General features: G+C 42.4%; 358 protein-coding genes and 3 tRNA genes (2 of these 361 cut by a window edge). 208 read left to right on the top strand and 153 right to left on the bottom strand.

The window, feature by feature from the left end; all coding sequences use genetic code 11:
* A protein-coding gene (locus GNIT_RS15405; protein ID WP_014110213.1) for a DNA-J related domain-containing protein crosses the window boundary here: on the top strand, window positions 1-537 show its 3' portion. Its footprint begins 99 nt before the window's first position; only the last 537 of its 636 coding nucleotides appear in the window; its start codon lies off the left edge, out of view; the stop codon is at window positions 535-537.
* Window positions 538-655: 118 nt separating this feature from the next.
* Here the strand turns inward: GNIT_RS15405 and GNIT_RS15400 are convergent, their stop codons facing one another.
* The 5 genes from GNIT_RS15400 to katG (GNIT_RS15380) form a co-directional block, all read right to left on the bottom strand.
* Window positions 656-1,858, bottom strand: coding sequence for a lipase family protein (locus GNIT_RS15400; RefSeq protein WP_014110212.1), 1,203 nt, complete (start codon window positions 1,856-1,858; stop codon window positions 656-658).
* A 369-nt stretch (window positions 1,859-2,227) separates the two neighbouring features.
* The gene (locus tag GNIT_RS15395; protein WP_014110211.1) at window positions 2,228-4,687 is read right to left on the bottom strand and encodes a two-component system response regulator; all 2,460 of its coding nucleotides are present in this window, start codon (window positions 4,685-4,687) and stop codon (window positions 2,228-2,230) included.
* Window positions 4,688-4,817: 130 nt separating this feature from the next.
* Window positions 4,818-5,486: a GDSL-type esterase/lipase family protein gene (locus tag GNIT_RS15390; protein WP_014110210.1), complete on the bottom strand. Its 669-nt coding sequence runs from the start codon at window positions 5,484-5,486 to the stop codon at window positions 4,818-4,820.
* Between the two features lie 87 nt (window positions 5,487-5,573).
* Window positions 5,574-6,434, bottom strand: coding sequence for a PA4780 family RIO1-like protein kinase (locus GNIT_RS15385; RefSeq protein WP_014110209.1), 861 nt, complete (start codon window positions 6,432-6,434; stop codon window positions 5,574-5,576).
* Between the two features lie 97 nt (window positions 6,435-6,531).
* Window positions 6,532-8,742, bottom strand: coding sequence for a catalase/peroxidase HPI (katG, locus tag GNIT_RS15380; RefSeq protein ID WP_014110208.1), 2,211 nt, complete (start codon window positions 8,740-8,742; stop codon window positions 6,532-6,534).
* Between the two features lie 226 nt (window positions 8,743-8,968).
* Here katG (GNIT_RS15380) and GNIT_RS15375 point away from each other — a divergent pair, with 226 nt between their 5' ends.
* Window positions 8,969-9,979, top strand: coding sequence for an oxidoreductase family protein (locus GNIT_RS15375; protein ID WP_014110207.1), 1,011 nt, complete (start codon window positions 8,969-8,971; stop codon window positions 9,977-9,979).
* Here the strand turns inward: GNIT_RS15375 and GNIT_RS15370 are convergent.
* The 4 genes from GNIT_RS15370 to GNIT_RS15355 all read right to left on the bottom strand — a co-directional run bounded on the left by GNIT_RS15370 (window position 9,965) and on the right by GNIT_RS15355 (window position 15,502).
* Window positions 9,965-12,181 carry a putative bifunctional diguanylate cyclase/phosphodiesterase gene (locus GNIT_RS15370; RefSeq protein WP_014110206.1) on the bottom strand — a complete coding sequence of 739 codons (2,217 nt, stop codon included), beginning with the start codon at window positions 12,179-12,181 and terminating at the stop codon, window positions 9,965-9,967. The two genes, GNIT_RS15375 and GNIT_RS15370, sit on opposite strands and share 15 nt — an antisense overlap.
* A gap of 205 nt (window positions 12,182-12,386) precedes the next feature.
* The gene (locus GNIT_RS15365; protein ID WP_014110204.1) at window positions 12,387-13,514 is read right to left on the bottom strand and encodes an aminotransferase class V-fold PLP-dependent enzyme; all 1,128 of its coding nucleotides are present in this window, start codon (window positions 13,512-13,514) and stop codon (window positions 12,387-12,389) included.
* A 27-nt stretch (window positions 13,515-13,541) separates the two neighbouring features.
* A complete protein-coding gene (locus GNIT_RS15360; RefSeq protein WP_014110203.1) occupies window positions 13,542-14,372 on the bottom strand; it encodes a LytR/AlgR family response regulator transcription factor in 831 nt (276 codons plus the stop codon).
* Window positions 14,369-15,502 (bottom strand): sensor histidine kinase, encoded by a 1,134-nt coding sequence (locus tag GNIT_RS15355; protein WP_174268982.1) that lies wholly within the window; start codon window positions 15,500-15,502, stop codon window positions 14,369-14,371. Before GNIT_RS15355 ends, GNIT_RS15360 begins: the two co-directional genes overlap by 4 nt.
* 227 nt (window positions 15,503-15,729) lie before the next feature.
* On the opposite strand from GNIT_RS15355, the gene GNIT_RS15350 reads away from it, so the two are divergent.
* Together GNIT_RS15350 and GNIT_RS15345 are read left to right on the top strand one after the other, a co-directional pair.
* Window positions 15,730-17,106, top strand: a complete 1,377-nt coding sequence (locus GNIT_RS15350; RefSeq protein WP_014110200.1) for a glycoside hydrolase 5 family protein — start codon at window positions 15,730-15,732, stop codon at window positions 17,104-17,106.
* A gap of 113 nt (window positions 17,107-17,219) precedes the next feature.
* Window positions 17,220-18,512: an MATE family efflux transporter gene (locus GNIT_RS15345; RefSeq protein WP_238526908.1), complete on the top strand. Its 1,293-nt coding sequence runs from the start codon at window positions 17,220-17,222 to the stop codon at window positions 18,510-18,512.
* A 59-nt stretch (window positions 18,513-18,571) separates the two neighbouring features.
* Here GNIT_RS15345 and GNIT_RS15340 read toward each other — a convergent pair whose 3' ends face one another.
* Together GNIT_RS15340 and GNIT_RS15335 are read right to left on the bottom strand one after the other, a co-directional pair.
* Window positions 18,572-20,713 carry a transglutaminase family protein gene (locus GNIT_RS15340; protein WP_014110198.1) on the bottom strand — a complete coding sequence of 714 codons (2,142 nt, stop codon included), beginning with the start codon at window positions 20,711-20,713 and terminating at the stop codon, window positions 18,572-18,574.
* On the bottom strand, window positions 20,697-21,599 hold the full coding sequence (locus GNIT_RS15335) for a transglutaminase family protein (protein WP_041246466.1): 903 nt from the start codon (window positions 21,597-21,599) through the stop codon (window positions 20,697-20,699). The genes GNIT_RS15340 and GNIT_RS15335 overlap by 17 nt, the downstream gene beginning before the upstream one ends.
* A 403-nt stretch (window positions 21,600-22,002) precedes the next feature.
* On the opposite strand from GNIT_RS15335, the gene GNIT_RS15330 reads away from it, so the two are divergent.
* Window positions 22,003-22,890, top strand: a complete 888-nt coding sequence (locus GNIT_RS15330) for a glycoside hydrolase family 17 protein (protein WP_014110196.1) — start codon at window positions 22,003-22,005, stop codon at window positions 22,888-22,890.
* Entirely contained in the window at window positions 22,880-23,824 is a 945-nt protein-coding gene (locus GNIT_RS15325) for a glycoside hydrolase family 17 protein (protein ID WP_014110195.1), read from the top strand. The genes GNIT_RS15330 and GNIT_RS15325 overlap by 11 nt, the downstream gene beginning before the upstream one ends.
* Before the next feature lie 147 nt (window positions 23,825-23,971).
* Here GNIT_RS15325 and GNIT_RS15320 read toward each other — a convergent pair whose 3' ends face one another.
* Window positions 23,972-24,928 (bottom strand): glycoside hydrolase family 17 protein, encoded by a 957-nt coding sequence (locus GNIT_RS15320; protein ID WP_014110194.1) that lies wholly within the window; start codon window positions 24,926-24,928, stop codon window positions 23,972-23,974.
* A 356-nt stretch (window positions 24,929-25,284) separates the two neighbouring features.
* Here GNIT_RS15320 and GNIT_RS15315 point away from each other — a divergent pair, with 356 nt between their 5' ends.
* The 6 genes from GNIT_RS15315 (at window position 25,285) to GNIT_RS15290 (ending at window position 34,951) form a co-directional block, all read left to right on the top strand.
* A complete protein-coding gene (locus tag GNIT_RS15315; RefSeq protein ID WP_014110193.1) occupies window positions 25,285-26,715 on the top strand; it encodes an MFS transporter in 1,431 nt (476 codons plus the stop codon).
* 360 nt (window positions 26,716-27,075) lie between these two features.
* Window positions 27,076-30,066 carry a TonB-dependent receptor gene (locus GNIT_RS15310; protein ID WP_014110192.1) on the top strand — a complete coding sequence of 997 codons (2,991 nt, stop codon included), beginning with the start codon at window positions 27,076-27,078 and terminating at the stop codon, window positions 30,064-30,066.
* 73 nt (window positions 30,067-30,139) lie between these two features.
* A complete protein-coding gene (locus GNIT_RS15305) occupies window positions 30,140-31,705 on the top strand; it encodes a tryptophan halogenase family protein (protein ID WP_014110191.1) in 1,566 nt (521 codons plus the stop codon).
* Entirely contained in the window at window positions 31,692-32,411 is a 720-nt protein-coding gene (locus GNIT_RS15300) for a SapC family protein (protein ID WP_014110190.1), read from the top strand. Before GNIT_RS15305 ends, GNIT_RS15300 begins: the two co-directional genes overlap by 14 nt.
* 12 nt (window positions 32,412-32,423) lie before the next feature.
* A complete protein-coding gene (locus GNIT_RS15295) occupies window positions 32,424-33,434 on the top strand; it encodes a cupin-like domain-containing protein (RefSeq protein ID WP_014110189.1) in 1,011 nt (336 codons plus the stop codon).
* A 20-nt stretch (window positions 33,435-33,454) separates the two neighbouring features.
* On the top strand, window positions 33,455-34,951 hold the full coding sequence (locus tag GNIT_RS15290) for a tryptophan halogenase family protein (protein WP_014110188.1): 1,497 nt from the start codon (window positions 33,455-33,457) through the stop codon (window positions 34,949-34,951).
* Between the two features lie 295 nt (window positions 34,952-35,246).
* On the opposite strand, the gene GNIT_RS15285 is transcribed toward GNIT_RS15290, so the two are convergent.
* Entirely contained in the window at window positions 35,247-38,381 is a 3,135-nt protein-coding gene (locus tag GNIT_RS15285; protein ID WP_014110187.1) for a glycoside hydrolase family 16 protein, read from the bottom strand.
* 305 nt (window positions 38,382-38,686) lie between these two features.
* A complete protein-coding gene (locus tag GNIT_RS15280) occupies window positions 38,687-40,807 on the bottom strand; it encodes a hypothetical protein (RefSeq protein WP_014110186.1) in 2,121 nt (706 codons plus the stop codon).
* Window positions 40,808-41,153: 346 nt separating this feature from the next.
* Here GNIT_RS15280 and GNIT_RS18430 point away from each other — a divergent pair, with 346 nt between their 5' ends.
* From GNIT_RS18430 to GNIT_RS15265, 3 genes are all read left to right on the top strand, one after another.
* Window positions 41,154-41,306 (top strand): DUF5989 family protein, encoded by a 153-nt coding sequence (locus GNIT_RS18430; protein WP_014110185.1) that lies wholly within the window; start codon window positions 41,154-41,156, stop codon window positions 41,304-41,306.
* A 376-nt stretch (window positions 41,307-41,682) separates the two neighbouring features.
* Window positions 41,683-45,165, top strand: coding sequence for a hypothetical protein (locus GNIT_RS15270; RefSeq protein WP_014110183.1), 3,483 nt, complete (start codon window positions 41,683-41,685; stop codon window positions 45,163-45,165).
* Between the two features lie 257 nt (window positions 45,166-45,422).
* Window positions 45,423-47,651: a glycoside hydrolase family 3 N-terminal domain-containing protein gene (locus GNIT_RS15265; protein WP_041246931.1), complete on the top strand. Its 2,229-nt coding sequence runs from the start codon at window positions 45,423-45,425 to the stop codon at window positions 47,649-47,651.
* A gap of 6 nt (window positions 47,652-47,657) precedes the next feature.
* Here the strand turns inward: GNIT_RS15265 and GNIT_RS15260 are convergent, their stop codons facing one another.
* The 7 genes from GNIT_RS15260 to GNIT_RS15230 all read right to left on the bottom strand — a co-directional run bounded on the left by GNIT_RS15260 (window position 47,658) and on the right by GNIT_RS15230 (window position 56,035).
* On the bottom strand, window positions 47,658-48,752 hold the full coding sequence (locus tag GNIT_RS15260) for a MipA/OmpV family protein (protein WP_014110181.1): 1,095 nt from the start codon (window positions 48,750-48,752) through the stop codon (window positions 47,658-47,660).
* Between the two features lie 160 nt (window positions 48,753-48,912).
* Complete coding sequence (locus GNIT_RS15255) at window positions 48,913-51,195, bottom strand: xanthine dehydrogenase family protein molybdopterin-binding subunit (protein ID WP_014110180.1); 2,283 nt, start codon at window positions 51,193-51,195, stop codon at window positions 48,913-48,915.
* A complete protein-coding gene (locus GNIT_RS15250) occupies window positions 51,192-51,707 on the bottom strand; it encodes a (2Fe-2S)-binding protein (RefSeq protein ID WP_014110179.1) in 516 nt (171 codons plus the stop codon). The genes GNIT_RS15255 and GNIT_RS15250 overlap by 4 nt, the downstream gene beginning before the upstream one ends.
* Before the next feature lie 56 nt (window positions 51,708-51,763).
* Window positions 51,764-52,414 carry a nucleotidyltransferase family protein gene (locus tag GNIT_RS15245; protein ID WP_014110178.1) on the bottom strand — a complete coding sequence of 217 codons (651 nt, stop codon included), beginning with the start codon at window positions 52,412-52,414 and terminating at the stop codon, window positions 51,764-51,766.
* Between the two features lie 60 nt (window positions 52,415-52,474).
* Window positions 52,475-53,545 (bottom strand): XdhC family protein, encoded by a 1,071-nt coding sequence (locus GNIT_RS15240; RefSeq protein WP_014110177.1) that lies wholly within the window; start codon window positions 53,543-53,545, stop codon window positions 52,475-52,477.
* A gap of 187 nt (window positions 53,546-53,732) precedes the next feature.
* Window positions 53,733-55,637 carry a DUF885 domain-containing protein gene (locus tag GNIT_RS15235; RefSeq protein ID WP_014110176.1) on the bottom strand — a complete coding sequence of 635 codons (1,905 nt, stop codon included), beginning with the start codon at window positions 55,635-55,637 and terminating at the stop codon, window positions 53,733-53,735.
* 137 nt (window positions 55,638-55,774) lie between these two features.
* Window positions 55,775-56,035 carry a hypothetical protein gene (locus GNIT_RS15230; RefSeq protein ID WP_014110175.1) on the bottom strand — a complete coding sequence of 87 codons (261 nt, stop codon included), beginning with the start codon at window positions 56,033-56,035 and terminating at the stop codon, window positions 55,775-55,777.
* A gap of 233 nt (window positions 56,036-56,268) precedes the next feature.
* On the opposite strand from GNIT_RS15230, the gene GNIT_RS15225 reads away from it, so the two are divergent.
* Window positions 56,269-57,258, top strand: a complete 990-nt coding sequence (locus GNIT_RS15225; RefSeq protein WP_014110174.1) for a Gfo/Idh/MocA family protein — start codon at window positions 56,269-56,271, stop codon at window positions 57,256-57,258.
* A 256-nt stretch (window positions 57,259-57,514) separates the two neighbouring features.
* On the opposite strand, the gene GNIT_RS15220 is transcribed toward GNIT_RS15225, so the two are convergent.
* From GNIT_RS15220 to GNIT_RS15200, 5 genes are all read right to left on the bottom strand, one after another.
* Window positions 57,515-59,335 carry a DUF885 domain-containing protein gene (locus tag GNIT_RS15220; protein WP_014110173.1) on the bottom strand — a complete coding sequence of 607 codons (1,821 nt, stop codon included), beginning with the start codon at window positions 59,333-59,335 and terminating at the stop codon, window positions 57,515-57,517.
* A 159-nt stretch (window positions 59,336-59,494) separates the two neighbouring features.
* On the bottom strand, window positions 59,495-59,806 hold the full coding sequence (locus GNIT_RS15215) for a DUF3240 family protein (protein ID WP_014110172.1): 312 nt from the start codon (window positions 59,804-59,806) through the stop codon (window positions 59,495-59,497).
* Window positions 59,787-62,864, bottom strand: coding sequence for an efflux RND transporter permease subunit (locus GNIT_RS15210; RefSeq protein WP_014110171.1), 3,078 nt, complete (start codon window positions 62,862-62,864; stop codon window positions 59,787-59,789). The genes GNIT_RS15215 and GNIT_RS15210 overlap by 20 nt, the downstream gene beginning before the upstream one ends.
* Window positions 62,865-62,868: 4 nt before the next feature.
* Complete coding sequence (locus tag GNIT_RS15205) at window positions 62,869-63,891, bottom strand: hypothetical protein (protein WP_014110170.1); 1,023 nt, start codon at window positions 63,889-63,891, stop codon at window positions 62,869-62,871.
* Window positions 63,888-65,093 carry a hypothetical protein gene (locus tag GNIT_RS15200; protein ID WP_014110169.1) on the bottom strand — a complete coding sequence of 402 codons (1,206 nt, stop codon included), beginning with the start codon at window positions 65,091-65,093 and terminating at the stop codon, window positions 63,888-63,890. The genes GNIT_RS15205 and GNIT_RS15200 overlap by 4 nt, the downstream gene beginning before the upstream one ends.
* 184 nt (window positions 65,094-65,277) lie before the next feature.
* Here GNIT_RS15200 and GNIT_RS15195 point away from each other — a divergent pair, with 184 nt between their 5' ends.
* Window positions 65,278-65,769 carry a hypothetical protein gene (locus GNIT_RS15195; protein ID WP_014110168.1) on the top strand — a complete coding sequence of 164 codons (492 nt, stop codon included), beginning with the start codon at window positions 65,278-65,280 and terminating at the stop codon, window positions 65,767-65,769.
* A gap of 13 nt (window positions 65,770-65,782) precedes the next feature.
* On the opposite strand, the gene GNIT_RS15190 is transcribed toward GNIT_RS15195, so the two are convergent.
* Genes GNIT_RS15190 through yjgA form a run of 3 tightly spaced genes read right to left on the bottom strand, consistent with a single transcriptional unit; the run spans window position 65,783 to window position 69,828 of the window.
* A complete protein-coding gene (locus GNIT_RS15190; RefSeq protein WP_041246465.1) occupies window positions 65,783-66,844 on the bottom strand; it encodes a GGDEF domain-containing protein in 1,062 nt (353 codons plus the stop codon).
* 24 nt (window positions 66,845-66,868) lie between these two features.
* A complete protein-coding gene (locus tag GNIT_RS15185) occupies window positions 66,869-69,295 on the bottom strand; it encodes an Ig-like domain-containing protein (RefSeq protein ID WP_014110166.1) in 2,427 nt (808 codons plus the stop codon).
* Between the two features lie 5 nt (window positions 69,296-69,300).
* On the bottom strand, window positions 69,301-69,828 hold the full coding sequence (yjgA, locus tag GNIT_RS15180; protein ID WP_014110165.1) for a ribosome biogenesis factor YjgA: 528 nt from the start codon (window positions 69,826-69,828) through the stop codon (window positions 69,301-69,303).
* Window positions 69,829-69,910: 82 nt separating this feature from the next.
* Between yjgA and pmbA the strand changes: the two genes are divergently transcribed.
* Entirely contained in the window at window positions 69,911-71,242 is a 1,332-nt protein-coding gene (gene pmbA / locus GNIT_RS15175; RefSeq protein WP_014110164.1) for a metalloprotease PmbA, read from the top strand.
* A gap of 95 nt (window positions 71,243-71,337) precedes the next feature.
* Here pmbA and arcA read toward each other — a convergent pair whose 3' ends face one another.
* The 4 genes from arcA to trmB (GNIT_RS15155) form a co-directional block, all read right to left on the bottom strand.
* Window positions 71,338-72,042, bottom strand: a complete 705-nt coding sequence (gene arcA / locus GNIT_RS15170; protein ID WP_014110163.1) for a two-component system response regulator ArcA — start codon at window positions 72,040-72,042, stop codon at window positions 71,338-71,340.
* Window positions 72,043-72,363: 321 nt separating this feature from the next.
* Window positions 72,364-73,776, bottom strand: coding sequence for a glycogen synthase (locus GNIT_RS15165; RefSeq protein ID WP_014110162.1), 1,413 nt, complete (start codon window positions 73,774-73,776; stop codon window positions 72,364-72,366).
* Window positions 73,777-73,881: 105 nt separating this feature from the next.
* Window positions 73,882-74,946, bottom strand: coding sequence for a methyltransferase (locus GNIT_RS15160; RefSeq protein ID WP_014110161.1), 1,065 nt, complete (start codon window positions 74,944-74,946; stop codon window positions 73,882-73,884).
* Entirely contained in the window at window positions 74,947-75,672 is a 726-nt protein-coding gene (trmB, locus tag GNIT_RS15155) for a tRNA (guanosine(46)-N7)-methyltransferase TrmB (RefSeq protein ID WP_014110160.1), read from the bottom strand. It abuts the gene before it with no gap.
* A 137-nt stretch (window positions 75,673-75,809) separates the two neighbouring features.
* Between trmB (GNIT_RS15155) and mutY the strand changes: the two genes are divergently transcribed.
* The 5 genes from mutY to GNIT_RS15130 all read left to right on the top strand — a co-directional run bounded on the left by mutY (window position 75,810) and on the right by GNIT_RS15130 (window position 79,757).
* The gene (gene mutY, locus GNIT_RS15150; RefSeq protein ID WP_041246928.1) at window positions 75,810-77,021 is read left to right on the top strand and encodes an A/G-specific adenine glycosylase; all 1,212 of its coding nucleotides are present in this window, start codon (window positions 75,810-75,812) and stop codon (window positions 77,019-77,021) included.
* 116 nt (window positions 77,022-77,137) lie between these two features.
* A complete protein-coding gene (locus GNIT_RS15145) occupies window positions 77,138-77,410 on the top strand; it encodes an oxidative damage protection protein (RefSeq protein ID WP_014110158.1) in 273 nt (90 codons plus the stop codon).
* Between the two features lie 123 nt (window positions 77,411-77,533).
* Window positions 77,534-77,609, top strand: a tRNA-Phe gene (locus tag GNIT_RS15140).
* Between the two features lie 194 nt (window positions 77,610-77,803).
* On the top strand, window positions 77,804-78,478 hold the full coding sequence (locus tag GNIT_RS15135; protein WP_014110157.1) for a nitroreductase family protein: 675 nt from the start codon (window positions 77,804-77,806) through the stop codon (window positions 78,476-78,478).
* Between the two features lie 52 nt (window positions 78,479-78,530).
* Window positions 78,531-79,757, top strand: coding sequence for a threonine/serine exporter family protein (locus GNIT_RS15130; RefSeq protein ID WP_041246464.1), 1,227 nt, complete (start codon window positions 78,531-78,533; stop codon window positions 79,755-79,757).
* An 8-nt stretch (window positions 79,758-79,765) separates the two neighbouring features.
* Here the strand turns inward: GNIT_RS15130 and GNIT_RS15125 are convergent, their stop codons facing one another.
* The gene (locus GNIT_RS15125; protein ID WP_014110155.1) at window positions 79,766-81,019 is read right to left on the bottom strand and encodes a DUF418 domain-containing protein; all 1,254 of its coding nucleotides are present in this window, start codon (window positions 81,017-81,019) and stop codon (window positions 79,766-79,768) included.
* A 232-nt stretch (window positions 81,020-81,251) separates the two neighbouring features.
* Between GNIT_RS15125 and GNIT_RS15120 the strand changes: the two genes are divergently transcribed.
* The 3 genes from GNIT_RS15120 (at window position 81,252) to leuD (ending at window position 84,320) form a co-directional block, all read left to right on the top strand.
* Window positions 81,252-82,163 carry an SDR family NAD(P)-dependent oxidoreductase gene (locus GNIT_RS15120; protein ID WP_014110154.1) on the top strand — a complete coding sequence of 304 codons (912 nt, stop codon included), beginning with the start codon at window positions 81,252-81,254 and terminating at the stop codon, window positions 82,161-82,163.
* Between the two features lie 154 nt (window positions 82,164-82,317).
* Window positions 82,318-83,721, top strand: a complete 1,404-nt coding sequence (leuC, locus tag GNIT_RS15115) for a 3-isopropylmalate dehydratase large subunit (RefSeq protein ID WP_014110153.1) — start codon at window positions 82,318-82,320, stop codon at window positions 83,719-83,721.
* 29 nt (window positions 83,722-83,750) lie between these two features.
* A complete protein-coding gene (gene leuD, locus GNIT_RS15110) occupies window positions 83,751-84,320 on the top strand; it encodes a 3-isopropylmalate dehydratase small subunit (protein WP_049787007.1) in 570 nt (189 codons plus the stop codon).
* Window positions 84,321-84,402: 82 nt separating this feature from the next.
* Here the strand turns inward: leuD and GNIT_RS15105 are convergent, their stop codons facing one another.
* From GNIT_RS15105 to GNIT_RS15070, 8 genes are all read right to left on the bottom strand, one after another.
* A complete protein-coding gene (locus GNIT_RS15105) occupies window positions 84,403-85,020 on the bottom strand; it encodes an isochorismatase family protein (protein ID WP_014110151.1) in 618 nt (205 codons plus the stop codon).
* Window positions 85,021-86,871 carry a hydantoinase B/oxoprolinase family protein gene (locus tag GNIT_RS15100; protein WP_014110150.1) on the bottom strand — a complete coding sequence of 617 codons (1,851 nt, stop codon included), beginning with the start codon at window positions 86,869-86,871 and terminating at the stop codon, window positions 85,021-85,023.
* Between the two features lie 12 nt (window positions 86,872-86,883).
* Window positions 86,884-88,959: a hydantoinase/oxoprolinase family protein gene (locus GNIT_RS15095; protein WP_014110149.1), complete on the bottom strand. Its 2,076-nt coding sequence runs from the start codon at window positions 88,957-88,959 to the stop codon at window positions 86,884-86,886.
* 60 nt (window positions 88,960-89,019) lie between these two features.
* Complete coding sequence (locus tag GNIT_RS15090; RefSeq protein ID WP_014110148.1) at window positions 89,020-89,934, bottom strand: hydroxymethylglutaryl-CoA lyase; 915 nt, start codon at window positions 89,932-89,934, stop codon at window positions 89,020-89,022.
* Window positions 89,927-91,141 carry a CaiB/BaiF CoA transferase family protein gene (locus GNIT_RS15085; protein ID WP_014110147.1) on the bottom strand — a complete coding sequence of 405 codons (1,215 nt, stop codon included), beginning with the start codon at window positions 91,139-91,141 and terminating at the stop codon, window positions 89,927-89,929. Before GNIT_RS15085 ends, GNIT_RS15090 begins: the two co-directional genes overlap by 8 nt.
* Window positions 91,142-91,221: 80 nt before the next feature.
* Window positions 91,222-93,810: a TonB-dependent receptor gene (locus GNIT_RS15080; RefSeq protein ID WP_014110146.1), complete on the bottom strand. Its 2,589-nt coding sequence runs from the start codon at window positions 93,808-93,810 to the stop codon at window positions 91,222-91,224.
* Window positions 93,803-95,602, bottom strand: a complete 1,800-nt coding sequence (locus GNIT_RS15075) for a sigma 54-interacting transcriptional regulator (protein ID WP_238526906.1) — start codon at window positions 95,600-95,602, stop codon at window positions 93,803-93,805. The genes GNIT_RS15080 and GNIT_RS15075 overlap by 8 nt, the downstream gene beginning before the upstream one ends.
* A gap of 240 nt (window positions 95,603-95,842) precedes the next feature.
* Window positions 95,843-96,241: a VOC family protein gene (locus GNIT_RS15070; protein WP_014110144.1), complete on the bottom strand. Its 399-nt coding sequence runs from the start codon at window positions 96,239-96,241 to the stop codon at window positions 95,843-95,845.
* A gap of 281 nt (window positions 96,242-96,522) precedes the next feature.
* On the opposite strand from GNIT_RS15070, the gene GNIT_RS15065 reads away from it, so the two are divergent.
* From GNIT_RS15065 to rplI, 4 genes are all read left to right on the top strand, one after another.
* Window positions 96,523-98,979 (top strand): carbohydrate binding family 9 domain-containing protein, encoded by a 2,457-nt coding sequence (locus GNIT_RS15065; protein WP_014110143.1) that lies wholly within the window; start codon window positions 96,523-96,525, stop codon window positions 98,977-98,979.
* 208 nt (window positions 98,980-99,187) lie between these two features.
* Entirely contained in the window at window positions 99,188-99,616 is a 429-nt protein-coding gene (gene rpsF / locus GNIT_RS15060) for a 30S ribosomal protein S6 (RefSeq protein WP_014110142.1), read from the top strand.
* Window positions 99,616-99,843 carry a 30S ribosomal protein S18 gene (gene rpsR, locus GNIT_RS15055; protein ID WP_014110141.1) on the top strand — a complete coding sequence of 76 codons (228 nt, stop codon included), beginning with the start codon at window positions 99,616-99,618 and terminating at the stop codon, window positions 99,841-99,843. Before rpsF ends, rpsR begins: the two co-directional genes overlap by 1 nt.
* Window positions 99,844-99,864: 21 nt before the next feature.
* Window positions 99,865-100,317, top strand: coding sequence for a 50S ribosomal protein L9 (gene rplI / locus GNIT_RS15050; protein ID WP_014110140.1), 453 nt, complete (start codon window positions 99,865-99,867; stop codon window positions 100,315-100,317).
* A 79-nt stretch (window positions 100,318-100,396) separates the two neighbouring features.
* Here the strand turns inward: rplI and GNIT_RS15045 are convergent, their stop codons facing one another.
* Entirely contained in the window at window positions 100,397-101,035 is a 639-nt protein-coding gene (locus tag GNIT_RS15045) for an OB-fold-containig protein (RefSeq protein ID WP_014110139.1), read from the bottom strand.
* Between the two features lie 476 nt (window positions 101,036-101,511).
* Here GNIT_RS15045 and GNIT_RS15040 point away from each other — a divergent pair, with 476 nt between their 5' ends.
* Window positions 101,512-102,696 (top strand): acetyl-CoA C-acyltransferase, encoded by a 1,185-nt coding sequence (locus GNIT_RS15040; protein WP_014110137.1) that lies wholly within the window; start codon window positions 101,512-101,514, stop codon window positions 102,694-102,696.
* A 160-nt stretch (window positions 102,697-102,856) separates the two neighbouring features.
* On the opposite strand, the gene GNIT_RS15035 is transcribed toward GNIT_RS15040, so the two are convergent.
* Window positions 102,857-103,480 (bottom strand): MOSC domain-containing protein, encoded by a 624-nt coding sequence (locus tag GNIT_RS15035; RefSeq protein WP_014110135.1) that lies wholly within the window; start codon window positions 103,478-103,480, stop codon window positions 102,857-102,859.
* Window positions 103,481-103,726: 246 nt separating this feature from the next.
* Between GNIT_RS15035 and GNIT_RS15030 the strand changes: the two genes are divergently transcribed.
* From GNIT_RS15030 to GNIT_RS14985, 10 genes are all read left to right on the top strand, one after another.
* Entirely contained in the window at window positions 103,727-104,302 is a 576-nt protein-coding gene (locus tag GNIT_RS15030) for an RNA polymerase sigma factor (RefSeq protein WP_014110134.1), read from the top strand.
* On the top strand, window positions 104,292-104,864 hold the full coding sequence (locus tag GNIT_RS15025; protein ID WP_014110133.1) for a hypothetical protein: 573 nt from the start codon (window positions 104,292-104,294) through the stop codon (window positions 104,862-104,864). The genes GNIT_RS15030 and GNIT_RS15025 overlap by 11 nt, the downstream gene beginning before the upstream one ends.
* Window positions 104,865-104,912: 48 nt before the next feature.
* Complete coding sequence (locus GNIT_RS15020; protein ID WP_014110132.1) at window positions 104,913-105,878, top strand: DUF4097 family beta strand repeat-containing protein; 966 nt, start codon at window positions 104,913-104,915, stop codon at window positions 105,876-105,878.
* 79 nt (window positions 105,879-105,957) lie between these two features.
* Window positions 105,958-106,149 (top strand): hypothetical protein, encoded by a 192-nt coding sequence (locus GNIT_RS15015; RefSeq protein ID WP_014110131.1) that lies wholly within the window; start codon window positions 105,958-105,960, stop codon window positions 106,147-106,149.
* A gap of 50 nt (window positions 106,150-106,199) precedes the next feature.
* Window positions 106,200-106,583, top strand: coding sequence for a hypothetical protein (locus GNIT_RS15010; protein WP_014110130.1), 384 nt, complete (start codon window positions 106,200-106,202; stop codon window positions 106,581-106,583).
* Between the two features lie 25 nt (window positions 106,584-106,608).
* Window positions 106,609-107,763, top strand: coding sequence for a chromate efflux transporter (gene chrA, locus GNIT_RS15005; RefSeq protein ID WP_049786946.1), 1,155 nt, complete (start codon window positions 106,609-106,611; stop codon window positions 107,761-107,763).
* Window positions 107,764-107,942: 179 nt separating this feature from the next.
* Window positions 107,943-109,331, top strand: a complete 1,389-nt coding sequence (dnaB, locus tag GNIT_RS15000) for a replicative DNA helicase (RefSeq protein WP_041246463.1) — start codon at window positions 107,943-107,945, stop codon at window positions 109,329-109,331.
* Window positions 109,332-110,147: 816 nt separating this feature from the next.
* A complete protein-coding gene (locus GNIT_RS14995) occupies window positions 110,148-111,746 on the top strand; it encodes a S8 family peptidase (protein ID WP_014110127.1) in 1,599 nt (532 codons plus the stop codon).
* A gap of 421 nt (window positions 111,747-112,167) precedes the next feature.
* Window positions 112,168-116,685: a two-component regulator propeller domain-containing protein gene (locus GNIT_RS14990; protein WP_014110126.1), complete on the top strand. Its 4,518-nt coding sequence runs from the start codon at window positions 112,168-112,170 to the stop codon at window positions 116,683-116,685.
* Window positions 116,678-118,465: a two-component system response regulator gene (locus GNIT_RS14985; RefSeq protein ID WP_049786945.1), complete on the top strand. Its 1,788-nt coding sequence runs from the start codon at window positions 116,678-116,680 to the stop codon at window positions 118,463-118,465. Before GNIT_RS14990 ends, GNIT_RS14985 begins: the two co-directional genes overlap by 8 nt.
* A 60-nt stretch (window positions 118,466-118,525) precedes the next feature.
* On the opposite strand, the gene yghU is transcribed toward GNIT_RS14985, so the two are convergent.
* The 8 genes from yghU to GNIT_RS14945 form a co-directional block, all read right to left on the bottom strand.
* A complete protein-coding gene (yghU, locus tag GNIT_RS14980; RefSeq protein WP_014110124.1) occupies window positions 118,526-119,389 on the bottom strand; it encodes a glutathione-dependent disulfide-bond oxidoreductase in 864 nt (287 codons plus the stop codon).
* Window positions 119,390-119,743: 354 nt separating this feature from the next.
* Complete coding sequence (gene prpF, locus GNIT_RS14975) at window positions 119,744-120,919, bottom strand: 2-methylaconitate cis-trans isomerase PrpF (protein WP_014110123.1); 1,176 nt, start codon at window positions 120,917-120,919, stop codon at window positions 119,744-119,746.
* A gap of 14 nt (window positions 120,920-120,933) precedes the next feature.
* Window positions 120,934-123,522, bottom strand: a complete 2,589-nt coding sequence (gene acnD / locus GNIT_RS14970; protein WP_014110122.1) for a Fe/S-dependent 2-methylisocitrate dehydratase AcnD — start codon at window positions 123,520-123,522, stop codon at window positions 120,934-120,936.
* A 178-nt stretch (window positions 123,523-123,700) separates the two neighbouring features.
* Complete coding sequence (prpC, locus tag GNIT_RS14965) at window positions 123,701-124,822, bottom strand: bifunctional 2-methylcitrate synthase/citrate synthase (RefSeq protein WP_014110121.1); 1,122 nt, start codon at window positions 124,820-124,822, stop codon at window positions 123,701-123,703.
* 30 nt (window positions 124,823-124,852) lie between these two features.
* Window positions 124,853-125,731 carry a methylisocitrate lyase gene (gene prpB, locus GNIT_RS14960; RefSeq protein WP_014110120.1) on the bottom strand — a complete coding sequence of 293 codons (879 nt, stop codon included), beginning with the start codon at window positions 125,729-125,731 and terminating at the stop codon, window positions 124,853-124,855.
* 51 nt (window positions 125,732-125,782) lie between these two features.
* A complete protein-coding gene (locus GNIT_RS14955; RefSeq protein ID WP_014110119.1) occupies window positions 125,783-126,439 on the bottom strand; it encodes a GntR family transcriptional regulator in 657 nt (218 codons plus the stop codon).
* Window positions 126,440-126,718: 279 nt separating this feature from the next.
* Window positions 126,719-128,011 (bottom strand): OmpA family protein, encoded by a 1,293-nt coding sequence (locus GNIT_RS14950; protein WP_014110118.1) that lies wholly within the window; start codon window positions 128,009-128,011, stop codon window positions 126,719-126,721.
* 232 nt (window positions 128,012-128,243) lie between these two features.
* Complete coding sequence (locus GNIT_RS14945; RefSeq protein WP_014110117.1) at window positions 128,244-128,711, bottom strand: transcriptional repressor; 468 nt, start codon at window positions 128,709-128,711, stop codon at window positions 128,244-128,246.
* Between the two features lie 229 nt (window positions 128,712-128,940).
* Between GNIT_RS14945 and nudC the strand changes: the two genes are divergently transcribed.
* Window positions 128,941-129,753: an NAD(+) diphosphatase gene (gene nudC, locus GNIT_RS14940; protein ID WP_014110115.1), complete on the top strand. Its 813-nt coding sequence runs from the start codon at window positions 128,941-128,943 to the stop codon at window positions 129,751-129,753.
* Between the two features lie 70 nt (window positions 129,754-129,823).
* Entirely contained in the window at window positions 129,824-130,888 is a 1,065-nt protein-coding gene (hemE, locus tag GNIT_RS14935) for a uroporphyrinogen decarboxylase (protein ID WP_014110114.1), read from the top strand.
* Window positions 130,889-130,935: 47 nt separating this feature from the next.
* Here hemE and queG read toward each other — a convergent pair whose 3' ends face one another.
* Window positions 130,936-132,099: a tRNA epoxyqueuosine(34) reductase QueG gene (queG, locus tag GNIT_RS14930; RefSeq protein WP_014110113.1), complete on the bottom strand. Its 1,164-nt coding sequence runs from the start codon at window positions 132,097-132,099 to the stop codon at window positions 130,936-130,938.
* 19 nt (window positions 132,100-132,118) lie between these two features.
* Between queG and GNIT_RS14925 the strand changes: the two genes are divergently transcribed.
* From GNIT_RS14925 to hflC, 9 genes are all read left to right on the top strand, one after another.
* Window positions 132,119-133,618 carry a bifunctional ADP-dependent NAD(P)H-hydrate dehydratase/NAD(P)H-hydrate epimerase gene (locus GNIT_RS14925; protein ID WP_014110112.1) on the top strand — a complete coding sequence of 500 codons (1,500 nt, stop codon included), beginning with the start codon at window positions 132,119-132,121 and terminating at the stop codon, window positions 133,616-133,618.
* A 19-nt stretch (window positions 133,619-133,637) separates the two neighbouring features.
* Window positions 133,638-134,126 carry a tRNA (adenosine(37)-N6)-threonylcarbamoyltransferase complex ATPase subunit type 1 TsaE gene (tsaE, locus tag GNIT_RS14920; protein WP_014110111.1) on the top strand — a complete coding sequence of 163 codons (489 nt, stop codon included), beginning with the start codon at window positions 133,638-133,640 and terminating at the stop codon, window positions 134,124-134,126.
* Between the two features lie 145 nt (window positions 134,127-134,271).
* Window positions 134,272-135,606, top strand: a complete 1,335-nt coding sequence (locus GNIT_RS14915) for an N-acetylmuramoyl-L-alanine amidase (protein WP_041246462.1) — start codon at window positions 134,272-134,274, stop codon at window positions 135,604-135,606.
* A 50-nt stretch (window positions 135,607-135,656) separates the two neighbouring features.
* Entirely contained in the window at window positions 135,657-137,543 is a 1,887-nt protein-coding gene (gene mutL / locus GNIT_RS14910) for a DNA mismatch repair endonuclease MutL (protein WP_014110109.1), read from the top strand.
* Between the two features lies 1 nt (window position 137,544).
* Entirely contained in the window at window positions 137,545-138,492 is a 948-nt protein-coding gene (gene miaA, locus GNIT_RS14905) for a tRNA (adenosine(37)-N6)-dimethylallyltransferase MiaA (RefSeq protein WP_014110108.1), read from the top strand.
* A gap of 96 nt (window positions 138,493-138,588) precedes the next feature.
* Window positions 138,589-138,828 (top strand): RNA chaperone Hfq, encoded by a 240-nt coding sequence (hfq, locus tag GNIT_RS14900; RefSeq protein WP_014110107.1) that lies wholly within the window; start codon window positions 138,589-138,591, stop codon window positions 138,826-138,828.
* A 90-nt stretch (window positions 138,829-138,918) separates the two neighbouring features.
* The gene (gene hflX, locus GNIT_RS14895) at window positions 138,919-140,202 is read left to right on the top strand and encodes a ribosome rescue GTPase HflX (protein ID WP_014110106.1); all 1,284 of its coding nucleotides are present in this window, start codon (window positions 138,919-138,921) and stop codon (window positions 140,200-140,202) included.
* Between the two features lie 102 nt (window positions 140,203-140,304).
* On the top strand, window positions 140,305-141,462 hold the full coding sequence (gene hflK / locus GNIT_RS14890; protein ID WP_014110105.1) for an FtsH protease activity modulator HflK: 1,158 nt from the start codon (window positions 140,305-140,307) through the stop codon (window positions 141,460-141,462).
* Window positions 141,463-141,465: 3 nt separating this feature from the next.
* Window positions 141,466-142,350, top strand: coding sequence for a protease modulator HflC (hflC, locus tag GNIT_RS14885; protein ID WP_014110104.1), 885 nt, complete (start codon window positions 141,466-141,468; stop codon window positions 142,348-142,350).
* Between the two features lie 86 nt (window positions 142,351-142,436).
* Here the strand turns inward: hflC and GNIT_RS14880 are convergent, their stop codons facing one another.
* Genes GNIT_RS14880 through GNIT_RS14865 form a run of 4 tightly spaced genes read right to left on the bottom strand, consistent with a single transcriptional unit; the run spans window position 142,437 to window position 147,419 of the window.
* The gene (locus tag GNIT_RS14880) at window positions 142,437-144,599 is read right to left on the bottom strand and encodes a putative bifunctional diguanylate cyclase/phosphodiesterase (RefSeq protein WP_014110103.1); all 2,163 of its coding nucleotides are present in this window, start codon (window positions 144,597-144,599) and stop codon (window positions 142,437-142,439) included.
* 4 nt (window positions 144,600-144,603) lie between these two features.
* Window positions 144,604-145,095 (bottom strand): Rab family GTPase, encoded by a 492-nt coding sequence (locus tag GNIT_RS14875; RefSeq protein ID WP_041246921.1) that lies wholly within the window; start codon window positions 145,093-145,095, stop codon window positions 144,604-144,606.
* Window positions 145,096-145,106: 11 nt separating this feature from the next.
* The gene (locus tag GNIT_RS14870) at window positions 145,107-146,882 is read right to left on the bottom strand and encodes an OmpA family protein (RefSeq protein WP_014110101.1); all 1,776 of its coding nucleotides are present in this window, start codon (window positions 146,880-146,882) and stop codon (window positions 145,107-145,109) included.
* Window positions 146,883-146,888: 6 nt separating this feature from the next.
* Window positions 146,889-147,419 (bottom strand): SF-assemblin family protein, encoded by a 531-nt coding sequence (locus GNIT_RS14865; protein ID WP_014110100.1) that lies wholly within the window; start codon window positions 147,417-147,419, stop codon window positions 146,889-146,891.
* 236 nt (window positions 147,420-147,655) lie between these two features.
* On the opposite strand from GNIT_RS14865, the gene GNIT_RS14860 reads away from it, so the two are divergent.
* The 3 genes from GNIT_RS14860 to GNIT_RS14850 all read left to right on the top strand — a co-directional run bounded on the left by GNIT_RS14860 (window position 147,656) and on the right by GNIT_RS14850 (window position 150,955).
* Window positions 147,656-149,266, top strand: a complete 1,611-nt coding sequence (locus GNIT_RS14860) for an AbgT family transporter (protein WP_014110099.1) — start codon at window positions 147,656-147,658, stop codon at window positions 149,264-149,266.
* A 124-nt stretch (window positions 149,267-149,390) separates the two neighbouring features.
* Complete coding sequence (hemH, locus tag GNIT_RS14855) at window positions 149,391-150,482, top strand: ferrochelatase (RefSeq protein WP_014110098.1); 1,092 nt, start codon at window positions 149,391-149,393, stop codon at window positions 150,480-150,482.
* Between the two features lie 56 nt (window positions 150,483-150,538).
* Window positions 150,539-150,955, top strand: a complete 417-nt coding sequence (locus tag GNIT_RS14850) for a DUF4112 domain-containing protein (protein WP_041246919.1) — start codon at window positions 150,539-150,541, stop codon at window positions 150,953-150,955.
* A gap of 24 nt (window positions 150,956-150,979) precedes the next feature.
* Here GNIT_RS14850 and GNIT_RS14845 read toward each other — a convergent pair whose 3' ends face one another.
* Complete coding sequence (locus GNIT_RS14845; protein WP_014110096.1) at window positions 150,980-151,342, bottom strand: DUF2237 family protein; 363 nt, start codon at window positions 151,340-151,342, stop codon at window positions 150,980-150,982.
* Between the two features lie 87 nt (window positions 151,343-151,429).
* Here GNIT_RS14845 and ubiG point away from each other — a divergent pair, with 87 nt between their 5' ends.
* The 8 genes from ubiG (at window position 151,430) to GNIT_RS14805 (ending at window position 159,986) form a co-directional block, all read left to right on the top strand.
* A complete protein-coding gene (gene ubiG, locus GNIT_RS14840) occupies window positions 151,430-152,203 on the top strand; it encodes a bifunctional 2-polyprenyl-6-hydroxyphenol methylase/3-demethylubiquinol 3-O-methyltransferase UbiG (RefSeq protein WP_014110095.1) in 774 nt (257 codons plus the stop codon).
* A gap of 111 nt (window positions 152,204-152,314) precedes the next feature.
* Window positions 152,315-152,923 carry a glutathione S-transferase family protein gene (locus GNIT_RS14835; RefSeq protein WP_014110094.1) on the top strand — a complete coding sequence of 203 codons (609 nt, stop codon included), beginning with the start codon at window positions 152,315-152,317 and terminating at the stop codon, window positions 152,921-152,923.
* Between the two features lie 280 nt (window positions 152,924-153,203).
* Entirely contained in the window at window positions 153,204-153,728 is a 525-nt protein-coding gene (locus tag GNIT_RS14830; RefSeq protein ID WP_041246461.1) for a hypothetical protein, read from the top strand.
* Window positions 153,721-155,580: a polysaccharide biosynthesis/export family protein gene (locus GNIT_RS14825; RefSeq protein ID WP_014110092.1), complete on the top strand. Its 1,860-nt coding sequence runs from the start codon at window positions 153,721-153,723 to the stop codon at window positions 155,578-155,580. Before GNIT_RS14830 ends, GNIT_RS14825 begins: the two co-directional genes overlap by 8 nt.
* A 13-nt stretch (window positions 155,581-155,593) precedes the next feature.
* On the top strand, window positions 155,594-156,385 hold the full coding sequence (locus tag GNIT_RS14820) for an ABC transporter permease (protein ID WP_014110091.1): 792 nt from the start codon (window positions 155,594-155,596) through the stop codon (window positions 156,383-156,385).
* Window positions 156,382-157,032 carry an ABC transporter ATP-binding protein gene (locus GNIT_RS14815; protein ID WP_014110090.1) on the top strand — a complete coding sequence of 217 codons (651 nt, stop codon included), beginning with the start codon at window positions 156,382-156,384 and terminating at the stop codon, window positions 157,030-157,032. The genes GNIT_RS14820 and GNIT_RS14815 overlap by 4 nt, the downstream gene beginning before the upstream one ends.
* Before the next feature lie 2 nt (window positions 157,033-157,034).
* On the top strand, window positions 157,035-158,201 hold the full coding sequence (locus GNIT_RS14810; RefSeq protein WP_014110089.1) for a KpsE/RkpR family capsule polysaccharide export protein: 1,167 nt from the start codon (window positions 157,035-157,037) through the stop codon (window positions 158,199-158,201).
* Between the two features lie 18 nt (window positions 158,202-158,219).
* On the top strand, window positions 158,220-159,986 hold the full coding sequence (locus GNIT_RS14805; RefSeq protein ID WP_014110088.1) for a glycosyltransferase family 2 protein: 1,767 nt from the start codon (window positions 158,220-158,222) through the stop codon (window positions 159,984-159,986).
* Window positions 159,987-160,234: 248 nt separating this feature from the next.
* On the opposite strand, the gene GNIT_RS14800 is transcribed toward GNIT_RS14805, so the two are convergent.
* Entirely contained in the window at window positions 160,235-160,429 is a 195-nt protein-coding gene (locus GNIT_RS14800) for a hypothetical protein (protein WP_148261726.1), read from the bottom strand.
* Window positions 160,430-160,902: 473 nt separating this feature from the next.
* On the opposite strand from GNIT_RS14800, the gene GNIT_RS14795 reads away from it, so the two are divergent.
* Complete coding sequence (locus GNIT_RS14795) at window positions 160,903-162,780, top strand: LicD family protein (RefSeq protein WP_014110085.1); 1,878 nt, start codon at window positions 160,903-160,905, stop codon at window positions 162,778-162,780.
* A 188-nt stretch (window positions 162,781-162,968) separates the two neighbouring features.
* Here GNIT_RS14795 and GNIT_RS14790 read toward each other — a convergent pair whose 3' ends face one another.
* The 9 genes from GNIT_RS14790 to GNIT_RS14750 all read right to left on the bottom strand — a co-directional run bounded on the left by GNIT_RS14790 (window position 162,969) and on the right by GNIT_RS14750 (window position 174,591).
* Complete coding sequence (locus GNIT_RS14790) at window positions 162,969-163,424, bottom strand: FAD synthase family protein (RefSeq protein WP_014110084.1); 456 nt, start codon at window positions 163,422-163,424, stop codon at window positions 162,969-162,971.
* A gap of 593 nt (window positions 163,425-164,017) precedes the next feature.
* Window positions 164,018-166,486: a rhamnan synthesis F family protein gene (locus GNIT_RS14785; protein ID WP_148261725.1), complete on the bottom strand. Its 2,469-nt coding sequence runs from the start codon at window positions 166,484-166,486 to the stop codon at window positions 164,018-164,020.
* 57 nt (window positions 166,487-166,543) lie between these two features.
* Entirely contained in the window at window positions 166,544-167,707 is a 1,164-nt protein-coding gene (locus tag GNIT_RS14780; RefSeq protein WP_014110082.1) for a polysaccharide pyruvyl transferase family protein, read from the bottom strand.
* Between the two features lie 133 nt (window positions 167,708-167,840).
* A complete protein-coding gene (locus GNIT_RS17765) occupies window positions 167,841-169,262 on the bottom strand; it encodes a hypothetical protein (RefSeq protein WP_049786944.1) in 1,422 nt (473 codons plus the stop codon).
* A 553-nt stretch (window positions 169,263-169,815) separates the two neighbouring features.
* Window positions 169,816-170,382, bottom strand: a complete 567-nt coding sequence (locus GNIT_RS14770; protein WP_014110079.1) for a hypothetical protein — start codon at window positions 170,380-170,382, stop codon at window positions 169,816-169,818.
* 18 nt (window positions 170,383-170,400) lie between these two features.
* Complete coding sequence (locus GNIT_RS14765; protein ID WP_049786943.1) at window positions 170,401-172,569, bottom strand: type II secretion system protein D; 2,169 nt, start codon at window positions 172,567-172,569, stop codon at window positions 170,401-170,403.
* Entirely contained in the window at window positions 172,566-173,081 is a 516-nt protein-coding gene (locus tag GNIT_RS14760; RefSeq protein ID WP_014110077.1) for a hypothetical protein, read from the bottom strand. The genes GNIT_RS14765 and GNIT_RS14760 overlap by 4 nt, the downstream gene beginning before the upstream one ends.
* The gene (locus GNIT_RS14755; protein ID WP_014110076.1) at window positions 173,081-173,653 is read right to left on the bottom strand and encodes a hypothetical protein; all 573 of its coding nucleotides are present in this window, start codon (window positions 173,651-173,653) and stop codon (window positions 173,081-173,083) included. Before GNIT_RS14755 ends, GNIT_RS14760 begins: the two co-directional genes overlap by 1 nt.
* A 2-nt stretch (window positions 173,654-173,655) precedes the next feature.
* Entirely contained in the window at window positions 173,656-174,591 is a 936-nt protein-coding gene (locus GNIT_RS14750; RefSeq protein WP_014110075.1) for a hypothetical protein, read from the bottom strand.
* A gap of 112 nt (window positions 174,592-174,703) precedes the next feature.
* Between GNIT_RS14750 and GNIT_RS14745 the strand changes: the two genes are divergently transcribed.
* From GNIT_RS14745 to GNIT_RS14705, 9 genes are all read left to right on the top strand, one after another.
* Window positions 174,704-176,389 carry a GspE/PulE family protein gene (locus tag GNIT_RS14745; protein WP_014110074.1) on the top strand — a complete coding sequence of 562 codons (1,686 nt, stop codon included), beginning with the start codon at window positions 174,704-174,706 and terminating at the stop codon, window positions 176,387-176,389.
* Entirely contained in the window at window positions 176,386-177,576 is a 1,191-nt protein-coding gene (locus tag GNIT_RS14740) for a type II secretion system F family protein (protein WP_014110073.1), read from the top strand. The genes GNIT_RS14745 and GNIT_RS14740 overlap by 4 nt, the downstream gene beginning before the upstream one ends.
* A 64-nt stretch (window positions 177,577-177,640) precedes the next feature.
* Entirely contained in the window at window positions 177,641-178,099 is a 459-nt protein-coding gene (gspG, locus tag GNIT_RS14735) for a type II secretion system major pseudopilin GspG (RefSeq protein WP_014110072.1), read from the top strand.
* 34 nt (window positions 178,100-178,133) lie between these two features.
* A complete protein-coding gene (locus GNIT_RS14730; RefSeq protein WP_202945465.1) occupies window positions 178,134-178,511 on the top strand; it encodes a type II secretion system protein in 378 nt (125 codons plus the stop codon).
* A complete protein-coding gene (locus GNIT_RS14725; RefSeq protein WP_014110070.1) occupies window positions 178,501-178,929 on the top strand; it encodes a type II secretion system protein in 429 nt (142 codons plus the stop codon). The genes GNIT_RS14730 and GNIT_RS14725 overlap by 11 nt, the downstream gene beginning before the upstream one ends.
* An 8-nt stretch (window positions 178,930-178,937) precedes the next feature.
* Window positions 178,938-179,600, top strand: coding sequence for a PulJ/GspJ family protein (locus GNIT_RS14720; protein ID WP_014110069.1), 663 nt, complete (start codon window positions 178,938-178,940; stop codon window positions 179,598-179,600).
* Window positions 179,590-180,609 carry a hypothetical protein gene (locus GNIT_RS14715; protein ID WP_041246458.1) on the top strand — a complete coding sequence of 340 codons (1,020 nt, stop codon included), beginning with the start codon at window positions 179,590-179,592 and terminating at the stop codon, window positions 180,607-180,609. Before GNIT_RS14720 ends, GNIT_RS14715 begins: the two co-directional genes overlap by 11 nt.
* A gap of 325 nt (window positions 180,610-180,934) precedes the next feature.
* On the top strand, window positions 180,935-182,314 hold the full coding sequence (locus GNIT_RS14710) for a hypothetical protein (protein ID WP_014110067.1): 1,380 nt from the start codon (window positions 180,935-180,937) through the stop codon (window positions 182,312-182,314).
* A 74-nt stretch (window positions 182,315-182,388) separates the two neighbouring features.
* A complete protein-coding gene (locus tag GNIT_RS14705; protein WP_014110066.1) occupies window positions 182,389-183,207 on the top strand; it encodes a sulfotransferase domain-containing protein in 819 nt (272 codons plus the stop codon).
* A 16-nt stretch (window positions 183,208-183,223) separates the two neighbouring features.
* On the opposite strand, the gene GNIT_RS14700 is transcribed toward GNIT_RS14705, so the two are convergent.
* The gene (locus GNIT_RS14700) at window positions 183,224-184,150 is read right to left on the bottom strand and encodes a glycosyltransferase (protein WP_014110065.1); all 927 of its coding nucleotides are present in this window, start codon (window positions 184,148-184,150) and stop codon (window positions 183,224-183,226) included.
* A 55-nt stretch (window positions 184,151-184,205) separates the two neighbouring features.
* Between GNIT_RS14700 and GNIT_RS14695 the strand changes: the two genes are divergently transcribed.
* The 3 genes from GNIT_RS14695 (at window position 184,206) to GNIT_RS14685 (ending at window position 187,983) form a co-directional block, all read left to right on the top strand.
* On the top strand, window positions 184,206-184,949 hold the full coding sequence (locus tag GNIT_RS14695; RefSeq protein WP_014110064.1) for a sulfotransferase family protein: 744 nt from the start codon (window positions 184,206-184,208) through the stop codon (window positions 184,947-184,949).
* A gap of 114 nt (window positions 184,950-185,063) precedes the next feature.
* Complete coding sequence (locus tag GNIT_RS17760; RefSeq protein WP_014110063.1) at window positions 185,064-186,779, top strand: glycosyltransferase family 2 protein; 1,716 nt, start codon at window positions 185,064-185,066, stop codon at window positions 186,777-186,779.
* Window positions 186,772-187,983: a glycosyltransferase family 4 protein gene (locus GNIT_RS14685; RefSeq protein WP_014110062.1), complete on the top strand. Its 1,212-nt coding sequence runs from the start codon at window positions 186,772-186,774 to the stop codon at window positions 187,981-187,983. The genes GNIT_RS17760 and GNIT_RS14685 overlap by 8 nt, the downstream gene beginning before the upstream one ends.
* A gap of 3 nt (window positions 187,984-187,986) precedes the next feature.
* Here the strand turns inward: GNIT_RS14685 and galE are convergent, their stop codons facing one another.
* Both galE and GNIT_RS14675 read right to left on the bottom strand, forming a co-directional pair.
* On the bottom strand, window positions 187,987-189,006 hold the full coding sequence (gene galE, locus GNIT_RS14680) for a UDP-glucose 4-epimerase GalE (protein WP_014110061.1): 1,020 nt from the start codon (window positions 189,004-189,006) through the stop codon (window positions 187,987-187,989).
* Window positions 189,003-189,305 (bottom strand): DUF6170 family protein, encoded by a 303-nt coding sequence (locus GNIT_RS14675; RefSeq protein WP_041246457.1) that lies wholly within the window; start codon window positions 189,303-189,305, stop codon window positions 189,003-189,005. Before GNIT_RS14675 ends, galE begins: the two co-directional genes overlap by 4 nt.
* 94 nt (window positions 189,306-189,399) lie before the next feature.
* On the opposite strand from GNIT_RS14675, the gene rfbA reads away from it, so the two are divergent.
* From rfbA to rfbB, 4 genes are read left to right on the top strand one after another with little or no spacing between them, the layout of a single operon-like run.
* Complete coding sequence (rfbA, locus tag GNIT_RS14670; protein WP_014110059.1) at window positions 189,400-190,281, top strand: glucose-1-phosphate thymidylyltransferase RfbA; 882 nt, start codon at window positions 189,400-189,402, stop codon at window positions 190,279-190,281.
* 2 nt (window positions 190,282-190,283) lie between these two features.
* On the top strand, window positions 190,284-190,832 hold the full coding sequence (gene rfbC, locus GNIT_RS14665; RefSeq protein ID WP_014110058.1) for a dTDP-4-dehydrorhamnose 3,5-epimerase: 549 nt from the start codon (window positions 190,284-190,286) through the stop codon (window positions 190,830-190,832).
* 2 nt (window positions 190,833-190,834) lie between these two features.
* Complete coding sequence (rfbD, locus tag GNIT_RS14660) at window positions 190,835-191,743, top strand: dTDP-4-dehydrorhamnose reductase (RefSeq protein WP_014110057.1); 909 nt, start codon at window positions 190,835-190,837, stop codon at window positions 191,741-191,743.
* A gap of 4 nt (window positions 191,744-191,747) precedes the next feature.
* A complete protein-coding gene (gene rfbB, locus GNIT_RS14655) occupies window positions 191,748-192,815 on the top strand; it encodes a dTDP-glucose 4,6-dehydratase (protein ID WP_014110056.1) in 1,068 nt (355 codons plus the stop codon).
* 111 nt (window positions 192,816-192,926) lie between these two features.
* Here the strand turns inward: rfbB and GNIT_RS14650 are convergent, their stop codons facing one another.
* Window positions 192,927-194,420, bottom strand: a complete 1,494-nt coding sequence (locus GNIT_RS14650) for a peptide MFS transporter (RefSeq protein WP_014110054.1) — start codon at window positions 194,418-194,420, stop codon at window positions 192,927-192,929.
* 463 nt (window positions 194,421-194,883) lie between these two features.
* Between GNIT_RS14650 and GNIT_RS14645 the strand changes: the two genes are divergently transcribed.
* The gene (locus tag GNIT_RS14645) at window positions 194,884-199,761 is read left to right on the top strand and encodes a S8 family serine peptidase (RefSeq protein ID WP_014110053.1); all 4,878 of its coding nucleotides are present in this window, start codon (window positions 194,884-194,886) and stop codon (window positions 199,759-199,761) included.
* A gap of 183 nt (window positions 199,762-199,944) precedes the next feature.
* Here GNIT_RS14645 and GNIT_RS14640 read toward each other — a convergent pair whose 3' ends face one another.
* The 3 genes from GNIT_RS14640 to GNIT_RS14630 form a co-directional block, all read right to left on the bottom strand.
* Entirely contained in the window at window positions 199,945-201,234 is a 1,290-nt protein-coding gene (locus GNIT_RS14640; RefSeq protein WP_014110052.1) for a serine hydrolase domain-containing protein, read from the bottom strand.
* A gap of 231 nt (window positions 201,235-201,465) precedes the next feature.
* The gene (gene katG / locus GNIT_RS14635; protein ID WP_014110051.1) at window positions 201,466-203,733 is read right to left on the bottom strand and encodes a catalase/peroxidase HPI; all 2,268 of its coding nucleotides are present in this window, start codon (window positions 203,731-203,733) and stop codon (window positions 201,466-201,468) included.
* Window positions 203,734-204,018: 285 nt separating this feature from the next.
* The gene (locus GNIT_RS14630; RefSeq protein WP_014110050.1) at window positions 204,019-204,264 is read right to left on the bottom strand and encodes a hypothetical protein; all 246 of its coding nucleotides are present in this window, start codon (window positions 204,262-204,264) and stop codon (window positions 204,019-204,021) included.
* Window positions 204,265-204,607: 343 nt separating this feature from the next.
* Here GNIT_RS14630 and GNIT_RS17755 point away from each other — a divergent pair, with 343 nt between their 5' ends.
* Complete coding sequence (locus GNIT_RS17755; protein WP_014110049.1) at window positions 204,608-206,158, top strand: amidase family protein; 1,551 nt, start codon at window positions 204,608-204,610, stop codon at window positions 206,156-206,158.
* Between the two features lie 28 nt (window positions 206,159-206,186).
* Here GNIT_RS17755 and arsC read toward each other — a convergent pair whose 3' ends face one another.
* The 3 genes from arsC to GNIT_RS14610 all read right to left on the bottom strand — a co-directional run bounded on the left by arsC (window position 206,187) and on the right by GNIT_RS14610 (window position 209,452).
* A complete protein-coding gene (arsC, locus tag GNIT_RS14620) occupies window positions 206,187-206,543 on the bottom strand; it encodes an arsenate reductase (glutaredoxin) (protein WP_014110048.1) in 357 nt (118 codons plus the stop codon).
* Between the two features lie 140 nt (window positions 206,544-206,683).
* Window positions 206,684-208,309 (bottom strand): cisplatin damage response ATP-dependent DNA ligase, encoded by a 1,626-nt coding sequence (locus GNIT_RS14615; protein ID WP_014110047.1) that lies wholly within the window; start codon window positions 208,307-208,309, stop codon window positions 206,684-206,686.
* A gap of 126 nt (window positions 208,310-208,435) precedes the next feature.
* Window positions 208,436-209,452, bottom strand: coding sequence for a ligase-associated DNA damage response exonuclease (locus GNIT_RS14610; protein WP_014110045.1), 1,017 nt, complete (start codon window positions 209,450-209,452; stop codon window positions 208,436-208,438).
* 153 nt (window positions 209,453-209,605) lie between these two features.
* Here GNIT_RS14610 and GNIT_RS14605 point away from each other — a divergent pair, with 153 nt between their 5' ends.
* Window positions 209,606-212,071: a ligase-associated DNA damage response DEXH box helicase gene (locus GNIT_RS14605; RefSeq protein WP_041246909.1), complete on the top strand. Its 2,466-nt coding sequence runs from the start codon at window positions 209,606-209,608 to the stop codon at window positions 212,069-212,071.
* Window positions 212,068-212,802, top strand: a complete 735-nt coding sequence (gene pdeM / locus GNIT_RS14600) for a ligase-associated DNA damage response endonuclease PdeM (RefSeq protein WP_014110043.1) — start codon at window positions 212,068-212,070, stop codon at window positions 212,800-212,802. The genes GNIT_RS14605 and pdeM overlap by 4 nt, the downstream gene beginning before the upstream one ends.
* A gap of 17 nt (window positions 212,803-212,819) precedes the next feature.
* On the opposite strand, the gene GNIT_RS14595 is transcribed toward pdeM, so the two are convergent.
* Genes GNIT_RS14595 through folM form a run of 4 tightly spaced genes read right to left on the bottom strand, consistent with a single transcriptional unit; the run spans window position 212,820 to window position 217,805 of the window.
* Window positions 212,820-213,710, bottom strand: a complete 891-nt coding sequence (locus GNIT_RS14595; RefSeq protein ID WP_041246908.1) for a carbon-nitrogen hydrolase — start codon at window positions 213,708-213,710, stop codon at window positions 212,820-212,822.
* A 47-nt stretch (window positions 213,711-213,757) separates the two neighbouring features.
* The gene (locus tag GNIT_RS14590; RefSeq protein WP_014110041.1) at window positions 213,758-214,825 is read right to left on the bottom strand and encodes an agmatine deiminase family protein; all 1,068 of its coding nucleotides are present in this window, start codon (window positions 214,823-214,825) and stop codon (window positions 213,758-213,760) included.
* A gap of 58 nt (window positions 214,826-214,883) precedes the next feature.
* The gene (locus GNIT_RS14585) at window positions 214,884-217,037 is read right to left on the bottom strand and encodes a TonB-dependent receptor (protein WP_014110040.1); all 2,154 of its coding nucleotides are present in this window, start codon (window positions 217,035-217,037) and stop codon (window positions 214,884-214,886) included.
* 54 nt (window positions 217,038-217,091) lie between these two features.
* Entirely contained in the window at window positions 217,092-217,805 is a 714-nt protein-coding gene (gene folM / locus GNIT_RS14580) for a dihydromonapterin reductase (RefSeq protein WP_014110039.1), read from the bottom strand.
* Window positions 217,806-218,018: 213 nt separating this feature from the next.
* Between folM and folE the strand changes: the two genes are divergently transcribed.
* Complete coding sequence (folE, locus tag GNIT_RS14575) at window positions 218,019-218,708, top strand: GTP cyclohydrolase I FolE (RefSeq protein WP_014110038.1); 690 nt, start codon at window positions 218,019-218,021, stop codon at window positions 218,706-218,708.
* Between the two features lie 85 nt (window positions 218,709-218,793).
* On the opposite strand, the gene GNIT_RS14570 is transcribed toward folE, so the two are convergent.
* The 3 genes from GNIT_RS14570 to GNIT_RS14560 all read right to left on the bottom strand — a co-directional run bounded on the left by GNIT_RS14570 (window position 218,794) and on the right by GNIT_RS14560 (window position 223,434).
* Window positions 218,794-220,236, bottom strand: coding sequence for a M24 family metallopeptidase (locus GNIT_RS14570; RefSeq protein WP_014110037.1), 1,443 nt, complete (start codon window positions 220,234-220,236; stop codon window positions 218,794-218,796).
* Between the two features lie 47 nt (window positions 220,237-220,283).
* Window positions 220,284-222,350, bottom strand: coding sequence for an alpha-amylase family glycosyl hydrolase (locus GNIT_RS14565; protein ID WP_014110036.1), 2,067 nt, complete (start codon window positions 222,348-222,350; stop codon window positions 220,284-220,286).
* 112 nt (window positions 222,351-222,462) lie between these two features.
* Complete coding sequence (locus GNIT_RS14560) at window positions 222,463-223,434, bottom strand: aldo/keto reductase (RefSeq protein WP_014110035.1); 972 nt, start codon at window positions 223,432-223,434, stop codon at window positions 222,463-222,465.
* Window positions 223,435-223,877: 443 nt separating this feature from the next.
* Between GNIT_RS14560 and GNIT_RS14555 the strand changes: the two genes are divergently transcribed.
* Together GNIT_RS14555 and GNIT_RS14550 are read left to right on the top strand one after the other, a co-directional pair.
* Entirely contained in the window at window positions 223,878-224,384 is a 507-nt protein-coding gene (locus tag GNIT_RS14555; RefSeq protein WP_014110034.1) for a DinB family protein, read from the top strand.
* A gap of 128 nt (window positions 224,385-224,512) precedes the next feature.
* Window positions 224,513-225,076 carry a PhnA domain-containing protein gene (locus tag GNIT_RS14550; protein ID WP_014110033.1) on the top strand — a complete coding sequence of 188 codons (564 nt, stop codon included), beginning with the start codon at window positions 224,513-224,515 and terminating at the stop codon, window positions 225,074-225,076.
* Here GNIT_RS14550 and GNIT_RS14545 read toward each other — a convergent pair.
* Window positions 225,073-226,827 carry a lysophospholipid acyltransferase family protein gene (locus tag GNIT_RS14545; protein WP_014110032.1) on the bottom strand — a complete coding sequence of 585 codons (1,755 nt, stop codon included), beginning with the start codon at window positions 226,825-226,827 and terminating at the stop codon, window positions 225,073-225,075. The genes GNIT_RS14550 and GNIT_RS14545 overlap by 4 nt on opposite strands.
* A gap of 311 nt (window positions 226,828-227,138) precedes the next feature.
* Here GNIT_RS14545 and GNIT_RS14540 point away from each other — a divergent pair, with 311 nt between their 5' ends.
* The 4 genes from GNIT_RS14540 to GNIT_RS14525 all read left to right on the top strand — a co-directional run bounded on the left by GNIT_RS14540 (window position 227,139) and on the right by GNIT_RS14525 (window position 230,975).
* The gene (locus GNIT_RS14540; protein ID WP_041246456.1) at window positions 227,139-228,065 is read left to right on the top strand and encodes a hypothetical protein; all 927 of its coding nucleotides are present in this window, start codon (window positions 227,139-227,141) and stop codon (window positions 228,063-228,065) included.
* Window positions 228,066-228,187: 122 nt separating this feature from the next.
* On the top strand, window positions 228,188-229,282 hold the full coding sequence (pyrC, locus tag GNIT_RS14535; protein WP_014110030.1) for a dihydroorotase: 1,095 nt from the start codon (window positions 228,188-228,190) through the stop codon (window positions 229,280-229,282).
* Window positions 229,267-230,691, top strand: coding sequence for an ATP-dependent RNA helicase DbpA (gene dbpA, locus GNIT_RS14530; RefSeq protein ID WP_014110029.1), 1,425 nt, complete (start codon window positions 229,267-229,269; stop codon window positions 230,689-230,691). The genes pyrC and dbpA overlap by 16 nt, the downstream gene beginning before the upstream one ends.
* Window positions 230,692-230,783: 92 nt before the next feature.
* Window positions 230,784-230,975 (top strand): DUF3185 family protein, encoded by a 192-nt coding sequence (locus tag GNIT_RS14525; RefSeq protein WP_014110028.1) that lies wholly within the window; start codon window positions 230,784-230,786, stop codon window positions 230,973-230,975.
* 7 nt (window positions 230,976-230,982) lie between these two features.
* Here GNIT_RS14525 and GNIT_RS14520 read toward each other — a convergent pair whose 3' ends face one another.
* The gene (locus GNIT_RS14520) at window positions 230,983-233,121 is read right to left on the bottom strand and encodes a TonB-dependent receptor (RefSeq protein ID WP_014110026.1); all 2,139 of its coding nucleotides are present in this window, start codon (window positions 233,119-233,121) and stop codon (window positions 230,983-230,985) included.
* 126 nt (window positions 233,122-233,247) lie between these two features.
* Here GNIT_RS14520 and GNIT_RS14515 point away from each other — a divergent pair, with 126 nt between their 5' ends.
* Window positions 233,248-233,685: a BlaI/MecI/CopY family transcriptional regulator gene (locus GNIT_RS14515; RefSeq protein ID WP_014110025.1), complete on the top strand. Its 438-nt coding sequence runs from the start codon at window positions 233,248-233,250 to the stop codon at window positions 233,683-233,685.
* Window positions 233,685-234,650, top strand: coding sequence for a hypothetical protein (locus GNIT_RS14510; RefSeq protein ID WP_014110024.1), 966 nt, complete (start codon window positions 233,685-233,687; stop codon window positions 234,648-234,650). Before GNIT_RS14515 ends, GNIT_RS14510 begins: the two co-directional genes overlap by 1 nt.
* Before the next feature lie 42 nt (window positions 234,651-234,692).
* Here the strand turns inward: GNIT_RS14510 and GNIT_RS14505 are convergent, their stop codons facing one another.
* Together GNIT_RS14505 and GNIT_RS14500 are read right to left on the bottom strand one after the other, a co-directional pair.
* Window positions 234,693-236,096 carry an MATE family efflux transporter gene (locus tag GNIT_RS14505; RefSeq protein WP_014110023.1) on the bottom strand — a complete coding sequence of 468 codons (1,404 nt, stop codon included), beginning with the start codon at window positions 236,094-236,096 and terminating at the stop codon, window positions 234,693-234,695.
* Window positions 236,097-236,388: 292 nt separating this feature from the next.
* Window positions 236,389-238,449, bottom strand: coding sequence for a M13 family metallopeptidase (locus GNIT_RS14500; RefSeq protein ID WP_041246901.1), 2,061 nt, complete (start codon window positions 238,447-238,449; stop codon window positions 236,389-236,391).
* 291 nt (window positions 238,450-238,740) lie between these two features.
* Between GNIT_RS14500 and GNIT_RS14495 the strand changes: the two genes are divergently transcribed.
* The 25 genes from GNIT_RS14495 (at window position 238,741) to GNIT_RS14375 (ending at window position 273,772) form a co-directional block, all read left to right on the top strand.
* A complete protein-coding gene (locus GNIT_RS14495) occupies window positions 238,741-239,154 on the top strand; it encodes an MAPEG family protein (protein ID WP_014110020.1) in 414 nt (137 codons plus the stop codon).
* A gap of 228 nt (window positions 239,155-239,382) precedes the next feature.
* Window positions 239,383-241,224: an ABC transporter ATP-binding protein gene (locus GNIT_RS14490; RefSeq protein WP_014110019.1), complete on the top strand. Its 1,842-nt coding sequence runs from the start codon at window positions 239,383-239,385 to the stop codon at window positions 241,222-241,224.
* Window positions 241,225-241,477: 253 nt separating this feature from the next.
* Window positions 241,478-241,554, top strand: a tRNA-Trp gene (locus tag GNIT_RS14485).
* An 83-nt stretch (window positions 241,555-241,637) separates the two neighbouring features.
* Window positions 241,638-242,015, top strand: coding sequence for a preprotein translocase subunit SecE (secE, locus tag GNIT_RS14480; protein ID WP_014110018.1), 378 nt, complete (start codon window positions 241,638-241,640; stop codon window positions 242,013-242,015).
* Between the two features lie 2 nt (window positions 242,016-242,017).
* Window positions 242,018-242,554: a transcription termination/antitermination protein NusG gene (gene nusG / locus GNIT_RS14475; protein ID WP_014110017.1), complete on the top strand. Its 537-nt coding sequence runs from the start codon at window positions 242,018-242,020 to the stop codon at window positions 242,552-242,554.
* Window positions 242,555-242,749: 195 nt separating this feature from the next.
* A complete protein-coding gene (locus GNIT_RS14470; RefSeq protein WP_041246900.1) occupies window positions 242,750-243,250 on the top strand; it encodes a fasciclin domain-containing protein in 501 nt (166 codons plus the stop codon).
* A 368-nt stretch (window positions 243,251-243,618) separates the two neighbouring features.
* Window positions 243,619-244,047: a 50S ribosomal protein L11 gene (gene rplK / locus GNIT_RS14465; protein WP_014110015.1), complete on the top strand. Its 429-nt coding sequence runs from the start codon at window positions 243,619-243,621 to the stop codon at window positions 244,045-244,047.
* Between the two features lie 4 nt (window positions 244,048-244,051).
* Window positions 244,052-244,753 (top strand): 50S ribosomal protein L1, encoded by a 702-nt coding sequence (gene rplA, locus GNIT_RS14460; RefSeq protein WP_014110014.1) that lies wholly within the window; start codon window positions 244,052-244,054, stop codon window positions 244,751-244,753.
* Between the two features lie 322 nt (window positions 244,754-245,075).
* Entirely contained in the window at window positions 245,076-245,594 is a 519-nt protein-coding gene (gene rplJ, locus GNIT_RS14455; RefSeq protein WP_014110013.1) for a 50S ribosomal protein L10, read from the top strand.
* A gap of 54 nt (window positions 245,595-245,648) precedes the next feature.
* The gene (gene rplL, locus GNIT_RS14450) at window positions 245,649-246,020 is read left to right on the top strand and encodes a 50S ribosomal protein L7/L12 (protein ID WP_014110012.1); all 372 of its coding nucleotides are present in this window, start codon (window positions 245,649-245,651) and stop codon (window positions 246,018-246,020) included.
* A 276-nt stretch (window positions 246,021-246,296) separates the two neighbouring features.
* Complete coding sequence (gene rpoB / locus GNIT_RS14445) at window positions 246,297-250,343, top strand: DNA-directed RNA polymerase subunit beta (protein WP_014110011.1); 4,047 nt, start codon at window positions 246,297-246,299, stop codon at window positions 250,341-250,343.
* Between the two features lie 68 nt (window positions 250,344-250,411).
* Window positions 250,412-254,611, top strand: a complete 4,200-nt coding sequence (gene rpoC, locus GNIT_RS14440; protein ID WP_014110010.1) for a DNA-directed RNA polymerase subunit beta' — start codon at window positions 250,412-250,414, stop codon at window positions 254,609-254,611.
* A 313-nt stretch (window positions 254,612-254,924) separates the two neighbouring features.
* A complete protein-coding gene (rpsL, locus tag GNIT_RS14435) occupies window positions 254,925-255,299 on the top strand; it encodes a 30S ribosomal protein S12 (protein ID WP_014110009.1) in 375 nt (124 codons plus the stop codon).
* Window positions 255,300-255,372: 73 nt separating this feature from the next.
* On the top strand, window positions 255,373-255,843 hold the full coding sequence (gene rpsG, locus GNIT_RS14430; protein WP_014110008.1) for a 30S ribosomal protein S7: 471 nt from the start codon (window positions 255,373-255,375) through the stop codon (window positions 255,841-255,843).
* A gap of 112 nt (window positions 255,844-255,955) precedes the next feature.
* Complete coding sequence (gene fusA, locus GNIT_RS14425) at window positions 255,956-258,058, top strand: elongation factor G (protein WP_014110007.1); 2,103 nt, start codon at window positions 255,956-255,958, stop codon at window positions 258,056-258,058.
* Between the two features lie 76 nt (window positions 258,059-258,134).
* The gene (gene tuf / locus GNIT_RS14420) at window positions 258,135-259,319 is read left to right on the top strand and encodes an elongation factor Tu (protein ID WP_014107696.1); all 1,185 of its coding nucleotides are present in this window, start codon (window positions 258,135-258,137) and stop codon (window positions 259,317-259,319) included.
* Window positions 259,320-259,349: 30 nt separating this feature from the next.
* Entirely contained in the window at window positions 259,350-259,655 is a 306-nt protein-coding gene (locus GNIT_RS14415; RefSeq protein WP_041246454.1) for a hypothetical protein, read from the top strand.
* Between the two features lie 359 nt (window positions 259,656-260,014).
* The gene (locus tag GNIT_RS17750) at window positions 260,015-262,336 is read left to right on the top strand and encodes a diguanylate cyclase (protein ID WP_014110006.1); all 2,322 of its coding nucleotides are present in this window, start codon (window positions 260,015-260,017) and stop codon (window positions 262,334-262,336) included.
* Between the two features lie 178 nt (window positions 262,337-262,514).
* On the top strand, window positions 262,515-262,886 hold the full coding sequence (locus GNIT_RS14405; RefSeq protein ID WP_014110005.1) for a VOC family protein: 372 nt from the start codon (window positions 262,515-262,517) through the stop codon (window positions 262,884-262,886).
* A 174-nt stretch (window positions 262,887-263,060) separates the two neighbouring features.
* Complete coding sequence (iadA, locus tag GNIT_RS14400; RefSeq protein ID WP_014110004.1) at window positions 263,061-264,209, top strand: beta-aspartyl-peptidase; 1,149 nt, start codon at window positions 263,061-263,063, stop codon at window positions 264,207-264,209.
* A 5-nt stretch (window positions 264,210-264,214) separates the two neighbouring features.
* Window positions 264,215-265,033, top strand: coding sequence for a cyanophycinase (locus GNIT_RS14395; RefSeq protein ID WP_014110003.1), 819 nt, complete (start codon window positions 264,215-264,217; stop codon window positions 265,031-265,033).
* A gap of 257 nt (window positions 265,034-265,290) precedes the next feature.
* Window positions 265,291-268,110 carry a cyanophycin synthetase gene (gene cphA, locus GNIT_RS14390; protein WP_014110002.1) on the top strand — a complete coding sequence of 940 codons (2,820 nt, stop codon included), beginning with the start codon at window positions 265,291-265,293 and terminating at the stop codon, window positions 268,108-268,110.
* Between the two features lie 62 nt (window positions 268,111-268,172).
* Window positions 268,173-270,014, top strand: a complete 1,842-nt coding sequence (locus GNIT_RS14385) for a Mur ligase family protein (protein ID WP_014110001.1) — start codon at window positions 268,173-268,175, stop codon at window positions 270,012-270,014.
* Window positions 270,015-270,409: 395 nt separating this feature from the next.
* Window positions 270,410-272,617, top strand: a complete 2,208-nt coding sequence (locus GNIT_RS14380; protein WP_014110000.1) for a fasciclin domain-containing protein — start codon at window positions 270,410-270,412, stop codon at window positions 272,615-272,617.
* Window positions 272,618-272,941: 324 nt separating this feature from the next.
* On the top strand, window positions 272,942-273,772 hold the full coding sequence (locus GNIT_RS14375; protein WP_014109999.1) for a hypothetical protein: 831 nt from the start codon (window positions 272,942-272,944) through the stop codon (window positions 273,770-273,772).
* Between the two features lie 34 nt (window positions 273,773-273,806).
* On the opposite strand, the gene GNIT_RS14370 is transcribed toward GNIT_RS14375, so the two are convergent.
* The gene (locus GNIT_RS14370) at window positions 273,807-274,394 is read right to left on the bottom strand and encodes a GspH/FimT family pseudopilin (protein ID WP_014109998.1); all 588 of its coding nucleotides are present in this window, start codon (window positions 274,392-274,394) and stop codon (window positions 273,807-273,809) included.
* Window positions 274,395-274,563: 169 nt separating this feature from the next.
* Between GNIT_RS14370 and hrpB the strand changes: the two genes are divergently transcribed.
* A complete protein-coding gene (hrpB, locus tag GNIT_RS14365; RefSeq protein ID WP_014109997.1) occupies window positions 274,564-277,065 on the top strand; it encodes an ATP-dependent helicase HrpB in 2,502 nt (833 codons plus the stop codon).
* A 1-nt stretch (window position 277,066) separates the two neighbouring features.
* Here the strand turns inward: hrpB and trhA are convergent, their stop codons facing one another.
* Window positions 277,067-277,729, bottom strand: coding sequence for a PAQR family membrane homeostasis protein TrhA (gene trhA / locus GNIT_RS14360; RefSeq protein ID WP_014109996.1), 663 nt, complete (start codon window positions 277,727-277,729; stop codon window positions 277,067-277,069).
* 311 nt (window positions 277,730-278,040) lie between these two features.
* Here trhA and GNIT_RS17745 point away from each other — a divergent pair, with 311 nt between their 5' ends.
* Complete coding sequence (locus tag GNIT_RS17745; protein ID WP_014109995.1) at window positions 278,041-278,586, top strand: hypothetical protein; 546 nt, start codon at window positions 278,041-278,043, stop codon at window positions 278,584-278,586.
* 96 nt (window positions 278,587-278,682) lie between these two features.
* Here GNIT_RS17745 and GNIT_RS14350 read toward each other — a convergent pair whose 3' ends face one another.
* The gene (locus GNIT_RS14350) at window positions 278,683-279,378 is read right to left on the bottom strand and encodes an anti-sigma factor family protein (RefSeq protein ID WP_014109994.1); all 696 of its coding nucleotides are present in this window, start codon (window positions 279,376-279,378) and stop codon (window positions 278,683-278,685) included.
* Between the two features lie 8 nt (window positions 279,379-279,386).
* Window positions 279,387-279,878, bottom strand: a complete 492-nt coding sequence (locus tag GNIT_RS14345) for an RNA polymerase sigma factor (RefSeq protein WP_014109993.1) — start codon at window positions 279,876-279,878, stop codon at window positions 279,387-279,389.
* Between the two features lie 142 nt (window positions 279,879-280,020).
* On the opposite strand from GNIT_RS14345, the gene GNIT_RS17740 reads away from it, so the two are divergent.
* The gene (locus GNIT_RS17740) at window positions 280,021-281,895 is read left to right on the top strand and encodes a S8 family serine peptidase (protein ID WP_148261723.1); all 1,875 of its coding nucleotides are present in this window, start codon (window positions 280,021-280,023) and stop codon (window positions 281,893-281,895) included.
* A gap of 47 nt (window positions 281,896-281,942) precedes the next feature.
* Here the strand turns inward: GNIT_RS17740 and GNIT_RS14335 are convergent, their stop codons facing one another.
* Window positions 281,943-282,878, bottom strand: a complete 936-nt coding sequence (locus tag GNIT_RS14335; RefSeq protein WP_014109991.1) for a surface lipoprotein assembly modifier — start codon at window positions 282,876-282,878, stop codon at window positions 281,943-281,945.
* 96 nt (window positions 282,879-282,974) lie between these two features.
* Entirely contained in the window at window positions 282,975-285,524 is a 2,550-nt protein-coding gene (locus GNIT_RS14330; RefSeq protein WP_014109990.1) for a DUF5666 domain-containing protein, read from the bottom strand.
* A gap of 335 nt (window positions 285,525-285,859) precedes the next feature.
* Here GNIT_RS14330 and GNIT_RS14325 point away from each other — a divergent pair, with 335 nt between their 5' ends.
* On the top strand, window positions 285,860-287,245 hold the full coding sequence (locus GNIT_RS14325) for a prolyl oligopeptidase family serine peptidase (protein WP_049786942.1): 1,386 nt from the start codon (window positions 285,860-285,862) through the stop codon (window positions 287,243-287,245).
* 87 nt (window positions 287,246-287,332) lie between these two features.
* On the opposite strand, the gene GNIT_RS14320 is transcribed toward GNIT_RS14325, so the two are convergent.
* A complete protein-coding gene (locus GNIT_RS14320) occupies window positions 287,333-287,812 on the bottom strand; it encodes an FKBP-type peptidyl-prolyl cis-trans isomerase (protein WP_014109987.1) in 480 nt (159 codons plus the stop codon).
* Between the two features lie 384 nt (window positions 287,813-288,196).
* On the opposite strand from GNIT_RS14320, the gene GNIT_RS14315 reads away from it, so the two are divergent.
* Both GNIT_RS14315 and GNIT_RS14310 read left to right on the top strand, forming a co-directional pair.
* Complete coding sequence (locus GNIT_RS14315) at window positions 288,197-290,635, top strand: tetratricopeptide repeat protein (protein ID WP_014109986.1); 2,439 nt, start codon at window positions 288,197-288,199, stop codon at window positions 290,633-290,635.
* Between the two features lie 129 nt (window positions 290,636-290,764).
* The gene (locus GNIT_RS14310) at window positions 290,765-291,223 is read left to right on the top strand and encodes a hypothetical protein (protein ID WP_014109985.1); all 459 of its coding nucleotides are present in this window, start codon (window positions 290,765-290,767) and stop codon (window positions 291,221-291,223) included.
* 60 nt (window positions 291,224-291,283) lie between these two features.
* On the opposite strand, the gene GNIT_RS14305 is transcribed toward GNIT_RS14310, so the two are convergent.
* The 8 genes from GNIT_RS14305 to GNIT_RS14270 all read right to left on the bottom strand — a co-directional run bounded on the left by GNIT_RS14305 (window position 291,284) and on the right by GNIT_RS14270 (window position 302,933).
* A complete protein-coding gene (locus GNIT_RS14305; protein ID WP_014109984.1) occupies window positions 291,284-293,200 on the bottom strand; it encodes a hypothetical protein in 1,917 nt (638 codons plus the stop codon).
* Window positions 293,197-295,716, bottom strand: coding sequence for a hypothetical protein (locus GNIT_RS14300; protein WP_014109983.1), 2,520 nt, complete (start codon window positions 295,714-295,716; stop codon window positions 293,197-293,199). The genes GNIT_RS14305 and GNIT_RS14300 overlap by 4 nt, the downstream gene beginning before the upstream one ends.
* Window positions 295,709-297,121, bottom strand: a complete 1,413-nt coding sequence (locus GNIT_RS14295; RefSeq protein WP_014109982.1) for a BatA domain-containing protein — start codon at window positions 297,119-297,121, stop codon at window positions 295,709-295,711. The genes GNIT_RS14300 and GNIT_RS14295 overlap by 8 nt, the downstream gene beginning before the upstream one ends.
* Window positions 297,118-298,017, bottom strand: coding sequence for a DUF58 domain-containing protein (locus GNIT_RS14290; RefSeq protein WP_041246452.1), 900 nt, complete (start codon window positions 298,015-298,017; stop codon window positions 297,118-297,120). Before GNIT_RS14290 ends, GNIT_RS14295 begins: the two co-directional genes overlap by 4 nt.
* Before the next feature lie 74 nt (window positions 298,018-298,091).
* Complete coding sequence (locus tag GNIT_RS14285) at window positions 298,092-299,090, bottom strand: AAA family ATPase (protein ID WP_014109980.1); 999 nt, start codon at window positions 299,088-299,090, stop codon at window positions 298,092-298,094.
* A gap of 59 nt (window positions 299,091-299,149) precedes the next feature.
* Window positions 299,150-299,809 (bottom strand): DUF4159 domain-containing protein, encoded by a 660-nt coding sequence (locus GNIT_RS14280; protein ID WP_014109979.1) that lies wholly within the window; start codon window positions 299,807-299,809, stop codon window positions 299,150-299,152.
* 121 nt (window positions 299,810-299,930) lie between these two features.
* Window positions 299,931-301,274, bottom strand: coding sequence for a TldD/PmbA family protein (locus GNIT_RS14275; RefSeq protein WP_014109978.1), 1,344 nt, complete (start codon window positions 301,272-301,274; stop codon window positions 299,931-299,933).
* A gap of 30 nt (window positions 301,275-301,304) precedes the next feature.
* On the bottom strand, window positions 301,305-302,933 hold the full coding sequence (locus GNIT_RS14270; protein ID WP_014109977.1) for a TldD/PmbA family protein: 1,629 nt from the start codon (window positions 302,931-302,933) through the stop codon (window positions 301,305-301,307).
* Window positions 302,934-303,397: 464 nt separating this feature from the next.
* On the opposite strand from GNIT_RS14270, the gene GNIT_RS14265 reads away from it, so the two are divergent.
* The 3 genes from GNIT_RS14265 to ovoA all read left to right on the top strand — a co-directional run bounded on the left by GNIT_RS14265 (window position 303,398) and on the right by ovoA (window position 308,511).
* A complete protein-coding gene (locus GNIT_RS14265) occupies window positions 303,398-304,642 on the top strand; it encodes a DEAD/DEAH box helicase (protein WP_014109976.1) in 1,245 nt (414 codons plus the stop codon).
* Window positions 304,643-304,973: 331 nt separating this feature from the next.
* Entirely contained in the window at window positions 304,974-306,170 is a 1,197-nt protein-coding gene (locus GNIT_RS14260; protein ID WP_014109975.1) for an FAD-dependent monooxygenase, read from the top strand.
* 178 nt (window positions 306,171-306,348) lie between these two features.
* The gene (gene ovoA, locus GNIT_RS14255; RefSeq protein ID WP_014109974.1) at window positions 306,349-308,511 is read left to right on the top strand and encodes a 5-histidylcysteine sulfoxide synthase; all 2,163 of its coding nucleotides are present in this window, start codon (window positions 306,349-306,351) and stop codon (window positions 308,509-308,511) included.
* Here the strand turns inward: ovoA and GNIT_RS14250 are convergent.
* The gene (locus tag GNIT_RS14250) at window positions 308,483-309,658 is read right to left on the bottom strand and encodes an ADP-ribosylglycohydrolase family protein (RefSeq protein WP_014109973.1); all 1,176 of its coding nucleotides are present in this window, start codon (window positions 309,656-309,658) and stop codon (window positions 308,483-308,485) included. The genes ovoA and GNIT_RS14250 overlap by 29 nt on opposite strands.
* Window positions 309,659-309,846: 188 nt before the next feature.
* Here GNIT_RS14250 and nhaC point away from each other — a divergent pair, with 188 nt between their 5' ends.
* The 3 genes from nhaC to GNIT_RS14235 all read left to right on the top strand — a co-directional run bounded on the left by nhaC (window position 309,847) and on the right by GNIT_RS14235 (window position 313,083).
* Window positions 309,847-311,253 carry a Na+/H+ antiporter NhaC gene (gene nhaC / locus GNIT_RS14245; RefSeq protein ID WP_174268981.1) on the top strand — a complete coding sequence of 469 codons (1,407 nt, stop codon included), beginning with the start codon at window positions 309,847-309,849 and terminating at the stop codon, window positions 311,251-311,253.
* A gap of 102 nt (window positions 311,254-311,355) precedes the next feature.
* Entirely contained in the window at window positions 311,356-312,162 is an 807-nt protein-coding gene (locus tag GNIT_RS14240) for a ferredoxin--NADP reductase (RefSeq protein WP_014109971.1), read from the top strand.
* 120 nt (window positions 312,163-312,282) lie between these two features.
* A complete protein-coding gene (locus tag GNIT_RS14235; RefSeq protein WP_014109970.1) occupies window positions 312,283-313,083 on the top strand; it encodes an alpha/beta fold hydrolase in 801 nt (266 codons plus the stop codon).
* Between the two features lie 69 nt (window positions 313,084-313,152).
* Here GNIT_RS14235 and GNIT_RS14230 read toward each other — a convergent pair whose 3' ends face one another.
* Window positions 313,153-315,054, bottom strand: coding sequence for a putative bifunctional diguanylate cyclase/phosphodiesterase (locus tag GNIT_RS14230; protein ID WP_014109969.1), 1,902 nt, complete (start codon window positions 315,052-315,054; stop codon window positions 313,153-313,155).
* Between the two features lie 162 nt (window positions 315,055-315,216).
* Here GNIT_RS14230 and GNIT_RS14225 point away from each other — a divergent pair, with 162 nt between their 5' ends.
* On the top strand, window positions 315,217-317,511 hold the full coding sequence (locus tag GNIT_RS14225) for a putative bifunctional diguanylate cyclase/phosphodiesterase (protein WP_014109968.1): 2,295 nt from the start codon (window positions 315,217-315,219) through the stop codon (window positions 317,509-317,511).
* An 82-nt stretch (window positions 317,512-317,593) separates the two neighbouring features.
* Here the strand turns inward: GNIT_RS14225 and GNIT_RS14220 are convergent, their stop codons facing one another.
* Window positions 317,594-318,337 carry a ZIP family metal transporter gene (locus GNIT_RS14220; protein WP_014109967.1) on the bottom strand — a complete coding sequence of 248 codons (744 nt, stop codon included), beginning with the start codon at window positions 318,335-318,337 and terminating at the stop codon, window positions 317,594-317,596.
* Between the two features lie 158 nt (window positions 318,338-318,495).
* Between GNIT_RS14220 and GNIT_RS14215 the strand changes: the two genes are divergently transcribed.
* Complete coding sequence (locus tag GNIT_RS14215; protein WP_014109966.1) at window positions 318,496-318,993, top strand: hypothetical protein; 498 nt, start codon at window positions 318,496-318,498, stop codon at window positions 318,991-318,993.
* A gap of 891 nt (window positions 318,994-319,884) precedes the next feature.
* Entirely contained in the window at window positions 319,885-320,937 is a 1,053-nt protein-coding gene (locus GNIT_RS14210) for a CNNM domain-containing protein (protein ID WP_014109962.1), read from the top strand.
* A gap of 77 nt (window positions 320,938-321,014) precedes the next feature.
* On the opposite strand, the gene GNIT_RS14205 is transcribed toward GNIT_RS14210, so the two are convergent.
* Entirely contained in the window at window positions 321,015-321,458 is a 444-nt protein-coding gene (locus GNIT_RS14205; RefSeq protein ID WP_014109961.1) for a hypothetical protein, read from the bottom strand.
* A gap of 268 nt (window positions 321,459-321,726) precedes the next feature.
* On the opposite strand from GNIT_RS14205, the gene nhaD reads away from it, so the two are divergent.
* The 4 genes from nhaD (at window position 321,727) to trmB (GNIT_RS14185) (ending at window position 325,755) form a co-directional block, all read left to right on the top strand.
* Window positions 321,727-323,151, top strand: a complete 1,425-nt coding sequence (gene nhaD / locus GNIT_RS14200; RefSeq protein WP_014109960.1) for a sodium:proton antiporter NhaD — start codon at window positions 321,727-321,729, stop codon at window positions 323,149-323,151.
* A gap of 165 nt (window positions 323,152-323,316) precedes the next feature.
* Entirely contained in the window at window positions 323,317-324,249 is a 933-nt protein-coding gene (locus GNIT_RS14195) for an ABC transporter ATP-binding protein (protein WP_014109959.1), read from the top strand.
* The gene (locus GNIT_RS14190; protein ID WP_014109958.1) at window positions 324,242-325,024 is read left to right on the top strand and encodes an ABC transporter permease; all 783 of its coding nucleotides are present in this window, start codon (window positions 324,242-324,244) and stop codon (window positions 325,022-325,024) included. Before GNIT_RS14195 ends, GNIT_RS14190 begins: the two co-directional genes overlap by 8 nt.
* Complete coding sequence (gene trmB, locus GNIT_RS14185) at window positions 325,024-325,755, top strand: tRNA (guanine(46)-N(7))-methyltransferase TrmB (protein ID WP_014109957.1); 732 nt, start codon at window positions 325,024-325,026, stop codon at window positions 325,753-325,755. Before GNIT_RS14190 ends, trmB (GNIT_RS14185) begins: the two co-directional genes overlap by 1 nt.
* On the opposite strand, the gene GNIT_RS14180 is transcribed toward trmB (GNIT_RS14185), so the two are convergent.
* On the bottom strand, window positions 325,725-326,417 hold the full coding sequence (locus GNIT_RS14180) for an EAL domain-containing protein (protein ID WP_014109956.1): 693 nt from the start codon (window positions 326,415-326,417) through the stop codon (window positions 325,725-325,727). The genes trmB (GNIT_RS14185) and GNIT_RS14180 overlap by 31 nt on opposite strands.
* A gap of 217 nt (window positions 326,418-326,634) precedes the next feature.
* Between GNIT_RS14180 and panP the strand changes: the two genes are divergently transcribed.
* The 10 genes from panP (at window position 326,635) to GNIT_RS14130 (ending at window position 337,745) form a co-directional block, all read left to right on the top strand.
* Window positions 326,635-328,257, top strand: coding sequence for a pyridoxal-dependent aspartate 1-decarboxylase PanP (gene panP / locus GNIT_RS14175; protein WP_014109955.1), 1,623 nt, complete (start codon window positions 326,635-326,637; stop codon window positions 328,255-328,257).
* 562 nt (window positions 328,258-328,819) lie between these two features.
* Window positions 328,820-329,350 carry a sigma-70 family RNA polymerase sigma factor gene (locus GNIT_RS14170; RefSeq protein WP_014109953.1) on the top strand — a complete coding sequence of 177 codons (531 nt, stop codon included), beginning with the start codon at window positions 328,820-328,822 and terminating at the stop codon, window positions 329,348-329,350.
* The gene (locus GNIT_RS14165; protein WP_014109952.1) at window positions 329,347-330,090 is read left to right on the top strand and encodes an anti-sigma factor; all 744 of its coding nucleotides are present in this window, start codon (window positions 329,347-329,349) and stop codon (window positions 330,088-330,090) included. Before GNIT_RS14170 ends, GNIT_RS14165 begins: the two co-directional genes overlap by 4 nt.
* Window positions 330,091-330,361: 271 nt before the next feature.
* The gene (locus GNIT_RS14160) at window positions 330,362-331,900 is read left to right on the top strand and encodes a DUF4331 domain-containing protein (RefSeq protein WP_238526974.1); all 1,539 of its coding nucleotides are present in this window, start codon (window positions 330,362-330,364) and stop codon (window positions 331,898-331,900) included.
* 17 nt (window positions 331,901-331,917) lie between these two features.
* Entirely contained in the window at window positions 331,918-332,439 is a 522-nt protein-coding gene (locus GNIT_RS14155; RefSeq protein ID WP_238526903.1) for an Ig-like domain-containing protein, read from the top strand.
* 149 nt (window positions 332,440-332,588) lie between these two features.
* Window positions 332,589-333,584 (top strand): tetratricopeptide repeat protein, encoded by a 996-nt coding sequence (locus GNIT_RS14150; protein WP_148261722.1) that lies wholly within the window; start codon window positions 332,589-332,591, stop codon window positions 333,582-333,584.
* Complete coding sequence (locus GNIT_RS14145; RefSeq protein ID WP_014109948.1) at window positions 333,581-334,708, top strand: HupE/UreJ family protein; 1,128 nt, start codon at window positions 333,581-333,583, stop codon at window positions 334,706-334,708. The genes GNIT_RS14150 and GNIT_RS14145 overlap by 4 nt, the downstream gene beginning before the upstream one ends.
* 367 nt (window positions 334,709-335,075) lie before the next feature.
* Complete coding sequence (locus tag GNIT_RS14140; RefSeq protein ID WP_014109947.1) at window positions 335,076-335,990, top strand: divergent polysaccharide deacetylase family protein; 915 nt, start codon at window positions 335,076-335,078, stop codon at window positions 335,988-335,990.
* 130 nt (window positions 335,991-336,120) lie between these two features.
* Window positions 336,121-336,606, top strand: coding sequence for a MerC domain-containing protein (locus GNIT_RS14135; protein ID WP_014109946.1), 486 nt, complete (start codon window positions 336,121-336,123; stop codon window positions 336,604-336,606).
* Between the two features lie 98 nt (window positions 336,607-336,704).
* Complete coding sequence (locus GNIT_RS14130; protein ID WP_014109945.1) at window positions 336,705-337,745, top strand: metal-dependent hydrolase; 1,041 nt, start codon at window positions 336,705-336,707, stop codon at window positions 337,743-337,745.
* A 27-nt stretch (window positions 337,746-337,772) separates the two neighbouring features.
* Here GNIT_RS14130 and GNIT_RS14125 read toward each other — a convergent pair whose 3' ends face one another.
* The 4 genes from GNIT_RS14125 to rsgA form a co-directional block, all read right to left on the bottom strand.
* The gene (locus tag GNIT_RS14125; RefSeq protein ID WP_014109944.1) at window positions 337,773-338,570 is read right to left on the bottom strand and encodes a glycerophosphodiester phosphodiesterase; all 798 of its coding nucleotides are present in this window, start codon (window positions 338,568-338,570) and stop codon (window positions 337,773-337,775) included.
* Window positions 338,561-339,442 (bottom strand): DMT family transporter, encoded by an 882-nt coding sequence (locus tag GNIT_RS14120; RefSeq protein ID WP_014109943.1) that lies wholly within the window; start codon window positions 339,440-339,442, stop codon window positions 338,561-338,563. The genes GNIT_RS14125 and GNIT_RS14120 overlap by 10 nt, the downstream gene beginning before the upstream one ends.
* Window positions 339,443-339,447: 5 nt before the next feature.
* Window positions 339,448-340,326: an archaetidylserine decarboxylase gene (gene asd / locus GNIT_RS14115; RefSeq protein ID WP_041246449.1), complete on the bottom strand. Its 879-nt coding sequence runs from the start codon at window positions 340,324-340,326 to the stop codon at window positions 339,448-339,450.
* 78 nt (window positions 340,327-340,404) lie between these two features.
* Window positions 340,405-341,436, bottom strand: coding sequence for a small ribosomal subunit biogenesis GTPase RsgA (rsgA, locus tag GNIT_RS14110; RefSeq protein WP_014109941.1), 1,032 nt, complete (start codon window positions 341,434-341,436; stop codon window positions 340,405-340,407).
* Window positions 341,437-341,533: 97 nt separating this feature from the next.
* Between rsgA and orn the strand changes: the two genes are divergently transcribed.
* The 8 genes from orn (at window position 341,534) to GNIT_RS18195 (ending at window position 346,880) form a co-directional block, all read left to right on the top strand.
* A complete protein-coding gene (gene orn / locus GNIT_RS14105; protein ID WP_014109940.1) occupies window positions 341,534-342,091 on the top strand; it encodes an oligoribonuclease in 558 nt (185 codons plus the stop codon).
* Between the two features lie 80 nt (window positions 342,092-342,171).
* Window positions 342,172-342,247, top strand: a tRNA-Gly gene (locus GNIT_RS14100).
* Between the two features lie 198 nt (window positions 342,248-342,445).
* Window positions 342,446-342,940, top strand: coding sequence for a DUF4442 domain-containing protein (locus GNIT_RS14095; RefSeq protein ID WP_014109939.1), 495 nt, complete (start codon window positions 342,446-342,448; stop codon window positions 342,938-342,940).
* A gap of 119 nt (window positions 342,941-343,059) precedes the next feature.
* A complete protein-coding gene (locus GNIT_RS14090) occupies window positions 343,060-343,440 on the top strand; it encodes a MaoP family protein (RefSeq protein ID WP_014109938.1) in 381 nt (126 codons plus the stop codon).
* Window positions 343,441-343,626: 186 nt separating this feature from the next.
* Window positions 343,627-345,342 (top strand): acetolactate synthase 3 large subunit, encoded by a 1,716-nt coding sequence (locus tag GNIT_RS14085; RefSeq protein WP_014109937.1) that lies wholly within the window; start codon window positions 343,627-343,629, stop codon window positions 345,340-345,342.
* Complete coding sequence (gene ilvN / locus GNIT_RS14080) at window positions 345,342-345,839, top strand: acetolactate synthase small subunit (protein ID WP_014109936.1); 498 nt, start codon at window positions 345,342-345,344, stop codon at window positions 345,837-345,839. The genes GNIT_RS14085 and ilvN overlap by 1 nt, the downstream gene beginning before the upstream one ends.
* Before the next feature lie 292 nt (window positions 345,840-346,131).
* Window positions 346,132-346,341: a transcription antiterminator/RNA stability regulator CspE gene (cspE, locus tag GNIT_RS14075; protein WP_006009840.1), complete on the top strand. Its 210-nt coding sequence runs from the start codon at window positions 346,132-346,134 to the stop codon at window positions 346,339-346,341.
* Between the two features lie 374 nt (window positions 346,342-346,715).
* Entirely contained in the window at window positions 346,716-346,880 is a 165-nt protein-coding gene (locus tag GNIT_RS18195) for a hypothetical protein (protein ID WP_014109934.1), read from the top strand.
* Between the two features lie 582 nt (window positions 346,881-347,462).
* Here the strand turns inward: GNIT_RS18195 and GNIT_RS14065 are convergent.
* The gene (locus GNIT_RS14065) at window positions 347,463-348,752 is read right to left on the bottom strand and encodes an O-acetylhomoserine aminocarboxypropyltransferase/cysteine synthase family protein (RefSeq protein WP_014109933.1); all 1,290 of its coding nucleotides are present in this window, start codon (window positions 348,750-348,752) and stop codon (window positions 347,463-347,465) included.
* A 318-nt stretch (window positions 348,753-349,070) separates the two neighbouring features.
* Here GNIT_RS14065 and GNIT_RS14060 point away from each other — a divergent pair, with 318 nt between their 5' ends.
* Window positions 349,071-350,453 (top strand): M16 family metallopeptidase, encoded by a 1,383-nt coding sequence (locus tag GNIT_RS14060; RefSeq protein WP_014109932.1) that lies wholly within the window; start codon window positions 349,071-349,073, stop codon window positions 350,451-350,453.
* Window positions 350,437-351,837: a M16 family metallopeptidase gene (locus GNIT_RS14055; protein WP_014109931.1), complete on the top strand. Its 1,401-nt coding sequence runs from the start codon at window positions 350,437-350,439 to the stop codon at window positions 351,835-351,837. Before GNIT_RS14060 ends, GNIT_RS14055 begins: the two co-directional genes overlap by 17 nt.
* Before the next feature lie 192 nt (window positions 351,838-352,029).
* On the opposite strand, the gene GNIT_RS14050 is transcribed toward GNIT_RS14055, so the two are convergent.
* Window positions 352,030-354,153: an NHL repeat-containing protein gene (locus tag GNIT_RS14050; RefSeq protein WP_014109930.1), complete on the bottom strand. Its 2,124-nt coding sequence runs from the start codon at window positions 354,151-354,153 to the stop codon at window positions 352,030-352,032.
* 264 nt (window positions 354,154-354,417) lie between these two features.
* On the opposite strand from GNIT_RS14050, the gene GNIT_RS14045 reads away from it, so the two are divergent.
* From GNIT_RS14045 to GNIT_RS14035, 3 genes are read left to right on the top strand one after another with little or no spacing between them, the layout of a single operon-like run.
* A complete protein-coding gene (locus tag GNIT_RS14045) occupies window positions 354,418-355,149 on the top strand; it encodes an ABC transporter ATP-binding protein (RefSeq protein ID WP_014109929.1) in 732 nt (243 codons plus the stop codon).
* 2 nt (window positions 355,150-355,151) lie between these two features.
* Window positions 355,152-357,518 (top strand): ABC transporter permease, encoded by a 2,367-nt coding sequence (locus GNIT_RS14040; protein WP_014109928.1) that lies wholly within the window; start codon window positions 355,152-355,154, stop codon window positions 357,516-357,518.
* A gap of 3 nt (window positions 357,519-357,521) precedes the next feature.
* Complete coding sequence (locus GNIT_RS14035) at window positions 357,522-358,742, top strand: efflux RND transporter periplasmic adaptor subunit (protein ID WP_014109927.1); 1,221 nt, start codon at window positions 357,522-357,524, stop codon at window positions 358,740-358,742.
* A gap of 134 nt (window positions 358,743-358,876) precedes the next feature.
* Here the strand turns inward: GNIT_RS14035 and GNIT_RS14030 are convergent, their stop codons facing one another.
* The 3 genes from GNIT_RS14030 to GNIT_RS14020 all read right to left on the bottom strand — a co-directional run bounded on the left by GNIT_RS14030 (window position 358,877) and on the right by GNIT_RS14020 (window position 361,090).
* On the bottom strand, window positions 358,877-359,347 hold the full coding sequence (locus GNIT_RS14030) for a DUF2271 domain-containing protein (RefSeq protein WP_014109926.1): 471 nt from the start codon (window positions 359,345-359,347) through the stop codon (window positions 358,877-358,879).
* 41 nt (window positions 359,348-359,388) lie between these two features.
* The gene (locus GNIT_RS14025) at window positions 359,389-360,675 is read right to left on the bottom strand and encodes a ferredoxin reductase family protein (RefSeq protein ID WP_014109925.1); all 1,287 of its coding nucleotides are present in this window, start codon (window positions 360,673-360,675) and stop codon (window positions 359,389-359,391) included.
* A 94-nt stretch (window positions 360,676-360,769) separates the two neighbouring features.
* Window positions 360,770-361,090, bottom strand: coding sequence for a PepSY domain-containing protein (locus GNIT_RS14020; RefSeq protein ID WP_014109924.1), 321 nt, complete (start codon window positions 361,088-361,090; stop codon window positions 360,770-360,772).
* A 162-nt stretch (window positions 361,091-361,252) separates the two neighbouring features.
* Here GNIT_RS14020 and GNIT_RS14015 point away from each other — a divergent pair, with 162 nt between their 5' ends.
* The 3 genes from GNIT_RS14015 (at window position 361,253) to GNIT_RS14005 (ending at window position 364,135) form a co-directional block, all read left to right on the top strand.
* A complete protein-coding gene (locus GNIT_RS14015; protein WP_014109923.1) occupies window positions 361,253-361,912 on the top strand; it encodes a response regulator in 660 nt (219 codons plus the stop codon).
* Window positions 361,909-363,231 carry an ATP-binding protein gene (locus GNIT_RS14010; protein WP_014109922.1) on the top strand — a complete coding sequence of 441 codons (1,323 nt, stop codon included), beginning with the start codon at window positions 361,909-361,911 and terminating at the stop codon, window positions 363,229-363,231. The genes GNIT_RS14015 and GNIT_RS14010 overlap by 4 nt, the downstream gene beginning before the upstream one ends.
* A gap of 184 nt (window positions 363,232-363,415) precedes the next feature.
* Entirely contained in the window at window positions 363,416-364,135 is a 720-nt protein-coding gene (locus GNIT_RS14005) for a cytochrome b/b6 domain-containing protein (RefSeq protein ID WP_014109921.1), read from the top strand.
* Window positions 364,136-364,299: 164 nt separating this feature from the next.
* Here the strand turns inward: GNIT_RS14005 and gloA are convergent, their stop codons facing one another.
* Both gloA and GNIT_RS13995 read right to left on the bottom strand, forming a co-directional pair.
* On the bottom strand, window positions 364,300-364,842 hold the full coding sequence (gloA, locus tag GNIT_RS14000; protein ID WP_014109919.1) for a lactoylglutathione lyase: 543 nt from the start codon (window positions 364,840-364,842) through the stop codon (window positions 364,300-364,302).
* Window positions 364,843-364,901: 59 nt separating this feature from the next.
* The gene (locus GNIT_RS13995; protein ID WP_014109918.1) at window positions 364,902-365,513 is read right to left on the bottom strand and encodes a paraquat-inducible protein A; all 612 of its coding nucleotides are present in this window, start codon (window positions 365,511-365,513) and stop codon (window positions 364,902-364,904) included.
* Window positions 365,514-365,850: 337 nt separating this feature from the next.
* Between GNIT_RS13995 and GNIT_RS13990 the strand changes: the two genes are divergently transcribed.
* From GNIT_RS13990 to GNIT_RS13980, 3 genes are all read left to right on the top strand, one after another.
* Window positions 365,851-366,714 carry a TraB/GumN family protein gene (locus GNIT_RS13990; RefSeq protein WP_014109916.1) on the top strand — a complete coding sequence of 288 codons (864 nt, stop codon included), beginning with the start codon at window positions 365,851-365,853 and terminating at the stop codon, window positions 366,712-366,714.
* 271 nt (window positions 366,715-366,985) lie between these two features.
* On the top strand, window positions 366,986-368,251 hold the full coding sequence (locus tag GNIT_RS13985) for a DEAD/DEAH box helicase (RefSeq protein ID WP_014109914.1): 1,266 nt from the start codon (window positions 366,986-366,988) through the stop codon (window positions 368,249-368,251).
* 238 nt (window positions 368,252-368,489) lie between these two features.
* The gene (locus tag GNIT_RS13980) at window positions 368,490-370,646 is read left to right on the top strand and encodes a molybdopterin-dependent oxidoreductase (protein WP_014109913.1); all 2,157 of its coding nucleotides are present in this window, start codon (window positions 368,490-368,492) and stop codon (window positions 370,644-370,646) included.
* A 96-nt stretch (window positions 370,647-370,742) separates the two neighbouring features.
* On the opposite strand, the gene ggt is transcribed toward GNIT_RS13980, so the two are convergent.
* Window positions 370,743-372,401: a gamma-glutamyltransferase gene (gene ggt, locus GNIT_RS13975; protein WP_049787004.1), complete on the bottom strand. Its 1,659-nt coding sequence runs from the start codon at window positions 372,399-372,401 to the stop codon at window positions 370,743-370,745.
* A 181-nt stretch (window positions 372,402-372,582) separates the two neighbouring features.
* Window positions 372,583-373,008, bottom strand: coding sequence for a hypothetical protein (locus GNIT_RS13970; RefSeq protein ID WP_041246447.1), 426 nt, complete (start codon window positions 373,006-373,008; stop codon window positions 372,583-372,585).
* 637 nt (window positions 373,009-373,645) lie between these two features.
* Here GNIT_RS13970 and GNIT_RS13965 point away from each other — a divergent pair.
* The 6 genes from GNIT_RS13965 (at window position 373,646) to GNIT_RS13940 (ending at window position 380,138) form a co-directional block, all read left to right on the top strand.
* Complete coding sequence (locus GNIT_RS13965; RefSeq protein ID WP_014109909.1) at window positions 373,646-374,836, top strand: diguanylate cyclase; 1,191 nt, start codon at window positions 373,646-373,648, stop codon at window positions 374,834-374,836.
* A 271-nt stretch (window positions 374,837-375,107) separates the two neighbouring features.
* Window positions 375,108-377,072: a methyl-accepting chemotaxis protein gene (locus GNIT_RS13960; protein WP_014109908.1), complete on the top strand. Its 1,965-nt coding sequence runs from the start codon at window positions 375,108-375,110 to the stop codon at window positions 377,070-377,072.
* Window positions 377,073-377,196: 124 nt separating this feature from the next.
* Window positions 377,197-377,727 (top strand): M48 family metallopeptidase, encoded by a 531-nt coding sequence (locus GNIT_RS13955; RefSeq protein WP_041246446.1) that lies wholly within the window; start codon window positions 377,197-377,199, stop codon window positions 377,725-377,727.
* 60 nt (window positions 377,728-377,787) lie between these two features.
* Complete coding sequence (locus GNIT_RS13950) at window positions 377,788-378,117, top strand: YacL family protein (RefSeq protein WP_014109906.1); 330 nt, start codon at window positions 377,788-377,790, stop codon at window positions 378,115-378,117.
* Between the two features lie 36 nt (window positions 378,118-378,153).
* Window positions 378,154-378,828 carry an RluA family pseudouridine synthase gene (locus tag GNIT_RS13945; RefSeq protein WP_041246885.1) on the top strand — a complete coding sequence of 225 codons (675 nt, stop codon included), beginning with the start codon at window positions 378,154-378,156 and terminating at the stop codon, window positions 378,826-378,828.
* A gap of 356 nt (window positions 378,829-379,184) precedes the next feature.
* Complete coding sequence (locus GNIT_RS13940; RefSeq protein WP_014109904.1) at window positions 379,185-380,138, top strand: exopolyphosphatase; 954 nt, start codon at window positions 379,185-379,187, stop codon at window positions 380,136-380,138.
* 93 nt (window positions 380,139-380,231) lie between these two features.
* On the opposite strand, the gene fadA is transcribed toward GNIT_RS13940, so the two are convergent.
* Both fadA and fadB read right to left on the bottom strand, forming a co-directional pair.
* Window positions 380,232-381,392 carry an acetyl-CoA C-acyltransferase FadA gene (fadA, locus tag GNIT_RS13935; protein ID WP_014109903.1) on the bottom strand — a complete coding sequence of 387 codons (1,161 nt, stop codon included), beginning with the start codon at window positions 381,390-381,392 and terminating at the stop codon, window positions 380,232-380,234.
* 19 nt (window positions 381,393-381,411) lie between these two features.
* Window positions 381,412-383,571: a fatty acid oxidation complex subunit alpha FadB gene (fadB, locus tag GNIT_RS13930; RefSeq protein WP_014109902.1), complete on the bottom strand. Its 2,160-nt coding sequence runs from the start codon at window positions 383,569-383,571 to the stop codon at window positions 381,412-381,414.
* A gap of 241 nt (window positions 383,572-383,812) precedes the next feature.
* On the opposite strand from fadB, the gene GNIT_RS13925 reads away from it, so the two are divergent.
* Both GNIT_RS13925 and pepQ read left to right on the top strand, forming a co-directional pair.
* Entirely contained in the window at window positions 383,813-385,798 is a 1,986-nt protein-coding gene (locus tag GNIT_RS13925; RefSeq protein WP_014109901.1) for a lytic transglycosylase domain-containing protein, read from the top strand.
* Window positions 385,799-385,955: 157 nt separating this feature from the next.
* A complete protein-coding gene (gene pepQ, locus GNIT_RS13920) occupies window positions 385,956-387,281 on the top strand; it encodes a Xaa-Pro dipeptidase (protein ID WP_014109900.1) in 1,326 nt (441 codons plus the stop codon).
* Window positions 387,282-387,398: 117 nt separating this feature from the next.
* Here the strand turns inward: pepQ and ispB are convergent, their stop codons facing one another.
* Window positions 387,399-388,370, bottom strand: coding sequence for an octaprenyl diphosphate synthase (gene ispB, locus GNIT_RS13915; RefSeq protein ID WP_014109899.1), 972 nt, complete (start codon window positions 388,368-388,370; stop codon window positions 387,399-387,401).
* 250 nt (window positions 388,371-388,620) lie between these two features.
* Here ispB and rplU point away from each other — a divergent pair, with 250 nt between their 5' ends.
* The 4 genes from rplU (at window position 388,621) to folA (ending at window position 391,275) form a co-directional block, all read left to right on the top strand.
* The gene (rplU, locus tag GNIT_RS13910; protein WP_014109898.1) at window positions 388,621-388,932 is read left to right on the top strand and encodes a 50S ribosomal protein L21; all 312 of its coding nucleotides are present in this window, start codon (window positions 388,621-388,623) and stop codon (window positions 388,930-388,932) included.
* Window positions 388,933-388,947: 15 nt separating this feature from the next.
* Window positions 388,948-389,205: a 50S ribosomal protein L27 gene (gene rpmA / locus GNIT_RS13905; protein WP_014109897.1), complete on the top strand. Its 258-nt coding sequence runs from the start codon at window positions 388,948-388,950 to the stop codon at window positions 389,203-389,205.
* A gap of 412 nt (window positions 389,206-389,617) precedes the next feature.
* Entirely contained in the window at window positions 389,618-390,793 is a 1,176-nt protein-coding gene (cgtA, locus tag GNIT_RS13895) for an Obg family GTPase CgtA (protein ID WP_014109895.1), read from the top strand.
* 5 nt (window positions 390,794-390,798) lie between these two features.
* Entirely contained in the window at window positions 390,799-391,275 is a 477-nt protein-coding gene (gene folA, locus GNIT_RS13890) for a type 3 dihydrofolate reductase (protein ID WP_014109894.1), read from the top strand.
* On the opposite strand, the gene GNIT_RS13885 is transcribed toward folA, so the two are convergent.
* The 10 genes from GNIT_RS13885 to GNIT_RS13840 all read right to left on the bottom strand — a co-directional run bounded on the left by GNIT_RS13885 (window position 391,256) and on the right by GNIT_RS13840 (window position 399,558).
* A complete protein-coding gene (locus GNIT_RS13885; protein ID WP_014109893.1) occupies window positions 391,256-391,777 on the bottom strand; it encodes a hypothetical protein in 522 nt (173 codons plus the stop codon). The two genes, folA and GNIT_RS13885, sit on opposite strands and share 20 nt — an antisense overlap.
* A gap of 15 nt (window positions 391,778-391,792) precedes the next feature.
* Window positions 391,793-392,707, bottom strand: a complete 915-nt coding sequence (rpoS, locus tag GNIT_RS13880) for an RNA polymerase sigma factor RpoS (protein WP_014109892.1) — start codon at window positions 392,705-392,707, stop codon at window positions 391,793-391,795.
* Between the two features lie 83 nt (window positions 392,708-392,790).
* Entirely contained in the window at window positions 392,791-393,636 is an 846-nt protein-coding gene (locus GNIT_RS13875) for a peptidoglycan DD-metalloendopeptidase family protein (protein ID WP_014109891.1), read from the bottom strand.
* 7 nt (window positions 393,637-393,643) lie between these two features.
* Window positions 393,644-394,222 (bottom strand): YqaA family protein, encoded by a 579-nt coding sequence (locus tag GNIT_RS13870; protein WP_041246443.1) that lies wholly within the window; start codon window positions 394,220-394,222, stop codon window positions 393,644-393,646.
* A complete protein-coding gene (locus GNIT_RS13865) occupies window positions 394,219-394,857 on the bottom strand; it encodes a protein-L-isoaspartate(D-aspartate) O-methyltransferase (RefSeq protein WP_014109889.1) in 639 nt (212 codons plus the stop codon). Before GNIT_RS13865 ends, GNIT_RS13870 begins: the two co-directional genes overlap by 4 nt.
* A 209-nt stretch (window positions 394,858-395,066) precedes the next feature.
* Complete coding sequence (gene truD / locus GNIT_RS13860) at window positions 395,067-396,242, bottom strand: tRNA pseudouridine(13) synthase TruD (RefSeq protein WP_049786941.1); 1,176 nt, start codon at window positions 396,240-396,242, stop codon at window positions 395,067-395,069.
* Between the two features lie 4 nt (window positions 396,243-396,246).
* Window positions 396,247-396,726: a 2-C-methyl-D-erythritol 2,4-cyclodiphosphate synthase gene (gene ispF, locus GNIT_RS13855; RefSeq protein WP_014109887.1), complete on the bottom strand. Its 480-nt coding sequence runs from the start codon at window positions 396,724-396,726 to the stop codon at window positions 396,247-396,249.
* Window positions 396,714-397,484, bottom strand: coding sequence for a 2-C-methyl-D-erythritol 4-phosphate cytidylyltransferase (gene ispD, locus GNIT_RS13850; RefSeq protein ID WP_014109886.1), 771 nt, complete (start codon window positions 397,482-397,484; stop codon window positions 396,714-396,716). Before ispD ends, ispF begins: the two co-directional genes overlap by 13 nt.
* Window positions 397,485-397,486: 2 nt before the next feature.
* Window positions 397,487-397,771 (bottom strand): cell division protein FtsB, encoded by a 285-nt coding sequence (gene ftsB, locus GNIT_RS13845; RefSeq protein WP_014109885.1) that lies wholly within the window; start codon window positions 397,769-397,771, stop codon window positions 397,487-397,489.
* 29 nt (window positions 397,772-397,800) lie between these two features.
* Complete coding sequence (locus tag GNIT_RS13840) at window positions 397,801-399,558, bottom strand: TIGR03545 family protein (protein WP_014109883.1); 1,758 nt, start codon at window positions 399,556-399,558, stop codon at window positions 397,801-397,803.
* Between the two features lie 409 nt (window positions 399,559-399,967).
* Here GNIT_RS13840 and putA point away from each other — a divergent pair, with 409 nt between their 5' ends.
* Complete coding sequence (putA, locus tag GNIT_RS13835; protein WP_014109882.1) at window positions 399,968-403,768, top strand: bifunctional proline dehydrogenase/L-glutamate gamma-semialdehyde dehydrogenase PutA; 3,801 nt, start codon at window positions 399,968-399,970, stop codon at window positions 403,766-403,768.
* A 127-nt stretch (window positions 403,769-403,895) separates the two neighbouring features.
* Here the strand turns inward: putA and GNIT_RS13830 are convergent, their stop codons facing one another.
* Both GNIT_RS13830 and GNIT_RS13825 read right to left on the bottom strand, forming a co-directional pair.
* On the bottom strand, window positions 403,896-404,426 hold the full coding sequence (locus tag GNIT_RS13830) for a trimeric intracellular cation channel family protein (protein ID WP_014109881.1): 531 nt from the start codon (window positions 404,424-404,426) through the stop codon (window positions 403,896-403,898).
* 160 nt (window positions 404,427-404,586) lie between these two features.
* A complete protein-coding gene (locus tag GNIT_RS13825) occupies window positions 404,587-405,201 on the bottom strand; it encodes a TIGR04211 family SH3 domain-containing protein (protein ID WP_158307654.1) in 615 nt (204 codons plus the stop codon).
* 158 nt (window positions 405,202-405,359) lie between these two features.
* Between GNIT_RS13825 and GNIT_RS13820 the strand changes: the two genes are divergently transcribed.
* The 3 genes from GNIT_RS13820 (at window position 405,360) to ahpF (ending at window position 409,750) form a co-directional block, all read left to right on the top strand.
* Entirely contained in the window at window positions 405,360-406,916 is a 1,557-nt protein-coding gene (locus tag GNIT_RS13820) for a CYTH domain-containing protein (RefSeq protein WP_238526902.1), read from the top strand.
* A 375-nt stretch (window positions 406,917-407,291) separates the two neighbouring features.
* Window positions 407,292-407,855, top strand: a complete 564-nt coding sequence (gene ahpC, locus GNIT_RS13815) for an alkyl hydroperoxide reductase subunit C (protein WP_014109878.1) — start codon at window positions 407,292-407,294, stop codon at window positions 407,853-407,855.
* Window positions 407,856-408,160: 305 nt separating this feature from the next.
* Window positions 408,161-409,750, top strand: a complete 1,590-nt coding sequence (ahpF, locus tag GNIT_RS13810; protein ID WP_014109877.1) for an alkyl hydroperoxide reductase subunit F — start codon at window positions 408,161-408,163, stop codon at window positions 409,748-409,750.
* 108 nt (window positions 409,751-409,858) lie between these two features.
* Here ahpF and GNIT_RS13805 read toward each other — a convergent pair whose 3' ends face one another.
* Together GNIT_RS13805 and rpmE are read right to left on the bottom strand one after the other, a co-directional pair.
* Window positions 409,859-411,109 carry a malic enzyme-like NAD(P)-binding protein gene (locus GNIT_RS13805; RefSeq protein WP_014109876.1) on the bottom strand — a complete coding sequence of 417 codons (1,251 nt, stop codon included), beginning with the start codon at window positions 411,107-411,109 and terminating at the stop codon, window positions 409,859-409,861.
* Between the two features lie 363 nt (window positions 411,110-411,472).
* Window positions 411,473-411,685, bottom strand: coding sequence for a 50S ribosomal protein L31 (rpmE, locus tag GNIT_RS13800; protein WP_014109875.1), 213 nt, complete (start codon window positions 411,683-411,685; stop codon window positions 411,473-411,475).
* Between the two features lie 427 nt (window positions 411,686-412,112).
* On the opposite strand from rpmE, the gene priA reads away from it, so the two are divergent.
* The 4 genes from priA to hslU all read left to right on the top strand — a co-directional run bounded on the left by priA (window position 412,113) and on the right by hslU (window position 417,183).
* Complete coding sequence (priA, locus tag GNIT_RS13795; RefSeq protein WP_014109873.1) at window positions 412,113-414,386, top strand: primosomal protein N'; 2,274 nt, start codon at window positions 412,113-412,115, stop codon at window positions 414,384-414,386.
* A gap of 87 nt (window positions 414,387-414,473) precedes the next feature.
* A complete protein-coding gene (locus GNIT_RS13790) occupies window positions 414,474-415,052 on the top strand; it encodes an SPOR domain-containing protein (RefSeq protein ID WP_014109872.1) in 579 nt (192 codons plus the stop codon).
* A gap of 197 nt (window positions 415,053-415,249) precedes the next feature.
* Window positions 415,250-415,774: an ATP-dependent protease subunit HslV gene (gene hslV / locus GNIT_RS13785; RefSeq protein WP_014109871.1), complete on the top strand. Its 525-nt coding sequence runs from the start codon at window positions 415,250-415,252 to the stop codon at window positions 415,772-415,774.
* A gap of 77 nt (window positions 415,775-415,851) precedes the next feature.
* The gene (gene hslU, locus GNIT_RS13780) at window positions 415,852-417,183 is read left to right on the top strand and encodes an HslU--HslV peptidase ATPase subunit (protein ID WP_014109870.1); all 1,332 of its coding nucleotides are present in this window, start codon (window positions 415,852-415,854) and stop codon (window positions 417,181-417,183) included.
* A 313-nt stretch (window positions 417,184-417,496) separates the two neighbouring features.
* Here hslU and GNIT_RS13775 read toward each other — a convergent pair whose 3' ends face one another.
* Window positions 417,497-417,691 carry a hypothetical protein gene (locus GNIT_RS13775; RefSeq protein ID WP_014109868.1) on the bottom strand — a complete coding sequence of 65 codons (195 nt, stop codon included), beginning with the start codon at window positions 417,689-417,691 and terminating at the stop codon, window positions 417,497-417,499.
* Window positions 417,692-418,204: 513 nt separating this feature from the next.
* On the opposite strand from GNIT_RS13775, the gene GNIT_RS13770 reads away from it, so the two are divergent.
* From GNIT_RS13770 to GNIT_RS13760, 3 genes are read left to right on the top strand one after another with little or no spacing between them, the layout of a single operon-like run.
* Window positions 418,205-419,785 (top strand): autotransporter assembly complex protein TamA, encoded by a 1,581-nt coding sequence (locus tag GNIT_RS13770; protein WP_014109867.1) that lies wholly within the window; start codon window positions 418,205-418,207, stop codon window positions 419,783-419,785.
* Window position 419,786: 1 nt separating this feature from the next.
* Window positions 419,787-420,191: an AsmA family protein gene (locus GNIT_RS13765; RefSeq protein ID WP_041246442.1), complete on the top strand. Its 405-nt coding sequence runs from the start codon at window positions 419,787-419,789 to the stop codon at window positions 420,189-420,191.
* A gap of 20 nt (window positions 420,192-420,211) precedes the next feature.
* Window positions 420,212-423,838: a translocation/assembly module TamB domain-containing protein gene (locus tag GNIT_RS13760; protein ID WP_148261720.1), complete on the top strand. Its 3,627-nt coding sequence runs from the start codon at window positions 420,212-420,214 to the stop codon at window positions 423,836-423,838.
* A 90-nt stretch (window positions 423,839-423,928) separates the two neighbouring features.
* Here GNIT_RS13760 and GNIT_RS13755 read toward each other — a convergent pair whose 3' ends face one another.
* From GNIT_RS13755 to GNIT_RS13725, 7 genes are all read right to left on the bottom strand, one after another.
* Complete coding sequence (locus GNIT_RS13755) at window positions 423,929-424,150, bottom strand: response regulator transcription factor (protein ID WP_014109864.1); 222 nt, start codon at window positions 424,148-424,150, stop codon at window positions 423,929-423,931.
* A gap of 12 nt (window positions 424,151-424,162) precedes the next feature.
* The gene (locus GNIT_RS13750) at window positions 424,163-426,400 is read right to left on the bottom strand and encodes a peptidase domain-containing ABC transporter (protein WP_014109863.1); all 2,238 of its coding nucleotides are present in this window, start codon (window positions 426,398-426,400) and stop codon (window positions 424,163-424,165) included.
* On the bottom strand, window positions 426,400-427,656 hold the full coding sequence (locus GNIT_RS13745) for an HlyD family secretion protein (protein ID WP_014109862.1): 1,257 nt from the start codon (window positions 427,654-427,656) through the stop codon (window positions 426,400-426,402). Before GNIT_RS13745 ends, GNIT_RS13750 begins: the two co-directional genes overlap by 1 nt.
* 465 nt (window positions 427,657-428,121) lie before the next feature.
* A complete protein-coding gene (locus GNIT_RS13740; protein ID WP_014109861.1) occupies window positions 428,122-431,454 on the bottom strand; it encodes an amidohydrolase family protein in 3,333 nt (1,110 codons plus the stop codon).
* 330 nt (window positions 431,455-431,784) lie between these two features.
* Entirely contained in the window at window positions 431,785-432,741 is a 957-nt protein-coding gene (locus tag GNIT_RS13735; RefSeq protein ID WP_014109860.1) for a hypothetical protein, read from the bottom strand.
* Window positions 432,742-432,759: 18 nt separating this feature from the next.
* Window positions 432,760-434,163, bottom strand: coding sequence for a siroheme synthase CysG (gene cysG / locus GNIT_RS13730; protein WP_014109859.1), 1,404 nt, complete (start codon window positions 434,161-434,163; stop codon window positions 432,760-432,762).
* A 339-nt stretch (window positions 434,164-434,502) separates the two neighbouring features.
* On the bottom strand, window positions 434,503-436,257 hold the full coding sequence (locus tag GNIT_RS13725; RefSeq protein WP_014109858.1) for a DEAD/DEAH box helicase: 1,755 nt from the start codon (window positions 436,255-436,257) through the stop codon (window positions 434,503-434,505).
* A 217-nt stretch (window positions 436,258-436,474) separates the two neighbouring features.
* Between GNIT_RS13725 and prsT the strand changes: the two genes are divergently transcribed.
* Together prsT and GNIT_RS13715 are read left to right on the top strand one after the other, a co-directional pair.
* Window positions 436,475-439,300 carry an XrtA/PEP-CTERM system TPR-repeat protein PrsT gene (gene prsT / locus GNIT_RS13720; protein ID WP_148261719.1) on the top strand — a complete coding sequence of 942 codons (2,826 nt, stop codon included), beginning with the start codon at window positions 436,475-436,477 and terminating at the stop codon, window positions 439,298-439,300.
* Between the two features lie 66 nt (window positions 439,301-439,366).
* Complete coding sequence (locus tag GNIT_RS13715; protein ID WP_014109856.1) at window positions 439,367-440,167, top strand: ion transporter; 801 nt, start codon at window positions 439,367-439,369, stop codon at window positions 440,165-440,167.
* A gap of 156 nt (window positions 440,168-440,323) precedes the next feature.
* On the opposite strand, the gene tolC is transcribed toward GNIT_RS13715, so the two are convergent.
* A complete protein-coding gene (gene tolC, locus GNIT_RS13710) occupies window positions 440,324-441,676 on the bottom strand; it encodes an outer membrane channel protein TolC (RefSeq protein ID WP_014109855.1) in 1,353 nt (450 codons plus the stop codon).
* Between the two features lie 188 nt (window positions 441,677-441,864).
* Between tolC and nudF the strand changes: the two genes are divergently transcribed.
* From nudF to GNIT_RS13685, 5 genes are all read left to right on the top strand, one after another.
* On the top strand, window positions 441,865-442,479 hold the full coding sequence (nudF, locus tag GNIT_RS13705; protein ID WP_014109854.1) for an ADP-ribose diphosphatase: 615 nt from the start codon (window positions 441,865-441,867) through the stop codon (window positions 442,477-442,479).
* A gap of 179 nt (window positions 442,480-442,658) precedes the next feature.
* The gene (locus GNIT_RS13700) at window positions 442,659-443,114 is read left to right on the top strand and encodes a DUF1249 domain-containing protein (protein WP_041246439.1); all 456 of its coding nucleotides are present in this window, start codon (window positions 442,659-442,661) and stop codon (window positions 443,112-443,114) included.
* Between the two features lie 15 nt (window positions 443,115-443,129).
* Entirely contained in the window at window positions 443,130-443,744 is a 615-nt protein-coding gene (locus GNIT_RS13695; RefSeq protein ID WP_014109852.1) for a YqiA/YcfP family alpha/beta fold hydrolase, read from the top strand.
* Window positions 443,745-443,897: 153 nt separating this feature from the next.
* Window positions 443,898-445,790 (top strand): DNA topoisomerase IV subunit B, encoded by a 1,893-nt coding sequence (gene parE, locus GNIT_RS13690; protein WP_014109851.1) that lies wholly within the window; start codon window positions 443,898-443,900, stop codon window positions 445,788-445,790.
* Between the two features lie 31 nt (window positions 445,791-445,821).
* Window positions 445,822-447,153, top strand: a complete 1,332-nt coding sequence (locus tag GNIT_RS13685) for a YfiM family lipoprotein (protein WP_014109850.1) — start codon at window positions 445,822-445,824, stop codon at window positions 447,151-447,153.
* Window positions 447,154-447,158: 5 nt separating this feature from the next.
* Here GNIT_RS13685 and GNIT_RS13680 read toward each other — a convergent pair whose 3' ends face one another.
* Together GNIT_RS13680 and GNIT_RS13675 are read right to left on the bottom strand one after the other, a co-directional pair.
* Window positions 447,159-448,145 carry a transposase gene (locus GNIT_RS13680; RefSeq protein WP_014109849.1) on the bottom strand — a complete coding sequence of 329 codons (987 nt, stop codon included), beginning with the start codon at window positions 448,143-448,145 and terminating at the stop codon, window positions 447,159-447,161.
* Between the two features lie 326 nt (window positions 448,146-448,471).
* Window positions 448,472-448,774, bottom strand: coding sequence for a hypothetical protein (locus tag GNIT_RS13675; protein WP_014109848.1), 303 nt, complete (start codon window positions 448,772-448,774; stop codon window positions 448,472-448,474).
* A 111-nt stretch (window positions 448,775-448,885) separates the two neighbouring features.
* Between GNIT_RS13675 and GNIT_RS13670 the strand changes: the two genes are divergently transcribed.
* Entirely contained in the window at window positions 448,886-449,068 is a 183-nt protein-coding gene (locus GNIT_RS13670) for a hypothetical protein (RefSeq protein WP_014109847.1), read from the top strand.
* Here GNIT_RS13670 and epmB read toward each other — a convergent pair.
* Window positions 449,039-450,106 (bottom strand): EF-P beta-lysylation protein EpmB, encoded by a 1,068-nt coding sequence (gene epmB, locus GNIT_RS13665; protein ID WP_014109846.1) that lies wholly within the window; start codon window positions 450,104-450,106, stop codon window positions 449,039-449,041. The genes GNIT_RS13670 and epmB overlap by 30 nt on opposite strands.
* Window positions 450,107-450,139: 33 nt before the next feature.
* Here epmB and efp point away from each other — a divergent pair, with 33 nt between their 5' ends.
* The 4 genes from efp to GNIT_RS13645 are packed head-to-tail and all read left to right on the top strand — an operon-like array spanning window position 450,140 to window position 452,968.
* On the top strand, window positions 450,140-450,709 hold the full coding sequence (gene efp / locus GNIT_RS13660) for an elongation factor P (protein ID WP_014109845.1): 570 nt from the start codon (window positions 450,140-450,142) through the stop codon (window positions 450,707-450,709).
* A gap of 48 nt (window positions 450,710-450,757) precedes the next feature.
* The gene (gene epmA / locus GNIT_RS13655; protein WP_014109844.1) at window positions 450,758-451,756 is read left to right on the top strand and encodes an elongation factor P--(R)-beta-lysine ligase; all 999 of its coding nucleotides are present in this window, start codon (window positions 450,758-450,760) and stop codon (window positions 451,754-451,756) included.
* 28 nt (window positions 451,757-451,784) lie between these two features.
* A complete protein-coding gene (locus tag GNIT_RS13650) occupies window positions 451,785-452,429 on the top strand; it encodes a hypothetical protein (protein ID WP_014109843.1) in 645 nt (214 codons plus the stop codon).
* Window positions 452,426-452,968, top strand: a complete 543-nt coding sequence (locus GNIT_RS13645) for a GNAT family N-acetyltransferase (RefSeq protein ID WP_041246438.1) — start codon at window positions 452,426-452,428, stop codon at window positions 452,966-452,968. The genes GNIT_RS13650 and GNIT_RS13645 overlap by 4 nt, the downstream gene beginning before the upstream one ends.
* 253 nt (window positions 452,969-453,221) lie before the next feature.
* Here GNIT_RS13645 and GNIT_RS13640 read toward each other — a convergent pair whose 3' ends face one another.
* Window positions 453,222-453,785 carry a DUF4136 domain-containing protein gene (locus GNIT_RS13640; RefSeq protein WP_014109841.1) on the bottom strand — a complete coding sequence of 188 codons (564 nt, stop codon included), beginning with the start codon at window positions 453,783-453,785 and terminating at the stop codon, window positions 453,222-453,224.
* Window positions 453,786-454,106: 321 nt separating this feature from the next.
* Here GNIT_RS13640 and acsA point away from each other — a divergent pair, with 321 nt between their 5' ends.
* From acsA to GNIT_RS13610, 6 genes are read left to right on the top strand one after another with little or no spacing between them, the layout of a single operon-like run.
* Complete coding sequence (acsA, locus tag GNIT_RS13635) at window positions 454,107-455,858, top strand: acetate--CoA ligase (protein ID WP_014109839.1); 1,752 nt, start codon at window positions 454,107-454,109, stop codon at window positions 455,856-455,858.
* 33 nt (window positions 455,859-455,891) lie between these two features.
* On the top strand, window positions 455,892-456,905 hold the full coding sequence (gene pdhA / locus GNIT_RS13630; RefSeq protein WP_238526901.1) for a pyruvate dehydrogenase (acetyl-transferring) E1 component subunit alpha: 1,014 nt from the start codon (window positions 455,892-455,894) through the stop codon (window positions 456,903-456,905).
* The gene (locus GNIT_RS13625) at window positions 456,902-457,897 is read left to right on the top strand and encodes an alpha-ketoacid dehydrogenase subunit beta (RefSeq protein WP_014109837.1); all 996 of its coding nucleotides are present in this window, start codon (window positions 456,902-456,904) and stop codon (window positions 457,895-457,897) included. The genes pdhA and GNIT_RS13625 overlap by 4 nt, the downstream gene beginning before the upstream one ends.
* Window positions 457,894-459,165 (top strand): dihydrolipoamide acetyltransferase family protein, encoded by a 1,272-nt coding sequence (locus GNIT_RS13620; RefSeq protein WP_014109836.1) that lies wholly within the window; start codon window positions 457,894-457,896, stop codon window positions 459,163-459,165. Before GNIT_RS13625 ends, GNIT_RS13620 begins: the two co-directional genes overlap by 4 nt.
* The gene (locus tag GNIT_RS13615) at window positions 459,162-459,407 is read left to right on the top strand and encodes an acyl carrier protein (protein ID WP_014109835.1); all 246 of its coding nucleotides are present in this window, start codon (window positions 459,162-459,164) and stop codon (window positions 459,405-459,407) included. Before GNIT_RS13620 ends, GNIT_RS13615 begins: the two co-directional genes overlap by 4 nt.
* A gap of 50 nt (window positions 459,408-459,457) precedes the next feature.
* Window positions 459,458-460,282 (top strand): formate/nitrite transporter family protein, encoded by an 825-nt coding sequence (locus GNIT_RS13610; protein WP_014109834.1) that lies wholly within the window; start codon window positions 459,458-459,460, stop codon window positions 460,280-460,282.
* Window positions 460,283-460,479: 197 nt separating this feature from the next.
* Here GNIT_RS13610 and GNIT_RS13605 read toward each other — a convergent pair whose 3' ends face one another.
* The gene (locus tag GNIT_RS13605) at window positions 460,480-460,824 is read right to left on the bottom strand and encodes a PBPRA1643 family SWIM/SEC-C metal-binding motif protein (RefSeq protein WP_014109833.1); all 345 of its coding nucleotides are present in this window, start codon (window positions 460,822-460,824) and stop codon (window positions 460,480-460,482) included.
* A 377-nt stretch (window positions 460,825-461,201) separates the two neighbouring features.
* Here GNIT_RS13605 and fdhF point away from each other — a divergent pair, with 377 nt between their 5' ends.
* Window positions 461,202-461,373, top strand: the 5' portion of a protein-coding gene (gene fdhF, locus GNIT_RS13600) for a formate dehydrogenase subunit alpha (protein WP_014109832.1). The gene runs 1,934 nt beyond the window's last position; the window shows 172 of its 2,106 coding nt (coding positions 1-172); the start codon lies at window positions 461,202-461,204; its stop codon lies off the right edge, out of view.

Genomic DNA, 461,373 nt, shown 5'->3' with positions numbered 1-461,373 from the left:
ACGCAGCTAAAGAAGCCGCCTTATTCGTTGTTTGACGATAATGCGCTGCGTGACCCGCTCATGTTATTCCAGACTCATTTTGTGCTATTTCACTCCTTATATCATTTGCGTAACGAGTGGAGAGCACAGAGTATCGGTGAGTTGAACATCGGTGCAACGCTAATTAAGCTACAGCCTACATTGTCGTTTGATGCCGCTTTGCAAGTAGCAGATCCGCTGGGTGATTATTATCTTGATTGGAACAACTTTAGCGCCACCGATGAGGCTGGCGTTGAAGATTTGCTTAACCGCTTTTGGCAGGCAATGGCGGGTGGGGACATGCAATACTGCGTTTCGCAAGAAGCGCTAAACGAGGCAAGCTTCGCCCTTCAAATTGACTCGCTTGAAGGTTTGTCTTTAATCCAACTCAAACAACAATATCGAAAGTTACAGCATGCAAACCATCCAGACAAAGGCGGGAGCGTAGAAGATTCGCAGCGAGTGTTGCAAGCTTATACAACGCTGCATAAATATATATCTAATAAACAAAGCCAATAAAAAATAAAGCTCGTAGGAAGCATCTATAAGCTATTTGTTGTGACTCTAATTAAGTTAGAAAGCTTATTGGTCATACTTCTTGTGTTAAATATTTCTATGTAATCTAAAATACTCCCAGTTAAGTCGGATCCTTTTTATCCCTTGCTTTGTTTTTCGCGGCTGCTGTTTTTGTTGCTGCAGCCTTTACTTTAGATGTGGGTTGTGTGGCGATATATTCATCCATCTGCTTGCGGTTACGCTTAAATGCAATGATCATGAGTTTTTTGCTATACACTGATATCGAATGATCTGACAGTAGGTTCGACCAAGGCAATGATTTATAGATAAGCGCTTTCATTCTATATAAAAAGCTGACGGTGTAGAGTACCTTCACATCGTCAAAATCACCCGGAGCACAATTGCTCAAGTAACGCATGTTTCCTGCATGAATGTAGCCTCCAAACTTACTTTTTAGCCACGTTGAAATGGCGTATCCCGGCCCGGGGATCAGTTTGAAAAAAAATGTTGAAATTGATATCAAAACATCACCTGGTGGTAACATAGTGACGCAGTCCGCCGCATTGACTAAGCGGTGTATAGGAGTTTTGATGTTGTTGATCCAGTCGTCGTTCCCTACTCTTGGAGAACCAAATGTATAGCAAGCTGCCAAGCCGCCTTTGTGATGCGTGAATTTAGTGGCTACTGTCGCCAATGCGCCGCCAAGGCTATGACCAGTTATATACAGTGGTTTTTTGTTTAGCTCTGGTTTATCAATCGCTATTTCAATATCCTGGCGAATTAAGTTGTACGCCGAATAAAAACCTCGGTGGATCATCCCTTGTGTTTCACATTTAATGATATTTGCGTCGGCGTCGGCCTTAATGTCTCTCAAGCTGTCTGTTTCAGTTCCCCTAAAGGCGAGCACTAAGTAGTCTTTGTGTTCCACCAACATCGCCTGTGAACCTTGGCAATCGAAGGTATCAATAACTTTAAATTCTAATTGTGCTAGTTGATATTCAAGGATTTTTTTTGCTTCTTCAGGATCATGAGACAATTTATCTCGCAGCATATTCAATATGCTGAAACCGTCCTTTTTTTCCATTTTATTAAACGTGTCAATAAGATACTTTTTAATATATTCAGATTTGAATTGTTTGTCATCACGAATGCCTTTAGTGACGGCAAATAAGGGATTGAACTTCACGTACACTACCTCTGACATAACAGCCATGATCCAAGCTGTCCTATCACTGTATGCTTGTCGATAAGTAGGTAAGCATAAGCTAATAATTTTTAATGCGTCTTCCTGCTCTGCAATGGATTTAAAGTAGCTTGTTGTCATAACCATCTCCCTTTTAGATTAGGTGGGTTTAACTCTAGTCCACTGGCAAACTGGAATAGAAAAATGCGTTTAGTTTTTTCACATGGCTCCTATCTAAATTGGTAAAGAACTCCAGACTTGGCGCCAAAAAATCGAACATCTGTCAGGGACACAGGCATGCAGGCACTTAAGCTCTAGGGATGGGGTGCTTTGCTAAAAATAACAAATTATCTCAGGTAGTATCCGACAATGAATACTAAGCGTAGATCTATGTTCGCTTTGATTAAAAAACATACACCCACAATGTGATAAATACAAGTGTTATCAATGAACACATTTACTCAGAACACGTCTGCTTAGCTTGGTTAAAGTGAGTTTAGTTACTACTTTTTAGGGTTTTATAAATCGTGATGTAGCTAAAATTCGAGAAGTCTCTTCTCTAGAAACGGGGCGTCCAAAATAATAACCTTGAAGGATGTCACAGCCTAAATCACTCAGTAAGTCAGCGTGTCTTTTAGTTTCAACACCTTCTGCAATTAAGTTAATTTCAAGATTCTTAGCGAGGGTAATTATTGTTTGAATAATCGTAATATCGATTTTCTCTTCAAACATATTTCTGACGAAACTCTGATCTATTTTAAGCACATCAAGCGCATACTTCTTGATATATGAAAGGCTCGAATAACCGGTGCCAAAATCGTCTATTGATATTTTTATGCCAAGCTTTTTAAGCTCATTAAAGGTCGTGAGTGAATGCTCGTCATTTAAAAGCACCGATTCTGTAATCTCGAGTTCAAGGAATTCCGGCTCAATTCCAGTGTCAATTATTACTTTGTTCACAGTTTCTATCAATTGAGAAGTAAATTGCACAGGAGATACATTTACTGAAACATGCAGTTTAGGATATTGCTTTTGCCATTCTACAGTTTGCGCACAAGCCTGCTTTAAAAGTGACTCGCCCAAGGGAATGATTAACTTTGTTTCTTCAGTAAGGGGTATAAAAGCGTCAGGGAAAATCATGCTGCCATCTTTTTGAGGCCAGCGAGCCAAAGCTTCGAAGCCGAGTATCTCTGACGTCTTCGCATCCACTTTAGGTTGATAGAACAATATTATTTCATCGTTCTTTATAGCCTCCTGAAGTTTGGCTATTTGCTGTTGCTGCTGTTTAGCTTTTAATTCTAATTCTTTAGAGAAAAAACTGATGCTGTCTTTTCCTATTCGCTTCGCTTCATGCATCGCGGTGTGAGCTTTTTGATATAGCTGATGTACGTCATCACAATCCACAGGATACATGCTAACACCGATACAAAGTGTCAGGTCGAAAGCAAACTCTTTGGTTTTCCATCGCTGGGCAAAGTCAGATTTAATTCGGGTGCAAAACTCAGCGATGTTAACGTTATCCGAAATCTTCGGCAATATCACGACAAATTCGTCTCCGCCCTGACGGCTAATGGTATCGTAACTTCTCAGTATTAATCCGAGTAATTTCGCGACACGTTGCAACACTTTGTCACCAACGACATAGCCGTGTTTATCATTGACCTGCTGAAAGCGGTCAATGTTAATCATCAGCATGGCTACTGCGCAATTGTTTCTGTGGGCATCCTTAATTGCTTGTGAACCTCGATCCATTAGCAATGTTCGATTAGGCAGCCCAGTGAGCGCATCATGATTAGATAGATGGAATATGCGTTGCTCGTCCTCGCGTTTTTGGGTGACGTCTCTAAACACAAGAACAGACCCAATTAATTCGTTATTTTCATCGAAAACAGGTGATGCTGAATCTTCAATTTCATATCGTCTTCCATTCTCACTCACTAACATTGAGTCGGCGTAAGGATTGGTTTTACAACGCTCACTAAGGGCATAATTGACGGGACTGACTAGTCGCTCATTGGTATTTTTGTCGACTAAATGTATGGCGGTATCAATATTCTGGAGCATGAGCACGTTAGAGCTTAATCCGATCAGGCGCTCTGCGGCGGAGTTTGCATAAGTAATTCTGCCCATGGTATCTGTCGTGATCACGCCATCAATAACTGCAGTTAATGATTCAGTAAACTTACTTTTTTCCAGTTGCCACTCTTGGCCTGAAGTATTGTCGTCATCAATTTCAGTCATTATCATTAAAAAACCATCTTGGTTTTCAAATGCTCTCTCATCAATCAATGACACATGGACGCGTTTATTGCGGTTCTGATAATTTGTAAACGAAAATTCAAACGGCCCAGCTTTTTTAACTAGATTTGTATGAATGGCAGCGGCGATTGCATTGCCATCGCTATTGTTAAATAAAGATATTAGTGAATGCCCAACTATGTCGTTGGCGCTTTTATCGAACCATTTACCATCAACATCGTTGTTGTAGATATTAATGAGATCATATGACCAATAAGAAATGAAAATGTTACGTCGTGCAACAAACTTTGCTAATTCGTCATGTGCTTTACGCAACTGCCTTGTTTTGTTAATTAACGATAGGTGAGTGCGCACTCGTGCTTGAATTAACTCGTTGTTGATAGGTTTAGATATAAAGTCAACGCCGCCTTGGAAGAATGCTTCCAATTCGTTGCTAAATTGATCGTGCGCAGTAATAAAGATAATCGTTGCAGAATTAGTAATGGGGTTGGATTTTAGTTGCCGCGCTACTTCTAGTCCGTTTATATCGGGTAGTTCGATATCCAGTAGAATAATGTCTGGTTTATATTCTCTCGCTTTTACTAGCGCTATTTCGCCGTTTTCAGCACGAATGAACTTACCCATATGAGATACGGCATTTTCGATGATGTCTAAGAATATCCCCGTATCATCGACGGCTAGGATGGTGAATTCTTGATTATTAAAGTCCATTTTCATACTGCTTACAACGCGTCCTATTGATTATTAAAATGTAATAGTTTGACATAGCGAAAAAACCAGACTCCAAAGCAGAATATATCAGCTTGATAGCAGGCGTCAGCTGAATTTATTAAACTTTAGTCTATAATGTGCCTGTTTTTGCAAATGATCGCAATAACTTACCTAATGTTTTTCCCCAAATTTCGTACTGCAATGCGTTAGGATGAAGCAAGTCGGGCATTACTGTTTCGTGTAAAACACCATCTGCATCAAGAAAATTAGCGTTTATGTTGAACCAGATTACCGAATTATCATCTGCAAATGTTCGAATGATGTCATTAGTGGTATCGACGATTTTACGCATTCGCTTATGTTTATTTCTGCTGCGCGGAAATATAGCGGTTAACACAATTTTGCAGTTGGGGACTTTGTCGCGTATTAAACGGATAAGAGATTTTATGCCTGAAGCTATTTCTTCAGGTTTATCATGGCGGTGGCCAGCATTGTTTGTGCCAATAAGTAAAACCACAAACTTGGCGTTTACATTATCAAGCTCACCGTTCTGGATGCGCCATAAAGCGTGCTCTGTGCGATCACCCGCGTAGCCCAAATTCAATGTGCTTAAATGACTGAAATGAGCCTGCCAAGCCGATTTACCCTCAAGTTCCCATGCATGAACAATAGAGTCACCGATAAAAATGAGGTCAATGGGGTTTGCGCTTTTGGTTTTTTCAGCGAGTTTTTCAGTGTGGCGCTGTAACCACCATTCTTCACTTCGTTTTGTTGGGATACATGACAAAGGGATTTGCATGATAGTGTCTTTGACTATTGTTTAGATAATCTTGAAAAGCTCGGTGTCTGTGCCGAGCTTTCTAGCAAGTTGCCTAATGATTTTTTGCTACTGATCATCACTATCTGGGTCTTTCATGCGTTCGATTCTTTCTTGTTCTTCTTCGAATGCGGCTTTAATTTCTTCAAGTACAGTGTCAACGTCAGCTTCGCGCTCGTCAAATTCAAAATGACCGCTTAATTCTGTCTCTGGCGTCAGTTTACCAGCCTCAAACAATGCCCACATTTCTTCGGCATAGTGAGTGTCACGCAGTTCTGGCGCAAATTCAGAATAGTAATCAGTCATATTGCGAACGTCTCGTTGCAACATACTAAATGCATTGTTGTTGGCAGCAGCGTTGACCGCTTGGGGTAGGTCGATAATGACAGGGCCGTAGTCATCAACTAGTACGTTGAATTCAGATAAATCGCCGTGCACAATGCCTGCACACAACATTAACATAACGTAGTGCATTACTTGGGCGTGGTCTTCTAGGGCTTGCTCTGCTGACATTGAGACGTCATTAAGTCGAGGTGCCACATTACCTTCGTCGTCGGTCACAAGCTCCATCAACAATACACCGTCGTAGCAGCCGAATGGCTGAGGCACTCTCACGCCAGCTTTTGATAAAGTGAATAGCGCGTCAACTTCAGCATTTTGCCAAGCATCCTCTTGCTGTTTGCGGCCAAAGCTTGAGCCTTTTTCCATCGCCCGTGCGCGTCGGCTGTTTTTAACCTTCCTACCTTCTTGATATTGTGCTGCTTTTTTAAAGCTGCGTTTCATTGCTTCTTTATAGACTTTGGCGCAGCGAACCTCGCCCTGACTGGTAACAGCGAACACGGTAGCTTCCTTGCCACTCATGAGCTGATAAAGGACATCATCAATTAGGCCATCTTCAACGAGAGGCTGTAAACGTTTTGGAATTTTCATGGGCCGTTTATACAGCACTCGTGGTTGTTTTTAAATATATTATCAATATATTATTTTAATGGCCGCTTTCAAGGTGCTCACCTCACATTGTTAACGATTAGTTCAAATCAAAGCGATCGGCGTTCATCACCTTGACCCAAGCGCTCACGAAGTCAGTTACAAATTTCTGATTAGCATCATCGCATGCATACACTTCAGCTATTGCACGAAGTTGCGAATTGGAGCCAAAGACCAGATCGGCCCGTGTTGCCGTCCATTTCTTGGCTTGTGTTTTGCTATCAGTACCAATGAACTTAGTCGCACTTTCGTCGATTGGCGTCCACGTAGTGCCCATGTCGAGTAAATTCACAAAAAATGCGTTGTTTAATTTTCCCGGAGACTCAGTTAATAAACCCTCTGTTGAGTTCGCATAATTTGCACCGATGGCTCGAAGACCGCCAAGTAATACTGTCATTTCCGGCGCGGTCAGCGTGAGCAGTTGCGCTTTGTCTAAGAGCAGCTCTTCTTCTGACACCGTAAACTGTTTTTTGCTGTAATTTCTAAAGCCATCAACGACAGGCTCTAATACTGCAAAGGCATCCACATCTGTGTCTTCTTGAGTTGCGTCTACTCTGCCTGCATTAAATGGGACGGAAATCGTCAAACCGGCTTCTTCTGCCGCTCTTTCAATACCAACCGAACCACCGAGCACAATAAGGTCTGCAATGGAGACAGTTGTGCCTTCATTATTTTCCTCGGCGAAGGTTGCCTGTATATTTTCATAAACAGATAACACTTTTGCAAGCTGGTCGGGCTGATTTACTTCCCACGTGTTTTGTGGAGCAAGACGGATGCGTGCACCGTTGGCGCCGCCTCTCGAATCTGAACCTCTAAAAGTTGAGGCGCTCGACCATGCGGTATATACCAGTTCAGATGCGCTTAGTTCAGATGCCGCTATTTTTTGCTTCAGATGCTCAATGTCGCCTTGATTGACAGGTTTTGCATCGGATATGGGTAAAGGATCTTGCCATATCAAATCTTCCTGCGGCACTTCTTCACCTAAATAACGCGACTTCGGCCCCATATCTCTGTGAGTTAGTTTGAACCATGCTCTTGCGAAAGCATCTGCAAACTCTTCTGGATTTTCCATAAAGTGCTGCGATATTTTCCGATATTCAGGATCCATTTTCATTGCCATATCGGCGGTTGTCATCATAATTCCGACAGGAATGGATGCATCCTCCGCGTCAGGCGCATGGTCATTTTTAGCCAAGCCCACGGCCTGCCACTGGTGTGCTCCAGCTGGGCTTTTAGTTAATTCCCATTCATAACCAAAGAGTACGTTGAAATAGCTCATATCCCAAGATGTGGGCGTTGGCGTCCAAGCTCCCTCAACCCCACTCGTTATGGTGTCACGCCCTTTCCCTGACTTATAATCACTGATCCAGCCCAAGCCCATTTGTTCCATCGGAGCAGCTTCAGGTTCCGGCCCTTTGTGTGATTCGGGAGCAGCGCCGTGTGACTTGCCGAATGTATGACCGCCAGCGGTCAAAGCAACTGTTTCATAGTCGTTCATGGCCATTCTGGCGAAGGTCTCGCGAATGTCTCGCGCCGACCCGAGAGGATCTGGATTGCCGTCTGGGCCTTCAGGATTAACGTAAATCAAGCCCATTTGCACTGCAGCAAGCGGCTTTTCTAGTTCGCGGTCACCGCTGTAGCGATTATTTGCTAGCCATTTATCTTCGGTACCCCAGTAAATATCTTCTTCTGGTTCCCATATATCGACCCGACCGCCGCCAAAGCCGAATGTAGGTAAGCCCATAGATTCAATGGCTACGTTACCGGTCAAGACGAATAGGTCTGCCCAAGATAATTTGTTGCCGTACTTTTGCTTAATCGGCCAAAGTAGGCGGCGCGCTTTATCTAGGTTGCCATTGTCTGGCCAGCTGTTGAGCGGCGAAAATCGTTGATTACCAGTTGCTGCACCACCGCGTCCATCACCTTCACGGTAGGTGCCAGCGGCATGCCATGCCATTCTGATCATAAACGGACCGTAGTGTCCATAATCTGCCGGCCACCAATCTTGGGAGTCGGTTAGGACCTTCTCAATGTCAGCTTTCACTGCCTTTAAATCTAAACTGCTGAAAGCCTCTTTGTAATTAAAATCAGCTCCCATGGGGTTTGCTTTTTTGTCGTTCTGATGAAGAATTTTAAGATTGAGTTGATTAGGCCACCAATCGATATTTTTGGTGCTGTTACCGCCTACTCGAGTGTTTGCGCCATGCATGAAAGGGCACTTCGCGCCTGAATCTTGGTTACTGTTTTCCATAAACACCTCCAGTTAATTTCTCTATTATTAGATTTTTAGTTTCTCTACCAGATCAAGATAGATGAATATCTTATTGATTGATAATGAATTTTTCCGGTCTACTTAATCGATTCGATTAGAATAGAGCTGTAATCTTTGGAATTGAATCTGGTGCTATCGCGTGGCAAACTGCATCATCAGCAATGTGCGTTGGCAAAAATGCCTAATAAAAAGTACCCAGTAAACTATGTCCAAAGTTAATGATGCAACCTTAACGTTCATCCAATCGAGCTTTGCTGATCCTGACGTGTTTAAAATCGCCAGTATACAAATGCTTTGGAGTGCTTACGGTGAAATCGCGCGCTACTATGTGCCAAGCTTAAACAAGTCAGTCATTGTTAAATTAGTTATGCCACCAGTGCAAAGTAACCATCCAAAAGGCTGGAATGGACAGCATTCTCATCAGCGCAAGCTGGACTCTTACATTAACGAATCCATTTTCTATAAACAGTATAGCCAACAAACCGATACTTTGTGTCGCACTCCTTCATGTTATTTTGCACATACCAACATCGCTTCTGATCGTCCCGAGGATAAAACGAACAGTCCGAATAGCGTATTGATAATGGAAGACTTGGATCAAGCTGGTTTTAGCGAGCGCATTAATCACGCATCATTAAAAGCCGTTAAGCTTGGCGTTAGATGGTTAGCTAAGTTCCATGCCAAATTCTTAAATCAAAACTTACGAGATGTTTGGCCGATTGGTACTTATTGGCATTTAGCCACGCGGCCCGATGAATATGCAAGAATGCCTGAAGGTGAGCTTAAAAGAAAAGCGAGCAAGTTCGATAGTGCGCTCAATAATGCGCGTTTTCAAACTTTACTGCATGGCGATGCCAAACTGGCTAATTTTTGTTTTTCAGCAAACACGAATGATTTAGCCGCCGTCGACTTTCAATATGTCGGGCGCGGAGTTGGTGTGAAGGATCTAATGTACTTTTTGGGCAGCTGCCTTGATGCTGATGAACTAGCGTTACATGCTAACAGTTTAGTTGATGAGTACTTTTCTATATTGCGGCTGTCCATTCAAAATGACCACCAAGAACTTGATTTCAGTTCACTTGAATGCGAATGGAGAACGTTACTTCCACTTGTTTGGGCTGATTTTGAGCGTTTCCTTGTTGGTTGGGCAACAGAGCATTATAAAGTAAACGACTACATGAAAAATCAGACAAGCATTGCGCTAGCCAGCGTTTGATATTGCCCCAATAAGCAATTCTTTTAGTGGTTTCGGCTTGCCGAGCCCGTAACCCTGACCGTAATTGACGCCAATAGTCGTAAGTAACTCTTTGATTTGATTGTTTTCAACAAACTCAGCAATGGTCTGCATTCCCATTACATGACCAATCTCGTTAATCGATTTCACCATGGCATAGTCAATGGGGTCCTCGACAATACCTTTAACGAACATACCATCGATTTTTAAATAATCTACCGGCAAATTTTTCAGGTAGCCAAAAGAGGATATACCACTACCAAAGTCATCCAAAGCAAAACGAAAGCCAGATTTTTTTAACGTTTTAATAAAGCGAATAGCTGCGTCGAGGTTAGAAATTGCTATGGTTTCCGTAACTTCGAAACAGACCATGCTTGGGGATATCTTTCGCTCTGAAAAAACGTCTAATATAGATTCTAGAAAAGCTTGATTGGTTAACGATGGGCCCGATAAATTTATGCTAACAAAATCGACCTGTGCGAAAAACAGTGGATGCTCAGCCAAAAGTTTACATGCATGGCTAACTACCCAGGCATCTAGTTTTTCAATCAGATTATAGCGCTCCGCAGCTGGCAAAAACACGCCTGGAAGAATAATTTCTCCCTGTTCATCGACCATTCTTATTAATAACTCATAGTGCTTTTCTGCACCGCCATCTAGGGGAACAATAGCTTGTGCATATAGGCAAAAACGGTCTTCATCCAAAGCTTGATTTATACGCCCAACCCAATTCATTTCTCGATGTCGAACGGCCAACTCATTATCGTCAGAGTGATAAGCGTGAATACGGTTTCTTCCCATATCTTTTGCAAGATAACAGGCAGCGTCGGCTTGTCTAAATAATTCTGTAAAATCGTCGCTAGCTTTAGTTATTGCTACTAAACCTATGCTAACACCTATGCGAAATACCTTTCCGGCCCAGAGAAATTGATAGCTCATTACTGTTTTTAGAATTTCATCGGCAACTAAATGTGCCTGTTCCAACGTACAATCTTGGATTAGAATGCCGAATTCATCTCCGCCAAGCCTTGCAATCGTATCGCGTTTACTGATGGTAGAGAGCAGTAGTTGACCCAGCTTATTCAGCAACTCATCTCCTGCAACGTGACCACAGGTGTCGTTAACAACCTTGAATTGGTCCAAGTCCATAAATAACATGGCATGACAATTATCACTGTTTTGGATTTTAGACAGCAGATAACTCACTCGTTTTTCGAACTCGTGTCTATTAATTAGGCCTGTTAAACTATCGTGAACTGCCTGATAGTTAAGCTCATCTTGTGCAATTTTTTGTACCGAAATATCCCGTATAATTCCCTCAATACTCAGGATGTTGCCATCATCGCTCTTTATTAAATGCGCACTTGATGAGCCCCACCAATAGGAACCGTCTTTTCGCAGCAGTTTAGCCTCAAAATTTTTAACCGCGCCATTATTTAAAATAGAGTTTAAAAACCGCTCTCGTTCTCTTGGCTCCGCGTAAACTTGTTTGCCTAATTCCATTCCTATCGCTTCGTCTACGGTATAACCGGCAACAGAATAAACAGAGGGAGAAATGAAGGTGATTCTTCCATCTAAATCTGTTTTATATAGGATGTCAGGAATATTTTCCACGAGGTCGCGATATCTAGTTTCGCTTGCTGAGAGTGCCGCTTCTGCTATGGAGCGCTTCTGCGCCTCAACTGCATGGGATACAAGATCTGCGAGTGAACTCACATACGTTATTTCTTCACTGGTCCATTGGCGAGCTTCGCCGATATGCTCTAAACATATAACGCCAATTGTCTTTCCGCCAAAGCGAATTGGAGCGTCTAGCAGCGATTCAATGCCAAGTGGAGATAAATAATCTTTAGAGAATTCAATTGTACGGGGGTCTTGGTGAGCCTTGTCGGCATTGATAAAACGGTCTTCTGCTAAAGCTGCAAAGTAGGCTGGGAAGTCAGTTTTTGAAAGTTTCTCGCCTTTGGAGTGAGTGTTAGATGTGCTTTCATAAAGATCCATACTTTCAATGCTGGCGCGATCTTGTGAATACATCCAAATGCTTGCCCGCTTAACCTTTAAGGTGTTCGAAGCAGCTTCGGTGATCTCTTGAAATGAGTCGGAGGAGTTTCCGCTGTATAGCGCTTTTCCCTTTACTATAGTAAGAAGAGACTCACTAAAAACTTCGAATTGATTTACCGACATTGCTACCCTATTCCTAAAAACAATTTAAGGACTATCAAATCATCATTTGCTAATGTTGATTTTACGGTGAAGACTTTATAGCAGCGCTGACCGTTTAGATAACGATAACGGTTTTTTTGTGTGTTATATTCGACTTCGGCAATAATAGATAAGATTATGCCAAACATCAGCCTAATTCAATAACTATGTCTTTGATCAGCTTTAGCTAAATAAAACAGCGAGCAATCACATCCGCATCATCAAAGTTATTCATAATGTGCAGCGATAAGCGAAATATATCACCGCGACGATCATATCTTACGCCAGCTTCATTTAGTTTTTCTGCGGCCTTTTCCATGTCGTCACATCCGATGCACAAGCTGCCTCCTTGCCCACTAAGCTCAGCTTCGTTAGGTTTTATTGTGACATAGTTTGGTAGGCTATTTAATAAGCGACGTTTCAAGTCAGTATTGTGTTTAGCGATGTTTTCAACGCCTATTTCTAATATCATATTAATAGATGCACAAGCGCTAACGTAGGGGGCTACGCTGGGAGTACCTCCCCAAAATCGCTTTGCGTTATTAGCTGGCGCATAATGATTAATATCGAATTCAAACGGGTTTTGATGCGAAAACCAACCAATAGGGTCGGGTTCTAACTCATTAATGTGACTCGCTTTTATAAACATAAATCCAGCGCCTGGGCCACCGCATAGCCATTTCACACAGGACCCAAAGATTGCATCTGCACCCCATTCTTTGCTATCCACAGGCACGACGCCAACCGATTGCGCAATATCGACCAAAGCATAAGCGCTATGTGATTTAGCAAGTTCAACCAATAGTACAAGATCTGATTTAATAGAGGTGTTTGAATGGACATGGGTGAACAAACAGGCAAGGACGTTCCCCTTCGCTAATTCCTTATCCCAAGCGTCGAGGCTATTAGGGTCGCCTTGGATTAAAACTAATTCCAGTCCATATGCTTGAGCTAAACCAGTAACGACAAAGCCCATCGAAGCAAAGGCATCTTGATGCATTAAAACACGCTGCTTACTTTTGTTTTTTGGTAATTTAGCAAGAGCACTTAAGTATGCTGAAAAACCCGATGCTAAATTAGGTTGAGGGCAAATCTCATCGGCTGAGGCATTAATTAAACTCGCAACGGACGTACAAAAATCATCAACGCTTTGCAGCCATTTAGGCCATGCATCTCCCCCCAATGCTTCCCACGGCGCCAGATAGTGCTCTTGCAATGCTAACTTGGATACCTTCGGTAGAGGGCCTACAGAATGAGCGAGAGCATAAATGCCGTCGGGTAAGTGAAAATATGACGCGTACTGCTTAGTGTTCAAAACGGTTACCTTATTTGATGACAAAGCCTAGTTAGTTAGAAAAGTCTTCACCACATCCTTGTAATTACGACTAACCTTAATTTTGTCATATTCTCCCATCATCAAGAAAAATTCGCCTTTCGTGTGGGGTATCACTTTGTCTATAAAATCCAAGTTAACGATGGTCGAACGGTGAACACGTTTAAACTGCGTTTCGTCCAATTCAACTAACATTTCTTTTAGCGTGCAGCGTTTTACGTGAGTTTCACCTAGTGCATGCACGCAAACGTAGTCGCCAGCAGCATCAATCCACTGTATATCTTGCTGTTTTAATAAATGTATTTCGTCTCGGTCTTTAATCACGATTTTGCGGTTTTTAATATCGACAGACTGGGGGTCTTGATGCGTTGATTCGTCTGCCATCCACGTCACAGTTTTATCATGTTTTTGGTCGATATGCGCAATTGCGCCTATCACTTCACGCTTATTTTCCGATTGCTCGTCTGATTTTATCGCGAAACGTTCTAGGGCTCTATCAACCGCCCTTTGAATGCGTTCATCATCAATGGGTTTAAGCACATAATCTACGGCATAAGCGTCAAAAGCTTCAAGCGCATATTGTTCGTAAGCAGTTGCAAAAACAATTAGCGGCATGGTGTCGTTTTGTAATTGCTTAACGACGTCCAAACCAGATAGACCCGGCATCTGAATATCTAAAAATAGCAAGTCGGGTGCAAGCTCAATCACTGCATTTATGGCTTCACGGCCATTTGAGCATTGTGCAATGACCTCTACATTAGGCACTTTCTTTAGTTTTGCTGCTAGCAGCTTTAATGCAAGCGGTTCGTCGTCAACAATGATTGTTTTTAATATAGTCATTTTGTATCCGATAATTCGAGTGGCATATTGATGCAAGTAGAGCGTCCGCCCTCTGCACGTCGCATGGTGTTAATTTGATAGTCGTTTTCGTAAAGAACCGACAAGCGTTGTTCAGTATTCTCTAGTCCGATACCAGTTTCATGTTCGGTTTGTGTTTTTTTACTCTCTTGGTCTGCACCGCTGTCGCTTATTTCAATAATCAGTCTGTCCTGATTAATGCCCGCTCTTATTTCAATAATGCCGCCTTTCTCGTTTTTAGAAATGGCGTGCTTCATCGAGTTTTCGATGATGGGTTGCAATAGCAAGCTGGGTACTAGGGCATTTTGCGCCTCATCGTCTACTTTAAAATCTAGTTGTAAACGTTCAGCAAATCGGGTTTTTTCTATTTCGAGATAAAGATTTAAAGCGCTAATTTCTTCTCTCAAGGTGATCATTGTGTCAGGGTTGTTGTCCAATGAATGACGTAAGAATTGGCTCAGCTGCACAGTCATTATTTGGGCTTTCTCTGACTCTTCAATTTCGATCAGTGAGTTGATGGCGTTTAAGGTGTTACATAAAAAGTGAGGGTTAAGCTGATATCGCAACATTTTAAGTTTTGCATCGCGCGCGACACTTTGGGCCTCAATGCGCTTAATATGTTCTTTTCGTGTTGCCGCCTCAGCATTGAGCATAATGCTATGTTCTGATTGCAGCAGTTCGAAATAACGAATACCGTGAAATAACCCAGTCCAACATAAGAATATGAAGATACTCGCAAAAAACCAGCCGCCAAACTCTCCCCAAACCTGATCCGCTGGGGTTAGCCAAGACAATGCCTGCATTCTAAAAATAGTCCATAAAAATGCGACCACAAATACAACAAACATACCTACACACAGCCTGTATGCTATCGACTTGTCCCAAATTCGATCGAAAGTCCGATAAAGAAAAATCGAAAACAGTAGACCAAGCAGTGCCTGAAGAACAGTATGTACGACGTTCGCCAGTGTGACTTGGCTGTACCACAATGTTAAAGTAAAGAAACTAACGGTGCTCAAGAATAACCAAAAGCTGGCCTGCCAGAACCAAAACCGGTGAATGGGATCTTGTTTAATTGCCGTTTTTACTGATTGGTTAATTGCACTGATCATTGGACAGTTTGTTTACCTTTTATTAACAAGCAGCGAGTTTACACCTAGCAGTGCATCATATCTATTGTAGCCGTCCATTATAACCTCCAATTAATCCAACCTATCTCATTTTATTTGAGGAGCTGGGGGGTAAGACCGCAAACTGTTATCACAAAATAGTAACAGTTATATTTGCGAGTAAATAGCAGAGCTAATACTCCGAGTAAAAAATAATTAGGTGAGCAAATATGAAGCCTGGTAAATTTCTATTATCTGCTTTTGTGATAAGTATGGCGAGCGTTTTGATTTTTTGTAATGCAGCTTCCGCTTTAAATGGTTTAAGCGAAGACTCTCTGACACCGTCCCATACCGTGGTAAATAATATCATAGAAACGAAAAAGCAAACGCCAATTAAAGTTGAAATTATCGAAGAAAATGGCAGCTATCAATTATTGAGAGGCGGAAAGCCATATCAAGTCAGAGGGGCAGGTATTGGCTCAACCGATCTTGCAAGTTTGGTAAAGTTTGGTGGCAATTCAATGCGAAATTGGGCCGTAGATAATCATGCTGAACCTGCACAGCAATTATTAGACCGAGCTCATGCCATGGGTATTACCGTTTCCTTGTGCTTAGAGTTTGCCAGAGAACGACATGGTTTTGACTACAATGATCCTGTTGCTGTTGCAAGACAACTCGCTAAAAATACGGCAAGAGTTGAAAAATATAAAGACCATCCAGCATTACTGACCTGGATAATAGGCAATGAAGTAAACTTTGGATTTACCAATCCGAAGGTATTTGATGCGGTGAATGATACCGCGAAGATGATTAAAGAAATCGATCCCTATCATCCAACAACGACCGCTTTGGCAGGCTTCGATAAAAGGGCATTAGCCGCAATAGAAGAACGTGCACCTGATTTAGATTTCGTTAGCTTTCAGCTTTACGCCGATCTTTTAAATTTACCTAAGTATATTCAGGACTCTGGCTACGATAAACCTTATTTCGTTACGGAATGGGGTGCGGTTGGGCATTGGGAAGTACATAAAACGAAGTGGGGTGCGCCAATTGAGAATACCAGCTCAGAAAAAGCCAATAACTACGCAAAAAGTTACTCACAAGTACTACAACCCTATAGCGGCAAAGCGATAGGCAACTATGTATTTTTATGGGGACAGAAACAGGAAAAAACCCCAACATGGTATGGCATGTTTTTAGCTACTGGAGAAAAAACTGAAGCGGTCGACGTTATGTACCATATCTGGAATGGCGTCTGGCCGGAAAATCGTGTTCCTCAAATTAGCCAGATAATGCTCGATAATCAGGTCGCATTCGATGACGTTTACTTGCGCTCCGGTAAGGTTTATCAAGCATCTGTTGAGGTTGTTGACGCCGATGGCGACGATATCCGTTATCTGTGGGAAATTCGCCCTGAATCCACTTCTGACAAAGTGGGCGGTGATGCTGAATATGTGCCTCCATTGGTAGAGGGTGTCATTAAAAACCACGATGCAGTTATAAAGTTAACGGCACCAGATAAGGCCGGCGCTTATCGTTTATTTGTCTATGCTTTTGACGGTAACAACAATGCAGCCCATGCCAATATCCCATTTTACGTGAAGTAAGTCTTCTTTGTTGTTAAGCCAATATGCAAAAACGCAGCCCATCAACATTTAAACAGTGTCTCAAGCTAGCGTGGCCTATTTCGTTGCAAAGCATTCTTGTGACGATGCTGGGTATGAGTGACATTATGATGGTGGGTCATCTTGGTGACGCTGCCGTAGCTTCTGTTGGTTTGGGAAACCGTATCCAGTTTGTCGTACTGATCATTTTATCTGGTCTGGCAGCTGGTGTGGGTGTGTTGTCGGCACAGTATTATGGTGCAGGTAAAAGCGAGCGCATCAGTCCCATTATTATTAAGACACTGGCAATTGGGGCCGGTGTATTATTCCCAATAGTGCTGCTAATTTTCGCCTTTGGAGACCTTATCGTTGGTCTCGGCACTACCGATCCTGTCATCATCACTACCGGCGCAGAATATTTGTGGGTAACCATGCCCAGCTTAGGCTTCGTTGTTGTGGTGATGGTTTTTGAGAATGCACTGCGTGGATTTAGTCAGGTAAGGCTATCGATGGCACTAGGCGCTGTTGCAATCGTTATTAATATTGCGTTGAACTATTGGTTAATTAACGGCGGACTCGGTATCGACGCTATGGGCGTGCTAGGAGCAGCGTGGGCAACTTTTATTGCTAGAGCTATTCATGCGCTGCTCATGCTGACTTGTTTAGCGAAGACTAGACATAGCGTCTTTCCAAGTAAATTAAGCGGGGCACAATTTTTAAATAAATCACAGTGGGCCCACCTAATTAGGCTTGTATGGCCAATGATGGTAAGTTTCGGCGTATGGTCCCTAGGCACATTTGTATATCAACTTATATTCGGACGTATTGGCACCCAAGAGCTTGCCGTCATGAGTCTAATGGCACCCTTGGAAGGTTTACTCGTTTCGTTCTTTTTTGGCTTTGCCTCGGCTTGCTCTATTATGGTTGGTCAGCGACTCGGGAAAGACGCATTCGGTGCTGCTTGGTCTGTTGCACGAGGCTTTGCTATTACTGCGCCTATTGTGACTTTGTTGCTAGGGATAGTGATGTTGAGTTTGGAATCGTTAGTGTTCATGCCCTACACAAATCTTAATCAAGATACACTGGCGGTTGCTCACGACATATTTTTGCTAATTACATTTGGTACCTGTGTCAAAGTTTTTAATATGACAGCATCTATGGGTATCTTGCGCGCCGGAGGCGATAATAAACATTGTATGCTTATTGATATATCAGGAATGTGGGTCATCGGTATTCCACTTACTTTCGCAGCTGCATTCTATTTTGAATTAGCTCTTTATTGGGTGGTATTAATAACTTATTCAGAAGAAGTTACGAAGGCGGTTTTATTTGCGTATCGAATGAAAGCAAAACACTGGTTGCGCAATCTAACTGACCATTCAGTAAGCGCTGAACCCCACTCCTCGTAATCAGCAACAAATTTTAAAATTCGCTGCCAATATGAGCATCAAGCAAACTTGAAAAACAGTTAACTATCGATAGGTGGAGGCTTTAGCTGACGGCGTAAATCTAAGGTAAATCGATATTCAGGCGATAGTTTAGGCTCAATCGCGTCGCTTATGCGATCAATTAGATCAGGAGCTGTCTTCCAGCGCGCTGAGCGACGCTGCGCTGCTGATTCATCATTTTTGGGCCTACCGTCATACACCGCTGCATCAGGATTCCAATAGTGATAACGCGCAGCCGACATTGTCTTGCCCGAGTGTTTATCTACCCATTCAAGCACTAACGGCGACTGAATAGGAACGTGCGGGTGCAGCGCTGGGTAGGCACTTGCACATTTATAACGCAGTCCACAAATCATTATTCCGTTAACTTTTTCAAATGGCACACGTACCCCATTAACTCGCAACTCTCCATTATCTAGCACATCACTATTTGAAAGCGTAACCTGCAGACGGTCAGTAGAGTTGTCGACTACGCGCACGGTTGATCTTCCTCTATTTTGCTCAGCCATCAGTGGCCATGACTCGAAGGCTTGGCGCAGTTCAATACTACCTTTGGGTATTTCTAGCTTACCTACGCTTGGGCTTCTGAAGTCTAAGATTGGCAGTAACCATTGTGGGTCAAAGGGTATGCCGTGCGACTTCAAGTCAGCACAAATATCTTGAATGTCTTCCCATAAAAATGCAGGTAAAAAGTAGCGGTCATGAAGCTCAGGGCCAAAGCGTTTCAGTGGCTCGGTAAAAGGAGATTCAAATAGGCGAACAATAACGGAACGAATAAATAATGCTGCCAGTGACATCAGCTCTGCCTTTGCAAACGTTTCAAACGCTCTAAATTCAACAATTCCTAGCAGACCACTGGGCGACTCTAGGTTGTAGAACTTATCAAAGCAAAGTTCAGCGCGATGCGTATTGCCGGAGGAATCTGTCATCAAATTCTTCAGAAACTGATCAATTGATGGGCCATCGGGGGCAATGGTCGCAGCTTCAATGCCTTCGCATGCAACTTCTAATTCATATAGGCCATGCCTAGGTCCTTCGTCGACGCGCGGCGCCTGACTGCCTGGGCCAACGTGCTGGCCTGTAAAGAAATAAGATAAGGCCGGATGGCGTTGCCAATAACGCAACACTGAAGCGATACGTTTAGGGTTTAGTAAAAAAGGATTGGTATCAAGGTTTTCACCGCCAAACGTTAAATGTGAACCGCCGCCGGTGCCGTAAACAGAACCATTGAGCTGCAGCTTGGTTAACTGGAGTCCAACCGCTTTGGCAGCATCTGTACATTGAAGTAAAATTCGGTTGTAGTCTTGCCAGGTCTTGCTTGGCGGAAGATTGACCTCTAATACTCCAGGGTCGGCCGCTAATCCAAGTACCACGAGTTCGTCTTTTGTTTCGCTAGGTGCATAACCACAGAGTAAAAGGTCATGTAAATTCGCCTCGTTGACAAGCTGGCGTATTAAATTAATGAGTGCTCGAAAAGCAGACAACTCCAAAGGAGGTATAAAAATTTCGATAGCGCCGTTGCGCACTTCTATACTCAGGGCTTTGCGCATCGTCTCTTTTGGGAGGTCTCCTAGTGGCAGGCGCAAACCAATTGGGCTATCGCCCATAAACAGTTGAATAGGTTCATCAGGCGTAAAAGGCCATTCGGCTGAAACCCAAGCATCTTCTGCGAAGTTTAAAGGTAAAACCCAACCCGCTAAAGCCGAATCTTTCTCTGGAGTTGCCTGTTCAAAGGCTTTTAAAATATGCTGCTTTAAATCCAATGCGGAAGCTATTCCCTCCATCAAAGTTTCAGCTACTTTAGGTTTATTTTTTCCCTCAACATCGTCAAGCATCAAACGTTCTGTTTCTGGCCAAAGTGCTTCGCCTTGATTTGCGTGCAGCGTCATAAAAACCCATCGCGGCAACGGCTCATTTGGATACCACTTTCCAAACACCTGCATGGCTAAGGCTTGAGGATAAACGTTTTTGATTAACTCACCCCCCATGCGACGAGCGTAACCCAACTTCTGTTCACCCATTGCGCCATTATTCCATTCGTCGGTATCAGGCTGAGCAACAATGTATGTGGGCTCGCCGCCCATTGTTAGCGTGATGTCTTGCGCCTTCAGCTTAGACTCTACGATTGCCGCAAGGGCATTAATCTCACTTGAGTGAATCAAGGCTCAACTCCTCTATATTTAACTGAACCTCTAACACGGAATTTGTTGCAGTTTTGGAAAAATAATGGCCTTGAATAGGGTCAACAACCTCCGGTAAGTGACTCACAGCCGCTGGAATAAAAAAGCTGTTTGCCAATATACCGTTAGTAGGGTCAAAGCCCTTCCATCCAGCACCGGGCAGGTAAACTTCTGCCCAAGCGTGCATAGATCCTGCCGCTCGGTTTAGTAAGTGGTTTTCATCGTCATTGCCAGACTCAACATACAAATAGCCGCTAACAAATCTTGCGGCGAGACCGAGTTGACGCACAGCAGAAATGAAAAGTGCCGCCATATCCCTACAGGCACCGGAGCGCAGCGTTAGCGTCGTATTTGGAGGCTGGATACCTTCTTCGTCACGGCGTACATAAGCAATGTCGCGTCTTATGGCTTGGTTTAAGTCTGTTAGAAATTGTACGATGTCTGGATGTTTAGCCGGCGATGGCACCGCTTGCTTGAACCAATCTAGTACCTCGGTTTCGTTTTCTAAAACTTCATCAAGTAGGAAAGGTACAAGCGCTTTTGTATCTGCACCTCTATAGGAAAATGGGTACTCTAAGGCGTAAGACTCAAGCAAAAAGTCATAGGGATTATCTTCATTTATGTCGACTTCGATTTCAGTGCGGAACTCCAAAATATCAGACTCGTTTAAAGCAAAATTGCAGTTTAAAAGTGTATTACCATTGACGTCACGCACGAAGCTTTGCGTTGATGCGGGTATTGTTTCCACAGAAAAACGATGAACTCGTCGCAGGTGTCCTTCTATTGGACGGAGATATAAACTATGGACCGAAAAACTGACGGGGCCAGAGTATTTATGGCGAGTTAAATGCTCGATGCGTAATTTCATAAAATTAGGATGCCAAGCTCTGTCGTGACAAGCTTCGTCGTTACAAGCGTTGTCGTATTTAGTGTAATAAGAGGATATACACTAAATACATCCTATGCAAAGGACGCAGTCAAGATAAAGATAAATTATTGACTCACTTAATCTGATCCCCGTTAAATAAGCAGCAGCACAGTATGCTAATTTCTAAGCCTAAATTTTGATAATCACACACTGTTTTCGACACTAAAGTCGCAGCCAGTACCATTCATCCTGCAGCTAGTACCATTCAACCTGCAGCTAGTACCATTCAACCTGTCTCTTGTTGCATACAATAAGTATTGCGTTTATCCTTTTTACTTTACCCAAAAAGACCTTCAATTCAACCCAAGCGCTTCAGTTTCTGAGCTGCTAAATAGAGATGACTATGTCCGGAAAATATTATCGAAATAAGCGTTCAAATGCAGCGCAATTATCTGTTTCTGATTTACAAAAAGAAGCTAAGAAACTACTGGATAACAAAATCCATGGTCTCTCATTTAGTCCATACATTACAGGCCAAGAGCCGGGTCCCGGCACCCAAATTACTGAAGAGCAGATCCGTGAACGCTTGCAGCTAATTTTGCCTTATGTGAAATGGATACGCACATTTTCATGTACTGAAGGCAACGAGTTGATCCCTAAAATTGCAGCTGAGTATGGTCTCAAAACAATGGTAGGAGTGTGGTTGAATGATAATTTTAAGAACAATGAAAAAGAGCTACAAAATGCCATCAAAATCGCTCAAGCGGGTCATGCCGATATTTTAGCTGTTGGTAATGAAGTTATGCTGCGGGAAGAAATGAGTGAGCAACAGTTAGTCGACTACATTAACCGAGCAAAAGAAGCTGCGCCAAATATTCCAGTAGGTTATGTTGATGCTTACTTCCTATTTGAAGATCATCCTCCAGTTGCTGACGCGTGCGATATTATTTTCGCTAATTGTTACCCTTTTTGGGAAGGATACCCGGCAGAACATGCATTGACTTACATGAAGGATATGTACCATCGTGCCGTGAAAGTGGCCAATGGAAAGCCAGTCATCATAAGTGAAACAGGTTGGCCGGACCAAGGCTCACCTGACAGAGCTGCGATACCTTCTTATGAAAACGCGCTGCGCTATTTTGTTGATGCCTATCATTGGACTCAAGAAGAAGGTATCGACTTGTTCTATTTTTCTTCTTTCGATGAAGACTGGAAAGTTGCGGATGAAGGCGATGTTGGCGCTTATTGGGGCATACTCGACAAAGACGGGAACCATAAATATGCAAAGTGAGTCTAAACAGTTGACTTCACTTGAGAAAATGATGGGGCGCGAGCATGCGCAAGCGATTTGTTATTCAGGTTATAGAGATGGGCAAAATCCAAGGCTAGGAATATATCCGAGTTATGCAGAAATAAAAGAAGACTTATTGTTACTAAAAAATTGGTCTTACCTTAGAGTTTATGATTGTAGCCAGCATGCCGAAACAGTTTTAGAGGTAATTAAGAAAGAAAACCTCAACTTTGTACTCATGTTGGGAGTGGATATTGCGGCCGAGGTCAGCAACCCAAACTGTCCTTGGGGAGCCGACTTTAGTGAAGAGCAGCTCGATCAGAATCGTCAAGCAAACGATGAAGATATTGAGCGTTTAGTTGCTTTGAGCCGTCGCTACCCTGAGTATGTATGCTCGGTATCGATTGGAAATGAAGCGAGTGTCGATTGGACTGATCATATGGTGCCTGTTGAGCGCCTAGTCGAATTTGCAAAGCGTATTAAAAGCAAAATTGACGTTCCGGTTACCTTTTGTGAAAACTACGTTCCTTGGACAAATAAGTTAGCGCCGTTGGTGGCAGAACTAGACTTTATATCTATTCATACTTATCCAGTTTGGGAGTACCAAAGCATAGAAAATGCATTGGAATACACGAAACAAAATTATTATTCCGTGCAGCATTGTCATCCTGATGTTCCAATCGTAATTACTGAAGCTGGTTGGACAACACAGTCGAACGGTTGCGGTATCGAAAAATGGAATGCGTCTGATGCGCTTCAGGCTGAATATTATCAACAGCTTCTTAGTTGGACCAATAGCGAAAAGATTCTAACCTTTGTGTTTGAGGCTTTCGATGAACCTTGGAAGGGCTCGGACGATCCGCAGGAGCCGGAAAAGCATTGGGGTCTATTTTACGTTGATAGAAGGCCTAAATTGGTTTTGCAGAATACATAAACGAAAACGCGATGGGCAAAGAATACTCTGTAGGTTCATTGCGTCGCTTTAAAAGAAGCTAAATTTTATTATAAAGACAAGGGAGCTAACGCTCCCTTTTTTATTGTTTCTTTTTTACATCGCTTAATCAGATGATGAGCTAAGCGCTCATTTTGTAGCGACTTCAACCGCGAGCTTTGGCGTTCTATCTGAACGAAAGACACCCCAATTTTTCTCTGCAATGCTGTCAGGCATATCTTCACCGCCTTTCCATTTCTCGTCAAACGCTTCAAAATAGAAAGATACAATGCGATTTTCCTTTAACCAGTGGCGGTAAGCATCAAAAAATATCTTCTGTGCTTTTTCACTTGCTTCACCAATGATAAGGCTTTCATCGCCATTACTACTGACAGAGCTTGTAGCCCATCCTGATTCGCCAAGCGCGACCTGTTTATTAGGGTGTAGCGCTTTAATGTCATGGTAGGTTTTTTCGGTCCAGGGTACGGCATGTTCTAAAGCTTGTGAATTCCACATTGCGTATGCATGCAGCACAATATAATCGAGCGCTTGTGCAACTTCTTGACTCCAAGGTTTGTTCCAGAAATTATAGTCATCAGCCAGAGTGACAGGCACGTCAACAGCACTCTTAACCTTCTTGACCCATTTTAAATACTTTGGAATATCGGATACTTCAAATTTGTGTGCCGACCAATCGACAAAGATTTCGTTACCTAAATTGACGCTAACAATGATGTCTTTGTAATCATTGGCTAGTCGAATGACTTCGGATATTTGCTTTTCATTTTGCTCAGCAGTTTGGGTTGATGAAAGCCATGCTCCCTGCATCACTTTCACTGGTAACTTGTGTTTTTTAATCGTTTTTAATACTTGTTCGCTTGCAGGATCAGCGGCATACATGCGAATTAAATTCCAAGTAACAGCGCTATTCGTGGTTAAAATAGTCATGTCTTCTAGGATATCTTGCTCAGATGACACGCTCTTTTTATCAGGGCTTTCACCGTCGCGATACGAACCATAAGCAATGCCTAAGCCAATCCATTCTTCATCAATCATAGGGTCAAAGACCGGCTTGGAATATAAAGATTTACTGTTTTGCTTTGTCATTTGGTTCGCCTGTAGGTGAAAACTAACTAGTACTAAGATGAAAGTCATAGCGAATAATAATTTCATATCAATTCACACTAAAAATAGAAAGACTGGCAGTACAGCAGTTTTACGCTGTTCTTAGCAAGTAATTTGAGTTTAAAAGGACTTTAAGTGGGTTATTAGGGAGACTTTACTGTAGCCGAGCATGTGTCGTTTTTTATTCCTATTTTTACATTCCTTCAGTTGCTAACCTTAATTTGTCCCAGCCATCACGAAAAAAGTTCAAGTGACCGAATTAATGCAATTTTACTTAGAAAATCAGGCGCAAATGACATATATTTACAAACCATTTACAACTGCATTTGAATCAATATATGTCGCACTACGAAACAGCTGCTAAAGATCGTATATCTTTTAGTGAAAAAGCCGCCTATGGGACGGGAACGCTAGTCCTTAATTTACTACCCGCTTCTCTAGCGCTATTTGCATTCTTTTTAATAACGGCGTTCGGTATAGATCCGGTACTGGCCGGTTTACTAGTTGGACTACCCCGTTTATTTGATGCGTTAACTGACCCTATCATGGGTTTTATCACCGACAATACGAAATCTAGATGGGGCAGACGCCGACCATATATAGTGGTCGGCGCCATATTAAGTGGAAGCTGTTTCGCGCTGCTATGGCAGTTAGATCCAGAAAACTCTCAAGACTACACCTTTTGGTATTTCTTGATACTTTCCATGGCTTTCACTATTGGTAATACAATGTTCGCAACACCCTTCGTCGGCTTAGGGTATGAAATGACCTCAGACTACAAGGAGCGAACGCGTTTAATGGCTGCCTCTCAGTTTATGGGGCAAATTGCTTGGATGATTGTACCGTGGTTTTGGGTCATGATTGCTGACCCCGATTTATTCGAAAATCAGGCACAAGGGGTAAGGCAACTCGCATTATATATTTCGGGTATTTGTATTATTTTGGGTATCGTACCCGGATTATTTTGTAAGGGAATTGATAATTCAAATATTGAAAACAGAGCAGAAATTTCATTCCGAATGATTGGCAGCAATTTGATGGGCGTGTTTAGAAGTATTATCCAAACATTCAAAAATGCAGCCTTTGTGAGGCTCTGCGGCGCTACTTTCTTAGTATTCAATGGCTTTCAGTTAGTCTCGTCATTTGCCTTTTTTATTATTGTTTTCCATATGTTTGATGGTGATTATGGCGCTACAGGTTCGTGGCCTGCATGGTTCGGTACAGTAAGCGCTTTTGCGACTGCATTTATGGTTATTCCGGTTGTTAGTTGGATGGCAAACAAGTGGGGGAAACGCAATGCGTTTATCATATCTACACTGATATCAATTGTTGGCTATACATTGAAATGGTATGGCTTCAACCCTGAAAACCCTTGGATGATATTTATGCCTATTCCTTTGATGTCCTTTGGCATAGGCGGATTGTTTACGCTGATGTTGAGTATGACCGCAGATGTTTGTGATTTAGATGAGTTAAAAAATGGCATGCCGCGGAAAGAAGGGACGTTCGCAGCGATATATTGGCTGATGGTTAAGCTAGGTCAGGCATTGGCCATAATATTAAGTGGAATCGTACTGAAGTACGTTGGATTTGATGCGGGTAATGCGACGCAAACTGTTGAAACCATGACTAATTTGCGTATTGCGGATATTATAATTCCTGCAGGAACTGCTGCTTTAGCTATTTTGGTTATGTGGAAATATGATATCAGTGAGGAACGGGCGCATCTTATTAAAGAAAAGTTAATTGAACGTCGTGGGGAAATATAATTTTGAATCTTTATTCACCATCAATTACTTTAACATTTCTTAAAAAAAAATTAACAAATGTTAATAACTCATGTAAAAAAACAGTTAATATTTAAGAATGCAGATTCGCTTCTCCGTATTTATGTAATCTGACAAGAAGCAACGGCAAGACGATAACAAAAGCAGACATAGATGAGTAAGTTGGCAGAGATAAAAGTATAGCGTTCAAACCTATCAAATTTTGTTGAGCTTCCGCTTTACCGCAAAGTGAAGCCAGTTCATCGCAACAAGGTTCTGTTCGTTTCGATCCTGTGCGAAAGTTAGCATTGGAAATAAATTTATAACATTTTGATAACAATCCGAACCAGGGACACACATATCATGCAAAAGAAAAATCGTCTTAAAAGCCCTATTGCGAAGGGAGTTTCGCTCGCCCTCGGAGTGAGCTTAATGGCGCCAATTTACGCTCAACAAACTGATGAAGTAGCTAGTGCGTCTTCCGCCGAAGAACAGTCCCAATTAGTAGAAATAATCGAGATAACGGGTATCCGCGGCAGTTTAATGCGTTCTATGGATACTAAACGCGAATCTGTGGGTGTAGTAGATGCCATTACTTCAGAGGATATTGGTAAGTTTCCTGATACGAACTTAGCGGAGTCTTTACAGCGTATTACCGGTGTGTCGATTGACCGTGTAAACGGTGAAGGTTCTCGCGTAACGGTGCGTGGCTTTGGTGCGGACTTCAATTTAGTTACGTTAAATGGTAGACAACTGCCAACTAACTCCGGTTTAGGTCGTTCTTTTGATTTTGGTGATTTAGCGGCTGAAGGTGTTGCTGGAGTCGAGATATACAAAACAGGTAAAGCGCATGTGCCCACTGGGGGCATCGGTGCCACCATTAATATACTCTCAGTCAAGCCGCTCGACAGTGAAGGCTTGAATGCCAGTTTCGGTCTAAAAGCGGTCAATGACACGTCCACGATATCCGGCGATACGTGGACACCTGAGTTTTCAGGTATTTATAGTAACACTTTCCTAGACAATACTTTTGGTGTTGCGTTCATTGGTAGCGTGCAAGAACGGAACAATGGTGCGCAGTCAGCGACCACCAACTTTTTCTCTGAAGTGGATGGCGGTTCAATACGCGATGGTGTCAGCTTAAATGGAACGCAGCCTTCTGCAGGCGATATAGTCGGTATACCGCGTAATATTGTATACCAATTAAGCGAAGTGGAGCGCACACGTACTAATGCTCAACTAACACTGCAATATGCACCACGAGATGATTTAACTGTTACGCTTGATTACACCTATGCTGAGCAAGAAGTGTCTTCGAGCTATAACGATGTGTCTTTCTGGGTCGCACAGGTTCCAGACGAAGTATTATGGTCTGAGGGCCCTGTTGTGTCACCTCTTGTGTATTCAGAGTTCGATAGAGAGCCTGATTTTCCCCACGCTGCTGGTGGTGGCGGTTCGAGAAACGAATTAAATTCGGTTGGCATTAACGTAGAATGGCTACCTAATGATTCTTTGGAATTAAGCCTTGATCATCACGATTCTAAATCATTGCGTGAACCAGATGATGAAATTCGTGGCTCAAACTCGTTTCTAACAGTTGCGGGCTTGCGCGGTAGAAGCCGAGCTTCAACTACGATTGATTTTACTGGTGATATACCAGTCACGACTACCACAGCGAACGATCCGCTGTCGCCTGACGATATGCGTTTGACCGGAAGTGTTTATTCGAACTCTTGGGCCGAAATGAATATTGAGCAAACTCAATTTTCGGGTAAGTGGTATGTTGACGAGGATCAAACAATTGATTTTGGTATGGGCTTATCTAAAGTGGCGAATTTTGAAGCCAGTAGCCTTGTACAAAGAAACACCTGGGGTGAACCTCAAGCGAGTGCGCTCGGAGCAATGTCTGATTTGATGACTCCCGCGAGTTTGTCCGGTGTGTATGATTCGTTTAGCGCAGGAGACCAGATAAACAATAATTTCTTCATCTTCGATTATACCGAAGTGGCGGCGCGTGCAGCGTTCCTAGAGTCATTAGACCCATCTAATCCTTTGTATCTCGCACCTGATATTAACGCAGTAGGTAGCTGTGGAAATGGTTTCTGTCCAGACTTTGAAAAAGGTTTTGGTAATAACTTCGAAGAAGATACCCTATCTGCATTTTTGCAGTACCGGTATCAAGGCGAAATCGTAGATTTACCTTACAGTGTGCTAGTTGGCTTGAGATATGAAGAAACCGATGTAACATCTAGCTCAGCCTCGCGAAATTACACTCGAGTTGAGTGGGTGGCGGCAAACGAGTGGATTGCGCGTGATGATGGTACAGAGGTTCCATCTGGTTTAGAGGCGAGTTACGATAATTGGTTGCCTAACTTCGATTTTGACTTAAATGTCCATGAAGACATGAAGGTGAGATATTCATACAGCACTACAATTGCGCGCGCAGGCTACGGTGCGTTAATTGGTAGTTTGAGTATTGCTAACTTTATCCAATATAATTCGGATGGATTATACCGGGCCACGGGCAGCATTGGTAACCCAGGATTGTTGCCATATGAGTCAGAAAACCACGATTTGTCGTACGAATGGTATTACGATGATGCAAGCTATTTTTCTATTGGTTACTTCAATAAAACTGTTTCTAACTTCATCGGCGGAACGACATTAGAAGATGTGGCTATTTTTCCAGATTTAGCTTTCCCCGGCTTTGGTCCATTGTTTGAAGATGCAGTTGCTGCGCTAGGCGGAACACCCTCAAACCAGGCAATTAGAGACTGGATTTTTGAAAATCGAGGGGGTGAACAGGGTGTAATACCTGATCCTAATGGCGGTGGAGTGATAACAGGTGTGTCAGGTAGAGATAACCCTGCTACATTCGACCTGGCAACAACCATAAATAGTGCAGACGAGTTGACTATAGACGGTTGGGAAGTTGCGCTGCAACACGACTTCGTTGATACCGGTTTTGGCGTCATTATGAACGCAACTTTTGCTAATAGTGATAACGAATTTAATCGATTACTAAACCAACAGCAATTTACCTTGCCGGGCCTAAGTGATACACGTAACGTCATAGGCTACTATGACAAGGATGGTATACAGGTTCGTATCGCTTACAACTGGCGTGATGAGTGGTTATCTTTTGCTAGTGGACCACAACCTGGTTATGTTGCTGCATACGAACAATGGGATATAAACGCGAGTTACGACTTCAATAATGGTGTGATTGTGTTCTTTGAAGGCATCAACATTACTGACGAAACGACTCGCGGATTTGCTCGAGATAACCTGCAGGTTGCTGGTGTAACTCAAACTGGGGCTCGATACAATGTTGGTTTCCGCTACAGCTTTTAATTCGAAATCAAATTGAGCCAAAACTCACCATGGACGTAATGTTGATGGTGAGTTTTTTTTAAATTTAGGGCCTATGAAATCTGATATTAACAACATTGTAATAGTGGGTGGTGGTACAGCAGGGTGGCTTACCGCAGCCGTTTTAGCAGCACATTTTGATACCAAAACCAAATTCAATATTACGTTGATTGAATCTCCTAATATTAAGACAATCGGCGTTGGTGAGGGCACTTGGCCGACGATGGCTGCCACACTTCGGCGCATAGGCATTTCTGAAGCACAATTTATCAGCGAATGTGATGCCAGTTTCAAACAAGGTTCACGTTTTATTGATTGGAATGAAGGTGAAAGCTATTACCATCCTTTCTCTCTGCCTATCGGCTATAAAGACATCAACATCGTCGACCATTGGTTGGAGTCACCATCAGACTTGTCATTCGACGAATTCGCCACTAATCAAGCCGGCGTCTGTCAGCACAATTTAGCGCCTAAACAAGCCACTACACCAGAGTATGCGAACGTGCTCAACTACGGCTACCATCTTAACGCGGGTAAGTTCGCTACCCTGTTAAAAAATCACAGTATTAATAACTTAGGTGTGAAACATATTTCTGCGGATGTTAGTTCGGTGAATGCGCACAATGCCACATTCATTGAAAGCGTTGTGCTTGCTGATGGAACACAAATAGAAGGCGACCTGTTTATAGACTGCACGGGTTTTAAGCGCCTACTCATTGGAAAGTCCTTAAAGGTACCCTTTAAAAGTGTTAAAGATGTACTGTTCAATGACCGCGCTATGGCTTTTCAAGTGCCCTACAGTCATGAGAACGCCGCAATAAACTCGGCTACGCACGCAACTGCTCATAAGAATGGATGGATTTGGGATATATCTTTACCCACTCGAAAGGGAATTGGTGTGGTGTATTCTAGTAAGTACGGTACCGAGCAGCAAGCTTTTGATACCGCTGAGCAATATATGCAAAAACACATGCCTCACATCAATATTGCCGGTCTGAGTCCCAATAAAATAAATATTGAACCTGGGCATCTAGAGACTTACTGGAAAGGTAATTGCTTAGCTATTGGATTATCGGCAGGATTTATTGATCCCCTTGAAGCTACGGCAATGATACTAGTTGAATTCTCAGCCAAGTTTTTAAGAGAGCATCTGCCTGCAAGTCGAAATGAACTCGGTTTATTAGCAAAAAAATTCAACAAAAGAATGGACTTACATTGGAACAATATTATTGATTTCATTAAGTTACACTACATACTATCAAACAGAACCGATAGTCAGTATTGGATAAACCATCGAGAACAAAACACTATACCCATATCTCTGCAACGCTCATTGATGATGTGGAAAAATAGAGCACCGTGGCATGCCGATGTTGAAGTAGCCGAGTCGATGTTTCCGCCAGCGAGCTATCAATTCATCTTATATGGCATGGGGTTTCAATCGAAAAGCACCCTCGCTGATAGGCGCTTAGCTAGCGAAGAGCGTTTACATCTTAAAAAATTACTTAGCAACAAACATGCAGAATTACAAAAATTATGTCAACATCTACCCACTAATCGGAAGTTGTTACTTGATATTAAACAAAGTTGGATGAACAGGGTACCCAATGTCGAAATATGAAATGTTAAATAATGTGGCTCATGCGGACTTAAAGATTAGACTAGATCGTTCATCTGAGTTAGGCGATGACGTCATGTTTTGCATGACTTACCCTTTTGAATTTCGACTTGCGTTGTCACACTATCCAATACTTGTATACAGAGACAAGGACAGTAATACCACCTTTCCAATTGCCTTGTTCGGATTTGAAGAGGGTGAAAATTTATTTTTAACTCAGCAAGGATGGAATGCTCGTTACATTCCTATTATGGTGCAAAGGCAACCGTTCTCAATTGGCTTTCAGCAATTAGAAGGAAGTGATGAGAAACAGCAAGTTATTTCATTCAATCCAGAGCACCCTAGAGTCAATAATATACAAGGCGAATCTGTATTCGATGAGCAGGGCGCGTATACGCCGTATTTAGAACAAGTTGTTAAAATGCTTGAGTCAATTGATGTTGGGCATCAGCAAAACAAATTGTTAGTCGATGCATTGGAAAAACACGAATTGCTAGAAGATACTACTATTGCAATTACATTAAAAGATGGCAGTAGTTATGAACTAGTTGGCTTCAGTACGATTGCTGATGACAAATTTGAAGCTTTATCTGCTGACGCATTAAAAGAGTTAAATGATCAGAAATTATTGCTTCCTATTACGATGATTATGGCATCCATGTCTAATCTTGGTAATTTAGTGGATATTCGTAACGTAAATGTGCTTTAGACGGCAGTTAATATGACGATGAACGATGCTACGCCAATTCAAGAGCTTCAGTGTTCGCCGTCATGTATACCCGAACAAATATACTCATCAAATCAACCTGTGGTGCTTAGAGGGCTAGTTTCTGAATGGCCTTTAGTTAAAAAATCATTAGTTTCCAACCAGTCCGCAGTAGCTTATCTCAACCAATTTTATAATGGGCAAGCTGTTAATGCGTTTATGGCAAAGCCAGAAGCCAATGGACGCATTTTTTATAATGAATCTGTAGATGGTTTCAATTTTGTGCAGTCAAAAGTATATCTAGACGACATGCTAGAGAAACTCCTTGATATATCAGAACAGACTGCTCAAGCAACATACTATGTTGGCTCATTGGCAATCGAGCAGCATTTGCCGCGTTTCGCGCATGAAAATAGGCTAGTTCTCGAGCAAGATCTGCTTAGTCAAAGCATTTGGTTAGGCAATCGTTCGGTGATTGCGCCTCATTTTGATTTTCCTGATAATTTGGCTTGTTGCGTAATTGGTGAACGAAAATTCACGCTTTTTCCACCTGAACAACAAGAAAACTTATATATAGGGCCCTTAGATTTCACCCCTGCTGGTCAGCCTATCAGCATGGTAAATATTCAAGAACCAGATTTACAAACATATCCGAAGTTTGCAAACGCAATGCTTAGTGCTAAAACTACAATTCTTGCTCCTGGAGACGCTATTTTTATTCCAAGTATGTGGTGGCACTCAGTAGAGAGCCTAAGTGCGCTGAATGGCTTAGTTAATTACTGGTGGCGAAATACGCCAGCTTATTTAGGTGTGCCAACCAATGCACTTTTGCATGCGATGTTAAGTATAAGACACTTACCTAAAAGTCAAAGGGAAGCATGGCAAAATATGTTTAACAACTATGTCTTCGACCCGCCCTCAGATATTTACGAGCACTTGCCTGATCAAGTAAGGCAAAAGCAATCTGACATGACAGAAATAATTGCACACAAAATACGTGCGCACCTAATAACTAAATTAAAATAGCGTGAAGTGTAATAAATAGTATGACTCAAAATAAATTAATAAACAGAGTAGTGATTGCTGGTGGCGGCACAGCAGGATGGATGGCAGCAGCGACTATCGCTGCAACCATTGGTAAGCGACTTAATATTACCTTAGTTGAATCAGACGACATACCAACAGTGGGAGTGGGCGAGGCAACCGTACCTTCGTTATTAACTATTCATCAGCTATTAAAAATCCGCGAAGCCGACTTTCTGAAGGCCGTTAACGGTACTTATAAACTTGGCATCATGTTCGAAAACTGGAAGCGACTTGATCATAAATACTTCCATTCTTTTGGTAAATCAGGTACGTCTTGTTGGGCTGCTGGATTTCATCATTTTTGGTTGCGTGCTAAAGAGCAAAAGATGGCAAAAAGTTTTTCTGAATATAGTCTGGAAACCTTAGCTGCAGAAAAAGGTAGATTCGCGCATACAAAAAACCAAAGTCTAAACTATGCATATCATTTAGATTCAGCCAAATATGGCCAATTTCTTCGCGGCATCGCTGAAAAGCACAGCGTAACCCGTATTGAAGGAAAAATAGATAAGGTAGATATCGATAAGCAATCCGGTCATATTAAATCAATATTATTAGAATCCGGACAAATAGTGGAAGGAGACCTGTTTATTGATTGTACAGGATTTCGTTCCTTGTTATTGGGTCAAGCATTGGGCGTTGGATATAATGATTGGAGTGATACGTTGCCGGCAAACGCTGCGTACGCAGTGCAAACGAAATCACACCGACCAGCCGTGCCGTATACGCGTTCTATCGCTTTAGACGCTGGCTGGCGCTGGCAAATACCACTGCAACATAGAGTTGGAAACGGTGTTGTTTTTTCAACAAACTTTAAAAGTGAAGAAAGTGCGCTCGACGATCTGTTAAGAGGTATTGATGGCGAGCCGATTACAGATCCACGACTTATCCGTTTCACTACTGGACAAAGAAAAGAGTTCTGGCATAAAAATTGTGTGTCTATTGGCTTGTCTAGTGGCTTCCTCGAACCTTTAGAGTCCACCAGTATTCATTTAATCCAACAAGCTATTGTTTGGTTAATTAGTTTATTCCCAAACGAAGGGATTGATCAAAATCTAGTTAATCGTTTTAATCAACAAATGGCGGTTGAGACAGAAACTATTCGTGATTTTATTGTGCTTCATTACCATCTGCAGGAGCGAGACGACCACGAATTTTGGCGTTACCTACGAGAAATTAAAGTGTCTGATCGTTTACAACAGATTTTAGATTTATTTAAGAACAATGGCACTATTATCGAAGAACAGGATGACCTGTTCGCTGAAAATTCTTGGGTTCAAGTTATGTTGGGTCAGGGTTTAACACCAAAGCAGTATCACCCAATTGTCGATATGATGAGTGATCGTGATTTGAATATGTTTATGCGCCAGCAAGAATTTAATATTCAAAAGCAACTAACTAGCTTGCCCCCGCACACTCAGTTTATCCAACATTTTATGAGCCACGCTGCAAGCAAATAGCCTTTATTCGCCTAATTTTTTATCATTCGATATGCTCTAAGATAACGAGAACAGGCCTCTTAGAAGTTAATAAGGGGCTTATATAGCAAAGTGGTCTGTAGAGCTTTTCTCTGCAATTTATGTGTTCGATTAATAAGCTAAGCGTGAACTGTTCTCCTTAGTAAATAGATTATTTTCAACGATTATTTTTCTGCTCTTTGGTAGCTTAGTTGTTTACCCAAAAAAAAAGGTGTTGCTCTGAGAGCAACACCTTTTGTATTTTCGGCCTAAAATCTAAAGCCAGATTTGTTCGTGATTATTGTTTTTCCATAACAAAACGCCACCATACATTACTACCTGACTCGATGTTTAATACCATCCGGCTGTCGTTGTCTGTAAATTCAACCATATATTCAATTGAACCTGTAAAACTTCCTGGATTATCAGCGCCTAATTCACCATTATTCAACGCTTTAGGAATTCCGACATATGCGCCATTGCCAATTATCGTAAGTGTACCATTTTCTTGATCTAGCTCCCATGTCGCATCAGTTAATCCATCGTGAGGGGCAACAGGTGCGCCACAGGCATCAGGATTACCAGTCTGCCACTGCTCTACCCAAGTATCATCACCTAAGACGTTGTCGAAAGTACCATCTGCAGAAAACACATAGTCGTCGTCATAAAAGCATGAACGTTGTGCCACACCGGCTTCATCAATAGCAAACCAAGATATGTCACCCATAGCCGGACCAACACCTAATGACCCTGCTTCAGGAGCAACTCTCCATGTTCCCGTTACCGGAGAAACGTCAACAGGTGCAACTGGCTCAGGTTGAACAGTTTTGATCATTCTGTATCTCCACCACACATTTGTGCCCGATTCGATATCAATAACCACTGTATTGTCATCTTCCCATGTCACTTCATAAGTGATACTCGAAGGAGCTGAAACAGCTGGTAGTTCGCCATCGTTGTTAGCTTTAGGAATGCCCATATAGCCGCCTAAACCATCAATCAGTAATGTACCAACGTCTTCATTTTCCCCTTCGGTATACGTCCATGATTGACTTAACGCACCGTCATAAGGAGCAACAGTTGCACCACAAGCATCTGGGCTGCCGCTCTGCCACTCTTCTACCCATGTCTCATCGCCTAGGTCATTGTTGAAGGTGCCATCACGTCCAAATACATAACCGTCATCATAGAAACATGAACGTTGTTCTACACCGGCATCATCTATAGCAAACCATGATATATCACCGCGCGCTGGACCCACACCGAGTGAACCAGCTACCGGTTCAACTTGCCAAGTTCCAGCAAAAGTGCGTTCTGGAGCAGGACCTGGGTTACCAAAGCTCTCGAGTTTCTGCATAACAAATTGCCAAAAGACACCTGTACCTGACTCAATAACTACAATCATGCGGTCATTGCCAACTTCTTCGATGGTATATGTAACGCTTGGTGGAACTTGTACGTTTGGTAGCTCTCCGCTATTAACTGCCTTCGGAATACCCGCGTAAGCGCCGAAGCCGTCCAGAGTTAAGGTGCCAGCATCGCCATCGTAAGACCATGTAGCTGCGCCCATACCGTCGTGTGGAGATACAGGAGCGCCACAAGCATCAGCATTGCCACTCTGCCATTGTTCAATCCAGGTATCATCCCCGAGAACATTCGCAAAAGAACCATCTTCGTTGAACACATAAGTATCATCATAGAAGCAAGAGCGCTCTTCAACACCGACATCATCAATAGCAAACCAACTAATGTCGCCAGCCACTGGACCTACCCCTATAGAACCTGCTTCCGGTGCTATCGCCCAAACGCCTGCCATTGAGAACGGGCCTTCGATTGGCGGAGCTGGTGGTACAGGAGCAACGATACCGCAGCTACCAGGATTTCCACAACTTAAGGTGATATTGTCAATCAATACCTCTGCTGCACCTGTGGGCTCAAATACAAACATGCTTTGGATTTTGCTGGTGTTAAGAGGATCAAATCCTTCGCCACGGAACGCAAGTAAGTCATTTACCTTAACGCTAACCGTTGTCCAAGTACCTCTAGCAAAATCGTCTGCAGAAATACTGACTTGGCCAAGCGCCGGGAAGCCGCTGTCCATTTTCACTAAAAAAGTACTCGCAGCATCTGCGCTTTGCACATTTATGTCAAAACGTAACTCAGCAGCGTGCAAGTCTTCAAATTTAGGGTTGTTGCCCATACCAAATAAAGCTATTGGATCGCCATCGTCTGGATTGATTGAAATATTACCACCACCAGATGTTACTACTTGAATCACATTACCACGGTCACCTGCAGCAACTTCAGCAAAGCTTAAAGCTCCTTCATTGTCGAAGAAAGAATTAAGTTTAAGCGGACGCACATATGTTTCACCAAGGATTTTCCAAGTATAAGTAGCGGCTTCGTCGAGATAGATGTCAAATGACTCAACTGCAGGACGCAATGGCGCTGGCGTTTCTAGGTCTGGGTTTACATTTGAGTTACAACCTTTACCGTCAGTCCTGTCGTAAGCGCATTCATAAACGCGAACATAATCAACTTCCAACTCACCAGGCAAAGAGCTACCTTCTACTTCATTGCCTGTTAATACACCGCCTACTGCCAAGTTCAATATTAAATGAAACTCAGTATCAAAAGGCGCACCGTCTTCAGCTAGCTCGTATTTTTGTGCTTCTTCGTTATAAAAGTATGAGTAGTAACTGTCAGAGGTGATAGTTCTTAAGTGAATGTCATTAACAAAGAATCGGAGTTCATTTTGTTCCCATTCAAGCGCATATTCGTTGAACTCAGTCACATCAACGCCTTCTGGCATTCTTTCCGGAATCTGTTGCTGTAAAGGAGATGGAAAACCATGTAGTACGTTTGTACCAAAGTATTCCCCATCATCACCAACCGTAGGGTTAGCCGACTCCATAATATCGATTTCACCGGTTGCTGCCCAACCATCTGAGCCATAAGGCGAATCGCTAGATAACATCCAGAACGCACCCCACAAGCCTTGACCTCCGGTCGTCTTTATTGATGCTTCGACACGACCATATTTAAAGTCAAGCTTGTCAAGCGTAGTTATCCTTGATGAGGTATATGGGAAACCTTCTTGCACTGACTCTGCCTTCGCAGTGATTTTGAGGGTACCATCTGATACAGTTGTATTTTGATTTGTATACCATTGCTGCTCAAAGTTTCCCCAACCCTGCAAGCCTCTATCAGAACCGTCACCTAAGTCATAGCCCCACTTAGTTAGGTCTAGGGTCTCGGTATCGAACTCATCGCTCCATACTAATTGCCACTCCTCAGCGGGTTCAGGATAAAACGGTGCAGTTTCGATTGTGTCCTTGGTGTCACCAACTGAATCGCCACCACAGGATGCAATAAAGAGCCCCGTGAATGCTATCAGTAATACGTAAATGAGTGATCGTGTGCGGTTAATCATTTTTTTCCTCGATTCCGATTTTTTTTGTATGTAACAAAAAGTTAAGATTTTGTTAAAGATAGATAATAAGTGTATGTAGGTAAATTGTTAATACCTCTTTCTTGCATTTGCGACCAAAAGGTACGAGTTCGGGTTGAAACGGACTAATATGGAAATGCAGACAAATCAAAACGATCAATCGGATTCATTACGGTGGTGTTACTTGAGATGATAAGCCATGAGTAAAGCATGTATAGCAGTGTTCTTTAATTGGCACTCAGTTGCATTTCACACCATGTAATAAAATTAAAAGAACTTAGTGCTGATTATTGTTTGTTTGGTTTTTTTGCCTGCCACACTTTTGCCTCATTGGTTCTGCCAGCAAGGCTCATAATTTGAGCCATGCGACGGTAGAGCAACGGGTAAGATAGGTCTTTGCCTTGTTTTATTAATCGCTCGGCATAGACTTGAACATCTCTTACGTATCGATTTAGATCGTTCTTAAAGCCATTTTCTCTAGCAGATTTTATTAATAAGCCATAAGCTCTTAACGTTGCTCCAATGTTATCAGTATAGTCACTGGTGATGTGTAAAAGGTTTTCACTCCCTTTCTCGTAGTCGTTAATTTTTAAGTAATTTAAGCCTAAAAGCCCATGAATTTTGACAATTATTTCTGGGTTACCACGGGTGTAATTGAGTGCTTGCTCTAAATAGTAAATTGCCTCATTAAAGTTTTGCTCTCGGGAGGATATTTCTGCGAAATCTACCTGACTTTCGAGATTATAAGGGTATTGCTTAAAGATTTCCTTGTAATGGTATTTAACGGAATCGTCATTGCCAAGGTATTTGTTCAAAGCAGCTAATTCGTAGTGAATTTTCCAATCCGCATTTCCATTACTCACGAGTGTTTTGCGACGCTCAATCACATCCGCCGGAGAACCGACTTCTGAGATGATCGCTTGTTTTCTTTTTTTCGTGGATTCTAATAAGTCACCAGCATTACTTTGCTTAATGAAAGGCGCTTGGCTAATCATATCCTCTAAGCGGTTCATCACTTCGATCGTTTCGTGGTTTGGAAAGCCAATCCATTGGGCTGCCTCGGTACTGGATAACTTTTTATAGTCCATGGAACCTTGCATGTCATTCATAATAGAACGAGTGAATTCGCGCGCGAGAACATAGTTGCCATAATAATCGAAGTGCACATGTTCATGTAGAAGATCCCAGCCAGGCGAGTAGGGCGCGCTGACTTCGTCGAAAGCTTTCAAGCTATCGACAAAGCTAAAAGAGTTATTTTCTTCGGAATCTGCTACGGATTGTATTATTTGATTTAAACGGCTATCGGTTCGAAATCGTAAAGTATCAAAATCGAGCGCTTTATTATAATGTCTTTTCGACAGTTCAAACTGGTTTAACTTTTCATAAGCAGTTGCTAGTAAGAAGTGTGAATCAGCATACTCTGGATCGATTGCAATAAGCTCTTCCAACCAAGTGATGGCTGCGGACCAACTCTGGCCCGTGAGCGCTTCATTTGCTTTAGCGTTTAATTCATCCCATTTTTTACCTTGTGCCTCAGTTAATTCAGGACTGTGTGCAGAACCAAAAGGGGCTGAGTGGCGAAGGTTTACGGGTACTGACGACAATACGACATGCATACCTTTGTCTTTCAGTATTGCGATGATGTCCCTTAGGTTCGTTTCATAATGACTGTAAACCGCATCGAGTCTGGGATCATCATGAGGAACACTAAATTCTGTGAACATTTGCATACCTTCCCAAACTATCTCTTCTTTATCAACGGCTGGGCGGGCTTGCTGTATCAAAGTGGCCATTCCTTGCCAGATTCTGCTGTGCTTTAAAGCTTGGATAGCACGAATCATGGTGATGCTAGAGGAGAAGTTTTGGCTAAAGGTGCTTGGTCCATAAGGGCCAACAACTTCATTGTTGCCCATCAGAATAACCGCATAATCAGCAGAGTCAGGCGGAATGCCTTTGGCTACTTCATAAACAACGTGCGAGTTAACCGAAGTCATGGCCGTATTGACAATTTCAATTTTTTTTCCAGGCAGGGCTGCACGCAAATGCGCATCAAGATGACGTGATACACCATGGTTCCTATGAGGGAAGCCTTGTGCTGCAGAACCACCCAATATGTACACTCTGATAGAGTCACTTGAGCGCTCTTTTTTGAGTGTGTTGTTTAGTGGGGCAATGCCCAGTGATGCGGGATAGAACTGATTTGCAAATAGCTTATTGTCTTGATAATAAGGTGCTCCATTAATTTCAATTTCGTCAAAAAAATCATAAGAATGTCCAACGCCAACTAATCTGAGGCTAAGTTCGATGAGCAACAACACAATTAATGGAACAATAAAGATCGCGATAATTGTGAATGTGATATTTTTAGCGTTGGACGTTTCAAATTTGGTTTTTTGTATGTTGGCCATGTGCTTAGAAATCGTTGATCCTTTATCCTAGGTTTTTTACAAAATGGATAGAACATATTCGTCTTAGGTGCTCGATAATATAACGTAAACTTATATTTTTTGCATCATATTGGACAAAACTAAGATGAGCGATACTGCGATTGCAAAAGCTAAAAAAAACAGGTGTTACTTCTTAGCCTGAACTTTGTTTATCTCAAGGGATACATCCATTTATATTACTTATCGGGTTTGTAATGAGAACATCAGGTAAGTTAAGCTACCGCGAGAAAAAAGTAAGTCAGATTCGACCTATTGAAAAATTGGTACTGATAATCTTGATAAAAATAATTTGGAGCGACCCTTTTAAATGTTGGAATTTTTAACAGACCTTTGGGAATTCTTGAAAGTACGCAAAAAAATGTGGCTACTGCCCATTTTTATTGCTTTGGGATTAATTGGGGGCTTGATTGTTGCGACTCAGCAGTCATCCATTGCTACGTTTATTTATACCTTATTTTGACGGTTGGCTTTTTTCTCTTACCACTGTAATTCGTTTCGGTTTAGATTCAAAACTAATGTGAATGGTTTAAAACGTAGACAACTGACTTATTTGTTAAGTGTCTTTTATTACAGAATCCTCAGATGAAATCGTTTTAAATCTTTTTGCGCAGGCTTTGTTTGTCAAAACTAAATTCTTCAGCGTTCAAAATGAATTAAAAAACCCTTTAACGATTGTTATCACTTTGTCGCAGAAGCAGTCCGCTTTATCTTGTTTTGATTGTATTCGGTTGCGAAAAGTCTACTTTGAGCCGATGATGCACAGTCATGTGCGCAAGTTCTTCGGCGCAAGTTTTTCGAAAGTAAACGAAGAGCTCAATTAACAAGAGAGTTTGAATATGCACAACAAGTCATTTAATGCTAACACTCAGCTAGAAAATGCTGTGAGTGGCGATTTCATAAAAATGGATGGCGATACTTTTTATAAGATTAGCCATGTTGATCAAATGCCTCCATTTTTTATTAGTTTGGTATCTGACCAAGATCACTGGCTGTTTGCAGGCTCTACCGGTGGCTTAAGTATGGGCAGAGTGTCCCCTGATAAGGCTGTCTTTCCATATGTTACTGTTGACAAGCTTTATGAAAGCACGCCGCATACAGGTCCAAAAACAATCGTAAAAGTTGTTCAGAGTTCCGGTAACGCTGTATTTTGGGAACCCTATAATAGAGAGCATGATGATAGATATCATGTCACTCGAAATTTATATAAAAACTTACTTGGCAATGTGCTCTGTTTCGAAGAAATAAATCACGACCTGCAGCTTGCATTTCGCTACTCTTGGCAGTTTTCGAGTGAGTTCGGTATTAGCAGACAATGCAAACTAGAGAATCTCTCAGAACAAACTTGCTCTATAGAGATACTCGATGGCCTACAGAATATTCTTCCAGCGGGTACGCCTCGCTTTACTCAATCACAATCAAGCAATCTTGTTGATGCTTATAAATGGACTGAAGTAAACGGCGAAACGGGCTTAGCGTTATACACGCTTTATTCTGCGATTACTGACCGTGCTGAGCCGGTCGAAGCGCTGCGTGCTAACACAGTATTTAAGTTAGGCTTGCAAGGCGGTACTGTGCATTTAACGTCCGCAAGTTTGGCTTTATTCAAAGCAGGTAAAGCACTTGAAAGTGCAGACTATAGCCGCGGAGTGCGCAGCTGTTACTTGGTGCATAGCCACTTTAAGATGTCTGCGAATGAAGTGCAAAAGTGGTCAATTAATGTCGATGTGGAAAAAGACCAAAGCGAAGTTGTTGCACTGCAGCATGCTTTGGCTAATCCGAATGCAGTGGCTGAAAAAATGCAGCAATCATTTGCAGCAGGCAGCGATAAATTAGCCCGAATTATGGCATCGTCTGACGGATTTCAGGCGACCGGAGAAGAAGATGTTTCCCTCCACCACTATGCAAACACTCTTTTCAACGTGCTGCGCGGTGGTATTTTTGCCAATCAATACCAGATTTTGCGCACCGATTTAATCAATACTCTAAAGCACTTTAATATCGATACGTATCAGAGGCATCAGGCCGCACTGAGCAATCTACCAGCGATTGTGAGCTTAGATAAACTTATGTCGTTCGTTCAAGAGCTAAACGATGCTCAATTGAGCAGATTGGTTTACGAGTATCTACCGATTACTTTCGGTCGCCGTCATGGTGATCCAAGTCGCCCTTGGAACCAATTTGCCATTGAATTAAAAGACGACAGAGGTCAGCCACTCTTGTCATATCAAGGTAACTGGCGAGATATATTCCAAAATTGGGAAGCGCTGACGCTTAGCTATCCATCTTTTATCGAATCGGTTATTGCGAAGTTTGTTAACGCATCAACCCTCGATGGCTACAACCCATATCGAATTACCAAACAAGGTATCGATTGGGAAGTAGAAGAACCAGATGATCCATGGAGTTACATTGGATACTGGGGCGATCATCAAATCATCTATTTGTTGAAGTTGTTGGAGTCTTCTAATAATTTTCATCCGGGGAAATTAGCATCTTTGCTTGAGCAATCAGTGTATAGCTATGCCAACGTGCCTTATCGCATAAAATCGCTGCATGACACGATTGAATCACCCAAAGACACGGTTATTTTTGACAACGAGCTTGCTGAAAAAATTGAGCACAACATTGAGCGTTTAGGCGCAGATGGCAAGTTAATTTTGGACGCAAAAGGCCAAGTTTACCAAGTAACGTTAGCTGAAAAGTTATTCATACCGCTCTTGTCCAAATTGAGTAATCTGGTTATTGACGGCGGCATTTGGTTAAACACGCAGCGTCCAGAGTGGAATGACGCAAACAATGCACTGGTTGGTCAAGGTTTATCGATGGTAACCCTCTGTTACCTTAACCGCTATCTGTCGTTTTTAACAACCTTACTCGCTTCAATTGAAGACAAAAATAAACAATTTACGTTAACGACAGAAGTTGCTGAGTGGCTAACAGGAACAACAAAAGTTCTGCAAAGTGTGGTTGAGCAAGCAGAAAAAGGGCCAGTGTCAGCGAGTTTACAATTTTCTACTTTGTCGAGCCTAGGTACATTAGCTAGTGAATATCGTGCAAAAATGTACAAACATTCTGGTAATTATACTCAGCAAAATGTGAGTGTTACAGAGCTCAACGCACTATTATCAAGCGCTAAACCATTGATAACGCATAGTATCGAAGCTAATTACAGCGACTCTGGTTTATACCATGCGTACAATATTCTTAGCGTCAATCAAGAGTCACTTAAAGTAAGTCATTTATACGACATGCTGGAAGGTCAGGTGGCAGCGCTAAGTTCGGGCGCGTTAAGCGCTGAGAGAGCAGTCGAGATCATGGATGCATTATACGCGAGTCCAATGTATCGAGCCGACCAGAAAACGTTCATGCTCTATCCAGATCGTAAGCAACTTAGTTTTATTAGCAAAAATTGCGTTCCTAAAGAAGATGTTAGTGGTCACCCACTACTAGCATGTATGTTAGCAGACGGTGATGGAAGATTGATTAAGTTAGATGCTCAAGGCGACTATCGCTTTAATAGTGAATTGACAAACGCAAATGCGATCAAACAAATTTGGCCTCGTATTGCAGAAGAATATCCAGAGCTAGCAACAAAAAGCTCACTCAATGCATTGTTAGAGATATATGAAGCAGTGTTTAACCACAGCGCCTTTACTGGTCGCTCTGGCGGTATGTTTGGATTCGAAGGTTTGGGTTGCATATATTGGCACATGGTTTCTAAATTATTGCTCGCTGTGCAAGAGGTGGCAATAAAGTCTGTGCACCAGGAAGGTAAATCAGCAACATCGCAAGCCTTGATAGCGCACTATTATAAAGTCCGCTTGGGGATTGGCTTTAATAAGACTCCTGAAGAATACGGCGCGTTTCCAGCTGATCCTTATTCACATACACCAAAACACGCGGGCGCACAGCAGCCGGGCATGACGGGCCAGGTGAAAGAAGAGCTATTGACCAGAATGGGAGAGCTAGGCTGCTTTGTAGCCAATGGGAAAATTAGCTTTGATCCTTTCTTGCTAAGAGCGCAAGAGTTTACGGCAGAAGCGACAAGCTTCCGTTATCTTGATGTCAACGAAGACTGGCAGACGCTTGAGTTAGAAGGTCAAAGTTTAGCCTTTACTTGGTGCCAAGTGCCGATAGTTTATTCATTGAGCAGCAATGCTGAACAACAAGTTACTATTCATTCCGAGGATGGGCAAAAGCACGTGCTAAAGACTAATGAACTCAATGAAGAATTCAGTCAAATGCTCTTTACTCGTTCTGGAAAAATTGTTCGGATTGATGTTTCTATTAATAGGAATAAACTTTATGAAGAAAGTTAGTACTTACTTTTTTCTTTGTGAAATATAGTCTCTAAGAGGCACAATATAAGAGCGGAAGCAGCGTTGCCTCCGCTCTAAACCTTACCTTTAATATCCTGTTATCTCGAAAGCAGTCCACTTTGTCTTGTTTTGCTGGACTAAACAATTCTCTTGTTTATTGTGCCCAGATTACGCGATCTTGTGTAAGCTGTTAAATGAGCACCAAGTTCATCCAAGCATTTAGCAATCTTAAACTCAATTTGGAATATTCCTTTTCTATGTCAAATTCACCTGCCTTCAATTTATATTCTGCAGACATAAGCAAAAAAGCAAAACAGCTGTTAAGCAAAATGACCTTAGACGAAAAGTTAGGGCAATTGTCTCAAGTATGCAGTCCTGGGGCGCATATTCCGGACTACTTAGCGGAGTCTATCAGGCAAGGGAGAATTAGCTCGGTCATTAATGAAGTTGACTTGAATGTTAATAATGCATTACAGCGCATCGCTGTTGAAGAGACGCGTTTAGGTATACCTCTGCTAATTGGTCGTGATGTTATCCATGGTTTCAAGACAATATTCCCTATTCCTTTAGGACAGGCTGCAACGTGGTCGCCTGAAATTGTTGAGAAAGGGGCAAGAATAGCGGCTGAAGAGTCCTCGAAAGCGGGTGTGAATTGGACGTTTGCGCCTATGATTGATATCGCGCGCGATCCACGCTGGGGTCGAATCGCCGAAAGTTTGGGTGAAGATCCGCATTTATGCTCGATACTTGGCGCAGCGATGGTAAAAGGGTTTCAAACTGATGACCTCTCTTCTATCGGCTCTATTGCTGCCTGCGCAAAGCATTTTGCGGGTTACGGCGCGAGTGAAAGTGGTCGCGATTACAATACAGCGAACATTCCTGAAAATGAACTTCGCAACGTTTATTTACCTCCATTTCATCAAGCAGCAAAAGTCGGTGCGGCTTCATTTATGGCTTCATTTAGTGACTTAAACGGTGTACCTGCAACGGGTAATCGATGGTTGTTGAAACAAGTATTGAGAGAAGAGTGGAACTACCAAGGCGTGTTGGTAAGCGATTGGGAATCTATTAAAGAACTGCAGGTACACGGGCTATCTGCCAATGAAAAAGACTCAGCCTATTTAGCGGCGAAAGCCGGTGTTGATATGGAAATGGCCAGCACCTGTTATATCGATAATATGGCAGCACTCATTGCCGAACATCAAATCGATGAGGCTGAAGTTGATCAGATGGTGCTAAACATTCTGCAAATGAAATTTGCGTTAGGGCTATTTGAAAATCCGTTCACAGATCCACAAACCTTACCTGAATTAGTTAATCCTAGTAATCGGAATGCTGCCAAAGACGCAGCACAAAAAAGCTGTGTATTGCTGCATAATAGAAGCCGTTTTGAACAGCGGCCTGTGTTGCCTATTGATAGAGAATCGACCAAACGGATTGCTGTCATAGGCCCTCTGGCGAACGACGGTTATGAACAATTAGGAACCTGGATATTTGACGGTGAAGAAAAGCATAGCGTGACTTGTCTTGCTGGGTTAGAAGCGCTAGCTAATGATTCAACAGGGATAGTATTTGAACCGGTATTCGCGAATTCACGAGATAGAGATACGCAGCATTTCGATAAGGCACTCGATTTGGTAAACAGTGCTGATGTCGCCATTGTATATTTGGGAGAAGAATCGATTCTGTCAGGAGAAGCGCACTCAAGAGCCAATATCGACTTACCTGGCGCACAGCCTGAGCTCATCGACTATTTATCGCAATCAAATACGCCCATCGTGCTGGTAGTGCTTGCAGGTAGGCCACTAATATTAGAATCGCTGCTTGATAAGGTAGATAGTATTTTATATGCGTGGCATCCGGGCACGATGGGCGGGCTTGCGATCGCTGAACTGCTGTTTGGCGAAGCATCACCGTCGGGCAAGTTACCTGTTTCATTTCCGCGAGTGTTGGGCCAAATACCCATTTATTATGCGCAAAAAAACTCAGGCAGACCCGCTAGTGAAGATAAATATGTCTATATCGATGATGTCCCTGAGAGAGCGCCGCAAACTTCGTTAGGGATGGCCGCAACTCATTTGGACACGCATTTTTCACCTTTATATCCGTTTGGCTTCGGCTTGTCATACGCCCGCTTCGAGTATCACGAAGTATGCATTAGCCACAGCGAAATTAAATTAGGCTCTGCGTTTGAAGTGTCACTGATAGTAGAGAATAAAAGTGATGTAGATGCTGATGAGATTGTGCAATTGTATATTCGAGATTTAGTGGGCTCTGTTACGCGGCCAGTAAAAGAGTTAAAAGGTTTTAAACGAGTTACAGTAAAAGCGAATTCAAGTGTTCCTGTGACCTTTAAAATGCATACCGACGATCTCGCTTTTTATGACATCTGCAATCAATTAAACGCAGAGTCTGGCGACTTTCTATTGGGCGTAGGAGCCGACAGTTCGCTTGAACTGAATATTCCTTTCAAGCTTGTGAAGTGATGTAACTTACCACTTTGCTCTGGCGTCGCTTTTATAGAAGCGCCATACGAATGCGGTACCGATAGAGTAGGTGACTTCTTTCTCAAATAACGGACTGTCTTTATTAGCTGCTAAGCTATGAAATTGAGCTGAACCACCAACAAAAGCCCGCACGTTTTCACTGACTCGAAATGAAAGCCCGAGCGTCAGTTCCGAACCCAAGTAACCTGCTTTGGCATCGTAGGCTGGGCGCGCTGCGGTGGCGAATTCGGGGCTTACTTCATAGAAGTAGTCATGTGTTTCTTCAGTGGCAAAAATCATTCCAAAGGAAATGTTGAACGCAGTGTCCTCATGCTTTAAACCGCGGTGTTGGTAAGAAATTTGTGGTTCGAAAATATAACCTCGCCCATCAATGCGGCTAAAGTCGGTTGAGAACACTGCGCGCGCCTGCAGGCGGAAGTCGAGTCGTCCTTTACCTAGGTTTGTACCCATATTTTCGCCATCAGCATTTTTATCGAAATCGTAGTTGCCCAGCATAAAGATCATCTGTGGACCAATTTCGCCTAAAAAGTCGAGTTCAGGCATACCAACTCGCGCGCTGTTATCTTCGCTGTCGCTGGGCAGCGCAACACCAAACGAAAAGTCGACTTCAAAGGTTTCATTTTCGATAACCACTGCTCTTGCGCCACCGCCGTCTCCAATCCGGAAAGTCTCACCGCGATAAACGACAAAAGGCAGTGCCAAGCTAAAAAAACGCCCTTCACTAGAGGCTGGGTATTTAGGATTATAGAAAGCACCACCGCCGACACCGAGTTCCCAAAGTGAAAGTGATTCGTTGACGTTTTCAAAGCCGGTTAAGCTCCGATCCATGGCAATGTCGGCTTTACCGACACCGTCGCCTAAAGAAACTCGATTCTTTTTGTCTTTGTCCGGGGATTGCTCAGATTGTTCAGGATTTTGACTGTTGCCAGTCAAAGAAACGCTTTTTTCTTCAGTGTTGCTTTCATCTGCTGCAGAGGCCGTTGGTGTGAAAATCAAAACTGAGACGAGCAGTCCACTAGCTGCTATTAGCTTAAGCAAGGTGTGATGTGCAGGAAATACTTTTATGCTAGTAGAATTCATACCGTCTTTTGGCCTCTGCGCTTGGTTGATAAAAGCGCTAATTTATAATCATTTGGAACGACGCAGAGCACAAAAGTAGGTCTCGTTTGTCACATAAAAAAGCACTAACAACCTATCACTATAAAACAAGGTTATCAGTGCATTTAAATGTAGTACGAATTTAGACCATAAAATGTTTACTTACAGGCAAGTCCCTTATGCGTCTACCTGATGCATGAAATATTGCATTCGTTAAACTTGGCGCAACAGGAGGCGTACCTGGCTCACCTACACCACCTGGTATAGCATCAGACTCGACAATATAGGTTTTGATCATCGGGCTTTGAGACATTCTCAGCACTTGATAATCACTATAGTTTGATTGTTCTACAGCGCCGTCCTTCACCGTAATTTCACCGAGCATTGCCAACGACAAGCCAAATATCATTGAACCTTCTTGCTGCGAACGAACGCGATCTGGGTTCACTACTGTTCCTGCGTCAATACTTGAGTGCATTTCAAGAACCGTGACTTTATTGTCCTTCACGCGTACTTTCGTTGCCACTGCCACGTAGCTCACGAAACTTCGATGCGCACTGATGCCCCAAGCCTCGCCTTGTTTTGTTGGCTTATCAGCGCCTGATTTGGCAACGACATCGTCCAAGACATGCTTTAAACGCTTGGTGTCAATTGGGAAGCGCTCGAGAGTCTCACCATAGTTGCCGTATTCAAAGCCTTGCTCTTTTGGATTAACAAGGCGATCGTCACCTAGCAATTGATGCCACATTTTGTGTGTCGGCATTTTAGCTGCGTGGGCTACCTCGTCGACAAAACTACCCTGGGCAAATGCATGCTGAATGTTACTGACCGAGCGCACCCAGCCAATTCTAATATGTGCAGGAGCTTTGTGAGTTTCACAAGACAGGTTGGCAATGTTAAACGGTACATCGCCAAAACCTAAACTTAGCTCACCGTCGGAGGGCTCATCGGTAACACCGCTGAAGGTCCAGCTGATACTTGGGAAAGCAGTGCGCTGTATCCAAGCATCCACAGAATTGTCTGCGTTTAAGCCTGCCTCGAAATGCTGTGAACTAATGGCATGGTAGTAACCTTGGCGAATGTCATCTTCTCGACTCCAAACTACTTTCACTGGTTTGCCGGTGTACTTTGCAAGAAGTGCTGCTTCAACCGAAAAGTCTGGTTTTGATTTACGTCCGAATGCACCACCAAGCAAGGTCACGTTAATTTTGACCTTTTCTTTAGGGATGCCCAGTGCACCTGCAACATTTTGCTGTGTGCTCTGTGGCGTTTGTGTACATGCCCATACTTCACACGCGCCGTCTTTAAATACGGCGGTGGCGGCCGGTGGCTCCATTGGCGCATGCACTAGATAGGGAACGGTATAAGTTGCCGCGACTTTTTGCTGCGCTTTTTCCATTGCAGCATAGGCATCGCCGCCTTCTCTAATGGTCTTACCTTTGTTAACTATTCGCTGGTTTAATTCAGTTAAATATTCGGCTGAGTTGTGACTCTTGTGGGGACTGTCCCCCCACTGAATGTTTAGGGCTTTGCGGCCTTGTGACGCAGCCCAAGTGTTGGTTGCTATGACGGCAACGCCATTGGATGGGTGAAAAACGACCGGGGTAGGCTGGTCCGGCATTTTATACACGTCAACCACGCCACCCGTTTTCATTGCTGCGGCTTTGTCGAATGATTCCACCTTTGAGCCAAGTACTGGGTTACGCTCTATGCTGGCGTACAGCATACCTTCTAGCTTGATGTCTTGACCAAAAACGGTGTTACCAGTAACGATGTCGGGTAAATCTACAATTTGCATCGACTTACCGATATAAGAAAAATCTTTTTTCGATTTATAGCTTAATGATTCAGGCGCTGGTGCATTAATTTTTGCTGCGGACTCGGCTAGTGAACCAAAAGATACCTTTTGTTTTGTATTCTTGTTGATCACGAAGCTGTCTTTAGCGTAAACCTCGCTTATGGTTACACCCCATTTTTCGGCGGCAGCCTGCTCAAGCATGGTTCGTGCTGTTGCCCCCATTTCGCGCATTTTCGCGTAAAAATTTCTTATTGAACGTGAGCCATCGGTATTTTGACTACCATAAGCTTCATTCGCTAAGCCCTGAACAACGTGCACGTCGTCCCACGCAGCGCAGAGTTCGTCGGCAACAATTTGAGGAATGCCGGTACGTATACCTTGGCCCATTTCACTGCGGTGACAGACAATATTGACGCGTCCGTTGGTTTCGATGGCAACAAACAAGTTGAGCGTATTGTCGTGCGCAGCATTTCCATGCGCCCAAACTGGTAGGCTTATGGGCAGCATGGAGCCTAATATTAATCCGCCCGTGGTCATGCCAGTTAACTTTAAAAAGTCGCGGCGGCTAACGGCTTTCGTTTGCTTAGCTATATCTTTATTAGCTGCTTGTTGAAATGATTCAATCATACTTTTTCTCCCACATTTTTAGCCAAGCTGAAGTCGAAGTTGTTTGACGCACTTGTGGTAGCGCTTTTGCTGGCAGCGTCTTTTATTGCGGCCTTGATGCGCGGGTAAGTGCCACATCGGCAGATGTTGCCCTGCATTGCGTTATCGATGGCTGCATCGTCGGGATTTGGATTATTAGAAAGCAGCGCAACGGCACTCATGATTTGCCCTGATTGGCAGTAGCCGCACTGTGGCACATTGTGTTCCAACCAAGCTTGTTGTATCGGGTGGCTTGCATCACTAGGCAAGCCTTCGATGGTTGTGATTTTTTTACCTGCGATGCTGGCAAGGGGCATAACGCATGAGCGGATGGGTTCGCCATCCATGTGCACAGTGCAAGCGCCGCATTGAGCGATACCGCAACCATATTTTGTGCCTGTCATATCGAGCATGTCGCGAAGCGCCCAAAGCAAGGGCATGTTTGGATCTGCATCGACTTCGATGGCTTTGTTATTTAGGGTAAAACTTATCATGTCTTTATCCTTTGGATATTTCGCAATTGTGAGCGTCGTTTTCAACCTGCACTGAATTAGCTTGGCATAGTTGATATGTACGACAATAAATCTGTTTTAGTATCAATATCTTTAGCACCTTCTGGCAGATCTAGTTGAATGATATTTGCCATATTGTTGCGTAAAATGTCTCGTGCGCCTTTGTCATCGTTTAATAACGCAAGGTCAGCAAAATGAGCCCGCGGGAAAATTGCGGGGGCGCCAACTTTTCCGTTATAGAAAGCTGCGACAATCTTGTCTGGGTATTTCTGCGATTCAGCTATCATAAGATTACACTGCTTTGCACGAATTTCCACCTGATCATTTAATCCGATGAAAACGTGTGTAATTTCTTGCGCTAAATTTTTTACACCAGCGGCGATGGATGCTCCCATCCCCTTTTGCCAGTTTGCTGCAATGATAGAGTTGATGTTTGAATGAACTTCATTAGTGTTAGCTAAATCGACATTTATCTTATCTAGCGCAGCTTTAATAGCAGTAGCGTTTGCGCCTAAAACAACCGTAATGGCGTCGAATTCGGATTGAGCGAACACGCTAAGGGTATGAGCAAGCATTGGCTTTTTATTAATAATCGCAAGCTGTTTGTTACCCTCAAAGCGCTTACTCTGACCAGCGGCCAGCAGCAGTGCTTCAATGCGGTATCGCTTATTGTTTGTTGTTATTGCCATAGGACTCGGTTGTTCATTTAAAGACAATGCGTAATTTAAAGCATCTCCACTCTCGTTACTCTACTGGCTCAATATGTTGCTAAATGATTTGCCGTCTGCACTTTCGATAAATGCGTGTATTTCAGACAAAATGGATAGAGCAATAGACTCAGGTAGTTCACCGCCGAGTTTTAAACCGATTGGATTTGCTAGGCGTTTGCTTAAACCTGAGGTTGTTTGTTGATGTTTATTAGCAGAATCGCTTGCCGAAATGCCCGCTTCCTTGAGCACTCTTTCGGTACGATGTGCAGGTCCCAGCATGCCTACATAGCTAGCTGAACTGCTTTGTGCGAGCAATAATGCTTGTGCATCTAACTTCACGTTGTGGGTCATGATAACAATAGCATCGATGTCGGACAGCCACGTGTGCTCAGATGCATTGGCAAAATCGGTTTTAATTATCTGCTTTGCATCGGCAAATTGAGTTTTCCTTGCGTAACCCGTGCGGGGATCGGCAATGCTTACGTGCCAACCTAGATTGCTTGCAATTTGGGCCACTGGCATCGCATCAATGCCGCCGCCAAAAATAGCTAGCTTAAGAGAAGGCCTAATAATGTGCTCAAAAATAGTCTCGTCACTCGAGCTTAATTCGGGAATGTCTTCGTTGTTAGCCTGTGGCGCTGAATTTTTATTAAAAGACACATTGCTCTCAATTTTACTGACCTCATTGTTTGGTGTGCTTTCATTAACTGACTGAATATATTTGCAGGCTTGATTTTGATTAATCAATTGGCGCAGTTCGCGTAGCTGCAAGAAGTTGTTTGCAGTATTAATGGGTTGTAACAATATACGAACTAGCCCACCGCAACCTATGCCAAGCTGCCAAGCAATATCCTCTTCTTCACGCATGTCATATTGAATAATGCGATTATTGCCCGTCATCCAGCACTGACGAGACTGTCGCATTATATCTGACTCTAAGCATCCGCCGCTCAATAATCCGTGATATTGGCCAAGGCTATTGATCATCATCATCGCCCCAGGCTTGCGATATGAAGACCCTTCTGTGGCGATGATCGTTGCTAATACCCAGTCAACGTCCTTGCGCTGTTCGTACCAAGTGTTTAAAAGTTGTTGAGTATGGTTGGCCATGTTTAATGCTTATAGCTCTGCTTGGATAGGTTTAAGGGTTTCAATGAGAAAATTTCCACGTTGGCGTTTTCACTTCCATGATAAAGCAATTGTATATCATACTTAATTTTATGTTTGAATGATCATCCTGATTATCAGGCATTATCAAATGGCAATGGCTAAAATTCTTTAACTCATTGCCTTAGCATTACTTTTGACTCGTAATCCATGCTTTTACTTTGCGCTCTAATATGACCATGGGCAATGCACCACCGCCCAAAATAACGTCATGAAAAGCTTTGATATCGAACTTATCTCCGAGTTGCTTTTCAGCTAATGCCCGAAGTTCTTGTATTTTGAGCATCCCGATTTTGTAACCAGTTGCTTGACCGGGAAGGGTTAAATAACGACGCACTTCAGACTGCGCTTGTTCACCGGTAATTGCGGAGTTTTCTTTGAAATAGGTAATCGCTTCTTCTTCACTCCAGCCTTTTGCATGCAAACCTGTATCAACAACTAAGCGTATTGCTCGCCACATTTCAGAGCCCAAACGACCAAACTCTGACAGTGGGTCTTGATAAGTACCGGGCATTTGTTTTGCTAACCATTCTGAGTATAAGGCCCAGCCTTCGCCGTAGGCATTCAAATAAGATTGCTTTCTAAAAGTAGGTACGCCGTCTAATTCAAGCGAAATGGCGATTTGCATATGATGACCGGGCAAACCTTCATGATAAGCAATGACTTCAAGTTCTCTTTTAGGCATTGCAGTCATATCAGATAAGTGAGCATAGTAGACGCCAGGTCTCGAACCATCAGGCGTTGATGAGGAGTAGTGCTGCGCTGCGCCGTCCTGCTCTCTAAAAGCTTCAACGCGTTTTACTACCATGTCAGCCTTCGGCAGTATGCCAAAATAGTCTGGTAGTACTTTTTTGATTTTATTGATGGCGGCTGTGGCATCATCTATATAAGCTTGGCGTCCCGCGTCCGTATCAGGGTAATACAAACGCTCATCGTCTTTAGTGTCGCGTAAAAAGACAAAAAATTCTTGCAAGCTGCCTTCAAAACCAAACTCAGCTTTAACAACTTCCATTTCAGCGCGCAGGCGAGCGACTTCTTTCAAACCGATATTATGCACTTCATCTGCGCTTAAATCGGTAGTTGTTTGGTTAGCTAAGCGCTCGTTGTAAAAGGCTAAACCATTAGGTAACGCATTGGCTCCCAAAGCCTCCTCGCTTGCATTAACTCTGTCTGCTCGCTGCCATGCGATGAGTCTTTCATATGCAGGTTTAAAATCTTCTATGAGTGCTTTTTTGATGTTGTTAGTTAAGTCGTCAGCTTCGCTTTGAGTAAGCTGGTTTTGCTCTAATAAACCTTTTATTTTAGTTTGTGCGTCAGCCCAGATCGCGCTGTCGACGCCGTCAGAAAATGGGGCGCCTGATATTATTTTAGTAGACTCATCAATAACAGCTTCAAAAGCAAAATAGGGTGGTCTAACGCCTTTTTCAGCGATTTTTTTCGATACTAAAATAAGCTGATCAAGCGCCGTTCCGCTCGCCGATATCCGCTTGAGATATTGCTGCATATGTTCGCCTGTTTCGACTTTGTGCAGCGCTATAAGTAACTGCGGGAAAAAGCTGTGAACCGCATTCATTTGCTCAAATACATATCGGTTATAACGAAACTCGTAGGCGGCAATTGCTTGGTCGCTTAAGTATATCCAAAGGTCATAAGAAATCTTTGCATCGTCTGTTAGTTTTGCATAGTCAAACGTGCTTTGAAGTTCTTTTAGGTTAGCTTTCTTTAACGCTATTTGCGCGTCATACGCCTGTTCTGAATAATCATCTATTTCATCTTGACGTTGGCTTCTGCCGAGCACAGTCAGTGACGTGGGGCTAAGCATTAATTCTTGCTCAAATTTATCCTCAAACCAAGCGTTCAACTTTGCTGTTTCTGCGGATTGCTCTGCGGCACTAACAGCTGTTGCTGGCATTGACTTAGTTGTTTGTGTGCCTGCTGCTTGCGATCCATTTGTATCATCTGTTTTTTCACAGCCGACTAGGGTAAAGCCTGTGATTATAGAAAGCGTGGCAAGCGTAATTTTATTTAAGCGCATAGTTATCTCAATTTGAAAGCGAAACTTTTATTTGGTTTTTATCCTACTCCGCTTAGCCAATGAACACAATTATTCAAACTCTAGGGTTTAGTGTATCGATTTATCGGGCGGTTATTGAGTACTTTCTTTGCAGCAATCTATGGTGTTGGTTCAGCTTTTGATGGTTTTTTTTTGTCCTGATCCATTTCCCTTTTCACGAGCAAAAAGGTAAGAAACATTTTGGTAGGTAGGGATAAGGCCATGCCAACTGCAACGCAGCCTGCACTAATGATGATGCCATTTACGCCCATGTCTTCAATCGTTTGATTGAATAAATGAAAGTAGACACCCAAGAGTATTAAACTAATGCCAACGCTTATGACTATCTTGAGCGTTAAAATAATTTTTTTATCAGTCATTTAGATCTCTTATATTGAGCAGTGTATGCTGTGAAAAATAGCTAATTTGAAGACTAAACATAAAGCATATTTTACTCTACGCCTTTAATGTTTAGACAGTCTTGATCTGAATCATAGCCGAGTCTTTTACTTCGTTTTTCACTAGCTTGACGGCGCCACTCTGCTTTTTACAAAAATTAGTCTATTATTGTTTTTCTAGTACCATAATTTTAACAGTGCTTTAAGGATGAATAATGCTGAATTGGGGAGTTATTGGCTGCGGGGTAATAGCAAACACTTTTGCGAACGGCTTGGCTTGTTTGGACTCAGGAAAACTTATTGCATGTGCTTCAAAATCAATGCAAAGAGCCCATGCTTGGGCTGAGAGTCAAAAATCAGAACACAATATAAATAAAGTCTATAACAGTTATGAAGCATTGCTCGCCGACGAAGACATTGATGCCGTGTATGTGGCTAACACACACAACTTTCATTACGAATCAGTAAAGCTCTGCTTGCAGCATCATAAACACGTATTATGCGAAAAACCAATCACCCTAAATGCAAAACAAGCGACAGAACTCTATACCCTTGCTCGACAAAATAATTGTTTTTTAATGGAGGCCGTTTGGACTCGATTTTTGCCCGCTATTCGCATGTTACAAAAAGTGCTATCGGATAACACTATTGGCGAAGTGCTAAGTTTACGAGCTGATTTTAGTATCAATCCAAAGTTAGAGCCAAGTCATCGATTAAGGAATAAAGCACTTGCAGGCGGCGCTTTATTAGACCTTGGCATTTATCCCATCACCTTCTCATTTATCGTCTTTGGTGAAGCCCCTGAGAATATCCAAAGCTCAGCGGTTATGGACAGCACTGGTGTTGATGAAAGATCGTTTTATTTGTTCGAATACAGCGACGGTCGCAGGGCTTCGTTGTCTTCAGGATATAGCCATGCGGCTCCTACTGAGGCATTAATTGCTGGTTCATCAGGATATATTCGGGTGCCTCACTTTTTGGGCGCACAAGAGTTTACCGTTTACGTTGAAGGGCAGGAACCCCAAACCTATAGCTTTCCTTTCAACGCTAATGAAGACTTTAGTTTTGAAATTCAACACATGCATGATTGTATTGCGCAGGGTTTGCAGCAAAGTCCCATATTGCCTCAAGACGAAAGCATTCAAGTGATGGAAACGATGGACACGGTAAGAGCGCAGTGGGGTTTACGTTACAGCGAAGAATAGCAAGTGCCTATAGCAGTCATAAGAGCCATGTAGGTAAAAGGGAAGTTTCGGCATATTGTGGTCACTAGAGCCATTAAATTTTAACACAACCCTGCTCATTACCGCGAAAGCGGTAACCTCCTTGATATACTATTGAGTTGTCAATTTTCAGCCTACTAGTGGGTTTACCAGGTCTCCACTTTCGTGGAGATGACGGTGGCTTTAAGATAACATTGACAACTTGCCTCGTGTTCTTAAGTATTGCGATGTTCTAGGGTTAACTCGCGTTCAATTTCGCTTCAATGTATTGATCAACCAATCTTTCCATAATATCTAGTGGAACAGCGCCATTTTTCAAAATGACATCATGAAACTCACCCAATGAAAATTTATCACCTAACGCTTTTTGCGCTTTAGCTCTGACCTCAAGAATTTTCATCATACCAACTTTGTAAGCAGTAGCTTGACCTGGCATCACAATATAGCGCTCAATTTCAGATGTCACATCTGATTCAGCCATGCCAGTATTAAGCAACATATATTCAATAGCCGCTTCACGTGTCCAGCGCTTTGCATGAATGCCAGTATCAACCACTAGACGCACTGCTCTAAACAGTTCAGCTTGCAGTCGACCAATGTTATCAAAAGGGTCATCTTGAAAACCTAATTCCCACGCTAAATACTCTGCATAAAGCGCCCAACCTTCAACATAAGCAGTGAAAGGAGAGATGGTTCTGAATATCGGTATACCTTCCAATTCCATCGCAATGGCAATTTGAAAATGGTGCCCCGGTATACCTTCATGATACGCCAAGGTGCGCATTGAATAAGTTGGCGTTGCTTTGATGTCGTATAAATTGGCAAAGAATACGCCAGGTCGTGTGCCGTCAATAGAGGGTTGCTGATAGTATGCACCGGGTGCTGTTTTTTCCTTAAACAATGGAATGCGCTTCACTTCCATTCCGGCCTTGGGCCTTAGCGAAAATGCATCTCCTAAGCCTGCATCTATTTCGTCCAAAATAGTTTGGTAGTCAAGCAAAATTTGTTCGCGTCCTTCATCTGTATCAGGATAATAAAAGCGCTCGTCATTTGCCAGAGCATTAATAGCAGGTGTAAAACCCGCGCTGATATCAAAGCCTTCACTGCCAAGGATGCTTAAGATTTCGGCTTGAATACGATCAACTTCAGCTAATCCGATATTATGAATTTGATCCGCGCTGTAGTCCGTCGTTGTGAAAAAACGCAGTGCGAGTTTGTAAACATTTTCACCATCAGGAATTTGCCAAATACCATCGTTATTGCCTGCTTTAGCTTCTAGTTCTGAAAAGTAAGCGATTAGCATTTTATAGGTAGGGTAAACCGTCGTTTCAATCTGCGTTTGTGTCTGCTTGAGTAAATCGTCATATTGCTCAGAAGGGATGAGCTCTGTTTTCTTCATCTTTTCATGTAAAGAAGTATAAAGAATATTTTCCGTGGAAGGTTTGTCGACAAATCCTTGCATCTCATCAATTACGCGACGCACAACAAATTTTGGTGGAATAATTCCTTTCTCTTCTCGAATTTTAAGGCCTTCCATCATTTGCTCGTAATAACGCTTTGATTCACTTAAGCGTGAAATGTAGTTCTGCACACTTTCAACATCGGTAATCGCATGCTGGGCATCCATGAAACTAGGAAAGTTGCTTTGCGCACCAGACATTTGATTGAAGGGGTAGTTGTGATGCTGATATTTTTCAAATCCTTCGATAGTATCAAACAGGTATAAAGCGATTTCTTTTGAGAGCTGCTGGTCTTCGTTAAGGTCTTTATATTGTAAAAGCACCTGCTTGGCATCAGCTAAGTCGGTGAACATCGCTGCAGAAGCTGCCTCACTTGCATCATCTAAGTGAGCGTTATGACCTGTAATGCCGATGCTCTCAAACACGCCAATAGAGGTCATTGTTTCGGGGCTTTTAAGCGCTTGCTTTATGAGTGTGCGGTCAAGAAATACTCTGAAAGAAAAAGGTTTTTCAGCCTTCCACTCATGCGTTGCAACTGCACCTGTAATGATAAGAATACCAAGCACAACAATGCCGAGCCATTTAAAGAATGTCTTCATGATTTGCTTATCCCTGTTTATTGTTTTAGATCTTCCGATGATGATTGTAATGCTAATTGAGAAAGAATAGCTAACTTAATTGATCAACAATGCCTGTTGTAAGTTAGCTTTTTTAGCTTATCCACTAGTCGCGTTTCATGGCTTTAGTTTAATGATGCGTTACAAAACACCCGCTTCAATTAACGGCAATATCCAATAGCGTATTCTCTTATCGTTATTGGTTTTACCGAGTAGCTCACAAAGTTGCTCTGAGGTAGATGCCTGATGCAGTACTTCAAACCGAAAAAAGTCTCGATAGCCTTCAACCTGTTCTCTAATATTGTAGTGGCTATGTTCCTTACTAAAGCCTTGAATTTTGGCTAAGCTGAATCCGCTTATGAAGGTTTCCCCCATTAGTGTATCGACTACTTTATCTTTCAAATCTTCAGGCACAATTGCGACGAGCATCAGATCATTTTGTGTTAGCGCCACGGCGATTCTCCAACCAAATATAAAACACGGGAATTAAAAACAAAGTCGTAAAAGTAGAGGTAAATAAACCACCAATTACGACAATGGCAAGCGGTTTTTGAATCTCAGCACCCGGTCCGGTTGCAAAAGCAAGTGGGAAAAGGCCAAACATTGCGGTGCTGGCTGTCATTAACACTGGGCGTAACCGTCGTTTTGCACCAAGAACAATGCGGTCAACTACGTTGGTTACTTCAAACCTAGTTTGTTCAAAATAACTGACCATGACGACACCGTTCAAGACGGCCACACCAAGCAAAGCAATAAAGCCTACAGAAGCTGGCACAGACAAAAACTCCCCGCTTAAATAAAGTGCGATAACGCCACCCATTGTCGCAAAGGGAATATTGGCTAATATTAAACCGGCCTTGCTCAAGGCGCCAAATGTGGTAAATAAAATAATGAGGATCAAGCCAAGTGCGATAGGAATAACGAGCATAAGATTAGTTGCTGCTCTTTGTTGATTTTCAAATTCGCCGCCAAAATTAAGTGTATAACCGACCGGTAAGTCTAGTGATGTTGCAAGAAGCTCTTTCAGTTCCTCGACAAAACCAACAATATCTCTTTCTTCTACGTTTGTAGTAACAACCGCAAATCTATTGCTGTTTTCACGCTCTATTAGGATTGGTCCTTGTTTAAACGATACATTAGCTATGCTTGAAAGCGGCATTAAACTGGCATCTGGCATCAATATCGTCATTTGTTGTAGATCGTTGATTGTTCCAGGTTTGAGTTTGCTGGAGCTCGTTAGCCCAAATACGATGGGCGTTTTTTTCTTACCTTCAATTAAGGTTGAAAGCTCCGTAGATTCAATTTGCGACTTAACAAACAGCGAGAGCTCAGCTATTGTCATATTGTAAGCACTGGCAATTTCTGGCTTTAGCCTTATGTTCAAGAAGTCACCGCCTTCAATTACAGAGGCATTAACGTCAACGCTACCTTCTAACGTTCGCGCTTTTTCACTTATCTGTTCTGCTAGTTTGGCTAATACCGCAATATCGTTGCCGAATACTTTAATTGAAACATCACCTGTACTGCCCGTGAGCATTTCAGAAACGCGCATTTGAATAGGTTGCGTAAAGCCAACGTTGATGCCAGGAAAGCCTTCCATTACCTTGCGAATTTCTTCAATGAGTTCTTGTTTGCTATCAAAGCGCCAAGTTTCGACAGGTGCCAGCTCCATGAAAACATCAGTTTCATTTAAACTCATTGGGTCCAAGCCAATTTCATCAGAGCCAACTCGTGCTACAATTTGCTTAATTTCGGGGATATTGGCAAGTAAGGCCTTCTCGATTTGAATGTCTAGATCGGTTGAAGCCTGCAACGAAATGTTGGGCGACTTTTCTAGCTGCACAATAATGTCGCCCTCATCAAGTACGGGCATAAAGGTTTTTCCGAGCAGGCTATAAAGTACGATACTGCCGACTAACACTACTAGGGTGACTATTATCACAGGAGTAGGTTTCAATATTGTGCGTTTTAGTGCAGCGTGATATTTCTCTTGCAAGCAAATTACGAAACGCGGCTCGCTGATAGTATCGGCTTTGAGCAATAGTGAGGCTAGCGCAGGTATTACGGTGAGCGACAATACCAATGACGAAAGCATGGCAAATACGATGGTAATGGCGACTGGCTTAAATAGCTTACCTTCTAGTCCTGTTAGCGTTAGCAGCGGGGAGAAAACGATAATGACAATGATCGTTCCCGACACCACTGGAACCGCAACTTCTTTGCAGGCACGAAAAATTAGATGCAATTTCGGTAAGGCGGCATTTTGTTTAAGCGTATTAACGGTATTCTCAACCACTACAACAGATGCATCTACCAGCATACCTATCGCAATAACTAAGCCACCTAAACTCATTAAGTTGGCGGACATATTAAAATAGTTCATCAATAAAAAGGTACAAACGGCCGACAGCGGCAATACCAACGAGACCACGATAGCAGCGCGCACATTGCCAAGAAATAATGAGAGCAGCAATATTACCAGAGCAACGGCAATAATAAGCGCCTCTTCGATAGTGCCAATAGCAGTATCAATAAGTGTTTTTCGGTTATAAAACACATTTATTTCAGTCCCTTCGGGCAATGTTCCCTGTATGAGCTCAAGCTTTTTTGAAACGTTCTCTATCACATCAGCCGTATTTGCTCCTTTTAATGCGATCACGATAGCTTCTGTTGTTTCTACGCCATTGCGTGTGACTGAACCGTAGCGAGTGAGATGGCCGATATTAACCTTTGCGACGTCCTGCAAGCGAATGGGGGTATTGTTTTTGTTTGCAATCACTATGTTTTGCAGTTCGTGGAGATTCTGTATGCGCCCTTCTGAGCGAACAATCAGCGTATCGTTGCCAATATTCAAGCGTCCAATGCTGCCATTTTGGTTAATGTCTTGAATCGCTTCACTTAACTGTGTAAACGACATTCCAATACCAGCCAGCTTTATTGGATCGGGACTAATTTGGAATGTTTTAGCGAAGCCTCCTAAGATGTTAACGTCAGCCACACCGTTGATGCTTCTCAAAAGTGGACGGATTTCCCATTCTAAAAGCTGCCGCCGTTCAATCAGGCTCATAGCGGGGTTTTCTATTGAGAACATAAACATCTCGCTCAATGGCGTACTCATTGGCGCGACGCCTCCCTCAATTCCAGAAGGTAAAGACGGTAATACGTTACCCAAACGCTCAGCTACCTGCTGGCGCGCCCAATAAATATCGGTGCCTTCTTTGAAGTCGATAGTGATATCAGTTATTGCGTATTTAGTGGTTGAGCGAAGGATTTGTTGATCTGGAATACCTAAGAGCTCAGTTTCGATTGGCAGCGTTACTTGTGCTTCAATTTCCTCAGCAGTCATGCCCGGCGCTTTCAATATGACTTTTACTTGAGTTGGAGAAATTTCCGGAAAAGCATCAATTGGTAATGCAAACCAAGCGGAAGCGCCGGCTAAAAACAAAAACAGAGATACAATGAGTACAAATACACGCTGAGTGAGGGAAAAACGAATAACATTACTTAGCATTTTGTTAAATCCCCAAGCCTAGCAGAATACCCTGCACAGCACTGACAGAACTAAGCAACACGTTTTTTCCTGCAAGTGATACGGATGATTTCACAATATAGTTGTCATCATGTGATGTGATAAGGCTAACCTTCACAGCCGTGTAATTTTGTTTATCTTGAATGAAAATATAATTGTCTCCTTCCCAATTAAACACGCTAGACTGTTTTATTTCATAGGCATTTGCTTGGTATTCTGGTGTGGCACTTAACACTTGGCCAACAGCAAACGCGCAATCATTAGTCAGTGCTTTGGTCCACGCGACTTGATAAAATGCCGAGTTGGCGCTTTCGACAAAGTCGACGGCTAGCTGGCAACCATCGCTGCTAATGAGCAATGGCTTCTGTGTCGCATCGATGGGGATGTTGACTTTAAGTCGAACTGCTTGCGCTGGAGTAAACGAAGCGATCGTATCTTCCATATCTAATGCATTTGATAATCTGTACTGAATCACACCAGCCATTGGCGCGCCGAGCGTTAGCGAATCTGTTGCTTCGTCAACGCTGAGAACTAAGTCAAAAAAATGCGTCAGTTCGTCATATTCCATTCTGATCTTGTTATATTGGTTGCTTACATCTAGCCATGCTTGTTCACTTAAAGACTTGCGTTGATATAGGTTTTTACTGTTGTTAAACAGGGTCTGAGTTTGTAAAAAAAGCACTTTTGTTAATTCAAACGACCTGTAAAAATGATGCACTTCAGGTCCTTGGATAATGGCAAACGCTTCATTTTCCTTAAGCGTTTCGCCAACCCCTTTTAAATACTGAATTCGTTGCACATTAATAGGTGACTTAAACACATACGATTGGCCTGGCAGTATGGCAACTGTCGCCATTACATCTTTACCCGTATAAGACGAAACTGAATCTATAGGATTCGTCTGGAGCGACAAATTGCCCAGCTGTTCAGCCTGCACCGTCATATTTTGAGCAAAAACCGAATGGCACATTAACGCCGATGATAAAATAAAGAAGGATAAAATTTTCATAAGGTAAGTCCTGCTGCTTGTCTCATCAGTGCAATATGGCGTTGAAGATGAATTTGGTTTAATTCAATTGAATACTCTGAATCCACGGTGTCGAGTAGAGTGCGAATATAGAACTCTTGGTTGGGCGCGTTTGCTTCGCGTAACTCAGTCATCGCTTGGGTAAGAGCCGATAAGTTAGCTGTGCTGGAGTCGAGTAAGGTTTGTTTTTGTTGTAAAAACTTATACTCTTGCATCAAATTTGCTTGTGCTTCGCTGAGTTCATGCATGAGCTTGCTTCGAGCTATTTGGTACTCGGTGTTAATTTTACTGTATTCGCTTCGTTGCAATGTAGATAGTTGATTGACTATATTTATCGGTACTTCTATACCAAGACCAAGCTGATTTTCGGAAAAACCCGGAGTTTCTACCCGTTTGCCTGTTATTTGAACATTCCAAGGTGCTGTACTTTTGCTCGTACTCAGCAGCGTTTGTTCTGTACTTTGAAACGTATTGTCTAGTGCAACAATATCTGGATGAGCATTTATGTCCATTTGACCTACATTGGGCGCCGCTTCGGTAATTACGCTAGGCAGGGCGTTCAAACCAGTAAGGCGATAGTACTTAGCCATCAGATTATTGATGTTTTGTTGATGTTGCACCAAAGAGATTTGATGGTCGTTAAATTCTTTTTGCACTATTAATGAGACATATTGAGGAATGGCCTGAGCTTGCGCCATTTCTTTATACTGTAGGGTCAGCTCGGCTAGTATCGATTGTTTTTTAGATACCGCGGTGGCTGAAAGTTTCTCTATTTGAATTTCCCAAACGATGTTGCGAATGATGCCTGATAGGAACAATGCATACTGCTTTTGAGCGCTAGTTCGCAAAGCATCTACCTTACTACTTAAACTTTTCTCTATTTTCCTAAGGAAAGGTGATTTAATTGGTAAATTGAGGCTTATCTCACTTTCAGTTGTTCCCAAATTTTGCTGACTATCTAAGTAAACTAAAGAAGCGGAAGGACTACCGTCTAACCAATCAAAATTCTTGTTGTCCGTTAGTGCGCTATTATTTGGGTCTGGCATTTTACTGGACTGCTTTTCAACGGCGGCGGTTAAGCTGTCATGCAGGGTTAAATTACTTTGCGCGTTCGCTGAAGAGCAGTGAGCTACGAATATGCAGAAAATAAAGAAGTGTTTAAGTTGAATGGCGCTGGCTTTCACTGATTTCCCTTTGTTATTAGTTATCAAACTATTATGTGATAAAAATGGCCTTTTTAACATCAAACTTATGTATTATACGCACCGAACATATGTATAACAGACTTACAAAAACGGTGATGTAGGCTACGAGCTACCTAGCTACAAACAATATCTTTATGAATTACTGAGACATCAAAGAGGGAATATGAGAAATACGGTTATCACCATAATTTTGATCATCATTATGCTGCTCAATGGTCTAGACGTAATAGTTGATTTAGGCTTAGGTGTACCTCTTTGGCATATTTTACAAGAGGCTTTATTGGTGGTTCTTTCTGCCGTAGCTGCTGCGCTTCTTATTCTGCATATACGTAAAAAGAACAAGAGTTTACATCATCTTGCTGAAAATTTGTCTGACGCAAATCAACAAATAGCTTTGCTGAACAGCAAAATAAAGGAAGAGAGAAAGCGCTACAGTTTGGTCATAAAGGAGCAGTTCGACAGTTGGAATTTAACTTTAGGAGAGCAGCAGGTTGCTTTACTTTTGTTGAAAGGACTGAGTTTAAAAGAAATTGCTAGCGTAAGAACAACAAAAGAAATGACCGCAAGACAGCAGGCCTCGAGCATTTATTCGAAGAGCGGTCTTGTGGGGCGACACGAATTTTCTGCTTGGTTTTTAGAAGACTTCCTAAATTAAACTGTTGCGTAACTCACGGTGATATAACTTCAATTCGATTGCGACCTTTATGTTTTGCTTTATACAGAGCTTTGTCTGCCCTGGACAACAAGGCGTCGATGTTGTCATGGGCTGTCAATTGGGTTACACCTATGCTGACTGAGACGTTAACGCCAACTATGGTGTTTTGCTCGACATGTGCACGCAGACGCTCGGCAAAGTCTTTAGCGTTATCTACTTGGGTATCGGGCAGCACAACAACAAACTCTTCTCCGCCCCATCTGGCTAAAAGGTCGTTAGGCCGAATTTTACTCTGTAGTACCTCTGCTAAACCTTTAAGGATTTTGTCGCCTTCTAAATGACCTTTGCTGTCGTTAATTTGTTTAAAATGATCTACATCTAAAAGGAGTAGCGATAGGCTGGTTTTTGATCGATCGTTTGAACTCATTAAGTTTATTAGATATTGGTCAAATTTTTCTCGGTTGAATAAACCGGTCAATTTGTCGGTTTCTGCAAGCAGCTGTATTTTTTGATTTTGGTACGAAAGTTCTTGATAAGCGTCTGAACGCGTGCCTTCGTAAAATCTAAACATGAGCAATAGGGCAACACTCACTTCTACAATATTTAAAAATGACCCCAAACTGTATTCTACAGCAGGTTGACTATCATATAGTTGATAAGCGATATAGCAGCAAAAACCAAAAATAATCGCAGAAAATACCGTCCCCCAATTTTTTCCTAATAGAAAGTAGGATATTGGCGGTATCAAAATTGCCCACATAAAGGAGTTCGCAGTACCATTTACCATGAATATAAAATACATAACAAGGGCTGTAAAAGCCGTTGTTATCATCCACGAGGCAAGGGCAACATTTCCGGTTTTTCGAAACCAAGCATAAATGCCTAAGGAGAGTATTGTGCCGACAGAATCTAAAAGGCCTAATTCAATACTTGAAAAAACGATGAAGTTAATTGCGGCTACTGTTGTGAACATAACGGCTGAAATTAATAATATATGCAGTATTAATCTCACCCGCCAAAAATTCATATGCCCGCGCGGATACTGCGGAAACGGCTTGTACCAGAAGCTGTTCATACTAACATTTATTACCTATGCTTCTTAGTCCAATGTCACGACGAAACTCAGCGAAGATACAACGCCACTTGGGGAAGTGATGTTTATGCTTACCGTCGTGTCTATAGTTGTATCAGCTGCCAGTAGGTTGTTTGTAACAGTGAACTCCCTTGTTCTGCCAGCATTAAGGTTTGACTGAGGCATGATATCGTCCACCGTGCCATTCAATGCACCAGCACTTGCGGTAGCAACAATGCTAGAACCGCTTGCGATAGGTTGACCGGCGGTATCAGAGTAAGTGTACTGGAAGAATGCACTATTCCCGCGAGGAATCGATAATACCGGGGTAGCCGAACCTGCTGATTGATTGCTGGCTAATTCAACGCCGTCATTACTAACCGAAATGACAGCAGCGCTGCTTGATGTTACAAGGACGATTGCTCTGCGCACATGAATACTCTCAGCTCCACAAGAAGCTCCTGTGCACTGGGGTCCATCGAAACGTCCATTTTGTGGATCAGGCTGAGCGCCACCAGATGCATCAAAGTCTAAGTAGATTTCATTAGCATCTCTAACTCTATTCTCGTTGTCGTCGCGCCAAGCTTCACTTAAATCGACAAAGCCAGATCTGGTAGGTAATGTAACGTCAAAACCGCTTCCGTCATTGCTTATAATTGCTGAACCATCAGCATCGTCATATTGATTGTTACCATTGCTATCAATAAGCGTTTCGTGACCAATTGCAGTGGCTAGAATAGTGACACGGTGATCATCGACCCTTGGGTTTGCGCTAGTCCAAATCACGCTACATGCGCCATTAGAAGTATTGCACGTTGGCTGAATGCGGCCTCCTTCAGCGGTAAACGAAACGGTTGTGCCGTCGGGGACAGGATTGTTAAATGTATCCGCTAAGCTCGCGAAAATAGTAACTTCTGCGCCATCGATATTAAGAGCCTCAGGGTTTAAATCAGACGGAGATAAAGTAATACTGTTCTGATCAGGAAGACCGGTGTTAATTGACAGCAAGTCTGACTGTGTTTGAATTATTTGTGCGTCGCTAATAGCCACTTGTGCTGTTACTCTCACTGACGTGGGAACATTCCCTGCGGTCACCTTGACACTCACTTGGCCCTCTGAATTGGTAATTGCTGTCGCTGGAGAAAGCGTCAGACCGCCTGTATTTGTATTCAAACTGAAATCAACGGATTGCTGAGATAAAGGATTACCTTGCGCTCCGGTTACCTGAAAGGTTACGGTAGAAACAGACTCACGACCCTGACCACCTGTGCCTTGCAGCACGATATTTTCCGGTGAAGCAGATATAAATTCAATTGCGCCGGCCGTTTCTGGGGTCAATATAAGGTCGCGACTAATTGTGACGCTAATGGAATTAACGTTAATGGTTGCCGTAATGGTATCTATATTACCGGCTCCGCCAGCGCAACTTAGGTCTTTGTAAGTTGCATTTGCAGTCCCATTTATCGTGTTAACTGTGGCATCAAGTGTGGCATCACCACTTTGAACACATCTTGACGTAAACGAGACCGGTGTACTTGTTGGAATTACTTGGTCATTTTCGTCAACCAATGCGACCGTTACTCCTAGCGTTGCGCCAGCACTGATAGAAAGCTCGTCAGTAGAAGATGCATTACCTAAGCTAATCATATTCTCGATAAAAACACCGTCTTCAAAGTAACCAAAGCGCACAACATTATCGTTAACGGTATCAATTGACTGCACTTCAAAATTTAAAGAGTTGCTGACAGATTCCCCATTAATACTAAAAGTTGCTGATATCGACGCTGCGCCTAATTCTAGCTCAGACGTTGTCAGTGCAGCCAGTGCGATGCCTTGATCGTTAGTTAGCGCTTGCGTTACCGAAACAGCTCCCGACGTGCTTTGAAAGCTAACGATCTCATTAACGATGGGGGTGTCGTCGCTATTTAATAATGAGGCGCGTACCTGCACGACTTCATTCGCTTTAAAGCGCGAAATTGGATTACCTTGCTCGTTCAGTAGACTTATCGTTATGGATGGAAGTTTAGGGCTTACAGTCGCCGCGGATAAAAATTCGTAGTTCGCTACAGCTGTTAATTCGCCAAAAGACGCATCAATTGAGGCCGCACCGACGTTTCCGTTAGCTGAAGTCAAGGTAATTTGAGCAACGCCACTGCTATCTGTTAGCTTTGTTGCCGCTGAAAGCTCGCCTATGCCGGCTTCAAAGCTAATGATTTCCCCGACAAGCGGAGCACCATTTTGGGCAAGCGTCGCTTGAACGCAAACTGTTTCACCGAGTATAAAAGCATTGCCTGCAACTGCATCGCAATTCGCATTTAGTACGCTAACTGATAGTGAGGTAACAGCTGAATCTGTTTCGCCAACTATTTCATTGTCACCCGAGGCACCATTGCAGGCGGCTAAAGAAAGCGCAAAAAATAGCACTGAAAATACTTTTAATACTTTTACTGTCATGAAAACTACTCTTCAATGTTTTGTTTTAAATACTGAAAAATTTCGCGTGCAGCTTTTGGTGGTTTTTCAGCCTCTTTCTGCTTAACGGCCTGACGATGCATTTGCCTTAGCTTTTGTCGGTCTAAATCAGGATGTTCATCTAAAAGAGACTGAATTGCGCTATCGCCTTTATTCACAATGTCGTCTCGAAGTTGCTCAAGCTCGTGGAAGTGAGTATTTGTTCTTAGGTGATGCGCTCGAAGTCTGTTGATCCCATCTTCAATTTGCTCAAGATCGCACTGTCGCAATATCTTGCCAATCAATTGAAGTTGACGTCTAAAACCGTCCTTCTTCTTGTTAATACGATTAGCTAATTGAATTGCTTCACGTAATTCATCGTTCATTGGAATTTCATCCAACTGCGCATTTGAAAACTCAACTAAAGCGACACCTAATTGTTTTATGTCTTCCGCATCTTGCTTAAGCTGAGTCTTACTTTTTATTATTTCGCCATTTTCATCAAGAAGTGGCTCGGGGTTATAATCGGCATTCATATAAAGTTTTTTGATTTCTTTAGTGCTAGAATTACCATAGATTGTAACCGTCACACTATTGTTTGGACAGTAAAAAGAAAATATGGAATCTGAAAAGCAGTTAGCAGAAATTCAAAATGTCGTAGATGACGCATTGCGTCTTGCCATTCAAAAGGGCGCTACCGCAGCCGAGGCAAGTATGTCGAAAGTTCAGGGCATTGCCGTATCTTCAAGGTTAAAAGAAGTTGAAACTGTAGAGTTCACGAATGACGGCGGCCTAGGCATAGCAGTGTTTGTAGGGAAGAAGAAGGGCAGCGCATCAACTGCTGATTTGAGCCCTGCTGCGTTAAGATTAACGGTAGAAAAAGCCGTAGAAATTGCAAAATATACGAACGAAGATGACTGTGCGGGGATCGCCGACAAGGAGTTTATTGCCGCTGATATTCCTGATTTAGATTTATACCACCCCATAGAATTAGATACCCAAGCAGGAATTAAATTAGCAATTGAAGCCGAAACTGCTGGAATGGACTCCGATTCGAAGATTGTAAATTCGGATGGTGCATCATATAACGCTAATTTAGGCGTAAGAGTGTATGGAAATACTCACGGAATTAACGCCGGTTATGCAAGCAGTCGTTATAGTTTAAGTTGCGTTCTTATTGCCCAAGACGGGGAGGATATGCAGCGCAATTATAGCTACACTATGAATCGTGAAGCGCATTTACTCGACTCCGCTTACAAAGTTGGAATTGATGCAGCAAAGGAAACGCTAAGTCGCCTAGGTGCCAAGAAGATCAATACAGCAAAAGTGCCTGTATTGTTCCACCGCGATATCGCATCGGAGATTTTTGGACACTTTGTGAGCGCGATTAGTGGCGGTAGTTTATACAGGCAGTCTTCCTTCCTATTAGATAGTTTAGGTACAAAAGTATTCCCTGATTGGCTAACCATCAATGAAAAGCCGCATTTACTAAAAGGCTTGGCAAGCTCGCCGTTCGACAACGAAGGCGTTCGTACCCAAGACATGACCATTGTTGAGTCGGGCGTGCTGCAGCACTATTTGTTAACCAGTTACTCAGCGCGTAAATTAAAAATGCAGACCAACGGTCATGCAGGTGGTATTCACAATTGGCTGCTCAGTTCAACGGGTGAGTCAGATAAAGAACTCCTTGAAAAAATGGGCACTGGCTTGATTGTTACTGAGCTAATGGGACAAGGTGTGAATATTGTGAACGGCGACTATTCGCGTGGTGCTGCAGGTTTTTGGGTTGAAAACGGCATCATTCAATACCCCGTACATGAAATAACGATTGCCGGAAACTTACAAGATATGTTCCAGAATATCATCGCCATTGGCGCTGAAACAGAACTGAGAAGCAGCATTCAAACAGGCTCAATCCTAATTGAGTCTATGCAGGTGGCTGGTGCTTAATTTCAAGAGTTAAATGCGTAACAATAAAAAGGCCGCTCAACTGAGCGGCCTTTCTAATTTAAAGCTTAATGATTTTACATCCTAGCGTAAGAAGATTAATCCACTTCGCCGCAAAAACGGTAACCTTCACCGTGGATCGTGACAATCAATTCTGCATCATTTGGTTGTGATTCGAAGTGCTTGCGAATGCGGCGAATGGTAACGTCGACAGTTCTGTCATTTGGACGTAATTCACGGCCAGTCATTTCCATAATGAGCTGCTCACGGGTTAGTATCTTCCCTGGATTGCTTAAGAACAGATGTAACGCTCTGAATTCACTGCGTGGTAATCTGAATTCTTTACCAACGGGTGAAATCAAACTACGGCTATCGCCGTCAAGTATCCAGCCATTGAAGCTTACTTTACTTGGCAAATCATCATCTTCAGATGCATTGCTTGTGCGCGACAATAAATTACGAGCGCGAATTGTTAGTTCACGAGGATTAAACGGTTTGGTCAAGTAATCATCTGCACCAATTTCAAGACCTAAAATACGGTCAACATCATTATCACGTCCGGTAAGGAAGATAAGACCGACATTTTTTCTATCACGAACTTCACGCGCTAAAATAAGGCCATTTTTGCCCGGCAGGTTAATGTCCATGATCACTAAATTTATCTGATTATTTTGGAAGAAGTCATGCATTTCTTCGCCGTTTTCAGCTTCGAATACATTGTAGCCTTCAGCTTCGAACAAGCTTTTCAGGGTGGTGCGTGTAACTACTTCGTCTTCAACGATAAGGATATTTGGCGTTTGCATTTTTTACACTCTGTTAACATTGCTAAGTTGAGTTTATCAGAATAATGATAAAATTCAGTTGTTTTATTCGAAAAATTTCAATTATAGGCCCACGAATATGACGCGTTTCGAGTACACAGCACTAATAATCTTAATCTCTGAAAATTAACACGCCACGAGCTGTAATAAACTTTTATCTTTGTAATAAAATTACAGTTTCACTGCTAGTATATTCAAAATATGAGCAAATTGAAAATTAGAATTGGTTAAACTTTCGTATTAATGTCAATAACGGCAATTTAATGAAAATCTAAAACTCGATTTATGGTTTATCAGAGCAGATTATCGGCGCTGATAAACCTCTACATACTTTTCAGCTGCTTGTTGCCAAGTGAATTTTTGCTGCATACCTCGTTTAACCACGGCCTTCAATTTTTTATTGTCTTCAAGCCTTACCAGCAACGCTTTTCTGACAACACTTAGCAGTGCTTCGGACTCCGGCTGGTAAAAAATAAATCCTGTTCCTTCGGGCTGATCGATATCTACTATCGTGTCTTTTAAACCGCCAATGCCGCGAACGATAGGCGTTGTCCCGTAAGCAAGACTATACATTTGATTCAGCCCGCACGGTTCGAATTCTGACGGCATTAAGAAAAAGTCAGCGCCGGCTTCTACTTTGTGCGCGTAGTCGGGTTTGAAATCTTCGATGAAGGCGAACTGTTGAGGGTGCGCGTTTGCAATTCGGTGCAGCTCTTCTGTTATGTCTTTTTGACCCGTGCCCACCAATGCAATTTGCACTTTATGTTTGAGAATATCCTCAAGAACAGGCATTAAGTAGCCAAAACCTTTTTGTAAGGTGGTCCTGCATACCATGCCCAATATTGGTATTTTTGCATTGGCTTTTAAGCCAAATGTCTTTTGTAAATCTTTTTTGCATAAAGCTTTGCCCGACATGTCGTCGAGAGAGTAATGTGCGGCAATATACTCATCGGTGCTCGGATCCCACTGCTCATAGTCACAGCCATTGAGAACACCATGAACAACGTTAATTCGTTGGCGAATCACATCATGAATTCCGTGACTGCCTAAAGGTGTTGTGATTTCTTGTGCATAGGTTGTGCTTACAGGGCAAATTCTGTCAGCGTAAAGCAACCCTGTTTTCAGCATATTTAGATGATTATTCTCTACAAACATACCGGGCGATGCTGGTTCTATGCTTGGAATGTTTCTTAGGTCGTCTGTGCCTTGAAATGCTGCATTGTGGATAGTTAAGACCGACCTTGTATGTGCAAAATATTCATACGTAAGAGGTGAATGCTTTGCAAAATAGCAGGCCATTGATGTGTGCCAGTCGTTTGTATGCAAGATGTCGGGTTTGAAGCCTACAGCTTCAGCGGTTTTTAGCGCAGCGAGTGAGAAGAACGTGAATTTTTCTGCATTACTGACTTTCGCGTCTTCGCTATAAAGCTGGTCGCTATTAAAGTATTCAGGATAGTCGACGAAATAGACCGAAATGCCGTTGAAATTTAACTCTTTTATGTTGAACGCATAACTCCGCCTGTTGCTATAGATAATTTGCTGCGGCGCTGCGTTTGATAAATTTAACGAATCGGCCGCAGATTTATAATACGGCAGGACGATTTTGACCTCATGTCCAAGCTCAGACAGTGCAATGGGCAGCGCTTTACCAACGTCCGCGAGACCACCCGTTTTTACGATGTCTTCTACTTCAGATATTAAAAAAAGTATTTTCATAAGGTACTGGGTCTTCTTATCTAATTTTCAAAAGGGACATGTGTAATTACAGGGTAAAAACGCCATAATGACGTTTTATTAGACCTTTGTGAGCAGCTAATAGCGCTACTTTGCCGCTTCGTAAATATTATATTTATTTGTGCTTACTAGAGTTTTAGAGCGGAAGTACAAACCGCCCATAACCTCACTGTAAGGTAAAAACTTATTTGCCACAATATCAAGTGTGCCACGAGGGCGAGTTTGTTTATGCGCCTGTGCTATAAACTGCTGCGTGATACTGTAGTCATTGCGAATGCCAGTGTGGAATGGTGGGTTACTAATAATGTGGTCAAAATAACCGTCAACTTGTTTCATTCCGTCGCTTGCTATGACATCGCCCACAACCGCGTTTAGTTCCAGAGTTTGCTTGGTGCAATAAACGGCAAGTGCTGACACATCACTCATCGTGAGTTTTACTTTGGCATTAAGCTTGGCAAAGTAAGTACCGATGATGCCCGTACCACAAGCAAAGTCGAGTACCTGACCTTTCATGTTCAATAATTTAGTTGAACGAGGTTCAAACTGTGCCAATAACAATTGGGTGCCAGGGTCGAATTGTTTATGACCAAAAACGCCTGGAAGTGAAAACACTTTGATAGCTTCACCGTTTACAGAGTAAGTTCTGATGACGCCAAATTGTTTAATATCGAATGGCGCTTTGTTGGGTGTTTCGATTTCAACGCAAATTAAACCACAGTGCTTTGCACCATCAATTTTGTTTACTGAAGATCCTAAGCGTTCCAACAATTTACCAACGCTCTTAATACCGGCTTTATTTTCGCCGACTACTAATATTTTACCGCCTACTTTGACTAGGTCAGTCAGGTTGGCAATTAGCATTTCGAGGTGTTGTTTAGCCTTCGGTAAATAAATCACAGCGCCGTCGAGCTGTTGTTTGTCTTTGAGGTCATCAATACTGAAGCTTGCTGCAAACACTTGTGGAAACTTACTGGTGTTCTCACTCTGAAAATAGATATCGTGAAATTGGTGCAGTCCAGTTATATCGACATCGAGACTTGGGTCGCGCAGTTCGTCAAATATAGCTGCGTCAGATGGATTTACGATCGCCCATTTGCCACTTTCAAAAATATCGGTATTGCGTAATAACAACTGACTAGGTAATGACAGCATTTAACTTACTCTCTTAAAAATAAGATCCCAAACCCCGTGGCCTAGCTTTTGGCCGCGAACTTCAAATTTGGTAATAGGGCGATAATCTGGGCGAGGAACATAACCGGCAGGTCCTTCGCTTGATGTGTTTTCGAAGCCTTGTGCTTGCGTCATTACGTCCATCATATGCTCGGCATACTGCTCCCAGTCGGTGGCCATGTGAAAAGTGCCCCCAACGGCGAGCTTGCTTCGTAAATTCTGGACGAAATCAGGCTGGACTATGCGACGTTTGTGATGACGCGTTTTGTGCCACGGGTCAGGGAAATAAAGCTGTAAACGATGTAACGAGTTATCGGCAATAGATAGCGCTAGCACTTCAACAGCATCATGTTCAAATACACGCAGGTTCTCAATGGCTGCTTCTTCTGCGTCGGCTAAACAAGCGCCAACGCCTGGACGATGAACTTCAATGCCAATAAAATTATTTTCAGGCGCTGCAGCTGCCATCTCGACTAAGGATTTACCCATGCCAAAACCAATTTCAAGGACGGTTGGGGCTGTGCGACCGAAAACGTCATCGAAGTTAAGCAGGCCTTGTTCAACTGATAGGCCTTTACTTGGCCAGTTTACTTCAATTGCTCTTGCTTGAGCGTTAGTTAAGCGTCCCTCGCGTTTTACAAAGCTTTTTACTTTGCTTATATATACGCCTGCAGCGCGGGCTTCTTCTTCGCTTTTGAATGACTTCATGTATATCGTATTCTTTATAAAAATGTAGGGGTTAATGTTTGATAAATGAGCAGACCGCTCCAAATCTGAAGACAGATTGGTCTATTGCTACAAAAGTTCGGTATTATAATCCATTCTTTGGCAGATGTGCGGTTAATGTGACTTCCAATAGCTTTTCTTTTTCAAACGCGCTTTTATCGTGGTTCGACCAACACGGGCGTAAAAATTTGCCATGGCAAAAAAACAAATCTCCGTATTCTGTTTGGATTTCGGAAATCATGCTGCAACAGACCCAAGTGGCAACCGTTATTCCTTATTACAATACATTCATGCAGCGCTTTCCTACGGTTACTGATTTAGCCAATGCGCCTGTAGATGAAGTACTGCATTTGTGGACTGGCTTAGGTTACTACGCTAGGGCGAGGAACTTACACAAAGCTGCCCAGCAGGTGCGAGATTTGCACTCTGGTGAATTTCCAACAGCCTTTGACGAGGTTATTGCGCTACCGGGAATTGGACGCTCTACCGCTGCTGCTGTTTTGTCATTAGCGCTAAATCAAGCGTACGCAATCATGGATGGTAATGTAAAGCGAGTACTTACTCGCTATATGGCTATTGAAGGTTGGCCAGGTGTCAAAAAAATAGAAGACAGGCTATGGATTGAAGCTGAGGCCTTGAAGCCAGGCTCTGCCGATGAAAAACTGGGATTACAAGCTAGCGGCGAAACATCTAAAACGAACAGTGCGGCGCCAAGGTACGGTGATTACACTCAAGCAATAATGGATTTGGGGGCGACCGTATGCACGCGTTCAAAACCTAAGTGCGATGATTGCCCTATGCAGTCGAACTGCCTTGCTTTTGCTCAAGGAAAGCAAACTGAGTTTCCATTTAAGAAGCCGAAGAAAATAATTCCCACAAAATATACGACAATGTTAATTCCTTCGTTTAACGGTCAAGTGTTGATGCAACAAAGACCTTCGTCAGGTATTTGGGGAGGGCTATGGGGCTTCTTAGAAACAGGTTTTGATAAAGAGCTAGAAAAAACCACCGATGAAGCGCTGTTACTACTGGAAAGTAGTTTGCTACAGGTAAATTTGAAAGATGCAAAAATACAAGAGCTTAGGACTTTTAAGCATACCTTTAGTCATTTTCATCTGATGATTTTGCCTGTGCTTATTGAGTTAAAAGAGCCTCCTTTGCAAACGGTATGTGAGAGCCTTACTGCACCAAAAAATACCGATTTTGATAATGATGCCTACGAGGATGAGCACATTAGAAGGCAAATTTGGTTTGATTCGCACAACCCAAGTAAAATTGGTCTGTCGGCACCGACAATGAAAATATTAGAGATGTTGAAAAGAGACTACTAGCAATTCTCATATGAGTGATTAACTAAGGTCGAGTTATTTTGAACAATGATTACTGAAGTTGAGCAGTCTATTGAGCTATACTCTCGACAATTAATATTTATACCAAGGTAAATAACATGGCAAGAACGGTAAATTGTGTGCATTTGAACAAAGAAGCTGACGGTTTAGATTTTCAATTATATCCAGGGGAAGTTGGTAAGCGCATATTCGACAACATTTCTAAAGAAGCCTTTAGCCTGTGGCAGAAAAAGCAAACCATGTTGATTAATGAAAACAAGTTAAACATGATGCAGGCGAACGATAGAAAATTTCTCGAAGAAAAAATGGTCGCTTTTTTGTTTGAGGGTATCGAACCGACGATCGAAGGCTACGTTCCGCCTACAAAATAACCACTTGACCCCTATTAGTAAGATAAAGTCACAAAAACATCAAAAATCAGTTGACTTGGAAGGGCAAAATCCGTTTAATACGCACCCACAGCGATTTACAGCGTGAAAACGTAACTCGCGAATGCCTCGATAGCTCAGTTGGTAGAGCAGCGGATTGAAAATCCGCGTGTCCCTGGTTCGATCCCGGGTCGAGGCACCATTATTCTGAGAGCCCTGCATGCAAATGCGGGGTTTTTTTATCCCTAAATTTAATGTCCCTTTACCCAGCAAGGTCCGCATAAACGATTCATTTATGCCGCTAGTAATCTCGAATGACAAGTTTGTATTAACAGCTGCGCAGGATATACTCGTTGTATAAATATTACTCTCAAAAAAAGATGAGCGGCTTGTCCAATGAAAGAACATAACGCATCGCCTCTATCCGATTACATTGAATACCCTGCTGATGAAATGCTGTCTCGCTCCCAAGCGTTCTATGATGATATTAAACGTCGTCACAGCATTCGCAAATTTAGTGATAGAAAGGTTTCGCAAACGATAATAGAAAACTGTATAAAGGCGGCCGGAACGGCTCCGAATGGAGCAAATCATCAACCTTGGCACTTTGTTGCTATTCATTCTGACAAGGTGAAGAAACAAGTAAGAATGCAAGCTGAGCTGCACGAGCAAGGTTTTTATGCGGGTCGTGCTGGCGAAGAATGGCTTGAAGCACTGCAGCCTTTGGGCACAGACGCGCAAAAGCCCTACTTGGAGCATGCGCCTTGGTTGATTGCTATTTTTAGTCAGAAAAAAGGAGGCGTTAGCCCCGGTGACAAGCACACTAATTATTACGTGCATGAGTCGGTAGGCATCGCTACAGGGTTTCTAATTACTGCTCTGCACAACGCAGGTTTAGTAACTTTAACCCACACACCAAAACCAATGTCTTTTTTATCTAAAATATGTGAAAGGCCTGACGATGAGAGGCCGTACATGCTTCTAATTGCTGGCTATCCGGCTGACGATGCTACGGTGCCAGATCATGCAAAGAATAAGAAAGCGCTCGAAGAAATTTGCACATTTTTATAATAGCGTTAGCGACAGTTAATACAACGCCTGTAATGGGCTGAGAAACAATATATTGAACACACTAGAGTTTATCCAAATCCGCCGTTTTATAGTGAAGCTTGGCAAAATGCTGCACAAGTACGGAACACCCGCTTTTCGGCTTGAAGCATACTTATTAGAGGTGGCGAGCTATTTGGGTGTTCACGCATCATTTATTGCCACGCCTACTTCGATTACCTTCGTTATTTGGAGTGATAAACACGAAGACGAATATAATCATGCTGCGCGTCTGCAGCCAGGTGATTTGGACATGAGTGCACTTTCGCTTACCGATGAACTCGCAAATGAGCTACTGAGCGGAAAAGTATCCTTAAGTGATGCCGACATGCGCTTGGATAAAATTAACGAGATGCCTAGTCCTTACGGAAAGGTTATTACCGGATTCGCCTTTGCATTGGCAACAGGTTCGTTCTCAATGCTGATGGGAGCAAGTGTGCCTGAAATCCTATGGACAGGCTTACTCGGTTTTGTCTCTTACTTGTGGGTTTTGTGGGCGCAAAAATCAAAGCGCGTTAATTTGATGCTCGAACCTGTAACATCATTTATGGCGGGTATCTTGGCTTGTGCTATTAGTCGCTATTTTGACCCAGGCATTAACATTCCATTGATGGTGCTGTCTTCGGTTATCATATTAGTGCCAGGTTTAGCCCTCACTATGGGACTAGCCGAGCTTTCGTCAAGAAATTTGGTGTCAGGCACTGCACGGATCATGGACGCCATTATGCAGCTCTTTAAACTCTATTTTGGCGCATTTTTGGGTGTTGCAGTTGGCTTTTCAATATTTGGGCAAAACCAATTTGAACCAGCAGCTTCGTTACCATATTGGGCTACATGGTTGGCAGTGGGTTTGCTGTGTTTTGCGCTAGTACCTATTTTTAGAACGCGAATTAAACATATACCATGGGCATTGATGTCAGCCTTTATTGCTTATGGTGTGACGGTTTACAGCTCGATTTATATGGACCAGACTTTTGGTACATTTATCGGTGCATTTGCCTTAGGTGTATTTGCTAATGTGTTTACAAGAATAGCAAATCAACCTTCTACGATAGTGGCGATGCATGGTTTGATTGTGTTGGTGCCGGGCTCTAAAACTTATATTGGGCTTAATTCGTTTATTTCAGGTCAGGATTTTGTGCAGGCTGATCATGTAGGGCAGGAAGTGTTTTTGATATTTATGTCGCTAGTTGCGGGACTGATATTTGCCAATGTTGTGATGCCAACTAAGAAGGCGCTTTAACAAAGCGCTTAGTCCTCCGCTTGCTTTCTTAACGCTTGGATACGGAAATTACTTAGCGTGCGCAAAAGCCATTCAAAGGGCCCTTGGAGAAACAGAGAAAGCCAATATTTCGAAAAGTAAATTTGCAACGCGCTCATTAAAATAATAATCGGTATTAACCCTAGTCGAGTAAGCGAGCCATACAAACCTAGGGCAAAGCCATAAAAAATAAAGATGCAAATGAAGGATTGCATCAAATAATTGGTCAGTGCCACTCTACCGACGTTCTCTATTAGCAATGCAAATTTACCAAAAAAACCTTTCTGTTTTGCCAGCACGATAAGTGCGACATAAGCAATTGTCATTGCGATTGAGCCAATTGAAGACAACATAAGGCCATATTTGAAAAATGCCTGTGGATCCCAGTTGTTGCTGTAGTTCCAAAACAATCCAGCAAGCGTAAAACTCATTCCTATAATGAGTCCAAACTGCGCCATCAACTGGTACTCCGTATGGCTGCGTTTGCCCGTTAAAAAGCCTGTTCGGTAAAGCAACATGCCCAGAGTCATTAGGCCTAAAACTTTTAGAGTTACAGATAGAAAAAGTTGGCCACTTGCTGGGTTCTCTTCCGTATCAACTTCAATATTCGCTTCAGTTCCTTCCAAAAATAGACTTCTATATTCCAACATATTGGTACTGTAGGAAGGTGATAGTTTCTGTTCTTTAATGCGATTTAAATAGTCATCAGTGGGGTCAAATTCTTGCAGTATTTCTGCTTTGCCTGCTGGTCCGAGGGCGAGGCTAGTGACATATGGATTAGAGCTTAAGAAAATACTCAAACTCAAACTCAAACTAATAACGGTAATTATAAATAGAAGTTTTGTGGATGACTTATACATCGGAAACACTAAACAAGCGATAAGTGCATAAAAAGTAAGAATATCGCCCGCCCATAAAAACCAAAAGTGCATAGCGCCTAATATGAACAGCCAAAACATTCTGACGTAGTGCGCCGAAACTGTTCCTTCAGAGCGAGCCTTTCGCTTTTCGGCCAATAAAATAATGCCAGCGCCAAACAGTAGCGAAAATAAGCCCATGAATTTTTGGTCAGCAAAGATATTAAACAGCGCATAGATGAAGTGGTTCAGGGCGCTAGCACCATCGAACACATTGGGATTAATGTATGCTGCTGTTGGCATGGCAAAAGAGACCATATTCATCAAGGGCAAGCCTAATACTGCAATGCCTCGCAGCAAATCCAGAGTTTGAATTCGATCTGTCATTTATTTTCAAACTCCATCCGATAGGTCCCTATAAAAGGGCTTATATGTGATTTGTGGTAGATAATATTACAAACGCCTCATAAATTCAGTTTTTAGTAAGTACTATTCATAGAACTAAGAGCTAGTGATTAAGTAAATAAATTTTGATTATAGTTGGTGTCGCCATATATTTAAATTACACGGCATCGTCCTGCTAAAGGATGAAATTATATTGAATCGAAGGGGGCATCTTATGTCAAAAAATGAAGCAATAACTTATTCGGGAAAGACTGCGCTTATTTCTGGAGCTGCTGGTGGTATTGGCTTTGCTTTGGCCAAAGAATTTGGTGAACTCGGCATGAATGTTGTCATTGCTGATATCGATGAAGCTGCGTTGGAAAATGCTAAGCAGCAATTAGAATTGCTCAATATCAATGTGTTGGCATGCCAATTAGATGTCACTGAATATGCTCAGTGGCAAGCATGTATTGAACAAACTATAGCGACTTTCGGTAAGTTACATATGGTTGTTAACAATGCCGGTGTGGGCGGCGTTCCGGGTAAAATAGAACAAACGGATCATGATATTTGGCGCTGGGTCATTGATGTTAACTTGATGGGCGTGCTTTACGGTACACAGGCCGCAACACCAGAAATCAAGCGTCATGGTGAGGGTGGCTGGATTATTAATGTTGCGTCCATGGCCGGCATGATGGGTGTTCCTTATGCTAGCTCGTACTCCGCTACCAAGGCGGCGGTTGTATCAATGACTGAGAGTTGGTCAGTTGAACTCAAGCCACACAATATTCATGTTGCGGCATTATGTCCTGCTTTTGTAAAGACTCGCATTCATGAATCTTTGCGCAATAAACAAGACAAATATAAGTCAGCCAAGGAATTAAAAGAATTCACACCGGAAGAAAAAGAACGTTACAAGAAAAGCTTTGGTCAAGCTGCGGCGTTCGTGGAGTCTGGTATTCCCGCGGACTTGCTTGCAAAACGAGTTGTTGAAGCACTCGATTCAGGTCAACAGTATATTTTTACGCACCCTAATTATAAAGAAGCCACAGATTACAGAGCTGCACTTATTAGCAAGGCGTTTAATGATGCCGAACAAAGTAACTTAGTTAAGCATCTCATTGGTGATGACATGGTGAGTTTGTAACCTAAAGTAAAAAATTAAAAAGCATAATACTCAGTTTTTGCAGCGATTGTTTTTGCTCTTTAGGGTAAAAAATGACCTGCGCAGGTGACGTGTGAATGTTACAATTACTGCCACAAATTATGTCATGTTCTAAACCTGTTTAAAGGAATTTTGTATGCCTTCAACCTTATATCAAAAAATTGTAGATGCGCATTTAGTAGATGAAGTGGGGCAAGACTTATTGCTTTATGTTGACCGCCATTTAATACACGAAGTGACAACTCCGCAGGCTTTTGCCGGGCTACAAGAAAAAAATAGAACAGTACGTCGTCCAGATTTAACCTTTGGAACCATGGACCATAGCATTTCAACTAAATCACTCGCTCTGGATGCTTGTGGTCCATTAAATGAACTGCAGTTAAATACACTCGCGGTCAATTGTGCAAAATACAACATTGAGCTTTATCCCGTAGGGCATAAAAACCAAGGCATAGTACACGTGATTGGCCCCCAATTGGGGTTGATCCACCCAGGTATGACGGTCGTTTGTGGTGATTCCCACACTGCAACACATGGCGCTTTTGGCGCTTTAGCATTTGGTATTGGCACATCTCAAGTTGAACACGTTCTAGCAACTCAAACGTTGAAGCAATCGCGTGCTAAAAATATGCAAGTGAAGGTTAATGGTAGACTTCCATTAGGAGTAACAGCAAAAGACATTATTCTCGCTATCATTGGCAAAATTGGTCATGCAGGCGCAACGGGTCACGTGATTGAATATTGTGGAAGTGGTATAAGTCAATTATCCATGGAGCAGCGCATGACCATCTGTAATATGAGTATTGAAGCTGGCGCGAAAGCAGGGTTAATAGCGCCGGATGAAAAGACGATTGCCTATATTAAAGGTAAAGAATTTGCACCTGTAGGGGATAATTGGGAACGAGCGGTTGCCTATTGGCAAACACTGCACTCTGACGAAGATGCTGTTTACGATACATGCGTTGAATTAGACGCTAATGATATAGAGCCACAAATTACTTGGGGTACAAATCCGGGGCAAGTGATTGGTGTGAACCAATTAATTCCTGAACCTTCTTCATTTTCTGATTCTGTTAATCAAGGCTCTGCAAAGAAAGCGTTGACATATATGGGGCTAACTCCTGGGCAATCTTTAAAAGACGTTGCTATTTCACATGTTTTCATTGGTTCTTGTACAAATAGTCGTATTGAAGATTTGAGAGCAGCAGCCAGCATTGCAGCGAAGGGACACGTTGCAAGCGGAGTAACCGCTATTGTCGTACCAGGCTCGGTAGCAGTTAAGGAGCAAGCAGAACAGGAGAATTTAGATAAAATATTTAAAGAATCGGGCTTCGAGTGGCGTTTACCGGGGTGTTCAATGTGTTTGGGCATGAACGATGATGTTTTAGGCCTGGGCGATCGATGTGCTTCTACAAGCAACCGCAACTTTGAGGGTAGACAAGGACGAGGTGCACGTACTCATTTAGTCAGCCCTGAAATGGCAGCGGCAGCGGCTATTACTGGCAAGTTTACTGATGTTAGAGATTTAGGAGAACAATAGTGTCTGGTATTTCTATTATTAAAGGCTCAATGATGCCGCTTGATCAAGCCAACATTGATACTGACCAAATACTTCCAAAGCAGTTTTTAACGGGTGTTACCCGCACTGGATATGGGGTGAATTTGTTTCACGACTGGCGCTATTTACCTGGGCCTGAAAAGAGGCCTGACCCAAGTTTTGTTTTAAATCAAACTGCATATGACGGGGCGAGCGTCTTGTTAACTCGTGAAAATTTTGGCTGTGGTTCAAGTCGTGAACATGCTCCTTGGGCTTTGGTCGATTATGGGTTTACCGTTATCATAGCGACAAGCTTCGCAGATATTTTTTATGGAAACAGCATTAACAATCAGTTGCTGCCAATCGTATTACCAAACTCTCAGCTTGATCTTTTATTTAAAAAAGTAGCTGCTAATCCGAAGACCCAGATACAAATTGACTTACCTAATCAAAAAGTCACGTGCGAAGAGCTGAGTTTTGCTTTTGAGATCCAGTTGCATCATAAGAGTAATCTAATGAAAGGCTTGGACGCAATTGGGCAAACTCTTGAGCTTAACGATAAAATTAGCGCATTTGAAAACACAAGGCTCACTTTTAGCTGAGCCCTGTGTCTTAAAAGGTGACTTGTTAGTGAATGACCAGTGATATTTCGACGACCTTAGACTGCGCTTTAAGTTGTCTAAGTCATAGCGATTTAAAGTAACTTATCACTTGACTCAATGGCAAAACCTGAGCATATTTTGCATGCATATCATGAAGGCTCATTGCGTGCGCAGGTTGATTTCTATCCCCGCAAGCCTCTGGCACAACTACGCATAAGAAATTATGCTGCAGACCGTCAACGCAAGTTGCGCGCACACACCCTGATGTAGTCAGACCGGTTATAATAAGCGAATCTATGTTGAGCGCTTCTAGCTTGCTTGCCAAGTTGGTTGAAAAAAAAGCGCTAGGATAATGCTTTTCAATAATATTGTCGTGATTAGCATAAGCGCTAAACTTCTCGTGTATATCAACCCAGTGAGAGCCCCGTTGCAATATATTTAATGCGGGTAAACGTTGTCTAAAAACGCTCGCCTGTTGTTCATTGTCATACACTACCGTAGTGAAAAAAACCGGAACTTTACTCTCAGTAGCTGCAGTAATGATCTCTAGATTCGCCTCTAACTGCGGTTCAAATTTTCCTCCTAACGGACTTTCTTTGTCTGTAAATCCGTTGCTGAAGTCGACAGCAATTACAGCTGGGCGTTTGCCCAACTGTAATTCACCAATAACAAGATCATTGTCGATAAGAGTTACCGTCATTTAGAACTCTGGAGTTTCAGGTGCGGGTAGTTTTGTTTCTTCTAAACTACGTGCTTTAATATCAGCAATATCCCCACCAAAGTCGAACAGTTGAACATCTCCTCGGGCACTCGCCATTTCTGCTCTAAGAGCTGTTGTGGCGTCGTGATCGATAGACATATCGTCTTTAACTACGACACCATAATTTCTGGCACCGGCAACCGATACTAATGAACGATTGATGTCATCAAGTACTAGCTGTGGTTCGCGCACAAACGGGTCACCCCATCCGCCGCCGCCCCAAGTATTAAAGTATAAAATATCGCCTTTCTTAACTTCAATACCTTCGCATTTTGCGGGCAATGTTTCTTCACTACCATCAGCGCGTTTCAATAATTTGGTTGAACGCATTCCCGGTGCTCCTCCGTTAACCCCCCACGGGTATGTTAACCAACGATCATCGTGAATAGCTATTTGCCCATCATTTAAGAAACGATAACCTACAGATAATCCATTACCACCTCGGTGCAAACCTGCACCTCCTGAATCGACTATTGCTTCATACGTTTCAACGCGCAGTGGGAAGTAAGCTTCAATGAATTCGTTCGGAACATTAGTAAAGCCAGGCCATAGCGAATGGCCATCAGGACCATCTCCAGCAGGGCGACCAGGGATACCACCAAAACCGATTTGAAACAGTTGGAACCATTCGCCTTTGTCATCGTAGCCTGAGTAAAATAGGTGCGGTGAATCGGAGAATCCTGCCGCATTCATTGCTTCTGGTGCGCCTTGCCCTAACAAGCCGCCCATGACATCGAATATTCTGCCCAGAGCATGTGTTCTTCCAGAGAGAGCTGCAGGGTAATTCGGCTTCAACAAACTACCTTGCGGAATACGTACATCAACGAGGTCGTAAAAACCATCATTGAAGAGTATTTGTGGGTCAACTAAGTTAATCGTGAAAGAGCCAAAAAACATCTTAAACATTTCTTCATTTAAGTAGAAGTTAATTGAGCTTTTAGCCTGAGGGTCGGTACCGTCAAAGTCAAATATGGCCTTAGGTCCTTCGCGCCACATTTTGCAACGAATTTTGTATGGTCCTTTACCGACGCCGTCATCACACAAATAATCTTCAAATACGCGAGGCTCTTCTGGCACTAGCATGTTAATGATCGCAGACATTGCAGTGTGATTTCTCTCCAACATGATTTCCATAGTAGAGTAAAACGTATCATCACCAAATCTATCAGCAATTTCGATAACTCGCTTTGAAGCAGTGTTGCAAGCAGCAACTAAAGCGTTTAAATCGAAGCGGTTCCACTGTGGTGTTCTCACGTTGTGTAAGATGAGTTCCAACAGATCTTTCTGCAATACGCCTTTCTTGTAAAGCTTGGTAGGGGGAATGCGGATCCCTTCTTGGAAAATGGTTTCTGCTTTGATTGGAATTGAACCCGGAACCATGCCGCCATTATCGGACATGTGACCAAACATTGCTGACCACGCGATGTGTCTGCCTTCACGGAAAATAGGAACAATAACGATCCAATCCGGTAAGTGAGATACAGCGCCGTTGCACATGTATGGATCGTTAGTTAATAAAACATCGCCTTCTTCTACTTGTCCTGAAAATGCGTCCATGAACCCATGGATGAAAGAACCGAATTGGCCCACAACCATTTTGCCATCTTTGTTTGCAATCATTGGAAAGCAATCACCTTGTTCGCGAATACCTGGGCTCATTGCTGTTCTAAACAGCACAGCATCCATTTCTTCACGCGCGTTTTTTAGTGCGTTTTCAATGATATCAACGGTTACTGTGTCCGTATCCACGCGGCTAAGAGGAGCTGTGTTTGTTTCAATAATTTTATTCATGTTTATCTCCCACTATCGATTATTATTTGCGTTGACAGGATTTATGAGCAGGTTGCCAACAGCGTCTACAGTAGCCGCATATCCAGGTAAAATAACGGTTGTAGAGTCCATCTCACAAACAACGCAAGGACCAGGAACGACTAGGTCTACACCCATCTTGCTGCGTTCATATATGGCAGCTTGATGATACTCTCCTTGGTGATAAATTTTGGTGTCTGCAATTTTGCATTCAAGTAAGGTTGTGCTACCGGTAATTTGCTTACTTTCTGGTAGTGATTTTGAAGCTGCAGAAACAATTGCGCGCACCATGACAATTTCATGACCTTCATCAAGCGCAAACGTAAACAATTGAGTATGTTGTTCGTCGAAGCGACTAATCAATAAATCAAGCCCTTGCGCTTCAAAATCTGCTTTTGATATTTCGATCGATAGCTGGAATGCTTGACCTGTGTATCGAACATCAGCTTGTAATGTAACTTCCAGTTCATCTTTACTGATACCGTCAGCAATAAGCGTTGAAGCGGCTTTCTCGGTTAGCTCATTGAACAACTCTCCAAGAGATGCCTTATTTGTATCTTTAATCAGCGTTACGTAAGTTTTTGATGCCTCATCTTTTACTACCGTCGTTGCATCACCATAGGCGCACAATACGCCAGGTCCAGGCGGTATGATAGTTGGCCAAGAGCCGGTGAGCATGCCTAATGCATTTGCGTGCAATGGGCCTGCACCACCAAAGCCAACGAGTGCAAAATCTCTCGGGTCGAAGCCCTGCTCAACAGAAACAAGTCGTAACGCACCGAACATCGCTTCATTAGCAATGCGCACGATACCTTCTGCTGCTTCTTCTACAGAAATTTCCATCGCATCAGCCACTTTCTTCACTGCGGCGACCGCTGCTGCTTTGTCAATTGCCATTTTACCACCGAGCTGAACATCGGAAGGTAGATAGCCTAAAACAACGTTAGCGTCGCAAACTGTTGGCTCAACACCACCTTTCATATAAGCAGCTGGGCCCGGTTTGGCTCCAGCAGATTCAGGGCCAACTCTCAACGCTTTTGTTAATTCAGGCACGAAGGCTAGTGAGCCACCGCCGGCTCCAACGGTTCTCACGTCTACTGATGGAGCACGGACGGTAACATCGCCTACGCGTGTTTCACGTCGAATACGAGCCTTTGAATTTTGAATTAAGGCTACATCGGTTGATGTTCCGCCCATATCGAATGTTAAGATGTTTTCGTATCCAGCGGCTGATGCGAAATGTATCGCGCCTGATACACCGCCTGCTGGCCCGCTCATTAACAAGTTAACCGGATTATCGGCTGCTGCATTTGCTGACGCTAAGCCACCGTCTGACCGTAAAATCGATAGATGTAAATCTTTTCCCATGGTTTGATGCAGAGATGCTTGAAGGTTATCAACATACCGCGCAACCTCAGGACGCACATATGAATTGACGACTGTCGTTTCTGTGCGCTCGTACTCCTGCATTTCAGGTACGATATCACTGGAGATACTAATGGGGATATCCGTAAAAATCTCTGCGGCAACTGCTTTAGCTTGTTTTTCGTGTTCGCCATTAACGTAAGCATTAATGAAGCAGATAGTGAGCGCTTCCACTTCACCTTTAGCTTTTAATTTATGCAAATCATCACGCAATGCTTGTTTGTCCAATTCGCCAACGGTGCTTCCATCTGCTCCCATGCGCTCGTTAGCTTCGATTGTTAACTCTAGCGGTGCTAGCAGCGGTTTTTTAACGTAACTCACCCAGCCACCTAAGCCTCCAGGGCAAAAAGAGCGTGCAACCTGTAAAACGTGTTTATAGCCTTTTGTGGTAACGAGTCCAACTTTAGCACCTTTACCTGTAAGAACCGCGTTTGTAGCTACCGTTGTCCCATGCATAACACGGTTTATTTGTTTTGGGTCTATGCCAGACTCTTCACATATTCGCGCAATACCGTTTAATACGCCAACTGAGGAGTCTTCTGGGGTAGAGGGGACTTTCGCTGTGTGAGTTTCGCCGTTGCTTTCGTTAATCAAAAGAAGATCTGTAAAGGTTCCTCCAACATCAACGCCTAATCGATAGCTCATAACATTTTCCTTCTTTTATATTCTTGTATTAACCAATACTAATTTTTTATTGTGCCTGCACTAATTTATTTCATTAGTCTCTGGATATTGTTTGCGTAGCCATGTTTTTGCATTCCCCCCACGGGCGGTATGCGTTAATTCAACGGCAAGGTCCGACGCATTTAATAGCGCGGGCATATTTATGCCAGTTATGTAGCCCATCTGTTCACACATCATAACCACATCTTCTGTTGCAACATTACCACTTGCTCCTGGCGCAAAAGGGCAACCGCCCAAGCCAGCAATTGACGCGTCAAAACGCCTTACTCCAGCGTCTAACGCTGCGTAAATATTTGCTAGACCCATAGCTCGGGTATCATGAAAATGGCAGGAAAAAATATCTGAACCGAATTGTTTTATTAATTCCAACATTAGCCTATTTACCCGCAGTGGATCTCCGGCGCCAATGGTATCTGCAATGACCAAACGAGAGGCGCCTAGCTCCAATAAAGTGCCAGCCATATCGATGACTTGTTGTGCTGAAATCACTCCTTCAAATGGACATTCCCACGCAGTAGCCAAATAAACTTGTACTTCAACTTTTGTGCTTTTTGAGTGATCTATGACGTTCTTAATCATGCTCAAAGTTTGTGCGTTGTCCATTCGAATGTTTTTTTCATTCATCGTATTTGATGTTGCAATGACAAGTGAAGCCAACTTAATCTTATTCGCTTCGGCTAACTCAAAGCCTTTCATGTTTGGAATTAGGGCCGAATAATTACAGTGGTTATTTTGAAGTTGCTGGCAGATCTCGTCTGTTCCAGCCATAGCAGGGACTGCTTTTGGTGATACGAATGCGCCTACTTCTATACCATCTAGTCCTGCTTCGGTGAGTGATTTAATAAGTTGCAGACGCTGCTGAGCAGATAATATCTTTGCTTGATTCTGCAAGCCATCACGCGGGCCGACGTCATTAATGAACACATCCTTAATCATTGCTGCTCCCCTTAATCGCACCCTCGGCGACTAGTGAGTCGATGCGTTCTTGCGACATATGCAGTAGCTCGGATAATACTGTTTGTGTATCTTGACCTAAAGTAGGTGCCGCTTCAAAAGTCTCCTCATTGGTACGCGAAAACTTTATTGGATTACCGGGTCCTTTTGTTGAACTTCCGTTTGGGTGTTTTAAATCAACAACCATATTTCGGTGTAACACTTGTTCATCACTCAAAGCGTCAGAGAGATTATTGACGGGAGCACAAGGGATGCGTTTTGCTTCCAACTGCGAGATCCAGTGAACAGTCGAATGTTGACTCAATACTTCGTTTAACTTGTCATCAATGTAGTCTTTTGCTGCAAATCTGCCTGGTTGTCCGTCATATTTAGGATCGTCAAACTCGGGGCACTTGACCACTTCATTCAAGTTTTTCCAGAAATTATCCGTAATAACGGCAATAACAATAAAGCCATCGCTGGTTCGATAAGTGTTGTATGGCACATGAACAAAATGAGAGTTGCCGATAGGATAAGGATCGTCACCAGATAAAAAGTGCATAGTTGCCATATAATTCAACATAGAAACTTGGCAATCGAGCATAGAAATATCGACATCTTGCCCCTTACCGCTAGTCGCACGCTCTATTATTGCTGATTGAATACCCATAACAGCAAACATACCACCGCCAAGATCACCAATCGGAATACCCGCGCGTACAGGATTGTTTTTATCTGTCCCTGTAATTGACATACCGCCACCCGTCGCCTGTGCAACTTGGTCGAAGGCTGGCCTTTTATATTTTGGACCATTGCTGCCAAACCCGGTAATGCTGCAGGTAATAATTTTAGGATTGATTTGACTTAAAGTGTCATAGTCAATGCCAAGGCGTGCAGGAACGCCAGCGCCGAAATTATTAACAACAACATCAGACTCTTTCACTAATTCATAAAAAACTTGTTTGCCGGCTTCACTTTTTAAATCTATGCAGATGCTTTGCTTGTTGCGATTTAATGTTATGTAGTACGCGCCCATGCCCTCGAGAGAGTTTTTGGGATCAGTTGCTAATAGTTTACGTGTGCCTTCGCCCTGCAAAGGCTCAACTTTTATTGTTTCTGCGCCTAAATCTGCAAGTATCATTGCGCAATATGGGCCAGATAACATGTGCGTTAAATCGATAACGCGTAAACCAGCAAGTGGTTTATTCATGACTTTCTCCAATTCAAGAATTACTTTTGATATTGAACTTGAAGCAAGCTTTCTCACTTCAAGTCCATTTCCACTAAAGCTTAAAAGTTATAAGTGAATTCAACACCGTACTCTGCCTGCGCAGAAGGGTGCAGAAAAGAGCCACCAAACTCTGGAGTAGGAATAACTTCTTGAAGGTACTTCTCATCGGTAATGTTTTTACCATAAATTGCTAATGTCCATGTTTCAGCCTCAAGCGCAATACGGGCGTTCAATGTAGAGAACGAATCTCGTTTTGCATTTTCAAAGCTCTGTGGATGTGGACCCGGTGGAACGCCTCCGCCAAGTGTTCCAAAGAAATCCCAAATAGTAGGAGTTTGTTCACCTTGAAGCGTGTGGAAAAAAGTTTCCCCTGTGTATTGGTAATCCACTCGCGTAGTTACCCAATATTCATCACTCACTGGCTGCTCATAACTGAAGCCTAAGGTGTAGGTTGTATCAGGAGATTGAGGTGCTTTATTGCCAACCGTCACAGGACGATTGCGGTTTTCTTTTATTTCAGAATCAAGCAATCCCAAGCCACCAAACACTTTAAATGTATCAGTAATATCAGCAGCAATATCTAATTCAAATCCTTGGATTTCAAGCTCTTCGATTGTTGTAACCGCTCTTAATAATCCAAATGGTCCAGCAAAAAATTCAAAAAATTGATTATCGTCAACGGTTGTTCTAAATACCGCACCGTTGATTCTGACTTTACCGTCCATTAATTTAGATTTAAGGCCAAGTTCGATATTCGTAGTGACTTCTTTGTCGTACTCGTCATTCACTAACAATTGGGCGTTAACAGCGTCTCCTGGAGTATTACCTGCGTCTGAGCTATTGAACCAAAAATCAAGCGTAGCTTTAGTCCCTATAGAGTTGAAACCACCGCTTCTAAAGCCAACACCATAACTAGCGTACGAGTTAAGGTTGTCACTCAATTCATAGCTCAGGGTGACTTTTGGCTGAAGCTGTGAAAAGGAACGACTTCTATCTGGGATCCCATTAGGGCTTGCATTGAATGCGGGGTTAATTGGACCTAATACACCATTTACAAAGGTATTCACATTTAGGCCTGAAGCACTGACATTAGGTACGTTGTTAGATACGCTTCTATCCTCATAGTCGTAGCGTAAGGCTACCGCTAACTCCGTTTTGTCGTTAAGATCATATTCAATCTGACCAAAGGCAGAAAGGACAGAGGTATCGAAAGTGTCATTGAACAGCAAATCGGTTGGGTTTGGTCCAGTCGGTGCAATATATGGTTGACGCAGGAAACCTTGACCTTGATCAGCACCATAGGCAACAACCACGTCACGCTCTATTTCAGCAAAATAAACACCTGCTATCCAACGCAGCTCTGCGTCATTGTCATCTGATGCTACTCGTATCTCTCCACTAAAGTCAGATTGGCTACGCTCTTGATATTGATAACCATCACATGCTGTAGGGGTAAATGGGCCGTAAACACCTGTAAATTCGACACCGGGAGGGAATACACCGAATGGAGCAAAAAATTCACCGAATAAATCAGTTCTATTTGCGCCGCCAAGAGCAGTAGGTGTGTTGTTTAATGTTGCGCGGTCTGTCTGACATTGCGGCGTCACTTCATACCCGTAAAAAGAAGCGCTTGTGCCATCAGCTAATAAGTATTCTTCTAAATCGTTATACGAGAGTACGCCAGTAACATCGTAGCCATCTAGGTCCCAATCAGCTTTGAGTGAAAACTCGGTCGTATCTTGTTCATTTTCTCCAGGAACATTAAATGCGAAAGTAAATTCGTGGTCGTTTACATTGGCGTTATAAGCGGGTTGGTTAAATGCATTTACGAAAGAGGGTAGGGCGAATACGGCATTATAGTTGAGAGCACCGCCTTCCACTTTTGATAGTCCGGCACGGATATCTAAAGTAAGTTCGTCGGATACGTCCCACATCAAGCGACCCTTGATTGTCGTATCTTCTAGGTAATCAACAACATCGTCTCGACCAGTAAGAATATTCTCATAGTGTCCGTCCATACTGTTGTAGCTTGCTGTCAAACGACCTCTTACATTGTCGCTCAAAGCTCCACTCATAATTCCGTTAATACGCTTAATACCCGCATTACCGGCGCCAATTTTAACACTGCCTTCAAACTCTTCGCTCGGCAGCGTTGTTGTGACTAAGATCGCGCCAGCAACTGCGTTTCGGCCATAGAGTGCACCCTGTGGCCCTTTCAAAATTTCAATTTGTGCAATGTCGAGCAACTCGCCGTTGAATCCGTTGGGGTTGGTCATCAACACACCGTCCACAACATAAGCAAATGTCGACTCTGCATCTCTAGTCGATACAATTCCTCTGATATTGACTTGCGTATCACCCACATTAGCTGCATCAACGATATTGACGTTAGGGACTAATGCAATAAAGTCACCTGGTCTTTCAATGCCCGCTGTTTCAATGTCTCGTGCTGACAACGCACTAACGGCAATTGGCACTTCCTGCAGACTTTCAGGTCTTTTTCGAGAGATACTGATTATTTCTATCGTGTCCTCTTTGTCCGTCGCCTGTGATTCTTGAGCAAGTGCACTGCCTGCCAATGTATATGAGCCTGCTAGCATCGATAAAGCCACTGCGCTTCCAATTTTACTATGGGCGAATTTACGCATGTTGTTGTCCCCTTTGGTTATTTTTACTAAAGCGTTTCAAACGTCGCCACAAAGTTGTTTGGCTTATGCCAAGAAACTGTGCAACAAGTTCTTTGTTTCCGTTGAATTTATTCATCGCCTGCATCACTAACTCATGTTCGTGTTTTGCAAGCTCTCCGGTTGTTTCAATTTGCGCATCCACAAACAACTCAGGCGCTAATTCTTGTAAAAGTTCAGTTACTTTTTTGCTGTCAGGGTCCTGATGGACAGAACAATAAACCAATAAACGCTCTATAATATTTTCGAGCTCTCTGATATTCCCGGGCCAATCGTAAGTTTCAAAAATAGGGGTTACATGAAGGGCAATATTTTCGAGGGTTTCGCTAGACAACTCACCAAAATTAAGTGCATGCAACTTTGATTTAGTGATGTTCACGATATCTTCTTTGCGGTCTCTCAAAGAAGGAATATTGATACACAGCACGTTGAGTCGGTAATATAGATCGTCTCTAAATAATCCTTTTTTAACTTCATCAGCAAGCGGTCGATTGGTGGCAGCAATGATTTTTAGGTTCACTTTGAATTCTTTATGAGAACCAATAGGGCGATATGACTTTTCTTGTATAACGCGCAAGAGTTTCGCTTGCTGAGGGAGACTTAGCTCACCTACTTCATCTAAAAACAATACACCATTTTCAGCTTCATAGAGTAGGCCATGCTTCCCGCCGCGTTTCGAGCCTGTGAATGAACCTTCAACGTAGCCAAATAACTCACCTTCGAATAGCTCACTGGGCATTGCTGCGCAATTAATAGCTACAAACTGGCCTTCGGAAAATTGACTGTTTTGGTGAATGCGCTTAGCAATCATTTCTTTTCCTGTGCCCGATTCTCCGATGATTAATACGTGGCTAGGAGAGTGAGCATATAGGTCGGTCCGCTCTATTAAATTACCCATTATTTGTGAACGGTAAATCAAAGGTTGTGTTGGTTTTGTTGTGCTTGGCGCCGCGCAAATAGAGGGTGTTTGAGCATAGAACTGATAGATTTCAAAGCGGTGACTTGCCATCTCAATCGTGTCTTTGTGAAACCACCAGTCAGCTTGGTTTAGTCTGCACTTGCCGTCAGAGATATCTGTGAATTGGCTGCTATGAAGAAGTTCTAAAATTTGCTGTTTACTATTTGAGTCAATTGCAAATTCGACGTCTGCTGCTGCATTTGAGGTCAGCATGTTAGTGTAATTATCTACAACCAGAATTGGCGTTTTAGAATCCTCATTAAGCCAACGGTGTATGGCTTTTGAGTGAATTTGGTCTCTTTGATTGCGACCGATTTCTGCCGCTTCTTTTAAAATCGCTCTACATGACTCTTTAGAATAAATTAAAAATGATTTTATGTTATTTTGAGATGCTAGTCCGCAAACTAAGCTCGCCCCGACAACAACATTGTCGGACGTTAGTTTTGATAGTTGGTAAATTTGTTTCGCTTCTTCCGCTGTTTCATACCTACTATGTTTGATGTTAATTGCAGTGTTTTGATTTAATAATTCAACGAGACTGCTGTAGTCATCGAACGTAATAACGTGAACGTTTCGACTAACAATGGAAGCTTTGGCGACAGCAGAAACAATGTCAGATTCGGTCACAGGAATTGACAGTACCGGAACATTCAGTGCTGTTTTTAAATAAGAGGCATTGCTTCCCGCGCTTATGACAACATCAGGATTAAATAAACTGACGTGCTTATTAGCTTCGTCGATGGTACCTACAATAGCATCTACGATCCGGCATTCAGCACTGTTTTCTATGTCAGTCAAAACACTGCTTAACAGCTGACTAAACTCTTTATGACCGAATATTAAAATACGTATTTTAGCTGATTGATACATTAGCGCGATACAAGCCTTTGAAGTTTTGTTTACGATTTGTTTACAAACTACATTAAAGCATGCTTCGTGCCAAATAATCCAAAAAAATAAAATACATTAAAATCAATTGTTTAATGTTTTTCGGGCGGGGTGTTATTGCTTGTATTTTTCAAAGTGAATTAATTTAGTTCATTTTGAACTACTTTGTGGCATTTCAGTTAATTGCAAAATAGCGCCAAATTGTTCATAGGGAGAAATGTCGCAAACAGACCATCCTTCTAAGCCTTTTCTTTTTTCTGCATACGATAATTCGAAATCTTTTAGCGTTTCATCAATAGAGAGGGTTGCAAGTGAGAGCAAAAATATACCTTCTCCTTTATTCTTTAAAATACTCGCAACAGCACCTTCATTCGTTATCGGCTGCACTAAAATTAATAGGCTTTCACCAATCTTAAAGCGTGCCGTTTCAACATTTCGTTCTGAAAGGCGCTCAATAGTGGCCTGTTGAGAAAGCAGTTTTTGAAAGTATTGAATTGCTTTTTGTAAATCAGCTACGACAAAATTAATGTGATGAATATGAGTTAGCAAAGCAATGCTCCTGCACTAAATGAAATTATTGTTGCGATAAACAGCTTACTTTCTTAAGCAGAATGTGACTACTATTTAATGTGATTCTTAATCTATTGAATCTCCTTTTTTGCCTAATACCGATCCTCTAATAGCCAAAGTTAAAAGTTAAAGGATATGCTTTGTTACAAATTTTAGCCCGCATTCAACGTTTGTTTGCATAGCAACGTCGTTGGAAAGTCAGTAAGCTTCACCCGTGTTTTTAGACGAGCTTTTGTTCGGTGGTTAGAAGGTGTTTTTCAATGGGTACTGCTTTTAAACTAATGGTTTTGTTCAAGCTACAGGTTCTTCGTAATTTAAAGGCTCTTTCCAAGTTTAAAGGGGCTTCTAAACGAAAATTGGTCAACTTAATCCTCGTACTATTTGCAATCGTTGGCTTGTTAAACCTAAACACAGTCGTAGCAGCGCAAGCTTCGAATAGCAGTACACGAGCTTTAATCAATCCACCTCAGCTAAAAAAATCCCGTTTTGGAAAAGTCACTATTCCATATCAAAATATCCAAGCAAATATTGATGGGAAACTAGACGAGCCTGCATGGAAAAATGCAGGTAAAGTATCGCTAAACTATGTTGTGAAGCCTTTCGAAAATACAATCCCGCCTGTAGCGACAGATGCTCTCTTTTACGAAGATGGCGAAACCTTCTACGTTGCTTACATAGCATCAGACTCAAACCCAGAAGACATCCGCGTTTTTTTACGTGATCGGGATCAAACCTGGGGTCAAGATATGGTCGGCGTTAAAATAGACACCTATGGAGATGGGCGTCTGGCTTATCAGTATTTTGTGAATCCTCTGGGTGTACAAACTGACAGTATAGAAAACGAAATGACGGGTAATGAAAGCGCTAGCTGGAACGGTATCTGGCGTTCGGAAGGGCGGGTTACTAATGCTGGTTATGTGGTTGAAATGGCGATCCCTTTACGGCTCATGAATTTTGAGGAATCTGAAGGGGTAAAACGTTGGGGAATTGAGTTTGTGCGTTTTTACCCGCGTTCAGATAGTTACCGGCTATCGCATTTACCGACAGACAGAAACAACGCCTGCACCCTTTGCCAAATGGGTTCTGCCATTGGCTTTAGCGGAGCAACGCAAGGCGACAATTTGGCTATTGTCCCGACTGCTGTTTTTGCTGCTGGAAGAAGCCGCGATCCTTTGCAAACAAATGCTTGGGATTATGAAAATAACCAAGAAATAGGCCTAGACCTGAGTTGGTCCATCACACCTGAAATCAGCATGCAGGGAACGCTTAATCCTGATTTCTCGCAGGTTGAAGCTGATGTTGCCCAGTTGAGTATCAATAATACCTTTGCTCTATTTTTCGATGAACGTCGTCCGTTCTTTGTGGAAAATATTGATTACTTTTCGTCTTTTCAAAACCTTATCTATACCAGAAATATCAATGCACCTGACTATGGACTAAAAGTAACGGGCCGAAAAGACAAGCATTCTCTAGGTGTGTTTGTAGCAAACGATCAACAAACAACATTTCTAGTGCCTGGAAACTTAGGTTCTAGCGTGGCATCGTTTGATGAAAAATCACTTAACTTCGGTGCAAGATATCGCTATGACTTGTCTAACGACCTGTCTTTGGGGAGCGTACTGACCCTCAGAGAATCCGATACTTATCATAACTATTTAAGCTCTTTTGATATTAAATATCGCGTAACAGGTCAAGACACAATGCGAGCTCAAGTAATTACGTCAGAAACAGAATACCCACAGGAATTGTTCAAAACGTTTTGTGATGAGGAATGCCTTAACCCTTCGGATTTCAACGAAGCCACTTTACGCACTAATAAAGAAGGCAGTTTTAACGGTTTGTCATACATTCTCGACTATAGCCGTGAAACAAGTGATTACTATATTCGTGCTCGCCATCAATATGCAGATGAAGGCTACCGAGCGGACTTAGGTTTTCAATCACAGATTGATCGTACGGTTTCTGTTATCGGTGGTGGCTACAACTGGTGGAATGAAAATTCATGGTGGAATCGCATCAACATCGACGGCGATTGGGATATTACGCACAATACCAATGGTGAGTTAATAGAAAAGGAACTAGAAGGCGCGTTTACTATTTCGGGTGACTATCAAAGTTTTATGGAAGTAGGTGCTAGAAAACGCAATAAAGTAGGATTGCGAGAAAACGCAAATAGTTTAGCCATCGATGGTAACACTACCTTGTTCGAAGAAACCTCATATAGCTTTTATGCTGAAACTAGGCCAAACCAATACTTCTTTGTCGCAAACTTTATTCGGCAAGGAGACGCAGTTGATTTTGTTAATAATCGTTTAGGCAAGCAGGTTTATATTGAACCTCGTTTTGAGCTTAACGTTGGCACCCATTTAAAAATAAGCGGTCAGCACACTTATAGTGAATTAGATTCGGATGATCGGCCTTTGTTTATTGCTAACCTGACGGATATTCGCATGACCTACCAATTCGATCAGCGACAATTTTTCAGAGTGACAGTGGCCTATTCAGACATTAGCCGAAACCAAGATAACTATGAGATTGACGTAAACGCTAATTCAAAAGATATAGGCTTTCAATTACTTTATTCATACAAACTTAATCCGCTTTCCAAATTCTTTATCGGTTACGCTGACAGTGCTTATAATAATGATGACCTGAACAAGCTTAAAACTAACAATCAATCAATTTTCATGAAATTTAGCTACGCTTGGTTGCTCTAAGGGTTTCTTTGGTTCTTATGTTAGTCATAATAACGGTGTATTTACCTTCGCTAAGATCAATGTTCAATAAAACAGCAGCACCTAGCTAAAAATGCTTGTCGCACAAACGTTGTCTATGTATAATGCGCGCCCTTGAAGTCAACATCTCAGTTCCTTGTCTCCATGTAGACGACTTCACTACGCGAGACTACAACCGTAAGGAGCAATAATGCGACATTACGAAATCGTATTCATGGTTCACCCTGATCAGAGTGAACAAGTGCCAGGCATGATTGAAAAATACACTGGTATCCTTGAGCAAGACGGCGGAAAAATCCACCGTATGGAAGATTGGGGTCGCCGTCAATTGGCATATCCAATCGAAAAACTTCATAAAGCTCATTATGTTCTTATTAACGCTGAAGCAACTGCTGAAGCTGTTGAAGAATTAGAAACTGCTTTCCGTTTCAACGACATTATTCTACGTAACCTAGTTATGCGCCTTAAAGAAGCTGTTTCAGAACAGTCTCCAATGGCTAAAGAAGAACGCCGTGAAGATCGTAGACCACCACGTGATGAAAAATCTTACGATGCACCAGCTTCAACAGAAGACAAAGCTGCACCGGAAGAAGCTAAATCAGAAGAAGGAGACGCATAATGGCTCGTTTTTTTAGACGTCGTAAATTTTGCCGTTTTTCAGCTGAAGGCGCAGAAGTTATTGATTATAAAGACATCCCGATGTTGAAAAATTACATAACTGAAAGTGGCAAGATCGTTCCTAGCCGTATTACTGGTACTAGCGCTAAATATCAGCGTCAGTTAGCAACTGCAATCAAGCGTGCGCGCTTTTTAGCATTGTTACCATATACAGACTCTCATAAATAAGATTGGCAAAGAGGTAGCAAGATGGAAATCATACTACTAGACAAAGTCGCCAACTTAGGCGGTCTAGGTGACCAAGTCACAGTAAAATCAGGTTACGCACGTAACTTTTTATTCCCACAGCAAAAAGCGGTTCCAGCAACTAAAGCTAACGTTGAGAAATTTGAACAACGTCGCGCTGAGTTGGAAGCAAAAATTGCTGAGCAATTAGCTGCTGCACAAGCACGTGCTGATAAACTGTCTGCTCTTGCAGCGGTAACTATCGCATCTCCTGCTGGTGATGAAGGCAAATTGTTCGGTTCTGTTGGTACTCGTGATATCGCTGATGCAATTACTGCAGCTGGCGTTGAGATTACTAAAGCAGAAGTTAAATTACCTACTGGTACTTTACGTGAAACAGGTGAATTCGAAATCGATATTCAACTGCATTCAGAAGTAATGACATCAGTTAAATTGGTAATTATCCAAGAGGCTTAATAGCTGATACAACACTCCTTTCCTGAGTGTCGTTTGAAGATTAAAAACACCGCATTGCGCGGTGTTTTTTTTGTCTAAATTAAATATGTTGTGTTGATGACATCGCCATGAGTTCTGCTTCGGTCACGACCGTGTATGTGTCATTTTCTTTGTTGAAGTCGATTAATACAACTTTCGATCCCCCTGCAATTTGGTGATCAGGAGCGGTTCTGACACTGTAAATCATGCCGTCTTCAGAGCGCGCTTGGCCAAATGATTGGGTCACGTTTTGTGTGGTAACGATACAATAAGTACCAATAAGGTCGGATTTTTCGATAGCTTTATGGCTTACAAAAAGGCGTCTTAGCGGTTTGCTAGTATAAGCTGCAAAAGGAATGGCTAAGATAAGTGAAAATATCGCAATGACGAAGCCAGAAGCTGTCGCACTTAAGATACCGTCGAACAGAGGAGTGATAAACTTTCTGGCCATATAGACGAATACGAAGCCATATATTTCCACTAAGGTTATTGCGACGGTTAAAGGTACACCGTCTAAGCCAAGAGATTCCAAAAATGATGAGCTCTTTCCGTCGGAATTTTCTGATTCAATTTTGGGATCGAGTACCTCAATGTCAATTGTGCCCAAGAGCGCAAATATCCAAAAAACAATCATGATCATCAATGGAACAGTGAAAGCAATATTAGGAAAGCTGAAGATGTAATCTAAGAAATTGTCCATTGCATATCCTTATCTTATGGCACTTTTATCAACTTAGCTTTAACTAAGTCGTTGCTTAATTTTGTCCACTCAACACTACATTATTAGAATAGTGATCGTCGCAACAGAAAATCCGATTTTTCGAGACTCGAAATTACCCTGTACATAAATTTGTGTCAATCATTAGTGGTCACCACAACCACAACTCGATGAAAAGACACAGCCGATAAATCGCTGTATAGATACTCATTGTGATTCAGGTACTCAGTTTTAACGTGCGCTTTTCAATTAGACGTCATCTTGGCAAGCTACAAGGAATGCATCTACACTATAAGTTGAAAGTATTAATGGACATAAAAAAGCAAAATGGCCGTTGGCTTGATATCATTCTGCTTTCAACGCACTATTATCGTTTACTTGTGCAGGCTCGAAGTGGTGACCTTGTTAAAATCATTTTAGTCAGCATGCTGTTACTCCCTAATTGAAGGAATTTACCGATGAAAGAAGCCGTAATTGTCTCCACCGCACGCACACCAATTGGTCGCGCCTATCGTGGCGCGTTCAACAACATTAAATCACCAACGATGACCGCCCATGCAATAAAGCATGCAGTAGAGCGCTCAGGTGTTGAAGGTGGCGAAATTGATGATGTGATTATTGGTTCGGTTTTAAACGCAGGTAGCGCAGGCTCAAACGTTGCTCGTTTGGCAGGCTTAGCGGCTGGACTGCCTTATTCTGCATCAGGCCAAACTATCGATCGTCAATGCTCTTCCGGCTTAATGGCAATTGCAACGGCAGCTAAACAGATAATGGTAGACGGCATGGATGTTGTCGTTGCTGGTGGACAGGAAAATATTTCTGAAATCCAAGCAAAGTATTTTGAATGGGTGAGTAAGTGCGTAGACAAAAATGTAACGGATAAAGCTGAACATGCTTATATGCCGATGTTGTTTACTGCAGAAAATGTAGCGAAAAAGTTTAACATTTCACGTGAAGCGCAGGATGAATACGCGTTAATGTCGCAGCAACGCACAGCAGCAGCTCAGGCGGCGGGGAAGTTTGACGATGAAATAGTGCCAATGACTTCAACTATGGGCGTTATGGACAAAGAAACAAAACAAGTGTCATTTAAAGAAGTGACCTTAGAAAAAGATGAAGGTAATCGTCCTTCAACTACTTTAGAAAGCTTGCAAGGTTTGAATCCTGTCATTGAGGGCGGTTGCATTACAGCGGGTAACGCGAGCCAGTTGTCTGATGGTGCGTCAGCGTGCGTTGTTATGGAAGCTAAAATGGCAGAAAAGCGCGGTTTGGCGCCATTAGGCATTTATCGCGGAATGATGGTGGCAGGTAACGAACCAGAAGAGATGGGTATTGGACCCATTTATGCCATTCCAAAATTATTAAAAGTACACGGTTTGACCATCAACGATATTGGTTTGTGGGAATTGAATGAAGCTTTTGCTTGCCAAGCCTTATACTGCCGAGACAAGTTAGGCATTGATCCAGACATTTACAACGTTAACGGTGGTGCTATTTCGATTGGTCATCCATATGGAATGACGGGCGCAAGAGCTGTAGGTCATGCACTAATTGAAGGCAAACGTCGTGGCGTTAAGTATGTTGTCGTGACCATGTGTGTTGGTGGTGGTATGGGTGCAGCCGGTTTGTTTGAAATCGCATAAAACTTACGCAACAATATGTAGAGTGAACTAACTCAATTGATAACCCCATAAAGCTGCTCGCTTCATGGGGTTTTTGTTTTTACAACATTGCCTTATTTTAATGGCATCCACGTTTCGCTATTGCAATTGGCCACAGCTGCGGCTGAATGCTAAGGTCTATTTATTTGTTGAGTTTTCTCACCCATTCAGCGGCTAAGCCGTTGATTTTGCTTGCGTCAGCTTTCTCCGCGATACACGTATCTTTGCTTCTCACCAAGCGCATAATGTCGCTGATACACCTAGTATTTTGTAAGCGATGTTCTAGGTTTATTGCATCGCCAATCTGCATAAATCCCGTTTCGATAACTCGATAGTACCAGCCAGTTATGCCGTGTTCAGCAATGAACAAGTCCATATTTTTGGCACCGTAGCGCTGATTAATCTTGACGCAGGGAGCGCGCGGCGAGTTTACTTGTAAGACAACAGACCCAATGCGGTAGGTATCGCCAATAAATACATTGTTGTCATTCATTTGACCTGCAGATATGTTCTCACCAATACTGCCAAAAACGAGTTTATGAGCAACCGTCGGAAATTGCTTTTGTAATAGCTCATAGTTTTCTTGGGAATATTGATGCATGGCCATTTCAGGACCACCGTGCAACTTTTTGTTGCCTTGTTCATCCTCTACGGCGCCATCTATTTCGATATGAAGCTGCTCAAAAGGCTGCTTAATAATACTACTCGGCGATTGACGAGGCCCAAAAGCTTGCGGTTTACCGGCAAATAGCGCGTCAACTAGCATCGTTGCTTTTTCCTTATTTTGTTATTTTGCAAAATGACGTGTTGCTGGGCGGCATGAACCGTTGTCATGATGCGTATTTAACTTTCGAACTTGATAGCTCATAAAGTAGCATACACTTCACATTAATAAAGTATGTCGAAAAAAAAGCGATAAATTTTTTCTATTTAAACCTTTTTAGATTTACGTGCGACATACTCTTTGAAGAATTTACTTAAATGACTAATAAAAAGAAACAACACTAATAATATGAGCCCAACATTAAACCTAATCGACACTCAATATAACGCTCTTGCTGATAAAAAACAGCAGAATCAGGCATTGATTGATGCCGCTAAGTTGGGAGACAAAGCGGCGTTTAAACAGCTGTATGAACTGCATGTTGGCAGAGTATATGGACTGTGTTTTCGCTTATGTGCGGATAAATCACTGGCTGAAGACGCCACGCAAGAGGTGTTTGTGCAGGTATGGCAAAAACTAGCGAATTTCGATGGCGACAGTCAGTTTTCAACGTGGCTGCACAGCGTCACTTCAAATGTCACTATTTCTTATTTGAGAAAGCAACGAGGCTGGTGGCAGAAAATGTTTAGCATTGAGCAAACTTCAGCCATGGAAAAAGCAGCCGAAGGCTCAATTGCCGATACCAATTTAGAGCAATATATTTACCAATTGCCAGAAAGAGCTAGATGGGTGTTTGTGCTGCACGCCATCGAAGGTTATCGACATGAAGAAATCGCAGACATGTTGAATATGGCTGTCGGTACCAGTAAAGCACAGTTTCACAGAGCGAAAGGCTTAATTCAGGGGTGGATGGATGATGAGTAGCGATAACGAAAAGAATATTGATAAAGGGCTCGAAAAAAACGATGCCAAAGGCAATACAAATAGCCTTGAAAATCGCATCAATAAGTTAGGTTTGGAAAAACAGCCAGAGCGAGATTTATGGAAAGGTATTGAGCAAGCTATAGAGCGAACACCAGCGCAATCCCCTAAAGTAAACCAAGTTCATTCGGACAGTCAAACACGTTTTTTCAATAAGCCAAAACCATTGTTAGCCATGGCGGCTAGTCTAACTGTGATTACTTTTGTTGGCTGGATGTCATTTGAAAGTGGAAAAGCACTACAAGGTGAAAATTTAGTCGCTGCTTTGTCAGAGCAACATAATGCTCAAAAACAGTCGCTATTAATTCGATTTAAAGATCAACCTGCTGTGACAGACAATTGGCAACAACAAATAGATGAATTAGATGAAGCGGCTATAGCGATTAAAAAAGCACTGTCTGAAGAGCCCAATAATTCGGCGTTGCTGAAAATGTTAAAGAACGTCTATGAGCAACAAATGATGATCATAGAACGCGTGCATGAACCGCGCTGGAAGCGTGTCTAAGTGTAAAGTAGCAACATATAACATAAGCAAATAATAGAAGAGGTAATTATGAAAATATTAATAGGTCGCACCGCAGCAGTGATTGGATTGGGCTTACTCGCTTTCGTTGCTAGCGCAAAGCAAAACGTCGATGAATCGATGGCAGCTGAGCCGAAGGGGAGCGTTGAAATCGAACATGTGAATGGAAAAGCTAAGATCGTTGGTTGGGATAAAAATGAAGTAAGCGTGACAGGCGAATTAGGTGAATACACGGAAGAATTTAAATTCGAGCGTGATGGTGCTTCAATTATTATTCATGTGAAGCCAAAAAATAACAAACAGGGGTGGAATAACTGGGGCAGCGAAGAAGGAGACGACCTTGTTATTCACGTGCCAGTAAATAGCCGCGTAGACTATACGTCAACCAATGCTGAGCTTGAAATAAGTGGTATACATGGTGGCGTCAGTGCCGAAGTAGTTAATGGCAATATGGATGTCGATGATTTGATTGGACGCATTCGTCTTGAGTCGGTGAACGGTGATATAAAAGCTAGAAGACTTGACGGTGACGTAGTGATAGAAACCGTTAACGGCGACATAAAGGGAAAGCATAGCGGTAAAAAAGAACTTAAGCTAAGCACTGTGAATGGTGATATTGAGATTGAGAGTGATAGCCCTGAGGTTAGCGCTGAAACTGTGAATGGTGAAATAGAGCTTAGTTTGCAAGAAGTTGTTGAAGTAAACATAAACACGGTAAATGGCTCGATTGACGTGACTATGGATTTACAAAAAAACGGTAGAGTTGAAGCCTCCTCAGTTGGCGGTTCTATTGATCTTATCTTCCAAAAAGGGGTTGCTGCGAGGTTTGATATTGAAGCGCATGCGGGTGGCTCAATAAAAAATAAAATTACAGATAAAGAGCAGAGTAAAGCTGAATATGGGCCCAGACGCTGGTTGGAATTCAGTACTTCAAACCCTACAGGAACCGTCGATATTTCAACCGTTCACGGCAGTATCAAAGTATCCACTAAATAGCTTGTTCATATTTTTAAGAATCTTCATGAAAGTTTCATGAAATAGAGATAGTATTTCTCACTCTAGGGTTAGTTAATGAGTGAGAAGTACAATACAAGCTTCAACGATAATCTACTTCATTGGCGGTGGCGCTGATAAAACGCGTGAGCGCTTCGGTATCATCAAATGGGGACCTACTAATTTAATGGGTCTCGTAAAAGCTGCGTTTGATATGTCGAAGGGAGGTGGTTGTGAAACTAAATATTATGGTTATCTAGATAAGAAAAAATAATTCATAGCATTGTTAAGCAAAAGCTTAAGAATCCGAATATCAGGATTAACTTGGTCGGACACAGTCGTGGCGGCTCCGTTGCCAAAGATATAGCAATGAGAGCGTTGCGCAAGTTGAACATCCGAACCAATATGGTCATTTCACTAGATCCAGTCAAAGCGAAACCTCGCAATCGCTACAGAGTACCCAGCAAAAAGAACCTTGAAAATGTAAATACTTTTGTTTGTATTTATGCAAATCCGATTAAACGCGATGCGACCGATTATATTGCTATGGTTGGCGGGCAATACGGTGTGCGCTTAAAACCAAACTGTCACTATTTTGTAGACGCCAATGTTAATCATGGTCAGCCGATGCCGATGCTCAAATTGATGTTGAACAATACGGGCAAAAACGCTTGGGAAATGTTGCTGGAGGAGTCAAGAAAAGCATGAATCGCGTTCGCTTAGTAATAGATGTATTTTTAGTTTTTTAAAATTAGGTTTTACCGCGTTTGGCGGTCCAGTCGCCCATCTAGCTTTCTTCAGAGAAGAGTTTGTTGTTCGAAAAAAGTGGGTAACGGAGTCTGACTATTCGGAAATAATTGCGCTCTGTCAGTTTTTGCCAGGCCCAGCAAGCAGTCAAGTAGGACTGACTATTGGTTTGTCTCGTGCCGGATATTTAGGTTCTATCGCGGCATGGCTCGGTTTTACAATGCCTTCCGCGGTAATGCTTTTGCTCTTAGCGTTGGTTTATTCAAATTATGGCGATATTATTCCGTCAGGCCTACTAACCGGATTAAAAATTGTCACGGTTGCCGTTGTGGCTCAAGCTGTATGGGGAATGTCCAGAAGCATTTGTACCGATACAACGCGCATTACTATCATGTTGTTCTCTGCGGTTTCGCTATTGCTGCTGCAATCTATTTATGCCCCGATATTGGTGATTTTTGTTGCCGGTATTTTCGGTGTCTTGTTATTTAAACCTGCACTGGATTCAACAAAGAGCGACCTGATTTTTTCAATATCTCGTTTCAGCGGTGCTGTTTGGTTTCTAATTTTTCTTTTGCTGCTGTTCGGCCTCCCTATGCTTCAATTGGTCGTAAATCAGCCCATTATAGACGTTATAAGTGCATTTTTTCGTTCTGGAAGCTTGGTGTTTGGTGGGGGGCACGTTGTTCTTCCTCTGCTTGAAAATGAAATGGTAAAGACTGCTTGGGTAAGCAAGGAAGCCTTCTTGGCGGGTTACGGAGCAACGCAAGCGGTTCCTGGCCCGTTGTTTACTTTTTCTGCGTTTTTGGGAGGCGTATTGAATGGCCCAATTAGCGGGATAGCTGGTGGCTTGCTCGCTTTATTTTCAATTTTCTTACCGTCATTCTTGTTGGTTTATGCAATATTACCTTTTTGGCAGAATGTAAGAACAAAGCCTCGAGTGCGTGCAGCTTTGGTGGGCATAAATGCTAGCGTCGTAGGCATTTTGTTTGCAGCACTCTATCAACCGGTGTTCGTGGGTGGCGTGTCAGGTACAAATGACTTTATTGGGGCAATAGTAGCGTTTGGCGCATTAATGTACTGGAGGCTACCACCATGGTTAGTTGTGATAGCCGGTGGAATAATAGGAGCGTTAATTTTATAATTTTTGTTCTCCTCTGAATGATCAAGCGCAAAGACCCTGCATAAGCTGACTCCACGTTTTTTAACGCTAAAATGTGACGCTATGTTATTCGCTCGATTTATATTTCCTCATATTTTTAACAGACAAATTGGTTTTTTTCACGCATAATAATTGACCCAAAATACAACTGTGCGCTGCAATTGAAATTTCAAGATAAACCTAAAAGAGACGATGTCGAACAGCTTAAGATACCTCCGCATTCCATAGAGGCGGAACAATCTGTGCTGGGCAGTATGATGATCGCTCCAGATTCATGGGATAAGGTTGCTGAAATTGTTGTAGAGAGTGATTTCTATAATCGTTCGCATCGCACGATTTTCGGTGCAATTATAAAGCTTTTAAGCAGCAATCAATCCGTTGATACCGTCACTGTCAAAGACACACTTGCTCAAAGTGGTTTACTAGAAGAAGCCGGCGGTTTCTCATATCTCATCGAACTCGCAAAAAACACACCGAGTGCGGCAAATGTGACTGCGTATGCAAATGTTATTCGCGAACGCGCTATTGTGCGAGAGCTAATTGGTGTTGCACACGATATTGCCGACGTAGGGTACAATCCTGAAGGTAGAAACAGCGCTGATATTTTAGATTTAGCTGAATCTAAGGTATTTGAAATTGCGGAAAAACGCACGGGTGAAAACGAAGGCCCGAAAGACGTTACTACCGTTCTAACAAAAACAGTTAACAGACTTGATGAATTAGTTAAACAAGGACGAGATATAACCGGCGTTTCGACGGGATACACGGACCTTGATGACAAAACTAGTGGATTACAACGTTCTGATTTAATTATTGTCGCTGCACGTCCTTCTATGGGTAAAACGACCTTTGCAATGAACTTATGTGAAAATGCAATGATGTTGCAGGACAAACCAGTATTAGTATTCAGTCTCGAAATGCCTGCCGAACAAATTATGATGAGGATGCTGGCATCACTTAGTCGAGTGAATCAAACCCATATTCGAACAGCTCAACTTGACGACGAAGAGTGGGCGAGAATGTCTGGTACTATTAAAACGCTGAAAAAGAAAGATAACCTTTACATTGATGACTCATCGGGCCTTACGCCGATGGAACTTCGAACACGAGCGAGAAAAATAGCGCGCGACAAAGGCGGAATTTCTTTAATCATGATCGATTATCTTCAACTTATGCGAGTGCCTTCGCTAAGTGAAAATAGAACGCTGGAAATTGCAGAAATCTCACGCTCACTAAAAGCGCTAGCAAAAGAGCTTGAAGTGCCAGTTGTGGCGTTGTCACAGCTAAACAGAACCCTTGAGCAGCGAGCAGATAAACGACCCATTAACTCTGATTTGCGAGAATCGGGGTCAATAGAGCAAGATGCGGATTTGATTATGTTCATCTACAGAGATGAGGTTTATAACGAAGCGTCTGAGATGAAAGGCATCGCTGAAATTATTATTGGTAAACAGCGAAATGGGCCTATCGGAACAAGTCGATTGACGTTCCAAGGTCAATTTTCCCGCTTTGATAATTACGCAGGTCCAGCATTCGAAGATGAGTATTAACGCTCTTTCTATTCAATTTTTTGTCCAGTAATTAGCGGTAAACCAATCATCGATATTTCAGTTCACCCGTTCTCTTAGATAGCGGATAATTTACTTTGAATATTTACCCATATACATCTCATATTTCTGCTTAGATGTCTCTTTTTGCGTGAAAAATCGAATGATTTTTTCATAAATATACGTGTTTTATGCAATATATTCTTTCATTCTGCTTCACTTTTAGACAATTTTAGAATTTCGACATTAATTTTATTAGTGTAGCCCATAGCTGTAGCCCTCTCCAGTCGATACCGTCACTGTATTAGCCTCACATTTAATAATCTAATGCTTCTATTTTTTTATTGGTTTTTAATTTCAACTCATTGTATTTAATCGTTAATTTTTGTTTTTAACTTAAATTGAAATTATTCGAGCTTTGTCAAAATTTCTTAACTCTTTTTTATTTTGGAAATCATTTGGCCAGCAAAGAGTGCATTTTATTTAAAGTAAAAGAACTTTAACATTCTCGAAGGTGGTTAAAAATCAATCATTAATTGATTAAAAAATAATCAGTGTAAGTGGGTGTTACAAAAAAGTAATAATTAATTACGTATGAGTTCTTATGCTTACGTATGTTTGTTTTTAAGGGGTGTACGCGATCTTGCTAAATGACTAGGCCTAAGTTCGGCTTTTTTATCCATCAAAAATGTTTACACGCCAAATTTTTGACGCATACTGAATCTCAAGTTTTTCTCTTTGCAATTTAGTTACGAAAGCTAAATACGCAGATGATTGACCCGACTCACTTAACCACGCAATCAAAATTGGAATTTAGTTATGGGCAAACTCGAAAATATTACAAAGCCACGAAAAGTGAATAAGATAACCACGGCGATATTAGGTATTACAATGGCGCTTACCGCCGCTGCTTGGGGTATATCAAGTTTTTCAAGTGGCGAGGAATACATATTGCAAGGTGCAAGTCGCCCAGCTCTAGTTTCTGCCATACAAGCAGAAAATGGTGTCATTATTCACCAATTTAAACTTATCCAAGCAGTTTCTGCAAAGCTAACAGATGAACAGGTTCAGGGAATTGCTTCTCGTAATGCAATGATCCGTTTCTTTAATGAAAATAATCAACTCAGTTTATCTGCAGCCAAAGATGCGGGATTAGTGGAAGCCCGAGTATTTCCAAAGAGTGCCCCTCGTAATTCACAAATTCCTAAACAGATTGGCGCAAACGAGCTTCATAAAGAAGGTATAACGGGTAAAGGTGTCACAGTTGCTATCATTGATAGTGGGCTTGGACAATTTGCGGAGTTGCAGCAAAATACGGCTGGTCAAGAAAGAAACATCATTGTCGTTGATGCATCAGGTGAGGACGCCGCAGCATCTGAAGACTTGAATGGTCACGGCTCCCATGTAGCAAGTATCTTAGCTGATAGTTCAAATGTTTTTGACCAGTATGGCGCACCGACAGGCGCACACAGCGGTGTTGCACCCGATGTGGACTTGGTAATGATCAAAGCGTTTGACGAACAAGGTAAAGCTTCTTATTCATCTGTTCTACAAGGCATTGAGTACGCAATTAACAATAAGGACAGCTTAAATATCAGAGTGTTAAATGTTGCCTTTAGTTTTCCAGCTACCTCTTTTTACTGGGAAGATCCAATTAACCAAGCGCTTATGCGAGCTTGGGATAATGGTATTACTGTTATCGCTCCTGCAGGTAATGGCAACAATAAAGATATGAGCATAGGCGTTCCAGGCAACAACCCTTATGTCATCACTGTAGGCGCAATGGATGATAATAGCACTCCACTTGATACATCTGACGATGTTGTTGCCTCGTTCTCTAGCTTCGGTCCAACACTAGAAGGCTTCATGAAGCCGGAAGTGATTGCACCAGGCGCTAACGTTAAAGGATTAGTTGCCAAAAATAGTCGATTAGCTGACAAAAACAAAAAATCCGGAATTTCAGGTACATCTCAGGCTACTGCTGTTACTGCAGGGGTGGTTGCACTTATGATCCAGCAAGATCCTAGTTTGACCCCTGATGAGATCAAATGTCGTTTAATGTCGTCAGCATCGCTTGCCACGAAACAAAATGGCGAACTAGCGTTCAGCCGTTATGCGCAAGGAGCTGGTCTAATTAATGCGTCAGCAGCTATTAACGCGACTGTTGTAGGCTGTGCTAATAATGGTCTTGATATCTCTAATGATATTAATTTGAGAAGTCATTATTTTGGGCCTGCTGGGTTAGGTGGAGCTTTATTAGGTGAGGAGACGCGAGTAGAAGGTGTGGTATGGAATAACGAACGTGCCCAGCCAAGTAACCCAGTTGCCGAAGGTGTGGTATGGAATAACGAACGTGCCCAGCCAAGTAACCCAGTTGCCGAAGGTGTGTATGGAATAACGAACGTGCCCAGCCAGTAACCCAGTTGCCGAAGGTGTGGTATGGAATAACGAACGTGCCCAGCCAGTTAACCCAGTTGCCGAGGGTGTTGTTTGGAATAACGAACTTACAAAGTTTGATGGCAAATAATAAAGTAAGATAATGAACAACCAACTACATGAAGCTGCTAAGCCTCTATACAGGCTAATCTTCAGCTAGATTAGACTTAAAAAACGAATAGAAATCAATAGGAAAGCAGAGGGCCCCAGAGAGGGCCCTTTTTATTTGAACTAAAATAATTTCTTTGCATTTGGACATACAAGCAAAATTACAGAGTTTTTATACCTTTCGACAAAGTTATTTTGGTTTTGAATTGATAAATGTTTTAGACTGCTGTTCGGTTATAAAAATTATCCAGTAATGCGAATGCTTGTCTCAAAAATTAATAAGATACTACAATCAATGCCTTGGATTTCAATATCGTTACTCTTTATTGGATTATTAGTTACACAAACTATTGAAGCAAAGCTGTTTTATGAGAAAGTAAGTAGAGATGTTTCATTTTCTACACTCAATGAACGACATGAGCTCTCCGGTCCAGTGGTTAACGATATCGAACAGGATATTCAAGGCTTTATTTGGATAGCAACACAAAATGGTCTTAATAAATACGACGGTCAAAAGGTTACTCATTATTTACATAATCCAGACGATGAAAATAGCCTTCCTGGTAGCTGGATTGTAGATATTTTTTCTGATCGTGAGGGTAATTTATGGGTTGCGGGAGAGAGTGGTGTCAGTCTTTATTTACCTGAAATAGACGGTTTTCATAATTTTACAGGACAAGAAGATGACATTATTCAAGGTTTAAAATTTACCGTAATAGCGCAGGTTGAAGAAGATAAAATTTGGTTTGGGACTAAAAACAATGGAATTGTAATTTTTGATATAGTTACATCAAAGTTCATTGAACGAATTAATACACAGGCTGGGTTGCAATCAGATTATGTTAGAGATATTGCAGTTGATGAGCTTCAAAACGTGTTTGTTGCGACCAACGATCGCGGTCTTTTTTATAGACCCGCAGGTCAAAACAACTTTACTGTTTTTAATTCTGACTCAGAAATTAAATTACCTTTTGACAACATAAGCTCTATTCTAATCGATAGTCAGAAGCGCATTTGGCTCGGTTCAATTAATTCCGGTCTATTATTATTTAATGTTGTTGATGGTGTTCAGAAGCGGTTTCTGTCCTCAAGCGGTATTAAGTCTAATGTCTGTTCAAACTCAATCAATGATATTTTTCAAGATAGTGACGGTTACATTTATATTGCTACTGAAAGTGATGGGCTCTGTGAGTGGGATGACAGCAACAAGTCTTTCATTCATTATGTCAACAACAAGTCAAATGATGCTAGCTTAAGTGATGACCGCGTTCTGAGTCTGTTTCAAGACAGAGGAGGTGTCCTTTGGGTAGGAACTGCAGTCGGTATTAGTAAATGGAATAGGTCACTTAATAGTTTTCAGCTTGTAAATACTACAACGCCAACAGGTAAAAATTTATCAAGTGATACGATATCTTCTTTTGCAGAAGCTGAAAATGGTGATCTTTATGTCGGAACTTGGGGAGAAGGAATCAATGTTATCGATATTAACGAGTCCATTATATCCCATATCAGAGCCGAACCCGGCGTTGAGGGCGCCTTACAAGATGGTCGAATAACAACGATGCTTATTGACTCACAACAGAACCTGTGGGTGGGCACCTTGCGTGACGGTTTGCATTTAAGGCGAAAGAATAGCGACAAGTTTATTCTATTTCAAAACGACCCAGAAGATGATTCAACAATAAGTTCGAATCTAATTAGTAAAATAATAGAAATAGGCAATGGTAACCTCGCGATTGGCACTTATGGTGGGGGTATCAATATTCTTAACAGTTCAGGCAACATACAACGTTTTGCGCATGATGCTAATGACGCAAAAAGTCTTTCAAATAATCGGATAACTCACTTGGTAGAAGGGAGGGACAACACTATATGGGTGGCTACTCGTGGCGGAGGATTGAATCAGTTCGATTTGGCTACGAAAGAATTCATGAAGGTGCCATTGGAAAGTCAAGAAATTTGGAGCGTATTGCTGACGGAAAATAATTTATGGTTTGCTACAGCTGACAAGGGTGTCGGCAGAATTTCCAAAGTCGATCTTGACAACGAGAAGTTTGTTTTTGAATATACCGGTTACAACCAAGGATTAGCTTCCAATTTCGCGTATGGATTACTTGCAGATGAAAATGGCTATATCTGGGTTAGTACGGCAAAGGGACTTAGTTTTATATCTCTTGAAAACAATAGAGTCAAAAACTTCAATACAAGCCATGGATTGCAGGGAACAGATTTTAACAATATTGCATTTTTTCAAGGTCAAGATGGTAGGATGTTTTTTGGAGGGGCTAATGGCTTTAATACGTTTCTTTCTAAAACGGTACCCGTTAACTTATACAAACCACCAATAGTACTGACTGAATACCGTCGTTTAAATGAATTAATTCCAATTCATAGAGCATTTAATAGTGAAGGAAACATAGAACTGGACTTTGACGAAGCTAACTTTGGGTTCAGCTTCGCAGCGCTAGATTTTACGCGTCCAGACTTCAACCGCTATCAGTATCGCTCAAGTGGCGACGATAGCGACTGGATAAATTTGGGCAACTCGAACCAAGTTAACTTTCCCTATTTAACCGACGGCTACTACGTAATCCAAGTAAGAGGAAGCAACAACGATGGCATCTGGTCAGAAGAAATTTTAGAAATCCCTGTTCTTGTTAATCCCCCAATCTACCGCTCTTCAATTGCCTACTTAACTTACTTTTGGATAATTGTATTTATCGCATACCGCTTATTTACCATGGCGCATCGTAAAAAATTAAAGCAAATTGCACACAGCTTAGAGTTAGAAAAAGAGGTCAGTTTAAGAACATCTGAACTAGAGCTAGCAAACAATCAATTGGCAGTTGCTGTCGAAGAAACCAGTAAAGCAAAAGATCTCGCAATCAAAGCTGCTCAGGCAAAATCGAATTTCTTGGCTATTGTGAGCCACGAAATTAGGACGCCGATGAACAGTATTATTGGTATGAGTGAGCTACTTTTAACTTCTGAGTTGAATGAAAATCAAAAACGATATGCGAATGCAGTGAGTCGCGCAGGTGAGAGTTTGTTGACTCTTATCAACGATATTCTCGACTTGTCAAAAATTGAGTCTGATAAAATTGAACTGGAAAATCAGGAATTTGATTTTCATGCGCTAATAGAAGAGCTGCTGTTTCTGTTTTCCGTAAGGGCCTCTGAAAAGGATCTAGAGCTCGGCTATAGCATTGCCACAGAATGTCCCAGATATATCATGGGAGACGCTCACAGATTGCGCCAAGTTGTATCCAACCTGCTGAACAACGCAATTAAGTTTACTTCCAAAGGAAGTATTAATTTGGAGGTCCATTACGTAAATAAAGAAATCCAAATTTCGGTTATTGATACAGGTATCGGGATTGAAAAAGAGCATTTTGAAAAAATATTCAACGAGTTTCAACAAGCGGATTCAACAACGACCAGAAACTTTGGTGGCACGGGCTTAGGTTTATCTATTACGAGAAAAATAATTGACCAGATGTCAGCCAAAATTGAGGTTGAATCAGCGCTGGGGAAAGGTACGACGTTTACCGTTCATCTGCCTGTTATACTGCCTTTAAAGAAACATGTTATGGTTTCCAAAGTAGAAGATTTAAGCATGCGACCTATTTTATTAGTTTGCAGCAATAATACGGCCGCAAAAATGATGCAGAACACTTTCGAACGCCTGCATGTCAGCGCTTTGCTCACAACAATTGATGAACTCCGCATTGATAGTTTTCCGGCTACGAATGCGCTGATATTTATTGACCACGCTGACTTCTTGTTGAATCGCGCTTTTATTTCGACGACGCTCGATATTACAGACTATTGCGTGCTTCTACGCACGACTGAAAAAGCTGACGCTGTTAATGAGTTTGGCTTGCGTCGGATCGAAAAGCCTATTCGCCTAGAAACGGTTCGAGCTGAAATACTATTTGCAAGCAACGCTGAGGAAGAAATGTTCGAAAACACGACAGAAGTCAGCGCATTGAGTGAACATAATTCCCGTTTTAGTGCGAAAATTTTATTGGTAGAGGACGTTGTTGCAAACCAGGATGTTGCTGTCACTATGCTTGAGATGTTTGGCTGTGAGGTAGATATTGCTGGTAATGGCCAACTTGCTGTCGACCTAACCCAGAAAAATCGTTATGACCTTATTTTTATGGATCTGCATATGCCGGTAATGGACGGCCTAACGGCAACGTGCATTATTAGAGAAAATGAGAAGTCGACTGCGCAATCAAGCGCCGTTCCTATTATTGCTTTAACGGCTGGCGTTTTTGATGAAGAAAAAGGCTTATGTTTAGAAATTGGCATGAATGATTTTATGCTAAAGCCATTTAATGCATCGCAATTATTCAGCATGATAGCTGAGCATATTCCGGAAAAACAAATTAAAATTAGTTCATTAGATATACCTGCTAGCGTTGTTCCGAATAAAACAATAGAGCTTGATAATTGGATCGATGCTGATGCAGTAGAAAGTATTCGCGAAATTGAAGTAAGAACAGGTAAGAAACTTTATCTGCGTGTTGCCGATTCATTTACAACTGTAATGGCTGAACAGATGCCTGCGCTCTTAGAAGCCTGCAAAAGTAATGACAGAACAACAGCAATGGAATTAGCCCATGCAATGAAATCACTCTCTGGTAACGTAGGAACGATGGTATTTACGCAACTCTTGCTTGCCATTGAAACTGCCGCCAAAAGTAATCAACCCATTGATGATGCTGAAAAATTAGAAGAACTCGAAGATGTATTTGAGAACTCACTTAAAAGCCTACACATATTAGTTGAGAAGATGTATGACTGAACCGTCGCTTAATAGTGGCAAGGATGCGACTGTATTGGTCTGTGATGATGACCCAACTTACTTACTGCTGATGGAAGAAACCTTGAGCAGTGATAATCACAAGGTTTTAACTGCTGCTAACGGCGTAGATGCGTTGAAGCTTTATATACAACATGAGCCTAACATCGTCTTGTTAGATGTCCACATGCCTATGCTTAGTGGCTTTGAAGTTTGTGCTGAAATCAGAAAGCATCCGAAAGGAAAAGATATACCTATTCTTATGGTAACCGGAGCCGACGATATATTGTCGATTGAAAGTGCCTATAAGCATGGGGCAACCGACTTCTTACCGAAACCACTACGTTGGCCCATGGTAGCTCATCGAGTGCGCTATATGCTAAAAGGAAGCGAAACTTTTAATAGTTTAAAGCAAAGCGAAGAAAAAATGCGACGACTGGCGTATATCGATTCGTTAACGGGGTTACCTAATAGGCAAAGCCTTGATGAAAGTCTCGAAGAAGCCATTTGGTTCGCTGCTAAGGAGCAGCAAAGTTTGGGTATTATGTATATCGACTTAGATAACTTTAAGCGTATAAATGATACTTTGGGCCATGACTTTGGCGATAAGTTGCTAAAGAAAATCAGTGAGAAAATATGTCAGTGCGTTAAAGAAAAGGCCGGTTTTCCCGATGCTCTAATCGATGTGATCGACATCCAGGTTTTTCGCTTGGGTGGCGACGAATTTATGATATTGCTCAACCAAACTCTGCATGATGATGACGTTAAGGTTGTAGCGCAATCGCTAGTAACTTGTATTTCAGAATTAGTATCAATTGATGATTATGAAGTTGCCTTAACACCGAGCATTGGTATTGCGATGTATCCTCGCGATGGCGCAAATGTGACTGAGTTGAAAAAGCACGCCGATGTTGCTATGTATTACGCCAAGAGCATGGGCCGCAGAGGATATCGATTCTATGCAGAGTCGCTAAACGAAAATGCGATGAAGTTTTTGCAAATTGAAGGGTGCTTACGAAATGCCCTAAGTAACGATGAGTTCATGCTGCACTATCAACCTCAAGTGTGTTTGAAGAACAATAAAATAATAAGCGTAGAGGCACTATTGCGTTGGAAGAGTCCTGAACTTGGATATGTAACACCAAGCGATTTTATTCCCGTTGCCGAAGATTCAGGGCTCATTAATGAGCTCGGAGAGTGGGTTATGCGAACAGCCTGTTTTCAAGCCAAAGCTTGGCTCGACGCAGGCATGCAAGACTTCAGAGTATCCGTAAATCTTTCTAGTATTCAATTTAAGCGTGCCTCATTGTTAAATATGATCAAAAGAGCACTTGATGACAGTGGGTTACCGGCTTCATTGTTGGAAGTTGAATTAACTGAAAGTGCCGTTATGAACGATGTCGATCATAACATTACTCGACTCAATCAAATTCGAGACATGGGGGTTGCAATATCCATTGATGACTTTGGTACCGGTTACTCCTCTTTAAGCTATCTGAAAAAGTTTCCGATAAATACATTAAAAATTGATCGTTCTTTTATTATTACGATTGATTCAGACCCTGACGATGCGGCAATTGTTGAAGCGATTATTGCGCTTGCAAGTACTTTGAACCTGACTGTTATTGCAGAAGGGGTGGAAACGCACGGGCAACTTAAAACTTTAAATCGTTTTCACTGCGATATTATTCAGGGTTTTTATTTTAGCAAAGCTGTGTCTGCCGAAGAAGTCACCGAGATGATGCAGCATCCATTAAACCCAGCGTTATTCGAACAAATGTAGACCTATAGACCAGGCTTAAATATAAGCCTAGTCTATAATAGCAGTGTTTTTGGTCTGTTATTAAGCAAGTTTATCTTGGGTTTTTGTCTTAAAATCACTGGCGTCGTGACGCTCGTGTAGCTGTCCAGATAGTTCGCCCCAAACGCGGTTCACCATTTTCGCACGCTTAACTTGAGGACGTGCATCAATGGCTTTTGTCCAACGCTGTACGTTTTTATATTCCTCTACTTGCAAAAATTCACCTGCTTCATAAAGTTTGCCTAGCGCTAAACCGCCGTACCACGGCCAGATGGCCATATCTGCAATAGTGTACTCATCACCACTGATAAACTCGTTCTCAGCCAGTTGACGGTCAAGAACGTCCATCTGACGCTTTACTTCCATTGCATATCTATTGATCGGGTATTCGTATTTTTCTGGTGCATAGGCGTAGAAATGACCGAAGCCGCCACCAAGCATTGGTGTGGCGCCCATTTGCCAAAACAGCCACGACATAGTTTCCGCTCGCTTTACTGGGTCTTTTGACAAAAATGAATCAAATTTATCGGCCAAATAAAGTAATATTGAGCCCGATTCAAATACGCGTGTCGGGGTTGCCGTGCTGTGATCCACAAGTGCTGGAATTTTTGAGTTTGGGTTTACATTGACGAAGCCACTGGTAAATTGATCCCCTTCCATTATGTTGACCAAGTAAGCATCGTACTCAGCGTCTTTGAAACCTTTCTCCAATAATTCTTCAAGCATCATGGTAACTTTCACACCATTTGGCGTTGCGAGGGAATACAATTGAAGGGGATGCTTGCCGACGGGTAAATCTTTTTCAGATGTTGAACCCGCAATAGGCCGATTTATATTAGCGAATCTGCCGCCACTTTCTGTATCCCAAGTCCAAATTTTAGGGGGCGTGTAAGTTGGGTCTGCCATTTATTGCTTCCTTATTATGGTAACGATATTTTCTCTCTTATCAATTACTCTTCCTTATGGAATGAGAGGTAATTGATATGTGATACATGCTTAGTAGAACGTAGTCTCGTTGTTATTATTTCAATAAATCAAAACTTGTGCGCGTTTGATGGATGTTTAGTATATATACAAGTGTTTATTACGGTATCGGGACATACTTGGACTATATCAAATCATTCCGAAATTCATAGCATAGTGATTGTGCAGTGACAATGATGTGGTCATGAAGCAATGGTTCGCGGAGTTGCGTATAGTTTAAAAGCCCTTAAAAAGGGCTTTTAAATTACTAATAGTTCGCATTTAGAGACAATTGGGCTAATCGATGCTAGGGATTCTGACATTCCCCTCCATTAATACTCTTGCACTGCGACTCATACTCACACGGTCAACTGCCCACTGACCTTGAATATTCTCAGCTTTGGCGCCTACTTTCAATGTACCTGAAGGATGACCGAAAACAACGGCCTCGCGGTCGCCTCCGCCAGCTGCTAAATTAACTAGCGTGCCAGGGATTGCCGCTGCAGTTCCAATAGCAACTGCCGCTGTACCCATCATAGCATGATGCAACTTGCCCATAGAAAGCGCTCGAACGTTCAAATCAATTTCAACACTGGTAATTTGTTTACCGCTTGATGAAACATAGTTTTGAGGCTCTGAAACAAAAGCAATTTTAGGTGTATGCTGTCGAGCAGCCGCCTCGTCGATGTGAGCAATGAGTCCCATTTTAACAGCGCCATAAGCACGAATAGTTTCAAATTTAGCTAATGCAGCGTCATCGTTATTAATTGCATCTTGCAGCTCAGTACCGGCGTAGCCGAGTTCATCTGCATTTAAGAATAGCGTTGGAATGCCTGCATTAATCATCGTAACCTTAAAAGAGCCTATACCAGGCACTTCCAATTGGTCGACAACGTTACCCGATGGAAATATATCGCCTTCGCCATCTGCAGGATCGACAAATTCAATTTTGACTTCTGCGGCCGGAAAGGTCACTCCATCTAGTTCAAAGTCACCTGTTTCTTGCACTTCGCCATTTGTGATTGGTACGTTTGCAATGATGGTCTTGTTGATATTAGCTTGCCAAATTCGAACTACAGCAATGCCATTCTGTGGAATGCGACTTGCGTCGACTAAGCCATTACTGATAGCAAATGAACCCACTGCTGCAGTTAAGTTTCCGCAGTTTCCACTCCAATCGACAAAGGGTTTATCAATAGCAACTTGGCCAAAGAGATAATTTACGTCATGATCGGGCTTATCGCTCTTGCTAAGCAATACTGTCTTGCTGGTGCTTGAGGTGGCTCCGCCCATACCGTCGGTATGCTTTGCATAAGGATCAGGGCTGCCAATCACGCGGAGCAGCAGTTGATCGCGGAATTGACCTGCAACCTTGGCTTTTTCTGGTAAATCATCTACCTTAAAGAACACACCCTTGCTGGTGCCCCCACGCATATAGGTAGCAGGCACTTTTATCTGTGGTTTAAACGTCATTACGTCGCTCCAAATTATGCGGTAGCTTCAAGAAAGTCTTGTGCAAAACGCTGAAGAACACCGCCTGCTTCGTAAATTGAGACTTCTTCTGCGGTATCTAAGCGGCACTTCATCGGGACTTTGATGACCTCACCATCTTTACGATTGATGACTAAGTGGAGTGTTGCGCCAGGTGTCGGCTCACCTTCTACATCGAAGCTTTCAGTGCCGTCTATACCCAATGTTTTACGAGTTGTCCCTGCTTCAAACTCAAGCGGTAATACACCCATACCGATCAAATTAGTGCGGTGAATGCGCTCAAAACCTTCTGCTGCAATGACTTCAACACCTGCTAAACGTACACCTTTTGCTGCCCAATCGCGAGATGACCCCTGACCATAATCAGCACCTGCAACGATAATGAGTGGCTGTTTACGCTGCATGTACGTTTCAATTGCTTCCCACATGCGTGTCACTTTGCCTTCGGGCTCAATTCTAGTGAGTGAGCCTTCCTGCATTTTGCCGTCAACGATCGCCATTTCATTCTTCAATCTTGGGTTAGCAAACGTGGCACGTTGAGCGGTTAAATGGTCACCGCGATGGGTTGCATAGGAGTTGAAGTCAACTTCGGGCAAGCCCATTTTATGCAAATACTCACCAGCAGCGCTGTTCATTTGGATTGCGTTTGACGGTGATAAGTGATCGGTAGTGATGTTGTCACCTAACACGGCCAAAGCACGCATTCCTTTCATGCTGCGCTCGCCTGCTAAAGCGCCTTCCCAGTATGGAGGGCGACGAATATAAGTGCTTTGTGGCCGCCAAGCGTAAAGCGGATCATTGTCTTCACCGTAATCCACGCTCAAATCAAACATCGGATTATAAACCTTGCGGAATTGCTCAGGTTTGACGCTAGATTTTACAACGGCATCAATTTCTTCGTCGCTTGGCCAAATGTCCATTAAGCGGATATCGTTGCCCTGTGCATCTTTACCTAATACATCCTTTTCTATATCGAAACGAATAGTCCCGGCAATAGCGTAAGCCACTACGAGAGGCGGACTGGCTAAAAATGCTTGATTAGCGTGTGGATGAATACGGCCGTCAAAGTTGCGATTGCCTGACAACACTGCTGTAGCATATAAATCGCGCTGTTTGATTTCTTCTGCAATCTTAGGATCAAGCGCACCACTCATACCGTTGCATGAGGTACAGGCAAAACCCACAATACCAAAGCCTAGATTTTCGAGTTCAGGCAGCAATCCTGCTTCTTCCAAATACAGTTGCACAGCTTTAGAGCCTGGTGCTAAAGAACTTTTTACCCAAGGCTTTCTTAGCAAACCGAGCTTATTAGCGTTGCGAGCAATTAAGCCGGCTGCAATCATGTTGCGCGGATTACTAGTGTTAGTACAACTGGTGATAGCGGCAATAATCACAGCACCGTCCGGCATTTTGCCTTCTTCATTTTCTACCACTCCGCTAATACCCTTTACAGCTAAATCGGCTGTCGATACGCGAGTATGCGGGTTGGAAGGACCAGCAATATTGCGTCCAACGGATGACAAATCAAAACTCAAGACTCGCTCGTATTCTGCGGTTACTAAATCGTCTGCCCACAAACCAGTATGCTTTGCGTATTGTTCAACAAGCTTAACTTGATCGTCTTCTCGACCAGTAAGTGTTAGGTAATCAATAGTTTGTCTATCGATATAAAACATAGCTGCAGTAGCGCCGTACTCTGGCGTCATGTTGGAGATAGTTGCACGATCACCGAGGGTAAGGTGCTTTGTGCCTTCGCCATAAAACTCTAAGAACGACGAAACGACTTTTTGCGCACGTAAAAACTCTGTCAGTGCCAACACAATGTCAGTCGCCGTAATGCCAGCTTGTGGCTTGCCAGTTAGTTCAACACCAATAATATCTGGGAGGCGCATATATGACGCTCGTCCTAGCATAACGCTTTCAGCTTCCAGACCACCCACACCAATCGCAATAACGCCTAATGCGTCAACCATTGGTGTGTGGCTATCGGTTCCTACTAAGGTGTCAGGAAAAGCGACACCGTCGCGTGCTTGAACAACGGGTGACATGCGCTCTAAGTTAATTTGATGCAGTATGCCGTTACCTTGTGGAATAACATCGATATTTTTAAATGCGGTTTTTGTCCAATTGATAAAGTGGAAACGGTCTTCATTGCGGCGATCTTCAATCGCTCTGTTTTTAGTAAACGCGTCCTTGTCGGCGCCTCCATGTTCGACCGCCAGTGAATGGTCGACAACTAATTGTGTTGGTACTACAGGATTAACCTGAGCAGGATCGCCGCCTTTGGCTGCAATCGCATCTCTTAATCCTGCTAAATCTACGAGCGCAGTTTGGCCAAGAATATCATGGCATACAACGCGTGCTGGAAACCACGGGAAGTCGAGATCACGTTTACGCTCTATAATTTGCTTTAAGCAATCAGTTAGGATCGCTGGATCGCATTTTCTAACCAAGTTTTCAGCCAATACGCGTGAAGTGTAGGGCAGGGTTTCATAGGCACCCGCTTGGATATTATTGACCGCTTCTTTTGTATCATAATAGTCTAGCTGACTGTTGGGTAGGGGTTTTCTGTAATCGTAGTTCATGACAAATCCTGTGGTTCAGTAGGTTGCCTTTGCTTAGTAACTTTATACTTTAGGACTGCTTTACTACAAGCTCAGAAGTAAGGATCGTAAACAACAGACAACTAATTTCTTAATACAGAGGCACCAATGAAGGTACCTCTGCAAGGTGAGAACGTGTAACGTTTTGATACTGCAATTGCTATCTGTTTTCGATAGCTACAACTGGGCGTAATTCTTCACCCGTATAATCCGCCGAAGGACGAATAATGCGGTTATCAGCGCGCTGCTCCATTACGTGACCCGCCCAACCCGTTAGTCGAGACATCACGAATATCGGTGTAAATAGTTTAGTGGGTATTTTCATAAAGTTGTAAGCTGAGGCATGAAAGAAATCAGCATTGCAGAATAAGCCTTTTTCGCGTTTCATCACTTCTTCACAACGCACTGATACCGGATATAGAACAGTATCGCCAACATCAGCAGCTAGTTTTTCAGACCAGCCTTTTATAATCTCATTGCGCGGGTCTGAATCTGAATAGATAGCATGACCAAAGCCCATGATTTTCTCTTTGCGTTCTAGCTTACCCATCATTTCTTTTTCTGCATTGTCGGCAGAAGTAAAGCCTTCAATCATTTCCATTGCGGCTTCGTTTGCGCCGCCATGCAAAGGTCCGCGAAGTGAACCGATTGCACCGGTAATGCATGAATGCATATCAGATAGCGTTGAAGCACAAACACGGGCAGTAAAAGTGGATGCGTTAAACTCATGTTCAGCATAAAGAATCAAAGATACATGCATTACTTTTTCATGTAATTCATTTGGCTTTTCGCCGTGTAGCATGTGTAAGAAGTGTGCACCAATCGAATCGTCATCAGTTTCTACGTCAATACGAACTGCGTCGTGCGAAAAGCGGTACCAGTAACAAATAATGCTTGGGAAGCAGGCTAACATGCGATCAGTGACTTCACCCTGCTGTGAAAAATCCGCTTCTGTTTCAAGATTACCTAGCATTGAACAACCTGTTCGTAACACATCCATAGGATGCGCATTAGCAGGAATAAGCTCTAACACCGCCTTCAAAGGTGCAGGTAGTCCGCGCATCATTTTTAGCTTGGCTTTGTAGGCGTCTAGCTCTGACTGTGTTGGCAAATTACCTTTGAGAATAAGGTACGCAACTTCTTCGAATTGGCATTTTTCAGCGAGGTCTTTTACATCATAGCCGCGATAAGTCAAACCAGAGCCCGATTGACCTACTGTTGATAAAGCTGTTTTACCAGCAACTTGACCGCGTAATCCCGCGCCACTTAATACTTTCGCCATTATCGTCTCCGTAAATTCTGTGATTCTAAGTTATAGGTTCTTATTTTCTGCAAACAAAGCGTCTAGCTTCTGCTCATAATCGTGATAGCCAAGGTAGTCATATAAATCCATGCGAGTTTGCATCGAATCGACAACGGCTTTTTGATCGCCGTTCGCCAAAATAGACTCATACACCATTTCTGCCGCTTTGTTCATTGCTCTGAAAGCACTAAGGGGGTAAAGAACCATAGCGGCTCCCCATTCTCCAAGTTGTTCCTTGTTCCACAACTCGGTTTGCCCAAACTCAGTAATGTTAGCCAGAATAGGTACATCTAAAGCTTCAGAAAAGGCGCGATAGTGTTCTTCAGTTTTTACAGCTTCAGCAAAAATACCGTCAGCACCTGCAGCAACGTACGCTTTTGCCCTTGCTATCGCTGCTTCTAAGCCTTCTTGCGCGAAGGAATCTGTGCGTGCCATGATGAAGAAATCTGGATCGGTGCGAGCATCAACGGCCGCTTTAATTCTATCGACCATTTCTTCTGTTGAAACAATTGCTTTATTTGGTCTGTGACCACAGCGTTTTTGTGCAACTTGGTCTTCCATGTGCACTGCAGCAGCGCCTGCTTTTTCCATATCACGAACGGTTTTTGCAATATTGAAAGCGCCGCCCCAGCCAGTGTCGATATCGACCAACAACGGTAAATCGCAAGCAGATGTAATGCGGTTAACATCAACTAAGACGTCATTCAGTGAAGTCATTCCTAAATCGGGCAGTCCGTAAGATGCGTTTGCAACACCGCCGCCAGAAAGATAAATAGCTTGATGGCCAATTTTTTTCGCCATCATTGCAGAGTAGGCGTTTATAGTGCCAACGATTTGAAGGGGCTTGTTGTCAGCTAGTGCTTGACGAAATTTTTTACCTGCGCTCATATTTACCTCGTTCTTTTTTAGTGGGAGTGAAGTTACAAAAAACAAATGCGTTTACCGTAACCTAGCCTCAATATTTTGTTTTGAATAGAGAATGTGTCTGCGCATTAGCATCTCTGCGAGTTCTTCATCGCGGTTACTAATTGCTTGTACAATGTGCCTGTGCTCGTCAAACGCGGTGCTGACGCGTGGGCCTGCCATACCCAATTGCACGCGATACATTCGAATAAGATGATAAAGACCATTCACTAGCAGTGAAATAAGATGGTCATTTTTACTACCGACAATTATTCGATAGTGGAAATCAACGTCACCCGCTTCTTGATAGTATGTTTCGCCAGTTTTTACTTCTTGAAAGTGAGTACTAAGTAAAGTATTCAAATCATTAATCTCGGCGTCTGTCATATTCTTAGCAGCTAATCTTGCGGCCATACCTTCGAGCGATTCTCTAACCTGATATAGTTGAATAAGGCCTTCTGGTGTTAACGCAACGACCCTTGCCCCTATGTTTGGTTTGCGCTCGACTAGATGGCAGCTTTCTAAACGGTTAATCGCTTCTCGGATTACCGCGCGACTCACACCATATTTTGTCGACAATTCCATTTCACTTAATTTGCTGCCAGCTTTAATTTCGCCTTCCACAATGTCCCTTCTTAGTTGGAAGAAGGTCTTGTCAGCTCCGGTAATAGCTTGTTCAACAAATGCGTTCATTAATATCGTCGGTTAAACTGGATTGTCGACAATATAGAGGCTGCTGTTGCTTATGTCAAACATTAAAGGTCATTTTGTCGACAATGTAACTAACGTCTTATATTGCGTTTGCTGATTTAAGCTTAGTTAAGGAGCCTTTAGAGAAACTATTATCTAGGATTTAAAGTAGGAAATAACGTAGTGAACGTCAAGGTTTAGGCAGGTAAAATAGAAGCCAAAAAAAAGCGCCTACTTTTGCAAGTAGGCGCTTTGCTATTACTTAAAGTGTATTAATACAAATTAACGAGTCGCTGTAGTTTTAACCTTAGCGGTCACTTTAACCTCAATACGACGGTTAATCTTATTAGCTTCTGCAGTGTTAGAAGTATCTTTCAACTGCGTTTCCCCATAACCAATTGCGCTTAAACGAGATGCTTCAATACCATATTTATTGATTAGCATAGTTTTAACTGCATCCGCACGTTTTTGCGAAAGGTATTGATTGTATTCAGCACTGCCGACTGCAGAACTATGACCTTCAATAACAACGTCGGTATTGCCATAGCGCTTCATGAAGTCAACAAATTCTACGATCTTGTCTGCGCTAGGGTTTTCGATTTCGCTGCTGTTATTAGCAAATAAAACGTTAAGTGCGATGGACACTTCTTTTTCTAATAATACGCTACAACCGTCCGCATCTACTTTGTCAGTCATTGGGGTGTCAAGGCACTTGTCCTTGCTATCTAATACACCGTCGCCGTCTTTATCTAAGTTGATCGCACAACCTTTAGCATTTACTTTGGTTCCTGCTGGCGTGTTCGGGCAAGAATCGTTGATATCTAAAACACCGTCTTTGTCAGCGTCTTTGATTTCACAACCATTTGCAGACACTTTTACGCCTGCTGGTGTATTTGGACATTGGTCAACGCCGTTTAATACACCGTCATTGTCTAAATCAACGCTACAGCCAGTTGCATCAACCTGGGTTTCCGCAGGAGAGTTAGGGCAACGGTCAACAGCATCGTAAACCCCATCGTTGTCAGTATCTTTGCGAACTGGTGCTGCAGGTGTCTGGCCGAAAATATACGCTAAACCAAGTTTTGCGCTATATTCGTTGTAGCCTTGACCGAAATCACGGTAGCCAGCAAGTTCTGTGATTACGCGCACGCTTTCGCTTACTTCCCAATGTTTACCAACACCGTAGCTCATCATGCGGTAGCTATCTTCGATTGATTGCTCACGCAAACCACCAAATAAATACGCTGCGTCATTGTCTAAGAAGTACATTGCATCAGCACCCAACATAATACCATCATCACCAAAACCTGGGCGGTTCGGGCCTTGCATGTCGAGGAAAATGCGAGAAAGTTCAAAACGGATACCCCATTTAGGATCGAAACGGAAACCTAATTCGCCCCCCAATGTTTTTCCGTCGTCTAAATAACCCAAAGGCTCAGGCTTATCTGAATCTGGACTGTAATATTGTGCGAAACCACCGACCCAATTTTCGTAGGCTGGAGCTTCTTGAGCGATTGTGCTAGCAGACATAGTTGTTGCAACTGCAACTGCTGTGAAAAGCATAGAGCGTTTCATGATTGACTTCCTTTTATCCAAAATAGTGTGTTTTTCTGTAACCCTTTAATTATCGCCTACATTTCAATCAATTTCCAACGAAACCTTGTTATTAATGGGGTTTATTCAATATAAATTAACTAAAATTGATTTAGAATTTCGAGCTGCTCAAATTAGTAGTAAAAAGGTGACACATTTGAGGGGGAGTAGCGGCAACTGAAAGAGACAAAATAACTGTAAATACCTATATTTTTTATTGGCACTTCTGGCAAACGCCATGTGCCTCAATAGTTTGACGCAAAATGACAAAAGAATTTTGTTCGGCTTGTGCCTCTAAGGTTTCTTTTACGCCAGCGGACTGAATCTCTTGAACATCACCGCATGTGTCGCAAATTAAAAATTGCACGGGGTGGCTGCAACCAAAATGATGGCAGGCCATGAAGGCATTAGTTGATTCAACTTTGTGTACTAGCCCTAAATCAAGGAAAAAGTCCAATGCCCGATAAACAGTAGGGGGTTTTGCGTTATCATCGGTTTTCCTTAATTCATCTAGTAGGTCATATGCACCTATTGCGCTGTCTTGATGTAATAGAATTTCATAGACTCTCTCGCGCAGCGGCGTAAGACGAGCGCCTTTCTCTTGGCAATACGACTTTGCTTTCACCAAAATAGCTTTGTTTTGTTTGGATAACACCAAGGTCTTTTCCCTATTTGCAGACATCAATATAATGCGGCTAATCAGTGAAATAGTATAACACCGGTGTGCACTTCGACAACAGTAAAGGAAAGACTTTTATTTATGTTAAGGGAATAGGTAGTGCAGCTTCTGGTTAATTTTATATCACATTCTTCGTTTGTTTTTGTCTTTGCATAAACAGCAATATTCATATAGCTTTAGCATCCTCGACCTAAGCCTCTTGTGAGTAGACGGCGACTCAATAAGGTAAGTAATGACAGCAATAGTAAAAATTAAAAGATATTTCATTTTTTCGAATGACAGATTATTGGTGCCGATTGAGGCCGATTTGCGTTCTGGTGTTGAAATGCTGGCTAATCTTACACAAGATATCTTTACAGAATATGCAGAGCAAACTGTCCACATACACGTCAATGAGCACATCGAACACCATCTTGTAGATATGCAGAAGGAAATACTTGAACACGAATCGGTGCGTTCCATAAGTTTGCGTGAAGTGGTCATGATGATGCCTAAGGAAGATTTTCAACACGTAGCTCAAGCGTGGCAATATGCTGTCTTTTTGCGCACACATCAGTTTTGTGGCCGCTGCGGTTCACGCATGGATCGTGTGTCGTGGGAAATGGCGATGCATTGCCATACTTGTCAGCACCGCTGTTACCCGCGAGTGTCTCCTTGTATTATCGTCGCCATTCGCCATGGCAATAAAATTCTTCTCGCTCAGGGCGAGCGCCAGAAAGAATCCGGTTTCTTTTCCACACTTGCTGGCTTCGTAGAAAGTGGTGAAACACTTGAGGAAGCAGTGCACCGGGAGGTGTTTGAAGAAGTGGGTGTAAAAGTAAAAAATGTTGAATACTTTAATAGTCAGCCTTGGCCTTTTCCACATTCATTAATGGTTGGTTATTTAGCCGAGTACGATAGTGGTGACATTGTTGTTGATGGCAAGGAAATAATACAAGCAGATTGGTTTGATATCGATAATTTACCGGTAGTGCCACCAAAATTTTCCATTGCTGGGAGATTAATTGAGGAAACGCAAAAAAGAATGCTAGAAAAGTCGGTATAATAGAATACAAGTTATCTCGAGCTAGTTAAAATTTAGACGAGTCAGTTTCAAATTTCACAATGAGTAAAGCATGACCCCATTAAAAAACGATAGATATTTACGCGCTCTTTCAAAGCAACCTGTTGACGTTACCCCTGTATGGATGATGCGCCAAGCTGGACGTTATTTGCCAGAATACAAAGAAATTAGAGCTGAAGCTGGCGATTTTATGGCTTTGTGTACTAATCCTGAATTAGCTTGCGAGGTGACGCTGCAGCCTTTGCGTCGTTTTCCGTTAGACGCCGCAATTTTGTTTTCTGATATCTTAACTATTCCAGACGCAATGGGTCTCGGTCTATATTTCGAAGCGGGCGAAGGGCCAAAATTCAAATCTCCTATCGTGGATAAAGCGGGTGTGGATAAATTAGCTATTCCTGATCCTGAGCTAGAACTTAAATATGTGATGGATGCGGTGCGCACGATCCGCAAAAACCTGAAAGGAGAAGTTCCTTTAATTGGGTTTTCCGGCAGTCCTTGGACGCTGGCAACCTATATGGTGGAAGGAGGCTCGAGTAAAGCGTTTACTAAGATTAAGAAGATGGCGTTTGCAGAACCGAGCATTTTGCATGCACTACTCGATAAACTTGCCGACTCGGTAATACTGTATTTGAACGCGCAGATCGCAGCAGGTGCGCAATCGGTTATGGTATTTGATACTTGGGGTGGTGTATTGAGCCCTCGTGATTACAAACTGTTTTCGTTGCAATATATGGAAAAAATTGTTGCTGGATTAACGCGTAATTACGAAGGCCAGAAAATACCGGTTACATTGTTCACTAAAAATGGTGGCATGTGGTTAGAGTCTATTGCTGCCACTGGCTGCGATGCGATTGGTTTGGATTGGACGATTGATATTGCCGATGCAAAAGCACGCGTTGGAGACAAAGTGGCGCTACAAGGCAATATGGACCCTTCTATTTTATATGCACAGCCAGAGCGTATTGAACAGGAAGTTCAGGACATCCTTGCGGGCTTTGGTGAAGGCGACGGCCATGTATTTAATCTTGGGCACGGGATTCACTTAGATGTACCGCCTGAAAATGCTGGCGTGTTTGTGGACGCGGTGCACAAATATAGCGCGCAGTATCATAAGTAGATAAAAATAAAGGGTCAGTGTTAATTAATTTTCATCGGCCCTTTGCTTCATCCGTGCCTCGGCATTCCCTTCTCAACACTTCTCGCCAAACTCAGCGTTTTTCTGTTTACGCTCTTTTTACCTAATTGAAGCTCGGATTGTTCAATCTCAGCTAATGCCCAGCGAATATGCTCTTGCACCATATCATCTGGAAAATCGCGTGCATTTTGCAATACACTTTTAATATTTTCAGCATCTTCAACACTCTGCACGATTTGATTACCTAACCCTACCGCAATATTTCGCTTCCACTTTCGATAGCCAATACGCCTGATTGCAGAGCCTTCGGTGTGCTCTAAAAATTCATCTTCCGTCCATTTGAATAAGTCGAGCAATGAGCGGTTGTGCATATGCTGGCGTGCAAAAAAATCCTTTTCTTCGGTCACTTCAGCATATTTATTCCAAGGGCAGACAAGTTGGCAGTCGTCACAACCATAAATTCGATTGCCTATCGCTTTGCGGTAAATCACAGGTATTGCACCGTCATTTTCTATTGTCAGATACGAAATACATTTGCGCGCATCGACTACATAGGGCTCTACGATTGCTTGCGTAGGACAAATTGAAATGCAGGCAGTACACTTACCACAGTTCTCCTCGACAGCTTGGTCAACAGGTAAGGGTAAATTGATAAACAGTTCACCTAAAAAGAAATACGAACCAGCTTCTTTATTGATAGTAAGTGAATGCTTACCCGTCCAGCCAATGCCTGCTTTTTCGGCTACCGCATGCTCAAGTACAGGAGCAGAGTCAACAAATGGTCTAAACGATAAATCTTGAGTGTACTCTTGAATTTGTTCAGCCAGTTTCTGCAATTTCTTGCGGATAACTTTGTGGTAGTCTCGGCCAAGTGCGTAGCGACTAATATAAGCAGTAGAAGACGACTTTAAATTACTGGCGAAGGAAGCATCGGGTGGCAGGTAATCCATTCGCACGCTGATGATGCGTAACGTTCCGGGGACTAATTCGCTGGGCGATAGACGTTTATCAATATTGCGCTCAAGAAAGCTCATATCGCCTTGATAACCATTTTCAAGCCAGTTTCGTAGCGCTTTTTCATGCTGACTTAGATCAACATCACTGACACCAACTTGCTGAAAACCTAGCGACTTACCCCAAGTCTTGATATTGTCGGTAAGCTGGTTTAAATCTATTGAATTAATAACGGACATTTTCTACGGACACATTCGCATGTTGCATAAAAATACAGCTCCAAGTTTAACACAAAAACTCTATCGTGCTGATCAAGTTAAGCATTTGGAATTAGAAGCGGCCGCTAAATTGGGTCTTTCAAAGTTTGAATTAATGCAGCGGGCAGGCAAAGCGGTATTCGAACGCTGCGTTTCATTAATGCCAAATACGCAAACGTATTTAATACTAGTAGGCGTGGGAAACAATGCAGGTGACGGTTACATTACTGCATTAAACGCAGTCAACGCTGGTAAAAAGGTAATTCTGTGTGCAGTCGAGCCTGAGAGAGAAGTCACGGGTGACGCTGCTCGAGCTCAAAAGGCTTGGTTGGATAATGGCGGGAAAGTTGAAGCCTTTAATCCGGAAATGCTTGATCGCTGCGACTTAATAATTGACGCATTACTCGGCATAGGTATCTCGGGTATTATTCGCAATGAGTTTGCTGACGTAATTGACGCGATAAATAACGCTGATGTGCCGGTTGTTAGTGTAGATTTGCCAAGCGGATTGGATGCCGATACCGGAGAGTCATTAGGCCGCTGCATACAAGCCGACATCACCATCACGTTTATTGGGATCAAACTAGGCTTAACAACCGGAGCAGGCAAACAATCTTGTGGACAACTGGTGTTTGAAGATTTAGGCATTGGTAAAGCTTTTGCTGAGATTGCGCGAAGCGATGCAAGTGCGCTTGATATTGCTCATTTTAAAGGATTAGCCCCAAGACCAGTGCACAGTCATAAAGGATCCTACGGTCGTCTGCTTTGTGTCGGTGGGAATTCAGGTATGGCGGGTGCCATAAGATTAAGCGCCGAAGCGGCCTTGCGAAGCGGTACTGGCTTAGTGAAAGTATATGCTCACGAAAGCTCAAAAATTCAAATTAGTGCGGGACGACCTGAAATTATGGTGATCTCTAGTGGCTTGGAGGAAGCGCTGGCTTGGGCGACGTGTGTTGTGATTGGTCCTGGCTTAGGCCAAGATGATTGGAGTCGAGCGACCTACGAAACCGTTTTGCAATATTGTCAAAATAACCCTAAACCGATGGTAATCGACGCCGACGCCCTGAATATTATGGCGAGCACTGCCTCATTTGTTAGTATCGATGACTGTGTGATGACGCCGCATAGCGGCGAAGCAGCTAGACTGTTAAGTGTCAGTGTTGAGGAAATCGAAAATAATAGATTTGTTTTTGCTCGCCAGGTTGCGGAACGATATCACTCTACGTGTGTCTTAAAGGGAGCCGGTACGATTATTGACGACGAACAAAACTCTTGGGTGTGCCGTCATGGTAATCCTGGAATGGCGACCGCGGGTATGGGCGATGTGCTTACTGGTATTATCGGCTCACTGATGGCGCAAAGCGTTAAGACAGCACTTGCTTGCCAATATGGTGTTTCTTTGCATGCAAAAGCGGGCGACATCGTTGCTGAAAAGCAAGGTCAAAGAGGTATGCTTGCGAGTGATTTATTTGATACAGTGCGCATGTTAATTAACGATTAGTAAAGAGTTTATAGGTAGCATGATAAAGCGCGCGTTTGTAGTTCACTCTGAAGATGAAACAAAAAGTATTGCTGTAAAAGTAGCAACGATTTTAAAACAGAAAGGTCTCGGCGGTATTACCTTTTACCTCAATGGTGATTTAGGAGCAGGCAAAACCACGTTTACAAGACATTTAGTGCAAGCTTTGGGGCACAAAGGTAGTGTGAAAAGCCCGACGTACACACTAGTTGAACCTTATGAAATAGATAACGTCAAAGTATTTCACTTTGACTTATATCGCTTAGCAGATGCAGAAGAACTCGAGTTTATGGGTATTCGTGACTACTTTAATAATGACAGTATGTGTCTCATTGAATGGGCTGAAAAAGGCTGGGGCTTGTTAGCAAAGCCAGACATAGAGCTGGATATAAAAATTGACAACGCGCAGGCCGACATTCGGGTGTTTGAGTTTTTAGCCTCATCTGAAGCAGGGGAGCGCATAATATCTGCGCTAAACGAAAGCAGGTGAATGAAGTTGAAACAGACAATTCCAGGATGCGAATATTGCGCCAATGGATCTGGTGACAAAGGAAGTCTGTAAGATAATATTGGATTATTTGATACTGTGTTAATCTTAAGCCGTGACTGTTGGGACAATAAGAATAAAAAATACAATGAACAAGAATGTAGTTGCATGCAAAGTAGTGAGCTTAATACTAGCGATTTTGGTTAGCTTAACCTCGTATGCCCAAGCGCAATCAAATATTAGCGATATCAGAGTATCTCCCTCTACTGACAATACGCGTATCGTAGTTGACCTATCCGAGCAGACTAGTTTCTCTTATTTCAATTTAAAATCTCCCGAAAGGTTGGTCGTCGATTTCAAAAACACCAACCGAAAATTCAATTTCAGCAATGTCGAAAACACCAGTAGTTTGATCAAAAAAATGCGTCATTCATCACCGAAATTGGCGTCTGATATGCGAATGGTTATTGAACTCAACAAATCAGTCAATGCAGAGTTGTTTTCGCTAGAACCGAGTGCCGATTTTGGACATCGGATTGTGATCGACTTAAAGGATCCTAACCCCTCTCCTGTTCCGACAAATAGCAAAGCACCCGTGCGTGACAAAGACATCGTCATCGTCATTGATCCTGGTCATGGTGGTGTTGATCCTGGCTCGATTGGCCCAGAGGGAACATACGAGAAAAACATTACCCTCAGTATTAGTAAAATGCTTGAGAAGCGCATTAACGAAGAGCCTGGTCTGCGCGCCGTCATGACACGCACGGGTGATTATTACATTAGCCCAAACGACCGACCGGGTTTTGCTACTAAAGAAAACGCTGATTTGTTAGTGTCAATCCACGCAGATGCTTTTAGTACGCCGCAGCCGAGAGGTGGCTCAGTTTGGGTTCTGTCGAAAGGTCGAGCGGACAGTGAATTAGGTCGCTTACTAGAAAGAACAGAAAGAAACTCTGAATTGCTGGGGTCTGCTGCTGACCTTATTGGTGATAGAGATACGGAAAGGTATTTCGCTGAAACGATATTCAATATGTCCATGGATTTATCCCGTGCGTCAAGCTACGACATCAGCAATAAAGTCATTAAAGAAATGAAGAAAGTAACAAAAATGCACAAAAAAGTGCCTCAAAGCGCTAGTTTTGCAGTGTTGACGGCGCCGGAAACGCCTTCAATTTTGGTTGAAGTTGGTTTTATTTCTAATCCGCAAGAAGAGAAAAATTTAAACTGGCGTGCTTATCGTCAACAATTAGCTGATTCTCTATTTAAATCTATCCAAGTGTTTTTTAGAAATGCGCCGCCCGAAGGTACTTTATGGGCTCAGGAACGCGATAATCAGCCCGTCAGACACAAAGTAAAAAGTGGTGAATCATTGTCGCTGGTGGCTAAACGGTACAATGTCGATTTAGACCGTTTAAGAGAAGCGAACAATATAAAAGGTGATTTAGTCAGGATTGGGCAAACGTTGACCATTCCTGAGTTTTAACTCAGTACATCGGTCAAAAAACTAAACATATAAAAGCGAAGACACTTTCATTGACTATTAAAATACTCCCCGCTCGACTCGCAAACCAAATAGCCGCAGGTGAAGTGGTAGAACGACCCGCATCCGTCATTAAGGAACTTGTTGAAAACAGTATCGACGCCGGCGCTACAGATATATTGGTGGAAATAGATAAGGGCGGACATAAGCGAATGCTTATACGTGATAATGGCAAAGGCATTCCAAGAGAAGAGCTAAGTTTAGCCCTGAGTCGTCACGCTACGAGTAAGATTGAAGATATTGATGATTTGGAATCTATTACCAGCTTAGGTTTCCGAGGCGAAGCGCTAGCAAGTATTAGTTCAGTGAGTCGTTTAACCCTGACATCCAAAACCGAAGAGCAAGCAGAGGCGTGGCAAGCGCACTGTGAGGGCCGCGAAATGGAGATTCAATTGAATCCAGCAGCGCATCCTAAAGGCGCATCGGTGGAAGTGCTTGATTTATTTTTTAATACGCCGGCAAGACGCAAATTTTTACGCGCAGAAAAAACTGAATTTCAACATGTTGAAGAGATCTTTAAACGTATCGCATTAAGTCATTTTGAAGTTGGTTTTACGCTGAAGCATAATGGCCGCGTCGTGCATCGTTTTCCCGCCGTTGTGCCGGAACTTAAAGATAAAAGAATCGCTGCCGTTTGTGGTCAGGCATTTTTGCAAAATAGTATCGCTGTGCACGGTGAGTACCAAAATGTAACGGTTACAGGTTGGTGCAACGCAGTGGGCCAAGGTCGTGGGACTAATGAGCTGCAATACAGTTTTGTGAATGGTCGAATGATGAAAGATCGCGTTATTTTGCACGCTATTCGTCAAGCATTTGAAGGTATGATTGATTCACAAACCTACCCAGCATTTGTATTATTCATTACGATGCCGCCTGAAGAGTTGGATATTAATGTGCATCCAGCCAAGCACGAAGTCAGGTTTCATCAAAGTCGCCAAGTGCATGATTTGATCTATAAAAGTGTATCAGATGCATTGTTGCTCAGTGCATCAACCGACGCGCTCGAGTTTGAGAATGAGGATGACGCTGAGTCTATAAGCAGCAACGTTACTTCTTTATACGAAGTGCCAAAGCATGCATATCAGCAGCCTGATGATAGGCGCTCTGGTTCAGATGCGTCTAACACTAGAGTACCTAATACGGACTATATAGCGCCACTGCGCCTTGGCCCGAATGCAAAAGGATTCGAGAGTAAAGGCAGTCAGGGAACTAGTTTTCAAGGCAAGGCTTATCATGGTGTTGGTCAAGTCAGCAAAAGTGCAGCGAGTTCATATCAAAACTTAATGAGTGCGGGAAGCGACTCTTCAAACAGAACTGCAACTTCAGCGGATGCTGTATTTCCGTTTTTGTTAAGCGATTCCAAGCAACTAGTTTTTGTGCAAGGCCAAGCTGTTCGCTTTTTACCTGCGTACCATGTTCCCGCGCAAGTTTTATATGAGCAAATACAGGCATCAGGCGTACAGCAACCGCTGTTAATGCCTGTCTCTGTAAAGCAAGAGGTTACGGGCACAAAGTTAGGGCCTGATAGTGAAAAGACTCAGGAGACTTTGCAAAGTCGCTTAAAAGTCTTAGAAGAGCTTGGTTTTGATATCCAATCAAATGTTGGAAAGTGGATATTAAAACAGGTGCCAGCGTGTTTACGCCAGCTACCCTGGGTGTCAATTTTACCAAAGTTATTAGATACAGAGCACACGCTGCTCACGGGCAAAGCAGTGGTGCACTACATTTGTTTTTGTTGGGCACAATCGCATGAATTTACTTATGCCGAACTGCAAAACTGGTTTCAAGCAATGCCACAAACACAGCAAGCTCAACTGATTAAACAATTTTCACAAACGCTTGATATCCCTGCGTTGAGTTTTTCGCTGGGTGAAAATTAAAATGAATCATTCTTCAGAGGCACAACCAAGCGAACGACTCCCGCAAGTGATTACAATTATGGGGCCGACCGCTTCTGGCAAAACGGCACTAGCAATTGAGTTAGCGAAAGCGATTGATGGCGAAATAATTAGCGTTGATTCCGCCCTTATTTACCAAGGGATGGATATTGGTACCGCTAAACCTAGTGCAGAAGAACAAGCAGGCATTAAACATTGGCTGATTGATATTGTTGAACCACAAAATGGATATTCTGTGGCAGAGTTTTGTCAAGACGCAATCGTGTGTATTGAAGACATTCTGCGGCGGGGGAAAGTCCCGATATTGACTGGTGGCACAATGATGTACTTCAACGGCCTGATAAAAGGATTGTCTAGCTTGCCAGTTGCCGATGAAAAAACGCGAGCGCAAATACAACTGTTTATTAAAGAGCATGGATTGCAAGCTGCACATAAACAGCTTAGTGATATTGATCCTGAAAGTGGCTTGCGTATAAATGAAAACGATCCGCAGCGCATTGTGCGCGCGCTCGAGGTTCATGCGCTGACCGGTAAGACAATGACGGCGTTGCAAGCCATTAAACCAGACCCTTTACCTTACGAATTCATGCAGTTTAGCTTGATGCCGAACGATCGCGCTTTGCTGCATGAACGCATTGCATTGCGCTTTGATTTAATGTTGCAGCATAACTTTGAAGAAGAAGTAAAAAAATTACGTCAAAATACAGCGTTGCACATAGATTTGCCTGCGATCCGCAGCGTGGGATATCGCCAGATGTGGCAGTACTTAGACGGCGAGTGTCAATTCGATGAAATGCGTGAAAAAGGAATTATAGCAACAAGGCAATTAGCTAAGCGTCAAATTACTTGGTTAAGAGGCTGGGAAGGCGCGATTTCACTGGAAACCGGTAATCCAGAAAACGTCGCGTTGATTTTGCAATACATTCGGTAAAATTGGGTACATATTTTTGTTTGAATAGTATACACTCCACCAATAGTGAGAGTATTCCGAAAGAATAAAAAACATAATAAAGAGTAAGGATCACAAATGGCTAAAGGTCAATCACTTCAAGACCCCTTCTTAAATGCTTTAAGAAAAGAACGTATCCCAGTATCAATCTATCTAGTAAATGGTATTAAATTACAAGGTCAGGTCGAGTCTTTCGATCAATTTGTTATCCTATTGAAAAATACAGTAAGCCAGATGGTATACAAGCACGCAATCTCAACGGTTGTGCCTGCTCGAGCAATTGTTATGCCTACTCAAGGCGACGGCGACGGCGAGTAATGCCGAAAGGCTTTAGCCGTAGTGACTGCATTCCGATCGTTTTAATCGTAGGTTACGTAATAAGTAAAAATTATATAAACGGAGCCCTATTTGTTTGATCGTTACGAAGCCGGTGAACAGGCTGTTTTAGTTCACGTTGATTTCTCTGATGAAAGCAATAAGGAAGACGTAAACGAATTGCAAATGCTAGTGAGTTCTGCGGGTGTTAAAACAGCATCCGTGCTCACCACATCTCGTCGTGCTCCCCATGCAAAGTATTTTGTGGGGAGTGGTAAGGCGCAAGAAATAGCCGATACTGTGCAAGCTGTTGGCGCAGATGTTGTCATTTTCAATCACCAGCTAACTCCCTCGCAAGAACGTAATCTCGAAGCACTTATCTGCTGTCGAGTTCTCGACCGTACCAGCCTTATACTCGATATTTTTGCTCAACGAGCAAGAACGCACGAAGGGAAGCTGCAGGTTGAATTGGCTCAATTGCGCCATTTGTCGACGCGACTTATTCGCGGATGGACACATTTGGAAAGGCAAAAAGGCGGCATTGGTTTGCGCGGTCCAGGCGAAACACAGTTAGAGACCGACAGACGCTTACTGCGGGCGAGAGTGAAAGGCATTCTGAAACGTCTTGAAAAAGTAAAGAAGCAGCGCGAGCAAGGACGTCGTTCCAGAAAACGGGCTGAAATTCCAACGGTTTCGCTGGTTGGATACACCAACGCTGGTAAGTCAACCTTGTTTAATACGATTACCGACGCGGGAGTTTATGCAGCAGACCAATTGTTTGCTACACTCGACCCCACATTGCGGAAAATTGAATTACCAGAGGTTGGTCATGCGATTTTGGCAGACACGGTTGGTTTTATTCGCCATTTGCCACATGACTTGGTTGCTGCATTCAAAGCAACACTGCAAGAAACACAAGAAGCCGATATTTTATTACATGTGATAGATTACGCTGACGATAAGTATCTGGAATATATCGATCAAGTAAACGATGTATTAGATGAGATTGATGCAGGCGATGTACCTCAGCTTATTGTTTGCAACAAAATAGACAGATTAGAGGGCGTTGAACCCAAGATTGATCGAGATGATACAGGCCGACCTATTCGAGTTTGGGTTTCAGCTCAAGATGGTTTAGGTATTGATTTATTAAGAAGTGCCCTCACTGAATGTCTACACAAGGCAATGGTTGAGTATCAATTAAAAGTTCCAGCAAATGAAGGCAGGCTGCGCGGAATGCTCTATAATCTAAATTGTATTGCACAGCAAAGCTATTCAGATGACGGAGATTGGCTGGTTGATATCAAAATGTTAGAGAGCGATTGGAACAAAATGAATAAACAATTAGAGAATCGACTCACTAATTACATTTTGTGATGTTTTTTGTTCAATTAAAAAAACTATTCGAATCAGCTTGTAGTATAAGTATTAACAAAATGAAAATGTAAGTATTAATGACTTTAATTACGGAGTATTTGTATGGCTTGGAATGAGCCGGGTGGTGATAAAAACGACCCTTGGAAAAATCGCGGCGGTAAAGAGCAAGGTCCACCAGACCTTGACGAAGTACTGAAAAATTTATTTGGCAAGTTTAGCAAGGCTGGCGGAAGTGGCGGTGGTAGCGGTAAAAGCTATACCGGCATGGGCATAGGCTTGCTTGCTGCTATCATCGTTGTTGTTTGGGGCTTAAGTGGGTTTTATACCATTAAAGAAGCTGAGCGAGGCGTGATATTAAGATTTGGTGAAAATACGGGCGAGTTAGCAATGCCTGGTTTGAGCTGGAAAATGACGTTTATTGACGAAATCATTCCGGTTAACGTGCAAAATATCAGCTCATTAGGTTCAGCTGGTGCAATGTTAACCGAAGACGAAAACATGGTCCGCGTTGAAATGGAAATGCAATATCGTATTGCTGACCCATATTTGTGGAAATTCTCGGTTACAGACCCAGAAACGAGTTTGAGCCAAGCGCTCGACAGTGCTATTCGCTACGTTGTTGGTCACATGAGAATGGATGACATTCTAACTGACGGTCGTGAGACGGCGAGACAGCGCGTTCGTGAAGAGCTAGACAGTATTGTTAAAGCTTACAACATTGGGGTCTCGGTTATCGACATGAACTTCAAAGATGCTCGTCCTCCAGCAGAAGTTAAAGCAGCGTTCGACGATGCTATCGCGGCTCAGGAAGATGAAGTGCGATTCATCCGTGAAGCTGAGGCTTATGCAAGAGAAATTGAGCCTAGAGCACGTGGTCAAGTTAACCGTATGAACGAAGAAGCGCAGGCTTTCAAAGAGCGTTCGATATTGGAAGCTCAAGGTGAAGTTGCTCGTTTCGAAGAGCTGTTGCCGCAATACTTAGCAGCACCAGTAGTGACAAGACAGCGTATTTATCTTGAGACAATGGAAGAAGTCTATTCTAGTACAAGTAAAATCATCGTTGATACAGAGGGTGGCGGCAACATGATGTACTTACCTTTGGATAAGATTATGGAGCGTCAAAATTCGCAAACTCAAGCTCAGCGTGATCAGCAGAGAAATACCTTAGAAGGTTTGCGTAACTCGCCGGCAACCGAAGAGTTGTTAAACAGAACGCAAGACAGCAATACACGCAGTAGCAATAGACAGGGGAGAAACTAGAGCATGAAGAATTTATTAGCGATAGTAATAATTGTCCTGTTAGCCATCGGTTATGGTTCTATTTTCGTAGTTAAGGAAGGCACTCGCTCTATCGTTGTTCGTTTCGGTAAAGTTGTTCAAGATGATGAAGGCAAAACGCAAGTTTATGCACCGGGTCTGCACCTTAAATTGGCTGTTTTCGATACGGTAAAGATATTGGACGCTCGCATTCAAACTTTGGATGAGCAAGCCGATCGTTTCGTTACAATAGAGAAAGAAGATCTGATTGTCGATTCTTATGTAAAGTGGAGAATTGAAGACTTCGAACGTTACTACTTGTCAACTGGCGGCGATAGATTCCAAGCAGAGAGTCTATTGAAGCAGAAGGTGAACAACGGGCTACGTTCTGAGTTCGGTTCTCGCACGATTCAACAGATAGTCTCTGGGGAACGTAGTGAATTGATGGACGGTGCAATGGAACAAGCGTCTGGCAGCTCCGACGAGTTGGGTATAAAGATTGTTGATGTTCGAGTGAAGCAAATTAACTTGCCGACAGAAATCAGTGAGTCAATATTCAACCGGATGCGTTCAGAGCGTGCCGCAGCCGCCAGAGAATATCGCTCTGAGGGTAAAGAGCAAGGCGAAATCATTCGTGCCAACATTGATGCAAAAGTAACCATCATGCTAGCCGACGCCGAGCGAAATGCACGACAGTTGCGCGGTGAAGGTGCTGCATTATCAGCTAAAATTTACGCTGATACTTTTTCAAAAGATCCTGAGTTTTACTCATTTTTGAGAAGTATGGACGCCTACAGAAATTCGTTTAACAGCAAGCAAGACGTAATTGTGCTTGAGCCAGACAGTGAGTTCTTTAATTACTTGAACTCTCAGTCGGGCAAAAAGAAATAAAGTAGCCCCAAACAAGGGGTCCGTGTTAATTAATTTTTAAGAATATTAATTAACACGGACCCCTTTATTTTTAAGACCTCTTTATTTTAACCTCTTATCTCACGGTAATTCTGCTCAACCAACTTAATGAAATTATAAATAGTTAGGGGTCTGCTCAATAAGAACCCTTGTCCTATAATGCAGTCATGTTGTTCGAGAAAGTCTTTTTGTTGCTGAGTTTCAATACCTTCAGCTACTACACCTAATTTTAAGCTTTTAGCCATAGCGATAACCGCTAAAACGATGGCTTGGTCGTCTGAGTTGTAGCCAAGATCAAAAACAAAGGACTGATCAATCTTAAGCGAATCTATTGGCAAATATTTTAGATAACTTAACGAACTATAACCTGTTCCAAAGTCATCGATTGCTACAGTTACACCCATTTCGCGTAGCTCTTGCAGAAGCTTTCGTACTTTCTCATGATTATCGACTAAGACACCTTCGGTAATTTCTAATTCAAGCAAATCGGGTGATACTTTGTTTTTAATTACGGCGTTATTAATGAAGTCGAATAAATGACGATCTGAGATCTGACGAGGTGACAAGTTCAGCGATAGTGGCACTGAGAGATTTTGCTTAGACATTTGAGCTAGTAGCTCACAAACACTGCTAATAACCCATCTTCCTATTGCCACAATTTGTCCACTCTGTTCCGCAATCGGAATAAATATGTCAGGACTAATCATTTCATCATCGCTAATGTGCCACCTGAGTAAAGCTTCCGCTTTAACTATCGTATTTGTACGTAAATCATAAATAGGCTGCACATACAGCTCAAATTGCTCTTTCTCTATTGCATGACGAAGTGCTTCTTCAAGCATCAATCTTCTTTCAGACGCGATTTTTAAATCTAAGGAGTAGAATTGAATTGGGTCTGTGCCAGTTTGCTTGGCATGGTGTAAAGCTAAATCAGCGTATTTCATCAGTTCTTCAACGGTCCCTGCATCACTCGGATAGGTTGACACTCCAATTTTCAAGGGAAGCTCACAGCGACGGTCTTTATTGGTGTAATAGGGTTCGTTTGAGGCGGCGCTTAATTCCTGAGTTAACTTAATGGTGTCATCTAAATAAGTCTTAAAATCGGGTTTGCTAACATTGTCTTTTGCAAAGTGCACTATGGCGAATTCATCAGCGCCAATTCGAGCGATAAAATCTCGTTCAGGAACAAGATTTCGTAACCTTTGGGCAACCTGAGTAAGCAACTGGTCACCTGTTAAGTGACCATAAAGTTCGTTGATATTTTTGAAATTGCTGATGTCTAAATAAATGACGTAAAAAGGTGTTTGGCTAGCAATCGTCTGGTCTAGCGTTTGCCAAAAATACTGTCTATTGGGCAGCTTGGTGAGCGCATCGTGCAGCGACAAATCTTCATTAGTTTGCAGCAAATATTTAACTCTGGTGACATCACTGGTGGTAAATATCCAATTACAGAGATTACCGTTTTCATCTTTGACTGGATGAATGCCTAACTGTATCCACTTATGATAATTGGGGGGAAGATGCCAATATAGTTCTCCGGTCCAGCCTGATTGTGTTTCAAAAATACGGTCTTTTTCTGGGAACTGTTTATTTAGCAGATTTAATATGACGTCAATCGGTGATTGGTCTGATAGGCCCACTTCCATTTCGAATATTTTGTAAGAGCTTGGATTTGACTCTGAAATATGGAATTCGATATCGGTAATAACTACGCCTATTGATGCATACTGTATAGCCTCTCTAATAGGCAAGCTACCTTCTGCGCCTAAATGCTGTTGCATCAGCACTGAACGCAGTCTCTCATGCATATAGTCATGCTTTTCAATGACGCGATCATTGGATATCAGTAATTCACGAGCTACCTGGAGGGTTTCCTGCTGCCGGACATATGCATCATTTACGTTATTAATAACAAGATATTGATCTGGTCCTGCACTCGCGGCTATTGCTTCAAGGTGCAGATTGTCGTCATCCTGAAGGGCCTCGGTCCAAATCCCGCTGTGCACTTGACCTGATGAATGCAGCTTCCAAAACTCATGTGCATCAATCAAAAAGTCGGTGAGAAAAAGACTAACTTCAGCTAAGTCGACGTTATCACCGTTATTAATTGAAGGAACAAGTTTGCTGACCCAGCTAGGCGTTGACTGCACTACTTCAAAAACACTGCCACTGCGAAGTTTGAATACCGCACAATCAATTATGCCTAAAGCTTGAATGAGTGAAGGTTGCATTTTATTAGTCCATTATTGTTTTTGCTAAAAACCTAAACATTTCTTCTACTTGGCTACCCGTTTTTGCGCTTGTAAGAAAGTGCCCTTTAAACAACGCGGAAACTGACTCGACGTCGTTTTGTTCCCAACTGATAGCAGTTGGTAAATCCTGTTTATTGATGACTAGAAATGCTGGAGAGTCTGAATGTTTTTGCGCTTCTTTAAATATTTCAATTGCTTCAACGAAAGAGGCGCTACGAGTCTGATCCATCACAATTATATAGGCAGCAGCACCACGTAAGTATCGGGGATTGAATCCGCAGTATTTATCAATACCTTCTAAATCCCAAATCATTAACTGAATCGGAGTAAAAGTTGAGTCAATAATCTTCTTATCGATCTTTACACCGATACTAGTCAGGTATTTTTCGGAAAATATACCTTCGACAAATTGTTTAATAAGACTTGTTTTTCCAACGCCGGTTGGACCAAGTACACAAATCTTCTTCTGTAACATCATTCAAAAACTCAATCGTTTAGTTCTGCAAACATAACATTAAACAACACTTTTCGAGTTGTTTTTATGTTGCCCGGTAATTCAATTTCGCCTATTCCAACTGAAAAGACATGTTCAGGTTTTAATCCTCGTGCAATCAGGGCCTCCCGAACGACAAGAGATCTTTGACCGCTGAGTCGCTGATTAAAACCACGCTCGCCGGTGCTATCACTGGCACCAACTATCACTAAGTTGGTACTACGGTTTAACTTTTTGGCCAGCCGCTCAATATTATTATAATGCTCACTTACTTTGTCTAAGCCAGTGCTTTGTTCCGGGGATAAGGCTGTTTCACCAACATCAAAGCCAATTTGTATACTGCTTATTTCACCTACTAAGCGAATGAATATCTGCTCGTTTACCGCGTTATTCTCTGATAAGTCTATTTCATTATCTATGAATTCTATCGCTTGGCTATCGATTTTAAAGAACTCAGCACCAGGAATACGGTCAATTCTCGCTTTTAATATTTGGTAATCGTTCAGTTGTAGATTACCTGCTAATGCCATCGATTGAGTATCAATATCGATTGTGTCGTATTCATCCACAATTGTTGATATTTTTTGCGTAATAAGCTTCTTGTCTATTGAAATGAAGGGCGTTTCAGCAATATTGATATATTTCTGTTCAATACTATTTTGTGACAACCATTCTCCAATTTCCTGAGCTGCCGGGTCTCTCAGTGCGTAAAGTTTAATATCATATCGGCCATCGGCTACTAGCTTTTGAATAAGCACTCCTGGTGGTTGTTCTAGCTTATTTATTTTATTGATGGTTTGTGAAGCACTCCACCAAGCAAATGAATACCAAGCTATAATACCCAACATGACAACAACAAGTAGCCAGCCAAAGATAGGCTTTTTGGATGTTTTTTGGTGCTCATCTCTTACCTCGGATAGAAGACAATCTTGCAATAATGCGTCGGCGGTTTCGAATGGTTTGCTGTCGCCTGTATATTCTTTAAAATCAGTAAGGTAAATACGCTGTATTTCTTCTAGTGTTATTTGAAGCTGGCTTGTTGCCTTTCTCGAAATATTGCCGCTAACAGCTGCCACTAGTATCGCTTGAGGGCCTTGGCGGACCAACAAGGTAAAGTCATCAGTTTTGACTGTATCTAGGTGCTGTTCGGTTCGATCATCGGAGCGATTAAAAGAGTCCGCAACGAAATCATTGATAGCAGTTAACATTGCCGAAACCAAGTCAGCATCTTCCTCGTTGAAGTTATCAGCAACGACAGATTTTAATAAGTTGCCAGTGTCTTTATGTATTAAAAATACTTGTTCAACTTTAAAAACAAATGTTTGCGATGCAACATATTCTGAAAAAGAGATACCTGAACGCCAAGCATTAATACGCCATTTTATGCCTTTTGCCGTAATGCTATTTTCAATAATTTCGTTAGTTTTTTCGATGAAGTCAGTAAAAAACACGGAAACGGCTTTGCGCACTAAACTACCGACGAGTGGGTACAAATAATCGATGAAGTCTTTGCGTTGGCTAATCAGCGACTTTTCGACTGATTTCGCAATGATAGGTTGGATAATACGTTGTACTGAGCCATCTTTCTTTTCACGATCATGTAACGCTTCAGATAAAACGTCGGAAACCATTTCTCGTGATTCGGCCCGAATTTCTGCCGCTGCTTTATCTACTTCTTTGCCAATGAGAATTCTGCGAAGGGTCTCTAATTGAGAGTCTTCGACATTCGAATTATCCACGTCCTGTTGAAAACCCGTCTTGTCTTGCATGTCAGCTTAATCGGTTTCCAAATTAGAAGCCATGGTGGCAAGCAGTCGCGCCAAGGTTTTTCTATCCGTTTTTGTATCAGTTAGCTCGTGTGTCACTTTAGAGAGTTTTTCCATTGCTTCTGCATATTTGAAATCGAAGTTAGCGCTTAATGCCGCCATTTCTTTATCAATTCGGTCGTGCAGTGCGTCAGCATCGTCTTTCCCTGAGGACTCCGCCATTTCGAGCGCTGAATTCAGAGTTTCATTGGCTTTAATCAGATTGTTATGATTATCTTCATGATGGGAATCGATGCTTTGAAGCTTTTTATCGAGAGCGTTAAGCGCGTTTTCAAAGTGAAGCTGCATGTGGCTGAACTGAATTATTTGCTGTTCTTTGAAGGCGCTAATGGAGTGAGTGAGTTCACTATGAATAGTATCAATGCGGTTTTCAATCGATTTTTTAGCTTCGCCAAATACGATAAACCGAAGTTGCTCTAGTTCATTTGTTGTATCTGAACTTTGCATATTTGAATCGGTTTTATTAGGTTTTTCTGACATTCCGTTCGTCCAAGTTACTAAAGCACGCCGAGCCGTGTTTTTGCTTCTTACCAAATACTACTCTGTTTTCGTTCGATTATTAAACTAAATTTATTAATTGTCTGGGAGGTTAAAAAATAAAGGGGGCAGATAACTTTTCAGTTGAGCTTTGCACCGCATAATTTTTTTATGATATGGCAGCGTATTTTATGTATCATTTGCCACCAGAATAATAATAATAAAAAAGAGAGTGGCATTTGAGCAGCAGGAATTCACCTTCAAACCCATCATCTAAACAACCGCAAGATGTATCGCAGTCCGGTTGGTTTTCACGATTTTTAGCGACAGTAGAGTGGTTGGGTAACCTACTGCCTCACCCAATCACCTTATTTGCTTTGCTTGCCGTGTTCATTGTCTTATTGAGCGGCATGTTAGGTTACTTCGATGTTAGCGTTGCCGACCCTCGACCTGTTGGGAGTAAGGGACGAGAAGTGGACGGTATGATTGAAGTTATTTCACTTCTCGACGCTGAGGGTTTGCGTCGAATCGTCACGGGTTTAGTCACTAACTTCACAGGCTTTGCACCACTCGGAACAGTACTAGTCGCGTTGCTCGGTGTGTCACTTGCTGAGCACTCAGGATTACTCAGTACCATAATGCGCTCTATGGTAATGAATGCCTCTGACCGCATGGTAACCGTAGTCGTTGTTTTTGCAGGTGTTGTTTCCAATACTGCTTCTGAGTTGGGATATGTAGTGATGATCCCGCTAGCAGCAATGATATTCCATTCATTAGGTCGTCACCCTCTAGCCGGCCTAGCGGCTGCATTTGCTGGCGTTTCTGCTGGATATAGTGCGAACATTCTGATTGGTACGGTTGATCCATTGCTAGCTGGGTTTACTGAAAGTTCAGCTCGTATTATTGATCCCGATTATACGGTGAGTGCTGAAGTGAACTGGTACTTTATGATAGTCAGTACTTTTGCCGTTGCAGCGATGGGCGCATTTGTTACTGAAAAGATAGTGGAACCGAGGCTCGGTAAATACAATCCAGACGATGCTTCAATAGATCTAGGCAAACAGCAATTGGATAGTCCGACAGCACTGGAAATCAAGGGAATGAAGTGGGCTGGATTCAGCTTCTTTATTTTGCTTGGTATTTTAGCCCTAACGGTCGTGCCCGCGGACGGTATTTTACGAAACCAAGAAACAGGGCTAGTGAAAGGATCACCTTTTCTAAAAGGCATTGTGGTTTATATCTTCGTCACTTTTGCAATTCCTGGTTTTGTTTACGGGAAGATAGTTGGGACGATGAAGAACGATCGGGACGTCATTGACGCTATGTCGAAAAGCATGAGCTCAATGGGTTTGTATATTGTGCTAGTGTTTTTTGCTGCACAATTTGTTGCATTTTTCAAATGGACTAATTTAGGAACGGTGCTGGCTGTTAAAGGGGCAGCCATGCTGCAAGCCACTGGTTTAGATGGACCTGAAGTGTTTGTTTTATTTATTCTAATGTGTGGTTTGGTTAATTTGTCCTTGGGCAGCGCGTCGGCTCAGTGGGCAATTACCGCCCCTATCTTTGTGCCGATGTTGATGCTGATTGGATATTCTCCTGAAGTGATCCAAGCAGCTTATCGAATTGGTGATTCAGTCACTAATGTCATTACACCCATGATGAGTTATTTTGGGCTGATTTTAGCAATTGGTGTGCGCTATAAAAAAGATTTGGGAATTGGTACCCTTATAGCAACAATGTTGCCCTATACTCTCGTATTCATGGTCGGTTGGACCTTATTGTTTTATTTATGGGTGTTTGCATTTGGCTTGCCAGTTGGGCCAGGCGCACCAACTTATTACACACCTTAATATAAATTACATTGCAGGTGCTTTTAGCGCCTGCATAAAGTCCAAAACGTGCTGAGAGCAGTATAAACATCACAATATAAATGACGCACTACGTTTACAGCGCAATCTAAATACTAAAGAGTCTATGAAATATAAATCTCAAACATCATTTACACATGCTCAAGCAGACAAGGTCGGTGTGTTAGTTTCCAATCTTGGGACGCCAACCGCTCCTACTAAACAAGCGCTTAAGCCTTATTTAAAACAGTTTTTGTCGGATCCTCGAGTGGTCGAAGTACCTAAGCTGATATGGTGGTGTATCTTAAACCTCATTATTTTGAACATTCGTCCAAAGCGTTCTGCTGAAGCATACAAAACAGTGTGGACAGACGAGGGGTCACCGTTATTAGTACACACCAAAAATCAGGCCGCAGGAATTGCAAAACAATTACAGTCTGAGTACGGCGATAACGTGGTTGTCAGCTATGCCATGAGATATGGGCAACCCTCAGTGAGTCATGCGATTGATGAGTTGCTCGATCAGGGAGCCAGGAAAATCGTTGTTTTGCCTCTGTACCCGCAATATTGTGCGTCTACAAGCGGGTCCACGTTTGATGCTGTAGCTGAAGATTTCCTTAAGAGACGCTGGCTACCCGATTTCCGTTTTGTCAGTCACTATCATGACAATCCTGAATATATAAAATGTGTTGCTGATAAAATCAGAGCACATTGGCAAACGCATCCAAGAGCCGATAAATTAATCTTCTCTTACCACGGTATTCCTAAACGTTATTTATTAAATGGCGACCCGTATCATTGCGAATGCCACAAAACGTCTCGTCTTATTGCTCAGGAGTTAGGTCTGCAAGAATCGGATCATATGACGACGTTTCAATCTCGATTTGGCCGCGAAGAATGGTTGAAACCTTATACCGACCACACTTTGAAGTCACTCCCCGAGCAAGGCGTGAAATCCGTGCAAGTGGTTTGCCCAGGATTCTCATCGGATTGTTTGGAGACCATCGAAGAAATTGGTGAAGAAAATAGAGAGTATTTTGAAGAAGCTGGCGGTGAGCGTTATGAATATATCGAGGCTTTAAATAGTGATGATGCACATCTTACAATGCTGTGTAATGTTATCAAGGACAACCTGCAGGGGTGGAACTTGGAGCCGGGCAAAAGCAATGACTATGAACAACGCAGTGCACTAGCAAAAAAACTAGGTTCTGAAAAATAATGTCGCCAAAAAAGTCCGAAGAAAAAAATAAAGCTAATCAATCGCCTGATATTGCGATGGGCGATAAACATTTTCGTGCTCCGGACGAGCTGCTGCAAGCGCAAATGTTAGCTAACACACTCGATACAGCGGTTAAGATCCCGATTATAGGTATTCCGGTTGGTTTGGACTTTTTGATTGGTTTAATTCCCGTAGTTGGAGACGCCTCGATGATGCTAGTCTCTCTCAGGATTGTTCATCTGGGGCGCAAGCTAGGCGTGCCAAAACAGACACAGACTGCAATGTTACGTAACATTGCAATCGATTTTGGCTTAGGTTTCGTGCCGATAATAGGGGATATCGTCGACTTGTTTTATAAAGCGAACCAAAAAAACGTGCGTCTTATCGAGCGCTGGTGGATACAGGAAAATAAAGCCCAAGTAGACGCGCTGGCTAAACAAAAACTACTCGAGTGGGAACAAAAGCAAGATTAATTTTTGTAGCCCAATTCCTGTAACTTAATTCTTGTAACTGAACTGCTGTAAAGTTTCCAGTGGAATAATAGTCAAGGCAGCTTCATTCGTCGCTTCAAGATCAATTTTAGGTGCCACATCCATATTTAAAGCTTCACGCCATCTCATGGCGCACAAACACCATTTATCGCCTGGCTTGAGCCCTTTAAACTGATACATCGGGTTCGGCGTTATCAAGTCATTGCCGCGAGACAGTGAATAGTTTAAAAACTCCTCACTGACTATTGCACACACGCTATGATTGCCTATGTCGCCCTCAGGAACGTAGCAAAAGCCTTCTCGAGTGTAACCCGTATTTCCACAACACAATTTCAAAGTTGTTCCCAACACGTTTTTTTGATTCGCCATTTTTAATCCTTAAGCTTTATACTGCGTAGTTAACATATTACGCTACACATATTACTCATTTATTACGAGTTAAGGTTAGTTATTACGATGTTAGATAAGAGTAAGCTTAGTCACCTTTCAAAAAATGATGAAAATTCAAGTAATGTTTCGGCTCAAGAAATTGAGCGATTTGATAGCCTAGCTGAATCTTGGTGGGACCCCAATGGAAAATACAAAACGGCATTAATTTTTAATCAAGCTCGTATTAGCTACTTCGTGCCACAAATTTGTCAGCATTTCGGCAGAGACCCGAAACAAGATGATTGTTTAAAAGGACTAACTATTCTCGATGTTGGCAGTGGTGGTGGCCTCGTATGTGAGCCTTTAGCCGCAAGAGGAGCCACAGTGGTTGGCATTGACGCTAGTGCAATGAGTGTGCAAGTTGCAAAGCGACACGCGCTAAAATCAGACTTGGATATTGACTATCGACACATGCTGTCGACAGAACTTGCGAATCAAGACCAACAATTTGATGTTGTTATTAACGCCGAGGTGGTTGAGCATGTGCCCGATCAAAAAGCGCTAATTAAAGAGTGCGGTGATTTAACCAAGGATAAGGGCTTCGTGATTTTGGCAACACTTAATCGCACGTTGAAGTCATACATTATTGCCATCTTGGGAGCGGAGTATGTAATGCGGTATCTACCCGTTGGCACCCACAGTTGGACGAAATTTGTTACGCCAATTGAACTAAACCAGATGGCGGATGCAGCAGGACTCACCCAGCTATCGGAGTCGGGTATGGCATATAATCCTTTTAGTAAACGTTGGCGCCTTACTCAAAATTTGTCCGTTAACTATATTCAATGTTATAAAAAATAAAAATAGTTGCTAGCAGCTGGTGCGCTGTTTCCTTTCTGATTATTACAGTATAGTGAGTTGGAAAGACGGCTTTTGAACAGGCATTATTCAACAGTAAAGGAACACGACTAAATGAAAATCTATGATACCAAAACAGCACCCACTCCTCGTAGAGTTCGAGTATTTTTAGCGGAAAAGAACATTCCCATGGAATACGTTCAGGTTGATTTGCAAAAAGGTGAAAACTTATCAAAAGAAATGCGAGCTAAAAACCCCGTAGGCAAAATCCCGATATTGGAACTAGATGATGGCACCTGCATTAGTGAAAGCGATGCAATTTGCCAGTATTTTGAAGCATTGCAACCTGAGCCTTACTTATTCGGGGAAACTCCTCTGCAAAAAGCGCAAATTGCGATGTGGTCGAGGCAGGTGGAGTTCTATTTATTCATGCCAATTGGCATGTGCTTTCAACATACGACGGGGTATTTCAAAGACCGAATGAATCCTATTAAAGAGTATGGCGTTGAGGCCGGTATCAATGCGTCGAAGTTTTTAAATGTGTTAAATCGTCAACTTGAAAAAAGTCAATTTGTTGCTGGTGATGCATTTTCAATCGCAGATATTACAACGATGTGTTCAATCGATTTTGGTCGCGTTGTGGATGTGCGCATTAAAGAAGAACATACGGCTTTGCAGGAATGGTATAAACGGGTATCTGCTAGGCCAAGTGCAAAAGCTTAATCGGCGTGCGCACAACGCTAATAACGCTGGTATTTTAGTGAGTATATTTGCTATGATACCGCGCATAATTAAGGCTAAAAAGTTGCCAAAAATACTGGGCGTTGGGTGCGTCGGTCTCACTGTTAGAGTTACAAGGTAAATAAAGCCGAGAGCAGCCACGCAGCGCACTAGAAAGAGTAGTCCACAGGCAGCAAAATAAGCACTTACACAAGTTTAAAGCCGCAATACTAGACACGCATCCACATAGTATACTGGCAATTAAAAGGGATAATCGCACGATATGTTCGCTCATTTAGGATCCACGCTTCTTTTCACCGCGTTTTTTGCTGTCTCCAGTCTGCTTATTCTGCTGATCCTGTCCGCTCGTCAATCGGGCTCTAGCAATAGAGTCATGTTAATGATGTTGCCGATACTAGGATTAACGGGGTGTTCGAGTATTGATCAACCTGTGGCAAAGGTAGCGTTAGTAACACCGTTTGTGCAGAAATCCGAGCCGGTGTCGCCGCGGATTGTTGAATTGCTGGAAGGTGAAGTAACAATGAATGCGGATAATCAGATAGCTAAAGTTCCAGACAGTGAGATGAAATCTACTGCAACCCTCTACAAGTTTTCTCCTGTTTTTTATTCCGCACGCGGGCAATTCTGCCAGTTTTTATCCGATGGGACGACGCGGCAACTGTATTGTAAAAATGTAGGTGGTGATTGGTTTGCAGTGCCGGCGGTATTATCGGACATGCAGGCTTTGGAAGAAACGCTGGCATCGCCGCTCTCAAAACAGAACGAGAGAGGGTCTGGTAATGATTAATTTAAGCCAAAGTAAAAAACACAGCGCAGTACAACAAGAAGTCCGAGCGTATAAGCAGTTTATGCGTCAAATTGCGGTCATTATGCTGGGCGTCATTACTTTCGGGGTTTGCGCTCAAGCACAGCAAACCCCAAATCCACGCCCAAATATTAATATAAATCAAGCGCAAAACTTATCTCAAGCTCAATTAATGCAAGCTCAACAAGCGGCAAATTCACAGCGGGTTGATTTGTCACAGTACATTCAATCTGAGGGAAATAACACGGGGCGAAGCCCGATGTCGCCTTCAAACAACAATGATATGTATGACAATCCTCCGGCAGGAGAGGAAGGCAACCCAGCGCCTTATGGTGCGAATCTTTTTAATAGTGGTTATGTGGCAGAGCGTAGCGATGGTCTCAACAGTCAATATCGAGTATCACCAGGGGATAAAATAGCCATTCAAATGTGGGGTGCAGTCGCCAGTGCCCAAGTAGTGACGGTCGATAATCAAGGTAATATATTCATTCCTGATATTGGACCAGTGCGAGTGAGCGAAGTGCCTGCAAGTCAGTTGAACAATGTTGTAACGCAAAGTATTAAGCGTATTTATCCTAACAACGTAAATGTATACATCAATTTATTAAGTGCCACGCCGGTTAGTGTGTATGTGTCAGGTCCGGTGCAGCGGCCGGGGCAATATGCCGGATTGGCGTCTGATTCGTTGTTATTCTTTTTGAGCCGCGCAGGGGGTATCGACCCTTACCGAGGCAGCTACCGTTCAATATCGGTGCTGCGTGAAGGCGAGGTGGCTATACAATATGATTTGTATGGTTTTTTAATGGAAGGTCATCTTCCTACCTTCTCATTTAAAGATGATGATGTGATTTTGGTTTCCGAACAAGGCCCGATGGTGACGGTAAAAGGCGCTGCTCGCTATCCTTTTCGCTTTGAGCTCACCCAAGACAATCAGCAAGGTAGTCAGTTGATTGAGTACGCACGTCCATTGACCAAAACCAGTCATGTGGCGGTAACAGGTAATCGGACAGCAGGACCGATTTCGGTATACGTGCCGTTTGAGGACTTTGATGATTTTACCCTAGCCGACAGCGATGTCGTGTTATTCAACGACGATATCCGTCCGCAGGTTATCAGTGTACAAATTTCAGGTAGCTATCAGGGGCCCTCATTTTACACCTTAGAGAAAGGGGCTCGCCTGCTTGATCTGCTTAGTTACATTGAAGTTGACCCAACGGCTGCAAATTATAAGAATGTGTATATTAAGCGAGAGAGCGTAGTTGCACAGCAAAAGCTGCTAATTGAACAGTCCTTACAGCGTTTGGAACGCAGTATTTTTACTGCCCCAGCGTCAAGTGACGGTGAGGCTGCCATTCGCTCACAAGAAGCGCAGTTAGTGTCGCAGTTCATCGCCAAGGCAAGAGAAATTGAGCCTCTTGGTAAAGTGGTGGTGGCGGACAATGAGAACGTGGCAAATATTAGATTAGAGCAAGGTGATGAAATCATTATTCCTGAGCATACCGACTTAATACAGGTGTCAGGTGAGGTGCTCATGGCCCAAGCGATTGTGTATAACGACAAGGCCAGTATTGACGACTACATTGCATGGGCTGGCGGTTTCAGTGAGCGCGCCGATATGCAGCAAGCATTGGTAGTGCATGCAAACGGCTCTACGCGCTTTGCCTCACTGAACGACAGTGGTTATTGGAGCACTACGTCCAAACAGCAAGTGTTACGACCGGGTGACCAGTTGCTAATATTACCCAAAGTAGACACCAAATTAATGCAAAGTGTTAAAGATATTACTCAGATCCTGGCGCAAATTGCCATTACCGCTAACGTCGCACTGAATTAAGAGCGCTAACAGTATGTCTACTGTCACCCTCATAAAACGCAATACATGGTCCATTTGGAAAGACGTGATTTTTGCGTTGTTTGCGCGTGAATTGCGAACGGGCTTTAATGATAAGTTCGGTTTGAGCTGGGCGGTGATCAATCCTGTTGTGTTTATTTTTGTACTGTCGTTTATTCGAGAAATCATCAATGGCAAGCTAACTCACACCATATCAACGTTCACCTTCATGGCAATTGGCATTCTATTTATCCAAAGCTTTCTCAAAACCTTCACGGCTTGCACCATGACCGTAACAAAAAACAGAGCGCTATTTGCTTTTCGACAGGTTCAACCCATTAGTGCGGTCATCGCGGCTACATTGTTTCAGTTTTTAGTGAAGGTATTTTCGCTTATTGGCATTTTGATTATTATGTATTTTTTTGATTTAGATATTGTTATGACCAATGGACTGCTGTTTATAACTTGCCTATGTCTGCTGCTGTTGTTTGCAAGTTCACTTGGATTATTATTTGGCATAGCTGAGCTGTATATTAGCGAAATTGGTAAAATTCGAGAATTGTTAACGCGCCCGCTTTTCTTTATTTCAGCCACATTCTTTTCTTTGCAAGACATCCCAAGGGAGTTTTGGCCTTACTTAACTTGGAATCCCATTCTACACTCCATCGAGCTATCACGATATGCAGTGCAACCAACTTATAGTAGTGACGGTGTGAGTTTGCTATTTTTAGCGGGCACTGTTCTTGCTACTATGTTTGTCTCGTTGTCAGTTTATTTTGTCCTTTGGAAGCAGGCAATCAGTCGATGATTACACTCGAAAATGTGACAAAGTATTATCCTAGTGCTCTGGGCAAACAATACATATTTAAAGACCTTAGCTTTACGATCCCTAGTGGCCACAATATTGCTATCCTAGGCGCTAACGGCTCCGGTAAATCAACGTTATTTAGGCTTCTTGCTGGCAGTGAATATCCAGTTTCCGGCACAATAACAACTTCTCTTAGTTTGTCTTGGCCGGTGGCATTAGCAACTGGAATACACCCCCAGATGACCGGGAGAGAGAATACGCGTTTCATCGGCAGAATAAATGGCGTTAAAGATCTCAAAGCATACGAAGAAAAAGTGAAGCAATTTTCACAGTTAGGCATAAAGTTTGATCTTCCGGTTAAGGATTATTCCAGCGGTATGCGTCCAAGATTGGCGTTTGCATGTTCTATCGGCATTGATTTCGATGTTTATTTAATAGATGAAGTGACATCGGTCGGCGATGCTACTTTCCGCCGGCGTGCAAAAGAAGCGTTGCTAGAGCGAAGTAAACAGGCCAATGTCATCATGGTTAGCCATCAAATGGAAGAAATTAGACATTTTTGCGATAGCGCAATTGTTTTACAAGATGGTAAACTCACTTTTTACAATGATCTCGAAGAAGGGATCAAAAGGTATCAGGCACTTTAAGCATGGCAGATATTTCGACTTTCACGGCATCTCAAAACAAACAAAAAATAAAAAGCATGATGCTTCGACCATTCATTTTATTGGTCATTATTCCCTTGGTATTGTTTAGCTTTTATCAATTAGTGATTGCATCGCCCCGCTATTTAAGTCAAGCGCAGTTGATCATTAAAGAGCCTGATAGCATGTCTACGCTAGACCCTGCAATGGCTTTGCTCACTGGTTTTGGCGTTGGTTCGTCGTCATCTGATACCGAGTTGGTGAAAGCCTTCGTTTACTCTAACGATATGCTGCAGTATTTAGAAAGCAATTTCGACCTGCGTGCTCATTACACTAATACCGACTATGACATGTTTAGTCGCCTTGACAGTGATGCTAGTACTGAGGATTTAAAAGATTATTATAAAAAACATATTGAAGTAGTTATCGACGATAAGTCACAAGTGATCAGCGTTCAAGTACAAGCATTTCAGCCAGAGTTTGCCATGACCATTAACCAAGCCATCGTTAATCGAGCGGAATGGTATATTAATGAAATTAGTCACCGGCTGGCAGAGGAACAGCTTTCTTTTGTAAAAAAAGAATTCGAGCTTGTAGATGAAAAATTAAGAAGCGCTAAGTCACAATTGTTAGGTTTTCAGCAGCGCCACAATCTTCTTGACCCCACTGCGGAAGGTATGGCCTTTCAACAAATTACCTACGGTATTGAGGCACAAATTGCAGCCAAGCGAACACAACTGCATCTGTTGCGCAACAGTATGAGTGCCAACGCACCATTGGTTATTCAAGCCCGCTCTGAACTTGAGAGCATGGAAGACCAGCTTTCTCGGCAACGAGGACGCTTAACTCAGCAGCGCGAAGATGATCCGTCGTTACCAGAAGACGAGCAAAATTTGAGTGTCAGCCAACTATTGGCAAAGTTTGGTGAATACAAAATAGATATGGAGCTGGCACTAAACGCTTATATGTCTTCACAAATTTCATTAGAAAAGTCGAGAATAGAAGCGTATCGACAGCTTAAGTTTTTAGTCACAGTTGAATCGTCAACGCTAGCGCAAGACGCAAAATATCCCGATGTTACTTACAATATTGCCTTGTTTTTTGTGCTCAATATTCTGCTGTTCGGTATTGGTCGCATTTTGCTGGCTACCGTTAATGAATTACGTCGTTAATTAAGCTGATATATACCTATGTTATTACGTGGTGCATTACAACGAGCTTTAGGCTTGTTTCGTTTGGTTTTACACAAGTTACCAATGGGCATGCGCCAGCGATTACGCCAGCAGCACTCATTGATGTCTCTTTATTCAAAAGCGCTGCATACGTCTCGTTTATTCTATGGGACCTTGCCTGAGCATAAGCAACAGGCTCGCTATGAGAAGCTCATATTATTGCAACAGCAGGCTCTCGAACAACAGGAACAGGCACTTCAGCCTGATGCTTTGATTGACTGTTTGGTATTGAACCCGTCGATGCAAGACCTGCCGATGGACACGCTTAAGTCTCTTCAAGACATACCCAGAGTGCGGCACATCTATTTAGTTAATGCTAACTCAGGGCTCAATACCGCTGATATATCTCAGTTCAACAAAACTCGCATACTGCCCCTTCATACACATACTGAACTTGATCATGCATTACCATTATTGTTGCTGAGGGCCGGTGAAGTTTTACATCAACATGCCGTTGCGGCATTTTTAACCTCGGGTAAAAATAGCAACGGTGTTGATGTGGTCACTTGCGACAGTGACACTTTGCATAATGAGTTAGGCAGAACCCAGCCGCAATGTTACCCGCAATGGGATCCTGATTTACAGTTAAGCTCTGGATACATGAACACAGGAATTTGTTTATTCGCTGAGGAGCATCAGCGCTCGATAATCAATTTCATTGCCAAAGAAACACACGCCGCTGCCTATGCTTTGTGGCTAGTCACTGTATATACAAACGAGTCTGATGTAGCGACGACTCACTTACCTTTCAGTTTGCTACATAGAAAGACGTCGTATCCGATGAAATGGAGTGATGCGCTTAACGAATCTGGCATTTTGATACCGGCTAAGCTAGAAATAACGGCAGGTAAAATTAGCGATACTGCCGTAATACGTTGGCCATTAGCCTCACAACCGTTGGTGTCGATTATCATTCCAACGCGCAATGGTAAGGCACTGGTTGACACCTGTATTGCTTCCATACTGAGATTAAGTGAATACCGAAATTTTGAAATCTTACTTGTCGACAACAACTCAGATGAGCCAGAATCACTCGCGTTTTTTAACACTTTGGCCGAGACGGAAGACAAAGTTCGCCTGTTACAGTACCCGTATGAGTTCAATTATTCAGCCATTAATAACTTTGCTGTAGCTCATGCGAAGGGCAGTGTATATGCCTTTGTTAATAATGATATTGAGGTAATATCAACAACTTGGCTAGGTGATATGCTTATGCACGTTATGCGCCACGACATTGGTTGCGTTGGTGCGAAACTTTATTACGCAAATCGACGAGTGCAACACGCAGGTGTGGTGCTAGGATATGGCGGCGGCGCAGGCCATGCGCATAAGTATTTTCCTCATTATCACGCTGGTTACCTCAATCGATTAATCGTTACTCATCATTTCAGCGCAGTAACCGCAGCATGTTTACTGATTAAAAAAGAAGATTTTGTGGCGGTAAAAGGATTTAACGAGCAAGACTTGGCGGTAGCGTTTAACGACGTCGACTTATGCCTGAAAGTGCAGGCCTTAGGCAGGCGTAATTTATATTGTGCTGAGGCTGAGTTGTATCATCATGAATCGGTTTCTCGGGGTACTGAAAACACGCCTGAAAAGCGTAGCCGCTTTGAGCGTGAACTGGTCTATTTGCAAGACACATGGCCTGAGTATATTGCGCAGGATCCTGGGTATAATTGTAATTTAACTTTGAGGCAGGAAAATTTCGCGCTGAGGGAAGTGTAAATTGAAAATGGCTCTGCAAGTGTAGGTGTCTACTGCGCTGAAGCCTGATTTGCCCTAACGAGACGGCATTAGCGCTTAAGCAGAAATAAGAAGGAGTACCCCCCTCGGCTTTGCTACAGCGTATCCGGTGTTAGATTTTGCAATTCGCACAATGGCGGCAGAACAGCGAAGGTTTGTTGGGTATGGCTTAAGTAAACCTCACCACCGATGCAGTATCCATTGGGTAGTACCACAATTTCTTGCGTAACTTAAACGTCCTCTATTTCTCCAATCGTACTACCGACCGCCAATCTTATGCCATTGACTTGCGTGGTTGCTTTTAGGTGCATCATCGCAAGTATTCTATTGAGTTCTTTCAATTTTACAGTGCGCTCACGACTCCCGAGTAACGCCGACATATTAGGGATGACTAACGCGGTTATCAAACCTATAGTAATTAGCATCACCGGATTTTCTATTAAAGAATAGCCTTTGTTAGTTGAGTTCAGGAACATAAGCAATATTGGTGTTTATATCCTCACTTCCATGCACTCCACCCGCACCTAGACTAAGCATTGACCCAAGTAATCAAGGTATTTAGTCTCCGATAAATCAATATTTTTAAGAAAGATAATTTCGAATATTCAAAGAATATCCGATTATAAAAATAAGGCGGAAAGCTTAAGCTTAGAGCTCTTGAAATCGATTTATACATTAGAGAAGTGATTGATAAAATCTATTTAATTGAAAGTATAATGTATTGTGTTTGGATGAAGAGAGCTGTTTTGGAATATCAATTTCGCCACTCTGAAGTTGGGGAATCGTCAAGCAACTTATAAATCCCTCGGTTTACTGACTATGGCTAAGTGTTGAAGTATAATTAATTTGCGCGATAAGTATTACAATTTGTATAGGTTAGATTATTAAGGGAGTATTGATGTTTACATCGAAGGAAAGACTAGATGGACCGTTTCTAACGAAATCGGAGTTAGCTGAAAATTTGAAGGACTTGAATCTAAAAACTGAAATCAGGCAATCTTCCGTCATGGAGCTTATGAGTCCAGATAAGACGGCAAAGTATCTTAACGGTGAAAACTCACTGGAGATGTCGCAGCATGCCTTCACGCTTAGCGGCCGCTGCAAAATAGACGCTTCTCATCCTGCCTTTCTTATAGCTACTGTTGGTAATAATGTAGTAGGTATGAGTTCAATTCATGCAACCGGTTGTTTATCAATGCGGCTAAATGACAACCCTCAATTAAATGTATTATTCTCATTACAATTAGAGCCTCGGATTTTGGTCAAAAAGGTAAAGGGGACTGTGGTTTTTACACTATTTAATGGCAATAAAACTGCACTTCACAGGGTTTCTTGTGCTGAACTTTTAGTTAATGGGTTTGAATCATTTTTAAGTTGGGATTCTATTGCTCCGTCTTATGGCTTTTTTGGTGGTGGAAAAAATGAGGCTTTAAAAGTTAACATTGATGCCGAGATAACTGAACTGCACTTATGTGTCGAAAGTTCACAAACTATCCTTAATTTGAAAGCAATAAAGTTTTTTGATGCGCAGAGAAATCAGATCGAAATTGATGATAATTTTTCTATCACGTGTAGCTCTTCTTATAATCCCGACTTGGGTTCTCTAAAAATATTGGAAGGGAAAGATTTTCACTCGAAATTAGAAGATAAACCTTGGTTAAAAGTGACCCTTAACTGCCCACACTATATACAACATATAGAGGTAATAAATAGAGCTTGTAAATGGGGGGGACGTAATCAGCATTTAGAGATTTCTATCGTCGACCTTAATGACGAAAGAGTCAATGTTTATTCCCCGTTTAGTTACAGAGCATTAGCTCGTTTCTACAGTAAAGCTGCTAACTTTTTGGGGTTAGATACATTATTTATAAGTAACGAACATGAAAGGCGAAAAACTATATTGTCACAGGCACTAAAGTTGTTAAACAAAAAAGGCAGTAAACCAGAACATGTTAATTTTGCTCTTAATTTGTTATCGACATGGGTGGTCGATAAACCATTAAAGCAAAACCTAAATAATAACGAATTGAAAATTTTAGCAATTTATATTTTCAGGCAGACACAGCAACATTTAGGCTTTTCATTACTTCCATTTTCAAGATTATTGTCTGGTGCACGTGAGCTTAATTTTCTTGAGAAGCAAGTAAATACTTTACGTAAAAAAAACGTTTTAGATGAGGTTAAATTTACTAAGCACGGTATCGCAAAAAAGGGCATGTTAGTTCAAAATGTTCCCGATGTAGTAAAAACTCTTGAAACGGTTATGACAGATTTGACAGATATTGGATTAAATCCATGCCTAGCTTATGGCACGCTGCTTGGAGCCGTTAGACAAAAACAGTTTATTGCACATGACGACGACGTGGATATTTTGGTCGAATTCTCCGAGAGTGAGATGAGCCTTGAAAAGGCATTTGAATTAAAGATCGAGTTAATGGAAAAACTTGATCATGCTAAATACAGAATCACCTCTGGAAGTAAGACAGTCAAAAATTTAAATATTCATATACTTTTGAAAGAAACAAATGTCATTGTTGATGTATTTCCATATTGGTGTGAGGGTGAAAAGGCTTTTTTGCACATGGAAAAAATGCGGATTAGAGGAATATCGAAGTCCATATTAACAGAAAGAAAAGAAGTAGAGCTTTATGGGAAAAAATTCGCAGCGCCAGGGGAGCCTGAGGTTTTCTTGCAGGAAAGGTATGGTGAGAATTGGGGGGTCTCGGATAAGTTTCATGAGTGGCCGTGGCCCGTAAAGACTGACAAGTCGACTTAGGTCATAATAACAATTGTATTAGGGTTGATTTTCGGGTCAGCCTTTAATGACTTATTCATACGCGATAGTACACCCACTCAGTCGAAAGTCGACCATTTGCTGGTATGGAATGTTCCGCTAGCTTAGACTGGCTTAATCGGATTGACATTATTTAATAAGAGCTCTTTCAATATTTTTGTGTTTTGTATTTACAGTTGTTTTACCATGCTCGACAAATTTTCTACTAGATTTGTTAATTCTGATAGCTTTTCTTTGTTTAAATATGACAGAACCGTTTTCAGTTCGGTTGTCGATATGTCTTTTGTCCGCGGTAAGTAGATCACTTTCACTATATCCTCAAGATCATCGAATTTACCCGCCCAATCATCGCCAATAGCGAAGATATCTGCTCTTTCACGAGCCAAGTCGTGACGCTTTTGTTCCCAACTATTTTCTTCAAATACATCATCTACGTAACGACAAGATAACAGAATTTCTCGTCTATCTTTGTAGGGTATCACTACATTTTTGCCTTTTATGGCGTTAAATCCATCAGAAGACAACCCGACCACTAGTCTGTCGCCCAACTGTTTTAAACGTTTCAATAGTCTAACGTGCCCAATATGATATAAATCGAATGTACCGTAGGTGACGATCGTCGTCATAGTTGTATTTCCTTAATATGCTTTCATCTTTTAATGCTCGAGGCCATTCGTGAAGCCCACTTAAAATAATCCATATTTGCCCATATTGTTCAAGCAAAATGCCTCTGTATAAGCTTCTAAGCTACAAATTTTGTATATATTATTGCTCTATTTTTTATCAAATATGGATAACCTTTGCTCACGATATTTGAGGCTCCATCGAAGACGTTTATGTTCACATTATGTTTTTAACTATATTTAGTACGATATATTTCTTTATATAACTTGCAAATAACTTTAGCTCTTTGTCAAGAACCTCTACCTTGAGTTTACCATTGCACCTAGTCGATAACGGCTGTTACAGAAAAAATACTTCTGCGTATTTAGTCTAAACAACACAACATCGTTAAAGTAATTTTTGTAACCTTATAGGTCCTCGCACTTCGCATACGCTAAGATTCGTCGAATAAACCTTTAATATTAGCTATTGTCGAAAAATAATTAGCTAACTGCTTTTTTGTATATTCACACGCTCAATAAAGAAATTCTCTTTTTAACTGCGATTTTAAGGTTGTCCCTGATCTCATACCTCCTCCTTTATTTTATTAATTTCTTTATAACGGAGGGTTCGTTGTTTGTTGAGCTTCTGGCTCCTGCAAACATATTTCGTTGACCATTGCCGCTCGGTATCCACTGTGCTCTGCTACCAACCGAATAACACGCTCGATAGCGTGTATGACTGTACCATCTGTTTGTCCCGCTTCTTCTGGAAATTCAAGGTGTCGCCAACTACCTTTCGTTAATGAAGATAGTGCGCTCGGTCTATACCAGAACATAGAACCTGCGGGAAAGGTGTTATTCTCCTTAGGTAATTTGATATCCAGCGCATGAGCAACAGTCTTTGCTATCTCAAAATTTTGTCCCCAGTTTACATGTCTTACTATCGTTGGATGGTAATTGGGTATTACGATACCAAGATTTTTGTTGTCGACAAATGCTTGCAATGTTTGCTTACAGAAATCTTTGTCCATCAATTGCCAGTAAAGTTGGTTTCGCCACCCCGCTAGCTCAGGTTGGTGCGGCGTTTTCTTGGTGTGCAATTTAAGCACAAGGTCACACTCGCTTAGTTTCTCATCTGCAATAGTTAACCAAGGAAGAATATCGCGGCCTTTGTTGTTCAGTGCGATAACCTCAACCAGTAAATTTTTTGACAGCGCTTGTTTTATTCTTTTTTCTGCATCAATGGAGCAAGTCACGATAATACGTCGAATATTGGGGATGTTTGCAATGTATGAGAAAACTTGCGGTAACAAATGTGGATAAAATACGTGAATACAAACGCCGACACTAGGCAGCGCTGAAGACTCTTTTAGGTTATATAAGTAATGCTCGTTATCTTCCCAATTGTTGCTACCTTCTTCCAATAGCTCTGCAGTTAAAGCAGCTACTGGAAACAGTTTGTTGAGATGCATTAACGTATAATCAGCAAAGCATGCCCTTGCAAAAGTTGGTAATGCCAATAATGCATTGCTAAACCAATTGCGGTTGTCCCTTAAAACAAAGGCACTTTGGCACATATATTTATCTAGCATAAGTCCATGCTCACGATTTTCTTCCATGGCGTCAACTACAATCTGGTAGTCTGCTATTGTGGTCATAACGCTTGTTGTATTTAACATCACGGTATTTACAGCTGGGCTGGGCAAGTTCCTCGCTTGTGTGTCTTTTAGATACTTGACTGCCTGCACAACAGCGAGTTTTGCTGAATCCAACTCAAGCGCTTTATCTATTAAATTTTTCGCGCTTTTATATTCACCGCGAGCTGTTGCAACGTTTGCAAGGCGGGCATAAAAAGTCGCGTTTGTGGGCGACATTTCCAGCGCTTTGGTGTAGTTTTCCTTAGCTTCTTCGTATTGCTTTTCGCGCATATCAACGTCGCCAAGATGCATGTAGCGCCATGGTTGAGGCTTAAGGGAAATGGATTTTAATGCTGCCTGCCGAGCTTCTTTATTGATACCCCACTTCATTAAAAGCGCATAAAGCTTATCTAGCTGATTGGCATCAAAATGTCTGTTACTTAACAAAGCTTCCCAGTCAACTAGCTTTATTTGTGTTGCGTTATAAGCAGTCAAACAACTCAGTAGGTCTTGCCAAGTTAATGGTTGAAGGTGAGGCTGTGCAAAATAAGGCTCAGGTAAATTTCCTTTATTGGTTTCAATAGCTGCTTGCTTTAACAATGGGGCAACTAAATCGTCGCTTTTGTGAGTATGCACATGCTCTTTATCATTTACATCTGAATATTCGAATAACTGTTGTTGAATTATCTCGCATTGAATGCGTATTTGCTCACTCATCATATTTTGCATTGATTCCGGTACCGAGCTCTGAAGTAAGCCTTGCTCGTAGGTGCGGCATATCAATAAGGATGGTTCAAAGTCTTTCTGACTGGCTACTTTTGCTAATTCAAGCGGTTTAGAAACGAATGATGTTTGGTCAAACAATAAGGTGTCGGTGGGATGTTGTTCAAACCACTGCAACATCGAACGAGCTGAACTTAGCCACATCTGTGCAGCTAGATCAGGTGTTAACCAAAATTGCATATCAACTTGTCGGTTACTGGCATCGCCCGAGTATTGAATTAATTGCCGACTATGTCGTTTTAGCAGTGATGATACAGATAGGCGCCAGTCTCTGAACACCATGAGTGTTTTGAGCTTACCATCGGTTGCTTGATGCCAACCATCCAAAAACAGCACAGCCCTCGGATCTTTCGCACCGATGATTGTTTTATCATCAACCGCTTTCCTTCGTTTCTCTAGGTATTGGCGCATTTCGTTTATAGCGCCGGCGGTTAATGTTAGCGGTCTATCAGAAAAATACCGCCAGTCAGTGGCATTGACGTTGAGTAGTCGATCATGCAAATTAACCATGGGTACATCTTCAAAGTGACCGTTTCGATTTGCAAAGCTCGGCCCCATAAGATCGCTACCCATGTTTACTTTATTATCGTAAAGGGTATTTGCTACCAACGACGTACCGCTTCGATGAAAACCGGTACATAAATAGAAAGGATAGTTACTCAATGGATGCCCTTTTTACTTAGTTATCGTTGCAAAAAAAATCACGAAGATTCTGACAAATCAAAAACTACCTTCTGCAAGTTGTTTAAGCTCTGGTTTAACGTTTAAATTATTTTGTGCAAAAAATTGTAAATAATTGACGGCATTTGCTACGCGGGTTTTATCATAATGCAGAGCATCTTTGAGTGACCAGCGACAGGAAGCAATTAATTCATCCGCAGACATGTCTTCAACATCTTTGTATTTGACGGTGGGTATGCCAGTTGTTACCGCGAGCTCTTCTGTTCTTGAGTCGATGCTAATGACTTTGCCAGGCACTCCCGCTTGAATTGGCAGTGCCACGCCATGATAACGAGGACCTATTGCTAAGGTGAAATGTCGTGAATAATGCATCCAGTTCTGCGCATCAGCAAAGAATACACCGTAACTCTCAAACCACGCTTTAATTTCACTCCATTTACCAATTCGAGAGTACACTCTCTCTAATGCTTTGATTGTATTAGGTTCAATGTCAGTTGTTTCCCCTAACGCAAGTTGAATCAGGCTCTTAGGGTGCTGTAGGATATAGTCGCCTTTGTATTTCTCTACAATTTCAGTCAGTGTGTTTTCCAAGCTTGACGATTTATGGAACGGATTGCCTGCCGCTGTCATTATGCGGTCGTACTGAGTACGTTGCTGGTGATCAAAGCAACGTTGGCCGAGCCCGTGTTGTAGTGATATGAATTGTGAAGGACACCCAAAAGGAGCAGAGTCCACACCATAGTGCTGAAGTACACTGCTTGAGAACTCGCCACGTGTAATTATATTTGGTTTGTTCGCATCAACACGTAGTTGCTTGGATAAGTCCAAAAACGCTTTAGTACCATCAGGTACCTCTGGTATTTCTCCGATTGCATCACTTTGCGCACCAAGACCGATAAAAGTTGTAGGTAAATCGAAATTGCGTAATCTGTCGGCCCATCCCGCTAAGTCAACGTGTTTACCAATTTGGTTAGCGCAACAAACGATTAAGTGGTCGTATTCCTGATTCAACTTAGCAGGGTCATCAGACCATCGGACAACATCAGCTTCTTCATCCACTAAACTTTGGACACCATGCACAAATGCTACGTTACCTGTATTCCCTCCAGTGGCTTGCATCCACTTATCAGCATTAGCGCTTATTAGCCGATTTTTAACAAAACCGTCGATATCGATTAAATTGGTGATTATACCAACCTTCATATGCAATTCCTTGTTTGTAAAAACGTAAGCACACGTTAAATTTTATGTGCCATAAATTCTTTTCTTGAATACTAAATGATGACCTACTAATTAAATAGTGAGTATACATTAAAATAAATTAATTTAGTTTTTGTCAGCTGCTCTTGAATGCTAAAAAGAATACCTTTCTTGCCTTTAATAGCAGTTTTTCCTTAATTGTGAGCGCCAGCAGTTCAACAATGGAAAAATGCTCACTGATATATTTGTTATCAATTTCATCTATTAGTTTTTTTACTAGTAGCAAATCTTTGGATTTGAGTTTGGCGATTATGTCACTGAAATCCAATTCTTCGTGCTGTGCTTCATTCTCTCTTGGTGCGTAATTAGTAATAATCTGCATCATTTTTTCTAGTCTTAATTGTGGCACTTGTTTAGCCAGCAGTTTCGCTTGATGCTGCATATCGCTAGAGAAGTTGTTCACGTCGGTTTTTGTGATATAAGAAAACGAAGGTTGGCTTTGACTATATTCTTGCAAAAATTTGTCTAAACGTGCCAATAAGTCATTACTCGCAAAGTGATTGCAAAACCGCATTAATTCGATGGCTTCATGGCAATATTGCGAATTAATACGTTCGACATTTGCAGTAATATTTGATTTTTTTGGTAGCAGGTGCAAAAAATCATTTATTAATGAGCCATTGTGAAATAATTTTTCATCAAAATAGCTTATTAAGAGCTTAGGTGAGAACTCTTTTGCCATCTTCGTGAGTATATCGAGTTGTTGAAAACTGATCTTACTTGGCATTGCAAAAGGGCGAGTATACTTATGTCGTTTCACCTGTTGATGGTACCCGGATTCAAGCGCTGAAAGGGGATGCCGGACGTAAAATATGAACTCTGCATTAGGCAAATAAGCAAATAACCACGGTAAGTAATAAAAAAAGTGTTCTGAAGATAATAACAACATGTCAGCAGTTGAATCATTCAGCTCTTGCATCACTTTACGCGCTTTTGAATGGTCGTAGTGTGCGGATTCACTTTCTGTTCGGTTGGTAATTAAACAATCAACGTTCCCGCTACTTATATTGTTGCCATCAAGATTATGTTCAGGGTACAAGATACCTTCACTAATCAGAGACTCTCGATTTTTTTTAAACCAATATTGAATAGCAGAGGTGCCGGTTTTTGGTGGCCCCACATGAATTACCAGTTTTTTATTTTTATGAGTAATACACTGCTTTTTATTTATTAATTGTTCCCATCGTGCTACAAATATTTTCTTAGCTTCATTAAACAGTGCTATATCTGCAGCGTGCAGGGCAGTAATGTTATTAAAATCATCTGCTGATATATCAACATTAACTCTTGCAGTTATGGCTTCATAACGAAATCTACCAATTTCGATGTCTAGCCAATCCTCTGCCAGTAAGAGGCTTTTGACAACACAGGTATCAATAGCAATTAAACCAATACTATCCAACTTCATATTAGTAAAAAGTTTAGAGTAAAGGTTTACACGGTTTGGGTGGCTGTAAAAATCTTTAAAGGATGGTTTGCTTTCAATATGTTTATACATTTGCTTATATGCATTTACAAGCCTGTTGACTGGGCATGTAAACATAACACCGGTGTTTTTTAACTCTGTATTGGTGGTTTTGCTAATTGGGGTGTTAAGAGTTGTTGAGCTAAGTATCCTACTTGTGTTTATCACTGAATTTTGCAGTACGGTGACAAAACTAGATGATTCACACGCAGGAATTTTCAGAAAATGATAGCTTGAGCAGTTCACAATGTTCAGTTAATCCGATGACAAAAATGCGGTTTGAGCTTTAGCTCAAACGTAAAGAGCCTAGATCATACAGTAGAGTGTCGATTGAGAAAATCTATTTCACGCAAAAATTGCTGCGGGTGATGCTGCGGTATCATACTAAAAGTTATAAGCAGAGTTTTTTTCACCAATCGCCATCTAAGTCTTTTATTATTGTAAACAAGCATAATCTTGGAAGTTGCGCAGGTTGAAAAATCAAAAACCTCAGCGTCGATGTGCCCGAGCCTAGTTAAAGAAGCAAAGCGGTTGACTACTTTGTCACCCGCTTTTCAACTTACATTAGCTTGGGTCTATAAATAAACTAATCTGACGAACTATCAGAGTAATTTAAGTTAAACTTCTTAAGCACTCGTCTGTTTTCATCATAAGATTCAATCACTTTAAAGTGTTTGGTCAGCGTTGGAATTTCCTGACTACTCAAGCCGTCAACTTGATACTGTAAAACGGTATCTAATATCCAATTTTCTTCACCATTAAAAACAACCAGTTCCAATGGAAATGAAGCTTCCAAATAATCAAGTGACTGTTGCGCAGTGCCATCTACAATAACGTCAGCAAATTTAACGCCCAACTCAACTTCAGATTTACACGTGGCAGATATCAGTTTCGATTCAGGGTCTTGTTTAATTAACTCTATAGTAATGTCTTGAGCAATGAAGTTAGGATAATCATCACCGCGGCCCAATAGGTACAAACGGTCTTTAAACTCTGCAATACAATCAAAGCCACTCATTTCAGTTTCTTTTGCAGGTGTTTGACTAGTATTGTATTTACTGGAAATTTCATCGACCGACGTTGCTTCTTGCTGAGAACAAGCGCTTAGCATAGAAATAGTTAAAAGTGATAATAGGTAAGCTCTGGTCTTCATATAAATTAATGCTCCTGGTTAATTGAACGATTGAATGCGTTGCATTTGTAATTCATCGGTCAAAGCTTCTGCTTCTCCCGGTGTATCTAAAATGTACGGTATGATCATAATCATTAATTCGGTTCTGTCTTGAGCATTGTTATCACTGCGAAATAGTTTGCCAATTAACGGCAAGCGCCCCAAGATTGGAACGCCTTGTGAACCTTCACTAGAAGTAGAAGAAATTAAGCCACCAATTAACACTGAGCCACCGTCTCTGAGTGTGACTGTTGTGCTGATACTTCGGTTTAAAATAACCGGATTACCTGCAGACGTCGATTCAGTCGCCTCGCTTAACTCTTGATTAATTTCAATATCAACAAAACCTGAAGCATGCACTGTGGGTTTGATATCTAAAATTACCCCGGTTTTTCGGTATTGCACATTCTGAATATTAGGCGCATTGCTGTCAGTGGTACTTTGGCTTGTTGAGGTTACAACGGGTATCTCATTACCAACATCGATAGATGCTTCACCACCGCTTTTGACCATAATTCTGGGGCGCGACCTAATATTTGCTCGGTCATTTTTATAAAATGCATTAATTGCCGCGCGAGTGTTGCCTGCATTATCTAATCCAAAAAGATTAAGACCGGAGCCTTTCAAACCTAAACTTCCTAGCGTACCAAAGCTTAAATCAAAATCACCCAAAGAAGAATTGGCTAACCATTCCACGCCCGTTTCTTCAGAATCATTGAGTTGCACCTCAACTAAAATTACTTCTACCATCACTGAGGGAGCAGGTTTGTCGAGCTTTTTAATAATAGGAAGCGCTTTTTGCCACTGTTTTCCGCTACCACTAAATAAGATGGTGTTGAGTTGTTCGTCGACCGTATAATTCCCGTTTTGTCCGGCGTTTTGCCCGCTATTTGACTGTCCAACGTTATTGCGTTGAGGATTATTAATTGGTCGTGACAGACTTCTATTTGCGCCATCTTGTGAATCTGATTCGCCGCTAGGTGCACTGTAATTTGCCACACCAAGTTGACCAAGAACGCCAACAATATGACTTGCGAGGGTTCGTTGTACGGGGTAGAAAAACAAGCCGTCTTCTATTTCACTTTGCTTTTCAACTTCAATTTTATCAGCCCAGTTTTCTATGTGCGTCAATACTTCACGAGATTTTGCAAATACGATAAGTTGGTTCACACTTTCTAAGGGCAGTAAGCGAATGGCGACGCCAGGTTGATCAGCAATCCCAACATTAAAACCTTCGGTTTTGAGGACTTTTTCGAGATTACTCGACAAGGTTTTTACATCACTTATTTGAGGTTCCAAAATCACGCTATACATACCGCTCATTTCTGGTCTATCAAATAATTTCGCAGCTGCAACAGCCTGCTCTATTTTTGCTTTTTGTCCTTGAAAAATTAAGGAATTACTAAAAACATCATGTTGCGTTGTCAGTTCATTACTGTTGAACAATTGATTAATATAACCAAGTATATTCCGCGCATTCACAGACTTGACTGGGTAAGCGTAAAATAATGGGCGATTAGTAAATGGTACCTCAGGCAAAGCGCGGCCGCTAACCAACAAGGGGGTGTCTTGAGCACTCGCGTTTTCTGAAAAAGCAAACACGATAATGTTTTCATTTAATGATGTTGTTACACCATAAGGTGCTAGAGTCTGGGTTGCAATCTTGTAAAGTGCTTGTTGGTTTACTTCGGATGCTAAGCGCATGGTCACTAAGTCAGACGCATTTGCTACTTTTGGTTCAATAACAAAACTTAGCCCTAACTGGTTACCAAAAATTTCGTTAATAAACGCACTAACCGACATATTGTTAAAACTCAATCGGCTGATCATTTTAGCGCTGTCAAGTTTTGGAATAACGACGTCGTTTGCAATATTTGCTTTTTGTTCAATGCTTAAAGTTGGTGTAGACCGACTTTTTATAGTGCCTGCATTATCATTATTTTGATTGGTAACTGCTAATAAATCAGAATCATCAACGAGTTCATCCACTTCAATTATTTTGGCAGGACGCATTGGCTTGGAAAATGTTTCATCGTCTTGTTTGGCTAATTTAGCAGCAGGGCCCCCTAGCGTAGCGCAACCACTCATAATCAAAATAACAAATAGGATTGTTAAAGGTTGAATGAGTTTGCGGGTGTGTTTACCGATAATTTTGTAATTGGATCTCATTGTGATTCGCTAATTTTATTGTCTGTATTCTCAAAAAGACGCTGTTGCACCAAAGTGTTTGCTTTAACGTGTCGCCACTCAATTGTTGTTTGGTCTATGACGTTCAATTGCCAACCGTCTAAAATTTGCTCGCCCTGTTTTACTTTTATCGTTTTACCAATATTGTCAGTAATGCTGGGTTGCTTTGGCAGTTGTACAATCACTGCCGCTGGCTTTTCTAAAAGTATACCAATTAATTTTGCTTTGGATATATCATTTGGATCAAACTCATTTTGTTCAGCACTATCCAACGCTTTATTCTTATCTTCTGTTTCGCCAAGTGCCCTATTTTTGTTAAATTGGCTTAAGCTAGCAAAAGTATCAGACCAATTAGTTTTATCGACATTTATAACCTGCAGCTCTGAGGTAATGACGCGTTCGGAGTCAATATAAATGGTTTGATAAGAAAAATAGATCGAGCCCAATATTACTAATAGTGCGATTGCAATATAAAGCCTTACCAACTTCGTCACTATAAGCTCTCTTCTTTGTATAAATAGTCAATCACAATCACTAACATGTTGTTTGATTTAGGAGCATATTGCATCGATGCAATCCTTCGATACGGTTTTTCGGTAGTAAATTCATCTAAAAAATTGACAACACCAGACTCGTCGAGTCGTCCATTTATTTCGATTCTGACCGACCATAACTTAGTATTTCCTAAGCGTACTAAATCTGAACCCAATAAATTAAAACGATTTCGTTCAACTTTTTTACCTAATGCTGCTTCGAGAGCAGCTAATGCACTCGCTTCCGCAGCGCTTTGAGAACTTGCGGTAGGCAATTCATTTAAGTATTGCTGCGCGATATTCTTTTGCTGTACAAATTTATCCTGATCGAATGGTGTGTTTTTCGCTGCAACTAAACGTTGATGCAGTCCGATTTGGCTTGTTAACAACGTTTTCTCATCTTCAATTAGCGTGCTGACGGCGTTTAGTACATATAACAGAAGCAAAGCTAATACCAATAGCAGAAGCCATTGCAATCTCTTGTTTGACGACAGCTCAGCGTATGCCGCGGTTGCTTTTAGATTATCAAACATTTTTAGTTCCATTCTAACTCTAACACCCACGTATTTGAATCGTTGTGCGGGCGTATATTAGCTGATTTTACGCGTTCAAGTTGCTGCGTATTTTCTACTAACTCAGTAATATTAATTTGTGTTGAAACGAACTCTAGCACTAAGGTATTGTTCTGCCATTGCCATTGGTTAATACGGACCTCTGCTAATGCAGATAGTTCAGCTAAGCTAGCGCTAATTGTATTTGGAAAGTTCGCATACTCAGATCGCCAAGCGTCTAATCCTTTAACCGCGTTTTGCGCATCGTCCAATAACTGGCGATCGGTCAACTGGGGTCCTATCGCTTCCGTTAGTTCTTGGTTTTGTTTTGTAATCCAATGTTTTTGAATGCTTATTGTTGAATAGGCGATGACTAACCAAAGCAAACACAAGCCAAATATAGCAAACGAGAAAGTTAGCCAGTTCGCCGGTTTTGCCATCAAACGATCTATTTCTCTCTCTATGCCCCAGGCTTTGGAAATGTTTTGTGTTTGTAAAGTCGGATATTTTACCCGATTTTGTTCTGTAGGCTTGATTGCTAAGTTTGCAACTAATACCCCTTGAGTCCATGTTTGTTGGTAATCAAAATGCTCGCCACTAACCGTGGCGAAACCATCTTTAGGAGGGGCTTGCAGGGCTGTTTCTGGTATGCCGTGTATTTCATGTTTAGCATACCAAAGATGAATACCTAAATGACTTCTGTATTTATATAAATGTTTTACAGCAAAGGGAGATAAAAGGTCTTCTTGTAAAGCACACCATTGCTTAAGTTCTGCAGCTGACAGCCCTTCGGGAAAAGCCTTATATACATAAAAAAATTGAGTGTTTGTATCGACCGAGCGCGGCGATGAATCAATCAAACCCTCAAGTTTATCTAATAATGTATTTCTGGCAGACTGCACTTTTGCGATAACGCTCACTAACGAATAAACCTTTTCACATCTGTTATCAATGTGATGTAATATACACTAATTACGGCGTTTTGATAACACTAAATAGCTGATACAAATATTGTTTTAAGGGTATTTTTAGGTGATAGAACCACTAGGATTAGATGCAAACATAATACAAGCAAGTTTGATCAATAACTTGGTCGTATCCAATGCTATCACCTCGAAGCAACAAGCATTGATTGAGCAGTCGGTGACTGACAAAAAAACAACACATATTCAGGCGCTGAAGCGCTTTGGTTTTGTCAGCGAAGATTTTCTATTAGAGAACCTAGCCATAGAGTTAGATTGGTCGTTAGCTCAAAACACGCAAGATTGCCCCTTAGTGGCAGATGTTTTGAGTTTAGCTACGCAGCAAAGCCTTTCTATTGATTGGTGTATTGAACAGGGTGTTTTTGCAACCGCCAATGAGCAAAGCTGTAATATTTATGTTGTAGACCCATTCAATCAGTTTGCAATATCGGTAATCATTTCGAATATTACACAAGCTAATGTGAACTACATACTCTTAACCTCCGCAATGATGGCGAATATTGTGGATGAGTTAACACGCGAGCGCGAAGTGTCTGATTTATTTGGACAAAAGGGCATTAATTTATCGACTCTAGCGGAAGAGGCACCGGTCATTAATCTGGTTAACAGCTTTTTGGAAAAGGCTATTCAACTGGAAGCGTCAGATATTCATATTGAAGCTGGTGATACGAATATGCGTGTTAGGTTTCGTATCGACGGAACGTTAATGGAACACATGCGCCAGCCTATTTCTCGCTTTGCCGCTATTTCCTCTAGAATTAAATTACTTGCCGAACTCGATATTGCCGAACGCAGATTGCCACAGGATGGCAGATTTAGCACCCGAAATGCGGGGCAAGACTTTGACATCCGTGTGTCTACTGCACCAGATGTGTATGGCGAGTCAATTGTAATGCGATTGTTGCCTAAAAAAAGAGAGCAATTATCGTTAGCTAACTTGGGTTTTGCGCCAGACCATTTGAGTACAATACAACGTTGGGGAAAACTGTCTAACGGCATCGTCCTAGTAACAGGACCAACGGGCTCCGGTAAGTCAACCACTTTGTATGGATTATTATCAGACTTACGCACCGGCAAAGAAAAAATCGTGACGGTGGAAGACCCTGTGGAATATCAGTTAGAAGGGGTTACGCAAGTTCAGGCGCGTGCAGATATTGGTTATACCTTTGCCAAAGCTCTACGTACTTTTTTACGACAAGATCCTGACGTTATTATGGTGGGCGAAATTCGAGATAAGGAAACGGCAGATATAGCCGTCCAGTCATCACTAACAGGTCATTTAGTGTTATCTACTTTGCATACCAACGATGCCTGTTCCGTTTTTCCGCGATTAACCGATATGGGTGTCGAGCCTTTCTTGATTGCCGCGACTATTCAGGGAGTTCAAGCACAGCGTTTGGTCAAAAAACTCTGTGAACATTGCGCTGAATCTACTGACGCCCCCAGTTTTATGCCTGAAGCAAGTAAAGAAGGCACATGGCGCAAGGCTGTTGGTTGCCCAAAATGTCATGGCAAAGGGTATAAAGGTCGTATAGGTATTTATGAATTAGTTGAAGTAACCCCCGCATTAAGGGAGTTAATAAGCGCGGGAGCGGGCGTTGCTAAATTACGTCTTCAAGCTAAACAAGATGGCGCACGCAACTTATTCAATGATGGCTTATTAAAAGCGGCACAGGGCATTACAAGTGTCGAAGAAGTACTTAGGGTATGTGCCACCGAAGATGAGGTAATATGAAGTTTCTATACCAAGGCATAGAGACCAAAACGAAACAGCGTGTGCATGGCGTTATTGATGCCAGTACATTGCAACACGCTCACGCACAGTTGCGTGAGCAAGAAATACAGGCAGTAACCTTAAGCATTAACCCTGAAAAAAAAATCACAGGGAAAAAAGTTAAAATAAGTGATTTAGTTTTACCTATTCAAGAATTAGCCACCTTAACAGAAGCTGGTGTTTCATTAATCGACGCCATTTATTCACTTGCTGAAAGTGATCAAAACATGCGCATATCGCAGGGCTTTAAAGAAATTGCGGCGAAGGTTGAAGCGGGAGAGAAATTCTCAGAGGCGATTGACTCATCTTTGCTACCTTTTCCTAGTTTTGTATCGCCTTTGGTCAAAGCCGGTGAGTTGAGCGGACAATTAACACTCGCACTCAACAATGCATCGCAGCAAATGGAGTATGAAGAGTCGATTAGAGCAGACATTAAAAGCGCGATAACTTATCCTCTAGTGCTCATTGGTTCTGGTATCACAGCAATGTTAATAATATTTTTTGCGGTGGTACCCAAATTTAGTCATATGCTTGATGGTGACAAAGAACTTCCATTGCTCGCATATTGGGTATTATCTGCGGGTAGAGCAGTGAATCAGTCGCCTTTTATTATCGCCACCGTTATTGCTTTGCTGATAATTACCGTAGGATTAATCCTGCGTCATCCAGAGGTGCGCAGTGCAGTTGCTAATGCTTCATTACGCTTGCCCGTTATTGGTGAATGGTTAAGTGAGCAAGATACTGCAAGGTGGGCTGCGCTCTCCTCTGCAATGCTGCAAGCTAAAGTCAGTTTAATTGAAGCTTTGACCTTAGCGGCACATGCATCTGATTATAAGTTACGCAAGCAACGCGCGCTTAACATGGTAAATGATATTGAATCCGGTATGGCATTTAGTGAAGCATTAAAAAAAGCGAGATTAATTCCGGCAACATCAATGAACCTGATTGCTGTTGGCGATAAAACCGGACAACTCGGCAACATGTTAAAAGCGGTGGCTAAATTGCACGATGAATCGTGTAAACGCAGGATGAAAAAGGTCATTACGCTAATGGAACCTATTGCCATACTAGTAGTCGGTATATTTATCGGGACGATGATAATTGGTATAATATTAGCAATAACAGCTACAACTAACATTGATATTTAGAACCAAGCTAGAAGCGAGGCTACGCTCAGTAGTTTTTAAGTAATTAATTAAGGAACACGCACATATGCATCAAGCATATCAAATTGAAAATAGAAAAAAGGTTCAGCATTTGAATAAGCAAAGTGGTTTCAGCATGATAGAACTTCTTGTTGTATTGGTAATATTAGGTCTGCTAGCCGGACTAGTAGGGCAACAGTTTTTAGGCAAAGTTGATACTTCAAAAGTCAGAACAGCAGAAACACAAGTAAAAATGCTTAAAATGGCATTGCAAACTTATCGGCTTGATAATAGTCGTTATCCAACAGACTTAAAGTTTTTAAATGTAGCACCATCAGAAAATGCGCAGTATTGGAGCGGACCTTACTTAAGTGAGACCTTACCGCTTGATCCTTGGGGTGTTGATTACGTTTATCAAACAGACGCCAATGCACCACAAGGTTTTTACCTTTATAGTTACGGCGCAGATAATAAAGCGGGTGGTGAGGGCTTAAATGCCGATGTGGGTTATGTACCCCAAAGCTAATATAACATTAATGGGCAGGCAGCTTGGTTTTTCTATGATTGAGCTTTTAGTTGTATTAGTCATAACCGGTTTGATAGCGGCAGTTGCCGGCCCCAATTTGTTTGCGACCCTTAATGCTAGCCAGCGAGCTGACGATATTAGTAAAGTGCGCGGTGTTTTGCCCAGCATAGCCCTAAATGCCAGTTTATTGCAGCAGCAAATAATAATCGATTCAGAAGCGCAAATTAATACGTTTTTGGCAGAGCCCTTAGACTTTAAAATGCTGTTTGAGCCAGCGTTATTAATACAAAACAATGGTTATTGTCACACCAGCAGAGTATCTATCATAAATGAATCTGATGAGACTATGTATTTCAACGTTACCTCGCCTTACTGTGAATTAACCGAGTTAAGGCAAAATGATGAAAGCTAGCGAAGGTGCTTACCGACAATCAGGCTTTACCTTGCTTGAATCGCTAGTTGCTTTGGTTATTTTATCCTTTGCGATTGCCTTAGTGAGCGAATGGATAGGCACTGCTCAGCGAACAGTGGACAAAATCGGTCAACATCTTGCGGCTGATGAGATTTTTGAGCAGAGCTTGGACATATTATCGCTACAAACGTTTGAGCAAACCAGGCAGGGTGAATTGAACATTAATCAGCACCGGGTTGAATGGCGCGCAGAGCTAATTAAGCAAAGCCAAGATCAGGTATTTAAAAGACAGCCAAATTGGAACGTGGCATTGTTTAATGTCAGCCTTGATATTTATCAAGGTAGTAGCCTCATTACACGAATAAATACAGAACAAGTAAAACAGTGGCAAGTAAACTTTCCTGATGAAGAGCGCTAGTCATCAATATGGTAAAATATCGGCGTTCACACTCTTCTAAAAATAGCTCATTTAATGTGGGATTCACCTTAGTTGAAATGCTAGTGGTGTTAGTGATATTGGCAATGACCACGGGATTACTAGCTTCCGCTTTGCCCATCGTATGGCAAAGCTTTGCAAAACTAGAACAAAAGCAACTAAATCAATCCGTCAATTTGGCCGCCAAATGGTTTCGCCGGAGTATTCAAGGCGCATTGTTATATCACCCCGATAATGCGGTTTTCAACGGCACTGCCAGCAAACTTAGTATGATCACTAACGCGCCACTTGACGACTCGACTAACATTCCTAGCTACATTACATGGGAGATAAAATCGCAATCTTTTGCTCGGTCTGGAATCCAGCAATCTAAGGTTATCTATGACCTGTGGTATCGCAATCAGCACACGCAAACCGTGATTAAAGTACACACATTTAACGCCCCCGCGTATTTTAACTACATAGTTGATAATGAGTGGCAATCAACATTTACACCCAAAAAGGCCATGTTACCCGAAGCTGTTTCAATTATGGTCGAACAATCTAATCCTACTGATGGCAGTTCGACAATCTGGTTGTTAGCTACACCAATTAATCCTGTGAATGTTGAAATACCGCCAGAAATGATTTTGTTTGGTCAATATGAGTTTTAATATAAGGTACACGCGAAAAAGTTTCAGCAAGACGCATGCAAAGCAGCAAGGTATTGTGTTGCTTGCTGTACTGGTACTGCTGCTGATCATTAGTCTTGTGATTACAGGTGCGAATGTTTTGCTGGAGTCGCGACTAAACTTAGCGGTTAGCGCCAAGGAAAACTTACGTAACAAGGCCGCAGCAATTTCTAAAGCCAATCAATTAACATACTTGCTAGCTACACAGCGCTTAACCATTGCGGGTATCAGTCAAGGCATTAATCCCGAAGGCTTTGCTCGAAATGAAGATGACCAATTTATCAATCTTATTGTGGGTGATGAAATTCGTGTGGATGGCCACGTATATGAATTTGAGCAAAAGCAATTTAGCTATAGCATTCAAAGTCAACGAGGTTTGTTATCGGTTAATACAAGCGGCCAGCGCTGGTTAAAAAAATGGATACAAAGCCAAAATCAAGATGCTTTGCAGACTAATAGAATGCTAGATAGTCTGTTTGATTATGCTGATGGGGACTACACACAAAAACCCGCTGGGAAAGATGGCAAAAATTATCAAAATATTCGCAATTATTTATTACAAAGTTGCAGTGAATTATTCTTAGTACAACATTGGCAAGCATTTCTTACATTGCACCCTGACTTCTTGTCACATTGTTCGCTGCAACGTTCCTCGGTACTCAATCTTAATCAAGTACCAATATCTCTTTGGCGAATTTTTTGGCCAACTTCTATCGATAGGCTGATAGAAATGAGAGACAGTGGCCTTTGGTTCTCCACGCTATCTGATGCTTATTTAGTTGAACCGAGCATTGCGGGCTTATCTGAACAACATCTTTCAACACTGGGCGGCCAACAATTTAGCGTGATGGTATCTTATCCCATAACAAACAGCAAATTACAAAATGAAATTGATTTAGGTCAGGCGAAAGAAAGCAAATTAAAGAATCAAATTGTTTGCCTTATTCACGTTGGCAGCGGCAATAACCCACCCATGGTCATCAAGCCTTAACTAACTTGATGAAAATGAGAACTAAAGCTACATGATTAAAGAGCCTGTTTTAATACCTAAGCCTAAAAAATAATACTTGATAAAAATCAGCAGCATGTTATAAATTAGCATTCTGGTTGACACCAAAGGTTTTGTTACAGACAGAGTATGACCCTTGACCTGCAATGTTGTTAAATTGAGCAACAGGTTAATTGATAAAAAAAGTTGAACGCTGGAATTCAGTGTTGTACTCTAAAAGGGATGTCTGGTGCAACGTCCTCCAGAATATTATGTTGGCAGTGCGCCACGACAAACGAATACTTAACTACACTCTTAGGGGTTTTAAATGCTAAACAAAAAATTACTAGCTGTATCAATTGCAGCTTTATTCACAGCATCTGCGAACGCGGCAGTTGATATCGATCTAACGACAGTACCAACAGTTAACTATGCCCAAGAAGCAATCGCAGCAGCTAACCTGCGCGATGGTTTCTTGACTGTTGCTGCTGCCGGAAACCAGCTTAACACAGTTTTTAATGCAGGTTTTGCAGTGCCGCAAGCGACGACTCGTTACGTTCGAATCCAGCTAGCGAATGCAAGATTTACAACTCTGTCTGGTATCGCGTCAGCTTCGCTGTCCGTTGCGGGTCCTACTCAAGCTCCAAGTATTACTTTGCTATCTGGTGGCGCTGACAAAGGTACATCGGCTGTTTTTCAAGTCACAACTGATGCTAACCTTGCGGATGCAATTGCTATTGCCAATGATTTTACGCTAGCGATTGCCGGCTTAGAAATTTCACAAACAGCTCCAGCAACGTTGACTTACACAATGCATGAAACACTAACTACTGCTGTTGGCGGTACTGGTGCGCTCTACACTAAATCTGGTGCAATTGCAACTGTGAAAGCTACGACTACTGGTGTGGTAGCGGCTGCAACTACTTCTACTGCAAGCGTAGCTAAAGACTTTAAAGAATTTACTACATCTGGCACAAACCCAGGCATCAGTGCTACTTTGGCGACTGTTGGTGGAGTTGCTGCTTCAGTGGGTACAACATATTTATCAACCGGAACATTGACTCCAGCTTCTGCACCTACTGCATTAGCAGACGTGTTAGATGCATCGCAAGCAGTTCGCTTTACTGGTGACTTTACATTCGGTACGTGGTTTGGTGCTGCTGCAGCAACATGTGGTGCGGTATCGGAAGCGCTAACGTTGAATGCTACAGAATCTACTGCAACTACTGCAGGCACTGTTGACGTGACTACTGACCAAGTGCATCTTTGTGTAAATAATGCTGTAACTAAAGAAGTAATCAATCGCGGTTCTTATTCTGTTACTTTAGTTGATGATGCTATTACGAATGACTTAGGTTCTATCGTTTATGATACAACTTCAATTGCCATTCCTTACTTAACGACTTTCGATTCGTATAACCAGCGTGTTTACATCATAAACAAAGGTGTTAACCCAGCTGCTTACACAACTTCGTTCCGTTCTGAAGATGGCACTACTGCTGTAGCCGGTACTGCTGCAACGGGTACTGTTCCCGGTAACTCAGTACTTTCAATCAAAGCAACTGATTTAGTTACATTAACAGGTAAAACTAGAACTTCTGCTACGATCGAAATTGAAGCAACTTCTGGTAACATTACAGCAACGACTCAGACTGTTAACTTGTCTGACGAGTCTACAGATACTGTAGCCCTAGTCGTTAGTCAGTAATATCTGAAAAATAATGATAAAGGCCAGCTATGCTGGCCTTTTTTATATCTATAGTAATCGTATTTGTTTAATCAATGAAATATCTCATCACTGGCATTCCTCGCTCTGGCACAACATTATGTTGTCATATACTTAATCAACAAAATAACATCGTTGCCTTACATGAGCCTATAAATCCAAGTCAATTAAATTTAAATAGCAGCAATGTAGTGAAAGTCGTTTCTCAAAAGTATAACGATTTTCAACAAGCCTTATACCAAGGCACCGAATTTGAGCATGGTGACAATGCCGGTTTAGAAATCGATAATCCAGTTGGCTTATCTGTGGTTAAGGGCAAACGAGAAGTCATTGCTAAACGCGGTAAAATTAAAGTCCCTAAATATATTGGTAAAGATATACAATTATTTATAAAGCAAAATGCTCTTTTTACAGCTTTTCTATCAGAACTATCCGAACACTTTAACGTGACTTGTATTGTGCGAAATCCAGTAGATGTACTGCTGTCTTGGTGGACCGTTAATCTTCCCGTATCAAAAGGAAGCCTACCTGCGGGTGAGAATAATGATGCTTCTTTGAAGCAAGTGCTGTCATCACAAAAAGACGAATTGCAACGGCAATTAATAATTTATCAGTGGTTTGCACGCCAATTTGTCGCGGCAAATTCAACAATTATTCGTTATGAGGATATTATAAAAACAAACGGGCAAGCGTTATTTAACGCGGCCAACGTGGTGCAAACAAAGCCACTGTCTCTTGAAGCAAAAACGCGCGTCTATTCAGATGATATAATTCTAAAGCTCAAACACCAGCAAAACGCTATTATGCAAATGGACTGTTTCGGCTTATACAGCCAAGATGAAATTGTACAAAGTATTGAAGCTATATTGGCCTAAACGGCAAATAACTAACTTACTCAGCACTAATGATTTTTTGCAGATTTTGTCTTTCTGTTAGTAACGAATACTTAGCAAGCAATGCTTTACCTCTTTGCTTACGAAGCCATAATTGGGCGGCTGAGTGGGCTAATTGAAGCGCTTTTTTGGTGGTGCTAATAATACTCTCAAACTCCAAGGCGCAGCGAAGAGCATTACTGTAGTGTTTACTGTATTCAATACTTGCCACGCAATCCGGTACAATTGCAATATCACTCAGTGCCATGGCTTCAATCCCCGGCAAGTAAAAACCTTCAGTATGGTGGGGTAGGGTTAAACTCACTCTACTTGATGCCATAGCGCTCAATACCGCTTGTTTTTCAACATAATGGTCATGACATATCACTGTCACATTTTGCTCTGAAAAATAGCTCGCCAAACGCCTCCCTAATTCTGGCTGTTTATTCGCTAATATATATAAGTCGTTTGACTTGTGAAGTGGCTTAGCAGCTATTTTGTGTCCCATAGGAATAAAATGCACTGGGCCATTAGCGTGGGGCAGTATCGCTTGCTTAACACTTTTTGATACGCATATACGCACTGCTGGTTGTGACAAAAACTGAAATAACGGATTTTCTGGGTCGGCGTGGCGAACATGCTGTATTAAGTTAATAACAGGTTTATTGCTAAGGCCAAGTGCAAGGAAGTCTTGCCAATCCATGCCCGCTAAAAACACAAGGTCGGAATTGCTAGGTTCGTAAACTTTCTGGTAATTAACTCCAGAAATATTTTCAAAGAGGTTGGACATAGTTGCAGACTGACCGTCCACAAATAGATTAGTTTGCCAGTTAAGGTCTAAAAAGTGCTGAATGTAATCACGTACTTTTTGATGACCGCCAGTGTACCCGTGATAGTGCCTGATAAAGGACACACTTTTATGATGTTTATTGTCGTGCCCCAGCATTACGGTGTATCCTTGTCTCAAATGGAAGCTTATCAATACAGCAACAAACTAATCAATGCAAAAAAAAATAGCAACGTTTCCCGTGCCAAATGTCCATATTATTGGCTTTCAAAAATGCGGCACGACCGCCATGGCACATTTTTTAAGTCAGCACCCCGATATTTGTATGGTTGAGGGCAAAGAGGCGCACGTATTTGATGATCCTGAATATGCTGCTGCTAGCGATAAAACGGACTTTGCTAGGCAAAAGTATGCTAAAAAATTATCACACTACGCAGGTGAAGGGTATATTTTAGATAGTACGCCCATTACTTTATTCCACCCTGCATTCCTGAAAGCGTGTGTTGTGTTCAATCCGCATGCTAAATTTATTGTGATGATACGCGACCCCGTAAAACGAGCTTTTTCTCACTACAACATGACAAAAGATAAAGGATTAGAGTCTTACTCTCCATTTATTGCGTTCTTAATTGAACCTTGGCGCATGAAAGGTTGGCGTAAGGCCTTACCATTGTGTCCTTTTGCGCATGCCTATCGAGACCATTCTTATTTAACTCGTGGTCGTTACAAAAGTCAGTTTGATTTATTGTATCAGCTGGTGGACGCAAACCAAGTGCTCGTAGTTGAGCAGTCAGTATTAGCAAGTGAACATTCAAAAACGCTTGAACGTGTATTTCAGTTTCTTTCCCTAGAACCAAAAAATATCCCGAAGGAAGACGTGTTTACAGGGCAACAAAAAACAAGCCAAAATATAGCTGCAACTCTATTAGCAAAGTTGTATTTTTGGCTATTTTCATAATACGAGCAACCGCTACGCTCGTTGCCAACAGTGCCTTGCTATGCTATTTTACAATCCAAATATAAGAATAAAAATTAAAGCATTTATTTGCTACCTTAATTGGAACACTAGCCCGTGAAAAAAGTTAAATCACTCATTAAACGGCTTATTGGCAGACCAAATGGCGGAAGCTCGCCCATTACTGTCGATATCTGCACCAAAACACCCAATGGCTATTGCATTATTGGTTGGTATTTAACCGACGCGGTTGCATCAATTAGCTTAAAAGATAATAACATGGTGACACTCGACACCATTCACACCGATATTGAACGCGCTGATGTTGTTGCACAAATAAAAAAACCGGCGCTAGGTTTTCAATTGTTATGCACAACAACCTTGTCAATTGAAGAATTACGCTTAGCTGTAGGTTTGAGAACGGGCTCCGAAAACTTGCTTGCGCTGACGCTCACAAATAGCGGTATTTCCGTTGTCGGCAATCCCTCTGGCTACGACAGTGCTTATCCAATAGTGTCTAGTTCCAGCAAATTACAAGCAGCATGTGAATATGCCATTGCGGTCGAGTCGCACATTATTATTTATGGATGGTTAGTAGATGACACCGCGCTTATTGAAGGGAAGCTTTTCGATAGACGTAAAAACGTGGTGGGCGAAATAGAAGAGCAAACGCGCTTTGCCAGAACCGACGTAAGAGAAGCCCTAGGTAAAAACGTAAAGCTTACGTCAGGCTTTATTGTGTTACTAAAGCGCAGTGATAATAAGAATTACAAAGATGGCGATCTTAATTTTCACATAAATATTGATGGTAACGAGGTACCGTTACCCATCGCTGAAGTATTCTCGGCTGATGATGATGGCATGATGTGCCTGAAGCGTTTGTTAAACGTTTGGAAGCCGCACACGCCTGCACAGTTGGCAAAGGCACCTATGTTTTTACCTATCATCAGCGGCTTATACCCAGCTGATAGAGCCACAAGCGTAAGACGCATTGATTTTGGTAATGCCGTTAACTTACCCAAAGCCAGCATCATCATTCCACTCTACGGCCGTTTTGACTTTTTGCGCTACCAAATGTCGCACTTCAATCGTTACGACGCTTACCAAAACGTTGAAATTATTTATGTTGTTGACGATCCCAATATAGCAACAGCAACACAAGCCTTAGCGAAGCGTATGGCGCAAATGACACAGCAGCCATTTAGCCTGCTGTTGTTGTCTGACAACATGGGTTTTGGCAAAGCAAACAATATTGGGGTGACATACGCGAAGTCCGATTATCTTGTACTGATGAATTCCGACGTATTACCCCAAAATGGTGAATGGCTCGACAAAATGCTTGCCATAGCATCAAGTGACGATGCCGGTATTGTGGGCGCTCGTTTGTTGTTTGAAGACCACACCATACAGCACGACGGTATGGCACCGATGACCTTAGCTGAGTATCCGGGCTTGTTCTTCAACGATCACCCTCGAAAAGGCTGGCCAAAAGGCTTAGTAAAAGTGACTAATCCGGTGGCACCTTGTGACTTATTAACCGCGGCTTGTTGGGTGATGAAAAAGTCATTATTTGAACAAGCCGAGGGCTTTGACCCTGCCTACGTACTGGGGGATTTTGAAGACTCCGACCTGTGTTTCAAATTGTTAGCCTTTGGCAAAACAAACTATATCCGCCGAGATGTTGAGTTTTATCATCTTGAACGTCAGTCACAAAACTTAGTGTCTGCTGGTGGCTGGAAGCACAATTTAACCATATTAAACGCGGTGACATTTAATCAGCGCTGGAACAATGAACTGCAGGCGCTAGATAAGGAGTTGCACGCTAATGGATAGAGTTGCGTTTATATCTCACGGACACCCTGATCTAAGTAAAGGTGGTGCCGAAGTTGCTTCTTGGAATTTATATCAGTTACTTAAAGCTGAAAATGTCGATTGCTTATACATAGCACGTGCTGACGAGAGAAGTCATGGTGGTTCAAGCTTCTCCCAGCGTGGCGATGAAGTATTACTGCACACGGGTATGCATGATTGGTTTAATTTAAGCACTAATAATTTTAAACAGATATTTGACGACTTAGGTAAATTACTAAAGCAGTTCAATCCCGATATTGTGCATGTTCATCACTACGCTCATATTGGCATTGAATTACTGGCCGCTATCAAACAAGCTGTGCCGAATGCCAAGTTGGTATTTACGCTGCACGAGTTTATGGCAATTTGTATGCACAACGGGCAGATGGTTAAAAAAGGCTCATTGAAGTTATGTAACAAAGCGCTTCATGCCGACTGCCATAGTTGTTTCCCTCAGCACTCTCCAGGCGATTTCTTGCTGCGTAAAAGCTATATTCTGGATCAATTTGCGCTGGTTGATAAGTTTGTGTCGCCTAGTCAATTTTTAGCGAACCGATACGTTAAATGGGGTATTCCAGAACACAAAATGCAGGTTATTGAGAATGTATTGCCCAACATACAGGCTATTCCTGCGCGCCAATTGAAAGAAGGTGAAAAGCGCTATAAGTTTGCCTTCTTTGGTCAGGTAAACCCATATAAGGGAATTGATTTATTTTTACAAGCTATCGCAATGCTGCCAGAAAATGTACGCAGGTTAGTGCGTGTTGATATTCACGGCGCTAATTTAGATGTGCAAGAAAGCAGTTTTAAAGACAAGGTCTTAGGTTTACTGAGCGATTTATCTGATGTGGTTCAGCTTTGCGGCCCGTATGAGTCTGAGCAGTTAGCCAGCCGCATGGCTGAGTGCGACTGGGTGGTTATTCCTTCAATTTGGTGGGAAAACTCACCGGTAGTTATTCAAGAAGCCATTCGCTTCGGTAGGCCGCTTATTGGGGCCAATATTGGCGGTATGAAAGAAAAAATTGAAAACATTGCTGGTTTAACTTTTGAGGCGCGCAACGCCGCTTCTTTGGCCGACACCATGATGAATGCCATGGAACCTGCTGTGTTCGATAAATGGCATGCACGTTTAGGTGAATATGATTGCGCTAAATCTCAACACCTTGAATTTTTAAACAGTTTGTAAGGGCTATTTAGCATAGCCGTCTGGGTTTTGACTTTGCCAGCGCCACGAGTCTTCGCACATTTGCTGCAAGTCTCGTTGAGCGGTCCAACCCAGTTCGTGTTCAGCTAGGGCAGGGTTTGCATAGCAAGAAGCAACATCTCCCTCGCGGCGGGGAACCATTTTATAGTTAATTTTTTTACCGCTAGCGGCTTCAAAGGCGTGCACCATTTCTAGTACGCTATAACCTTTGCCAGTGCCTAAGTTGCAAATAAACAAGCCAGCGTTATCTTCAATTTTTGTTAGAGCTTTTAAATGCCCGTCGGCTAAATCCTCTACGTGAATGTAGTCTCGTACGCCGGTACCGTCAACAGTATCGTAGTCATCACCGAATATACTTAAATACTCGCGCTTGCCAGTGGCCACCTGAGTGATAAAGGGCATTAAATTATTGGGAATGCCGTTTGGATCCTCGCCTATACGCCCCGATGGATGCGCGCCCGCCGGATTAAAGTAGCGCAACAACACAATGTTCCAGCTCGGATCGGCTTTATAAAAATCACTCAGAATAAGCTCAACCATGAGTTTCGACATACCATAGGGATTAGTCGGCGTTCCGGTGGGTAGCGCTTCATGTAAGGGCAATTCAACAGGATCGCCATACACAGTGGCCGATGAACTAAACACAATGTTTTTAACGTTGTGCTGTTCCATAATCTTGCACAAATGTAATGTGCCATACACATTATTTTCGTAATACAGCGCTGGTTTTGCAACCGACTCACCCACTGCTTTTAGGCCCGCAAAATGAATAACTGAATCAATTTTATGTTGAGTAAACAGTGCATTTAAACAGTCGGCGTCTCTGATATCGCCCTCAACTAAGGTAACGTTTTTACCCGTTAATTCGGTAACACGCTTCAAACTCTCTGCCGATGAGTTTGAAAAATTGTCGAGTACAACAACCTTGTATCCCGACTCCAACAGTTGCAGTACTGTATGACTACCAATGTAGCCACTGCCACCCGTTACTAAAATTGTTTTCATGTATCGTCCTTATTCATGTTTTTCGGTAAATACTTAGCGCTGATAGAATACTGTAAGGGTTTTACAAACAGCGGATAGAGCAACAGGATGAGTGCAGCCCAAGCTAATGACCACCAATTATCTACCATTCTTAACAGCATAAAAAATACCGGAACAATAACAAACAGCTTAATCACGTTAAGAAAGGTTTTTTCGGGAACCGACATTTTGCGTGACGCTTGTTCAAGCAACGCCATACGCTCTGGGAGTGAGAGATCAGCAAGCCCGGGTATTTTTTTCGTGGAGGTGTAGACTTTCAATTTGAAACCTTATGTTTAGTGTAAAGGGGATGAACCACGCGTTATTAAAGTTTATACTACCGCGCATATATATACAAAGCTTAGGAAATGGAAGATGGCAAGAAAGGGAATTATATTAGCAGGCGGTTCTGGCACTAGGCTGCACCCGCTTACCCGAGTAGTGAGTAAGCAGTTAATGCCCATATACGACAAGCCCATGATTTATTATCCGCTGTCGACCTTAATGCTGGGAAATATAAAAGATATTTTGATTATTTCTACCCCCGACGAATTGCCCAAGTTTGAAAGTTTGCTGGGTGATGGAAGTCAATTTGGCATCACTTTGAGCTATGCCGAGCAGCCCTCGCCTGATGGTTTAGCACAGGCTTTTATCATTGGTGAACAGTTTATTGGCAATGATGCGGTTACCCTGATTTTAGGCGACAACATTTTCTATGGTCATGATTTGCAAAAATCCTTAGTGGCACTGAATGACCAAGATTTGGGCGCAACGGTATTTGGTTATCACGTGACTGATCCAGAACGTTATGGTGTGGTTGATTTTGATGATAACTGGATGGCAAAAAGTATCGAAGAAAAACCGCTTGAACCAAAATCCAATTACGCTGTTACAGGGCTTTATTATTACGATAATCAAGTGGTCGACATTGCTAAAAATATTCGACCGTCGCACCGCGGCGAGCTTGAAATAACCGATGTGAACAACGTATATCTTCAAAAACAACAATTAAATGTGCAGGTAATGGGGCGTGGAAGCGCATGGTTAGATACCGGAACCATTGATAGTTTATTAGATGCATCTAACTACATTGCTGCCATTGAAAAACGCCAAGGGCTGAAAATATGTTGTCCCGAAGAAATTGCGTTTAGAAAAGGCTTTATCACTGCCGGTGAATTAGAGACCTTAGCGCGACCACTAATAAAAAGCGGGTACGGTGATTATCTGATGAAAATGTTAAAAGAACGGAGTTTGTAAGTATGAAGGTAGTTGATACGCCCCTTAATGACGTTAAAATTATTGAACCGAAAAAATTTGGTGATGAACGTGGATTTTTCATGGAAACGTTTCGCGATGACTGGTTCAAACAAAACTGCGCCAATGTCACCTTCGTTCAAGATAACCACAGTAAATCGCAGCAAGGTATCTTAAGAGGTTTGCACTATCAACTGGAGCATACCCAAGGCAAATTAGTGCGAGTAACATCGGGCACCGTGTTTGATGTTGCAATAGATATGCGGGCTTCCTCAAGCACTTTCGGCCAGTGGTTTGGCTTAGAGCTTTCGGCTGATAACGGCAAGCAGCTTTGGGTTCCTGCTGGTTTTGCGCACGGTTTTTACGTTATTAGCGATACTGCCGAATTTGTTTACAAATGCACGGACTATTATCACCCAGAGTCGGAAGTATCCATCAAGTATGATGATCGCACATTGAATATTCCGTGGCCTTTGCTAAATAAAACGGCGCCTTCGTTAAGTAATAAAGATCTTAACGGCGTGGATTTTAACACCGCCCCCAAGTTTGCTTAACGATGATTGTTATTATTGGGAAATCAGGTCAACTGGCACAGGCCTTAGCAAAACAATTACAGGCTGCCGGCAACGAAAATTTTGTTTGTTTAGGCCGCGATGATATTGATATTACCTCGTTCGACGCCTTGTCAGAAAAACTGAGTAGCTATTTGGCTAACGGTGCTGATACTGTCAATAAATGCGAAGTAAACGTCATTATTAATGCATCTGCATACACAGCCGTTGATAAAGCCGAAGAGGAAATTACGCAATCTACCTTAATTAACGCTACCGCCGTGAAAAATTTAGCCTTAGTCGCAAAAGAAATGAATGCGTATTTTTTACATATTTCAACGGACTACGTTTTTTCAGGCAAACAAAACACCCCCTATCTTCCAGCAAGCGAATACGCGCCTATTAATCAGTATGGCAAGAGTAAAATGGCGGGTGAACTTGCGATAAGCGAAAGCTATGCAGAGAACAGCGCTATATTGAGAACCAGTTGGGTGTATTCAGAATTTGGCACTAACTTTGTGAAATCAATGCTTCGGCTAATGAACGAGCGTGATGCTTTAAATATTGTTTATGACCAAATAGGATCGCCAACGAATGCCGACACACTCGCTAGCGTGAGTTTAGATTTTGTCGGTAACAAGGTAACGGGCATACACCATGTATGTGATTTGGGCGTAACATCATGGTTCGACTTTGCTAAAGCGATTTATCAATTTGGCAAGGAGCTAGGCTTACTATCAAAAGATGTGCGTATTATGCCTATTCTGTCCAGCGCCTATCCAACCCCGGCAAAGCGTCCTCATTATAGCGTTCTCGACACCACCAGCACGCAACAATCATTGAGCAATTTTGAGTTACCGTATTGGCAGGACTCCCTTTATAAAACGCTCTCTCTATTAAAACAGGACAGTTAAATTCATGGCAAAAAACATACTAGTGACAGGCGGAGCAGGGTTCATAGGTGCTAACTTTGTTTACTATTGGTTAGCAAATAACCCTAATAATAACATCGTTGTTTTAGATTTACTCACATATGCGGGTAACTACGAAAGCCTGAAGCCGCTTGAAAGTAATCCATTATTTAGCTTTATCAAAGGCGATATTTGCGATCAAGCCTTAGTAGAAAGTATCCTCACAGCGCGCAATATCGATACTATTGTTCACTTTGCTGCTGAGTCTCATGTTGATCGTTCAATATCGGGTCCGGCTGCATTTGTGCAAACCAATGTGATGGGAACCTTTAGCTTGCTCGAAGCTTGCCGTAAAGTATGGTTGCAAACTAACAAACTTGCTGAGCATCGATTCCATCATGTGAGTACGGATGAAGTTTACGGTACCTTGTCTCCCACTGAGCCGCCGTTTTCAGAAACCACAGCGTACGCGCCTAATTCTCCTTATTCAGCGAGTAAAGCTGCGAGCGACCATTTGGTGCGTTCGTATTATCATACTTACGGTTTAAATGTGACAACTAGTAATTGTTCAAACAACTACGGTCCGTATCACTTTCCTGAGAAATTGATCCCCCTGATTTTAACGAATATTTTGCAGGACAAGCCGCTTCCAGTATATGGCGACGGTAAGCAAATACGCGATTGGTTATATGTTGAGGATCATGCCAGAGGCATTGAATTAGTGCTTAAAGAAGGCCGCTTAGGTGAGTGTTACAATATTGGTGGTATTAATGAATGGACCAATATCGATATCGTAACCTTACTCTGCAACATGGTGAACATGGCGTTTCAACAAGACGCCACTCTATCTTCAAAATTCCCGCTTGCTACCTTGGCTAAAGAGAATCGATCTGAGTCGTTAATTACCTACGTAACGGATCGTGCTGGCCATGATAGACGTTACGCTATCGATCCTACGAAAAGTGAAGTTGAGTTAGGTTATAAGCCAAAAGAAACCTTTGAATCTGGTATTAAAAGAACACTCGATTGGTACTTAAATAATCAGCAGTGGTGGTCACCATTGTTAAAAAGCTAGTACTTAAATAAATTGCTAAGAACAAACGTATTCAGAAATTAAGGGTAATAAAACAAAAAAGGCGCGAATATTAATTCGCGCCTTTTTACGTTGTTACTTTACCGTAACTTGCTATGCTTCTTTTTCAGCTAGCTTTTCCCACTTACCTGTTTTCATCGAAATGAGCAGCAGCACAATACCAATTGCCACACTGAAGTAGGTTATTTGTAAATACAATCCAGGCATTTGATCAACTTTCTCAGGATCAAATTTGCCAGCAAAAATACCCGCAATGATGCTGCCCATTGAATAGGTGAGTACAAATACACCCATCATTTGACCTGCAAAACGCTTAGGCGATAGCTTACTTACTGCACTCAACGCAACCGGGCTTAGCCAAAGTTCACCGACTGTATGTAAGAAGTAAGTGGCTACTAACCAATAGGGTGCCACTTTCAAACCGCTGGCGGCCAGTTGTGCTGCAAAGAACATAACGATAAAACCCGTCGCCATAATGATCAAACCTACCGCACATTTTACGCTATAGCTCGGTTCGATCATGCGCTTACCTAGCGCCATCCACATGTAAGCAAAAAATGGAGATAAGATAATAATAAAAATAGAATTAGCAGATTGGAACCATGCTGGTGGAATTTCAAAGGTGCCAACCATACGCTGAGTGTATTCAAGGCCAAATACATTTAATGATGACCCTGCTTGTTCAAAACCTGCCCAAAAACATGTTGAGGCTAAGCAAATTAGAAACAAAGCGCCCATTCTTCTTTTTTCGTCAGAGTCTAATTTGCCCCTGAAAAAGATGTAACCAAAATAGATTAGAAAAATTACCGTAATGGCAATGGCAACATACTGTGCAACGATAACTGGGTTAAACTCAATAACACCAGTAAAAATCATGAAAGTGATAGCAGCTACACCGACCAAAAAGGCAACAATCACCGAATAGGCAATTTTGGTGGCTTGTTCGCTAAGAGCGACCACTGGCTTGTCTGATATACCTTCAATATTTTTCGCTGTGAGTTTGTATTGTATTAAGCCAACACCCATACCGACGGCCGCCGCACCAAAGGCCCAGTGATAACCCATGTTAACCTGTAACCAACCGCAAACGCCATATCCAATAAGCGAACCAATATTGATGCCCATGTAGTATATCGTATATGCACTGTCGCGGCGTACATCGGTAGAAGAATAAAGTTGTCCTACCATAGCGCCAATATTAGGTTTAAGTAATCCAGTACCAAGGACGACAAAAATTAAGCCAATAAAGAAAGAAGACTCGGAAGGAATAGCCAGAATGATATGCCCTATCATGATGATAAAGCCGCCGTAAAATACAGCCTTTTGACCACCGATTAAGCGATCCGCAATCCATCCTCCGGGTAAACCAAAGAAATAGACACTGCCGGTATATAAACCATATATAGCTGAGGCCACGGCCATAGTCATTCCTAAACCGCCTTCTTCTAGGGCGAGGATCATGAATAGCACTAATAGAGCGCGCATGCCGTAATAACTCATTCGCTCCCACATTTCTGTGCCAGCTAGTGTCATTAGTCCCATCGGGTGCCCGAAGAAACGAGTGTCTTCGGATATTTTTGTTTGCATGTGAATCCTTTTCTTATTTTTATTGTGGTTTTCTGGTTTGATTATGCCTGTATGGGCAACAAAGTTGCAAGCGCACAAAATGCTTGGATCATATTATGCGTTAACTAAGTCTAATACAAATGGGCATTTCGATGTCGTCTCCATGCAATTCCTGCGAATATTACTTCTCTAATGTGAGATCTGGCACCATCATGCCTGAGTCAAGAACTTGTCATTGTGCTCAGCGGTAGCGTGATGCAAAGCGCTCAGGTAAACCTACTATTGCTGTTTCGGATCTTGAACAGTGAGTTTTCAATTTAATGTAAATTTGTGTTTCCGTCCTATTACAAACCCAAAAGAAATATGCTAAAACAGCATAGCTTGGATCAATTCTAGCGATAAAATAGCAGTAAATTAAGACTAAAAAATATAATAAGATACCTAGGGGATTGACCCCGAACAACAGGAAAATGGAGATTTACCAGTGAACCCAAAAGTCACAATAGCCGTTTCGGCAGCATTGATGACAATGTCTATGCACTCAGCAGCAGTTGATTTGAGTGGGGCTGCAAACAACAGCTTCGACGTTGGCAACAATACACTAACAGCATCAAAAGCGATTTCTGTAAATAAGAATAGCAACACTAAAGTTGTTACTAAGCAGAAATTTATCCCAGAGAAAGGCTTAGAAAATAAAGAATATATCTACATTGTTCATTTAGAGAATGACTCTATTGCAATGTACGATGGTGGTGTTCAAGGTCTTGAATCGACTAACCCTCATAAAAAATTTACAAGTTTAGATGGCGCTAAACGAGCGAAAGGCGGTCAAAAGCTTGACGTATCAGCACCCGCAGTTATCGCTTACAAATCATTTTTGGAAAGTAAGCAAAGCTCATTACTAACAAAAGTAGCAGAAGTTGCCGGTAGCTCCAAAGTTGTTGCTTCTTATAAATATGCCTTAAACGGTGTTGCAATCCGCATGATGCCAGCTGAAGCTGAAGCTGTTTCGCGTCTGCCAGGTGTGAAGCGCGTTGAGCGCGATCAAGTATTTACTGTTGATACGGACACAGGCCCAACATTAATTGGTGCACCTAAAGTTTGGGCAGGCACTGCTACTGATAGTGGCGTTGGCGCTTACGGTGAAGGCGTAGTTGTTGGTATCATCGATAGTGGTATTAACACTGATCATCGTTCATTTGCTGATATTTCAGACGACGGTTTCGACCACACAAACCCACTAGGCTCAGGTGTTTACTTGGGTGATTGTGCTGGTGAGTTTGCAGCCTTATGTAATGATAAATTGATCGGTGTATATTCTTACCCTGTTATCACTGGCACTTATGATGACACCGATGTATTCCCTGTAGATTTGCCAAAAAATGGTGAAGATTACGGCGGTCACGGTACTCACGTTGCGAGTACAGCAATTGGTAACATATTATTAAACGTTCCAGAATCACTGCCAGAAAGTGGCGCGGTTGAAAGTGCAGGTATTGAAACTGGATTTGTTTATGACCGCATTTCTGGTGTTGCTCCTCGCGCTAACGTGATTTCATATCAAGTTTGCTGGGGTGGACGCAGCGACGCGGGTGATACATACGGCGATTGTACAGGTGCAGCAATTAGTGCAGCGATTGAAGATGCGATTGTCGACGGCGTAGACGTAGTCAACTACTCTATCAGTGGTGGTGGTTTCTCTTGGGGCAGCTCTACAGAACTGGCTTTCTTAGCGGCACGAAATGCAGGTATTTTTGTAGCAACATCTGCTGGTAACGGTGGTCCGGGTGTTTCAACTACAGCAAAACACGCTCCTTGGTATACTGCGGTTGCAGCGGCTGAACACGGTCGTGAAGTTAGGTATGATAAAGAAATCGGTGAATTCACTGGCGGTGATACTGCTTTAGACCCAATCACGGGTGTTTCAAACTCAGGTGGCATAACTGCAAGTATCGTTTACGCAGGTGATTATACCAATGCAAACGATCCTGATGGTGATCCAGCTCAGTGTTTACAACCATTTCCTGATAATACTTTCAGCGGTGAAATTGTTGTTTGTGATCGCGGAGCAATAGCACGCGTTGACAAAGCGGTCAATGCTGCTGCCGGCGGTGCGGGCGGTCTTGTACTGGCAAACCTTGCTGGTGGTGCGGATAGCTTAAACCCTGACCTTTACGTGATCCCTGGGATCCACGTTAGCTCAGCAGACGGCGATGCCTTAAAAACATGGTTAGCTTCTGGTGAAAACCACATGGCGACCATAACCGCTTCTACTGGCGTGCAAAGTGTTAACGAAGATCGTGTTGATGTGCTGGCTGGCTTCTCTTCCAAGGGACCTGGTACAACCATTTCTACACTTACACCGACCATCACTGGTCCTGGTGTGAACATCTATGCTGCTTATGCCGACCAACAGTTTGGTCACGATGGACATACGCCAGCAGCGGGTGACTTTAACTACTTGTCTGGTACTTCAATGAGCTCGCCGCATTTAGCCGGTTCTGCTGCATTGGTTAAAAGTGCTCAGCCAACATGGACTGCCGACAACATTCGCTCAGCACTTGCGATGACTGCGACACCTACTGTTAAGAAAGAAGATGGTGTTACTGCAGGTGATTGGTTTGACATGGGCTCAGGTCGAGTTCAAGTGGACGTAGCGGTTAGAGCTGGTTTAGTCATGGACGAAACTGCTGCTAATTATGAAGCGGCTAACCCGAACATTGGCGGTGAGCCACGTTCATTGAACTTGCCAAGTATTACCGACAACAACTGCGTTGGTTCATGTACTTGGACAAGAACAGTGACTGCAACTAAAGATGGTTCATGGTCAGTAGACGGTGCTTCTATCCTTGGTGATTTGGGTATTACTGTAACGCCAGCAACATTCGATTTAACTGCTGGTCAATCTCAAGCAGTAACCGTAACGGTTGATGCGTTTAACTCTCCTAGCGATGTTTATTCGTTCGGTATTGTTAACTTCACTTCTGCTAGCTCGCCAGACTTACATTGGCCGGTTTCAGTAGTAGCGTCTAACGGAACAGTGCCTGAGTCGGTAACTGCTGAAGCGAAACGTAATCAAGATTCATACGTGCTTAAAGATATTTTAGCCGTTGAGATCTCAGAATTTACCGCAACTTCTTATGGCCTAACAAAAGCCACTGTAGTTGAAGGTTCTGCTGCACAAGATTCTGATAACTCAGACTTCTTAGACGACTTAACTGACGGTTTATTTATCGCTACTGCAGATGTACCAGAAGGTGCTAAGCGTTTAGTGGTAACGACTTCTGATTCTACTTCACCAGACTTAGACCTATTTGTAGTTATTGATGCAAATGGCGATGGTATACCAACTTCTGATGAAATAGTGGGAGCCGCTGCTACAGGTTCTGCTAGTGAAAGAGTAGAGATTGAACTACCAGCCGCTGGTATGTACTGGATGATAGTGCAGAACTGGGCTGCATCAGCTGCAGACGCAACTGACACTTTCAACCTAAACTACGCTGTTGTTGACGGTGAAGTGGGTACTAATCTTACTATTGATGCACCTAGTTCAATTCCACAATTAACACCATTTGATATTCGTATGACTTGGGACTTAGTTGACGGTATGGAAGGCGACCTTTACTTTGGCGCAATGGACTTAGGTACTTCAGCTGAAAACGCTGGTAACCTTGGTTTGATTGCTGTTGATGTAGTGCGTGGACAAGACGATGTTCGTGTAACAGCTTCTTCGTTAGACAGACTGGAAACTGGTGACTCTCTTGAATTCTCAGTTGAAGTTGATGCTAACTTTACTAGCGAAGACAGAGACTATGAAGTTTCGTTGACGTTACCAGAGGGTGTTACGCTAGACGAAGACAGCACTGACGCTGTTGTCGAGGGTGATACACTTACGTGGACGTTGACTCAGCCTTCACTATTAGGTGCAGAGCCATCTTATAGAATATCGACTAACGCTAATGACGCGATGTGTGCAGTTCCTTTTGGTGCTGGCACATACATTGACCTAGCTGGATTTGGTATCGGCTTGAACCCTGCTATTGACGGAGACGGTCAAGCGGCTGTGTTTGGCAATAGAATTCAATTCTTAGGAACTGAATATAATGGCTTCACTATCACTGAAGATGGTTTCATAACATTGGGTGGCGATGTTGGTTCAACTCAATATGTCAACCAACTCCTGCCTGATACTGACGTACCTAATGGGGTTATGGCACCGCTATGGCGTGATTTAGTTGCAGATATAGCCGGCGGTAGTGGCGTTACTGTTGCCGCGACGGGTGGTGACGGGATCGTAATCATCGAATGGGACAACATGTTAACGTACTATGACGGCGTTAATGATAGAGCTGACTTCCAAATTGTTGTTAACAACGATGCGGCACCAGGAACACCAAATCTAGTATATGCATATACCGACATGATACATGAGTTACCTACGGTAATTCCGACCACTATCGGTTACGAAAATGACCAAGGTACTGCTGGTGTTACAACTCACCACGTAGGCTATTTCGGTTCAGGTAATACTCCAATTGGTGATATTGGCGCGGATGCTGTAGACGGCGCATTAATTTGTTACTTCTTACAGCCAGTTCCTGACCAACCTACCAAGCTTTCATTCACTGTAACGGTTGACGAAGACAACGCAGGTGGTCCAATCCAAATGCTTGCTATGTCTTCAGTAACTAACATTCCTGGTACAGCAACAGTTGCATCAGAAGTGTTCGGTGGTGTTCAGGTTGAAGGTGCTCCACAAACTACTATCGACGGCTTAACTGTTGCTGATTTAGAAGTTACGGAGATGCGTGAGCTATTACTACCGGGTGTTGTTGTTGAGCCAAACGGCGATGCAGTTGATATCCTTTGGGTACAAGTATCAGGTCCAGCAGCAGTTATAGCTGGAAACGGTCTTGCAGCAGCTAAGTTAATTGCTCCAGAAGTAACCGAAGATTCTGTCGTCGTTCTTGAAATGAGAGCAACAGATAGCAACGGTAACTTCAGCAAAGCCACTGCGAATGTTACGATCAAAAATAACCTTGCTCCATCGCTACGAGTCAGCGCACCAGCAAGAATTAAAGAAGGTCTAACAATCAACGTAAGCGCTTCAGCCACTGATCCTGAAGGCGACACTGTCACTTACACTATCAATGGTGTGCCAGGCAGCAGCTTCTCTACAGAAGCTCCTAGTACTGGTGATGAAACTAAAGTGACGTTTACTGTTGTTGCTACTGATGGTTTAAATACCGTTGAACAAACAGTGACAGTGACTGTGTTCAATACGAAGGATGGCGGTAGCACAGGTTGGATCGCGCTATTGTTATTACCTTTAGTGTGGTTACGTAGAAGAAATATGCACTAATCTGATTAGTGAAAATGCAGTAGGTGGTTGAGGAAGGTTCTCAACTGCTTACTAAATGCAAAGGCCTGATTTCAGTATTGTACTGAATCAGGCCTTTTTTATTATTGCGTTAAACTCAAACTCAAACTCAAACTCAAACTCAAACTCAAACTCAATCAAGTTATCTAGTTTAAGCGCTTGTACTTACTTTTCATCAACTAAGGCTTGATAAGTCAAATTGCGTAAATCATCTGAATAGGGATGCGTACCGACTGGAATAAACTGGGCCATACCGATAATGATTAAATTCTCAACTGGGTCTATTCTAAAGTAGGTTGATGCTGCACCTGACCAACCAAAGTTACCTTCAGAACTCATAAATTTCACATCATCCGTATTCATGGTTACCGACATCGCTAATCCATATCCTTCTCCAGCAGCGCTGTTACGATAAGGCAGCAGTTCAGCCGGAAGGTGATTAGAGCGCATATATTCAACCGTTTTACGGCCTAAAATTCTAACACCATTCACTTCGCCGTTATTTAATAACATGCGCGCAAATATTAAGAAGTCGTCGATTGTAGAGACCATGCCTCCACCGCCGTTATGAACTGCCGGATCACTCAGGAAATCACCTAATGGCTCGTTTTCCATTACCGCAGTTTTCCCTTCTTTGTTATTGTTATATACCTTGGAAAAGCGCTGTGCCTTTTCAGCGGGCACATAAAAACCGGTATCCTGCATATTTAGAGGAGTCAGTATTTCTTGTTTTACATATTCTCCGAGCTTCATATTGCTGAGTTTTTCAACTAAAAAGCCAATAACGTCGGTACTGACGCCATAATTCCATTGTGTGCCCGGTTGATGATTAAGCGGCAGTTTCGCGAGTTCCGCTAACACATTTTCTGGCTTTGTTTTGCCTTGCATCATTGGTGATGCGCGATACAGTTTGTCAACTTCGCTACCGCTAAATCCATAGCTAAAACCAGCTGTATGGGTAAATAAATCGATGATGCGGATGGGGTATTTAGCATCCTCTAAAACCATATTCTCGCCACTACCACTCACATATACTTTCAAATTAGCAAGTTCAGGTAAATACATGGAAATAGGATCGTTCATATGAAACTTGCCCTGTTCCCAAAGCGTTAGTGCTGCAACGGTGGTTATTGGTTTGGTCATTGAGTAAATGCGAAAAATGGTGTCACGCCGCAGAGGTATACCGGCATCCTTATCCTGCATGCCTTGCGCTGCAAAATGTACAGTTTGATTGTTGCGTGACACTAAGGTCATGATGCCAGCAAGTTTGCCTTCATCAATATACTCCTGCATCTTGCTGTTGATACGCAGTAAACGTTGCTCAGAAAAGCCTTGTTTAGTGCCAATTGCCTGTGACGTGCTGCTTTCTTGTTGCGCATGACCGCTATTTTCATTGACCGATACGACGCATGCCGTAAGCGACATACTCAATAAAACAACTAAGATTTTTTTCATAATGACTTTTTATTATTTTATGGGGTGATTAGTGTAACCGTTAGGGAAGGGCTTGCAAATTAGAAACGTCAGGCATAAAAAAATGCCGCAATCATGATAAATGATGCGGCATTTTTAAAGTTGTCCTAGATAAAAGCAGCGTTAGTGTAGGCGCAGTAGATGGCTAAGCACTATAGCCGCTAGTAGAGGAACGCCAATACCACTAAAAGGCATTTGGCGTTCTCGTTTCTACTATCTATCAGCATTCATGACTTTAACCCATGAGGCAACAAAGTCATTCACGAACTTCTCTTTTGAGGTATCGAAAGCATACACTTCAGATACCGCACGTAACTCTGAGTTAGAACCAAATATTAGGTCAACAGAGGTGGCTGTCCACTTAGTCTTGCCTGTTTTGCGATCAAGACCTTCGTATACACCTTCCTGATCAGATTTCTGCCAAACCGTCGACATATCTAACAAGTTGACGAAAAAGTCATTGCTTAACGTGCCTGGCTTAGAAGTTAATACGCCATGTTTCGCACCGCCATGGTTAGCATTCAGTGCACGCATGCCGCCAACTAAGACCGTCATTTCAGGTACAGACAAATTCAACTGATCCGCTTTATCAACTAGCATTTCAGTAGGTGACTTGTAGCTTTCTTTTACGTCAAAATAGTTACGGAAACCATCTGCGCTTAGTTCTAGCAGCGAAAATGAATTAACGTCAGTTTGTTCTTGCGTTGCATCACCGCGACCAGGAGTAAAAGGTACCGACACATTGTAACCAGCATCCTTCGCTGCTTTTTCTATAGCGGCTGCGCCACCAAGAACGATAAGGTCTGCAAGCGACACATTGTCACTATTGAAGAAACCACCGTTCGCATCGCTTTGGATCTCTTTAAGTACCTTAATCACCTTCGCTGTTTCAGCAGGATTGTTAACTGCCCAATCTTTCTGTGGCGCTAAAGCTAAGCGAGCACCATTTGCACCGCCGCGCATGTCCGATTCGCGGTAGCTAGCTGCAGAGGCCCATGCTGTTCTTACTAGTTCTGGAACAGTGAGTCCTGAATCAAGTATTTTGGCTTTTAGCTTAGCAACATCGTCACCGTCAATTGTTGACATCGTGTCGTCTGCAATAGGGTCTTGCCAAATTTTAATATCTTCTGGTACTTCGTTACCTAAGAAGTTTCTTCTTGGTCCCATATCTCTATGTGTTAGCTTGTACCAAGCTTTTGCAAAGGCCAGTTGATACTCTTTTGGATCCGCTAGGAAACGCTCCGCAATCTTTCTGTATTCAGGATCAAACTTCAGTGCTAAATCTGCAGTTGTCATCACTGGTGCGTTAAATTTGCCTTCGACGTGCGCATCCGGAACTGACTTGTGCAGCGATTCATCGGTAGGTATCCATTGAATAGCGCCAGCAGGACTGCGTGTTTGCTTCCATTCGAAATTCAACAGGTTACTTAGGTACAATGAAGTCCAACGCGTTGGTGCTTGAGTCCAAGCGCCTTCTAAACCACTCGTCGTCGTGTCTTCTGAATGGCCTTTACCACATTTGTTTTTCCAACCTAGGCCCTGTTCTTCAACACCGGCCGCAGCAGGCTCTGGACCTAAGCAATCAGCAGGCTTACGTGCACCATGCATTTTTCCAAAAGTGTGGCCGCCAGCGATTAACGCTAGTGTTTCTTCGTCGTTCATCGCCATACGTTGAAATGCGACGCGAATGTTTTTAGCTGAACCAATTGGGTCAGGCACGCCTTTAGGACCTTCAGGGTTTACGTAGATTAGACCCATGTGAGTAGCGCCTAGAGGGCGTTGTAACTTGCCTTCGCGATCTTCACGGTCGCTGGCTAGCATCTCAATTTCAGGACCCCAGTAAACTAAATCTGGTTCCCAGTCGTCTGCACGACCGCCAGCAAAGCCATAGGTGTCAAAGCCCATGTTTTCTAGTGCAACGTTACCAGCTAATACCATCAAGTCTGACCAAGAGAGCGCTTCGCCATACTTCATTTTAATTGGCCATAATAGGCGGCGAGCTTTGTCTAAGTTGCCGTTATCTGGCCAGCTATTCAGTGGTTCAAAACGCTGCTGACCACCGCCTGCACCACCGCGACCGTCTAACGTTCGATATGTACCGGCGCTATGCCATGTCATGCGGATAAAAAATGGACCATAGTTACCAAAATCAGCTGGCCACCAATCTTGCGAAGTCGTGAGAAGAGTGTTGATATCGCTTTTTGCAGCAGCCAAATCAAGCTTGCTGAAAGCTTCGCCGTAATCGAAGTCTGCGCCGTAAGGATTTGAACGGCTGTCGTGATCTCTCAAAGCAGACAGGTTCAACTGATCTGGCCACCAAAACTGGTTAGTTTTTGCTTGATTAGCTTGCGCTACGCCAGAGCCCATTGGGCCTTTGGGTTTGCTTATTTCGGCAGTTTCTGCCAAAACAGCACCCGACATCATCAGTAAACTGACTATTCCTGCAATGCGAGTTGTTGAAAAAATTCTTTTTTTATTCATGTTTCATATCCCTAAATTAACTAATAAGCGAATTGCGATCAGCATAGAAATATAATTGAACTTTCACTTTTATACTATGCAGGCTCGCAGCCAAAACGAATTTCTCGCTCGTCCCTTAAGTATAGACCTGAATTTATATATTTGGAGTGAATAAAAGCGATTGATGTAATCGAAAAAGTTATAGTGGATACGCTCTTGGAAAAAAGCCACCTATAACTAAGGTGGCTTTTGCAATGAGTTCTTGCGCTCTGTTATCTCGGTTTTTAACAATGTTGGGCTTTTGTGTTATCGAATTCGAGCATCTATAGAACGAAATTTTGCCGCACTAATGATTGACCATATGTGTGCAATTGCACCGACAGGCCACATGAATATTAGAATAACGGTTGCTGACAACGCATAGCTGCCCATCGCAATAACAAAGAAAGCCAAGGCTGCTAAAATTCTGCCTTGTACTAACTGACCCAATCCGGGAATAAAAAATGAGCAAATTGCGGCAATTACGTTACCACCTGATCCTTGTCCTGACATATGTCCTCACTTATGAGCTTCACTGTAGAAGCGTGTAATTATTAGCACTCCCCTTAACTTATTAGAAATAACTCAATTGCACAAGGATATCAGTCGATTAGATTGTTAGAAGTTGTTACATCGCTTTCTAAAAAAGCTGTGAATGGGCATCAATTTTTTTCAAGCTTAAGCGAGTAAAGGCCAGAGGGACCTGTTTTTAGACGATGAGGTGCAAAATAGGCAAAAAAAGAGCAAAGAAAGTCTGGACTCCATAACTCGATTAAACAACAATCATTAAGGGTAAGCGTTTAGCCAAAAATATGGCTTTCGAATAATAAAAACAATAATATCGGAATATTAAGTGATGGAATTCAAGAACAAAAGCGCAGTCGAGCTTATTGGCTTGTTAAGCTGTGGTGAAGTGAGTAGCGTCGAGCTGACAAAGTACTTTATTCAGCTGATAAAGCAACAAGATCCTAATTTAAACGCGCTAGTTGTCCCTACTTTTGAGCGGGCTCTAAAGCAGGCTTCTCTAGCTGATGAAGCATACAAACAAGGCAACCGACTCGGTTTGCTTCATGGCTTACCCGTAACGGTAAAGGAGTGTTTTGATTTAATCGACACGCCAAGTACTTTTGGCCTGCTCAACCGCTGCGACAATTATCCTGATAAAAACGACATATATGTGCAAAGCCTCTTAGATGAGGGCGCGGTTATATTGGGTAAATCGAATGTATCACAGCTACTCTCATTTACTGAGTCGGACAATCCGGTATACGGCAGAACCAATCATGCGCACAATCAGGCTTTCTCTTGCGGCGGCAGCAGCGGCGGTGAAGGTGTATTAATAGGACAGGGACTATCGCCACTGGGCATTGGCACAGACATTGGTGGTAGTGTACGAATTCCTGCGGCGGTAAACGGTGCTTGTGGTATTAAACCCACGATGGGTGCCTTGAGAGACTGCACGAGATTTAGTCCAATCCAAGATAAACTCCCGGTAGCTTCATGCGTAGGCCCAATTGCTCAAGATGCAGCATCGTTGAAATTGGCATTGGATATCATGCAAAAAGCGGCTAGCCAACGTTGGGACGTTGCACCGTTCAAGAACTTTACAAACCTTGATATTACGAGTTTAAAAGTAGGATTCTATGTCGATGATGGTTTATTTCCTGTTAGCAAACCAGTGCGCGAAGCGATTGAAAAAACAATTGATAAACTCAAAGCGCTAAACGTTAGTGTGACAGAGTTCCACCCTCCCAATTTGAACAAAGCCGAAAGCATTTTTTACCGCTCTATCTCAATCAACAATGGCGAATACATTCTCGGGCCACTCGATAAAGATAAACCGGCTATGCAAATAAGCAAGCTTGCTATGCTGATGAAAGCCCCAGCTTTTGTTCGCAAAGCTTTACAAAAATTACTTCTGTTGTGTGGTCAAAAGCAGCAGGCTCGAATAATGCAATATCTTGCTGCGACGACCTTGCTTGAAAGAGATGCTTTAGAGCAAGAAAGAAAGGCTTACTCTGAGGAATATATTGCCGCTATGGACCAATCTCCTATAGGTAAGCTAGACGCCGTTATTCACCCAATTAGCGCTGTACCTGCATATTTGCATGAGGCTTTTGAAAAAATGGGCTTAGCAGGAACGTACAGCTTAGTTCATAATGTGACTGGTTTTCCGGCTGGTGTGGCAAACGTCGCGACTGTAAATAAGAAAGATATTGAAGTGACTACCGGCTCCATTGATTTGGCGATTTCAAGCGCACAAAAGTGTGTAGCTGATTCTGAAGGTATGCCGTTGAGTGCGCAAATTGCCGCTAGGCCGAATCAGGAACATGTTGTACTCGCGTTAATTGAAGCATTGCACAACAAACCCGCTGCGCTTTGTGAAAGCTCAAGCGAGTTGTCGTAAATCATTATCGGCGAGGCAAATTGATAGCTTAGTCGTGCAGCAAAGACACGATATGATCGAGCGGTCGGCCAATCGCTGCTCGGTTTTTATAAAGCAAAATGGGCCGTTCTAAAAGTCGAGGAAACTTTTCAACCGCGGCCAAAACATCATCATCACTAGACTTATCCGATAAACCGGCTTGATCAAACTCCGCTTCATTTGACCTAATCATTTGATGCGCAGACTGGATGCCTAGTTTCTGATATATATCAAAAAGCTCGGCTTTGTCGAGTGGCGTTTTAAGATACTCTACAACCAGAAGATCTTTGACCTGCTCTTGTACAAAGGCCAAAGCCTCGCGACTTTTTGAGCATCGAGGGTTGTGATAAAAAATTGCTTCAGACATTAATCCATCCTATTGTTCAGGCTATAACGATGTTCTGTGGCATAAGTGCCTGCGCCCTTAAATAAACTGCCATAGATTATTATAATGTAACGAATGATAACCTTTACGCGATCAAATAAATAGGCGGCATCCGCTTTGTACTACTTCTCAATCAGCGATACTAGAGTGGTTAGTTGGTCAGCCTCACTTGCTGGTTTGTCCCACCTTATTCGATGAATTCTAGGAAAGCGAAGTGCAACGCCCGACTTATGACTTTTAGAATGGTGAACAGAGTCGAACGCGACTTCAAAAACCAATTCCTTTTTTACCTCTTTCACCGGCCCAAAACGTCCAATGGTATTGTTCCTTATCCATTTATCGAGTTGCTTCAACTCATCATCAGTAAAACCACTATAGGCCTTTCCTATGGGGAATAACTTATCATCCTGCCAGCAACCAAAGGTGTAGTCAGAATAGAAAGAAGATCGTTTGCCGTGTCCTCTCTGTGCATACATGATAACGGCGTCCACTAGCTTCGCATCTCGCTTCCATTTGTACCATTGACCTTTGGGTCTGCCTGCGACATAAATACTGTCTTTATTCTTTAGCATGAGCCCCTCAATGTAGCCGTTGTCAGAGATATTAGCTTTTTCACGAAGGGCTCGAAGTTCTTCAATATTGTTAAAAACTAGAGGGACGGAAAGCTTCAAGAGTCTATTTGATTGTAGTTCATACCAAGCTGTTAATTGCGAGCTGCGTATTCGCAATGCTTTTTCTCTTAGGTCGCTACCGTTAATGACTAAGGCATCATAAAGCATCATTCCAACGGGAATTTCTTGCATCAATTTTTTGCTAGGCTTCTTTTTATTCAAACGCTGCTGAAGTTGGTTGAAGCTATTAATCTGCTCGTCTTGCATCGCTAGTAGCTCGCCATCAAATACGCCAGATACACGCGTCTCATCAATACTATCGAGAAGGTCAGGAAAACTGCCGCTAATATCGTCGCCTGTGCGGCTAAACAAGGCTTTACCGTTTTCATTGCAGACTAACTGCACACGTATTCCGTCATATTTCCACTCGGCTTGCCAATGCTCTGATGAAATAATTGTGAGTTCGTTGTCACTTAGCGGGTGGGAGAGCATGACCGGCTGAAACGTAATCTTTTTTGATACATCGGGTTTATCCGCTTTACCCTCCAACCAGTCAAACAAGTCGAGATAGGGTGGTTCCACGCCATGCCATACTCGTTCAATATCTTCGGTGCTTATATTATTTTGCGGTAATTCGTTGGCGTATTCCGCCAATACTTTCTTTAGGAATCGGGCTGATAAACCGATACGTAAACCGCGTGTGCCTAACTTAATTAAGGCCCAGCGCTGCGGGGCGGTCATTCGGTCTAGTAGGCTTACCAAGATCTCTTCTACTTGCTGCTTGTTGCTTTGTTTAAAAAGCACGACGAGCTCATGCAAACTGGGTAATGATACATTTTTTGAAAGCTCTTTCGTTGCTTCGCCAGTGCTTGGCCACAAGTGGGCAACGGTTTCACTCATTTCACCCACATAATCATATGATAAATCGAACAATACGGGATCAACGCGAGCGGTTATCAAATCCTTTATGAGTTTTCGCTTGAATAAATCAAAATTGAGAGTGCCGGCAATAGCGGCTATCGCCCAACCTCTATCTGGATTTGGCGTTGTGCGCAAGTAGTCGCGCAAAATAGCTGATTTAGCTAAGTTGCTAGAGGTAAAGTAGAGTTGATCAACAAGCCTCGAAAACGCGTCCATTAAAGCAAATTCCCTTTGAAGTTTTGAGTGAGTTTATCCTGCTGCTGCGAAGTCTCCGGTTGCGAAGTATCCCGTTGCGAAAAATAAAGAGGGGATGTTGATAGCACTAGAGAAAGCAACATATATTTAGTCATCGTCATTCCCCTCAGAACGACCAATCAGCGACAGGGCTTTGGCTTCATATCCCATTAACTTTGCCTGATGCACCAACGCGGCCTCACGTCCGTGAGTTACCCACACTTCTTGTGGATTTACCTCCTCAATAGTTTGCAATAGCTCCGGCCAATCACAGTGATCAGAGATGATAATGGGAAGCTCCGCTCGGCGTTGTTTTGAACGTGCTCTAATTTGCATCCAGCCAGAGGCCATGGCTGTCATAACATTAGGGAGTTTGCGAGACCACCTGTCGTTCAGCGCCGAAGGTGGCGCGAGTACGATTTCACCGGCCAAGGATTTAAGATTTTCAACGTCGTTAACCGGAACAATATTCCCAAGCTCAATGCCATAGCTTGAATAGAGTTCGCAAAGCTTTAACAGTGCACCATGCATATAAATAGGTTTGCTATAGCCTAGCTCACGTAATGCCAAGATGACCCTTTGGCATTTACCTAGCGCATATACACCGACAAGATGGCATCGGTCTGGAAATAACGCCAGTGATGCCAGTAGTTTATTCACCTCTTGATTAATCGGGGGATGTTTGAACACAGGCAGGCCAAACGTTGCTTCAGTGACGAATACATCACATGGCGTTACTTCAAATGACGCACAGCTTGGATCATAGCTGCGCTTATAGTCACCTGATATGACCAAACGATGATCATTATGGTCAATGACTGCTTGCGCTGAGCCCAGAATATGGCCCGCGGGTTTAAATATTAATTCGCCCTTATTTAGGGCTATCTTGTCGTTGTAAGCTAATTCTATCTGCTTTTCTGCGTGCTCCTCTCCGTATCGAATGCGCATTATTGCCATGGTCTCGGGAGTCGCATAAACTTCACCGTGTCCTGCTCTAGCATGATCAGCATGGCCATGCGTTATAATGGCACGATGGACTGGATTAACGGGATCGATATAGGCATCGAGTGCCTCGCAATATAATCCATTTTCGTTAGTATTAATCCAATATCGAGGATGTTGCATATAACTCAGTACTATCGTTAAAAAAAGCGATACTTCTGAGTACGAATAAAATCGCTTTTAAGTGCGTTTATTTCATACTTTTGCTCAAGTTTGACGAAATAAAGTCAAATCATGCGCCCGCATTTGTCACTTAAAAGAGTTGATATTGGTTTAATGAAATCTATTCCTGATAACTTTAAACGTTGGTTTGAGCAGCGTGGCTGGGTTTTGCGACCTTATCAAAAAAAGATGGTAAATGCGTTTCGTAAAAATCAATCGACCTTGCTTATCGCGCCAACGGGGGCTGGGAAAACACTATCGGGTTTTCTGCCTTCTTTAATCGATCTTGCGAAGCAAGAGCAAACAGGCCTGCACACCCTTTACATATCTCCTCTTAAAGCGCTGACTCATGATATCCATCGAAATCTACAACAGCCAATTGATGATATTGGTCTTACCATTACTGTGGCCTCCAGAACGGGAGATACGACATCTTATCAGCGACAAAAACAGCGTAAAAAGCCGCCTAATATTTTATTGATCACGCCTGAATCACTGATGCTGATGTTATCTTATGCTGATGCACCGCGCATATTTGGCAAGGTCAAAGCTGTCATTGTAGATGAGGCGCACAGCTTTGCCTTTACCAAGCGTGGAGACTTCACTGCTCTTGCGCTCGCTCGTTTGCAATATTTAAGTCCGAGTATGACGCGCTTTGGTTTATCTGCAACGGTAGCACAACCGGCATCACTAGCAGCTTGGTTAGGTGAAAATGGTGAACCTACCGATGTTTTGCAGGTGAATAGTCGAGTTAAGCCCAGTATTAAAATTCTCACATCAAAAGAGCGAATGCCCTTTGGCGGCTATATGGGAAAATATGCCGTTAAAGATATTTACTTACAAATCGCAAAAGCAAAAACGACCTTAGTGTTTGTCAATACCCGCGCTCAAGCTGAACTTATTTTTCAGCACCTGTGGAATGAAAATAGTCAGTTGTTACCCATTGCTATTTATCATGGTTCGTTAAGCAAAGAACAGCGCTTAAAAACAGAAAATATGATGGCGTCGGGCAAGCTAAGAGCCATTGTGGCAACCTCCGCTTTAGAGTTAGGCATCGACTGGGGCGACGTCGATCTCGTGATACAAGTTGGCGCACCAAAAGGCGTAAGCAGATTATTGCAACGCATCGGGCGTTCGAATCATACCTTAGATGAGCCATCACGAGCCTTATTGGTGCCCGCAAATCGATTTGAAACCTTGGAATGCCAGTCGGCTATTACCGCGATAAAGCGCAATGAGTTGGACGGCGGTGCGCCAATGTCTGGTGCGTTGGATGTGCTACCACAGTTCATCATCAACTGTTTGTGCAGTGCCCCAGCAGATGAAGAACAAATTTATCAACAGGTGATTGATGCAAGTCCTTACGGCGGACTAGACCGAACAACCTTCAATCAACTGTGGCAATTTACGGAAAACGGCGGTTACGCACTGCAGGCTTATGAGCGCTATAACCGATTGCATAGGCGTGAAGATAATTTATTCGAGCCAGCGTCAAAGCGCGTCATTATGCGTCATCGCCAAAATATTGGGACAATTGTCGAAGCGGGTAGGTTAAAAGTAAAGCGTTTACGGCGCTCACATCAGGGTAAAATTATTGGTGAAGTAGAGGAGTATTTTGCCCAAACACTCGTGCCGGGTGATACCTTTTATTTTGCCGGCGAAGTGCTTCGGTTTGAAGGTATCAAAGACATGATGGTTGAAGCTAAGCCGGGCAAAGCTAAAGAGCCCAAAATTCCCAGCTATACGGGCGGGCAACTGCCGCTCAGTACATTCTTAGCCGATGGAGTGCGAGAACTACTGAATAACCCCGAAGAATGGAAAAAAATGCCTAAGCAGGTGGTTGAGTGGCTCGAGCTTCAGCGCAATTTTTCGATGATCCCAAAAACGACTAAAGTCCTAATTGAACAATTCCCTTACAGGAAAACTCAGTACACACTTTTTTATACCTTTGAAGGCCGTAAGGCCAATCAAACATTGGGCATGCTGGCAACAAGACGAATGGAAAAAATGGGGCTGAAGCCACTGAGCTTCAGTATTACAGATTATGGGCTCTCAATCTCTTCAATTGAAGCGGTCACAAGTGCGCATCTTCCGAAGCTATTCAACCCTGATATTTTAGGTGACGAGCTTGAAGATTGGATGCTGGCAGCGCCGATGCTGAAACGTTCGTTTCGCAGGGTGGCAATCGTGAGCGGCTTAATAGAGCAGCAATATCACAGCACTAAGAAAACCATGAAGCAAGTCACGTTTTCAACCGACTTGATATATGACACCTTACGAGAGCATGATCCAGACCACATACTCCTGCGCGTTACTCGTGAGGATGCTGAGCGTGAGTTACTTGATTTACAGCGTTTAGCCGACATGTTGATTCGCTTTGATCAGCAGTTTGATTTCAGAGTGTTATCGAAAGCTTCGCCGATGGCAATTCCTATTGTGTTAGCGGTAAAATCAGAACAAGTAAAAGGTCAGGGCGCTGAGGCGCTATTAGAACAGGCAAGCTTGTATCAAGAGGCTGAAAATATGTTGCAAGAGGTGAAAGACCTTCTCAACCCAAGCGGTGCAGGGAAGACAGTTTGATATCAGAAAAAGCCCTAATTGCAAGGCTGAGCCATAAGCAAAGCTGCATTGTAGAATTTGCAAATAACCGTTTCCTGCTGGATGCCTCTGGTACGATTTTTTGGCCCGATTTCGATTTGTTGATTTTCTCTGATCTACATTTCGAAAAAGGCAGCTTTTTATCTCAATTTGCTAATCCATTGCCAAGAATGGACACGCGTAAAACCCTCGATAACATGCAAAAGGTACTTGCAACCTATCAGCCCAAATGTGTCGTTTGTTTGGGTGACAGCTTTCATGATGGTAATGCGATTAGTCGCATGGAAACCAGTAATATCCAGCTACTGAATAGCATGGTGGGTTCTGTGCAGAACTGGCAATGGGTGCTGGGTAACCATGATCCAGAAATTCCTAAAGAGATCGCGGGGGAATCTTTTGTAAGCCTTAAGCAACACAATATTTTGCTAGTGCATGAGCCAGAAGACTTGAAAAAAATCAATGAAGAGCAAGCAAGTACTCAGACGATAACAGCGCAAATTATTGGCCATTTTCATCCCAAGATGCGCACCAAGCAATCAGGGCACAGCATGTCGGGGAAGTGTTTTATTGTTGCTAATGACGTCTTACTTATGCCGGCCTTTGGTCAGTATACAGGAGGACTTTCGGTTGATGATAAGGCGATTAAAAATATCATTACTGAAAAGCCCGCCCAATTTCTTCTTTACGGACAGAAAATATTTAATATCCGCTAGCTTAAAATGAGACCGACTTAGTCTCGCCAGCGCTTCGTCAAATCAGCGTAAGCGTCTATTCTTCTATCTCTGAAGTATGGCCAAATCCTTTTTACGTTTTCGGTGCGCTGCATATCAAGTTCCACTGCCAGCAATTGCTCATCGCTGCTGTTTGCTTGCGCGAGTATTTCACCTTGAGGGCCGGCTATGAAGCTATGCCCCCAGAATTGAATACCTGTATCGCCTGCAATCGGTGAGGGCTCGAAACCGACGCGATTGGCAACGATAACGGGTACTGAATTTGCGACCGCATGTGAGCGTTGAATGACTTGCCATGCATCTTGTTGACGCTTTTGTTCATCAATCGTGTCTGTTTTATCCCAGCCAATTGCCGTTGGGTAGAATAAAATATCCGCGCCAGCCATTGCCATTAACCTAGCGGCTTCTGGATACCATTGATCCCAACACACTAGAACACCGAGTTTACCCACGCTGGTTTGAATAGGTTCAAAGCCCATATCACCTGGTGTGAAATAAAATTTCTCATAAAAGCCGGGGTCGTCCGGAATGTGCATTTTGCGGTATTTACCCGCTATATCAGCACTGCGATCAAAAACGACAGCTGTATTGTGATAAAGGCCTGATCCACGTTTTTCAAATAAGGACGTTACTAATACGATATTGAGTGATGCTGCAAGCTCGCCAAAAAAAGCGGTTGCGTCTCCCGGAATGGGCTCGGCCAAATCAAACGCGTCAACGTCTTCTTCTTGGCAGAAGTACAAGGTGCTGTGTAGCTCCTGCAATAAAATACATTCGCAGCCATCGGCCGCCAGTTGTTTTACTTTTTCAGCACTTTTTGTCCAATTTTCAAGCTTATTATTGGACGCGACAGACTGCTGAACTAAGCCCACTTTTAGTGTAGATTTCATCTGTTTTGAAGCCGCCTTCTTACTCAAGCTATCTGATGATTGTGTACTCATAATTCGCTCACTCCATTTTGTGCTTTTTCAATGATTTCAGGCTTTAAGGTATTTTGCGGCACCTGCATAGTAATGCAATGCAAACTACCGAATTGCTGAACCAATGGCGCGCAGTTGATCGCAACAATTTTGTGATTTGGAAAAGCTTTCTTTATCACTTCTAGGGCTTCAGCATCTTCTTTTTGCTGATAAATGGGAAATAAAACCGACATATTGCAGATGAGAAAATTGGCATAAGACGCAGGCAATCGATCACCTTCTTCATTATGCATATCAGGCAATGGCAGTTCATAAATAGCGTGTGTGGGAAAGGCTTGTTGACACTCCATGCGCAGCTTAAATAGTCCTTCAAAATGGCTATCATTAGGTCGATTGTATGCGCCTTGAATAACTAAGCCATGCAGGGGCGTAAAACGCACTAAAGTGTCAATATGTCCGTCGGTGTCATCGCCTTCTAGATGACCATGCTCGAATATGCTGATTTTCTCCGCACCCAGCTGTTGCCTAAAGATATCAACATACTCTTCTTCAGTTAATTCACCGTTTCGAAGCTCATTAAACAAACACGAGTGTGTCGATATTAAGTGTTGATTCTGGTCAATTTCAAGCGCACCGCCTTCAGCGACGATATCGCAATACTGCATAGGATGCTGACAAAGGTCGGCTAACACCAGCTGATTTATTTTATCGTCTTTAGCGGCATCAAACTTTTGTCCCCAGCCGTTAAACCGGAAGCTAAGCGGAACGTTCCCATCGGCCGATTCGCAAGTTAAAAATGCGTAATCACGAGCCCACGTATCATTATATTCACAGGTAACGCAAAGTACTTTTGCTCTGTATGGAATTAAGCTTTTTATCAAACCTAACTCTTGCTCGCGACAAAGTAAAATTACTGTCGCGTTAGCGTCATTGATGGCACTAATTAAACTAATATACGTTGCCTGAACGTCAACCAACCAGGGTTTCCAATCAGTATCTGGATTTGGCCATGCGAGAATAACGGCCTCCTGCTCGGCCCATTCGGGAAGAAGGGTTAAAGCAGGCTGTGAATTTTTGAAAGACATAAGTAGCTCAGTTCCTAAACAAAACAAGCGCGTATCGCGAATGGGTGGATTATAGCGATTATTGCGCCCATTGCCATGTTGCTGTTAAGAATATTCGTCGAGGTTGCCCAACAAAATAGCGATAGTTGCCAAAAGCAGAGTCCGCTCGTTCAGCGTAGTCTTCATCCAGCAGGTTATAGATATTTGCGCTTAAAACCAATTGCTCAGAGTATGCGTAACGCAAATTCAAATCTAACAAAGTATGGCCCGCATATTCAGCGCTATTTTCAGGGTTGAGATAGTAGTTGCCCATGCGTTGCAGCGACAGTTCAGTTAGCAATGACGGATTTATATTCCAACCCAATTGTGCTGATCCCATAAACCGCGGAGCAGTGTCAATTTCGTTGCCTTTTATACTTGTACGAGCCAGCGTTAGGTCATTGGTATAATTATGCTCTGCATAACTGACATTCGCATTGATGTAGATATTGTCATTAAGATTATACGTTGCCGATACTTCAGCACCGTTGTGTTCAGTCTCTCCATTTGACACATTTTGTCGATTGCTATCTTGGAAAATAAAGTTTGATTTGTCTTGCATGAATACCGATGCATTAATATTAAAACTGTCGGTGTACAAACGCCAACCTAGTTCAAGGGCATCCATTTCTTCTTCGTCTAAATCGGTAATTTCTTGGCCATTTTGCAGTCTAAAAAGTTCTGTGGCTTGAGGGGCTCTATAACCTTGACTCCATTTCGCATAAATAGACTGCTCACTGTTAATAGAGTAAAGCAGCGATAAGGACGGAGAAAAAACGGTAAAGTCGACATCTTGGTCGCTTGGACGCGAGAATCGGCAGCCTGTCACATTTGCAGCACATGCGCTGCCGTCAGACAGAAGGTTGTCATAGTCATAGTTAATATATTCAAGTCGACCGCCGGCAGTTATCAGGAAATCCTCTAATTGCCACTGCACTTGCAAGTAAGAGCCGATTTGTGAGGCATCTACATCGTAGTCATAGTGCTCGCCAGCGGGTATCGTCGGTGAAAAATCCTGTGCTTGGCTTTCTCTCAAGTTTGCTCTTGTAAAATCAGTATCTATGCCCGCCGTAAACGATAAGTCGCCGATTACATAATAGTATTGAGCCTGCAATCCAACGCTAGTGCTGCTGTTTTCTTCCAGCGCTTTCCAAGGCAAAAAGTGCTGTAAAAACGCCATCTCATTCCACCGTAAAAATGGGGTCAGTGTTAATTTTCCGGTGTCTAAATCACGGCTAAAGGCAGAATATGCGCGCAGCGACTTGGCATCCCTATACGCTTCTGGATTAGGATTTGAACGGCGAATTTGTGCGTCTCTGTATACCTCAAATCCTTCAACAAAGCCTGCGGTCTCTTGATTTAGGTTAGCCATGTCGACCAATGTTTTGTTTTGCCATACGTCGCCTTTATGCTCATATATAGCAGTCAGCTTTTGCTGGTCATAGCCACTATTTGCTTGATAGCCATTGTTTTGCGTTATGTTGGTGAATACACCAAGTGCAGAATTGTTTTGCTGTGACCGAAACCCTAAGCTTGTTTTAATGTGATCATCGCGCCCAGCTCGAATGGCTAAGTAGTTAGCGTCGTCAGAAAATGCATCAGGTGATAAAATATTGATTACGCCATGCACTGCATTTGTGCCGTACAAGGTACTAGCCGGGCCGCGCAATACTTCAATGCTTTGGGCTTGTTCTGAATTTGCATCAAATAGCTGGTTGGCGTTACAAAAGCCAGGCGCACGCAATGAAATGCCGTCAACAGCCATAAAAAATGCTCCGCAACCTCCTGCGCCTGTTAGCACTGGAGAGCGCACTGCAGTCAAATGCTCTTGACCATTACCTCGACTGATCCATGTGCCCGAAATTCGACTCAATGCTTGATTAATATGCTGGTGGCCAATTAAATCTAGCGCACTTGAATTAATCGCATCTACACTTGAAGCCGTTGAAAGTAGTGTGGTTTTACTGCGATTAGCAGTAACGACCATTCTTTCTATCGTTTGCTCTGTTTTGGTGTTGACCTTATTTGTAGCGATGTCTTGAACCGTAGATTGATTCGCAGATGCCCAACCGTTAGCTAAAAATATTGCCGTAAGCAACGTGACTTTAAAAGGAGTTTGAAAAACTGAGTCTAGTTTTAACTTTGCTGCTTGCTTTACCGAAGAATGTGAATCTTGACGCTGGAAAATTGTCATTATGAACCTGTGATTTTTTATTGAAATTGTTGTCGAAAAAATAAAAGTAATTGGCTACTTTAAATGGCGACCACCGTCTAGGTGCAATGTTTGACCGGTGACATAATCGCTACTCAGCAAATAATTAACCGCTTTTACCGCTTCTTGCGGACCTGGACATACTTCAAGCAGCGATTTTTTTAGGGCTTTTGCGCGGTAGATGGGGGAATCATGATCGTTGAACATCACTAGTGCCGGTGCAATGCTGTTTACCTTTACCTTTACCTTTGGTGCTAGTAGTGCACTGAATGACAGTGTTAAATTGTGCAAAGCTGCTTTACTAGCGGCATAAGCGATGTGCTTTTTGCTGCCTTTTATTTGTACGTAGTCGGTCATGTGAATAATGTCACTGACAACATCATTAGAAGCCAGCATATTTTGCAACGCTAAATTCAGTTGGTAAGGTGTATTTGCGTGCACCTGCATCATCTTTTGAAACAACTGGTTATAGTCATTCGTATCGGCCTCCTGATCCCAGTCTGAGGCATTGTGTATAACAGCACGTAAGGTTTTGGTTTGACTTTTTACGTCCGAAATTAGCGTTGTTATACCATCTTGCGTTGCGAAGTCAGCTTGGATTACCACCGCACCTAGCGCTTTTAATTCATCTACTGCGGGCTTTTTAGTTCTGTATGTTATAATTACTTCGTGTTGCTGAGCTATTAAGTCTTTTGCAATTGCCAAGCCAAGGCGTTGGGCGCCTCCTGTAATGAGTATGGGGGAAGTCATTAAAATGCTGGGTCCTTTTGGTGATTAAAAATGCAAGTTCAAAATAAAGTTGTTTAGAGGATATACGCTGCGTTTCTTAAATTCGAACAAAATAAAGTTTTTTTGAAAATTTTAAGGAATGCTTGCGGAATATTTAAAGTTTAAGTTGAAAAAGTAAACCTTTCTGACAATTCAACACGTATACAATTTTTATACTATTTACCGGAAGACCAAATGTTAGCGCATGAAGCTATAAAAATTCGCGGAGCAGCTGAACCTTCAATTTCAGCGGAAGCGACTATTGTCCGCCGAGCATTAGAAGCCAAAGGTCTTGAAACACCTATGGTTGAGAATGCATTAAGCAACGAAGAGAAAAGAATTAAAATTCAAGCCGCAATGCGTGAAGTAATGGAAACGCTTGGGCTAGATTTGACTGACGATAGCCTGCAGGATACGCCAAATCGCATCGCTAAAATGTACGTCAATGAGATTTTTGCTGGTTTGGACTATCGTGCCTTTCCAAAAATAACGCAAATTGAAAACAAGATGAGTATCGATCAACCTGTTCAGGTAACCGATATTAGCCTAACCAGTACCTGTGAGCACCACTTTGTCACAATTGATGGAACGGCAACCGTGTCCTACATTCCAAAGGATACCGTCCTTGGTTTGTCAAAGATTAACCGCTTAGTCGGATTCTTTGCGCAGCGACCGCAAGTACAAGAAAGGTTGACTCAGCAGGTCATGGTAGCTATTCAAGCGCTAACTGGAACGGATGATGTTGCTGTCAGCATTAATGCAACCCACTACTGTGTGAAAGCAAGAGGCGTGAAAGATAGCCAATCCTTTACCAGAACAAGCTCGTTGGGAGGCGCGTTTAGCACCAACCCTGATTTGCGTAGAGAATTTTACCAACTGAAGTAAAGTGTTGTTGGTGTAATGATATTGAAATCACCCCCGAAAGTTGACATAAATTTCGGGGGCTTCTTTACTAGAAGCTAAATTACAGCTACTTTACCAAGTGAAACTCAGTTTGCCTGCCGTCCATATACGTGACAGTCTTACCATCAAAGAAGGCATTCTCTTCAAGCATTATTCTAATTTCTTTGCCCCATTGCTCAATGAATGTTGCTGCGTTCAGCTCAATTGAATACGCCGTATTTGCATGCAGTGGATAGTCACCCTGAATTGGTACGCCGCCCTGTGAATCCCACATTCCTAACGTAGTTCCGGCCGCATGACCATGATAACCAAGAGGATGTGTATAAATTGAGGGTTTAATGCCTTCGTCAACAGCCTGACTGCGCGCTGCTTTTAATATTTCGTTACCCGTTTTACCTACTTCAAATAAGTCGGTAAAAATATCCTGCAGACGGTTACCATTCTTCAATGCAACTTTCAGGTAATCTGGCGCATCTAATTCTCCTTCATTTAATACGTAAGCGTGTTGCTGTTGATCGGTATTGAGGCGCAGATAATTTATGCCAAAATCCATATGCAACAAATCGCCGCGCTGAACTACCAGAGGCTCTGCGCGTTTGCTAAAAGCTTCAATATGATTAAATTTTTCTGCACTTGCTCTTTGAATGCTCACGCTAGGATGAAACCAGTTTGTTAATGCTAATGAGCGGCTCTTGTCTCGCAACCACCAAACAATATCGTCAGTAGTGGTGATCCCCGGCTTTATAAATCCGCTAGTGTAGGCCTCTTTAATAATAGCGTGGCCAATTTTAACGATGGTTGGATAGAGCTCCATTTCAAGTTGAGTGCGGGTTTCTAGCCATGCAATAGCTAACTTTTCTGAAGAGACTATTCGCTTAGCTAGCTCATTGCCTAACTTTTCGGTGAAGGCAAGATATTCGGTAGCAGTAATGCCGTCGGCTAATGCAAAATGCTCTGATTTATTAATGGCAATTTTTTGCGGATTGATCTGTGCGATTAAATCGACGAGTCGTTGCCATTGATCCGGCTCTTCTTCTTTATCCCATGCTTTTTTGAACAAGGTATCTACTTGGTAACGAGCTACCGCATAGCGCTCTAATGGCTTGCCTTCGCCAGGGTCTACAATAAGTAAAATAGTACGTCTGCGGGCTGAGAGCCAAGTTGACGGCAGCATCGTTTTCAATACAGGGTCTTCATTATATTCGCGTGATATTAAAAGCCACATATCAATACCTTCTCTGCGCATAAGCTCAGGTAAGGTATTGTTTAGTTTGTCGCTTAATAGTTTATCGATGGTAGCTGAACGTTCACGCATGGGCATGATTTGATCGTACACACTAGCTGGCGACAATCGCTTGACGTTATCTTGAGCTAACTCGTTCGCCAGCGTTTTAGTTGAATAAAGCGCCATAATTGAAAACAAAGAAAGCGCTGCCGTACTCAGGACTATTGATTCAAGCCTTGACGCCAGCGTGTATATTCTTCTCAGTCTTATCGTATTGTTCTGCATGAACATTCCCGCATTAGTAAACTTTATCGAAGTATATCTAAAGCCGGCTAAAATGCGAAACGTTTGCTCATTTCATTACCGCTGCCATCGCGCACAAGCACTTTCAACTCTTCCATCGATGCTATCGCTTCTGGCATCACAATAGCTCTGTAAGGCTGCGTATTATCCATAGATATAAAGGTTTCGATTCCATCCTTGTCCACTAAGTAAAAATCAACTTCGGCAAGAGGTAATGCCTTTTGTTCGCCAAAAGTTAAATTCACAGGAATAAACAAGCGCTTATTATCAATATACGTGCCAGGCATTGTGACATTAAATATTTCACTGCCTTTATGTGTTTGATCAGCTTTTAATAATACAAAACTCAAGGGTTCCAAGGTTGTGGTTAATTTTCCCTGTTGTACTTTTGCGTTGTTACCAAAAACGCTCGAATAACTAAATGAATCAACGTTTAGTGACACATTTTGTGTTTGCATACCCATGTTAAAAATAGCCAAGTACTCTACTTTTTCATCAGTATCAATACGAGAAAACGCGACGATTCTTTTTGTATTATCTATCAGTCTATTTTGATGAAGACCTGATCTTAATGCTTTGTGTTGTTCACGCAGCTTCGCAAATTTTTGCAAGGACTGGTATATAGGATGTCTCTGATTGAAGTTATCTTCGGCGGTCGTTTGACGCGAACCTATAAGCTCATTATCGTTGTATACTTCGACGAGAGAGGCATCCATATCTTCGCGCGCGTCGACGTCACCACCATCTCCTGTGAAACCTTGTTCGTCACCGTAATACACAACAGGTATGCCGCGTGACAAATACATAAATGCGTGACCAAGCACGCTTCGCTGCAGCTTTTCAGCTTCTGAAACGCTGTCGAAGCCCTGATTGATAAAAAAACCAACACGACCAGCATCGTGGTTGCCTAAGAAGTTCATGAGTATTTCCGGTGATGAGTCGGCATCTCGATAATAATCGTCATTGTCGAATAACTGCCCCAGTCGGTTAACGTCTTTATTATGAAAAAGACTGTCTTTCACGTTAAAGTGAAAACCGAAATCTAGCACAGAAGGCAATTTTCCAGCGGTAGTGAATTTGCTCAATACAGCAGGGTTACCATCATACACTTCTCCAAATATATGAAAGTTAGGAATACCTGTGCTTTTGGCATGCGCAACAATATCCGGTCCGAAACTTTGCCAAAAGCTTAAATCAACGTGTTTAACTGTATCGATTCTGAATCCGTCTGGTTTAAATTCATCAATGATGTTTTTGAAGATCTCTGTCATCCCCTCAACAACCTCAGGATTGGATGTATTTAGGTCATCAAGCCCAGCAAAGTCACCGTTGACAACACTTTCGCCTTGCCAATAACTATCTCCTTGATTGTTGTAATACTTAGGGGCGTTTAGCCATTCTGGAAATTTTACGGCTTTTTCAGCATCAAGTACGAAAGGCGTGTAGACGTCGCCACTTTGGAGTTGTTCCGTACTCTTGTACTGACAGCCTGGCTCGTCTTTTATGAAAGTACCGTCTAGCTTATGGCATTCTTTGTATTTGATAACATCAGCGGTGTGGTTAGTGATAATGTCAAAAAAGACTTTCATTCCGCGCGCATGAGCTGCATCAATTAAACTGCGGAGATCTTGATTACTGCCGAAATGGGGATCAATTTCCGTAAAGTCGATGACCCAATATCCGTGGTGGCCGAAGCCGTCGCTTTGCACTGCGCGGTTTCTCAGTAACGGTGTCATCCAAATTGCGGTGACTCCCATGTCTTGAATATAGTCTAGCTTGGCCTCAATACCTTGAATATCGCCGCCGTGAAATGCCCATTTGGAGGTCTTATCAAGCCCACCAAATGAAATTGGTCGATTAGGATCGCCGTTGTCATTGCTCGGATCGGCATTGTGAAAACGGTCTGGCATCACAAAATAAAAAATATCGTCTTTAATATCTCTCGTTAAGTATTCGGTATTTTTAGCTGCAATGCTATCGTCGAGTGCCTTAGATGACTCACTTGACTGTTGCGAGCAAGCGACCAAAGCAACGAGAACTGAACTGAGAATCAATGTTTTTATGATGTAAATATTTGCTAAACTACGTATTTTCATTTCAATGCTGTTTCCGTGTCTTCATGTTGAGTACTGCCGCTTCTAATAACAAATAATGGGAGACTATTTTTATTTGTACCTGATTTATTCGTCTATTCGTCAATTAGGAGACCTAAGGAACTTCATTTCCTCTGGCAGTTTGAAATAACAAATACCAGTCTTCTCGCGACAAATTGACTTTGCCCGCTTGGGCGCATTCCTTTATTCGGCCTATATGTGTAGTACCAATCACTGGTTGGATATTGAATGGATGCTTCAATAACCATGCTAATAATATGGCGTTCGGATTACTGGAATATCGATTGGCAAGTTGACCAATTAATTTTGTTGTTGCCAATTCAGCGGGTGATGGGCTGGCGCTTGGCTTGCCGGTAAAAATGCCTTGTGCCAGAGGTGACCAAGCTTGCAATTGGATATTTTGTTGCTCACAGAATTCCATTGTCCCACGCGGAAATCCGCTTTGGCTGCCCTCTTTCATATTGGTCGTAATGCTTTCTTCAACGAAGTCGGCATGCTGCAAGCTCATTTGCAGTTGATTCGCAATAATAGGAACTGAAATTGCCGACTGTAGCCACGCAATTTGACCGGCGTGCATATTCGACACTGCCAAATGTGAAAACTTACCCTGCTTGTGCAGTTTTTCGAGTGCTTCAGCTGAGTCATCAAGGTCCATCAAAGGATCAGGGCGATGAAGAAACAGGACATCGACATTCTCAGATTGTAGGCGTCGCAAACTGCTATTCAACGCAGACGTTATCCACTCAGGTGATAAGTCATATTGTTTAACAGCATGTGTGGGTGTTAGCTTGATACCCACCTTGGTTTGCAACACCATTTTTTTACGTAAAGAAGGCGTTGCTTTGAGTACTTGACCAACCACGTCCTCGGCTTTTCCGAATGTGTAAATATCAGCTAAATCAAATACATTTATCTTATTTTCTAGACAAGTTTCAATAATTTGCTGCGCTTCCTTCACATCTTTTTCTTCTGCCGGAACATCGCTCCAACCGCCACCCAATCCCATGCAACCGTAAACGAGTTGACTAGCTTGAGGGTAGTGGTCATGGATAGGAATTTCTGTCATCTTGATGATCTCTATAGATAGTTAAATAAATGTAACAGCAAACGGCCCATGCTGATGAATGAATACGTATGCGAGAACGTTTTGCTTCATCGGACTATCACGGTTTAAAGTGGTAGTAGTGTAGAGATTCGGTATAAATTAGCAAATCTTAACGCTCGCAAAAAGTAACAATAGACTGCAACGGAAAAAGAAAAAAAGTTGAATAAGTCACTGTTTTGAGCTCAAGGATGCAAGTTAGTGTCGAAACGCTTGTTTATGACAAGGTCGATTTAAACCTTAAATTAGCTCAGTTGAAACTGAATTTGTCATTAATTTTGAGATAAATAGAATAAAAATGAAATAATTTATAGTAGTCTAGGGTCTACACAAAGGAAGCAAAATAAATGAGTTAATCAGAACTTTGCACCAAGTAATAATAAGAACCAAATAGTCAAAGGGACAACATGTCAAAAAGTTATGTAGAAGTAGTAGAACAAGCAATTAGCTTACTTGATGACATCAGTCTTAGCGATTACAAAGAAGTGCTAGCTCCGCACTTTACTAGCAGTATTGGTACCCACATCCGTCATATTGTTGACCATTTTCTAGCCTTGAAGGAAGCGAGTTGTAGCGGGCACATTAACTATAACAAACGCAATCGACATAGCGATATTGAACTCTCCCCAATAGCAGCTATCGCGGCATTTAAAAGTATAACGGAATGGTTAAACCAAACCTGTAGCAATCAGTTATCCAAGCAGCGTGTTTCAGTACTTACCGAAATAGACATTAGTGACACTAAATCGACAAGCTGTGAGTCTACTTTTGAAAGAGAGCTCGTTTTTGTGGCAAGCCACGCAATCCATCATTATGCGTTAATTCGCATAATTCGAAAGATGCAGGGTAAAGATTTACCGGAATTCTTTGGTTACGCTCCCGCCACGATAACGCATTTGACGCATTCAGCGTAGATTGCATCGCCCCTGGATCTCAGCAACAAAATCGAACACAAATATTACTAGAGCACAGTAATTCCACATTTTTTTTGTGTGTTTGCGTGCTACTATGCGCGCAATGACACCTTATTCAGCACTAAACTATGTCTATAGAAACTACTTTACATGATCGCAGCGAAAGCAAATGCGAGCTTTGCACTAGCACCGATAATCTGTCGGTTTACCCGTTACCGCATTCACCTGATGAAACCGCTAATTGCGCTGTATTGGTCTGTGCCACTTGTTTGGGGCAGATTCAAGACGCTGCTGAATTAGATATGAAGCACTGGCGTTGTTTGAACGATGCAATGTGGTCCACCGTTCCAGCAGTGCAGGTGTTGGCCTATCGTCTTCTGCATAAATGTAGCGCAGAGTCGTGGGCACAAGATGCAATTGATATGCTGTATTTGGATGACGAAACTAAGGCGTGGGCTGATTCAGGCGTAGCAGACGACCGCGAGCCAACGCTTGACGTTAACGGTGTTCCATTGGCTACTGGTGATGCTGTAACTATCATTAAAGACTTGGATGTGAAAGGCGCAAACTTTACGGCTAAACGCGGTACCCCTGTGCGCAACATCGGTCTTAGCGATAACCCTTTGCACATTGAGGGTAAAGTGAATGGTCAGCGAATTGTTATTATTGCGGCTTACACCAAAAAGAACTAATGCTGTTGATTAGGGGTCCAGTCGCGATAAGCCTCATAATCCTTGCCAACGTAGAGTTTTAGCAATTTTTCTGGGGCGCTGGGAAAGTGCACACTGAGCAAAAGGCCCGGCGTGTGGTTAAAACTCTTATCGATGCCAAGGGCGTGAAATTTGGCGCCCATTTTTAGATATTGACGTGCCAACACAGGAATGTCCTTACCGTCATTTTCAATACTCATTAAAAATGCACTCAGTTGATCTTTTAAATTGACCTTTTGAGCCAGTTCGTCAATTTCTACATGGCTTGTGAACTCAAATGGATTTACCGCATCAACTTGCGATGAACTTTGTATGTCTATTAAGCCTTGCTCAATGAGTTTGACACTGCGCGGATCGAACAACTTACTAATGGATACCGTTCCGTACAATGTTCTATATTGAGGGAATTTAGCTGCGAATCGGCCAATGCCTTTCCAAAGTAGCAGCAAACCTTGATATGACCCTTGCATTTCCGGAACCAGAAAAGACCGACCCATTTCCATACAGGGGCCTTGTTGATTCACAAAGCTGGGTTTAAAATTGAACATCTTTTGTAAGTACAAACCAGCGGGACCTTGTTGTTCCGTTAATTTATCAGTTAGTCCCATGCGATACGCACCGACAATTTTATGCTCTGTATTTTTAACGATAAATAAATGTGTGTACGTTGCATCAAACTCATCCGTGTCTAAGGCCTGTCCGCTACCTTCGTCATGCATTCTAAAAACGATTTCACGTAATCGAGCAATTTCCTGGACTACCAAGGGTAGTTGAGATTGATAGCCGAAATAAACCGAATATTCCTTGTTTTCAAGCAGCAGTTGTTGATTTGGCAACGCTTTAATTTCACTGATTAAGTGTTCAGGCTTAATTTCATCAATAATCGGCAACTGCTCTGTTACTGTGTCGGCGGGCCATTGGTAACGCCAGCGATGATCCTGAGCATAACTCAGGGCTCTACATAACATGGCTTTATCGCTGTGATTAAGTTGTTTATCAAACTGTTTTTGTTGAATCGCATTACCGGTGTTAATAACGATCTTAGCGCCAGTTTTATTCAGCAACTCGCGCCCTAAAAGTAACATTCTTAATTTAAAGTAAATTTTTTCAATACGATAAAAGTTAGCGCTATTTTGGCCATTGACGAAAATAGGCACAAATTGGCAACTATCGATGCTGACAAGACGGCCAACAAGTTTATTCCAAATATGCTCGCTAATGCCTGATTTGGCTTTTTGGTAATAGGATACTTTTCCTGCAGGAAAAATCAGCAGAGCGCCTTGCGACTGCACATGTTTAACACAGTGACGCAGCGACGGGCCATTTTTCGGGTCATTTGCAGACAGTGGATTAGTGAAAATAAAATAATCAGAAATTTCCTTAAAAATGCCGAGGCCTTTATTTGCCAACACCTTTAAGTCGGGGCGCACTTCACCAATTAAACGCGCAAGTATTACCCCTTCAATACCGCCGAATGGGTGATTACTTGCTATCACCACGGGGCCTGTTTTAGGTATCTTACTTTGTAATTCTTTTGCACCTTGAATGTCTAATTTAAGTATTTCTATTAGCCGGTCGGAAAAGTCTTCTTTGCTCAAGCCCTGCATTTCGTGTTGGCGATATAACGTATCCATTTTTTTGATACCAAGCAGACGGTCAAGAAACCAAACAAAGATTTTATTGGCTAGGGTGGGCTTTGGCATGATGTTACTAATACTGATGGCGTGCGGCATGAATTCCGATGTCTCTAATTGAAGAGTATCTTTACGATAGTTAGGTTTGCTTATAGAAAGAAGATTATCCTTTTTTCTTTCAATTTGTTAGTGCTTCTTTTAGTTTAGTGCAACACAAATATTGCTATCAACTCGTGCTTGTTTTTTATTCACAACATGCTAAAACTAATAAACATTTCAAATTAATTGTTTTGAGTCGATAACGGAATAACGGACGACAATTGTAATCTCGTAGTTTCTCTTTCATCGCCTACACTTTTGTCATCTATTTGAATAATTGACTAACTCGTAAATAACCATGAGATAAACGCATGCTACTGATGTCACAACTGCATATCGATATTGCCAGAAACTCAACGGATGATTTCAACCTGTTTCACGACAAAAGTCGCTGGCACTGGCTGCGTGGAAATCCATTTGAGGGCCCTATAGCACTTGGTTTTCAGTTAGGGTGCTTTATTGAGTATCAGTGCAGACTGTTGGCAATGAATAGCACAAGTGAGATTGATACAGACCAATTTCGATTTAGTGCTTATGAGTTTAGTTTTGCTAATTGTGTACGCCCCGATGATGAAGTGACGTTGAGCGTTAAGCCAGGAAAATGGTCGAGCGGCGAAGGCCCTAGCACCTATAGTCGACGCTTAATTCTCAAGGCGAATAAAAAGCCCGCCATTGTAGGATTTAAGCGCGACGGCAATCAAATGACATTGCCATTGCCAAGTAATTTACCGCCTATGCACATGTTAAATAACTTGCCTGATAGAGAGCTCGTTCCGGGTACTAAGTATTTTTTAAAACGAAAATATATGATTGTGGGCAACGCGAAAAACTTTCTTGCTAGCGCCGGTGCAGAGCAAAGCCTGTTTATTGATGAGTTTGCGGACAAAGTCGATTTTCCTGAAATGTATCCACTGGGGCTAATTTCCTCTGCATTACTTGAGAGAGCTTTGTTTGAAGATATTGATTTGATTTCTCATCCAATGATTTACGCAAGTCAAAAGCTGTGTATTGATAAGCAGCAGCTAGAAGAGCTGCGCAGTAACGACGCTATCAATATTCTTGTTGGGCCCGATATTTCTGAGGATGCCAATGAGTTTGGACCTGAATCAAGCAGCAAAAAGCGTGTCACTCAAGAATGTGTTGCCTATGCCAACGAAGATACCCCTTTGTTTATCGCAAAACTCAGCTTGATCCCGTTAAATAGCTTGATAAACAAAAGTTCTGATGAATTAGAATAGTTTTTTGCCCGTTTATGCTTCAAATAAGGCATAATATCGCCCGTGTTTTACGGCTCCTTTTATGACACCTTTTGTTTATTCTTTTTTGAACCTTTTTTACACTTATGCATGGTGGATTTGGCATGACTACATCGCTTACTATTCAAACCCCTGATGACTGGCATTTACATTTTCGTGACGGCGAAATGTTAAAAGAAACGGTGCCTGCAACCGCACGTTGCTTTAAACGTGCCATCGCAATGCCTAATTTGGTTCCACCGGTAACCACAACACAAATGGCCCTAGCGTATAAGCAGCGCATTTTGGATGCCGTACCTCAAGGTGTTGAATTTGAGCCATTGGTTACCTTGTTTCTGACCAACCAAACTACTGCGCAAGAAATTAAAGATGCTAAAGCAGCGGGTATTGTTGCATCGAAACTATACCCTGCTGGGGCGACAACCAATTCAGATGCTGCAGTCAAAGGCATAAAGGCGCTTTATCCCGTTTTTGAAGCAATGCAACAAGTCGGTATGCTGCTGCTAATTCACGGTGAAGTAACCGAAGCGCATATTGACATTTTCGATCGTGAAAAAGCATTTATCGACACCTATTTGCGTGACATCGTAAACGATTTTCCAAACTTAAAAATTGTGTTTGAACATATCACAACCAAAGACGCGGTGGATTTTGTGCTGGAATCTTCAGATAACGTGGCGGCAACAATTACGCCCCAACATTTACTGCTAAATCGTAATGATTTATTAGTGGGAGGTATAAGACCTCACAACTACTGTCTGCCTGTATTGAAGCGCAACACTCATCAGCAAGCACTGAGAGCGGTGGTTGCGTCAGGCTCGAAAAAATTCTTCCTAGGCACAGATTCAGCGCCACACGAAAAGCATAAAAAAGAAAATGCCTGTGGTTGCGCCGGTTGCTACAGCGCGTGGAGCGCAATTGAGTTGTACGCGCAGGTATTTGAAGACCTTAATGCAATAGACAAGCTCGAAGGCTTTGCCAGCCATTACGGTCCGGATTTTTATGGAATGCCGCGTAACAGTGGCACCATCACATTAAACAAACAAAGCTGGGAAGTTCCTAGCAATATTAAATTACCGACATTTGATGACACCTTCGATCGGACTCTTGATAAATCTTCTGAAAGATCTCTCGACAGCTCCCGCGATGAAATAGTGCCATTTTTTGCAGGTGAAACCCTACAATGGAAATTAGCATGACATCAACTGACGCAAACAGCGCCACTTCATTTTCTAGCTTAGGTTTATCTGAACCTTTGATGGAAGCTCTAAATGCAATTGAGTTTACGCACATGACGCAAACTCAACAGGCCTGCTTACCAGATGTGTTGGCAGGAGCTGATGTTGCGGTGCAGGCGAAAACAGGCAGTGGTAAAACACTTGCATTTGGACTAGCGCTGTTAAGTAAAATTGATGTTGAAGCGAAAAATCCACAGTGCCTCATTATGTGTCCAACGCGTGAGCTGGCCGAACAAGTTGCCGAGCAAATTCGCTTGTTGGCAAAACGTATGGCTAATTTGAAAGTGGTTTCATTAGTTGGCGGTATGCCAATGGGACCGCAAATTGTGTCATTGCGCTACGGTGCAAATGTGGTGGTTGGCACCCCTGGCCGCATTATGGACCATATAGGTAAGCGCACATTAAGTTTAAAAAAAGTGAATTGCTTTGTGCTTGATGAAGCTGATCGCATGCTCGATATGGGCTTTGAAGATGAGATGCGGGTGGTGATGCACCATCTTTCGCAAACTGCCTTGGCGTCGACACGACAAACTTTGTTATTTTCAGCTACTTTCCCAGATCAAATCAAAAGTATTACGGATCAGTATCAGCGCAATGCAAAGATCATTAAAGTTGAAGACGGGCAGTCTGCGCCGAATATCGAACAACAGGCTTATCGTATAAGTAATGAGCACCGGACTCAGGCCGTTGCAGCATTGCTTACACATCATCAAATTGAATCAACGATTGTGTTTTGCCGCACTCGACGCGAAACCAAAGAACTCAGCGATGAATTATATCAAATGGGCTTTACTGCTGTAGGGTTGCACGGTGATCTAGAACAGTCGGAGCGCAGTCAAGTACTTGCTCGATTTGCGAATAAAACGGTGAGCGTGTTAGTTGCAACTGACGTTGCTGCGCGCGGGCTTGATATAGAGCGCGTCGATTTAGTCATTAATCACAGGGTTAGTGAAGATATCGATACTCACACACATCGAATTGGACGCACAGGCCGAGCAGAAGAAAAAGGCTTAGCAATCACCTTAATCGATGATAACGAAGAAGGTAAGCTAGACGAAATAGCGGCAAAAACAGATGCTAAAATTAGTAAACTCCATATTCAAGGTGTGCGCTTTCATGCAAACCGTATAAGAGAGCCTGAGTTTGTTTGTATTGCAGTTGATGGTGGTAAACGAGATAAGCTGCGTCCAGGGGATATTTTGGGAGCATTAACCAAAGAGGCCGAGATACCGGGAGAGGATATAGGAAAGATTTCTATTTCCGCTCGGCATACTTACATTGCCATAAAAGCCAGAAGCGTGAAACGCGCATTAAGCCAGTTTCGTGAGCGTCGTATCAAAGGAAAGCGCTTTAAAGCAAGAAAGCTCTAGTCCGATAGGGAAGCGCTTTTATTTGGGTAATTTGACTTTTTTGCGTATATTGAGACAGTACCCAATTCAATAATAATAAGTAAGGAAACACCATGAACAATAAATTGCTTGGCATCATCTTAATCATAATAGGCACGGCTCTATGTATTTGGGGCTATGATGTTTATGACTCCGCTGGTTCGCAAATTGAGCGTACTTTCAGTGGCGATACGCCGATGGAAGCTTGGTTAGGTTTAATCGGCGGCGCTGTCTGTATCGTCCTTGGTATCTTTCGGCTTAAATAATTCTTCATTAAAACGAGTATGCTAGCGATAATCTAAATGTACGTGGCTCCAACACGTGATAGTGAATATCTTCAATGCCGTCGCTAGCAGATTCATTTGCTAGGCGACTGGCATAGAAATAATCAATATCGTGGTCGTCGCTGTCAAATGCATTCAATATATCTAGCTTCAGCGTCAACTTAGAGTCAAAGCGATAACCCAAGTTAAGATTTACAATTTGTGTGCTGTCGGAATAAACGCTGCGATCTTCGACCAGTGGGCGCTTTCCAAAATAGCGATAGCGAAGACTGGCAAACCAGCTTTCCTGCTGCCATGTTACACCGCTCTGAACTACCTGTTTTATTGCTCCCGGTATTGCGTTCTCCGCAGCAGGTAACTCTGAAAACTCAGCGTCTGTATATGCATATTCAAGATCTAAAGTTAAGGCTTTGGTTAAGCGATAATAAGCGCTAAGTTCAAGACCTTTGCGCGTTGATTCAAAACTGGCTTCAGTATTTCCAGCATCTCCTACGAATACTAACTCACTGTCTAAGGTCAATGCCCATAAGGATATCGAGGCGTTTAGTTTATCCTCGATAGTGGTGCGTATACCAATTTCGTAGCCTAAAGAACCTACTAAGGGTTCGACTGGTTGTATGCTGTTGCCCGACGCGGGGTCAACTTGATCTATTGTGCCGCGAGCATCATTGGAATGAAAACCTTGACCAATTGAAGCATATCCTTCAAGACGATCGTTAAACGTATATATAGCGCTGCCTTTTAGTGATAGCTTACTGTCGTTTTCCGTTCCTTTATTCCCATTTAAATCAACGCCGTTAATATTAGCTGCAACTAAGCTATCCACGTCGAAATTATAATAATCAAATCGTGCGCCCAAACTCGTGCGAAATGACTTGTTCCAAGTCATTTCGTTTTCCCAAAAGAGACCACTGCTTCCTTCGTCAACTTGGTCGCTGCGTACCACTCCAAAACGCTGTCTTGCTTGTGTTGAATACAAACCCACTTCATTAATCTTGTCATATCTCAACTGCACACCGACGGTATTTGATACCTCGTACTCACCCCAGTTACCGTGTTGCGTGTATTGAAGGTGACCACCAAAGATTTTTCGATCGTCTACTTGCTCGAATTGATCGCCACGGGTTGGTCTATCAAGAAAATACGTAAAATTTGACCATAGTTGAAGATCATAGTCGATTGCATAAAAAGCCATGGAAATATTGTCGGTTTGCCATTGTGTATTAATACTATAACGACTGCTTTGCCCTCCCAGCGTTGTATCTAAGGAGCCAAGTTCATCTATAATGCCTTGCAGAACAGCTCGCTCGGGTATTTGATCTGCGCTGTTCCACTTGTTGTCGTAGGCCATTAGACTCACATTTAATTGTCCTTCAAATAATTTTTGATCGTATTTGGCAAATACATTTATTTTGTTTAAGTCTTCTTCAATATCAGTCCAAGGACCATCATTTTGGTTTATTTCTACTGCATAATTAAGCGAACCTTGGTGCATGTTAACGCCATTCATAAGCAAGTACCGTTGGTAATTATGCTCACCGAGTGTGGCGGATATCTGGCCGTTTTGCTGTCCTGACACAGTATTAAATTCCGCACTGCCGGCACCGCTGAAATCTCCAACATCAGCGTAGTAAGCTCCTTTTTTGTAGTTAAGTGTTTGCACTGTTTCAGGAATGATAAAATTTAAATCGGTATAGCCTTGTCCATGCCCATGGCTTCGCATATTTATTGGCATACCGTCAATTGACGAAGCAAAATCAGTACCGTGGTCAAGATTAAAGCCTCGTAAAAAATACTGGTTAGCTTTCCCCGTTCCACTATGTTGCGTGACCACCATGCCAGGTACTAATTCTAATATTTCGCCCGTGCGTAGCATTGGCCGACTGGCTATTTCAAATTGTCCGACTACCCCTTCTGAAGCGGATATTGCCTCTCCTAAAAGGTTGACTGAACGGCCCTCAATGACAATTTTTTCAATTGTTGATTCTGTGTTGGCATCTGCGATCAGTTCCGGGCTTGGCTTAGTATCGCTAGAGGCATTCGCATAAAAAGCGAGAGATAAAAAAAGCGCTGCAACAACGAATTTGAAAGCTGCTGTTCGTGTTTTAGTTTTTTTATAGAAGTACATTTGGTCACCTTTTTTAATAAATTTGCATCTAGTAGCGGGTCTGAGGCGTTTATTAAATAACATGACAAAACAACCGATAAGGCCTCGGTTTAAACTTTCTACAAATTAGAAAATGGACTCCTTACTATGCGAACGTCAAAAAAAGAAAAACTTAAACCGCCAATGTTAGGTCGGCGTGAAATACAAACATTGGATTTGTTTTGGCGACAAGAGGATCTTAGTTTAACGGCTCAAAATATTCGGGATCTTTTGGAAGGTGAACAAAGCAGCAGTATTAAACTTATATCGATTAATACGATCCAAAGCACTATTGAGCGCTTGTGGCGCAAAGGCTTGCTAACTCGAAGTAAAATGGGCAAAGCTTATATTTATGCTTCGCGCTACTCTAAGGAAGAGGTTATCAGCAGTCTACTATCTGAAATTCGTGACGAAATGGGACAGGGTGATGAGTTAGTGATGCTATCAGGCATTATGACCTACCTAAACAATTGGAATAGTGAACTGGGTAGTCGAGTGTTAGCTCTAGTTAATGAACACGCAGATACTAATAAGTTGGGGATTTAATGGCACACGTATTTGCTACATTATCAGTGACCTTAATGTTGATTTTATTGACGCTTGTTTTTTATGTTTTGGTATCAAGACTATACGCTTTCATTTACCGTTGGATGCGAGAAACAATATTAAAAGCTGCGGCTAAGAGAAGGGCTTTGCTCCTCTTATCGTTAGCACTTGGGGCGCCTATTATTGGTCTTGTCAGTGTCTTTGCATTTATTTTACCGAGCTTCTTTGCTTTCCCTAGCCTTTATGAACATTGCCATGTGAGCGTTTGTGGACCTCATGTTCCAGATTACTTTCAGTCGTCTAATTATATTTTCGCGCTAGCAGCGCTTGTTTCAACACTGGTGGGGTTTTCTCTATTTGTTTTTTTCAGGCAGCAGCGGCGCTTAGAAAATCAAATACAGTGTTTAATCGAATTACTATGTAACGAACAAAGTGTTCATAACGACTATCTTCACACTATAAATTCAGAATATCCTTTGCTAATGAATGCAGGCTTAATTAGCCCTCGGATTATTATGTCCAGCAAAACGAAGTCACAACTTGGAGCAGAGGCCTTACAATTAATTCTGATGTATGAATTGATTCGCTGCAAGCGCTACGACAATTTGCGCAGCATGATTGGTAAAATTTTTACGATAATTTGGCCCAACAGCGTCAGGAAAATCTTTCTTAAAGATTTAAGCAACGCTAATCACGAAGTGGCGCGCCAAATATTAAGCAAAAAAAAGAATAATTTACACAATTTGCAGTGCCTACCAGAGCCTCAAGAGATTAGCGGTTTACCCATTTATGTGAGGCAACTAATAAAGAGTTATGCAAATGAGCAAGAACAAGAACAAAAACAAAAACCAGCGCACTCGATTCTGCTCAACCCAGTAAGCTTTATGCTTTTTACGGTGCATTATTTGTTACTCATGATTGCCTTGACGAGCTTAACCCACTATTTATCTGATGTTTTTTTATAAATTGCCGCTAGTCTTGAAGTTTATAAAAACGATTTTAATAATTTATGAGCTTAACAAATTGAGCGTCCAATCAGGGTGACAGTCTTCTTGTTTAGCTTTTTTAAGCCAAAGTAGTGTGTAACCGGCTACCAAGAAACCGGATACTAAATTTGCTATGGCGATAGCAATATAAACCCACTTTTCATCGAACCAGATAGAAGCAGCTAAACTCAAAGGCACATACAAAGCAAATGTTCGTACCGCGTAATAATTAAATCCGGTGACCGACTTGCCTAAAGAGTTAAACGCTGCAGAAGATACTATTATCCAACCGTAACCAACCAAACTTACCGCAACGATATATAAATAATCCGTGGATTTGGCTGCGACACTTTCACTTGAAGCTAAAAGTGAGGAAAACTGATCTGCAAAACCATAAAACAAAGCAATAATTACTAACGACCAAAGCACACAAATAAGATAGCAGTATTTAAGTGTCTGTATTACTCGATGCTTGTTTCCTGCTCCCCAGTTTTGGCCTGCGATTGGACCTATCGAAGCAGACAGGGCTAACATAGGAATGCACGCAAATGACTCTATCCTTGTAGCGACACCAAACGCGGCTACTGTATCGTCGCCATATCCTGCGATAATGGCAGTAACAATTCCGATCCCAATTGGATTAATAACGCTTCCTGCGCCAGCTGGTAGAGCGATTTTCAGCACAGACTTACAAGAATCGATAAACACTTGGTATTCGGGTTTAGATACTTGGATAATTTCTTCGCGATAAATAGCAACATACAGTGCGAGGATGAAGGTAACTATGCGCGCTATCATCGTGCTGATTGCGGCACCTTCAATATTCATTGCTGGTATTGGACCGAAGCCAAATATCAAGACGGGAGTGAGAGCAATATTCACTGCTGCAGCAAAAAACATGATAATGCTTGGCCAAAGTGCATTGCCAACGGATCTAATAATTGCGTTAGCCACAATAGGAATGACGAGAAATGGCATTGAAATATACCAAATTTCCATATACTGAATAATGTATTTTAAGACGTCACCAGAAGCGCCAAGTAGCTTAAATAGTGGTGTAATCGTAAAGTATCCAATAGCTGAAATGAGAACGACGAGTAAGCTGGCGAGCAGCAAACTGTCTGTCGATAAACGTTTGGCGTGCGACCTGTTATCCGCGCCTATTGCTCTTGAAACTACCGAAGAAGCGCCGGCACCAAGTCCACTTGATAAACTCGCAATTGCCATAGTGACTGGGAAAGTAAAGGAAAGAGCCGCTAATTGTGCTGTGCCTAATTTACCGACAAAATAGGTATCAACGAGAGATATTGAAAACACAGCAACGATGCCAAAAATCATGGGCATCGCTAGTCTTGAAATAATAGGTAAAACAGGGCCTTCTACTAAGCTATTTTTATCTTCTTTTTTTTCTGATGCTTCGGTCAAAATCGTCCTCAGTAAATCTAATAGGATGGCGAAAAGCCAATGTTCCTCTAGAGCTTTATTTTATTGCGTTCTGATTAATTTCGTATGTTGTTTACGTGAGCAAGCAGAGAAAAGACTAAGTAAGCGATAAAGTTCTTAATGAAGTATCACTAAACAAAATGCCCTTTATAAAAAAAGCTCTCAAAAAAATTATGAAAAAAAAAGGGACCTAAAAATAGATCCCCTTGTTATCTCCTTTGCACTAGGACTGCAGTCTATTTGCTATCAGACAGCTGACACTAGCAACAAAAAGCTACCAAATTTTTACGCGATCTTCTTCAGGAAGATACAATGCATCAGTTGGTTTTACGTCAAATGCGCTATAGAACTCTGGCACGTTGCGAACCGAACCATTAGCTCTGTATTGAGCAGGTGAGTGCGGGTCAGTATTGATTTGGCTTTTCAATGCCTCATCGCGGTACTTTCCAGCCCACACTTGACCGAAACCAAGGAACACTCGCTGCTCACCCGTAAAGCCATCTAAGACAGGTGATGGTTCACCATTCAAGGACATTTGGTAGGCTTTAAGCGCAATACTAATGCCGCCAAGATCACCGATGTTCTCGCCTAATGTAAATTCACCATTAACGAAAACACCTTCCAGCGGCTCAAATGCATTGTATTGCGTGACAAGTTTGCCAGTTCTACTCTTAAACTCTTCACGATCAGCATCAGTCCACCAATTACGCAATACGCCGTCACCGTCAAATGTGCTGCCTGAGTCATCAAAACCGTGGCCAATTTCATGACCAATAACCGCACCGATACCACCGTAATTCACTGCGTCTTCTGCTTCTAAATCAAAAAACGGAGGCTGTAATATTGCAGCAGGGAATACAATTTCATTTGCAGAGGGATTGTAATAGGCGTTGACCGTTTGTGGTGTCATACCCCATTCAGTTTTATCGACAGGCTTGCCTTGTTTCGCTAACTCTTCAGCATAAGCTACTTCTGAGGCATTACGCATGTTGCCAAAAAGATCTTTGTCAGATACTTGCAGAGCAGAATAGTCTTTCCATTTGTCTGGGTAACCAATCTTGACGGTGAATTTAGACAATTTATCTAGAGCTTGAATGCGTGTTTCTTCTGTCATCCAATCGAGTTCTTTAATGCTGACTTCGTAAGCTGAAATAAGGTTGTCGACCATTACCTGCATGCGTTGTTTGGCTTCAGGCGGGAAGTGCTGCTTAACATAAACTTTACCAATAACTTCACCTAATGTGCCGTTCAGCAAACCGGTTGCACGACGCCACATTGGACGCTGCTCTTCTACGCCGTAAAGAACCGTGCTGTAAAAGTCAAAATTGGCTTTGTCCATTGCCATGTCCAATGAGCCAGCGGAAGAGTTAATTACGCCCCATTGTAAGAATGACTTCCAGTCGTCTAATGACGTTTCGGCAATCACTTTGTCGATGCCTGCTAGAAAGTCGTTCTGCATGATGATCATGCTTTCAGGCATATCGAAGCCAGTCGCTTTTACAAACGTATCCCAGTTGAAGTTAGGCATGAGCGCTTTTAATTCATCCATGCTCAACTTACTGTAGTTTTCTGCCCAGTTTCTTGCTTGCTCTTTCTTCATGTGTTCGTTAGCTATTTTAGTTTCAAGGGCTAACAACATTTCTGCAGTTTTAGCACCGTTGTCTAAACCAGCAAGCGTAAACATTTTTTCAATATGAGCCTGATAAGCGGCTAGAATTTTCTTACCGTCTTCATCATCTTTAAAATAATACTCTCGGTCAGGTAAACCGATACCTGCTTGCCATGCATAAAGTGCATATTCATTGGGTGATTTAAAATCCGCATATTGGAAGAAACTAACAGGTGTGCCGTAGCCATATTTAATTGAATACGCAAAGTACTCAACGAGCTGGTCATAGTTGGAGATGCTCGCAATTTTATCAAACTCTGCTTTGAGTGGTTTAACACCTACTTCATTGCGGTTGTCTATGTCCATATATGAGCTGTACATATCGCCCACTTTTTGTTCATCAGAACCTGCAGGGTAGTCACCTTGTGACGCGGTATCGATAATCGCTTTGACATCATCTTGGGCTTCGTCAGCTAGAATTGCAAAGCTACCGTAAGAAGCTTTGTCTGCTGGAATCTCAATTGTTTTTAACCAAGTGCCATTCACATAGTTGAAGAAGTTGTCACCCGGCTGAACGCTCAAGTCCATGTTTTGGGTAAGAATACCGGATTTCAAGGCTACTTTTTGCTCAGCAGCTACTGCTGGCGCTGTTTCTGTTGTTTGTTGAGCAGGAGTACAAGCGCCAACGGCAATTGCTATACTGACGGCTAGTAAGGCCTTTTTAATATGCATCATCTATTCTTTCCTATATTTCGGTTTTTTTAACATTGATAACCTTATAGCCAAAGTAAAAAGAATCAACAACAAACGTGAAATTGAAATAACTTGTAACATTAAACTGGTCCGCGAATATCATATGTAATGAAGGATTAGCCTCGACCTCAGCGGTTTTGTTAATAGCCTCTGTTATTAATATTGTGAATTATGCAAGAAAACGCTACTTTCGCATTGGGCTACTTTTTTTGTACATACATATAGTAAGTCAAAATTAATAAATTTAATGAAAAAGGAATAACAGTGAACGCATCAATTATTGGTTTATTAGGCTATATAAGTTGGATTTTAGTGTTGCTACTAGCACTAGCGTCGTACCGCACTTATTTAACGCAAAGCGGCAAATTTGAAGGGCTGAAGTTTAAGTCTGACGGTTCAGACGTACCGGATTTGGGCGCTCGAATAACGCGTGCACAAGCAAATTGCGTTGAATGTTTTAGTTTTATTGGTGGCGTCCTTTTATTAGCCATTGCAACTGACTCTACCGCAATAACCAACGGACTTGCCTACATATTATTTGCAGCAAGATTGGGCCAATCAATCGTGCATTTAGTATCAACTTCGAACTTAGCGATTCAAGCTCGATTTGTTTTGTTTTTAGTTCAGTTCGGTATTGTCATCTATTGGGTAGTGAAGCTCTTCGAAAAGTTTCTTTAGTTTTTAGGCAATGCTGACCCAAGGCAGTTGTGTAGATGACAAAGATTGCTGTATTTGGGCAGCAATCTGTTTCCTTTGGTGTCATAACAACAAGATATTGATACAATAGCGCGCGACAATTCAGCGAGGGTGAAATGGCTCGCTATGACCAGCAAGGTCAACAATAATTAGTCAGCATTTATTGCTATTCAACGACTTATTCAGCATTTACTTAAATAAAGAGAAAGCATGTTTTCATTTTTTGAAAATCTAACAAAGGCGTTCCCAGAAAGTGCGCCTACGCAGCCACCCAAAAACTTCATTGCATTTTGCCGCTATTATTCTTCCGGAATGTGGACGGTACTTATTGCTGTCTCTGTTATTAGCGCAGTGGTAGCCATTTTAGAGGTGTCTTTATTTGGCTATATGGGGCAGCTTGTTGACTGGTTTGCAACTCGCGAAAAGGCGACTTTTTTGCAAGAAGAAATGAACAGCTTAATTTGGATGGGACTGGTCGTTATGGTCTTTCTGCCCGCCCTCGTTATTCTTCAATCGGCACTGACTCATCAATCTTTACTGGGTAATTTCCCGATGCGTATTCGCTGGCAGGCGCATCGCTATCTGTTAGGTCAAAGCCTGTCATTTTATCAGGACGAATTTGCTGGGCGGGTAGCAACAAAGGTTATGCAAACCGCACTGTCTGTGCGCGAAACCGTCATGAAAATCATGAATCTTGCAGTATACATCTGCGTGTATTTCATCAGTATTATTGTATTAGTTTTTTCTACGGATTGGCGCCTAGCCGTGCCTTTACTCGTTTGGCTAGTTGTGTATGTGATTATTCTTCGGGCTATTCTTCCTAGATTGAAACATCTTTCGACGAAACAAGCGGACGCTCGCTCAATCATGACCGGCAGAATTGTTGATAGCTATACCAACATAATGACGGTAAAGCTGTTTTCTCATAACAAGCGAGAAGAGGACTATGCTCGCGAAGGGATGGATGGATTTTTACAAACGGTTTACCCACAAATGCGTCTGGTTACCGTACTGCAAGCGTGCGTTTGGACAAGTAATTCGCTGTTGGTTTTTTCAGTATCGGCATTGGCCATATATTTGTGGGTAAATGGCGTTGTTTCGCCAGGAGATATTGCGATTGCGGTGAGTTTGAGCCTGCGTTTGAACGGCATGTCACAGTGGATTATGTGGGAAATTTCAGCGTTATTTGAAAATATTGGTACCGTTCAAGACGGGATCAATACCTTGGCAATGCCAGCGACAATCGAAGATAAAAATCAGGCACCTGCTTTGGAAATGAAGGGCGGTGGTATCGAATTTAAAGACGTCAATTTTGCTTATGTAGCCAAAAATAATAAGCAAATAAATGTATTTGATCATCTTAATATAAGTATTAAACCTGGCGAAAAAGTTGGCTTGGTGGGTCGTTCAGGTGCGGGTAAGTCAACGTTAGTTAACTTGCTGCTGCGTTTCTACGATATTGACTCTGGAAAAATTGCAATTGATGGGCAAGACATTACTGCGGTGAAACAAGAAAGTCTGCGCCGGCATATTAGCATGGTGACGCAGGATACTTCATTAATGCATCGTAGCGTGCGCGATAATATTATCTATGGACGTGAAGACGCTACCGACGAAGATATGATTAAAGCGGCAAAGCAAGCCGAGGCACATGAGTTCATTCTGTCATTGAGCGATGCAAAAGGCCGAACAGGATATGATGCGCATGTCGGGGAGCGAGGGGTGAAGTTATCAGGCGGTCAAAGACAGCGAATTGCGATTGCTAGAGTCATGCTAAAAGACGCACCAATTTTGATTTTAGATGAAGCCACCTCTGCACTAGATTCAGAAGTAGAAGCAGCTATCCAGCAATGTTTAGACACAATTATGGAGCAAAAGACAGTATTGGCAATTGCCCACAGACTGTCCACTATTGCACAAATGGACCGACTCTTAGTATTAGATGCTGGCAAAGTTGTTGAGTCAGGAAGCCACAAAGAGTTGTTAGAGCATAACGGTATCTATGCCAAATTATGGGCCCATCAGACCGGTGGTTTCATTGGCGTTGACTGAAAATAATTCTATATACGCTTAAAATATCGTCATTTGCTAGTTGATATTTTGAGCGCTAACCACACATTCATCATAAGTTGACGAGGATAGCCGCAGTTATTTGCCGGATTGTGTAACTTAGCACTTGAAGGTACTTGTATAACTTGCTTGCATGAGTATAATACGGCTCCCTCCCTTATGACGCTGATGACTTCCTTCCAAGAACACAACATCACAAGGGAAATGTAACTGAAAAAATGTATCGTACGGATTTAGGGGTGTAGTTCCAATTGGTAGAACAGCGGTCTCCAAAACCGATGGCTGGGGGTTCGAGTCCCTCCACCCCTGCCACTTTTTATAGTGGTGTAGGTCCGGCGTAACGATTTAATTAATAGCTCGCTTATTTTAGGCGTGGCTAGTTTAGGGTAACACTGATGAGTGATAAGGCAGAAAACGCGTCTAACCCGTTAGACATGGTCAAATGGATTATAGTGATCGCCCTTTTAGGTGGTTTGGTTTACGCATACAGTGCATATGAAGAAATTTCGGTGTTATACAGAGCGCTTGCTGCTGTTGGGATCGTCGTCGTTTCTTTAGGTATTGCTGCGACAACGCAAAAAGGCAGTGATTTCTTCGTTTTTGCCAAAGATGCGCGCACTGAAGTACGCAAGGTTATATGGCCGAGCCGCAGTGAAGCAAACCGAATGACGCTTATTATTCTTCTGGCTACCGCGGTTGTTGGTGTGATGTTATATTTTATTGACATGATATTGGTCTGGGTAATCGGCTTAATTACTAACATCGGAGTGTAAACATGTCTGACAAGAAATGGTACGTAGTACAAGCATTCTCGCAATACGAAGGTCGTGTTCAAAAGACATTGCTTGAGTACATCAAAATGCACGGCATGGAAGACTACTTCGGTGAAATTCTTGTTCCTACTGAAGAAGTCGTTGAAATGCGCGCTGGTCAAAAGCGTAAGTCTGAGCGTAAATTTTTTCCAGGCTATGTATTAGTCGAAATGGAAATGAATGAAGACTCTTGGCACTTAGTGAAAAGTATTCCTCGTGTTCTTGGTTTTATCGGTGGAACTTCAGATCGCCCAATGCCAATTACTCAGAAAGAAGCCGACGCTATATTAAATCGCCTACAAGAAGGCGTTGATAAGCCAAGACCAAAAACATTGTTCGAACCAGGTGAAGTTGTTCGTGTTACCGACGGTCCATTTGCAGACTTCAATGGTGTGGTAGAAGAAGTAGACTACGAGAAGAGCCGCTTGAAAGTATCAGTATTGATATTCGGTCGCTCAACGCCAGTCGAGCTGGAATTTGGCCAGGTCGAAAAAGGCTAAGTCTTTTTTAAACAGTATTAATTACGAAATCCAGCTGATTAGCTGGATTTTTTTTGTCTGTTGATCACTGCTGCATTATTAAATAAATGTAATTAAGCATCCATTTGTATCCTTGAATTGTAAGTATATGCAGAAGTACGAATTGTCGTGCTCGAATTAACTACAACGTTACATTAAGGATGAATTATGAAAAGCATGTTTATTAAAGCAACTAAATTGGTTTCGGCAGTTGTTTTGACTGTTGTGTTCTCTGCAAGCGTGTTGGCTAACCATCACGGAAGTAAGATGGACATCGTAGATACCGCAGCAAGCAACAGCGACTTCTCTACACTTGTTGCAGCGGTGAAAGCTGCTGGTTTAGTAGATGCACTAAAAGGTGAAGGTCCGTTAACTGTATTCGCTCCAACTAACGAAGCGTTTGCAAAGCTGCCAGCGGGAACAGTTGAATCACTACTATTACCAGAAAATAAAGACAAGCTAGTGCAAATATTGACTTACCATGTTGTCGCTGGAAAAGTAATGGCTGCTGACGTGGTCAAAGTAGATTCTGCGAAGACCTTAGAAGGTTCAAGCGTCACGGTAACCGTTGCAAACGGCGGCGTTAAAATTGATAACGCTAACGTTATCAAAACAGATATCAAAACGTCAAACGGCGTGATCCATGTAATCGATTCTGTGATTATGCCTAAAGGCTAATAAGTTGCTCAATCATAAAAACAAGGCTGCCTTTTTTGGCGGCCTTTTTTATTTTTGCGTTTATAGTTGAACCTATTCGGAATACAATGCACTAAATGGGCAATTGCTCGTTCAAAAATAAGCGCAGAATTTAGCGCAAGATTTATTGTACTAAAAGTCGCATTAAAATAATTTTAAAGCCAAAGTAATCCTAGATACACTCTTGCCTGCGGGTATTTCGGCTAATTTACAATTAACTTGAATTAGGGCTTGTGTTTACTTAGCCAAAAGCCTATACTTTGCGCCCTTTTTTATGCATCGGGAAGCCGTTTGAGAAGATATCCTCTGTATCTTCAAGGCGTTATACCCACTAATAGAGAGTAAATATAATGGCGAAGAAAGTTTCAGGCTTAATTAAGCTACAGGTGAAGGCAGGTGCTGCTAATCCAAGTCCACCAGTTGGTCCTGCATTAGGTCAACATGGTGTAAACATCATGGAATTCTGTAAGGCGTTTAACGCAAAAACAGAATCTCTTGAAAAAGGCTCTCCAGTACCAGTAGAAATTACTGTGTATGAAGATCGCTCTTTTACATTCGTAACAAAAACTCCTCCAGCAGCTTTCCTATTGTTGAAAGCGGCCGGTGTCAAGAGTGGTTCTGGTCGTCCTAACACTGAGAAAGTGGGTAAAGTTACTCGCGCTCAGTTAGAAGAGATCGCAAAGACAAAAGAACCTGATTTAACAGCGGCTAGTTTAGACGCTGCCGTAAACACCATCGCGGGTTCTGCTCGTAGCATGGGCTTGGTAGTAGAGGGTTAATCGAATGGCTAAATTATCTAAAAGAATGCGCAACATCGCTGAGAAAGTTGACGCAAGTAAAGAATACGAAATTACTGAAGCGGTAGCGCTACTCAAAGAACTAGCAACTGTTAAGTTCGCTGAGAGCATTGACGTTGCCGTTAACCTAGGTATTGATGCACGTAAATCTGACCAAAACGTTCGTGGCGCAACTGTGCTACCAAACGGAACGGGTAAAGATGTTCGCGTTGCTGTATTTACTCAAGGCGCAAACGCTGAAGCTGCTAAAGCGGCAGGTGCTGACATCGTTGGTATGGAAGACCTTGCTGAACTAGTGAAAAAAGGCGAAATGAATTTCGACGTAGTAGTTGCTAGCCCAGACGCAATGCGTGTGGTTGGTACACTAGGTCAAATCCTTGGTCCACGTGGTCTTATGCCGAACCCTAAAACGGGTACGGTTACACCAGACGTTGCTACTGCAGTTAAAAATGCAAAAGCGGGTCAGGTTAGATATCGCAACGATAAGAACGGTATCATCCACGCTAGTATTGGTAAAATTGCTTTTGAAGCAAACCAAATTCAAGAAAATCTTGAGTCTTTGCTAGAAGCATTGAAGAAAGCGAAGCCTTCTTCTGCCAAGGGTACTTATCTACAAAAAGTTAGTTTAAGCACAACAATGGGCGCTGGCGTAACATTAAACCAGAGTTCATTAAACCTTAAAGCTTAATTAACTTTTCTCTGTAAGGTTGTGGGTTGGAGTTGTTTACGCCAAAAGCGTAAGTCAACTCCCGTCCAAGACCGCAGGCGCTAGGCAGTGAAAGAGGTAAGAGAACTTTCACACACTTCTCAGGAAGCGAAATGCCAAGCTTAATACTACCTGCGCAGACGGTGGTTTCAACTCAGACTCTCTGGGAATGAACACCGTAGAGCGGTACAAGATATGCTTCAGATGATTATCATCCAGTATATCAAGTATCAATCTGTTAACACTGATGAAGGTAACAGCCGAAAGGCATTAACTTGATTCAGATTTTAAGAAGGTGAACTCAGTGGCATTAGGCTTAGCAGCAAAAAAAGAGATCGTAGCTGAAATAAATGAAGTTGCTTCTCGCGCTCTATCCGTTGCCGTCGCTGAATACCGTGGGATGGAAGTTCATGAACTGACTGACCTCCGCAATAAAGCTCGTGAGCAAGGCGTATTCCTTAAGGTAGTACGTAATACTCTAGCTAAACGTGGATTGGCAGACAGTAAATTTGCAGACATCGACAGTGCCTTAGTTGGTCCTTTAATTTATGGTTTTTCTATCGAAGCACCGGGCGGCGCAGCGCGCTTGTTCAAAGACTTCTCTAAAACTAACCCTAAGTTACAGGTAACTGCATTGTCAATTGGTAGCGGTCTACTAGGTCCAGATAAGTTGGACGCAGTAGCTTCACTACCGACCCGCGACGAAGCTCTTGCAAGATTACTTGCAACCTTCAAAGCACCTGTCGAGAAATTCGTTCGCACTATCAACGAAGTTCCAGGCAAGTTTGTGCGCGTATTGGCGGCGATCAAAGAAGAAAAATAATTTTCTTTTTTGGCATTATAATTTTTAACATTACAAACCCAGGAGTTTAGAGAAATGGCTCTATCCAAAGACGATATATTAAACGCAATCGCAGAAATGCCAGTTATGGAATTGGTAGAACTGATCGAAGCGGCAGAAGAAAAATTCAACGTATCTGCAGCAGCAGCAGTAGCAGTAGCTGGTCCAGCTGCAGCGGCTGAAGCTGTTGAAGAACAAACTGAATTTGACGTAATTCTTACTTCATTCGGTGCTAACAAAGTTGCTGTTATCAAAGCAGTACGTAGCGCAACTGGTCTTGGCTTGAAAGAAGCTAAAGATGTAGTTGAGTCTGCACCTAAAGCAATTAAAGAAGGCGTGTCGAAAGGCGAAGCTGAAGAATTGCAAAAAGCACTAACAGAAGCTGGTGCTGAAGTAGAAGTTAAGTAATTAGTATTTTTAATTACTGGCCTTAACAGGCTCAGGCAGGTGATTTTTAATCACCTGCCTTTTTGCGCTGTAGGATATGCAATATTTCACCCTTTGTTTGCTATCCAAAAATGCGTTGGCAATTAACCGCTAAGTTTTTGTTTTCATTAAAAAGCATTATTGCTTTTATTAATGTATGCTTAGGTTAATGCCCTACTAAAAGGGTACTGGAAGTTTGCTTCACACAAAGATACACGTGTTGCAGGTTGGGTCTAAAATCAGTCGGCTGAGGAACCCATGGTTTACTCTAATAGTGAAAAGAAACGTATCCGTAAGGATTTTGGCAAGCGCCCGCAGGTATTGGAAATTCCATACCTCCTTTCAATCCAACTGGACTCATTTAAGAAGTTCATTGACCAAGATCCTGATGGTCAATATGGCTTAGAAGCGGCATTCCGCTCTGTGTTTCCAATAAAAAGCTACAGCGGTAACAGTGAGTTACAGTATGTAGCATATCGTTTAGGCGAGCCCGTATTTGACGTAAAAGAATGTCAAATTCGTGGTGTTACTTATTCAGCTCCTTTAAGAGTCAAGCTGCGTCTTGTCTTGTTTGATAAAGAAGCGGCACCAGGTACAGTTAAAGACATCAAAGAACAAGAAGTATATATGGGTGAAATTCCCTTGATGACTGAAAACGGTACATTTGTGATCAATGGTACTGAGCGAGTAATCGTATCTCAGCTACATCGTTCACCTGGCGTATTCTTCGATCACGACAAGGGCAAAACTCACTCGTCTGGTAAAGTACTTTATAACGCGCGCGTTATTCCATACCGTGGTTCATGGTTGGATTTCGAGTTCGATCCGAAAGATAATTTATTTGTTCGTATCGACCGTCGTAGAAAGTTACCAGCAACAATAATCCTTCGTGCCTTAGAAATGAGCACAGAAGAAATCCTTGATTTATTCTTCGATAAAACGATTGTCCGCATTAACGGTGACAAACTGTTAATGGACGTTGTTCCTGATCGTTTACGCGGTGAAACTGCACAATTTGACATCATGGATGGCAAAGGTGAAGTTATCGTGGAAGCGGGTCGAAGAGTATCTGCTCGCCACACTCGTGCATTAGAGAAAGCAAAAGTCACTGACCTGGAAGTTCCAGCTGAGTACTTACTTGGTAAAATTTATGCCAAGACTTTCGTTAATGAAGAAACGGGCGAAGTGGTAGTTAACGCAAACGATGAAGTAACGTTAGAAAACTTGCTTGAATTGCGTGAACTAGGTGTTAAAGAATTTGAGACCCTGTATATCAATGAACTTGATCACGGTTCTTATATTTCTGACACTATCAAGATCGATTCAAGCACTAATAAATTAGAAGCGCTTGTAGAAATCTACCGCATGATGCGTCCTGGTGAACCACCAACAAAAGACGCCGCAGAAACCCTGTTTGACAACTTGTTCTTCTCTGAAGACAGATATGATCTGTCTGCTGTAGGCAGAATGAAGTTTAACCGTCGCTTAGGTCGTGAAGAACTCACAGGCTTAGGTACACTAGCGAAAGAAGATATTGTTTCAGTAATGAAACAACTTATCACTATTCGTGACGGTAAAGATGAAGTTGATGATATCGATCACTTAGGTAACCGTCGTATTCGTTCTGTTGGTGAAATGGCAGAAAACCAATTCCGTGTTGGTTTAGTACGTGTTGAACGCGCTGTTAAAGAACGTTTAAGCCTTGGCGATTTAGATGCCATCATGCCGCAAGATTTGATTAACGCTAAACCTATTTCTGCTGCTGTAAAAGAATTCTTTGGCTCAAGCCAATTATCTCAGTTTATGGATCAGAACAACCCGCTATCAGAAGTGACGCATAAGCGTCGTATTTCTGCTTTAGGTCCGGGCGGTCTTACGCGTGAAAGAGCTGGCTTTGAAGTACGAGATGTACATCCGACTCACTATGGTCGCGTATGTCCAATCGAAACGCCAGAGGGACCAAACATTGGTTTGATCAACTCTCTTGCGAGCTTCGCTAGAACAAATGACTTTGGTTTCTTAGAAACCCCTTATCGTCGTATTGTAGATGGTATCGTGACTGACGATATTGACTACTTGTCAGCGATCGAAGAAGGTCAATTTGCGATAGCACAAGCAAACGTATTACTTGATGATAAAAATGCATTGGTTGAAGACTTGATACCTTGTCGTCACCGTGGTGAAACCACACTAATGCAGAAAGATGACATTACCTATATGGACGTGTCACCACAACAGATCGTATCGGTCGCTGCCAGTATCATCCCGTTCCTAGAACATGATGATGCTAACCGTGCATTGATGGGCTCGAACATGCAACGTCAAGCTGTACCAACACTAAGAGCTGATAAGCCATTAGTTGGAACTGGTATGGAAAAAACGGTTGCGGTAGATTCGGGTGTAACTGTTGTAGCAAAACGTGGCGGAACAGTCTCATATGTAGACGCAAGCCGTATCGTGGTTAAAGTAAATGAAGAAGAAATGACAGCCGGTGAAGCTGGCATCGACATTTATAACTTAACTAAGTACACACGTTCAAACCAAAATACGTGTATTAACCAAAGACCAACATGTAACGTTGGTGACCCAATAGTGACTGGTGACGTGCTGGCCGACGGTCCGTCAACAGACTTAGGTGAGCTTGCGCTTGGTCAAAACATGCGCATCGCTTTCATGCCTTGGAATGGTTATAACTTTGAGGATTCGATCCTTATTTCTGAGCGTGTAGCTGAAGAAGATCGCTTCACTACTATTCACATTCAGGAACTTAGCTGTATCGCTCGTGATACCAAGTTAGGTCCAGAAGAAATCAGTTCTGATATTCCAAATGTAGGTGAATCTGCGTTGGGCAAGCTTGATGAATCAGGCGTTGTTTATATCGGTGCTGAGGTGAAAGGTGGCGATATTCTTGTAGGTAAAGTGACACCAAAAGGTGAAACTCAGCTTACGCCGGAAGAAAAACTTTTACGAGCAATCTTTGGTGAAAAAGCGTCTGACGTTAAAGATACTTCACTTCGTGTGCCTAACAGCGTTCGCGGTACAGTAATTGATGTTCAGGTGTTTACACGCGACGGCGTCGAAAAAGACAAACGTGCGTTAGAAATCGAAGATATGCAGTTGCGTCAAGTGAAGAAAGACTTAGGTGATGAATTTGGTATTCTTGCCGACGGTATCTTTGCTCGCACACAGAACTTGTTGCTTAAGTTCGGTGTCGATCAAGCGAAATTAGATAGCATGCCGCGCGAAAAGTGGTTTGATATCACGTTGAAAGACGATGATGCACAAACTGAGCTTGATCAAAGTGCGCAGCAACATGAAGAAGTAAGAAACGACTTCGATAAGAAATTTGAAAACAAACGCCGTAAGATTACTCAAGGCGATGACTTAGCACCTGGTGTGTTAAAAATCGTTAAGGTTTATCTTGCCGTTAAACGTCATATTCAGCCAGGTGATAAAATGGCTGGTCGTCACGGTAACAAAGGTGTAATTTCAGCAATTCAACCTGTTGAAGATATGCCATACGATAGCAACGGCACGCCGATCGATATCGTATTAAACCCATTGGGTGTACCGTCACGAATGAACATTGGTCAGATTCTTGAAACTCACTTAGGTATGGCTGCCCATGGCTTAGGTGTGAAGATTGACCGCATGATCAAAGAGCAAGAAGAAATCACTAAATTACGTGCTTTCTTGCAAGAGGTATATAACCTTGGTGAATCTCATCAAGTTGTCGACCTTGACACTTTCTCTGATGACGAAATTAAGCGTTTAGCTGAAAATCTGCGCAAAGGTGTTCCAGTCGCTACTCCGGTATTCGACGGTGCGCGTGAGTCAGAAATCAAAGAAATGCTGAAATTAGCAGACATTCCTGAAAGTGGTCAAATTACATTGTTTGATGGCCGCACAGGAAGAGCCTTTGAGCGTCCTGTTACCGTAGGTTACATGTACATGTTGAAACTTAACCACTTGGTTGATGACAAAATGCATGCACGTTCTACTGGTTCTTACAGTTTGGTTACGCAACAGCCACTAGGTGGTAAAGCACAGTTCGGTGGTCAACGCTTCGGTGAGATGGAAGTGTGGGCACTTGAAGCATACGGTGCTGCGTATACCTTGCAAGAGATGCTAACTGTTAAGTCTGATGATGTTAACGGCCGTACTAAGATGTATAAAAACATCGTTGACGGCGACCATAGAATGGAGCCTGGCATGCCAGAATCGTTCAACGTATTGTTGAAAGAAATCCGTTCATTGGGTATCAACATCGAGCTTGAAGAACAGACGGCAAAACGTCAGAGCTAAAACAGGTTGGCCCTGTTTCCATTTCGGTGGATTCAGGGTCGTGACAATGACTCCGTTGGGAGAGACATGTGAAAGACTTATTAAAGTTTATTAAGCAACAAAATAAGACCGAAGAATTTGATAATATCAAAATCGGTCTTGCTTCACCGGACATGATTCGTTCATGGTCTTTTGGTGAAGTTAAAAAGCCTGAAACGATAAACTATCGTACGTTCAAACCTGAGCGTGACGGTCTTTTTTGCGCCCGTATATTCGGCCCAGTAAAAGACTACGAATGCTTATGTGGTAAATATAAGCGTTTGAAGCACCGTGGTGTTATCTGCGAAAAATGTGGTGTTGAAGTTACCCTAACTAAAGTGCGTCGTGAGCGCATGGGTCACATCGAATTGGCTAGCCCAGTTGCACACATTTGGTTCCTTAAGTCATTACCGTCAAGAATCGGCTTAATGCTGGACATGACATTACGTGACATCGAACGTGTACTTTACTTCGAATCATATGTTGTAACCGAAGCCGGTTATACAGAGCTTGAAGCAAGACAATTATTATCTGAAGAAGAATATTTAGATTCTCTTGAAGAGCACGGCGACGAATTTGAAGCGAAAATGGGTGCTGAAGCAGTTTTTGAATTGCTTAAGCAACTAGACGTAGAGGCAGATGTTGCTGCTATGCGTGAAGAATTGCCTTCAATTAATTCTGAGACCAAGCGTAAGAAAATTACAAAGCGTTTGAAATTGTTAGAATCATTCCAACAGTCTGGCAACAAGCCAGAGTGGATGATCTTGACAGTATTACCGGTATTACCACCTGAATTACGCCCACTAGTACCACTAGATGGCGGTCGTTTTGCGACTTCAGATTTGAACGACTTATATCGTCGTGTAATTAACCGTAACAACCGTTTGAAGCGTCTACTAGACCTTGCTGCACCTGATATCATAGTACGTAACGAAAAACGTATGCTACAAGAAGCGGTAGATGCCCTTCTTGATAATGGTCGTCGTGGTCGCGCAATAACCGGTTCTAACAAACGTCCATTGAAATCACTTGCTGACATGATTAAAGGTAAGCAAGGTCGTTTCCGTCAAAACCTTCTTGGTAAGCGTGTTGACTACTCTGGTCGTTCTGTAATTACCGTTGGTCCAACATTGCGTTTACACCAATGTGGTCTTCCTAAGAAAATGGCGCTTGAGTTATTCAAGCCGTTTATCTATGGCAAGCTAGAAGCTCGCGGTTTAGCAACAACTATCAAAGCAGCTAAGAAATTAGTTGAACGTGAAGCGCCGGAAGTTTGGGACGTTCTTGACGAAGTTATTCGTGAACATCCAGTGTTACTTAACCGTGCACCAACGCTTCACAGATTGGGTATCCAAGCGTTCGAACCTACCTTGATTGAAGGTAAAGCAATCCAATTGCACCCATTAGTATGTGCGGCTTATAACGCCGACTTCGATGGTGACCAAATGGCGGTTCACGTACCATTAACTATCGAAGCTCAGTTAGAGTCTCGTGCACTAATGATGTCTACCAACAACATCCTTTCACCAGCAAACGGTGAGCCAATTATCGTTCCTTCACAGGACGTTGTATTGGGTCTTTACTATCTAACGCGTGACCGCGTTAATGGTGTAGGCGAAGGCATGGTATTTACAAGTCCGTTCGAAGCTGAAAAAGCTTACCGCACAGACACTGCTGAGCTGCATGCTCGCGTTAAAGTACGTATCACTGAAGTTGTTGTTGCTGAAGACGGCACTAAATCAGAAAAAACCACGTTGACAGATACTACTGTCGGCCGTGCTATTTTCTCGTTAACGCTGCCAAAAGGACTTCCTTTTGAAATCATCAACCAAGCGATGGGTAAAAAGCAAATTTCACAGCTGTTGAACACTTGCTACCGTACGCTAGGCTTGAAGGACACTGTTATTGCAGCTGACCAAATCATGTATACCGGTTTCCACTACGCGATGATCGCGGGTGCATCAGTTGGTATCGATGACATGGTAATTCCAGATGCGAAGAAAGAAATCATTGACGCTGCAGAAGCAGAAGTTGTTGAAATTCAAGAGCAGTTCCAATCAGGTCTTGTAACCGCTGGTGAGCGTTACAACAAAGTTATCGATATTTGGTCAACGGCCAATGAAAACGTCGCGAAAGCGATGATGGATAACTTGAAAACGGAAACTGTTATTAACCGTAACGGCGAGGAAGAAGAGCAAACATCGTTTAACTCTGTTTATATGATGGCTGACTCCGGTGCTCGTGGTAGTGCCGCTCAGATTCGTCAGTTGGCTGGTATGCGTGGCTTGATGGCAAAACCGGATGGTTCAATCATCGAAACGCCAATTACAGCTAACTTCCGTGAAGGTCTAAACGTACTTCAGTACTTTATCTCTACTCACGGTGCTCGTAAAGGTTTGGCCGATACGGCATTGAAGACAGCTAACTCGGGTTACCTAACTCGTCGTCTAGTAGACGTTGCGCAAGATTTAGTTATCAATAACGATGATTGTGGCACATTCGAAGGTGTTAAAATGACACCACTAATCGAAGGTGGTGACGTGGTTGAAGCACTTCGCGAACGTGTTCTAGGTCGTGTTGTAGCTGAAGACGTAGTGAAGCCAGGTACTGATGAAGTATTGGTAGAACGTAACGTATTACTTGATGAAGCCCTTGTAGACTTGCTAGAAGTTAACTCAGTAGACCAAATTATGGTTCGCTCGGTTATCACTTGTGACAATGACTTTGGCGTTTGTGCTAACTGTTATGGTCGTGACCTAGCGCGTGGCCATATGGTTGGAGCGGGTGAATCTGTCGGCGTTATCGCTGCACAGTCAATCGGTGAACCTGGTACACAGTTAACGATGCGTACATTCCACATCGGTGGTGCTGCATCTCGTGCAACAGCGGAAAACAACGTACAGGTTAAAACAACCGGTACATTGAAGTTCTTCAATGCGAAGTTTGTGCGTAACACTGATAAGAAAGTGGTTATCATTTCACGTTCAACTGAGCTAACAGTTATCGATGACCAAGGTCGCGAGAAAGAGCGCTACAGAGTACCTTACGGTGCAGTGCTTTCTGTTGATGATGGTGCATCTATCACTTCTGGCGATATCGTTGCTAGCTGGGACCCGCATAGTCACCCAATCGTGACAGAGCGAGATTCTAAGATTAGCTTCGCGGATATCGATGATTCAAACACTGAAATGCAGCAAGACGAATTGACTGGTTTGACTCGTATCGTTGTTAAAGATCTTTCTAAAGCAAATGCTAAAGAGCCTAAGCTAATTCTTGAAAACGACGAGTTCGGTTTACAAGAAATTCGTTTACCAAGCTTTACGACCATCGAAGCAACTGATGGTAAGTTAGCAAAAGAAGGTGACGTGTTAGCACGTATACCTCAGGAAAGTTCGAAAACACGTGATATTACCGGTGGTCTTCCACGCGTAGCCGATTTGTTTGAAGCACGTAAGCCTAAAGAGCCTGCGATCCTTGCTGAAGTATCTGGTGTTATCGGATACGGTAAAGAAACCAAAGGTAAGAAGCGCTTAACCATTACGCCTAAAGCGGGTGAATATGCGCACATGACAAACGATGCTGGCCATTACGAAGAGATGATCCCTAAATGGCGTAATCTGAACGTATATGAAGGTGAATCTGTAGAGAAGGGTGAAGTCATTGCTGATGGACCTGAGTCTCCGCACGACATCTTGCGCTTAAGAGGCATCAGTGCTGTTTCTAATTACATAGTGAACGAAGTACAAGAAGTATACCGTTTACAAGGTGTAAAAATTAACGATAAGCACATTGAAGTTGTTATTCGTCAAATGTTACGTAAGTGTATGATTACGTCTTCTGGCGATACACAGTTCTTGGTAGGTGAGCAAGTTGAGGTTTCTCAAGTTAAGATCGCCAACCGTGAGACTGAAAAACAAGGTAAGATCCCTGCAACTTATGAAACACAGCTGTTGGGTATTACTAAAGCTTCATTGTCTACTGAGTCATTTATCTCAGCTGCATCATTCCAAGAAACAACTCGTGTGTTAACGGAAGCTGCTGTACAAGGTAAAGAAGATGATTTACGTGGCTTGAAAGAGAACGTTATTGTTGGTCGCTTGATCCCAGCTGGTACTGGTTTCTCGTATCATCAAAGACGTGCTATTAGAAAAGCTGCTAAGTTTGCACCAGTTGAGCCTTCAATGGCGGCTGATGAAGCTCAAAAAGCAATGTCTGAACTGCTAAATGCAGGTGACGATAGCGCCGAGTAAATCGACCTTAGTAAAATGTCTATAAATTGAAGCGGGGAGTATGTGAAAACATGCTCCCCGCTTGACATTAGGGCCTTTGATCTATAACATTCCGCGACCCAATTTTGCCAATCACTTATTTTGGTAAACGCAAGTCGCGGTTTTTTGTTTTTAAGATAATGCAATTGTCGTTGAATTCATTGGGCTAACGAGCAGCAGGTGATATTTCTCTAGCGATTATTCTTTTAGGAAATATGTCTGCAACATATCTCAATTATGATTCGCTAACGCGGATTAATTATTTGAGAATTAATTTTTAATCAGGAGCTAGTTAATGGCAACAGTTAACCAGTTAGTGCGCAACCCACGTAAAAAGCCGATCGAGAAATCGAACGTAGCTGCTTTACAGGCTTGCCCACAACGTCGTGGTGTATGTACTCGCGTATATACAACTACGCCAAAGAAGCCGAACTCAGCATTACGTAAAGTATGTCGTGTTCGCTTAACAAACGGTTTTGAAGTGTCTTCATACATTGGTGGTGAAGGTCACAACTTACAAGAGCACAGCGTGGTACTTATCCGCGGTGGTCGTGTAAAAGATTTACCAGGTGTTCGTTACCACACAGTTCGTGGAACATTAGATTGCTCTGGTGTAAACGATCGTAGACAAGCCCGTTCTAAATACGGCGCGAAAAGGCCTAAGTCTTAACGGTTCTCCGTTAGTAAGGCCAAACTATTAAATTAGAGTTTTGGGTTATACCTGAATTCCACGGAGAATTAAGATGCCAAGAAGAAGAGTCGTAGGTCAACGTAAAATCCTACCAGATCCTAAGTTCGGATCACAGTTGCTTGCTAAGTTCATGAATGTCGTAATGCTCGACGGCAAGAAGTCCACCGCTGAAAAGATCGTTTACGGTGCCCTAGAAATTGTTGCTGGAAAAACGTCCAAGCCACACCTTGAAGTGTTTGAAGATGCACTAGAGAACATCCGCCCTACAGTCGAGGTTAAATCTCGTCGTGTTGGTGGTTCTACGTACCAAGTACCTGTAGAAGTTCGTCCAGTTCGTCGTAACGCTCTCGGTATGCGTTGGATGGTTGATGCGGCACGTAAACGTGGTGAGAAATCAATGGCGGCGCGTTTAGCAGCTGAGATGATGGACGCACAGGACAACAAAGGTAGTGCGGTTAAGAAACGTGAAGACGTTCACCGCATGGCAGAAGCTAACAAAGCATTTGCTCACTACCGTTGGTAGTCTTGCGTTAGAAAATAAAGGGGTCAGAGTTAATTAATCTGATCCTCTGGGGGGGCAGGTTAATTAACTCTGCCCCCTTTATTTCCTGACCAACATTTTATAAGAGAGAAATATGCCACGTAGTACACCTATCGAACGCTATCGCAACATTGGTATTGTTGCACATGTTGATGCGGGTAAAACCACAACGACTGAGCGTGTTTTATTCTATACCGGTATTTCACATAAAATCGGTGAAGTTCATGATGGCGCTGCCACAATGGACTGGATGGAGCAAGAACAGGAACGCGGCATTACAATAACTTCCGCTGCAACCACTTGCTTTTGGGCGGGTATGCAGCAGCAGTTTGATCAACATCGTATCAACATTATAGATACACCAGGGCACGTTGACTTCACAATTGAAGTTGAACGTTCGTTACGTGTTCTCGATGGTGCGGTTGTCGTTTTTTGTGGTTCGTCAGGGGTTGAGCCGCAATCAGAAACGGTATGGCGTCAAGCCGATAAATACCACGTACCCCGTTTGGTTTTCATTAATAAAATGGACCGAGCCGGCGCAGATTTTGATCGAGTTGTGAATCAAATTCGCAAACGATTAGGCGCAAACTGTGTACCAATTCAAATAAACGTTGGCGCAGAAGAAGAATTTAAAGGCGTAATTGACCTAATAAAAATGAAGGCAATTAATTGGAATGAGGCCGACAAAGGCTTAACCTTCGAATATGAAGAAATTCCTGCCGAACATCTCAAAAGAGCTGAGAAGTATCGCACTGAGATGGTTGAAGCTGCGGCTGAAGCAAACGACGAGCTGATGGAAAAATACCTAGGCGGCGAAGAGCTTAGTGAAGCAGAAATAAAAGAAGGTTTACGTATCAGAACGCTAAGCAATGAAGTTGTGCTAGCTACCTGCGGTTCTGCATTTAAGAACAAAGGCGTGCAAGCTGTGCTTGACGCCGTTGTCGAATTTTTGCCAGCGCCAACAGAAGTACCTGCAATTAAAGGTATTCTGAACGACAAAGATGAAACAGAGGCAACAAGAGAAGCCGATGACAGTGCTCCATTTGCAGCCTTGGCATTTAAAATAGCAACCGACCCATTTGTGGGTACATTAACATTTTTCCGTTGCTATTCAGGCGTTATTAAAACAGGTGATGCTGTTTATAACCCGATCAAAGGCAAGAAAGAGCGTATTGGTCGCATGGTGCAGATGCACGCGAATGATAGGGCAGAATTGAAAGAAGTTCGCGCAGGCGATATTGCTGCAGCGATTGGCTTGAAGGATGTGACAACGGGTGAAACCTTGTGCGATCCGAATAACATCATTACACTTGAAAAAATGGATTTTCCAGAGCCTGTAATTTCTATTGCTGTTGAACCAAAATCGACAGCAGATCAAGAGAGAATGGGCATAGCGTTAAGTAAATTAACAGCTGAAGATCCGTCATTTAAAGTTAAGACCGACGAAGAGTCAGGTCAAACAATCATATCGGGCATGGGTGAATTGCACCTAGATATTATTGTTGACCGTATGAAGCGTGAGTTTAACGTCGAATGCAACGTGGGTAATCCACAAGTTGCTTACCGTGAAACTATCCGCAAGGCTGTTGAAGTTGAAGGCAAATTTGTTCGTCAATCTGGTGGTAAAGGCCAATATGGTCATGTTTGGTTAAAAGTTGAACCAAACGAAGAAGGCGCCGGATACGAATTTGTGAATGGGATCGTTGGTGGCACAGTGCCAAAGGAATTTATACCAGCGGTTGATAAAGGCATCGAGGAACAGATGCAAAATGGTGTGCTAGCAGGTTATCCTGTACTAGATATCAAAGTAACCTTATTCGATGGTTCTTACCACGATGTTGACTCTTCTGAAATGGCGTTTAAAATTGCTGCTTCGATGGGTTTCAAGAAAGGGATGGCTGAAGCCAACCCAGTGTTGCTTGAACCGACTATGCAGGTTGAAGTAACCACTCCCGAGGACTGGATGGGTGACGTGGTCGGAGACCTAAACCGCCGTCGCGGGGTAATTGAAGGTATGGAAGAGGGTGTAGCAGGCATTAAGATTGTGCGCGCTAAAGTACCACTTTCAGAGATGTTTGGATATGCCACCGCTGTGCGTTCTGCAACGCAGGGTCGGGCGTCATACTCAATGGAATTTTATAAGTATGCGGAAGCGCCGAATAATGTCGCTAAGACAATAATCGATTCCCGTACGTAAACAATTTTAATTTTAACTATAGAAGTTCACTTCACTCCAATATTGGAATGAGTATTAAACTTAGGAAACGAAGAAAATGGCAAAGCAGAAGTTTGAACGTAACAAACCACACGTAAACGTTGGTACTATCGGCCACGTTGACCACGGTAAAACAACTCTTACAGCGGCAATCACGTCGGTACTAGCAAAAACTTACGGCGGTTCCGCTCAAGCATTTGATCAAATCGACAACGCTCCAGAAGAGCGCGAGCGCGGTATCACTATCTCTACGTCACACGTAGAATACGATACGCCTAAGCGTCACTATGCACACGTAGATTGTCCTGGACACGCCGATTATGTTAAGAACATGATCACTGGTGCTGCTCAAATGGACGGCGGTATCTTGGTTGTTGCGGCAACTGACGGTCCTATGCCACAAACACGTGAGCACATCTTGTTAGGTCGCCAGGTTGGTATCCCTTACATGATCGTATTCATGAACAAATGTGACATGGTAGACGACGAAGAATTACTAGAATTGGTAGAAATGGAAGTTCGCGAACTTCTTACAGAATACGAATTCCCAGGTGACGATTTGCCAGTTATTCAAGGCTCAGCACTTAAAGCGCTAGAAGGCGACGAGAAGTGGGAAGCAAAAATCATCGAACTAGCAGAAGCTCTAGATAACTATATCCCAGAGCCAGAGCGTGACGTTGACAAGCCGTTCATTCTTCCAATTGAAGATGTATTCTCAATTTCAGGCCGTGGTACAGTAGTAACGGGTCGTGTTGAGCAAGGTATTGTTAAAGTAGGCGAAGAAGTAGAAATCGTTGGTATTAAAGACACAGTTAAGACGACTTGTACTGGTGTTGAAATGTTCCGTAAATTGCTTGACGAAGGTCGTGCAGGCGAGAACGTTGGTGTTCTTCTACGTGGTACTAAGCGTGAAGACGTAGAACGTGGTCAAGTACTAGCGAAGCCAGGTTCAATCAACCCACACACTAAGTTTGAAGCTGAAGTATATATCTTGAGCAAAGACGAAGGTGGTCGCCACACTCCTTTCTTTAAAGGATACCGTCCACAGTTTTACTTCCGTACAACTGACGTAACAGGCGCTGTAGAGCTTCCTGAAGGCGTGGAAATGGTAATGCCAGGTGACAACTTGAAATTCGTAGTAGAGTTGATTGCACCAATCGCGATGGACGAAGGTTTACGCTTCGCAATCCGTGAAGGTGGCCGTACAGTAGGTGCTGGTGTTGTTGCGAAAGTAATCGCATAATACCGACCGAAAATACGAAGAAGGCGCTCAATGAGCGCCTTTTTTTTGTTTAAGAAAAAGTGTTATCGGGAGCAGCAGGCGAGGCCTTTTCACCACACAAACGCGCTGTTCGCCATCCTTGGCCGCTCGCTAATGGCATCCTTGCCATTAGACGGTTTGTGTGGTGAAAAGGCCTCGCCTGCTGCTCCCGATAACACTTATCACACAAACATGCTGTTCGCCATCCCTGGCCGCTCGCTGATGGCATCTTTGCCATTAGACGGTTTGTGTAGGCAAAGGCTCCGCCTGCTGCTCCCGGTAACTCTTATCACGCGAGTGCGTGTTTATTCTGATTAAGGGCTATAATTAGTGAAAACGGCAAACTTTTTAAGTATCTGATTTTTTGCCTATAGGCTATCATTTGAACACCCAACATTTACAACAAGAATTCGCGGACGATTTCCACCTCCCCTAAACATCTAGGTTTACGCTGCATATATAAGATTCTATCAACGTATTAAAATGCATAACTTTATATGTTTTTGCGATCTACACCCACTTCAAGCTATACCTTTTTTCCTATTATTTTAGTATATTATATAACAAAAAACGTGATCAAATCGCTGTTCAAAAAGGGCACACAGAATCCTTAGCGTTAATAATTGTATGAAGCAAGACGCCCAAGTCTTGTATTAATGTTTAAGTAGGAGGAGCGAATGTCTAAAGCAATGCTCGCAAAACAAGTTGAAAGTAACGATAGCATATTGACTAAAAGTTCCTATTATTCCCCAACGATTCAAAAAGCATTGGATAATGTAGTGCTTGCTGTTCAAGATAAATTGAATATTCTCGACGTGGCCATTGCTCTTCTTGAGAATAAAGAGCTACTGCTCGTTAGCAATATGGATGGATGCGACAAGACTGTAGCTTTTACTAAACAACTTTGTGCTAAAACGATAGAACTAAATGACACTCTTAGAATAGAAGATATACGCACTGATGAGGGTTATGTTAATTCCGATGCACCCAACGACGCCTCAAAAATGTGTGGTTTTATTGGTATTCCGATTAGAAAGGAAAATACAGCAGTAGGAGCACTGCATCTTTTTAGTGAGAATATAGCCGACCTTACTAAGGAAGAGCTCGAGTTCTTAAATACCAAAGCTGAAACAATTTCTATTGCACTAACTGCGGCAAATTTTTCTCATCAATTCATGATTGAGCACAATCTCCTTTCAAAAGGACCAATAAGCAGTTTAATCGTCGATTCTAAGCCAGGATGGCCAACAGTTTTTGTTTCTGCTAATTGCTACAGTTTGCTTGGTCTTGATGCTAAAACTAATGAACTCCCTTTTCGAATCGATGATTTTATTCATCCAGATCACAAAGTTGTTTTTAAAAGAAGCTTAACCTTTCATCGCTCAACTCAAATTCAAGACCTTGAGACTGAATATGACGTTGTGCTGCCCAGTGGAGAGTACAAAAGTATTCGGCAGGTTAGCTATGGTGAATACTCAGAAGCTGGGAAGCTGATTTATGTTCGCTTATATCTTATTGACCAAACAAGCCAAAAAGAACTAGAAGTGCGACTAAGAAAGGTAAAAGAACGGTCTTCCTTAATTATAGAGACATTAGATTTAGCCACTTGGGATTTTGACCCAATAGCTAACTTCACCCAAGTTAATCATCGATGGTATGAGATGATCGGCCTCAACTTTGAAGATCAGGAACCTGCTAAGAACGTCTGGGAAAGACGTCTTCATCCTTTAGATAAAAAGCGAGTGACCGAAGAGCTAGATGATTTGACTGCGGGCAATCGCGACACACTCAATCAGATTTATAGAATAAGACATGAAACGGGCCATTGGATTTGGGTTGAAGGTTTTGGAAAAACGGTTGAATATAATTCTGAGGGAAAGCCTAGCAGAATTATAGGCACCCAGCGTGATGTCACTGAGCAGCATAAAGCTATAATAATCCGACAGAAACAGGATGCTTTAGTCGCGCTCATGAGTAAAGCTCAAGAAGTATTTTTGGAGGAGAGCGATTTGAGGGCCGCCTGCTCCTCAATTTTCGAATCTTTATTAGATTTGGCCGAAAGTGAATTTGGTTTTATTGGTGAGCGTATTATTTCTGAGAAAGGCAAAGTGGCTTTAAAAATCCAAGCTATTTCTGATATTAGCTGGGATACGCAGAGTAAAGAGCTTTATTCTCGGTATGTCAACGATGGCTTGGTGTTTGAAAATTTAGATAATCTTTTTGGGCGAGTGATTACAACTGAAAATGAAGTGATATCCAATGATGTAGCTAAAGATGCGCATTCATCAGGCACGCCTAAAGGCCACCCTGATATGGATTGCTTTTTGGGTTTGCCGATAAAGTTCGATGGTGTTGTATATGGAATGATTGGATTAGCTAATAGAGTCGTTGGTTATGATCGAGAACTCATCGATTTCCTAAAACCGTTATTGGCGAACTTGGGGTTGTTGATGCGCGTCAGGGGCATTGAAGCAGCTCGAGTTAGTGCAGAGCGTGAGTTAAAGTCTTTAGCCACTACTGATGACTTAACCCAGCTACCGAATAGGCGTGTTTTTACAACGCACGTAGAAAGTGCGTATCAACTACTCAAGCGTCATGGTGAAAGTTTCTGCGTCGCCATTATTGATATAGATTACTTTAAATCAATAAACGATTCTTTTGGGCATGACGCAGGTGACGAAGTCTTAAAACGTTTCGCTAAGATACTGCTTGATGGGAAACGAGCAAATGATCTCATTGCGCGCTTTGGCGGTGAAGAGTTTGCATTGATAGCGGCGAAAACCTCAATTGAAGAAGCAATAATCGCCTGTGAGCGCATTAGAACAGATATTGAAGAAAGTGATTTTAGTCAGCAAGTGCTGAGCCGAAAGATAACCGTTAGCATAGGAGTTACTCAAAGTTTAACTGGCGAAGAATCGATAGATGAAATAATAAAACGTGCTGATTTGGCGCTATATAAAGCAAAAGAAGGCGGAAGAAATAGAGTTGAATCTATGTAATTCGGGTACTTGCATTTTGTGCAAATGAGTCTGACTGTTTATTTTTGACGATAAATATATTTAACAAAGCGCAAAACCGGTTTGCAAAAATTTCCGTTTAATTATGTGGTATTCAACAGTTTAAGCCACTCATTAAAAGTGAAGTAAACTACATCAATTATAATAAAGAGGTAAGAAAATGCTCAGCTATGCAACGATCGGCGTAAGTGATTTAAATAAATCAGAAGCTTTTTACAATGAACTTTTAGCGCCACTGGGGGCGAAAACCCTTATAAAGATGGACCGTATTATTTTTATTGGTAAAAGCATGGCAGAGCCTATGCTAGCCATTTGTATTCCTTACAATGAGGAACCGCAGCATTGTGGCAATGGTAATATGCTTGCTATCGCACCTGGTTCAAAAGAAAAATGTGATGAGCTTTATAAAAAAGCAATTTCTCTAGGAGCAAGCTGCGACGGTGAACCTGGACAACGGATCCCTGATGTTTTTTATGGCGCTTATTTCCGTGATTTGGATGGCAATAAAATAGTATTTAATCATTTCGGTTAATGTTTTATGCAAGCACGACTTCAACCGTGCTTGCATTACTGTGTCTTTTCGCAAGCTAAGATCATCAAATCTCCTCAACTAAAAAGTGAAATATCACAAAAAGGGTTATGTGTTTCGCTACCTAGGCTATAGAATTACTGCATTGCTTTAACAAATCAAAAGAGCGTGTCGGTTTTGATCACAATAATTAAGAATGCTGACGTTTATGCACCTGAACATTTGGGCTTGCAGCACATTCTGATTGCCGAAAATAAAATAGTTTATATCGGCGATACACTTCCTGAACTAAACCTTGAACATACCACTGTTGATGCTGAGGGTTGCGTTGTAATGCCTGGCTTCATTGATGGGCATACCCATATTACTGGGGGAGGCGGCGAAGCAGGGTTTTCTACCAGAGTACCTCCGGTGCCTTTAAGTAAATTCACAAGAGCGGGCGTAACAACCGCTGTTGGTTTGCTTGGTACTGATGATTTAACTCGCAACACTGAATCATTGGTGGCTCAGGTTTATGCCTTAAGAGAAGAAGGTTTTTCTGCCTATTGCTACACCGGTGGATACCATTTACCACCCACAACCCTCACCGGGTCTGTGCGCTCAGATATCGTTTTTATTGAGCCCATTATTGGTGTCGGCGAGTTAGCTATCAGCGATCATCGCTCAAGTCAGCCAACATTAAATGAACTGTTAAAAATAGCGTCTGAAGCTCACGTTGCTCGTTTGATGACGGGAAAGGCTGGTATGCTGCATTTGCATTTGGGTGACGGTGAGCGTGGCTTAAGCATTATACGTGAGGCACTAGAGACAGCTGAAATACCGCCAAGAACTTACAATCCGACACATATTAACCGACAGCGCAGCTTATTCGAGGAAGCCTGCGAGCTTGCTAAAAGAGGCTGTTGGGTAGACGTTACTGCGTTTGAAACTGGCGATGTCGGCTTTGAACCTGGCGAAGCCTTATTGCGTTATATGCAGCAAGACCTACCACAAGATAAATTGACCATTAGCTCGGACGGCGGCGGATGCTTGCCCGACTTCCATGCTGATGGTAGTTTGAAAAAAATGGACTTTGCAGAGTCTCAATCGATGACGAATATCTTCTATGAATTAGTAGACGATGGACAAGCGATCGAAACCTTTTTACCCTTTTTTACGAAGAACGTTGCACAATTAATGAATTTTCATCGAAAAGGTCGGATAGAAAAGGGTGCTGATGCCGATATCATCATATTGAACAAACAAAATCGAATTGAGCATGTAATGGCAATGGGTCATTGGCATGTAAAATATAATCAACAAATTAAAAAAGGCACTTTCGAGTAAATATTATGCCCTCTCCAACTATAGATGGCACCCAAAGAGGATATGTAATTCCTATTGGTGGTGCAGAAGAAAAACTAGATAATCCTGAAATTTTAGCAAAGTTCGTTGAGCTTTGTGGTGGCAAAGAAGCCGTTATTACCGTTATTCCAACAGCCTCACAGCTCGACGATACTGGCTCACGCTACCAAAAGATTTTTGAAGAAATAGGGGTTAAGAAAACCTATTCACTTCCTATTAATGAGCGCAGCGATGCGCAAGACCCAGGTTACGTAAAAACGCTGGAAAAAAGTACGGGTATTTTTGTGACAGGCGGCAATCAACTTCGATTATCGACTATTTTAGGTGGTACACCCATCGCAAAAACCATTCGCCAGCTAAATGCGCAAGGTGTTCATTACGCAGGCACATCGGCTGGGGCCGCTATTGTCTCGCAGCATATGATTACTGGCGGCAGTACTGGCATTGTGCCAACTGAAGGTGGAGTGAACTTAGCGCCCGGCATGGGTTTGATTAATACGATTGTTGTTGATCAGCACTTTAATGAACGCAACCGATTAGCTCGCTTACTTTCGGCTGTTAGCTACAATCCATTTTTGATTGGTATAGGACTTGATGAAGACACTGCCGCGTTCATTGATCATGACAATGTTTTCACTGTCGTAGGAAGTGGAGCGATTACGGTGCTTGATACGAGTGATATCGAGTATTCATCAATGGCAGAGGCGCGCACGGGTGACGCACTTACACTCCTAAATGTAAAAATGCATATTTTAGCGTCAGGCGCTAGATATGATATTTCAAATCGAAAAGCTTATGTAAGTTAATCATCAACGTATGCATTTTCTTTCCAGTTATTCTGATGTTGCAAAGAACAAAATAAAAACAACTCAAAAGGTAGCGTAAGCTACCTTTTTTATGTACCGTAGTTTAATAATAATCGCACGTTACTTGACCCTATCACATTCAAAAATGATAGAAAAATTCAAAACGGTTGAATATCGCATCTACTGCACTTTTTACCGCCACCGTTAAGTAATAAAAAACGAAGTCACGCTAAAGTCGCTCCAAGGGAACTGCAACCATGAAAATTCTAAGTAAAAACGTTTACGTCGGTCCAAATGTCTATGCTAATTTCCCTGTCATCTGTTACCAAATTGATATTGGTGAATTAGAATACTGGCCTTCAGTTAAATTAGGTGAAGACTTTATTAATGGGCTTATCGCCGCATTACCCTCATTACAAAAGCACGGTTGCTCTTACGGTGAGGAGGGCGGTTTTTTAAGGCGTCTAGTTGAAGACGAAGGAACTTGGATTGGACATATTTGGGAACATGTCGCGATTGAACTGCAAAACCTAGCAGGCTCTTCGGTTACCTTTGGCCGTACAAGAAGCATGCAAGATAAAGGCTGTTACTACGTCGTATACCAATATCACCAAAGAGATGTAGGTTTGGAAGCGGGTACCCTTGGTTTAAAATTACTCACGCACCTTATGCCTAAAGAAGTGCAAACTGCCATTAAAGCCGACATCGACGAAGATTTTGATTTTACAGATGAGTTGACTAATTTCATCAAGATGGCTCAGCGCAAAGAGTTTGGGCCGAGCACCGCTTCTTTGGTTGCAGCGGCAGAGCAGCGTGACATTCCTTGGTTGCGCTTGAACAACTATAGTTTAGTGCAATTTGGTCACGGCAAATATCAGCAAAGAATTCAGGCGACCATTACCAGTGAAACAAAACACATTGCCGTAGAGATTTCCTGTGATAAGGAAGATACCCATAATCTCCTTAATGATTTGGGCCTGCCCGTTCCGCAACAAATGATGGTTTACAGTGATAAGCAGGCCGTAAGAGCGGCTCAGCGGATTGGCTTTCCTGTGGTATTAAAACCGCTAAATGCAAATCATGGACGCGGCGTTAGCATTAATTTGATGACGGACGAAGATGTAACAATAGCGTTTGCTGAGGCGCAAAACCATGGCACTAGCAGAGCCGTTTTGGTCGAGAGCTTCATTACGGGCTACGATCACCGAATGTTAGTAGTCAATAATGAATTAGTTGCTGTCGCCAAGCGGGTCCCCGGGCACGTTGTTGGAGACGGTATTCACAGCATTGAACAACTCATTGATGTGGTTAATAAAGACCCCCGTCGTGGTGTTGGCCATGAAAAAGTGCTCACAAGACTGGAGCTTGATAACCAAGCCTCTCGCCTAATGGAAGAAGCAGGTTACGACGAAGATACGGTACTTGAAAAAGACCAGGTCTTCTTTCTGCGCTCTACGGCAAATTTGTCAACCGGCGGCACCGCTATTGACGTTACCGACATAGTACACCCTGACAACAGAGACATGGCGGTGCGCGCAATTCGTGCTATCGGTCTGGATATTGGTGGCGTTGACTTTTTAACTGATGATATAAGCAAATCATACAAAGAGATCGGTGGTGGTATTTGTGAGTGTAATGCTGCTCCTGGTTTTAGAATGCACGTTGCGCCCAGTGAAGGTAAACCTAGAGATGTGGCTGGCAAGGTAATCGATATGCTGTTTCCTGCTGGCAGCAAGGCAAGAATTCCTGTTGCAGGTATTACCGGCACTAACGGAAAAACGACAACATCGAGAATGCTTGCAAGCATCATGAAAAGCGCCGGTTTTACTACCGGCATGACATCAACTGATGGTGTTTATATAGACGGTCACCTTACGGTCAAGGGTGATATGACAGGCCCAACATCGGCGCAAATAGTGTTGCGCGATCCAAGTGTTGATTTCGCGATTATGGAAACGGCGCGAGGCGGTATCGTCAAACGAGGCTTAGGCTACAGTACTTGCAATGTTGGCGCGTGTTTGAATATTTCAGCCGATCATTTAGGCCAGCGAGGAATTGATACCTTAGAGCAATTAGCGCAAATAAAGCGCGTTGTGGTTGAAGTTGCGCAAGACTGCGTTGTGCTCAACGCCGACGATATTCACTGTTTGCAAATGGCTGAGTTCTGCCAAGCGAAACAGATTTGTTATGTCACTATCGACTCAGGCCATGGCCTCGTGCGTGAGCATATTCGTCAAGGCGGTATGGCAATTGTTCTTGAAAAAGGCATTAACGGCGACATGATCACAATTTATGATAAAGGTGCTCACATTCCGCTGTTATGGACGCATTTAATACCGGCAACGATTGAAGGTAAAGCGATGCACAACGTGCAAAACGCAATGTTTGCAGCGGCGATGGCATACAGTTTTGACACCTCATTAGAAAATATTCGCCAAGGTTTGAGAATATTTAATACATCGTTCTATCAAGCACCGGGTCGCCTGAATATTTTTGACGAACATCCGTTTAAAGTGATATTAGATTATGCGCATAACCCCGCAGCAATCAAAACGATTACAGATTTAGCTGGGCGTTTAGATGTGAAGGGCAAGCGTCGTATTGTTATCGCTATGCCTGGCGACAGAAGGGATGAAGATATTGTTGAGGCGGCTAAAATAATTGCTTCTACTTTCGACAGTTTTGTATGTAAAGCCGATGATGATCGTCGTGGCCGCACAAATGATGAGGTACCAATGATGCTAAAACAAACGCTGGAATCAAATGGCGTTGATGCATCAAATATTCAGGTAATACCGAGCGAAGTTGATGCGGTTGAAGCAGGATTAGCCAGCTGTGCTCCAGGTGACTTACTGATTATCTTAGGCGACAATATCACTCGCTGTTGGAAGCAGATTGTGCACTTCAATCATTCATCAGAACATCCTGTTAGCGACGAGTCACAACCTTCGAGAGACTTTCCTGAAAAGTTGTTTCAACCTATTGAAAACAAATTCGAACTCCAAGAAGGTAGTCGGATAGTGCAAGATGAACGAGGAGTTCATATTGTTGTTGATAGAGACGAAGAGTCTGATTAGTTTGCATTCTATTAGTATACGAGCAGCTAAATGCATGAACAATCTGACGAGAAAGGAGCAGTATGACATTTGAACTTGATGAAGTAAGAAGATTAACAGGCCCGAATTTACTGTCGGACGAACCTGGTGCGATCATCGATGTTTTGTTTAATGGCATAGCGGCTCAAACTGTCATCGACTGTTGGCGAAAGCACCTGTATCACTGTCAAATTACCTTAGGCAGTGACTATGCGTGGCCTTCGAACTGCTATGAAAGGCTTTATGAAGGCGGCGCAAGCTTATCAATTTCTGCACCGATGGATTTACTTTACAGTGCTTGCGACCTCATTGAGTTGGCATGGGACTTGTGTGTTGCAGAATTGTCTGATGGTGAGGAGCCATCAGCGGGTGAGGAGCCATCAGCGGGTGAGGAGCCATCAGCGGGTGAAAAGCCCTCAGCGGGTGAAAAGCCCTCAACGCTTAACGAGTCCTCAACTGATAGTAAACGCACACCAACAGTTCACATGCTGCCTCGTTTAGCTGCGTTAAAAGAAACCATTGCTGAAGAAAGAAACCCTGCGCTGCTTGAATTCATTAATCAAGCAAACATTCATAATGTCGTTTGCCTAGTTGATGACGATGAAATTAGTTTAGGCATGGGGGCTAAGTCTGCAACGTGGTCTATCGACAAATTCCCAGATCCTAAAACAATCAGTTGGCAGCTATACTCCGCTATCCCTTTAGCGTTAGTAACCGGTACAAACGGCAAATCAACAAGTGTTCGTCTTGCCGCAGAAATTGCAAAAGCTGCATCATTGAATGCCGGTGTTACCTCAACTGATTTTATCAAAGTAGGCGATACTATCATTGATGAAGGCGATTATTCGGGCCCGGGTGGCGCAAGAATGCTACTGAGAGACAAGCGAACTGAGCTTGCCTTTTTAGAGGTTGCCCGTGGTGGTCTATTAAGACGAGGTTTACCGGTACAAGTTGCAAATGCTGCACTGATAACAAACGTGGCCGGCGATCATTTGGGGCAATACGGCATCAATACCGTTGAAGAGATTGCAGAAGTGAAAACGATGGTTTCAAAAGCGATCTCAAAAGGGAATGACTTTGCGCAGGGAACATTAGTGCTAAATGCAGATGATGCATTGTTAGTCAAAGAATCTGAAAAGCTCAACGTGCCTATTTGTTGGTTTAGTGAAGATCAAAATAACCGTCAAATAGTGCAGGCAGTAAGCCAGCAGCGTCCTTGTGTTTTTGTTCGAAATAATCAATTTGTATACAGCAGGGAAGAGCAAGTTAGCATTGCCGATATTGCTGATGTCCCAATGACTGTGGATGGTACCGCCAGACACAATATACAAAATGCATTGGGCGTTATTGGATTAACTAAGGCTTTAGGATTCAGCGACGAAGACGTACTTTCTGGATTAATGAATTTTGGCAGTGATGCAAGTGATAATCCAGGTAGGGGTAATATTTATCAAGTTGACGGTGTGACGGTTATTATCGACTTTGCACACAATAGCCATAGTATGCGTGCGTTAGTCAATATGACCTCTAATATGCCGGCTAAAGCCAAGCACGTTATGTTTAGCCATGCTGGTGACCGCTCGGACAAAGATATCCTCGATGTAGCCAAAATCGTGAGTGAATTAAAGCCTAAAACATATGTTTTAGCGGAAATTGAGAAATATCTTAGAGGTCGAGAGCCGAATGAAATTTCTCTGCTAGTTAAACAATATTTACTTGAAACCGGTATTTCTAAAAATGACATTATATTGGCTAGCGACCCTTTAGCTGGCGCTAAAAAAATACTGGATAATGCCGAAGCTGGAGACCTCGTATTACTATTCGTCTTAAGTGATAGAGAAAAAGTTCAAGCGCTCATAACCGCGCGCTCTCAAACAAGGGCTTAGTATCGAGAATGAAAAAAAATAATAGCTGGTGCATAACAAGCGACGTAAAAATTATGCGAAGAAAGCCTTTAAGATTATGCAAGCCTATTTCATTCACTTCACTAAAACCTTTATGTTGAAATACTAAGTTAGCTTTTAAATAACTTAGGTAAAGACGAAATTACCCTGCTCGCATAGTCATCTCTTACGTCCTTTTGAGACGGATATTACATTAAAAAACTTTCATTACAATAATTTAACATATGACTTTATTGGATTTTTTTCATAAAAAACAATGAGATATTTGTTTTAATTCGTGATTTCTTGTCACAAAAATAATTTCACAGATCAAGACGTTGATCTTGGAAAAAATCAGTGGCGTAGATGATTATGACTACAACAACCCAGGAACGGTTATGAAAAAAATAAATACAGCATTGTTAATCGCAACTGCGATATTTGGTTTGCAAGCGTGTAATGACGACGAAGCTATTGCAATAAATCCACCACCACCACCACCGCCGCCGGCAGAGCCTGTCACAATAGTTGACGCGGCGGTTGATAATGGTGGTTTCACGACGCTTGTTGCAGCATTACAAGCAACGGGCTTAGACGTAACCTTAGATGATGCAGATGCATCGTTTACAGTATTCGCGCCAACTGATGCAGCGTTTGCATTACTAGGCGAAGAGACAATAAATGGATTACTTGCTGATCCTGATACGTTGAGCAGCATTCTTACCTATCACGTTCTTGAAGGTGCGGTAGATGCAGAAACGGCGATAGCTGCTGCAGGTACCACCGTTCAGACAGTTAATGGTGCGAGCGTAGGTTTATCTCTTATTGACACGACCTTATTCGTGAATGGAGCAACAGTTACAACAACTGATTTAGTGACGGATAACGGTATTATCCATGTGATCGATGCTGTGCTAACCCCTCCTACAACGCGCGGTGAGCCAACCGACAATATCGTTGAAACAGCGATTGCTAATGGTAACTTCGAAACGCTGGTTGCGGCAGTGCAGGCAGCGGGTCTTGTTGATACTCTGGCAAACCCAGACGCAAGCTTCACAGTGTTTGCACCTACTGACGCAGCGTTTGAAATGATCGATCCTGCAACATTAGAAGCACTTATCGCGGACACAGATGCGCTGAGCGCTGTTTTGTTACAACATGTGGTAGAAGGTGAAGTGGATGCAGTCACTGCATTTAGTCTAAATGGCCAAAATGCAACAACTGCTTCAGGCGCCATGATCCCAGTTGGGCTGAACGCAGAAACTGACACACTGACCTTCGGTGGTGCAAACGTAGTGATGACCGACATCTACACCACTAATGGTATTATCCACGTTCTTGATATGGTTGTTGTAGGTGACGTTGAACTCCCAACTCCACCACAGAGCATTGTTGATGTTGCAAGAGAAAACGGAAACTTCACAACTTTAGTCGCAGCTTTAGAAGCAACTGGCTTAGACAGCGTGCTAGCTAATACAGATACTGACTTTACAGTTTTTGCACCATCTGATGACGCTTTCGCATTGCTAGGCGAAGAAACAATTGCTGCACTTCTTGCAGACACTGACACGCTTTCTAATATACTGCTAAACCACGTTATCTCTGGCTCTGCTATTTTACAAGATGCAGCAGTAATGGCTGCACAGTCAGACAATAATCTAGTAGAGGTAGCTAACGAAGCTCAGGTTGCATTATCACTAAGTGGCGCTAACTTGTTTGTGAACAAATCAGCGGTTTCTGCTACTGACGTAATGGCTGACAATGGCGTAATTCACGTAATTGACCAAGTAATATTGCCAATACCAGCAGCAAATGAGCGTACTGGCACTATTGTCGACGTGGCTCTTGCTGATGACCGCTTTGAAACCTTAGTGACAGCCCTTACTGCTGCCGATTTGGTCGATACATTGAATGATGAAACGGCGACATTTACTGTATTTGCGCCGACTGATGCTGCATTTGCAAAAATTCCAGAGCCTGTGCTCGCTGGCCTATTGGGTGACGTAGATGCGCTGAGCGGTGTTTTATTGCAGCACGTTGTATCTGGCGCTGAAATAGGTTCATTAAATGCGTATGCTGCAAACGGCGCAAACGTAGATACAGTAGCTATGGAAGATGTGAGCGTTGCGCTTGTTAACTTTGCTGCTACGATGGACAGCGAAACAAGTGAAGTTGCCTATGATGCAGCAAATCAACGCCTAGTCGGTGGTGCAGCCTCTGATAACCCTGGTTTCACTTTGTATACCTTCGACGGCGATTTAGGCACAGCTAGCAGTGCTTGTGTAGATGGATGCGCAAGCACTTGGCCACCAGTGCTTGTAGCTGATGGTGAAGTATCTTCTGTTCCAGGTCTGGGTACCATTACGCGAGGCGATGATACGGTACAAGCTACCTACTTGGGTCGCCCTCTATACTTCTACGCTACTGATGCCGAAGCAGGCGACGCACTTGGTGAGGGCGCTGGTGGAGTTTGGTCTACAGCCAAGCAAGAGCAAGTGTCTTTACAGATTCAAGGTTCTAACGTCATCATTTCTGACATCTACACCACAAATGGCGTGATTCATGTAATCGATACGGTAATTACTGAGACACTTAATAGCAATTAATCTTTTGCGGGTGAAACTCAAACAAAAAGGCCGCTCTTAGTAGCGGCTTTTTTGACTTTACCGCCCCTAAAAGTTGGCATTCTCATGCTTGAGCATGGGTTTTTGCGTATAATTTGACTTGCGAATTGAACCATGAAAACCTTTTAGTACAATTAAAAATTAGTCGTATATGGACATATTATGAAACTCTTTAATTTACATACCGCCATATCACTAACATTCATTTCGACGTTATTCTTTTCAAAAGTCAGTTACTCGCAGATAATTCTCGACTGTAGGAATTGCAACCAAACGGAAATCGTTTATAAAGTCGAGGGGCATGCAATGCAAAATAGCCTGACTCCGGGTAATTATCAGTTTACGGTATTTGATTCAGCACAATTGAATCTGGTAGACGCAGATATAAATGTCACTAATAACTCCTCGAGAATCAACTCGTCTATCGTCGATGTTAATTTATTACCAAAAACCACTAGTTATCAGATTGTTGAATCGAACCTCAAAGAATATCGAACTTTAAAAAATATGTGGATAGCAGAGACACTTAGACTCATTCAAGAGGAGCCTGAACTCACTCTCTGGTTAGACAGTTCTTTGCAAAGCGCTGCGCAAGCTCTTCAGGCTCCAGGAGAGTCTGGATTTATTATAGAGGATAAACTCAATGATATCCTATCACTGACAGAGACAAGAGATAATGTAGTCTTGAAATGGAACAATGCTCTGCTTGCTATTAGTAAGAGACTCAGAAATTTTATAGATAACAAAGCAGGTATGTCTGAAATTGCATCTACTCTCGTATTAATGGCTGACGGCACTCTTATAGAAGTTGAAATAACCTTTAAAACATGGAGCAGCGGCTCAAAAGCAGTTGTAAAAGTAACTAAAAGAGCATTTTTTGCAAACGGAGTTAGAATTCCAACTGCGGCTTTTGCAATGGACGACGTAGATGAAATTACTGAAGATATGATAGATCTTGGAGCGATGATTGATTATATCAACAGTTTGGGAATGAATGTCGCCGGAGACACCGCAATTCTTACTGCTCCATCTTTTGTCAGCGGCAGCAGTAAAGATGGATGTATAAGGACAATTGATTTTATAGAGGACCCAAATACGGGGCAAAAGATTGCACAAATCGCGAAAGATTGCCCTTAGTTATTATCTGGTCTCGTACAGAAAAGCATCACTGTTATAAACAAGTTAGCGGCTTGCCTGCACTATTTTCGTGTATGCCGTCATTGTTTTTATCTGAACTGAGCTTTATCTTTCCTTGCAAACTTACGGTTAACAGCCTCGCGTAATTAGCCTCCTGAGAGGCGGGGCAGATACGTAAACTCGCGGGGCTGGCAGTAACGCCACTTTCATAAAATTTAATCGTTTTATTGCGGCTATAAATTTGGTTGTTTGCAGTGCTTTTCGGCATGCTCATCAGCAGCGGCTCCAGTGGCTCTCGCTCATTGTTGTAGTTGCTGTCGATAAAAACAATTTTAGGTGCATTCCAGTCTTCACTGCACTGGCTGTAATTATCGGCAGGGCACAATACAGCCGTCTGCTGCTGATCGATTGCAGTGAAGCGTGTGAAGCGAATAAGGCTATTAAGCTGATTAGTTTCGGATGTAATTCTAGCTTTGGTGATAATTGATAAGAAGCTGGGGACTCCTAGCGTTCCCACTATTGCTAAAATACCGATTACGACCATCAGTTCTATCAGCGTTGTGCCTTTTAACTTCGATTTTGAGAGGGATTTTATCTTCTTTCTACTTTGTCGACGGTTCATGCTTCGGCATTCCTTTGCCTGTGGTTTCATTGCTAATAATAATAAATGTAGAACGTTTAATTGCTACTGAACCGAATGACGGTTTTTGCTATTATCGCTAGACATTAAATCGTCAATCGACATCATCGTTTAAATTAGGTGTTCGCACCCACTAGGAACTCTCATTCACTTGCTTCCCGTACAGGAAATACTCAGTGCACTTAGCCTGCATCTTAAGAATGGTAACGCTATTGTTGTGGCGCCGCCGGGTGCTGGAAAGTCGACGGCGTTACCCTTATTCTTGCTGCAACAGCCCGCTTTTCAAAACAGTAAAATTATTATGCTGCAGCCACGTCGAATTGCAGCTCGCAATATTGCGCATTATTTGGCTGAACAGTTGGGCGAGAAAGTCGGCAAAACCGTTGGTTACCGCATTCGAGGGGAAAATAAAACGAGCGTGGATACTCGCTTAGAAATCGTCACTGAAGGTGTTCTCACGCGGATGTTGCAAGCAGCACCTGAACTGCCTGGTGTAGGGTTGATTATCTTTGATGAGTTTCATGAGCGCAGTATACACGCCGACTTTTCACTGGCGTTGAGCCTAGAAGTGCAGCAAGCACTAAGAGATGACTTACGTATATTAGTCATGTCAGCCACATTGAACGCGCAAGCAATTGCTAAAATAATGCCTGATGCAAAGTTGCTGGAATCACAGGGAAGAAGCTATCCAGTGGATATTCAATACGTAGCGTCAAATTCACGCTCGTCGATTGTTGATATGGTATGTGAGCTGGTTACCCAAACGTTTCCAAAACACGACAGAGATTTTTTAGTTTTTTTACCCGGTGCATTTGAAATTAGAAAAGCCGCAGAAATCCTCTCTCGAAAACTTGATGATTGTATTGTCTTACCGCTTTTTTCAGACCTTAATAAACAACAGCAACAAGACGCGCTGATACCAAACAAAGAAGGCAAGCGAAAAATTGTTTTAGCCACCAACATAGCCGAAACAAGCTTAACCATTGAAGGCATTGAAGTGGTGGTTGATAGCGGCATTGAGAAAAAAGCAATATTTGATTTACGTCGAGGTATTACGCAGTTAACTAGTCAAAAAATTTCACAGGCTTCAGCAATTCAGCGCGCGGGGAGAGCGGGGCGCGTAATGGCAGGAACATGTTACCGTTTATGGTCGAAAGAATTACATGGTCGGCTAGCGCAACAATCCACACCTGAAATATTGCAGTCTGACGTTACCGATTTAATACTAGAGGCCGCTATTTGGGGCGCGCCAATGGCTGAACTAGCGCTCATAGACCAGCCTATTGCCGCGCAGCTTTCACAGGGCGAGGAGAAGTTAGTCAGTCTTGGGATCATGGAACAAAGCAATAAAATCAGCGATTTTGGACGCCAAGTGCATGCTCTGGGCGGCAATGCGAATATTGCTATTATGTTGCTAAAGAGTGCGCAGTTGAGCGACGCGCATCAAAGTTTGGCTTGCGCCCTAGCCGCGCTCCTTGAAAGCAAAGATCCACTTCCTCAAGCACAAACCGTTGAAGTCACGCCGCGCTTGATATTTTTACTCAAAAATAAACAACACAGTTTGTGGCAGCTTATCAAGCAATGGCACCATAAGCAGAATATCCCGCTGGTTGACTGGCCATTGCAAGACGTCTCCATTTTACTCGCATTTGGTTTTGTGCACTGGATCGCAAAGCATCGCTCAGAGGCGCGTTTTAGTTTAGCTAATGGTAGTGGTGCGGTTCTTCATGCTGAAGATGAACTTTTACGTCATCTAGGGCAGCAATCGAGGACACAAAACAATGGTCGTTGGCTTGTGGTTGCAAATATGCAGCTGACAGATAAACAATCAGATAGCGCGCTTATTCGATATGCTGAACCAATACAGTTTGAACACCTGAAAACTTACTTTCCTGAATTGTTTACACGAAATGAATTAGTCCAATGGGATGAGGAAAAGCAACGCATAACAGCCTCTGAATCAGACTACTTTGGCCGCATTCCTTACTCTAAAAAAGCCCTTCCTAAACCATCTCCTGATGCTTTAGCCACAGTGTGGAAACAGCAAATTCAGAAAAAGGGTATGCAGGCACTGCCCTTTGATGCTCGTTCACAGCAATTGATTAAGAGGGTCCGTTTGTTTAATCGTGTTAATAATACGACAGTGCAGAACGAGGAACTCCCCGATTTTTCTGAATCGGCACTGCTGAAAAATGCTGAACATTGGTTGCTACCATTTTTAACTGATAAGAATTCATGGCAGGCACTTTCAAACCTGCCGTTTTATCAGTTATTGAGTCAGCAAATGGATTATCAACAACTCAAAAAGCTTGATTCACTTCTGCCTGAAAGTATTGCAATTCCTACCGATAGAAAAGCAACAATTGATTACAACGATGAAGGGCAAGCGTTGTTGTCAGTCAGAATGCAGGAGCTTTATGGCTTGCAAGAGCACCCTACATTGTTAAATGGAAAACTACCAATTACCTGTGAGTTGCTGTCACCTGCGCAGCGACCGTTGCAAACAACGGACGATCTAATCGGGTTTTGGCAAGGAAGTTATAAGCAAATACAGAAAGAAATGAAAGGTCGTTATCCTAGACACTTTTGGCCTGACGACCCCGCTAATTCTCCTGCCACAGCGACTACTAAAAAGCGGATGCAGCAACAGTAGGCTAGACGTTTGTTGGCTGCCCAATCACAAAAGCGTAAATTGCGTAGAAGTGGCAAGCGGCGCCCATTAACACGAATAAATGCCAAATTGCATGGGTGTAATGCTTATGTTTCGCCATGTAAAACGGAATACCTAGGCTATAAGCAACCCCGCCTAGGAATAAAAAGATGAAGCCGGTGAGCGGCACAGCATTATAAATGGGTACAATAATTAGCAGAGCTAGCCATCCCATTACTGCATATGTCGTTACCGCTAGCCTTGGATATTTATCTTTAAAAATGGCTTTAAAACCAACGCCAAATAGCGCAACTATCCATATTGTAATGATGCTAACGGTAGAAACCCAACCGTCAATAGCAACCACTAAGAAGGGTGAATAAGTGCCAGCAATAAGCAGATAGATAGCAATATGATCAATGCGTTTCAAAATGGGCTTTAACGCGGGGTTACTAACCCAGTGATACAAGGTCGATGCGCCGAAGAGAAGTACCATTGAGCTACCAAATATAATCGAAGATATTACCTCAACTGCGCCATTGCTTTTCATCAAAAGCGCACTAAGGCCGAGAATCGCTAATGCAAAACCGAGGAAGTGAGTTAAGGCGTTTAAACGCTCTTCCAATTGACTATATTCATGTGTTTTTGGACTTGCTGTTTGTTTCACGATAGCTGCTTATATGCGTTTAAATTAATTTCAGCTTACAATTGTACGCTGAAACTATTGCTTTGGAAAGGTAGAGGTTAATTTTTACCTTATGTTGTTTAACGTACAGAACATCTTGTTTCAAGATGCTAACAATATGCCATCAGTTGACGTTAACAAAATGCTTTGAAGCAACTTAAACTTAATATTATAGGGCTCCTTTTTACCCTTCTTTTGCCTGTTTTACCATTGTGTTTAGATAAACGCCGATTATTAAGCTGACGAAACTATTCGATTCGTAATTTTATAATTTTTAATCAGAGGAATTTATCATGAATATTACTCGCTCTTTAATTGCCACAAGTATTTGCTTATCTTTCGCTTCATCTGCTATTGCGACTTCAAGCTTGAGCCCAACCTATCAATATGATGCTCAGAGACTCAATCAAGGTGAGTCAACATTAGATGAATCTGCAGAGCATGGATCGGCAGACGATTTGGAAAAACAATTAAAAAAGATGCATGAAATGCACGAAAAAATGATGAATGCGAAAACAGCAGATGCACGCACTGCACTTATGGCTGAACATATGAAAGTAATGCAAGCTAGCATGTCTATGATGACTGGGATGTCAGGCGAAAATCACAAATCCATGATGAATAGCTCTGCAAATACTCACTCCTCTAAAAGCGAGTCAAAAGGCATGATGGATATGGAGGGTATGAAAGATATGAAGGGAATGAAAGGTATGGAGGGTATGAAAGGCATGAAAGATGGTATGTGCTCAGATATGGAAGCTCACCATAATATGATGGAAAAACGAATGAAAATGATGGAAGGCATGATGCAAATGATGATTGACCGCTCAGCCTCTTAGTGCTGTTAAGCTCGCTAATAGTTTATTCGTCCTTCATTGGCACCTGCAGAATCATGCTAAGCAGGAAATAAAGAATATTCTCAAGGTGCCATTTTATTATTTTGCTAAGTTCTTGCGCTCCATTTGGGTGCTAAAGGGAATGTCGTCCATATTTTCATCCAACCAGCGTTCAATTTTTTCTGAGCTCGCGCTTGAGGCTGTTTGATACGTCTGACTGGATGCAACTTGAATACTGTCGCTAACTTGAGTTTCCCATTTACCATTAATATTACAGGCTACCGCTTGTTCGTTGCGTGTTGATTTCGACAGTCTGTATTCCCTGCAAAAATTCCCCTGTCTGTCTTGAAAACTCATTACTAGAACCACTTGCGTATTGCTATCTAATGCAATGGTTTGACCCGACACTTCGCTACTAAGTATGTTGGCCAAACTTGGACTATCTTGATTGCTGGAATACCAAACTACCGGTGCAAACAAGGTAACAATTAAGAATGACGCTGCTAATGACAACCACTTTGGATCCCTCCAGCTAGCTAATTGCACAATATTTGAATTACTAGCTGGTGTGTTTTGTTCCGCATCTCTCAATAAATTCATAATAGAGTCAGGCACCGGTACATCGTCAATCAAAGACACATGCTGCTTTAGTGCAAGATCATTTTCACTGTATTTTGCAAACTCGTTTGCAAAAAGTGCATCTTCTTGCAGTCGTTTTTTAAAAATAGCTACTTCTGGTTCACTTAATTCATTATCAAGAAACGCTGATATTATCTCGCTATCTGATTTCTTCATTGCTGCTCCTAATCTGTTGCACTTAGCTTTTCTGCTAATTTTTTTCGTGCTCTCGAAATGCGACTCATGACTGTACCAATAGGCAAGTCGAGGGTCTGAGATGTCTCTGCATATGACAAGCCCGACATAATGATCAAGCTAATAACCATCCTGTAAGGCTCTGGCAGCTCATCGATAGCAATTTGTAAACGCTGCTTTTGTGATGCTTCCTCAAGCTGATTATCATTAGTGTTAGAGGATGCTATCTGCGATATGTCAACCGCATCGTCTGTCGCTCTCACCTTTCTTGACCTTATTTCATCAATCCACGCGTTTTTGCATATTCGAAACATCCAAGATAATGGAATGACGTTTTCTGGAATCGGGCGAGTTAGCAAGCGTTCGACAACGATCTGAGTTAAGTCATCCGCATCATTGACGTCACTTGTCAGTGAATAAGCAAATCGACGCAGATCCTGCAGGTTCGCCAAGATCATCGACTTCAAAGCTCTGGTATCCATATTATCCATTTCTCGAATCTACTTTACTAACGTTTGACATTGTGTTTTATTTCAAAATAACGATAAATAAAAAAATACATTATCTATCGTAATAATCGGATAAAAAATACACATGGTTTTAAAGAACAAATCATATCAGCGAATGGCATTAACAATAAGTACCTTGTTGTTATCTCCTGCTGCCTTGAGCCTAGAGCATCGTAACGTGCTATCCGAACCTGACGAAGCAAACACGACAGTTAGTGAAGCCGCCTTTGACCTTGTAACTCGGTATTTCGCTGAGTTTATTAATAAAAGCGGCCCCTATGGTAGCCTGTATTTATCACAACGCACTAATTTTAATGCTACAGAAGACGACGTTGAGGACGATGTAGAAGATGACGTCGAGGACGATGTAGAAGATGACGTTGAGGACGATGTAGAAGATGACGTCGAGGACGATGTAGAAGATGACGTTGAGGACGATGTAGAAGATGACGTCGAGGACGATGTAGAAGACGATGTCGAGGACGATGTCGAGGACGATGTAGAAGATGATGTCGAGGACGATGTAGAAGATGATGTTGAGGACGATGTAGAAGACGACGTTGAAGGCGATGTAGAAGATGATGTCGAGGGCGATGTAGAAGATGATGTCGAGGGCGGTGTAGAAGATGACGTTGAAGACGATGTAGAAGATGACACCGAAGACAAAATCGACGATCACGTTGGAGGTGATATTGAAGACGACGCTGAAGAGGAAATTGAGGATAAGGTTGAAGATGATTCTAAAGACGATGCAGAAGATGACATAGAAGATAAAACAGAGAGCGATCTTGATGCCGATAGTGTCGAAAAACTCAGTTCATTCAGTGTTGACGATAGCTACTATGAAATCATCGAGCAACGGGCAAGTTTGCAATTAGAAAATGTCATACAAGGCTCTGCAGATGACAACAATGAGAAAGTCTTTAGCGATAATTGGCTAATACTGAGTGAGCCGAACGAGAGTGACTTTCTGCAAGCGAATGGTTATAGCATCATCAGCAGTCGTTTTTTACCTAGCTTAAATAAAGATTTAGTGCGCGTAGAAGCCCCGCGAAGCTTTAAATTAGATTCCGCCGGCATAGCTTTGTTGAAGAACTTAAATAGCTCTGAAAGAGCTGTCGACCTTAATCATATCTATTCACTCTCTGCATTGTCCGCACAGTCAGAAAACAAAGCGCAGATACCCAGAAACTTACTATCCATTACGCCACCAACAACACGACAGAAAGTTGGTATCGTCGATACGCAGATCCACACAAGTCATCCCTCATTGCGCAGGCTCAATATCACCAGTAAAGATTTTTCAGAAAAGGCACCGATATCATCGAGTTCTCATGGTAATTCTGTGGTCAGTATTTTGGCCGGGCAAAGTGACGACTTCATGGGATTGTTGAGTAATGTAGACGTCTATGCTGCTTCGGTGTTTTTTCATGATGACGACAGCGGCGATATAACGACTACAGAAAGTTTACTCAACTCCCTAGATTGGTTGGTTTCTCAAGACGTCAAAGTAATTAACATGAGTTTAGCAGGTCCAGCTAACATGGTGCTATCGGCAGCTATTGAAGAGTATTGCCAACAAGGCATTATTATTGTGGCGGCGGTTGGCAACAATGGTCCGCACTCCGAACCGTTATTTCCTGCAGCGGATGAATGTGTTATTGGGGTCACCGCTATTTCAGAAAATAACCGTGTGTATCGTCGAGCCGTCAGGGGGCCTCAAGTCGATATTGCTTCTTATGGCGTTAATATTCTCGCAGCAGATAATCAATCTGGATATGCTAGTGTTACTGGCACTTCCTTTGCAACACCCTTTGTGACGGCTCAGGTGCTGAGTTTATTAACTGATGCTCCTGTTAGCCAGAGTTCTCAGAAAATGCTTACTGAAGAGCTTATGAGCCTCACTATCGACCTTGGCGACCCAGGAAAAGATATTGTATATGGTTTTGGTGCTCTGACGCAGAAAGGCCAGTATTCTTCTCAGCACTAGCTAACGCCAGCTAAGCATTGTTTAGACCTAAGGTAAGTGCCGGTTTTCTAGAATTGGTATGAAATGCCGCTTGCCACTGATGTTTCACTATAGCTAGCAGAAGCTAAATTTGAGTCATTGTTGACATAGGAAAGCGCCACGTGCCAAAACAAGTCGTCAATGATTTCAGCTTCGTTACTTAGGCTGAATGTAGCCCTGTCATCGGCGCGAAATGCGTTAATTCTGGGGTTCAAACGATCGTTAAAATCTCGCTCTCGGTACTTTCCTTCGACGGTTAATCTAAGCTTATAAGTACTCACTGAGTAGCGTTTCTTATATGCCAAGCGAAGCTGATAACTGCTGAAATTAAACACAGGGTCGATAGCGTCTTCCTGCCTAAGCTTCACGGAACTAATAAAATAATCGCTCAATCCATTCCAAAAATAATAGTAATCAACACCAATTTCATCACTTTGCGCATCGCGAGTCGGATTATTAATAAGCTCTTTATCTATATTGGTATAAGCCAAGCGTAAGAAATTTTTCTTATCAAGAAAAAATGAAATTGCGGGAGATACATGAGTAAGCGTTAGAAAGTCGTTGCCACCAAGGTCCGCACTGGCGTTTCGGTAATCAAAACTTAAGGTGTAATCAGCATGCTTAAATTTATAGCCCGCTGAGGATAGGGTGGTTTGAAGGCTAAATCTATCAGCTTCAAAGTAATTTTTATCGGTATAGGAAATACCCGCTGAGACACTGTGTTGTGAACTAAAAGCATATTCAATATCCCCTTTTGCTTTTACAACAAAAAAGCTATCACCTCTGGTTGTGCTTAAATCTATTTCCTCGACAACCACGTTGCTCTCATTTCCAACAGATGCCTCAAGTTCAGCGCCAAAGGAAAAATCACTTTTCTCTTTGCTGTGCAGGTACTTGCTAGCATCACTGATGAGCATTAGCGCGCATAAAAAGCCAATGCTGAATTTGGAAAATCTGGGGTCCACATTTATTCCTTTTATTAGCGTAATAGCTCTGCTTTTCAATAAACAAAAAGCCCTAGGACGATAATACTATCGGCTAGGGCTATAGCAAGGTTTACTTTAATCCTCTTGGAATTCGATTTTTTCAGCGATGAAAATACCCTCATCATTGACAAAACCGTCTACCTCCACTTCAACGCCGACCGAAATATCTGATGCAGAGCCATATTCGAAAGCAGTGTATTGATTATGCTCTATGACAATGTCTCCGAGAGTAAACTGAGTCTCACTGAGTACTGCGCTAATACGTCCTTCTATTTCAGATTCATCTGAATCAGAAAACTCTATCTTTCTGGCGACTAGCTTTTGTTGCTCATTAAACTGCCCTTCAACCTCAACATAGGCGCCAACTTCAATACGACTAATGTTGCCATTTTCAAATTCAGTCATTTCATTTAGCACAATGGTAATGCCTTCAACCACGATTTCTCCATTGTCGAGTAATTCAGAAATGGTCCCTTCAACATCTGCACTATTTTGCTCATCGCCATCTTCAATCTCAATTTTAAGTGCAAATAGGGTACCGTTTTCATCTACGCTCGCTTTTATCTCAACATAGGTGCCTTGAAGTAAGTCCGCTTCGCTGCCATCTGAAATTTGGGTAGAAACATCGAAAAACACGGTTTGTTGATTAATGATTAATCGACCATTTTCAGCGTCAGCTTCAAGTGCTCCTTCGATTTCAACGGAGTAATCATCACTGTGATCGTTGTCTTCCATTTTGATGCGAGTGGCAAGGATATCGCCATTGTCCGCTTCACGCCCATAAACTTCAACTCTTACGCCTTCAGCAATGGTTGTAAAGGCAGTGCCTTTAAAAACAGTGCGTTCATCAGTCGTAATTAAGCGACCGTTAACCGTAAAGGATTCAACCGAGTCGAAACTTGAAATAAGCCCAGAAAACTCGACACCGCCAGACTCATCATCACCATTGTCACCATTTGCACGACTTGTTTCAATGTCGGTAGCTAAGATGCTGCCGTCTGCTTGTTTAATACCTTCCACTTCTATCCAATCACCCGCAAGCAACTGCGCAAAGAACACGTCTGCAGAAACATCTGAATCACCCAATTCATATTCAGTAAACTGACCAGTTGTCACTATTGCGCCCTGCAGTTCAATGGTTTGCCCATCAATTGCTATCACTTGGCCTTTAATTTCGGCCTCAGCATCGTCGTTATTTCGTGATGCATCGGTTTCTTCACGTTCTAAGGTTTTAACGATAAGGTTATCACCGTTTGAAAAAGCCTCTATTTCAACTAAGTCTCCAATACTAAGAAGGTCTAAGCGAAAACGTCTGATGTCCAAGTCTGAGTCATCTTTTAATTGGCTATATTCATCCACTAAGAATACTGTGTCCAACACGGTGAGGGTATTGCTCTCAAGGTCAATCGCTTGTATCACCCCTTTAACTTCTATCTCGCCTTGCTTATCGAAACGAATAACGCTGGCGACTAGATTTCCGTCCAGCTCTGTCCCTTCTATTTTAACCCTAATACCAACATTCAGATCATCGCTATTACCAGCTCTAAATTGGGTATTCTCATCCCACTGCACTGTTTTTCCAGCGATTACGAATTGAGTCTCTGATAGGCTGCTAATAATCCCATCCAACGCTAATTTGTCGGAATTGCTATTGTCGTCCTTAAGCTCAACTTCATCAGCAACGATGACCCCATCTACTAAGCCTTGTGCTGAGGATATCTTGACTAAAGCGCCATTGGCGAGGGTGCCTTCAATAACTGCTTGGGAAAAATCAACCGACACGCTGCCGACATTGAAGGTTTGGCCGCTTTCGTCAAGGTTAGCGATTTCGCCAATCAACTTATACGTATCTGCTGCATCGGAGGTCTCAATATGTGTGGCTAACCATGTCTCATCAGCGCTTTTTATGGCACTAATTTCAACTACATCGGCTACTTTTAATTCACTAAATAGCTTATCTTCAAAAACGGTGCGCGAATCTACTTGATAAACCTGACCAAGCACGACTATCTGATTATCACTCAAGGAAATCGACTCTATCGGCCCTTCGGCATGCACATTATAATCAATATGACTAGCGGTACTAATAGAACCGTCTGCCGTTTTACGGCCTTTTACAGTGACGTTCATGCCTACGTCCAAGTCGTCTTCACTGGCATCATCATTATCATCAGTCGAGATGGTTGTATCATCGGTCGAAAAGCGTACGCCGTTCACATAAACACTACCAAAATTGGTAATAACGCCTTTACTTTGAATATCAGTCATATAGATGAGTTCTTGGACCGTCGTATTATTCGCAGTGACAGTAAATGAAATACTGGCGGGAATAACATCGAACTCGGCATTTTGTGCCACAACGGGATCTGCGGTCACCGTATAAGTGCCAGGCAGTAAGTCAGATAAAGTAGCATCACCGTTTACGTCACTGGTGTATCCTTCTGGACCCGTTACCAGTACGGTAGAGTCGGCTCCCGAAGGCAAGCCCTTGATTGATAACTGAAGAGCACCATTTGCGCTGATTGGTGCAATTGGGTCAACAGCAGTATCTGAACCGCCACCGCAAGCATATAGCATTGAGGTAACAACCATCGTGCCAAATATATGTTTCTTTTGAATTTCCATTGTCTGTTCCTTATTAATAACTAGTGTTGTAAAAACAACGACTCACCTTATAAAGAAAGTGGAAAGATGAAATACTTCACAGGGTAATTTCACAGCTCGCTTTACTCGGCTTACATGACTTTCTAATCAACTAACGGATAAGCAGAGAGATTTATTCCCAATAAATCATTTTTATTTTTTATTTTATTTTAATTATGTGATCTCCTGCAGTTCGTTTAATTCCATTCTAATGTTTTCAAGATGTTAATTAATTGCATTTATTGTAAATTTAATTCGCAAATTAATTTTTAGTGTCTATAGTCAATGGGTACAAAAAACTCAAAGGACGATAAAAAGTGAATAAAAAAGTACACCCATCTGCTTTAGTTGAAGCATGCTTCAAAGCTCTAAAACAAACAACAAAGAAACCAGTAGTCAGCGCCATGATGCTGACTTTGATTTTCATGTTCGGTACCTCAGTAGCCAGTGCCGCACCACCACCTAAATATTTTGTCGATGAAGCTGAGCTTCCCTTCGAAGCGAAGTCGAATGCAACCGCCTATTGGGGGGTACACGCTCGTGCCGGCTATCGTATTGAAGTTCCTGATAATTGGAATGGTGATTTGGTTATGTGGGCTCACGGCTTTCGAGGAACCGGCTTAGAACTTACCGTAGACAATCATCCGCTGCGCGATCTCCTTATTTCCCAAGGCTATGCTTGGGCCGCGTCAAGCTATGATCGAAACGACTATGACATAACCAGCGGTGTGCAAAGTACGCATGCATTGCTCAAACGCTTTAACGGTATAGTTTCAAAGCCTAATAAAGTTTATATGACAGGCGCGTCAATGGGTGGACATATCACCGCAGTGGCAATTGAACAGTATCCAAATACCTTTGATGGCGCATTGCCAGTATGTGGCGCTATTGGGGATTATGCCTTATTTGATTATTTTCTTGATTTTAATCTCGCTGCGCAGCAACTTGGCACCGGTAATTCGGGGTTCCCAGTAGTAGATGCAGAATATATAGGTGTAACAGTCCCAGCAATAAAAGCGGGGCTAGGGGCTGTTCCTGGTTCATGGCCATTCATTCTTAATGCACAAGGTCAACAACACAAAGACTTGGTAGAGCAGCGTTCAGGCGGTGAGCGGCCTAACTTTGATGAGGCGTTTGCGTTCTGGAACAGCATTCCAAGCGCAACAGGTGGTGGTAACTTCTTGTTTGAGCTTGGGCTTGGCGACGGTAGTTTACCGCGTGCCCCAGGTGCTGCTACCCAGAATATTAATACTATCTATCAATTCGACAATGACCCAAGCCTCACTGCAGCTGAGCAAGATTTGAATGACAATATAGCGCGCGTAGCTGCAGCCCCGCAAACCCGCAGGTCTAATGGTCTTGCTCAGGTACCGCGAATTTCTGGCGATATCAACATCCCTGTGTTGACCCTACATAATCTTGGTGACCTTTTTGTCCCTGTACTCAATGAAGTTGTCTATGCTGAAAACGTTCGCGCAAAGGGAAAAAGTAACTTACTCGTGCAAAGAGCAGTGCGCGGTGTTTTACACTGTGATTTTACCCCTGCAGAGTTTTCAAGGGCTTTTATTGACTTGGTGCAGTGGGTAGAGTTAGGTGATAAACCTCAAGGGGATGATTTTCTAGACCCTGCAGCCGTCGCAGATCCAGAATTTGGATGTGCTTTTACAGATGGTCCTCATACTTTTGGTACCGCTTGTCCATAAGATTGGCGAAGCGCGGGTTGGTTGCCAACATGCAACCAACCCGCCATTTATGTTTTACAAGAGAACAACTCTAGGCTTTTTTATCGCCTAGTGCTGATGACCACCCTCGCCATGCACATGACCATGAGCTAGCTCTTCCTCTGTTGCATCTCGCACTTCGATTACTGAGCCGGTAAAGTTCAAAGTCTTTCCTGCTAAAGGATGGTTTGGATCAACCGTCACCTCTTCACCCTCAATTTTTGTAACTGCCAATTGTACTGGGCCCTTCTGTGTTTGTGCGGTAAATACCATGCCAGGTTCAATTGTTTCAACACCCTGAAATGCCTCCTTGGGCATTACTTGTAAAATTTCTTCGTTGTAATCACCGTAGCCTTCTGCTGGCTCAATGGTAACATCAAATTCATCGCCAATTGCTTTGCCCTCGAGAGCGGCTTCTAAACCGGGAATAATGTTCTTTTGTCCATGTAGGTAAACCAAGGGTGCACCACCTTCTGAGCTATCAATAATCTGCTCTTCTGAATCTTTTACCGTGAAGTTTAACGATACTACTTTTTGATCTGCAATCATTTGCTCGTCCTTTTATTTTAGTCTGTTAGTTTCATCGCGATTGTGGATGCCCACCTTGTTTAAAGCCACACAAAAACAAACGCATGCTCGGTGTTCGACTATAAGAGTTTGGGGCTATTTTTGTTAAATCAAGTGCGTGTTAAAACTCGTGTTAAAAACCATCCTTTAAGAACACTACTGTTATCGTTTGGACGTAAGCCAATTGAAAGAAATTTGGGACGAAGCTGGTTTAGCAAAATCTTGCGCTTTATTTATAGCAAGCTATTCAAGAAGTGAATCAACAGTTTCAAAATTAGTTAATAATTCCAACTTGTTGCATAGATCACGCAGAGGGTCTATTCTAAATTAGTACTGCTTAAAAAATAGACTAAATATGAGTAAAGTATGACCGATAACCCTCTGTCATTTATTGATAGTTTTTCTGATATAAAAATAGAACCGTCGCTCAGAGACGGCTTTATGTTGGATGAAATTATGGTCTTTCCGAATAAAGGTGTTGTTGTTAGAAACCAAGAACATCACCATGCCAGTCCTAAGGCTATGGAAGTGCTGTTTATCCTGAGCTGCTGCTCTGGTCATGTGCTGAGTCGCAAAGCTATTTTAGGATATGTATGGGGGGAAGAGTGCACATCTAACTCTAGTTTAAGTTCGGTTATTACCGAATTGAGACACCTACTTGACGACCACACTCAATGCCCTGCATATATTCAAACGCTTCCGCGAAGAGGTTATCGCTTGTTGGTGCATGCACAGCCACTGAATGAAAATATATTGTCAACTGAGGCTCTTCGCACCGCCGCGTATTTAGATGCTGACCCAAAGCAAACACGAGGTAAGTCAGGGCGTATTTTCGGCGGTATCGACTACTGGCGCAAGAGCCGCATGTTGAAGGTCGCAGGCACATATATCGTTATGTCTTGGGTATTAATGCAGGTGATTGCGGTAACCATTCCCGTTATTGACGTCGCTAAATGGTTAGACAAGGTAGCACTCGTCATTTTAATCATTGGGCTTCCTTTAGTTCTGGCCTATAACTGGTGGGCTGAATATAAGCTGCGAAAGTATTTTTTGCGGAAAAATAACAGTCAAATTAGTAACAAAGAAGTATCAATTTATGCGTACCGAGACTTGGCGTTTATTTCGATACTCTTGGTATGTTGCGTTGCATTTAGCGCATTTTTAAGCAAGCAGGCAATAGAAGCAGCAACGGCTGAACCTATTAAAACAGTGGCAAACCCAAGAATAAAGGCCCAGTTTTTAAATAATGCGGTTGCGGTCATGCTATTTAAATATCTGGGGAATGAGTCGTCTGAAAACCTTGATGCTGTTATCCAGTCTGAGCTGTTAGCGTTCTTATCACAATCAGTGAATATTAAGGTAGTTTCCGAAAGGGTACTATCGTCTTTGCCAGAGAGTACATCGCTCCAAAATATCAGAGATTGGACTGGCGCTAAGTATGTTCTCGAGGGAGTTATTCATCAACAAGAGGATAATGTAAAAATTACGACTAGCCTGATCGATAGCGAGAGTGGCCTTCAGATTTGGTCAGCTAATCATACAAATTCACTTGCAGATAAACTTCATTTAATAGACGGCATTTCTCAGCAAGTTTACAACGCACTGACTTTTTTAATTCCGCAAAGCGAAAAGTCTATTATGCAATTTAGACCCACAAACGATATCGCTGCTTATGATTTCTACGTGCGAGCTAAAGCGCTTTTAAAAGATGCTTACAGCGAGGATCAGTTAAAAGAGGTGGAAGATCTATTCTTGAAAGCCATTAAAAGGGATAGCCAATTTGCGCTTGCACGAGTGGGTTTATGTCAAACTTATTTAGAGTATTACTCGTTAGTTAAAATTATCAGAATATTTGAATTAGCAAAGCAGAGCTGCCAACAGAGCATCGATAACAAGGGCAGTGGGCCTGATTCTTATTTTACCCTCGGTTCTCTTTATTTCAGCTCTGGTGAGTATGACTTTGCAGAGCAATCTTTTGGTAAAGGGCTGCAGCTTCAACCGAATAATAGTTTGGGCTTAATGGGTCTTGCAAAAACGTTGGCAAAGCTCGATAAACCAGCCGCAGCCGAACAGCTTTTTATACAGGCAATTAATGCTGAGCCTGGTTACTGGCGAGCATATGCTGAATACGGGGTCTATCTTTTTAGTTCAGGTCAATATTTTGATGCTAGTCTGCAGTTCTACAAGCAAAGCGTCTTGCAACCAAACAGTGAGGCAGCATTTAATAATCTAGGTGCGGCTTACTATTTGGACACTGAGTTTGACAAAGCTACAGACAGCTGGCGCAAAGCGATAAAAATCAGGCCAAGTTCAAACGTTTACAGCAACCTAGGGACGTCGTTATTTTTAGCTAAACGATTTGATGAAGCTATAGAAATGTATCAAGAGGCGATTGAGCTTAATCCTGCTGATTTCATAGTAAAAGGTAATTTAGCTGATGCATTTAAGTATGCCGGGAATTTAAACAACACTGCAAAAGCGTATTATCAGGAGGCTCTCGAACTAGCCAAAGAAAATGAACAAATCAACCCGAATGACATTACTATCAAAGCGAGCATTGCGAGATATCGGTCCGAGTTAGGCATGTGTGAGCAAGCTAACAGCGCCCTATCTGTAATAGAGAAAGCTGGACTTGATGACCCATATACATTCTATGATTTAGCTTTGGTAGCGGGAAATTGCGGAACAACAAAGCAAGTCATCACTTTTTTGCAAAAAACCTTATCGTCTGGGTATTCAGCGAGACTATTGCTTAGTGACCATCAGTTTGGTCGTTATCATAAGCAAATATTAGAAATGCGTTAAATGAAAGGTAGTAATAGCTAATAAATAATAGCGATGTAAATTACAAATTTAAGTAACAAAATATAGTTACGAAAAAGATAAAACAAAAAATAGTTGTTTATTTACGTTACATTACAAAAAGGAATTATTATGTCTATTCAACGTGTTACAAAATTAATAAGTGTAGTCGCCTTTGTGTTCATTAGCCTGCTTGCAGTGGGCGTTGCAAATGCTGGGGATATAAAGAAAAACAATCAAGAATTAATGATAGAAGTAAATGCTTCGGGCTGCGCTTCATCCGTTAATTTAATTTCGCCGGTAGATAACTGCGAAGGCAGTGAGTTTGCAGGTAATTGCGGAAAAAATGGTAAAGACTGTGTCTGTATGCGCGACCAAAAATTTGTCAGCTGGATGATCAGTGCTGACACCCGATTTGAATTGAAATTTAAAGGTACTTCTCCCTTCAAGGACAATTGTAAATTCAAATCAGGCAACAATAAAAAAATTCAATGTAAAATTGAGGCTGGAGACGGCAATTATGATTACGACGTCATCGTAGAGAGTTGCCCCAATCAAGTTTACGACCCTAGGATTATTGTTAAAGCTTAAACGTTGCCGAGGGGGGAGTTTGTTTCTTGGTCAAAGTTTTTGCTTATAAATGCTTCACTTTTATCCAAAAAACTGTTTTCGCTCAACCCATAGCATGCTGAACGCCGCCAATAGCATTGCCCAAAACCATAGAGCTTGAATCAATAATGTCCGAGTAGGAGGCACTGTAGTCTTTATGCTGTAGTGCTGTTTATTCTCTTGCGTGATGCGATAGCGAATCGATTGCTGCCATGTTCGCCATTGTGTTTGCTCATAAGCGAAATAGGCAATGGATGCTGAGTCAGTTTCACCATTCGTAGCTGTCAAATTGTACCAACCTGCTGCTTGAGGTGAATATCTCACGCAAAGAGAATTTACGTCAAGCAGCTGCTCATTGGCTGCGATAGGGCCAGATGCCAAAGCTTGGGTCAAATTGAATTGGGTGTTTTGCGCTGCGTTTAGCACGCATGCTCGCTGAGTTTCGCGCGCTACGATAGGTGACGTAATTATATTTTCTTTCCACTGTAAGTTACTTTTCGTGCGACTGATTTGGCTAAATAACCATTGCCAGTACTGGCTGTGTAAGTCAGCGTTGCCCTGAGTTTTTAATGTGTAAGAAGTGTTGATTAAAGAAACCGCTACCTTCCCTTGACCGTATTCTTGAGTGAGCACTAAGGCCCTATCATTTTGAGTCGACACCACTTGTTTAGCATTAGGTGCGAGTATGTTGGCATTAATGCTGCTCAGCGGCACGTCTAACTGCTGTTGGTCCCATCTTAAATATTCGGCAGGCTGCGTTTCATCGTTGTTTGTTGTTAGCACAATGTCGCGTAGCCAATTTTTCTTCTCGCTCTGCCATTTCGGTATTTGCTGTGTTTGAGCCTGCACCAATACCCCTAAGCCTTTTTTAATTGCTGACTCGAGCGCTACATTTTGCGCTGCACTTAATTCACTCAAGGCCAACTGATCTATTATGAGGAAATCAAAGAAACCGAGAGCCTGTTCAGAAAACGCATCATTGACTAAGATCTTGTCTGCCTCGCTAAGATTAATCTCCTGTCTGATATCTTTATTTTTACTTATTTTAGTCAGTGTAAGTACTTTTCCTCCCGTTTCACTGACTAATATTTGTAAGTGTTTACTTTCAAATGAGGGCGCTGATTGCTTAATCATTATTTTAACGGGGGCTGCATTTATAATTTGAATCGCCACTTGTTCTTCAATCTTTACGCTTGGCTTACTTCGCTCCGTTAGCGTTAGTGAATATTTCCATTGTCCTAATACGTCGGCGCTAATATCGAATGAAAAGGCTTCATTGTCAGATAACAACACAGACTCAATTTCTTGATCGAATGGGTCTTTTAAGCTTAATTTGTATAGTGTACTGGGCGATGCAATATAGCCTTGAACACGACCGCTTATTTGACCAGATTCTGCGACTACAAGCTGAGCAGGCCATCGCATGTCGACTAAACCTAGCGTAGGGGAATATGCCGCTGTTTGTATAACAGGCCTGCTGCTTTCTTCAATACCTGCGTATTGAGCATTCAATAGCGCCCACTCGTTACTCGACAAGCCGTCTCCCAAGATTGTCAAATGGGATATATCAGGGTAATACAAGGGCAATTGCGCAATATCTTCAATGTATGTATTTTCTCCTTGAGCGGAAAGTAGCGTCTTTATCCATTTATCTTCTTGAGTGTTTAATAATACCCAATGTAAAGATTCATCCTCAAGCTGCAGTGCTTCTATTGCTTGCTCGTCGGCATTTTGCGTGAGCAAAGCAATATGCAGGGGTTCCTTCGTTTGATATGAAACGCCAAGCACTAAAGCTAGCAGCGAAAAACAAGCCACAATATTAAGAACGACGACCGATATCCGGCGCAAGGCTGAGTTTTGCTTGAGTCTCTTTAAGGCAAGCGCACAGGTAAATAAAAGGCTAATAAGTACAATGGCGACTATTACAATATTGAAGCCAGATAAAAACCAATGACTCATCGATTAGGCTCCTGACTTGGGGCCGGGCTGAGCTGCAGCAACATCTCTGAGTATGCCTTGCTTGCAGCATTCTGCGTTGAGAGAGCACTTTGACGCAGCAACGGTGGCGCAATTTGGGTAGATAATAATGTGTTTAAATCGACCATGAGGTTTGGCAGGCAGGCTTCACAATTATCAAGGGCAAATGAATTTGCCATTTGGATGCGTTTTATCGTCGCTAACTGTTCTACCCATTCAGGTGACTGATTCAAACGGTCTGTTAGTAACTGTGCCATGTCATCAACGGTCTGTCGCTCACTGGGCGAGAGTTTTTTTTGCAAATTGTCGTGCTGCAGATCGTGCTGCAGGGTAACTGCGTGGTTCACAGCCGCCATAAACGCGAGCACTTTAGTATTGAGATTGGCTGGCAAGGAGGCTTGAGTGCTGCGCTGATAGCTCAATATATCCTTCAATTTTCCTTGGTAACGACGCTCTTCGCTAACTGGAGGCGGCTCGAACCCTAAACGTTTTACATAAATGCGTTCTGCCTGTTTGGCTCGATTCAAATAGTTCAGCGCTTCCTTTTCATAAGGTAAGGCAAGCGCAGGCGATGATAGCTGCAAATGCAATTCTGCTTGCCACATTTCAGCTACTGCGCGTTTCATCAATACTTTTGGATTGATCTGTCCTTCGGATGTTTTGATAAAACCGATGTCAACTTCGCCGTGATTATGACCATATTGTTCGATAACTTGCTGATAACCCGATAAGTCAATGGCTTGGTCGTTGCCGCCTCCGCTGCTGTCGCTTTCATGTGAGTGTTCAGAGTCATGGTTACTTTCTTCATTGCCAGCGCCTTCATCCTCGTCTGAATGGTCATGTTCATCTGCGCTAGGGACAGCCGGGCCCGCTTCCATGGTATGCATAACGCCCGATTCAAACTCATCGCCTAAATATTGACCATAAGACTGCTTTAGGTCGGATTGATCGATAGCGAGTGCACGTGATGTTCGCTTGAATACTTCTGTGCTCATTGAATCCTGTTGCTCAATTAATGCTTCAGTTTCAATAATAATTTGTCGTTGGCTTTTGAAATATTCGGGGATAAAGTCAATTACAACGCCATCGCTTGTAATGCCTTGCTGCTCGTCTTCCAGCCAGCGAACAATTCTTGTTGGCGATATACTTGTTTGTGACTCAGGCGTTTTGTTGTCACTCGCATGAATACTGAAATACAGTTCATCACCTGGTGACATATCAAGGGCAGCCAGATCCCAACGCTTTACATAGCTATTTTTATCGTCTACCTGGGACTCGCTATCTTCGGAAGAGCTATCCTGAGAAGAGCTATCAAAGCTAAATGTTTGATCTCTAAACTTTACCGACTCGCCAGAACCTTTTGCGATGGAAGCAACAATTTTGACATTACTCAAGCCGTAGTCGTCGGATATTTCAACCTCAGTATTCAATACCGGAACGCTATTTTTGGCTAATTCGGTAATTGTTAACAAGGGTTGTTTAATCTTGATGACGGGTTTTGCATCCATTTTAACGCTTAGCGTAGCAATATCGGTTGAAAAGTTGGCGCTGGGTGTGAATTGCATAATGGAATAAACTGCTGCTGCATTAGCGACATAAGTTAAGCTGTAACCGCGCTCTATTCTTGCAAACGGCAGTACGTCTCCGTTACTTAAGGTTAATTCAAATTCAGCGTTATTATTTACCCCTTCGTTATTATCTACCCCTTCGTTATCATCAAGTGGAATGAGCCACTCAATGACAGAGCCTTGCAGAACGTTAATATCTAATTCGCTTTGCGAAAAACTGGGTTGCTGCGTGTAACTTGGTGCATTAACAGAAACGATCAGTTGAGGTAAGTAATTAGCAACGACTTTCTGCTTAGGCACATTCACGTTCACAGGGCTTTCTGATGAATATTCCTGATGATTGGCTGAAATAACGCCAATCACTAATACAGCACTCGCCAGGATTGTAAAAAGCAGACGTATGAACGTTTTTTGACGATTGCTCGTTAGCTGCAATATAGGCTCAGACGACCCAAGTATGTTTAATAGCGAGGGTAAAACCCGCTGTAATTGCATTGACTGTAATACGGATAAATCGCTGGGCGCAAACAGGGCCAAATGCGCACTCTCTTCCAGTGCTGGATATTCTCTATTTAAGTGATGGAGCAACTCTGAGTATGTCGGACTGGCTTTTCTTCGATACAACAAATAAAGAAAGTAAATGACAAATAGGGTAATTGAAAGCACTAGCCAAAGCATTAAGGCTGGGACCAATGTAAATAATATCTCAACAGTTTGTTTGTTTAGTAGGGTTTGCCCTAGTGCCGAAAGCTTAGCCACGGCGTCAGGCCAAAAAATGATATACAGCGCGACTAATATCGCACTAGCTGGAATACCATACCTGCACGCTTTTATTATCGAATGCTGCATGCGCTGGCGCTTAATCCCCTCTAGGTGAGGATTAATTAGTGCTTGGATAGTACCGGAGTAAGTATTCAAAATGCTATCCATTCTTGCTCAGCGTGCCATTATCATTCAGCGTGGCTGTGGTTTGGGCAAATTTAAGTGACTCACTCATCAATCGCTCGAGCACAAATAAAATGAGCAGAACAAGTATTAGAATGCGTTGGAAAGGGTGCTCATTCGGATTTGCTAGGGGCGATACGATTGCTGCGTCGCTTGCGCTAGACTTATCGTTCATCTCAATTTTTTCGTTCAATATAGACGTGCTAAACAGCGCTAATTCTCGCTGTCTTTTTGCGAATACAACTTGTCCTAAGGCAGCAATAAACTCGAGTTCGTTAGGAGGCGGCAATGACGATAAGGAAACGGCATTGGGGTGAAGGCTAGTCGTATGGTTCAGCGCAAAATCGACAATTAAGGCATCATATTTTACATAGCTTAACGGTTTTGCATTTGTAGCGTTGCGCTTCTCATTTTGTGTAATGGTGTCGTCAGCCGTTGGAGGACTTGAGTTGGCTTTGTCTGGCGTTGCTTGAGCAAACATATAATCAGCAGCATCTGCTTCAATAATATCAATCTCGATGGGATGTATGAGGGCCAAGGCGCTAAGTGCTTGCTCAAGTAAAAATAAAGTTTGTGAAGAATTAGATAACTGATCCGTCCGAATGATGGCGACCTGAATCGGTGCTTTTTCGGTGGCGGTAGCATCAGCATCAGGCAGACCCTTGATATGCCACTGCAGCTCATGCTCAATATAAGGTCGGACACCGATAAATTGTGAATGCCGGTTACTGGTGTATACGTGAATAGGCGAATCTATTGGCACGTTAGTCGAGATTGCGTGAACAATTGACCAAATATTATCTATTAATCTTAGCTGCATAGTGGGTTTTCTGGCATTACCTGCTGCGTCGCTATTGTTGTTAAAGGCGTCATTCCAAGCGATGTCCGTGTCAGCTTGGGCAAACACTTTATTTTGCTGTGCAAGGCTAATGAAATCGCTTTTATCTACACGGCTTATCTTTTCTTTTGCATTGGCATAATGAATAAGAATGACTTCTTGAGTTTGCGCAATACTTTGCTCGCTAGTTAACGCCGTCAGCAAAGTTTGTTGGCTTTCTGGGCTTGAGAGTGTCCACCAGTCTTGAGTAATTACCAGCGTAGGCGCTGAAGAGGGTAAGGATAATGCTTGGGCTAAAGACTGTTTTAACCATGATTCAGACCACCAGTCACTGAGCAATGCTAATGTTAACAATGCGCAGGCGCTAGCGACCAACAACAAGCGCACCAGTAACAGCCATTTTTGCCGCAGTTGAATTTGTAATTCGTTCGGCGCTGCTTGTTTTGGCAATAGATCTAAAAACGGAAAAGGAACGACTTTACCTTCACTGCGGCTAAAAATATGCACCGCAACAGGTATTGCTAAGGCTAAAAAGACCCATAACCCAATCATAAAGATTTCGCTCGTACTTTTAGAAAGCGACGCAAGGTTGCATCCATAGGCTCATCTATGTTGACCTGATAGTGAGTAATACCCATGCTTTGCAATTTATTTTGCAGGCCTAAGTTAAAATTAGACAAATTGTCTAAATACGCTTTTTTAGCGGCTGCTGCAGATAAAGTAAGCCGTTGTTTGCTTTCTCTATCTTCAAAGTGCACAAGACCTTTGTAAGCGAAACTCAGCTCATCTTGACTGATAAGCTGCATGCCAATGACGTCTGTTCTAGGACTTTGCAAGTGCTGCAAAGCCCCTATTATTTCATCTTGATTTTCATAGAAGTCGCTCAGCATGATAATAACGCCGTGCTCGCGCACCTTTGCCAGTTGCTGCTGAATAAAATCGAGTGAGGGGAACATCGTGCCTGACTCAAGCTTTGCTAAATGCAGCACTGTCTTTTGCCAATGCTGATAGCCAGAATGAGCAGGCAATAGCTCTGCAGCATGACTAGATAAACCGAGTAAACCAACAGAGTCACCCTGCTGCTGCGCTAAGTAACTCATAGTTGCCACTAAATGCTTAGCGTAATCTAGTTTATGCCAAGCGCCTTTTACGCTAACTGAAGACTGTTGCAACATAGACGCGCTTGCATCAATTAAAAACCACACTTGAATATTACTTTCGCGCTCTGCTTCGCGCACAAAATAACGATCACTGCGCGCAAATAGTTTCCAGTCAATATTGCTAAGAGGATCACCTGGCTCGTAAGCCCTATATTGACTAAACTCCATGCCGCTGCCGCGCTGTTGACTTGTATGCATGCCGTATAAAAAACCCTGAGCCACTGTTTTTGCAACAAGCGGCAGGTCCTTTAGTTGTGCTAGCAGAGCTGGATTGATTAAAGTGTGCATAACAAAAAGCAAAGCATCCTAATGTTGCGTTATCTGTTCAAGGTGACTGTTCAAGGCACTTGGTTTAATTGAAACTAAGAGCTCAGAGCGCTTTGTGGTTTCGGTACAGCTTTCAGTAAAGCGTCGATTAATGTGTTGGTCGTTACGCCTTCAGCTTCGGCTTTGAAATTCAGTAGAATTCTATGTCGTAATACGCTGTGGGCAATGCTTTGAATGTCGGCTATTGTCACCGCAAAACGATGGTTCAAAAGCGCTTGGGCTTTAGCGCAAAGGACTAAAGCTTGTCCGGCTCTCGGTCCAGCTCCCCAGCGCACATAATCAATCACTTCATCAATACTGGCGCCTTCGGTACGTGTACTGCGCACTAAGTCAGATACATACTGTAATAAGGGCTCGCCAATTTCAACTTGACGAGTGAGGTCCTGTAAAGCAATCACCTCATCCGCATTCAAGGTTTGCTCAGGCTTAGCAACATAGGTGCCGGTCGTTCGTTTTAGTATTTCTATCTCATCTAACGAGCTTGGGTAATCAACTCTAATAAACATTAAAAAACGGTCAAGCTGAGCTTCGGGTAGGGGATATGTGCCCGCTTGTTCAACAGGATTCTGAGTTGCCAAAACAAAGAAAGGTCGCGGCAAGGGGTAATGTTTACCACCATAGCTCACGTGTTTTTCTTGCATGGCCTCAAGTAGCGCAGCCTGAGTTTTTGCCGGGGTTCGGTTAATTTCGTCGGCCAATAGTATATTCGTGAACACAGGACCTTGTTGGAACTTAAAGAAGCGTTCGCCACTATTTTTATCGGTTTCTAAAATTTCGGTCCCCACAATGTCGCTTGGCATAAGATCAGGGGTAAATTGTACTCGTTTAAAATCCAGCTCTAAGGTGTCTGACAAGGTGCTTACCATAAGCGTTTTCGCTAGGCCAGGTACTCCTTCTAGCAAACAGTGACCGCCTGCCATTATGCTAACAAGTAATTGCGTGACGACATCTTTTTGGCCCACTATCACTTTACCGACCTCATCGCTAACTAAGTCTAACTTAGCCAGTAAAGCATTAACTTGTTCTTCATTCATTTGAGGCTATCTCTTATTTTTATTATTGGTTTTATTTGAAAATTGAAACTCTATTCAGGCTAGGCCGTCATGGCGTAGACCACAATGTTGACGGCAAACTTGGTGTTATCGACTCTTAACCAACGTTTGTTTCGGAAGTCGTAATCCCATTCGCAGCCTAAGTCTTTATTACTGTAAAGCACCGCAATACGGCCGTTTATCTCAATCGCTTTTAAGTATTCATGAACCAAATCATCGCCCCATCCATTCAACTCAACAGAGGTACGCGGTGGACCATCAAATTCGAAGAAAGAGGAGTAAATAGGGTGATCATTAGGGATTTTTTGCAATGCTTCTGCGCCAAACATTTGGGCCATTTGCGCTTCAAATGTGCGCGCAAACATGCCGTCTATGTCGTGGTTACAGTCGTCAACAAACACAAACCCGCCGTTTTCCACGTAGGTTTTGAAGTGCTGTCGTTCTTGAGAATTGAACTGTACCAAACGGTGTCCAGCCATATAGCAAAAGGGCGAACTGAGCATCGTGGGGTCAGAAAGTGCAATCACCCGCTCAGTTAAATCAACTCGCAGGCTGGTGTATTCAATCAAGGAATTGAGGACGTTAGCGGGCATACGCTCGTCAACCTCCCAATTCCCCGATTCATAGCTTAGGCGCGTAAAATAAAAGTCGTATTCACTGCTCAATCCGTGTGCTGCAGTGAGTGGCAGAGCCGAGCTCACTGCTACCGCCAAGATCGATTGAATAAACTGTCGGCGATTTACATTTACCACTTCCGTTTTGTCCTACTTCGTTTATTCACACTCACTCTATTCACGCTTACCTATGCCATTTTACTTACCACTATACCGCGTCAGATAAACTGCTGAAGGTAAAGTCACGTATCTTCATCGGCGGTATCATGTTGCCATCGATCCGCTCAGGTTTACCTAGTGCTTCTATATTATTGAGCATCACAATTGGGCTCTCGTTAAAACGAAAGTTCTTAATCGGATATTTAATTTTGCCATCTTCAATATAGAATGTGCCATCGCGGGTTAAGCCTGTATACAAGAGGCTTTGCGGGTCGAGAGAGCGTATATACCATAAACGGGTTACCAATATGCCACGGCGCGTACTCTTGATCATATCTTCAAGCGACTGATCGCCGCCATCCATGATGATGTTGCCGCCACTAGGCATATAAGGCACTTCTGTTTTTTTCGCCCAGTAGGGTGAATTAGGCATATTAACTACCACACCATTCTTAATCCAGTCGGTGCGCTTGCGCGGGTAGCCGTTCCCGCCGAAAGGTGCTGCGGGTGCTATGGGATGCTGCGGGTCACTATAAATATTGACCACCTCATCGAACATTTTCTCACCTAGGCGGTTTTTCGGAGCTTTGCTAGCATCTTCACCTTCTTTAAGTTTGTAGCTTAAGAAGCTTCTGCCTTCATCAGCGCCGCGTTGCCCAAAATTACGCACCATGTTGCCCAATAAACCGACGCTTGCTGCAGGCTCAAGAATAACAGTGTATTTACCTGGCTCTAATGCTTTTGCATCAACGGAGTTTTTAGATTTCATAATGGCGATGCTTGACGCTTTAGCTGTATCTAATAGCTTATAATCACTGTAGTTTCGTGTTACCCAGCCGGAACCCTTGCCGTCTTCAGTACGAATTGTCACTGAAAAATCAACGTTGGTATCTTTGTTATAAGCGAACAAACCTTTATTGTTCATAATAGCTCTGAACCGAACTTGCTCTTCTAAAAATCCTGCAGCCACTAACTTATTCTTTTTGGAAGGAGCAATGCTATCTTCAGCAGCTTGCGCTCTATCTTCTGGACTGATTGAAGCGGTTGACTCAAAGTAGGTATTTGACGGTAAGTATTTTTGCGGGCCGAAGTTTGGCATATACTCTTCGTTTTCAGGCGCTAGTTTCGCTAGCTCTTCTGAGCGCTCTACGACTTTTGCCAAAGAGGCGTCGTCAAATTCGTTAATAGTCGCAGTGCCGGTGCGTTTACCAAAGGTAGATTGCACTACCAACACTAAATCGCTCTCTTCACCCGCTGTAGAAACGGTATTGCGTGCATAGCGTATATTGCCACCTATATTTCCATCTAAATTACATTCCACTTGGTCGGCTTTAGACAGTTTTATTACTTTTTCTAGCAGCGCTTTTGCATTGGCTTCAGATAATATAGTCATTCTTAATATTCCTTTTTATTCGCTGCTAACTTATACGTTACGTGCGGTATTGATCACGTTGATGTTATTGAATCGAGTGGTTGGACAACCATGCGAAACCGCGCTTACCTGAGAAGGTTGGCCTTTGCCGTCAAAGAACGAACCGCCGACTCTGTAGTCAGATTTTCCCGCCATTTGAGTGCAGCTATTCCAGAACTCTTGCGTGTTTGATTGGTAAGCAACATCTTCAATTTGGTCTACAATTTTGCCGTCTTTAATTTCATAAAACAGCTGACCACCAAATTGGAAGTTATAACGCTGTTGGTCAATTGAGAACGAGCCACGACCGGCAATGTAAATGCCTTTTTCCACGTCTTTGATAACGTCTTCAGCTGAAATATCTTTCGGGTTGGGCTTCAATGATACGTTTGACATGCGTTGAAATTGAACATCGCGCCAGCTTTGAGAGTAGCTGCAGCCATGCGATTCGTTTTGGTCAATCATATGTACTTGATCGCGCGTGGCTTGATAGTTAACCAAAATACCGTCTTTTACCAAGTCCCACTCTTTGGTTTTAACGCCTTCGTCATCATAAGCAACGTTACCAAGCGAATAAGGCTGAGTTTTATCGGCAAACAGGTTAACGATATCAGAACCATACTGGAATTTTCCGCTCTTCCATTTGTCGAGCGTAGCGAAACTGGTGCCAGCATAGTTGGCTTCGTAGCCTAATACTCTATCAAGCTCCAGTGGATGTCCTACCGACTCATGAATGGTCAGCATTAAGTGTGCAGGGTCTAATACTAAGTCATATTTACCTGGCTCAACCGACTTCGCTTTTAGCTTAGCTTTGAGTTGTTTACCCGCAGCTGCTGCATCTTCTAGCATGTCATAAGAGTTGTTATAGCCGACGTTCGCGCCAGTAATTTTGATTTTGTCTTTCTCGAGGCCGTCCAAATATTCGTAGCCCATACCTACAGGGTTACCCAAACCAGTGCGCTGTTTAAAGCCATCTGGACCAACTGCAGTAGCAGTAAATGGTGCCCATAAACGGTGTACGTCTTGGTCGATATAAGATCCGTCAGTAGACGCGAAGTATTTTTGCTCATTGACTAGAAACAACGTCGAACTAATAAAGTTAGCGCCATTTGCCATGGCTGCATCGTTTACTGATAACAGCAAATCGACCTTGTCTTTAATCGGCACTTCAAAAGCGTTTTTTGTAATAGGAGTCTGCCACTTTACGTCGCCTACACCTTTTACTGGGGCTAATTTAACCGGAGAAGTTTGGAACTTGGAGTTAGCTTTTGCTACCGCTACCGCACGCTGAGCAGTTTGCGCAATGCTATCAGGAGTCATATTAGAAGTAGACGCAAATCCCCACGTACCGTTGGCAATAACGCGAATACCAATACCTGCAGACTCGGTGTTTACAATGTTATCTACTCGGGTTTCGCTAGTTCTGACAAACTGGTTCAAGTAGCGGCCAATACGCGCATCGGCATAAGTTGCGCCAGCTGCTTTTGCTGCGTTGAGAGCAATGTCGGCTAGCTTTTTCTTGTAAGCCACATCCATCGGTTTATCGAGTAGTTGATCAAGTGATACTGCCATGCCGCTTACAGGCATTAATAATGCCCCCATGCCAGCGCCGCCTAACTTGATAAAGTCGCGTCTTTCCATTGGTTATCCCTTCTGCATTTATTGTCGTTTTAGATATGATTTATTGTTCTAATTTTAATTTCACCCCAATATCAGGATTATAGCGAAAATAAACCATAATCCTGCGCTGTGCAACACAGATTGATTTCATTGAGGTTTGAGTGTTTGAATAGACTAAAGTTTATTAATTTAATTTACTTATTCGTCATAATCAACTTTAAGGCAAATTTAGCATCCTTTGTGAATTTTACGTTACTCGATGATGAAATAGCACAGTCACAAACAAGAGGCTTTAGTGGCCTCGTCATAACTATTATAAAAAAGATGCGAGGTTGATGAATAAGTGTATTGTACGTGTCGTTGCAAATGCTATTCTCTTGCCCAATTTGAGAGCCGCCAGCGCAGCTCTTTTAGCCTGACAACAAGTATTTAGCCATTGCCCAAATAGTGCGAAGGTGTTGATATTAATCGAGGAATATTTATTTATGTCATTTAGCTCTCTAGGCTTATGCGATGAGCTTTTGAAAACCTTACAAGAGCAAGGCTATGAATCGCCATCGCCAATACAAGCAAAAGCGATTCCAGTAGTGTTGAATCATCATGACGTTATGGCGGTAGCACAGACCGGCACTGGTAAAACTGCGGCTTTCACATTGCCTATTATTCAGCTCTTGGCAGGTGGTGAAAACTCTCAAGCTCAATCTCCACGTGCGCTGGTAATTGTGCCTACTAGAGAGCTTGCAGCTCAGGTTGGTGAGAACGTACAAAACTACAGTCGCCATATGAATATTCGGTCAGCGGCTGTGTTTGGTGGTGTGAGGATTGAGCCGCAAATATTCCAGTTACAGAACGGGGTAGATTTGCTTGTTGCTACTCCTGGTCGTTTGATTGATCTATTTAATCAAGGAGCGTTGAATTTTGAACGCCTTGATATATTGGTGTTAGACGAGGCCGATCGTATGTTGGACTTAGGGTTTATCGACGATATTCGTCGCATCCAAATGCTACTGCCTATAAAACGCCAAACCTTGATGTTTTCAGCTACTTTTTCTAAGCAGATAAAGACGCTTGCTAAAGACATGTTAACTAATCCAGTTTCAATTGAAGTGGCTATTGAGAAAAGCGCTATCGACAAGATTAAGCAGCAACTGCACCCTGTAGACAAAGGACGCAAAGCTGAGCTGCTGATTCATTTACTTAAAAAACACAATTGGAAGCAAGTTCTGGTCTTCATTCGCACTAAGCTCGATGCGGATCGTTTGGCTGCGCAGTTAGAAAACTCAGGCATTGGCGCTGCATCAATTCATGCAAACAGAACTCAGCATGCAAGAACTCAAGCCTTGGACGGCTTCAAAAGTGGCAGTATTCAAGTGCTCGTCGCCACCGATATCGCCTCTCGTGGCATTAATGTTCATCAACTGCCGTGCGTTATTAACTTTAATCTTCCCTACATACCCGAAGATTATACACATCGCATTGGTCGCACTGGGCGTGCCGGCACTTCAGGTTTAGCGATTTCATTTTTCAGTGAGGATGAATCTAAGCAGTTGAAGGCTATTGAGCGCGCAACCGGTCGTCAGTTGAAGCGTGAAATAATCTCTGGTTTTGCGCCCATTCAGAAAGTATCAACAGAGTCAGTGAATGATGACGAGTATGGTAATTTTGAGGCTGACCCGATATCCGACCGTCGAGGAAGATCTCGAGGTCGTAAAGGCCGCAGCCGTAAATAACTTTTTCGAAAACGAGAGTGTTATTCTTATCACCCATCAACTTTTTTGTTTTTACGCTTGAATATGCGACCTAGCAGAGCCCCGGCAATAATTAATATAAACACGCCGATCATCTCATAGTTATTATTAACGACATAAATTCCGAATAAATGCCTGTGGCTTAGTTCAAAGAGCAGAGATTCAACTGCCTGAGTGAATCAAAGCGAATTTTTTCTATTCTCTATTACGTACCTGAGCGCTGTAAGCTTGCTTTGTCATTATCTTGCTTTATCTGAACATGGAAACGAACTACTATTACTCGCATACCAGTCTACATTGCAGGATAGTTCTTTTGGGTAAAAAAATTGTTATTGCGGGCGCAGGTATCGGTGGTTTGTGTGCTGCCTTAGCGCTGGCTAAACGTAACTTTGAGGTGGTAGTTTACGAACAAAGTTCCCAACTTGGTGAAGTAGGCGCCGGACTACAGCTTAGTTCGAATGCTATGCATGTATTAGAAGCCCTTGGTGTAGCCGATGAAGTTAACGCTAAGGCATTTGCACCAACGTCGGCTGTTATGCGTCACTATCAAACAGGTAAAACTTACTTTACTGTGCTTTTGGGAAATGCAGCTACACAAAAATACGGCGCTCATTATCAACATATTCACCGGGCTGACTTACATACTGTTCTTTATACTGCCTGTAAAAAAATGAACGTAAGTATTCATTTAGGCAAAGGCGTTCAAAGTTACCAGCAGACCTTACAAAATATTAGCATACAGTTGAGTGACCATGAGTCCATAGAGGCTGATTTACTGATAGGGGCCGACGGCATCAAATCAAAAGTGCAAGCCTGTATGTTGGGTGAAACACCTGCTGAATTTACCGGACAAGTCGCCTGGCGCGGGGTAGTCGAAGCTAACAAACTTCCTAAAGGTTTAGTTAAACCCAATGCAAATCTGTGGGTAGGCCCTGGCAAGCATTTTGTGAGTTATTACTTGCGCGGCGGCGAATTAGTTAACTTTGTTGCTGTGCAAGAGCGCATCGATTGGCAAAAGGAATCGTGGAATGAGCCTGGTGATATCAACGAGCTGCGCGACACCTTTGCTGGTTGGCATCCAGAAGTAACTGAATTATTGAGCGCGGCAGAGCATTGTTTTCTATGGGCCTTGTTCGACAGGAAACCCCTCAAACAATGGTCGGATCGAAACGTGACGCTTTTAGGTGATGCTTGTCATCCCATGTTGCCATTTTTAGCACAAGGCGCGGCGATGGCCATTGAAGACAGCTATGCTTTGGCGCATTGCCTAGCTAGTGATGTTGATACTCAAACTGCGCTGCAAACGTACCAAAACATTCGCCTACCACGCACACGCAATATTCAACTCAATGCGCGTAAAAATGCTGCTTTGTATCACATGAGCACGCCTATTGAGCAAGCTAAATTAGCGATTCTTTCGGGTTTATCCAACGTTGGTCTAAGCGACACAGTTGCGGCGAGTAAGCTTGATTACATTTACGGATATAATATTGTCGGGCAGTTAAACTGAATAATTAGAGTGTGAATTATGCAGGTGCTTAGGGTAGAGTAATGATTACTAAGCAATTACCGTGAATTGTTTACTGCAAAACCACTCAACTTCATCATAAATACAGTAAGCAGAGTGAACCGCTACACAGTAGGTAGCCGTATGACAGTATACTAAAAAAAGAGAAACCTCTTCGACTATGACATTATCCGCAAAAGACGCTCAGCAACTAGAGAAACGAACAACAAGGTTTAGTAGTTCAGCAGCGTTGCTAAGAACACCCAACCTGAGTAGTGGTGCTGAGGAAGATAAGCGCAAAGAAATTAGCCTTTACTTCACCAATACTTTCGATACCTACACACAATTATTTGATTGCTTGGTTGATGACAACGGCTTTTATCAAAAAGCCATTCCATTGCGTCACCCTCTTATCTTCTATCTTGGGCATACCGCTACTTTTTTCGTCAATAAACTCGTGCTTGCGAAATTGTTGCCTGAGCGGATTGACCCGCACATGGAGTCAGTTTTTGCGGTAGGTGTCGATGAGATGAGCTGGGACGATTTATCGGAAGAAAGTTATGATTGGCCAAGTGTTTCAGAGGTAAAAGAATACCGTGCTAAAGTGCGCGCTAGGGTGCTACAGTTGATTGATAGCTTAGCGCTCTCACTCCCTATTAATTGGGAGAATACGTGGTGGCCCATCATCATGGGTATCGAGCATGAGCGTATTCATCTTGAAACTTCATCAGTGCTCATTCGCCAGCATGATCTTGCTAAAGTTAAGCGCTTGCCACAGTGGTCTGCTTGCGTCGACAGTGGTGAGGCACCCAAAAATAAATTAATCACAGTGTCAGCAGGTTCGGTTAGCATTGGAAAATCGACTGACGATGCTTTTTATGGGTGGGACAATGAGTACGGTCAGCACAACGCAGATGTTGCTGAATTCAAAGCTAGCAAGTATTTAGTCAGCAACCAAGAGTACCTCGAGTTTGTTGAGGCCGGCGGTTATGAAAGAGACCGATTCTGGAGCGAAGAGGGGCTTTCATGGCGCCAGTATGCCAAAGCGGAACATCCTTGTTTTTGGCTTCGGCAGGACCGCTGGCGCATGCGTCTTATGACGGAAGAAATTGATATGCCTTGGGACTGGCCTGCTGAGGTAAATTGTCATGAAGCCAAGGCTTTTTGTGAGTGGAAGGGCGAGCAAACCGGGCAAGTAATCCGCATGCCTACTGAAGACGAATGGCATTTGCTGTGCAAGCAAGCTGGAGTGCAAGAACTCGGTAACAATGTTGCTAGCGCCAACCTGCATCTTGACCACTATGCATCTTGCTGTCCCGTGACACGATATCAACACGGTGAATGGTTTGATGTAGTGGGCAACGTTTGGCAATGGACAGAAACGCCAATATACCCTCTCGATAACTTTAAAGTGCATCCACTGTATGACGATTTCACCACGCCTACCTTTGATGGCAAACACAATCTTATAAAAGGTGGTTCGTGGATTTCAAGCGGAAACGAAGCTAGGCTTTCAGCGCGATATGCGTTCAGACGCCATTTTACCCAGCATGCAGGGTTTCGCTACATTGCATCCGATGCAGAAGCATCAGAAGTTAAGGTTTATTACGAAAGCGACAAGTTGCTTTCAGAGTACGCCGAGTTTCACTTTGGCGATTCATGGTATGGCGTAGAAAACTTTCCGAAAGCATTAGCTGATATTGCCCTTAAGGCAATGAAAGGTAAAGCAAGCGGCAGAGCGCTGGACTTAGGGTGTGCTTGTGGTCGCGCAAGTTTTGAGTTGGCCCGTCACTTCGACGCAGTAGATGGTATTGATTTTTCCGCCAACTTTATTCGTTTGGGCGCAAAAATGGCTCAGCAGGGCGCTGTGCGTTATGCCCGCGTTGAGGAAGGGGATTTGGTTAGCTATCACACTCGTACATTGGAAAATTTGGGCTTAGCAACAAATGCTGAGCGTGTTTCATTTTATCAAGGAGACGCCTGCAATCTTAAGCCTCAATTTACGGGCTACGATTTAGTGCTAGCGGCTAATTTAATTGACCGATTGTATCAGCCTAGTCGCTTTTTAGAGGACATGGCCCAGAGAGTTAATGATGGTGGTTTACTGATTATTGCATCGCCCTATACATGGTTAGAGGAACATACTCCGAAGGAAGAGTGGATAGGCGGTTTCAAAAAAGATGGGGAAAGCTACACCACCTTAGATGGCCTAAAAGACCACCTTTCGAAGCACTTCAAGTTACTCGGTGAGCCTCAGAAAGTGCCCTTCGTGATCCGTGAAACTCAACACAAATTTCAGCACACTTTATCGGAACTTACGATTTGGGAGCGGTTGCCTCGTTAACTGATGCCGCATTAACTGATGCAGCGAGCAGTACATCAATCTCTTGAGCAATTACTTTGTGGTCCGCCAATTGGGTAAACCAATTGGTGGCTACGGTATCGGTTTGTAATCCCAAAATTGTGCCCAGCACTATTCCCCGATGCACGTTATCTCCGCCTAGATTTGTGTTCACCCGAAGCGCTTGCCATGGGTCATCTTGATATTTGTAGGCCAAATACAGCACTATGGGCCAAGAGTCGGAAATGTAGCATGCGCGCGAGAATAAATGACCAACTACATGATGGTCTGGCAGGTTACGCTTGACCAAGCCTGCTAAATCGAAACTAGGTAAACTTTTACTCGCTTCCACTAGCAGTGCTTTAACACCATCACCACCACCCTCATCCATGAGACGGCATAAAAGCGTTACGTAACGGTCACATACTTGCATTAAGAATTCGTCTGGGTGTGTAAGTGCAAGATGGGCTCGGCATGCAATCTGTATATCTGATTCATTGGTGCCCTTGAGGCGCTCCGAAAAAACCAGTGGACCAATTGTCACCAAACCACCGATTGATGCGGTGTCGTGTGTTTTCATAGCACACTTTTCTGGCTTGCGGCCTTGTGCCAAGTTGGCAAAGAATCCACGATGGTACGACTCAGCATAGGTATCAGGATGAGCTGGCGGCTGCACGGTCATGAAATCAATGTACGCAGAAACAAAGTCATTGCGGTCGTAACTTCCAGACGTATGAGTAAGGGATCGCATGAGGACGCGGGCGCAATGCGAGTTAAGTGTGTTCTCGCCTGCCTTCATGCCTTGATGATAATGCACATTAGGCGTGTCCCAAAACTGCGCTTTATCTTTGAGAATAATGTCACCTACAACTTGAGGAACTGGCTTATTCCACAATGCACCGTTCGTTGCAGAAGCAGAAGGTGCTTTATCAGCAGATTGTCTGCCTCCCTTGTTCTTTGAGTGCAACGACATAATTGAGGATGGATGAAACTCCGGCGCCGCTTCGAAGCGCTGAATACCGCCAGCAAAGGCGAGCTCTATCTCTAGTGGCTGGTAGTACCAATGCACAGGCATAGCAAGGGAATCGGCAATGAATGCTGTTCTGAGCGCGGAGTCAACGCGACGTAATTGAGTAGAATTGTTGTTCACAATGCTGCCTTAGTAGATTATTAATGGTAATTGAAAGCGCGAGTAAAACGCCTAGGTATATAGTTTATTCAACAAGGGGTATGTTTTAGATCATTTAATAAAAATAAGAGTTTGCGCGATGAATATTCGTCTAACAATAAGCATTGATATGCTATTCTTTATTTTCATTTTTCATATGCTGTGTCCCGATGTCTGATATAACACCAACCTTACCGCGCACCCCAAAATTTTTGCAGTCTTTCGTCTGTTTTAGCGTAGTTGTCGCCACGATTGCTGGAGGACTTTTTGGCCTTGGCATAAGCCTGCATACGCTAATGTTTCTCTGTCTTTTGTGGATGGGACTTAACGCATTTAGTCTTGGCTACGGGTACTTACAAATACGAGAGCTAATGACTAGCTCACTCGCTAGAGCCATGCCTGCCATCTATATTTTTATACTTATTGGGATGGTGATATCAAGCTTCATGCACAGCGGTACTATTGCCACTCTCATGTACTACGGTCTCAGTTGGCTTAACCCAGGTTCGTTTTTAGCTGTGGGGATGCTGCTTTGCGCCTTGATGTCGGTTGCAACTGGTACTTCCTGGGGGACAGTAGGAACCTTAGGTGTTGTCTTGATCGGCATCGGCAGTGCCATGAATATTCCGCTGCCTTTAGTGGCCGGTATGATTGTGTGCGGAGCCACCTTTGGTGACAAAATGTCGCCTATTTCAGATACGACAAACCTCGCTGCAATGAGCGCTGGCACTGATCTCTATCGACATATTTACGCCATGCTCTTTACCACCATACCCACTTTTATTCTCACCTTAGTGATATTTTTAATCATCGGGTTTAGCTATGGAGATCAGAATCTAAATCTTGATGAGGTGAATGCAATTCAGAGTGCGCTTGCTAACAATTACAGCCTTACTCCGCTAATTACGCTAATGCCTCTGATTTTGCTAGCAATACTGAGTATCCGAAAAGTGCCCGCTGAGGTAACTATGTCATGCAGCATTGTGCTTGCTGTGCTAATTGCCATTTTTTACCAAGGTGCGAGCCTTATTTCTGTACTAAATGCGCTGTGGGAAAATACACCTGAGTCCACCGGTATTCAAAATTTGGATGCTTTACTGGGGCGCGGCGGCATTAGCAGCATGAGCTGGACTTTATTGCTTGCACTAATGGCGATTGCATTGGGTGGAATTTTGCATGGCGCTGGTTTCTTGAGTGCTCTACTAGCGGGTATTATTGCAAGGGTGAAGCGAACAGCGACTCTGATTGCGACCACTATTTTATCTGGCTTTTTGGGCAACATTGCAATGGGTGAAGCCTATATATCTATTATTCTTAGTTGCCAACTTTTCAAGCCTAAATATGAGCAACAAAATTTGGATAGCGCGATTCTCTCGCGTTCAGTAGAGGAGGGCTCTACTATGACCACTGGTCTCATTCCGTGGACAACGGCGGGCGCATTTTATACCGCCACTTTAGGTGTGGATGTACTTTCTTATGCACCCTATGCTTTTTTCAACTATCTAAATGCGCTTATCGCAGTGGCGATGGCTGTATTTGGGATCGGTCTTCTCAAACCCAAAGCGAATTATCCGTAAACTAAACTTTGACGGCGTTAAGACAGTAAAGACATAGTGTATATAAGACATCTAAGTTGCTCAGTAAGTTGAGAAGACTACGTTTTTTTAGGGAAGCAGTAAATGCGCAATACAGTGACAGAAAAAGTGATTTCGGTTCATCATTGGAACGAAACGCTATTTAGTTTTAAGACCACCAGACAGCCGGGCATAACATTCGAAAGTGGTCAGTTTGTGATGATCGGACTAGAAGTTAACGGTCGACCATTGTTGAGAGCATACAGCATTGCGAGCCCGCACTATGCTGATGAACTGGAGTTTTTCAGTATTAAAGTGCCTGATGGGGCCCTGACTTCCAAGCTGCAGGAAATCCAAGTGGGTGACGATATTATTGTCACTACAAGGCCTACTGGAACCCTTGTTCCTGGGTATTTGAATGAGGGGAAGCACCTTTATTTATTGAGCACTGGAACAGGTTTAGCACCTTTCATGAGTATCATTCGAGACCCTTTTATTTACGATCACTTTGAGAAAGTCATTTTGGTGCACTGCGTTAGATATACTTCAGAGCTTGCTTATCAGGATGAAATTATGAATGTTTTGCCTGAGAACGAATACTATGGAGACTTGGTGCGGGAAAAGCTAATTTATTTCCCTAGTGTGACCAGAGAAAACAACGCTGAACCTGTGGATGAGCACAATGCCGACCTTATGCATCATCAACGCATAACCACGCTAATTACTAGTGGCAAGTTAAGCGATGATATTGGCCTTCCGGCACTCAACACTAACAGCGACCGTTTCATGCTCTGCGGCAACAACGATATGTTGCAAGACACCATGCAGTTATTGGACGAATTAGGGTTTTCAAAAGCCACTTCGCGCGTTAAAGGTGACTATGTGATTGAGCAAGCCTTTATTGATAAATAGTCGTTTGATTTTTAGTAAAGAGCCTGCTAAAACAAAGTAAGATGATTAACTTAGAAAAGTAACTTCTTACTTTATTAGTCATGACGAGAAAATAAACACCGTAAATTAGGAGTGAGCAGCATGCCGACGATTGATGTTAACGGGACCACATTGTTTTACGACGATCATGGACCAAAAGATGCTCCAGTGCTGGTGTTGAGTCATTCATTATTTTTTGATCAAAAGATGTTTGTTCATCAGGTAGAGCATTTAGCGAAAGATATTCGAATAGTGCGTTACGACCACCGAGATCAGGGGCAGAGCGCCGATTCTGGATTGTTGAGCGTTGACATGGATACGCTTACTGAGGATGCCGCTGCCTTGATAGAGACGCTGGGTCTTGGTCCTTGTTTCTTTGCTGGCAATTCGATGGGGGGCTTTGTGGCTCTGCGCTTGGCCGCGAGACGTCCTGACCTGATAAAGGCGTGTATTGTGCTTGGGTCTAGTGGAGAGTTAGAGTATAAATTAGCTGAATTTTCACCGCTAATCGACGGCATTAGCAAAGAAGGCACTGAACCTTTTATTGATACGCTTATGTACATCATGTTTGGTGATGATTATTTGGCCGATGTATCCCGCGAAACTGAACGAAACTACTGGCGTGATTATATGCTCAAACTGGGGCCAAATATTGCACGTAGTGCGCATGGTGTAATCCACCGTAAGGGTGTTTTGGATGAGCTTAAAGGCAGCAAAGTGCCTCTGCTAGTATTGGCAGGCGAACAGGATCATGCCTACTCAGTTTCTTTGTCGAAAAATATTGCTGAAGCCGTTGTAGATAGCGAGATGTTTGTTGTCCCCAAAGCTGGACATTCGGTGGCTCTTGAGCAGCCGGAAATTGTTAATCAGTACATTGCCGATTTTATTGCCGCACATCCTTAAAGGATAAGCCGCATCTGAGCTGTTCAGTAGCCCATAAATGCGGCTGTTTGAATACCGTTGCCTATTAGCTTATAGCTCAGGGTGATCACTTTTACTAGCTACGTTATCTGTTTGAATAAGGCTAGCGAACGCATCGGCTGGGACTGGTTTGTGCCAAAAAAATCCCTGTCCGATAGCGCAATCAAAGCCTTTTATAATTTCTGCCGTTTCTGCATCTTCTATACCTTCGGCAACCACTTGCATATTGAGGCTGTGTGCCATCTGACATATTGCTTTTACGATGGCAATATTCTTTTTATTTTCACGTAATTCATACATAAATGAGCGATCAATTTTCAAAGTATGAATTTCAAAATTTTGCAAATAGCTGAGATTAGAGTATCCGGTGCCAAAATCGTCAATTGCGAGAGAAGTATTTAACTGCTTAATTAACTGCAGTTCGGAAGCTACTTCTTGGGTGTTGGCCATTAGCAACGATTCTGTAAACTCTAGCTCAAGAGATTGACCAGGAAGTTGATATTTCTGAAGTGTCTTTTTTAAAAACTCAGACAAATCCCCTCGCTTGAATTGGATAGATGAAACATTAACAGCAATAGAAAAAGACGCATTTATTTTTCGCCATATTGTCAATTTTTCGCAGGCTTGTTCGATAACCCACTTTCCTATTTCCACGATCTGACCACTGTTTTCTGCCAGTGGTATAAATACTTCAGGTGACACAAAACCCAGCGTTGGATGATGCCAACGCAATAAGGCTTCGGCTGCAACAATTTTGCCGTTTTGCAACTGCACTTTGGGCTGATAATAAACTTCTAATTGATTTTCACTCAGTGCTAGACGCAAATCAGCGGTAAGTGCGAGCGACTGACTTCGTGACTCCATCCAATCAGGATTAAAAAACTGAGCTTCATTCTTACCTTTTTCTTTCCCTTTATACATAGCCATATCGGCACGCTGACAGAGCTCTTCGAAAGAGGTTCCGTCTTCCGGCGCCATAGATATTCCAATAGAACAAGTCGTCACTAATTTGTTGCCATCCAGCTCAATGGGTTCTTGAACACAGTCTAATATGTTGTTCGCTATTTTCTGAGCATCGGCGTCGGAATTTACGTTCGATGTAATCACTAAAAATTCGTCGCCACTCAAGCGGCAAACAGTATCTGAATCGCGAACCGCACTTTTTATACGAGAGCCAATAGTGATTAAAAATCTATCACCGCTATCATGTCCGAGTGTGTCATTTATGTGCTTAAAATCGTCCAAATCAATGAGCAGTAAACACAACATCGAAGAGTCGCGGATAGACTGGTTCAAGGTGAAATCAAAGCGGATTTTAGCTAGCGAACGATTGGGTAAACCAGTTAGTGTATCGAAGTGTACTAACTTTTGAATTTCCTCTTGGCTTTCTAACACCCTTGCATTCTCTAGCTTCAAACTTTTTAGCGCATGCTTTAAATCCCGCGCCATGAGCCAGATGGCAAAACTGGTGACAGCAATTAATATTACGATTAGGGTTGAGGTATTTAAATTGTTGCGTGCTGGCACAAATTCATAAAATTCAAACTGCTCTGAATATCCCATTAGAAGAATGTTGGCAAGAACAATACCAAGTAAAATGAAGCTCGTAGCGAGACTGCCACTCAGCACTGAAAAGGTAAAAATGGCAGGAAATACGAGCAAAATCTCGTCTCTTGCTCCTTCGTTTGGCCACATAAAGTAGATCATCGTAAAGGTGAGTACGATGGCAAGGTAATTCGAACCGGCGACAGGAGCATTGCGTTTGGCAAAAATGTAGACGGGTATTAAACTCAATGACACTGCTGCAATAATCGCAGCTTCAGTCCAATACTGAACCGCCATGCGCTGCATGGAAACGAGCGCAATGGTGAGTTGTGCAACCCAAAATATGTGCAGTAATCGCTGTGCTTGAAACTTTGTTTCGCTAATGGCGAAAAAGGTCTTATATTTCATGCGGCTCGCAGCTAAATAGCGTAGTGACTAGAAAGTAGATATATTTCGATACTAACCTGAAAGTCATTTCTGAGTAAACCTACTTATGGACACAACACCAGTTGCTTACAGGGGAAAAGCCTTCCTGAGGCATTGACACTATTATCTAACGTAATACAATCCGTGACTAACACAACGGTGGATGATATAAATATTTCGATGGATGTTAACCAACTCAACAAACTTTTGTTTGATGAAAAAAATGTTTTAGCGAATATTCTTCAGTCTAAAACCAGCGTTATTGCCTTAAGTGAACTATGTAAACTAGTTGATAGCCATTTGTCGATTTCGGCCGTTGAATGCTCGCTTTTCGACATAGAAAATGAAGTGTTAGTGACGGCAAAAACTAAGATCACAGATAAGTCGGTAGTGAGCACTTATCACAAGTTTACAGAATCAGTCATAAACCAAATATCACCTTTAAACCTGCAAACCCCATTGCGTCCAATATTGAAATCGGTAGAGTCGTTTTTCGATTGCTTTGATGACAAAAAAGCCGGCAACAAAACCAGCAGCAAACAAATTTGGTCGATGCCCATAAAATCGACGGCAAACCAATCCATAGGCTTGTTGTCAGTATTTGTCAGCACTAATGAGCAACTGCTAGACAGCGACCTCGACCTTATCTCCTTCCTCGCAAATTTAATGGGGTCAGTGTTATTTAAAATTAGCCAGCATGGTCAAACCGGCCAGTTGATAGAACAATTAGAGGCAAGCAACCAGAAGTTCAGAGCATTTACAGAAGTTATGCCGGACTTAGCACTGATCATAGATGAAAACGGATGTTACGAAGATGTCCATGGTTCACCCAATAATTTGCTTTACGTATCTGCAATAGAGATTGTAGGAAAAAGTGTCAGTGATTTATTTCCTGAAGCTGAAGCTCAGCGCATTTTGTCAGTTATCCGCAGAGCCATCAGCACTAACGAAATACAAGTTTATGAATATTCATTCGAGAATGACGGCAGTCCGGCAACATTTGAGGGTAGGGTTACGCCTATAGGCGATGATAAAACCCTTGAGTCTGAGACCCGCCGAGTTCTATGGGTCGCGAGAGACGTAACTGTGGAAAAATCCACGGCCCAAAAAATAAAGCAGTTAGCTTATTTTGACCCTCTTACTCATCTTCCTAATCGTCGTATGTTTAATGAACGACTCAAAGTGGTCGTGGATAGCAAAGCATTAGTGCATGAATATGGGGCGATTTTGTTCTTGGACTTAGACCAATTTAAGCGAATCAACGACTCGTTAGGACACGCAGCTGGCGATCAGCTATTGGTCGATGTTTCGACCAGATTGCAGTTGGCCCTGCGAAAGTCAGATATACTCGCTCGAATTGGTGGCGATGAGTTTGTTATTTTGCTCGAGCAGTTGGGTAAGAGTGAAGAAGAAGCGCAGAAAGAAATTTCAATTGTGGCTAATAAAGTACAAGAAACGCTGTCGCATAAATTTGAAATTGAAGAACTCGCTTTTCAAGTGTCCTGCAGTATCGGCATATGCTTAATAGATGGTGAAACGTCAGCTGACAGCATATTAAAATATGCGGATACTGCAATGTATAGCTCCAAGTTAACAGGGGGAAACAGCTATAGCTATTTCGACCCTAAACAACAAACGCTGCTAGACAGACAGTTATCATTTGAATCAGAGATTGTTAGAGCCATCGAAAAACGTGAATTTTGTGCTTTTTTCCAACCACAGTTGAACGGTCAAGGCGAAATTACAGGAGCTGAGGCACTGATCAGGTGGAAGCATCCAGATAAAGGTTTGATTCCTCCGTATGAATTCATTCCTGTTGCGGAGCAGTATGGGCTTATTCAAGCTCTACAGGATATCGTGCTTGAAGATATTTGCGAATTGCTTGAGATATTGAATGAGCTACAGTTAATCAACGAAGACTTCAAACTCTCGATTAATATAAGCCATTCGCAATTTAAATCGTCAAACTTCAGAAGCTCACTACTAAATACTATTAGTCAGTTTAAGGTATCTAGCAAACAAATTAATTTGGAAATCACTGAAAGTATGCTTTCTCACGATATGAATAATACCGTCAAGCAAATGACTGAAATTGAATCTGAAGGGTTTTCATTTTCCATCGATGATTTTGGCACAGGCTATTCAAGCCTTTCATATTTGTATGCATATCCGGTCAATGAACTTAAAATTGATAAGTCGTTTGTTGATCGTATGTTGGACAAATCAGGGTTGAGCATTGTAGAGACGATTATCAATTTAGCTAAAAACCTCGGAATGCAAGTGGTTGCTGAGGGCGTCGAAAATGAAAATCAGGTAATGTTGTTGCGAGAAAGAAATATCGATATTTTTCAAGGTTTTTTCTTCTCAAAGCCGCTTCCTCTCGCGGACTATTTAGTTTGGCATAGGGGCCAAGTGACGGCTCTAACGTTATCTCAATAAGCATTATCATTGACATGTGATGTAGTGCGCACTTAATTAGTCGTAGGCGCGAGTAGGAACAGATATACTTCGAGGCAGTTCATTATAGCTCAAATAGTATTTTGAATAATAACATTAGCAAAATGCCGACAAGAAAAGCGATAAAATAGACCCAATTATTTGTATCTGAATCCTGTTTATTTACCTCTGGCACAAGATCAGATGCGCCGATATACAAAAAATTTCCGGCAGCTAAGGGTAATAAAAAGGTAACATCAATCTGTTCAGCAAATAGATATGCCATTAAACTACCCGCCAAGAAGGTTAGGCCAGACAACAGGTTAAATAGTAACGCGTTTCGGTTTGACCAACCGCTATGTATAAGGACCGCAAAATCACCAAGCTCTTGGGGAACTTCATGAGCGGCTGCGGCCAGCCAAGCGGTAATACCAAGTTTAATATCGATAAGAAAAGTGCCGCCAATTGCCAAACCGCCCAATAAATTATGCAGAGCATCAGCAGCCAGAATCATATAACCCAATGGTTGTTTTGAATCGCTCCCAGTCCGATGACAATGTTGCCAATGTAACAGTTGCTCAAGGGCAAAAAAACTGCAGAATCCAAGCACTATCCACACAAAGAACCCCAAACTAATACCGGAATAGGCGAGTCCAGCGGGAATCATATGGAAGAAGGCTCCTCCTATAAGACAGCCTGCAGCAAACGCGACAAGGGGTATCATAACTTTATGCAAGGTTTCTTTTTTCAACAATAGTGTAATGCTGCCAGTAAGTGCAATGGCGCTCATTAATAAACCGCTCACTATAATCCATAGGATTTCGCTCATTTTGCATCCAATATGATTTTATTTAGTCGTTAATAATGGAGGTATCCAAATAGACGTATCATTCTTACAATAATTCGCGCTAATTTTGTTGAGCCAAGTCAATTATAGATATTGAAACTCACATATACTGGGATGAAGTAATCAGTGAGGGTATAAACATGAAACGTATTTATTTTTTAATACCAAATATCGATATAGCGCGTGACATTGTTGAGGAACTTACTCAATCTGATATAGACGAAAAGCATATCCATATAATTTCTAAAGAAGGCACGCAACTTGAAGCATTACCTGAAGCTACGTTATTACAAAAAACTGATTTTATTTCAGGTTTAGAGCGAGGCGTGGCAATTGGCGGTACAACGGGCTTGCTTGCGGGTCTCGCTACACTTGTTTTGCCGGGTGGTATAGCGTTAAGCGGAGGTGCGATACTTGCCTGTGCGGCTGCTGGGGCTGGCGTTGGTTCATGGCTTGGAAGCATGATTGCTCTGGATGTTCCCAATACGCGGCATAAAGAATTTGAAGAGGCTATTAGTCAGGGGAAGTTACTTATGCTACTCGATGTACCGAATGAAAAACTCTCTTCAATTGAGACGACGGTCATTAGACATTACCCTGAAGCCGTTTTAGAAAAAGTAGAAACTTCATTGCTATAAACTGGCATATCCGAAGGAATCATATGAACGCGTCGAAAACGCGAAGAAAAACTATGTCAGCGACGGTTATCAACACCAGTCTCGCGACATTTGCGATCCAGTTGAAGTGCGGGTACATACAAAAACGTCCTCATAATTTTAGTTGATCCTGTAACCGATGCTTTGTAGCCAAGGTGGATAGCTATAATTTGATAGCATCATTTTATGGCTATTTAATTTAACTACTGCAGTTATTTGAGTTGCTTGAAAATCAATCAAAAATGCCTTGATGACTGTTGCCTAATTGCGTCAGCTTTTATCTATAGTGCTTGTAAGAGATCAACTTTTTCGATTGTTTGCTTTTAACCGTCTAATTTTGCATACCTAGGTATTGATTAGCCCTATTTTATTGGGTATAACATGGTCATCGGTTATTTATGACATCACAATTTTTATTTTGTCAGTCGATTCTTCTCTTTTGAACGCGTTTATATCTGTTCAATATAGAAAGCCGTAAAACCAACATTAAACTAACCAAATAATAATTCGTTCGAGCAAACAAAGCTCGACATAGCTATACCAGGAGTAAATATCATGACGCTATTAACGACACGTAATTTAACTCGCGCGTTAGTATTGTGTTTAGCTTTTTTCTACTTATCTATCATTTCGGAATTCTTCGATTTTAATTTTCTTAACAACCTGCCTGCCGTTAATGTCAGTGCTCTTGTCGTAACATGTGCCCTTGTTGTTTTTTGGATCGTATTTAGCATAAGAGCCCGTCACAGACATTAAGCCTTGGGATTACGCTCAATCGAGTTGCTTTTATCTCGAATTTATTTGCAGAATAGTGAGACAAGCATTCTCTTAATGCTACAATCACTTTTTGTTTTTTGAGAACTACTTGCTCTTATGTTTTTGCTTATCATATATGTGCTGATTGCACTTGGCTTTTCGTTTATTTGTTCAATTGCAGAAGCTGTCATTTTGAGTGTTTCGCAAGCTTACATTTCACTTTTAGAAAAAGAAGGAAAGCCATCGGGCGTCCTGTTGGGTAAGTTGACAAGTGATATAAATAAACCGCTATCAGCAATACTTACCTTAAACACCATTGCTCACACCATGGGTGCTGCTGGCGCTGGGGCTCAAGCCGCTGCAGTATTTGGTGATGCATATTTGGGCATCATTTCTGCTGTATTAACAATGCTCATTTTAGTGTTCTCTGAAATTATTCCAAAAACACTTGGCGCAACCTTTTGGCGCCAACTGGCGCCGAGCACTGCTCACTTCCTGAAATATCTAATTATTGTTCTGTACCCGTTTGTTAAAATGTCAGAAAAGTTAACCAGTGGCTTTACAGAAGACAGCCCCCTCAAAGGTTTAAGTCGAAGCGAATTACTTGCAATGGCCGAGTTATCCGGCCAAGAGGGGCAGTTAGCGAAACAAGAATCCCGCTTTTTGAAGAATTTATTACAATTACACGAGTTGGCAGTAAAAGATGCAATGACGCATCGCACTGTAGTATTTTCAGCGCCTGAATCGATGGACGTGACTGAATTTATGGAGCAAAAGCTTCCGACTGAGTTTTCCCGTATTCCAATTTATGAAGGTGATCATCGTGAGAATATCAGCGGCTTTGTTCTTAAGTCAGATATCCTTCTTGCAAAAGCTAACGGTGAGGGACATAAAAAACTAAGTGAGATGAGTAATTCTTTACCCACTGTTTTAAGCGACATGCCTTTGTCTAGTACATTTGACCAATTTTTGAAGTCGCGTATTCACATGGTACTGGTTGTTGACGAATACGGTGGGCTAGAAGGCTTGCTAACTCTAGAAGATTTGCTCGAAAGTCTGCTAGGTATAGAAATTGTAGATGAAAGCGACACCAATGTGAGTATGAAGCAACTTGCTAAAGTAATGTGGCGCAGCCGCGAACGCCGAATAATGAAAAAAGGTAGCAAGTAGCACGACGACTGATATCTACCTACAATCATACCTGCGCCGCTTCAACTCACGCTGTCTGGCGGCGCGGTATCAATGAATTAGCCTTCTTGTAGCATATTGCGCCACGCGCCTAAATGACTGGCATAGTTTTCTTTCAATTGGCTACTAACTTCGTCTACCTTCAACAAATCTTCTGGAATTTCTACTAATATGCGCCAATGATTAAGAGAGTTGGTAGCAGCGGCACAGAGCTGAGCGATAGAAGCATGTGCCTGTTGTGAATTTGAAATTTTGTCGTTTGTTTGCGAACACAAGAGCGCAAGCGGAGTATCGGCAATGGGCGCCATATTTTTGGTTATCTCATAGTCACGCAGCAACTGCTGATAGCTTTCGTTATTTGCTTCAATATCTTTTCCGCTTTCATTAACTTCTTGAATGATTGCATGCGCATAACCCATCGTATCAAATGTGCTCAAATGCAATTGTTGGAAAATACGTTCCTTAGCCTGCAGTCGTGGGTCTACAAATTTTTCATCAGACATTTACTGTCCTCCATGCGGCAAAATTAAAATCAAATAAGAATGATGTACCCTGTTTATTACGAACAATACTCAATATTGATTTCTTTTATGCCCAAAAAACCAATTAAAAAAACATAAAAATCATATTGATAAATCTAATTGTAGTAAACTTCTACGCTTAAACGCTTTCAGCTAGACCAAGGTCTTATATTCCAGTTTGATTGTTTCTCTATCCTAAAAGAAACTGCCGGGCAATCGTTCCCAGTTTTTCACACCAATGGAGTTTCTAATGAGTTTTCGTGTTGTTGTTATGCTGCTACTGTCTTTATGTGTGAGTTTCGGCGTTAAAGCGTCTGAAACTGCGGGAATGATTGACGCTAGTATTTTGGATCTAACGGCAACTAGCTATGGTTTTATTGCCATCGCTATTTTTGTGATTGCCTATGTTTTCGTGATTTTGGAGGAGAAACTCCATTTACGAAAATCAAAGCCGGTCCTTTTAGCTGCAGGTATTATTTGGATCTTAATTGCGGTCGCTTACTTAGGGCAGGGCGAACACGAGCTTGTCGCGCAAGCCATTAGACACAACTTCCTAGAATATTCTGAACTGTTTTTCTTTTTGTTGGTGGCAATGACTTATATCAACGCGATGCTAGAGCGTGGCGTATTTGACGCTTTGCGTGATGTATTGGTGAGTAAAGGCTTGAGTTACAGAAGTTTGTTTTGGTTAACGGGCATACTCGCATTTTTTATCTCGCCAATTGCAGATAACTTAACCACAGCACTCGTTATGTGCGCAGTGGTTATGGCAGTAGGTAAAGACGAGCCTAAATTTATTGGCATAGCCTGTATTAATATTGTGGTAGCAGCTAATGCAGGTGGTGCCTTTAGCCCTTTCGGCGATATCACTACATTAATGGTTTGGCAAAAGGGTATTCTTGAATTTTGGACCTTCTTCGATCTGTTTGTTCCGTCCGCTGTTAACTTCATAGTACCTGCAGTAATTATGAGCTTTGCCCTACCCAAGGGCATACCTTCAAGTGAGACGAATGCGCGTAAATTCAAGATCAAGCAAGGAGGATTAGTTATCGTCGGTTTGTTTCTTGCGACCATTGTTACCGCAATTAGTTTTCACTTGGTGCTGCATATGCCGCCAGTATTTGGCATGATGACGGGTTTTGCTTATCTCAAGCTATTTGCTTTCTTCCTTAAGCAACAGCAGCAAGATTGGGAACAAGATCCAGATTCTTCTCCTGGTTCAACACCGCACGGGAGTTACGGTAAATTTGATATTTTTAATAAAATAGCACAGGCTGAGTGGGACACATTATTCTTCTTTTACGGCGTTATTTTAGCCGTTGGTGGCTTAGGCTTTATGGGTTATCTAGGTTTAACGTCTGAATTTATGTACGGCCAATTGGGTGCATTAAATGCCAATATCTTAGTTGGTATACTTTCCGCTATCGTCGACAATATTCCCGTGATGTTTGCAGTATTAACAATGAACCCTGAAATGAGCGAGGTGCAGTGGTTGCTGGTCACATTAACCGCTGGCGTTGGCGGTAGTTTGCTATCCATTGGCTCAGCGGCGGGTGTCGCGCTAATGGGGCAGGCTCGCGGTCACTACACGTTCTTCGTGCATTTAAAATGGACTCCAGCAATTGCCCTAGGTTATGCCGCTAGCATAGCGGTGCACATGCTATTAAATGGCTAGTTCTCACTCACTTTTTTCTAAGTAGGGCAGCGCTAAGCGCTGCCCATTTATCTTATTCTTTTAAGGTGTAACTTTTTGCCTCGAATTTTGGCATAATACCGCCACTTTTTACCATGAGCGTAAAACACCTGTATTCACGTGTGTGAAAATGGCTTGAGAGGCAGAATGAAAGCATTAGATATAAAGGGCTTAGCAAAAACCTATAAAGGTGGAGTGCAGGCGCTAAAAGGAATTGATTTAACCGTAGAGGAAGGTGATTTTTTTGCCTTACTCGGCCCCAATGGCGCTGGTAAATCAACCACAATTGGCATCGTTAGCTCGCTAGTTAATAAATCGAGCGGCAGTGTGAAAATATTCGAACATGATTTAGCAACGGATATCGTAAACGCGAAAAGTTGCATTGGCTTAGTGCCGCAAGAATTTAATTTCAATCAGTTCGAAACCTTATTTCAAATCGTGGTTAATCAAGCTGGGTATTATGGTGTACCTCGCTCGGTAGCAAAAGTGCGCGCAGAAAAATACCTGAAGCAACTCGATCTATGGGACAAACGTAACTCTGCAGGAAGAGAGTTATCTGGCGGTATGAAGCGTCGCCTAATGATTGCCCGTGCATTAATGCATGAGCCTCGCATGCTGATTCTGGATGAACCAACCGCGGGTGTCGATATTGAAGTGCGTCGTTCAATGTGGACTTTCCTCAAAAAAATCAATGAACAAGGTATCACCATTATTTTAACTACGCATTATTTGGAGGAAGCGGAAATGCTTTGTCGAAATATTGCGATTATAGATAAAGGTAGAATTGTTAAAAACACGAGTATGAAAGCGCTATTGGCCACTCTTAACGTCGAAACATTTGTTTTTGATATTGCTTCCGGCGCGAATAAAATCAGTATCGAAGGCTTTGAGTCCAGAGCTAACGACGATCAAACCTTAGAGGTCGATGTACCTAAAGCAAGCGGCTTAAACCCTGTGTTTGAAGAGTTATCCAAGCAAAACGTGCAGGTAATGAGTATGCGCAATAAGTCGAATCGATTAGAAGAGCTATTTGTACGTTTAGTTGAAGCAAATCAAGAAAAAGGAGCGACCAATGAGTAATCGTAATATGACTGCGCTCTCAACAATTTGGATTAAAGAGTGCACTCGCTTTCTGCGAATATGGGTCCAAACATTAGTCCCGCCTGCCATCACAATGTCCTTATATTTTGTCATTTTTGGTAAGCTTATTGGTGATAGGATTGGCCCAATTGACGGTTCTAGTTACATGGAGTTTATCGTTCCTGGTTTGATTATGATGGCCGTGATCACAAACTCATATTCGAACGTTTCGTCTTCCTTTTTCAGTGCTAAATTTCAACGTAATGTTGAAGAAATACTAGTTGCCCCAGTCCCAACTTGGGTTGTCATTATGGGTTTTGTTGGCGGTGGTGTAGCGAGAGCGTCGATCATTGGTGTTGTCGTTATTATTGTATCGATGTTTTTTGTCGATATAAAAATTGCACACTACGGCATAATCATTCTGACCATTTTATTAACCTCCGTCCTGTTTTCAACGGCCGGCTTAATCAATGGTATTTATGCGAAAAGTTTCGACGATATTAGTATTATACCTACCTTTGTTTTAACTCCTCTTACTTATCTTGGAGGCGTTTTTTACTCTGCATCAATGCTAGAAACAGTATTTAATGACTTCTGGCAGGGCGTTATTTTAGTTAATCCTATTTATCATATGGTCAACGCATTTCGATATGGTTTTTTGGGGAGCGCTGATGTGAATTACCTGATGGCATTGGGTATTTTGATTGGCTCTAATGTCGTGTTGTTTGCGATCGCTTATCGTTTGTTGTCCAAAGGGACAGGTATTCGTACCTAATGGAATCGAGGCCAAGAGAAATTACGACCAATCAGTTGGGCGTGCATGAAGACCTCACCAGTATTGTGAATAAGTATCGGCAGTCTGAGTTTAAAAAACCGATTGCTGAGCATACTAAACAGACCTTCCAACTGGTTATCGATTGGCTGGGGAACTGGCAGGGCGATGTGATCATCGATGCATGCTGTGGTGTGGGCGAGAGTACGATTGTGCTTGCGCAACAAAACCCAAATGCCAAGGTTATTGGCATTGATAAGTCAGTGGCTCGACTCGATAAGCATGCATATTACAAGCGAAAAAAGGACTACGAAAGTACGGATATAAGAGCAGAAAGAGCTGTCGATAAAAGCGCTGATAACGTCAAAGTTTTTCAGGCTGACTTGAATGATTTCTGGCGCTTAATTGCCGACTGCTCAGCAACCGCCAAGTGGACCATCAGCAAACAATGCGTATTCTATCCAAATCCATACCCTAAAAAAGCGCAAGTTCAAAAGCGCTGGCATGCGAGTCCTGCCTTTATCGCTCTGCTGAAGTGTTCAAGGAATATTGAAGTAAGAAGTAATTGGCTAACCTACCTTGAAGAGTTTCAGCAGGCGTTGAGCATTCATGGTGTGAAAAGCAGTATCCAAGAAGTTAGCGGAGTTCCCATTACGCCATTTGAGCGCAAGTATACAGAGTCGGGTCAGCAGTGCTGGCAGCTTCAGACAGTGGCTGATGGCGAGGACAGATAAAAACCTTGGCCATACTCTATGCCCATAGAGAGAACTAAGGCCAATGTAAGCTTATTTTCAATATGTTCTGCTACCAATTTCGTCTTGTTTGTTTTACACAGTTTCACTAGGTCAGTCAGTAATTGTTTATCTATGGTAAGACTGTTGATCAGTGCACCAGATAGTTTGACCGCTTGGATTTTTAATGTGAGTGCTTGCTCTAAAGCTGCATTGTTGGTGGATACGTCATCCACAATGATGGCCAAATTCGGGCATCTTTCGCGCAGGTGGGAAATAACGGGAAGGTACTTCTGTAGCGCTGCATGCGAAATTTCAATGCCAAATAAGGTCGTACTTGTATTTTCATGTGAGTAGATTAGCCATGCGACTAGCGACTCGTCGTTTAAATCCGACTCGCTGAGGTTTATGCTCCATGGCATGTTGCGATGCACACAGTATCGGCGGCTTTGTTCATATATATGATGCGTTAACTCTGTATTCCAGTTTTCTCTTTCAACAATAGTCAAAAATTCACTCGGTAAAAATATATGTTCTTTATCACCCAGCAATCTGGCTAAACATTCGTAACGCCACACGCGGTTGTTCTGTAAATTCATGATGGGTTGAAAGTAAGGAACGACGCGCTCCATTTTGAATTCTACTTCGACCTGCGGATGAGTCATGTTAGTACCTCGTGTTGATCTTTCTTAGGCTGAAATTTCACCAGCTGTTCAATATATATCAGCTCTAAACAGCAAAGTCTTTAATGTTTTCAATAATTTCGCGTGTTTTTACATCAATTTAGCGTCTTTTGTTGATATTTGTGACATCCAGTATCTTGGTATTGACGTAGAAGTGGGGTAAAGTTCGCCCCTGAAAGTTTTCATGTAAGGTTGCAAATTGGCAAAAGCAGAAGTTAGCTTAGAACATCTATTTCGAGTTTTTACAAAGCCCGAGCACAGTGATTCAACGTTAGCAAAAATAGAAAGGCATTTATCTGATAATATTTCGGATTTCCTTTCTCAGCATGTGGTCACAAAGAAGACCTCTTTAGAAGAAATTGAAAAAGATTTCTTCAGCGCTGCTGTTCCTGACAGTCCAGAATTTGTCTCTGAGCATGCGGAGTCACTACTCACGAAGTTAGTCGCACACTCGGTGAACACTTACTCTCCTACGTTCATTGGTCATATGACATCAGCACTGCCCTATTTCCATCTAACGCTAGCGAAATTATTAGTAGGTTTAAATCAAAACTTAGTCAAAATTGAAACATCTAAAGCATTCACGCCACTAGAAAGACAAACGCTTGGCATGATGCATAATTTGATTTATCAGCAAGATGATAAATTTTATGAGGATTATCTGCATAGTGCGGATCATTCATTAGGATCCTTCTGTTCTGGCGGCACGGTAGCAAACATAACTGCACTTTGGGTTGCTCGAAACCAACTTTTCTCCGCTGATGGTAAGTTTCCTGGTGTCGCAAAAGCAGGTTTAGCTGCAGCTTATCGTCATTATGGCTACGACAATATTGGTGTGATGTCGTCTAACCGTGGACATTATTCACTGTCCAAAACGGTCGACGTACTGGGCATTGGTCGCAATAATATGCTTACGGTACACAGCCCCACACAAAAGCTCGACCCGCATCAAGCATTGAGATTAGGTAAGGCTTATCAAGAGTCAGGCAATAAATTGCTGGCGATTGTGGGTGTAGCGGGTACGACCGAAACAGGTCACGTTGACCCACTAGATGAACTTGCTGATGTGGCTAAAGAGCTCGACTGTTGGTTTCATGTTGATGCCGCTTGGGGCGGTGCAACTTTGTTTTCTGAGCGCTACCGTGGGAAATTGGCAGGTATCGAACACGCAGACTCAGTCACTATTGATGCGCATAAACAAATGTACGTGCCGATGGGCGCAGGCATGGCTTTATTCAAGGATCCAAAGCACAGCAATGCTGTTCGTCATCACGCTCAATACATCCTTCGTGAGGGCTCTAAAGATTTAGGTGCAACGACGCTTGAAGGGTCGCGCAACGGCATGGCATTAATGGTGTATTCTTCGCTGCACATATTAGGGCGTCGAGGATACGAGCTGCTTATCAACAAAAGCATTGAGTTAGCGCTTGAATTTGCTGCGATGATTAATGCGCACCCCGACTTTGAGCTTACTACACAGCCCACTTTATCTTTATTGACCTACCGACTTAGACCACAAACATTGTCCGGTTTGGAGAATATGCCTGTATCTGATATTGCAAATATCAATAAAAAGTTAGACAGTTTGACTGTATCGGTGCAAAAGCAGCAGCGGGAAGCGGGCAAGTCGTTTGTATCAAGAACGCGCATTGAAATTGAGAAATACAACGGAGAGGTTATTACCGTTTTTCGCGTGGTATTGGCTAACCCGTTGACCACTAAGGAGCATCTGTCTGATATCCTTGAAGAGCAAATAGAAATTGCTAGTAATAATAGAATTTGGAATTCGCTTTCTACAAATCTAAGCACAAAAATAGCATAGTTCTGCTCTTGTTTTTACTGCAAAAATTCTAACAAAGTGTGTCACCGGCATAATCGTATACTGCCGGTGATTAACTCGTGAAATGTAGTTGCGTTTTATGGTTTACAGCATTTTTTCAGTTTATGAATGTTCTTCTTCAGATCTTTATTGCCGGCGACTGAAATGCTTGCCAGTAAATCTGTAGCGGCCTTTGTATCACCCGACTGAATTTGCAGCTTACCCATAGCGGTGATACCTGCTGCAGTATTCTCTTTAGTAACAACCGCAGTTCGACCTATTTGATATAAGGCGTTGAATTTTGCACTGGCATTTCTAACATAGCCATGTTATTCCCTTATAAATTGCTGGCGAAAGAGTCAGCTTTTTTATCGCCTCTATAGGCAACCTGTTTGTGTCTGAAGGCAATCTTAGTCTGTTACTTCTGAATATCAACTGAATGTGCCAATGGTCACTTTTTAGTGTAGCCTCTTCATTAAAATGCTATTTGTAAGTTTGCATTTGTTTTTTGCATCCACTTTGTTGATTCGCTCGTTTGGCTATATAAATGTAATTGAGGATTTTTATGGAACATGAAGAACTGTTGTTATTGCTAAAGAAAGTAGCGAACGGCAATCAGCAAGCTTTTACTGAGCTTTACAATATCACCAGTGGTCAGCTTTTTGCGGTCGCACTGAAAATGTTGAAAAATCGAGATAGTGCCGAGGAAGCTTTGCAAGAGGCTTATGTCAGCATTTGGTATAAAGCTGATTATTACAAAGAAGGTCAAGGTACGGTCTTGACTTGGATGGTGAGTATTATCCGATATCGAGCATTGGACATGCTGCGCAGCAAGAAAGTAAGGAAAGAGGACGAATTATCCGACGACATAGTCAGTGAGATAGAATCGCCTGAAGCTGAGACACCTGCATATGACGCTAAAATCGAAGGTTGTATGAACGAGCTTGAGCAACAGCAAAGGCAGGCAATCCATTTAGCTTATTTTAATGGTCTATCGCATTCTGAAGTAATGGCGCATTTAAATCTGCCTTTAGGCACCATTAAAAGTTGGATCAGAAGAGGATTAACAAGTTTACAGAGGTGTTTAGGTCTATGAATTATAACAACCCACAATTAATATCTGCGCTAGCGGCTGAGTATGTGCTTGGCACCTTAAGAGGTAAAGCGAGGGAGAGATTCGAAGCACTAAAGTTTGGAAATGAACGTATTGCCCAAGAAATAAAATACTGGGAATCGCATTTAAATGAAATGGCATTACACCTGCAGCCCGTTGAACCAAGAGAGTATGTTTTACAAAACATACGCAAGCGCTTAGGTATTATTGGTCAAGAACCCGCGGAGTCGACTGAATCAGTCAATACAGATAATGTAGTTCAAATTAGGCAAGACAAAGCTAGCAGCGAAGGCAAAAATATTGTCTGGAAATGGTGGTCTGGTGTTGCAACTGCTGCTGCATTGATTCTTGCAGTGATAGTGTCAACTAATATTGAGCTTGACGCTCCGCAGCAGGTACAGAGCCTTGCGGTCATCAGTAATGAAGATGCAAAAACATTATGGTCGATTGATGTACTTACCAATGACATAAGAGTAAAAGTGACTTCATTGGTGCCGAGACTACCAAATAACGATTATCAACTTTGGATTGTTCCGGCCTCAGGAGGTGCACCTATTTCTATTGGTGTTATGCAGCAATCGGGTGAATTCTATTTATCCAAACCTGCTGAATTCGATAGAATTGAAATTGCAGCACTCGCGGTTAGCCGAGAGCCAAAAGGCGGCTCACCTAACGGTGCACCAACGGATGTTTTATATGCAACTGAGCTTGCTTATCTATAAATCATAAAAGCGAAGTCTAAGGTTGGAGCAACGAAGTATGTTGCTCCAACTCCACTAATACATGCCTTATTAACTTTTTAAATTTTTCAAAAACGCGGTGCCCCCTCCTCAAAACAGCTCTTTCAAAATTAATTTATAAAAATATATTTTTTTTGCATCCAATACATTCACCCACGCGTTTGGCTTCCCGAGTGTTAAATTCATCCAAATAAAGGAAAGTATAATGATAAACAACCGAATTTCTAAGGTAGCAATTGCTATAACTGCATTAATGGCAGCCGGAATTGCAGATGCATCAAGCCACCGTGAAGCTCCAAACATCACGCGATTACCAACGCTAGATTCCACTGATTTTTATATCTTTAATAGTTACGAAGAAGGGCGTGGCGATTTTGTGACGATGATTGCCAACTATATTCCTCTTCAAGATGCATATGGCGGTCCAAATTATTTTGCAATGGATCCTGAAGCAACATACAGCATTCACATCGACAACGATGGTGATGCAACAGAAGACCTTACTTTTGCTTTTAATTTTACCAAATCATTACCAAACAATAACCAAGGCGTAGCCTTAACTGTTGGACCAGAAGGCAATCAAAGAACAGTTGCAGTACCCCTTATCAATGTTGGCGGCATAAGCGCAGAAAGCCAAGCAAATGCCAATTTTGCTGAAACCTACAATTTAACCCTGATTGAAGGTGCTATGAGCACTGGCACACAAACAGCGATAACGGCCTCAGGTAATGCGGAATTTAAAAAACCGTTGGATTATATCGGAAACAAAACGTTTACAAATGAGGCTGGCTATAGCGCTTATGCCGACACTTTTGTATACAACGTGCAAATACCTGGTTGTGAAGCGGCGGCACGAGTCTTTGTTGGTCAGCGTAAAGACCCATTTGTGGTTAATTTAGGTGAAACATTCGACTTGGTGAACTACGTTCCTGTTGAAGGCGATAGCATGCCTGGCAGCGGTGACGGTAATGGTTTTCCAGGTGGTATTACCCAAGATTCAGCAAACGATGATTTAATCGATAAAAACGTCACGAGTATCGCAATTGAAGTACCAAAAAGTTGTGTGACTGGAAGTGGTAACGGCACGATAGGTGCTTGGACTACGGCAAGTTTGCCGCAAACAAGGATCCTTAATCCGAATCCTACGTTTGATAAAACCGAAGTGAATGGTGGTGCTTTAACACAAGTATCAAGACTGGGTTCGCCGTTAGTGAATGAACTAGTCATCGGTATCAAAGATAAGGATAAATTCTCTTCATCTCACCCAAAAAATGATGGTCAGTTTGCTGACTATGTTACGCATCCCTCATTACCAGAGCTTTTGAATATTTTGTTCAAGGACGCGGTGAATACTACTTTAGGAACGAGCATTGAAACATTGGCTCCAACTAACTTTCCACGTGTTGATTTAGTAACAGCATTCTTAACTGGGTTTGAAGGTGTTAACCAATTACAGACCGTTACGCCATCAGAAATGTTACGTTTGAATACTGGTATTCCTGCAAAGCCGGCAGCAGAGCAGAGCCCATTTGGTGTGGCGGGTGACGATCTTGCTGGTTTCCCGAATGGTCGTCGTCCTGGTGATGATGTTGTTGATATCGCTTTACGTGTCGTTATGGGCGCGCTGTGTCATCCGATCCCGGTTGCTGGTGAGCCAACAAACTTAGGCTTGTGTGAACCAGATGATGCGAGTGTTGGAACCGTTCCATTTACTGACGGTGCGCCTAGTAACGCTAGTATGATGATGACTACTTTCCCATATCTAGCGACTCCGATTGCGGGTTCTAAGTAATAACGGTTAAGGAGAACATGATGAAAATTAAAAAATCTGCGGTGAAAGCCGCGATCGTTTTAGCAGGCGTAGTTAGTTTGTCTGCTTGTTTCGATTCAGATAATGATAAAGAAGAAGTTGTTCCAGTTAATCAAGCACCAACGGCAGCTTCAGTCAATTTGATTACGCAGACTGAAGTGCCAATAACTGAGCAACTGTCAGGTACAGATCCTGAAGGGCAAGCACTCACTTATGAGCTAACATCTGAACCTCAGCTAGGCAGCATTGTCCTCGGCGATATGGGTGAATATACATATCAACCGTTTGATGAAGTAACGGGCTCGGATATGTTCAGCTATGTAGTTAGAGATGCTGAAGGGCTAGAGGCATCAGCAAGCGTAAATATTACAATTGAGGCTTTGCAGTTATCATTTTTGAGTTATAGCCGTCTTGCGTTTGCTGCACCAAGCACTGATGCACCACTTTTACTGAATGGTAGAGTGTTTACGCAAGACTCAAATGACCAAAGTGACTATCAGGATTTGATAGACAACAACTAAGTTAGTTTTATGCCAAGGACGGCATTTTTTTCAATTAATTATATTTATCTGACTCATGACTAGGAGTGGTTTTTCTTGTGAAACGCTTGTTTGTAATTTCTTTAATTTTGTTCATTCACTCTAATGTGTCCCTCGCGTCGGAACCTTATGTGCCAAAGTCATCATCCGTCATAGTGGCAAAATGGCCAACACAAGCATCAAATCTAAGTGTAAGTGAGCAAATAAAAAAGTTGCTTAGCGACGCTCCCTATCCTGGTAATAGCGTAAACTACCCATTAGCAGCGAGTTTGCTAAGGCAGGCTTCAGTGCAAGATGTGTCAGCAGCAGATAGATTGTATTACGATGCTGTTATTAAACAGCATTACCACCTTTTCGAAGAGAGTAAAGAGTTGCTCGGCAGTTTGCTTAAAATGCAGCCTAAAAACGCGAACGCGATTTTATTGTTGGCCAATATGCATTCTGTTCTAGGTGAGCATGAATTTGCCGAAAAAACTTGTTTGCGTCTTATTACCATTGCGCAGCAATCGGTTGTGGCAACATGTGCAATAAATGCGAAAGCGCAAAATGGCGACCTATCATTGAGCCTCCAGCAGCTCTCCGTCATTTTAAAAAACCGGTCTTCTGATGACAATCGCGTGGCAATCTGGTCTTCAGAAACCTATGCGAGTCTGGCTAAAGAGAATGGCGAGTTACTGCGCGCTGAAAAAATATTATCCCCTTATTTAGAGCAAAAAGTGCCGGTTAGCTTCTGGGTTTTGTGGGCAGACATCCAGTTAGAGTTAGGTAAGCCAGATAAAGTGATTAGACGTCTCGGAGATGTTGTTAATAATTCAAGTAATCAAGATGACGCGCTTATTTTAAGACTCGCGATAGCAGAACAATCCTCAGCGCTCTCGGACAATGTATGGTTGAAAAAGGTGCGTTCACGCGCAGAGTTAAGAGAGTCTAGGGATGATAAAGAGCATGCTTTTGATATCGCGCTTTATTACTATTTCATTGAACGTGACTATCAAAAAGCAAACGCTTGGGCGCTGATTAATTGGCAGCAAGCAAAGCTGCTAGACGACAAACGCTTGTTAGAAATGACTGAGCTTGCAGCACTAGATTTCTCCTCAGAGAACAAACTTAAGGAGAACACTCAATGAATCAACGCTGCGTTGTTTTATTATTGGTTGCATTGTTTACCTGCAGCTCACTGGCTCATGAACTCAGTACCACTTTTATCTCTGCTGAGTTGCGCGATGATGGCAGTCTTGATGGTCAATTAAAACTAGATATTTTGGATTTAAAAGAAGTTGTTACGCTGGACGCAAATGCCAATGGTGAGCTCACATGGGGCGAAATTGAAGCAAGCGGAGACGCCCTTCAAAACTATGTTACCAATGGATTACGTTTCTACACCGGCACTCAGCAGTGCATACTTAAATTGAATAATCAGCTTGAGCTGCAGGAGCTTAATGCAGTTACCTATCTGGTGATGTCTTTCTCTTCGCCTTTGTATTCTTCCTCAAAATGCGCTGGTAAAGGGCAGCTGAGCTTTGAGTATTCACTGCTATTCGAAGCCGCCGCAAATCATAAAGCTATCGTTAGTTTGCTTGTTGCATCAGAAGAACATGTATTCATTATTGATAACGAAAATAGTCGAAACTCAATAAACGTCGAGCTCAACAGCAGCTCATCGTGGTCGACATTTTGGGCATTTATCTATCAAGGAATTTTCCATATTCTCATTGGTCTTGATCATATTCTTTTCTTATTTACCTTACTATTAACCCTCTGTTTTTATCGACACTTAGGTGAATGGCGTAGTGTAGAGTCTAAAAAAGTCATTATTAAAAAGACGCTGCTCATCGTTACCTCATTTACGATCGCACATTCAATTACATTATCAGGTACTGCTCTTGGCATTATTCCCGTTATGGGATCTTGGATTGAAGTCGTCATTGCTGCGTCAATATTGTTTAATGTTATTAATAACTTATTTCCGATGGTTAAAAACTTAAGCTTAATTACTTTCGTGTTTGGTCTTATTCACGGTATGGGTTTTGCGGGGGCCTTGTCCGAATTTGGTTTCACCGAGGAGCATCAATTGCTCAGCGTCTTAGGTTTTAACCTAGGAGTTGAACTAGGACAGATAGGTTTGTTGGTGATTTTCCTGCCTATTTTATTACTGCTAAGAGAAAGCAATTTCTACAGGCGCTATGGCATGCAATTACTTTCTCTACTGATAGGTGTGGTTGCTATATATTGGATCCTCGAGCGCTGGTAGAACTCTTAGCTGAAGGACAGGTAGCTACTCTTATAAATCCGGTTATATCAGCATTCTCCTTTAGTTATGTTGTTGTAAGTTGAAATCGCCAATTTGTTGGCGATTTTTTTTCAGCTAAACCTTTTCACTAATTATATTGCGTACACGCGAAATTAATTTGATTAACAGGGAAATGCTAAGCCCCGGTTGTCACAGTGCCTCTGCTAGTGTTTAACGTTAAATTCATGTTTTTTCAATAAATCAATCTTTTGCCTTCATTTTGGGTGCATTTATTGCAAAGCATTGATATCCTCTAATTGACTAATAATAAAAACAATCAACTTATATTACCAAATACGTTGTTGGTAATGAAAAGTGAAGAAAAAGTGTGCTAAAAAAAATAACCATAGTCATGCTATTGATGTGTGTCAGTTTACTTGTGGATGCTGCTCAGCAACTGCCTAAAAGTGGCAGTGAAAAAAGCAGCATAGCGCTCACAAAATCGGCGAAAGCAAATTTGGAGCGCGCTCAACAAGTTAAACAATACCCAAGCTTTAAGCAAAAAAAGGCTCAGATTGCCATCATTATTGACGATATCGGGAATAAACGAGCCGATGCCGCAGCATTCGCATTGCCTGAAAAAGTCACCTTTTCAATACTCCCCCATACTTCTTTTTCAACGCAGTTTTCAACTTACTCTTATCATCAAGGGCGCGAGGTTATGTTACATATGCCCATGGAGTCTCTGCACGGTGAAGCCTTGGGCGATGGCGCCTTATTAGCTAGTATGTATCCTAACGAAGTAGAAAGGGCTTTATTGTTAGCTCTAGAGTCTGTGCCACATGCCATTGGCGTGAATAATCATATGGGCAGTAAACTTACGCAAATTACGCTGCAGATGAATGCAGTGATGGATGTGCTTAACAACAATAAGCTATATTTCATAGACAGTCGTACGACGAAATTTACCAAAGCGCATCAGATTGCTCAGCAACATGGCGTAGCCACGGCTCAGCGTCATGTCTTTCTTGATCACTATGCGAATGAAGCGTTTCTTGAAAAACAGTTTGAGCAACTTGTTCGCAAGGCAAGGCGCAACGGCGCAGTTATTGGCATTGCTCACCCCTATGAAATAAGTATCGCGTTCTTGAAGAAAAAGTTAGCAAACTTACCAGATGACGTCGAACTCATTACGGTAAGTGAGTTCCTGTCTCTTGGGGGCGAGGATATTTCCGATAGCTTCGAGCAGCCAAGGCTTGCGAATAGATCGATACAGACGACTACTGACATAGCTCCTGAATAAACGTCCCGAATATACTTTTTGAATAAATACACTCGTATTGTTTTAAAACTTTTACAGTTCTCAAATTAGATGTTATATTATAACGATAACGTAATCCGTATTGATTGAATCCGTCTTTTGAGAAGAGCATATGAACAGCAGAGTAGCTGAACTTAAACCAGAGATACTAGAAGCAGAGAGTAGCGCAAGCAGCGTCTCTCAAGCTACTGTTGTGCCTAAAACGAAAAATGTCGTTTTAGACCGCATTGGTATCTGGGTGTCCAGTGCTTGTGCAGTGCACTGTTTGCTTCTGCCTGTATTACTGCCTATTGCCCCATTAGTGGCTAGCAGCGTTTTCGCTGAAGTTTGGTTTGAAAGAATGATACTGACATTTTCAATTCTCGTCGGCTTTGCCGCTTTATTTGTTGGGTTCCATAAGTATCATCGTCAACTTTATCCGATTTATTCTCTAGCCCTGGGTGGCTTAATATACTGGAATAAAGACATATTTGGTCATCAATATGAACCATTCACTATCGCCATTGGCGCCTTTTTGATTATCGCAGCTCATGTTACTAACATGCGACTTTGCAACAGTTGTAAAACCTGTGACGATGAATGTGGCTCCGTAAAGTAATGCACACTCTTTGATGGTGCTTTTAAGCTAGAAGCTGTTGGCTTTAAAAAGCACTCGTTCTAATATCAACCACCGTTTCAAAACTACAATAAGTAAATATGGATTCTTTAACACAAATCGCCCTTGGCGGGGCGGTTGGTTACGCTGTATTGGGAAATAAAGTTGGACGTAAGGCGCTTGTTTGGGGCGCAGTTTTAGGAACCTTGCCCGATTTAGATGTATTCCTTCCTTATGTAGGTGAAGTCGAAGCATTTACTTACCACCGTGGTTTCAGCCACTCCCTTTTCGTTCATCTTCTTGCTAGCCCGATTATCACTTGGCTTATTTTAAAACTACATACAGGCACTCGCCAGTATGCAAAGCAGTGGTTTTGGCTTGTATTTTTAACTTTATCCACTCACGCAATATTAGATAGCTTCACCGTTTACGGAACACAATTAATGTGGCCGCTCACCGAATACCCCTTTGGCGCGTCCAATCTATTTATTATTGACCCTATGTACACTTTGCCTCTATTGCTGGGCTTAGTCTTCGCACTATTTCCTAAGGTCAAGTTAACGACAGCCCGTCGCATGAACCTGTATGGTTTAGCGTTGAGCAGCGCATATATTTGTTGGTCTTTGATTGCTAAGGTCGCGATTGATCAAAAAGTTGAAGTCGCTTTAAGCAACAGAAATATACAAACGGACGTTTACATTAGCACGCCCGCACCACTGAGCACCTTACTTTGGCGAGTTGTTGTAATGTCTGATGGTCGCTACTATGAGGGATACGCCTCTGTTTTTGATTCTCCGCAAAACGTCAGCTTAAATGCATATGGCACTTACCCCGAACTCCTCAATGAAATCCAAAGTGAATGGGGTATTGAGCGACTGCAATGGTTTACCAAAGGCTTTTACTCAGTGCGCCAAAAAGAAGAAAGGATCGTGCTGTCTGATTTGCGTATGGGTGTGGAATGCAGTTACGTGTTCAACTTCGCTGTAGGCGAGTGGACTGAGTCAGGCATACAAGTTGGCGATTTTGAAAAGGTGAGTCAGCGGCCAGACCTCAGTCAAATCGGCCGGATTTGGGATAGAATTTGGGACCCGAGTGTTTCACTCGTGCCTGCGCTGGCAGCTAATGAATGCGAACAAGAATAAAGTCTGTTAATTGGCAACCGCGGTAGTTTACGTGTTAGCGTTTCTTTGGCTAATGAATTGCCTGGCCCAGTCTGGACGGTCTGTGAATATGCCATCGACACCCATGGCTATTAGGTCTACCAAGGTTTCCTCATGGTTTACTGTATAACACCATACCTTTTTGCCGCGCGCGTGAGCATCTTCAACAAAGTCTGCATTTACTGTATTCCAATCCGTTGCCGCGATTGCCACACCTAGTGTTCCTGCATATTTGGCGTGATCAAAAGGTGCATGCGCAATCAATGCACCGAACTCTACTGGGTAAGCTAAAGGCTTTTTGTCCGCTGATGGCTCCTCACCTGCTGAAGGCTCCTTACCGGCTGAGGGCTCTTCCGACAACAACTCTGCTTCTATGAAGTCGCTGAAGCTCATTTTTATGGCCATTAATACCGGATGGTCAAAGGATGAAATTACCACTTTGCAGTTGTGCTCAGCAATGAGCTTCTTAACATAGACAACAAACTCCTGAACACATAAAAGCGATTTGACTTCAATATTCAAGATGACTCGATCTCCTATTAACTCAGCAACTTCATTTAAAGTCGGTATTTGATCTTCACCTTTCACTAGTAATTGACGAGCTTGATTTAACGGTAAATCGAAGATACGACCTTTTCCATTAGTCAGTTTATTCACGTATGGGTCATGAAAAACTAAAAACTCATGTTCTACTTGATGAATATCAAGCTCAATAGCATCGACATCAAGCATTAACGCGTGCTTAAAGGCGACAATTGTATTTTCAGTATATTGGCTGCTAAAACCACGGTGAGCAATTACGAGCATTGTTTGGCTTTTTGATTTTCTTTATGAGTATTAATAGTTTCGTATATCGCCGCAGAAATTACCAGTAAACCACCAACTAAAGTTTGCCAAGTAGGCTGTTCATTAATCAAAATCATAGCAAATAAAATAGCGTAAAACGGCTGCATGCAAGCAACCAAAGAAAAGGTTTTGGCTCGCAAATGCTGTAATGTAGTAGCGATCATCGCATGTGGAATAGCGGTAAAAAACGTACCTAGTGCTAGCAGCAACCATAGGGTATTTAAATCGATCATCACGAGTTCATCGGATACAAAAAATACCAAGGTAGGGCACACAATGAGTGTTTGCCAAGCCATTGCTTTTGCACCGCTGTAATGTGAAAAATAATGGCGATGTAATAAGTTGCGCATAGCATAAAGAAATGCAGAAAAAATGCCGACGATGACACCTAAGGTAACGTCATTTTCGAGCGAAGCATCAGGAACGATTAACGCAATACCCGCTAGCACTACAACTGCACTTGCTATGTCTTGCCATAACAAGCGGTTTTTCTCAAAGTAGGGTTCGATTAGCACTGTTATGACGGGGAATGTGAATAGGGCAATAATACCGACTGAGACACTCGATAGCTGCATCGCCATAAAGTAGGTTACCCAATGCACTGCCATAATAATGCCAAGGCCGAACGCAATAAAATAGTCTCTGTTTGAATTCAGCCGTAATCCATCCCCACTTAGCTTAGCGACAGCAAAAAGCAGCAGGCAGGCGAATACAGACCGAGCAAAAGTAATGTCAATTGAACCCAAGGGAATGAGTTGGGAAAAAAGCGCAGTGCCGCCTAACAGCATTACGGTAATATGCAATGATATTAGGCTTTTCTTGACGGGATCCATCAAGATTATTTAGTGTCGTTTGATTTTTCGATATCTTCTTTGACAACAGCAAATGGCTGCCCTAGTCGCGTAATCATGCCAGCCTGCAGATCATCAAATTCGACAGCATTAGGTTCAAAGCAAACTACAATTGTTGAGCCTAATTTAAAGCGGCCCATTTCTTCGCCTTTACTTAAGCGTATGTCCTCATCTTCATATTGCCAGTGCTGTACAGTCTTGCCAGCTGGTGGTGTTATATTACCTGCCCACACTGTCTCTATGCTTGCCACAATAGTGGCTCCTACAAGCACAATGGCTACTTTACCAACAGGGGTATCAAATATCGTTACAACGCGCTCATTTCGCGCAAATAAACCGGGAACATTTGCAGCAGTTAGCGGATTAACAGAAAATAGTTCGCCTGGCACGTGCAGCATGTCGGTGAGTTTGCCGTCAATTGGCATGTGAATGCGATGGTAATCTTTCGGAGATAAGTAAATGGTGGCAAATTCGCCGCCTTTAAATATACTCGCTAGCTCAGGCTTACCGCCCAATAGCGTTGTTACGCTGTAGTTGTGACCCTTTGCCTGAAAAATATTGTCGCCAATAATTTTACCAAATTGGCTGACTCTGCCGTCAACAGAATGGCAAAGCTGCTTGTCATTATCTTCGATAGGGCGAATGTCATCTTTTAATTCACGGGTAAAAAAGGCATTAAACGTTCTGTAGTAGCTAGGGTCTGAATGCTTGGCTTCCGACATGTCTACTTTAAATGCTTTTATAAAAATTTTGATAAGAAACTGCGTTAAAGCGCCAGCTTCAGCAGACGCCAACCAACCAACCATTCTTGATAATAAATGTTTTGGAAGTATGTATTGAACACGAACTTTAAACCAATCTAGCACTGGATGCTCTCCGTAATTTAGTCGGTAGGATTATACAACAAAGAATAAACGATTGAGGAATTAAGTTCTTATGTGCAATTACCCTTTCGAATAAGAAGGGCGGTTTTCTTCCAGCGAATCGACAATTTTATGATAGCTCTCGTAACGGTCTTCCGTTATTTTTCCGTCCATAACGGCCTGCCTGATTAGGCAACCAGGGTCAGTACCATGTTTACAGTCAGTAAATTTGCAGCCGCCAATATAATCACGAAACTCAATAAAGCCAGAGGTGACCTTCTCGACAGGTAGGTGCCAAAGCCCAAACTCTCTTACACCCGGTGAGTCGATGAGATCGCCGCCTTGCTCAAAGTGCAGTAGTTTTGCAGCAGTTGTTGTGTGCTGTCCTAAACCTGAGTTCTGCGAGATGTCACCTACCACCTCCTCAGCATCCGGCAACAGTTGGTTGATGATGCTTGACTTGCCCACGCCGCTTTGACCAACGAAAACACTGATTTTATCTTTCAGTAAGGTTGACAACTCCGCTACACCCTCTTGCGTAACGCAGCTCATGTAAATTACTTTGTAACCAATCTCTTCATAAATCTCGACAACTTCTTTAACCCATTCACGGTCCTCATCACTTAACAATTCCATCTTATTGATGACAATCACAGGCGGAATGTCGACGTCTTCGCAGGCAACTAAATAGCGGTCTATTATGTGCGCAGACAGCTGAGGAACTATTGCGTTTACCACAATAATTTGATCGATATTAGCTGCAATAGGCTTAACGCCATCATAAAAGTCGGGACGTGTTAACGTAGTTACTCTGTCCAATACTACTTCAATGACACCACGGTCTCGCGAGTCATCAGATTGGCTAGGACGAAACAACACATTATCTCCGCAAACAACGGAGTTAACAGTGCGTCGAATGTGGCATTTATGTACGACACCATCATCAATGGATTCGACGTTCGCGTGCTTTCCAAAACGGCCAATAACGCGGCCCTTTAATTCAGCGCCGAGGTGCTCATCGCTGTGTGCAACCTGTTTGCTTGCTAAGCGTTTTGTGCGGTTGTCTTGCACCTGTCTTTTTTGACGGTCGGATAGTTTGGGTTTTTTAGCCACGTGAACCTTGTTGATTGAATACTTGTTGGCGAAATGCTTATTTGCATGTTACCTTTTTTAGCCTTTATTTTCATGATATTTAATAATCGAGGTAATCATGCCGTCAAATCAAGCCCTAAATGACTCAAACTTAGTTTGGATTGATATGGAAATGACGGGGCTAGACCCTGAAACCTGCGTAGTCATGGAAATCGCAACGATCGTAACCGATAAAGAGCTTAATATATTAGCTCAAGGGCCTGTCATTGCAGTTTACCAACCTGATGCCGTGCTTGATAATATGGATGAATGGTGCATAAAAACGCACGGAGGAACCGGTTTAACTGAGCGTTGTAGAGCAAGCACATACGATGTGGACTCAGCTACCCAGGAAACTATCTCATTCCTTGAGAAATATGTGCCAAAAGGAAAGTCACCACTGTGTGGCAATACAATCGGCCAAGACAGACGGTTTTTGGTTAAATATATGCCGGAATTAGAGGCATACTTTCATTACCGCAGCATCGATGTAAGTACAATAAAGGAGTTAACAGCTCGCTGGAAACCAGAGGTGTTGACTGGATTTAAGAAGAAAGGTTTGCACTTAGCGCTTGATGACATCATAGAGTCGATAGACGAAATGAAGTTTTATCGAGAGAATGTGTTTAAGATTTAGGCGTTTGCAGCTTATTTTACAAATAATTGAAAATTAGGCTTGCACTGCCTGAGTATTTTTGTAAAATGCGCCTCCAGATTGCGGGAATAGCTCAGCTGGTAGAGCACGACCTTGCCAAGGTCGGGGTCGCGAGTTCGAATCTCGTTTCCCGCTCCAAATTCAAAAAAGCACAGTTTTTACTGTGCTTTTTTGGTTTCTGGGCTAGGCGTTCAATCATCCAATGGTAAGTTTTGCCGCTCCTCACCTCCCAATTTATTCGTTCGCGTGTCGGCTCCAAGAGACATCGTACCAGTCTTCATGTATGCTAAATTTATCGTCACAAAAACCATTTAATTTACTGATTAGGTCATTCTTATGTTCGTAGCAAACCCTCTGAGAACTTTCGCTGATAGCGTTATGAAAAAACCACTCTGGTTGCGTTTTAAAATACTGACTTGGGTGTTTCGTTATAAAGTAAAATTAGTAGGGACCTGCAGAATCGAAATTATCGATACGGATTTAAAAAGCGCAACGTTTTTTGTGAAGAATCGTAAAAAAGTGCAAAACCACATCGGCAGTGTTCATGCTGCTACGATGGCACTAATTGCTGAATCAGCTACCGGTTTCGTTGTCGGCGTTAATTTACCGGGTGACAAACTTCCCCTTATAAAAAGCATGAACCTCAAATACGTAAAGCGAGCTTATGGCGATATGCAAGCAGTGGCAACGCTGACAGATGAGCAAATACACATATTAAAGAGTGAGCCGAAGGGCGACTTTCTAGTGAGCGTTAAAGTAACTGATGAAAGTGGAAACGAACCTGTTATTGCCGAAATGCATTGGGCTTGGGTCGAAAAAGATAAAAAATAATTTTAGGCTTTTTGCATAATACTAAAATTAGCAGTTGACAAGGCCGCAAGTTAAGATTACTAATGCGTTTTGTAAGCAAGTCCCATTGTTTTTTGTCTCAATTCGGGGAGCAATTTCTTGTGTTAAACATGAATAGCGAATCACTGTTAAAACGTATGTTTAGCGATCCTAAACATTATCCATATGGCTTTTCTCGTTCTGGCGACTTTTCGATCGCGGAGAGTAAAGCCCTGTCACAATATGGTTGCTTAATTGCAGCGCTAGTCGATGGCCATTTAGCACCATCAAACGAAGAAGAAGCAGCTTTTATAGACTCTGCGCTAGGTCGAAAGCAACCAGAAACTACTGCTGAGCGTGCTTGGTTGAAATACCAGAATCGTATTAATCGTCCAAAATACGCCAGCATACATGGTACGAAGAAAGCGTCGAGCGAAAGCCGATTAGATGACGACTTAGTAAATGACGTAGATGATGATATAGATATTGATTTGGATGATTAATTAGGTTATTCATCCTATTTACAAGCTATTAACATTACCTCGTTGGTGTTTTCATCCTAATTTTTAGGTATATTAGGATGAAATTTTCACTTTTTGTCTCTTTTGGGTTTTATCTTTGTTTCGGCTACGTTATATTCGGGCCATAACGTTAATTAATAAGATAAAAACACGTAAGGAGAGAGTCCTGTGAAAATGATGTCGGGCGCCGCTATGGTAGTAGAAGCGCTAAAAGATGTTGGAGTAACGCATTTGTTCGGTTATCCGGGCGGTGCGGTACTGGATATTTATGATGCGCTATATGCCCAAGAGGATATTAAGCACGTTCTCGTTCGTCATGAGCAAGCAGCAGCTCATATGGCAGACGGCTATGCGCGTGCAACAGGTAAAACGGGGGCTGTGCTAGTCACTTCTGGACCTGGTGCAACAAACACTATTACCGGCATTGCTACAGCATTTATGGATTCAATTCCAATGGTTGTTTTGTCAGGCCAAGTTCCCTCCATGCATATCGGAGAAGATGCCTTCCAAGAATGCGACATGGTTGGCGTTTCAAGACCCATTGTTAAGCACAGTTTTTTGGTAAAAAGAGCAGAAGACATCCCAATGGCAATTGCGAAAGCATTTTACATCGCTAATTCTGGGCGTCCTGGTCCAGTGGTTGTTGACTTACCAAAAGACATCGTGAATGTACAAAATACCCACCCATATGTCTTCCCTGATGACATAACGATGCGCTCTTACAATCCAACATTGAAAGGGCACAACAAACAAATTAAGAAAGCGGTTGCATCCATGCTAAAGGCTCAGCGCCCTGTTTTATACGTGGGTGGTGGTGCCATCGCGGCTGAGGCTGCAGCTTATGTAACGCAGTTGGCGGAGCTTTTACAATCACCTGTTTGCAGCACGCTGATGGGCTTAGGTGCGTTCTCGTCTGTACATCCTCAGTTTATCGGGATGCTCGGCATGCATGGAACGCTTGAAGCGAATAAAACAATGCACAATGCAGATTGCATAATCGCTTTGGGTGCACGCTTTGACGACAGAGTAACGAATAACGTCGATAAATTTTGCCCACATGCTGATATTATTCATGTTGATATTGATCCCGCATCAATTTCTAAAATCGTGAATGCGCATATCCCAGTGGTGGGTTCAGTTGATAAAGTATTGCTGCAAATGTTAGACCTTCTTGCTGACGCTGATTTTACAGATCAAGAAGAAAAACTAGCTGATTGGTGGCAACAGATTAACGAGTGGCGTGGCAAAAAGTGCTTAGCCTTCGACCAATCTAGCCAGGTTATTAAACCGCAAAAAGTCATACAATCTTTATATGAACATACAAAGGGTGATGCCTATGTGAGTTCAGATGTCGGTCAGCATCAGATGTTTGCAGCTTTGTACTATCCCTTCGCGAAGCCTCGTCGCTGGATCAATTCTGGTGGACTTGGCACGATGGGCTTTGGTCTTCCTGCTGCAATGGGCGTTCAGTTTGCTCACCCAGATGCGGTATCTGTTGTGGTTACTGGTGATGGCAGTATTCAAATGAATATTCAAGAGCTATCAACGTGTCTGCAATATGGTTTGCCAATCAAGATCATTTCATTAAATAACCGTGCGCTGGGTATGGTTCGCCAATGGCAGGATATGAACTACAAGGGACGCTATTCTCATTCATATATGGATTCGATGCCTAATTTTGTTGCGCTCGCCGAAGCATATGGCCACACGGGAATTAAAGTCGACCATCTTGATGAGCTGGATGACGCAATGGCCCGCTGTTTCGCAACACCAGGCCTTGTTTTTATGGATATTATGGTTGATCAAAGTGAACACGTTTATCCTATGCAAATAAAGTACGGTGCTATGGACGATATGCGCTTGAGCAAAACGGAGCGTACATAATGAGAAGAATTATTTCAGTATTAATGGAAAACGCGCCTGGCGCACTATCTAGAATCGTGGGAGTGTTTTCACAACGTGGTTTTAACGTTGATTCATTGTGTGTTGCACCAACCGACGATGAAAGCTTGTCTCGCTTAACCATCGTTACGCAGGGAGATGACAAAGTAATTGAACAAATTACAAAGCAGGTAAATAAGCTCATCGATGTGCTAAAAGTAGCAGTATTATCGGAAGGTCCGCACATTGAGCGTGAGCTAATGCTAATTAAGGTGGGAACGAGAACAGAATTGGCGCGTGCAGAAGTTAAGCGAAACGTGGATATTTTTAGAGCTCGCATCCTCGATGTGAATGCCAATAACTACACGATAGAAATAACAGGTACGAGCGAAAAACTATGTGCCTTCGAGGATGTTATGTCTCAATGTGCTGATATTATTGAGTCTGCTCGAACTGGCGTCTGTGGCCTTGCTAGAGGGGATAAAGCCCTTCGCCCATAGCGCCTTTTGTCAAATCATGAAAAACGCCATTGCGAAAAACTGTTCAAATAATTAGCAATATTTGAGAATAAAAAATTTGCAATGGTGTTTTTTGTGCTACACTTACGGTGTTTCTGAAAAGACAATGTTATTTAGTTTGTTACTGTAAGTGCTATAAACCTCTTTGTTCACCCGCGTGACCTTTAGTTAGACGTTTTTCCATTTGTAAGTAAAATCTCAGTAAGTCATCTTGCCAGGAATTCGAAATGCGCAGCTATTTGCGCGGTTAAATTTATATATATTTGAGGTTTACATGTCTAAAGTTACAGGCACAGTTAAGTGGTTCAACGCCGATAAAGGCTACGGTTTTCTTACACAGGACAATGGCGGCAAAGACGTTTTTGTTCATTTTAGAGCGATCGTTGCTGAAGGCTACAAAACTCTTCCAGAAGGCCAAAAAGTGTCTTTCGAAGTAGAAGAAGGCCAAAAAGGTTTGCAAGCTGCAAACGTTGAAACAATCTAAGTTTCTTATGAGGTGATGCTTCTGCATCGCCTCGTTATCTCCCCCCTCGAGATAAATTGCGTAAATAACACCCTTCAAAAACATCTTCAGCAAACATAAACGAAAACATCTTCAACAAACATCTCATCATATAACTTCATTGCGACAAACGAAAAAATCCCCACGCTTTCGTGTGCAGAGTCATTGAATTTGTTCGTATGCAAAACGTATTAAATCAAAGTCGATCTATTTTTAGAAATACAATGCTATTGATAGAAAGCACGAGGCTGATAGTAATAAAGCTTGCAATGATTAACTCAGCGTTTGACCAATAAATTTCAATCAGGTAGACAAAGCCACCCAATCCACAAAAAATATTGCTAAGAGCAAATTTTTTGACAGGCAGCGATGGCTTTACGACAGGAATGGTGCACGTGATGAATAACAACAAAAATACAATTGGGGCAATGGTATTGAAAATGTACGGTGTCTCAACAGAATGTCGAAAAGCAGTTGTAACCAGTGTCAGTGTTAGAAAAAAAAAGGCAAGCCAAGCATAAGTTCTTTGTTTTAAAAAGCATTCCTTGTTCATAGTAATTTCCTTATTTATGACAGACTAGCAATATAAAAAGAGAGGCTATTCTTAATATGGTTCACAAAGCATAACTCTCTTCTTTTTGAGTTTACACTTCATTTATGTCTTTGATGAAGTAATCAACCCGCCAGACTACAGACGATTATAGGGTAGAGATCTGTTCTGGTCTTGATACATGTCGTGAACATCTGAAGCTGCCCTCAGCGTTCCATCTAACAGTTTGGACCCAAAGTAGCCTATAAAAAATTGTAATGCTCCACCGGATACTTGCTCAGTTTCTGCAGTAGTTAATTTTTTCATGTTTAATTTATCCTTAAATTATTCATTTGATATTGAAGAAAAGTGCATTTTTACAATAATCCGAGTCAAACTGCACTAACCTCGTTTAGTAGTCAATGCGAGCATGCATTAGGTCGATTCGGTTCTATCTCTCGGAATCAAAACTAATAACGCTAGCGTTGCATTTGATGGCGTAGCTCAATCGTTGCGCCACCAGTCATAAAGATAACAGCTACTTTGATTTTTTGCAGCTGAACTAAAGGTTAGTTTATGCTTGGCTTGCAGCCAAAGCTTGTTCTATATCCGCGATAATGTCGTCAATATGCTCGATACCAACCGAAATTCTAACCATTTCTTGCGAGACACCAACATTTGCGAGTTCCTCTGGGTTCAGCTGCCTATGCGTCGTGCTCGCTGGATGACAAGCCAGTGACTTTGCATCACCAATGTTGACCAAGCGCAGGATCAATTGAAGTGCATCAATAAACTTTGACCCCGCCTCAATACCGGTATTTTTGCCTGCTTTTAGACCAAAGCTAATAATGCCAGCCGCTTTTCCACCACAAATGCGCTGACAAGTTTCGTAATATTTGCTTGTTGGCAAAGCGGCATAGTTGACCCAACTCACCGTGCTGTGTGATTCCAAGTAATGCGCTACTTTTAGCGCGTTTTCACAGTGTCTTTCCATTCGCAAAGAAAGCGTTTCTAGTCCTTGCATAATTTGAAATGCGCTTTGTGCTGACAGCGTAGCGCCTGTATTTCTGAGTGGAACAACACGGCACCTGCCTATATAAGCTGCGGGCCCGAGCGCCTCGGTATAAACCACACCATGATAAGATGGGTCTGGCTTAGTCAGCATGGAAAAGCGCTGTGCATTTGCTGACCAATCGAATTTACCTGAGTCAACAACAATGCCGCCAATAGTCGTACCATGACCACCAATATATTTAGTCAGTGAGTGAATAACAATATCTGCGCCTAAGTCAAAAGCGCGGCAAAGGACAGGTGTGGCAACAGTGTTGTCAACAATCAGTGGAACGCCCGCAGCGTGAGCAATCTCAGCCCATCGTTGTATGTCGATAACGTTGCCGGCTGGATTACCAATCGATTCACAGAATAAGGCTTTTGTATTTTCGTCAATTAATGAAGCTAGTCTTGTGTAATCATCTCCTTCTGCAAAGCGCGTCTCGATGCCTTGACGAGGAAATGTATGTGCAAATAAATTGTAAGTACCGCCATAAAGCTGACTGCAGCTAACAATATTGGAACCAACCTCCGCAATGGTTTCAATTGCATATCGAATTGCTGCCATTCCTGATGCCACCGCAAGAGCACCTACACCCCCTTCAAGCTCAGTAATACGCTGCTCTAAAACTGCGTTGGTCGGATTCATAATACGGCTATAAATATTGCCAGGAACCGTTAAGTTAAATAGGTCTGCACCATGTTGAGTATCATCAAAAGTAAAAGACGTTGTTTGATAAATGGGGACTGCTGCAGCTTTAGTTGTTGGCTCACTTGTATAGCCGGCGTGTAGTGCGATAGTTTCTGGTTTCATATTGTTCTCCACGACATTGTCATTAGTCTTTCTGATTGCTTTCATGTTACTACAAAGCTTGTTTCATAATGCTATGAATTGATTATATTATGAACACATAAAAGCAGATTAAAACCATTTATATAATAACTTTTGATCGCCACCTCTTTTCATAATTCAAAACGCGTCTGTTAGTCGCAATGAGTGTCGGTTACATTTGTTAACAAAGGAGATGGACACAAATATTGTGTATTTAAATATGAAATTCTATTATTCCTCGCAAGATTATCGCCATGCCAATCAACTCTCGCGATATCAGACAATTAATCGGAGTCCGACATGCACCAACCAAAATCAAAGCACGCTGCTAGAGTAAGCTTACTTGGCATACTCAGTTCAGCAATTTTGTTGTCATCGTTGCTATTTTCAGCACAGTCACTTGCGGTGACGAAAGCTGAAGATATCAAGCAATTTACCCTCGATAACGGAATGAAAATAATCGTTTTGGAAGATGACTCGATTCCCAACGCCAATATGTACTTATTTTGGAAGGTAGGCTCTCGTAATGAGTACCCGGGGATTACAGGCCTATCGCATTTTTTCGAACACATGATGTTTAATGGCTCTAAAAAGTACGGACCGAAGATGTTTGACCGTACAATGGAAGCTGCTGGTGGTTCAAATAATGCCTATACAACTGAGAATTCAACGGTTTATACAGATTGGTTTCCAGCGGATGCGCTAGAGCTAATGTTTGACCTTGAAGCGGACCGTATTCAAAACCTAGATATCGACCCTGATGTTGTGGAAAGTGAACGAGGTGTGGTTACTTCTGAGCGTTCAACGGGTCTTGAAAACTCAAACTACAGAATGCTGAGCGAACAAGTTAAGGCAGCGGCTTTTCGAGCCCACCCATACAGCTGGTCTGTTATTGGCCATGAGTCGGATATTGCTAATTGGAAGCTGCAAGATTTAAAGGATTATCATAAAACCTACTATGCGCCTAACAACGCGATTGTCGTAGTCGCGGGTGCAGTGAAATTTGATGATGTAAAGCGCCTAGCAAAACAGTACTTCGAACCTATTCCCGCGCAGGCCGCCCCACGAGAGGTGCATACCGTAGAGCCCACTCAGTTGGGAGAACGACGCGTTTACGTGCAGAAAGCATCGGTCACTAGCCCGAATATCATGCTTGCCTATCATGTTCCAGAAACCAAACATGAAGACTATTATGCACTGCAAGTTCTTGCGGGCATTCTAAGCGATGGCGATACGTCCAGGCTAACAAAAGCCTTAGTGTATGAGCAGGAGCTAGCTGCTCAAGTGTTTGCTTTTAGCTCAGAGTCTATTGATCCTAATTTATTTTATTTTTATGCCGTTGCAGCGCCGAATGTTGACGCTAGTGCTTTAGAAAAGGGTTTAATTGCTGAAATTAATAAAGTGATGAAGAACGGCGTTACTGATACTGAACTGCAAAAAGTTAAAAATCGGCAACTGGTGAATTTCTATCGAGAAATGTCAACGATTAATGGTAAAGCGAATACAGTAGGAACCTACGAATTCTATTTTGGTGATTATAACGCGTTGTTTTCATTACCAGAATCATTGAATAATGTTAGCAAAGAAGATGTGCAGCGGGTTGCAAATCAATATTTACGAAAAGCAAATCGTACTGTTGGTGTATTAGCTGCCGAGGAGGATAGCAATGAAAACGATCTTTAATAAGCTATTAATAAGTGGTGTGTCGACCGTTTTGATTAGCATCACGAGTATTGCTAGCGCAGCAGATTTTACATTGCCAAAGTATGAAAAAATGGTGCTTAAAAATGGTTTAACCATCTATTTAATGCAGCAAGATGAAGTGCCCTTGGTTGACGTTGTTGCTATCGTTAAGGCGGGGGCGGTGAGCGACACCAAAGCAGGTTTAGCGCAAGTGACTGCGGGCAATTTATTGTTAGGAACAAAATCGTTGGATAGACAAGCCTTTCAGGAAAAGCTTGATTTTATTGGTGCGCAAACCTCGAGCAGCGCAACACTAGAATACAGTGTTATGAGCGCATCTTTGGCGAGTAAAGATATTGACACGGTATTACCTATTTTACGAGATGTATTGCTTAATCCAGCATTTGACCAAGTTGAATTTGAGCAACAAAAATCTAGATACTTAGCTAATTTGGAACGCCAAAAAGAAAGTCCGAGAGCGAAAGTAGGGCCGTTTTTTAATGCACTTTTATATGGCGATCATGCATATGCGAATTCCGTCAGCGGCACGGTAGACTCTGTGAAAACCATTGAACTAGATGACGTTAAAACTTTTCACAAGCAGTGGTTTAGTCCGCGTAACTCTGCCGTTATTGTTACCGGCGATATTGACCCTAAGGGTATGGCAAAGAAGCTGAAGGCGCTGTTTGGTAAATGGGAAGGTGAAAAGGTGTTAGCCAATGTAAGTTCAACCTTGCCAAGCCCTAAAGAGGCCCGAGTCATTTTGGTGAACAAGTCAGATGCTACAGAAAGTACTTTTTTGATTGGCGGTCCTGGGATTAAACGCAGTAACCCAGATTTTGTTGCGGTTTCCGTTGTGAATACGATTTTAGGCGGCAGGTTTACAAGCTGGTTAAATGACGAGCTGCGTGTGAATAGCGGCCTAACTTATGGAGCACGAAGTTCCTTTTCGAGCAATAAAGAAGGAGGAAGTTTCGCTATTTCTACGTTTACAAAAACAGAGACAACGACAGATGCCATTGATCTTGCGTTGAAAACATACGCTAAAATATGGGAGCAGGGCATCGATGCTGCCACATTAGATTCAGCTAAGGCCTACGTAAAAGGGCAGTTTCCCCCAAGATATGAGACATCCTCTGATGTCGCGTTTTTGTTGGCTGAAATGTTTGTGTACGAATTTGATGAGTCATTTATCAATACCTTTACCCAGCAGGTTAATAAACTTGACGTAGAGCGCAGTAAAGAAGTCATCGCTAACTATTTCCCAAAAGAAAATATGCAGTTTGTGATCGTAGGAAAAGCGGCAGATATCAAGGAAAGCGTTAAACAATATGGCAAAATTACAGAAGTAGATATCAAGGATAACAGCATCAATCTTGATTAAGTTCCGATTCTACTGGCATCTCTCAAAGCATTGTTTGCGAGCACGTGCTTTGTGAGAATTTATCAGTTCAATCAAGCAAAACGTAGCTAACACAATAAAGTCCCCATACTTGCCAAGCTGGCAATCGGGGACTCTTTAAATTTGTATTGCAGTCTTTACTATTTTAACCAACACTGCGTTGATAAACGGCTATCACAGTCTATTGATATAACTTGGCAATACTGCAACCGACTCTGCACCTGAGAGTGGAACACTGCTATTCGCCGCCACATCACCTCCTGCGCTGCTAAGAACATTGTCAAAACGCATGATGATCCCATTCGATTTCTCTGCGACAAAAAGATTGTTACCGTCGTACATTATATCGACCGGATTTCCCAACAATGAGTTCGGCCCTGCAATATTAACAGCAATATCAGTTAAGCCGCTTACACGCTCTGCATTTGGGATAACGTAAATTTTGCCGTCTGTTGGGCTTGCTGCACTGCCCACATCGGACACAATAATAGAACCGCTTGCAGGATCAAAATCAATACCATGCAGGTTAGTAGGTGCCGCAACGCCAACGCCACTGATGGCTGGAATGATGTTCCTATCTTCACCTGTAATTGTTGTCATGCCAGACATCAGCTTAGCAGCGACCTGATCAAATACCGCAATTGTACCGTTGGTCAAAGCTAGGTAGGCTCTGTCAGTTTGTGCATCGTAGTCCACATCCCAAGGCCTTGCTCCATTGGCAGGAACTAGCGTTGCGAGAGGCTTTGCATCGCCTGAAGCACAGGATGAGAATATCTTAATACCGGGGCTTGTTTCATTGTTTTCTGCAACAAAGACTAAACCATTAGCAGATGAAACATCGATTCCTTTCGGTGATATTAAGCCTGTATTAGCCCCCATTATCACGCGATCTCTTGATGTATTGTACATACCGTTGTCACGATCTGTCGCCACTCTACTAGCAATTGCAATACCGCCCATTAAGGTCGCGCTGTTATCAAATGTAGTGTATTGGTCACCGAGTAGGTCAAAGGTCATACTTTCAATATCGATATTGTATGAAAAAGTGGATAAGGTTGTATTTAGTGCGGGACTAAACGTGCTCACGCTGCCGTAAGTAGGACCTGAAGCAACATTGCTGCTAGCTGCGATACCACGAAAACTCACATTGCCTTGGTCTATATCTGACACATCAGACTGCGTTGTCGATGGCATAATCTCGACCAAAGATTCAGGTTTGCTGGTGCTTGACATCAAGTTTGGTGCTATATCTCCACTTTCTCCGGCAAATATGTTGGAATAAATTAATACGGCATCGTTAGATTTTTCTGCCACGCGCAAAGTAGTGTCAGTTAAAATAATATCGACAGGGTTTCCTAACATACTTAAGGGGCCTGCTATTGAACGAGAAACCGCAGTATTGCCGCTCGCCATAGCGGCGTTTTCAATGACAAACAATGCACCATCATCAGGCGAACTTGCTAAACCAACATCACTGACGACTAATTTATCGCTCAGATGGTCATAGGCTATTCCGTGCAAATTAACAGAAATTTGCGTTTGGTTTTCATCGCTTGGAATGATAATTCGAGGCGTGTTGCTCATAAAATTCGAGTCAACATAATTGTCATAAACTTCGATAGTTCCGTTTGTTAACGCAACAAACAATCGGTCGTTAACGTCATCGTAAGCCAAATCCCAAGGAGCTGCACTTAGAACCGTTTCAGAGATCGGGGCGACATCTCCGGCTGCGGCTGAACCAAATACACTAACGCGCATACCGTTAAAGTCAGCAACTAAAACTAAGCCTCTTTGCTGAGCTAAATGGATGCCTTTAGGGTTAATAAGTCCGGTATTTGGCCCTGTAATCTCACGGTCGATGTTCATATTGTAACTATCGTCGCTGCTACGATTAACTACTTGGCAAACACTGCGAAGGCTACCATTTACAGAATCACCGGCATGTACTAAATTGCCCAGAGTATCTATAGCAACTCCTTCATTGTTACCTGAGGTGAAGGATTTTAAAGAGGCTGCGTTTTGATCGATTAAATCGACAGTGCCCGCATTTGTTGGACCGTTATTGCTTAATAAAAATAGACCAGCCGAAAAACCAGGACTGCCGTTTGCACCGTCACTACCATCTTGACCATTCATGCCGTCCTGACCATCCATACCCGCTGGGCCAACAGGTCCTGTATCACCATCGTCGCCATTACAAGCCGTCAGAGCCATTATGACCGACAAAGCTAAGAGTGCTCTTCCGAATTTCAACGATGATGCTTTTGCATTCTTCATGTCACTGCCTATATTTTTCATAGTTATTATCTCCGTATAGTTGTTCTTGTTGTTTCATTTGAGAAGGTAATACAGCAATTAAATTGCCCTCTGCTCAGCCAAACGCGGTAGATAACAAATTGGATGCAAATATATAAGGTCAATAACTGATGCTTTGAATATCAATAAGTCGTTAGCCATTTTATCGAAATATAGGGATGGTCGTGGGTCATCTTGATCTGCGTCAAAATTGGATAAACAAAAACAGGAGATATTTTAGTAGCATAAAATCAAACGAGATCCGACATGTCTGACGCGGCACCCATGCTCAAACCGACACCCACATTGTCAGCACACAATCTGGTCAAAACGTATGTTACCGGTGACGTTGAAGTCAACGCTCTGCGCGGTGTGGATTTTGAACTTTATCCAAATGAAATGGTGGTGTTGTTAGGCGCATCTGGGAGCGGTAAATCAACCTTACTCAACATCCTCGGTGGACTAGACTTGCCAAGCTCCGGTGAGGTTTTTTATGGTGAGCAAAATATAAGTCATGCAGACGAGCGAACGCTCACGCTTTTCCGGCGCGACCACGTAGGTTTTGTTTTTCAATTTTATAACCTTATACCCAGCCTTACTGCTTATGAAAATGTGGCCTTAGTCACTGAAATTGCACCTAATCCTTTACCCCCTGAAGAGGCTCTTAAATTGGTCAAATTAGGTGATAGGATGCATCACTTTCCTTCGCAGTTGTCCGGTGGCGAGCAGCAACGGGTTGCAATCGCCAGAGCCATCGCCAAACAGCCTGATATCTTGTTATGTGACGAACCCACAGGGGCTTTGGATAAACAAACTGGGATATTAGTTATGGAAGCTATCGAGAACATTAATCGTCAGCTAGGAACCGCCACAGCCGTTATTACCCACAATACGGTTATCGGTGCAATGGCAGATCGTATTGTCAATATTTCTGATGGTGTGATATCAGATATTGTCATCAATCAATCTCGCCAGCCAGCGAAAAACTTGGTGTGGTAGCAATGAGTGCCTTAGACCATAAACTGCTACGTGATTTATGGCGCTTACGTGGTCAAGTCATGGCGATTGCGTTTGTGATTGGCTCAGGTGTGGCTACCTTAGTGATGTCACTGTCTACTGTGGAGGGGCTGCAAGCGACCACGGACGCATACTATGAGCGATATCGATTTGCCGATGTATTTGCTCACGCAACTCGGGTTCCTGAGCGGCAGAGACAACAAATCTCTGATATTCCGGGTGTACAGACCGTACAAACTTCTATTACTCGTTACGCTACACTCGATGTAAATGGCTTTTCAGAACCTATTATTGGTCAAATCACCTCTATTCCGGAAAGCGGACAGCCATTACTAAATCAGTTAGTGCTGCGCAAAGGTCGCTGGATTTCACCTGAAAACGATGATGAAATTATTGTCAGCGAACCATTTGCACAGGCTCATAAGCTAGACCTAAATGACCAAATAAGTATTCTAATGAATGGTCATCAGAGGTCGTTTTATATCGTCGGCATGGCTTTAAGTCCTGAGTTTATTTATAGCATTGGTCCAGGTTCGCTATTACCGGACGACCTCAGGTTTGGTGTAATATGGATGAGTCGAGAAGTCATAGAGGCGGCGTACGACTTGAACGAGTCGTTTAATACCATCGCTGTTAAGCTTCTCTACAATGCGCCTGCAGAACCTGTTTTGCAGCACATTGATAATATTCTAGAACCGTATGGCGGAGTTAGTGCGATAACCCGCAAAGACCAGCTTTCAAACTGGTTTGTGATGAATGAAATTGCCCAACAAGAATCGATGGCTACGATATTACCCAGCATTTTTATTCTGGTGTCGGTGTTCCTAACTAATATGGTGTTATCTCGGCTTATCGCTACCGAACGCACGGAAATTGGTTTACTTAAAGCCTTTGGTTACAGCAGTCTGCAGATAGGCTGGCATTATACAAAAATGGTATTGGTAATTTGTCTGATTGGCTTTGTATTAGGCTCGTTGCTAGGTGCATTTTTTGGCCACTTGAATATGATGATGTATGCTGAGTTGTATCGGTTTCCAATCCTCATTTATCAGCCTGGCGTGCAGTCTTTTATGATAAGTGGAGTCATCTCTACCGTTGCTGCTATTGCAGGCGCTTTAGGCGCGGTTTATAAAGCCGTAAAACTACCTCCTGCGCAAGCAATGACACCGCCATCCCCTCCAGTTTACAAGCACGCAATTAAATTTAATACCGTATGGGGTAAATGGCTCGATCAACCCACTCGTATTGCGCTTCGTCAGATAGGCCGATGGCCTGTTCGCTCTTTTCTTACTAGCATTGGCATTGCTTTTTCTACAGGTCTTATCGTTATGAATCTGCAGTGGACGGATTCATTATCTCACTTATCTCGGGTATATTTTTTCGAGGCTCAGAGACAAGACATTATGCTCGGTTTGACTGAGCCTGTTGAAATGCGAGCAATTCATGAATTCAAAAAGCTGCCTGGTGTATTAGACGCAGAGCCTATGCGCTTTATTAGTGCAGAGTTTCATTCTGGTAGTGTTTCTCATCGTGGAGCTATCAATGGCATCGAGTCTGGTAGTCGACTCCAGCCGATATATGATGATGCAAAACACACCACCGTGCCTGTCCCTGAGAACGGTTTGATGATGTCTACCCGCCTGGCGCAAAAGCTAAAAGTAAGGGTAGGGGATCTGGTTTGGGTAGATATTTTAGAAGGTCGCCGCCCAAGCGTTTTATTGCCTATTGTTGGACTGTTTGAAACCTTCATTGGCACTCCTGTGTTTATGGAACTGCATGCCTTAAATCGCACAATCAAGTCTTCACCTAGTTTTGCTTACGTAAATTTGGTCATCGATGATAATTATCAACAAGAGATCTTTACAACATTAAAAAACACACCTCAAATTAGTGCAGTTATGATGCGACAAGCTGCGCTTGATGCATTCAATCAAACTATCATCGAACATTTATATGTTTTCATTTATATGTTCGTTGGTTTAGCGGCAGTCCTTGCATTTGGTGTAACCTACAACAGTACACGTATCGCTTTATCCGAAAGAGCTAGAGAATTGGCTACGCTACGTGTATTAGGGTTTTCTAAAGGGCAAATTTCATATGTATTATTGGGTGAAGTTATTTTTCTTATTCTTATCGGTTTACCTATGGGCTGCGGAGTGGGTTGGTTGCTCGTTCTCACTATGGCCAATGCTTTTGATACCGAAATGTACCGAGTTCCATTAGTCATAGAAACATCTACCTATGGCTTTTCGATAGTGTTGGTGATTATCTCCACCGCCATTTCTGCAATGATTGTTCGCAGTAGAGTGAATCGTCTCGATTTTATTAAAGTGCTTAAAACTAGGGAATAAGTTATGAATTTTCAACGTTCTCGTGCCCTACTATGGCTTGTTATTACTGCTGTGCTGATCATTGCGCTGTCATTTACTTTTTGGCCAAAGCCAGTCATCACTGATATTGGCAAGTTGTCCAAAGGTGATTTACGAATTACCATTAGTGAAGAGGGCAAAACCCGCGTTCATGATGTGTATGTGATGTCAGCACCAGTAAGTGGATATCTGCGCAGAATTGAGGCCGAAGTGGGTGATCCCGTCTCCCATTCGCAAACGGTGATTGCCAGCATCGAGCCTATTGATCCCGCTTTTTTAGACCCTCGGACTGAAGCGCAAGCTAAAGCAGACGTTGACGCTGCAACGTCATCCACTGAATTTGCTCGCGCAAATGTTGAACAGGCACAAGCTGAACTGGAGTTTGCCGAAGCTGAGTTGCGCCGTATGCGCGAATTGCGCAGCAATAACAGCGTCTCACAAAGAGAGTTAGATAACGCACAGCGGGACTATAAAACGCGCCGCGCTGCGCTTTCTACATCTCAGGCCAGCCTGCAAATGAGCTTATTTGAATTAGAACGTGCGAAAGCGGTATTGATGTCTCCAGCTGCGTCGCAACTATCCCGCGGAAGCTGTGAGTGTGTGAATATTTTGTCACCGATAGATGGAAGAATTCTGAAAGTGCTAAATAAAAGTGAAGGTGTTGTTGCCGCAGGTACCCCGCTTGTTCAGATTGGTGATCCTAAAAATTTGGAAGTCGTGGTGGAATTGCTTTCATTCGATGCCGTGAAAACAAAGCCAGGTCAAAACGTATTGATTACAAACTGGGGAGGAAATAAGCCTTTGGTAGGCAAAGTTATTTTAGTTGAGCCTATTGGTTTTAAAAAAATATCAGCCTTGGGGATCGAAGAGCAACGCGTTAATGTCATTGTCGATATTCACAGTGACTTTTCCGAATGGGAACGACTAGGGCATGCGTATCAGCTAGATGTCGATATCCTGCTATCGGAGTCTAAAGACGTTCTTATAGTGCCCATCACGGCGCTTTTTCGTGACCAGCAAAAGTGGGCTATTTATGCCGTCGTTGATGGTAAAGTTGAAAAGCATCATCTTGAACTGGGTAATATGAATCACTTTTTTGCAGAAATCATTTCTGGTCTTGAGGAAAACCAAGCTTATGTGTTGCATCCAAATGATCAAATTGTTAGTGGAGTTAGTGTTATCCAGCGAGTCTATAATACTCAATAGAATGGATGAATTAAGAGCAGTGCATTAGCATTTAAGTCGCCGCCAACCTGCTCTAAACAGTCCATTTTTTGCGCTTTAGCTACTCGCTTGCAGCAGTTATAAGATTACTGTTCAATAAGCCTCGCTGACACAACTCAAAACACATAGGTAAATGAATAAACGTAGCCTTCGCCATTTATAGGTGTTGCTGCGCCTTTGGTCGTTAAGGGAGCAATAATATCCGCTGGCTTATCGCCCATGTCTTCTACCGCTGAATCTACGCGAACTTGGTAGCCGCTATCAATAAACGAAGGATCTAAATCCACCGTAATTTGCAGGGTTTGACCACGAGAAACACTTGCGCCTGTCATTCCATCGTATTCTGAACGCCTCATCGCGCTCCCCTGCGCCCAGTCTCTCAGGTGTTTGAAATGTTTGCTTTTTTTTCCGGAAACCCAAAATGTTTTCTGGTACACACCCGCTGAATCGGTGAGGTAAATTGCCAAGTACGCGCCATCACCACGGTAATCGCTTAATGTAGTGGTAAAAGTAACGTCCTTGGCCTGGGTGAAAAACGGAAGCATTACTGCCGCCACTAGCCCTGTTCTTAAAAGTAATTTTTTCATGCTGTACCTCTGATTTAATTCATCGTTAAATTTCTTGAATTCTATCTAAACTCGAAACGCTCTTGATGGAAACGCACTGAAGCCTGATGATTTTTTAGGGCTTTACGCAAAGCACCTGCTAAACCTTGTGGTCCGCAAAACCAGATATCCGCTTTTTTGGAGTGGATCTGCAGTTGTTCGGCGTTCAATCGCTGACCTTTTCGATTGTCGTAAACTATCAGCGTTATTTGCGGTAAGTTTTCAGCTAAGTTTTTCAATCTCAATACATTGGGATCCCCTTGTACTGTTTGAGTACAATAATGCAGGGTCACCTCTGGGTATTTTTCTTTTCTCATATACATACGGTTTTCGAGGACAGCAAGAAACGGAGTAACACCAATCCCACCTGCTACCCAAATTTGCTGAGCCTTAGCGCGGCCATTTTCAGGCTGAAAGCGTCCATAGGGGCCTTCAATGGTGACTTTGCTGCCACTATTTATGTCATTTGCTAATGTGCGGGTGTAATCTCCCAACGCCTTAATTTGAAAGCTAAGTAAACCATTTTTCTGATCTGCTGATGATAGTGTAAATGGATGCGCGCCTTCGCCCGAATCGAAGCTTACTAGGGCAAACTGACCTGCTTTGTGCCCTGGCCAGCATTTACCCATATCGCAGAACACCTCAATCGTATTTTTAGACGCTTGCTTTACGCTTTGAACCAGTCCTTTCCAACGATGGGTTCTTCCAATTTGGCCTGTCAACGATTGTACGGTAGCGATTATGCCTCCCATCATCAATACCGCCATTAGCCAACCGGTGGCTTGTTGCCACCAAACCATCGGGGCTAGTAATAAGGCATGAGAAGCTAGTGCAATATAAATAAGCGGCATGACACGATGCAGATATCGCCAAAAACGATAGGGGATCCATCTCACAAGCGTAATTGTCACTAGTGCAATAAGCAGATAAAGACTCGGCTCTCCGAGATCTTCAGCCATATCTTGCATGTCATCCAGTAGGCCCGTAAAGTCAGATTCCCTCAGACTACGGTCTTTTCCAAAGAGTGTTTTTAATACATCATCAGCCATCTCGATAAGCCAGTGGCCCAGCGCAAAAATCACGGCCAATATACCCGTCCATTTGTGCAGGTGGTACATTTTGTCAAGTCCGCCTAATATACGCTCAAGGTACGCTGGTCTTGTAGCGAGTATCATCGTAATGGACATAAAATTGATGGCAAGAAAGCCACTAAGTGTCAAAAAATGTTCGTAGCTAAGCCCCCATTGCCAGATACTTAGTTGCAATGCCAGCAGTAGCAGCAGGCTAAGGCGTAGACGCAAATTGGTCATGTGTTGACTCCTTTAGCTAAAGATTCCATTCTGTAATTTGTTTCTAATATTCAACTGAAGGTAAAATTTCATGTAACTAAGAATTCCGTTGCAGTTAATATGTATTCGCGTTTTTATCAAGGTAATCTTCAGCCGAGCCTTGTGCGTTAAATTCTATTTCGAGTTTAGATATACTCAGAGAGGCGGGTAGAAATATCGCCTCAAAGCGGTTGCCCAAGGTATCAAGCCCTTTAGCCTCGTAGCAGCCGTCGTCTATCTTGATCCGGTTAACTTTCCAGCCTTTTATCTCTAACTTCTTTTGTAAGTTTTCCTGAGGCTGCCACTTATCAATAGGGTCATTGCAGCTATCGCTTGCAAATGATGCTGCACTTGTAAGAGAACTTGCGATGAGTAGCATGTGAAAAATTTTATTCATGGTGTATCTCCGTTTTTTGATTGATATGTTAGTGTTATAAGACTCTACCGGAGGTTCCTGACAGAGGGCTGAATGGTGAACTTTTAATATTGAGGAAAAAATAAAATCTATTCAGGTGACTGTCAGAAAAAAGGAATAAGCTGGTTTTTTTAAGGACGTATTATGCGAATACTCATACTGGAAGATACCGAAGGTCTCGGCGAAGCGATCCGTGATCAATTGCAGGATGAAGGCTACGCTGTTGACTGGGTTATGCGTATAGAGGCGGCAGAAAGCTGTTTGCGCAGCACGCGATATGATTTGTTGTTACTAGATCTGATGCTACCTGACGGCTCAGGATTGAACTTCCTACAAAAATTAAGAAAAACCAGCTCCTTCCTACCGGTCATTATTATGACAGCGAAAGACCAAATAGCTGATCGTATTAGCGGGCTAAATGCCGGCGCCGATGACTATTTGGTTAAGCCCTTTGATCTCTATGAAATGACCGCACGCGTCGCTGCGGTAGCAAGACGCTACAGCGGTAACCCCAACCCGAATATTATATTGGGTGAGTTACGTGTGAATTTAGCTGATAAAACCGTCTGCCTTAAAGACCAAGCAATCGAGCTAACATCGCGTGAGTGGGCTATTTTTGAAACCTTTATACAAAAACCGGGACAATTACTGACTCGTGCACGTTTAGAAGATGCTCTTTACGCCTTTGGCGCTGAAATTGAAAGTAACACTATAGAGGTGTATATCAGCCGCTTGCGCAAAAAATTAGGCAAAGGATGCATTGAAACAATCAGAGGAATGGGATACCGGATGCCACAAAAATGAGACCGATAAGCTTACAAAAACAGCTTGTTTTGCGCCTTCTAATAGTGGTTGCTTGCTTATGGGTGCTAGGATTAGTGATTGCAACAATGCAGTTAAACGAAGAACTTAACAAAACCTTTGATAGTGCCTTGCAAGAAACCGCAGAGCGAATCTTACCATTAGCGTTAGTTGAGATTTACAACCGCGAAGAATCGAAATTATTGCAACAGTTGCCTGCATTAGGCGCTCACAAAGAACGCTTAACTTATCAAGTAAGAAATGCCGCGAACCAAGTTTTACTGCAATCACACACTGCTCAGCAACATGACTTCAATCTTGCCCTTCGAGATGGCTTTGAAAGTCAGGATGGCTATCGGGTTTTTACTGTTTCAGCCGTTCAAGGAGCCTACTTTATACAAGTAGCCGAGCCTCTCTCTCATCGTCGAGAGGCTGTTTTACACACCTTATTGATCATGGCTATTCCCTTGTTGGTGTTATTACCATTGTGTTTGTTAATGGCTATTTTTTTGGTGCGCCAAGTGATTAATCCGGTTACACAATATGGTAAGCAATTAGCACTCCGTGGCGCTGGCGATCTGACTCCTATTATTCCTGAGCATCTTCCACTTGAGCTTGAGCCAATGACACAAGCAGTTAACCAACTTATGCTGCGTTTACAGACTGCGCTTGAAACAGAGCGTCATTTTACTGCTAATGCCGCGCATGAATTACGCACTCCACTGGCAACCATGATGGCGCAAACTCAGCGCTTAGAAAAAACACTAAGTGATGAAGCGTCACGCCTAAAAGCAGGTCAGTTGGTTGTTACCCTGAATCATCTTGTGAGCCTATCCGATAAGCTTCTGCAACTCGCTAAAGCAGATAGTAGCGGGCTACTTACCGATAAACCTGAAAACTTAAGCGCGCTGTTGCTATTGATTGTTGATGAGTACGTGCGGTCGGGAAAACACGATATTCGTCTTCAGCTTCCTGAGCAAGTGCTTATGGCCTGCATAGATGCGGATGCCTTCTATATTTTGGCCAAGAATTTGATTGAGAATGCGGTAAAGCATGGCGATGCGAATGAGTCTATCCATGTTCAGTTAAGCAATAAAGGTGAATTGCGCGTTGTTAATGCCTGTGAGCCCTTAAGCGCTGAACAGTTGAAACGTCTGCATGAGCGTTTCTTCCGTGCATCTAGCAATACCTCAGGTTCTGGGCTTGGCCTAGCTATTGTCGAAGCCTTGGTAAAAGGGATCGGAGCGCAATTGAAGTTCTTGTCACCAGCGACTGATTCTAAAAGGGGATTTGAGGCTGTAATTCAGTTGCCCATTCAGTGATTAACACAAACAAAAAAAATCGTGCTAAATAGCGAGTCTTCTTTTTGAGGCTGATTCTATTGGGACCTTTGCTAATCTACTTGAAATCAATATGAAGGCTTAGTTTATGCTGTAGATCAATACTTCAGACACTAAGCCCGCTTAAACTAAAACAATGTATTTTCTAACTACCATGAGGTGTTACATGAACCGTCAATTCCAACAAGTCTATGTGTGGAGTAAATATCTAAGACTCTTTCACTGGATTAATGTATCAGTCGTGATGCTGCTTATCGTGCTAGGGCTAATTATTTTCAATGCGAGTACCTTAGGGATAAGTAATGATGGCAAAATTTTACTGAAAACCATTCATGTCATTGTAGGTTATGTCTTTGCAAGCAATTTAGTTATACGGATTGGAATGGGTTTCTTCGGTAAGGGCTATGAGCGTTGGCGCAAAACCTTGCCCTTTGCCAAAGGTTTTACTGCAGAGCTAGCCGATCTTAAACAACAACCCGATAAAAAACATAAAGGGCATAACCCATTGGGTAAGCTAATGGTAGGCGCATTACTGCTTTCAATGTGTATCCAAATGGTGAGCGGCTTAGTTATCGCCGGAACCGATATTTACTATCCGCCTTTAGGGCAATATTTTGCTAAAAGTATTGCGGTTGACAGCAGTAAGGTTGAGATGATTAAACCCTACTCAAAAGAAAATGTGGATGAACAAGCCTATCAAGCCATGCGCGAAGTTCGGAAACCGTTCATCACTGCTCATGTTTATACTTTTTACTTCTTATGTTTCTTGATCCCTCTTCATATTATCGGGGTCATTATTAGTGAACGTAGGGAAAAAACAGCTTTAGTTTCCTCCATGATAAATGGTTATAAGTACCTGCCTAAGCAAGAACGGGAAGATAAGTAAATTTCAAAGCACTAAAATTTGAAGGCGAAGCAAACTGAACCCTATGGCTGAACTAGACAACAGATTGTCGTCATTCAACACAAGGTTTAATTTGCTCTGCTTTATGTTGCGCATTCCCACTTGAGGGACCCTTTGGCGCGTAATATCGGCATTTATTACGAATGCTAGCCTAATAAATCAGGCAAGCGGGCTGGTGTGAAAATCTCAATCCAATAGCCGTCGGGGTCTTTGATAAACGCAATGCCTTTCATGCTGCCATCGTTCGGTTTCTTCTTAAATTCAACGCCTAACGACTCAAATCGTTTGCAGGCGGCGTCGATATCAGGCACAGCAAAACCAATGTGGCCGAAGCCTTTAGGCTCTTCGTTACCGCTGTGATAAGACACACTGTCATCGCTCTCATCGCCCCAATTGTGGGTTAGTTCTAGCATGGCCGGGCGACTGAAGGTTTGTACAATGCGTTGGTTTTTATCACTCGACCAATCATTTAGCTGCTCTGGTGGAATCGACGCAAGAAAATATAGCGTGAACTTCATGTCTTCAAAATCTAGTCGCTTGACTAGCGTCATGCCTAGTACTTCGGTATAGAACTTGAGTGTGCGCTCAGGGTCCTTAATTCTAAACATAGTTTGATTAAATACAAACTCATGAGTAGCTGGATCGTGATGTTCGGTTAAGCCTTCGGCTTGATCAAAATGACGACTCATGTTGGTCTCCTTTTATTTTTTATAAGATTATTTTAGTTCTACGATTTTTATTTGTTTTTCTATTCTTCAGCCTTCGTTTTTAAGTAAGTTCTACTTTCCAACAGTGTTTGAGCTCGCTCTATGGCTCCTAACATTAACTGAGAACCAATGAGTGAAACAACGCAGTATGCAACGAAATAATAAAATCCAACTCCAACATTTGACAGTGTTTGTGTGCTGATTTCAAAGTCTAGGGACATGCCAAAAAAGGACAGCTGATTTTGCTGTGCAGTTTGCCCATGGTCAGTTGAAAGTACGGCAAGAAAAATAGCGACGACGAACACATCAGCCATTGACCATTTGCCAATTATGGCGACAAACTTTGTTATTTTACGCTGAAATTCACTATTATTTGTGAAGTAAGCAGCTATTATGAGACTCGTTTTTGTTAGTGGAATAACGACAGAAAAGGAAAATATTAATACGGCTACAAATATCCTATCGTCATTTAATAACTCTTGAACTGTTCCCATTATGGAAAGCTCTTTAGTTACTAATTCAGAAGAGATTGTGGGGCCTGCAAGATTAATCGCTAACTCCATGTTCAATGTAAACATAGGCGCTAAAATACCGGGTATGAAAAGCCCAATTGCGATAACGCTCAGTAAGAATCCAATGTGTTTTTGAAGCAATGTGCTTACCTTCATTTTAAGTGAGTTTAAAGTGGCGGCGACTCCACGATAACGGGTTAAAAAACGAGTCACCTTTGTCGTTATTTTAAGATTGTGCCACGGACAGTCCATTTTGTAATCAGCGTTACTCACTGAGGCTTAAAAAATGTGGATATTCGGTTTTTATTTTGCACTTTTGTGATTGAAATGCCTTTTTTATTCGTTTTCTTTTTTACGTTTGTGAGTCGTATCTTTGATAGTTTTTCTTTTCAGGCTCCAAATCAGTCGTTAATATCATTCAGCATTCAATTTACGTTATTTACCATTAGGCCAACCGGCCACCTAAATAGAGATACAAATGACAATATTTAAAAAAATAGCGATAGCAGCGCTTTTAGCTGCATCAGTCTCAGCCCAAGGAGCTTCAGTATGGAAAGTCACTAACGGCGAGAATACAGTGTATTTTGGCGGTACGGTTCACATATTAAAAGCCGATAATTTTCCCTTGCCTGCAGAATACGACAAAGCTTATGCAGCCTCTGATAAGCTCGTTTTTGAGTCTGACATTGAGGGAATGCAAACCTCTGCATTTCAACAGAAAATGATGTCAAAAGTAGTTTTGACGGACGGAACTACTTTGCAAACTCGCTTAAATGAAGACACATACGCAGCATTGAAAACCTATTTAGATGAGAAAGGGATGCCTATTATTAACTTCAATTCACTTAAGCCCTCAATGGTGGCTTTGACGATAACTATGCTTGAGTATCAGGCCAACGGGTTCGACCAGGATGGTGTGGATCAAACTTTTTCGACAAAGGCAAAAGCAGACGCAAAACCAGTTGAATGGTTTGAATCTGTGGATGAGCAGCTAGCGTTTATCGTAAATCTAGGCGGCGATGATGACAATGCAATTATCAACTACACGCTAGATGAACTAGAAAGCTTACCGGCATTAATTGACGACATGTTAGTAAGTTGGAAAGAGGGTGATTTAAAAACGCTGAACAAGACGATTATTGAGGACATGGCGGCATCGTCACCGCAAATGTATAACGATTTAATCGTAAAGCGAAACAATAACTGGATGCCAAAAATCATAGGCATGTTAGATGATAAGCCGACTGAGTTCGTGCTCGTTGGCGCTGCGCACTTAGCGGGCAAGGACAGTATTTTTGCTAAATTAGAGGCCAAAGGCTACAAGATTGAAAAAGTAAAATAGGCCAGTGATTAATAGCCTGCTTCGAACAAAGCGATAAATATAGGCGCTAAAAAAGGAAGGAGAGCTAATTAGACGGTTCTATTTTCACTCTTCACAAAGCCTTTATGATGCCTGATAAGAAGAGCAAAACACTGCATTTTAATTGCGGTGTTTTGCATTCTGCTGTACCCTCTGCGCCCTTAGTATCAGTTAGCCATATAAAAGTGATATCGCTAGCCGACCCCTACTTAACAGCGTGTTAAGTTCTATCAGTTTTCAAACGAGTAAAAGCATGTCATTTAAATCCTTAGGATTATCCTCTCTTGTCCTTCAAGCGGTAGAAGAAAAAGGTTATAAACAACCGTCACCAATCCAGGAACAAGGGATCCCGGTTGTACTAGAAGGCAAGGACATCATGGCCGCTGCTCAAACTGGTACTGGAAAAACGGCGGCGTTTACACTACCAATACTCTCTATGTTCGAGAATACCAAACCTGCTTCGGCAAACAATGTTAAGGCGCTTATTTTAACGCCAACGAGAGAGCTTGCGGCTCAGATCGATGAAAATATTCGCTACTATGGCAAACATTTAAATCTGAAGACGCAAGTTGTGTTTGGTGGAGTGGGAATTAACCCGCAAATGATCAAATTGCGCAGAGGTGTTGACGTTTTAGTTGCAACGCCGGGCAGATTAATGGACTTGTATCAACAAAAAGCAGTGAAGTTTTCTGAGCTTGAAATATTAGTGCTTGATGAAGCCGACCGTATGTTAGATATGGGCTTTATTCATGATATTAAGAAGATCATGGCGTTACTTCCTAAGAAGAGACAAAATCTGCTCTTCTCTGCTACGTTTTCTGATGACATTCGAAAGTTAGCGAAAACGATCGTAAATAATCCGGTAGAAATTTCGGTTAATCCAAAGAACAGCACTGCAAAGGCTGTCGAGCAGGTGATTATTCCTGTTGATAAAACAAGCAAAAACAAATTGCTGAGTCATTTAATCAAAGAGAATAATTGGCATCAAGTGTTGGTTTTCTGCAGAACTAAACACGGCGCAGACAGGTTAGCTAAATTTTTAATCAAACAAAATATTACTGCCTCTGCAATTCATGGCAACAAGAGCCAAGGTGCTAGAACTAGAGCGTTAGCCGATTTTAAAAGCGGTGGCGTTCAGGTGTTAGCGGCAACGGATATTGCTGCTAGAGGCATCGATATTAGTGAGCTTCCACAAATCGTTAACTTCGATTTACCTAACATTGCCGAAGACTACGTGCATAGAATTGGTCGCACAGGCAGAGCGGGTGCCACCGGTCACGCATATAGTTTTGCTACAATAGAAGACAAGAAAAATATTAGCGAAATACAAAGCTTGATAGGCGAAGTGATAGCAACTGAGATCATTAAAGGTTTTGAGCCAACCGAGAAGTTAGCGCCAGTAGCGCTAAAAGCACAAAAGCCGAAGCGCCCCAAAAAGCCAAGAAACCCGAATGCTGATGCTGCAAATGGCAATCGCGAAAGTCGTGGAGATAGACCAAAACAGCCTAGAAGAAAGTAAGTGCACGAGTTAATTGGTTTATATCACTAGACCGAAAATGTGACTCTTCTTTTCTATTAGTTAGGGCGTGATCAACGCCCATGCTATGCACTATAGTTGAATGCTCTTAAACCTGAAAGGCTTCGAACTCGATTGGAAGCTTTGCCTTTGCTCACTTGCTCATAAATATCAATGATGCTTGTATATAATCCACTTACCCGCTAATTTACTGTTATTACCACTTAAATTGGCATTCAACATGACTTCAGGCTCGGTATCAACAGAACAAAAACATTATTCCACGTGTACTTTATGCGAGGCGATGTGCGGTATCGAAGTCACTACCGACAAGCGTGAAATATTATCGATTGTAGGTGATAAAAAGAATCCATTTAGTGAAGGCCATGTTTGTCCTAAAGCCATGGCGCTAAAAGACCTGTACGAGGATCCTGACCGTATCAAGATGCCGTTAGAGCGAACCGCTGAAGGTTGGCAAGAAATTCCTTGGGAAGAGGCTTTAGATAAAGTAGCGACGGCGTTGTTTGAAACCCAGCAAAAGCATGGGCCTGAATCAGTCGCTACGTATTTAGGTAATCCTAACGCGCATAACATGGGATCGATATTGTTTGGTCCCTATTTCTACCGTGCATTGAAGTCACACAATCGGTATTCCGCAACCTCGGTTGATCAGCTTCCACATCACATTGTGAGTCGACAGCTGTTTGGTCATCAATCGCAAATCCCGATCCCTGATATCGACCATACTCAGTATTTTATGATCATTGGCGGTAACCCTTTAGCGTCAAACGGCAGCATTATGACTGTGCCACATATTAAACGCCGTTTAAAAGCAATTCAAAGCAGAGAAGGCAAGGTAGTTGTTATCGATCCTAAAAAATCTGAAACAGCTGATATGAGCAGCGAGCATCACTTCATAAAGCCTGGCACTGACGCACTATTGTTACTTGCGATGATCAATACTTTGTTTGCCAGTGATAAAGTGACGCCAGAAAGACTGCTTGAATTTGCTCCTCATTTACTAGACATTGAAGCCTACGTAGCGCCTTATACACCACTAAAAGTGGCAAGCAAAATAGGAATGACACCTGCACAAATTGAACACTTGGTGAGTGACTTTTGCGCCGCAGAGTCTGCGGTTTGCTATGGCCGAATGGGCGCCAGTGTGCAGGCATTTGGTACATTGACCCAATACTTAATCATGTTGTTCAATATGCTAACCGGCAACTTAGACAGACGTGGTGGCATGATGTTTACGCAACCCGCCGCCGACTTTTTGCCTCACTCTGGTCGCGGCTCTATTGGCAACTTTCATACCCGTGTGCGCAAGCTACCAGCCTTTGCTGGGGAGTTTCCGGTTTCCGCCTTGGCGGAAGAAATGACAACACCGGGCGAAGGCCAAATAAAAGCCATGGTGATAGGTGCAGGCAATCCTGTACTAACTACGCCGAATGGGCAGCAGCTTGATACTGCATTTGAAAAGTTAGATTTTGTGGTGGCAATCGATTTCTTTATGACGGAAACGGCGAGGCACGCAAATATCATTCTGCCGCCTGTAACGGCTTTAGAGCGTGACCACTATGATATTGTTTTTCATAATTTCGCTGTACGTAATAGCACCAAGTATTCGCCTGCAATATTCCCACCTGAAGCAAACAGCAAAACTGACTGGCAAATATATTTAGGCCTAGCCGAACGACTCGATAGCTTAAACGGTTTACCGACGGACAAGTATTCGGTGCTGTGGGATAAAACGCCGACAGGTGTGATTGATGACATGCTGCAAACAGGGCGTTATAAACACGCAGATAAACCCATTAGCATAGCCACTTTGCTAGACTTGCCGCATGGTATCGACCTAGGGCCGCTGCAACCTGACTTACCCGACGCCATTTTTCATACCGATAAAAAAATCGACATGAGCTTCGATTATTTTATGTCAGACTTAACGCGTTTAGATAAGCACTTTTTTGAAAGCCAAACGCCGGATGACGATAGTTTACAGCTTATTGGTCGTCGCCATTTGAAAACCAATAACTCTTGGCTTCACAATAGTCAGCGCATGGTAAAAGGCACAAACAATGGCTTATCTCGCTGCACTGCACAACTTCATCCTGATGATGCTGCCAAATGGTCGATCGAAGACAAGCAAATGATTAACGTAAAATCGCGGGTGGGTGAAATTAGCTTACCGGCTGAAATTACCGATAAAATCATGCCGGGTGTTATTTCGATTCCTCATGGATGGGGCCATAACAAGAAGGGCATGCGTTGGCAAGTTGCGCAGCAGCATGCAGGCGTTAGCGTTAACGATTTAACCGACGAAATGGTGGTCGATGAATTGTCCGGCAATGCTGTGCTTAATGGTGTACCTGTGTGGATAAAGGCAAGCGCTTAAATCGCTGTTCGGCAAGAGCTTCAGAACGGTATGGACTGAAGCTCAGTTTGCCCAAGTGTAATTAGAAATCAACAAAAAGCGCGTATTAAAACGCTTCTATTCGCTTTCAAACACAATCGATTTTCCGCGGCCCGCTGTTTCCGAGGCTGCTTCAATTTCTCCACGAGTGCGCATAATAACGTGCATATCTCCAAATTGACTCTCGACCATGCTATAGCCCATTGCTTCGAGCTCTGCGACTACTTTTGTATCAAGACCTTTGTGATAGCGGATTTCGTTCTCAGGCAATAACTGGTGATGAAAGCGTGGTTGGTCAACAACATCTTGTGCACCCATTTCAAATTCCAACGCATTTAACATCGATAAATAGACCGAACTGATTATGGTAGTGCCACCCGGTGACCCTGTTACCATTACCACTTTATTGTCTTTTAGCACCATGCTCGGGGTCATAGACGACAACATCCGCTTTTGCGCTTGAATCTCGTTGGCTTGGCCTCCGACCGCACCAAAAACATTCGCTACACCCGGTTTTGCGCTGAAATCATCCATTTCGTCATTTAATAAAAATCCCGCACCTTCCACAACGACGCCGCTACCAAACCCCAAGTTTATTGTTGTGGTATTCGACACTGCGTTACCCCATTTATCCATAATTGAAAAATGCGTAGTTTGCTCACTTTCTTTTAATCCTGGCTTAATGCTTTCAGTTACCGATATGCTGTCGCGCAATACGCCTTGGCTGCGCATAGCAATATACTCATCGGCAATCAAGCTATCTATTGGTACATTAACAAAGTCGGGGTCACCCATATACTCTGCTCTATCAGCAAATACGCGTTTGCCTATTTCTGCTAACAAATGTACATAGGGGCTTGAATTGTGTGATAGCTTCTGCTGATCTTGGGTCAATACGTCGTACATTTTTAACCACTGCAGTATGGCTACACCGCCCGAACTCGGTGGTGGCGACGTTAGTAATTCATAATCACGCCATTGGGTTTTTATGGCTTGTCTGCTTTTAGCCTGATATGAAAGTAAGTCTTTCTCAGTAATTAAGCCTTGTTCTTTGCGCATAAAGTCGCTAATTATTTTAGCGGTTTCACCCTGATAGAAACCGGCGCGTCCTTGATCTCTTATGCGAATAAGCGCGTCGGCTAATTCAGGCTGTTTAAACACTTCATTAGCAGTCGCGGAGCCGAAGAAATCTTTAAAATTAACGTCAAAGCCGCCTTTCTCTAAATCTATGATATGCCGTGCAATTGAGTCAGCTAGCTTAGGATGAACGATAAAGCCCTGTTCTGCCAATGTTACTGAAGGTTGCACTAACTGTTTCCACGTTAAGCTGCCATATTTTTCATGCGCTAACCACATTCCAGCTACCGTACCTGGAACGCCAGATGACAATACACCGATAACGGATTGAAAAGGGATCACATTGCCTTGCTCATCTAAATACATATCTTTGTGCGCAGACAGCGGCGCTTGCTCTCTATAGTCAATGAAGTCGGCTTTGTCGTTTTTATACACTAGCATAAAGCCGCCACCACCAATATTCCCAGCTTCTGGCAGTGTCACCGCCAAAACGAATTGCGCTGCAATTGCGGCATCGATAGCATTACCGCCTTTTTGCAATACGGCTTTAGCCACATCTGCACTATAGCTGTCAGGCATTGCCACAGCAGCTTTGGTGGGAGCAGAATTAACTGCGGAGGATGTTTGCTGGCTGCAGCCGAGTGCGAAATAACACAACATAGCCAAAATAATAAGGCGAGTTGAAGACCAACGATTAATTGAAGACAAAAGGACTTCTCCTTGATTAGTGTAATAGCTTTGTTGCTATATGAGGCGTATCTGAATTGAGGTTAATGAAAGGGTAACTCTGAATGCCGTTAACATCAAAGTATTATAATCGACTAAAATTCTGCATCTTTGATTAATAAAAGTCAGGATCTGGCAATAACTCATCGACTAACCAGTTATCTCCCTTTTTCACTAACCTAATTTCTTTCATCTCCTTATACAGTTTATCTTGGCGGTAACCTGTAAACAGAATGACTAACTTCCCAGAGCGTTTAAATTCACGTCGAACATTTTTATCGCCTAAAGCTGCATCAATTTGAACTGAGTCAAAGGACATATTAAATAGCCGTCGTGCTGCATTTTTAGTTGTAACATACTTGCCTAATTCCTCAGCGAAATTAGGAGTACTCAACGTTAACGCTTTATCAATGTCGTTTTGGTTGTACACGGCATCAAAAAATGCGACCGCAACGTCTTCTGCCGTTTGTTCAACTTCAGTTTCATCACTGCACCCGAAGAGCATCAGAGCAATAGAAACCAATATAAACTTATATTTCATTAAACTCACAAACCACTCTGCCTTATGATTATTATCGTTACTTCTATTGCGTCACCGCGACTCAAGAAAATTTCTGGTTAGATCTCCCCTTGGCAATCCATACTTGGCTTACATGTTATTCATATTCGGCATAAATGGCTTCAATTACTCAGTTAAATCTTCACTAAAACGTAATAAGGAAGTTGAGGGTTATATTGAATCCACCGAAATAAATTGGATGCTAAGTGCGGGTAAGAGACCTTACAATGGTTAAATGTTATCACAGTTCATTATCCTTATAGAAATCCAATTTTCATATGGATGAGCAAAGGTGTCTTGTCTATATGTAAAAATTTCTTCTCCGCATTTGCAGTGATTTTGTCGTGTGAAGATTTTTGTTTCGGTATAGCAGCATCGACTCTTATACGGCTAGAGGGCACTAAATAATCACCATAAAATACACATGACAGTTAGCATATAAAGTCATGTTCAATTGGACTAAGATGAGTAAAAAATTAAGATTTGACTTTATGTCACTCCGCGATTTTTCGTTAGGAAATGTTTTACTACCTTAAAATTTATAATATGTTAATGTTTTACCTTAACTATCATGTTCAAGGAGGATGTGACGATAATTTGATTTTTCCTTGGGCTTAATATGAACAATAACAGAAACGACCTTACCGATATTCAAAACCCCCAGCGTTTTATGACTTTTGTCTATACAGGATCACTTGCAATAATCGCGATCTTATCCATCATTACTCATTTTGTTCTGGATTCAGTGATAGAACAACAATCACAAACTGGAAATCTAGTTAACAAAAGTGGTCAGCAGCGAATGCTTTCACAGCGAGCAAGTATGTTCGCTATTGAATACGAAAGTTCAGGCTCTAAAGGAGCAAAGGAACTTGCAGAATCAGCCATACTTCAAATGAAATCAAATCATGCTGCTCTCTTGTCAGAACACGATGAGGCTTTAAAAAAAGGCCTTGATTCACCTCTTTCAGACGAACTATTGTCACTTTATTTTGAGTCACCCGCACAAATAGACAAACAGATCGATACGTTTTCTAGGCTAATAAGTCAAAGTTTAGAACAAGTCCCTACAACACCGGAGAATACATCAGAACAAGTTCATCAAGAATTTTTAATGATGGCGCGAGCTCCTTTCTTGGATGCATTAAATGCCGCTGTAGAGCAATATGAAAGGGAAAGTATCGAAAAAATAGGAAGGCTGAGGCTAGTTCAGCAAGTTATTTTGGTTGTTGTCATTCTCACTATTCTTCTGGAGGCTTTGTTTGTGTTTAGGCCTATGGTAGCTCGTATAAGTCAATTTGCTGCGCGTTTACAATATGAAGCAAATTACGACCATTTGTCAGGGCTTTATAATCGAAGAGCTTTTTTCAGGATCGCTGAGAAATTGCTGCAGTCTCTTCGCAGAAAAGAAAAACCCTGCAGTATTGTGTTATTCGACATCGATAGATTCAAAGCGATTAATGATAATTATGGTCACGATGTTGGTGACATAGTAATACAGAATTTAGCTCAGTTGCTAAAGGCTCAACTGCGCAAGCACGATATATTATCAAGGCTTGGTGGCGAAGAATTTATTTTATTCTTACCAGAAACAAGTCACCAAGAAGCCATGTTAGTAGCAAATAAAATAAGGATTTACATCGAAGACAATGCTATTTATCGCGACACACAGGACTTGAAAGTAACGGTCAGTGGGGGAGTTGCAAACTGCGATTTTAACGAAAGTTTAGATAAATCTATCAAAAAAGCCGATGAAGGTTTGTATAAAGCGAAAAGTAATGGCCGTAATCAAATTTGCTACATCAGTTAATTTATTTATTGCATCATCTTGCTCCATTTAAGCATCATTGAGCATATTTATGTTCCAGTTGTTGTTTAGTCAAGGGACGCTTTTTGGCATTTGAGGGCTTACCATTTATTGGTGACTCAACGTTTGACTGTTGTTGCCAATATCTTCTATGGTTCGTGTGTTAATACACTTTCTTCAATGTTTCTCGTCATAGCTTGGTAAATCAATATATTTGGTTCGGTGGGCTGCTGGGTATAGTGAAGTCAGTATTTATGAATTTTTTGGAGTCTATATGAAACGCTGGTTATCTCGTTATTTATCACTATTAACACTCATTCCTGTGATTGTTCTGATTGTGTTTATCTCCTTTGATGTTATGCGTGCTTATAATGCCCTAGATCAAGCGAATAAGACTATTTTAGATGCAAACCTAGTCAACGTTACTAGCCAACTGACACACGAACTGCAAAAAGAGCGAGGTATGTCAGCGGGTTACATTGGCTCCAATGGTGCTGAATTTAAATCGGAAATTAGACCGCAACGAACTGCTACGGACAAAGAAATACAGAACCTGACAAATTTTTTGGATAATTCAGATTACGACCTAAAGACTGAGCAGACCTTAAAGCAACTAATAAATAGGTTGCAAAATATACAAAACATTCGCCAAAAAGTTGATTCCCTAACGATCGGCCTAGGTGAGGCGTTGGCTTATTATAGTGGCAGCAACCAACTTCTTCTAGACTTAAATGGTTACTTGGCTACACAGTTGGAAGAAAGTACTTCAGCACAAAAATTTCTTACACTTTACAACATCGCCTATGCAAAAGAACAAGCAGGGATTGAAAGAGCGGTACTTAGCAATATTTTTGCCAGCGACAGCGTTACCCCAGCTCTACTAACATCTTATATTGAGTTGACAACAAAGCAAAATACGTATGTCAAATCATCTTATGTTACCGCTACCCCTGATTTCAAAATGTTACTAGATGAATTTGTTCAGTCTACAGAAAGCCGCGACGTGGAGAGATTTAGAGATACCCTTAAGTTTACACAAAATGGTTTTAACATCGATGCCGCCGAATGGTTCGCGGCCGCGACTGCGCGAATAAATAAGCTGAAAGTGACAGAAGAAAAGCTTCTTAATGAAATGAGACAGTACGCACAAGAAAAAGTTGAAACTAGGTTTATCGTAATTGTTCTCGAAAGTATTTTATTGGTTCTAATGCTAGTTTTGGCCTATGGCGTATTCAGCACTATACAGCTGCGAGCGGCACAGTCTCATGAAATAAATCGGTTTATGAAAACAGTGGACACTGAAAAAGACCTTACAGATTCTATTGAAGTGTTAACTGAGGATGAACTAGGCAGGATTGCTACATTAATTAATGTGACCTTTACTAATATTCGAACAGACTTCACTAATTTCCAAAAAAATGCTCATGAAATTGCGGAAGCAACAATTCAAGCAGCCAGTGCTACCGAGCAAAGCAAAGATAATTTGATCCAGTTACAAATGGATATTTCAAGTATTGCCAGTGCTACCGAAGAAATGAGTGGCAGTATAAAATCGGTTATGGAAAATATGTTGGTCGCATCAGATGGCGCTCAACGTGCCGCGAAAGAAACGATTAACGGTGAGAAGGCTGTGGAAACATCAATGTTAGGTATCTCTCATACAGCCGATGAAGTGGCGAGAGTAGGTGAAACAATCACCGAGTTAAATAGCAGAGTTAACGATATATTAAGCATGGTAGATGTAATTAAGTCGGTGGCAGAACAAACCAACCTACTCGCTCTAAATGCGGCAATTGAAGCCGCCAGAGCTGGCGAACAAGGCCGCGGATTTGCTGTCGTCGCTGACGAAGTGCGTTCTTTAGCACAGCGAACACAGCAGTCTACGCAAGAAATATCTGAGGTAGTAGACGTCCTTAAAATAAGTTCTCAAAACGCATTTTCAAGCATTGAAAGTGGTAATCAGCAGGCCAAGGAAGCCGTGGTTAACGCGCAGCAAATATCGGAAGTGTTGGCAAAAATAGTGAATAACATCAGATCGGTTGATGATGTCACGCGCGTTGTTGCTAGTTCAACAAAAGAGCAAAGCACCGTTATTCAAAGCATCAACACGAATGTGGGGAGTATTGATGAGCAAGCGCGAGAAAATGTCGTGGGAGCGGAGCAACTATCGGCATCCAGTTCAAAATTATTACAAATTGCTCGCGATATGGAAGACCGCATCAAAGTCTATAAGTTTTAGCTTATCCATTGTCGATATTTTTGAGTGGAGGCATTCTATTTAGAATAAATATAAATAGGATAGGATTGCCCAGTCTGTTACGAAAGCGTAGACTACTTCTCTATTCACAACCGATAGTAGCGTTTTGTCTTCGTTAAAGTATTTGTCCTCATATGCGCCTAGCTTGCAGCAAAAGATTGGCCAATTGCTCGCGCAAAACCGCCTTGCTGCATATTTATTGCAGAAGTATCCAACGGTCAGTCAGGTACCGAATGACGCAGCGTTGCGCGATTACGTCATGAGTTTAAAAAACCAATATCTTAAAAAGTCACAGCCACTGAGTAAGATAGTATTCGATCCGAAAATTCATGTCGTCAATAATGCATTGGGCTTACATAGCTTTGTATCAAGAGTGCAGGGCGGTAAGCTGAAGAGTAAGAATGAAATTCGTATCAGCACATTATTCAAAAATGTCCCCTTGGAATTTCTTAATATGATTGTGGTGCATGAACTCGCACACTTGAAAGAAAAAGAACACAACAAAGCGTTTTACCAACTTTGCTTGCATATGTTACCTGACTATCATCAGATAGAGTTTGATGTCAGAGTTTACCTTACCCACTTGGAAGCAAAGGGTGAAGTTTATACAAGCCAAGCGTTGATGACTAAAAGTTAGATAACCAATATTAAGGCAATGATGAATTATCAATTTATCCGAGATCTACAAGGTAGCCCAGTGGCAGAGTTTGATATGGGTAGCGAGACGTTTTCCCATTGGTTTACGCACGAGTTAGGCGCGGACCAAAACAAAATTAAGATGCTACTTGATGTTATCCAGCAATTGCAAAATCGAGAAACGAAAGCGTTTTTGATGGAAGGCAATGAATTCCACCTATCACTGGATCCTGATGAAGTTGAAATTAGGTCAAAAATACTAGATGTGGATGCGCCTGATGAATTACCAGAAGGCACCCAGCTGTATGACCAAGAGTCTATGGCGGGTTGCGGACTAGAGGACTTTACTCGAGTGTTGCGCTCTTGGAACGATTTTGTTTGTGAAAAGTAAGCTAAGCCATAATCAGAATTGTTGTCAACCTTGAAAATAGTTCATCCAATAATTGACAATTTTGTAGCACCAGAATGCCTACAGAAAATCGACATTTTATGTCGAGACGAGCACTTTTTGTTAATCAATAAACCCAGCGGATTATTATCTCTGTCGGGTAAAAACCCGCTGAACAAGGATTCAGTGCATTTTCGCTTAGTTCAAGATTTTCCCACAGCTAATCTGGTGCACCGCTTAGATCTTGGTACTTCTGGCATTATGCTGATTGCTTTGAGTAAACTAGCGAATGCTAATTTCACCAAGCAATTCCAAATGCAAAGCGTATTTAAAACCTACGTGAGCATAGTTGCAGGACATGTAGCTGGTGATCATGGGCAGATTAATATGCCAATTGCTAAGGACCCATTGTTGTTTCCTCGGTTAAAAACCTGCAGCGTGAATGGTAAGCAGGCGCAAACTTACTATGAGGTGCTAGAACGAATACAGCGGCCTCTATCGAGTCGAATAAGATATCAACCACAAACTGGCAGAACGCATCAATTGCGCATTCATAGTCAGCATATGGGGCATCCTATTCTCGGTTGTGACTTATACGGTACAAAACAAAGCTACGAGGCAGCAAGTCGACTTATGTTGCATGCTGAAACCCTAGAATTCGACCATCCTGTGAGCGGTGAAAGATTATTGAGCGAATGCAGCAGCCCCTTTTAGAAAAAATGCAAACATCGTTACATTTCGCTTCGACAACAATATTTCAAAGGTAATAATCGGGGAGAATCGATATGATTAGGCGCAACTTTTTCTATCTAAGAATTGCCATTAAACTAAAGTCGAAAAAATATTGAGTATAAGCTACAGCCTTTTAAAAATTAAAAAACCTACGCAGTTTCCAAACCACAAGACTTTGGACAAAGAATTAAGATACAAAGCAGTCAATTTACATATTACTTAAGACACCTGCGTATCTGCACTAATACCCACAAATCATCAGTTAAACTGCATCCTTGTTATCATAGTTTTATATTTTTACTAATGCTTCGCATTTTTCACATTTTAGGAGAGTTAGCTTGTCAACAGCAACCGCTTCAACAGAATTTAGATATAGATTAGTTACCCGCAGTGACTTTGACGGGCTAGTGTGCGCTGTCTTATTGAAAGAAATAAATTTAATTGATGATATTAAATTTGTACACCCGAAAGACATGCAAGATGGCATTATTGATATTTCAACAAATGACATTACCACTAACCTTCCTTACGTTCCCGAATGTTACCTGGCGTTTGACCATCACTTAAGTGAAATGTCGCGAAGTGGGAACGTGACCAAGAAAAACCATATTATCGACCCAAAAGCGCCTTCAGCAGCTCGCGTCGTATATGATTATTATGGCGGCAGAGAGGTTTTCCCAGCGGCTTGGGACGACATGATGGCTGCTGTAGATAAAGCCGATGCTGCGCAATTTAGTAAGGATGAAATTCTGAACCCAGAAGGTTGGGTATTACTAAACTACCTAATGGATAGTCGCACAGGTTTAGGACGCTTCAGAGAATTCCGTATTTCTAACTATCAGTTGATGATGGAGCTGATTGATTGTTGTCGCAATCACACGATTGACGAGATTATTGCTTTGCCTGACGTGCAAGAACGCGTTGAGCTATATTTTGAACATGCTGAAAAGTTCAAAAAGCAGGTGACAGATTGCTCTACAGTTTATGATAATTTAGTGCTACTAGATTTACGCGATCAAGACGTTATTTATGCTGGCAATCGATTCATGATTTATGCGCTGTTCCCTCAATGCAATATATCAATTCATCAAATGTGGGGATTTCAAAAGCAAAATACGGTATTTGCGGTTGGTAAATCAATTATAGATAGAAGCTCTAAAACCAACGTTGGTGAGTTATGTCTGCAATATGGTGGTGGTGGACATCAGGCTGCTGGCACGTGTCAAGTAGAGCATGACATTTGTGAAGAAACAAAGCAGGCGCTGATCACTAAAATCACTGCCGACGGTTAAGTCCTTTAGGTTTCTAAACGCGTTAACTAAAATGCTCAATATGACATAAAAAAGGGATGCTAAATTAGCATCCCTTTTTGTTTCTGAGTGTTTTTAAACGCGTTCGAAAATAGTCGCGATGCCTTGGCCTAAACCAATACACATTGTTGCTAAACCAATTTCTTTATCGTTTGCTTCCATCAGGTTGATTAGCGTTGTTGAAATACGCGAACCAGAACAACCTAGCGGGTGGCCTAAAGCAATGGCACCGCCGTTTAAGTTAACTTTGTTCTCATACTCATCCATCCAGCCTAAACGCTTAATGCATGACAGAGCTTGTGCCGCGAAAGCTTCATTAAATTCAGCTAACTGAATGTCTTCCATCGTCATGCCTGCGCGTTTTAACGCTTTCTGTGTCGCTGGAACAGGACCAAAGCCCATAATTGCAGCGTCACAACCAGCAACGGCCATTGCACGAATTTTTGCACGCGGCGTCAAACCAAGTTCTTTTGCACGACTTGCAGACATGATTAACATAGCTGAAGCACCATCAGAGAGCGCGGATGAAGTTCCAGCAGTCACTGAACCGTTGACAGGATCAAATACTGGTCTTAAACCCGCAAGTCCTTCTACGGTGGTTTCAGGACGAATTACTTCATCATGCTCTATTAAGCTTAATACACCATCGGCGTCATGCCCTTCTATCGGCACGATCTCATTCCAGCGGCCTTCAAGTCTGGCTTTGTGAGCTCGTTGATGAGAACGCGCAGCGAAGGCGTCCTGCATTTCACGCGTTATGCCATTTTGACGACCCAGTAATTCAGCGGTCATACCCATGCTGCCTGAAGCTCGCGCTGTGTGTTTTGCGATACCCGGGTGGAAATCAATGTTGAAATCCATCGGCACATGACCCATGTGCTCAACACCACCAATCATGTAAATATCACCACGGCCAGACATGATGCCTGATGCAGCGTCATGTAAAGCCTGCATGGATGAGCCACATAAGCGGTTCACAGTAACGGCAGCTGTGGTTCTAGGAATTGACGTTAATAACTGGGCGTTACGCGCAATGTTGAAGCCTTGCTCTTTGGTTTGCTGAACACAGCCCCAAATAATGTCTTCAATTTCAGCTGGGTCAACACCAGGGTTTCGCTCAATGAGTTTTGTCATTAAGTGCGCAGACAAAGTCTCAGCGCGCACGTTTCTAAAAACACCGCCTTTGGAACGTCCCATCGGGGTACGAATACAATCGATAACTACGACATCTTTCATTTTTATCTCCTCTGGTGACTTAGGCTGATTGTGAAAAGTAAGATTTTCCAGAAGCGGCCATCTCGCGCACGCCATCTGAAATTTGATATATTGGACCAAGGCTGGCGTATTTGTCGGCTAATGCCACAAAATTTGCGAGTCCCATCGTTTCAATGTAACGGAAGATACCGCCGCGGAAAGGAGGGAAACCTAAACCGAACAACAATGCCATATCAGCTTCTGCTGCACTTGCAACTATGCCTTCTTCCAAACAACGAATAGCCTCATTTGCCATTGGGATCATTACGCGAGCAATAATCTCTTCTTTGTCGAATGTTTTTGTTTCAGCAACATGACCTTCAAACAAAGCATACGCCTGCGGTGATGCTGTTTTGGTTGGGCGTCCACGCTTGTCTTTCGAGAAGTCGTAGAAACCTTTGCCATTTTTCTGACCATATCGGCCAGCTTTGTAAAGCAGCGTAACCGGGTCGTTGTCAATTTTTTGCATGCGCTCTGGAATGCCATCAGACATAACACTAGAAGCGTGATCTGCTGTGTCCATGCCTACAACATCAAGCAAAAATGCTGGGCCCATAGGCCATCCAAATATCTTTTCCATAACTTTATCAACAGCAGTAAAATCAGCACCATCAATCAATAACTGGCTGAAGCCTGCGAAGTATGGGAATAAAACGCGGTTAACCAAAAATCCAGGACAGTCGTTAACAACAATAGGTGTTTTACCCATTTTCAAGGTTGCAGCAACGACTGCACTGATGGTTGCTTCTGACGTTTTTTCACCGCGAATAATCTCAACCAATGGCATTTTATGTACTGGATTGAAAAAATGCATGCCGCAGAAACGCTCTGGGTGTTTTAGGCTTTTTGCTAACTGGTTAATAGAAATTGTAGACGTGTTTGAACAAATAATCGCGTCTTCAGCCACTGTCTTTTCTGTGTCAGCTAAAACAGCTGCTTTAATTTTCGGGTTTTCAACAACCGCTTCAATAATAAGATCGGCATCCGCAATTGCGTTTTGGTCAAGCGTTGGAATAATGTTGTTTAATGTTGATGCCATTTTTCTCGCATCAACTTTACCGCGCTGCATGCCTTTCTCAAGAATGCTTGACGCTTCCTTTAAGCCTAGCTCTAATGCAGCTTGATTAATATCTTTCATTACCGTTGGAATGCCTTTAACAGCGCCTTGGTAAGCGATACCGCCACCCATGATGCCTGCACCTAAAACAGCGTGTTGCTTAACTTCTTTGGTTGCGCCTTTAGCAACTTTTTTACCTTTTGCTTTAACTAGTTGATCAGCAAGGAAGATACCGACTTGTGCCTTACATGCATCGGTTTTCGCGAGAGCTACAAAGCCTTCGTTTTCAATCTTTAGGGCTCCATCTCTGTCAAGACCTGCAGCCTTGCTGACGGTTTCTACCATTTTATGCGGTGCTGGATAATGTTTACCGGCTTGCGCAGCAACCATAGCGGCTGCAGTTGAAAAGCTCATCATTGCTTCGTTTTCATTTAGCATCAATGGTGCTTTCTTTTCTGCTCTGCGTGCTTGCCAATCTAGTTTACCGGCGATTGCGTCTTTCAACATGCTGCGTGCAGCTTCATGCAGGTTCTCTGGCGCAACAACTGCGTCAACAGCGCCTTCTTTCAATGCTTGAGCGCCGTCGCGGTCGCGGCCTGTGGTCATCCATTCGAGAGCGTTATCAGCGCCGATAATGCGCGGAAGACGAACGGTTCCTCCGAAACCAGGCATTAAGCCAAGTTTGACTTCGGGTAATCCAATTCTGGCTGTGGTGTCGACCACACGTATATCGCCAGCCAAGGCCATTTCGCAGCCGCCGCCTAGCGCAAAACCATTTACAGCCACGACGGTTGGAACCGCGAGGTCTTCGAAATGATCAAATACCTGAGAGGTTTTTCCTACCCAAGTTAATATATCTGCTGGGTCCATATCAAATAATGCAGTGAATTCAGTAATATCTGCACCTACAATGAACGTGCTTTTAGCAGACCGTACGAGTACGCCTTTTACGTCACTTGAGGCAGCTATAGCAGCTGTAGCTTGGTCGAGCTCTTCGACTGTTTGTTTGTCGAATTTGTTGACTGAACCTTGTGCGTCAAACACAAGTTCAGCGATTGAGTCGTCTGTCAGTGCTACTGAAAGACTCTTGCCTTCAAAGATCATCATATTCTCCTGTGACATTTACAAAACGCGTGATAGAAATTGTTAAGATAAACCACCATTTTCCGATAGGTGACTTATACTATTGTTGAACTGTCTGCCATATAATATGGTACTACTTAAGATAGAACATTCGGACAGATGATCAACATGGGTCTTAATACTACGTTTTCAAGCACTCATTGTACCAGTTATTTTTTTGTTTATTTAATGTAATTAATTATCAACTACGACGGGAACCCCATTGTCTAACGCTATCGCTCCTTTTAACTGCATTATTTTGCTAGTCAGCATTTTTCTTTCTAATGCTGCCTTTTCGTTGGAAAACAAATCGCCAGAAGAACAACTGGTGAGTCAACGCGCTGAGTTTTTGAGAATTGAAAGGCACATATGGAATACGAGTGACGAAGATTTTGTTCAACGGGTAATACATCTAGGGGATTATCCTCTCGTACCGTATCTGATAGAAACCAAAATTTTACACGATCTAAATACCGATAAAGCGGACCAGGTTCGTGCATTTCTTAGAGAGTACGCCGGCACTCCTCTTGAACGTCGAATTTTGCGGCCTTGGTTGCGTTATCTTGCCAAAAAAAATCGCAAAAGTTTATTCATGGAATTTTATACGCCAGTTGGCGACACCAACTTAGCTTGTCAATATTTACGGTATCAAATCGAAGATGGCGAAAGTAAAGCGGAATTGCATCCTCAAATAGCTGAACTTTGGAATGTCAGTAAGTCACAGCCGAAAGACTGTGATCCGCTCTTTAAAATATGGCAAGCGGAAGGGGGGGTGACCGAGGGATTAATACTCCAGCGAATTGCGAAAGCTGCCAACGGTGGACAACACTCTATCATTAATTATCTGAAGAAATTGTTGCCTGACGAGAAAAGGTATCTTGCCGATTTATGGAAGAAAACAAGAAGATCTCCTTCTACAGTTATTCAATTAAACGAGTTCAAAGGCCAGTATCCAGAGATTGAGGCAGAAATTATTACGTATGGTTTGGGCCGTTTGATATGGAGAGATAAAGCTGCTGCTCTTAAAACATGGGAAGAGGCACAAACGAAGTTTGCGTTTTCTAACGAGCAAAAAGCACATGTTGCGAACAAGTTTGCGATCAGTATGGCGATTGCTAAACATGAAGATGCCGAAGCTTGGCTTGTGACTTCAGAGAGCTTAGAGCTAGACCCCGAGGTATTGCGTTGGCATCTTGCGATATTATTGAAGGATCAAAACTGGTCGAGCATTATCAACTTAGTCGAAAAAGCCTCCCCTACGCTGACGAGCGCCAGTGAATATCAATATTGGTTAGCGCGAAGTTATGCAGCGCTTGGTAATGAAAGTAAGGCCAATGAGTTATTTCAACAATTGGCGAGTGAGCGTCATTATTACGGGTTTTTAGCCAGTGCAAAGCTAGGACAATCATTTAATTTTCAGGATCAGCCTCTGGTTATCGCACAAGAGGTGGTTGAGCGAATTCAGGCGTTGCCGAGTGCCAAGCGCGCATTTGAACTTAAGGAGCTTGAGCGATTCCATGAGGCGAGATTAGAGTGGCGCTTTGTGCAACAGCAGTTGGACGATCAGGAAAGGCTTGCATCAGCCGTTATTGCGGGACAATGGGGCTGGCACGATCAAGCAATATTCACGTTCGCAAATACGGGTTATTTAAATGATGTGAATAGACGTTTCCCGATGGCGTACTCAGAGATCCTGATCAAAGAAGCTGAACGCAACAAAATCGATCCAGAATGGGCATTTGCCATTGCACGACGAGAAAGCTCGTTTATGAGTGATGCGGTTTCGTCCGCCAAAGCGTTTGGTTTAATGCAGGTATTACCATCAACTGCGCGGTATTTAGAAAAGAAACGAGTATCCGACCGCTCACTCATGAATCCAAATACGAATGCAAAGTTGGGCAATAAGTATCTGCGTTACCTGATGGATAAAGTCGATAATAATACGCTGCTTGCAACGGCATCATATAACGCAGGCTGGAGTCGAGTAAAAAGCTGGTTACCTGAGAGCGAAACCGTGGGTGCAGACTTGTGGGTGGAAACCATTCCCTATCGGGAGACTAGAAACTACGTCAAAGCGGTCATGGCCTATAAGCAAATCTACCAGCACCAGCTATTTGAAATTAGTGACTCAAAAACACCAAAGCTGGTGAAAGACTCAGTATTTGGCGAGTTAGTGCAAATGCAAATTCCTATAAATGTGGGAGATTAATAGTAGTTGATTAAATATGTGAAGCTGCACAAGCAAGTTTTTCATACGCCGCTGACAAATAAATCACGGCATGATAGCCTTATAAGGCAGCTCACACCGCAAAAAACGATGTACTAATCAAGTAAGATTGAAATTTATACTCTAAACGAGGACGCCAATGTCAAGCCACTCCGCATCTTATGCTGAACACATTAAGGTTTTACAAGCTCGCACACTGGAAGCGATACAGCGAGAAAGTATTGATGGTTTAATTATTCATTCAGGACAAGGCAAGATCATGTTCTTAGATGACAATTATTATCCATATAAAGTGAACCCCCAATTTAAAGCATGGCTTCCTATTGTTGATAATCCTTGCTGCTGGTTAGTCGTCAATGGCGTTGATAAACCAAAACTTATTTTTTACCGTCCGGAAGATTTTTGGCATAAAGTGCCTCCCGAGCCAAATGAGTTTTGGGTTGAGCATTTTGATATTGTGTATCTAAAGCAAGCTAATGCCGTTGAGAAACACCTTCCTTATGACAAAGTAAAATACGCTTACGTGGGCGAATACATTGAAGTTGCTAAAGCACTTGGATTTGAGTTGGTGAATCCAGATCGTGTCCTCAACTATTTGCATTGGCAGCGAGCTTACAAAACCGAATATGAACTTGAATGTATGCGCCAAGCCAATACAATAGCTGTCGGCGCGCACAGAGCTGCAAAAGCCGCATTCTTCGATGAAAAAAGCGAATTTGACATCAACAGTGCGTATTTGCGCGCAGCAAGACAGGGCCACAATGACGTTCCTTACAACAATATCGTGGCGTTAAATGAAAATGCAGCAATTCTGCATTACATGCAAACAAATTCTGTTGCACCTTCAGATTTTCGAACATTCCTAATTGATGCGGGCGCAAGTTATCATGGCTATGCAGCAGATATTACGCGCACATACTGTGCAAAAGAACACGAATTTGCGGATTTAATTAAAGCCGTTGATAACTTGACTATTCAGCTTGCTGAGCAAATGAAGCCAGGCTTAAGCTATGTTGACATCCACCTAGCAGCGCATGCTGGTATCGCGCAAATACTGCATGATTTTGGTGTCGTCAATTTGTCGGTACAGGATAGTTTAGAGAGCGGCATAGTGAGCACCTTTTTCCCACATGGGGTTGGTCATTTCTTGGGCCTTCAAGTCCATGATGTTGGTGGACACATCAGAGATGATCGCGGCACTCCAAACCCACCACCAGAAGAGCACCCATTTTTGCGCTGTACTCGCACTATAGAAGCTCGACAAGTTTTCACTATCGAGCCCGGTTTATATTTTATTGATAGTCTTCTCGCTAAGTTGAAGGGCTCAGAGCAATCGAAATATATCAATTGGAACGTAGTCGATGAGTTTCGACCGTTTGGCGGTATTCGCATCGAAGACAACATTATTGTGCATCGTGAACGCAATGAAAATATGACGAGAGAGTTAGGGCTGGGAAGCGAATAAAATTCCCCGCCCAAGTCTAAACTGTTTGGGGCGAGCATAATTAACGGCCCCAATACATTGCTGAATGGTTATTGCTTAAAACGTCACTGCTTAAAACACAGCGAATCGTCTACAACATCAGTGGTTTCTATTAACCGATAAATCCGCTAAACCGATTAAGGCTTCTTTAAACTTGCTGTCGGGGATAATGCGTAAAGCATCTTTCGCTTTTTGGGCTTCAATTTCAGCACATTCTTGCGTGTAGGCTAATGAGCCGGTGCTTTGCATGACCTTTAGTATATGCTGGAAATGAGGCATACCGTTTGCATTTTCAATAGCATCTCGTATTAATTTCGCATCGTCTGCACCGCAATGCCACATCGCATGTAGGAGCGGCAAGGTCGGTTTACCCTCAGCAAGATCGTCACCCGCGTTTTTACCCATGTCATCGGCCTCGGCGGTATAGTCAAGGACATCGTCAATAAGTTGAAAAGCGGTACCTAGATGTTTTCCATAAGCCTGCATGGCAGATTCAATTTCGGCATTTTGATCGGTTAATATCGCTGCTAGTTGAGTTGCCGCTTCGAATAGTCTAGCCGTTTTACTGTATATGACTTCTAAATAGCTTGCTTCAGTGGTATCCGGATCGTTGCAATTCATTAATTGCATTACTTCACCTTGTGCAATTCTATTGGTCGCATCAGATAAAATATCCATCACTCTCATGCGTTTCAAACTAACCATCATTTGAAAAGCGCGTGAGTATAAAAAATCACCCACTAATACACTTGCCTGATTGCCGAATACTGCATTAGCAGTCTCTCGCCCACGTCGCATTGTCGACTCGTCTACAACGTCGTCGTGCAGTAGGGTAGCGGTATGGATAAACTCAATAATGGCTGCTAGCGTGTGATGCTCTTCGTTCTTTACATCGAGTGCACGAGCCGCTAAAACAGTTAATAATGGACGTAAGCGCTTGCCACCGCTGTTAACGATGTAAAAACCAAGCTGATTAATTAGGGCTACGTCTGAATCAACTTGCGTTTGTATTAGTTTATTAACTGCCTGCATGTCTGCTGCAGAAAGTGTTTGAATACTTTCTAAATCCATATTGAACTCGGTTATGCCCTGTTATAAAGCAATATAATTGATGCGCGTTATTGTACATTAATCTATAATGCCATGCACAAAAGTGATGCAAATAAGCAGCATTTTGCTTGTTTTATGAGACTTTTTAAAACTAATTGAAGATTGCCTAAATAAAATTCAGTTTTATGCTTGATAGATTACAATCCATAACGTACAATTCGCGCCCTGTTTTTTGAATAAAAGCGCTTGTATGCGCAGAGCGGAGAAATATATGTACGCGGTTTTCCAAAGTGGTGGTAAACAACACCGTGTGGCCGAAGGTCAAACCGTTCGTCTTGAGAAGATTGAAGTGGCTCCTGGTGAGTCAATTGAATTCGATAATATCTTGATGATCAGCAATGGCGAAGACGTAAAAATCGGAACGCCTTATGTTGCTGGTGGTAAAGTTACAGCTGAGATCGTTACTCACGGTCGCGGCGAAAAAATCAAAGTAGTTAAGTTCCGTCGACGTAAGCATAGTCGCAAGCAGATGGGACATCGCCAGTGGTTCACGGAAGTGAAAATCACTGCAATCAACGCATAATAGGAGCGCTAACTCATGGCACATAAAAAGGCTGGTGGTAGTACCAAAAACGGTCGCGATTCAGAAAGTAAACGTCTTGGCGTTAAGCGCTACGGCGGTCAATCTGTATTAGCAGGTAATATCATTGTTCGTCAGCGTGGAACTAAATTCCACCCTGGAGACAACATGGGTATTGGTAAAGATCATACTCTATTCGCACTTTCTGCGGGTAAAGTACAGTTCGACATCAAAGGCCCAAAAAACCGTAGATTCGTCAGCATCATTGCTGAGTAACTCGGTCTAAAGCATATCGGAAACCCCGCTATCAGCGGGGTTTTTTTTGTGTTGCTTTTTATTATTGTTTTGAGGCAATTCGGTATCTAAGTAGTAAACTGTCATTGTATGCACAAGCCCCCCTTCGCAAAACCGCATCAAGGTTATCCTTGGCCTGCATTCTAATTTCATCTCTGAAATTTGAAAACTTTTGAAAAGGGGCTTATGCATACATTGGCTCTTACATTTGACTTTTCAGCAACGTGTTGACTATGTTAATCAAGAGTATCGAGTGTAAAGATTTGAATTGTTTCAAGTTTAAAACTGGTTTAAAGACCAGTTACCAGTTTAGTAAAAACTGTTATACTTACAAAGTAATTTCGTGTGAAGGCAACATGCTGACATGCACCAACCACAGGTTTAGAGAAAAGATATGAAGTTTGTTGATGAAGCAGAAATACGCGTAGAAGCTGGCGACGGTGGTAACGGCGTTATTGGGTTCAGACGCGAGAAATACATACCTAAAGGCGGGCCTGATGGTGGTGATGGCGGTGACGGCGGTAGCGTCTACCTTGAAGCCAACGAAAACTTGAATACCCTGATTGATTATCGTTTCGAACGTTTCCATCGTGCGCAGCGTGGCACTAATGGACAAGGTGCAGATTGCACCGGTCGCGGTGGTGAAGATTTAATATTGCCAGTTCCAGTAGGTACACGTGCCACAGACAAAGAAACTGGGGAGCTTTTAGGTGATTTGGTCAAACATGGCCAACGCATGAAAGTAGCGCAAGGAGGCTATCACGGTCTAGGTAACGCTCGATTCAAGAGCAGCACAAATAGAGCGCCTTACATTAAATCAAACGGCACACCCGGCGAGATACGCAAGCTTTCTTTAGAGCTTATGCTGCTTGCTGACGTTGGTATGTTAGGCATGCCCAACGCTGGAAAGTCGACCTTTATTCGCTCGGTTTCTGCCGCTACACCAAAAGTAGCTGACTATCCATTTACAACATTGGTGCCTAATTTAGGTGTTGTTCGTCTCGATACTCAAGCGAGTTTTGTGATTGCTGATATTCCAGGGTTAATTGAAGGAGCTTCAGATGGTGCTGGTCTCGGTATCCAGTTTTTACGACATCTTGAACGCTGCAGAGTATTAATCCATTTAGTGGACATTATGCCTGTAGATGGCTCAGACCCCGTCGAAAATGTGTTAACGATTGACAACGAGCTTGACAAATATAGTCCAAAGCTAGCGGCAAAACCTCGCTGGTTAGTGTTCAATAAAATCGATTTAATGTTGGAAGATGAGGCTGATGCCTTGTGCGCTGACATTGCTTCTCGATTAGGTTGGGAAGACGACTACTATAAAATTTCGGCCTTCCAAAAGCTGAACGTAGATTTACTTTGCCAAGACATTATGGAATTTATTGATTCACTTCCACCTGAAGAAGAAATGTTCAATAAAGAAGAAGAACCAGCGTTTAAATGGGACACCTATCACGAGCAAGTCATTGCTGAGCATCAAAACGATGACGAAACTGATGATGACTATGATGATGATGATTGGGATGACGACGATTATGACGTCGAGGTTATTTACCAAAAATGATATCAATGATTGCCGCCATGGCGAACCATCGCATCATTGGCGCTGACAATGACATGCCTTGGCACTTACCTGCTGATTTGAAGCATTTTAAGGCTATTACTATGGGTAAGCCTGTGCTCATGGGTAGAAAAACGTATGAGTCGATTGGAAAGGCTCTTCCTGGTCGTCCAAACATCGTTATCACTAGCAATGAATCTTATTCGCTAGATGACGCAACGGTTGTTCATTCTATTGAAGCGGCTATGCAAAAGGCTGCTGCTTTCGACGAAGTCATGATCATTGGTGGCGGCAGTATATACGAGTCGATGCTGTCACAAGCACAGCGCCTTTATCTTACCTTCATTGATTTAACAGTGGATGGTGACACGAAATTCCCAGATTACGAAGCGAACGCAAACTGGCAGGAACTTTCCCGAGAAACTCACCAAAAGGATGATAAAAATCCTTACGACTACACCTTTGTTACGCTTGAGCGAGCTTAAGTTTTCTGGTCAATGACATACTATAAGAATAGCCATAAACTGCGCTGAAAAAGACTGACGGAGCCACGGTCAGCCATAAGTTCGGCGTCATAAACGCGACATTCACACTTATCACAAATATACTCTGTACGGCAATTGCCGGCATTGGTGTGAGCAACGCACCGGGCAAACATGTTCCATCGCACGCACGCTCAATTTTTCTCAGCGATGTTTCAACCGTTTTTGTTGTTAGACATTCTTTGCTAAAGAAAGCGGGTCTTGTCATTGAAGGGATCATAAAAGGTAGGCAATATTGTTTGTTGCTTAACATTTTGTAGGAAAGTTCTAGCAAGAAGGTGAATACTAGCGTGATAATGCCGCTATAAGTTCCTTGCACCAATGCGGCTTTGTATAAAACTTGCGTATTATCAGTCACCAAGCTGTTAGCGTAGTAAGCCCATAATGCATAGAAAAAAAACGCAACTATGCCTGAGATTGTCAGTCGTATTAGAGAAAATGTCATTTGGTTTAGAAAAAATCATCCTTCGTAGGTAAATAATGACTCTATATCAAGACCTTGGTGACGCATAATTTCTTTCAAACGCTTTAAAGCTTCAACCTGTATCTGACGAACACGCTCTCTCGTCAAGCCTATTTCAACACCCACGTCTTCCAAAGTAGCAGGCTCGTGGCCTAGCAAACCGAATCGTCTTGCTAACACTTCTCGTTGTTTAGGATTAAGTTCCTGCAACCATTTGATAATGTTTAGCTTCATGTCATTAGTTTGCAGCTGATTTTCAGGTCCGCTTCCTTGCTCATCTGCAATTATGTCCAGTAGCGCTTTGTTCTCATCATCGCCGCCAATAGGGGTATCAACAGAGTTGATGCGCTCATTTAACTTAAGCATTTTTTGAACGCTAGCAATTGGCTCACCCGTTGCCTCAGCAATTTCTTCCGCAGTGGGCTCATGATCAAGCTCTTGCGAGAGTCTTCTCGCCGTGCGCAAATAAAGGTTGAGCTCTTTAACGATGTGAATAGGTAGGCGTATAGTTCGTGTTTGATTCATCAACGCACGCTCAATAGTTTGACGGATCCACCAAGTGGCATATGTCGAGAATCGGAAACCCCGTTCCGGATCAAACTTTTCAACGGCACGTATCAGGCCTATGTTGCCTTCTTCAATTAAATCTAGAAGCGCTAAGCCTCGGTTGTTGTAGCGACGAGCAATTTTAACGACTAGGCGAAGATTACTAACGATCATTCGTTCACGAGATTTTTCATTGCCTTTCAACGCTTCGCGCGAAAACATCACTTCTTCTTCTGCGGTGAGCAGGGGCGAGAAGCCAATTTCACCTAAGTACATTTGAGTGGCGTCAAGCTGCTTTGTGCTGACATCCTCAGCATCAGTTGTAGTTTTAAGTTCTTTTGTTTTGCCAATTAGTTCTATAGACATTGTTCATCACCTATTAGCTTCGTTGCGTTAATTCAGTGATAGGCAGGAAAACAGATCCGATGAAGGACAAGCCCATTAGGTCATTATTTCTTGGGTAAAAAACTGAGGGGATCGAGTGACTTCCCTTTGCGACGAATTTCAAAATGTAGCATAACTTCACTAGAACCAGTGCGTCCCATGCTTGCAATCTTTTGTCCTTGCTTAACATAACTTTGTTCACCAACTAAAATCATATCGTTGTGCGCGTATGCGCTGAGTAAGTCGTTATCGTGTTTTATGATAACTAAGTTTCCATATCCCTTTAGCGCGTTTCCTGCATAAACTACCTTGCCACTCGCTGCAGCAAATATTGGTGAATTCAAATCACCTTTAATATCTAATCCACGATTGGTCCCATCACTACCGACTACTGCAGAAGTAGACTTGCCGGATGCAGGCCAAATCCAATTGACTTGTCCGTCAGTTTTATTCGAGCGTTCGACTTCGTTTTTTGATTTTTTTCGATGGATTTTTTGTTCACTTCCACCATACGCCTGTGGTCTGGATGGGTCAACTACAACTTTAGTCGTGGCATTTGAGTTTTCCCTTACCCCTTTGTTTTCACTATCGTTATTTTTAGCTGAGGGAGTTAGGGCTAGTGTTTGACCTGGAAAGATGTTGTAGGGGGCTTGTATATTATTAAATTTGGCGATATCTCGATAATCATTTCCGCTGTAAAATGCAACAGCAAACAGCGTATCTCCTTTTTGTACTTGATAAGTTTCACCCTCAATTTCGGTCAGGTTATTTTGCTTTGCGATGGTGGTATTTAACGAAACAACGGGAGCGGGGTTCGAGCGTCCACTGCAGGAAACGATAAGCATAAAACAGAACGCTGCGGCCCCTATTTTTGTGATAAACAGCAGCTTTTGTTTTACCCAGCAAAGCATTTTTTTATTACCTAAATATCAAATAGAGCACAACGGCGGCAGCAACTGTGCCCCAGCCGATTACTTCTATGTATTTTCTCAGTTTCGCTTCCATCATGGGACCACCGTATTTCATTAATGCAGCGACTAGAAAGAAGCGCAAGCCCCTCCCGACAGCTGAAGCAACGATAAAAGGCACGATCGCCATCTGTAAGAAACCAGCGCTGATGGTAAATACTTTATAGGGAATTGGAGAGAAACCAGCCAAGAAGACCACCCATACACCATATTCTTCAAACCAAAGCGAGGCTTGGTTAAGTTTGCTTTGGTAGCCCATCTCGACGACTAAGGGTTGAATAAACGATTCGAATGCGAAATAACCCAAAATATATCCCAGAATACCGCCAAGAACGGAGGCCACTGTTGTGACTAGCGCGAAGCGCCAGGCTTTTTCCGGCTGGCTCAACGCCATTGGCGCTAACATCACGTCTGGTGGAATAGGGAAGAACATGGATTCGGAGCAGCTTAACCCCGCGAGATACTTCTCAGCGTGCTTGTGCTGCGCCCATTTTAGGCACAGCGTGTAAAGGGTATCAAATACTTTCACAGTAAATCACCTGCAACCAGCGGCACGAAACGAACCGATTCAATGGTCTTTTCGATGAATTCTTCTCCTTGGCGATCAATGCATTTCAAACTTTGATTTTCGTCGCCGACCGGAATAATTAAGCGGCCACCGTCGTTTAGTTGATCCAGTAATGCTTGTGGTAGCTGGGCTGCTGCGGCCGTTACGATAATACCATCGAATGGCGCTTTACTTTGCCAGCCTTGCCAGCCGTCACCGTGCTTCATGGAGATGTTATGAAAGTCGAGTTGATTCATACGGCGTTTGGCTTGAAACTGCAGCGCCTTGATGCGTTCAACAGAGTAGATGTGTCCAAAAATGCCGGCCAAAATAGCGGTTTGGTAACCAGAACCCGTGCCAATCTCTAGAATTTTCTTGGGAAGCACCGGTGCGTTTAGCAATAGCTCCGTCATCTTCGCCACAATATAAGGTTGCGATATAGTCTGCCCTTGGCCAATAGGTAGGGCTGTATTTTGATAGGCCTTATGCTTAAGCGCGTCAGGAATAAAAATTTCACGTGGTGTTTTCGCGATAGCGTTTAATACTCTGTTATCGCTGACACCCTCTTGTTCTAATAACTGCGCAAGCTGAAGGCCTTTGCGTGATGATATTGCCATTTCTATTCCTACTTCATCGTTTCTTTGGTAATTAAGCAAATGCTTATTCTATGGCATGCCGTCCTGGTTAACGGTAATGGCATGACAGGCCAATCATTATTATTTACAGCGTCTACGTTCGTGTGTTCACTCTTTTTGTCCAAGTGATAAGCTCATTGCCTAACAAAATTGTCATGTTTATGAATTCGCAGAATTGAATAGCGATAAGTTTAAACATTCAGTAGTTCCCTCACAATGGAAGTAGCAAAACAACCAGCGGGAAGCGAAAACTGCATCTTGAGCGTGTTATCTTCTATTTGCCATGTGAAATCTTGCGGAACAATTCTAATAGCCCTTCTTTCTTGCTTTAAACCTAGCGCATTTAGTGCTTGTGTAATATCTGGAAATCTTCCTGCACAGTTCAGCTCTAAATCCTTCGCGGCTTTGACTGTATGTAGTTTCCCGTCACCCCAAAGTGGAGCAGTGATACTTATGTCAAACTCAGCTAAGCGCTGCAGTATCTTGGCTTGCTCTGCTTCATCATCGAAGAGAAAAAAGCTGTTTGACCCACTGAGCTGCATCGCATCACCAAGCAGTGCTTGATGAAAACGATCTTGCACTATTCGTTCATGAATAATTTCATTGAACAACCAGCTTCTCAATGCCGAAATAGCCATAGAGCGTTTGTTACGATTACGAATTGCTTCGCCGCTTATCAGTTTTTCGGCTAAGGCAAGGTTGCCGCCTTGGCGCAAGCTGTGAGTGCTAGTTGATTGTTTTGAACCTGTTTGTTGCGGCCCTGTTTGCTCTAACTCTTTTGGCTGAGGCTCCGTTGGCTGATGCTCTTGGGATGCGATCCGTATTTCACCGAAACGCTGGCTACCATAATAGTTAGGCGCTCCTTGGTGTTTGATAAGCTCAAGTCTGTGCGTTAATGCGTCGAAAAAGGGAGCTGCACTTGACTCGATATTATGCTCTATATTCGGTCTTAAGTTTCGCAAAATGAGTTCGAATCTATTGCCTTTGAGAACACCGACCCGAAGCTTACGATCGTTGCGCGTCACTTTTAAAATTTTTGCGCCATCGAGCTGGAATTCATCCCAGTTAGGTTCTTTTTTGTTGGCGATATGCACCCCAAACCACTGTCGCGTAAGCGCGAACTTATCTTTTCTACCAGCGTAGGTTATATCGCGTAGCTGCAGTTTGCTGAATTTTGCCAATGATTCAGCCACGAATGCGGTGTTCAAGTTTGTCTTTTCTAACCACAGAAAGATATGCTCGCCTTCGCCGCTCGGTTCAAAACCGAGCTGTTCTTCAACAATGAAATCGTGCATTTCTTGTTTGAGATCAGCGTAACCTAGCGAATCACCATACAACCTAGACCAGTGTGAAATAGATAGTGACATTCGGCTATCTACGCGGACATATGAGAACGACAGCGTGGCAGGCAATACCCTCTTCACGTCCTACAAAGCCAAGCCCTTCAGTCGTCGTCGCTTTAATGCTGATATCTTTTACAGAGACGCCCATAACATCTGAAATTGCTTCACGCATGAAGTTAATATGCGGTGCCATTTTTGGCGCTTGAGCTTCAATCGTAATGTCTGCGTTGCTCAACATATAGCCCAAATCTTGAACACGTTGATAAACTTGTCTTAAGAGTTCAAGACTACTTATATTCTCATACGATTTATCGCTGTCTGGAAAATGATGGCCAATATCACCCAACGCCAATGAACCAAGCAGTGCATCGCACAGCGCATGCAAAGCTACGTCACCGTCAGAATGTGCAATCAAGCCCCGTTCATGAGCAATGCAAATACCACCAATGGTGATGGGACCCATTCCACCAAATTTGTGTACATCGTAACCATGGCCTATACGGAACATCTGTTGCCTCCTTGCTTACTATTTTCATTCATGTTTGAGGATATATTATTACTTAAGTAAAACGCCGCTAGCGCTAGGTCGCTTGGACGCGTTATTTTTATATTTGTGCTGCGCCCTTCAATAAGCTGAATGCTCGCGTTGGTATGCTCCATTGCGGAAGCTTCGTCGGTCATTTTGATGCCACTGTCTTGTGCTAGTTGAATTGCAGCAATCAATTTCTGAAGGGGAAAAAACTGAGGTGTTTGCGCTTGCCAAAGCTGAGCGCGATCGACCGTTTCTGCTATTTCAAAAGTGGCGATTTTTTCGGACTGCGTCGCTCTTTTTATTGTATCACTGACGGGAACTGCCAATATCGCGCCATCGCAGGTATTTTCGCACGACAATAAGTCATTGAGTTCACTGTGGGTTACACAAGGTCTAGCAGCATCGTGCACCAACACCCAAGAATGCAAGCTTGACGGAACTTTACGTAAACAATGTTGCAAACCACTTAAGACTGAATCAACTCTCTCAGTGCCACCGATAACGACGTCAACTAATGGACTATCTGCTACTCTTAGTGATGCAAACGTGCTGTCTTGTGGATGTAAAACCACTACGACACTTTGAATTTGCGGGTGAGACAGCAACGCGTCAAGCGTATGCTCGATAACAGTTTTATTCCCGATGGTAAGATATTGTTTAGCTACCGTTGACTGCATTCTACTGCCAATACCAGCGGCAGGAACAACGGCGACATATGTTTTTACTGCTGTCAAAATTACTGCTCTTGGGGCAAAATTCGATAAAAAGTTTCGCCTTCTTTAATTAGGCCGAGTTCGTTGCGTGCTCTTTCTTCAATCGACTCTAAGCCCAATTGAAGATCGCTAATATCAGCTTGAAGCAGTGCGTTTCGTTGTTTTAAATTCGCGTTTTGTTGCTGCAGTTCTTCTACTTCTGACTTCATCATGTTGTAGTCGGCAATGCTATTTTTGCCGAACCAAAGGCGAGCCTGCAATAACCCGAGCAGGGAAATCAATATGACGAGTATCCATCTATTGCGCATAGCTCAATCCTTAATGGTGTTATTACTTGTTAATTACCAAGCAATTTGTCGCTTAACTTATTCAGCAACTTATCTTTTTTCTTATCTAATGCATTGCTCATTTGCGCTTTTAACAACTCATTTAGGGTTTCAGAGTCGCCTTGCGCAGCAGATAAAAGAGCATCGACAGAGGCAAGTTGTTCGCCCGACTGACCTAATTGCTCGGCAACTTTTGCATTCAGCTTACTTTTCAATTCGCCTAGTTTACCAGAACTATTGCCAGTCAAGCCACTAGAAAGGGCTTGCAGCATTTTTTTATCTAAATCGGACTTCACTTTTATTGATGGATTGCTCAGCTTTCCAGAAAAGTCTGTGACCAACTCTAGCTCAGATAAGCCTGAAATGATTTCGGCGATAGCACTGGTTAAATCATTGTCGCCTGTCGCTTTCAGCTTCAGGGCGCTAAGGTCGAATACTGATGAGCCAGAAATCTTGCCATCAACTACGTTCAAACCACCTTTACTAGCGAGTATGCCAGACTCAAGCAATGCATTGAGTTTTTGTTTGGATTCTGCTGGAACCAATTCAACAGCGTCTAACACAAGGCCATTGATGTCCCAGTTTTGAACAGAATTCACCTTGCCCTGAATGATTTCAAAGCTACCTTTTAAGTCAATTTTATTCCAGTTGTTGGCTTTGCTTGAATTGATTAAAAATGTAGTTGGATTACCAACGATCGCGTGTTGGTCGGTAATGTTTTGCCAATCTGTTTTTATTTGCTCGTCCTGCCATTTAATATTGATGGCGGCTTTTTTTATCCAAACGTTGGGTAATCCATCATCAACTGCGGTTTTTTCTACAACGGTTTCATCTGAATTACCGGATAACATATCCATCGCAAGCAATAAGCCCTGAGTATACATTTTGGCTTTCTCGCCGAACAAATGCTGCGTTACTTGTCCAATGGCACCCTCATCTCCGGCAACCAAACCTTTCAGCAGAGCATAGTCTTCTTGAGGTGCTGATTTGAGTGCAGAGACCGAACTTGCTGAAGCGGCTTTGGCTTCTTTCGCAAGGTCAACAAATTCGGAAATGTTGTCTCTATCCTTTTTTATCGCTTCTTTTATTTCGTCGAATTCTTTTTTAGCGGCAGCCAGTTCAACCGGGTTTTTATAATCGGTTTCTTTCAGTGCCTCAATTCTATCTTTGTAAGCGCTTAACTTATCTTTGCTTGGCAGCGCTGCATATTTGTCTTGAATCGGTTGCTTGTATTCTTCCACAACCTTTTGCGCTTCTACTATGGCTGCTGTGGTTTTCAAGGGCGACTTCGCTAATACTTCATCGACGCTGGGTAAGTCTGCTAAGGTTGGGAATGCAAAATTGGACGCTTGGGCATCAGGTTGAACATAGACTGCGCCAGCATTTGCACGCTTGGTATCAAATTCCACATCTTGCACAATAAGTTCATTTACAATGAGTTTTTTGTTCAGCAGCGGCATGAAATCGACATCAGCTTTCAGCAATGCAATTTCAACCTTGTTGCGGATAGGGTTGACGTTGTCTGTGGCTTGTAATCGACTGAGTGTTAGGCCAAATGGGAAAAAGCTATGATCAACGGATTCTAAATTCACTTCTGCTCCAGATGCATCACCGAGAGCGTTCTGTGCCAGTGATTTAAAAAGCGTATTGGCAAACAGCAAATAAAGAATGACGACAACTGCAATACTGCCTAAAGGGATGGAAATCCAGAGTGATATCTTACCGCATTGCCTTGCTTTCGAAAGTGAAGATAAACGATGCCTAAACATGGAATAGTCCTTATTGTGTTTATGAATAACGCTGATGAATATCACAGTTTGCTAGCAGGCAAACGAATGACGAAAAAAGGCCGTGGCACATGCTACTCAACCTTCTATATTTTCGTTCTGAACAATCATAGCTGATTAGCTTACAACAACCAATGAAAACGCGGTTTTGTTTGTGCTTTTTTATTAAAAAATAAAGCTGATAACAGAGGGGAATAAGAACCTGAAACATTAGTTGACGAAATCATCTGGAATTTTTGTTTACAAAGGTAGTTTTTCGCTTCGATAAAGCTTATCTTACGAACACTTTTTAAGCTGTAATGCAAGTGCATCGACAGCATGATAAAATACAGACAAAATTAGCAGGGTTAGCGCAATAAAAACGACGCTAATACAACCGTGAGGCGATTAAATGTTAGTGAACAATAGTATCAGTAATGCATGTCCTACCCGTCAGAAAATACGTGATTTTTATCGAATCAGCGAATCGGAGGCTATTGAGCATATACTTCCTGAAGCTGAGGTAAATATGGCCGCTCGCTCACGCGCTTGGGAGCGCGCTCGAACCATGGTGTTACAAATTCGCCGCGAGCAAGAGGGTCACGGTGGGGTTGATGCGCTATTGAACGAATATTCACTATCGACAGCAGAAGGCGTTGTTTTAATGTGTTTGGCTGAAGCCTTGCTGCGCGTGCCAGACAAACATACTCAGGAAGAACTTATTCGAGATAAGCTTTCAAAAGGAGAATGGACGCCTCACTTGGGTAACAGCGACTCTCTATTTGTTAACGCCTCTGCTTGGGGACTGTTGTTCACGGGCAGCATGGTAAAATACGCAGACAAACGCAAATCAGAACAGTTTGGATTGCTTAAAAAGACCATGGGCCGCTTAGGTGAACCCGTTATTCGTCGTGCAATGAAGATTGCGATGAAAGTCATGGGTCGTCAGTTCGTCATGGGCGAAAATATTGAAGATGCTGTGAAAAGAGCTGCTGAAAAAGAAACGCAGGGTTACGTGTATTCTTATGACATGCTAGGCGAGGGCGCGAGAACAGCTGATGATGCTGCGTATTACTATAATGCTTATGAGCAAGCGATTAAAGTAATAGGTAAGGCGGCTAAAGGGCGTGGGCCGCGCAGAAGCCCTGGAATATCAGTTAAGCTTTCAGCCATTCACCCCCGCTATGACTTCGCAAAATACGACCGCGTAATGGATGAAATTCCTGCGAAGTTGAAAGCGCTGTGTTTACTGGCGAAGCAATATGACATTGGGTTAACTGTTGACGCTGAAGAATCAGAGCGCCTTGATATATCGCTTGATATTATCGAGAAAGTATACAGCGATCCCGATTTAGACGGTTGGGATGGTTTTGGTTTGGCGGTGCAGGCATATCAAAAGCGCGCTATTTTTGTTATCGAGTGGTTACGAGAATTGAGCCTTAAAGTAGGCCGCAAAATCATGGTCCGCTTAGTGAAAGGTGCCTATTGGGATACCGAAATAAAGCATACTCAGCAGGGTGGTTTTGAAGACTTTCCTGTGTTTACTCGCAAAACATCTACCGATGTTTCTTTTCACGCCTGTGCAAATAGAATGTTGGCTTATCGCGACAGCATATACCCGCAGTTTGCAACGCATAATGCCTACACAGCCTCGGTAATAATAGAGCTTGCAGGAGATGACAAAGAAGGCTTCGAATTCCAGTGTTTACATGGAATGGGTGATTCATTATACGATCAGGTCGTGACTCAAGACAAAATACAGTGTCGTGTTTATGCCCCGGTCGGTTTTCATGAAGACCTATTAGCTTATTTGGTTCGTCGTTTACTAGAAAATGGTGCTAACTCATCGTTTGTTAACGCAATTGTAGATGATAGTCAGCCTGTTGAGTCATTGCTTGAGGACCCGGTTGAGCGCACACAGCGTCTTCAAGTTCGAGAGAACAAGCAAATCTCTATGCCGGTCGATCTGTACGCACCTTACAGAGCTAATTCACGTGGCTTCGATATCTATGACGTTAATGCCACCCAAGCTTTATCTCTGCGCCTAGAAAAATGGTTTGAAGGACACGTTCAGGCCTTAGGAGACGTGCAAGAATCAGAGAATAAAATCATAGTTCGTAACCCTTCTAAGTTAGACGAAATTGTAGGCGTACATCAGTATCATTGTAAAGCTGATATGCAGGCTATGCTTGAACGCACAACAACAGCATTTGAGACTTGGTCACAGCAGCCCGTTGAAGAAAGAGCGGATTTGCTAATGCGCATCGCTGGCATTCTTGAACGCCATATGGACGAACTAATAGGCCTTTGTATAAAAGAGGCAGGAAAGGTCACCTTAGATAGCATTGATGAAGTGCGCGAAGCGGTCGATTTTTGTCGCTATTATGCGGTTGAGGCCAAACGACTTGACCCTGAGGATCGCTTAAAGCCGCGTGGTGTTGTGCTATGTATTAGCCCTTGGAATTTCCCTCTCGCTATTTTCATGGGGCAAGTGGCAGCTGCGTTAGTGACGGGCAATACCGTTATTGCAAAACCCGCAGAACAAACCAGCTTAATTGCAAAGCGTGCTTTAGAGTTGATGATATCTGTCGGCCTACCTGAAGATGCTGTCAATTTGGTGATTGCAAAAGGTCCTGACGTCGGTGACGTGCTGTTGCCAGATGAGCGCATTCAATGTGTTATGTTTACAGGCTCAACACAAACTGGCTCGTTGATATCACAAATACTAGCTGCTCGCGGCACAGAACAAGTTCCTTTAATTGCAGAAACGGGCGGTCAAAACTGTATGATCGTCGACTCAACTGCGCTTCCAGAGCAAGTGGTTGATGACGTTATTGCTTCAGGTTTTCAAAGTGCAGGTCAGCGCTGTTCTGCCTTACGAGTATTGTTTGTGCAGGAAGATATCGCGGACGATGTTAGTGATATGATTATCGGTGCTATGAAAGAGTTATCGCTAGGTGACCCTTCGTTTTTGTCGAGTGACATCGGACCGGTTATTGATGAAAAGGCATTAAAAACACTTAACGACCACGTTGAATACATGAAGGAACATGGAAAATTACTGCACAAATGTGAGTTGCCTAAAGAAAATGGAAACTTTTTTGCTCCCCATTTCTTTGAAATCGATAACATTGACGTATTGAAAAAAGAGGTCTTCGGTCCTTGTGTGCATTTAGTCCGTTTCAAAGGTAAAGAAATCGGCAAAGTGATCGATCGAATAAACAGCACCGGTTTTGGTTTAACCATGGGCATACACTCACGCATTGAAGAACGAGCTTACGAGCTAGCGCGTCTTTCAAGAGCAGGTAACGTTTACATTAACCGCAACATGATTGGCGCTATTGTAGGTGTACAACCATTTGGTGGACGAGGGCTTTCAGGTACGGGTCCAAAAGCTGGCGGTCCAAACTACCTGCCTCGCTTGATGAAAGAGAATGCGACGCCCATAAAGGCGTCACAAGTTGAAAATTATGCTGATGATGTTGCTATTCAAAGTGATTCAGTCGCAGTAACCGAGGCTAATAAACTAATGTCGTCGGCAATGGGAATCGAAAATCAGTGGCGCTTAACGCCTTTGAATGATCGTATTTCGTTTGTGCGCCAATTGCTTGCAAAAATTGCTCATGTTGAAAGTGTCGAAGAGCTTGCCGATGATTTAAATAAAACACTGGCGACAGCGAGAACACAGTTGATTGCGATTGAGCGGAGACTGCGTTCACCAATGCAGTTGCCGGGGCCGACTGGTGAATCGAATACCTTGCACTTAGAGCCTCGAGGCGTGTTGGTTTGTTTCGCCGATAAAGACGTTAACTTCTCTTATTGGGTATTGTCGATTGTGACTGCTTTGGCAACTGGTAACCCCGTTATTTCAGTAGTGTCTGACGTGTTTTATGAAGAAGCATTAACCTTCAAAGATAAGTTGGCTAGCACAGGAGCACCAAATCACGTTTTCCAAGTTGCTAATTTACGTCACTTAGAAGCATTGCTAATGAATGATGGACTAGCGGGTGTGGTTGTTGACAGTCGGACCGATAGAAGCGCGTATATTTCTGCAAAATTAGCAGAAAGGCAGGGCGCAATACTACCGGTAATTACTGCTGAGTATAACGACAATTTGATCCAACGTTTGGTTACCGAAAAGACGATCAGCATCGATACGACAGCATCTGGTGGCAATACGTCATTAATGACTTTGGTGGAAGACGACGAATAACGCTTGATTCGATTAGCTTAGCTAATTGATGAAGGCTCATTGGTGAAGATCGGTTTATATAAACGGGGTATCAAAAGCAGAACAGGACAGCCTGTTCTGCTTTTTTTTGAGGCCGATGTAGACTAGCTCAGACCAAGCCTTTGTGCGCAGGCATTGAAAGCTTAGTTACAATAGCGATAGCACGAACAGTAAATGCTACAACACAACCAATGCCGATGGCGTAAATGCCGATAATGCCAAGTAGACCAAAACAAACGCAGTAGGCAATTGCGCCGCACAGTGATGCAGTAATATAAATTTCTTTTTGAAAGACTACGGGAACATCATTCAAAATAACGTCACGAACGATACCGCCTAAACACGCACTAAAGACACCCATAATGACCGCAACTGGAATTTCAGCGCCCAGCCTTAACGCCTTCTCCGCACCTAGTACACTGAACAAAGCCATACCTACCGCATCGGCCCATAGTAAGGCATTTGATTTGCGGGATATTTGTTGGGTTGCGAAATAAGTAATCACAGCAGACACACTGCATATGACGACATAATACCAATCGACAAGCCAAAATACCGGCACGTCCAGTATTACGTCGCGTAACGTGCCACCGCCAATGCCGGTCACATTACCGATAAAAACAAACCCTACCCAATCCATTTTTTCTTAGCGGCTAACAAGGCACCAGAAACGGCAAATGCAGCCGTGCCTGCTATATTAATAATCAGCAAAAATAGTAGCATGTTATCGACCTTTTATTGATTGCATGGCTTGGATCTGGGCTAAAGTCGCGAAAGGCGAATTTGCACAAGACAATAATTTACAGCAAGGGATTTGATTTGCCTTTTTTGCGGCCAAATAAACCTAATAAATAGCCAATAACAACGCTTATCAAGGCTAATATGGCGCCGCGAGTAAACCACAGCATTTGGTCGCTTCGTCCTTTTTGGGCAATGCGTCTTTCTAATTCTGCATTTTGTTCTAGGATTTTGGTAAGGTTTCTGTTCAGTGCGATCTTTTGTTGTTCAGATTTAGCAAAGTCGTCGATAGCAGTGTTCATTCGCGCCTGCATCACCCTCATTTCTTCTTGTTGCGTTTCCATCTTTTCGCTTGCTTCTGCAAGTGCCACTTTGTTTGATGGGTCGCGACTTACAAACTTTGATTCAACCCAGCCTGTGCGCTCACGATCATCTTGTATCTGAGCATAACCGGCCTCTCTATCTACTTGTAAAAGAGAGATAGTTGTTCCTGCGTTAATTGACCCGATAATGCGAAAATCGCGACCAGGACCAGCATGCAAAAAGATAAATAACTCGTCTGAAATATAGCGAATTTCTCGATCTTCATCGGGCGCTATTGTATCTGGTGAAGAAGATTGAGCGTTTGCATAGGAATAAAATAAAGTAATAGAAAAAAATAAAATCAAAAAACGCATATCGTCTGCAGTGAAAAAATAAGATGACAGCGATTTTAGGTCCTCTATCACCATTTCACAAGGCCAGATTTGGTATTAGAAGCGATAACAAGGCAATCTTTGATAAGGTACCGGGATGCCGCTGCTATTTGCTAGTTTGAACGTTGAAAGGTTTGCGCGTGCAGGCATTCGAGGATATGGTACAGGAATATTCGACACGACCGTTTAATTGGCAAGTTAAGACCATGGAAATTGAATTAAAACTCGTTGCAGACCAAGACGCCCTCAGCACATTTGAACAAACATTATTGCCCAAGTTAAAAGGTAAGGTAACGCGCAGCGCGTTTGATGTGTTTAACGACTACTACGATACGCCTGAGCAGTTTTTGGGAAAACGCAAAATGGGCTGTCGTATTAGACGGGTAAACGATCACATTGAGCAGACAATAAAAACCCAAGGAAAAGTCGAAGGTGGCTTACACCAACGTCCTGAATATAACGTTAATCTCGACAAAGCTCATCCAGACTTAGAAAAGTTTGATTCCGAGATATGGGCTGATGATATCGATATCGAAGATGTTAACCGTCAACTACAGGTACAGTTTTCAACCCATTTTCATCGCGTTACGTTTGATATTATAGATGGCGAAAATCATCTTGAACTCGTTTTTGATAGCGGCGAAGTTAAACATAGCTTGGGTACATTACCGATTGGAGAAATTGAGATTGAACTGAAAGCAGGCATGCCAACGGCACTCTTTGACTTGGCCGATGAGATTAGCAAAGTGACACCTGTGCGATTGAGCAACGTCACTAAAGCTGCGCGGGGCTATCAACTAATGAACGGCGCTGTTGCAGAAACAGTTCTACTTCCCAACTTTTTAGACTTAGATGAGGAAGACAGCACAGAAGATGCCTTATGTAAGGCCATTGAATGTGCTTTGTCTCATTGGCAGCATCATGAATACGTGTATTTGCAATCGGGGCATATCGATGCGCTCAAAGAAATCGCGCAAAGCGTCCAGCTGCTGCTACAAGGTGTGTCTTTGTATTTACCCGTGTTGCAGTGTCAAGAATTGCTCAACTTACATAAACAGCTGCTTGTTTTGTCGGATCAATGGTCATGGCAAGACGACTTACAGTGCATTCGTAAACTGCGCTCTAATAAGGGGCCGTTTAGTCGCCGTATACCTAGACATCAAGCGTTAATGAGCTATTTGAACGGGCGCCGCGAGGGCTTGCTAACGGTGCAATCACCCGAACAGCTCTTAGTTTCGATGGAAAGCAGTCAAGTGCAGTTAGGTGCATCTAGGCTGCTTATTGAAAAGCCGTGGCAAGCACAAGCGACAGGTCATCAAATTCCAGTGCTAAAACATGCAAAAGGTTGGTTGTCGCAGGGCTGGCAAACCGTTATGCAAAGCTTACCGTCTAAAGTTGAAATGGACTATACCAAATATATTGCGCTTGAGGTTTTGTTGCGCCAAACATTGCTGAACGGATTCTTACTAGCAGGTTTGTTCGCAGAGAGCCGCGGAAAGTTTAGAGCGCCTTGGTTGGATTTAGTTGAAGGGATTGATGAGGTTAAAGCGCTGTTGTTTTTGCGCCGTGCGCTCGAGGAAGTTGATATTGAAGACGCTGAAGACTTGGATGATTGGATTGATGATAAGCTAAGTAGTGTTATCACCGTGATGGAGAAAAGTCGAGAAGTAGCAATGAGCGCTGAGACCTATTGGTAACTTGACTTATTTTAGCTTAAAAATTTTACTGTAACCTTGAATTACTTCCCTCCCGCAACAATATCGATCCGGATAGCAATTCGCGGTGTAACTATTGAGTCAACATCGCGTTTGCCGAACAAAAACCTCGTCTGGTAAAGTTCGTTGGATGAGTAATCTTGATTAGATACCCATGATTCTTATCTTTTTGCCGATGTGTTTGGATACATTTATGGATAGTCATAGATGTAATCGATTTAACTGGTTAAGAGAATCGATTTTATTCAATTTATTTATTTACCAAAACCGCTTATCTTTATATCAAGCAAAACGGTAAGCGTTTTTAGCAAGATATTTAGCAATCTTAATTTTAGCAACCTTAAAAGGAATCAAACCATGACAATGATTAACAAATCAATCCCTGATTTTAAAGTAGAAGCTTTCCACGATGGTGAGTTCAAAACTATTACTAGCGAAGATGTAAAAGGCAAGTGGTCTATCTTTGTATTCTATCCGGCCGATTTCACTTTCGTATGTCCAACTGAATTAGAAGATATGGCTAAAAAGCATGAAGAGCTATTAGGTCTTGGTGTTGAAGTTTACTCTGTATCAACTGACTCACACTTTGTACATAAAGCATGGCACGACACAAGCGAAGCGATTGGCAAAATCAAGTATCCAATGCTAGCTGACTCGACAGGCGCTCTGACTCGCGCGTTCGACATTATGATTGAAGAAGACGGTCGTGCATTGCGCGGTACATTCTTAGCGAACCCTGAAGGTATCATCAAAGTTGAAGAAGTTCATGACCTAGGTATCGGTCGTTCAGCAGCTGACATGGTACGTAAAGTCAAAGCAGCACAATATGTTGCGAACAATGACGGTGAAGTTTGCCCAGCAGCATGGGAACAAGGCCAAGCAACGTTAACACCAAGTCTTGATCTTGTTGGTAAGATCTAAACTCAGTTAGCAAGTATGATTGGGGAGCACTCGCTCCCCAATATTTTCAAAGCGCGGCGCGACAAATAAACATAAAGCGCGGCACAGACTGCTTTTAGAGATGACAACATGCTAAAAAGCGAAAGATTGATAGAAAGAACTTGAGAGCAAAGGCTTTCACCCTTTATTTAGATAAATACCAAATAGCTGATACAAGGCTCAAATTCATTGAGTCGGCTTTATTTCGGTCTTTTTTTGATGAAACAACTTATAAGTAAATGGTGAAACCCTTTGCTGAAACCCAATTAAAGTGAAAGGAACTAACAATGTTAACAACAGATATTTTAAAAGCTTTAGCGCAATATACAGCAGACATGAAACATGCAGTTACCCTGGTATTACAAACCGGAGAGCATGAAAAGCGTGCTGAACTGAAAGAAATGCTGACTCAGTTTTCTTCAATTTCAGACAAAATTACGCTTGAAGAGCGTGACGACTCTGCTCGTCTGCGTAGCCCAGTTAGCTTCGGTTTAGAAGTGAACGGAAAGCCAAGCGGTATTACATTTTCTGGCGTACCAGGCGGACATGAGTTCAACTCATTTGTGTTAGCGGTACTTCAAGCCGGTGGCGTGAAGCTCAAGTTGAATGAAAGCATTCAGAATATGATCAAGAAGGTAACGAAACCACTTAAATTTCAGGTATACGTTAGCTTAAGCTGTCACGCATGTCCTGACGTCGTCCAAGCAATGAATCAGTTTGCTTTATTGAACGATAATATTGAAGCTGAAATGATCGATGGAAGCGTTTACCCAGATCTAGTTGAAGAAAATGGTATTCAAGGCGTGCCGACGGTATTTATGAACGGCAAAGTATTTGCGACGGGTCAAATAGATACAGCAAAATTAATTGATAAGTTGACAGAAGCACAACCCGAAATGTTGGAGGCTAACGACGCTGCTGAGCAACTTCCGATGCAAGACGTTACGATTATTGGCGGTGGTCCTGCTGGCGTTGCAGCTGCAATATATTCGGCGCGAAAAGGTTTAAAAGTGACAATCGTTGCAGATCGTTTTGGTGGACAGGTTAAAGATACTATGGGTATTGAAAACTTAATTTCAGTCACAAAAACAACGGGTCCACAGTTAACCACTTCATTAGTGGAGCATTTGAAAGCTCATGAAGTCACCGTCCGTGAGCATTTACGTGTGGACAAAATTGAGAAAGGTGACATCAAAACCTTGACCCTGACGTCAGGTGAAGTGATTGAAACTAAAACGATTATCATCGCGACTGGTGCGAATTGGAGAGAGCTAGGCGTTCCGGGTGAGAAAGAAAATATCGGTAACGGTGTGGCATACTGCCCGCACTGCGATGGGCCTTTTTACAAGGGTAAGGACGTTGCTGTGATAGGCGGTGGGAACTCGGGCGTTGAAGCTGCGCTAGATTTGGCTGGCATCGTTAAGTCTGTCACTGTATTTGAGTTTTTACCTGAACTGAAAGCAGACCAAGTGCTAATTGACCAAATCAACGCGCGAGATAATATCAAAGTTATCAAAAACGCGGCGACCAAAGAAATTCATGCTCAAGATGGTAAAGTTAATGCCATTGAATATACAGACCGAGCCACTAATGAAGCTCATAAATTAACGCTTCAAGGTGTATTCGTGCAAATTGGTCTAGTGCCAAACAGCACGGTGTTGAAGGGCGTGGTCGACCTCACTAAACATGGTGAAGTTATTATTAATGAGAAAGGTCAAACAAGCGAAGCAGGTATATACGCTTGCGGTGACGTAACAACCGTTCCTTATAAGCAAATCGTAATTGCGATGGGCGAAGGCGCAAAAGCGTCACTGGCTGCTTATGATTATATCTTAATGAGTAAACCAGTTAAGAAAGAAGAATCTGTAGCTGCATAATAAAAAGTGAAGTTAATACTAAGCTATTAAACTCGCTGAGATAGAAAAAGGGCGCTTCAAACAATGAAGCGCCCTTTTTAATTTTGCAATGATGCAATGACGGTCTATTTAGAAACTATCTAAATAATCATCCGGAATAGTCTCGATTTTAGCAACACCAGAGGCAATAGCTGCTTTAGCAACGGCAGTGGCGATGCGTTTACACAATCTAGGATCCATTGGCTTAGGGATAATATAGTCTTTGCCGAAACTTAGAGATTTAGTCTGGCTGGCAATCAGCACCTTCTCAGGCACTGGCTCTTTAGAAATACTTCTTAAAGCCTCTACAGCCGCCACTTTCATTTCATCATTAATGACCGATGCTCTTACATCTAAAGCGCCTCTAAAAATGAAGGGGAAGCAGAGGACGTTATTAACCTGATTTGGGTAGTCAGAACGACCGGTTGCCATAATTAGGTCGTCACGAACAGCATGCGCTAAATCGGGTTTTATTTCAGGGTCAGGATTTGAACACGCAAATACAACAGGTCTTGGCGCCATTAGTTTTAAAGCTTCAGGGGGTAGAAGGTCAGGGCCGCTTAACCCTAAGAAAACATCAGCCCCTTCAAGCACGTCATCTAAAGTGCGTTTGTCAGTATTGTTCGCAAATAGTGCCTTGTGTGGGGTTAACTCTTCTCGTCTTGTATGGATAACGCCTTTGCGATCGAGCATATAGATTTTTTCACGCATGGCACCACACTTTATCAGTAACTCCATACATGCAACAGCAGCAGCTCCAGCGCCCAAGCAAACAAAGATAGCTTCATCTATTTTTTTACCTTGGATTTCAAGTGCGTTCAGCATGCCAGCCGCTGTCACAATTGCGGTTCCGTGCTGATCATCATGAAAAACTGGAATTTTACAACGTTTGATCAACTCTTGTTCTATTTCAAAACACTCTGGAGCTTTAATGTCTTCCAAATTAATTCCACCAAAGGTGTCAGCGATATTAGCAACGGTGTTGATGAACTCTTCAGTTGTACGATGTTTTACTTCAATATCAATCGAATCTAATCCAGCAAAGTGTTTAAATAACAACGCCTTACCTTCCATGACTGGTTTTGACGCGAGAGGTCCTAAGTTACCCAAACCGAGAATTGCAGTACCATTTGTAATAACTGCAACTAAGTTTCCCTTTGCGGTATATCGGTAAGCCGCATTCGGATCGGCAGCAATTTCACGCACTGGCTCCGCTACACCAGGGCTATAGGCGAGTGCGAGGTCAGTAACCGTATCGGCAGGAGTGCTTAGCTCAACGCTAATCTTACCGGGCTTGGGGAATTCATGATAATCGAGCGCTTGTTGGCGAAAATCTGGCATATTGATCAGGGTCCTTACGAATATGTATGTGATACTGTTTTTGGTAAGTTTTCAAAGTGACTTACAAGCAAAGTGTGACGAAATATCGAATGCCATACAAATGTAGCACATATCTATTAATAATGAAGAATTCAAAAAGCACTATGTGTGATTAAATAAGCACTGGTAAGACCATGATTTTATGTAAGTAATATTGTCTTTACTCAGCATTATAATCCGAGGCTTATAATGAGTATTTATGAGGTAAGCTCTTGTTATATGGATTTTTGTATAGTTGTTACTCGCTAATAAATGGGCATAAAAAAAGAGCGCATTGCGCTCTTTTTAAATTGTTCTGACAAACAAAGCTCGTTCGGTAAGAACTTACTTCGCTTTAATTCCACCAAAACGCTTCTTGAATTTATCAACACGACCACCGGTGTCAACGTTACGTTGCTTACCTGTGTAGAATGGATGGCATGATGAACATACATCCAAGTTGATGTCTTTATCAAGTGTAGAGCGAATGTCCATTACGTTACCGCATGAACATGTTGCTTTGATTTCGTTATACTTAGGATGAATACCGTCTTTCATTGGGATACCTTATTTTTTAGGCCGTCTCGCTATACAACCCGAAGTTGCACACCAAACGAAATTAATTAAAAAGCAGCTGAGTTTTCAACTACAGAAATTTGGACGCGCATAATAATGGAGTTGAGGCCCTTAATCAAGAAATAACTATTAAGACAAGGCATAAAAACACGTAGAAATAGGATGTTTTGAATATCGGGGCACTGGTGCCAGTGTAATTAGCAGTATAACGTGCGTAAATGAGTAGGCGAAGTTTGGGTGCAAGCGACGCATTTGTGAAATATCTCGTAGATGCTTTGCAAAAGATTGATATCATGAGGCATATAAAGCATCTTCTTTCGCTAAACAAAAGATTAGTAAAAAACGCTTCGGTAAAATCGCCTAAATAAAGGGCGAGTGAGCTTAACAACATTAAAGAAAAGAGGTTTCATTGCAAGTTATTCAAGTGGCCATTGCGGTTCCTATGCCACAATTATTCGATTATAAAATTCATACTCCTGCAGCAGCCGGATCTGCGATGAGTGAAGTATTGCAGAGTGACCCGCTGCTTGTGAAGGCAGACTTGGGCGATACAGTTAATGTCGATTTAATTGGTTGTCGTGTGCTTGTGCCATTCGGTCCACGTAAATGCGTGGGTATCGTTGTGCGTGTGAATGTCGAATCTGATTACGAAACCTCGAAACTTAAGTCGGTGATTGAGATACTGGATATTGCGCCCGTTTGTTCTCAACAGATGCTAACCCTAGGCAAATGGATGAGTGACTATTATCATCACCCCATTGGTGAAGTATTACAGACCCTGCTGCCAGCAGCACTGCGAAAACAGCAAAGTGGCAAAACGAGAGCAGCTGTTGCTACCCAGCCTTATTTACAACTCGATGCAGACAGTGCAGCGCAGTCTGACGTCGATGATTTACTTGCGCGTTCAGTGAAGCAATTTGATTTGTACCGCTTGCTTGAGAAAGGGCGGCAACCACTATCGGCTATAAAACAAGAGTTTACGCCAGCGATAGTTAAAGCGCTCACTGAAAAGCAACTGATTGAAAAGGTCGACGTTGTGGAAAAGCCCGAAGAGTGGACAACGCAACTCACGATATCTGAGAAGCCACTCCCTAATGTTGAGCAAGCAATGGCAATTTCCACCATTAATCTTGCTAGTGGGTTTGACACCATGCTGATCGAAGGTGTGACAGGCAGCGGTAAAACGGAAGTCTATCTGCAAATTATAGAGCCCTTACTGGCAGCGGGTAAACAGGTGCTTATTTTAGTGCCTGAAATTGGTCTAACGCCACAAACCGTTGGGCGTTTTGAAAAACGCTTCGGGATTAGAGTGGGTACCTTGCACTCTAATCTGAATGACACGGAGCGTCTGCAAGTTTGGCAACAGGCGAAAGATGGCAGCCTTGGCATCATAATCGGTACACGGTCTTCCATTTTTACCGAAATGAAAAATCCAGGGATGATTATCGTAGACGAAGAGCATGATGAATCATTTAAACAACAAGACAATCTGAAGTATCACGCGCGGGACATTGCTGTTTATCGTGCTAAGCAGCTTAATATTCCACTAGTGTTGGGAAGTGCAACGCCTTCGCTGGAAAGCTTGCACAATGCTTTAGAAAAAAAGTATCGACATATCCTATTGCCCAATCGAGCGGGCAGCGCTGCAATGCCAGCGCAGCGCTTAATGAATATAAAAGGTCAGCCTATGCAGTTTGGGATTGCACAAGGCATGCTCGAAAAGATGCAGATACAGTTGGCTGCAGGTAATCAAGTGATGGTGTTTGTTAATCGGCGAGGTTATGCGCCTGCATTACTCTGTCATCAGTGCGGTCACGTCGAGCAATGCACGCGCTGCGACAATCCAATGACGGTGCATAAAAGTGCGAATAATTTACAGTGTCACCGCTGTGCCGATATTCGAGCGTTACCCAAAGCCTGTGCTGAGTGCGGCCACAATGAATTAGATACGTTTGGTATTGGCACTGAGCAACTCCAGCAAGGTTTAGAAACATTATTTCCAGATTATTCGACCGTGCGGGTTGATAGCGATACGGTGCGTGGTAAGGGAAAGTTGAGCAAGTTATTAAAAGAGATTAATCAGAAAAAATATCAAATTCTTGTTGGGACACAAATTCTTTCGAAAGGTCATCACTTTCCAGATGTGACACTTGTAGTAATTTTAAATGTTGATAGCGCTCTTTTTAGCGCAGACTTCAGAGCGCCAGAAAAGCTTGCACAGTTGATTACACAGCTGTCAGGACGAGCGGGCCGAAGCGATAAAGTGGGTGAAATGTGGTTGCAAACTCATTGTCCAGAGCACCCATTATTGCAAGATCTCATCAATAACGGTTTTTCTGATTTCGCTCGATATGCGTTGTTAGAACGTAAGCATGCTGCCTTGCCTCCGCACGAACACCAAATTTGTATCCGCAGCGAATCGCAGCATAAATATTTATCGATACACTTTCTCAACTTATGTGCCGAACTATTTACGCAATTTAAACATGCAAAGGTGTTAGGGCCTTTCCCTGCGTTTATTGAGAAAAAGCAGGGGCGGTATCGAAATTTGCTTATAATTCAGTCAGCCTCACGCAAGTATTTACAGCAAGCAACTGAGCAGGCTAACAAAGCATTATCTGAAATGCCTGTGAGTAGGCAGGTGCGCTGGAGTATAGATGTTTCTCCGATCGATTTTAGTTAAATAAAGTGAATATTCCTGCGTTTTCTTAGGCAAAATTTTGTATAGTCTGCGCACGAAACTGGCTCAAAAAAGACAATAAAGAAAAATATGGCGCAAAAAGATTACGTGGCGCGTAGCCAAAAGAAGAAACAGCCTCCTAGGAAGAAAAAACAAGCCCCGCAAGCCGTTGCTTGGGTTAAAGTTGTGCTCGCTATCCTAGTCGTGAGCGTCTTTGTAGCAGGCTTGTGGTACTTGAAAGATGCGACTGGAGATGATGCGAGTAAGTCTTCAGAAAGTGCCCAAGCACCTGTTGATAGTGCAAATGCGCCTGCAAAATCAATTAACGATGAAAAAGATCCATTACCTGTGCTTAAAGAAGAAGATTGGGAGTTTATTGAGGGACTTCCATCTTATTCAGTGGAGGTTGAGGTAGATGAATTACCAAATTCAGATCGCCGCTATCTAATGCAGTGTGGTTCATTTAGAAAACAGTCACAAGCAGAAGAGTTAAAGGCAACAATTGCATTTCAAGGCTTAGAGTCGCAAGTGCTTGAAAGCGAGGGTTCAAAAGGTATCTGGTTTCGCGTTGTTTTAGGACCCTACGAAACAAAGCGTGACGCCGAACGAGATCGACACGCTTTACGTTCTGCCCGTATTAATCGATGCCAAATTTGGAATTGGGATTAAGCGTCACAACGGCATAAAACTAGCAATGTCCGCAATGTGTCACAAATGTGGACTTGAAATAGTTTCAACGCCCCCCATTTATTCCTGACTGAAGCAATTTAGACGGCATTAATTTACGCCTAATTAGCTCGCTTAATTAGTTTGCACAATATGAATTCGCACAACATTGAATTAGATCACCTTACGTAGGAGTTTACATGACAACGATCGTATCAGTTCGTAGAGGCAATCAGGTTGTGATTGCAGGTGATGGCCAAGTTTCACTTGGAAATACCGTTATGAAAGGTAATGCAAAGAAGGTTAGACGCCTTTACAACAACAAAGTACTCGCTGGTTTTGCTGGCGGTACCGCCGACGCTTTCACTTTATTTGAGCGCTTTGAATCCAAATTGGAAATGCATCAAGGACATCTTACTAAAGCAGCTGTTGAGTTAGCGAAAGACTGGCGAACCGATAGGATGCTCCGAAAGTTAGAAGCATTACTTGCTGTCGCTGATCATAGTGCATCTCTGATCATTACGGGAAACGGTGATGTCATTCAACCAGAACAAGACCTTATCGCAATTGGTTCAGGTGGACCATTTGCCCAAGCTGCGGCTACGGCACTATTTGCCAACACTGATTTAAGCGCCAAAGAAATCGCTGAAAAAAGTTTGACCATAGCGGGCGATATTTGCGTATTTACCAATCAAAATCAGACGATTGAAATACTCGAATATTAACTTCATTTTTTTAATTATCTTGCCCAATTGCCACACCAAAAAGCAATTTGGATGAGCTAGTCAAAGGTATACAGATTATGTCAGAGATGACTCCCAGAGAAATTGTACATGCGTTAGATAAGCACATTATTGGGCAATCTAATGCAAAAAAAGCGGTCTCGATAGCGTTGAGAAATCGCTGGCGCAGAATGCAGCTTGAGCCAGAGCTGCGCCAAGAGGTGACGCCGAAAAATATTTTGATGATTGGTCCAACCGGTGTGGGAAAAACCGAAATTGCTCGTCGCTTAGCAAAGCTTGCGAATGCGCCTTTTATAAAAGTAGAAGCCACTAAATTTACCGAAGTGGGCTACGTGGGCAAGGAAGTCGAAACGATCATTCGCGATCTAGCCGATATAGCGGTCAAGATGACCAAAGAAGATGCCGCAAAAAAAGTGAAGTATCGTGCTGAAGAGTCAGCAGAAGAACGTATTCTTGATATTCTTCTACCGCCGGCTAAAAGCGTAACAGGCGAGCGCGAAGATAATCAAGATAAAGGTACTCGTCAGGTTTTTCGTAAAAAACTACGCGAAGGTCAGCTGGACGATAAAGAAATTGAGTTAGACATTGCTTTACCTCAGGTTGGTGTTGAAATTATGGCGCCACCGGGCATGGAAGAAATGACCAATCAATTGCAAGGAATGTTTCAAAACTTGTCCGGCGAGAAGAGCAAGAAGAAGAAAAAGTTAAAAATTAAAGATGCCTACAAATTACTCGTTGAAGAAGAGTCGAGCAAGTTGGTGAATCAACAAGACCTAAAAGAAGCGGCGATTGAATCGCTTGAGCAAAACGGCATTGTATTTATCGATGAGATTGACAAAATATGTAAACGAGAGGGAAATCAGTCTGGAGACGTTTCAAGAGAAGGCGTTCAGCGCGATCTGTTGCCCTTAGTTGAAGGTTCAACAGTGTCAACCAAACACGGTATGGTCAAAACCGATCATATCTTGTTTATTGCGTCGGGTGCCTTTCAAATGGCTAAGCCGTCAGATTTGATCCCTGAGTTACAAGGGCGCCTGCCCATTCGTGTGGAACTGTCAGCATTGCGAGTCGAGGACTTTGTTAGGATCCTAACTGAGCCCGATGCATCGCTTACACTGCAATACAAAGCACTGTTAAAGACAGAGGGTGTTGACGTCACCTTCTCTGAATCAGGCATTCAACGCATTGCGGAAGTTGCTTGGCAGGTAAACGAAAAAACCGAAAATATTGGTGCCAGACGCCTGTATACTGTCTTAGAGCGTTTGATGGAAGAGATTTCCTTTGAGGCGTCGGACAGAGCCGGCGATTCCTTTATTATCGATATTGATTACGTCAACCATCACTTAGAAAATTTAGCAGATAATGAAGACTTAAGTAGATTTATACTGTAGTATTCAAAATCAGACGTGAGTCTTCGCTTTTGTACTTTATTTAAGCATTTTAAATAAATATCTAAGCAGCGCTATTGGTCTAGTCAACCACTGCGTAGAAGCGTTTTAATATTTGATTCGAACCCCATTAACATCTCGTTATTGGGGTTTTGTTCTTTTAGCTCCTTCATTTTTTAGAAACTCAATTTTTTAGTGCAGACATATTATTGATTCAAACTAAAAAAACACGAATGACTCAGCTTGCGTTGATTCACTCGTGCTCATCAACATTACCTTTGTTTTCTTGATGGTAAAGTTGATTGATAAATTATGATCAATATTTAATGCAAGGTGGTGGCACATAAAGATCGTTTGGTGTGCTAAATATCGCGCTTTTTCGTGAGTTCATATTACAATCACTAGCGGGGCCGCTAAGCGCCTCATGATCGCTAGTAATAGAAACACCGCCGAATACTTCTAGTTGCTGAGCAACGCTTAATACTTTCGTTTTATTTAGATTATTGTTCATTTTTATTTCCAGTCAAAGTAGGTAAAGTGACCATAAAATAAGTGAGTAACATAGGCCAGTCTTAAAGATAGCCTATGTTGTCACCATCCTTGGTAGTTTGTTTGCCTGTTTCCTTCAGACGCATTTAGAATAGATGAGTAATGACATTGTCGCTACTGACCTTCCGATCGGAACGTGAACCTTATTAAGAATAACTGGTCTATAGCCTTGCTGTTAGCCCAAAATCAAAGGACAATATAGCCACACCTTTTTGGCGTTACATTTTTCATATAACTTAAGGAGCAGGTTATTTACCTCTTTTCAAGTTGCCGACAATTCCTCGGTAGCGTAATTATCTTAACCATTATTTTTTTTCCTGCCATCGCCTTAGCAAAATGGGAAGTTATACCCGCAGATGAAAACAATACATTAGACAGTCAGGTTGTTGACAATATTCAGCTTCATTTAGCGGGTCATATTTTCCCTGAAAATGACTATGAGTTGGAGCAATTTGAAAAGCAGACTCGGGTCAAAGTGTTAAACGCAATTCGTGCATATTCTTATTATCAAGCAAGCGTTGAGTTTTCAAACTTCAATAAAAAATCATTTGATGACAACGCTGTTCAAATAAAAGTGAAGTTAGGACCAAAGTTAAAGGTGGGTGCTGTAACACTAGAGTTTGATGAATCGGCAGTACAAGAAACTTATTTTCCAAATGAATTAAAAGACGTAATTAAATCTCTGCGCGAGCTCGAAGGGAAGTTTTTAGAACAATCCAAGTACGATGGTTTAAAAACGAGAATGCAGACTTTCGCTTTGATATTTGGCTATTTCGATTTCGTACTCGATAAAAGTGAAGTTCGAGTAACTTTGGCTGAGAATCAGGCCGACATGTATTTGAAATTCAATTTTGGCGCTCGATATCGCTTTGGTCCGCTTGAATATGTTGCTGAAAATAGAGGTTCTGAGCTTGTCGAGTCGGTCAAACCATTCGAAGAGAACACGTACTTCGATCAACAAAAAATTAGCGAGTTTACTCAACTCATTCGCCAAACTGCTTATTACAACAGTGTCATCGTGCGAGCAAATGTGAACGCTATGAGTAGCGCTGAGCGAGCATTAAATATTGTGCCAATTGAAGTGCTTCTTACCGCGAAGCCAAGGGACACCTATCAGTTTGGAATTGGTGCTTCAACTGATTCGGGCCCCAGAGTGACCGCAAATTGGGTGCGACCTTGGGTGAATTTGCGTGGCCATAGTTTGTCGTCTGAACTCTACATCTCTGGTCCAAAAAAGAATGTTTCTATGGGGTATACGATCCCTATGGCAAATCCCCTAAACGATTTTTTTAAAATCCAAACGGGTTATCAAGAGATCAATGAAGAGCAAAGAGACAGTCAAACCTATACGCTAGCTGCCCAACGCCAGTTAGGTGCAAAAAATAAAGACGATTGGGACAAAATACTCTTTCTACGATATGAATATGAAAACTTCATCCAAGGCATAGATGAAGAGCAATCAACACAGTTACTTTTGCCGGGTGTCACGTTGAATCGCGTTCGAAAAGACGGCGAGTTGTTTGTAAATTGGGGCGATAGGCAGCAAATTACAGTTGAGGCGGCTTCAGAGAGTGTCGTCTCAGACGTCAATATTGTTCGCGTAACTGCTCGAACTAAATGGATAAGAACATTTGGTAAACATCGCTACATTTTGCGCGGTGATGCAGGTGCTATTGTTACCAATGATTTTGAGCAAGTACCGTCAAGTCTTAGATTCTTTGTAGGTGGAGATCAAACTGTACGTGGTTTCGGACTAAACAGCATTAGCGAAAGTCGCATTGATGAAAGTACCGGCAACATAGAGCTCATTGGTGCGCAGTTTTTAGCTGTTGCTAGCACTGAATATGCTTATCAAGTGAGTAATGATTGGCGTGTCGCTGTTTTTCTTGATGCGGGGAGCGCGAGCAATGACTTTGGAAAATCACCTATTTACGGGACGGGACTCGGCGCACATTGGTTGTCACCTATTGGAACAATTCGACTGTATATTGCTAGAGGAATTAGTGATACGGAAAAAAATTGGCGAATTCACTTTTCTATAGGGCCAGGGATTTAATATGTCGAAGTCTATTCTATTAAATCGAGTCCTAAAAATAGGCTCGTGGTCATTGTTAGCAATAGTTTCGCTAATCATTCTCGCCCTAGGTATAGCGCTCTCGAGCATTGGCACTCAATGGGCAATTAATTATGTCAATGATGGCGATTTCGGTGTTGCGGTTGATTATGAAAGTGGGAGTTTTTACTCCGAACTGAACTTGAATCAAGTCCGAATTAATCAACCAGGCTTAGACGTTGAGGTAAGTGATTTATCGCTTGATATTGGCTTGAGTTGTCTTTTTGCTGGCGAAGTCTGTATTAACCAAGTTCGATTGAATCGAGTGACTGTTGAACTTGGAGACATGCCTGCGCAAGAGGAATCTGCATCACCTACAGAAAAAAACTACTTACACTACCGGTGTTAATTACGCTAAATGAACTCAGTGTGGGTGAAGTTTTAGTTTCCCAAAACAGCGCTGAGTTGCTAAAGCTTAAGGGCTTCTTGTTGGCTTTATCTTTTCAAGACCAACTGAATATATCTAAGTTAAACCTTGATTCTCTTGATGTGCGGCTACCCAAGCCGGCGGACGCCGAGCTTAATGAAAATAAGGTTAGCCCAAGGGCAGGGCAAAAACCTAGAGAGTGGTTGAGCGCAATTGCAAACTATCGATATGAGCCCATTGTTTTGCCAGAGATTTATATCCCAATTGAGTTAACGCTTAAAAATTCAATGCTGCGAAATATTTGCATTCGTCAGCAGGTACAAGACGATTCAATCGAAACGATTTTATGCAATGACAGTTTAGCGCTCAGTTTGGCGATAATTAATCAAAAAGTAGATACCAGCATTGTCATGGGTAATTTACATCAAGGCACAGAAACGCCAATGTTTACGCCGCTAAATCTAAAAATGACAGCAGCAGTAAATTTCGCGAAAAAGTTTGAACACAATTTAACGCTAACCGCGCACAATAAAGACACACCTATTGCCGTAGTTGCTTCGAAAGAGAGCTCGGCTAAACAAGAGGCGGCTAAACAAGAGGCGGCTAAACAAGACACACCTATTTTCGACAACACAAGCGGTTTCCAATTCAAAAGCCAAGGAAACATCAACAAGCTCAACGCAGCGCTAACGCATTTGCCAAGTCAGCAAAAAATGCTTGGTTTAGCGTCCACTCTTGAGTTGTCAAAACCAACACTTCCTCTTGAACTTGATATTAAATTTGAAGAGTTATCGGCTGTTATTGCTGATGATCTGCAAACTTTGTTTCCTTCGCTCAGCGATGAAGTGATTTCGCAGGTGAAAGGTGTGTCTTTGTTGCAAACAAAAATAGGCGGGGACATGCAGGGTTATCGATTGACCAGCATGGTTAAAATGCAAGAAATTATGGGTGTTGAAAATTTTGAACTCAATGCGCTAGTTAAACCGATGGGTGCAAAGCAAGGGGCGCGTTCTCTTATCGATATTCAAAAACTCAATCTAAGTGGCAGCGTTGGTGAGCTTGATTATGCAGGGAAAGCTACAATAGCGTCTAAAGACAATGAGCTGCATGAACTATCCTTCAATGGCACTCTAAACCTCGAATCTATCCAATTGTCAAAGTTAGATCCTGCGTTAGATTCTTTGATTTCTGGTCAATTACCACATAGTTTTACCATTACAGAGGCAAGTCAGTCAGTGGCCGTCAACGGAGCGAGATTAAGCGGTGCATGGCAAAATTTGCCGTTATTGTTAGTTGCGGATGCAGAATTAGAAAAAAGTGGCAACGTGAAAGTCGAAGGCGTCCGTTTAACTCAGGGCAACAATCAGTTAAACGTGCAAGGTAATCTTTATTCTACAACAGCACTCGAATCTATTGCGCAGTTAGGCGTAAAGTTTCCAGATAAAAACAAAACAAGCGATTCCAGTCTCGACTTCACCATCGATTTAAATGCTTTAAGTGACATCTATCCGAGTTTGGACGGTCAGGTTTTTGCAAAAGGTAATGTGTCTGGAGCTATAGAGACTCCTCAAATCGTTGTACAAGCGAATGTGAAGGAGCTGAGCGCAGCCGACGCGCGCTTAGAAGAAGCTATCATTGACCTCAGCGTTAATATGGCGGAAAAGTTAGCGTCTAGCGCGCAAATATCCATTTCAAACCTGTTTGCTGGCGGACAGAATATTCCACAACTTGATGTCCTGCTGAGTGGTAATGAGAGTGAGCAATCCCTGCGGCTGAGTATTCCTGAAGGTGAATATATTACAGAGCAATTTTTTAGAGGTCAGTTAAACGCTGACAATACAAGTTGGTCTGGCAAGTGGTTAGAGGGAAAGGTCCTATCTAGTTTTGCAGAACTTATATTGCAAGATCAGCCTGATTTGACGGTAAACCTGCAGCCATTTAGTTTGTATCTTGCAGGGCACTGTTGGGAAGGGCGCGGAGATAGACTATGTACAGAAGATATCGACGCATCAGAACAAAAAGCCAAAACAAAGATTGTGCTAGATTATAACGTGATGAACGAGGGGGTAGCGAAGCTTTTACCTAACTTTGATATAGATGCTTCTGCTTTAAATGTGAATATCGACCTTAATGTTGACTGGCAGAAGCAACAAGGACTTAATTTTTCTGCCGACGTTTTATCTGAGAATGCTGTCTTGGTTTCGGAAGGAAGTAAAGTTCGCATCGAGGATATTGTAGCTAAGGTTCAAGGAACGCCCAAGAATATCAATAGTAATTTCAGCTTTAGCAGTACCGAAGCTGGTCGCGTTGTGATTAATAGCCAATTAGATTTGGCAAGCCAGCCCTATCAACATAAAGGGAGCATTAATATTAACCAATTTGCGGTGTCTTATTTTGCTTCTTTTGTAACTGCAGTTAAAGATTTAAATGGTGATATTAACGCTAACATAACGTTCGACGGGCCAATAGAAAAACCATCACTACAAGGGCAGCTGGTTATCGCAGACGGTGCCGTTGTGCTAAAAGAATATCCTTTAAAGTTGGCCGATTATAACCAAAAAGTTGTATTTGATGGTTCGAAAGCTGATTTTTCTGGGCAGTTTGTGCTGGGCGAAGGAAGAGGCAGCGTAGAGGGTGATGTCGACTTTACTGACGATCTTATTGTTAATATTATGGTTGCCGGCGATAAGCTCGATATTGCGTATGAGACTTACAAATTTAAAGTATCTCCTGATTTGAAGATCAAACTATCGCCTGAACTGTTGTCTATTTCAGGGAAGGTCGACGTACCTTATGCCAGAGTAAAAATTAAGTCACTACCGCCTAGCGCAAAATCGCCCTCTCAAGACATTATTGTGGTTGATGAGAAGAAGGTGGCAAAGCAAGGGCAATTGCCTATCGACGTAGACCTTAATATATTAATTGATAAAGATAAGAAGGGAGAGGTGAAACTTGACGCTTTGGATTTAAAAGCAGAGTTAAGTGGTGACCTACGGGTTCAAGTAGATGCGCAAAATACCAGGGTAAATGGTCTTGTTCAAGTCCTTAAAGGTAGCTATGAAGCCTATTCTCAAGTTCTTCAGATCAGGAAAGGAGAAATCACTTTTAGTGGGCAACCTGACGTTCCTGCATTCGATATCGAAGCTATTCGTAATCCATTAAATACAAATGATGGAGTAATTGCAGGTATTAGAGTCACCGGCAACGCGATCAAGCCTTCTGTGGATCTTTTTTCTGAGCCATCAATGGAGCAAGCTAAACAACTGTCTTATCTGATAACTGGTGCTGGTACTTTTGGGGGCGGCTCGGGTAATTCGGAAGAAACTACGATGGTTAACGCGCTCGTCAGTTTTGGTGTAGGGCAAAGCGAGAATGGTATCGGTAGCTTAGGCCAAAAATTAGGTGTGAAAGATTTGAACTTGCAAACTGCTGGACAAGGTCAAGGCACTAAAGTCGAACTTTCAGGACAACTTGCTGAAGGCGTGAAAATCACATACGGTGTTGGTGTATTTGATTCTATAAGTGAGGTGAGTGTTCACTATCAATTGCTCCCTCAAGTATACCTTGAAGCGGTGAGTGGAGTGAACAACACGCTCGATTTGTATTATCAAATCACCAGTAAGGACTAAGCATGAAAGCCCTTTAGCAGGGCTTTCATGCTGTTTATTACTTAGGGCCTTAAGCTCTTGTATGAGCCCTTCTTGTATAACTCAGCCATGCTATGAGGCTAAGTTATACAAATCCTTATAGTAAGCCGCTATCAACGTGGTTCTATTGCTTATGTTGAGCTTTCTATATATGTTCGCGCAATGAAATTTAACCGTACGCTCACTAATGAATAAGTCAGCTGCAATAATCTTATTGGGCAAGCCTTCCATAATTTTCATCGCTATCTGTTTTTCTCGTTTCGACAATGTTTGTAGTTGAGTAATCATATTCATTTATTTTCCTTTTTATGACGTTTGTTGCTGGTTGGTATTGGTGAGATGTTGATGCGTAACATCGTGTAACTCGCCGTTAATCAAAGCAAACACAATATCCGCACTTGCTATGGTTTCTTGTCGGTGAGCAATCATAATTTTTGTCATGCTCAATTTGCGTAAATTTTTGTTGATGGCACTTTCTGTTGCTGCGTCAAGATGACTTGTTGCCTCATCAAGAAACAATAGGCTTGGTTTTTTGTAGAGTGCTCTTGCAAGCAGTAGTCGCTGTTTTTGACCACCACTTAAGGTACTTCCCATATCGCCTACTAGCGTGTTGTATTGCATCGTCATTTGCATAATATCGTTGTGTAGGCACGCCATTTTTGCAACATCGATAGCCAGAGGAAGATCTGTTGTGGCAGCAAAATCGGTAATATTTTCAAGCAACGAACCACTAAGTAACTGATCGTCTTGAAGCACTGCCGCAATGCCCTGCTGATGTCGATTGCTAGCATTAAGTAAATAGCCATTGATATAGATTTGACCTGTGTGGCTATTGTTTAAGCCCATTAAACACAGCAATAGGGTCGATTTACCACAACCGCTTGAACCTGAAATGACAACGCTCTTACCGTGCGTAATGTTCAAATTGAGCTTTTCAAAAATAGGTGTTTGTGTTTCATGGTGCTGAAAAGACATGTCATGCGCTGATAAGTGAAATGCGCTCTGAACATTGTTAGTTAAGTGTTCGACATTATTGTTAACTTCATTCTCTACGCTTTTCGTTATTTCACTCTTGGTAAAAACAATGTCGGCTAATCTATCCAAATGGACTCTTAACAATTTGAATTCCAGCCAGTTGTTGATCAAACTGTCTGTCGCATCAATAAATTTAGCTTTATAGCTGATAAACGCATAAAGCATGCCTATCGAAAATAGGTTGATGGTGACTAAGTTTGCGGCTAGGTAAATGATAACGATATTCTCTAAACCAAATAGTATTTTATTCAACACCGAAAAGTTTATTTGCCAGCGCGAAAGCTTAATTTGTTTGTTCATCGCATTAGTAAGGAGATTGAGCCATTGAGAGCTGCGTTGCATGCCTTTGTTATTGAGCTTGATTGTTTTTATTGCGCGTATGCTTTGCATAAAGTGTGAGCTTTCTAGGGCTTGGCTTTGAATGACTTCCATATTTTGACGCTTCATTGCTTGAAAGAATAACCAGCGTAAAAGTGCATAAAAAACGACAGTTAAACAGACAATGCTGGCAAGCTTTGGCGAATAGAAAAACAAAACGATAAGCATGAGTATTGCCATCAAGCCATCAATAAGGCCTGAGATAATACCGGAAGTCACTATTTGACGAATATTTTGAAGTGAACCGAAGCGGCTGACAACGTCACCTAAATGCCTCTTTTGAAAATAATCTACCGGCAGTGAGAGCAGGTGAGTAAAAACACGGGTGGCCATGTGGATACTAAATTGATTTGAAAAGTACAGCATGACACGCTCGCGCAGCATTACCGTTATTGTATCAATGCATAACAACAGCAGGAAAGCGATTGCGAGCACGTTGAGCAACGACGTATCCGACTTCACAATGACTTCATCGATAACTGTTTGCATATAAAATGGCGCAGCAATAGCGAAAAGCTGCAGTAGCAAACTCAAGCCGAACAGTATTCCTAGCTGGCGCTTAACACCGATAGCATTGCTCAAGAAGTGCCCTAACTCTAGTTTCTGCGCAGCACTCGCCTTGTAAAATTTTGTGTTTGGTTGCATTTCAACAGCTATGCCGGTAAAGGCTTCGCTAACTTGTTGTATCGTTAATTTTCTCAAACCCAGTGCAGGATCTGCAATCTCACAATAACGTTTGGTCACTTTGTTCAAAACTACAAAATGTTGAAAATTCCAATGCAGAATACAGGGTGTTTGCAGCTCATTAAGTTCTGAAAGCTCAGCTTTTAAAGCTCTACAAGAGAATCCTAGTAGATCCCCAAGCTGCATAAGTTGCGTTAGATTACTCCCTTGGTTTGATACTGGACTGACTTGCCGCAACTTGTCTAAACTTATTTGATTGCCGTGAAAATTGGCAAGCATAGTGACACACGCTAAGCCGCATTCACTCGCTTCAGCCTGCATTATAATATTCAGTTGTGGCTTTGATGAAAAGCTAAGCAATTGACTTGCATTAGTTGATGATTTTTTATTAGCGCTATTATGTTCACGCATCTTGTCGCCGATATTTGAGGTTTGGATAGGGCTCATCAAATCTCCCCTCTTAGACTATAGATAGGGCTCAATAGCCATTCCAGTAGGCTTCTTTTAGATAGGATGACATCGGCCTGAAAAAGCATACCTGCCTTGAGATCCAAGGCTTTTCCATTGGCCTTAATTTGCTGATTATTTAAGACCGCTTCGACAATGAATACGGGCGTGTTCAGCGCCACAGGTATACGTTTGATCTGTTGTGGCAGCAATATTTGTTGAGACATTTGTGAGACCCGAGCCGTTGACATTCCAAACTTCTGATAGGGAAATGCATTAAGCTTCAGCTTAACTAACTGATTGTTTTTAATAAAGCCAGCATGACTCGATGGCACAAATAGCAAGGCTTTTAAGGAAGTATTCAGTGGCGTGATTTGCACTAATGGTATGTTGGTGCCAATAGTTTCACCCGCAAAAGCTTGCAGATTGTGAACAATGCCATCGATAGGACTGCGGATAACATAGTCACTTGCCGCTTCAAATTTATTTATTTCTTGGTTTAAGCTTTGTAAGTTCGATTCAAGTGTATTTTGTTCCTCTTCTAAGGCTATCTTACTCGCGATCTGAGATTGCTCAGCGGATAGACGTTGCTGCTCAAACTCCAACTTGCTCGAATGATTAGCTGCTAGCTGAAGCTCAATTGCCAGACGTTTCTCTTTTTGTGCCACGTAGCTTGTTCTGGAAATGCTGTTGTTTTCCAGCAAAGAGAATAATGCAGACTCCTCCACCTTCGTTTCTTGCAACTGCGCTTCGAGCTTATCCTCAATTTGAGCGTTAATATTCAAATGTCGATGAAACGTTTGAATTAATGTTTCATTCTGTTTCTTTTGTTGATGGTATTTATTACGCAAAATCAACTGTCGTTCTTTCAGAAGGCCTCTTTGCTGTATTAGTGAATCAAATTGTTCTTGGTAGTTTTCACTGATTAGCGCGCCAGCATTGCGAGATATTTGTATGAGCACTTGGTCTTTTCTAACTTGCTGTCCATTGCTTATTTTTATGGACTTGACGATACCATTGGATTCTTTTGCCATGATATCTATACTCGCTTTGGAGTTAACCAACCATCCATTCACCGTTGCTTTACTGCTAAAACTGGCGTTAACGAGCAATCCACATAGCAGCAAAAACCAACAGACTAAAACTGTTGCGAGGATTTGATGATTGATTTTAGGCAGGAGCATGGCCTCACCAAGTGTATTTTTACTTTGTCCGTCTATCGCTTCTTTGCGGAAAAGCTCATTAGAGTGTTGCATCGATTTTCAATCCTTGAAGTAGACTATAATTTTCATGTCATCCGTATTTGATGAACACAACTAGCTTACTTAGGTTCTTGAAAAACGACGTTTAAAAATGGGACAAATACTTTTAATTTTGGGACATTCTGCAAAATTGTCCCATTTTTAAAGATGTACTAATGATCGAGCTTATGAGTACGGGGATCTTTGGTTCAGGTAAGGTTTTTACACTAAAAATAGGGGCTTAGATGGATTGCTGCGACACAAATAAGGCTTAAAGGTAGTTTTTTTAGGCTGGTTTTGAGTTTAAAACGTTAGAAAATGAAATCTGGTTTTTTAGCTGATATATGACATTAGGAGTGAGGTGGATAGATTTTTTGTATGAAATTTGTACAGAATTTGTTCTGTGCACTAATTTGGGGCATAAAAAAGCGCGTCAAAGTGACACGCTTTTGGATTGTTAAGTCTGAAAACTAGCGTAAATTAATGTACCCAATGATACATATGCGCCTTCGCTTCCATTTGCTGTTGTGTTTGTTCGGGCATAAATGCGTTATTGTCATTTTCGAAGAAGAAAGGAGAACGCTTTTTCTTCGAGCCAACTTCGTTCATAGTTGCAGCTTCAAATACGCGACCATTGATCACTGTATAGTCCACGTACTCACTGCGACTCAAGTCGTTTAGAACGTCACCGTCTATAATCACTAAGTCTGCTAACTTACCTGGTTCGATACTACCGATGGCTTTATCCATGCCAAGATGTCTCGCACCATCAATCGTACCGCCACGAAGCGCTTCAAATGGGGTGAAGCCGCCGTGCTGCATCAACCATAGCTCCCAATGTGCGCCCAAGCCTTCGCGCTGGCCATGTGCACCTATGTGAACGCCAACACCGTTGTCACGCAACTCCTTTGCATATTTAGCAACTGCAAAATGGTTATAGTGGTCATCCGGAGCTTTCTGACGACGAATATTACGGTCAACCAAGAAGTAAGGTGTATAACGCATTAGCCTCTCATTTTCCCAAACGTTGGTGCGATCATAAAAGTACGTTTCACCGCTTAATCCACCATAGGAGACGACGAAGGTTGGCGTGTAGCCAAACTTAGTGGCTTTCCATAGCTGAGTTAGATCGCTATAGCCATTCGCAATCGGAATGCTGTGCTCTAGCCCCGTATGTCCATCGACCAACATAGAGATATTTTGTTGGAACTTACCGCCGCCCTCAGGCACTACCATCATGTCTTGGTTTTTAGCCGCAACTAATACTTGCTGGCGTTGATCGCGTCTTGGCTGGTTATAACTTTTCACTGAAATGGCACCAAGGTCTTTTAATCTTTGAACGTGATAATAAGCATCATCGTAGTCATTAATAATTGATTTATATCCAAGCGCCTCAGCACCATACAAGATAGTCCCTGTTGAATAAATTCTTGGGGCTATGCGCTGGCCTGCCCTTTGTAATTCACCGGCAGCCATAATCTCAGTAGTATCATTCGACGGATCGTGAATGGTGGTAACACCAAACGCGAGGTTAGAATATTGACTCCAGTTTTGGTCTGGAATAATTTCGCTGCGTCCTTGTGCGCCGTGGGCGTGAGTATCTATAAGGCCAGGAATAACCGTTTTACCTTCAGCATCTATAACGAGAGTGTCTTCAGGAATGCTAATATCAGACTTGTTGCCGACAGCTTGGATTTTGTTGTCTTTAATTAATACAACGCCATTCTCAAACACTTCTTGTTGATTGTCTGCATCACGCATCGTCACGACTTTACCACCTACAATTGCGGTATAACGATTTGGTTTGTCCGCTTTCTTCTTGAAAGACAAATCCATGCCTTCATTTAGTGGTTCAGGCATTTCAGCATCGGCGTCAGCTAAGAAGCTAAAAGCGTTGTCTAACTTGCGTTCAAAATAACGAGGGCCGTGAGACCAACCTACTGATTCGTTGTTTGGGCTCCACGTCATATAATTGCCTGAGCGCGCTGAAAGTTGCTTTACAGGTAATGAGGACATTTTAGGACCGATCGACACTTTCTGACCGTTGTCTGCAAACGGAGCGACGAAGGTGTTGTATTGGTGAACAAAGGCAATCCATTTTTTATCATGGGATAAACGGTATTCGCTTACTTTGTCGCCGCCGTATAAATGTACACGCTTGTCTTCGCCGCGTAAGTTCACGCTGGAGAACTGTGTCTCACTGTAAGGCGTTCCGCTGACAGATTCAGTGAAATAGACACGGTCGTTGCCTGCAGTGAAATGTGGCTCTACACCGCTCTTTGAAACACGCTCTGTGGTTTTGTCTTTTAAATTTAGAACGTAGATACCAGGGTCAATTGAATTCGTTGGGTCGAGTAAATAGCCGCCGGTAAACTTACGGTAGGCAAGCATTTTTCCGTCTGTTGAGAAGCTTGGTTCAATGTAATGACCTTTTGATAAGCTGACCACTTTGCCCTTGCCGCCTTTAGCAGAAATAATTCTCACATCGCCAAGACCTTCGTCGCTCCAAGTGGTGTAGACAATTTGTTTGCCGTCGTTAGAAAAACGAGGATAGTATTCGTCATGCTCATTTTGTTTGCTTAGGCGCTCAATTTCACCGCTCTTTATATCTTTCGTATAGAGCTTTCCAAGCGCTTGAAACAAGACCGTTTTCCCGTCTGGTGATTTTTGTGCCCAGCGGATAGCTTTAACATCAAATTCATCGGGTGCGACATCTACCTCAAAGCGCAATGCGTCAGCATACTTCAATGTCGTCTTGATATTGACATCTAAGGTTGCGAGTGACTGATCGTCGATGTTGAGTTTATGGAATTTTCCTCCTGTCCAATACATGATTTGTTTGGAGTCAGGTGTCCAATCGAAATAGGCAAAATAACCTTCGCTACCAAACCCTTCCTGCATGTCGCGCTCAAGGTCCATAAATACGGCTCTTTCATCGCCTGATTTGATGTCCTTTAAAAACAATGCTGTTTTACTTTTTACACGACGAACAAAAGCGACGTATTTTCCATCTGGCGACGGGGTCGGGACTACTGCTCCGCCTGTGCCTGAAATATAGCGCTCTTCTTCACCGGTTTCGCGGTCATAGCGAATAATGGCGAATATGCCTTGCAGGGCGTCGCGGTTGTAGCTAAATTGAGACCCACCAGAGGCATCACGGGTGAAGTAGATATATTTGCCATCGGGCGAAAACGCAGGGTCAGCAATGTTCTTTTGGTCAATTTTGCCGTTAACACGTTCTTTAATTGCAAGACCATCGCCACCACTTTGGTGATAGAGCCAAATTTCACCAGCTGGGATGCTTCGGCTTGACATAATACCTTTGTTGACCACGATATATTCGCCATCAGGACTCCATTTTGGAGAGTGTATTAAGTTTTTCTTTTCTTTGGTCACTTGGCGCAAGTTCTCGCCGTTGATATCCATTACCCAAACATTAGAAAGACCGTCACGATCAGAAATGAAAGCAACTTGTTTGCCATCAGGGCTGACTGCTGGATGTATGTTCCATGCGAAGTCTTGAGTTAATGGCTTTGCGTCGCCACCGTTGGTGCTGGCAATAAAAATGTCGCCGAGCATATCGAATACAAATTGTTTACCATCTGGACTCACATCTAAGCTAGACCAAGTCGTTTCGTTGGTTGTTATTTCCACGCTAGATAGCTCCATGGGCGGATTCAAAACGTCCCATGTGGCAAAAGGTTTGTCGTCTGCTTTGTCTGTTTCTTCGTGATCATCGGCAACACTGACGGCACTAAAGCTCAGTAAACCGGAGAGTAGGAAGGGGATCAGCTTGTGTCTTGTTGATATCATTATTTTTCTTCTGCTGTGAATTAATAAATACTGAGGTGATGTGTTATTTTCAACTGATGTGTACATCAGCACCACATTCTACGACGAACAATAGATGTTAATAAAAAGATCTGCAACTTTAGATTAATTTATAACATGAATGATGTGTAAACCCTTGAATAAGGACACACCTGTTTGGGCGTTTGCGTTGAGTTATTGCTGAATGAGGAGTGCTGAATAAGGACACACCTGTTTGGGCGTTTGCGATGAGTTATTACTCTGAATAAGGACACACCTGTTTAGACATTTCGGTGATAAATGATTAAACAGGTGTGTCCTTATTTCTGATGTCTAAAAACTTTCTGTAGTGAACTGCCTGTTTCTAATTGCCATTTTGCTCGAAGGAGCTATTTCTCCTAATTTATATTGAGCGGGGCCTGTCGGTTCAGCGAGGATGTATGAAATGTTATTTTGCATTATTTTCTCGTCTGTTTTGTTCGCTTTTAAACTGATGCCCACCAACGCGTGATTCGGTAGGAAAATCATTTCTGCAGATAATTTTGGATTGTAGGACTTTAAAATGGCCAGAAAAAAAGTTGATTTGCTATCGCAATCGCCTTTGTTATTTAACAATAGTTGTCGAGGAGCAGCGAAACCGGAACCATTCGACGAAATGCGATTTTCAAGGGTGTCGTAAGGAATGGCTTGTAGCCAATTTAACGTGAAGTCAATAAATTCTCTCGGGTTACTAGGGTTGCCGAGTTGCTCTTTAATGGCGTGTACAATATTTGATATATTATGGCTGCTCTCATTTGCATATCGCAGATGATCATGTTTAATAGCTGCTTGGCCCATTTCGTTTTTAAACGGGGTATAGTAGTTTTTACGTAAATATTCAGCTTCCGCTTCATCATGCTTTCTGCCCAAAGCTTCAGTAATTTCGTTCACCTTTTCAGAGTGTTTCCCAGATACCTCCATATTTAATGAGCTACCAGAGCGCTTTATTAAAATTTTCGCTTCTCTAGGATCTATTGCTTTTGCATACCCAAGTAAGCTTCTATGGATGTAGTTTTGAGCAAGGGCTGAATTGTAAGCTGGAGCTGAGTTTGGCAACTTATCGATATCAGCATGCGGCAATAGAAACGTTAGTTTTTTCGGGCCCTCCGAGCTTTGCCATTGATAATTGAATTCGACACCAGACTCAGACCGATTTTTAAAAAAACGTTCTTGCTGGGAGGCGGCTTCAAAGGACATAAAAAATAACAGTAGTGAGACTCCGGTTATCAGATATCGTAAAACATCTCGCATTTTTATAACCCTACTAGATTATTGGTTTACGTTCCCTCGTGAAAACCAGTTAAGTGAAGCGTGTAAGCTAACAACAGTGCCGACAATAATCAATGTAGGCGGTTTTAACAACACAGTATTAGGGTTATCGACAATATTTTCGAGAGTGCCAGTCACAACTTCCTGATTTTCTCTTGTCGCTGCTTGCACCAATGCAATTGGCATTTGCTTTGACATACCATGCTCAATAAGTTTTTGGCAAATTATAGGTAGGCCAGTCAAGCCCATATAAAACACAAGTGTATGATTTTGCTGAACAAGTGCAGGCCAGTTCAAGTTTATAGTGTTATCTCTCAAATGACCCGTTGTGAATGTCACCGACTGTGCATGGTCTCGATGTGTTAACGGAATACCAGCATAACTCGCAGCTCCGGTTGCAGCGGTAATACCAGGAACTACTTGAAAGTCGACGCCATGTTTAATAAGTGTTTCAATTTCTTCTCCACCGCGCCCGAACACAAACGGATCACCGCCTTTTAATCTGACAACTCTATTTCCTGCCAAAGCTTCTTTTGCTAGGAGTTCGTTAATATCTTCTTGTGGAATTGTGTGGTTACTTTTTGCTTTTCCAACATATATTTTTTCGGCGTCTCTGCGCACAAGTTCAAGAATTTCTGGACTGACCAAACGGTCGTATACCACAACGTCCGCTTTTTGCATTAAGCGTAATGCTCGAAACGTCAATAAGTCTGGGTCGCCAGGGCCTGCTCCTACTAGATAAACTTGGCCTACGGGTTTATCACCATTTTTATATGCAATAAGCGCTTTGTCGAATTTTTGTTCTGCTAGCTTTTCGTTTCCTTGCAGAATCGATTCGCCAATATCACCGTCCAATACTTCTTCCCAAAAGTAGCGCCTATCAGTTACTGAAGAAAGTGCGCCTTTTACCTTGCTGCGAAATTTTTCTGAAAAGTTGCCGAGTAACCGTATATTAGTAGGTATCACGCTTTCTAGCTTTTGGCGGATATAGCGCAAGAGCACGGGAGCTACGCCGCCACTGCTCATCGCGATAATAATGGGTGAGCGATCAACGATTGATGGTGTAATGAATTTACAAAGCGGCGTGTTGTCGACCACGTTAACTAACATATGTTTAGCATGAGATATGTCATGGATATGTTTATTGACTACTTCGTCATCTGTCGCAACAAAGATCATTTGTTTGTCATCAATGTCAGGGTCTTCGAATTTTCTTTCTATCAAGGTAATTTGAGCTGATTCTGCCGCAAGTCTCTTTACGGTTTCACTCACCCAAGGTGATACGATGGTAATTTTAGCTGGGGTTTTTAATAGCAGTTCACATTTTCTGGCAGCAACTTCACCTGCGCCAACTAGTAAGCAGTGGATGTGTTCCGCATCGACGAATATTGGGAAGTACTTCATTAAGGTTTGTGCATCGTAATTTACAAGTGTCACGATTATGAGGGCTAAGCTTATTCTAATACAGCAATATTTTTGAAGGTAATATGCCGTTTTGGAATTAAAAACAACGCGTATTGAGCAATCAATACTTTCATTTTTTAATGTACAGGCTGTTAAGTAGGTGTGTCTTTATTCATCTCTTTATTCATCAGCTTATTCGTCGCAAACAGGTGTGTCCTTATTCATCAGCTTATTCGTCGCAAACAGGTGTGTCCTTATTCATCCTTATTCATCCTTATATAATCGTTAGACATAAAAAAAGCCACTCAGAGTGGCTTTAATATTTGAATTATATCAGTGCTATTTTTTACGCTTTGGCGGTGTGTCAGACCATTCACGTATATTTAAGCGTTGACCAGCTACGCGTGTTTTAGACAGCGTCTCTTTCATTTCATTGGGCATGCCCTTTGGCAAATCAACGGTTGTAAAGTTGTCATAGATTTCAATGGCACCTATGTTTTTACTACTGATGTTCGCTTCATTAGCAATTGCGCCAACGATATTTCCTGGCTTCGCACCATGTGTATGGCCGACTTCAATTCTGAAACGCTGCATACCTTCATCTGGCGTACTGTTGCCTCTAGGTACGCGAGGCTTTCTGTCATTTCGATCAGATTTGCCGCGCTCAGTGCGCTCATTGCGACCTTGTCTTCTGCCATTGTCGCGATCGCCGCGTCCAGCACTGTCATTTCGCTCATTGAACGTAGGTTTGCTATGCAAATCAGGTCTGTCAGACTCTTTCAACAATAATGGTTCATCACCTTGCGCAACTTTTGCTAAGGCAGCCATGATCACATCTGGAGAAGCTTCAGTTTCTTCCATAATTGATTCAACGATTGGAATATACGATTCAATTGATTCGTCACTCATCGCTTCAATAATGCTTTGCTTGAAACGCACTAAACGCGATTCATTCAATTGTGAAATAGACGGAATTTCCATGTTCTCAATACGTTGCTTTGTTGCTTTCTCTATTGCGAATAACAAACGTTTTTCACGATGAGAGATGAACAAAATTGCATCACCAGTTCTTCCTGCACGGCCTGTTCTGCCTATGCGGTGAACGTAAGATTCTGTATCGTATGGAATGTCGTAGTTAATTACATGACTAACACGCTCAACATCAAGACCACGGGCAACAACATCCGTTGCAACCAGTATGTCGATATCACCACGCTTCAATTTTTCAACTGTGCGTTCACGTGAGTTCTGCGGAATATCACCGTTAAGAGGTTCTACAACGTGTCCACGAGCCGTTAATTTGTCAGCTAATTCGACCGTAGCAGTTTTCGTGCGTACGAAAATAATCATGCCGTCGAATTCTTCAACTTCCATGATTCGAGTTAATGCTTCTAGTTTATGGTGACCAGCAACTTGGCAATAACGCTGTCTTATCATGCTTGCAGACGAAACAGTCGACTCGATTTTCACATGTTCTGGATTCTTCAAATAACGCTTTGTTATCTTTTTAATCGCATCAGGCATTGTTGCAGAGAATAAAGCCGTTTGGCGCTCTGCAGGTGCATGACTTAGAATAAGTTCAACGTCATCGATAAAGCCCATTCTTAGCATTTCATCGGCTTCATCTAGCACTAGAAATTTAAGTTTATCTAGTTTTAGTGTTTTACGCTTAATGTGATCGATAATTCGACCCGGCGTTCCAACAACAACCTGCACGCCACGCTTTAGCTGACGGATCTGGTTATCGTAAGACTGACCACCGTATACCGGCAGTACGCGAATTTTCTTCGAAAAGCTGGCATAAACCTGAAACGCTTCTGCAACTTGAATTGCAAGTTCGCGCGTTGGCGCTAGTACCAATAGTTGCGTAAAGTTTTCGTCGGGATCAATATTAGCTAGCATTGGTAGTGCAAACGCAGCTGTTTTGCCCGTACCTGTTTGAGCTTGGCCCAAAAGGTCGTGACCAGCGAGTAAAAGTGGAATACTCTTGGCTTGAATTGGAGACGGCTTTTCATAGCCTACTTTTTCTAACGCTTGTAATAATTGCGTTGGAAGATTTAAATCTTTAAATGTAACATCGACAGTGTCGGTCATCGGGTATCCTGATAGACTGAAAGGGGGCATTGCAGAGAGGATGCGAGAGCCTTCGTAAAAATCGAATTATATAAGAATTAGTGATAACTTACCATCATTACTGTTGGTTAGTTTGTAACCACCTGAGATAGTTAGAAATTAATTGGAATACGAGCAAAAAATGTATTCCAAAAATAGCATAAAATACAAGGGAGTATGAAATAAAGTGGATAATAAAATGAATAAAAACAAATTTAATAGTCATCCGCAGAACAGTTCAAGTGATGTTTATTTTTCCAATAAAAAGGTATTCAGAAAAATATCGATTGCAGCACTTTTATTATCATCACTAATTGGCCTAAGTGGCTGCCAACAAAAAACCAGCGAAGAACATATTGCAGCGGCTAAAGCATTCGTCATTGATGGAGACCAACAAGCTGCCATTGTTGAACTCAAAAATGCTATTCAGTTAGAACCAAAGCAAGCGGAAGCCAGATTTGAGCTAGGCAGCTTGTATTTAGAGCAAAATAAATATCAGGCAGCAGAAAAAGAACTCAATCGGGCAATGGAGCTAGGATACTCGGCGTCAAAGACTATACCACTGTTAGCTCGGGCTTATCAGCGCACCGGCGCAAATGCGGCTCTCGAGAACATTGACCACAATATGTCGGAGTTAACCACAGTAGAAAAAGCTGAGATCGGTTACTTTAAAGCGCAGTCACTCATTCAGCTAAATAAAACAGACGAAGCATCGTTATTAATTGAAGAGCTTATGCAGCTCGATACCGGTTCGGTATATAAGGGCTTGGCAGGTGTGTTGAACTCCGTTTTAGCTGAAAATAACAAACAAGCCTTGGAAGACGCTATTGAATTGCAAAGCCAAGCGCCGCTTAATAAAGATGTTCTGAGCGTCACTGCTCGACTTTACTTATTGAACAATCAACCAACGGAAGCTGCTGACGTTTATGCTCAATATGTAGAAGCGGCGCCAGAGGATATTGAAACGAGGTTTGCGTTGGCAAACATGTTAGTTGAACAAGGTAGAACCCAAGAAGCAGAAGAACATGTCGATACGCTACTTCAAATAAACGACCAAAATGCATTATTAAATCAATTAAAAGGCGTTATTCGAGCAGCGGATAAGGATTTTGCGAATGCCCAGAAATTTTCTGAAGTGGCGATTAATAACGGAAGCAGCGATCCCGTGGTTAGACTGGTAGCTGGTTATAGCGCGTTTCAGCAGGGGGATTTTGCCGCTGCTGTGGGCCATCTTTCGATCATAGCCGGATCATTGCCTGACAATCATCCTGGATTGAGAATATTAGCAGCGAGCCAATTGCAAACCGGCATGACGACAGAAGCATCTGAAGTATTAAAACGATTAGATAGTTTAACAGCCGCTGATGCGACTCTGTTTTCGTCAACGGGTTATGAATTGCTGCAAGCAGGTGAAGCAAAAAAAGCCGAAGCACTAATTTCAAGAGTTGAAAATATCAGTGAAACATCGGACGACTTAACTCGTTTGGGTGTTTTAAAGCTCAGCCTCAACAACATCGATGGCGTGCTAGATTTGGAGAATGCAGTAGCTAAATCACCCGAATCGGTGACAGCGAAAACAACATTAGCAACTGCATATTTAGCAACGAATCAACTGGAAAAAGCGCAAAAACTATCGGATGAATGGAAAAAAGAAGCGAGCAACGATCCGCAAGGCTTCCTTTTAGCCGGTGAAGTTGCATTAAGAAAAAATGACCTAGTAAAAGCTGAAGCCGAATTTTTAAGTGCGGCAGCCATTGCACCTAAAAACAACAAAGTAACAATGTCGCTAGTTGGTCTTGATATCCGTAACGAGAAACTCGATGCTGCGGTGCTTAAGTTGGAAAAAATTATCGCTTCTTCGTCCGATTATTTACCCGCATTGACGGCCTATTTTGCGATAAAACAGCAGCAAGGAAACTCAGATGAGGGAATGGCACCAATTTTAGCGCAGCTACAGAAAACTCCTAAAAATGCCGAACTCGTCGTTTTAGCTGCAAGAATGCAGGCTAGCGAGTCTAAATACGACAAAGCATTGGAGTTGTTGGATGCTATTGCAGCAGATGATAATGCACCTAATGCCTTCTGGCCGACCAAAGGTTTATCTTTACTGCAATCAGGTAAAATAGATGCGGCGGAAGCGCACTATCAAACTTGGATTGAATTGTCACCAAATAACCGAGAGGCCGCGCTTGGACAATTGTTGTTATTGGACAGTCAAAATAAATACAGCGATGGATTAGCGCTAACAAAACGATATTTAAACGCCAGAGATGACATCCAAATTGAAGTGCTCCAGAGTTATTTTACTGTTATGTCAGGCGACAGCGAACGCGCCAGAACATTGGTAAACGGATTTGCCAAAGAGGTCCAGGAACTTCCCTTTGTACGTGGTGTCATGGCTCGAATAAAGTTAAGAGAGCAAAATCCTGCTGGCGCTGTTGAAGATGCTGAAGTGGCTTTTAACGCAAACCAAAACTCGAAGAATTTGCAAGTCTTAGTAATGTCATACGATTTAACCGACCAAACCGATAAATCTTACGAATTGTTAACAACTTACTCAACGAATAAGCCTGCAGATTTAAGTGCACTCATGATGCTAGCAGAAAAAGAAATTGGCAAAGATAAAACGTCTGCTATTAGCAAATATAAAGATGCCTTGAAGCTAAACGAAAATAATTTTGTTGTGCTGAATAATTTGGCCTTTTTATTAATGGAAGAAAATAAAATAAGTGAGGCCATAGGGTTTGCAAAACGTGCTTATGACTTAAAGCCGAATAATGCGGCAACCGTTGATACTTATGCACAAATTTTAGTTCGTCAAAATAAACCAGAAGAAGCACTAGAGGCCTATAACCGGGTCATGAACGAAGATGTGAAAAATGAAGAAATTTTCTTAAATTACATTGAGACACTGTTGTTGAATGACAGTAAGATAATTGCAAAACGTAGAATTGAATCTACTACGTTGACGCTTCCTGAGTCAGAAGTCAGACTGGCAAAATTAAAGGCGCAATACGGCCTTTAAAATATTAGATCAGGCACTACATCCGTAGTGCCTTGTTCAACTATCTACTAATCGAGTTACTCTGTTATGTTCGAAACGTTCCGTAAGTCCCTGTTTAACTTAAAACAAAACAGGTTGTTCGAATTTTTTGTAATCACCGTTATTATCATTTCGGCATTAGAGATAGGTGCGAAAACCTACGATTTATCGCCAACCTCATTGCTTGTGACAAAGTATCTTGATGTTTTTATTACGTTATTTTTCTTATTTGAAATAACCGTCAGGTTCGTGAGTGAAGAAAATAAGAAAGACTTCTTCAAATCTGGCTGGAACATATTTGACACTGCGGTTGTTGTGATAAGCCTTATTCCTATTAACGAATCTGAAATGGCGTTATTAGCTCGACTTATTCGGATTTTTCGCGTGTTGCGCATGATCTCAATTATTCCCGAGCTAAGAATACTCATTAATTCATTGCTAGAAGCGCTGCCACGTTTAGGTTACGTCGTATTGTTGATGTTCATTATATTCTACATATACGCCGCAGTTGGTAGCTTCTTGTTCCAAGATATCAATCCGGTTTTATGGGGAAATATTGCTATTTCAATGCTGACTTTGTTCAGAGTAATGACTTTTGAGGATTGGACTGATATCCAATATGAAACTATGGAAGTCTATCCAATGAGTTGGATATTCTACATGACCTTTATCTTCTTCACCGCGTTTGCTTTCTTGAATATGGTTATTGGCATAGTAGTCGGAGTGATGGATGAGGAAATGCATAAAGAGCGCTTGAAGTCAGAGCCTTCGATGAATGAGTTACAAGATCAGATCCAAGATATTAGAGGCCAAATACAAGTATTAATTGATAGGGATAAAAAAGAGTAGTCTTGACAGCTAGTTAAGCTCGGGTGATATATGCCTGTTGTCAGGTCGTATATTTATTTGGTTTAGTTAAAGCTAAAAGCTTAATGCATAGAAAACATAATAAAAAAGCGGTGGTCTTGCTGACCACCGCTTTTTTTAATAGTAATTGATTCTTTTTTAGTTAGATGTATTCGGCTTCATCACTCGGTTTACAGCCAATAAGTCATCTTCTGTGAGCGAACCTGCAGCACGTTTTAAATTGATGATTGCAGAAATGAAGTTATAGCGAGCGTCCGCTAAGTTTCTTCTTGCATCGAATAGATTCCGAGTACTGTTCAATACATCAACTATTGTTCTGGTACCAACATCGAAACCCGCTTCCGTCGCTTTTAATGCGCTGTCAGCAGAAACGACAGATTGCTCCAATGCGCGAATCGTCGATACTGCGGCTTTTACGTCGTTGTAAGAGCTTCTTACTGAACGAACTGTTTGTCTATACACTAGTTCCATGTTTTCACTAGCTATCACGTAGCGACTGCGTGCTTGATCTGTGCTGGTGCTTACACGGCCACCTTGGTAAATTGGAACACTTAAACTTAAGCCTAGCGACTGACTATTCAAAGTTGGAAAGTCACGCGGGTCACTGCCCTGAACTTCTGTGGTTCTATCAACTCTGCTTAACGAGGCTGAAAAGTCTAAAGTAGGGTAGTGGCCTGCTTTAGCTGATGCTATATCTTCCATAGCTATATCTTTTGCGAAACGCTGTATTAGCAAATCAAAATTAGCATCTTCGGCTAGCTTCAACCAGTCCTCAACGTTCGCTGGAGTAGGCTGTGTGGCAGTAAATAGGTTTGTGTCTAAAATAGAAATTCCACTGTGATATTTACCGGTAATCTCTCTTAGCTCTTCCAAACGCAATTCTAATTGATTTTCAGCTCTGATTTGACGAGCTACGGTATTGTCAAAGTTAGCTTGCGCTTCGTGAACATCCGTAATGGCGGTCAAACCAACTTCAAAACGTTGCTTGGTTTGTTCTAACTGACGCTCAATTGCACGTAATTCAGCTTTCACAAACTCAACGCTGTCCTGCTCTCTTAACACTGCAAGATAAGCATTAGTTACTCGAACTATTAATGATTGCAGTGCGGACGCTAAATTTGCATCGCCTTGCTGTGCAACCTTTTCTGCTCTGTCCATTCCTACCCAGTTTGCATGGTCGTAGATAGACATGCGAAGATCTAGCCCCATGCTGAGCGTATCGGATTCAGAATTAATGGTCCCAAAACCATTTTCAGTTGTGAAAACTTGGTCACCAGAATTCAAGGAATAAGAAACTGAGCCTGATATCTGTGGAAGTAAATTGGCTCTGCTCAAGGCTATTCCGCTGTAAGCTAATTCTTTATCAGCTTTCGCTCTATTAATTATAGGATCATTTTGTAATGCAAGTTGATAAACTTGAGATAAATCGTCTGCTAGTACCGGTGCGGTGAGACTAAAACCGATAAATAGTGAAAGTAGCGTTTTCTTCATAAAATGACCTTAAAAATAGTATTTTTTATATTTAGCTTTTCAGTTAGGTTAATTGTACGCCATTCACTTCTGCAAACATAACGAATGGTTGTTACATATACCCACTAAGTGTAACAGAATGTGATTTTTATGCTGTATTTCAGATGCGTATCGTATAATTTAGTTTCAAACTCCCAAAGAGGATCATGATGAAGTCATTACAATATAGCAATGAAGATGCAAAAGTACTGAATGAGGAGACAGTTTTCAAAGGTTTCTTTGAAATGAAGCGCATCCAAGTTCAGCACAAATTATTTGACGGAACGTGGAGCAGGGTTCTATCGCGAGAAATGTTTGAAAGAGGTCATGCAGTGGCCGTTTTGCCTTATGATCCTAATACTCAGGAGTTTGTATTAATCGAACAGTTCAGATTAGGTGCGATGGCGACAAGTGATTCACCGTGGTTGTTTGAAGTTATAGCGGGAATGATTGAACCGAATGAAGATCCCGATGAGGTGTGTCATCGTGAATCTTTTGAAGAAGCTGGCATAACGCTAACTGGTTTGCAAAAAGCACTAACGTACTTGTCGAGCCCTGGCGGGACCACTGAACGGCTCCATATATACACGGCGAAGACCGATGCAACGCTTGCGAGAGGGGTACATGGCTTGGCATCTGAATCAGAAGATATCATGGTGCATAGAGTGAAAGAATCGGAAGCAAGAGAATGGTTGGACAACGGAAAAATTGACAACGCAGCCGCAATTATAGCGCTCCAGTGGTTTTTCTTGAATAAACAAAAGCTGTTGGCTAGCTGGAACTAAGACACACCTGTTTAGCGAAATTGATGCAACGATTGCCTGCATCTAGGACACACCGGTTTAGTGTTGGTGAGAAAAAATTATCTCTAACCAGGACACATCTATTTGTTACAATATCTTCAAGTTCTGAAGCGATAAGCGATAATATTTCATTGAATCGCAAAATCAGCCGAAAGAATATTATGAATAAGAGTGAGGAAACAACGTTGAAAAAGAAGTACGTACCGCATTTACCCAGTATTCTTGCAACCTGTGAGAATAACTATGCATGCGCTCTAAAGCTTCTTCCTGATTGCGATTCAGAGGATCTAAGTTACGAATTTAAAATTAGTGAGCAGTTGAAATACAATATAAAAATCTTAGACTCCGCCCGATATACAAGCACAATAATGATGTCGCAGGTGGCGAACAACACGCCGAGCTTTTTGAGACCATCAATGGAGATAAGGTTATATCATGATGCAAAAGTTGCTGAAGTGTTGAGCTGTCAAAGGGTCTCAAAATTGCAGCCAAGTTATGAGTATCCTAATTTGAACATGCATATGCGAAATGAAAAGCAAATGGTAAATGTGTTTTTGGCTGAGTGGCTGCACTTTTGTTTAGAGCAGCGTGAAATGCAAATTTCAACCAGCTCTTAAAATCTAGGAAACTGAATGGAACACATTATCTACTTACATGGATTTTTGAGCTCACCAAAGTCTGCTAAAGCTCAGTTAGTTAAAGATTACGTTTTAAAGAATCATTCAAATATAAAGCTACATACTCCTACCTTACCTGGAAGTCCTTTGGAAGCCACAGAGGTTATTGAGCAACTGATTTCCTCGATTTTTGATTCTGGTGTTAACCACGGAACGCACAATAAAGACACACCTATAAGCAATCTTCGATTCATCGGTAGCTCGATGGGTGGGTTCTTAGCCACGTATTTTATAGAAAAACACGGTGGCAAAGCGGTGCTGATCAATCCAGCGGTGGAGCCCTTTAAGCTGCTAAAAGATTATTTTGGAGAGCATAGCAATCCATATACTGGAGAAGTTTTTACGATTGATGAAAGTAACGTTAAGCAGCTACTCAATTTGTATAGACAGACCAAGAAAAATGACGCTAGCTATCTGGTTTATTTGCAGAAGGGTGATGAGACACTCGACTATCAGTTGGCGGAAGACAAATACGGAAGTGATTGTTGTATAGTCGAAGACGGTGGAGACCACTCATTCGTTGGGCTGGAAAATCATTTAGCAGACATTATTAGATTCTTAACCCCTTAGCTAATTGAGATTTCCTCTTTAACATCAAAACAGGTGTGTCTTTGTAGGCAGTTTTTTGTACTAACGAAATTAGCTAAAACCTTCATTGCTCAACAGCTTCAGCCTTGCTAATATCATCCGCATCGATTTGAGAAAAAACCTAAGCTAGAGATCATGTCAACACAATATAATTCTGATGCTATTGAAGTCTTAAATGGCTTAGATCCGGTAAAACGCCGCCCTGGAATGTATACCGATACCACTCGGCCGAACCACCTGAGTCAAGAGGTTATAGATAACAGTGTTGATGAGGCTCTTGCTGGCCACGCGTCCTCTATAAAAGTAATATTGCACGAAGATCAGTCCTTGGAAGTTATAGATGACGGTCGTGGTATGCCGGTTGACATTCACCCTGAAGAAAAAATTTCCGGTGTCGAATTGATTATGACCAAGCTGCATGCAGGTGGTAAGTTCTCGAATAAAAACTACGAATATTCTGGCGGCCTGCACGGCGTAGGTATTTCGGTTGTAAACGCATTATCAACCAGAGTACTCGTTAGCATTCGCCGCAATGGCAACGTTTATCAGATGACGTTTGAGAATGGAGACAAAGTTGACGAACTCTCCATTGTCGATACTTGCGGTAAGCGAAATACCGGTACAAGCGTTCATTTTTGGCCAGATCCCAAGTATTTTGACTCTTCAAAATTCTCTGTAACTAAGCTTCTGCATGTTTTACGCGCAAAAGCGGTGCTTTGCCCAGGTTTAAAAATACGCTTCGACGACAAGATTTCTAAAGAAACAACTGAGTGGTATTACGAAGATGGTTTACGAGACTATTTATACCAATCAATAAAGGACTTCATTACCTTACCAAGCGATGCTCCTTTTGTTGGGCAGTTTTCTGGCAATGGTGAGGCTGCCGATTGGGCTGTCATGTGGCAGCCTGAAGGCGGTGAAATGATTACTGAAAGTTATGTAAACCTGATTCCTACTGCGCAAGGAGGAACTCATGTAAATGGTTTGAGACAGGGGCTGTTAGACTCCATGCGTGAGTTTTGTGAGTTCCGTAACTTGCTTCCGAGAGGCGTTAAGATTACCGCCGATGATATATGGGACCGCTGCAGCTATATTCTCTCGACAAAAATGCATGACCCACAGTTTGCGGGGCAAACAAAAGAAAGGCTATCCTCTCGCCAAGCGTCAGCGTTTGTTTCTGGCGTTGTTAAAGATTCATTTAGTTTGTGGTTGAATCAACACACTGATGTTGCCGAATTACTTGCTGATATGTGCATCAACAACGCTCAGCGACGTTTACGTCAAAGCAAAAAAGTGGCTAGAAAGAAGGTTACACAAGGTCCGGCGCTGCCTGGAAAGTTGACTGATTGCTCATCTCAAGATATTAATTATTCAGAATTGTTTTTGGTGGAAGGTGACTCTGCGGGAGGCTCTGCAAAGCAGGCTCGCGATAGAGAATTTCAAGCGATAATGCCACTAAGAGGTAAAATACTAAATAGTTGGGAAGTCGACTCTTCTCAAGTTTTAGCATCACAAGAAATCCATGATATATCTGTAGCCCTAGGAATTGATCCAGATTCTGACGATTTATCGGGCTTACGATATGGCAAGATATGTATTCTTGCCGACGCTGACTCAGATGGATTACACATTGCGACGTTACTGTGTGCGTTGTTTGTAAAACACTTCAGAACATTAGTCGATCAAGGGCATGTTTATGTTGCGATGCCACCGCTTTTCCGGATAGATATCGGTAAAGAAGTTTACTATGCGCTAGATGAAAGTGAGCGAAAAGGAATTTTGGATAGGATCGTTGCAGAGAAAAAGCGCGGGAAAGTCAATGTGCAGCGATTTAAAGGTCTAGGTGAAATGAATCCACTTCAGCTCAGGGAAACTACCATGGATCCTAATACCCGTCGCTTAGTGCAGTTGACGAGCCATGATGCTGTCGAAATGCTTGAACTAATGGACATGCTTCTTTCGAAGAAACGTTCCCCTGATAGGAAAGCATGGTTGGAAAGTAAAGGAAATTTGGCGGTAGTGGAATAGTGCCTATATACGAGCAAAATGTGGATTAATAATGAATCGATTTATCAAAGTTACCGCTTTTGCTTTTGTTGGTTTATTTTTTCTGTTTATTGTTCTATTAATCGACTTATCTCCAACGGTTTCTAAAAATGCGCACGTGCAAGTCGAAAACGCAGAGAACGTATCAACATTAATTGGGCAGCTTCGGAAAAGTTTCAGAAATAGATATCAATCTCAGCAAATTGATATCTCGTATTCTCAGGCTGAGAGTCTGCTGGGTTTCACCCAACGTGCTTTACCTAATGTAAGTAGTGAACTCAAGTTGGCAGCGCTAAATGCCAAAATCATGGTGTCGTATCAACTGCCGAGCTACTTTTTTTCATCGTACGTCAATTTTTCGATTAAAGTCGTTCAAGACAGTCGCTTGAATGTTGAAAGCGTTTCTATAGGTAGTGTCACGATCCCCGGCGGTTGGGCATTGAAATGGGCTGAAGCACTGGCAAACTCTTATACGAATAGTGAAGTTGCGAGTAAAGCGATTCAACTTGTGGCTAAAACCGAAATATCACCTAATCAAGTCATCGTTAGTCTAAATCCATTGGACTCATTACTCAGAGAATTAAAAAATATAAAGACCTCAGGCGATGGCAATGAGATGCAATTATTGAAGATAAAAACAGCACACTACCTCAGGGTACTTGATAGCCTACCTTCACCTGATGCTCTTAATGTGCAAAACAAAGATGTGCAACAAAACAAAGACACATCTCTTAGTTATTATTTGCATAAAGTCATGCTAGAAGCAAAAGCAATGAGTGCCAAGGATCCTCAAGGAAATTCAAACTCGGCGACCTTAGAAAATGAGGCAGCTATTATGGCGTTGGCTATCTATGCAGGACACAGAAGATTTTCAACGTTGTTTGGTGATCTTTCTTTCGCTGTGGATCCGATCCCAACTGTGCGACAAAAGCCTGTTTTAGCAAATAGACAGGATTTAAGCCTGCACTTTATATTTTCTGCCGCAATTAAACTACTATCAGAGCAAGGTATAAGTGTTGCCGTTGGTGAGTTCAAAGAGCTGATGGATAGAGGAAAAGGAGGCTCTGGGTATAGCTTTATTGATTTGGCTGCTGATATGGCTGGCGCCAATTTCGCGGCTTTGGCTGTTGATCCGAGAACAGCTGAGAAAATCCAAGATATTATGTCGTCTGGAGCAAATGAATTTCTATTCTTCCCAAGTATCGAGGGTTTAGATGAAGGAATGGATAAATCAAAATTTCGACAAAAATACACGAACATCGAAAGTAAAGAGTACTTAAAAGTAGTCGAAGAAATTGAAAAGCGAATGGGAGAGTTACCCATTGGTGTGATGTCTAATCTATAAACAATTCACTGAAACAGTCGTAACGCGGTCGATATTCCTTTGAGTTTTTTTTGATTCACTTTCTTCTTATATTTTTCCATACAGACGACGGAGCCAACTACATAGCTAAATTCCTCCTCGATATGCGATGAGAGTATAAGCCAGTTTTTCTCTTCAATGCCAAGTTGTCTTAATAAATTGGATTCAATTTTCATGTCTGGTGAATTCACTTGTCGATTATTCTTCAATCTAGTTGCAGTCTGACGGAGCAGCTCGATATAGCAGGATAGCTCGATATTTATGGAGTTTGCGCTTCTTTCAAACTGTGTTTTTAGACAACGAAGTTCGCTAGGTTGTTTGCCAAGCTTTATGCTTTTGAGTCGTTTTTTTATACTAGTATAATGCGAGTTTTCAAGTGTCGTAGCAATGCCAGCTCTTATTGGGTTCAAATCGACATAAATCATGCACGAGAGGATCGCGCGATCATCTAGTAGAGCTTGAGATTTGAATCGTGACTCCCAGAAACGCCCTGAGCAATGGTCCTCGCGATTCGCCTTGAGTGCAATATATTGATTCAATGCTTTCATAAAGTAACTAATGCTTGTTAGCCTTTCCCTATAAATTTTAGCGATTTTTCGAACCGTAGATAATTGAATTGGACTTAGTGTTCCTCTTTGTTTTGTATCGAGATACATTGCTGTGATTGTTTTGTTCGGGTGGATTGAATGCCAACGTTGAATAACCTCAATGTCACTCCAGGTTTTTGCTCTTTCGGTGTCAACATGTAAAACCAAGTGATTATGATTGTGCATAATTGCATAAGCGCACACGTCGATTGAAAAGGCGGAGGAGAGCTTTTTCAAACGCTTTTCGAACCACTCCCGTCGATGTTCGAAATTACTGCCTGTTAATTTGTCATAACCGCATAGAAATGCTCTACGAACACACCGACTCATACAATGATAATAAGAGGTTTGTGATAATATTATTTGCTTGCTTCGCGCAATTGGCATTAGGATTTTCCCCATATGTATTATAAATATAGGGTATTCGATTATTTGGAAATTAATAGCTGACTTAACGTACAGTTTTGCGCTTAGAAAAAGATAAAGAATTTAGAATAAACAGTAGAATAAATAAATAGAAATAGAATATAGACACACCTATCAGTAGAATAAAGACACACCTATCAGTAGAATAAAGACACACCTATCAGTATTCAGTTCATCAGCTAGACACTGAATAGAACTAAGACACACCTGTTAATCAGGTTAAAGATTAAAGAGATTAAAACTTAAGAAGGAAAACAAAATAGGTGTGTCCTATTAAACAAAATAAACTAAAGAGTGACTTTTAATTTACCAATAGTTAAGAGCAAAAGTTCCATCTTTTTCACTACAGTGGCAATGTCTTCTTTGATATCGGCATCATCGATTTGAAGGGATGTTATGTCCTTTGCTAGTTCATCGACATATGGGCCAAAGCGTTTACTTCTGGTAGTAAACCCGCTGTCTTCAACGAAAATAACAGAAAATTTAGCTTTACCTGAGCGTTGTAAGTTATCTAGTGCCGAATCTGCATCTATCGCCTTCCTATATATTATTTGCATGTTCTCAGTTATTTTTGTTAATACCTGTTGCACGAGAATCTCCTAAAATTATGCTCAAGAAAGTGGCTGAAGTGCCGATAATGAAATGAAGTGCGCAATTCTGCCCACTTTTTGACATAGCTACAAGTAATAAAAGGAAATGGTATGGATATTTCAGGCTCTAGTGCCTCAGCTGTATCCGGTGCGTTGGAGATCAAGTCTGCTCAGCTAGCTAAAAGCATGCAACAGCAAGATGGTCAGGCCGCGCTTCAACTGCTTGAGGCAGCTGACGTACCCAAATCTTCATCTACCCCCGGTTTAGGTTCTAATATCAACACTTATGCCTAATGTAGTGCTTGATGAAGGTTGTAAATTCAAGTCTATCGGCGTCTTGCTGGGTTGTCCTCCAATCTCAGTGACTAGTTTAGGGACAAGATATCCCGGCAAGCGCTTTATTAGTTCTCGCATTAGAATCTGCGCTGACTTGACCTCAACATCAAAGTGAGCAGCCCCTCTTACTTTGTCTAGTAAATGCAAATAGTATGGCAACACGCCAAGATTAAAAAGAGATTCACTCAAGGCAATCTGTTCTTTCGAATTATCGTTTATTCCTTTTAAAAGTACTGCCTGATTTAGTAACGTAATTCCCGCTGAACGCATTTTTGTGCATGCAATAGCTAACTCAGGGCTTATCTCATTCGCGTGATTTGTATGTAATACAAGCACTTTCTGAAATCGGCAGTTTGCGAACCAATCGATAAAATCCTCGTTTATCCTAGAAGGGATAACAACTGGAAGTCTCGTGTGGACACGGAGTCTCACAACATGAGGAATTTCTTCCAATTTAGTAACTAACCACTTTAGATGATCATCTTTTGCCATCAATGGATCGCCGCCAGACAAAATCACTTCAATGATTTTATTGTTTTGCCTAATGTAAGCAATCGCGTTTTCTAATTCACGTTTGTTAACAGCGTTTTCTTCATAAGGGAATTCGCGTCTAAAGCAATAGCGACAGTTTACAGCGCAACCACTTTTTACTATGAGCAATACTCTATTTTCGTATTTATGTAATAGGCCTTTTGTCGTGTTTTCATGCTCCTGCAATGGGTCTTTTACGAAACCAGGTGTGTCTTTGTATTCAACATTTTGCGGAAGTACTTGAAGCAACAGGGGATCATTTATGTCGTTTTTCTTCATTAAATTAGCAAAATGTCCAGGAACCTTCATTGGAAATAATTTTCTCGCAGAGCTATGTTTATTGGCTATTTGGGGGTCTAAATTCAAAAATTCTAGTAACGACTCTAGGGTCGTAAAGCAGTTTGCTAATTCTTTTTGCCAGTTTGACTCTACAGCAATGCTATTTTTAGGTATTATTCGTTTCACAAATATGCTCACAACGTAAATTTTAGAGGAACTATGGCTCATTTCAGTACAAACGAGTTCAAAGCGGGCTTAAAGATAATGCTCGACGGCGAACCTTGCAACATTCTTGAGAATGAATATGTAAAACCAGGGAAAGGACAAGCTTTCAGCCGAGTTAAAATTCGTAAACTAATTTCAAACAAAGTGCTAGAAAAAACCTTTCGGTCTGGAGACTCAGTTGAAGGCGCTGATGTTATGGATACTGAGCTTTCCTATCTCTACACGGATGGTGAATTTTGGCATTTTATGAACAATGAGACATTTGAGCAAATTGCCGCTGATGAAAAAGCATTAGGTGACAGCATAAAATGGTTAGTCGAAAACGATACGTGCACTATAACACTGTGGAACGGCACTCCTATCGTTGTTACTCCTCCTAACTTTGTTGAGTTAGAAATTACAGAAACAGACCCTGGTTTAAAAGGCGACACTGCTGGTACGGGTGGTAAACCAGCAACACTGGCAACCGGAGCCGTAGTTCGAGTTCCGTTATTTGTACAAACAGGTGAAACCATCAGAGTTGATACTCGAAGTGGCGAATATGCCTCACGTGCACAAAAATAAGCTAATTAAAGGGGTTGTAGCGCAAGCGACAACCCTGTTTGTTTTTTTATGACTATTTTACATCAATGGCAACCATCAGGTTCCATCGACAGCATTGTCAAACGAGCTCAAATTTTAAGCAAAATTAGGAATTATTTTGTAAATCAGAATGTTTTAGAAGTTGAAACGCCAACTATTTCACCATCAACCGTGACCGACGTCCATTTGGAGGCAATGAAAACCATCCATACGAATCCACAGTCGGTTGAAAAGACACACCTGTTTTTACAAACCTCGCCCGAATACTACATGAAACGTATGCTATCGGCTGGTTTCCCCAGTATTTATCAAATTACAAAATGCTTCAGGGACGATGAAGTGGGTCGGTTCCACAATCCTGAGTTTACTATGCTTGAATGGTATCGATTAGACTATTCTATGCATGAGCTAATTGAAGATGTAGATTCTATTTTAAAGCTCGTCTTGGACACACCTGTTTGCGAAAAAATAAGCTATCGCGAGCTATTTGCAGTGCACTTAGATTTAGATATAAAAAATGATTCTGACTTGAAATTGGTTTCTATATGCAAACAATGCGGTTTTGAGAATATTGTTCCTACAGAATTTAAAGAAACGCTTTCTCAAACTCAAAGAAACATGCTTTTACAGCTTTTATTTTGTGAAGAAATTGAAAGTAAAATTGGCTTAGACAGACCCGTCGCGGTGACGCATTTTCCAGCTAGCCAAGCATCCTTAGCTAAAATTGATCCCGTTGACCCTTGGTTATCACTTCGGTTTGAAATTTATTACAAAGGAATTGAGTTAGCAAACGGCTTCGAAGAGCTCACCGATGTCAAAGAGCAAAAGGCTAGATTCACTGCGGACAATGAGCAAAGGAAAGAATGTGGTTTAGAAATAAAGCCTGAGGACACGAAATTTTTGGATGCCCTAGAATTTGGATTACCAGCATGCTCAGGTGTCGCGTTAGGAATCGATCGTTTAATAATGTTGGCTCTAGGCAAAAAGCACATAAGCGAAGTGTTAACCTTCGACTTTGCATCTCTTTAATGAATCTTAGTTAGTAAAACGAGCGTTAATGCAAAATAATATAAATATTGAAGCTTGGTTTGAGCAGCTGAAAAACTCAAACAAAGACACACCTCATATAGTCGTGGGGTATGGCAGTCTTCTCAGTCAAAAAAGTCGTGAACTTTATAGCAATATTAAGTCACTTCCTCTTCCGGTCACTGTCAGCGGATGGGAGCGAGGGTGGGTTACTAGGTCGACTGAAGAAGAGCAAACATACGTTGGAGCCTACCAAAACAGCCGAAGTCATTTCAATGGTCAAGTATTCTGCACTGATATCGATGAGCAACTGCTCAAGCGAGAACAAGACTATCGTTTTTCTAAAATAAGACTTGAACAACTAGCGTTCTTGCCTGTACTGAGTGATTCGATGTTAGATATGCTATCCAATTGCAATGTGTATGTGTGTGAAACGCTTGAACTTAAATTACCGTCCGACGAATTTCCAGTGAATTCTAGTTATATTGATACGTGCTTAACCGGTTGTTTCGAGGTTGGTGGAATTGAAGAGGTAAAGCGGTTTGTTGCGACCACAAAGCATTGGCCGAGTGAGTACAAGCAAAATGATCGCTCGAAGCCAAAATATCCACGAGCGGCCTCTGTAGACAAGTTCGAAAGTGAAATTTTTGACCAATTACAATTGAACAGCAAATGATGATGAGCTCCCAAAGGTTATACTATCGAAAGCCTAATGAGTCTGATGCTGCTTTCATTTTTGATTTGGTTAATGAGCCGGATTGGCTTAAATATATCGGTGATAGAAAGGTAAGTAATCAACAAGACGCCGTTCAGTTCATAAATGAGAGTTTGAATGCGAAGCAGCCGTTGGACAGCCTTGGATTGAGAGTTTGTTGTTTGGCATCAAATGATTTATTAGGGGAGAACACAAACAAAGACACACCTATAGGCCTCTGCGGTTTACTTAAAAGAGAATACCTAGATTCCATAGATATTGGTTACGCATTCATTCGTAAGTATCGAGGTTTAGGCTACGGCATCGAAGCAGCTACCTTCTTCAAAACATATGCTTTTGATCATTTAAATGTTGAAAAGCTTTATGCAACAGTTTTGAAGCAAAACAAGCAATCTATTTCTTTGTTAGAAAAATTGGGCTTTAGATTTCTTGGGGGGCTTGTAGAGAACAATATCGAGTCTGAGAATATTATGCTTTATGTCTCATACTCTGATGTTTAACCCCTTAAATTATATTTACAAAATACACTGACAAGGTGTGTCTTTGTTTAGCTCATGCTTAATTTTTCACGAATTAGGTGTGTCTTGTTTAACCTCTTGTTCAGCCTGCTTCAAAGGTGTTTCTTGTTTAACGAACTTAATTAGGCAGCAACGAAACGTGCGCAACAGCCATCAGTAAAATGTGTTTCTAAAGAGGTATCTCGACTCAATAATAAAATGAGTCTTCGATGCGCCAATTACAAATTGGCATTGACTAATCCTTAGGCAAGGTTTCAAACATCAATTTCACCGCTTCGTTAATTTTAAATTCAAGATTGTCATAGGTACGGCTTGTTACTTTGCCAATGGCAACGCCTTCCCAAAGCAATAGATTAGTTTTTCTATCAATTAAATCTATGTTGAGTGTGCCTTCAGTATATTGTTGTATGCGTTCTTGTAACATTGGGTAATTGCCCCAAACGCCATAATCTCGTCGAAAACCATAATACAGTGATATCGATGGGCTAGTGTCGACCGTTAATTTGTCGTGCACATATACATTAAAATTAACCCATAAATCTGCGTCTTCTGCTTGCCTAAAGCCTTTCTTTTGCATTTCATTTTGTATTGCTAATTTTATATACCGTGAGGACATACTATCGTAGTTGTCGCCTTCGACACTTACACTCGGATGGAAAGTGTAGGTTTGATACTTATTGAATTGGACTCTGTCGTCAACCAAGCTGTGAATCTTTGGTGTTGACGCGCAAGAAAATAAAATTGACGTCCACATTAGTAAAATGATGCTTTTCACTATCAACGATATTTTTGTGCTCATGCTTGCTCTCCTGAAACCTGCTGAAAAAGACTAGTCAACTAATGATACGCAAGTCAGTCTGCCTCTTACTGATGAGCTTGTTTTGATATAGGTCAAAATCTTCGATGTTTGTAAATTTTAAATAAAAAGTACTATTTAAAGATGGTGTTACTTGCGCTGAATAGCCATTAGTTATTCTGCTGATGTCTGCTATGCGACTCATTGTCCAAGTCAATGCTATTAATATCTATCATCTTCATTTTTGACGCAGATCAAGTCTGAAAGGTCGGACTTAATTAGTCTACGTTGAGTGTTTTCGCAATTAGATGCAAGGGAGCTGACATGGGTTACGCCCCAATTAAAAAAGACGTAAATAAAACGCATAGACCAGCTAATATGCTCAGTTATCAGCACAGCTATGACAATTTTAAATGGCATAAAGCCAAAGCAATGATTAGAGGATATAAAGGCGGCATCAATATGGGCTATGAAGCCGCAGACCGACATGTTGACGACGGATTTGGAAGTCAAGAAGCGCTAATCTTCTTAGACCAAAAAAAAACGCGTAAAGCACTTTCATATACCCAGCTGCAGCAAATGAGCAATCGTTTCGCAAACCTTTTGAAAAGTGTGAACGTTGAGAAAGGGGATTTACTTTGTAGCTTGACCGATCGTACTCCTATTTTATATGCCGCGGTTATCGGTTGTTTAAAATCGGCAGTTGTATTTAGTCCTTTGTTTTCAGCCTTTGGTTCAGAACCGATAAAAGCCAGAATGACCATAGGTGGAGCTGTCGCATTGCTCACGAGTGGCAAGCTTTATAAGAAGAAAATAGCTGCGTGGCGCAACGAATGCCCGAGTTTAAAAACGGTATTACTGTATGAATGCGAGGGAGAATGCCCAAGTGACTGCATCGACTTAGACCAAACTTTAGAAACACAAAGCGATCTATTCAATATATACGCAACCGACCCTGAAGATAAGGCACTAATACATTTTACTAGCGGTACCACTGGGACACCAAAAGCCGTTGTGCATGTACATGACGCTGTCATATATCACAAGTATTCAGGGTATTACGCGTTAGATATCCACCCTCAAGATGTTTATTGGTGCACCGCCGACCCCGGCTGGGTTACCGGAATATCTTATGGGGTAATTTCGCCCCTATGCAACCGGGCAACATTAATCGTTGATAATGCTGAATATGACGCCAATCGTTGGTACAGCATATTAGAGCAAGAACATGTCAATATTTGGTATACCGCACCAACAGCCATTCGCATGTTAATGAAAGCGGGCAACGAGCTGTGTGAACAATATGACCTATCTGCTTTACGCTTCTTGGCGAGCGTCGGAGAACCGCTTAATCCTGAAGCTGTGGTGTGGAGTCAGAAGCACCTAGGTAACGTATTCCATGACAACTGGTGGCAAACTGAAACCGGCGGCATCATGCTTGCAAATTTTATGAGTGAAGATGTGAGGCCAGGGTCGATGGGACGGCCGTTGCCTGGCATCCAAGCTGGTATTGTTAGAGTAGATGAACAGGGGCATTTGGTTGAACTCAGCAAACCTAACGAAACTGGGGAGTTAGCATTCAAAAAAGGTTGGCCCTCTATGTTTCGCGATTACCTGCATGAAAGTAAACGCTATCAAGCGTGTTTTAACGGCGATTGGTATCTAAGTGGTGACTTAGCATACAAAGACCAAGATGGTTATTTTTGGTTCGTGGGTCGTCGTTCAGATTTGATTAAATCTTCGGGGCATTTAATCGGCCCGTTCGAAATAGAAAGTGTTTTGCTTGAACACCCTGCGGTGGCAGAGGCTGGCGTAGTTGGTGTTCCTGATGCCATTGCAGGTGAATTAGTAAAAGCATTCATTGCTCTCAAAGACGGCTATGAAGATGATCCCGCTTTACGTAAAAGCATCATGGCTCATGCCCGCAAAAAATTAGGCTCCGCACTCGCTCCCAGAGAGATTAGCGTGAAACAAAACCTGCCAAAAACGCGCAGCGGAAAAATAATGCGCAGATTGTTAAAGGCCCGAGAGCTCGGTCTTCCTGAGGGAGATATTTCTACACTAGAAAGTGACTAAAGTAGCTCAATATAAATCGCTAACAAAATAACGATGAGTCAGAGTACAAAGATTATGCACACTGAAAACAACAAGATACACATGGACATAGCGCATATTAAGTTCCTTTTTAAGCAGATGTTGAGGATCCGCCGATTTGAAGAAAAGTGCGCCGAATTATATACACAAGAGAAGATTCGAGGCTTTTTACATTTGTATATTGGGGAGGAGGCTGTTGCGGTGGGGGTCATGCAAGCGTTGAAGCCCGAGGACGCTGTGTTTGGGACTTATCGTGAGCATGGTCATGCCATCGCGAGAGGCTTAAGTATGAATAAGGTGATGTCAGAAATGTTTGGCAAGATAACCGGCAGCAGCCGAGGCCGTGGTGGTTCAATGCATATTTTTGATGTTGAAAAGCAGTTTTATGGAGGTAATGCCATTGTTGCTGGAGCCTTGCCACTGGCTGTTGGTTTAGCCTTAGCCAATAAAATGCAAAATAAAAACAATGTTGTTGCCTGTTTTTTTGGTGAAGGAGCCGTGGCGGAAGGTGAGTTTCATGAAAGTCTCAATTTAGCAAAATTGTGGCAATTACCAATTCTATTTGTATGTGAAAACAATGGTTATGCGATGGGTACTGCCTTAGCTATTTCAGAATCCCAACAGCATATTTTTCGTAAAGCACAAAGCTATGGCTTAGCAGCGCATGCGGTTGACGGCATGAATGTGGTAGAGGTTGAGTCAGCAGCAAGTCAGTACTGTCACCGTATTAGAAATGGTGAAGGGCCATGTTTATTAGAGTGCAATACCTATCGCTTCCGCGGCCACTCTATGTTTGATACACAATTATATCGCGATGCGGATGAAGTGGAGCAGTGGAAAAGCAAAGGGCCGATTATAAAATTAAAACGTTGGCTAGAAGCGAATGGAAAGCTGGCTGCGGATGAATTGAGTCAAATTGAAGATGAAGTTGCTGATGAAATAAACCAAGCTATCGCTTTCGCCGAACAGTCCGAGCTTGAAGATGTAAGAGACTTATACCTTGGTGTTTATGCGGAGGAAAACTCTTGAACGAACAACAGTTAAGCTATAGAGAAGCGCTTAGATTAGCTATCGAAGAAGCTATGAACGCAGATGAACGTGTGTTTTTATTGGGCGAAGATGTGGGTAATTACGGCGGATGTTATGCGGTGTCCAAGGGCTTATCTGAAACTTTTGGGCCAGATCGTATTGTCGATACGCCTCTCTCCGAATCTGGATTCGTTGGTGCGGGCATTGGTGCTGCAATAGGTGGAATGCGGCCTATTGTCGAAATTATGACCGTTAATTTCAGTTTACTCGCGCTGGATCAAATTGTGAATAATGCCGCTACAATACGTCACATGTCAGGCAATCAAATCAGTATTCCCATCGTGATTCGAATGGCTACTGGGGCAGGAAAACAACTTGCCGCTCAGCATTCCCATAGTCTTGAAAATTGGTACGCACATGTTCCAGGGATCAAGGTATTAGCACCTGCCACAGTGGCTGACGCGCGCTATATGCTGAGTATGGCGTTAAAAGATCCGAATCCGGTGATATTTTTCGAACACGTTATGCTTTATAACGAATCAGACATCAATCCTGCACCAGAGGATTGCCCTGATATGCATAGCGCACTAGTTCGGCAATCAGGTGAAGACATTAGCTTAGTGACCTATGGCGGTTCACTACCAAAAGCCTTAGAAGCTGCCCGTCAATTAGCACAACAAGATGTCAGCGTTGAAGTCATAGATTTAAGAAGCTTAAGACCTCTGGATACAAAAACCATATTCGAATCAGTCAACAAAACCCATCGTTTACTGGTGGTCGACGAGGGGTGGCGTACGGGCAGTTTAGCGGGCGAATTATGCGCGTTAGTTGCTGAAAACTGTTTTTGGTCACTTGATGCACCGCCAATACGGGTGTGCAGTGAAGAGGTGCCTATTCCCTATCCTAAACATTTAGAGGACGCAGTAACACCGCAAGTTGAAAAGATTGTTAATGCAGTACTGGGTTTATTAAACAAAGAAACCGTATCATGAAAACACTTACTATGCCTTCTTTTGGCTCAGATATGGCTACAGGCACCCTTGCACAATGGCATGTGAAAGTCGGTGATAATGTGTCAAAGGGAGATATCGTTGCAACCATCGAAACCATGAAAGGGCTTATAGATATGGAGGTGTTTGACGATGGTGTCATTGATTCTCTGTCGGCCTCAGAAGGTGAAGAACTTAATATTGGCGCTCCTATCGCTCAGTTACGGTTGCTTAGTGAAAATGATGAAAACACAAATGTTATAGAAAAACCAAGTAGTGATACATCTGAGAATCTTAAAACGAATCTCGATACAGCATCACAAAATAAGGCATTGCCTAAGGAACGAGAACTGAACACAAAGAGTCAGCGCGTTGAAACTGACAGCAAATTAAGCCAACAAAACGAAATAATAGAAACAGATAAACCCCTAGCTATTTCTCCAGCGGCGAGAAAACGTGCAGCAGATCTTGGTGTTAATTGGCGTCAAATAAGTCATGGACAGGGCCCTGACGGCGCGATTATTCTGCAAGACATTGATGATACATTTAGCATGACAGTTGATTCGTCTGCAAAATCGAAATCCACAAAACCTAAGTCTACACCCGCTGAAATGATGCGCCAAGCCATTGCCGCTAACGTTAGCCGTTCAAAACGCGAGATACCTCACTATTATTTACAACTTGATGTTGCATTAGATAAGGCGCTTGACTGTTTAAGTGCGCATAACGCTGACTTACCTCCAAGCAAGCGAGTATTAGTTAACGCTATGATTTATTGTGCTATTGCTCGCGCGTTAGTGGATTTCCCTGCTTTTAATGGTTTTTATAACGATGATCAGTATCAACCATCTGAAACGGTGCATTTAGGGCATGCGATTAGTTTGCGAACAGGGGGGCTCATGATTGCTGCAATTCGAGATGCACAAGGCTTAGGTACAATTGAGTTAATGGATAAGCTCAGAGATCAAGTAACTCGAGCAAGAGAAGGAGGCCTGAGGATGTCTGAAGTAACAGAGGCCAGCGTGACTATTTCAAGCATTGGGGATAGAGGCGCAGACAGCATGCAAAATATTATTTTTCCACCTCAAGTTTCTATCTTCGGTCTAGGTAGATCACGCAAAATGCCATGGGTTATAGATGACGCTATTGTTGCTGCCACTATTGTTACTATCAGTTTGGCCGCAGATCACCGAGTTAGCGATGGTCATTCAGGCGCTCGTTTATTAAATAAAATCAATAAACTCTTACAAACCCCCGAGAGGCTAATATGAACAATGAGCAAACATTAAAAACAGTGATCACTCGCCTTATTTTGGAAATTGCTCCTGAGGCTGATATTGAGTCACTTGATCCGAATGAAGATTTTAGAGAAGAGCTCGATTTAGATTCTATTGATTTCATGAACTTACTTGAAGCGGTTAATTTGGAAACTGGCGTCACAATTTCAGAGAGTGATTATGACCAAGTCAATACGTTGCAATCGATGATTGAGTATATAGAAAGTAAAAAGTAGCAGTTATTAATCTACATTTAAGAACAGTGATTTCCGCTAGAGGGGGAAAAATGGACGATATTTTTGGATTTAGTGCCTATTCACCCGCACAAATCGCAGTTAAAGTTGACGAAGTTGGCGTAAGAAAAGCAAAAATCGCTTTCATTCCACTGGTAATGTTAGGCGTCTTAGCCGGTGCTTTTATTGGGCTTGGCGGTATGCTGTATGTCTTAGTAAAATCAGACCCCACCCTAAGCTTTGCCAGTGCTCAACTATTAGGAGGCTTGGCCTTTTGTCTCGGTCTTATTTTAGTGGTTGTGGCTGGTGCAGAACTGTTTACTGGTAATAACCTAATTGTGATGGCATGGGCAGACAAAAAGATTTCTTTATATGACCTCTTAAGAAATTGGCTGGTGGTATGTATTGCCAATTTCATCGGGGCGATTGGCATGGCAGTGCTCGTTTTTTTGTCTGGGCATTTGCTTATGAACGACGGTGCAATTGCTGAACAGTACATCAATATTGCGGCAGCAAAAACAGGGTTATCTACTACGGAGGCCATCTTTAGAGGCGTGCTATGTAATATTTTGGTGTGTATGGCCGTTTGGATGACGCTGGCTGGAAAAACAGTAACCGACAAAATCATTGCGATTATTTTTCCTATTACTGGGTTTGTTGCTGCAGGTTTTGAGCATAGTGTGGCAAACATGTATTTCTACCCTGTTACCTTACTAATCCAATACTTTGCTGTTGTTGAAATCGGCTCGAATGTGATTTCGATTTACGACTTTATGAAAAACGTATTGTTGGTTATCTGCGGAAATTTGATGGGTGGCGGCGTATTTGTGGGGCTGGTGTATCACCTTATTTATCAAAGAAATAAGGAAGTAAACTGAGCAATACCGTGGCTGCTTACTTTACAGCGTCAGTTATTTAAAACAGCGATAACGTCGCATATTCTGCCACTATTAAGATTGATTAGTATAAAGCCAACGCTAGGCGCAGCGATGGCTGTCGTTCCCAATCTAGCTTCCAATAAATCAAAGCGTATCAACACTGAGTAACCGCGCGATTTGGCTCACTTCAACGGTACCTATTTACCACAACACTTTTTATATTTTTTACCACTACCACAAACACACGGATCATTGCGCAGCGTAACTTTGTTTACAGTTACAGTCTCAGCTTTGCTTAAAATCGCACTCAGCTCATCTATTGACTCAACCGCGCCTTCGCTATTGTCGATGTTGATAACAGCATACAAGTTAGCATCTGCTATTAGCGCCTCAACTTCTTGCTTTCTGACTTCACTAGTGACGATTAAAGTTAACGGGTACTTTTTACTACCAGCCTTCGTATTTGGCTTTTTATCGTTTCCATATTTAATGTGACTCTGGCGAGGATCTTGACGGCCCATGAAAAAAAATTTATCTGACATAACCTATTTTACCTAATGTAATAGCAAAAATAACGAGCTAAACAGTAGCCATTATCGAGGGGTGCGGAGTGTAACACAGCCAAATGTTGGGAAGTATCTGTTTAATAACACCATCCTAGCTGAATAGTGTGATGCAGCCCATACATCGCTGTGTTGAATTTACTATTTCAAAAACATTCTACTGTGCAATCGTGTGATAATTTCTTATCAAGAATAGTACTTTATTGTTGCTTGACGGTTTGCGGTTGTTTACATCTTGTTCAAGTAGAAGTAATAAGTGATAAACCACTTAAATATCAGAATATTGATAAGCATCAATTTTTTTTTATCACAGTCTACTGTAATAGGTGTCAATTGATAAACCAGTAGGGCTGTTTATGAGTCAAACTCACGTTAATAGCATATGTCCATTTTGCGGGGTCGGCTGTGGTATGTGCCTCGTTGTGCAAGACGGCACTATAAACGCTGTAAAGCCAATTAGCGCGCACCCCATTAGCCAAGGTAAGTTATGCGCCAAGGGGTGGAATACCCCATTTGGGATAAATAAGC

Origin of the sequence: Glaciecola nitratireducens FR1064 (assembly GCF_000226565.1) — a bacterium.
GTDB classification, from domain to species: domain Bacteria; phylum Pseudomonadota; class Gammaproteobacteria; order Enterobacterales; family Alteromonadaceae; genus Glaciecola; species Glaciecola nitratireducens.
Note: the sequence above shows the minus strand (reverse complement) of the source record. Positions and strands in the feature narration are given on the sequence as shown.

Excerpts from the sequence above, each read along its gene's own strand:
- hflK (WP_014110105.1), top strand. The coding sequence starts at position 140,305 with ATGGCTTGGAATGAGCCGGGTGGTGATAAAAACGACCCTTGGAAAAAT.
- GNIT_RS14880 (WP_014110103.1), bottom strand. The coding sequence starts at position 144,599 with ATGCAACCTTCACTCATTCAAGCTTTAGGCATAATTGATTGTGCGGTA.
- GNIT_RS14815 (WP_014110090.1), top strand. The coding sequence starts at position 156,382 with ATGATTACACTCGAAAATGTGACAAAGTATTATCCTAGTGCTCTGGGC.
- GNIT_RS14095 (WP_014109939.1), top strand. The coding sequence starts at position 342,446 with ATGTTCGTAGCAAACCCTCTGAGAACTTTCGCTGATAGCGTTATGAAA.
- rpsR (WP_014110141.1), top strand. The coding sequence starts at position 99,616 with ATGGCTCGTTTTTTTAGACGTCGTAAATTTTGCCGTTTTTCAGCTGAA.
- nusG (WP_014110017.1), top strand. The coding sequence starts at position 242,018 with ATGTCTGACAAGAAATGGTACGTAGTACAAGCATTCTCGCAATACGAA.
- GNIT_RS15350 (WP_014110200.1), top strand. The coding sequence starts at position 15,730 with ATGAAGCCTGGTAAATTTCTATTATCTGCTTTTGTGATAAGTATGGCG.
- GNIT_RS15195 (WP_014110168.1), top strand. The coding sequence starts at position 65,278 with ATGAGAAATACGGTTATCACCATAATTTTGATCATCATTATGCTGCTC.
- GNIT_RS14165 (WP_014109952.1), top strand. The coding sequence starts at position 329,347 with ATGAATTATAACAACCCACAATTAATATCTGCGCTAGCGGCTGAGTAT.
- fusA (WP_014110007.1), top strand. The coding sequence starts at position 255,956 with ATGCCACGTAGTACACCTATCGAACGCTATCGCAACATTGGTATTGTT.
- efp (WP_014109845.1), top strand. The coding sequence starts at position 450,140 with ATGGCTCATTTCAGTACAAACGAGTTCAAAGCGGGCTTAAAGATAATG.
- GNIT_RS14955 (WP_014110119.1), bottom strand. The coding sequence starts at position 126,439 with ATGAACGCATTTGTTGAACAAGCTATTACCGGAGCTGACAAGACCTTC.
- rplI (WP_014110140.1), top strand. The coding sequence starts at position 99,865 with ATGGAAATCATACTACTAGACAAAGTCGCCAACTTAGGCGGTCTAGGT.
- GNIT_RS14290 (WP_041246452.1), bottom strand. The coding sequence starts at position 298,017 with ATGCACACTTTAATCAATCCAGCTCTGCTAGCACAACTAAAGGACCTG.
- GNIT_RS14605 (WP_041246909.1), top strand. The coding sequence starts at position 209,606 with ATGAAATCTATTCCTGATAACTTTAAACGTTGGTTTGAGCAGCGTGGC.
- GNIT_RS15295 (WP_014110189.1), top strand. The coding sequence starts at position 32,424 with ATGACGATGAACGATGCTACGCCAATTCAAGAGCTTCAGTGTTCGCCG.
- GNIT_RS13970 (WP_041246447.1), bottom strand. The coding sequence starts at position 373,008 with ATGAAATATAAGTTTATATTGGTTTCTATTGCTCTGATGCTCTTCGGG.
- ggt (WP_049787004.1), bottom strand. The coding sequence starts at position 372,401 with ATGTTGTGTTATTTCGCACTCGGCTGCAGCCAGCAAACATCCTCCGCA.
- GNIT_RS14375 (WP_014109999.1), top strand. The coding sequence starts at position 272,942 with ATGCAAAATAGCCTGACTCCGGGTAATTATCAGTTTACGGTATTTGAT.
- GNIT_RS14755 (WP_014110076.1), bottom strand. The coding sequence starts at position 173,653 with ATGTTTGATAATCTAAAAGCAACCGCGGCATACGCTGAGCTGTCGTCA.
- GNIT_RS13750 (WP_014109863.1), bottom strand. The coding sequence starts at position 426,400 with ATGAGCCCTATCCAAACCTCAAATATCGGCGACAAGATGCGTGAACAT.
- hflC (WP_014110104.1), top strand. The coding sequence starts at position 141,466 with ATGAAGAATTTATTAGCGATAGTAATAATTGTCCTGTTAGCCATCGGT.
- hfq (WP_014110107.1), top strand. The coding sequence starts at position 138,589 with ATGGCTAAAGGTCAATCACTTCAAGACCCCTTCTTAAATGCTTTAAGA.
- GNIT_RS15360 (WP_014110203.1), bottom strand. The coding sequence starts at position 14,372 with ATGACTATATTAAAAACAATCATTGTTGACGACGAACCGCTTGCATTA.
- GNIT_RS14415 (WP_041246454.1), top strand. The coding sequence starts at position 259,350 with ATGAGCGCCTTTTTTTTGTTTAAGAAAAAGTGTTATCGGGAGCAGCAG.
- GNIT_RS14155 (WP_238526903.1), top strand. The coding sequence starts at position 331,918 with ATGATGAAAATTAAAAAATCTGCGGTGAAAGCCGCGATCGTTTTAGCA.
- GNIT_RS14045 (WP_014109929.1), top strand. The coding sequence starts at position 354,418 with ATGTCTGACGCGGCACCCATGCTCAAACCGACACCCACATTGTCAGCA.
- cspE (WP_006009840.1), top strand. The coding sequence starts at position 346,132 with ATGTCTAAAGTTACAGGCACAGTTAAGTGGTTCAACGCCGATAAAGGC.
- GNIT_RS15030 (WP_014110134.1), top strand. The coding sequence starts at position 103,727 with ATGAGCCCAACATTAAACCTAATCGACACTCAATATAACGCTCTTGCT.
- GNIT_RS14270 (WP_014109977.1), bottom strand. The coding sequence starts at position 302,933 with ATGGAAAGACGCGACTTTATCAAGTTAGGCGGCGCTGGCATGGGGGCA.
- GNIT_RS17750 (WP_014110006.1), top strand. The coding sequence starts at position 260,015 with ATGTCTAAAGCAATGCTCGCAAAACAAGTTGAAAGTAACGATAGCATA.
- GNIT_RS17745 (WP_014109995.1), top strand. The coding sequence starts at position 278,041 with ATGAATATTACTCGCTCTTTAATTGCCACAAGTATTTGCTTATCTTTC.
- GNIT_RS15245 (WP_014110178.1), bottom strand. The coding sequence starts at position 52,414 with ATGGCAATAACAACAAACAATAAGCGATACCGCATTGAAGCACTGCTG.
- hemE (WP_014110114.1), top strand. The coding sequence starts at position 129,824 with ATGACCCCATTAAAAAACGATAGATATTTACGCGCTCTTTCAAAGCAA.
- GNIT_RS13610 (WP_014109834.1), top strand. The coding sequence starts at position 459,458 with ATGGACGATATTTTTGGATTTAGTGCCTATTCACCCGCACAAATCGCA.
- GNIT_RS13805 (WP_014109876.1), bottom strand. The coding sequence starts at position 411,109 with ATGCCAGATTTTCGCCAACAAGCGCTCGATTATCATGAATTCCCCAAG.
- yghU (WP_014110124.1), bottom strand. The coding sequence starts at position 119,389 with ATGGCAGACCCAACTTACACGCCCCCTAAAATTTGGACTTGGGATACA.
- GNIT_RS14220 (WP_014109967.1), bottom strand. The coding sequence starts at position 318,337 with ATGAGCGAAATCCTATGGATTATAGTGAGCGGTTTATTAATGAGCGCC.
- GNIT_RS14015 (WP_014109923.1), top strand. The coding sequence starts at position 361,253 with ATGCGAATACTCATACTGGAAGATACCGAAGGTCTCGGCGAAGCGATC.
- GNIT_RS14700 (WP_014110065.1), bottom strand. The coding sequence starts at position 184,150 with ATGCTGGGGCACGACAATAAACATCATAAAAGTGTGTCCTTTATCAGG.
- GNIT_RS13695 (WP_014109852.1), top strand. The coding sequence starts at position 443,130 with ATGGAACACATTATCTACTTACATGGATTTTTGAGCTCACCAAAGTCT.
- GNIT_RS15300 (WP_014110190.1), top strand. The coding sequence starts at position 31,692 with ATGTCGAAATATGAAATGTTAAATAATGTGGCTCATGCGGACTTAAAG.
- GNIT_RS14310 (WP_014109985.1), top strand. The coding sequence starts at position 290,765 with ATGTCTATTCAACGTGTTACAAAATTAATAAGTGTAGTCGCCTTTGTG.
- GNIT_RS14170 (WP_014109953.1), top strand. The coding sequence starts at position 328,820 with ATGGAACATGAAGAACTGTTGTTATTGCTAAAGAAAGTAGCGAACGGC.
- GNIT_RS14050 (WP_014109930.1), bottom strand. The coding sequence starts at position 354,153 with ATGAAAAATATAGGCAGTGACATGAAGAATGCAAAAGCATCATCGTTG.
- GNIT_RS14230 (WP_014109969.1), bottom strand. The coding sequence starts at position 315,054 with ATGAAATATAAGACCTTTTTCGCCATTAGCGAAACAAAGTTTCAAGCA.
- epmA (WP_014109844.1), top strand. The coding sequence starts at position 450,758 with ATGACTATTTTACATCAATGGCAACCATCAGGTTCCATCGACAGCATT.
- GNIT_RS15370 (WP_014110206.1), bottom strand. The coding sequence starts at position 12,181 with ATGTCGGTAAATCAATTCGAAGTTTTTAGTGAGTCTCTTCTTACTATA.
- GNIT_RS14565 (WP_014110036.1), bottom strand. The coding sequence starts at position 222,350 with ATGAAAATACGTAGTTTAGCAAATATTTACATCATAAAAACATTGATT.
- pyrC (WP_014110030.1), top strand. The coding sequence starts at position 228,188 with ATGACTACATCGCTTACTATTCAAACCCCTGATGACTGGCATTTACAT.
- tolC (WP_014109855.1), bottom strand. The coding sequence starts at position 441,676 with ATGAAGAAAACGCTACTTTCACTATTTATCGGTTTTAGTCTCACCGCA.
- GNIT_RS17740 (WP_148261723.1), top strand. The coding sequence starts at position 280,021 with ATGGCATTAACAATAAGTACCTTGTTGTTATCTCCTGCTGCCTTGAGC.
- GNIT_RS14555 (WP_014110034.1), top strand. The coding sequence starts at position 223,878 with ATGTCAAAAAGTTATGTAGAAGTAGTAGAACAAGCAATTAGCTTACTT.
- GNIT_RS15255 (WP_014110180.1), bottom strand. The coding sequence starts at position 51,195 with ATGATTGAATCATTTCAACAAGCAGCTAATAAAGATATAGCTAAGCAA.
- GNIT_RS14865 (WP_014110100.1), bottom strand. The coding sequence starts at position 147,419 with ATGTCAGAAAAACCTAATAAAACCGATTCAAATATGCAAAGTTCAGAT.
- rpsL (WP_014110009.1), top strand. The coding sequence starts at position 254,925 with ATGGCAACAGTTAACCAGTTAGTGCGCAACCCACGTAAAAAGCCGATC.
- GNIT_RS13735 (WP_014109860.1), bottom strand. The coding sequence starts at position 432,741 with ATGCGAGATGTTTTACGATATCTGATAACCGGAGTCTCACTACTGTTA.
- GNIT_RS14285 (WP_014109980.1), bottom strand. The coding sequence starts at position 299,090 with ATGAATGAAGAACAAGTTAATGCTTTACTGGCTAAGTTAGACTTAGTT.
- gloA (WP_014109919.1), bottom strand. The coding sequence starts at position 364,842 with ATGAGTCGTCATTTTGATCAAGCCGAAGGCTTAACCGAACATCACGAT.
- rpsF (WP_014110142.1), top strand. The coding sequence starts at position 99,188 with ATGCGACATTACGAAATCGTATTCATGGTTCACCCTGATCAGAGTGAA.
- GNIT_RS14520 (WP_014110026.1), bottom strand. The coding sequence starts at position 233,121 with ATGTACTTCTATAAAAAAACTAAAACACGAACAGCAGCTTTCAAATTC.
- GNIT_RS15400 (WP_014110212.1), bottom strand. The coding sequence starts at position 1,858 with ATGACAACAAGCTACTTTAAATCCATTGCAGAGCAGGAAGACGCATTA.
- GNIT_RS13830 (WP_014109881.1), bottom strand. The coding sequence starts at position 404,426 with ATGGATTGGGTAGGGTTTGTTTTTATCGGTAATGTGACCGGCATTGGC.
- rpoB (WP_014110011.1), top strand. The coding sequence starts at position 246,297 with ATGGTTTACTCTAATAGTGAAAAGAAACGTATCCGTAAGGATTTTGGC.
- rpsG (WP_014110008.1), top strand. The coding sequence starts at position 255,373 with ATGCCAAGAAGAAGAGTCGTAGGTCAACGTAAAATCCTACCAGATCCT.
- GNIT_RS14870 (WP_014110101.1), bottom strand. The coding sequence starts at position 146,882 with ATGCAAGACAAGACGGGTTTTCAACAGGACGTGGATAATTCGAATGTC.
- GNIT_RS14040 (WP_014109928.1), top strand. The coding sequence starts at position 355,152 with ATGAGTGCCTTAGACCATAAACTGCTACGTGATTTATGGCGCTTACGT.
- GNIT_RS13670 (WP_014109847.1), top strand. The coding sequence starts at position 448,886 with ATGGATATTTCAGGCTCTAGTGCCTCAGCTGTATCCGGTGCGTTGGAG.
- GNIT_RS15100 (WP_014110150.1), bottom strand. The coding sequence starts at position 86,871 with ATGAATAAAATTATTGAAACAAACACAGCTCCTCTTAGCCGCGTGGAT.
- GNIT_RS14650 (WP_014110054.1), bottom strand. The coding sequence starts at position 194,420 with ATGCAAACAAAAATATCCGAAGACACTCGTTTCTTCGGGCACCCGATG.
- GNIT_RS14590 (WP_014110041.1), bottom strand. The coding sequence starts at position 214,825 with ATGTCTTTCAAAAATTCACAGCCTGCTTTAACCCTTCTTCCCGAATGG.
- GNIT_RS14740 (WP_014110073.1), top strand. The coding sequence starts at position 176,386 with ATGAAGTTTCTATACCAAGGCATAGAGACCAAAACGAAACAGCGTGTG.
- GNIT_RS14330 (WP_014109990.1), bottom strand. The coding sequence starts at position 285,524 with ATGGAAATTCAAAAGAAACATATATTTGGCACGATGGTTGTTACCTCA.
- GNIT_RS14405 (WP_014110005.1), top strand. The coding sequence starts at position 262,515 with ATGCTCAGCTATGCAACGATCGGCGTAAGTGATTTAAATAAATCAGAA.
- GNIT_RS13745 (WP_014109862.1), bottom strand. The coding sequence starts at position 427,656 with ATGCAACACTCTAATGAGCTTTTCCGCAAAGAAGCGATAGACGGACAA.
- GNIT_RS14490 (WP_014110019.1), top strand. The coding sequence starts at position 239,383 with ATGTTTTCATTTTTTGAAAATCTAACAAAGGCGTTCCCAGAAAGTGCG.
- GNIT_RS15040 (WP_014110137.1), top strand. The coding sequence starts at position 101,512 with ATGAAAGAAGCCGTAATTGTCTCCACCGCACGCACACCAATTGGTCGC.
- GNIT_RS13685 (WP_014109850.1), top strand. The coding sequence starts at position 445,822 with ATGAATCGATTTATCAAAGTTACCGCTTTTGCTTTTGTTGGTTTATTT.
- GNIT_RS14195 (WP_014109959.1), top strand. The coding sequence starts at position 323,317 with ATGAAAGCATTAGATATAAAGGGCTTAGCAAAAACCTATAAAGGTGGA.
- GNIT_RS13725 (WP_014109858.1), bottom strand. The coding sequence starts at position 436,257 with ATGACCGACACTGTCGATGTTACATTTAAAGATTTAAATCTTCCAACG.
- GNIT_RS15185 (WP_014110166.1), bottom strand. The coding sequence starts at position 69,295 with ATGACAGTAAAAGTATTAAAAGTATTTTCAGTGCTATTTTTTGCGCTT.
- prpF (WP_014110123.1), bottom strand. The coding sequence starts at position 120,919 with ATGACGTTTAAACCACAGATAAAAGTGCCTGCTACCTATATGCGTGGG.
- GNIT_RS13775 (WP_014109868.1), bottom strand. The coding sequence starts at position 417,691 with ATGAACAATAATCTAAATAAAACGAAAGTATTAAGCGTTGCTCAGCAA.
- GNIT_RS15160 (WP_014110161.1), bottom strand. The coding sequence starts at position 74,946 with ATGCTGTCATTACCTAGTCAGTTGTTATTACGCAATACCGATATTTTT.
- rfbD (WP_014110057.1), top strand. The coding sequence starts at position 190,835 with ATGATTGTTATTATTGGGAAATCAGGTCAACTGGCACAGGCCTTAGCA.
- GNIT_RS15265 (WP_041246931.1), top strand. The coding sequence starts at position 45,423 with ATGTCAAATTCACCTGCCTTCAATTTATATTCTGCAGACATAAGCAAA.
- fadA (WP_014109903.1), bottom strand. The coding sequence starts at position 381,392 with ATGAAAGATGTCGTAGTTATCGATTGTATTCGTACCCCGATGGGACGT.
- prsT (WP_148261719.1), top strand. The coding sequence starts at position 436,475 with ATGAATAAAAACAAATTTAATAGTCATCCGCAGAACAGTTCAAGTGAT.
- GNIT_RS14630 (WP_014110050.1), bottom strand. The coding sequence starts at position 204,264 with ATGTCAGGACAAGGATCAGGTGGTAACGTAATTGCCGCAATTTGCTCA.
- miaA (WP_014110108.1), top strand. The coding sequence starts at position 137,545 with ATGAATCATTCTTCAGAGGCACAACCAAGCGAACGACTCCCGCAAGTG.
- GNIT_RS14715 (WP_041246458.1), top strand. The coding sequence starts at position 179,590 with ATGAGTTTTAATATAAGGTACACGCGAAAAAGTTTCAGCAAGACGCAT.
- GNIT_RS14135 (WP_014109946.1), top strand. The coding sequence starts at position 336,121 with ATGAACAGCAGAGTAGCTGAACTTAAACCAGAGATACTAGAAGCAGAG.
- nhaD (WP_014109960.1), top strand. The coding sequence starts at position 321,727 with ATGAGTTTTCGTGTTGTTGTTATGCTGCTACTGTCTTTATGTGTGAGT.
- acsA (WP_014109839.1), top strand. The coding sequence starts at position 454,107 with ATGGGTTACGCCCCAATTAAAAAAGACGTAAATAAAACGCATAGACCA.
- GNIT_RS14010 (WP_014109922.1), top strand. The coding sequence starts at position 361,909 with ATGAGACCGATAAGCTTACAAAAACAGCTTGTTTTGCGCCTTCTAATA.
- GNIT_RS15290 (WP_014110188.1), top strand. The coding sequence starts at position 33,455 with ATGACTCAAAATAAATTAATAAACAGAGTAGTGATTGCTGGTGGCGGC.
- arsC (WP_014110048.1), bottom strand. The coding sequence starts at position 206,543 with ATGTCTGAAGCAATTTTTTATCACAACCCTCGATGCTCAAAAAGTCGC.
- GNIT_RS14705 (WP_014110066.1), top strand. The coding sequence starts at position 182,389 with ATGAAATATCTCATCACTGGCATTCCTCGCTCTGGCACAACATTATGT.
- cphA (WP_014110002.1), top strand. The coding sequence starts at position 265,291 with ATGAAAATTCTAAGTAAAAACGTTTACGTCGGTCCAAATGTCTATGCT.
- cysG (WP_014109859.1), bottom strand. The coding sequence starts at position 434,163 with ATGAAGTACTTCCCAATATTCGTCGATGCGGAACACATCCACTGCTTA.
- queG (WP_014110113.1), bottom strand. The coding sequence starts at position 132,099 with ATGTCCGTTATTAATTCAATAGATTTAAACCAGCTTACCGACAATATC.
- ispF (WP_014109887.1), bottom strand. The coding sequence starts at position 396,726 with ATGTTCCGTATAGGCCATGGTTACGATGTACACAAATTTGGTGGAATG.
- ispB (WP_014109899.1), bottom strand. The coding sequence starts at position 388,370 with ATGGATTTAGAAAGTATTCAAACACTTTCTGCAGCAGACATGCAGGCA.
- GNIT_RS15345 (WP_238526908.1), top strand. The coding sequence starts at position 17,220 with ATGAGTGACATTATGATGGTGGGTCATCTTGGTGACGCTGCCGTAGCT.
- GNIT_RS14725 (WP_014110070.1), top strand. The coding sequence starts at position 178,501 with ATGAAAGCTAGCGAAGGTGCTTACCGACAATCAGGCTTTACCTTGCTT.
- GNIT_RS15165 (WP_014110162.1), bottom strand. The coding sequence starts at position 73,776 with ATGAAAATACTTTTTTTAATATCTGAAGTAGAAGACATCGTAAAAACG.
- GNIT_RS15240 (WP_014110177.1), bottom strand. The coding sequence starts at position 53,545 with ATGGCCAACCATACTCAACAACTTTTAAACACTTGGTACGAACAGCGC.
- GNIT_RS15250 (WP_014110179.1), bottom strand. The coding sequence starts at position 51,707 with ATGATAAGTTTTACCCTAAATAACAAAGCCATCGAAGTCGATGCAGAT.
- pmbA (WP_014110164.1), top strand. The coding sequence starts at position 69,911 with ATGGAATCTGAAAAGCAGTTAGCAGAAATTCAAAATGTCGTAGATGAC.
- GNIT_RS15235 (WP_014110176.1), bottom strand. The coding sequence starts at position 55,637 with ATGCGCTTAAATAAAATTACGCTTGCCACGCTTTCTATAATCACAGGC.
- GNIT_RS14210 (WP_014109962.1), top strand. The coding sequence starts at position 319,885 with ATGTTTTTGCTTATCATATATGTGCTGATTGCACTTGGCTTTTCGTTT.
- rplK (WP_014110015.1), top strand. The coding sequence starts at position 243,619 with ATGGCGAAGAAAGTTTCAGGCTTAATTAAGCTACAGGTGAAGGCAGGT.
- GNIT_RS13605 (WP_014109833.1), bottom strand. The coding sequence starts at position 460,824 with ATGTCAGATAAATTTTTTTTCATGGGCCGTCAAGATCCTCGCCAGAGT.
- trmB (WP_014110160.1), bottom strand. The coding sequence starts at position 75,672 with ATGAAGTCATTCAAAAGCGAAGAAGAAGCCCGCGCTGCAGGCGTATAT.
- prpC (WP_014110121.1), bottom strand. The coding sequence starts at position 124,822 with ATGGCGAAAGTATTAAGTGGCGCGGGATTACGCGGTCAAGTTGCTGGT.
- GNIT_RS14145 (WP_014109948.1), top strand. The coding sequence starts at position 333,581 with ATGAATCAACGCTGCGTTGTTTTATTATTGGTTGCATTGTTTACCTGC.
- GNIT_RS14985 (WP_049786945.1), top strand. The coding sequence starts at position 116,678 with ATGACTGAACCGTCGCTTAATAGTGGCAAGGATGCGACTGTATTGGTC.
- GNIT_RS14025 (WP_014109925.1), bottom strand. The coding sequence starts at position 360,675 with ATGACCAATTTGCGTCTACGCCTTAGCCTGCTGCTACTGCTGGCATTG.
- GNIT_RS15315 (WP_014110193.1), top strand. The coding sequence starts at position 25,285 with ATGTCGCACTACGAAACAGCTGCTAAAGATCGTATATCTTTTAGTGAA.
- pdhA (WP_238526901.1), top strand. The coding sequence starts at position 455,892 with ATGAGTCAGAGTACAAAGATTATGCACACTGAAAACAACAAGATACAC.
- GNIT_RS15095 (WP_014110149.1), bottom strand. The coding sequence starts at position 88,959 with ATGAGCTATCGATTAGGCGTTGATGTTGGAGGAACCTTTACAGATCTT.
- GNIT_RS14835 (WP_014110094.1), top strand. The coding sequence starts at position 152,315 with ATGAAAATCTATGATACCAAAACAGCACCCACTCCTCGTAGAGTTCGA.
- GNIT_RS15090 (WP_014110148.1), bottom strand. The coding sequence starts at position 89,934 with ATGATTAAGGATGTGTTCATTAATGACGTCGGCCCGCGTGATGGCTTG.
- hslU (WP_014109870.1), top strand. The coding sequence starts at position 415,852 with ATGTCAGAGATGACTCCCAGAGAAATTGTACATGCGTTAGATAAGCAC.
- GNIT_RS15390 (WP_014110210.1), bottom strand. The coding sequence starts at position 5,486 with ATGCAAATCCCTTTGTCATGTATCCCAACAAAACGAAGTGAAGAATGG.
- GNIT_RS14810 (WP_014110089.1), top strand. The coding sequence starts at position 157,035 with ATGGCAGATATTTCGACTTTCACGGCATCTCAAAACAAACAAAAAATA.
- GNIT_RS14190 (WP_014109958.1), top strand. The coding sequence starts at position 324,242 with ATGAGTAATCGTAATATGACTGCGCTCTCAACAATTTGGATTAAAGAG.
- GNIT_RS14370 (WP_014109998.1), bottom strand. The coding sequence starts at position 274,394 with ATGAACCGTCGACAAAGTAGAAAGAAGATAAAATCCCTCTCAAAATCG.
- GNIT_RS13620 (WP_014109836.1), top strand. The coding sequence starts at position 457,894 with ATGAAAACACTTACTATGCCTTCTTTTGGCTCAGATATGGCTACAGGC.
- GNIT_RS15330 (WP_014110196.1), top strand. The coding sequence starts at position 22,003 with ATGTCCGGAAAATATTATCGAAATAAGCGTTCAAATGCAGCGCAATTA.
- GNIT_RS14795 (WP_014110085.1), top strand. The coding sequence starts at position 160,903 with ATGTTTACATCGAAGGAAAGACTAGATGGACCGTTTCTAACGAAATCG.
- GNIT_RS14240 (WP_014109971.1), top strand. The coding sequence starts at position 311,356 with ATGCGCAATACAGTGACAGAAAAAGTGATTTCGGTTCATCATTGGAAC.
- GNIT_RS15375 (WP_014110207.1), top strand. The coding sequence starts at position 8,969 with ATGTCCAAAGTTAATGATGCAACCTTAACGTTCATCCAATCGAGCTTT.
- GNIT_RS14180 (WP_014109956.1), bottom strand. The coding sequence starts at position 326,417 with ATGACTCATCCGCAGGTCGAAGTAGAATTCAAAATGGAGCGCGTCGTT.
- GNIT_RS14845 (WP_014110096.1), bottom strand. The coding sequence starts at position 151,342 with ATGGCGAATCAAAAAAACGTGTTGGGAACAACTTTGAAATTGTGTTGT.
- rpmA (WP_014109897.1), top strand. The coding sequence starts at position 388,948 with ATGGCACATAAAAAGGCTGGTGGTAGTACCAAAAACGGTCGCGATTCA.
- ubiG (WP_014110095.1), top strand. The coding sequence starts at position 151,430 with ATGTTAGATAAGAGTAAGCTTAGTCACCTTTCAAAAAATGATGAAAAT.
- leuC (WP_014110153.1), top strand. The coding sequence starts at position 82,318 with ATGCCTTCAACCTTATATCAAAAAATTGTAGATGCGCATTTAGTAGAT.
- GNIT_RS14540 (WP_041246456.1), top strand. The coding sequence starts at position 227,139 with ATGCTACTGATGTCACAACTGCATATCGATATTGCCAGAAACTCAACG.
- GNIT_RS14510 (WP_014110024.1), top strand. The coding sequence starts at position 233,685 with ATGGCACACGTATTTGCTACATTATCAGTGACCTTAATGTTGATTTTA.
- rfbA (WP_014110059.1), top strand. The coding sequence starts at position 189,400 with ATGGCAAGAAAGGGAATTATATTAGCAGGCGGTTCTGGCACTAGGCTG.
- cgtA (WP_014109895.1), top strand. The coding sequence starts at position 389,618 with ATGAAGTTTGTTGATGAAGCAGAAATACGCGTAGAAGCTGGCGACGGT.
- secE (WP_014110018.1), top strand. The coding sequence starts at position 241,638 with ATGAGTGATAAGGCAGAAAACGCGTCTAACCCGTTAGACATGGTCAAA.
- GNIT_RS15135 (WP_014110157.1), top strand. The coding sequence starts at position 77,804 with ATGAAAGAACATAACGCATCGCCTCTATCCGATTACATTGAATACCCT.
- GNIT_RS14915 (WP_041246462.1), top strand. The coding sequence starts at position 134,272 with ATGAACAAGAATGTAGTTGCATGCAAAGTAGTGAGCTTAATACTAGCG.
- GNIT_RS14350 (WP_014109994.1), bottom strand. The coding sequence starts at position 279,378 with ATGAAGAAATCAGATAGCGAGATAATATCAGCGTTTCTTGATAATGAA.
- GNIT_RS13680 (WP_014109849.1), bottom strand. The coding sequence starts at position 448,145 with ATGCCAATTGCGCGAAGCAAGCAAATAATATTATCACAAACCTCTTAT.
- GNIT_RS14295 (WP_014109982.1), bottom strand. The coding sequence starts at position 297,121 with ATGATTGGGTTATGGGTCTTTTTAGCCTTAGCAATACCTGTTGCGGTG.
- GNIT_RS13875 (WP_014109891.1), bottom strand. The coding sequence starts at position 393,636 with ATGCTTTGCTGGGTAAAACAAAAGCTGCTGTTTATCACAAAAATAGGG.
- GNIT_RS14780 (WP_014110082.1), bottom strand. The coding sequence starts at position 167,707 with ATGAAGGTTGGTATAATCACCAATTTAATCGATATCGACGGTTTTGTT.
- pepQ (WP_014109900.1), top strand. The coding sequence starts at position 385,956 with ATGTCAAGCCACTCCGCATCTTATGCTGAACACATTAAGGTTTTACAA.
- GNIT_RS13790 (WP_014109872.1), top strand. The coding sequence starts at position 414,474 with ATGGCGCAAAAAGATTACGTGGCGCGTAGCCAAAAGAAGAAACAGCCT.
- GNIT_RS14805 (WP_014110088.1), top strand. The coding sequence starts at position 158,220 with ATGTTATTACGTGGTGCATTACAACGAGCTTTAGGCTTGTTTCGTTTG.
- GNIT_RS15120 (WP_014110154.1), top strand. The coding sequence starts at position 81,252 with ATGTCAAAAAATGAAGCAATAACTTATTCGGGAAAGACTGCGCTTATT.
- ahpF (WP_014109877.1), top strand. The coding sequence starts at position 408,161 with ATGTTAACAACAGATATTTTAAAAGCTTTAGCGCAATATACAGCAGAC.
- GNIT_RS15355 (WP_174268982.1), bottom strand. The coding sequence starts at position 15,502 with ATGATCAGTGCAATTAACCAATCAGTAAAAACGGCAATTAAACAAGAT.
- fadB (WP_014109902.1), bottom strand. The coding sequence starts at position 383,571 with ATGATCTTTGAAGGCAAGAGTCTTTCAGTAGCACTGACAGACGACTCA.
- GNIT_RS15310 (WP_014110192.1), top strand. The coding sequence starts at position 27,076 with ATGCAAAAGAAAAATCGTCTTAAAAGCCCTATTGCGAAGGGAGTTTCG.
- GNIT_RS14640 (WP_014110052.1), bottom strand. The coding sequence starts at position 201,234 with ATGAAAAAAATCTTAGTTGTTTTATTGAGTATGTCGCTTACGGCATGC.
- GNIT_RS14615 (WP_014110047.1), bottom strand. The coding sequence starts at position 208,309 with ATGGACGCGTTTTCGAGGCTTGTTGATCAACTCTACTTTACCTCTAGC.
- GNIT_RS14515 (WP_014110025.1), top strand. The coding sequence starts at position 233,248 with ATGCGAACGTCAAAAAAAGAAAAACTTAAACCGCCAATGTTAGGTCGG.
- rplL (WP_014110012.1), top strand. The coding sequence starts at position 245,649 with ATGGCTCTATCCAAAGACGATATATTAAACGCAATCGCAGAAATGCCA.
- GNIT_RS14570 (WP_014110037.1), bottom strand. The coding sequence starts at position 220,236 with ATGCAGAACAATACGATAAGACTGAGAAGAATATACACGCTGGCGTCA.
- GNIT_RS14215 (WP_014109966.1), top strand. The coding sequence starts at position 318,496 with ATGAAACGTATTTATTTTTTAATACCAAATATCGATATAGCGCGTGAC.
- GNIT_RS15225 (WP_014110174.1), top strand. The coding sequence starts at position 56,269 with ATGCTGAATTGGGGAGTTATTGGCTGCGGGGTAATAGCAAACACTTTT.
- GNIT_RS13650 (WP_014109843.1), top strand. The coding sequence starts at position 451,785 with ATGCAAAATAATATAAATATTGAAGCTTGGTTTGAGCAGCTGAAAAAC.
- GNIT_RS15210 (WP_014110171.1), bottom strand. The coding sequence starts at position 62,864 with ATGCTAAGTAATGTTATTCGTTTTTCCCTCACTCAGCGTGTATTTGTA.
- GNIT_RS17755 (WP_014110049.1), top strand. The coding sequence starts at position 204,608 with ATGGAATTCAAGAACAAAAGCGCAGTCGAGCTTATTGGCTTGTTAAGC.
- GNIT_RS15035 (WP_014110135.1), bottom strand. The coding sequence starts at position 103,480 with ATGCTAGTTGACGCGCTATTTGCCGGTAAACCGCAAGCTTTTGGGCCT.
- GNIT_RS15045 (WP_014110139.1), bottom strand. The coding sequence starts at position 101,035 with ATGGACAATTTCTTAGATTACATCTTCAGCTTTCCTAATATTGCTTTC.
- rfbC (WP_014110058.1), top strand. The coding sequence starts at position 190,284 with ATGAAGGTAGTTGATACGCCCCTTAATGACGTTAAAATTATTGAACCG.
- putA (WP_014109882.1), top strand. The coding sequence starts at position 399,968 with ATGTTAGTGAACAATAGTATCAGTAATGCATGTCCTACCCGTCAGAAA.
- trmB (WP_014109957.1), top strand. The coding sequence starts at position 325,024 with ATGGAATCGAGGCCAAGAGAAATTACGACCAATCAGTTGGGCGTGCAT.
- GNIT_RS13825 (WP_158307654.1), bottom strand. The coding sequence starts at position 405,201 with ATGCGTTTTTTGATTTTATTTTTTTCTATTACTTTATTTTATTCCTAT.
- GNIT_RS13960 (WP_014109908.1), top strand. The coding sequence starts at position 375,108 with ATGAAACGCTGGTTATCTCGTTATTTATCACTATTAACACTCATTCCT.
- GNIT_RS14525 (WP_014110028.1), top strand. The coding sequence starts at position 230,784 with ATGAACAATAAATTGCTTGGCATCATCTTAATCATAATAGGCACGGCT.
- GNIT_RS14065 (WP_014109933.1), bottom strand. The coding sequence starts at position 348,752 with ATGAAACCAGAAACTATCGCACTACACGCCGGCTATACAAGTGAGCCA.
- GNIT_RS14585 (WP_014110040.1), bottom strand. The coding sequence starts at position 217,037 with ATGACAATTTTCCAGCGTCAAGATTCACATTCTTCGGTAAAGCAAGCA.
- GNIT_RS13715 (WP_014109856.1), top strand. The coding sequence starts at position 439,367 with ATGTTCGAAACGTTCCGTAAGTCCCTGTTTAACTTAAAACAAAACAGG.
- GNIT_RS15320 (WP_014110194.1), bottom strand. The coding sequence starts at position 24,928 with ATGACAAAGCAAAACAGTAAATCTTTATATTCCAAGCCGGTCTTTGAC.
- GNIT_RS15065 (WP_014110143.1), top strand. The coding sequence starts at position 96,523 with ATGGGTACTGCTTTTAAACTAATGGTTTTGTTCAAGCTACAGGTTCTT.
- GNIT_RS14720 (WP_014110069.1), top strand. The coding sequence starts at position 178,938 with ATGGTAAAATATCGGCGTTCACACTCTTCTAAAAATAGCTCATTTAAT.
- GNIT_RS13740 (WP_014109861.1), bottom strand. The coding sequence starts at position 431,454 with ATGATATCAACAAGACACAAGCTGATCCCCTTCCTACTCTCCGGTTTA.
- GNIT_RS13700 (WP_041246439.1), top strand. The coding sequence starts at position 442,659 with ATGAATAAGAGTGAGGAAACAACGTTGAAAAAGAAGTACGTACCGCAT.
- arcA (WP_014110163.1), bottom strand. The coding sequence starts at position 72,042 with ATGCAAACGCCAAATATCCTTATCGTTGAAGACGAAGTAGTTACACGC.
- GNIT_RS14550 (WP_014110033.1), top strand. The coding sequence starts at position 224,513 with ATGTCTATAGAAACTACTTTACATGATCGCAGCGAAAGCAAATGCGAG.
- GNIT_RS15335 (WP_041246466.1), bottom strand. The coding sequence starts at position 21,599 with ATGAAATTACGCATCGAGCATTTAACTCGCCATAAATACTCTGGCCCC.
- GNIT_RS15190 (WP_041246465.1), bottom strand. The coding sequence starts at position 66,844 with ATGAACAGCTTCTGGTACAAGCCGTTTCCGCAGTATCCGCGCGGGCAT.
- GNIT_RS14130 (WP_014109945.1), top strand. The coding sequence starts at position 336,705 with ATGGATTCTTTAACACAAATCGCCCTTGGCGGGGCGGTTGGTTACGCT.
- GNIT_RS14610 (WP_014110045.1), bottom strand. The coding sequence starts at position 209,452 with ATGCAACATCCTCGATATTGGATTAATACTAACGAAAATGGATTATAT.
- GNIT_RS15305 (WP_014110191.1), top strand. The coding sequence starts at position 30,140 with ATGAAATCTGATATTAACAACATTGTAATAGTGGGTGGTGGTACAGCA.
- GNIT_RS15125 (WP_014110155.1), bottom strand. The coding sequence starts at position 81,019 with ATGACAGATCGAATTCAAACTCTGGATTTGCTGCGAGGCATTGCAGTA.
- katG (WP_014110051.1), bottom strand. The coding sequence starts at position 203,733 with ATGAATAAAAAAAGAATTTTTTCAACAACTCGCATTGCAGGAATAGTC.
- GNIT_RS14685 (WP_014110062.1), top strand. The coding sequence starts at position 186,772 with ATGGATAGAGTTGCGTTTATATCTCACGGACACCCTGATCTAAGTAAA.
- GNIT_RS14875 (WP_041246921.1), bottom strand. The coding sequence starts at position 145,095 with ATGTTACAGAAGAAGATTTGTGTACTTGGTCCAACCGGCGTTGGAAAA.
- GNIT_RS14265 (WP_014109976.1), top strand. The coding sequence starts at position 303,398 with ATGTCATTTAGCTCTCTAGGCTTATGCGATGAGCTTTTGAAAACCTTA.
- gspG (WP_014110072.1), top strand. The coding sequence starts at position 177,641 with ATGCATCAAGCATATCAAATTGAAAATAGAAAAAAGGTTCAGCATTTG.
- rpoS (WP_014109892.1), bottom strand. The coding sequence starts at position 392,707 with ATGTCTATAGAACTAATTGGCAAAACAAAAGAACTTAAAACTACAACT.
- GNIT_RS13640 (WP_014109841.1), bottom strand. The coding sequence starts at position 453,785 with ATGAGCACAAAAATATCGTTGATAGTGAAAAGCATCATTTTACTAATG.
- GNIT_RS14710 (WP_014110067.1), top strand. The coding sequence starts at position 180,935 with ATGCTAAACAAAAAATTACTAGCTGTATCAATTGCAGCTTTATTCACA.
- GNIT_RS13990 (WP_014109916.1), top strand. The coding sequence starts at position 365,851 with ATGACAATATTTAAAAAAATAGCGATAGCAGCGCTTTTAGCTGCATCA.
- GNIT_RS13765 (WP_041246442.1), top strand. The coding sequence starts at position 419,787 with ATGTCGAAGTCTATTCTATTAAATCGAGTCCTAAAAATAGGCTCGTGG.
- GNIT_RS14005 (WP_014109921.1), top strand. The coding sequence starts at position 363,416 with ATGAACCGTCAATTCCAACAAGTCTATGTGTGGAGTAAATATCTAAGA.
- GNIT_RS13865 (WP_014109889.1), bottom strand. The coding sequence starts at position 394,857 with ATGGCAATATCATCACGCAAAGGCCTTCAGCTTGCGCAGTTATTAGAA.
- GNIT_RS14850 (WP_041246919.1), top strand. The coding sequence starts at position 150,539 with ATGGGCGATAAACATTTTCGTGCTCCGGACGAGCTGCTGCAAGCGCAA.
- GNIT_RS14695 (WP_014110064.1), top strand. The coding sequence starts at position 184,206 with ATGCAAAAAAAAATAGCAACGTTTCCCGTGCCAAATGTCCATATTATT.
- GNIT_RS14160 (WP_238526974.1), top strand. The coding sequence starts at position 330,362 with ATGGCAGCCGGAATTGCAGATGCATCAAGCCACCGTGAAGCTCCAAAC.
- yjgA (WP_014110165.1), bottom strand. The coding sequence starts at position 69,828 with ATGAATGCCGATTATAACCCCGAGCCACTTCTTGATGAAAATGGCGAA.
- leuD (WP_049787007.1), top strand. The coding sequence starts at position 83,751 with ATGATGCCGCTTGATCAAGCCAACATTGATACTGACCAAATACTTCCA.
- galE (WP_014110061.1), bottom strand. The coding sequence starts at position 189,006 with ATGAAAACAATTTTAGTAACGGGTGGCAGTGGCTACATTGGTAGTCAT.
- GNIT_RS14385 (WP_014110001.1), top strand. The coding sequence starts at position 268,173 with ATGACATTTGAACTTGATGAAGTAAGAAGATTAACAGGCCCGAATTTA.
- GNIT_RS14560 (WP_014110035.1), bottom strand. The coding sequence starts at position 223,434 with ATGACAGAAATTCCTATCCATGACCACTACCCTCAAGCTAGTCAACTC.
- truD (WP_049786941.1), bottom strand. The coding sequence starts at position 396,242 with ATGTCACTATCTATTTCACACTGGTCTAGGTTGTATGGTGATTCGCTA.
- GNIT_RS14275 (WP_014109978.1), bottom strand. The coding sequence starts at position 301,274 with ATGACTATATTATCTGAAGCCAATGCAAAAGCGCTGCTAGAAAAAGTA.
- GNIT_RS14035 (WP_014109927.1), top strand. The coding sequence starts at position 357,522 with ATGAATTTTCAACGTTCTCGTGCCCTACTATGGCTTGTTATTACTGCT.
- GNIT_RS14950 (WP_014110118.1), bottom strand. The coding sequence starts at position 128,011 with ATGAAACGCTCTATGCTTTTCACAGCAGTTGCAGTTGCAACAACTATG.
- GNIT_RS13965 (WP_014109909.1), top strand. The coding sequence starts at position 373,646 with ATGAACAATAACAGAAACGACCTTACCGATATTCAAAACCCCCAGCGT.
- GNIT_RS13615 (WP_014109835.1), top strand. The coding sequence starts at position 459,162 with ATGAACAATGAGCAAACATTAAAAACAGTGATCACTCGCCTTATTTTG.
- hslV (WP_014109871.1), top strand. The coding sequence starts at position 415,250 with ATGACAACGATCGTATCAGTTCGTAGAGGCAATCAGGTTGTGATTGCA.
- folE (WP_014110038.1), top strand. The coding sequence starts at position 218,019 with ATGTTAGCGCATGAAGCTATAAAAATTCGCGGAGCAGCTGAACCTTCA.
- folM (WP_014110039.1), bottom strand. The coding sequence starts at position 217,805 with ATGACTTCCCCCATACTCATTACAGGAGGCGCCCAACGCCTTGGCTTG.
- GNIT_RS14305 (WP_014109984.1), bottom strand. The coding sequence starts at position 293,200 with ATGAGTCATTGGTTTTTATCTGGCTTCAATATTGTAATAGTCGCCATT.
- GNIT_RS15395 (WP_014110211.1), bottom strand. The coding sequence starts at position 4,687 with ATGGACTTTAATAATCAAGAATTCACCATCCTAGCCGTCGATGATACG.
- hemH (WP_014110098.1), top strand. The coding sequence starts at position 149,391 with ATGAAATATAAATCTCAAACATCATTTACACATGCTCAAGCAGACAAG.
- GNIT_RS13755 (WP_014109864.1), bottom strand. The coding sequence starts at position 424,150 with ATGAATATGATTACTCAACTACAAACATTGTCGAAACGAGAAAAACAG.
- ahpC (WP_014109878.1), top strand. The coding sequence starts at position 407,292 with ATGACAATGATTAACAAATCAATCCCTGATTTTAAAGTAGAAGCTTTC.
- GNIT_RS14320 (WP_014109987.1), bottom strand. The coding sequence starts at position 287,812 with ATGATTGCAGATCAAAAAGTAGTATCGTTAAACTTCACGGTAAAAGAT.
- GNIT_RS14990 (WP_014110126.1), top strand. The coding sequence starts at position 112,168 with ATGCCTTGGATTTCAATATCGTTACTCTTTATTGGATTATTAGTTACA.
- GNIT_RS15145 (WP_014110158.1), top strand. The coding sequence starts at position 77,138 with ATGGCAAGAACGGTAAATTGTGTGCATTTGAACAAAGAAGCTGACGGT.
- GNIT_RS14995 (WP_014110127.1), top strand. The coding sequence starts at position 110,148 with ATGGGCAAACTCGAAAATATTACAAAGCCACGAAAAGTGAATAAGATA.
- dbpA (WP_014110029.1), top strand. The coding sequence starts at position 229,267 with ATGGAAATTAGCATGACATCAACTGACGCAAACAGCGCCACTTCATTT.
- GNIT_RS15270 (WP_014110183.1), top strand. The coding sequence starts at position 41,683 with ATGCACAACAAGTCATTTAATGCTAACACTCAGCTAGAAAATGCTGTG.
- prpB (WP_014110120.1), bottom strand. The coding sequence starts at position 125,731 with ATGAGCGCAGGTAAAAAATTTCGTCAAGCACTAGCTGACAACAAGCCC.
- GNIT_RS14825 (WP_014110092.1), top strand. The coding sequence starts at position 153,721 with ATGATTAATTTAAGCCAAAGTAAAAAACACAGCGCAGTACAACAAGAA.
- GNIT_RS14315 (WP_014109986.1), top strand. The coding sequence starts at position 288,197 with ATGACCGATAACCCTCTGTCATTTATTGATAGTTTTTCTGATATAAAA.
- GNIT_RS15230 (WP_014110175.1), bottom strand. The coding sequence starts at position 56,035 with ATGACTGATAAAAAAATTATTTTAACGCTCAAGATAGTCATAAGCGTT.
- rfbB (WP_014110056.1), top strand. The coding sequence starts at position 191,748 with ATGGCAAAAAACATACTAGTGACAGGCGGAGCAGGGTTCATAGGTGCT.
- GNIT_RS14730 (WP_202945465.1), top strand. The coding sequence starts at position 178,134 with ATGATTGAGCTTTTAGTTGTATTAGTCATAACCGGTTTGATAGCGGCA.
- acnD (WP_014110122.1), bottom strand. The coding sequence starts at position 123,522 with ATGAACTACGATTACAGAAAACCCCTACCCAACAGTCAGCTAGACTAT.
- GNIT_RS14545 (WP_014110032.1), bottom strand. The coding sequence starts at position 226,827 with ATGCCGCACGCCATCAGTATTAGTAACATCATGCCAAAGCCCACCCTA.
- GNIT_RS15105 (WP_014110151.1), bottom strand. The coding sequence starts at position 85,020 with ATGACGGTAACTCTTATCGACAATGATCTTGTTATTGGTGAATTACAG.
- GNIT_RS14800 (WP_148261726.1), bottom strand. The coding sequence starts at position 160,429 with ATGCTAATTACTATAGGTTTGATAACCGCGTTAGTCATCCCTAATATG.
- GNIT_RS18430 (WP_014110185.1), top strand. The coding sequence starts at position 41,154 with ATGTTGGAATTTTTAACAGACCTTTGGGAATTCTTGAAAGTACGCAAA.
- GNIT_RS14125 (WP_014109944.1), bottom strand. The coding sequence starts at position 338,570 with ATGCTCGTAATTGCTCACCGTGGTTTTAGCAGCCAATATACTGAAAAT.
- nudF (WP_014109854.1), top strand. The coding sequence starts at position 441,865 with ATGAAGTCATTACAATATAGCAATGAAGATGCAAAAGTACTGAATGAG.
- katG (WP_014110208.1), bottom strand. The coding sequence starts at position 8,742 with ATGGAAAACAGTAACCAAGATTCAGGCGCGAAGTGCCCTTTCATGCAT.
- GNIT_RS14945 (WP_014110117.1), bottom strand. The coding sequence starts at position 128,711 with ATGTCTGCAAATAGGGAAAAGACCTTGGTGTTATCCAAACAAAACAAA.
- GNIT_RS15325 (WP_014110195.1), top strand. The coding sequence starts at position 22,880 with ATGCAAAGTGAGTCTAAACAGTTGACTTCACTTGAGAAAATGATGGGG.
- GNIT_RS14765 (WP_049786943.1), bottom strand. The coding sequence starts at position 172,569 with ATGAGATCCAATTACAAAATTATCGGTAAACACACCCGCAAACTCATT.
- parE (WP_014109851.1), top strand. The coding sequence starts at position 443,898 with ATGTCAACACAATATAATTCTGATGCTATTGAAGTCTTAAATGGCTTA.
- GNIT_RS15085 (WP_014110147.1), bottom strand. The coding sequence starts at position 91,141 with ATGAATAAACCACTTGCTGGTTTACGCGTTATCGATTTAACGCACATG.
- GNIT_RS14820 (WP_014110091.1), top strand. The coding sequence starts at position 155,594 with ATGTCTACTGTCACCCTCATAAAACGCAATACATGGTCCATTTGGAAA.
- folA (WP_014109894.1), top strand. The coding sequence starts at position 390,799 with ATGATTGCCGCCATGGCGAACCATCGCATCATTGGCGCTGACAATGAC.
- GNIT_RS15025 (WP_014110133.1), top strand. The coding sequence starts at position 104,292 with ATGATGAGTAGCGATAACGAAAAGAATATTGATAAAGGGCTCGAAAAA.
- rplU (WP_014109898.1), top strand. The coding sequence starts at position 388,621 with ATGTACGCGGTTTTCCAAAGTGGTGGTAAACAACACCGTGTGGCCGAA.
- GNIT_RS15385 (WP_014110209.1), bottom strand. The coding sequence starts at position 6,434 with ATGAAAATTCCAAAACGTTTACAGCCTCTCGTTGAAGATGGCCTAATT.
- nhaC (WP_174268981.1), top strand. The coding sequence starts at position 309,847 with ATGTCTGATATAACACCAACCTTACCGCGCACCCCAAAATTTTTGCAG.
- tsaE (WP_014110111.1), top strand. The coding sequence starts at position 133,638 with ATGATAAAGCGCGCGTTTGTAGTTCACTCTGAAGATGAAACAAAAAGT.
- GNIT_RS14060 (WP_014109932.1), top strand. The coding sequence starts at position 349,071 with ATGCACCAACCAAAATCAAAGCACGCTGCTAGAGTAAGCTTACTTGGC.
- GNIT_RS15285 (WP_014110187.1), bottom strand. The coding sequence starts at position 38,381 with ATGATTAACCGCACACGATCACTCATTTACGTATTACTGATAGCATTC.
- GNIT_RS14395 (WP_014110003.1), top strand. The coding sequence starts at position 264,215 with ATGCCCTCTCCAACTATAGATGGCACCCAAAGAGGATATGTAATTCCT.
- GNIT_RS14205 (WP_014109961.1), bottom strand. The coding sequence starts at position 321,458 with ATGTCTGATGAAAAATTTGTAGACCCACGACTGCAGGCTAAGGAACGT.
- GNIT_RS13985 (WP_014109914.1), top strand. The coding sequence starts at position 366,986 with ATGTCATTTAAATCCTTAGGATTATCCTCTCTTGTCCTTCAAGCGGTA.
- GNIT_RS15280 (WP_014110186.1), bottom strand. The coding sequence starts at position 40,807 with ATGGCCAACATACAAAAAACCAAATTTGAAACGTCCAACGCTAAAAAT.
- GNIT_RS13980 (WP_014109913.1), top strand. The coding sequence starts at position 368,490 with ATGACTTCAGGCTCGGTATCAACAGAACAAAAACATTATTCCACGTGT.
- GNIT_RS14790 (WP_014110084.1), bottom strand. The coding sequence starts at position 163,424 with ATGACGACGATCGTCACCTACGGTACATTCGATTTATATCATATTGGG.
- ftsB (WP_014109885.1), bottom strand. The coding sequence starts at position 397,771 with ATGCGCAATAGATGGATACTCGTCATATTGATTTCCCTGCTCGGGTTA.
- GNIT_RS14235 (WP_014109970.1), top strand. The coding sequence starts at position 312,283 with ATGCCGACGATTGATGTTAACGGGACCACATTGTTTTACGACGATCAT.
- GNIT_RS15020 (WP_014110132.1), top strand. The coding sequence starts at position 104,913 with ATGAAAATATTAATAGGTCGCACCGCAGCAGTGATTGGATTGGGCTTA.
- GNIT_RS14120 (WP_014109943.1), bottom strand. The coding sequence starts at position 339,442 with ATGGATCCCGTCAAGAAAAGCCTAATATCATTGCATATTACCGTAATG.
- GNIT_RS14595 (WP_041246908.1), bottom strand. The coding sequence starts at position 213,710 with ATGAAATCTACACTAAAAGTGGGCTTAGTTCAGCAGTCTGTCGCGTCC.
- orn (WP_014109940.1), top strand. The coding sequence starts at position 341,534 with ATGCCGTCAAATCAAGCCCTAAATGACTCAAACTTAGTTTGGATTGAT.
- GNIT_RS13885 (WP_014109893.1), bottom strand. The coding sequence starts at position 391,777 with ATGACATTTTCTCTAATACGACTGACAATCTCAGGCATAGTTGCGTTT.
- GNIT_RS13840 (WP_014109883.1), bottom strand. The coding sequence starts at position 399,558 with ATGTTTAGGCATCGTTTATCTTCACTTTCGAAAGCAAGGCAATGCGGT.
- GNIT_RS14830 (WP_041246461.1), top strand. The coding sequence starts at position 153,204 with ATGTTCGCTCATTTAGGATCCACGCTTCTTTTCACCGCGTTTTTTGCT.
- GNIT_RS14345 (WP_014109993.1), bottom strand. The coding sequence starts at position 279,878 with ATGGATACCAGAGCTTTGAAGTCGATGATCTTGGCGAACCTGCAGGAT.
- GNIT_RS13645 (WP_041246438.1), top strand. The coding sequence starts at position 452,426 with ATGATGATGAGCTCCCAAAGGTTATACTATCGAAAGCCTAATGAGTCT.
- ilvN (WP_014109936.1), top strand. The coding sequence starts at position 345,342 with ATGAGAAGAATTATTTCAGTATTAATGGAAAACGCGCCTGGCGCACTA.
- GNIT_RS15205 (WP_014110170.1), bottom strand. The coding sequence starts at position 63,891 with ATGAAAATTTTATCCTTCTTTATTTTATCATCGGCGTTAATGTGCCAT.
- GNIT_RS15080 (WP_014110146.1), bottom strand. The coding sequence starts at position 93,810 with ATGCGTAAATTCGCCCATAGTAAAATTGGAAGCGCAGTGGCTTTATCG.
- GNIT_RS14300 (WP_014109983.1), bottom strand. The coding sequence starts at position 295,716 with ATGGATAGCATTTTGAATACTTACTCCGGTACTATCCAAGCACTAATT.
- GNIT_RS15260 (WP_014110181.1), bottom strand. The coding sequence starts at position 48,752 with ATGAATTCTACTAGCATAAAAGTATTTCCTGCACATCACACCTTGCTT.
- ovoA (WP_014109974.1), top strand. The coding sequence starts at position 306,349 with ATGACATTATCCGCAAAAGACGCTCAGCAACTAGAGAAACGAACAACA.
- GNIT_RS14380 (WP_014110000.1), top strand. The coding sequence starts at position 270,410 with ATGAAAAAAATAAATACAGCATTGTTAATCGCAACTGCGATATTTGGT.
- rplA (WP_014110014.1), top strand. The coding sequence starts at position 244,052 with ATGGCTAAATTATCTAAAAGAATGCGCAACATCGCTGAGAAAGTTGAC.
- GNIT_RS17765 (WP_049786944.1), bottom strand. The coding sequence starts at position 169,262 with ATGTATAAACATATTGAAAGCAAACCATCCTTTAAAGATTTTTACAGC.
- rpmE (WP_014109875.1), bottom strand. The coding sequence starts at position 411,685 with ATGAAAGACGGTATTCATCCTAAGTATAACGAAATCAAAGCAACATGT.
- GNIT_RS14770 (WP_014110079.1), bottom strand. The coding sequence starts at position 170,382 with ATGAAGACCAGAGCTTACCTATTATCACTTTTAACTATTTCTATGCTA.
- GNIT_RS14925 (WP_014110112.1), top strand. The coding sequence starts at position 132,119 with ATGTTGCATAAAAATACAGCTCCAAGTTTAACACAAAAACTCTATCGT.
- GNIT_RS15220 (WP_014110173.1), bottom strand. The coding sequence starts at position 59,335 with ATGAAGACATTCTTTAAATGGCTCGGCATTGTTGTGCTTGGTATTCTT.
- GNIT_RS14470 (WP_041246900.1), top strand. The coding sequence starts at position 242,750 with ATGTTTATTAAAGCAACTAAATTGGTTTCGGCAGTTGTTTTGACTGTT.
- tuf (WP_014107696.1), top strand. The coding sequence starts at position 258,135 with ATGGCAAAGCAGAAGTTTGAACGTAACAAACCACACGTAAACGTTGGT.
- GNIT_RS14055 (WP_014109931.1), top strand. The coding sequence starts at position 350,437 with ATGAAAACGATCTTTAATAAGCTATTAATAAGTGGTGTGTCGACCGTT.
- GNIT_RS14030 (WP_014109926.1), bottom strand. The coding sequence starts at position 359,347 with ATGAAAAAATTACTTTTAAGAACAGGGCTAGTGGCGGCAGTAATGCTT.
- GNIT_RS14020 (WP_014109924.1), bottom strand. The coding sequence starts at position 361,090 with ATGAATAAAATTTTTCACATGCTACTCATCGCAAGTTCTCTTACAAGT.
- nudC (WP_014110115.1), top strand. The coding sequence starts at position 128,941 with ATGACAGCAATAGTAAAAATTAAAAGATATTTCATTTTTTCGAATGAC.